Genomic DNA, 461,373 nt, shown 5'->3' with positions numbered 1-461,373 from the left:
AACTGAAAAAACCATCAGTATAGATACAACGGCATCGGGTGGTAATACATCGCTGATGACGCTTGTTGAAGATGATGAGTAACTAGTTTAGCACTAATTACTTATTCGTATAAAAAGGCACCTTCAGGTGCCTTTTTTACTATGTTAATTGTAATATTTTTGTTACTTTAACCAGTAGAATACTTATATGAAGTGAATTAAATTGAAAGTCATTCCAATTTCGCAGTTATTACCTGGCATGTTTGTACAAAGCGTAACAAAGCAAACCGGACGTATTAAAATAAAAAGCCAAGGCTGGGTTAAAACCCAGGCAGGCATCGATAAGTTAAAAAATGTCGGTATTTTAGAAATTGAAATAGATCCAGATAAAACCCTCATCGAATCAGTGCCTGAAAAAGAGCCTGCCAATACTCCTTCCCCTGTTACAAAGCGCGATCCTTGGCAAAAAACGCACAGTGCTGAACAAGAAATGGGCAAAGCTAAAAAGCTCTACGATGAAGCTAAATCTCTACAAATTAAAGCATTTAAAGATATAAAAGCAGGCCGAGATATAGACATAGCGCCTTTTAGAGATCTTGCTAGTGGTTTTATGGATTCGGTATTTAGAAATCAAGATGCACTTGCTTGTCTTACTCAAATGCGCCAAAAAGATGCCTACCTGTTAGAGCACTCTATTAATGTTTCTATTTTAATTAGTATTTTTGCCAAGCATTTGAATATAGATAAAGATATTATTGAACAGCTAACTACTGGCGCGCTACTGCATGATATTGGCAAAATAAAAATTCCCGATGCAGTACTCAATAAGCCGGGACGTTTTACTGATGAAGAATTTACAATAATGAAAAATCATGCGCGCTTTAGTAAAGAAATTTTACAAGCTGCAGGGCTCAAAGGTATAGCTGTTGATATTGCCGGTATGCACCATGAACGCTTAGATGGTAAAGGCTATCCGTTTGGTAAAAAAGGCGATGAAATAAGCCAGTATGTGCGTATGGCGTCAATTGTTGACGTGTATGATGCACTCACAGCTGAGCGCGTTTATAAAGCGGGTATGGAGCCGATAAAAGCCTTTAAAATATTAAAAGAAGGTTGCCCTGATAGTTTTGATAGTGAGTTATTAACTAAATTTATTCAGTGTATCGGTATTCACCCGGTAGGCACACTGGTTAAGCTCTCGAGTCAAAAAGTGGGACTGGTGACACAGAGCAACCCTGCCAGCCCACTAAAGCCCGTTGTTAAAACTTTCTATAGTGCAAAGCATGGGTGCTATACCCAAGTGCAAGACATAGATTTAGCACATAAAAAAAGCCAAGATACGCTTGAGTCGGCAGTTAAAACTAACGAATACAATATTGACTTACAACGCTTTTATAAAAATTCAATTTTACCCTAATTAGCCGCTATTGCGGCCAATCTTGTAGCGCCTTTAAGCTAAATTCGTAGCCGTCAAAATCAAGTACGCTTTGCTCTGGTGTTATTTCTCGCACTGTTAATGCACCTATACTATCGCCCTCAAAAAGCTCGCGACCATTGAGCTTGATCCAACGCTTATTGAGTGCAGAGGAATATATATGCGCCTGATATTTAAGTGGCGGTAACATGGCTTGCAATCCATCCGGCAACAGCTCTATTGGTTGCACTCGTGATGAGCTGCGCGTTGCTTGCGTTACTTCGTAGTTTTGTGTTTTTTCTGTATCTTGAATAGCTTGATCAAAAGCTGTTTCTAGTAATGTTGGGTTCTTTGCAAGCGCAGGTCTTTTAGTACTTTGTGCTGTAGAGCCTTGCGAATCGAGCGGTTTACCAAGCACTTTATACTTACTTAAATCAAGCGATGCCGATGAAGGCATATTTTTTTGAGGTTGCTGCCCAGCAGCTTGTGTTGCCTGGTTATTAGTTTGATTGAAGCTAGGTTGATTATAATGTGGTTGATTATAATGTGGTTGTGAATATCCCTGCTGATTAATTGCGCCTTGCCCATACGTACCCTGAGCATAATTATTTTGCGGGTTTAGGTTTTGCTGAAGTGTGGCTTGATTTTCCATTATTGGAATATATTGCCCTTGCGGCGTAAGTAACATTTGTACAATACCACTGGGGGTTTGTACATACACTAACTGACCTTGAATTGAAGTTGCTGTATTTACTGCGTCTGGCGGGGCCGTTTTTGACGCTGATGGTCGCGCCGCTAATACAGCTATATTTTGCTCTGCACTTTGTAATCTTGCTGTATTATCTATATCCGATTTTGTTGTTATTGTTGGTTTTTTATCGGCATTAGTATTTTTTAATATTGCTGTAGTGCTAACTTGCTCATTATTACTATTAAATGAGCTGTTTTGTAGCCATTTCCCACTAACAAAACCACCAGCAACACTAAAGCTAACCGCTAAGCTGCCACCAATCACAAACGCCAAGCGGCGGTATCGCACTAGAGCTTGTTGCTGTTTAGCCTGCTGTGCCTGTAAGTCATACTGCTCGGCGCTTATATCGGCTTGTTGCGATTGCTTTAACGCATCTAATAAATAAGACATTAATCACCTAACTATAAAATAAATGAAAGCCCTAAGCCGGCTGCAAATAAAGCAACAAAAGCAGAGCAATATAGCCAATATGGCACGGTTTTAGGTGGCGTATTATTAGCCGCAATGAAATCGGGTGGTAATGATTCCAGAGCAGATTTTTTTATAATCTCGCTATCTATTGTTAATTGCTGTTTTGCAAATGCCCCTACTAACGCGCGCTCACACACTAAGTTCATTAATCGTGGCACGCCACCGGTAAGTTGATGAACGCTTTGCATTGCGTCCAACGAAAAAATACCTTTATCACTGCCTGCAATATGTAAACGATGCTTAATGTATGCCACCGTTTGCCCTTGTGTTAAAGGCAGTAAGTGATAGCGAGCTGTTATACGCTGTGCAAGCTGCCTTAACTCATTTCGTTTTAATAATACTTGCAGCTCAGGTTGCCCCACCAGCACTATTTGTAATAGCTTTTTATGATCGGTTTCTATGTTAGTTAGTAGGCGCAGTTGTTCTAATACATCGGGGGCAAGTAACTGCGCTTCGTCAATAATCAGTATGGTATGCCCACCCGCTTTATTATTTGCTTCTAAGTGCTTTTTTATAACATCGGTAAGGCTTTTTAAACTCGCATTTTGTGCATCATAATTAATTTTAAGCTCATCACAAATACTCGCTAAGAGCTCAAGCTCTGATAAAGCCGGATTATGGATCATCGCTACTTGAGTATTCTCAGGCAGTTTTTCTAGCATACTGCGAGTTATGGTTGTTTTTCCGGTACCCACTTCGCCGGTTAATAATACAAAGCCGCCGTCTTCACCTAGTCCATATGTAAGGTGTACTAACGCTTCTTTATGTCGCTCACTTAAAAACAAATAATGGGGATTAGGCGAGATTGAAAAGGGTTTTTCATGCAAACCAAAATAGCTTAAATACACCTGAGTATTCCTTGGTAAATAAATCCCCCCCATAATGGCAAAAAAAGAGCCTTAGTGACAACACTCAGGCTCTTTTATTATTGAAATAACGTAAATTAATGTAAAAAGCACTGCTTTCAACTTAGCTGTGCATTTACTTATATTGGATTATTTTTCGTAACGCATTAAGCGCAAATAAACACTACTGGTTTTAGCGTGCAAACTATTTAATCCACTGTCAAACTGATAAACCCAAGCAGAATTAACCGTGTTTACACCTGAGGTATTGGTCCAATAGTTTTGTAGCTTTGTGCCCAAAAACACCGATTCGTTAATACTTGGCTCTGTACAACTGTGTTCTACAATACTTGCTAACTCTTTAATGTTAGGCACTTGCCAATCATCATAACTTGCTGTTGTATCGTTAACTGCGCCTCGTAATGCAGCTTGCCAGGTTAATGATGGTGTAGCGCCTTCGCATGTTGCTGTAGCATTGTTATACACTTGTCCGTAACTACAACGCTGCCACATTAAACCTGTTTTGCTATCTGACACTGTGCCATCGGTATTTATCGTAAATCGCTCTGTTGGTGTTGTTGTATCAGCTTCGCTATAGCATGCTTGCTGTGCGGCAATATTAAAACTCATAACTGCGATTACCAATAATAATGTAAGTTTCATAGTTCTTCCCTAACGGCTTCTTACTAAACGAATATAAGCAGTATTATCTTTTGGATAAGCAAGATCATTACCATCGCTCATATCTATAATATAAGCTTGCGATAAACTAGTACCATCAACGGCTGTTTGAGAGGTCCAATAACGTAAATGACCCTGCGCACTTTTATTTGGTAAATTAGGAAAAAACTTATTATCTATTAATACACTTTGTCCTTGTTTACCGTAATCGATTAAGCTTAGTAGTTCGGTATAAGTCGGCACTCGCCAGTTTGTACCACCGCAAAAGTCCTGTGCATTCACTTCATCTATATAGGTTTTTAAACCACAATCTGTATTGCTTGGGCATGATGAGTTAGCAAGGCCAAGTGCCGGATTTTTTGATGTTGCACTGCCTAGATCCCAAATATAATGATTTTGTCCATCGCGTAAAGTAGTGTTAGGTACCACACCTGATACAGGACTTTTAACCTCCCACACTAAACCGGTTAAGTTATCGCGAATACAGCTAAAGTTTTGTGCATCATCTGCCATTTCATCTGCAAATTCATTTAGCTTGGTGTAATCAAACGCTAAATTACCTTGCCCTACTTTGGCTAAACGATTCGCAAAGCTGTCTCGGCCAAGCTCTGCATCTTGATTTGGAAAGTCTTTACTTGTACAGTTTATACGTTGAGTATTGTTGTAACACTCCCCCATACCTGTATCGTTTATTATCCCGAGCGCTTTAGGTGCGACATCTACAAACACACTATCGTTTGCGCTGCGCCCTTTTGAATCAGTAACCATTACTTCAAAGTTTAAAGTAGCGTTCGTGTCTATGTCTGAGGCATAAAAAGTAGTAATACATTGATTACTATTAGCTAATGTTTCCGCTTTGCCGGTTAGTTGTTGCCAGTCACATTTATAAGTACTGGTTGCGGCAGCGCTGTTACTTGCATCTAAGGTTACTTTATCAAACTCGTTAACTTGCTGATCTGCCCCGGCATTGGCAATAACAACTTGCGCTGTTTTATTTAAAGTCATGTCATATTCAGAGGTTGACTCTCCCCCTTCATCATCGGTAACCGTTAATGACCACTTTAAATTTGTATTATTTTCAAGCAGCGGGTGGCTAAAGCTTAAAGTAGAATTAGTAAAACTATTTATATTGAGGGCTGGTCCTGATATTAATTGCCACAAGTAGCTATTAATTTGACCATTAGTATCTGGATCTATTGAGTCTGCAGCGCTTAGCGTTACTGTGTCGTTATAAACCGATGGCAATACTTGCGGTGCTGTTTGGGTAATAACAGCTTGGGGTAATTGATTGTTTGAAGTAATAAAAATACTAATATCGTCATTTACTAAACCACCATCAGCTGTTTGATAGCTTACTCTGAGTACCAATTCGCTGTCTGCTTTTACATCTGGTGCGGTAATGGTTTGCACTGCGCCATCGAGCGGAAAACCATCAACAATAGGGCCATTTACCCGCTGCCAAGTGAACGTACCCTCGGTAGGTGAGCCTTTTGCTGTAACAGTAAAGTCGGTTTTTTCAATAATTTGCAAATCGTTACCTGCAAATACTGAAGCTTGAATGTTATCACCATCATCAGAGCTCCCCCCACCTCCGCATGCAACCAATAATCCACACAATAACGGGATTAACGCAATTGCTCTCATACTAAGCATCCTTTTATATCAAAAAACAATTAATAATTATTTAAAGCAATAAAAGTGCCACTAGTACTATAAGTAACAATCTTGATGAATACGTACAAATAACTTAGTGCCTATTTTACTGTAATCAACCTTGTATTCCCGCCCATCTAGAGCTTGAATAAATAACAACTGTTTTTCTTCAGCAAATATATCGGCACTACTAATATGAACCACCTCTAAGTAACGCTCTTTAGCTTCTCGACGGTTTTTTGGCAGATCTTCTTTAAATGGCTCTAAGCCATGTTGAGTCACTTTAATTCGAGGATGGATCTCAGAATTAACAATGACTAAATCTAGTTTTCTGTCTTTATGTATTATGGTATTACGACCACTTTTTAAAAAAGCTCTTTCTTCGCTCATCATTATTCCTACTGCCGCAGTTGTATCTATGTAATTATTTATTTTGCGACTTTATAAACTGACAGGGATTACTTTTCCACTTATTTAAGTTAGCACTAAATCCCCAAATATCTCTATCTAATACACTTGTTGGTAATAGTAGATCATAGCCTGTTAATAACTGCAGATGTTTAGCCCTGTTGGCAAACATTGCTATTAACCCATTATAGCTAATTCCATTTTTAGATCTATATTGTGTATCCTCTGCTAACCATTCTGATGGGCAATCGCCATTTTTGCAATGCCTTTTAACTAGCTGCATAAACAAATAACGCTGCTCGATCAGTAATTTCCCAGCGATTCTAGGGGCTAAACTCGTTAAAAATTCATCCATGTCGTTTACCTTAATTCCCACAGCATTAAGCTCTAGGTGCTCAAGCCCTACTGCTATTTTGGGTATCCCGCTTGATTTAAAATTACTATGAGCTAAATACCAAACACCATATTTGTGCTGATAAGTTAACTGCTCAGTGGTTAACACTAAGCTATAAAATGGCTCTTGGGTTTTAAAAAAACCAATTGTTATTGCTGCAATACACAAACTAACTAAAAAAATTTCTAGAATGCTAATTTCACCAGGGCGTAATAAATTAAACAGCATAATGAATAACAAACCAATCGCACCAACAATTAATGCTTCTATGCCATGCTTAGCTCCCTGCGCACGATACTTAATTTGCATAGCGTTAAACTCATCCATATTGATAATAAACACTGTAAAAAATGAACATAATAATGCCCCACAATGCTATTTTTCTGAGCATTAAACATTTTTTGCACGACGTATTTAACTTCATAAAATACCTTTTAAAGCTCAAGCATGAGTTTATTTAATTAATTATTATAACTTTTACGCTTAATTCACAAATTAATGGGACATAATACCGCCTTTTCTCGGTGTTATTTCGTACAATAGTTATAATTTATTTTTTGGTATTAAAGCAATGTACTCAAGACAATCAGGTAGAGCTCTTTTTCCATTTATTATTACGCTACTCGTAATATTTAGCGTTTATTTATATTTACCCGCTAGCCAAGGTGAACAAGCAGATTTTTCACAAATGGCCACGCAAGTGTCTGCTCACACTGTTACCTCGCAAGAAAATGCAGTAATGATTGAAGCTATTGGTAGCGCTCGCGCTAACCAAGCTGTATATATTACCAGCGCACAAAGTGATTACGTGACTAATATTTTCTTTGAAGATGGCGACCTAGTTAGCAAAGGCCAAAAGCTAGTACAACTGCAAAGCCAACAAGAACAAATTGCTGTAAAAGAGCTAAATATTAATTTACGCGAAGAAAAACGCCAACTCGATAGACTTACCGAACTTTCACGTTCTCAGTCAACAGCAAAATCGTTACTTGAAGAGCAATTATCACGAGTTGATGCCACCCAAGCACAATTAGAAAGTGCTAAAACCAAGCTAGCTGAAATGACCATTACCGCGCCATTTTCTGGCATGTTGGGCAAGCGTGAAATATCGATTGGTGCCTATGTAAATAACAGTTCAATTATTACCACGCTCGATGACATAAGTATCATTAAAGTAGACTTTAAAGTACCTGAAAAATATTTAGCGCAATTAGCTACCGGTATGAAAGTGCTCACTCAAAATGATGCTTATCCAGATCAAACCTTTATCGGTAAAGTAACGCATATTAGTTCGCGTATTGACTCGGTAACCCGTAGCGTAGAAGTAACCGCCAGCTTTGCAAATAATTCAGGTTTGCTTCGCCCTGGTATGCTACTTAAAACAGCGTTAGAGCTAAGTAGTAACCAAGCATTAATGGTTCCAGAAAAAGCAATTATTCCGCTACAAGACAAACATTACGTATTTCAAATTTTGGACGGTGTTGCTAATCGTGTTGAAGTGCATATTGCGGGCAGAAATAACGGCTGGGTTGCTGTTGATGAAGGCTTAGCCGATGGTGAGCAAATTATAACTGAAGGGCTAATAAAAATTCGCTCTGGCAGTAAAGTTAGCGTGAAGGGATAACCCGTGAAAATTACCGATATTAGCGTTAAACGCCCTGTTTTTGCGATTGTAATAAACCTACTTTTACTCACCTTTGGGCTCGTTGCTTTTAGCATGCTGCCACTGCGTGAGTACCCTGATATTGAAACACCTATTGTTAATATTAGTACCGAATATACTGGTGCTTCTGCAGAGATTATAGAAACCAAAATAACCCAAGTCATCGAAAACCGTATCTCGGGTATTGAAGGCATTAAAAGTATTAACTCATCGAGCCGTAATGGCCGCTCAAATATTACGATTGAGTTTGATATTAAGCGCGATATAGATGCTGCATCTAACGATGTGCGTGAACGTGTTGCCCGCGCCGCAGATAGCCTACCTGAACAAGTTCGCCCGCCTGAGGTGTCTAAGTCTAACAGCGATGAAAGCCCTATTGTATGGTTTGTGCTAAACAGCGAAACCATGAACTCAATGCAATTATCTGATTACGCACAGCGTTTTATTGTTGATCGCCTAGCCGTAGTTGATGGTGTGTCTAACGTACGCATTGGTGGTGAACGAAAATACGCCATGAAAATTTGGCTAAACCGCCAAGCGATGGCTGCTCGCGGTATTACTGCGAGCGATATAGAACAAACACTACGCACCGAAAACGTAGAGTTACCCGCTGGCGAAATTGAATCGGTTGACCGTGACTTTACTGTACGTACAGCCCGCAGTTATAAAGATCAGCGCGACTTTCAAAACCTAGTAATAAAACGCGGTGATGACGGTTACCTAGTACGCTTAAGTGAAGTGGCTGATGTACAACTAGAAGCCGCCGATGACGAGAGTTTATTTCGGGGTAATGGCCGCAATATGATTGGTTTAGGCATTGTAAAGCAAGCTAAAGCCAACACCTTAACTGTGGTTGATAACGCCCGCGCCGAACTTGAAAAAATAAAACGTAACCTACCCGAAGGAACCACTATAGAGGATAGTTACGACTCATCTATTTTTATAAAAGAATCGATTAATGAGGTATACAGCACCCTTGCTATTTCTATGGGCTTAGTTGTATTAATTATTTTTATATTTTTAGGTAATATTCGTGCCACCTTAATCCCTGCAGTTACTGTGCCGGTGGCGTTAGTGGGTAGTTTTATGTTTTTACTCGCTATGGGTTATTCCATTAACTTACTTACTTTACTTGCACTGGTACTAGCAATCGGCTTAGTGGTTGATGATGCCATTGTTATGTTAGAAAACATTCATCGCCGCATAGAGCTTGGCGAGCCTCCTTTATTGGCCGCTTATAGAGGCGCGCGCGAAGTGGGCTTTGCAATTATTGCCACCACTTTAGTGCTTATTTCGGTATTTGTACCCTTAGTATTTATGGATGGCCGTATTGGTGCTTTATTTACTGAATTTGCTATGGCGGTAAGTGCCGCAGTGTTTTTCTCAAGTATTACAGCACTTACTCTTTCACCTGCGTTATGTTCTAAAGTATTAAAAGCCTCTGAAAAAGAAAGTAAATTTAGCCAGTCGATGAACCGCTTTTTTGCTAAGGTAGAGCTTAGTTATCGTAACTCACTTGCCTCTAACATGACCCGCAAATGGGGCTTAATGATCAGCTTATTATTAGCTGGCTTTGTAAGTTATTCATTATTTACTCAAATACCCTCTGAGCTAACACCTAAAGAAGACCGTGGTACCTTTTTTGTTATGATGAGTGGCCCTGAAGGCGCCAGTTATGAGAACAATGCCGCTAACATGAGTAAAATTGAAGATCGCTTAATGCCTTATTCTGAATCTGGCGAGCTAAGCCGCGTACTCGTGCGCGTACCAGGCTGGGGCGGCAGTGGCGGTGTAGCAATTGTAGGTATGGCCGATTGGGACAAACGCCAACGTTCTACCTGGGAAATAATGGACGAAATAAGCACTAAACTGCAGGAAGTTACCGACGTGCAAGCCTTTGCTATTATGCGCCGAGGCATTGGCGGCGGTGGTTCATCTCGCCCTATTGAATTTGTTTTGCAAGGTAATGATTATGCACAACTAGCCGATTGGCGCGACCGTATTATAGAGCGCGCTGAGAAAAATCCAGGACTGGTTAGAATCGATCATGATTACAAAGAAACATTCCCGCAGTTTTTAGTCAGCATAGATAAAAACAAAGCTGCCGATTTAGGCGTTTCAGTATCTGATGTAGGGCGTACACTCGAAACCATGCTTGGCCAACGCCGTGTAACCACCTTTATTGACCGCGGCGAAGAGTACGACGTTATTTTAAAAGGCACTAAAGAAGACTTTGCCAACCCGACTGATATATCAAACATTTATCTTAAATCACGCAGTGGCGAGCTAGTCCCGCTTGATAGTTTAATTAGCTTAAAAGAAGAAGCTACCGCATCGCGCTTAAACCGCTACAACCGTATGCGTGCAATTACTTTAAGTGCCAACCTCGCTGATGGTTACACGCTAGAACAAGCACTAAACTTTTTAAACAAGGTTGCCACAGAGGAAAACGACATTGATGGTGCCATTGACTATAAAGGTGAGTCGCAATTGTTTTATGAAGGTGCCTCAGCCATGACCTATGTGTTTGTGCTGGCATTAACCGTGACCTTTTTAGTACTGGCAGCTCAGTTTGAAAGTTTTATGCATCCATTTGTTATTATGTTAACTGTGCCACTTGGTTTAATGGGTGCCATGTTTGGGCTGTGGAGTATGGGGTTAACGCTTAATATATACAGCCAAATAGGTATTGTGATGCTCATAGGGTTAAGTGCTAAAAACGGCATATTAATTGTTGAGTTTACCAACCAACTACGCGACAAAGGCGTAGAGTTTAGCGAAGCTATTTTACAAGCCGCTACGCAGCGCCTACGCCCTATTATTATGACCTCATTAACCACTGTAATGAGTGCGGTACCTCTGGTTTTAGCCTCGGGCCCGGGTGCTGAAAGCCGTATGGTGATTGGTGTTGTAGTGTTTACCGGTGTTGTTGTATCAACCCTACTGACTCTGTTTGTAGTACCTGCTGCTTACTATGCACTTGCGCGCAATACACAGTCACCTGAGTTTTTGCAGCAAAAACTTGATAAACAAGCCGCTAAAAAGCCATTCGAAGAGATCTAACCTCCTAATAGCGTCGTAACCTTGTTGTTACGACGCTTTAGACTTATGCTCTGCATAATCTAAACTTACAGCTATTTTGGAGTATTTATGAGTTCAACAACGCAAGTCGCTACCCTTGGTGGCGGCTGTTTTTGGTGTATAGACGCCGCATTTAGACGAGTGAACGGCGTATTAAATGTAAGCTCGGGTTACACTGGTGGCAACACAGACACTCCTACCTATAAATCAGTATGCTCAGGCACTAGCGGCCATGCAGAAGTAGTGCAAATTGAATTTGACGACACTATTATTAGTTTTGAAGTATTACTAGCAATGTTTTTCACTTTGCACGATGCCACCCAGCTCAACCGCCAAGGTAACGATATAGGCACACAATACCGCAGTGTTGTGTATTATCACAACCAAACACAGCTAACACTTACTAACGCGGTGATCGCTCAATTACAAAACCAGGTAAGCGAGCCAATAGTGACTGAGGTTAGCCCTGCCACCACGTATTATCCAGCAGAGCATTACCATCAAGATTATTACAACGTAAATCCAAACCAAGGCTATTGCAGTATTTTAATTGCCCCTAAATTGCATAAATTCGAAACCGAATTTAAAGAGTTTTTAGCTGATTAAACCCATTTTGTTACGCACAAAAAAGCTCGCTAATTTAGCGAGCTTTTAAGTTTAAGCTACCTAGCGCATATTAAAACTGGTATGCAGCACCAATAAATAAGCGTCGGTCAGCGGTGTTATAGTAATAAAATTCATCATTTATATAATCACCATCTAAATCAATACCATAGGCATCAACTTCATCGTACTGCTTATCAAACAGGTTTTCGACCCGTAAAGAAAAGCTTAACTGCTCAGTTGCTTGATAGTTACCGACTAGGTTCCATAATGTATATGAAGATAAATCTGTTAATTTACCTTTCCTATCGCCACGATACTGCAAATCGATACCCGCATCAAAATCTCCCCACCCTTTATTTAAAGACCAGTTAAAGGTATTTTTTGATACATAAGCTAACTCTTGGCCCGTTTCTAAATCTTCTGCAGATAAGTAAGTGAAGTTAAATGCATGCTCAAAACCCATTAGTTGTTGCGAAAAGCTAAACTCAATGCCTTCATGGCGCGCTTCGTTTATATTTGTTGGCTGCCAAGGGCCTGCAGGTGTTGGTGCCCACGCTATTTTATTGTCAAAATCATTACGGAAAATAGACACTTCTAAAGCAATATCTTGATAACTTAACAACAAACCTAATTCTTTATTCTCAGACGTTTCTGGTTTTAGGTCTGGGTTACCTGAACCTGGAAAATAAATATCATTAAAGGTAGGCGATTTAAAGCCCGTGCTTTGACTTGCTCTAAACGTAGCAAACTTATTTAAATGATAACCTACCGCTGCTGTATACGTGGTTTTATCACCAAATTGTTGGTCATGATCTTGGCGAACTGCGATATTAGCTAAAACCGTATTATCATCGTAATACGCACCTAAAAAGCCAGCAAAAACCTCACGGCTATCTTTATCGTAATTACCTGCGTTGGTTTCTATTTTATCTTTGTACCAGTTCAAGCCACCATTAATATTAAGCTCATCTGAGACAATATACTGTCCAGTATAATCAATTTGATTTCGCTTAGTTTCGTACATACTAACCACACCTTCACTGGTGTTATCTTGGCTATCGCTAGAAAATGCGAATGCTATATGGTGTATTTGATTTTCGTAGCTTTTATTCCACCCTAATGATACTTGGTAGTTTTCAAAATCATTACTTTCATCACTGCTGTCTGCTGCACTGTACTGATTATCATCACGAGCATAACCTTCATTATACTGAGTTTGTACGGTTAGCTTGCCTAAATAGTCATCGTTATAAGCGATATTGAAGCCAATATTTTTGTTCTCATAAGCGTCTTCATCTGGTGCATGGTTTTGCAGTACATCAAAACCATCGGTTTTTTCAATTCCAGCGTTAAATGATGCACTTAAATCATTTATATTTGTTCCACCCGCCATTTGGTAGCTTTTATAAGCATTGCTGCCAAAAGTAGCATCTAAGCGAATATTATCAGCTTTACGAGTAATAATATTAATCACCCCAGCTAAGGCATCTGAGCCATAAACAGCAGCGCGAGAACCTTTAACAACTTCAATACGCTCAATAGTATTAAGGGCAATATTACTAATACCTTTATAGCCAAGAGTAGCCGAGCCGACTCTAACACCATCAATTAAAATAAGGGTATGGCGTGAACCTGAACCGCGTAGCGAAACACCTGAATTTTGGCCAAAGCCACCATTTGAGTTAATTTGAAAACCAGCTTGAGAAGCCAACAAACTAGGTAAGTCTCGCACATTACTTTTTTCAATATCAGCACGGTCAATTACGCTAACACTGGCCAGCACATTACTAATAGGTTGTTCGAATTTATTAGCTGTAACGGTTATTTTTTCAATTGGTTGCACTGTTGCAGATACTGAAAATGAAAGTGCAGCCGAAATTGCCACACCTAGAGCGGTTTTATTTAACATGATGTCCCCTACCTTTGCCCACCGCAAAGATGTTAATAAGTAAGATTACTTCAAGGCCGGTCTCCGGACTCAGTCAACACTATAATAGCTGCTAATACTTTACCGTTGCGGGGGCAGTGTTGGGGTTGTTATCGTCTTGAAAACGCACCAACTTCCCGATTATCTTGCTGTTAATTTCAATACTTTGAAACGTATACAAAGGTATTAAGCAAGCACCTTGAAAATAGGTCGCTATTGTGAGTATTTTGTTTATAAATGTCAATAGACGTCTATATAGCCAAAGTTTAATTTTTAACGATATAAACCCTCAACAATCACTGTAAAAGAGTTAGATTACATACCAAGCTACTAATAGCAAAAAAGCCAAACTTCATTGCTGTAGCTTGGCTTTTTTAACACAAATTTTTTAAAAATTAGTCTCCTAATCTCTATAATATCTGTAATCTGTTTTATTAATCGCGGAAGTTTTTAAACTGAAATGGCTGGCCTAAATCGGCGCTGCGTACTACTTGCATAGCTTCTTGAAGATCATCTCGCTTTTTACCCGTTACGCGTACTTCTTCACCTTGAATGGCGGCTTGTACTTTAACTTTTGAATCTTTAATGGCTTTAACTATTTTTTTAGCCATCTCTTTTTCAATACCTTGCTTTAAACCAACGTTACGAAAAACATTTTTACCCGCTCGGCTAATATCTTGCAATTCAAGGCTTGATACATCCATACCACGCTTAGAAATTTTACTCGCTAAAATATCAAATAATTGTATAACCTGAGAGTCAGCTTCGGCTTTAAGCTTAATTACTTTATCATTTAGCTCAATCGATGCATCAACTCCTCTAAAGTCAAAGCGAGTTTCTAGTTCACGGTTTGCATTATCAACTGCGTTTTTAGCTTCGTTCATTTCTACTTCAGATACAATATCAAATGAAGGCATTGATTTCTCCTAACTATTTTATCTTAATTTTATACTTAATTTATTAAAGCGATTATAACGCTAAAACTATAAATCTTTACACTTTTATGCATCTTGTTCAGGTGCGATACTAAATTAGTTTGATATACTACGGTTTCTTTTTTAAGCGATTTTAGGATTTGTTGTGACAAGGCGTATTTATCAAGCAATTTTTTTAATTAGTATTGTGGTGTTTACCTTTTTATTTGCGAAAGAAATAAAAGGGGTTGGCAACCTGTTTCCTCATGTTGATAAAGTAGCCCACTTTGGGATATTTTTCATCCTTGCCATAATAATGGATAAAGCGTTTAAACTCCCTTTATACGCACAAATACTTTTATTAGCCGGTTACGGTGCTGCAATAGAAATAATGCAAGACGCACTTCCATATAGGCAAGCATCAATCGCAGATTTTATTGCAGATTTTGCCGGCGCAGCAAGCTACTTTATAATCAAAGCAATTTTAACCCCACGTAAAAAGAACTCTCATGGCTAAAATTCTTATTATTGGCGACGGCGCAATAGGCTTATTATTAGCCCACTTTTTAAGTGCGCAGCATAGTGTAAGCGTGTTAACCCGAAAAAGTACGAGTAACACTCGCTTTTACAGTAGTGACAACAGTGCTTCACAAAAAATAAATGCCTCTTTTATTTCATTAAATGAGCTTAATAGTTTACCTAAATTTGATGTGTTTTTATTTACGGTAAAAGCCTTTCAAGTGCAAAGCGCATTTGCACAAGTAAAACAGTTTTTGCCTCAGCATTGCTCTGTTGTGCTTTCGCATAACGGTATGGGTAATGTAGAGCAGTTAAAATGTGAGCTCAATGAACACCAAGCGCTTTATTTTTTAACAACGAGTATGGCTGGGTTTAAATCAAACCAATATATAGTACAGCACACTGGTAATGGGCAAAGTATAATTGGCGGATGTAACAACTTAGGTGTTAAAAATAGCAAAATTATGGCGGATCAATTAACCGCGATCCCCCTTTTAAATGCGTCTATGAATATTGAGCAGCTACGTTTTAATAAGTTATTAGTTAACATAGCAATAAATCCGCTAAGTGCGTTACATAACATTAAAAATGGTCAGTTGCGCGAGCCTCAATATTGCTCAATTATAATTAACCTGCTAACCGAAGCATGTAATATTGCTAAGGCAAAAAACCTTGATGTAACGTTAATCAATGCACTGAGCAGTGCGTATGATGTGATGGCACGTACCGCAGAGAACTTCTCATCTATGCAACAAGATGTTGCTCACAATAGAGCAACCGAAATAATGGCAATTTGTGGGTACATTAGCGAGCAAGGCAAGCTTTATAATATAAAAACCCCTTTTAACGATGAACTTTTAGCTAAAATTGCAGCAAAAAAAAGCGCGGTATAAACCACGCTTTTTAAATAGATAACTTTTACGGGCGATATACCTTTACCGTAGTAAAGCCTTGTTCGTGTAGAATAAGCGCTTGTAACTGGCTCATTACACCTCTATCGCAATACAAGTAATAGTCTTGATCTTTTGGTAAATCACCAAACTTAGTTGCTAAGCGAAAAAACGGCAAATGCACCACTTCTATAGAATCAATTTCCAGTGGTGCTGCTTCTTCTTCCTCTGGAGAGCGAATATCAATTACCACTGCACCAGCTGGTAAATCGGCAACCGACTCAGCTTCTTTTAGTTCCTGCTTAGCTTCTACATCAATATCGCGCACATCCATTACTCGTGCGTTTTCTATTACGGTATTAAGAATATCAAAGTCGAACTTCTCTTCTTCTGCTTTTATTACTTCTATTTTAGCTTTAACAGTTGGCTTTTTAGAAATAACACCACAGTATTCCGGCATCGTTTCGGCCATTTCGGCCGTACCAATTTGACGTGCAATATTAATAATTTCTTGTTTATCGTGTTGAATTAACGGGCGTAAAATAAGGGTTTCGGTTACGCGGTCAATGACACTTAAATTTGCTAATGTTTGGCTAGAAACCTGACCAATACTTTCACCGGTTACCAAAGCTTGAATATTTAATTTCTCGGCCACTTTACTGCCTGCACGCATCATCATGCGTTTAAGCACCACACCCATTTGGCTGTTTTCAATATTCTCTAATATTTCTGCTACTACTGGTTCAAAATCAACGGTAATAAATTTAACTTTATGAGTTGAGCTGTATTTATTCCATAAGTAGTAGCTCGCTTGTTTAACACCAATTTCGTGCGCCGCACCGCCTAAATTGAAAAACAAAAAGTGCGTACGAGCGCCTTTGCGGATCATTTGATAACTGGCTACACCCGAATCAAAACCGCCAGACATAAGCGATAGTACATCTTCTTGTGTTGGCAGCGGGAAGCCTGCCATGCCAAGGTGAGTATGCGATACTATGTAAGCTTTCTCGTCTTTTATTTCAAGGCGTATCGTTACTTCTGGGTGGCTTAGCTTTACGCTTGCACCGGCAACATGCTGATTTAGTCCACCGCCCACATAACGCTCTAACTCCGTTGAAGTAAAGTCATGCTTACCAATACGTTTAGCGCGTACACAAAACGTTTTACCTTCAATGGTGTGACCAACTAATTCAATGGTTTTTTTATAAATATCGTCAAGCGTTTCAAAGCTCGTTTCGGTTACTTCTATAAACTGCACAATACCCGGAATTCGCGCTAGGCTATCAATAAAAGTGGCACGTGTTTGCTCACCTTCAAGTAGGGTAACTACTGAGATATTGTCCCAGTTGTTTCTAACTTGTACTTTTTCGTCAATACGGCGCAGTACAATCTTAATGTTATTTTCTAACACTTTGGTAAAGCGTTTACGAACCGAGCGGCTTTTGATGGCAATTTCAGGATGTAGTTTGACGATAAATTTAAGCATAGTTCACTCTTAGACTGCGGGAATTCGCGCTCCCAGGCATTGGGCGCGCGATTATAGCAAAAAAATTAACGCCTAGGAACTAAGAGCAGCCGGAATACTTGGGGCTGAGTGAGCAAGTTGCGTGTATTTTTCGCGTAACTGGTTCATTTTATCGCTACTTTTATCTGTGCTGTAGGCTCTAAATAAAGTTAATACTTTTAAAATACCATGATAAATATCTTGCTCGGCAAGTGCGCCACTGAGCCTGCGGGCTTTAATATAAGGGGTCCAAAAACTAACTGTTAATTTAAGCGTATGTGCAAGTTCGAGCGCATCTTGCTCATTAATCGCAATCATTTCACTATCACGTAAACCAAGTATTATTTTACGCACCTGCTCTAACAGCTCTAGTTGAAAATCAATATAAGCCTGCTTAAGCTGCGTATCTCGCGCCAAAATATCGCCTAAATTGTCGTAAAAAAAGTGGTAGCGCCACATCAGTTCAAATAGCGAATCTAGATATACCGTTAACTGACTAAATGCATCATCATTTTTGTTTATAGGTTTAAAGTGAGTGCTCAAGTGCTCACTATACAGCGCAAAAATATGGCGAATAATGTCTTCTTTATTTTTAAAATGGTAGTAAAGATTACCCGGGCTCATGTTTAAATGCGAGGCTATATGATTAGTTGATATCGCTCGCTCACCATGCTCATTAAACAATGAAATACTGGTGTGTATTATTTTATCCTTGGTATTCATATACTAACACTCTATTTTATTCAACAAGTTACAATTCGTACAATAAGTTGTCTAGTATAAACAAAAACAGCATAATTAAACACTCTGTGTAATAACTTAGTCGTGACAATTAAAGCCACTTACTAGGCTGATTTGTATAAAAAACACTGTTACACTAATGCTAAAAATAATACATAGCGATACTTTATGAAAATCACTGCAATTTATCCAGGTACTTTTGATCCGCTAACTAACGGACACACAGATCTAATTCAACGTGCCTCAAAAATGTTTGATACTGTTATCCTTGCTATTGCTCATAACCCCAGTAAACAGCCTTGCTTTAGCCTTGATGAGCGTGTAGCTCTAGCTAATACTCTTTTAACTCATATAGATAATGTAAAAGTGATAGGATTTTCAGGTTTACTTGCTGATTTGGCACGCGATCACAATGCTAATGTATTAATTAGAGGCATAAGAGCGGTTTCTGATTTTGATTATGAATTTCAGCTAGCGAATATGAATCGACGCCTAAACCCAGATTTAGAAAGTGTATTTTTAACCCCGTCAGAGCGAAATTCGTTTATTTCGTCAACCTTAGTAAAAGAAGTGGCACGCCATAATGGTGATGTAAGCGAATTTGTAGACCCTATTGTAATGGCTGCACTTAATAAAAAGCTAGGTTGCAGCTACAGTAAATAAACTAACGAGCGCATTACTTAAGTGCGCTAGCTCTATTCATATAGCGCGCTTTAACTTTGTTACATAACCATACTAGGCCTAAAAAATCTTTATTTATAATTAATACTAGCACCATCAATAAATCAACAACGTTTATCCCTATTGCGTACAAAGTCCACAACCACCAAACTTCGGTTTGTTCTAAAACATAAATATCGTAATACATAGCAAAAAACAAACAAGCATTGATACTTAGTCCTAAAATTAAATACATTAATGCTATTGGTTTAGGCTGTTTAATCAACACACCCCACACAATAATTACACCAATTGTCAGCACATCGTATGTTGCCCAATCTATAAGTGTTACTGTTTCATAATCGAGGAATGCACTTAAAAAATATGAAGTCATCATAATAAAAGCGAGATTTCACTAATGGTCAATTTGATTCTGCTGTAATACATTACGATTAAAAATAAAGCGTTTGAGCTTAATCAAACCCAAAAAGTCTTTATTTATAAAAAGCACTGCAATCATAAGTAAATCGATAACGTTAACGCCAATTGAATAAACACTCCAAAGCCACCATTCGTCAATGTTATTTAATACATACAAGTCGTAATAAATAGCGATTGTTAGGCAGGCATTAACAAATAATCCAAGAATAATATAATTACTGGCTGTAGAAGTTAATACATAAGAAGTGAATATAGCGGCTATCAATATTGTAATTGTTAGGAGATCGTAGAGAATCCAATCTAAGTAGATATTATTTAATATAAGCAGTAAATCACTAAAAATGTAGGAGCACATCATTATAGCGGCTATATAAATTAAAGACTTATCGGCCTTATTAATACCTGACACTAGCGAATATAAAAAGGCCATTAAAAAGCCCCATTGTATAAATGCGCTTACGTAATCAGCTAAAAGTAAGTCAAGTAGATACATTAATTATTGATTGTATTTTAATTTAGGTTTTTTAAAAAGAGATAGTACTTTGCTTTTTAGCTTATGTAAGCCGAGGAAATCTCGATCAACAATTAACGCGACAATCATAATGAAATCATTAATTGTTACACCAAAAGTATATGCATCCCAAAAGAACCAAGGCTTTGTATTATTATTGATAAAGACATCAACATGCATTAAAAGAGCTAACAGCATATTAATTGAAAGGCCTAAAGTTAAGTATAGAAAAGATGGAGTAGTTACTTTAATTACTTTGTAAGATAAACCAAGACATAAAATAGTTATTAAATCATGTACAGCCCAATCAAAGTAAGTTGTATTATAATAAGAAATCCAAGTAAAGAAATAATCTGTTGCAGAGTATGAAAGCATCAAAATAAATGAACTGAGCATCAAAGTACTTTTTCTTTTAACATCTAATGTAAATACGAAGATATTAAATAAGAAAGCCATTAAGAACCCCCACATAACAAGGGCTGACAACGAAAAAAAACCAAAAAACTCAGCTAAAAACATTTATTACCTTATTGCTCACTTAGGGCGAGGTAACAGTATAGTATTACCTCTCGCTAACTTATCACCACCAGCGGCTGCTAATGCCTCTTGAGAGAAGCTTACTGTATCAGATTGCAGGGTTTTAGGGCTAGCAGTTTGTTCCATTGCTGGCTTTAATTGTTGCGTTTTATTGTATGCTTGCATTTGTAGTTGGTTGTTAGCTGAAACTTGCATGTGATTATTCCTTATAGGTATTTTTGTATTGTTGGCGCAATCTTGTATTACACTTTTTAAAGAGGGTAATTAAATTGACCTTATATTTAGCAGCAACGTTTTTATCTAAGCTGTTACTGCATTTTACACTTATAACAAAAGCAACCACTGTGCCAACTTTTAATTAACACTTGAAATAATCATAAAACTTTATATTTATAACTTAAATTAGTGTTTTTCACCCATAAAAAAACGCACGAGGGTAACCCGTACGTTTTTTACATCTAGGGAGTTTAAGCCACGAATTTACACGGGATCTCCGCTTTATTACTTAGCTTTAAAATATATTCCATGGCGACTTCATCGCAGTTTTCTTTACGTAAACAAAGCTCACAATCTTTCATTACTTTTTCTGGCAAGCTTTCTTTGGTACAAAAGCTAAAACGCTGTTTTTCAAAAAAATCTGGGACTCGGGTTAGCACTATTACTCTATTTAACGCCAATTTTTTGGCTTTCGCTAATAAATGTTCAACTAACTGCCGCCCTTGTCCTGACACTGCGCTTTGTGGGTCTATACCCAAAGAACGTATTTCCGCCAAACCTGTGTCGTAAATGTACAGTGAGGCACACCCCGATACTTTGCCGTTAATTTCGGTTACAGCAAATTCGTTAATCGAATGCACCATATCACTTTTAGCCCGTGGTAGGTTTTCGCCTACCGTAGCCCAATGCTGAACTAGCTTAGCAATCGATTCAACATCGTCTAAATTGGCATCACGAACCGTTATTTGCTGTTTTTTTTTCGCAGCTTTAATAGCGCTGGTTACTTGCTCAATTGATGTTCCGCCAAGTGCTTGACGCGCTTTAATGCAGGCGTCAATTTCTAGTACCGGATAAACATCATCTGCAAATACGTCACTTACCGATTTATATTGCTCAAGCGATAAGTCTTCAAGCGTTTTACCTTCACTAATAGCCAATTGTACCAGTACACCCACAATATGGTGCCCTTCTCTAAAAGGTACGCCCTTAGCTACCAAGTAATCTGCAAGCTCAGTTGCATTTGCATGGCCACCTTTTGCCGCTGCAAGTGTGCGTTCGCCTTTTACTTTAATACCTTTAATACACGCTTGTGCCATATGAATACAGGCAAGCCACGTTGGCATAGCGTCAAATATGCCTTCTTTGTCTTCTTGCATATCTTTATTATAAGCAAGTGGCAGTGCTTTTAGGGTCATCATCATGGCACTAAATGCACCAAAAACACGTCCGGTTTTACCACGAATTAATTCCAGTGCATCAGGGTTCTTTTTTTGTGGCATCAACGATGAGCCCGATGTCACATTATCCGCAAGCTCTATAAATCCGGCTTCGCCTGAGTTATAAAAAATAAGATCTTCTGACATACGCGATAAGTGAATCATCGAAATAGACGCACAACTTAATAGCTCTACTACAAAATCACGATCAGATACGCCATCAAGGCTATTTTTAGTCGCTCCTGTAAAGCCTAAACCCTGTGCTAATGCTTGACGATCAATTGGATAAGCCGTACCCGCTAATGCGCCACTGCCCAGTGGGCAAAAGTTCATCCGCGCTTTAGCATCTTGCAGGCGGCTTTCATCACGCTCTAGCATTTCTACGTAAGCCATACACCAGTGACTAAACAATACCGGTTGTGCACGTTGTAAATGCGTATAACCTGGTAAAATAGTCCCAAGCTCACGCTCTGCTAATGCAACAAACTCACCCTTTAACTGGGCAATGGCTTTTAAAATATGATCAGCAGTATCGCGACACCACAATCTAAAATCGGTGGCTACTTGGTCATTACGGCTGCGCCCTGTATGTAATTTTTTAGCTAAATCACCTACTTTTTCGATTAACGCAGCTTCAACATGAGAATGAATATCTTCTGCGCCTGAAGTTGCTACCGCTTGTGGATCTGCTTTTACTTCTTCAAGCAATTGGTACAATGCTGCAACTAACTCTTGGTGCTCGTCACTTGATAACACATTAACTTGCTCAAGTGCACCAGCCCATGCAACAGAGCCTATTATATCTTGCTCTGCTAATTGATAATCGAAAGGAAGAGAGTCGTTAAATTGCTTAAACGCCTCGTCTGGACCCGTAGAAAAACGCCCGCCCCATAATGCCATGAAATCTCTCCAAACCCGATATTGCCCCTTTTAACAAGGGGCGTAAAAATTACTTTTTAGCTAATGCTTTTATTCTGCTTGAAAGCGAGAATAAACGAATAAAGCCCTCTGCGTGTGATTGGTCGTACACATCATCTTCACCAAAGGTAGCAAACGCTTCGCTGTATAAACTGTGTGGCGACTGCTTTTGCACTGCTGTAACTTGGCCTTTATATAGCTTAAGCACAACTTCACCTGTTGCATCTTTAGAAAGTGCTTCAGCACCAGCTAAAATAGAGTCTTTAAGTGGTGTAAACCAACGACCGTCATACACTAAATGTGCAAATTCGCCGCCGAGTACTTCTTTCCACTTACGGCTTGCTTTATCAAGCACCAGTTCGTCAATAGCTTGCAGTGCCGCCATCATTACGGCGCCACCTGGGGTTTCGTAACAACCGCGCGATTTCATACCCACTAAACGGTTTTCTACAATATCAACACGACCAACACCATGAGGCGATGCAATATCGTTTAATTTAACTAAACAATCATAAGGTTTAAGCTGCTCACCATTTACTGCAACAACTTCACCTTCAACTACATTTAGTGTTACTAGTTCAGCTTTATCTGGCGCTTGCTCTGGAGAGTTTGTCCAGGTCCACACTTTTTCACTTGGTTGACACCATGGATCTTCAAGTTCGCCGCCTTCGTGCGAAATATGCCATGCGTTTGCATCACGGCTATAAATTTTTGTAGCCGATGCCGAACATGGAATATCGCGCTCAGCTAAGTAATCTAGCAATGACTCACGGCTTGATAAATCCCACTCACGCCATGGTGCAATTACTTGTAAATCAGGGGCAAGCGCTGCAAAACACGATTCAAAACGTACTTGGTCGTTACCTTTACCAGTACAACCATGAGAAAGTGCATCTGCACCTACTTTACGCGCAATTTCTACCTGTGCTTTAGCAATAATTGGGCGCGCCATAGACGTACCTAATAAATAAGTACCTTCGTAAATTGAGCCTGTTTTAAGCGTAGGATAAATGTAATCACTTACCATTTCGTCTTTTAAGTCAACTACATAACACTCAGAAGCACCCGATGCGATAGCTTTAGCTTCTACGCCTTCAAGCTCCTCTGCACCTTGGCCAACATCGGCCACAAAGGCAATAACTTCACAGCCGTAATTCTCTTTTAACCATGGCACAATGGCCGACGTATCAAGTCCACCTGAATAGGCTAAAACGACTTTTTTAAATGAACTCATAGGTGTTCCTTAACAAAATTTGGATTTAATAATGTAACTAGCAGAGCGTTTTGCGCATGCATACGATTCTCGGCTTGTTGTATAATTTTTGACGCTGGACCGTCCATTACCTCAGAGGTAATTTCGAACTCACGGTGTGCCGGTTGGCAATGTAACACTGTTGTTGCACCGGTTTGCTCTAATAATGCTTTATTTAATTGATAAGGCATGTATTTTTCTTTTACTAACTCAAGTGGTGTGGTGTCGCCCATTGATACCCAAGTGTCGGCGTATACTGCGTTTGCACCAACAGCAGCTTCTACTCTGTCGCTCACCATTACTGATGCACCATTCATTGCTGCTATTTGTTCCGCTTTTTTCAGAACTTGTGAATCTGGAGAACATCCTTTAGGCGTAACGGCAACAAAGTCTGTACCTAATGTTGCAGCAAGCAACATTAATGAATGCGTTACGTTGTTGCCCTCACCTAAATAAGCTAACTTTAATTGACTCACATCGCCATGCACTTCCTGTAGTGTTAAAAAATCAGCAAGTGCTTGGCAAGGATGATATAAATCACACAAGCTATTAACTACTGGCACCGATGAATACTGCGCTAATGTGGTTAATGTACTGTGCTGATTTACGCGCGCTACAATACCATCTGCCCAGGTAGAAATATTAAGAGCAAAATCTTTTACTGACTCACGTGCACCCATCGCGCCATTTTGTTGATCTAAATACACGGCATGACCGCCTAAGCGATTTATACCAATATCAAACGATAAACGTGTACGTAAGCTTTGTTTTTCAAATAAAGTAACCACTGACTTACCAGCCAATACTTGGCTGTATTTTTTAGGGTTTGCTTTAATATCTTGCGCTAGCTTTAATAAGTTAAGTGCGCCTTGTTGGTCTAATTCTAAACCCGTTAAAAAATTCTCAAACATAATAAACCTATGGTGTAATTTTAGTTCCGACATGCTTGCCTTGCAGCAAAGCTGTTAAGTTTTCTGGCTTTTGCCAGCTGGAAATATACACACCGCGTCGTAAGTGTTGGGCAGCGTGAAGACTGGTCTTAACTTTGACCTCCATCCCGCCCACAATTACTCCTTCATTTATTAAAGTATCAATGTGTTTTGTATCTAGTTGATGTAAAGGCTGCTTATTTGCATCAAGCACTGCTTCAACATCGGTCATAAATATTAGTTCTGCGTTTAAGTTGTTGGCAATTGCAGCGGCGGCTTCGTCAGCATTAACGTTGTACCAAAGCCCTTGCAAGTCAAAACCAATTGAGCTGACAATTGGCATACGGCCAATTTTTAGTAAATCGTTAATAATCGAATCATCGTTACTGGTACATTTACCCACTAAACATAATGCTTTTAGTTTTTGCGTGGCAGTAACACCAGCTTCATACAAACTTAAACCAACTGGTTTATGGCCAGCATTAATTGCCGCACTCATTAATTGTTTATTAGCACAACCTGCAAGCGCACCCACTATGTACGGCATTTGCTCTTTAGGGCTAATACGTAAACCTTGATGCTTTGCACTGGCAAAACCAGCGTCTTTAAGCCAAGTGTCTACAAGCGCGCCTCCGCCATGCACAATGACAAACTGCGCGTTGTGCTGCTCATTAAGTACTGAAAATAATGCTTTTGCCGCGTTTTCGGTATTAAGTACAGCGCCACCAAGTTTAATTACCCAGGTTTTTTTACTCATTTAAAACGATCCTTTTAAGCCTGTGGTATGCGCCAATCCCATTGATAAATTAATACACTGCAAAGCTTGTCCTGCAGCGCCTTTTAATAAATTATCAATGGCAGCTATAACAATTAACTGTGTGCCTTGTTGCTGCCAGCCAATATCTACATATGGCTGTTTAGCTACGCCTTTAATTGAGGGGATTTTATCGCCCAGTAAACGAATTAACGGCTCATCGGCAAGTACTTGGTACGCTTGTGTTACTTGCTCAATGGTGACATTAGGCTTTAATTGCACATAAATAGTTTCTAAAATACCACGCGGGAAATTACCTAAATGGGGGGTAAATAAAACACTGTGACCAAGGTGTTGCTCTATTTCAGGGCCATGACGATGATTAAATAAACCATAAGGGGCAAGCGACACTTCGCAAAAATGGGTACCAATACTAGCTTTACGCCCTGCGCCGGTTACACCCGATACCGCATTAATTATAATTGTTTGCTCAGTTAATAAACCGGCCTGCTGCAAAGGCTTAAGTGCATTAAGCGCAGCCGTAGGATAACAACCCGCTACAGCTACTAATTTCGCCGCGGCAATAGCATCGCTATTCCACTCAGCTAAACCATAAGCAGCTTGATTTAATAACTCTGGATGTTGGTGCTCAAAGCCATAATAAGTAACGTAGTCGTCATTGCTCGCAAGGCGATAGCCGCCAGATAAATCAAATACCTTTTTACCCATGGCTAAAAAACGCGGCGCTAAATCTACGCTTACTTTATGATCGGTACATAAACACACGTAATCGGCGCTGTTTTTAATATCGCTAAAAGCAGATTCACTAAGAGGCAGTAAAGGCTGATTGAGTAGCCCTAAGTGTTCGGGGTATAAATCACTCAGCAATTTATTTTTATCTAAGCTACCTTGCGATACATAACAGCCAGTTAAAATTAGTTTAGGGTGCTTAGCAACTAAACTTGCTAGTTCTGCGCCGCTATAACCGCTTGCGCCAATAATCACTACATTCATTGTTTACTCGTTATTTAAAATTAGTTACTACTTATCCATGTTGTTCGCTTAAACTAGCTCTGGGGCTAATTAAGACTTTAATTAATTAATTAATGAATGTTGATTATCGTCGTATTATTTTCATGGCGCTACTTTTAAAATATTTATGCTTAAAAAGTGAATTGATATTCATCATAAATACTTTTATATTGTTATGCAATTAAATTGATTACTTATTTTGGATTTTTTATGTCTTTGCCTTCATTTATTTCTATGTACCAACAATTAATTGCAGCGCCTTCTATTAGTGCCATTGAAGATAGCCTGTGTATGAGTAATAAAAATGTTATTGAATTACTGGCACAATGGTGTGAAAGCTTAGGTTTTAGCTGTGAAATAATTGAATTAGAAGGCGGCAAAGGTCGCTATAATTTATTAGCTAAACGCGGTAAAGGCGATGGTGGATTAATGCTCGCTGGCCATACCGATACAGTGCCATTTGACGATAGCCGCTGGAATCATAATCCATTTAAATTGACCGAGCACAACAACAAACTATATGGCTTAGGTAGTATTGATATGAAAGGCTTTTTTGCTTTTGTACTGCAAGCTATTAGTGAACTTGATGAAAAACAGCAAACTCAGCCTATTTTGATCTTAGCCACCGCCGATGAAGAAACAACAATGGCCGGTGCTCAGCAAATTTGTAAACATCCAAATTTAAAACCGGATCGCTGTATAATTGGCGAACCCACTGATATGACTCCGGTATTTACACATAAAGGGCATATGAGTACCGCAATTAGAGTAGTCGGACGCTCAGGCCATAGCTCAGATCCCGAACGTGGTGTTAACGCCATCGAAGTAATGCACAAAGTGATTACAAAACTACTGATCTTAAAAGAACAGTTAAAGCATAAGTATTCAATAGAACACTTTGAAATACCCTATCCAACCTTAAATTTTGGTAATATTCATGGCGGCGACAACGCGAACAGAATTTGTGGTTGCTGCGAAATGCATATAGATATGCGCCCATTACCGGGCTTAAGCGTGCAAGAGCTGCAAATGTTAGTACTTGATGCAACTCACGAAATAAACCAGCAATACCCTAATGCCGTAAGCGTAATTGATTTACACGAACCAATTCCTGCATTTACTGGTAGCACCGATAGCGCTTTGGTTAAACTAGCCGAAAAAATAGCGGGGCAAAAAGCGGTGGCAGTAAACTACTGTACAGAAGCACCATTTATTCAACAGCTTGGTTGTGAAACCATAGTAATGGGCCCCGGCTCTATAAACCAAGCGCACCAACCTGATGAATTTTTAGCAATGGAAAAAATTAAGCCTTCACAGCAAATTATCACTAATATAATTAAAGCGAGTTGTTTTAGCTTTTCTTAATTGCGATTATAAAAATAAAAAAGACGCTAAATAGCGTCTTTTTTATTTAAGCTAATATTTTAATTACATATACTTGCTTAAATACTTTTTAAATACCGGATCTGTTTTAGCCAACTCTTTTTGTTCAGCTAAAATTTCTTTTAAAATAACGCCTGATGTAAGTGGGTTAGCAAGTACTACCCTAAATACCACGGTGGGCTGATTATCGTATTGAGTAGGCGTTAAACGCGTACGTGATACAAATGATCGCCCTGATTCACGTTGCCGTTTTTGCATACTTGCAGTAAAGCGATTAAGTGAGGCAAAAATATCAATCCGTGTTTGTGGATCAGCATCTGCAATTGCCTGCTTTATTTGCTTAGGCACATAACGATACGTTAATAAGCACAGCTCTGGCTCTGAGATCAGCTCAAAATCTTCATCTGCTTTAATTAAATTAGCAAAGTAATGGGCTTTTTTAATACTACGATCGATTAGCATTTCGTAGCCTTTACGGCCAATTACACGTAAGCAAGCATGTACTAACATTGCCATACCCGGGCGACTTCCCTCAAGTGTATGGCTACCTAAATCTTTTGAGCCTTTACGTAAAATATACTCTGCATGATGTTCAATTGCATCGGTAGCGGTTGGATCTTTAAACAACACCAGCCCAGCTCCCATAGGAACATACATTTGTTTGTGTGCATCAATGGTAATTGAGTCTGCGCGCTCAACACCTTTGAGTAAATGGCGATGGGTATTAGATAACAAAGTTGCCCCGCCCCATGCAGCGTCAACATGAAAGTGGCAATTAATGTCTTGTGCTAAATCTGCCATCGCTTCAAGGGGATCGATATTACCGGTTTCTGTGGTACCCGCTACTCCAATAATGGCCATTACTTTAATACCTTGCGCTTCAAGCTCTAAGGCTTTTTCGCGCATGGCATTAACATCAACTTTATTGTTTTCGCATGTTTTAATACCCACTAAGTTTTCACGACCAATTCCTAATAAATCAGCCGCTTTACCTAACGAATAATGGCCTCGCTCAGAAATTAAAATAGCTAAGCCTTTATAGCCGTAATGCAGCATACCGGCAATTAAGCCTTGTGCGCCTATTCCCCTAAAATCGCCATCAGGTTTTAATAAGCGATTTCGCGCAATCCATAACGCCGTAATATTGGCTACAGTACCGCCTGAGCAAAATGCACCTAATGATGTTTTTGCACTGTGCATCCATTTAGCATAAAACTCGTGTTGTTGGCCGTACGCTAAATGGTGCATCATTCCAAGCACTTGGCGCTCAAGTGGGGTAAAAGCTTTAGAGGTTTCTATTTTTACTAGGTTTTGATTTAGCCCTACCATTAGCTTTGACAGTGGTAGTAAAAAATGAGGTAAAGCTGAAGTCATATGGCCAATAAAGCTAGGCGCTGCGGTATGCACAGAGTGTGCAACCAGCTGCTCCATTATATCTTGCGCATAAGCAGATACAAACGTTGGATCCTCTGGGATCATCGCCGACTGAAAGTCTTTTTCAATTTCGTGTAATGGTTTTTCAATTGCCGCAATGTTTTCGTTTAAAAAACCTGCTAAATTACTCGATATTTCAAGCTCTATTTTGCTTAAAGTTGAGTCTGGCGCTTCAGGTACAGTAAATATACGCTTAAGGCTTTCTTTAGAGGCGACGGCAAAACGCTTTTGATCCATCTTAATACCTAGTGTGTGGCTAAAACGCCTGTTACTCTATTAAACACACTAAATTAAGGTGCTATTTTAGTAACAGGGTTTTTAATAATTGCGCTAACTTTACTGCAATATTAAGAAAATGTCTCGCTTAAAGCCATAAAAACGCTAAATGACATGACAAATAATACTAATTTTGGCTGTTTTTTATCTTTTTAATTCAAAATCAATTAAGTCATTGGGCATTTGTTTTTTTTGCGTATAATTAATTTAACAATAAAAAGGGAATTATATGCTACAAGAAAAACTAAGAATAAATGGATTAATAAGCGCTTTTATGCTGTTTTTAATCAGTTTAATTATCTGTGTTTATTATACTTATAGCACCATTCGCAGTGATGTAATTAACACTCTCGATAATCGTCTTATTAATGCAGCCACCAGCGTTAAATATATTTTGGGCGATGACTATCACAGTAAAATAAATAAAACCCAAACTATTAGCTTTGCAACTTACGAAAGTAAAAGTAAGCAGCTTTCTGAGCTTGCACAAGCACTCGATATTGCTTACGTGTATTCTATGGTGTTAATTAATGGCAAGGTTCATTTTAGCGCCTCTAGCTACACCCAAGAGGATCAAAATAGTGGCAAGGTAACCCAGTTTTTAGATTTATACCCAGAGGCAACTAAAGCTAATATTGGTGCCTTTTTATCTACTGAGCCTGTTTTTGAAATATCGAGTGATCAATGGGGCGACTTTAAAACTATTTTTATCCCGCATATTGATAAAAATGGCATTACATATTTAACTGCTGCCGATATAAGCCTTAAAACTATTAATAATAAGTTAGCGAAAAGCGCCTCAACATCGGCTGTTTTAGGCGGCTTTTTTTTAGTTATTATTATATTGTTGCTGATTATGTATAACTACGCGACTAAACGCGCTGCCATGAGAGACTCTGGTAGTGGTTTTGCTAATCATATTGCGCTTGAAAAATATTTTTTAAATACCCCTGTTCACCATATGCAAATGGCCATAATTTGGGTGAACGAAATTGAAAATATAAACCGCTTTTACGGTACTAAAGTGGGTGACAAAGTAATGAAAAAATTACTAATACACTTTAAAAAGCACAGCAATGTAAATTATCGTATTTATCGTGTAGCAACCAATAAACTGGTGTTACTAACCCCCAAAGAAACCCCATACGAAGAGCTAAGTAATTTAATCCAATCATATAATTTTAATACGCCATTTTTAACCAATCCCTTTATTTACATTACGTTATGTTCAGGTATTGCCCGAGGAAACAAGTCGTTACTGCTAAAAAATGCCCATATTGCGGCTTTACAGGCAAAACAAGGTAACCTTAGTGTTGTTAATTACTCTGAGGCTATAAATGACTCAAAGTCGCTGTATTTATATAATTTAGAAATAGCAAAAGAAGTACGTGAAGCGTTTGAGCAAAAGCGCGTTGTGCCCTATTTTCAGGCTGTTATTGATATAGAGTCTAAACAAACACTACACTACGAGTGCACGCCACGAATAGTGACTTCACAGGGCGAAATTTTAAAACCCGATGCATTTTCAAATACCGTAATACGCTTGCGTATGGATGGCTTATTAACCCGTACATTATTTTCACAGTGTCTTAGCCGCTTTCGTAAAACACAAATTAGCTGGAGTTTAAATATTACTATTGAAGATATATTAGACCCTAGCATAAATGAATACATTGCTTACGAGTTACAGCGCTATCCGTACCCTGCAAATATCACTTTAGTTTTATTTGAACCACAAGTTATCGCCAATTATTCAAGCGTAAGGGCATTTATAACTATGGTTAAAAGTAAGGGGATCAAGGTGATGATTAACAGTTTTGGCAATGACTTTGCAAATACACTCAATATTTTAAAATTGGAAATTGACGCAATAAAGTTAGATGGCATGCTAATAAAGCAAATAGTTAATGATGAGAACACGGCGCTATTTGTTAATTACACGGCCAATTTTGCAAAGCAGCAAAATATTCAACTAATTGCTTCTATGGTAGAAAACAAAGCTATTGCTACGGCACTCAAAAAAGTAAATGTGACGCTAATGCAGGGTAATTTCATTGCCCACCCAGCGCCACATGTTAATCCATTATTTGAGTAGTAAAGTTAATCAACCCTGAGTTAAATTAATAACTAAGCGGTGGCTTTGTTGGCCACTGGCCCAATATTTTCGCTCAAATGGGGTGATTGCTTCATCTGCCCCATAAGCAGAAACCTGACAAGCATTACCGGTTAGTTCAAGTGCTCTGGCAAACTCTTTAACGTAAATATCCCAGTTACTGCGAACCTCTAATTTACCGCCTAACTTTACAATAAACGGAAAAATAGCCGCGCCGTGCCAACGCCTACGAATATGTTTAGATTTAGGCCACGGGTTGGGGTAAAGCAAATAATGGTGACTAGGTTGCCAGTTTGCAGCCACGGCTAAACGCCAAAAGTCGTTTAAATCTGCTTGCACCAAAATATATTGCCCACTGTCGGTTTGTTTATACTCTACATCGTGCTTATCTAACCGGTGCGACGACTTATCAATACCAATTACCAGCGCATCGGGATGGCGCTTAGCTAAATTAGCGGTACTTTCTCCTACACCACAACACGAATCTAAAATAAGTGGGCCTTTAAACGCCTGTACTTTAGCATTCACCTCATCAAACGCTGTTTGTGTATGCGCTGCTATTGGCTTTTTAAACTCTGCGTTTAAATGCTTGCTAACTATGTCATCCAGCTTTTCGTGAATACCCGCTTGATTAGATACAATACTACGCGAATTTGCATCAGTCATTAGTGTCTTAGCCCCACACCTTTTTTAATTAATGTCAGCGCTAAGGTAAATAACGCGATAATAAATACTAAAATAACACCAAGTGCCAAGCTTAAATCAACATCCGACACGCCTAAAAACCCATACCTAAACGCATTAACCATATAAATAATAGGATTTACTTGTGATACGTTTTGCCAAAACTCTGGCAGTAATGTAATTGAATAAAACACCCCACCTAAATAAGTTAGCGGCGTTAAAATAAAGGTAGGAATAATACTAATATCGTCAAAGCTATTTGCATATATAGCATTTATTAAGCCACCGAGTGCAAATACTGCAGAGGTTAAAATAACGGTAGCCATAATGATAAAAATATTATGAATTTGAATATCAACAAATAATAACGATACGCAGGTAACAATAAAGCCCACCATTATTCCGCGCGTCATACCACCGCCCATATAGCCAAGCACAATAATATAGTTTGGCACTGGGGCTACAAGTAGCTCTTCAATACTTTTTTGAAATTTAGTCGAGTAAAAACTTGAGGCTACATTAGAATAAGAGTTAGTAATAACCGACATCATTATCAGCCCAGGTACTATAAACTCCATATAACTAAAGCCGCCCATATCACCAATACGTGAGCCTATTAAGTTACCAAAAATAACAAAATATAAACTCATGGTAATTGCTGGAGGTACTAAGGTTTGCACCCAAATACGTAAAAAACGAATACACTCTTTAATCCAAATACTTTTTAAGGCTACGCCATATTTAAACATTTACTTGCCTCGACCTTGTTCTAATAATCCAACAAATAACTCTTCTAATCTATTTGCTTTGTTACGCATACTCAATACGGTATTACCTTGCTCAGTTAGCGCACTAAATACAGCGTTTAAGCCTTGCGATTTAGCCACTTCAACTTCAATAGTATGCTCATCGTCCATAGTAAATTTATAACCCTCAAGCGTAACTGGCTTAGCCGGTGTTTTTAAATCTAAAATAAAGGTTTCTTTATCAAGCTTAGATAACAGTGCTTTAATTGTGGTGTTTTCAACAATCAAGCCATTGTCTATTATGGCTATGTTTTTACACAATAACTCTGCTTCTTCTAAGTAATGAGTGGTTAAAATAATGGTGACGCCCTGCTCATTAATTTGGCGTAAAAAATCCCACATTGAACGACGCAGCTCTATATCAACACCCGCTGTTGGCTCATCTAAAATCAGTAATTTAGGCTCATGCATAAGTGCGCGAGCAATCATTAAACGGCGTTTCATGCCACCTGAAAGCGTACGCGCTTGTTTATCTTTTTTATCTAGTAACCCCAATTGGGTTAAATATTTTTCGGCGCGTTTATGTGCTTCGCCGCGTGGTACACCATAATAACCCGCTTGAGTTACTAATATTTGGGTTAGGGTTTCAAATTGGCTAAAATTAAACTCTTGCGGCACTAAGCCTAAATGCGCTTTAGCAGCCTCTAGGTCGGTGTCTATGTCGCAACCAAACACCTCTACCTCACCTTTAGTTTTATTTACCAGTGATGAAATAACACCAATTGTGGTCGACTTACCCGCTCCATTAGGGCCAAGTAAGGCAAAAAAATCGCCCTCACGCACTTGTAAATCAATACCCTTTACAGCTTCAACCCCATTAGTATAAACCTTAGTAAGGCCTGCTATATTTAAAGCAATTTGTTGCTTACTCATGACTTGCCCTCACCATAACCCCAACGCTTTGTTAGGTTATGTTCAATGTTTAAATGATCTAAAATTCGCGCCACCATAAAATCAACTAAATCGGCAATACTTTGTGGCTGATGATAAAAACCCGGCGACGCGGGCATAATGGTGACCCCTAAGCGTGAAAGCTTAAGCATGTTTTCCAGATGAATTTGATTAAATGGTGTTTCGCGTGGCACTAAAATAAGATGGCCACGCTCTTTAATTACCACATCAGCGGCGCGCTCTAGTAAGTTGTCAGATGCACCTACAGCAATAGCCGAAACCGTGCCCGCGCTACAAGGGCACACTATCATTTTTTTAGGGGCAGCTGATCCTGAGGCTACCGGGCTAAACCAGTTGTCTTTACCATATACTTTTAGCTGTTCTGGCTTGGCGTTATATAGCGCACTTAATTGCTCACTGGCTTTGGTTTCATTACCTGAGAGCTTAATACCAGATTCAATATCAAATACCACTCGCGCTGCACTTGAAATAAGCACATACACCTGAAATTGCTGCTCTATTAATACCTCTAATAATCTCAAGCCATAAGGCGCACCCGACGCGCCACTAAATGCTAAGGTAATTGTGTCTTTAAATTGCAAATTATTCTCCGCTGTATTTATTAGCCAGTGCATCGACTAGTTGCTGATGCAGGCCATTAAAACTACCATTGCTCATTATTAAAATATGTTGATTAGCTGCTATATTATCAAGTACGGTATCAATAATTACCTGGGTACTGGTAAAACACTGCATACCGGCTGTAGCCGCTTGTTCGCTCAGCGACCAGCTTAGGTTTTCTGGCTCAAAAAGCAGTACCTCATCAGCATCACTCAACGAGGCAAGCAATGTATGTTGATGCACGCCCATTTTCATGGTGTTTGATCGCGGCTCTAAAATAGCAATTATTTTATCACTGCCTACTTTAGCGCGCAGCCCTGCTAATGTGGTTTGAATAGCCGTTGGATGATGTGCAAAATCGTCATACACTTTTATATTATTAATATCGGCTTTGAGCTCCATGCGTCGTTTAGGGCTAATAAACTCGCCAAGTGCCGCTATACTATGCTCAACGGCAATGCCCACATGGCGCGCAGCTGCGATTGCCATAATAGCATTTTTAACGTTGTGCTCACCCATTGCCTGCCAATTAACGGTGCCTTGTTTTTCATTATTTAAAAACACTTTAAACTCACTGCCATCGGCTTTTATTAGTTCATAATTCCAATCAATACCCAAGGTTTCACTTTCGCTCCATAGTCCTTGAGTTATTACATCACTAAGTGCTTGATCATCCTTTGGCCAAATAACTTTGCCACTTTGTGGTACTGTACGTATTAAATGATGAAATTGTTTTTTAATCGCGTTTAAATCTTCAAAAATATCGGCATGATCAAACTCAAGATTATTTAAAATAAGTGTTCGCGGTAAATAATGCACAAACTTACTGCGCTTATCAAAAAATGCAGTGTCGTATTCGTCTGCTTCAATAACAAAAAAGGGGGTTTCACCTACTTTGGCCGACACGCCAAAATTTTGTACTATGCCGCCAATTAAAAAGCCCGGTTTTAAACCCGCATACTCTAAAATCCATGCAAGCATACTCGCTGTGGTGGTTTTACCATGTGTACCAGCAACAGCAAGTACCCATGAATTTTGTAATAAGTTATGTTTTAGCCATTCAGGCCCAGATGTATAAGGCAGACCTTTATCAAGTACATATTCAACACATGGATTGCCTCGGCTCATAGCATTGCCAATAACCACCATGTCTGGCGCTGGCTCTAATTGGGTTACCTCGTAGCCTTGGGTTAACTCAATTCCGAGATCTTCAAGCTGCGTGCTCATAGGTGGATAAACGTTTTGATCAGACCCAGTTACTTTATGGCCAAGCGATTTAGCAATCGCAGCTATTCCACCCATAAAGGTGCCACAAATACCTAAAATATGAATATGCATCTACTTTCCTTTAATCGTGTGCTTACTTTGCACAACAGCAAAGTTTAATGGCGCTATAATGCCAAAATTCGTGCTTCGTTACTATGTACGTCTCAACAATTCATTCGTGCCAAAAATACGTTAATTAGTTTTAATCTTAAAACAGCTAAAGCCACTTTCCTTGCCTAACTTTTAATTAATTACAATCAATGCTATAAACCAGTAAATAATATAATTTAAAAAGGACTTATTATGAAAAAGCTATTCTTTATAGCCTGCATTCTACTTTGCCAACAAAGCTTTGCTTTAGAGTTTGCCAAGTACCCTATAAAACTCACCTCTGCCAAAGGGGAAAATGTTGTTATTATCCCTTCTACAGATAAAAAACAAGCTTTAGTAAAAGTAACGGGTATAAACCATGAAATTGATGACATTGTATTTTTAACCGATTTAAAGCCTCACGGGAGCAATAATGCTTATAAATACACTTACGATGGCACACAAAGAAGCTTAGTTAGTGTTAATGCTGGTTACCGCTGTTGCTCTTATACTCTTTATATTCCTGACACACGTGACGGAATTTACCTAACAATAAAAGAAGAATCAAACCCTGTAATTGTCGAAGATATAAAAGCCCAATACCAACAGCAACTAAGTAACAACACTCAAGCTAAACTAGCGACTTTTAACCGTGAAAAGCATTTAGAGTCTCAGCAAAAAAATATATTGGCTGCTAATAAGGAAATAGATAAACAATGTGGATTAAAAATAAATACCTATGTAGATTGGAAAAGTATTGATGATACAAGCCTAAAACAATACGCTGTGGGTTCTTTTTGTGCCCAAGTTGCTAAAGAAATAGCTTCCATGTGCAAAAAAGATCAAAGTTTTAAAAGTGATTTAGCACAATTTAATGCTATTGAATGTCAATTTACTAATGAATTAAAGCTACGTAAAAATAACAATACCCTTATATTTAAAACAGCACCAAAAGCTGCTAATCAACGCCAATTCATTGAAGCTTATTTATTAAATTTATAAACTGAGTTTAAGCCTAAAAAAGCACCTCAGAGTACTTTTTTAGGCTTAATTTAATTGTATTTACAGCGTTAAAAATACAATTAACCCGACCCCTAGCAATAATCGGTAGATAACAAATGGCAACATTCCCATGCGTTCTATTACTTTTAAAAACATATAAATACAGACATAAGCCGATAAAAATGACAACACAACACCTAATAATAAGGTGCTCCAGTCAACTAGATGATCCCCTAGTGCAAGCTCAACGGTATAGTAAAGTCCCATCATAGAAATGATAGGTATTGCCAGTAAAAACGAAAAGCGTGCAGCGCTTTGTTTATTCATGCCAAGCATTAAACCCGCGGTCATAGTAATACCTGAACGTGACGTACCTGGGATCATCGCAACGGCTTGTGCTAGGCCTATAATAAGCGCGGTTTTCCAATTTAGCTGATAAATTGTTTTAATTTGCTTACCTTTTGCATCCGCATACCAAAGCAATAAACCAAATATAATGGTGGTAACCGCGATCACCCATGCGCTACGCAAATAAAGCTCAATCATGTCTTTTAAAAGCAAACCTAAAATAGCGGCCGGAATTGTGCCTAAAATTATCCACCAGCCTAATTTACTGTCATCTGTGCTACCTTGTGCACCAAACGACTTAAACCACGCACTAAGTATGCTGCTTACTTCTTTACGAAAATAAATCACTACTGCAATTAAAGTACCTACATGTACTGCAACATCAAATGCTAACCCTTGATCTTCCCAGCCCAATATTTGCGATGGTAAAATTAAGTGCGCAGAGCTAGAAATAGGCAAAAATTCAGTAAACCCCTGAATAAGAGCTAAAACAATAATTTCAATAATACTCATGGGTTAGAAAACTCCACCTTCCATAGTTTTTGTTGGGGGTTGTTGTACTCGCGCCAAAGATCGGCAATGGTTTGCTGTGCAACAGGGTGATAAAAATGCGGGGCCACTTCAGCTAGGGGCTGTAATACAAAGGCGTTTTTTGTAATTTCGTCACGTGGTAATTGTGCGGGAGAGTCGCAAATTACATCATCATAAAATAGTAAATCTAAATCGAGAGTCCGCGGGCTAAACTTTTTATCGTTTGCAGTACGGCCATTATTGCGCTCAATTTGCTTTAGTAAGCTACATACATCTGCTAATGGCATATCGGTTGTAGCACCAACCACCGAGTTATAAAAGTTATTACCAGCAAATCCAACCGCTTCGCTTTCAAATACTGAGGAATGCACTAAGTCGTTAAAGTGCGGCTTGAGCGCTATAAGCGCACAGCGCATATAATGCGCCTTATTAATATTTGACCCTAAACTGATATAAATTTGCGCCATTTAAATGCTTGCCTTAGTACGCGTAATTTCAACACCCACAGTTTGCGCCTGAGCAACGGCTGCAGGTTTACTTACTCGAATAGTAACTTGTGGGGTATTAAACTCAGTCAAAAGTATATGTGCTAATTGCTCAACTAAGGTTTCGAGCAGCTCTACCGGTTTTGCCGTACTGTGCTCAATGATCCGCTCACTTACTTTTGCATAATCGAGTGCTAAATTAATATCATCGTTTGCAGCTGCAGGTTTAATATCACTTAACATTTCAACGTCAAAGTAAAGGCTTTGTTTACTTTCTTTTTCAAAGTCGTACACTCCAATAATAGTGTCGACGTGTAATTGCGATATAAATACCTTGTCCATTAATGCTCCTAATGACAGTAACAAGCCACTGAGTTAACTGCATAATGTATCAATTAAATTAATACTGTATATACTTTAATCAGTGTTTAAATACATATAAATTACTTCTACAATAACAAGGTAGCTATACTAGTTAGTAATTAAAGCAGTTTATAAATTTTGACGTCAATAATAGCCGAAAAAGTACAATTAAAAAATAAGGAAGCACGTGTTAGCCACTTTAATGTTTATTTTAGCCTATTTACTTGGGTCGATTTCGTCGGCCATACTCGTCTCGCGGTTATTTAAACTCCCCGATCCGCGTAGTAATGGCTCTAATAATCCAGGGGCAACTAATGTTTACCGGCTGGGGGGCGCACTACCCGCTTGTTTAGTACTGATATTTGATGTTTTAAAAGGCACTATTCCCGTTTGGGGGGGCTACTTTTTAGATCTTGAGCCGCTTGCGCTTGGTTTAGTCGCTGTGGCCGCCTGTTTGGGGCACATGTTCCCATTATTTTTTGGTTTTAAAGGGGGCAAAGCGGTAGCAACTGCTTTTGGTTCTTTATTACCTATAGGGTTATCTTTGGCGGGTTTATTAATTTGTACTTGGTTTATTATGGTAGCAATAACACGCTACTCTTCTCTTGCTGCCTTAATTGCGGTTTCGCTTGCACCTTTATACACTTGGTTAATAAAGCCACTTTATACGCTACCCGTTACCTTTATTACGGTACTAATTATTTTTAGGCATCGCTCTAATATCGCACGATTATTTAGTGGTAACGAGCCAAAAGTGGGCGCTAAAAAAGCACCCACTGATGAAAAAAGCGATATTTAACTGCTATTAAATAGCTTCTAGGCTGTCGATTGGCCAGCGCGGTTTAGTTTTCATATCAAGGGTAGCAAATTGCCCTGCTTTTAACCTTTGCATCCCTGCGTACGCAATCATAGCGCCATTGTCGGTACAAAATTCGGTACGCGGATAATACACTTGCCCTTTCATCCCTTGCATTACACGCTCCAACTGCAAACGTAACTGCGTATTAGCACTTACGCCGCCAGCAATTACTAGTCGTTTAATACCGGTTTGCTTAAGTGCACGTTTGCATTTTATTACCAAGGTATCGATAACCGCGGTTTGAAATGCATGTGCTATATCGGCTTTAGTTTGCTCGTCATCATTATTTTCACGAATAGTGATAGACGCTGCTGTTTTTAAACCGCTAAAACTAAAATCTAGGCCAGGCTTGTCTGTCATCGGACGTGGAAATATAAATCGCTTAGCCACCCCCTGCTCTGCCATTTTAGCTAAACGTGGGCCACCGGGGTAATCAAGTCCTAGTAATTTTGCTGTTTTATCAAATGCTTCGCCTGCTGCATCATCAACCGACTCACCCAGCACTTCATATTGGCCAATACCGGCTACTTTAACCATCATGGTGTGTCCGCCCGATACTAGCAAAGCAATAAACGGAAACTCAGGAACATTTTCCTCAAGCATGGGCGCCAATAAATGCCCTTCCATATGATGCACTGCTACAGCAGGAATATCCCAACCATAAGCAAGAGAGCGACCAATTGAGGTACCGACTAAAAGTGCGCCAACTAAACCAGGGCCTGCTGTATACGCAACGCCATCTAAATCTTCAGGTCCGCAACCCGCTTGTGCAAATGCAGCGTCGATAAGGGGCAGCGTTTTACGTACATGATCCCGTGATGCCAGCTCTGGCACTACACCGCCATAGTCTGCGTGTACTTTTACTTGGCTATATAATTGATGCGCCAATAAACCTTTTTCGTCATCGTATATAGCAATACCGGTTTCATCGCATGACGATTCAATGCCCAAAATTCGCACTGTTTTTCTCCTGCCACCTATTTAGGTGCTTTTTAAACTAAATTATTTACGTTTTATAATGTTAAACCAATATTGGTTTGCCCATCAGCAAGCACATGTTTTTTAAGTTCTTTAACATTATCAGAGGTCACACGGCCCATAGCTTCTACAAAATCAATTAGCTCACCTAATACATCCATTTCGTATTGCATTAGTGGGTGTTCGCGTATTGCTTTGTTATCGGCAACTTCACCTTCAACAGTCATTTGATACTCAATAAAGCGGGCAACCGTTGCTTGCGATATTTTACTTATATTTATGAGCTCTTGCTCATCTTGCGCCATTAAACCATGCATAAGACTTAATAATGCGGTCGCGGCATCAATTGCCGGATACGTACCAAACATATCAAAGTCAGCTAGCTCAGGCACATTGGGTTCTATTTTCTCGATTTGCTTTTCAAGATCAATCTTACTTTTTGGTAGCAGTATTTTCTCCCAGCAAACATTTAAAGCACTGCGTAAAACGGTTTCGTCACCAAACCCTGTTGCTTCACTAAATAGGCCATAGTTAGGTAGCATACGTTCAATTAAGGCACTGGCTAACACTGCTTTTTGTAAGTAGTTTAGCTCTCTAATACGCTGAAAGTTATTTGCTTTTGTCATTTTTTAACGTCTCGCATGACCAACAAAATTCAAATGTTGATCCATTATGCTCATTACAATTAGGACACACCCAATCTGGAGCTGATTGTTTTACTTGCTGGTAGTTTACCAATATTTGTCGCGCATGGCGCTCTTTTATCGCATAAACCTGCACACTGGCTTGAGCCTGATCAAACGGTATTTCTCCTAAAGCTCCTTGCAGCATTTCACCTTTAATTTGACACTCTATGCCATCATTTAAAATTAAGCCTTTAACTATATTCGCTTCTAAACTATTTTCAGCGCGATATATTGTTATCCATGTGAAAGGGTCAGCGGTTAAGTTATCACTATTAGTATTTTGCAATTTTCACCTCATTTATTTGTGTTTACAATGCCTTTCATTAATGTGTTAATTCATAAACTAGGCAGCTTGCAGGAATAAATATGACACTTACAACTCCAGGGTTACTTTTTCCGGCTATTTCATTGTTACTACTTGCCTATACAAACCGATTTTTAGTAATAGCGCAATTAATTAGAGAATTAAACGCCCGAGAAGGTGAATCAATTCGCCCGGTTGTTGTTGCGCAAATAACTAATTTAAGAAAACGTATAAAACTTATAAGAACCATGCAGGTATATGGGGTTGTATCTTTTTTACTATGCACACTTTCCATGTTTGCGTTATTTATAGAGCTTAATATTACTGGGATTATTTTATTTGGCGTTAGCCTTACTTGCTTAAGTTTATCGTTATTAACTTCGTTATTTGAAATTCATATTTCTTGCGATGCAATTGAAATAGAACTACAAAGCATTGAAAATAAACCATTGAACAACCGGGTTAGTCGTAACTTTGTTGAATAAAAGCTTATAGTTTCAAATAATAATTTTTGCACAGTGGTTTATTAACCCTTAAGGCAAAGCTACTTTATAGGTTACTTGCATAATAAAAGCTTAAAACACATAACAAACTATTAGTTATTAACCTAAAGGATAATACTATTTAACAATTTCACTCTTTAATTAATACTAAAAGAGGGATATGCTGATTGAAATTTATTATAAATTTACAATCGCATTTAAATATTACTTATTAATTTTAATAGATTAATAAGTAATATTACTATGTTCGCGTATATGCGACTTACTTATAAAAAGGGACTATAAAGTGAGATTTGAACAACTGGAACAATTCATAGCACTTGGCATGTTACGCCACTTCAGACAAGCCGCAGAACAAACTAAAATAAGCACGTCGGCGCTTACACGTAGCATTCAAACTCTTGAAGAAGAAATAGGCTACGAGTTAGTTAAACGCTCTACTCGCTCGGTACACCTTACCGATGCTGGTGAACTTTTTCTTGATTATGCTAAAAATACGCTTAGTGAGTTGGCATTAACTAAGCAGCGTATTTTTCAATCTATTAATGGCACTATTGAAAAAAAGCTAATTATTGGCTACACCAACAAAGCAAGTAGTGTTGTACCTATTTCGTGTGGGCAATTTTTAAATCAATATCCGCATATTAAAATTGAAATGCAACTTCAAGATAAACACGAACTTTCGCGTAAACTGCAACAGGGCGAAATAGATATTAGTGTTTATTCGCAAGCCATTAATAGCATTGGTAGTGATATTCACTTACCTGATCAGCTAATTTTATTTGTTTCTAAAAACCACCCTCTTGCGCATAAAGCCGACATTAGCAAACAAGAGTTAGATCACTACCCTATGTTTGGTTGTTTTTCACAATCTAAACCCGTACAACTTATGCTTAATGAAGCCATTGATGGATTAAACAAATCATCTAGCATTAAAGTTGGCAGCATAGAGCAAGTAATGGCAGGTCTTGAAAAGTCAGATCATTTTGCAATAGCAGGCATTGAGCACACCAATGCTATTGCTGAAAATAGTAATCTTATTCAGTTAAAAACCAATAAAGACCTAAGCCGTGAGCAACTTATAGTACAAACGAGTCAAAAAATTGAAGTGGGTGAGCATATAGAGCACCTGTTATCACTGATAAAAAAAATGGCTATGACGGTAAATTAATAAATAAAATAAGTGCCTTTAAACATATAAATGATGGATATTAAGTTGCTTTGCACTAGACTAGCTGCTCTTTATTTTAATAATTAGTATCAATGGGCAACTTTATTACCTCAGAAATATATTTAGATCATATTGAAGCTTATGGTTACGCTATTGTTGAAAACGCCATTGATGAAGGCTTAATGTCTGATTTAATGGCCGATTGTTACCGGATAAACCCGCACTTTAGCTTAGCTGGAATTGGCCGCTTAAATAATCAGCAAATTGATAGCACTATTCGCAAAGACAAAACATACTGGTTTGATGGCAGTTCGCAAGCCCAAAAAAATTATCAAACGGCAATGGAAGGCATTAGAACAACACTTAACCGGTGTTTTTTTATGGGGTTATTTGATTATGAATGCCACTACGCAAAATATACTTTAGGTGATTTTTATAAAAAGCATGTTGATGCTTTTAAAGGTCGTTCTAACCGTGTTTTTACCACCGTTTTATACTTAAACACGCCACAGCAAGGCGGCGAGTTAGTTATTTATAAACCTAAAAGTAAAGACATTGAAATTACTATTAGGCCAACAGCTGGCACCTTAGTATTATTTGAAAGCGAACGCTTTGTTCATGAAGTGCTACCTGCGGTTGATGAACGCTACTCGATTGCTGGTTGGTTCAGAAAAAACACGTCAATCAGTGGCATTATTGATCCACCCCGCTAACAATACTCTACCCTGTTATTAAAATGCGACAGGGTAGGAAAACAATAAGCCGATAAAAAAGGCTAATCCTACATAATGATTGTTTAAAAACGCCTTAAAACAATCGGTGCGTGCGCGTTGTTGAATTAGCACTTGTTGGTAAACTAACAATACAATAGCAACACTAAGACCAAGCCAATAACTCAGCCCAATATTATTAAGTGCTCCTATAGCGAGCATTAACGCTATAAAGGCTAAATTAAGTAACCCTATAATGTGACGATCGTATTTACCAAATAAAATAGCGGTAGATTTAACCCCTATTTTTAAGTCATCATCTCTGTCGACCATGGCATACATAGTGTCGTAGGCTACCGTCCAGCAAATATTAGCAATAAATAACAGCCAAGCCTGTATAGGAAGTGCATTAATTGACGCCATAAAAGCCATAGGAATAGCCCAACCAAATGCTGCGCCTAACACCACTTGCGGTAATTGTGTATAACGCTTCATAAACGGGTAACAAAACGCTAAAGCAAGTGCACCAAAAGAGAGTAATATTGTATTTACACTAAGCATTAACACCAGTAAAAATGCGACTGTTATTAATAATATAAACAAACTAATCGCTTCACCACTACTAACCTGTCCTGAAACTAATGGCCGCTGCATTGTACGTTTAACCGAACCATCTATTTTTCTGTCGGCAAAATCATTAATAACGCATCCGGCGCTGCGCATTATCACAACACCCAGCGTAAATACTATAAAGTTAGTTAAACTTGGCATTCCTGCATTTGCTAACCACAGCGCCCAATATGTTGGCCAAAGTAATAGTAAAGTACCTATTGGTTTATCTATACGCATGAGCGCAATATAATAAGGAATATGGCTTGGGGTTAAACGCGCTAATTTCATGAGTACAAATACGCTCCTGGTAAAAACACTTCACACACTAAAAATTTATAGTCTTTAAGCAAAAATAGACTGCGACGGCCAAGTAAACTTTGCGATGGTAACTTTAATTGTGCAACAAGCTGTTGTAATGAATGCTGGGTATTAAAGCGCGCAATTTCTATATCTGTGCGGGTTAATTGTGGATCTTGAAAAATCACATCGCCTAATGGTCGCTCCCCCATATTATGTAATTTATTATTTGCGGCGTTAACACTTGCTGGCAACCAGCTTTGCGCATATACAACCGGTTTATTGTCGCAAAGTAAAAGTACCTCACGGTTAAGCGCAGTAGTTTGCGTACAGCCTAATAATTGTTGTTGCTCTGCACTAAGCTCAAACTCTTGCTCACTAAGTACTTTTACACTAAAACACTGTGAGCGACTTTTTAATTTGGCTGTTAATGAATGCGGTTCAAATAACCACTCTTGCTCTGCACTCGATAAATCACTAAACAGTGAGGCACATTGCCAATCGGCAGATAATGAAACAGGGAAAGTAATCACAATTGCTCTACTTAATAAAAATCAGTTGAATAATAACATTGCCAAAGCATTTGAAAAAGTACGATTTACTGCCACTAATAGTTGCTCTGCGCTGTATATTAGGCACTATAAGGTATAGACTATTTACAACACGTTTATAAAAAACAGCATTTAACATGAAAAAAACAGTATTCGCCGGCCTTTTTGTACTTATCGCAAGTTTAGTAAGCTTAACCGCACGAGCAGACTCGACTGTGGGTTACTTTGGTTTTGAGCCAGACATTATTACCAACTACATTGGCACATCGAGTAGAAAAATGGGCTATGTGCGTGTTACTGTTGATTTAATGCTTAATAATGCATCAGACATTGCAACCGTAGAGCACCATACGCCATTGCTGCGCGACGCCTTAGTTGAAATTTTATCTAAAGAACCAGAAGGTAAAATAAAATCGCTCAGTGGCCGTGAAGAAATAAGAATAAAAAGTGCAGCAAAACTTAAAAGCTTATTAAAAGAAGAAACGGGACAAGAGATCATCCGTGAAGTCTTGTTCACCAAGTATTTATATCACTAATTGTGGCTTTTAGTTTTTAACATAGACGTGGTAACGGCATAAGCCATACCGCTAATTAACCCGCCTAAATGCGCCCAATTAGCCATTCCTATAAACAACACATCCGCAAATCCAAGCACCAACCAAATTAGCATAAAACCAATAATTGCAGTGCTTACTAATGCAGGTTGTTTAGGGTTTAAGGCGCTGTAAATCCAGCAAAAGCCAAGTAGCGCATACACCACACCACTTAATCCGCCAAAGTTAGGGCCAACCATTAAATATTGTGCCCAATTGCTGATTAAGGCACTTACCACAAATAGCCCGATTAAGCTTAGCTTGCCACATTGTTTTTCGATGTTATCGCCAAGCGACACCCACCAAACTAAGTTAAATACAATATGCATGGCGCTAAAGTGCACTATAGCAGGGGTAATCCACGTTAATGGCTCGGCAGGATTAAACTGCAACGTGGTATATATTGTTTCAAATCCACCCAATAAAAATGCAATATAAATAACAATACTTAAAATGCTAACCGTTTGATTAAGCCAGCTAAGCGCTTTAAATCGCGCCACTAAATTCAGCGATTGCCCTTGATACTTAAGCGGTGATTGCGTGCTTCCAACTTCCCAAGATGCTTGCTGGTAGCGGGCATGATTAGGATTTTGCGTAAACTCAGCCCAAAGCGGTTGCACTTGATGAAAGTGCTCAGGTAATACGCTAATAATTACTGTGCTACCATCTGTTGAGCGTAACTCGCCTTGCAAGTCTTGGCTTTTTAAATAGTCTATAAAGCCTTGTGCAGCACGCGGATTATTTAAACTGCCAAGCTCTATCATCGTTCAACTTTCTCGCTGTAGGCCGCTTCCCATGCTGTAAAACCGCCATCCATACTGTACACATCTTCAAAACCTTGCTCCACTAAGTAGCTTGCTGCGCCTTGCGAGCTCATACCGTGATAACAAACAATAATTATTGGCTGCTCAAACTCTTTTTCCATCATAAAGTGTGCAATGTTAGCGTTCGAAAGCGCTTCAGAACCTGGAATATGCCCCGCTTGATATGAATTTGGATCGCGGATGTCTGCAATTACTACGTCTTCTTTATCTAATAATTCAAGAGTTTGTGCTATTGATATATGTTTAAATGCCATTGAAATCTCTTTTAAAAATAATTAAATCAATAAAAAAGGCGACTCAAGCCGCCCTTTTAATACCATTTATAAAACCGTATTAAACTAAATTAATCCCAGTTTAGTATCACTTTGCCTGATTGTCCTGAAATCATCATATCAAAACCAGCTTGAAAGTCGTCTATTGAATATTGATGAGTGATAATTGGGTTTAAGTCTAAACCTGATTGAATAAGACTTGCCATTTTATACCAGGTTTCGAACATTTCACGGCCATAAATACCTTTGATCACTAAGCCTTTAAAAATAACTTGGTTCCAGTCTACCGCCATATCTGATGGTGGAATACCTAGCATGGCAACTTTACCGCCATGGTTCATATTATTTAGCATAGAATTAAAAGCACTTGGTACACCCGACATTTCAAGGCCAATATCGAAGCCTTCAGTCATACCTAGCTCTTTTATTACATCTTCAAGCTTTTCGTTGGCTACGTTAACAGCGCGTGTTGCACCCATTTTGCGTGCTAGCTCTAAGCGGTATTCGTTTACATCGCTAATAACTACGTGACGTGCACCTACGTGCTTTGCCACTGCTGCTGCCATAATACCAATGGGGCCTGCACCAGTAATTAATACATCTTCGCCGACTAAATCAAACGACAGCGCGGTATGTACGGCATTACCAAAAGGGTCAAAAATTGATGCTAATTCGTCTGAAATATTATCAGGAATTTTAAACGCATTAAACGCTGGTATAACTAAGTATTCAGCAAATGCACCTTCGCGATTTACGCCTACACCTGTGGTGTTACGACATAAATGTACGCGCCCTGCACGACAGTTACGACAATGGCCACACGTAATATGGCCTTCGCCAGATACTCGGTCGCCAACCTTAAAACCACGTACTTCTTGGCCCATATCGACCACTTCGCCAACATACTCATGGCCAACAACCATAGGTGTAGGAATAGTTTTTTGCGCCCACTCGTCCCACTTATAAATATGAACGTCGGTGCCACAAATTGCAGTTTTACGAATTTTAATTAGCAGGTCGTTATGGCCAACTTCTGGTTTTGGCGCATCTGTCATCCAAATACCCGGTTCTGCTTTTAATTTAGATAATGCTTTCATAATTCACACTCAACTAAAAAACCGCGGCTATAGCGCGGTTTACAATAAAATTAAATAACGCCCATTTCTTTACCAATACGGGTAAAGGCAGCAATGGCGGTATCAAGTTGTTCAATGCTATGTGCAGCTGAGATTTGGGTACGAATACGTGCCTGACCTTTAGGTACAACAGGGAATGAAAAACCGGTTACATAAATACCTTCAACTAATAACTTATCAGCCATTAATGATGCAACTTTAGCATCGCCTAGCATAACTGGAATAATGGCATGATCTTTACCACCACAGGTAAAACCAGCGGCTTCCATTTGCTCGCGGAAGTATTTAGCGTTTGACCAAAGCTTAGCGCGAAGCTCGCCACCACTTTCTAGCATTTCAAGCACTTTAATCGATGCAGTCACAATTGCCGGAGCTAATGAATTTGAAAATAAGTAAGGACGCGAACGTTGACGCAACCACTCAACAATTTCTTTTTTACCTGATGTATAACCACCTGATGCACCGCCCAATGCTTTACCTAAGGTACCGGTAATAATATCTACGCGATCAAGCACGTTACAATACTCTGGTGTGCCTTTACCATTTTCGCCAACAAAGCCCACAGCATGCGAGTCGTCAACCATTACTAATGCATCGTATTTATCAGCTAAATCACACACTGTGGCTAAATCACAAATAACGCCATCCATAGAGAACACGCCATCTGTAGCAATTAGCTTAGTTTTAGCACCTGCTTCGGTCGCGGCAATAAGCTGCTTTTCGAGGTCAGCCATATCGTTATTAGCATAACGAAAACGCTTAGCTTTACATAAACGTACGCCATCGATAATTGAAGCATGATTAAGTGAATCCGAAATAATCGCGTCTTCTGCGCCTAAAATAGTCTCAAACAGACCTGTATTAGCATCAAAGCACGATGAGTATAAAATAGTATCTTCAGTTTCTAAAAACTCACTGATTTTTTTCTCTAACGTTTTGTGAATATCTTGCGTACCACAAATAAAGCGTACTGAGGCCACACCAAAACCATGTGCGTCTAAGCCATCTTGCGCTGCTTTTATTAGCTCAGGGCTATTTGCTAAGCCTAGGTAATTATTAGCACAAAAGTTAATTACTTTGCCTGATGCAACTTCAATTTGAGCTTGCTGCTGCGATAAAATAATACGCTCGCTTTTATACAAACCTTCAGTTTTTACGTCTTCAATTTGCTGTTGTAGCTGGCTAAAAAAAGCAGATGCTCTCATCTTTAGTCTCCATTTGATTTAACAGGTTAAACAGCAAAACAAAGCTACTGTTTATTATGTGGGGTATTGTAAAAGTTTAACGAATAAAATGCACTGTTTGCAGTTCATCGCAAATTATAAATTTGGCAGCAATTCCTGCCAGTTTACAGTGCCTGAATTGGGGGGCGTATTTAAATTTATAAAAGTGCTGGTAAATCATTAATTGAATTGAAAATAAAATCTGCAGTTTGTTTGGCGCTGTCATCAAACTGCTGGCCAGAGTGCACCAATACGCGCGTGGCAATGCCAGCTTGTTCTGCAGCTTGCATATCACTTTTTTTATCGCCTACCATAATACTTTGCTGCGGATCGATATTATGCTCACTAATACCTTGTAGTAGCATACCAGGGGCTGGTTTTCTGCAAGCGCACTGTTTTAAATACTCAGGCAATGCATTTTTAGGATGATGAGGGCAAAAATAAACGTCGCTTATCAATATCTGATGTGCGCTAAACTGTGCTTTCATCCAGCTGGTCAGTGCTATAAAGTCAGCCTCGGTGTAATAACCACGGCCAATACCTGACTGATTAGTTACAATAATAATTTTATAACCGGCATCATAAAATGCCTTGCACGTGCTAAATACTCCTTCGATAAATTCAAACCGCTCACTTTGATACACATAGCCATGATCAACGTTTACTACGCCATCTCTATCTAAAAATAGCGCTTTATTTTTTTGTGATTGATTCATTATAACGACTCTTTTTGCACAACATGATCAAACATCGCTTTTACCGCATCAATGGTAATTTGGCTCATTAAATCGTCACCTTTAATACGTGTGCCCCAAGGCAGCTGCTGCGCTGTTTTACCCGTTTGTTTAAGCAAGTTTTGATGATATACCTCAACCACATAGTTTTGGTATAAATACGGCCCTGTACGCGCTGGGTTTGAATGGGCATATAGCCCAATAACAGGAGTGCCTACCGTTACTGCCATATGGGCAGGGCCAGTATCTGGGGCTAGTACTACACTGGCGCGTTTTAACACGCACAACAATTCTTTAAGCTTAGTTTTACCAACTAGGTTTAAAATGCTGTGTTGGCTGTGTTTAATAATATTATTGGCAAGGTTTATTTCCAGCTCGGTAGGGCCGCCGGTCAAGGCCACTTTAAATCCCTGCTGATGGGCATAATCAGCAAGCGCGGCATAACGTTCGGGAAGCCAATTACGCTGTGCTTTACTTGCTGCTGGAGAGATAACAAACAGCTTATTAGATAAGTATTCTGCAGTGAGTAATTCATCGGCTGTGTTTTGATCTTGCTGTGTATAAGGCATTTCCCAACTTGGCTGATAATCATTTACGCCAATGGCTTTAGCAAAGCCTTTAAACCCTTCTAACACGTGCGCATGTGGCTGCGCTGCAATGCGTTTATTTATAAATAGGCTATGCAGCTCTTTTGAGCGCGCCCAATCAAAGCCTATTTTAACTTTTGCAGGAATACAACGTGCAACAAATCCGGCCCTTAATGCCACCTGCATATTAAGCAGTACATCAAAGTTTTGCCCTTTAAAAGTTTGCTTTAAATTTTTCAGTGCTACGCGGCCTTGTTTTTTATCAAACACCACCAGCTCAACACCGGGTAAGTTAGCCAATAACATAGCTTCTACTTTGCCAATAACCCAAGTGATTTTTGCATTAGGATGCGCTTTTTGAATCGCTTGTACTGCACTCACAGCATGGCATACATCGCCAATAGCAGAGAGTCGTAAAATACAAATAGAGGAGTAGTTAGGCACTGAAGTCACGCGTTTCCTTGGGCATTAAATAGTAAAACCCGATCTTAAATTATAATCGCGCTATTGCAAGTACTTATCCTCGGCTTTAAAACGCGCTAACATAGGCGCATATTTAAGTAATACCCGTGAGCTATGTTCAAACAACACGTCCAAGGTAAGCATACTCTGCTGAGCCACCCTAGTTATGAAAATCAGGTTAATTTAAACTGGTTTAATGCCGACTACTGGCAGCAACAAAATAAAATAGTGGGTGCTAAAAAAGGCCGCGCAATGGCGTGGTTTTTTAAAAATAATGAACTAACCGCTGTGCTGAGGCATTATTGGCGCGGTGGCTTGGTCGGTAAATTACTCAGTGACCAATACTTGTATTTAGGCTTTGAGCAAACGCGAGTATATAAAGAGTTTGCTTTAATGGCGCAGTTAATTGAGCTTGGCTTAAATGTACCAACTCCCATTGCTGCAAAAGTGACTCGAAGCGGGTTAATTTACCGCGGTGATATTATTACCGAGGCGGTAACAGGTGCCAAAAGTGTACTGGATATACTCGTTGAGCGTGCTTTAACTGAATCTGAATTAACAAGTATAGCAACAACCATTGCGCTATTTCACCGTAAAGGCGTATACCACGCAGATTTAAACATTAATAATATTTTATTTAATAACACTGGCCAGATATATATTATTGACTTTGATCGCGGCGAAATTAAAACGCCCGCCTTACAATGGCAACAAAGTAATATGGAGCGCCTAAAGCGCTCATTTTTAAAAGAACAAGGCCGTAACCCTGTATTTAACTGGCAAGCCAGCGATTGGCAAGCCTTGTATGCTTGTTACACAAAGCTTAAACGTTAATTTACTTTAGCTGCTAGTTAGCTAAAGCTAAGTACTTGGCAGCCACTTGCTCTGCGTTTACTTGTTGTAAAATAGCTGCATTTGTAACGTTTGGCTTATCTGCCAGCACTTGTTCAATTACACGTGCTAACTGCTCACTTTGCTGTATTGGCACTAAATACTTACTTAGCGCACCTGTTAGTATTTCGCTGGGGCCAAAAGTACAGTTAGTGCTCACCACTGGTGTACCGACTGCAAGTGCTTCTATTAATACCGTTGGCAAGCCTTCAAAATCTGAGCTTAATACTAGCGCTTTGGCATGTTTTATCCAATTATACGGATTTTGCTCAAACCCTGGCACAATCAGTTGCTCTGCAATTCCATATTGCTGTGCAAGTTTTAATGCCTTTGTCGGTTTGTTACATAACAGTACTAGTTTGTACTTTTTATCTAACTTAGCAAACGCTGCGAATAAAATATCGTGACGTTTTTGCTTGGCTAATCGCCCAACATGAATAAGGTAAGGCACATTAGGAATGTTAGTGTTTAGCTCACTGGCTTGCTGGTTGATTTTCTTTAAATCGAATGGGTTATAAATTGTAGTGATCGCACTTGGAGTAATTAAGTTACCTTGGGTAATTTCATTTTCAACCCCTTTGGATACACAAATGAGTGATTTACCATTTAAATTTTGTTTACTTTTTTTAAGGTATAAATAAGAAAGAGGCCCTAATTTTTTTTGCCTTGCTAGCTCAGCATTTACTGAGTTATGCATAACAAAATGGACATTTTTTACATTACTACGCGCAAGCAGGTTATTACTACGATCTAAATTTGACAGTACTAAGTCAATGTACCCGACTTCACTTCTCTTTTTTTCAAACCACGACTCTAGTTTAGCGACACTTGCTTTGCGCTGCCAAAAGCGGTCAACCTTCGACGCTCTATCCGTAAATAAGCTCTCAACTTGTAAGTTACTTGGAATATCGTATTCAACGCTATTAGCGAGTGATAAAATAGTAACATTGTGTTTAAGTGCCACTATTTGCTCTGCTAAAGTAAGCATTACTTTTTCAGCACCACCGCCAACCAGTGAATCAATTACTATCACTATATTCATTATTTACTTCCAAATAATAATGCTTTTACACCTTCAGTAACTACATCAAAACTATTCTTGATTTCTAAATACTTATATTCTTGGGTTATTTTTGTATATAAGGGTTCATTAATTACTTGCTCTACTCTAGCTACAATAGCATCTACTTCTAGTTCCGACCTAACAACCACTTGAGTTTTCACACAGCTCTCTAAGCGTGCAAGTTGATCCTTTGAGATTGCACAAGCAACAACAGGAGTACGTACAGCTATAGCTTGTAATAAGGTATCTCCTGCACTGAGCACAGCCATTTTAGCTTCACTTAGTAACGCCAAAAAGTCCTCATTACCTTGACTTGACAAGCACAAAAGCTGATCCGTTTTTGGTAGTTTTTTATTGTAATTAGAACCAAAAACAACGACCCCTTTCAACCCCGTGCGTTGGCTTATTTTTAGAGCAGCTTGAAAATAAACATCAGCGCAGTTAGAACCTTCAATCACATGCCCACCGGAGCCAGCACTTACAATAAAATACCCTTGTGACTCTAATTTAAAATTATTTAACACCTGTTTTTTTTGTTCTATGGTGGCAAATACTATAAATGGACCAACATTAGCAGGAGATGCAAGGGGAAACAGTGCTAACTTTGCTTTTTCTAACCAGCTTAATGGCTCAATACAATAATTAGGTTGTACAACCCAATGGAAGTCAATAAGGCCTGCGCGATTTAACTTTAATCCTTTTGCACGTTTTTTGGCATGTTGAGAGATAAATACCACTTTAGCCCCAGCATTTTTTGCAGCCTTCATATGCGCAGCACGACCAGCACAATCAAAAATAACCACATCCGGCTTTATTTTCTCTATAACTTGCACTACTTTTTCACGTTCTTTGGTTGCAGAGTGATTTAACAAAGTCGTCTCAAATGGACATGCCTCAGCGTAAGATGAATGCTTATTTAATACAAAATGAACATCAACTTTATCTGCCAGTTCAGCTTTTAGAGTCTGGGCTAATAATAATGAGCGCATATACTCACCAATTCCTGCAGGTGATGATACTGGTATAAATAAAAGTCGTTTACTGCTCATTACATTCTCAATTCCTAATATGAACTTAATTATATCAACCCCACTCTTTTTAGGATAGAGGAAAGGTTACACATTTATTTATTAAATCTCCTATTCAATATTGATTAGTTACTGCAATACCATGCTTTCATTGCTAAACTTAAGGTAATTAAAATCACAAGGATCTGAACTTTGCGAAACAAAATTTTTATATTGTCTTCACTTTTTTGCGCAATGAGCGCGTCGGTTAACGCAGAGCCATGGGTAAAACCAGATGATTATGGGTTAAGAGCTGATATTCAACTTTTAGCCGATGCTGGCGTTATTTTAGCCCCGGTAACCACTTACCCTCTAATGTGGAAGAGCTTTATAAGTGAAGTAGATAACACTCCACTAGGCCAGTTATCACCAAATTTGCAAGATGCTTTATTACGTGTAAAGCATCGTTATAAGTCAGAAAACACGGGCTCTCACAGTGTACAGCTGTCTGCTTTTGCAAGTTCAGATACTATTGTTGCCACCAGTTTTGGCGCAACTAATACCCAAGAGTCAGAAGCATCTGCTGCTTACGCCTATTTAGGCGACAGCTTTGCCGCTAAAGTAGCGGTTAATTATCGCAATGATGGCAAAAAATGTTTTGTAGCGGGGAAAACTGCAGACGACATAGTGCTCGATGAGCAAGCACTTACTGACTGTAATGACACTTCCTTTGATGGCAGTTATATAACTTACCGTTTAGGTAACTGGATTTTTAGAGCCGGTGCCATAGAGCAGTTTTGGGGCCCGGGGGTTGATAATAGTTTAATTATGTCGGGCAACGCTAAACCATTGCCTGCAATGAGCGTGACTCGTGAGCAAAGCACTGCCTTTGAAACCCCTTGGCTAAGCTGGTTAGGCCAATGGGGATTTACCGCACAAATGGCTCAGTTAGAATCTACTCGTGTAATTCCTGATGCTTTACTGTGGAGTACTCGCGTTAATTTCAGACCATTACAGCAATTAGAAATTGCACTGAGCTGGTCAGCGCAATGGGCTGGTGATGGCCAACCTAGTTCAGCGAGTGACTTTATTGATATAGTGACAGGTGAAGCAGCTTGTATAGATGGCACTACTACTTGTGATGATGAATTAAAATCTAAGATTGGTAATCAACTTGCGGGTATAGATATTCGCTGGTCTGACACTTTATTTAGCCAACCGTACGCAATTTATGCAAGTACTATTGGTGAAGATGCCAGCTCAAAGTTTAAACCTGTCGACAGAGCCTATTTATTTGGTGTACAAACTACTCATCGTATTTATGATCAAAACGTATTAGTAAATGTAGAGTACATAGATACGGGCGTAACATGCTCTGCTGAATCAAGCAGTGAAAACTGCTATTACGAGCATTCAGATTACAAATCGGGTTACCGCTACCATGGCCGTACCATAGGTTCAACGTTTGATAATGATGCGCAATCACTAGTACTAACCGTGCTAGGCCAGCTTTCAAATGGAAATGATTGGCAAGTTAAATTACGCGATGTTGATTACAACAATGATAACCGCGATCGCTACCCTAATAACCCTGATTTAGGCAATACCATTACTAAAACAGCTTATAACAGTAAACAGCTTGAAATACGTTACAGGCAACTTGCTATGGGTGGGCGCTTAACGCTAGGCGCTTTTGCATCAAATAACGATGCAGCAGAAAACGACACATCTGCATTTGCTAAATATGAATATAACTTTTAAATTCGGGATTTTTGGCTATCCTAAACTAGGATATAATAAGTGCAAATAAAAAGGGATGAAAACACTGTTTTCATCCCTTTTTTAATTCATTAATAACCGTCTTAATTACTGCTTAATCTTACTAATCACTTTTGAAGTTGAGCAACCATCTAAAAACTCAAGCACCTCAACTTTTCCGCCGTGAAGCAGTACATGCTCAGCACCGGCTATTTGTTCAACCGTGTAGTCGCCACCTTTAACTAAAATATCTGGGCTAATTTGCTCAATTAATTTAGCCGGTGTGTCATTTTCATCCGCACTACCAAATGGAATAACCCAATCAACAGAGGAAAGTGCACTTAATACCATAGCTCTTTCATCTAGCGGATTAATTGGCCTATCGGCGCCTTTTAATCGTGATATAGACGCATCGTTATTTAGCCCCACCACTAATCTATCGCCACGCGCTTTTGCTTGTGCTAAATAGCGTACGTGCCCAGCATGCAAAATATCAAAGCAGCCATTGGTAAATACAATTGTTTCGCCATTTTGTTTTGCAAACTCTATATGCTGCAGCACATCATCAAACGGAGTTTGATAATGCTCACCAGTGGCATGTAAATATTGACCCAGCTTACGACTAAGTTCTTCTGGCGACACTGTGGCCGCACCTAATTTACTCACCGCAATGCCCGCTGCTAAGTTAGCAATTTCCACCGCATTTTTAGGTGTCATTCCCGCCCCTAGCATCACGGCTAGAGTTGCTATAACTGTATCGCCTGCGCCGGTTACATCACTGACTTCAAGCTCTTGCGCGGCAAAATCATATTTTTCAGTCGCACTAATTAACGACATTCCTTGCTCTGAACGCGTTAGCAACATTGCTTTTATGCCTGCGTCACTTATGAGCTTACGCGCACTTTTTGCCAAGCCCTCTTCTGAGTCTGTTTGCCCACCCGCTAATTTAAACTCATTTAAATTTGGTGTAATGTAGTCTGCACCTCTATATAAATGTAAATCAGACGACTTAGGATCAACGAGTACCGTTTTCCCTGCTTTTTTAGCTAGGCTTATCATGTTTTCAATCAGGCTCAATGAACCTTTATTGTAATCAGAAAATACTATAAAATCGTACTCATCAAGTACTAGCTCTAAACGGTTTAATAACAGCTGGCTGTGTTGCTCTGTAAACGTCTCTTCTAGATCTAACCGTACAACTTGCTGATGACGGCTAATCACTCGCATTTTAGAAATTGTCGGTAAGTCGCATACACTTACTAACTGTGAATTTATTTTTTCACCTTCTAAAATGCCTTCTAGTATCTGTCCACCTTCATCTTCGCCTATTAAGCCAAGTAGGCCTACTTTACCATCTAATCGGGCTATATTTTTAGCCACGTTTGCTGCGCCACCGGCTTTGTCTTCTAATTTACTTACTTTAACTACCGGCACCGGAGCTTCTGGGGAAATACGCCCTGAATCACCATACCAATAACGGTCAAGCATTACATCGCCAACCACCAAAATACGCGCAGCAGATAAGTTTTTTAATAGCGATAAATCCATTACTGCTGCTCCGCAACTACCATATCAATAGCTTCACATAACCAATGGCCAATAAACATGTGTGCTTCTTGAATTCGCGCTGTTTCATCGTTTTTAATAATAATAGGTAATTTGGCAATATTTTTAACTTCACCGCCATCACGCCCCGTTAATGCTACGGTAAAGGCCCCTATTTTATTCGCTGCTGCTAACGCTAGATTAATATTGGCGCTTGTACCTGATGTGGTTAACCCTATAACTAAATCTTCTGGTTTACATAAGGCTTGTACTTGGCGTTCAAACACAGTGTCAAAATGATAGTCGTTACTGTGCGCAGTTAAAATTGACGTATCGGTTGTAAGTGCCATAGATGCAAGTGGACCACGCTCTAATTTATAACGCACTACAAATTCTGCCGCTAAATGCTGTGCATCGGCCGCACTACCACCGTTACCAAGCCAAACAACCTTACCGCCTGCTTGTAATGCACTATGGCACACTTCTAACAATTGCATAGACTCTTGATGATAAGCCTCCATCGTTTCAAATAATGCTAAATGACGATTTAAACTCTCAAGGTAACTCGTTGCTACTGAATCGATAATTGACATGGTAAATTCCTCTAGGAATTGAAATGGCAGGAAAAATTAATTTCATTATTCCATAAATCTATACCCAAATCACCTCAATATACATATTACTGAAACAGGTATTTTGAGCTAACTTGAATAGCGTTATTATTATTTTATCGGGTAGCAGCTGAACACAAACCATATTTTATCTTTTCTGTGTTTAGAATTGATCATTTTCACGTTAAACTAAGACGACTTACCCTTATAAAAGCTTAGTATGGCACGCATTTTTTATTCACTCGCATTAATGATTATTAGCCCACTAATCGTATTTTATTTATATGTATTACGCGGTAAAAAAAACCCAGGTTATAGAGCGCACTTTAAACAGCGCTTTGGTTTTGTGGACAAGTCTTTATTTGCCAATAACAATAAGCCGCTGCTAGTGCATTGTGCATCTGTAGGTGAGGTACTCGCCGCTACCCCCCTGATCAAAGCAGTACAAAAAGCGCACCCTAAATTAAATATACTTATAACGTGCAACACCCCTACTGGTCGTGAGCAAATCATTACGCAGTTTAAAAACACGGTAGCCTGCTGCTACTTACCTATGGACTTTCCATTTGCAACCGCCCGATTTTTAAAACGAGTAAAGCCACAAGCCCTGTGTATTTTAGAAACTGAACTGTGGCCCAACCTTATGGCAAGTAGTCGCAATAGAAATATTCCGGTACTTGTTTTAAACGCTCGCTTGTCTGAAAAATCGCAACAGGGTTATCAAAAAGTAGCTAAGCTAACGCATATTATTATGCGCTCTATCACTGTATTAGCCAGTCATAATAAAACTGACGCCAAACGCTTTATAGAGCTTGGCCTTGAGCCACATAAAAGTAAAGTTACAGGTTCAATAAAATTTGATATTACACCTACCCAAGAGCAACTAACTAAGGTAACTGCACTCAAACAGCTTTATAATTTAGAGCAGCGCTTTATATGGGTTGCAGGCTCCACTCACCCTATCGAGCATGAGCAGGTAATTAGCGCTCATAAAAATCTATTAGAAAAACAACCCAATGCGTTACTCATAATAGCGCCGCGCCATCCTGAACAGTTCAATAAGGTTGCAGATTTACTAACGCAAAGTACACTGAGTTTTAGTCGTCGCAGCAATAATAATTATAATAACGAAAACGTCTTGTTAGCAGATACGCTTGGCGAGCTGCAATACTTATATGGCGCTGCTAATGTGAGTTTTATTGGCGGTAGTTTAATTCGTCGCGGTGGCCATAATCCTCTTGAATCAGCTGCATTTTCAGTGGGCGTTATCAGCGGGGCGCATACCTATAACTTTGATCATATTTACCCTGAGCTTATAAAGCTCAAAGGCGCTATTGTGGTTGATAATGCTGATGAGCTAACACAACAACTTATAGCATTAAATCAAAACAGCAAAGCATGCCAAACTTTAGGTAAAAAAGCAGCGCAATGCGTGGCCAATAACCAAGGTGCTATACAAAAAACACTTAACATTATTAATCAATATTTAGAGCCAAAACCGTGACCAACATAGCCATAAGCCAAACCCGCGAATGGGTTTCAAATGTTATTGTAAAATATAACTTTTGTCCCTTTGCCCGCAAAGAAGTAGAAAATAACTGTATTCATTATTTTGTAAGCCCTGCAAGCAGCATAGACGATGCAGTAATGGACATGCTTGAGCAATGTATTGAGCTTGACCGAGAGGCTGCACGCGAAACCACACTTATTATGTTTGATAACGGCTTTAGCGACTTTGAAGACTTTTTAGACTTGGTTGACTTAGCCAACGCGCTGTTAGTAGCCCAAGGTTTTGAAGGTAAGTATCAAATTGCTAATTTTCATCCCGATTATGTATTTGCCGATAGCGATGCAAGCGATGCGGCAAACTATACTAATCGCTCCCCTTTTCCTACTTTGCATTTAATTCGCGAAGCAAGTATGAGTGCAGCACTTGAGAGTTATAACGAACCCGAATCTATACCTGAGCATAATATAAATTTAGCAAGGCGCAAGGGTATCGATTTTTGGCAACAGTTACTCGAAGGGTGTAAAAAACCGAGCGCTTAAAGCGCTCGGTTATATATAACAGTAAATAGCATATAACAGTAAATAACTCGTTATTTTTTAACCCAATTACCATTTACTTCAACAAAATGACCTCTTTGGGTTTTTTCGATTGTTTTTGCCGCCGCTAACGCCTCTACTTGCGACAGTGACAAGTTATTTTTTTGCGCTAATTTTAAATACTGTGCTTTACGCTTAGCATTAATGGTATCAACGACCACTTTAGCCTCTGCATTTTGTACCACTAAGCCCAAATAGCCTGAGCTATCTTCGCCTACTAAGCCTTGGCTTTTAGCATCATCTAAACTAATAGCCCATGCCGAAAAAGACATACATACAGCACTAACTAATGTAATTATGCTTAATTTGTTGTTAACTTTCATATCCTAGCTCCTTAAAATAACTCACTGTCGTCACTAAATAAATTATCGAGTTCTTTATCTACTTTTACACGAATTTCGTGATCAACCTTCACATTTAAATTAATTGTAATAGGCTCTTTAGCTGCTACCTCTACTCGGTGCGTACACGCACCAAGGGCACTTATTGCTGCAAATACAATAAGTACTTTTATGCTTAACGACTGTTTCATCATTAGTTTCCTTTTTGTGAGTATTGTTGCTCAACTTTTTGTGTAATTTCATCACTTAAGCGCAATGCGCGTAATAAAGTAAATATATTTTCTTCATGATTATAATTAAAGTTAACTTGCTGCTCTGCTTGCTTATTATAACCTTGCAAATTTACGCCAAGCTTTAGCCAACCATCACTTTTAAGTGCCACACTGCTATTAAGCTTTTGTATATCAAGATTTTTAAGTAATCCCAATACAGGCTGTAACTCTTTTTGCTGCTGCATAACTGAATCAAATGCTGCGTTATTAGTAATCATTAACTTACCCGCTCCTTGATTACTTAAACTGCCATTTACTACCTCAATACCTGTGTTATTAAAGTGCACTGGCAAAGTGCCGGCAAAACGCCCTGAAAGCGTAATCCCCGACTGTTCATCAAGTGTAATAAGTTTACTGGCATCAATGTTTTTAAATTTAACATTAGCAACTTGCTGCAGGTCATTAAGTGAGTATTTATCAAGGCTAAACTCACCATCAAATAACGCTCCTGCAATGTCAAACATACGCGCATTATTGTTTTTAACCTGCCAGTTCCCTTTAATGTTTTTAATAACAACACCAGCCCTTAGTTCATTTAAGTTAAAGGTAGTGGGTTTTACATTAAGCTGCCCTGAATTATATTCGCCAACAAATTGGCTACTTAAATCGCTAGCAAGGTAATCGTTATAAAGCGCACTTACGTTGTTTAACTCCATTGCAAACGAGGCATGTTGTAAATTTACATCCCCGCTGATTCGGCCATTAAACGTTCCCTGTGTAAGCTGCGCTAATGGCTCAAATTGATGAATAAAGGTATTTAATAACACTATACTTTGTGTAGGTACTACTATTTCAAATGGATGTTCCACTGCCGATATATGATGGTTTACCGCTAATTCAATATCGTTTACAAATACGTGATGTGATGCTTTTAGAGCGCGACTTTGCAATCCTGTAGAAGCAACTTTTATATTATTGAGTTTTATAACAGGGCTATTAAATTTATTTATTACTGTATTAGCACTAAGGTCTGCAAATAATTCACCATGACTTAAATTTGCTTTAGCAGTTATGGTATTGCTTATATCTGTTAATTTAAATTCGTTATATTTTAACGTTTTAAATAGGGTTTTTAGTGTTATTTGTGCGTTTAAAGCATCATCTAGCTGTGCCGTTAAGCGACCTTCGTATTGCTCTACACTCAGTTGTGCAAAATCAACCTTTGCGGCTGTTAATCTACTTGTAGCATTACCACTTGGTTTTCCATCGACTATATTTATTAAATTAAATTGCCCTGAGGCGTTAACTTTATTAGCGCTAATTTTATTACTACTAGTACTGGCAATAAAATCGGGAAGTGAATTAAGCGCAACAGTATAATTACCTTTAAGTGTGTTATTTTTAAACTCTGCATTAAGCTCAATGTTTTTAATATCTGGCGTACTTATACTAACCGCTAACATGCTTTTAAAATCCGCCCAAAGGTTGGTAAAATTAAGCTCTGACTCCATTAGAGTTATTTCAAATTGATTATCTCCTTCGCTAATTATATTTAGCATTGGCAAAGTAAGGTGGTTATTAGTAATACTAATCACTTTAGGAAGTTTAATCTGCCAATTTAAAGGGGTTTGCTCAGCTATAAAATCAGCATAATCACTCGGCGGAATGAGTGAGCTACACGTAGGCGTTAAATTTAATTTATTGTTTAACAAACTCGAATCTAGCTCAACTAATTTACTATTTAAATTAAAACCAATAATTAACCTACCATTAGCCAATGCTTCAAGCCGGCACTGCTCCATAGCATATTCAAACTGTGCGTTTACATCGCCATTTAACTGCAGTTCAATACCATCAAAGCTAAATACTTGCTGAGTACTAAAGCTAATACCTGCAACGGCTGTATTTTCGGTATTTATAAGCTGCTTTAACAGAGAGTCATCAACAGAAAACTGCCCTGTTAGTTTATTATTAGCTAAAATTGCTTTAGCGTTTATATCGCCTGTTATATTAAATTGATTTAAAATCGGCTCTGCTAAATTTATTTTTAGTGGCTTGTTAAAGTCATTACTCTTTATTACCAGCTGTTTTATAGCAATTAATGGACGTTCTTCTGGCAGCGCGAGAGCAAGTTTTTTTGCCGCTTGACTACTTTGATTGCTTTTGGGAAGTGGGTTTATACTTAATACTGCATGCTCAACAATCACTTGCTTTGTATTTACAGTAATGTCGATTAGCTCTAATTGTTGATTTTGATAAGTTAAGCATACTTTGTCGGCATGAACATTTAATTGAGCTGTAACCGAAAAATCTAAGCAACTGAGTGTAATACCCGCTTTTTCTAATTGCGGTGTTACAGCCCACTGGACTAATGGCAAACGAAATATATAACCAAGCAAAATTATGCTTAGTAATAAACTGCTAATAATTAAACTCACACGCTTAAACATATTATCCTTAATATTAGTGCTAGGTTCTAGGTTCTAGGTTCTAGGTTCTAGGTTCTAGGTTCTAGGTTCTAGGTTCTAGGTTCTAGGTTCTAGGTTCTAGGTTCTAGGTTCTAGGTAATCATAAACAAAAAAGGCTGCACAAGGCAGCCTTTTTATTATACTCAACTTAAATGAACCTAAATTGAGCAGTTAGGTTATTAACCTACATTTTTACGCGCGTTGCGGAACATACGCATCCACGGGCTATCTTCTCGCCACTCATCTGGGTGCCAAGAGTTAGCAACAGCACGGAATACGCGCTCAGGATGCGGCATCATTACTGTTGCACGTCCATCGGTAGAGGTAATACCTGTAATCCCTTCTGGCGAGCCATTTGGGTTTGCTGGGTATTGCGTTGTAGGATTACCGTAGTTATCTACAAACTTAACCGCTACAGTACCCGAGTCTAATGCTGCTTTAACTGCGTTATCGTTTGCAAATTCAGCATGACCTTCACCGTGCGATACTGCAATTGGCATACGCGAACCAGCCATACCATTAAAGAATACCGATGGATTTTCTTGTATTTCTACTAAGCTAAAACGTGCTTCAAAACGCTCTGATTTATTCGTTACAAAACGTGGCCAATGCTCAGTACCTGGAATCAACTCTTTTAAAGTAGATAACATTTGGCAACCGTTACACACACCTAAACTAAAGGTATCTTCACGGTGGAAAAAGCTTTGGAACTGTTCACGCGCCATGTCGTTAAACAATATCGACTTAGCCCAACCTTCGCCTGCACCTAATACGTCACCGTAAGAGAAACCACCACATGCCACTAAGCCTTTAAACTGCTCAAGCGATAAACGCCCTTCTAGAATATCGCTCATGTGTACATCAATGGCAGCAAAACCAGCACGATTAAATGCGGCAGCCATTTCTAGATGAGAGTTTACTCCTTGCTCACGTAAAATAGCCATTGGTGGTTTAGCGCCCGTTGCAATATACGGTGCTGCTATATCTTCGTTTAAGTCAAAGTTTAACTTAACGTTTAAGCCAGGATCTTTAACATCAAATTTGGCATCAAACTCTTGCTTAGCGCACTCAGGGTTATCGCGACGCGCCTGCATTTGATACGTTGTTTCTGCCCACATAGTACGCAGCTCTGTACGCGTGTTACTCAGCACGGTATTTTTACCACGGTTAAATACAATCGCATCGTCGCTATTAAGCGTGCCTATAATATGGCTGATTGTCGCTAAGCCATGATCTTTAAGTACCGCATTAACTGCATCTAAATCACTATTAGCCACTTGAATAACAGCGCCAAGCTCTTCGTTGTAAAGCGCTTCAATGTCGTTGCCTGTTAAGCCATTAATATCAACAGTTACACCTGTGTGGCCAGCAAATGCCATTTCGGCAACTGTGGTAAATAAACCACCGTCTGAACGGTCATGATAAGCAAGTAACTTACTATCAGCTACCAATACTTGCATGGCGTTATAAAAGCCTTTTAATAACTCTGGGCTATCAACATCAGGCGTTATATCACCTAATTGCTTATAAACCTGCGCTAAGCTTGATGCGCCCATGCGGTTTTTACCCGCACCTAAGTCAACTAAAATAAGTGATGTTTCGCCTTTGTCGGTACGTAGCTGCGGTGTCACTGTTTTACGTACATCGTCAACACGGCCAAAGGCAGTGATAATTAACGATAGCGGTGATGTTACTGATTTCTCTTGTGAATCACCTTCATCTTTCCATGTCGTTTTCATCGACATAGAATCTTTACCTACTGGAATTGTTAAACCAAGCGCTGGACAAAGTTCTTCACCTATGGCTTTTACTGCTTCATATAAACCAGCATCTTCACCAGGGTGACCCGCTGCTGCCATCCAGTTAGCCGAAAGCTTAATATTTTCAAGGCTACCAATATTTGCACAGGCAATATTTGTTAACGACTCTGCCACAGCTAAACGCGCCGATGCAGCGTAATTTAATAGCGCTGCAGGAGTGCGCTCGCCCAACGACATAGCTTCACCATGGTAAGTATCGTATGTAGCAGCAGTTACAGCACAGTTAGCCACAGGCACTTGCCAAGGGCCAACCATTTGGTCGCGCGCTACTAAGCCTGTTACCGAGCGATCGCCAATTGTAATAAGGAAGGTTTTTTCTGCAATGGTTGGTAAGCGCAATAAACGCTGCGCCGCATCTGCTACATTAATATTTGTAACATCAAGTGCTTTACCTACAACCTGCTTTGAGGTTACATCGCGATGCATTTTAGGTGCTTTACCTAATAATACGTCTAGTGGTAAATCAACAGGGTTATTATCAAAGTGGCTATCGGTAACCGTTAGGTGTGGCTCAGCAGTCGCTTCGCCTATTACCGCGTACTGTGCTCGTTCGCGCTTACAAATAGCTTCAAAACGGTCAAAATCTTCAACACCTACGGCAAGTACATAACGCTCTTGCGATTCGTTACACCAAATTTCGTGTGGTGCCATACCTGGCTCATCATTTGGAATATCGCGTAGTTGAAACTTACCACCACGGCCACCGTCATTTACTAGTTCAGGAAATGCGTTTGATAAACCACCGGCGCCCACATCGTGAATAAACGCAATTGGGTTTTCATCACCTAGCTGCCAACATTTGTCGATAACTTCTTGGCAACGACGTTCCATTTCTGGGTTTTCGCGTTGTACTGAAGCAAAATCTAAATCTTCATTTGATTGCCCAGACGCCATGCTTGATGCTGCACCGCCGCCTAAACCTATGTTCATTGCTGGGCCTCCTAAAGCAATGAGCTTAGCACCAACAGGAATTTCACCTTTTTGTACATGGTCTGTGCGAATATTACCTAAACCACCGGCAAGCATAATTGGTTTGTGGTAACCACGTACCTCAAGGCCATTATGGCTTGTCACTTGCTCTTCATAGGTACGAAAGTAACCTAACAAGTTAGGACGGCCAAACTCATTATTAAATGCAGCGCCGCCAAGCGGCCCTTCAGTCATAATATCCAAAGCGGTAACAATACGCCCAGGCTTACCAAAATCACTTTCCCACGGTTGCTCGTAACCAGGAATACGTAAGTTAGAAACAGTAAAGCCAACTAAACCAGCTTTAGGCTTAGAACCACGGCCAGTAGCACCTTCATCACGTATTTCACCACCTGAGCCTGTAGCAGCACCTGAAAATGGCGCTATGGCGGTTGGGTGATTATGAGTTTCAACTTTCATTAGTATTTCGATGTCTTCTTGATGATACGCATATTCACCTTGCGCATTGGGGAAGAAGCGCCCCGCTTTTGAGCCTTTCATTACCGCAGCGTTGTCTTTATATGCCGACAATACATTTTCAGGGTTTTTCTCAAAAGTATTTTTAATCATCTTGAACAGCGACTTTGGCTGCTCTTCACCATCGATTGTCCAGTCAGCATTAAATATTTTATGACGACAATGCTCTGAGTTTGCTTGGGCAAACATAAACAATTCGATATCGTTAGGATTACGGCCTAACTTTATAAAGTTTTCTACTAGGTAATCTATTTCGTCATCTGCAAGGGCAAAACCTTGTTCAACGTTAGCAATTGCAAGCGCTTCTCGCCCACCACTTAAAATGTCTACAGATGACATTTGACGCGGTGCATCACTGCGAAATAGTTGCGCAGCATCTTCAAACTGGCTATGGGTTGCTTCGGTCATACGGTCATGTAATAACGCCGTTACTTGTAAAAGTTGCTCTGCGTTTAGCTCACCTTCAACATAATAAGCAATACCGCGTTCAACACGATGAACCTGCTTTAAGCCACAGTTATGGGCTATGTCGGTTGCTTTAGAAGCCCAAGGCGAAATAGTGCCAGGGCGAGGTGTTACTAATACAAGTTTACCTGCTGGGGTATGCTCAGCAATAGTTGGACCGTAGGTTAATAGTTTTTCAAGCTTGGTTTGCTCAGCGCTACTCAATGGCGATGTTAAGTCGGCAAAGTGCGCATATTCAGCATATACGTTGGTGACAGGAAGTTGCGATTGTTGGCAACGCGCTAAAATTTTATTAACTCTGAACTCTGAAAGTGCTGGTGCACCACGAAGGATCAACATAGATAATTTCATCCGGGGTTAGGGATTGAACGATATTTTAGGGCAACATTATAGTCTAAGTAGCACTTAGATTTAACTCATAATTTCGCTTTTCATAAAATTAACTTTTTTTCTTTATTTACAGCCACTCGAAACGAATAAAACTAAACGCTAAGTGACGTAATGGCTAAGTTTTGTTATAACGGGGATTAGGGCGTTAAAGAGGCAAACAATGTTGAAAGAAAAACTAATCATAATTATTACTTTAGTTATGCTGTTGTGTGCATGCGATATACAAGAGCAGTCGACTCAACTTGCCCAAATAAAAGCGCAAAACAAAATTAGAGTGGGTACATTAGCCAGTGCCAGTAACTATTATCAGGCAGTACAAGGTGAGCAAGGCTTTGAATACGAGCTTTCTCAGGCCTTTGCAGACTATTTAGGTGTAGAGCTTGAAATAGTCCCATTTTTTAATTTATCAGACATGTTTGCACGCCTGCAAAGCGGTGATCTTGATTTAATTGCCTCAGGCCTTACCTATAATAAAACACGTGCACAACAATATCGTTTTGGCCCAACCTACCGAACCATTAGTCAAAAACTAGTGTATAAACAAGGTATAGAGCGACCACGCGACTATGATGATTTAACTGGTAATCTCATGGTTATAGCTAAAAGTAGTCACTCACTTACTTTACAAAAAGTAAAAAAAAGCAACCCAGAGCTTAACTGGAGCGAAACCGAAGAGTTTGACGAAGAAGAGTTACTACAAGCCGTTATTGATGGCGAAATAGATTACACTTTAGCCGACACCCATACGTTATCGTTATTTCGTCGTTATCACCCTAATTTAAGTATTGGTTTTTCAATTACACATAACGACCCGATCGCGTGGATGCTGCGTAAATCAAATGACGATTCGCTTTATGCTTTATTAGTCCCTTTTTTTGGTGAAGCAAAACAAAATAATCAACTTTATGTACTTGAAGAAAAATACTTTGGTCACGTTCGTCAATTTAACTACGTAAATACACTTGCCTATATTGAAGCAATAAAAGAAACACTGCCTAAATACCAACCATGGTTTGAACAATATGCAGGAACACTTGATTGGCGTTTACTCGCAGCATTAAGCTATCAAGAGTCTATGTGGAACCCGAGAGCAAAATCACCAACTGGGGTGCGAGGAATTATGATGCTAACCCGTAATACTGCTAAGCAAGTTGGGGTTACTAATAGGTTAGAGCCAGAGCAAAATATTCGCGGTGGCGCAAAATACTTAAGTAAACTAATTAAACGTATCCCTGATCGTATTCCACAACCAGACAGAACCTGGCTCGCACTTGCTGCGTATAATGTAGGCTGGGGACATGTAAACGACGCACGAATTATTACTAAACAACAAGGCGCAAGCCCTGATAAGTGGGCCGATGTTAAAAAGCGCTTACCATTACTAATTAAAAAACGTTACTACCGAAAAACGCGTTATGGCTATTCTCGTGGTGATGTTGCGGTGAGCTATGTTGATAATATTCGCCGTTATTACGATGCCCTAGTTTGGCTTGATGAAAATAACGCAATAGAAGAAAAACCAGAAGCACCTGTAGTTGCCCCCTAAAATTGGGGATGAGGTTGAAGCAAAATAGTAAACTGACAAACGATAATAATAACAACTAATTCATTACTCTAATAAATACGCCCTAGGTAATTAAAAAACTGTTTACTTGTCATCAAATGTTCAATAATGTGTGTTAATTATATATTCACATTAATTAATGATAAACATCTGAGTAATTTGGATATAATTTGTGCATTTCTCATTATTGCATTAGGAGAAAACATGCTAAAACGTAAACGCACGCAAAGATTCAAACGAAAAACAATTAACTCAACAGCAACTCGACGCCGCGTTATGCTGCGTAATTTACATAAAAAAATAATTTGGCGCCGCCGCATGTTTGCAATGCAAAAAATGGCAGAGCTAGATGCTTTAATGGCAGCAAGTTAAAGTTCATTGCTATTACGAGCAGCCTTTTTGGCTGCCTTAATTTGCGCTCTTCTGCGCTTAAAAAAGTCAGATATAATAGTAGCGCACTGCCCCTCTAGTACACCACCTAATACCTCCACCTGATGATTTAGCTTAGGCTCTTGCAACAAATTCATAATCGAGCCAGCAGATCCTGTTTTAGCATCGGCAGCACCAAACACTAAACGCTTAATTCTACTGTGCACTAATAACCCCGCGCACATAGAGCATGGCTCTAAGGTCACATAAAGCGTGCAATCAATTAAACGATAATTATTAAGTGCTTTACCGCCTTTACGTACAGCCATCATTTCAGCATGAGCTGATGGGTCATTATCAGTAATAGAACGGTTATACCCTGCAGCAACAAGCTGATTGTCTTTAACAAGAATGGCACCAACAGGGATCTCATCTAGTTGTTCTGCTTGCTTTGCGTACGTTAACGCTTGTTGCATCCAATAGTGGTCATCAAATCGTTCGTTCATTGAAGCTACTTTAATTATTTTTTATGCATGGATTATATCAAGTTAGCTAATTAAAGTGCGTAATTACGGCATTTATTGCAAAAATAAAACAAATTAAAACGGTTTATCGTGGCTCCTAAGGGGGGATTCGCGCTATAATCTCACGCTTTTTTTATTTAGCTCACAATACGGGTAGCAAATGAAATTTCCTGGACGTCGCAGGCATAAACATTATTTTCCAGTGGAAGCCAAAGATCCACTAACTAATCAACTTAACGCCACAGAAAGATTACACAGTAGCTATATTACCGGAATCGATCAGATTGTTGTCGATATCGAAGCCAAGGTCGATCAAGCTTTCCTTGATGAATTTAAGCTGCAACGAGGCATGTCACAAGTTATAGATAGTGACGTCACTAACGCCTTATATGAGCGTTTAAAGCTACATGAAATGGTTGACTACGAGTATGCTGGCGGAACCGTTGGTAATACTATGCACAACTATTCAGTACTTGCCGATGACAGATCTGTGCTATTGGGCGTAATGAGTGAAAACATAAATATAGGCAGTTATGCTTATCGTTTTTTATGTAATACCTCAAGCCGCGTAGATTTAGATTATTTACAACCAGTAGATGGGCCAATTGGTCGCTGCTTTACACTAATTGATGAAACTGGTGAGCGAACCTTTGCTATCAGTGCAGGGTTAATGAACCACTTACGCCCTGAATCTATCGATAAAAGCCTTATTGAAAATTCTTCCGCGTTGGTGATCAGTGCTTATTTAATGCGCACTCAAGGCGCAGAAACCATGACAGAAGCCACCATACAAGCGGTTAAATACGCTAATGATGCTGGTGTACCTGTGGTACTTACACTTGGAACTAAATTCTTAATTGAACAAGATCCAACCTGGTGGGCTAACTTTGTTGAAAAGCATGTCGATATTCTTGCAATGAACGAAGAGGAAGGCTTGGCAATTACTGGTTTTGAAGATCCCCTTTTAGCAGCTGATAAAGCGCTTGATTGGGTCGACTTGGTAATTTGTACTGCTGGCGAAAAAGGCTTATTCATGGCAGGTTACGTTGACGAGCAATTAAAACGCGAAACTGAGTACACATTATTACCTGGTGCAATCCCAGATTTTAATCGTTATGAGTTTTCACGTGCTATGCGCAAAGCTGACTGCGATGATCCAATTAGAGCCTATAGCCACACAGCCCCATTTATGGGTGGCCCTGATTCAATCAAAAACACCAATGGTGCTGGTGATTGTGCATTAGCAGCTGTTTTACATGATTTATCTGCCAATGTTTATCATAAAATAAACGTCAGTAACTCAGCAAAACACCAGCAAAAAGCAATTACCTATTCGTCATTGTCACAAATAAGTAAATACGCTAATAGAGCAAGCTTTGAAGTATTAGTGCAGCACTCTCCTCGCTTATCTCGTGGTTTACCAGAGCGCGAAGATTGCCTCGAACTAGTCTACTGGGATAAATAATATTTTAAGGAGCTATAACTCCTTAAAATATTGAAATATCGAGTTTTTTAGATAGCAGCTCTAATGCTGCTATCCCCGCCACCGAGTTGCCAAAAGAGTTTAACCCTGGTGACCATACCGCAACCGTAAATTTATTAGGCAATACAGCTAAAACCGTACCAGACACCCCAGATTTCCCCGGCATACCTACCCTATAACCAAAATCACCTGCTGCATCATATAAACCACTGGTAAAGAGTAAAGAGTTAAGCTGCTTAGTTTGACGGCTCGGTAACACCCGTTTACCTGAGGTATTATCAATCCCATTATTAGCTAAAAAGTTATACGCTTTTGCCAGCTCAATACAATTTAGTTCAATTGCACAAAAGTTAAAGTAAGCCCAAAGCACGTCATCTACTTCGTTTTCAAAGTTACCAAATGACTTCATTAAATGCCCCATAGCCGCATTTCTATGCCTAAACTCATATTCTGAGTTTGCTACTTTTTTATCTATTGCTATACACCTATTCCCCGATAAAGCCCGAAATGTTTCAAGCATAGTATGCATCGGAGCCGATAAGCGACTATATAAAGCATCGCAGGTTACAATCGCACCTGCATTAATAAATGGGTTACGAGGTATGCCTTTTTCAAATTCCAACTGAGTAAGCGAATTAAATGCAGTTCCTGATGGCTCTTTCCCCACGCGATGCCACAGCTCATCACCATAACGTTGTAATGCTAGCGTTAATGTCATTACTTTTGATACAGATTGAATAGTGAATTGTTGCGTACAATCACCCGCGCAAAATGTTTCGCCTGAGGTGGTGTAAATAGCAATAGAAAACTGCTCGGGATCAACCTCTGCCAACGCCGGAATATAATCGGCCACTTTACCTTGTGATAATAAAGGAGCTACCTCTTGGGTTATGTCATTCAATACTTGTTGATAATCAGTAGTAGGCAATAGAAACCTCAATTACACGGTTATATAAAGCAGAATTTTAGCATGCAAGCATTAAGTACGCTTTCACTTTTTAAATAGCTTGTGCTTACTTTATAAATTCTAAAAAGCAAAAAACCCGTTACATTGCTGTAACGGGTTTCTTTAATTTAAATCCTGGCAATGTCCTACTTTCACATAGCAAATGCTACACTATCATCGGCGCTGTTTCGTTTCACTACTGAGTTCGGCATGGGGTCAGGTGGGCCCAAAACGCTATTGTTACCAAGAAAATTCGTTTCAATTTTCTTATTTTTATAATTTATTTAATTTAAAGTCTCTCGACTAAATTTGGAGCCTGGCAATGTCCTACTTTCACATAGCAAATGCTACACTATCATCGGCGCTGTTTCGTTTCACTACTGAGTTCGGCATGGGGTCAGGTGGGTCCAAAACGCTATGGTTACCAAGCAAATATGGTGCAAAGAATAAATGACAAGCACGTAGTGCTACCATTTTCTTTGCGCAAGGTGCCTCAATGTTAACGCTACGCGCTAAGAGTCACCTCTAAATTTGGAAAATATCTGATAATATTTTTTAAGTCTTTGCGTAAATATCTACTTTAGCAATATTAACTTCTTGCTTGAACTGTCACATAAAACGCGTTTGGCGTTGTATGGTTAAGCCTCACGGGTAATTAGTACAAGTTAGCTTAATGCCTCACAGCACTTCCACATCTTGCCTATCAACGTTGTAGTCTCCAACGGCCCTTCAGAGAGCTTATAGCTCTAGTGAGAAATCATCTCGAGGCCTGCTTCGCGCTTAGATGCTTTCAGCGCTTATCAGTTCCGAACGTAGCTACCGGGCAATGCCATTGGCATGACAACCCGAACACCAGCGGTTCGTTCACTCCGGTCCTCTCGTACTAGGAGCAACCCCTCTCAATTCTCAAACGCCCACGGCAGATAGGGACCGAACTGTCTCACGACGTTCTAAACCCAGCTCGCGTACCACTTTAAATGGCGAACAGCCATACCCTTGGGACCGACTTCAGCCCCAGGATGTGATGAGCCGACATCGAGGTGCCAAACACCGCCGTCGATATGAACTCTTGGGCGGTATCAGCCTGTTATCCCCGGAGTACCTTTTATCCGTTGAGCGATGGCCCTTCCATTCAGAACCACCGGATCACTATGACCTACTTTCGTACCTGCTCGACGTGTCTGTCTCGCAGTTAAGCTGGCTTCTACCATTACACTAACCGTACGATGTCCGACCGTACTTAGCCAACCTTCGTGCTCCTCCGTTACTCTTTAGGAGGAGACCGCCCCAGTCAAACTACCCACCAGGCACTGTCCGTAACCCCGATTCAGGGGCCAACGTTAGAACATCAAAACTACAAGGGTGGTATTTCAAGGTTGACTCCAACAAAACTAGCGTCTCATCTTCAAAGTCTCCCACCTATCCTACACATGTAGGTTCAATGTTCAGTGCCAAGCTGTAGTAAAGGTTCACGGGGTCTTTCCGTCTAGCCGCGGGTACACAGCATCTTCACTGCGATTTCAATTTCACTGAGTCTCGGGTGGAGACAGCGTGGCCATGGTTACACCATTCGTGCAGGTCGGAACTTACCCGACAAGGAATTTCGCTACCTTAGGACCGTTATAGTTACGGCCGCCGTTTACCGGGGCTTCGATCAAGAGCTTCTCCCTAAGGATAACCCCATCAATTAACCTTCCGGCACCGGGCAGGTGTCACACCGTATACGTCATCTTGCGATTTTGCACAGTGCTGTGTTTTTAATAAACAGTCCCAGCCACCTGGTCACTGCGGCTCCCGTCCGCTTAGAGAGCAAGTCTCATCACAGATAGGAGCGTACCTTCTCCCGAAGTTACGGTACGATTTTGCCTAGTTCCTTCACCCGAGTTCTCTCAAGCGCCTTAGTATTCTCTACCTGACCACCTGTGTCGGTTTGGGGTACGATTCCATATAATCTGAAGCTTAGAGGCTTTTCCTGGAAGTATGGCATCAGCAACTTCATCACCTTAGTGACTCGTCTCGTGTCTCAGGTTTAATGTTCGTCCGGATTTACCTAAACAAACGCCCTACTCACTTTCACATGGACTACCAACGCCATGCTTGCTTAGCCTGCTCCGTCCCCCCATCGCAATTATATCGAGTACAGAAATATTAATCTGTTTCCCATCGACTACGCCTTTCGGCCTCGCCTTAGGGGTCGACTTACCCTACCCTGATTAACATGGGATAGGAACCCTTGGTCTTCCGGCGTGGGAGTTTTTCACTCCCATTATCGTTACTCATGTCAGCATTCGCACTTCTGATACCTCCAGCAACCCTCCCGGGTCACCTTCAACGGCTTACAGAACGCTCCCCTACCACTCATCCTAAGATGAATCCGCAGCTTCGGTGCATAGTTTAGCCCCGTTACATCTTCCGCGCAGACCGACTCGACCAGTGAGCTATTACGCTTTCTTTAAAGGATGGCTGCTTCTAAGCCAACCTCCTGGCTGTCTGGGCCTTTCCACATCGTTTCCCACTTAACTATGACTTTGGGACCTTAGCTGGCGGTCTGGGTTGTTTCCCTCTTCACGACGGACGTTAGCACCCGCCGTGTGTCTCCCGGATATTACTTTACGGTATTCGGAGTTTGCAAAGGGTTGGTAAGTCGGGATGACCCCCTAGCCTTAACAGTGCTCTACCCCCGTAAGTATTCGTCCGAGGCTCTACCTAAATAGATTTCGGGGAGAACCAGCTATCTCCCGGTTTGATTAGCCTTTCACTCCTAACCACAAGTCATCCCCTAACTTTTCAACGTTAGTGGGTTCGGTCCTCCAGTTGATGTTACTCAACCTTCAACCTGCTCATGGCTAGATCACCGGGTTTCGGGTCTATACCTTGCAACTATTCGCCCAGTTAAGACTCGGTTTCCCTACGGCTACCCTAATCGGTTAACCTCGCTACAAAATATAAGTCGCTGACCCATTATACAAAAGGTACGCAGTCACCCAACAAGTGGGCTCCTACTGCTTGTACGTACACGGTTTCAGGTTCTATTTCACTCCCCTCACAGGGGTTCTTTTCGCCTTTCCCTCACGGTACTGGTTCACTATCGGTCAGTTGGGAGTATTTAGCCTTAGATGATGGTCCACCTATATTCAGTCAAAGTTTCACGTGCTCCGACCTACTCGATTTCACTTAAAATGTCTTTTCATGTACGGGACTATCACCCTGTATCGTGGCGCTTTCCAGCAGCCTTCCATTAACACATAATAAGCTTAAGGGCTGTTCCGATTTCGCTCGCCGCTACTTTCGGAATCTCGGTTGATTTCTTTTCCTACGGGTACTTAGATGTTTCAGTTCTCCGCGTTCGCCTCGTTAACCTATGTATTCAGTTAACGATACCTGCAAGCAGGTGGGTTTCCCCATTCGGAAATCCTAGTCTCAAGTGCTTTTTACTAGCTTGACTAGGCTTATCGCAAGTTAATACGTCCTTCATCGCCTCCAACTGCCAAGGCATCCACCGTGTACGCTTAGTCACTTAACCATACAACCCAAACGGGTCTTTGTTGTGTGACAGTTTAACTTCGCCAGAAGTCAATATTGAATACTAAAGTAGATACCAATCAATCAACTCAAAGAGTTAATTAAATGGCACTGAATGGTACTGCTACCATTCTTTTTTTACTTTTGAAAACTCTTGATAAATAACAATGTTATTCATCAGAATTTTATTATCAGCTTTTCCAAATTTTTAAAGAGCATATTAATTAGTTATCCCGAAGGACAAGCACTAATTAACAATCATCTGTGTGGACACTACGAACAAATAAGTTCTAAATCGTATAAGGAGGTGATCCAGCCCCAGGTTCCCCTAGGGCTACCTTGTTACGACTTCACCCCAGTCATGAATCACTCCGTGGTAAACGTCCTCCCGAGGGTTAGACTATCTACTTCTGGAGCAACCCACTCCCATGGTGTGACGGGCGGTGTGTACAAGGCCCGGGAACGTATTCACCGCGTCATTCTGATACGCGATTACTAGCGATTCCGACTTCATGGAGTCGAGTTGCAGACTCCAATCCGGACTACGACGCACTTTAAGTGATTCGCTTACTCTCGCGAGTTCGCAGCACTCTGTATGCGCCATTGTAGCACGTGTGTAGCCCTACACGTAAGGGCCATGATGACTTGACGTCGTCCCCACCTTCCTCCGGTTTATCACCGGCAGTCTCCTTAGAGTTCTCAGCATTACCTGCTAGCAACTAAGGATAGGGGTTGCGCTCGTTGCGGGACTTAACCCAACATCTCACAACACGAGCTGACGACAGCCATGCAGCACCTGTATCAGAGTTCCCGAAGGCACCAAACCATCTCTGGTAAGTTCTCTGTATGTCAAGTGTAGGTAAGGTTCTTCGCGTTGCATCGAATTAAACCACATGCTCCACCGCTTGTGCGGGCCCCCGTCAATTCATTTGAGTTTTAACCTTGCGGCCGTACTCCCCAGGCGGTCTACTTAATGCGTTAGCTTTGAAAAACAGAACCGAGGCTCCGAGCTTCTAGTAGACATCGTTTACGGCGTGGACTACCGGGGTATCTAATCCCGTTTGCTCCCCACGCTTTCGTACATGAGCGTCAGTGTTGACCCAGGTGGCTGCCTTCGCCATCGGTATTCCTTCAGATCTCTACGCATTTCACCGCTACACCTGAAATTCTACCACCCTCTATCACACTCTAGTTTGCCAGTTCGAAATGCAGTTCCCAGGTTGAGCCCGGGGCTTTCACATCTCGCTTAACAAACCGCCTGCGTACGCTTTACGCCCAGTAATTCCGATTAACGCTCGCACCCTCCGTATTACCGCGGCTGCTGGCACGGAGTTAGCCGGTGCTTCTTCTGTCAGTAACGTCACAGCTAGCAGGTATTAACTACTAACCTTTCCTCCTGACTGAAAGTGCTTTACAACCCGAAGGCCTTCTTCACACACGCGGCATGGCTGCATCAGGCTTGCGCCCATTGTGCAATATTCCCCACTGCTGCCTCCCGTAGGAGTCTGGGCCGTGTCTCAGTCCCAGTGTGGCTGATCATCCTCTCAAACCAGCTAGGGATCGTCGCCTTGGTGAGCCATTACCTCACCAACTAGCTAATCCCACTTGGGCCAATCTAAAGGCGAGAGCCGAAGCCCCCTTTGGTCCGTAGACATTATGCGGTATTAGCAGTCGTTTCCAACTGTTGTCCCCCACCTCAAGGCATGTTCCCAAGCATTACTCACCCGTCCGCCGCTCGTCAGCAAAGTAGCAAGCTACTTTCTGTTACCGCTCGACTTGCATGTGTTAGGCCTGCCGCCAGCGTTCAATCTGAGCCATGATCAAACTCTTCAATTAAAAAGTTTTATGTCTTTCGACAGCTCAATGAATTCTGAATTTTTTGTTTTTGTTGCCAAAAACGAATTGACTGTGCGTTATTATTTTCACTTTTAAAAAAAGTGAAATCAAAACAGCTCAAGGCTGAATCTTTTAATAACATATGGTCACTCAGTTTCAATTGAGGCTCTAATTTGTTTGCCTTACTTAGCGAACCAAGCTTGGCTGTTAGAACTCAATCTGTACGAGTGCCCACACAGATGATTGCTTTATATTGTTAAAGAACGTTTTGAGTCGCTTTAGCGTCTCAAGGGATGCGTATAATACATCCTTTATTTTTCGAGTCAACACTTTGTTTTAAACTTTCTTTTTGGAAGATTTAAAACCGAAGTTTTATTTAACTCTCTGAGTAGTTCGCGTCTCGCTATGCTTCGTCCGCTGCGCGTCGCCATATCCCTTCTCAGTGGGGTCGCATTATAGGGAGCCGCAGATTTTACGCAAGCGTTTTTATCGCCTTTTTTGCATTTAATTTTTACCCCAAAGATACACAAGCCAGGCTCACAGGTTACCCACAAAACCCTGTGGATAACTGCGTGTTTTATTCCTTAAACAAGCTTACTGTTATATTGCTATAAACTTAAAAATGTAAAAAGCACCTAGATAAGGTGCTTTTAAAAGTAATAGTTATTAAGTTTTAGTACAAAATACTATATAACTTGCGACGATACTTTGCTGCAAGTGCATCACCGTAGGGTAAAGAGGCAATAATAGCTAAAAAACTTGGTTTTGCTTCGTTAAAATTCAGATCTTTTTGCAGCACTGTAAATAGTACATCTAATGCTTCTTCTTTTCTGCCGGCTTCATTGAGTAAAATACTTAGCTCTTCTTTTAATTCTAAGTCATTTGGGTACTTTTCTACTTGTTGTTGCTTTTCTTTAATCTCTGGTGAATCTTTTGCTTCAAGCGCAGCTTCGCATTTTGCTTTTATATTATTAAAGTAAGCATCTTGCTCTTGTACATCTATTGTATTAATTAGTGCTTGCGCTTCATCTACTTTATGAATTTGAATACATATATCTGCAAGTACTAATTTAATACGCGCGTTGCTGTTGTCAATTTCATAAGCTTGCTTTGCATAATTAAACGCGGCATTTAAATCTGACTTTAATAATGCTTGCTTTGCTTGCTCTAATAGTAAGTCTTGTTGAGCGGGTAAATGTTTAGCTAATGCTTCACGAATTTTCGCTTCAGCTTGGGCACCCGATAATACATCAACGGGCGCTGAGTCTTTTAACAACACCAGTGTTGGTAGTGTTTGTAAACCAACTTGCTGTGCTAATTGCGAAGCCAGAGCTTGCTCGGCATCGCAATCTAAATTTGCTACTACTATATAGGCGGTATATTCAGCGGCTAATTTATCTAATATTGCTGCCTGGTTAATACATTCAGGACTTTGCGCTGAGTAGAAGTTTAGCAGTACCAACTTTTGTTGTGATGTTTCGCCGAGTACTTGCTGAAAATTTTGCGCGTTGATACTAACTATGTTGCTCATTGAATTGGTTGCCATATTCATTTATTTAGGTTTTTATATGGTGCTGAACATAATTATTACAAGTCATATATCTAAATCACTTGGATATACATTTATCTCAATAAGGGAAAATCATGAAGTTAACTTACTTAGGCACAGCGCTATTATTAGCTAGCCCTCTATTGGCGGCTAAATCATTAGACTTAAATTTACATAGCAGCATGCCAGCCATTGAAAGCTTTTACCTCGATCTGCATCAATCACCCGAGCTTTCGTATCACGAGCAACAAACCGCAAAAAAAATAGCAGCGCAGTTAAACAAGCTTGGTTTTGAAGTTACAAGCAATGTGGGTGGTTTTGGCGTTGTAGGCATTTACAAAAATGGTGATGGCCCCACAGTAATGATACGTACCGATACTGACGGCTTACCTATTACAGAACAAACAGGTAAGGCGTATGCTTCTAAAGTAACAGTAATAGACGAGCACGGTGCAAAAGTAGGTGTTATGCACGGCTGCGGTCACGATATACATATGAGCTCATTCATTGGTACTGCTGAACAACTAATTGCTCACAAAAATGCATGGCAAGGCACGCTAATGATGGTGGCACAACCCGCAGAAGAAGTAGGCGGTGGCGCTAAAGCCATGCTAAAAGAAGGCTTATTTAGTAAATATGCAAAACCTGATCACATAATTGCGCTACATGTAAGTGCAAGTGTGCCTGCCGGTAAAGTTGCGATGAAAAACGAATATACTATGGCCAGCGTCGATTCTGTTGATATAACTATAAAGGGTAAAGGCGGACATGGAGCTTATCCGCATACCACTATTGATCCGGTTATTATTGCTGCGCGCACTGTGCTTGCACTGCAAACTATTACGAGTCGTGAGCTTTCACCGCTTGAGCCATCAGTTATTACTGTTGGATCTATTCATGGTGGCTCAAAACATAATGTAATTTCTGATGAAGTAAAGTTACAACTTACATTACGCAGCTATAACCCTGATATTAGAAATGCACAAATTGCAGCAATTAAACGCATTACCGCCGGTATTGCACAAAGCGCAGGCCTTGAGGAAGCGCTCTACCCTAAGGTGCAAGTACATGAAGGTGAGTCAATTCCATCTACATATAACAATCCGGCACAAACCAACCTTGTGCGTCAAAGTATTGCCAGCGCTATTGGTGATGAAAATGTGCTTGAAACCCTCCCTGTAATGGCAGGTGAAGACTTTGGCTTATATGGCCGCACTGACGAAAATATTCCTATCACACTATTTTGGCTCGGTGGCGTTAACCAAGCAAAATATGCAAGTGCAATAAAAGCGGGCAAAACATTACCTTCACTGCATTCAAGTAAGTTTGCCCCAGACTATAAAGTCGCACTACCAACTGGCATTAAAGCCATGAGTAATGCAGCGGTAACTTTGTTTAATCAATAGTTTTATTAAAATAATAGCTCTGTAGTTAACCTGTAACAGAGCTTTTTTTATAACTTGACTTTTTATAAGGCGTTTTTTGGCCACGTTTAACAAAACGCTTTTTAGCTGAAGTTTTAGGCAGCTTTGCAAATACATTGCTATCGCAATTTGCAGCTTGTTGTACAAAACTATTTAAGTCGGCAAGTAAAGGCTGTAAAAATTGCTGATAGCTCATTACTTGCTGTGCAATATCACCTAAGCTCGACTCCCATTTAGCGGTTAAATCGGGGCGAACTAAACCTTGCGGCAGCACACTAATAAGTGCACTCCCGGTTTCGGTTGCTTTAATTAATTTGCCTTCACGTTTTAAAAAACGGCGTTTAAATAATAATTCAATGATCCCCGCTCGCGTTGCCTCTGTGCCTAAGCCATCGGTGTCTTTAAGTACTTTTTTTATCTGTGGATCTTGTACATAGCGGCTTATGCCTGTCATGGCTGCAAGTAAAGTCGCATCACTAAAGTGCGCTGGCGGTGAGGTATATTTTTCAACAACCTCCCCTTGCGAGCAAAAAAGTAACATGCCTTTTGTTAAAGGCGGTAGCGTGGCTTCATCTTTCAATTCAGACTTACCCATTAGCACCTTAAAACCCAAGCTTACATCTTGCTTTGCATTTGCTTTAAATAACCCGCCAGCAATAGTTATCTCTGCTTTAGTTTCGTTGTAAATATAGTCGGGATAAAACTGTATTAAATAATGACGACATATTAATTGATAAACCTTTGTCTCATCGCTACCTAAACTTGCCGACTTTAACTGTTTTGCCGTAGGGACAATGGCGTGATGCGCAGCCACTTTTGAATCGTTAAAACATTTACTACGTTTTTTACTATCAGCTGCTTTTACTAACTCAACACCTTGCCCGCCATTAGTGCTTATAGCTTTTAAAATAACAGACGCATCTTGGTGATGATCATTAGGTAAGTAGCGGTTGTCTGAACGTGGGTAGGTAATTAACTTATGACGCTCATAAAGAGTTTGGCATATATCCAGCACCTTTTGCGCTGGCATAGCAAATGCTTTTGCCGCGTCTATCTGCAAAGCAGATAAGTTATAAGGCAGTGGCGCAGTTTGTTTTTTTTGTTTTTGTTCAAGCGCCGTTAGCTCAGCATTTTGCTGTGTGATACGCGAGGCTACGTTTTCAGCCAATGCTTTATTTAATACTCGCCCTTCTTCGTCTTGATAAGGCTCACATGCCTTACTGGGTATCCATTTTGCACTAAATGATTGTTTTTCGGGGGTGACTAAGTGGGCTAATACTTCATAAAATGGCTTCGGTACGAAATTTGCTATGTCATTATCTCTATTAACCACCAAGCCAAGTATGGGTGTTTGTACTCGTCCCACAGAAAGTACGTTACCAAACCCAGCTTTTTGCCCTGCTAAAGTATAAGCGCGGGTTAAATTCATACCAAACAACCAATCAGCACGAGATCGCGCTAAGGCTGAAACGCTCAACGGAATAAACTCACGGTTAGAGCGCATAGTCGTTAATGCTTTTTTTACTGCAGCTAAGTTTAAATCACTAATTAATAAGCGTTGGATATGCTGCTTTTTAGTTTTACTTATTTTGGCTTCTTCAATAACTTGATCGACAAGTAATTGCCCTTCTCTATCGGGATCGCCTGCATGCACTAGTGCTGTAGCCTGTTTGATTAGCTTTTTTAACACAGTAAGTTGCTTGCGAGTTTTAGTTTTTGCTTTTAATTGCCACTGCTCAGGAATGATAGGTAGGTGCTCAAACTGCCACTTTTTAAAGCGCTCATCATAGTCATCGGGCTCGGCTTGCTCGAGCAAATGACCAATACACCAAGATACGCAATCACCATTTGCAACTTCAATGTAGCCATCGTGCTTTTTGTGCGGTTTTGGTAACGCGTCGGCAATAGCACGCCCTAATGACGGCTTTTCGGCAATATAGAGTTTCATAAGCAAGCTCTTCCACTGTTTATATACACAGTAGTTTAGCATATCAATTTACAGTGTGGGATGTTTTTATTAAATCGAACTATTTAAGAACTCTGGGGTATTTGGCTGAGGTGGTGACTTTTAGTTAATTTTGACTAAAAGTCACCTGAAATCAATTACACTTAGTTTGCTTAAGCCAAGTGTGTTTTTAATAAAATGACTGCTACCTTACATCGATAGGATCAGACTCTTTGGCCTTTCCTTGTAAAATAGATATTTCAACGCGACGATTACGACGGCGATCTTCATTGCTGTCATTTGGCACTAACGGCCGGGTTTCAGCACGCCCTACTACCATCATTCTATTTTTATCAAATCCAACTACTTTTTGCAGCTCACTGGCTACTGCAACTGCGCGCTTAGATGAAAGATCCCAGTTATTAATATATAATTCGTTTGAAACCTGAAAATCGTCGGTATGCCCCGACACGGTAATTTCTCCAGGCACATCTTTTAATAGCACGCCAATTTCTTGAATAATGGGTTTAAACTTAGGTTGTAAAAATGCACTACCCGAAGGGAAAGAGCCATTTTCACGAATACGAATAATTATTTGCTGCCCTAATGATTCAAGCTCTATGGCACCATCAATTATTTGTTTTTCTAACTGCTGAGCGATTTTTTTAACTAAGTCGTTTGTTTGCTGTTGATCGGCCGCTGAAACAGCCTGTGCCTGTCCTGAAGCTTCTTCTTTAGAAGTACTACGAGACTCGCCACCACGTTTATCGCCGCGCTGCTCTTGCCTTCCGCCTGCTGAGCTTTCATCTCCCGCCTGAAACTCCAACATTTGCTGGGTCATTTCTACCGTTTGTTGTTGAATTATTTCAATCGGCGTAGGCTCTGGCTTGCCCGGGGTAAACTCCATAGCAATAACTGAAGTGCCTTTGGGAATATCTTTAGCTTCTATTTTATTTTGTACACCAAATGCAAATTTCATCGAACCGGCAATTTGTTTAAATTTAAGTACATCCATTTCAGAAAACGCAAGCAAGAGCACAAAAAAGCACATTAATAGCGACATTAAATCTGCGAATGTCGCCATCCACGCAGGTAAACCTGGGGGTGGGCACTTGCACTCTTGATCAGACATAATTAATCCTCAGTGTTTACTTTACGTTTTGATTCTGCAAGATAGTTTTTCAAAATACCTTCTATTACTTTTGGATTTTGACCATCTTGAATACCTAAAACCGCATCTAAAATTAAACGTTGATTCATTGCCTCTTCGTCTTTACGCAGCTCCAATTTGGTTTGAATCGGAATAGCCACTACGTTTGCTAAAAATGCGCCGTATAAAGTGGTTAACAATGCCACCGCCATAGCCGGACCAATTGCTTTAGGATCATCCATATTAGATAACATCGCAACTAGGCCTATTAAGGTGCCTATCATTCCCATTGCCGGAGCTATATCACCCAAAGATTTAAATAAGGTAGCGCCTTTTTCATGCCGTATCGTGGTTAATGAAATATCTTTTTGCAGTGTGGCCCGCACTACGTCTGCGTCGTGTCCATCGACAAGCATGTCTATTCCTTTGCGCATAAATGAATTCGGTATTTCTGCCTCTTCAAGCGCTAAAAACCCGCCTTTACGTGCTGAATCAGCAAGCTCTACTGCTTTTTCAATTAGCTCTTCAGGCGTTTCAAGCTTAAACATAAACGCTTTGGTTACTACCTTACCTATGCCTAAAAATTGCGTCACTGTAAAATTAGATAAAACGATAAATAATGAGCCGCCAAATACAATTACAACAGAGGGCGTGTTGTAAAACATAGCCACTTCACCGCTACTACTCATAAACATGGACATGACAATTAAGCCAATTGCGCCAATAATCCCAATTATGGTTGCTAAATCCACATTCCCTCCAAAGGTTTTTGCTTTTATATGCAAACGTTTGTTATTTATTGCTTATCGGCAAGACACTGAATTGCTTAAGTCATTTTTATAGATAAACATAAAAAGTTAGATTAAGCACCATTTTAGATCAACTTGCGTTATCTATCTAATTATCAATTTTTTAAATTAAAAACACTAATTAACACCTATAAAGCTAACTTAATCCTATTATCTATTAAAAAACCATTTCATCCTTTGACCTAGTTTAGCATTCCCCCTAAAATTGACTTCTAAATTTATTATGTAAGTTGAAATAAAGATGGCGACTAAAAAACCTGAAAACTTAAGTTTCGAGCAAGCACTAGAAGAATTAACAACAATCGTTAGTGAAATGGAACAAGGTGATTTATCGCTTGAGCAGTCATTAAAACAGTTTGAGCGTGGCATTGCTTTGGCCGGCGCATCGTCTAGTAAGTTGCAACAAGCTGAGCAAAAGGTGGCTATTTTGATGGGCAAAGATGAGAAGTCTGTATTAACCGACTTTGATAATGATATGGAATAGCCGTGACTATTAAAGAACTTATTACACATGCTCAAACTGATGTAGCCAATACTCTTAACCTTTATTTTGACCAATCGCTTAATACTGACGAGACCATAAAAGCCGCCACCCATTATAGTTTAATGAATGGCGGCAAAAGATTGCGTCCTTTTTTGGTTTACGCAACGGGTAAAATGCTCGGCGCAGATAAGCAAGATTTAGACGTACTTGCTGCAGCTATAGAATGTATTCATAGCTACTCGTTAGTTCACGATGACTTACCAGCTATGGATGATGATGAATTACGTCGCGGACGCCCAACCTGTCATATAGTGTACGGTGAAGCACACGCAATTTTAGCCGGTGATGCACTGCAAGCTTTAGCATTTGAGTTAATAGCCAAGCATAATTTTAACTGTAGTGCTCAAGCTCAAGTTAAAATGATTGCTGAACTGGCACATGCCTCTGGGTTACAAGGTATGGTGGCAGGCCAAGGGCTTGATATTGCAGCTACTGATAAAGTAATAACCGTGGCTGAACTTGAGCGTATTCATAAGTTAAAAACCGGTGCGCTAATAAGCTGTGCAATTACACTGGGGGCTTTGTGCTCGAACAATGTTAGTCAAAACACGTTAGAAAATTTAGCCACTTTTGGCTATGCCATAGGGCTTGCATTTCAAGTACATGACGATATTTTAGACGTAGAAGGCGATACCGTTACTTTAGGTAAGCCTCAAGGGTCAGATATCGCTGCGAATAAAGCGACATATCCCGCTTTATTAGGTATGCTAGGCGCTAAAGAAAAAGCGCAAAACTTAATACAACAAGCCCATGCAGCGTTAGCAAATATAGACGCCGATACCAGTGCTTTAGCGTCACTAGCTAACTATTTAATTGAACGTGACCACTAAACACGGCTTAAATGTATTGCAACTTAGCACTAAAATTATTACTGAACATCAAATAACTCAAACAACGCGTTTGCACAGTTAGTTGATGTTAGCGAAGGACATATATAAAACCATGACACTTGATAGCAGCAAGTATCCATTACTTAATTTGGTTAACGAACCAGCCCACTTGCGAGACTTAGCACAAGATAAGCTTCCTGCATTTAGCCATGAGTTGCGTGACTACTTACTCAACTCGGTATCGCAAAGTAGCGGGCATTTAGCGTCTGGTTTAGGTACCGTAGAGCTCACTGTGGCACTACATTATGTGTATAACACCCCAGATGATCGCCTTGTATGGGATGTAGGCCACCAAGCTTACCCACACAAAATACTCACCGGGCGTCGCGATTTAATGCACACCATTCGTAAAAAAGATGGCTTGCACCCTTTCCCATTTCGCGAAGAAAGCCAATACGATACGTTTAGTGTGGGCCATTCTAGTACCTCTATTTCAGCTGCGTTGGGCATGTCTATTGCTGCGCAAAAAGAAGGTAAAGGACGCAAAACGGTTGCCGTTATAGGCGATGGTGCTATTACAGCAGGCATGGCTTTTGAAGCCATGAACCACTTAGGTGATGTAAAATCAGATATGTTGATCATTTTAAATGACAACGAAATGTCGATTTCTGAAAACGTTGGCGCGTTAACAAATCACTTTGCCCGTATTTTATCGGGTAGCTTTTATACTAACATTCGCGAAGGTAGTAAAAAACTACTCTCGGGTGTGCCACCAGTTAAGCAACTTGCCAGTAAAATGGAAGAGCATATTAAAGGGATGATGATCCCTGGTACCTTCTTTGAAGAATTAGGCCTAAATTATATTGGCCCAATTGATGGCCATGATGTAAACATGTTAGTAGATACGCTGCGTAATATGCGTAACTTAAAAGGCCCGCAATTACTGCATATAAAAACCCAAAAAGGCAAAGGGTATAAACCCGCTGAAGCCGACCCTATTGGCTATCACGGCGTACCTAAGTTTGATCCTAATACATCAAGCTTACCTAAATCAAAACCCGGTGCGGCTACATTTTCTAATGTATTTGGCGACTGGTTATGCGACATAGCAAAGCAAGACAGCAAGCTTATGGCGATAACACCGGCTATGCGCGAAGGCTCTGGCATGGTGCGTTTTTCAAAAGAGCATCCTGATCAGTATTTTGATGTTGCGATTGCCGAGCAGCACGCTGTAACCCTAGCCGCTGGTTTTGCTTGTGAAGGCTTAAAACCCGTTGTCGCAATTTACTCAAGCTTTTTACAACGTGCGTACGATCAGCTAATTCACGATGTAGCGCTGCAAAACTTACCTGTGTTATTCGCTATTGACCGTGCTGGTATTGTTGGCGCAGACGGCGAAACACATCAAGGTGCGTACGATTTAAGCTTTATGCGCTGCATTCCAAATATGGTCATTATGGCGCCAAGCGATACAAATGAGTGTCGCCACATGTTATATACTGGTTATCAAGCAAATTGCCCTGTTGCTGTGCGTTATCCGCGTGGTAGTGCTGGTACGGCAGAAATTGCAACTAATATGCAATTACTTGAAATTGGTAAAGCCGATGTTGTTAAGCAAGGTGCTAAAGTGGCTATATTGTCATTTGGTACATTACTTGAAAACGCGCAACTAGCAGCTGATGAACTCAATGCGACTTTAGTTAATATGCGCTTTATTAAACCGCTTGATACTGCGTTACTCAATGAGTTAATAAACAGCCACGATGTAATAGTAACGCTTGAAGACAATGCAATTTCTGGCGGTGCTGGCTCTGCGGTTAATGAGTATTTAGCAACGCAAAAAGCACAGGTTAGCATTCTTAACTTGGGTATCCCTGATGAATTTATTAAGCACGGTACACAAGACGAAATGCACGACGAAATGGGCTTAGGCGAGCAAGGAATATTAACTGCTATCAAAGCGTTTATTAATTAACCTCCTACTCATTTAAAGCATATTAAAAAAGGAGCCTAGGCTCCTTTTTTAATATCTAAATATTAGTTACTTATCGCATCCATACTTTAATATCAGCTAAACCATTGGCTTGTAGCAAGCCTATTTGCTGTTCAACATTAGGGTTTTGCTCAAACTCAAACGCATCTAACTGCTCATCAAAGGTAATATTAGCGACCCCATCGCCACCGCGTTTTTTAACTTGATGCAGTGCAATATCAGCTAAATTAATCGAGGTTTCCCAGCTAATAACTTGGCCACCTAATAATGGTAGCGGATAAAACGACCAACCAATTGAGGCCGAAATATGAGTGCTTTTACCATTTGGCAATTGAAATCCATGTTCGGCAATTCCTTGGCAAAGATCCGACACATAGCTGTCAATTAAGTTACATTTAAAGTCACGTAATAAAAGTAAAAATTCATCGCCGCTCCAACGTGCCACATAATCTGAGCCCTGAGTACGCGAATTAAGTAATACCGCCATTTGCTGCAAACAACTATCTCCGGCAATTGGCCCATACGCATCGTTAATACGGCTAAAATTATCTAAGTTTATAATTAATAATACTAGCGACTTGCCCTGCGCTTGCAGTGACTGTGAGTTACGCTGAAAATGTTCAATATCTTTAGGTAGTTGGTCGAACAAAAAGCGGCGGCTACGTAACCCTGTAAGCTCATCTGAATGGCTCACCAGCTTAAGCTGTGAGTTAACCTTATTAAGCTTATCGTTTGCTTGGCGAAGCTCTAAGGTACGATCAGTGATCAACCCTTCTAACACTTCTTGTTTACGGCGCTCTTGCGCTCTAAATACCCAAAACACTAAATAAAACAATAAAACGAAACCACTTGTGATCAGTAATCTAAAGTAAATTGTTTCATCAAAACGCTCAGGTACTACAAAAGCGTAATCAACAGATTGGGCTATGTTCCAATCCTCGCCTTGGCGTTTTGTTTCTAACTGAAACAAAAATGCACCGGCTGGAAGGTTGGTATAAATAGCTTCGCGGCGAGTATTAGCGTATCGCCAGTCAGTATCTAAACCATTTAATTTATATCTAAACTCAATACTATTTGGCGCGTAATAATCTATAGCTGTGTATTTTAAAGTAACATCGCGCTCGTCTATTTTTAATCGCGGTTTATTACCTAATGCAGCTGTGGTTAAACTACGTAATGGTGTAGTTAATGTTTCTATTTTAGGTTTTAAACCACGTAAACCAAACAGCTCAACGCTTTTAGGTATTTCAACTACACCTTGTAAACTGGGATACCAAATGGAGTTATCCATATCAACAACCGCGTCATGCCCTAAGCCATTACAACATTGGCTGGCTTTACCATCGAGTTGGCGATCGAACGAGGAAATAACCTCTTCAACTTTTAAGCTTTGGATCTGCGTTTTAAATTGATCTACCGGCATCCGATAAACACCTTTCATGGTGCTTACCCATATTCTTTTTAATTTTTCATCGTACTTTAAGCTAAAAATAGAACCATAGGGTAAGCCATTTGCCGCATCTAATTGCTGCCATTGTCCTTGTCCACTACGATAAAACAAACCATCGTTTAACGAGCCAACTAATATTCCAACTCCATCTATATGCAAAATACTGGTTACATAAGCACTTTCTAAGGTAGTTTGGTCGCCTATTTTTTCTATTCCTCGGTCAGTAAAGTAATACGCGCCTTTACTAGTACCGATAATGCCAAAGTTTGGTGCATCTAATACAAAAGTAATAAACTTACTGCCTAAAAATGCATTATAAGCAAAGGGCCTTAAACCACTATAATTGAGTCGATACAAACCTCGGCCAGTACCAATCCAAAATCCGCCTCGGGTAGCTGAGCTAATAGCAAATACCGGGTTGTCGTTTAATGCGCGCCCAGGAAAGCTGTAAAGTGTGTCGTCTTCATAAAAGAATAACCCCCGCCCAGTAGCAATATAAAGCCGATCGCCATCAAACTGTAAATCATGCACCGAGGCATGCCCATACTTGCTACTGTTTATTATATTAATAAAGTTTTTATTGGTATCAAAGTAACCAACACCGCTTCTGTTAGCTATCCACAGTTTGTCATCGGGTGATTTACTAATCGCCATTACCGTTTCAGTCATTTTAGAAATTGCCGAGTGACGCTCAATGCGACCTTCGTGTGCCAGCCATAAACCTTCACTAAAACTGGCTAGCCAAACATTATTTTGATCATCGCGAAACATGTCAGCAAACCAAATACTTTGATCTAACTGACTTGGCTCAACCCATTGCCAATCACCTGACTTGCCACGAAATAATAAACGCCCATAAGTAGATACCCATAAGCCACCATTGGTGTCGCTCATAAATTTATAAACTGCAGAGTTATTCACATTAGGCAGTGGGAAAGAACGTAGTTCGTCATCTAAATCTAAAAAATAAGCACCCAACTCAGAGGCTAAATATAAATTACCATTTAAAAAAGAGAGATCGTGCACTATGGTTTGCGCTAAGCTGTCGGGTAATGACACTTTGGCAGTAAGCTCTAAGCGTAATTTAGAAAAGTCGGCAGCGCTTTTTGTCAGGCGCAGTAAATGTCTGTCGTTTACTAACCAAATACCTTCAGGTGCGAGCGCCATTTTGCTCACAGAGCCAACTATTTGAGTAATAACAGTGGGATTAACTATGGGTGATGGCTCATTAGTTTGATCGCGTAAATCAACCAAACTACGATCAACATAATACAGGCCATTAGCGGCTATCCAAATACCGCCTTTAGAGTCCTCTAAAATATCTCTAACCGGGCCTTTAATATTAAACTCTTGTGCACTAAGTGTTGCAGGGTCAATAACCACTAACCCATTTTTGGTGCCGATCCACAAAAAGCCTTGGCCATCTATTAGTAATTTATTAATACCATTACTTGGTAAAAAAAGACTATTTTGCGTGTTGTAGTTGGTAAAAGTATTGCCGTCAAAACGACTTAAACCAAATTGAGTTCCCAGCCACATATAACCTTGCTGGTCTTGCACAACACTTTTGAGTGATTGCGAGGGGAGTCCATCTTTAATATTCCATTGTTTAACTACGTAATCAGTAATTGAGGCCCAACTTGGCATAGCACAGGTTAGTAGTACAAAAACTAGTAAAAATCGCATCATATTGCTGCCACCTAGCTAAACAATCAAATAATAAACTAAAAGGGTAGTAAACCTACTTTTATCAGCGCTTGCAAACAAATAAGTGAAAATATACCTGCAAGTACGTCATCAATCATAATTCCAAATCCACCATGGGCACGCTTGTCGAGCACACGGATAGGACCTGGTTTGACTATATCAAAAAAACGAAACAGTAAAAAACCAACCAATAATGTTTGCCAGCTCAGTGCGGCACCAATCATAGTGATGTAATAGCCTGCCACTTCATCCCATACAATCGCGGGGTGATCGTGTACCCCTAAATCATCAGCGGTTTTGCCACAAGCCCAAATACCAAAAACACTGATCACTACAGCAAATACTACTTGTAACCACAACGGATAGTGCATGGTTATAAAAATAAAAGGTAAAGCGGCCAAAGTACCAAATGTGCCTGGGGCTATAGGTGCAAGCCCAGTACCAAAACCTAAACCAAAAAACTGATGTGGACGCTTTAGGTTAAATAAACGCTTGTTGTTCAACTTAAATCCTTAGAAAAGTGCTCAAAACCTTGGTGCTTAAAAGTAAATTTTTCGCCTTTATGTAACAGGTCAATTTGCCCTTCGCCACTTTTTATTTGGCCAATACAAATTGCCTCTACGCCATATTGACGCAGTTTTACATCAAGCATACTTTTATTGCTATCAGGCACGGTATAAAGCAGTTCATAGTCGTCGCCGTAATTTAGTATAAACGGTAATTGTTGTTCAAAATCAAGGCTAGCTTTCATTGCATCCGAGGTGGGTATGCTTTCAATATTAACCGTTGCGCTAACCTGCGACATATTTAGTATATGGCCTAAATCGGCTAGTAAACCATCTGAAACATCAATAGCAGAAGACGCAAGCCCACGTAATACCTGCCCTGCAGCCACTCTAGGTGTAGGGAAGTTAAGGCGCTTTTTAATATGTTTTAGATGCTCAGGTTCAATCGTTAAGCCTTGCTTGCGAGACTCTATTGCAAGCCCCGCATCTCCTAACGGCCCAGTTACAAAAATCCAGTCACCTACTTTTGCGCCATTTCGGCATAATGCAGTGCCTTCGGGTACTGTACCTTTTGCACAAATAGTAATACTCAAAGGTCCTTGAGTCGTGTCGCCACCAATTATTTGTACATTAAAATATTCGGCAATTTCATGCATGCCGTCAGTCAATTCTTCAATCCATTGCTGATCAATACTCGGAAGTGTTAAAGCGATAGAAACCCATGTAGGCTCTGCCCCCATTGCCGCTAAATCACTTAAATTTACAGCCAATGCTCTGTGCCCGAGTGCGCGAGGTTCAATGTCATCAAAAAAATGCACACCAGCAACGAGTGTATCGGTTGTTATAGCAAGCTGACAATTTTGCGGCACAGTAACTAATGCGCAGTCATCTCCAATCCCTAAATTAACATCGCGGCGAGTAATACCACGGCCTTTAAAATAACGATTAATTAATTCAAATTCCTTCATACACAAAAAAGCCGACCTATGCCGGCTCTCCTTTTTAACGGTAATTTATACCAGCCAGTTTTGATAAAATAATTATCAAAAACCTGACTAAATATTACTTACGTAAATGCTTAACTGCTTTATCAAGTACACCGTTTACAAATTTATGGCTATCTTCAGCGCCAAACATTTTAGCTAATTCAATGCTTTCGTTGATAGCCACTTTGTATGGAACATCTTCACGAAATTTTAGCTCATAGCTGCTTAAACGTAATATTGCGCGTTCAACCATATCTAACTCATCGAATGGACGGGTTAAATGCGGTGATACAGCCTCGTCTAGTTGCTTATAATTTACCGCAACGCCACTGGCTAAATCTTTAAAATATTCAACATCAATTTTAGTCACGTCGTTTTCGATCAACATTTGTTGTTCGATATCGGCAATTGCATTGCCACTTAATTGCCAAGAATAAATGGCCTGAAGTGCTAATATACGTGCTTTACGTCTTGCTGCTGGTTTCACAAAAATTCCTTAAACTTAAATTTTATCTAACACATTAACCATTTCAAGCGCGCCTAAAGCAGCTTCGCCGCCTTTATTGCCCATTTTGGTGCCAGCACGCTCAATTGCTTGCTCAATGCTTTCTGTGGTTAATACGCCAAATGCAACCGGTATATCATACTCAAGTGATACTTGCGCAAGACCTTTGTTTGATTCGCCAGCAACTAGGTCAAAGTGTGGAGTACCACCTCTGATCACTACGCCTAATGCGATGATTGCATCATACTGTTTTTTTGCCGCAATACGTTTCGCTGCTAAAGGTAATTCAACCGCGCCAGGTACATAAACTACGGTAATATCGTCATCCGATACACCACCTGTGCGTTTTAATTCATCAATAGCGCCTGCTAATAAGCTACTACCAATAAAGTCATTAAAGCGAGAAATGACAATGGCAAATTTTTTGCCCGGAGCGTACTTACTACCTTCAATAATTTTCATTTGATAACCTTAAAAATAAGTTTGAGCGATTTCGATTGCGCAAAAATTGCAGCGCATCATACCATAAAAATAAAATAATAGCCTAGCGTCTAATTACTGCGGCTCTATGTAGTCAACAACTTCTAAATGAAACCCTGAAAGTGCATGATACTTTTTAGGGCGACTCATTAAGCGCATTTGTTTAATGCCTAAATCGGCTAAAATTTGTGAACCCACGCCTACAGTACGAGACGTACCTGTAAATTTATTCGGTGTTACATCTTCACCCGAATCTTCGGCTGCAAACGCCTTTACTGTTGCCTCAAGCTCTGCGGTACTTTCTTGTTTGCCTAAAATAACTAATACACCATTGTGCTTAGCTATATAAGCCATTGCGTCAGACACGCCCCAGCTACGCTCAGAGTTTCTATCTGAGAGTAAAATATCGTTAAAGGTGCTTTGTAAATGCACTCGCACTACGGTTGGCGCTTGTTGTTTTATTTCGCCTTTTACTAATGCGTAATGTAGCTGTCCGTCGATGGTGTCTTTGTAGGTTACTAAATCAAACTCACCGTGCTCGGTAGGTAACTTACACTTTGCCACTTGCTCTATCGTGGTTTCGTTTAAGTTACGGTATTCAATTAAATCAGCTATGGTGCCAATTTTAATATCGTGCTGTTTAGAAAACACTTCTAAGTCAGGACGGCGCGCCATAGTGCCATCTGCATTGAGTATTTCAACAATAACCGATGAAGGCTCAAGCCCTGCTAAACGGGCTAAGTCGCAGCCTGCTTCAGTGTGCCCTGCACGCGTTAAAACACCGCCAGGTTGTGCCATTATAGGAAAAATATGCCCAGGCTGTACTATATCGCTAGGCAGTGCGCCTTTAGCTATAGCGGCCTGTACTGTACGTGCTCTATCTGCTGCCGAAATACCTGTAGTAACGCCTTTTGAAGCTTCTATCGACATTGTAAAATTAGTTGAAAACGCAGCACCGTTATTTTTTACCATAAGCGGTAAATCAAGTTGCTCGCATCGCTGTTGCGTCATAGTTAAACAAATTAAACCACGGCCATGCGTGGCCATAAAGTTAATAGCTTCTGCGCTAATATGCTCGGCGGCAATAATTAAATCGCCTTCATTTTCCCGGTCTTCATCGTCCATTAAAATAACCATTTTACCGGCTTTAATGTCTGCGATAATTTCTTCTGCGCTGTGTAAGTTCATAATTCACTCTTATTAGTTGTTAGTTGCGTTACTTAATAAAGCCCGCTTTTGCGAGTAAGCTCATTGAAATATCAGCGCCCGTAGGCTGCTCTGCGCCTTTTATAAGCCGCTCTAAATAACGCGCAATTTGGTCGACTTCCAAATTAACTTGGGTGCCCACTTTAAAATTAGCTATCGTAGTTTGCTCGCTAGTATGGGGCACAATCGTTAATTTAAATTTATTACCTTCTACTGCGTTCACTGTTAGGCTAATACCATCAATACATACAGAACCTTTATACGGTATGTATTTCATTAGGTTTTCATCTGTGGTTAGCCAATATTCTGTAGCACGTGCATTTGGCGTAATGGCGGTAATTGTAGCAATGCCATCAACATGGCCAGACACTAAATGCCCACCTAAACGCGAAACCGGTTGCATGGCTTTTTCAAGATTAACTGTTTGCCCTAATGTGTAATGAGCAAAACCAGTTAAATCTATCGTTTCATTCGATAAGTCGGCACTAAAACCATCGGCATGTTTATCAACAACAGTTAAACACACACCATTAGTGGCAATACTATCTCCTAACTTAACATCACTCATATCAAGGTCAGGGCTTTGTACACGAATAGCTAAATCGCCTTGTTTTTTTTGTAATAAAGCAATTTTGCCTGTGGCTTCTATTATCCCAGTAAACATAGCATTACTCTTTTGTATCAAGTGGTTTTAATGAGCTTTTTACTGCGCTAATACGTAAATCATCACCTATACGCGTACACTCATTAAAAGTTAAATCAATCGTATTTTGCATACTGATCAACTCAGGAAAATTAACTAAACTCTTGCCATCACACCCAATTAATTTAGGCGCTAGATAAAAAATAAATTCATCTATTAAATCCAGCTCAACCATTTTACCCGCAAGGGTTGCTCCAGCCTCTAGCCACACAGTATTAAATTGCAGCTTTGCAAGCTTTTTTAAAACCGCGGTTAAATCAACTTTCGAATTACTAGCAGTTACTACTATATGCTTTACAAAATGCGGCCAATGTTGCGATTTATCAACCTTGGTAGTAAAAATTATTATTTCACTTTCAATAGCAAATAAAGCAAGATTTGGGGTTAAACGATTTTGCGAGTCAATAATAACACGCACAGGTTGGCGAAGCGGTAACTGTGTAGGTAATGCCTGCGGTAATTCATTTTTACGCACATTTAATTTAGCGTCATCTACTAATACTGTGTCGGCACCGGTTAAAATAGCGCAACTTTGTGCACGATATAACTGTACGTCTTGGCGTGCTGCTGCGCCTGTTATCCACTTACTTTGGCCATTATTAAGCGCCGTTTTACCATCAATACTGGCGGCCATTTTACACGTTACATAGGGCAGGCCATGCTCCATGCGTTTAAAAAAGCCTAAATTAAGCGCCCTAGCCTGTGCTTCAAGTAACCCATACGCAACCTCAATACCAGCGTCGCTGAGTATTTTCAGCCCCTTACCAGCCACTTGTGGATTGCTATCGACCATAGCGGCAATTACTTTTACCACACCGGCGGCTTTTAAACCTTCTGCGCACGGTGGTGTACGACCATAATGGCTACATGGCTCAAGCGTAACATAAGCAGTTGCGCCTTTTGCTTTACTGCCAGCCATAGCAAGTGCATTTACTTCTGCATGCCCTTGTCCGGCAAGCTGATGAAATCCCTCGCCTACTATTTCATTGTTTTTAACTAATACACAACCTACGTTTGGATTAGGCGTGGTAGTAAACCGGCCTTTTTTAGCCAGTTCTATAGCACGTGCCATATACATTTCGTCATCTTGGTTAAAAACACAGTCGCTTTGCATACTTACTCCCCTAAACGGGCAATTTCTTCGCCAAATTCGCGAATATCTTCAAACGAGCGATACACCGAGGCAAAGCGCACATAAGCTACTTTATCGAGCTTTTTAAGCGCTTCCATAATGCACTCTCCCACTAAATGGCTCGAAACCTCTCGCTCGCCGGTTGCGCGTAATTGCGACTTTATTATATTAACTACTTCTTCTACTTGTTCGGTACTTACGGGGCGTTTTTCCAGTGCGCGGTTTAAACCATTTAACAATTTATCTTCGTTAAAGGGTTCGCGGCTGCCATCTTGTTTTATTACCCGTGGCATAACCAGTTCTGCGCCCTCAAACGTAGTAAAACGCTCATGGCAGTCATTGCATTCACGACGACGACGCACTTGGTGACCACCGCCAACCAGGCGAGAGTCAATAACTTTGGTATCTTTTGCGGTACAAAATGGGCAATGCATAGCTAGGTACTTCCGTTTTAAAAAACAAAAAAGGCCGCTTTAAAGCGGCCTTTATCTTAGCAAAAAACTAAGCGATTGTGATCTAAATTACTGTTTTACTTTTATTAAGCGTAAACAGGTAGTTTTGCACAAATTGCTTTTACTTTTTCTCTTACTTGCGCCTGTACTGATTCATCATTGATGTTATCTAGTACGTCACAGATCCAGCCAGCAAGCTCTTTAGATTCTGCTTCTTTAAAACCACGACGAGTGATTGCAGGTGAACCAATACGTAGGCCAGATGTTACAAACGGTGAACGTGGATCGTTAGGCACTGAGTTTTTGTTAACTGTAATATGAGCGTTACCCAAAGCAGCATCAGCATCTTTACCGGTAATATCTTTATTGATTAAATCAAGTAAGAATAAGTGGTTTTCAGTTTTGTCAGATACAATTTTGTAGCCACGTTCCTGCATAACAGCAACCATAGCTTGTGCATTTTTAACAACTTGTGTTTGGTATACTTTAAATTCTGGTTGTAGGGCTTCTTTAAATGCCACAGCTTTAGCAGCAATAACATGACATAAAGGACCGCCTTGGCCACCAGGGAAAACAGCACTGTTAAGCTTTTTGTAAATAGCTTCGTCGCCACATGCCGAAATAATTAAACCACCACGAGGGCCTGCTAAGGTTTTATGTGTAGTTGTAGTAACAACATGTGCGTGAGGAACTGGGCTTGGGTAAATACCCGCCGCAATTAAACCAGCAACGTGCGCCATATCTACAAAAAAGTAAGCGCCAATTTTATCAGCAATTTCACGTAATTTAGCCCAATCAACAATACCTGAGTATGCTGAGAAGCCACCAATAATCATTTTTGGTTTGTGCTCAAGCGCTAGCGCTTCAACCTGTGCGTAATCAATTTCGCCTGTAGTTTCATCTAGGCCATACTGAATTGCATTATAAAGCTTACCTGAAAAGTTTACGTGTGAACCATGCGTTAAATGGCCGCCATGAGCTAAGCTCATACCTAGTACGGTATCACCGGCGTTTAACAATGCTAAAAAAACGGCCGCATTTGCTTGCGAACCAGCATGTGGTTGTACGTTTGCGTAGTCAGAACCAAATAGTTCGTTAGCACGGTCAATCGCTAATTGCTCAACAACGTCTACATGCTCACAACCGCCATAGTAACGTTTGCCCGGATAACCTTCTGCGTATTTATTAGTTAACTGTGAACCCTGTGCTTCTAGTACGCGTGGGCTACAGTAGTTTTCAGAAGCGATTAATTCAATGTGATCTTCTTGGCGCGCAGTTTCTTTTGCAATTGCGTCAAATAACTCTGGGTCAAAATCTGAAATATTCATGCTACGTTCTAACATTGGGGTCTCCTGGGGCAAGGTGTATGGTATTTTTTAGAGGCTTTATTGTACGCTTAAAACGACTATTTGCCTACGCTCTTAAGTTGAGGATATTTAAACAGGGATTGAATTTATTTCACAGGCTTTTTAAGATGATATTTTTTAATCATTACATAAAAAATTAAAATATATATTAATTACTATATTTGCATAGCTAATGAAAGTATTAACACCCACACTAAAATATACCTATAAAAAAAGCGACCAAGGCCGCTTTAATTAAATTTTATTTTTAACTTAATTTTTTAAGTATTTCAGTACGTAAGGCATCATAGTCAGCATTTATATCATTAGCTAAACATGGCTTAGCTAATGCATCTGCAAGTGGCTTTGGCATGTCTAGCTTAATGTTTAAAATACCTTCAACACTGTCTTTAAATTTAGCTGGATGAGCCGTGGCTAAAAAGATTCCAGCAGCACCAGAAGCGCGATTTTCAACAAGTCCTTGGTATGCAATAGCGGTATGCGGCTCAGCAACATAACCTGTTTGTTGAATATTTTTCATCACTGTTTGCGTATCTTGCTCGTTTACGCTAGTTGAATAAAAATTATCGTAGCTAAACCAATTGTTGTCGAGCATAGATTGCACTCGTGGCCAGTTATTTGGCTTGCTTACATCCATTGCATTTGAAAGTGATTCAAGTGTCGCGTTTGGCGTCCAGTTTTTATCCAGCATAAAGCGCGGTACTGTATCGTTTTGATTAGTAGTTGCACTAAGTTTGCCAACAGGCAAACCAATAACAGCACCTATCATTGCCGCGCACACATTACCAAAGTTACCACTTGGAACCGAAATATGCGCAGTAGCCCGTTTTGCTTTTGGTAATTGTGCAATTGCCTCAAAGTAATAACAAACTTGTGCCACTAAGCGACTAATATTAATAGAGTTAGCAGAGTTAAGCCCCAGTGTAGATTTAACTTCTTCATCTAAAAAGGCATTCTTAACTAACTCTTGGCAATCATCAAAGCTGCCTTCAACCGCATAACAATGAATGTTGCCACCCAATGTAGTAAAGAGCTTTTGCTGCGCCAGTGAAATTTTGCCTTTAGGGTATAAAATTACCACGTCGATATTAGGCTTATTATAAAACGCATGTGCAACCGCCGCGCCAGTATCGCCCGACGTTGCAGTTAAAATAGTCACTTTATCGCCTTGATTAAACTGCGCTAAACACTCTGCCATAAAGCGCGCACCAAAATCTTTAAACGCTAAGGTAGGCCCATGAAACAATTCTAAGCAATAAGTGTTCTCTGCCACTTCCACCAGCTTAACCGGAAAGTTAAATGCATTTTTAACCATATGTGCAACGGTATCTGCTGGTAATTCATCGCCAATTAAATGCGAGAGTATTTTACTGCTACGGGTTACAAAATCCATATCAAGTAGTGCATCAACATCCGTTAGTGGTGTTAACGACTCGGGAAAAAATACCCCTTGATTACGCCCTAAACCCGTTTTTACTGCCTCAACAAACGACACTTGTTGCGAACTATCTTTTAAATTATGTAATTGCATAACTACTATCCTATAAAACTGTTAATTGACGTGTGCCGTCGTTATCTAATTTACAAATATGGCAAAAACCTTGCTCGTTTATGTAGTTACTTTCAAGCCACTGCGCGCACTGCTGTGCAGCTTTTAATGTTTTACACACAGTAAATAATGTTGGCCCTGCACCAGAAATACTAACAATTTCGGCGCCTAGCGCTGGCAAACTCGCTTTTGCTTCACTAAAACCTGTTATAAGTGGCGCACGGTATGGCTCGGCTATATGGTCTTGCATAATACTTAATGCATCATCAAAGCGATGCATTAACAATAAACTACTAAAGGCAGATAAACGCTGCGCAAATTCTACACCTGCGTGCATGCTCAACTCTTTTGGTAAAACTGAGCGTGCTTTTGCTGTATTAAGTGAAAAACCAGGAAACGCAGCAACGTAATACCAGTTTTCATCAACTGGTAAAGCAATTGATTTATTAGGAATTAAATCGCCAGTTAGCTGCAGGCCACCTAAATAACATGGCGTGATGTTATCGTAATGACGACCACCACTAACAACTGCCTCAAAGTCGGCCATTAACTCAATAAGTTCAACTTGGCTAAGCTTGGTTCCGGCAAATTTATCTAGGGCAGCAAAGGTTGCTACCACCGAACACGCACTTGATCCTAACCCTGAACCTATGGGCAAGTTCTTTTTCAGCTCCAACTTTACACTTGGCATATTAGGCGCTACATGCGCTCTAAAATGCACTAAACATTGATACGCTAAGTTTTCACTGGCATCACTTGGTAGCTTATGCGCGTATTCGCCAGAGCAAATAAACTCATCGCTCGATGCGGCACTAACAACGGCTACATCGCCTAATAAACTGCCGTCAATAGGTGCAAGAGCTGCGCCTAATGCGTCAAAACCAACGGCAAAATTACCAATAGATGCGGGAGCATATACTTCAATCATTGTTTGCTCCTAGCGCGATAACGTTTTTAAAATATCAGCAAATACACCAGCGGCTGTTACTGCCGAGCCTGCGCCATAGCCTCGTATAACAAATGGGCGTGGCTGATAATACTGACTTAAAATTGCTAATGCGTTTTCGCCATCACGAATATCGTAAAGTGCATGCTTTGCATCAACGGCTTCTATACCTACCTTACAGTGACCTTGCTTAATTGTGCCTACGTAACGCAGTACTTTACCCTCTGCGGCAGCACTTGCTATTCGGTCGTTAAAACCTGCGTTTAGGCTAGGGAGCTTTTCCATAAACGTATTTACATCATCGCCTTGTGCAAAACCGTGCGGTAATACCGACTCTACTTCAATGTCGCTTAGCTCTAGTGGCATGCCAGATTCGCGGGCAATAATTAATAGTTTTCGTGCTACGTCTGTCCCCGATAAGTCATCACGCGGATCAGGTTCAGTAAAGCCACTTTCTTTGGCTTTAATTGTTGCCTCAGACAGTGACAAGCCATCTTGCAGTGCACCAAACATGTACGATAGCGAGCCTGATAAAATACCGCTAAATTCTAGTAACTCGTCCCCTGCACCAAATAACGATTTTAAGTTATCAAGTACCGGCAAACCGGCTCCTACATTGGTTTCGTATAAAAACTTACGGCCATTTTTTTGCGTTGCTGCAATTAAGTCTTGATAGTAAGCATACGAGCTTGTATTGGCCTTTTTATTTGCGGCTACGACATGGAAACCGGCATTTAAAAAGTCTACGTATTGCGCCGATAACGCATCTGACGAAGTACAATCAACTAATACTGGGTTTATTAAATGATTTTGCTGTACAAATTGTTCAACTAGTTTTAAATCAAAAGCCTGCTCTGATGCGCCAAGCTTTTGCTGCCAGTCATCAAAGGCAATACCTTCACTGTCTAAGTGTAGCTGGCGAGAGTTGGCAACCCCATAAAGCTTAAGTTTAATATTGCGTTTTTCAAGCCAAGCTTGTTGACGCTCTAATTGCTCAATAAGCTCTTGACCTACTAAACCACACCCTAATAAAAACACGTCAATTGATGGAATATGGGTAAAGAAATTCTCATGACAAACCTTTACAGCGCCATTACAACGTTCACCATCGATCACGGCCGAAATAGAACTTTCGGTAGAGTCTTGGGCTATAGCTACAATATTTACTTGTGCTTGAGCAAGTGATGCAAAAAACTTAGCCGCTAAACCTTTGTGCGCACGCATATTATCGCCCACCAAAGTAACAATAGCTAAGTTACGCTTTACTTGTATTGGTTCAATTAAACCTGCTTGAGACTCTAATTTAAATGCGGTTTGCAGCGCTTCAAGTGCCAGCGCTAAATCGACCTCATGAACACAAAAACTAATACTGAACTCACACGATGACTGGGTAATTAAAACAATCGACACATTATCAAGGGCAAGGGCATTAAATACTTTAGATGCCATCCCTACTTTACCTTTCATGCCCGGGCCCGACACGGTAAGCATTGCTAAATCTTGTAAACTTGATAGTGCTTTTACTGGCTCAGATGAAACGCTCTCGTTACTAATAAGTGAGCCTTGTGCATTGGGGTTACGCGTGTTTTTAATTTCGCACGGTACACCCGCTTTAGCGCAGGGTAAAATTGTTTTAGGGTGTAATACTTTTGCACCAAAGTAAGAAAGCTCCATCGCTTCTTTATAAGATAAAAAATCAACTTTAGTGGCGGTTTTTATATAACGCGGATCAGCACTGTAAACACCATCTACATCAGTCCAAATTTGGCAAACATCGGCTTCTAAACAAGCTGCCGCAATTGCCGCAGAATAATCTGAGCCATTTCGGCCCAAAGTGGTTAGTTCGCCTTGCTCATTACTGGCAGTAAAACCGGGCATAATATAAATAGTTGCTGGTTGTTCTTTTAATACGGCTTGAAAGCGCACTTTACTGGCAACTAAGTCTGCCTCTGCATCTATGTAACCACCGGTTGATACTATGCAATTGGTCGCTTCAAGGTACTGCGCGTTTAAATCACCGAGTAAGCATTGCATTAACGACACACTAACGCGCTCACCAAAGCTAATAATAAAAGCACGTACTTGCTCAGGGCAGCATTTAATAAGTGATACACCATCAAGTTTATTTTTAAGCTCGGTAAAATTTGGCCAGTTTTCAATTTCACCATAGCCTTGCTCTACTGCTTTTTTTAACTCGTCACATCGATTTACCAGTGCTTGCCACAAGTGACTAAAGTCTTCACCCTGCTCAGCCGCTGAGGCTAATGCAACTAATGAATCTGTCATGCCACCGGGGGCTGAAAGCACTAATAACATTTCATCTTTTAATTGTGCTTTTGCCAGCACGGCAACCATCTCTAAGCAAGCAAAGTCGGCAAGCGATGATCCGCCAAATTTTAAAACGCGCATTTTTTATGTTTCCTCATTCCATAAAACGAAAAAAGGCCTGGGTTCTAAGTGAACACAGGCCTTTAAATTTGTTGCACCGACCTATGCCACTATCCAGTTAGGATGATGGTTGTAATAATAATGGTCGCTGCAAGACTAAATGTTTTCATAGCTTAAGACTGCCTTAACACAGGCTATACTGTCAACCCTCATTAAGAAGATAAAACAGTCTTTTTTTTCATCTTAACTTCTAGTAAATGCCAAATTTATGCAAAATATTATTAAGTATTATTTTGCCAACTGGCTTTTCGATAAACCCTATAACACCTAATTGTGCTACGCGCTGCTGCATTTGCTGTTGAATATCTGCCGAAATGACTAATACAAAACACTCCATTTTTTCTGCTTTAATATGCTCCAACACCTGCACACCATCGAGTATCGGCATAGTTAAATCGAGGCAAACTAAATCAAAATGTTGTTCTTTCAATAACGCTAACGCATCTACTCCATTTATCGCTTGGCGTATATCGGCGGTTATACAGTCATTTAAGCAACGTATCACTTGTTTGCGGGCTACTGCTGAATCGTCACAAACTAAAATAGAAAAGTTCATCATGAAAACCAGTTACTAAGGCGATGCATTAAAGCCAGCATAAAAACAACCTCTCGTTCAGCCAAACTTAAAGCCGAAAAACTTCAAAAATATCGAGCTTCACTATAACTGAATTAATGTAAAATACACTAGGGCGTGTTAATTTTTCAAAATTGAAATTTATTCAACCAAGAGTTATTTATATTTGGCCTAGCCTGCGATTATCAAACCCAACATTAAACTATAGTGTAATGCAAAAAGCTAAACGCTAAATACATATGCGCTTAGTTTTAAACGGCCTGTATAAAAGTGTAGCAACTTATTGCGCAACAAGTGCGCAGCGACAGCAAGCAAGATTACACATACTCAATTATGACTGCGCTCCTTAAAACAACTTGCTATTTTTTAAATATGCCACAATAAAATCAGCCATTTCGAGATACTGATTTTATTGCTATGATTGTGCAAATTTTTCAAATGGATCTGTATTCCTATGTGGTTTAGTAACCTTATATGTTATCGCTTTAAACAAGATGTTTCGTATACACAAGAAGATTTTGACAAAGCATTAGAGCAAGACTTATTTCGTCCATGTACGGGCCAAGAGCTGGCTACATTTGGCTGGACAAAAGCGTTTGGGAAACACGGCGAAACTTTATCGCATTTTTCACAAAAAAGTATTTTAGTTTGCGCTAAGCGCGAAGAAAAAGTATTACCTGCATCGGTTATAAATGAGCTAGTTGCAGAAAAAGTCGATTTAATTGAAGCTGAAGAAAATCGCCCAGTTAAAAAGAAAGAAAAAGACGAATTAAAAGAAAACATTTTACATACACTGCTACCACAAGCATTTAAAAAGTCGAGCTTACAGTTTGCATTTATTGACCAAGAAAACGGCTGGGTTGTAGTTAATAGCGGCAGTTTTAACAAAGCCGAAGAGTTACTCGCACTTTTACGTAAATCATTAGGCACACTGCCTGTAGTACCTGCATTTGCCAATTACGACCTAGATGTATTTTTAACCGACTGGTTAACTAACTTCAGCACGCCTGAAGGCTTTGCAATTGGCTCAGATGCAGAGCTAGAAGAAGCAGACGATAGTGGCGCGCAAGTTAAGCTTAAAGGCCACGACCTATCGTGCGACGAAGTTAAATCGCACCTTGAAACCGGTAAACGTGTTACTAAGCTTGCACTTGATTGGCAAGAACGCGTTAAGTTTATGCTGCAAAACGACGGCTCTATTAAGCGTTTAAGCTACAGCGATACCTTAAAAGAAGAAAATGCTGATATTCCAAAAGAAGACATGGCAGTAAAACTCGATGCTGACTTTATTTTAGCTTCAGAAGAAATTAAACAGCTACTTGAAGAGCTAACTCAAGGCTTAGGCGATATAGACGACTTAGCTTAAGCGCTAACCCTTGCTAAGTTAAGCCAAAAAAAGCACGATTTAATCGTGCTTTTTTACACTCACTACTTAATTACTATTAGCAAAACATCTCTTTTATATCGTCAACCATAGCGTGATACTCATCGCTGGTGAAAAGCTGCATAGAAGGAATAATTCCTTTGTTAATATAAACCTGTAGCGCGGCCGACTTATCTGACACTTGTAGCGTGCCCTCTAAAATTGCACCAATCCTAATAAAATCAATATAGCTTACCTGCTCAGGGCGATGACTAACATCAGCCCAGTTTTGCGCCACATCAACAAATTCATCAGGAAACTCCCACGCTTTCATTATGGAGCCACCAATTTTACCACTGAGCTTTTGAATTGCATGGGCTAAAAAGCTAGGATTAGCAAATACCTCAGGATGGCGTTCGGCTTCGGTTAAAATGGGTAATACACCAATATTATAAATTAATGATGCCAAGGTAATCGAATCTCTATTTAAAGAGTTTTGCTTATTATTCTTTAAGTAAAATTCCATTAATGCAATTGAGTGACTCGCTACTATTAACGTTTTTTGCCACGCTTTGCTCATGTAACCTTTAATTAGCTCGTTGTTAGATACAAACAATTGCTCCATTGCCATAGCCGTAGCAATATTTTTAATTTGTCGTAAGCCTATGCGAGTAACTGCTTGATGTAAGTTAGATACCTTAACTGAGCGCCCCATAATTGCACTGTTAGCTACTTTAATCATCCGGGCTGTTAGTGCTGGATCATGTGCAATCACATCGGCCATTTGCATCAAATTCACGTCATTATTATCAGCAGCTTGGCGCACTTTAATTGCCACTTCAGGTAAAGTAGGCAGCACCAAAGTGTCGTTATTTATTCTATCGATCAAAATTGTTAACAATGCGTTTTCAGTAGACATAACATCCCTATGATTAGTTATTTATAAGCTAAAACAAGCCCTATATTGTTGTTATTATATGCTTGAGTATTACTTAACTTATAGTTAAAGCTAACAAAATTACATAAATTTATTTTTTACTTACTATTTAACATCAATTAATTACACCTCTAACGCCTAAAACTTGCTATTTACCACGGTGTTTTGCTTTAATGCAGTCACTATAAGGCAGTATTTTTAAGATAGTAAGCGCCTTAGCGAACTGCGTACAAATAATAAATCTTACTTTTAAATAGGCAAAATAATGAATTTAAATAAAATTAGCCAAGCAATTATGCTCTCCGGCATCGTTTTTCTTAGTGCTTGTTCAGAGCAAGCTCCTTCTTCTAGTAATAAAACGGCTGTTAAAACAGAGCAAGTAAAGCCAGTAGGTCCAACACTTATAAATACCGATAAACAACGTTTAGACATTTACACTGACTTTAGCTTACAAACTGATTTATCACATTTAAGTGATAACCAAAAAGCTATGGTGGCAAAGCTTATAGATGCTTCAATAATTATGGATGATTTATTTTGGCAGCAAGCGTTTGGTGAAAATAAAGAGTCATTTTTAGCTAAACTAGCTGATGACAAAGTGCGTAAATTTGCCGACATAAACTACGGTCCATGGGATCGTTTAAACGGCGATAAAGTGTTTTTATCAAGCTATAAAGAAAAAGCAACTGGTGCACAGTTTTACCCTGCAGATATAACTAAAGAAGAGTTAAATAAAGCTGATCTTGCAGATAAAAATGGGCTTTACTCTATTATTAAACGTGATGAGCAAGGTAACCTTTACAGCGTGCCATACTCTAAAGAGTACGCAACCGAGCTTTTAGAGGCTGCTAACTTGCTACGTGAAGCAAGTAAACTAGCAGACGATAAAGAGTTTGCTAACTACTTAAACCTTCGTGCAGACGCGCTACTAAACGATGACTTTCAAGCGTCTGATTTTGCGTGGATGGATATGAAAAATAACCCAGTAGATGTGGTTATTGGTCCAATTGAAACTTATGAAGACCAATTGTTTGGTTACCGTGCTGCTTATGAGTCTTATGTATTAATTAAAGATTTAGCATGGAGCGAACGCCTGGCTAAATTTGCTGCCTTTTTACCTGAGCTACAAAAAGGCTTACCGGTTGATGATAAATACAAACAGGAAGTTCCGGGATCAGACGCCGACCTAAATGCCTACGACGTTGTTTACTATGCAGGGCACTCAAATGCGGGCAGTAAAACCATTGCAATAAACTTACCAAACGACGAGCAAGTACAGCTTGAAAAAGGCACGCGCCGTTTACAACTTAAAAATGCCATGCGCGCTAAGTTTGACAAAATTTTAGTACCAATTGCAGAACAGCTTATTGTACCTGAACAACGTAAGCATATTACCTTTGATGCTTTTTTTGCTAATACTATGTTCCATGAAGTAGCTCATGGCTTAGGCATTAAAAATACCCTTACTGGTAAGGGAACTGTGCGCCAATCATTACAAGAACACGCCAGTGCGCTAGAGGAAGGTAAAGCCGATATTTTAGGTTTATACATGATTGAGCAACTACTTAAAAAAGGCGAAATTACTGAAGGTACACTAGAGGATTACTACACCACCTTTATGGCTGGTATATTCCGCTCAGTACGTTTTGGTGCATCTAGCGCTCATGGTAAAGCGAATATGATCCGCTTTAACTTTTTTGCTCAAGAAGGTGCTTTTTCTAAAAATGAAGCCGGTTTATACCGTGTAAATATGGAAAAAATGAGCCATGCTATGGCTAAATTATCGCGCTTAATTTTAACCATTCAAGGTGATGGCGACTATCAAAAAGTAGATCAGCTTATTGCTACGCACGGTAATATTAAAGCAGAGCTAGCAGGGGATTTAGAAAAGCTAAGCCAAGCTAATATTCCGGTTGATGTTACTTTTAAACAAGGCAAAGCAGTGTTGGGCCTTAAATAGTTTATAGCCTGTTTACTACCTAAAATAGCCTAGTAAATAAAAACTAAAAAAGCGTTACAGCTCAAAACTGTAACGCTTTTTTATTAAGTTAAAAGTGCTCGGTGTCGTTATTTAAGCTAAACGCTAATTATTGAGTAATAATTACTTAGCAGTAATAACGCTGCGCACTACAGGCTCTAAACTACTCATTCCCCAATGCTTTCCCTTTGCTAGGGCCGATTCAATATCAAGCCCCTCTGCATGAGCAGAAATAGCCATTAAAGCCCCTACTCTATTGCTACTAGCACAATGTAACAGCACAGGTTCGCCGTTTAGTTCTGCCATTATTTTAGCCAGCTTTTGTGCGTTTTCAACGCTAACATCTTGCGCGCCAGCAATTGGCAATGCGTGATACTGCATCCCTAACGAAGCCACCAACTGGGCTTCATCCCAGTCTTGCTCGTTTTCGCCACGTAAATTAATTACGTGCTTTACTCCAGCATTAGCGAGTTGTTTAAGCTGCTCGCTCGTTGGTTGTGCCGCAGACAACGTTTGATTTTCGTGAATAACTAAATTACGCACATCGCTAGTTTTAACTGCTGTAATATTAATAGACTGCTCTGTTGCAAACGCTGCGCCTGTAGTTAATAGCGCAGTGATAAATAATGCATTGGCAAACAACTTAATATGTCTCATTTTGGCTCTCTCTATAAGGTTTTAGAATTAAAAGTGGGCTTTTATTTTTGCTATTTTCTCGTCTTCATATGGCACTGCCGGGTGTTTACCCCATACTGGCGCAGGCCAAGCGGCATCGCTAGTAAAACGCGCAATATGATGAATATGTAATTGCGGCACCATATTACCAAGCGCCGCCACGTTTAATTTATCGGGATTAAATACCCGCATTAATAAATGACTCAATTTTGCCGACTCGCGCAAATAAGTAACTTGCTCATCCTCGCTTAAGTCAATTATCTCTTTTAAACCGGCTTTTTTTGGCACCAAAATAAACCAGGGGTACTGGCTATCGTTCAATAGTAATATTTTACACAGCGGCCAATCGGCAAGCTCTATACAATCGCGCTTAAGCTCTGGGGCTAGTTCAAATGTGGGGTGGGTCATCATAGTGTCCTACTTTGTCTTTAATAATTACCACTTTATAGCATTTAGTTGCAGTTGCACACGCTTGGCTTTACCATTCTAAGCAATATTTATTAAAGCGAAGGCAACCCTGTGCTAAAAAAAATAAAACACCTTTCACTGGCCATCCCTCTGCTAGCAAGTGCTGTTAGCGTACAAGCAAAACCACTCTCGCTAGAGCGTATTTTTGACGACCCGAGTTTATCGGGTAAATCTCCAGTGCAATTAAAGTTTTCGCCCGATGGCAATCGCGTTACTTATTTACAAGGCAAAAGTGACGACTATAACCGCTACGACTTATGGGAATATAACTTAAAAGATAACACCAACCGTATGCTGGTCGATTCGGCTAAGTTATTCTCGGGCCCAGAGAACCTCTCTGACGAAGAGAAAGCACGCCGCGAGCGCCAGCGTATTTTTGGCCAAGGTATTCTTGAATATAAGTGGTCTAAAGATGGTAAAGCGTTATTGTTCCCACTTAACGGCGATTTGTATTACTACGAACTAGCAGCAAATAAAAGTAAAAAACTCACCAATACCGAGGCATTTGAAACCGATGCTCGCTTTTCGCCAAAAGGTAATTTTGTATCTTTTATTCGCGAGCAAAACCTGTACGCTTTAGCGCTCGATTCTGGTAAAGAAATTCAACTAAGTAACGATGGCGGCGGCATCATTAAAAATGGCATGGCCGAATTTGTTGCACAAGAAGAAATGAGCCGTATGACCGGCTATTGGTGGGCCGACGACGAGTCTAAAATTGCCTTTACTCGCGTTGACGAAAGCCCAGTAAAAGAAGCGCTACGCAACGAAATTTACGCCGACGAAGTAAAACTATTCAATCAACGTTACCCATTTACTGGCACTAACAACGTTAAAATACAGCTTGGCGTAGTTACCTTAAACAATCAGCAAGTGGATTGGGTTGATTTAGGCAAAGATGAAGATATTTACCTTGCCCGAGCAAAATGGTTAAAAGATAGTAATACGCTCTCGTATCAATGGCAAAACCGCTCACAGCAAACGTTAGAGCTGCGCTTTTATAACAGCAAAACTAAAAGCCAAAAAGTAGCGCTCACCGAAAGTAGCGATACCTGGATAAACTTACACTTTGACCTTGAGTTTTTAAAAGACAAAAAGCATTTTGTGTGGGCGTCTGAGCGTGATGGTTTTAAACATTTATACCTTTATCGCACCAATGGCCAATTAGTACGTCAAATTACTAACGGCGAATGGGCGGTCGATAGCTTAAAAGGCATAGATGAGAAAAAAGGCCTCGTTTACTTTTCAGGCAGAAAAGACACCCCACTCGAAAGCCACTTATACAGTGCCTCGTTATTTAAAAAAGGCGATATTAAACGCATTACCGAGCAAGGCCAATATCACGACGTCGTACTTGCCAAAGACAACAAAACCTTTATTGATAATAGCTCGGCGGTTAATCAGCCAAACGCTGCAGCTCTGCGTAAAATAAATGGCGAGTTTATTACTTGGCTTGAAGAAAACAAGCTAGATAACACGCACCCGCTTACGCCTTACTTAAGTGATTTAGCGACGCCTGAATACGGCACACTTAAAGCCGAAGACGGCCAAGTAATGCATTATAGGTTATTTAAACCAAGCAATATAAGTGACGGTAAAAAACATCCTGTTATTGTGAACGTATACGGTGGCCCACATGCACAGCGAGTAACTAATAGCTGGCGTAGTAAAAACCTATATTTTCAATATATGGCGCAACAAGGCTATGTGATTTTTCAACTTGATAACCGCGGCTCATACAACCGTGGCAAAAAGTTTGAAGATGCTATTTATAAAAATTTAGGTGAAGTAGAAGTTGCTGATCAAATTAAAGGCGTGGAATTTTTACGTACGCTTGATTATGTAGACCCACAACGTATTGGTATTTACGGCCACAGTTATGGCGGTTACATGGCACTAATGACCATGTTTAAAGCTGGCGATTACTTTAACGCCGGTGTTTCTGGCGCGCCAGTAACCGACTGGGCACTTTACGACACTCATTATACTGAGCGTTATTTAGGCCACCCGGCCACTAATGCTAAAGGCTATGAAAACAGTGCGGTATTTCCGTATATTGACGGCTTAAAAGGTCCATTAATGATTTACCACGGCATGGCCGACGACAATGTGTTGTTTACTCACGCCACTAAACTATTTAAACAATTACAAGATACCAATAAACCGTTTGAAATGATGACCTACCCAGGTTCTAAACACAGCCTACGCGGTAAAACAGTGCAAACGCACCTACACCAAACCATTACTAACTTCTTTAATCGTCATTTTGATGTTAAATAATAACTAAAGATTACAAATATAGACTAAAGGCTGATTGTTTAATCAGCCTTTTTTTGTTCAATTGTAACTTAATAATAACCTATGTAAACAAACCACTTAAATACAAAAATTCTAAATGTAGCAACAACTAATTTCAGGCTGAACAGTGTTTAAGCTCTAAAGCTGCTTAATTATAAGAATGAATAGAGACAAAGCTTAGCTAATATTTTTTATCTACGCTTATAGACAGTAATACAGTATATACCTACTAAAGGAATAAATTTATGCTCAACCTTCGTCGTTTTACTATTTCACAACGCTTTGCTTTACTAGTAGGTATAGTTATTTTTGGGTTAATTATATTAAGTGTTTCAATCTTAACGAACCAGTATCAAGCATTAAAAAATGAGCAATATCTAAAAACTCAGAATGTTGTAGAAACCGCCTATAGCGTTATTGAACACTATTATAATCTTGAGCAAAGTAATGCCCTCACCCAACAACAAGCGCAGTCGCAAGCTTTAGCTACAATTAGTGCCCTTAGGTACGATAATACCAACTATTTTTGGATAAATGACTACCACCCAAAGATGATAATGCATCCATTTAAGCCAGACTTAAATGGTACAGATTTAACTAATAACAAAGACCCCGATGGCACAGCATTATTTGTAGAAATGGTAAAAGTGACTCAACAAGCAGGTTCAGGGTTTGTACCTTATAAATGGCCAAAGCCTGGTAAAGATAAACCAGTTGATAAAATAGCGTTTGTGAAAGGCTTTAACCAGTGGCAATGGATTATAGGCTCTGGCGTATACCTAGACACTATTGACAGCGCATTTGCTGAGCAACGTAATTTAATAATTATAAATGCAGTGGTAATGATTATTGCACTGATTTTATTAAGCTACTTTATTGGTAAAAGTATAATTACTCCAACACGCTTAGCTGCCGACATGATGAAAGATATCTCCCAAGGTGAAGGCGATTTAACCCGCAGTTTAAATGAAAACGGTAATGATGAAATTTCTGAACTAGCGCATTCGTTTAACTTATTTATATTGAAAATGCGTGAATCGTTAACGCATGTATCGCAAAGCGCGCACGATGTTAATCAACATGCGCATACCGTTGACGAAGCAAGTAAAACAAGCCAATCATTTATTGAATTACAAAACGACAGTAGCACTCAGGTAGCTGCAGCAATGGAGCAAATGACCCATCAAATTCATGATGTGAGTCGCAATGCTGAAGCCGCCGAGCAAGCTGCAAACGATGCAGCTAGTAATGCATCATCAGGTAAAAATGTCGTTGCCAATACAATAACAGCGATTGAAACACTCTCCAGTAATATAGAAACCGTGAGCCGAGTTACCGCCGATTTAGCCAGCGAAAGTAATAATATAGGATCGGTACTTGAAGTAATTAGAAGTATTTCAGAGCAAACTAATTTACTTGCCCTTAATGCTGCGATTGAGGCTGCCCGTGCAGGTGAACACGGCCGTGGGTTTGCCGTTGTCGCAGACGAGGTGCGTACTTTAGCAAGCCGTACTGGTAAAAGCACCGACGAAATTCAAGCTATGATCACTAAGCTGCAAAACGGTGCAAAAGCAGCGGTAGAAGCGGTGAAGTCGAGTCAAGCTCTTTCAGCATCAACGGTTGAGCAGGCATCATCAGCAAACACATCATTAAATGAAATTGAACGCTTAGTTAGTGTGATCACCGAAATGAACAGTCAAATAGCGCGTGCTACTGAGCAACAAACTTTAGCTGCAGATGAAGTGAACCTGCGTATTAACGACCTAGCTAATTCAACTAAAGAGTCACTCGATAATACCAAGCAATTAACCGGTGCCAGCGAGCAGTTAAAACAAAGTAGCTCACAACTCTCAAGTGTAGTAACTCGTTTTAAATTAGATTAAAAATTAAAAGCCCTGTATTTACAGGGCGTTGTTAATTACTACTTTATGGTAATTACAAACAGTAACTAGCAAATAAACTACTTACCGAGGCTGCCGTTGGCTTGCCATGCTGCCAATCGCCGCCCTCTACTGCGCTACCCGCTATGTCCATATGTACATAAGGTAGTGGCTGAGCTGAGTCGTTACCATGCTTGTCTAAGCCGCCAACAATTGCTAAAAACGCCATAGGGAACTGATGACCTCGTGCCGTTACAGCCGATGCTGCGTTATTACTAGAAAGTACATCGTCTGCTAAAGTACGCGGCTTGATAAAGTCATAATCTTCACGACGAGAACGCGATACTTCTGCGCCATCGGCCCATAAGTCGCCGTTATCAGCGAGCTTTCGTGAAATATTAGCACTACGTGCTGGTCCATTTTCAACGTAAGCACCATAAGGGCCCATAGCACGGGCTGCATGGCCAGTTAAAGTGGCCACAGTAAATAGCGTTGGGTTAATTTGGTTTTTAGCTAAATCTTTCATTTCACTTAATAGGTCGCCCATTGCTAAGCGCCCTTCTGCATCTGTATTACCTATGCGTACTCGCACACCTTCACGGCTAGTAATAATTTCATCTGGTACAAAACAATCAGAGCCAATTGAGTTACGCACTACCGCTAAGTAAGCAATTACTTTAACCCCCTTAGGTTGGTAGTCGGCTACAGCTTTCATAAAGCCAGCCACAGAAGCTGCACCGCCTTTATCGCGGCTCATGCCCGCCATATGGCCGCCCACTTTTAAATCAGCGCCGCCGGTATCGTATACCAAGCCTTTACCTACAAACATGAGTGTACGAGTTACCTCGCCCTCTGGTACATATTCTAATTTAACTACACGTGGGTGATGATGCTCAACCGCGTACGATGCGCGAGCTACTGTGCTAAGCATAGGGTAGTTTTTATCTATAACTGCAAGGTCATCAATAACATCAACTGCAACATTGCTGCCTTTAAATAAATCAACACAGTAATCTGCAAAACGTGGCGGCGCCATGCGCTCAGGCTCAGTACCACATAAATCACGCGCTGCGTATTGCCCAGCAGCAAGTGCGTTAACTGCTTTAATTGTTTGCTCTGTGGCATCAATCAAACCAATTTGCGTAATTGGCTCAATAGCCTCGCCATGGTATTCGCGCGCTTCTAATGGCTGCCACAATGCTTGGCAGGTTCCTAAGTAAGCAACTTCTAGCGCATGCTGATAACGGCTGTCGGCATTTATATTAGGTAAGTAAATAGCAGGGTTAACACTGCCCGAGGCTTTAGCTTCATTTATTGCTAATTTTGCAGCATCAAAATAACGGCGTACATCGTCGTAATCTCTATTTAATGGCCCAGTAGGCGCCAGTACTACACGTTTATTGTTAATAACTAATAAAGTTACTTGCTTACCGATACGTGAATCTACTTTTGCTTGCGCTGCAATAGCATCGCGTAATGGGTTATTAGTTAATTGAGAAAAGTCATCACTAATTATAATAAGTGCGTCATGCGCGTTGCATTCAAGGCTAGCGCTCACTGGCTGAGCCACTACTGCTTTAGGGTATGCCATAAATAAAGGTCCTGTTAAAAACATAAGCCTCTATTATCGTTGATTTGAATATTGAAGACCAGCAAGCTGCGATAAGCTCCCAGCTTAAGTTAACATGCGCTGGCAACTTGTCACTACAGGGTTTACATATCGAGTATGCTCAGCTGCAAATTGTGTTGCGGCTGATTCTTTATTCCTACCCCAATACCTAACAAACGCACTGGTTGCTGTAAGCCGCGTTGATACGCTTTAGCTAATAGTTCGCTAAAAATATCGCTATTTAATTGCTGATGCGCCTGATCGGCTGAGGTCACTACAAAATTAGCAAATTTCACTTTAACACTGAGTTTATTTACCTGATTTTGCAGCTGCTGCTTGTTTAGTCGAGTGGTTAGCTCCTCAAGCAGTGAAGGAAGTTGCTCTAGGCATTCTTGTAAACTATTTTTATTGTACTCATACGTATGCTCAACGCTTAGCGATTTACGCACGCGCTCTGTAGACACCCGGCCTATGTGTTCACCAGCACACTTTTGATATAACGACACGCCAAAATTACCTACATATTGCTGCATCCAATTTACGCCTTTTTCGCGTACATCTTGGCCTGTATACAAACCTTTTAAGTTAAGCTTTTCGAGCGTGACCTTACCTACACCCGGAATTTTACCCAGCGGTAACTGTGCTAAAAAGGCATCAACCTGATCGGGCAATACGACAAACTGACCATTGGGTTTATTTTCGTCACTGGCTATTTTGGCAATAAATTTAATTGGCGCAATACCAGCCGAGGCGGTAAGCCCTGTGGCATTATAAATATCAGCACGAATTTGCTGCGCAATAAACGTAGCGCTGCCTTTACACTGCTCACTTTGGGTTACATCTAAATAGGCTTCGTCAAGAGAGAGAGGTTCAATTAAATCTGTATAGCGACTAAACACGGCACGTATTTGCGTCGACACGTCTTTATAAACAGCCATACGCCCAGGCACTATAACTAAGTCGGGGCATAATTGTTTGGCATGATAGTTAGACATAGCCGAGCGCACGCCATACTCCCGAGCAATATAATTTGCAGTAGAGAGTACGCCACGGCGACTATTGCCACCAATTGCAAGTGGTACATTGGCAAGTTTAGGGTTGTCGCGCATTTCGACCGCCGCATCCGTGAAACTTCGGGTGAAAAGCGTAAGTTGTTTATAATTGGCAAGCCAATGCTTTGATAAAAAAAGATTTTACTGCTTAAATTAACTTACGAAAATCACTTACATTAATTTCTAATAAAATTAAAAATTTTTCTTAGGAGGTAGATAGATTATAGTTATTATTTATGCCAGCTATTTTTCAACAACCGACACAAATTTTGTGTTCATGTAATTTAATAACCACGGCGAATTTTAGCTTTTAAAGTACTATGGAAGTCGCTTGCAGACTTAACTCCTACAGACCCTACTGACTCAAACATATTACGATTATAAACTGATTCTCGCTGCTCATTTTTATATGCTGCAATAAATAAATCCAAGTGTTGCATACTATCCATTTTCGGCCACATCTCTAAATATTCAGGTAAAGAGCTATAACTAGAACGATAAGAAGCAATCCGTTTAGCAGATATTGTTGCCTCACCTATTTCAAAAGGTACCCACCAAGATGTAGCCGTTTCTTTCGATACAACAGCAATTAAGTGAGTACACATAGCTATATTTTTTGTAATGACTGTCGTTATACTTTCTGTCGATTGAGACTCTGCATCTAAAACATCTAAGTAAGTCTTAATACCATTAATTTTTAACCGTTCGTCAATCTGCAGGGCTAAATTTCGGTCTAAATGTTTATAACTAATAAATACACTCATTAGAAATGTCCTCTTTTTGCTAATTCACGGTAATAAGCTCCTAGAGCAGTCAAACGACATCCCTTAGAGTTTATCGCTGCAAAGTACATATGTTCAGCATCGACTGGTTCTATTAAACTATGCCTATTGCATTGCTGCAGTTGAGAAAAAACTTCTCCCAACTTAGGATCAAAGTCAGGGTGTTCTGGTTCATGAGATGGTGTCAAAGCGAATACTGACTCAGCTTCAGGAAACCATTCAGGTAACCTTCTCAGTGTTTCTAACGGTACAAGTGGTGCGTGCTCTTTTAAAGAAATAAATTCAGAAACATTGGTTTTAAAAACAGGTCGCTGTTCCCAAGGGCCAAGTGCATTATCAACAAAAGAATATAAGCTACCAGGGGTAACGTGCCCTAATACATTAACAGCTCCTCCGTGCAATGCTTGAAGTAACAGTCTAGTGAAAACTCCATGTCCGGCACACTCTTGCGCATACTCATCTTTTCTACATGCAGTTAAGATAGTAATACCATCACTAATTACACTTGAGCCACCTCTCAATTGCTTACTTTCTCCAGCTCCGCCAGCTTCACAGCAGTCAAGAATAATAATTTTATTTTTTATCTCGGTTGCATTACTAGCCCAAGTAAGTATGTCACTTACACGAATACCGTCGCTTGTATTTCTATAATCTTGGGGCAGAATCATTCCTTCATGAAGATTGGTATCGAAGCAGCCATGACCTGCAAAATATAGTAATGAAACATCGCAAGAACCAGAAAATAGCTCTTGAATTGATGCTTCTAAGGCATGCTTACTAAGATTATCTTCTGCAGTAGTAAAAGCTTTACTGTGAAAATTAGGAGTACCTGATGCATGTCTTGTTAAAATAGAAGCCATCTCTATTGCATCATTATTGCAGCCACTTAGTTTATTAATGAAGGTATAGTCGTTTACACCTATAAAAAGAGCTTTTCTCATTTTTTATCTCCCTTAAGCCAAGCGGCGAATTGCTGAAATAACGCTTTCAGTAGACCAGTTACATATTTCATCTGCTGCACCTTTAACTACTGAAGACGTATTAGTTGCCCCATATGGTTTTACAGCTAAAATTGGCTTTCCTAAACGTTTAGCTATGGCGATTTCTTTATTTATCCATTTACTATAAGTTGAGTACACGCCCATCATTATTATTACTACTGAACTGGCTTTAACTTTATTCTCAATAGCTACCTCAAGCTGCTTATCTGTTCTTGCTCCAATAATAGGGTTTGATTCAGGAACAGAGTAGTTCCTAAAGTTAAAAAGCGGTCTATTTCTAAGTAAGGTAGTTAAGCTGTTGTATTGATACCCATAATTCCATGAGTGGGAAATAAATAAGTGGTAAGTTTTCATTTGGAACCTCATTCTGGTTAATAATATATTTTTAACCAGACCCCGTGGATTTGGTTAATAAAACAAGGTTAACCCACAAACCTGGTTAAATAAAGTTTTTTAATCAGATTTATTTAATTAATTTATAAACAAATTCTTTACCGCCAGATTCAGCGATTTCTTCAACTCTTTTGGCATAGCCCAATTTGAAAATATTTTTGAGGCGAGTACTTGCGTTTTGCGTTGTAATATCGAAATGAGTAGATACTTGATTAGTTGTTACTTTTTGCTTAATTATTAAAAAATCAGTGAGCTCTTTAACAGAGTTGGCCATATCTGGCCCTATAAAAAATACTTTTGTATGATTCCATACAGTCATAGGTTGGTTTTTTGCAATAGCACCATAAGTCCAATTATCAATTAAATCCTCATCCTGAAGATCTGTGAGGTAGATAAACTTTTCTCCTCTGTAGTGCTTTGCTAAAGCCATAACACTTTCTCGCGGAAAAGAAGCGTCGGTAGCTTCAATACCTTTAAGTGAAATCCCAAATGTATCCAGCTCTTGTCGGGACTCAATCATTTTATATAGTTTAGAATATACATCTTTACCCTTAACATTCCCATTAGGGAGAGTATCGCCTGTTATATCTAATAATTTTATCAACATAATTCGTTCTGATTAATTATATTTATTTAACGAGATTGTAGCATATTAACGCAGATAAAAGTCAAAACATATATGGGTTCCAAATATTTTTATGAGATCTGCGCTATAACTGGATTCATTAAGCTTTCCATCTACATAATTTAGCGTAAGCTCAAATCCTTCTTGCCTTACACAAATTGTTGCATCAAACCTTGCAGCTTGTCTCGCACTAACTTTAAGTCCTAAACCTCGGCCTAAATAGTTAACATCATTGGCACCACTTACACCGCCAGACTGCAGAACCTCATATAATAAATGAATGTCTGAATTTTCATTGTTCGGAGGGTACTTATTATGTAATTGAGGGTATCGTTCGGCTAAAACAGGCCTCAGCGTACCAATGATACCTTTCCCGCTATCAGAAAAAACAGTCTGAACTTTCGTCCTATTTTTACTTTTATTATAGACTTGAAGCGCTGCCACTCCTGGAGTCGGGGTTTGTGAGTGCTCAATAATATTGTTGATAAATTCAGCAATAAAACCAAATGCTGCATTGGAATGTTGCTCACCCGCTAATTCGATAAACGAGTTTTTTAGCTTTACAGGTAAGTTCGTTTGCTGTGTTTCAGCTGGAATTAAAACGAACTCCATTATTTTATTATTACCACCATAATAAGAAGAACTATCTTTTCTCTGAGGAAGTACAGTTACAGACTCATGAAAAGTTTCAAATAATCCAATTCTACACAAATATGAAAATGACTTAGGGCACCCAGTAAAATCAAGAGTAACGTGCTTACCTATAGATGCTAACTGATTAACTAAAGATAATAGTCTAGAAATAGCACCTAATAATATTGAGCAGTTATAAAACTCAAATCTTACAGTTTCTATAGAGTCACACCAAACATCACTTCCTTCTTTAAGAAGTGCTTCAAAGTCACAAGTAGTTAGCCAACCACTCTTTTCAAATCGAAGTACGGCACCTATATTAGCTAAAAACCATTCATTTTGTCGTTCAATAAATGTACCGCTTTTGTCATGGTATAAAAAAGAATTTACGCTCTTTTTTTCAAGGCTTAGTTTTCTAGCTATTTCTTTACCTTTTAACCCTGGATTATTAGTGAGCAACTCAACTATTTTCGCTTTCATACAACCCCACTACTAGCGACTAAAAAATTTAATAACCTTTTCCCGAATGGAGCTTTCTTATTCATATAAATACTTCTGAAAACCAATAAACGTATCGCGTATCGCGGCTGGTGATCCAAACTCAATAGCGGCGTCGTTAATGGTGTTGTATTTAAGCTCTACTAGGCTACGCATTTTTTTAGGTGCGAGTTCTTGAACGCCATCTTCAATGTATTTACTTAATATAAAGTTTATAAACTCTTGTTGTTTATAATCGGTAAATGCGGAGTTTATTTTAGGTTTTGCTTGTTGGGCTCGCTCGGTGCGTGTTTGTGCCTCTGAGGCATATGCTACGTACGATAAAACATCGTATACATCGCTGTCTTGAGCATCAATTACGGCCTTCATGCTGTCGAGTTTTTCACTGTCGTAACCCGCTTCAGTTAAGTCTTCTAATAGCTTTTCGCGGGTGGTTGGGTCACTCCAAATTTCACGTAGTTGGTCTTCGTTTTCAAAAAAGTGCGGTAAATCGTCAAACATACGTTCAACAAATTCTTTAGCTGTAATGGGCTTGCCTTCTGCACTCCAGTACATTGCTGAAGATATATGCTTAATTTGTCGTGTACGGCCGTCTGAGAGCTTTATTTCGATCTTTTCACACACACATGGTCTTTCGCCACATTTTTCACAGCTTTCAGGCTCTGGCTTTTCACAAACACACGGCTTTTGTTCACACACCTTACACGGTTTCTTTTCACCGGCACCATCGCCACCAGTGTCTTCACATTGGCACGGGGTTGTACCGCACTCAGGGCACACTTCGCTGGGTATTGGCTCGCCATCCCAAGCAGGATCAGCAAAGTTATGATGGGCTTTTACAAAATCATAAATGGTAAAATAGTCTTTACCATCGTAAGTACGTGTGCCTCGCCCTATAATCTGCTTAAACTCAATCATATTGGTACAAGGGCGCATGAGCACAATATTACGTACGTTACGCGCATCAACGCCGGTAGAGAGTTTGCGTGATGTGGTTAAAATTGTCGGAATCGTTTTTTCGTTATCACAAAAGGTTTTTAAGTCGTTTTCACCCGCTACGCCATCGTTAGCGGTAACACGAACACAATAGTTAGTGTTAGTAGTCCAGCCCTTTTTAACTGCATACTGATTAATAAAATCGCGTACCATACCGGCATGAACTTGTGTTGCACAAAACACGATAGTTTTTTCTTTAGGATTAAAGCGATCCATCCAATAGTGTACACGGCGCTCTTCGCGCTTAGGTATGGTAATAATGCGATTAAAGTCGCCTTCTTTATACAGTTTACCTGGCTCAGGATCGCCTTTTACAACAACACCATCCCCCTCTATGTACTTGTACTCATCCATAGTGCCAACAATCGGTAACACTTTAAATGGCGTTAAAAATCCATCGTTAATACCTTCTTTAAGGGTATAACTGTAAACAGGCTCGCCAAAGTAACCATAAGTATCAGCGTTATCGGTACGCTTGGGTGTTGCGGTTAAGCCTAGCTGTACAGCAGGGGCAAAGTGTTTAAGAATATCGCGCCATGCACTTTCATCATTTGCGCCACCACGGTGACATTCATCAATAATAATTAAATCAAAAAAGTCAGCTGGGTATTGTTCGTAATACGGGTTCTCTGCCTTTTTGATTGGTGTATTTTCATCTTCTTCTGTTGTGGCTTCTTTTAATTCGGTTTTAGGCCCACACATTAGCGTATGAAAAATTGTAAAAAATACGCTGGCATTTTTCGGTACGCCGCCTCTTTTACGAATATCGTCAGGGGTGATACGCACAATGGCATCTTCACCAAACGGGCCGAAATCGTTAAATGCCTGATTAGCTAAAATATTACGGTCGGCCAAAAACAAAATACGCGGGCGCTTTTTAGCAAGACTTATATCTTTTTGTGCGGTTAAGCTCCATCGGGTTTGAAATAACTTCCATGCGGTTTGAAAGCCAATACAGGTTTTACCCGTACCGGTAGCCAGTGTAAGCAGTATGCGGCTTTTGCCTTGAGCAATGGCTTCAAGGGCATTATGAATGGCGTTTTCTTGATAATAACGCGGTGCCCAATCACCCTTTGCTTCAAAGGGAATAGTAGAGAATGCATCACGCCAAGCGGTGGTAAAAGAGGCTTCTGGTATATCGCCTTTTTGCTCAAAGGTTAAATCCCATAACGCTTGCGGAGACATATATTCATCTACCAGCGTCTCAATGCCGGTGAGCATATCAATCTGGTAGATATCATGGCCGTTGGTGGCATACGCAATACGACATTGCAGGCGTTGTGCGTAGTCTTTGGCTTGGCGTACTCCTTCGCTGTAGGTCAGGCTTTCTTTTTTGGCTTCGACTGCTGCAAGCTTGCGGCCTTTGTATACCAGCACATAATCACACGGCACTTTATTAGCACGTTTACCGCCAGCCATAATTTGGCCAGGGCAGATAAGTTCGCGGCGAATAAAGCTGTTATCAACTTCACCCCAACCCGCAGCCACAATCTTAGGGTCGATTAGATTTGCTCTAGTATCCGCTTCGTTCATACTCATGGTTTCACTAACCCCAATATTTTTGCTGCGCCACTATAGCGAATCAAATCCGCTCGACGCTCGTAAATAGAGAGTGCTTCGTTACGCGTCCTTGCTTGTGACATTAGGCCACCGCTCCTTTGTTTGTATCAACCTCAAGAGTTTTCGATAACTCACCAGAAAAAGCTTTTTGTAAGATGGATTTTTTTAGTTCGTCTAAGACTACTAGTTTTTTCTCATACTTACTGATTATTTGTTCTATTTCCTGAGCAACTAAAGATAACTTATCAACGAACACCCTTTGGGTATCTCTGCAATCAGGGTATGTTATCTCCATTGCTGCTAATTTAGAAGCATTGAAACCGCCTTGCGCACTACCAGTCATGCCTGCATTTACGACATCCCAATACCCTTTTGTTTGAAAAAAGAATTTTACGAATTCGGGTAACAGCGCATCTGATTTCACTCTCAGCCTAATTAAATAGGATGCAGCAACAGCTTCCGGTGGGTTACTTAATAAATAACTCTTACCTGTAGTTGCTCCTGTTCGAGCAAAAACTATATCGCCTGTTTCCAGTTTATGTTTGGCATAGTCGGCTTTAGAAATTGGGCAGTATGGCACCTTTCCCCAATTTACATCATTGTTCTGAATATCTGTTATTCTAAGGAAATGAGGTCCATTAGCTTCAAACGACGCTTTTTCAGTATAGCCATAATTAATGTCTGATAAATTTCCAAGCGTGGTTTCAACCCACCCTTCACTACGCTGACTAAACACTTGCTGTAAATAGCTTTCAAACAGTTCGCGGGCGTTTTTGAGGTTTTGCTCGGTCTTGGCGCGGGCTTGTTCTATATCGGCAAAGGCTTGGTCGAGGATGGTAACGATGCGTTTTTGCTCAGGGATGGGAGGGAATGGTAGGTAACGATTCTCCATAGAACCTTTGGTCACATGGATCATCGTTGAACCGGTGCCTTGCTCAGCCTTTATTTGCTCTGTATCCCAATCAAGCAAATGGAACAAATATCCCTTATCAACTAGCTCTTCATTTATTTTAATTTTCCAAATATGGTAATGATAAATTACTTTACCCCCATCCCATATTCTCGGTCCAAATGAAGCTGACCATGCATATAGTAGATCACCATTATCACAGTACTTATCTTCATTTAACTCTAAATCTGAGTAATACCATGCGCGATTGCTAAAGAAATTTCCCACCCGCAAGAGAGGGTATTTACCTTCACTAAGCATTTCAGGCTTTTTATATGCCCTCCCATTAGTCAAACGACATACATCGTTTAACTTTTTCATTTCAAAAGCCATCACAACAACTCCTGAATCTTACCCAGAATTGCTTCGCTCTCTTTATCAAGCGCAATGATTTCTTCAATAATGGCTTGCGGTTCACGCAGTGGGGCTTCTTCAGCTTGATTCGGGTTTTTAACCGATAAGTCCCAAGTTGCATCATCTAATTCGCTAGTCGCCAATGACCAAGACTTAGCACTTTCCTCAAAGCCCTTTTGTAGTTCGATAAACTCTTTTAAGTCATTGTCGTTTAGTGGGTTGGTTTTACCCAAACTACGGCCAGGATCAAGCTGATAGAACCACGTTTTTTGTGTCGGTTCGCCTTTGGTGAAAAACAACACGACGGTTTTTACCCCTGCACCTAAAAAGGTTTTGGCTGGGCAATCGAGTACGGTGTGTAAGTTGCAGTTTTCTAATAGCTCTTTACGCAAGGCAATGGCGGCGTTATCGGTATTCGATAAAAAGGTGTTTTTAATAACTATAGCGGCACGGCCACCAGGTTTGAGCATTTTGATAAAGTGCTGCAAAAACAAGAAGGCCGTTTCACCGGTTTTAATTGGGAAGTTTTGCTGCACTTCTTTACGCTCTTTGCCGCCAAATGGCGGGTTAGCCAATACAATGTCGTGCTGGTTGCTTGGGGTAATATCTTGTAGGTTCTCACTCAGCGTATTGGTGTGAATAACGTTAGGCGCTTCAATGCCATGCAGAATCATGTTCATAATGGCGATAACGTAGGCTAAAGACTTTTTCTCTTTGGCGTAAAAGGTGTTTTCTTGCAGAGTTTTTAAGTCGCTGGTTGAAAGCTGCTTACGGCTTGCACCACCTTGGCGAAGGTAGTCGTATGCTTCACATAAGAAACCTGCCGACCCAGCTGCACCGTCGTATATGGTTTCGCCAATTTGCGGCTGTAATACATCGATCATCGCGCGGATTAATGGCCGCGGTGTGTAGTATTCACCGCCGTTACGGCCAGCGTTGCCCATGTTTTTGATTTTTACTTCGTACAGGTGGGAAAGCTCGTGCTTTTCTTCTTGTGAACGGAAGCGAAGCTCATCCACTTTCTCTAGGGCGTCACGCAGTGAATAGCCGCTTTGAATTTTGTTTTTGATCTCACTAAAGATCTCACCGATTTTGTATTCAATGGTATCTGGGCGCTCTGCACGAAGCTTAAAAGCTTTAAGGTAAGGGAATAACTCGCCATCGACAAAGTCCATTAAATCACTGCCGGTTAGTGCGTTATCGTGATCAAACTCACCATTAGCAGTTTTAGGCGCAGCCCACGAACTCCAACGATACTTTTCATCAATAATGTATTGGTAGTCTTCTGCCATCAATTCGGCTTCCTGAGACTTTGTAAACTCTAAGTCATCAAGGTATTTTAAAAATAGCATCCACGACGATTGCTCGGTGTAATCTAGCTCACTAGAGCAGCCTGCATCTTTATGGAAAATGTCGTCGATATTTTTAAAAGTTTGTTCGAACATGTAAATTAAGTCCTTGTTAGCCAGTGAGCTTGAGATGATTTTTACTAAAAGCAACTCACTCGCTTATTTATATTCCTGAGGTAATAGTGATTAATATACCCTAATTAATTAAAAACTTAATAATATATTAGTACCAAGTAGCTTTTGGTTAGTCTAGGTCAATTTTATACTTTTGCCTTGCCGGTAGTATCTCTTCAAACTCGCAATTTAATGCGTTTACTAATTTATATAAGGTTTCGAGTTTAATATTAACATTACCTCTTTCCATTTTTCCGTAATTACCGCGCTCTATTCCTACATAGGCAGCAAAACCTTCTTGCGAATAGCCTGCTTCTTTGCGTTTTTCTCGTAGCTTTTCACCAAAATGTTTAACTAAATCACTCACCTGATTTTCCTCAAGGCAAAATGATTAGATTTTCATGTTGAGGGCTTAACTACCACGCCCTATAATACCCATTATTATAAGAAGTTTATTAGGATTTACTTTGAAATTTGACCCTCTTGTAGCTCAAATTATTGTTGCACCAAATTTTGATAACTTTACAACAAGTGATGTACGCTCGGCGTACTTAGCATTAAAAAGTGATTCTTCTTTAGTACCTACAGCAGTTAGGCGAAGTATATATGCCGAACTGATCAAGCTTGTTAAAAAAGGCTGGTTAAAAAAGGTGGTATCAAATAAAAAAGGATTTACGCGATTCAATAAAACAGAGAGCTTTAACGTTGAGGTAATTACTCAGCTAGCTAGTGCAATACCTATTGCAACTACAGAAAAGGCAGATGATAAACACGCGCTATTACTTAGTAAGTTAAATCATTACAAAGCCGAGCTATTATTGAATATGGGGGAATCTGAGGCATACAAAGAGCTTTATTTGGAGTCACCCGAATTAGTCGATGAGCTTCAGCCACAATACAACAAAGCGAGAGACAACAATACCAGAATACTTGGCAAGATTAGAGCGATTGAAGGCTTACTGAAGCAAAACGAAGCATTAGAGAAAATATGAAACTAAGACTATGGCAAGCCGAGTGTATTAATTTAGCGCTTACACAATACCAGAGCGGCGATAGCCACTTTTTAGCCTTGGCAACTCCTGGGGCGGGTAAAACCTTAATGGCCTCAGAATTAGCCGATCAACTATTAAAAAACAATATGGTCGATTTAATCATTTGTTTTTCACCGTCTTCAATTGTTTCTCAAGACTTTAAGGAAAGCTTACAGCTAAAAACGAATGAACGATTTGATGGACTTATTGGCGCTAAAGGTAGAGCTTTAACCTATCAAAGCTTACAGTATTTAGATGTGCACTTTTGGCAGCTATTTGAACGATATCGTGTTTTTGTAATATTTGATGAAATTCATCATTGTGCTGGCTCTAATATTGACAATGCGAATGCATGGGGTGAGCAGATAATACTTAACATTCAAAATAAAGCACAGTACACATTAGCCTTAACAGGCACTCCTTGGCGTTCTGACGCTGCTCCTATTGTTCTTTCATCATATCAACAGCCTAACAATAAAATAGCGTGCGACTACGTTTACGGGCTTTCTGAGGCTATTGGAGATAATGTTTGTCGGGTTCCACAAATAGTAGCTGTTGATAATAGCCGAATTACAGTTGTAGATGACGCTGAAACCAAAACATTTAACTGCTTTAAAGCGTTATTAACCGACTCTGGCGTTTCTTATCAAGAAGTTATTGAAAATGAAGCGGTAATAAAATACATCGTTTCTTCCGCTCAAAAAAAGCTTACTTCAATCAGATTAAAAAACCCTGATGCCGCGGGGTTGATTGTTGCATCGTCTGTTGAGCATGCCCATCAAATCTCTATGCTAATGCGAACTTACTTTGACGAGGACAGCGTTGTAGTGACCTACCGAGAAAGTGAACCTACAAGTATTATTCAGCAGTTTAGGCATGCACAAACTAAGTGGATTATTTCTGTTGGTATGATTAGCGAAGGTACAAACATCCCTCGCTTGCAGGTTTGCTGCCACCTTACAAACATAAAAACAGAAATGCATTTTAGGCAAATATTGGGCCGTATACTGAGGGTAACAAACTCTAAAAACCAAGAAGCTATTATGTACATGCCCGCCGAACCTAAGCTTTTAGAGTACGCGTATAGAGTTAATCAAGATGTTCCATTTGAAGCCGATGTAGTTAAGTTTGAAAAGATTGAAACTCCTGCTGGAAAAAACACCGCAGATACAGACTCAAGCGATATCACTTTTAATAAACAAAGTAAAAAATCTTCCAAAGCTCAGTTTGATTTTAATAACTTTGCTGACTTTTTTGATCAGCCAATTATGAGCAATAGGCCTGAAGCGACAGAGGAGCATTTTTTAACCGGTGCCTATGAGCGAATTATTAATATATCAGGCCGCTTTCAGCAAGAGGCTATTGCTTTAGGGTTAAGTGAATTGCGGTAAATACGCTAGAATTTAGGACCTCAAGTAGAATTTTGCTGGTAACATCGATTTCAGTTACACGAGGAAACATAATTTAATTTAAGTGGACTTCTCAGCTTTCACTAGACAGTTTTTAACTCAGAATAATACGTTTCTTGAAACTTAGCAGGCGAAACACCGTCTGTATTTGAAAGCCTGCTGTATTTAGTCCATCTTGAATGACTTATTATGTATTCCATTGATAACACCATCTGCTAGCTTGTTGAGGTAATCTTTAGCAATGCTTGCTATGAATAAATGTGCTTCTGACAACTTCATACTAGGAGTGTTGTTTTCTTTAAGAGCTTGTTTAAATCCATGTCTAGAATCCAAGCCTGACAATGTGAAGTTGTTAGCGGTATTTGTAAAAGACTTTCTTAACTTTTTATCTACCGAAATTGCAATACCTGTTTTGTCTGATAATTCTTCTAATGTTTCCAGAGTTTTATAATAGTTAATATAACTCGCTTCGACCGCGAAATATTTCAATATCAGATAAGCATCTTCTCGTTCAGTGGCCAAGTTCATCATGAAGAAACGAACATCTAATTTTTTCACTTTTTCAAACTCTTGATTGTATAGGGAGTCTGAAATGTTTGGCTTTCCTAATAAAGCTAAAATATTTTTTTTTGGAGTATTTCCAACTCTAACGCCATTATGCAATAGTTCGGCTAATTCGAGTTTCCTCGAATCTTTAGATAATATTGAAGAAACTCCATTGTATAAGCTGGCCAACTCATAGCCTATTTGCCACACAACTTCAGGCTCGTCTTCGTCGTCAAAATATACAGATGAAAGACGAAAGTCATCATTCATACAATCATTATAGTGATCAATCCCACCAGAAATATCAAAGTATAAATTCTTTCGCCCTTCAGCGTAACCTCTAAAATTTCGAGAGTCACCATTTAAATAGAATTCCCATTTTACCGCATTGGCCAAAAATAACTCCTGTTATATAACTGCTTTATCATAGGGTAGTTTCCCTATTCTTTCGTGAAGACGTCTTCATTTCATAAGCTTCTATTATTAGCAAATAGTGTAACTTATTGCCAGCTATAAGTATTATAACTTACTGTAGGTTATTTAAACATGCGAGAGAAGGAAAGCTTTCTCTTATTATTACTAATCTAATGACGACTCACCTGACCGTCCGGTTATCGCTCTTTGCCGAAGTTCGGCTCAGTGCCAACAGAAGACATAAAGCACCATAGTCACGTGTCATATTTTTATTGCTCAGGTTCCAGCTGAACTGCCTCTTCGTGGCCACAAGCATTACACTGCATAACTATAACTAATTCATTGTCTGTTCCATGAAACTTATAGTCTAGGCTTTTGCATTCACTACACTTAGGTTCTGAATCAAAACCTAGATGTTTTAAATACAAATTTTGGAAAATAGAAACTACAGAGCAGGTAAATAACAAACAAATCTTTGCATCTGGAATATTTCTATTTGGTGAATGTACTATTTCAGATGAATGATCCCATGCTGCTTCAGAAATGGCGCGACACCTTTTTCTTAATTTAGCATTACTGCTACCTTGGGCATAAATGGCAATTACGGCATTAGAAATACCTTTAAAGTCGCTAGCTTTTAGATCATTGTCTGTGAGAACAGTTGCATTATCATTTACCAAGACTCCTGCCAACTCAATTAGACTCTCTCTGCATGTAAGGCCGATACTTTGAATATCTTCGGGGCCATTAACATTATTTAGTTCTTGTGACGCAAGATTTAGACGACGACTAATTGATTTAATATGATCAATATCTAATGGAAGTTCATCAATAATATGCTTAAATCCTTGGTGATGCTTAGCTTGCAGCCTCTGGGTAATTCCCATATGAAATGAATAAGCTTCATCAGCCGAGAAATAATTTGCATCTTGTGAGTATAAATTCATTGGCGCACCTTCACCTTCTACCACCCACCAAGAACTATCAGCAAACTTAACATTCCAAACATTGATTTCTACACCAAGGTCATCAAAAGTCTGTTCAACCTGCATATATTTAATAGTTTCTAAATCGTTACCCTTTAGGTATTCCGTGATTTGTTTTTCAGTTTCGATTCTATAGTCTGGAGTCATTGAAAATGCCTAAAGTTGATGCTGGTTCGGAGAAAAAATATAACGCTGCACTCACAGATAAATAATGAGCGCAGCGAGTAATTTTTCCGCGTGCAGTGCTTTGTTATAACGCGCTTTTAACTGCACATCCTCTCCGATATTTCCTTCAATTTTTCTATATCTAGGCGATCACTCGCCCAGCCTTGAGCAAATGGTATTGTATTTGATTTCGGCAATTGCTCTTCTTTTAGATCCCGTACCCTTACCCTAGAAGGTAGAGCAGCGCCTTCACCAACAAATATTGCTTCTTGCTGAGATAAAATAGGTAGCGCTCCAACCATGCCAGAAAGTCCATCTGGCAGGAATCGAGCAACATGTTGCTGGTCTGCAGAATTTGTAAGCCTTAATACAACCCAAGTACCACACTGTGAAATTACTGTACTGTCGACATCGGCAGGCCGCTGACTTACCAGCATCAAGCCGATTCCATATTTTCTCCCCTCTCTTGCTATGCGTCTTATTGCTCCCTGAGCAGCTGCATACTGAGCCTCCCCATGATCTGGAACATATCTATGCGCTTCTTCACAGACTAACAATATAGGATCTTTCTCTTTCTCTTCTTGAGTCTGGAATACTTTAAATTGAAAAAGTAATCTTGCGATTAATGCAGTAAGAGGGCCAGCGACTTCATTTGGCAGGCCTGAAATATCGATTATTCTGATATCTTTACCTTCCTGCCTTGGCACACCTATAAACTGGTTCAAAACCTCATGTAATTTGATTTGATTGTCATCATCTCGCCAACATTTCATCATGAATGAGAGCCGAGTATCTCTGCGGAGAACCTTCAACTTGTCTAGCACAGAAGGAACTGACGACTTACCCAAATCGGTTGCTGTCATTTCATCATGAAGTTTTGTTTTTGGATTTATTCGACCACCTTGTATAAACCTGACATGACTTTCAAATTCTTCTATACAGAATGGTCGAGGTTTATCACGATCGAACTCAAGAATGTCCGAAGCATCTTTGCCTTCACAAAGGTTCGGGTCATCAAAGCTATCTAAATGATCTAGCTCATTTGTCCCGAACGTTCGCGGGCAAGGTTTGACAATTCCAGCGGCAACCATCCTTGCATGAGCGAGTGCTTTTTGAACGACATTGTTTTGACTAGTAGCGCTTCTTTCCGTTTTACCGATAACTAGGTTAGTGAACTCATCACTAGACATTAACCAATACGGTAACTTTATCTCTTCCTGGCCGTCGTCACCTACTGCGATGTCATATGCTCGGTACTGTACTGCTCTATCCTTAAAAGCTGAACCATACTCACCGTGAGGGTCAATAACCACTACCTGAGGAGACAGCTCTTTCTTATTATTTTTATGCAATAATACGCTATGAATTATCGCAGCAACGGTACCTGACTTACCAGATCCTGTAGAACCAAGAACCGCGCAATGCATACCAAACATTTTATTAATGTTAGCCCTACAGGCTGTAGATTCAGAAGCACTGTAAACCGCAAAGGGAACTAATGGATCCACTTCATCATCTCTTGCACCTTCAGCGGATCGGTAGACACAAGAAATTTCCTCATTGGTTAAAAGGAATACACCTTGCTGGGGTAAAGGGTAAGTTTTAATACCACGCTTGAAAGCCAAAGTTGATTTTGTATTATTCCAACTGCCTTCAGCTAGCAGCTGGACTTCCATTACACGCTGATCAGAATCAGCAGTTACAGGCATACCAGCTTCAATTAACTCTTCTGATCGCATTCTGAGCATTGTCACCAAGCCAAAAATTATTTTGCGGCCATAGTGAATTTTAACCATGCTACCTATTTGCCCGATAGGGTAAACGCGACCATTGAATGTCCTAGACAGCTCAGAAATTTTATCGGAGATCTCTACCTTAATATTAGTTCCAGATACTTCAACAACCTGTCCAATCTTTAACTCTTCTTCCGGTGTAAACATAACTAAACCTCGCATCCATTCTTTAGTACTGATGTTACACCTTTAAATGTCCACCAATAATCATCACCGTCTTTTCTTTTAAATGGTCCTTGGCTACCGACATATAAACCACGCAACGAAGCAATAATCACTCTTGAACCAAAACTAGAACTACGCCACTTTTCTAAACATGCTGGTATGTCATCCCTACACTCCAAAAATGCCAAAAGTACTGTTTTGTTTTCTTCTTTAGATAAAGCGAACTCAATTTCATTATTAATGTGGTCATCGCCAAAACTGTAACCACAAACCGATAACGTATTACTTTGAGGAGAATTTAGAGATTTTCTAAATAAATCAAACTGAGAAGAAAACGGATCTTGCTGAGTAGCAATGTATTTTGTTGCTTGAGGGTAAATTAGAACGCGACGATCTGCCTTGGGATAGCGGTCATTATCCCTAACGCGCCAGACATAGCCTTTATTACAAAGAAACCAATCTATCGACCCGTGCATCTTGATTAAGTTTGCGCGCTGTCCATTTGTTGGTGCTGGTTCGCCATATCTCTGAGTACGGTGAGCTACAGCTCCTCCAGCAAAACCGTCCCAATATGGCACTTTGTTTAGTGCTAATGCATCTTCCAAAAGAGTGTCATAGTTAGTTGTGAAAATATTGACTGTTTTTCTTCGCTCATGAACACCAGCAGACGCATGATTAAACAGTGTGTCGATAAACTCTAAATGGGACTCAATATCGACAATTGGCTCTGACAACGTACCTTCTTCATCTGCCGTTTCATCACTGCCTTCAACATAGCCGCAACGGATAACATTTGAGATAGACTCAAGAATTGTGTTATGTACTTCTTCTAGGGTAGCTAGTTCAACTTTCGTCCCTCGAATTACTGTTTTCTTTTCTTTGTTTCTTTCAGCTAATGCAGCATAGTCGCCTAGATGACTAAGAACATGCTCTATATGGCATTGCTCTGGCAACTCTTCAAATAGTGGAGTAATAATATCGTCATATAATTTCTTATGGCTAGCTTTTATATCCTTCTTAACTTTATTCGTTAAAGGGTACATAAGCGGTAGTTTAGCGTCGAAACTTATTCCGGCACCCAGCAGCCAACTTTGCTCACTACACTTTAAGTGTTCCTCTACTTGCAAGAACAACTCGTCATCAATCAAATCATCCATTTCCTTTCCTTCTTATAGAGTTGTACCGAAGCGGCAACCAGAGCGTTATATTCGTTTACTCTTAGGTATAGGATCAATATAAATTAATTGATTCGATGTTTCATCCCACGCAATTAAACTAGGAGGCATGACACATTGATTTTGGTTTAAAATGTTTTGAATTTTACCTGAGCTATTTGATACAAAATCAGTTATTTCAGATAAATAAAAATATGTAGCTTCATCAAATTGCTCTTGATTCCAATTTTCATTGTAAAGCAGCTTAACCTTTTCTCCATTTTTACCAACGCAATAAAGCGATAATACTAGAGAGTATTTAGTTGGTTGTGCTTTTTTCTCAGAACTAGCTGTGATGACAGTTTTATATTGCGGATTAGAACCAAAATATTTTTTATAAACTGTGGATAGACCTGATTTAATAATAGGATAAGCATCTTCAGCCGTTTTATCTCCTAACTTTTTAACAAAAGCTCCGCCAAAAATAATAGCAATTGAACTCATTGTTAATAATAGGATTGACGCTTGAATTCCTTTATCTGGTACTTCATGAAATTGAGCGTCATCTCCAAATAAAGCAAAATGATTTTTCATTTCAGCAATTGCTTGTTTATCTATACTTTCTTCAAAAGCTACATTTAAGGCTTCGATATTCATGATGATCCTTCACAGCATATAACAACTTTATCAGAGGACACTTTCCTTTTTTTAACGCGAAAACGTCTTTATTTTGTAAAGTTACATTAATAGCAAACAGTTTAAGCCATTGCCAGCTATAAATATTATGCTTTATGTTATTTATATAAATATGTAAAAAAGAGGAAAGTGTCCTCTTATTCTTATTATGTTAATCACAACTCACCTGAATGACGGCTCATCGCTCACAGCCGAACATCGCCAAAGTGCCATAAGCGGACGGTGGTAGCGCCTTTGGAGTGTAATTTTGAAGCCATGCCAAAGTGAGTGAGAAATGTAAGTCCCGTTTTACAAACCTATTAAGCATTTTTATACTGGTTTTGAAAAGTATCTATTGAGAAGTCTAAGAATACTTTTTTATGCTCTTTTAGGTATGAATCAATACTAGTGTTTGTTAGATCTAATATGTTCTCTAAACCCTTCTCTACCTTTGGGTTACTCCAATTCAGATTTGGGCTCCCAATCATGGCTGCAAAAGCTTGTAACCTGTCGTATTGCCAAAGAAGGTTGTTACATGAATTTATGCAGTCTACAAAGTTTGGGATACTATAGATTTGCCCTTTAACTAAAAGGGATTTAATCTTATTGTAACTTGCTTCGCTGTCTTTGAGAGAAGCAAATAATTTTTCAGAAGTTTCTTTACCTTCTTCCTCGATAAATCTAATCACCCATAACTTTTTATCCGAGTTCTGACCTACGGCTATATCATATTGGTAGCTATCAATACCTATTTGTGCAAAGTGTAAATACTGTATTGTTACGCTTAGAGATTGAAGATAAGAATGAACGCTATCTGTTAGTTGATCCAATAAATTAGAAATTTGAGAAGCCTTATGTTGTTTTTTCCAAACATTTAAAGCGGAGATTGCTATGCACAGTGTTGCAAAGCCAATAAGGCATTGAGAAATTCCAATCCAATTCCAGCTTAATATACTACATATGATTTCTTTCATTACTTTCCCTGCTTAACAGCTTTATAAAACTGTACTTCCCAGCTACCACTAGACTTTTCTAAGATGATAGCTTTGACTTGTTAGAGACTCTACTTCTCTAGTGAAAATACCCTACTCTTTCCTATATTTTGTTCTTTTCTACACCGAGTCGCAGATTTGAGCGTGATTAGCATTGATGCCAGAGGGTCTTTTGTTTCCTTAGCAAGATTCATAAGGCGTTCATCACAAGATTTATCCCTTCCAAGATACTTAACACATTGAAATTTAGCATGCGCAACGAGAATACCATTATAATCACCTTTATCATTCAACAAGGAATTAAACGCAATCATAGAAAGCCTTACTCTATCCTGTGATATTCTTTCCAAGTGTTCAGAACATTTGCCTTTACCAATAGGGAAAAAGTTGTCTTTGTACAGCGCAGCACCACTGTATGAATAGTCATTTCCTTCCATGCTCTCCCCGTTGGGGCCGTACCCAATAATACTCAGATATTCATGGGGCTGAGTATAATCGGGTTTTAACCACCTTGTATTATTGTCAATGCAGCTATACAGAATGACTAAAGGAACAAGAAAGTATAACCCTTTTATGAATATACCAGCCATATAATTACCTATACTTTCTAATTGTTCCAACATCATATTTTACTCTAAAAGTTTTATCAGAGGATGCTTTCCGTATTTTAGTGCGAAAACGTCCTTATTTTATGAATTTATACTAATAGCAAATGGTATAAGTCATTACCAGCTATATATATTATTCTTACTGAAGCTTATTTAAACATATGGAATAGGGGGAAGTTTCTCTTAGTTTCGCTTAGCCAATGCCAACTCCCCTGACCGTCGGACTCTCGCTCTAAGCCGACTAACAGCCAAGTGCTGTGAGTTCTACTGGACGAACTTGACTTGCCAAGTTAAGACTTATTATCACCAAGCGACTTTGTCATATCTTTCATCAAAAGCCACTTCAAATTTGGTTGTTTTTCTAAAGGTATTGAACATAAGGCAAGGTTTCCATTTTCTACCATGATAGTTCAAATTGCTGAGTCTTAACTTCGATGTCATTAAGACCAATATGAACTCCTAAAAGTCTAACCTTTTTACCATCACCACGTTTCACTGCTTCTGTTAGCAAATCTAAAAATATCCCTTCATCAAAGTTAGAGTAAGTAAAGTCTTTAGTCGTTTGGTGGAAATCATTGAATTTAACTTTCACTCCTAATTTACTTATTTTTCGCTCATGTAAATACTTTTCAGACCGTTTTTTTAATTCAGGTATTAGTTTATCGGCTAAGATACTACGAAGAGTATCTAAATCGTCAATATCTTCAGGAAATGTTCTCTCAACACCTACCGACTTTCTAACTCGTGTTGTTTCAACATTTCTATTATCTATACCTTGGCACCGTTGATAAAGCACCTGTCCGAATTTACCAAAGTTGTTATTAATAATTGCCTGATCAACGGCTTGAATGTCTCGACCATATTCCAACCCTAATGACTTTAGTTTTTCAAAAGTAACCTTACCTACACCTGAAATCTTATTTAAAGGTAACTCGGCAATGAAACTACAAACTTCTGAAGGTGTAATAACAAATTGACCATTTGGTTTATTATAATCTGAAGCAACTTTAGCAAGAAACTTCAGAGAAGAAACTCCAGCAGAAGCGGTTAGGCCCGTCTCTCTGTGGATTGTTTCTCTAATATCTTGGGCTATTAAAGTGGCTGAACCTTTAAATAATTTGCAATCTGTGACATCAAGATAAGCTTCATCTAATGAAAGAGGTTCAATAATACTGGTATAACGTGAAAATATTTCCCGGATATGAATACTCACTTCTTTATATACATCCATTCGAGATGGTACAAGCACCAAATTTGGACACTTTATCAGCGCCACACTAGTTGACATTGCTGAACGAACACCAAATCCTCTTGCTATATAATTACAAGTCGAAAGTACACCTCGACTTTTAGAGTTTCCCCCCACAGCAACAGGGAGATTTGCCAACTCAGGCCTATCTCTAATTTCAACAGATACAAAGAATGCATCCATGTCTATATGGATCAACTTCTGCATATTATTTAAAGTTTCTTTTAAGTAATCCCATTATATTTACTCTAGTATCTAGCCCATTTCACATTAAAAGTTTGTCAAGATTTTATAATGTGGGTATGATTTATCTCTATTTTTCACTCTATAATATTTGAATTCTTACACGACACTAAATTTGTCAGGGTTGACAAGGGTGTAATTCAGTTAAATGCCAAAGCAAACAGCGTAACTACAGCTCCTTCGGCTCGCTCGCTCACTAACGTCAAGAAATTAAATGTCAGATAAAAGGTCTATATGAATAAACTTTTTCATTACCACTATAACAACTGTTTATTTATACAGTCATTATTATAGAATCACCTGTAATTAGCAAGCTTGCACCCTATTAAAAACAGCGTTTATTATTTTTACGCTTTTTAAAAGAGTACAGCCAAAACACTGCTTCCAACGCAAAGCCCACAACTGTTAAAGCAATTACACCCGATGCATTACCCATCGCGTAGCAAATAAATGCAGCTATAAAAACTAAACAGACTAAAAGCCAATTAACGACACTTTTCATACATATCTCCCTAGCTGTGTTATATAACAATAAACCTTTTATTTAATTAAACCAAACATAAAATACCCTAGGTTAATTACCTTGAGGTAATAACCCCATATTGATAATCTAAACACTTTAAAATTAAAGGGCGTAAATGTATGCAAACGTTTAAAGATCAACATCCTATTCATACTGATATTACAGTGGCATGGGGAGATATGGATGCTCTGCAACACGTAAATAATGTCGTTTATTTACGCTATTTTGAAATAGCTCGCATCGATTTTTTAAATAAAATAAATCTTTTTGAAACCATTAGCAGCAAAGGTATTGGCCCTGTGATCAGCGAAAACACCATTCGCTATAAACGCCCTGTTACTTTTCCCGATACTCTCACTGTAGGTGTCACCATTAGCGATATTAAAACAGATCGCTTTATGATGAACTACAACGTGTTTAGCCACGCGCAAAATGCCATAACCACAACAGGCACTTCGCAAGTCGTAATGTTTGACTTTCAAACTGGTAAAAAGTCGCCAATCACTGAGCCGCTTTTATCTGCTATACAGCAATATACCCAAAACTAAGCCAGTAAATAAGGAGCTTATATGCAATACAACCCACTAGGTAGCAGTGGTGTAAACGTCTCAAGGGTCTGCTTAGGTAGTATGACGTGGGGGTTACAAAACACGCAAAGCGATGCAGATCAGCAAATAGCTTATGCGCTTGAGCAAGGTGTTAACTTTATTGATACCGCCGAAATGTACGCTGTGCCGCCATCTCCCGACACCTACGGCAAAACAGAGCAAATTATTGGCAACTGGTTAGCGCGCAATCAAGATAAACGCAGCGACATAGTACTTGCCACTAAAATTGCCGGAAACGGTTTAGAGTGGATACGTGAAGGTAGCAATATTACCCGCCAAACAGTCATTGCCGCGGTTGATGACTCGCTTAAACGTTTGCAAACCGATTACATTGATTTATACCAACTACACTGGCCCAACCGCGCCACGCCACATTTTGCCAAACAATGGCCAGGAATGCTTAAATTTACCGAGGTAGATACGCAGCAACAAACTGCCGATATGCTCGATATATTAGAAGGTTTAAACGACTGCGTAAAAGCCGGAAAAATAAAACACTGTGGCCTTTCAGACGATACACCTTGGGGTGTTAACCAGTTTTTAAACTTAGCTAAAGAGCATAACTTACCGCGCATGGTGTCGATTCAAAACGAATTTAGCCTAGTACACGCCAAAGATTGGCCTTACTTAATAGAACAATGTGTACACGAAGATATTGCTTATTTACCTTGGTCACCATTGGCTGCGGGTTCATTAACCGGTAAATATTTAAACGGCGCACGCCCTGAAGGAACGCGTTGGACCTTTATGCAACGTAACGGTATTTTCCGCGATACGCCAAACGCACAACAAGCAATAAAGCAATACGTAGAACTTGCTCACGCCCATAATTTAACCCCAGCAGAACTTGCCCTAGCTTGGTGTAATAAAGTGGATGGCGTAACTTCTACTATTATTGGTGCCACGTCTATGGCGCAATTAAAAGAAGATATAGGCGCGTTTAACCTTACTTTAAGCGATGAAATTCTCGGCGCTATTAATCGTATTTTTAGACAATACCCTATGCCTTATTAAGCTAATGCGCATTAATTAAAAAGACCAAGTTAAAAGTAAAAACCGCAAGCTAAGTGCACCTACTCCATAGGTGCACTTTTAACTTTGCATTATTACTCGGCCTGCCATTTATGCGCTAATATACGTTGCTCATTGGCGTACAGCGTGACACTAAATATACTGCCCCCCGTTACTTCACCAACCCCTGCAGGTGTGCCGGTCATTATCACGTCGCCATCTTCTAAGTACATAAAGTCACTAATTTCAGCTAAAATTTGCGCTGGTTTATGTAACATAAAATCGCTATTGCCTTGTTGTATTAGTTGATCGTTTATTTTGAGCTCAAAGCTAAAATGTTGCATGTCCTCGTTAAGCTCAACAAACGGCGTTAATAGCACAGAGCCGTCAAACGCTTTTGCTCGCTCCCACGGCAAGCCTTTGTTTTTTAACTTAGCCTGCACTTCGCGTTTGGTTAAATCAAGCCCCAAGCCAACGCCAACTAAACGACTATTTTTTACCACAAAGCAAAGCTCGGTTTCGTAATGTAAAGCATCCTTATTATGCTTAGCTAGCAACTTAGTACCAATTGCACTATTAGGCTTATTAAATAACACCATTTGCTCTGGCAGTTCATTATTTAACTCTGCAATGTGTGCGGTGTAATTACGCCCTACACACACCACTTTTGAGGGAGCTAATTGCTCTGTATCTAAGTTAACGGTATTCACAGATCTATTCCTTATTGAGTAATATCACCACAATTAGCTATTACTTTCAGTGACTACTAACAACATATTTATTCTTCTTAATTATAAATATGTTAATCAAACAGTAAGCTAGAATAAATAAGTGTTGCAACTATACTTATAATAACATGCTATATAAGAGGGCTATAATAACAAAAAAACAATTAATGTTGACCATTACTTAACTTTATTATAACATTTTGTAAGCGGTTACATTAATTAAGATTCGGTTCGGGAGTTTTTTTAATATCAATGTAAGCGCTTACATTGATAACATACATAAAAAACACCACATCTGGAGTTAAGCATGAACAATACACATTTTAAGAAAAAGCAGCTTGCTGTCAGCCTATCCTTAGCGATGGGGTTCACATTAGCTCCTTATGCCGCCGTTGCTGAAGAGCAGCCTGCAGCAGATAAAAAAAGCATGGAAGTTATTCAAGTTTCCGGTGTACGAGGCAGCTTGGTTAAATCGATGGATATCAAACGCCAATCATCCGGCGTAGTCGATGCAATTACTTCTGAAGATATTGGTAAATTTCCAGATACTAACCTTGCCGAATCACTACAACGTATTACTGGTGTGTCGATTGATCGCAGTAATGGTGAAGGCAGCAAAATCACGGTACGTGGTTTTGGCCCAGAATTTAACTTAGTCACCTTAAACAACCGCCAAATGCCTACGTCAGGCGGACGCTCATTTGACTTTGCAGATATTGCAACAGAAAGCGTAAGTGGCGTAGAGGTATATAAAACAGCACGCTCAGATATTGCTAGTGGCGGTATTGGTGCAACTGTGAATATTACCACCGCTAAACCGCTTTCTAACCCTGGTCTGCATGCATCGATTGGTGCTAAAGCTGTACACGATACCTCTAATGAAACCGGTGACGATATCACGCCAGAGCTCTCGGGTATTTACAGTAATACCTTTAATGACGACAAATTTGGTATTTTAATTTCGGGTTCTGTACAAGAGCGTAACAACCGCGAACAAGCCATGTCGGTTGATAACTGGATTCCGAATGTTGATATTTCAGCATCTCCTGGTTTATCACTCACCGATAACAACCAACGTGCTGACGGTGCCACTTGGTATCCGCAAAATGCCGGTTATGCATTTTCAGATAACACCCGTAAACGTACCAATGGTCAGCTAGTGCTGCAATATGCGCCATCAGAGAAGCTTACTGCAACGCTTGATTACACCTATTCAAAACTTGAGTTTGAAAAAGACGGTCGTAGTTTTGGTGTCTGGTTTAACAACGGTGGTAACGTAAATTCAGCGAACATCAATGAAAACGGTACTTATACGCAAGTAAGCGAGTTTGGTGGCGACTACTCTACCAACTTAAACCGCGGTGCAACAACCAACGAGAATAAATCGCTGGGTTTAAACCTTGATTGGCAAGTAACTGACAATTTAAATATTGAGTTTGATGCTCATAATTCATCAGCAGAAAGTGCAGGTGTAGGTCTTGGTCATGATGCATTTATGATCATCGGTAACACGTCATGTGATTGGTGTGAAAACCCAACCGTTAATATTGATGAAAAAATGGCTGACTTTAGCCAAGGCGAAATCCCGCTGATCGATATGACTTTAACTAATGGCCAAGCGGAATTACTACCAAGCGATATGGGGAGTTTATTTGCCGGTGTAAATAAAGATACAAACACCAACGACCTTGATCAATACCAACTAAAAAGTACTTGGTATAACGAAAACAGTGGTGCCCTATCAAGCATCAACTTTGGTGTATCACATACTAAAATTGAATTCAGAACGACTCAAGCCTACTCAGAGCAGTTAGCTGCGGGTTGGTGGTTAAACTCAGCCGATTGGTATGACGACAGCTTATTTACTCGTGTTGACAGCTCAGGTTTACTTGATGGTTTTTCAGGTGGTGGTAACGACAAACTCCTTAACTACTACTACGATGCTGACTTTAATGAAATTGTAGCCATTGCAGAAAGTATAGACTGTGATCACCCTGATGGTGGTATTGGTGCATGTAGTTGGCCAGCTGATGTAAACGGTAAAGTTCAATCAGGTCCAATTGATAATGATCACCGCGTAAGCGAAAAAACCCTATCATTCTACACGCAAGCAAATTTTGAAACTGAGTTTAACAACATGTACGTCACTATGGCGGTTGGCTTACGTTATGAAAAAACAGATGTAGAAGCTCAAAGCTTAGAAAAACCAGCTGCAGGTATGACATGGGTAAATGGTAACGAATGGTCATATAACTTTGGTGAGCAAACCTTCTCAAATGGCGAAGGCAGCACTAGCGAATTCTTACCGAACTTAGATATTAATGTTGAAGTTGCGCAAGATGTTATGGCGCGTTTCTCTTATAGCCGTACCTTGGCTCGCCCTCCTGTAGGCTCACTGCGTTCAACTACTTCATTTTTAGGTAACCCTAAGGTTGGCCAACGTAAAGTAGCTGTTGGTAACCCAAATCTAAAACCATTTGTATCTGATAACATTGATTTATCACTTGAATATTACTACGGCGAAGGCAGCTATATGTCGGCGGGTTATTACCGTAAGCAAGTGGAAAACTTCATTGTGAATGTCACAACGCAAGAAACCATGGGTGATATTACTGACCCATTCATTGGTGAGCGTGCTGAGCAAGCCCGTGAAGATTTAGCAGCCGAAGGGGTTACGCCTTCTGATCAAGCGATTCATGACAAAATTAATGAAAACCAAGGCACAGCTCAAGGCACGGGCATCACAGGTATTGGTACCGATCCACTCGCTATCTTTGATGTTGCCCGCGATACTAACGTTGAAACTGGTAACTTATGGGGCTGGGAACTTGCTGCACAACATATGTTTGCCGACTCAGGCTTTGGTGTTGCTGCCAATGCGACCTTTGTATTTGGTGATGTAGCAGCGGATCGTGATGCCACAGGTTATCAGTTTGCCTTACCAGGATTGAGTGATTCTGCAAATATTTCTGCTATTTATGACTTAGATGGATTATCGGCACGTGTTTCATATAACTGGCGCGATGAGTTTTTAACAGGCTTTGATCAGCATTCGTCACCGGTGTTTACTGAATCGTACGGGCAATGGGATATCAACGTAAATTACGCGGTTAACCCACAGCTAACGGTATTTATCGAAGCGTTAAATATTACCGACGAAACACAACGCACTTACGTACGATACTCTGAGCAGTTACTACGTGCCAACCAATATGGTGCTCGCTATAACTTAGGCTTCCGCTACTCATTTTAATTAATGAGTATTTAAAAAGCCGCTTTTAAGCGGCTTTTTTTCATTTTAAAGTTAACTGACCCTATCTGCTTATCCTCTTAGCGTTAATATTAGAGATATCAAAAATCTGACTGCTAAGCTAAGTTATGAATATAGCCAGTATATAAGAAGGTTTTATGCACCATAATAAAATTAAACATATTGTTATTGTTGGTGGCGGCAGCGCTGGTTGGCTAACGGCTGGCTTAATAGCAGCACAACCACACCTGACGCGTCAGGCAAAGGTCACCTTAATTGAATCACCTGACGTGCCAATATTAGGTGTCGGCGAAGGCTCGTGGCCCACCCTACGGCAAACCCTGAAAACCATTGGAGTAAGTGAAACAGAATTCATTCGCCAGTGTGATGCGTCATTTAAGCAAGGCTCGCGCTTCGATGGGTGGATAAACGATGCAGGTAATGAGCACTATTACCACCCGTTTAGCTTACCGGTTGGCTATCAGCAATTAAACATTGCGCCCTATTGGTTTGGCCAGCATCATGCCGTTAGCTTTAGTCATGCGGTATCGAGTCAAAGCTATTTATGCGATCACCACAAGGCCCCTAAAACCCATTTACACTGCGATTATCAAAGTGACGCCAATTATGGCTACCATTTTGATGCGGGTAAATTTGCTGAACTGCTTAAACGCCACTGTATAGATAAGTTAGGCGTTACCCATTTAGTGAGCCATGTTGATGAGGTGATTAACGATGCAGATGGCTATATTAGTGCTCTAGCTACCCGCGATTTAGGGTTATTGCAGGGCGATTTATTTATTGATTGCTCCGGCCATCATGCCCGTTTAATAAGCCAACATTATGCAATTGAATTAGAGCCACAAGAGCACATTTTATTTAATAACCGCGCTGTGGCGGCACAAGTACCATACAGCAATAGGCAACAAGACATTCTCTCATATACTAAAGCAACCGCCCAACAAACTGGCTGGATTTGGGATATTGGCTTGCAAAGTCGCCGTGGTGTTGGCATGGTTTACTCAAGTGAATTTGAAACCGCAGCGGGCGCAACTGACAAGCTATTAGCTTATTTAAGCAACACGCAAAAAGAGCTAGATACCAGCCAATTAAGCGTGCGTGAGCTGAGCTTTACGCCAGGCTATCGCAGCCAGTTTTGGTATAAAAACTGTGTTGCTATTGGTATGTCGGCTGGATTTATTGAACCACTTGAAGCATCGGCGTTAGTGATGGTGGAGCTGGAGCTGGGCCTAAACTACCTGCTGGCTAACTTTCCCACCCAGCGCAATGCCATGCCACATCTCAGTAAACGCTATGATCAGCAGTGCCATTACCGCTGGCAACGGGTGATTGAATTTTTAAAATTACACTATGTGTTATCTGAGCGCAGCAGTGATTATTGGCAAGCACATAGAGATACCAGCACAATACCGCAAACCCTGCTTGATAACCTTGCGCTATGGCAATATCAAAGCCCTTGGCTCAATGATTTTGATCGTGCCCAAGAAGTATTTTCAGCGGCGAGTTATCAGTTTATTTTATACGGTATGAAGCACTTACCGGCATTTCCTAAAATGAACATGCCCGCGAGTATCATTGAGCATTTTACCAATAATCAGCAAGCTGCAAAGCAAGGGTTAGCCAACTTACCCACTAACCGCCAGTTACTGGAACATATTCAAAAGTTTGGTTTACAGCCTATTTAACTTAACAGGTTTAAGTTAACAGGTTTAAGTTAACCAATTGAATTAACTTTATTTAAAATCAGGAGGCCACATGGCCAACCATGTTTTACTTGATAATATTAGTCATAAAGAATTAAAAGTGATCACCGAACGTGGCGCAAAATGGGGCGATAACATCAGCTGCACAGCTATTTACCCGAGTGAATTCACTAAAGTACAAGCTAATCAACCCATTGTATTTCGTAAGCACCCACAGTCAGGGCAGTTTGAAGCATTAGCCTTATTTGGCTTTGAAAATGGCGAAAACCTACTACTCGATACACAAGGCAATTTAGCACTGAATTATTTACCACTGAGTATGCAACGCCAACCTTTTTTAATCGGCCAGCAAACGCAGTACAACCAAGGCATACCTGAGCAATCATTAGTGGTGCATGTAGATTTAGACAGCCCACGTATTAATACAACAGAAGGGGAAGCTGTGTTTTTAGAACACGGCGGCAATAGCGACTACTTAAGCCATATTGCTCAAGTATTGAATACCCTACATATTGAAAACCAAGCCCTTCCGGATTTTTTTTCACAACTCCTTGAGCTTGATTTACTCGAAGCATTTGCAATTGAATACCAGCAAAAAAATGCTGATAAAGTCACTGTCGGCGGTTTTTATACTATCAATCAACAAAGCTTAAATACCCTTACCAGCGAGCAACTGCAAACCTTACAGCACAGTGGTTATTTGCAGGCTATTTATATGGCAATTGCATCGCTTGAACAGATCCCTACCTTACTTAATAAAAAATGGGCGCAGCAGTAATGCCAAGCGCAGCTCAACAAATAAAGCAGCAAGTCAGGCAATGCCATATTGATGACATCGACGATTTGCCGAGCTTTTTAGCCGAGCAAACAATCCCTATTGTGATCAAAGACGTATGCACGCACTGGCCTATGGTTGAGCAAGCCAAACAAAGCGATCAACAGGCGCTGAGTTATTTAAAAAGCCTTGCGAGCGACTCACCGGTGCGGGCATTTTCAGCCCCAGCCAAAGAGCGTGGCCGTTATTTTTACAATGCGCAAATGAGCGGCTTTAATTTTAGCCAATATGCCAGCAATTTAGTTGCATTACTTGGCCAATTAGAACAAGCGAAGACGATAGCCGAACCAGACTCTTATTATATGGGCTCAACGGCGTGTGATTATTGTGCGCCGCAGTTTATTGCCAACAACCCGTTACAGGTCACGCCTCATAAGTGCTTAAAGAGCTTGTGGGTGGGTAATCACAGCCAAATTGCCGCCCATTATGATAATGCCGACAACCTTGCCTGTGTGGCAGCCGGCAGCCGTGAATTCATATTATTCCCGCCAGAACAAGTAGATAACTTATATATTGGCCCGCTGGAATTTACCCCAGCTGGACAAGCCGTCAGCTTAGTGGATTTTGCGGAGCCTGACTTGGAGCGTTTCCCCCGCTTTGCACAGGCGCTACAAAACGCACTCAGCGCAAAGTTAGCACCGGGGGATGGCATCTTCATTCCTGCACTTTGGTGGCATCAGGTAAGCGCACAAGGGGAATTTAATGTACTGGTCAACTATTGGTGGCGCCAAGCGGCTGTTCATTTAGCCAATCCATTTGATGCGCTATTGCATAGCATGCTGGCAATTAAAGATTTACCCGCAAGCCATAAAGCTAACTGGCAGACCTTCTTTAATCATTATGTATTTAATGACAATTCAAGGCTTGGCGAACACACACCTGATGATGTAAAAGGCATTCTTGGAGAAGTGGATGAACTGACGGCACGAAAAATTCGCCAGTTATTACTACAAAAATTAAATCGTTAATACTAGAACTGAGATGAGTCTTAAGCCTGCGATTACAACGAGTTCGGCGATGTAACGCCAGGCTAAAGACCCAAATAACTTAAAGTCGTTTACCAATTATCTGCTTAGCAGAATCTTGATAAGTTGCGCAGCCTTTGCCCGTTTGTGGGTTAACACTACACTCAAATACTCGCACGTAATCCACCAGCATCTGCTTTGGAAAACCACTTTCATCCACGCCTTTTTCGTTCACGTTGGCAGGCCAATTACCGCCGACGGCAAAGTTTAACAGCATATGAAAACGCTTATCAAAAGGTGCAAAACCTGAGTTTTCCACTAACGTACCATCAGCTTGCTCACTAACTGAATACCACTGCTCACTTTTAAAGGTAGCAAAATGAATATCATCTACATACCAGCGCATTTCATCTTGCTGCCACTCAAGAGCATAAACATGAAAGGTATCGGCAGGGTTTTGATCGCCAGCAAAAGTATACGCTGTACCACTGTAAACATTGCTCGGTGCTGGACCGCCATAATGCAAAGTACCATGCACACGACTCTCTAAAGTGCCTACGGGCGCGGTTTTATCATCGGTTGGCACTTTAAGATTAACCGCTTCCATAATATCGATTTCGCCAGAAGAAGCCCAACGGCCATACTCCCAATCAGTAGGTAGCATCCAAATCGCCGGCCATGCACCTTGCCCCGCAGGCAACTTAGCACGAATTTCAAAGCGACCATATCGCCAATCCCCTAAGCCCTTGCTGCGTAACCGTGCAGAGGTAAACGGTTGGGTTTGGGTGAGTGAGCGCTCTGCATCGCTATTAACCTCATCACGATTAAATTTAGGACCCGTGTACTGCTCTTTAATGGCAACGAGATGTAACAACCCTTGCTCAACAAAACTGTTTTCTGCTCGGGCGGTATAACACTGCTTCTCGTCATTTCCGCCACCACGACAATTGACTTCATGCTGCCACTTTTGTGAGTCAATTTGTGAGCCATTAAATTCATCTTGCCAAACGAGTTGCCAGCCTTCCCCCAAACTGGCAGTGACAGGTTCTGTTTGTTCTACCTGTTGGCAGGCGCTAAGTGCGCCCGCCAACAAGATAATTGCAGGAGTTTTTATTGACATAAAATAGCTGACTCCTGTGCATGTTCAGTGCTTACTGCTAATTTAGCAATTGATAGCTGCCAATCACCTTGAGTGCTTAATTGCCATGGTGAGAACACTTGACCTAGGTTTACATTTTGCTCAGCAAAACACGCTAAATCAATATTCAGTGTTTGCCACTGTGAATCATTATTTAGTTGTTCGGTAATATCTAATTTACCTTGGCAATCATCACCACATTGCATACCTAACCACAATGGGCTGGTGCCTGCTTTGTCGACTTTGATCTGCATCTGTAGCTGCCCTTGTTTTTCAACAAACGAACGTAAGTCAGATGGGAACGGCGCCATTAATCGTACTGCAGCCAGCTCTTCACCGGTAAAAGTGATAGCACGCGCATCTTCTTGCACGTCTTTATCAAAGGTTTTAACGCTGATTGCACCAACAGACTCTCGGCTGCTTGCCATGGTTTTTTGTTGCTCACCACTTTGCAACTGTAGGCTCCACGGCGCTTTTACCGCACGTTCAAATAACACTAAGTCCTCAAGCTGCTGTGTTCCTTGGCTTTGCTCTGGAAGGTCATCACTTAAGGTGTTTTTATCTGTATAGGTTAAACCAAAACCATACGGCAACAACGGCGAGTAATCAGCGTCTCCTCGATTGGCATTGTCGATTGGGTTATTCGGCCACGAGAATGATAACTTACCTTTGAAGTCATGGTTTACAGAACCATCAGCATTGGCAAATAACACATCGCTCAAGGCATCCCCTTCACTACCTGGCAGCCAAGTAGCAACAAAGGCATCACTGGCATTTAATTCTGCATTTACCCACATCGGGCGACCACTAATAAATAGCGATACGACTGGAATACCTGCTTTTTTAAACTTACGCAACAAGGCTAAATCTGTTTTATTACCACGTTGATATTCAAGGTTGTCTAAGTCGCCGTTGCCTTCTGCATAAGGTTGCTCACCAAACACCACGATTGCAACATCTGGACGAGTATTGAACTCACCATTTAAGTCATACTGAACTTGCCCGCCTGCTTGCTTAACGGTGTGTTCAATACCATCCAAAATCGACGTACCACCTGGGAAATCGCTATTTTCGTTACCAGTCCCTTGCCATGTAATACTCCAGCCACCTGATTGCATACCAATATTATCAGCACCTAAACCTGCCACAAGCACATTTGCTTTAGGTGAAAGTGGTAATAGCTGTTGTTTATTTTTAAGTAAAACTAATGACTCACGTACCGCTTGCTTTGCCACAGCGCGGTGCTCTGCGCTACCGATTACTTCTGTTTTACCTGATAACGGACGCTGCGCTGGGCTTGGTTTATCAAATAAATCTGCGCGCATTTTCACGCGTAAAATACGAGTCACGGCATCGTCAATTCGGCTTTGCGCAATATCGCCACTTTTTACTTGAGCAATTAAATTTTCATAAAGCGGTTTCCAGGCATCGGTTGGCACCATGTACACATCCAAACCAGCATTCGCTGCTTGTGCACAGTTACCGTTTGTACAACCGTCAATTTGCCCGTGACCGTTCCAGTCACCTACAACAAAACCATCAAAACCCATTTTGCCTTTGAGCACATCGGTCAATAAGTATTTGCTGCCATGAATTTTTTCACCATGCCAACTATTAAATGACGCCATCACTGTTTGTGCGCCCGCACCTAAACCGCCAACATAGCCTTGTGCATGAATGTCGAATAGTTCTTGCTCTGATGCAATGTTATCACCTTGGTCATCACCGCCTTGCGTTCCACCATCGCCTAAAAAGTGCTTCACGGTACTAATTACACGCTCATCAGATAAGAAATCTTTATCAACCGCGCCTTGCAGACCTTTTACGATTGCCGCTGAATAATCACGAACAATTTCAGGATCTTCTGAATACCCTTCGTAAGTACGACCCCAACGATCGTCACGCACGACGGCTACAGTTGGTGCAAATACCCAATCAATGCCTGTTACCATTACTTCTTGCGCAGTGGCTGCGGCTATTTTTTCAATTAATGCAGGATTATTAGTAGCACCTAAACCTATGTTATGTGGGAACAAGGTTGCGCCAATCACGTTGTTATGGCCATGTACTGCATCGGTTCCCCACATTGTCGGAATATTAATGCCATCAAGGGAATCATCCACTGATGCTTGATACATTTTCTCAGCAAGCTCTATCCAATCAGCCGCGGTTGCGTGTTTATTGTTATTAGGAAACGCCCCGCCACCATTTAAATACGAACCAAAGCCATATTTGCGCATATCTTCGACTGTTATATCGCGAATTTCAGGTTGGATCATTTGCGCAATTTTTTGCTCCAAGGTCATGCTATTTAACAGTTTCGCAATTGCCGCTTCCATGTCGGCATCATCTTTAATGCCTGTGGTAATTTTTGGCCAAATTTCGTTATCGACTACTTTACTCGTTTGCATTTTTTCAGGCCCTGAGCAGCCGTTCATCGCTATGGCCGCCATCATTAGCGCAGTAAGAGTGAATGGTTTTTTTAATGTCATGTTTTTCACCTAAATATTAATGACGAGTTGAAGATACTTTTGAGCCAAACAGCGCAAAGTAAGTGATATATAAATAACAACCTATTGGTAACATCAGTGCTAACTGCACACCAATATTATCAGCGAGCACACCTTGTAGTAATGGAATAATCGCACCACCAACAATTGCTAAACAAAGAATACCTGAGCCTTGTGAAGTGTATTTACCAAGCCCTTGCAACGCTAAGCTGAAAATAGTTGGGAACATAATTGAGTTACACAAACCAACCAGTAAAAGCGCCCACATAGCGAATCCACCTTGTCCGGTCATTGCCATAATAATCAGCACAATGGCAAGCAAGCCATGGCAGGCAAGCACTTTACCGGCATCAAACTTTTGCATCACAACCGCACCAATAAATCGACCTATCATCGCACCGGCAAAGTAATAACTAATATAATGAGCGGCTTGTTGCTCCGTTAAGCTGCTAATATGATCAAGCGTTAAAAAACCAACCAAAAAGCTACCAATGGCAACTTCAGCCCCAACGTAGACAAAGATACCGAGTGCCCCAAAAAGTAAATGACGGTATTGCCATACACTGCCTAAATCAACAAACCCTTCAACCTGCTGACTTTGTGCTGCTGAGTCACTCTCTTTGCCTAGTTTAGGCAACTTTAAAAATGCAAAGATAACCGCAAGGACTAATAAACTGGCTGACAACATTAAATAAGGGAATTTAACTTGCTCAGCTGTTGCTTGGCTCACTTCAGTTAAAATTAACCAACCGCCAAAAATAGGCGCTATGGTAGTGCCTAATGAATTGAATGCTTGGGTCATCGTTAAGCGTGATGAAGCTGTTTTAGGCGAGCCAAGTACACTCACATACGGATTTGCTGATACTTGTAGAATAGTGATACCAGACGCTAATACAAACAACGCCAGTAAAAATAACTCATAAACATGTGCGACTGCTGCTGGATAGAAAAGCGCACAACCAATAGCGGCGACCACAAGCCCGACAACAATACCAAACTGATAACCTATCTTACTGACCAACTTCCCTGCAGGAATCGACATCACAAAATAAGCACCAAAAAAGCAAAACTGGATTAGCATAGCCTGCGTGTAATTAAGCGAAAACATGCCTTTTAAATACGGGATCAAAATATCATTTAAGCAGGTAATAAATCCCCACATAAAAAACAGTGTGGTCAACGACGTTAAAGCAAACGTTTGCTTGCTCATAGGTTGCTGGCTATGTTCGTTCTCTGCCAAAGTGTGTGTAACATGTGCCATATTAAATCTCTAATTGTTTTTAATTATCAGTTTATTACAACTACATAGGTGCTTTTTTATTAAAATTATAAAAGCAAATAATAGTTGCAACATTAAATGTAAGCGCTTACATTTATAACATATAAATCGAATTTAGCAATTTATTTACAAAAAACTTGTAAGCGCTTACATTGAACAGCTATGCTGTCTACAAAATAAATATAAAGCGATTGCTACTACTGAAAGTTAAAAGGTGCACCTTGAGCGAATTTAAAACTATATCACTGCCATCTAATTCACCAATGCTAACGCCGCAATTTGTATTTGGCGTAGCAACCGCTTCATTTCAAATTGAAGGATCACGTGATACCCGCCTACCGTGTATTTGGGATACCTTTTGCGCGCAACCAGACACAATTGCTGATAATAGCCATGGCGACATTGCTTGTGATCATGTCAATTTATGGCAACAAGATATTGAAATGATTGCAAACTTAGCCGTAGACGCATACCGGCTATCAATTTCATGGCCACGCGTACTGCATCAAGATGGCACAGTGAATAAACAAGGAATTGGTTTCTATCGTGATCTATTAATTGCATTAAAAGCACGTAATATTAAAACCTATGTCACCCTATATCACTGGGATCTTCCGCAACATTTAGAAGATCATGGTGGCTGGCAAAATCGTAACACCGCTTATGCTTTTGCAGCTTATGCTGATGTGGTAAGTAAAGAGCTTACTGGGCTGGTTGATTCCTATGCCACCTTAAATGAACCATTTTGCAGCGCTTACTTAGGGTACGAAATAGGTGTTCATGCCCCAGGTATAAAAAGTCAGCAAGCTGGCCGTCAAGCGGCCCATCATTTGCTGCTCGCCCATGGCCTTGCGATGCAAGTATTACGTAAAAATTGCCCTACAGTAGAAGCTGGCATTGTACTTAACTTTAGCCCCAGCTACCCGCTTACCGCTGCAGATAAAACAGCTGCAATGCTTGCAGATCAATATCATAATCAGTGGTATATCAAAGCCGTATTAGAAGGGCAATACCCTGACTTACTCAGCCAACTAAACGAAAATGCACAACCTGTGATTGCTGCAGGAGATATGGCAATAATTAGCCAAGAAATTGATTTTATTGGTGTTAATTACTATACCCGAATACACTATCGTAGCACTGAGGATAACTGGTTTGCCGAAGCGAGTATTGCTAATGTACCAGTCACTGATATGGGCTGGGAAGTATACCCACAAGGCTTAACAGAGTTACTAGTTTCATTAAATGAACAATATCAATTACCTAAAGTATATGTAACTGAAAATGGCGCGGCCATGGCTGATCATTTGTACGAAGGGCAAGTAACTGACTTAGAAAGAGTGAGTTATTATCATACGCACCTCAATGCTGTTCATGATGCAATACAACAAGGCGTTGATATCCAAGGGTACTTTGCATGGAGTTTAATGGACAACTTTGAGTGGGCATACGGCTATGAAAAACGCTTTGGACTCGTTTATATTGACTATTCAAATCAACAACGGATACTAAAAGAAAGCGCTAAACAATATCGCAACTTACTGCAACAACGTAAAAAATAATAATAATATTGAGTGCCAATTATGCTAACTAAAAAAGAAAAAATAGCCTATGGCTTAGGTGATACTGCCAGTAACATCATTTTTCAAACCGTAATGCTATTTTTGACTTTTTTCTATACTGATATTTTTGGCATCTCGCCTGCAATCGTCGGCACTTTGTTTTTAGTAGTGCGTGTCATTGATGCGATCACTGATCCGCTAATGGGCTCGTTGACCGACTCAACCCGCACTAAATACGGCAGTTACCGCCCCTATTTGTTATGGTTAGCACTACCATTTGGGGTGATCAGCATTATTACTTTCACCACTCCAGATCTTAGCGACACCGGTAAAGTGATCTACGCATTTGTAACGTATACGCTATTAATGCTGGTATACACCGCTATTAACATTCCTTATTCAGCGCTCGGTGGCGTGCTTAGTAAAGATCCTACAGAGCGGGTATCCATCCAATCGTATCGCTTTGTGTTTGGTATGCTGGGTGGATTGATTATTAGTAGTTGTACTATGCCCTTAGTAAACTGGCTTGGTAAAGGCGATAATGCACTAGGCTATCAGCTAACTATGGTGATCATGAGTTGCTTAGGTGTGGCGTTATTTTTGATCTGTTTTCGCTTTACCAAAGAGCGTGTCGTCGCTCAGCAATATAAGCAACTAAACCTCAAACAGCAAATGCATACGCTCTGGCAAAATGGTCCGTTTAAAGTTCTGTGTGCAGCCTCTTTGATGCTATTAACCAGCATGGTTTTACGTACCACCTTAGCAATTTACTATGTTAAGTATGTACTAGGTGAGGCTGATCTGGTCACCGCATTTGTTACCATAGGTATGATTGGCAACATTTTGGGCTGTGCCTGCGCGCAACCTTTGAGTAAGCGCGTTGACAAAAAAACCGCCTATATCTACTTACAATACTTATCCGCCATAATCAGTTGCGTTGCTTTTTGGCTCCCTGGTGAACAACTGATATGGGCTTTTGCTATTTACTTTTTGTGGTGCTTTGTTACACAAATGGCCACCCCATTATTATGGGCAAAGATGGCTGACACTATCGATTACGGACAGTGGCAAAATGGTCACCGTTTAACCGGCCTAGTGTATGCCAGCGTGGTATTTTTCATTAAACTTGGCCTTGCTTTAGGCGGCGCTATCGCGGGCTGGTTACTGGCTTATTATGGCTACCAAGCAAATACCGCGTTAAGCGAGCCAACCCGCGATGGTATTTTAATTTCATTTACCTTATTTCCAGCAATTGGCAGCATACTTGTCGCATTAATTATGAAAAGGTATATTCTTGATAATCAAACTGTTCAGCAAATATCGGCTGAGCTCGCAGTTAAAAGTCGTATTTAACAAGGAATTGCATGGCCACCATTTATGAGGTGTCAAAACTTGCAGGCGTATCGTTAGCAACCGTCTCAAGAGTGATGAATAATAATGCTAATGTCAGCGATGCAACGCGTGAAAAAGTAACTCGCGCAATGACTGAACTCGGCTATAGGCCAAACTCTATTGCTCAATCGTTAGCGTCAAATTGCTCAAATAGCGTAGGATTGCTTGTTTCTGAGTTGCACGGTCCTTTTTATGGCCCGATGATGAGTGGCATCGAGACCGCCTTTCGCAAGCAGGGTAAACACGTGATCATTGCAGCAGGTCACAGTAATGAAGAGCGAGAGCAACAGGCTATTGAGTTTTTAATTAGCCGTAATTGCGATGCTTTGATTTTGCATGTTGAAGCGATCAGTGATGACTACTTGATAGAGCTTAGTAAAGGGAAAACCCCTTTTGTGCTCATCAACCGCTATATTGCAGAATTATCATCACGTTGTATTATTTTAGACAATGTAAAAGGTGGCTATTTAGCCGCTAAATATGTTTTAGAGCAAGGCCATACCGATATTGCCTATATCAGTGGTCCACTGTGGAAAAAAGATGCCCAAGATCGCTTAACCGGCCATAAGCAAGCCCTTGCAGAGTATAACTTGAGCTTTAATGAACAATTACTGTATCAAGGTGACTTTATGGAAGATGGCGGTGCAGCTGGATTCCAATACTTGCATAATAATGGGCCACAATTTACTGCTCTGATCTGTGCCAATGATGAGATGGCCACCGGCGCGATGGCAACAGCAAGAGAATGTAAGCTTAAATTACCCGAACAATTATCGATTATGGGTTATGATAATGTGTTTTTTACCCGCCATGTTTACCCGCCACTGAGTACCATAAATTACCCCATAAATGAAATGGGTCGTATGGCTGCGGACTGGGTTTTGAGTAACGTTTATCAAAAAAACACACCGCCATTACAAACGTTATTTGAACCTGAATTAATCATTCGCCAATCAGTACTTACTCACCCTCAATAAGCTGGGTTAGTAATGCAAGATTAATTGGTTTTAATAAAACGTGTTCGATATTAAGCTGCTCTAGTTGTAGCGGCTCAGGCTGCATACCACTGACAATAACTCGAGATATCTCGGGGTAATGCTCCTTGGTATAAGCTGCTAACTCTAAACCACTGCCATCTGGTAAATGCATATCTAGCAAAACCTTATCAAAGTTGCTATCGACTTTTAAAATAGCAACGCAGTGCTCATAGCTGGTAGCTATACTGGTTTGCACACCTAAGCTTTCAAGTAACAATTGAGTTATTTGCGCTGCATCAGCGTCATCTTCAACGAGTAAAAAGCGCATTTTGCTCTGTACAGAATCTACAGGAGGCAGAACCTCTGGGGAGTTTTGGCTATTATCAGCTAAATAGGTTTGTAAGCACAAATACAGCAGAGTGGCATCGACAGGCTTACCTATCACATCATTAAAACCCAGCGCCGTCAGCTCACTATGGATCCCCTTCATTGTTGCGGCGGTAAGCGCAATAATGGCGCCTGTAAACCCAGCTTTTCTCAGCTCAATGGCGGTTTCTTTACCGCCCATCACTGGCATATGAATATCTAAATAAACAATATCGTATGGATTGCCTTGCTGCTGCGCATTAGCTACTTTATCAAGTGCTTGCTTGCCGTGCTCGGCGTAATCTACTTTCGCTCCTGCGGAGGCAATCATATGCCCGACGAGCACCCGTAAATCACGTAAATCATCAACCACTAACACTCGGCCGCTAACCTTACACGGGGCTGTTTTTTGCTGCATATTAGGGGTTAAATCAAGCTTTAATAAGCGCCTTTCTACCGCTTGAATATTGCCCGGATACAGGGAAATAGTAAACTCAGAGCCCTTGCCTATTGCAGATTCTAAGGAAATACCGCCTTGCATACGGCTCAATAACTCTGAACAAATCGCCAGTCCTAATCCAGCACCACCAACAGATCGCGATTCAACATCGGCTATTTGTTCAAACGGCTTAAATATCAGCGCTTGTTTTTCAGGAGCAATGCCCATCCCCGAATCTTTAATGCTAAAAAACAGCATTTCTGTGCCATCAATTACCTTTGTCCACGCGCGAACGATGATCTCACCTTGCTCGGTAAATTTAATCGCGTTATTGATTATATTAATTAAAATTTGTCGAAGCCGCGTCGCATCAATGTTCACTACTAACGGTAAAGGTTGTAACGACTCAAAGCGCAGTGATAGGCCTTTATCAAGTGCAGAAACTCGCATCAGGGTAAACACATCAGCCATCAGGCTATCAAGATTGACGTCACTGCGACTGAGCTCTAATTTATCGGCGGCTATTCTCGACAGGTCGAGCACGTCATTTAACAAACTTAATAAGTGTTTACCGTTGCGGTAAATAACACCAAGCTCGTTATTGGCATGTTCGTTAAAGTCACTCTGCATCAGCAATTCAGTATAACCGAGAATGGAAGATAAAGGCGTGCGTAACTCATGACTCAAATGGGCTAAAAAACGATCTTTAGAGCGGTTTTCTGCTTCCGCTTTTAAACGCTCGATCCGCTCTTCTTCTATATCTCTGCGGGCTAATGCATAACGAATTGAGCGCGCAAAACGGCTACTGCTCATTTCGTTTTTAACTAAATAATCAACCGCACCAGCATCTAGGGCAGCCGAATCAAGTTCATCATTTGGCTGCCCAGTAAGCATAATAATTGGCCCGGTGAAGCCATTTTCGACCGCTTGCTTTAATACCACAAGGCCATCAGATGCACCTAAACGGTAGTCAAGCAGGCAGATATCATGCAGATTTTGACTTAATAGTTGTACTGCCTGCTTAGGATCACTGCTCCATTCTATATCAAATGTATGGGAACTAAGCTGTTCAAGGTAATCACAAGTAAGAATGTAATCGTCTTCATCATCTTCAACAAGTAGCAGCTTAGTTGCCTTATCTAACATAGTGTCTCCAGTAGTTATTTTCTAATCGTTATAGGTGCTCGGTAATTCAACAAACTCAACCCAGTATTTACCGAGTGTTTTCATCAAATCAACTAAACCATCAAAGGTAACTGGTTTAGTGATGTACGAGGCTGCGCCCAAGTCGTAACCTTTAACCATGTCTTCCTCTTGCTTTGAGGTGGTTAAAATCACCACTGGAATGCCTTTTAAATTCGGGTTTGCTTTGATTGCTTGCAGTGCCTCTCGACCATCCATACGTGGCATGTTTAAGTCTAATAAAATTAAACTCGGTCGCGGCGATGAGTCACGGTCTTCAAACTTACCTTTACGTTCAAGGTATTCCAACAACTCCACACCATCTTCAACAAAATACAACTCGTTCAACACACGACTTTCGACGAGAGCATCTTGGGTTAACAAACGATCATCTTCGTCATCATCAGCCATTAAAATGGTGATTGGCTTTACTTTAGTGAACGGCATTTAAGCCTCTCCTTGCAATGTGAAAAGATCACTTTCCACAGGTAGTTTTATTATGAAGCTTGCACCCTCACCCATGTTACTTTGTGCTGTTATAGTACCGCCATGACGCTCTACTATACGCCGACAAACAGATAAACCTATGCCGGTGCCTTTATATTGCGAGCGACCATGTAAACGCTGAAATGGAACAAATATTTTATCTGCATAATCTGGCGAAAAACCAATACCGTTGTCTTTAACGGTAATTATTTGCCAACAAACTTCGGTATTATGCCCTTCACTAAACTCACTCGTTTTTATGTGTTCAATATTAATAACCGGTTGTTGTTCTGGATGCCTAAATTTAACTGCGTTTGAAATTAAGTTTAAAAATAACTGTTGCATCTGGCTTGGGTCGGCCTGAATTATTGGCATATCGCCCACATTAATCTGCGCATTAGACTCTTTAATAGCAATTTCTAAATCACTTAAAATATCATTTAATACACTATTTAAATCGGTATCAACAAAATTTTTGCCACGGGTGGTAATACGCGAAAATTCTAATAAGTCATTAATTAAATTAGACATACGCTGCGCTGCATTTTTCATGCGCGCTATATAATCCATGCCTTTTTCACCTAACTCGTCTTTAAACATAGTTTCGAGACGATCGCTAAATGCTTGAATTTTACGCAACGGCTCTTGCAAGTCATGGCTTGCTACAAAGGCAAACTCTTCTAGCTCGCGGTTACTGCGGCTCAACTCATCTGAATAAAGCGTTAGCTCTTGAGTTCGCTCTGTTACTTTGTTGGCTAAGGTTTCGTTTTGTTTTTCAAGCTCTGCACGATACTGCGCAGCATTTCTTAAATTTAACCGTGTAAGTACAAACATGCCTATAATTAGCAAGCCACTAGTGACTGCAGTAATGACAAAAGTAATTTTAGCTTCATTTTTTATTTTTGCTAACTTAGAAAAATGGCTAACTTTAAACAACATTTCTCGGTCTTGAATTTCGTTTACCGCTAAGCGAATTTGTTTATACAGCTCTCGTCCTTTATCTGTGTTAACTAAATACAGCGCACTGCGCTCTTTATTATTTTGCGCTAAGTTAACGGTCTTTTTTAATTCAATTTCCTTTTGATCCACTAACGACAATAACAGTGCAATGCGCTCTGCCTGGCCATTAATTTCTGAACTTAACGATTTTACATGCTCAGTTTGTGACTCAAGTTGCTCAAGTGCATCGTAATAAGGAACTAAATAATCACTTTTTTCTGTAAGTAAATAACCTCGCTGACCCGACTCTGCCTGCACAACTGACAAGTGTAACTTTTCGATAGCGGTAGTGAGCATACTGGTATTGTCTAAACTATTTTGCGTTTGGCTTAACCCTTGTATGGTATTTACTGCCAAAAATGCATTACCAATAATGATAGATAACACCACAACAATAAATGTTGCCCAAATGACATTAGCTTTACTTGGTTCTTTTTGCGTACTCATTTAGCATCCTAATTCAAAGAGATAAATTATTGCGAGTCTGTAATTGTTTGTAAGCTTTCGCTGCACTGTTGGCAGTTAGCAATAATTTTATTTAGCGCATCGAGTGCTTTCTCTTTTGGCATATCGTTTTCTAGCACCAGCTTTATCAACTCTGCATTCATCGAAATTCGATTAAGTGGCGCTCTAGCATCGTGTACTAACTCATTTAGAGGCTTTTTACTGTGATTGCTCATTGTTTTCCTCAAATTTTATTTATATTCGCCAATGCCACCATAAGCATTTAAGCGGTTATAAAGTGTTTTAGTACTAATACCCAGCATTTGTGCAGCCAGTGTTTTATTACCTTGTACTTTATCGAGCGTGGCATGAATAAGTTCTTTTTCTACTTCTTCAATGGTTTGTCCTGCCGACACTTGCTTGTCGTTAACTTGGCTATTCACTTTTGAAAATGGCGACTCTAAATTATCGGGTAAGGTAATATCACTGGTTTGTGGATCGCTCATAATAAACGCACGATGTATTGCATGGCGCAGTTCGCGCACGTTACCAGGCCAGTCATAGCTTTGTAGCTCTTTTAACTGTTCGTTATTCCAGTTAAATGCGGTGCCATTTTCATCATTTAATTGCTCTAAAAAGGCGTTTGCTAATAGTGGAATATCTTCTTTACGATCGCGCAGTGCCGGTATATCAATAGGAAACACTGCCAATCTAAAGTAAATATCTTCACGAATAATATTATTTTGCGCTAAATCGGTAAGTGAGCGGTTAGTCGCGGAAATAACTCGGCAATTTGTAGGTATTTCGCGGTTTCCGCCAACACGTGTTACTTTTTTTGTTTCTAGCACGCGCAGTAAGTTAGGTTGCATACCAATTGGCATTTCGGTTACTTCGTCTAAAAATAACGTGCCGTCATTTGCTTGTTCAAACACGCCTTCTTTACGTGCAATAGCACCGGTAAATGCGCCTTTTTCATGGCCAAACAGCTCACTACTAATTAACTCTTTTGAAAAACCACCACAGTTACTTGCCACCAGCGGCCCTTCACATTCGCTGGCATTATGAATTGCCTGAGCAACCACTTCTTTACCCGCCCCACTTTCGCCCATAAGCATTACGTTGGCGTGGGTTTTAGATACTCGCTCTATCATGGTGTACAGCTTATGCATTGCTGTAGACTCGCCTATTAGCGTACCAAAATGGCGGGTTATAGCTGATGATTTCGTTTTTTTAATGGTTTTTTTCGGGCCATTTAACACCCTTTCAAGATCTTCACGCTGCAATGGCTTTAATAAATGCGCAACATTAGGTTCGCACATGTCGGCTAAAATCCCCTTTACCGAAGGGTGCCCAGATATTAGAGTTATTTTAGGTGAATGGCCTATCATTTTTAAATGATCTAGTAGGTGTAAGCCGCTACCGTCGGGGAGCATAAAGTCGAGCAGTATGTGATCAAAACTATTGTTTTCTAGCCACTGATGGGCTTCTTTTAAACTGGTTGCTGTACTTATGTTATGGCCGAGGAATTCGACTATATGACAAACCACGTCACTAAACTCAACGTCATCGTCCACTAATAGTATATTTAACATGATTAATCCCTATGCTTTTTTATTATTCTACTTGGCCTTAGCACTAAAAGAAAGGCGCGCTATTTGTAGCTTAAATTACAGAGCTTATATTATTTAGTTACATTTTCATCAGTGAACAGTGTAAGCATACTTGATGTACTTAAACTTAAAAAACACTCACTTTATATACTATTTAATAAAAACCTAAAATAAATAACTGATATAATTTAACTTTATTACAGGAGAGCCAATGCGCCCATTAAAAACCCTCATTCACCCAAGTATTAATATTGAACAAGGCAGCCAATTTACACGTATTACCGCCCGCGCTATTGCCATGCATAAACAGCATATTTTATTAATGTATACAAAGAGATACGATGACTTTAGTTTACCTGGTGGCGGTGTTGATGAGCACGAAAGTATAGAGCAAGGGTTAATACGTGAGCTACAAGAGGAAACCGGCGCACAAAATATAGTAATAAAAAAAGAGTTCGGCCTATATGAAGAGTACCGCCCTTGGTACAAAGACGACTTTGACATTATTCATATAAAGTCTTATTGCTATGTATGTAATATTGACCAAAAGTTAGGCCAAGCGCAGCTTGAACACTACGAGCAACAAAATGGTATGGTTGCCAAGTGGGTAGATATAAATGAAGCAATTGAGCATAACGAGCGAACACTTGCCACCAGCGATAAGCAAGGGCTGTCGATTATTCGCGAAACCTATTTACTCAAAGAAATAGCTAAACAGTTATAGCCTGTAATTAGCTTTACTTACACCTGAGTAAAGCTCAACAAGGTATTTTTTTTGTGCTATAAAAACGATACAAGCCAACTAAATTACTGCTTAAAAATAAGCTTTCCATAACAATAGCGACCGGAGAGCCTGCAAAAACGTTATGGCTTATCCAAAATAAAGTACCTACAACCATACATAAACGCATATGTAAGTCGTGCTTTTGAAACGATGCAAACGTTTGAATTAATGTCGCAATAAGTGCCAGTGCGCTAAACCAATCTTGCCAAGTAAAATAAACAGCCACGCAACACAGCAGCATAAAAGCATACATTGCCCACGTTTTACGTGCATAAATGCAGTAAAAATACCTAAAGGCAGCAATTAACATTAAGCAACCTGCACTATTGTGCCCCAATATAAAAAAGTGCACTGCAGTCAGTAATACCGACATAAATAAGCAGGTTAAAATTAACGAACGTGACTTAAACTGAAACGAAGCAAGGTCAAGTAATGTTGCTATAGCAACTAACGACTGAGCAATTAAAAACATAGTGACTCCTTAAAGCAGCAAGTCTAACTAGCTTTAGCGTTATTACTCTTAACTTAAGTTAAGTCGTTTACGAATTCTTGATAAAGAAATTGCCGAAATACCAATATACATAGCCACTTGAGTTAAACTTAGCTGCGCCAACCAATGGGGCTTTTCGGCTAATAAATAACGGTAGCGTTGCTCGGGTGTATTAAGCAATAAAAATGCTTCTTTGGCTTCTTTAAATATAAGCTGCTGCGCAATAAGTTGTTGCTTAATTATTTGCCATTCGGGTTGATTAAATACATTCAATGGGACGCTAATAACGCTTACTCTATTAATTACTTTTAGTTGATAAAACGCTGCGGTATTCGTTAGCCAGTTTCCATAAAGTAGCGCAAACTCATCTTTAAAGTAAAACTCCTTACACCTTTGCCCGCCCTGTGCATCATCATGTATTGCACCTAACACCCCATCAAGAATTAAATAGCCATAACGCTGCTTTTGCCCTTGTTGTAACAATACGGTATCGCGCGCTATATGCTTAATTGGGTATTGCGCTGCAAGTTGCAGTTTTAAATTTGCAGCAAGTTCTTGATAGCTATCGCCTAGCGGCAAGATTGAAATTTCATTCATTTATATTAACCATTTTTTGATGAGGGTTTACTGGCTCTAACTAGCAAGCTAATAATAAAAAGCTAAGCCTAAAAACACGTAAATTACTTTAATTTTCTTGTAAATTTTGCAGCTACTTGCATTGTTTACAAAATATAACAGATAAATAAACTATAAAAATATTAAATTCATATTATAAAAAACATTAAATTTATTAATAACATAAACTTATAAATAAACTCGAATAGAACCTTAACTGGCATTACCTTTGCACTTCTCAGTACAGACAAACATAGAGGAGATTACAATGAGCAACACAGTTAATACGATCAATCCAACAACTGAGCAAATCATTAATACCTATACGCTGCTGTCGCAACAGCAAGCTGAGCAGGTAATCGAAAAATCTCATCAAACCTATTTACAGTGGCGCTTAGTGTCAGTGACCGAACGTGCAAAACACTTAAACAAATTAGCTTCATTATTCGAAGAGCAAAAAGGTGCCATAGCCAAGCTTATGACCGAAGAAATGGGTAAAGTATACGCCCAAGGTTTGCAAGAAGTTGAACTGTGCGCAGGCATTTGTCGTTATAGTGCCGAGCACGGCCCTAAAATTCTTGCTGATGAAGAACGTGACATGGACGGCGGTCGCGCAATTGTTAGCTATCAGCCTACGGGTGTACTACTTGGCATTCAGCCTTGGAACTTTCCGCTTTACCAGGTAATTCGTTACAGCGCCGCTAATATTATGGCCGGTAACACCACAGTGTTAAAGCATGCCAGTAATGTATTTGGTATGGCCGAAAAAATTGAAACCTTGTTTAAACAAGCCGGATTTCCTGAGCACTGCTTTAGTAACCTACTTATTGATGGCAAAACAGCCAGCGCACTCATAGCGCATAAAGCGATTAGCGGCGTTACCTTTACCGGTAGCGATAGCACAGGTAAAAAAGTGGCCGAGCAAGCGGGTAAATACGTTAAAAAAACCGTACTAGAGCTTGGTAGTAACGACGCATATTTAGTACTTGATGACGCCGATTTAGAGCTTGCCGTAAAAACCTGTGTAACAGGACGTATGATCAACAACGGCGAAACGTGTGTTTCGGCAAAACGTTTTGTAGTGGTTGAGTCTTTGTATGATGACTTTAAAGCGCAAGTAAAACAGCAGTTTGAAGCCATGAAAATGGGCGATCCAATGGCCGACGGCACTGATTTAGGCCCAATGGCACGTAAAAATTTACGCGACGGTATTCACGAGCAAGTAATGCAATCGGTTAAAGCAGGAGCAAACATAGTCACCGGTGGTGAAATACCAGAGCAAACCGGCTTTTACTACCCTCCTACGCTACTTGATAATTTAGCGCCAGGTATGCCAGCATACGACGACGAATTATTTGGCCCTGTTGCCTCGCTTATAAAAGCGAAAGACAACAACGATGCAATGAAAATTGCTAACTCGTCTCGCTATGGTTTAGGTGGCGGCATTTTCTCAAAAGACTTGAAAAAAGCCATTGAACTGGCTAAAAAGCACTTCGACACCGGCATGATCAACATAAACGGCTACGGTTTAGCGCAACCAAACTTACCATTTGGTGGAGTTAAAGAAAGTGGCTACGGTCGAGAGCACGGCGGCTTTGGCATGCGCGAATTTGTGAACGTTAAAAGCATCATGATCCACAGCTCATAAACTTACTATAAAGTACGAGTACTAAACACTCGTTACTAGAAAGTAAAATAAAACACCGCGCTAATGCAGCGCGGTGTTTTTGTATTCAATTTATCTAACATCAATTTTTGTTATTACGATTTTATATCGCACTTTTACTCATCATTTTTATCACGTGCTAAAACGCAGCGCCTAAGCTCTTAAATTAATTACTGAAAGCTTAACTCTTTTCAAACCTTGGCACTTTTCTTTTATCTGCTTTGCTCATAGCGAGTTGTTGAATCTCTTCTTGCTTGTGCTGCGCCGATTTAGTTTCTAGCGATTGTTGGTCGGCATTTTCAAAGGTTAGCTCGGTTAATAGCGCGAAGTGATCTGAACCATATTTAGCTAATCGTTTAATACGCTTTACTTTAAACCCTTCGCTGTGAAATAAATGATCCAGCGGCCAGCGCATAAAAAAGTAACTAGCATGAAACGTGTTGTAAAAGCCACGGCCTTTACGGGGGTCTAATAAGCCACTAATTTGCATAAACAAACGGGTACTGCGCGACCAAGCTACGTCGTTTAAGTCGCCGGCAACTATGGTTGGCCGTGTTGGGTTTTTAAGTGCTTTTGCTACCATAATTAGTTCTGAGTCGCGCGGCCGCGATGAGTCTTCTTCGGTGGGGCTTGGTGGCGCTGGGTGAATAAAGTGCGCTTGCATTTTAACCCCTTGTGCACTTGCAAATAAAATATGAATTGACGGTATGTCGTCTTCTATTAGCTGGCATATTTGCGCGTCAAATATTTTAAATTTACTGTATAGATGCATGCCGTAACGGTTGTCTTTAGGGCACTCTATGTAATATGGATAGTCTTTTTTAAGTACTGATAACTTATTTTGCCACCAGCTGTCACTTTCAAGGGTAATAAGTAGGTCGGGTTGATGCTGATTAACCAAGCTAATTAATTGCTCACTGTTATGGTTCGACATAAGTACATTTGCCGACATAATCCTTACACTGTGCGCGATGTGTTTTGAGGCACTTTGCACTTCTTTTTTTGCCAGCCAAGTATATGGGTATATCCACTTTCCCTGTAAAAACATAATTAATACAGCGCCTGCAACAATATACAAAAAGTCTGTGGCGTTATTAAATGCAAAGTACCCAGCAACACATGCTATAAAGCTTGCAATATAAAACACTTGTAAGCGAATAAAGTCGCAACCACGCACCAGATAATGCTGGCTATACGCCATAGGTAATAGCGTTATAAATAATAAAAAGCTTGTTATTATTGCCAGCGTAATAAACATTTAAATTCCTGTTGGTTGTTTATCGACTCAAAATAGACAGTATTTCGCGCGTGTCGTGCACCATATGAATAATAGTACGATCTACCTCTATGCGTACAGTACCTTTATCTCGGTATCTGTCTATTACTTTGGCACGCTTATAAATATCACGCTCTAAAATATCACCTCTGTGGTAACTTTTATGCCAACCCGGTGGCGTCCACCCCTGGCGAATAAGCTTTTTAGCTTCTTTTTTAGATAAGTGGTTATCGTGGCTGTCATATTTTTTATGGTGTTTTTTCCACTCATGCTTATTTGAATAGTGTTTTTTATTATGGTGCTTTTTATTGTAGTGCTTGTTTGAGCCATGCTCGTATTTACTATGTTTATTATGGTGCTTATCATAATAATCATCTTTGTCGTGCTTTGCTTGTGCGTTAAATGAGCTCAATATTAAAATAATTAATGCGCTATAAATGGTTTTATACATAGTTAATCTCTGCTTTAGTTAATAACGCAAGATTAACAAGTTAGCCTGAACATTATATGAAACTCTGTATAAAGTAATCTTAACGCTGCTTATATTGCGTTTTACAATGGCTGCGCATAATGGCGGGATCACGCAGCTTTAAATGTTTGGTTTTGCGCCCAGCGTGGCGTTTTCGCCATACTTTAAAGCTGCCGCTGGCAATGTGTTGGCGCATAAAAACCACCAACTGCGAATAATTTAAGCCATAAAGTTGCTCTATTGCTTCAAACGGGGTTCTATCCTCCCATGCCATTTCTATAATGCGCGATTGCTGCTGGGCGTTAAACATAGTTATTTTCTCTTTAAAAAATAACTAATACGAAGCACTAAAATTGCACGATCAATTTAACTTAAGCCATATAAAATAGAGATACATTTAATTTCGGTTATTTTTTATCATTATTTTAGAAGAAGAAAATTTAAGTGTATGATATTAAATATATCTATAACCAAGTATAGAGAAGTTAACTATGTTTACAAAGCTGCCACGCTGGGTTGAATATGGCGCATTTACACTGGCATTTATTGCCGGCATTGTGAACGCTGTGGGTTTATTAGGGTTTGAACATCAGGCTATTTCTCATTTGTCGGGCTCTGTTACTTTATTTGGTATAAAATTAATGAGTGATGGCAGTGCGGCATTATTACTGTTTAGTATCATAATTAGCTTTATGCTTGGCTCTGCGTTGTCGGGATTTTTACTCAACGGTGGCTCGTTAAAGTTAGGCCGACATTACGACACTTTATTGTTTATCGAAGGGTTATTACTGCTAGCCAGTGCCTACTTACTTTATAGCTCCTTTGTTTATGGCATAGTGCTGGCGTCTGCCGCTTGTGGCTTACAAAATGCGTTGGCAACCAATTACAGTGGCGCAGTAGTTCGTACTACACATTTAACCGGTATTTTTACCGACCTTGGTTTAATGATGGGCCGCGCATTAAAAGGCGATGCTGTAGATAGCCGAAAATTCATGGTGTTTTTACTGATCACCCTAGGGTTTTTATGCGGTGGTGTAATTGGGTTTATGCTATTTGAATTGTTTTCTGTAGCAACTTTAGTAGTGCCAGCTGTTATGTGCTTTATTTTATCAATTACTTATCGGCTTTATCGTTTACGCAACACCGTTTAACGCAAGTTATTTCAATACGTTTGCCTAACGCTTAGCATAGCGCCATTACCATATAATCAATGTGTAGGAATATATGAAACGCCATTATTTACCCTCTTTGCTGTTACTCTCTCAGCTGCCACTTATAGCCATTGCCAATGGCAAGCAAAATGATGCTCAGCCAATTGAGCGCATAACAACCACTGCGTCGCGTGTTGAGGCGCTTAGTACAAAGTTACCCGTAATAATTAGCGTGCTCAATGAGGCACAATTAAATGCCATTGCCCCCACGCATATTGAAGAAGCCATGCAAAGAGTCGCTGGCGCGAATATACAACGTGGTAATGGCCAAGAGTATTTACCCGCGCTGCGCTCGCCTGTTTTATCCGGTGCTGGTGCCTGTGGTGGTTTACTCACACTTGAGGATGGTATTGCACTAAGAGCAGCTGGGTTTTGTAATATAAACGAGTTGTTTGAAGCACATAGCGAAATGGCGCAGCGTATAGAGGTACTTAAAGGCCCAGGATCTGCCCTGTATGGCTCAAATGCGGTGCATGGGGTTATTAACGTGATCACCCCAGATACAACGCAAGATGGCGGCTTAATCGGCTTAGATTATGGCTCGTTTGGCTATAACCGATATAAATTACGTGCTGGCCATGATATGGGCAGCAGCGGGTTAGGTATTAACGCCAGCATTACCGACGACAGTGGCTACCGCGATGACGAAAGCGTAAAACAGCAAAAGGTAAACTTACGTCACCGTTATAATAATAGCGATTTAGCGTTTACCTCTGGGCTTACTTATACCCATTTAGATCAACAAACTGCAGGCTTTATTACCGGCTTTAAAAGCTATAAAGACGAGAGCATAGCCCAACAAAACTTTGATCCGGATGCGTTTAGAAAAGCACGTTCGTTACGAGTTTGGAGTAACGCCACTTGGCAACTAAATGACGATACGCTCTCAACAACGGTGTATTTTCGTAACCAAAGTATGGACTTTTTTAAGCATTTTTTACCTGGTACGCCACTAGAGTACAACAGTCAAACCGGTGTGGGGCTGCAGTCGCTTTATCAGCATCAGCTAGAGGATAATATTAAGCTTAACTTTGGCCTAGATGGCGAATACACCCACGCCGACTTTTTACAAAGTCAAAACAAGCCAACTCAAGGCTCGGCATTTTTAGTTGCTACAGTACCCCAAGGTAAGCATTACGATTACGACGTAAATGCCACCTTATATGCACCTTTTGTCAGTGTTGATCTGCAACTAAACGATTGGTTAGTGACTCTTGGCGCTCGTTATGAGCACATGCAATACGACTACACTAATAACATGTTAGCGGGGCGCACGAAAGAAGACGGTACAGAGTGCGGATTTGGTGGTTGCCGATATAGCCGCCCTGAAAGTACAAAAAATAATTTTAGTAACTTATCGCCAAAACTTGGGGTTAGCTATCAGTACACTGTTAATAACCTGCTTTATGCTAACTTTTCGCGTGGCTACCGAGCGCCACAAGCCGCCGAGTTATATCAGTTACAACGCCAGCAAAACACCACTAATTTAAGTGCCGAAATAGCTAATAATGCTGAGTTTGGCTTAAAAGGCGTTTATCAAAATAGTCGTTATAATTTATCGGTTTATGCTATGAGTAAGCACCATACTATTTACCGCGACAGCGACTTTTTTACCGTGAATAATGGCAGCTCGCGCCACCGCGGGATTGAGCTTGAACTTGAGCATGCTCTCACCTCAACTTGGTCAGTTAACTTTGCCGCCAGTTATGCCAAGCATAGTTATACTAATGAGCAAATACTCAATAATATCAATATTAAAGATAATGATGTTGATACCGCCCCGCGTAAAATTGCCAATTTAGATTTAACCTGGCAGGCGTTTAATAACGCCAATGTGGCACTGCAATGGCATCATGTTGGTCGTTACTATACCGATCCTGAAAACTTACACAGTTATGACGGGCATGACATTTTAAGTTTACGAGCACAGTGGCAAATAACAAATAACTTAGCGCTTGCAGCGCGTATTATTAACTTAACCGATACCGCTTATGCCGAGCGCGCCGATTACACAAGCTTTACCGGCGACCGCTACTTTCCAGGGAGGCCACGTAACGCCATGATCTCAGCAACTTATAGCTGGTAAACATCCAGATCGCTCATGTAACGCATGGGCGATTTTTTCATTACTTTTTTAAACATAGTAATAAACGCACTCACCGACTCATAACCTAATAGCTCCGATACCTGCTGCACACTTTGCTGATTAGATAACGCCTGCAGTGCAATTATAATATGCAATTGAGTGCGCCATTTACCAAAGGTCATACCGGTTTCTTTTTTTATTAACCGCGCTAAAGTACGTTCAGTTAAAGCAAATTGCTGTGCCCATTGTGGCAATGTTTTACGGCTATAAGGCTGGCTAATAAGTTGATTGCTCATGTTTTTAATAACACTGTTTTTTGATAGTACAAAGTCTAAAGGTTGAATTGGCATATCCACCAGCTGATCAAATAATACCTGTGCAAGCCGTGCGGTTTTACCCGTTAAGCTATAGTTTTGCTGATTACTTGCCAAACTAAGCATTAACTCTTTTATTAATGGGCTAATGGTTAATGTACAGGCTGTACTTGGCATACCTTGTAAGTTTGCATCAATAAATAAGTGGCATAAATGCGCATTATCAGATGCTCTATTACTGTGCTCTACATTTGCCGGGATCCAAATGGCGCTATGAGTAGGCACCATCCACATTTTTGTTGCCACTTCACAGGTAACATAACCGTGCAGGGCTAAAATTAACTGCCCTTTTGGATGGGTATGCAGCGGAATTTCACGGCTAAGCTGGGCATATTCTATTTTAGCAATAACCGGCTGCGGCATGATTTCAAAGTTTTTTATTTCATTCCAATCTTGGGGAAGCTGCATTTTGTCTGTTTTTAGTTATTTAATGTCTCTTTTACTAAATTATAGTGATGACTTAGCCTTTATACTAGTCTCTATTGCTTCTTGCTAAATAACCAACCTGCTAGGACGTTTACCTTGTTAACTCAACAATCTCAATCTCGCTTATCTTACGCATTATTAGTACTGGGAATTTTACTTATTGCCAGTAACTTACGTGCGCCAGTGACTGGTTTAGCCCCCGTGCTGGACCAAATAATTCTTAGTTTTAATTTAAGCGCATCACAAGCCGGTATGCTTACCACCTTACCGTTAATTGCATTTGCTTTAGCAAGCCCATTAGCCACTAGTTTAGCTAAAAGGCAAGGCTTAGAAGTGTCGCTTTTTATTGCCCTTATTTTAATTGGCTTAGGCTTAGCATCGCGCATGATAGATTCTGTGCCGGTACTTTATTTAGGCACCGCCGTCATTGGGGTCGGCATTGCGATAGGTAATGTGCTGTTACCGAGTTTAATTAAGCGCGACTTTGCACACAAAGTGGCTGTAATGACCTCGGCGTATGTGCTTGCTATGGGTATTTTTGGCGGTAGTTACTCAGCGTTAATTATTCCCCTTGCCGAATATAAACAAATAGGCTGGCAAATTGCTTTAGCCAGTTACGCGTTAATTACTTTAATAAGTTTATTTATTTGGTTACCGCAATTAAAGCTACGCACCAAACCGACTAAAGATCTGGTTGAAAACACCGGTGACGTTAAAGTGTGGCGCCAAGCCCTTGCGTGGCAAATTACCTTGCTACTTGGCTGTAACTCGTTATTTACTTATATAATTATTGGCTGGTTACCAAGCATTTTAATAGACAGTGGCCACAGCGCACAACAAGCGGGTGCGCTGCAAGGCTCATTTCAGGTAGCTTCGGCTTTACCCGGTATTATCTTAATTCCCTTATTAGCAAAACTAAAAGATCAGCGCGTACTCACCTTTGTTTTAGGAGTGTTGGCAAGCCTGTCGTCGATTGGACTGTTGTATATGCCAGACTATGCGTCTGTGTGGTCAATCACTATGGGGTTTTGCTCGGGTGCATGCTTTATATTGGGCTTGTCGTTTATTAGTTTACGTACTCACGACTCACATCAAGCTGCGGCACTTTCTGGTATGGCGCAGTGTATTGGTTATTTACTTGCCGCTACTGGACCTATTATTGCAGGTGCGCTGCATAGTTATTTTGGTAACTGGGCATCTACTTTATGGTTTTGCGCAGGTGCGAGCGCGCTATGTGCGGTGTTTGGTTATTTAGGCGGGCGTAATATTACTATGCGCAACAAAGCGTAAGCGTTAATTAAAAGTGGACGGTGTAATCATTTGCCCACTTTTATAACTAATTATAGTTTAGTACTTTTTATATATTTAGCTTAAACAGCGCCAATACATTCAACCTCTACAACTGAATTTAGTGCTAACGCTTTTACTGCAAACGCACTGCGCGCAGGATATGGCGGGGTAAAGTATTCAGCATATATTTTATTAAACATTTTAAAGTCATTTATGTCGGTTAGCATAACCGTACACTTTACTATGTTTTTCATACTGTAATTATGCTGCTCTAGGGTGCTTTTTATATTTTCGAGCGTTTGCTTAGTCTCTGCTGCAAAACCACCTTGTGCTAGTTTACCACTGCTTGTAAGCCCTATTTGACCCGACATATACAAGGTATTATCGACCCTTACAATTTGCGAAAAAGGTAAACTTGCTGAGGCCGCATTTAAGTGCTCAATATCACTGTTTTTTGCATTAGCAAAACCACTGCTCAATACACTGGTGAATAAGGTAATTAATGTTATTTTTTTCATTATAAACCTAATTTTTTTGGGGTGGTGGCAAATGCAGGCACTTGCACTAAATCGTTCAACCAACTAACGCTAGACTGACACCAAATTTGCGCTACTGGCGTAAACTCATCGCGTTGATCAACCGCCCCTATTCTAAGGCCATATACACGGTTTTCTGTCGCTTCGTTGGTAGCATAAAGTGAGGTGCCACAATTACCACAAAACCCTTGCGCACGTTTATTACCACTTTGCGCCGTTTTTATATATTCTTTAGGCTTACCTTGCGTAAAAGTAACGCGGTTAGGCTCACTCATTATTACCGCTCTAAATGGCCCACTCGACATGCGTTGGCAATCACTACAGTGGCACACTAATAGCGTGTTACTTTGTGTTTTCGCTTGGTATTTTATGTCGCCGCAGTAACAGCTTCCAGTTATGTTCATTTTATATATCCATTATTTTTAACGAGCTCCACCCTTAAGGGTGCTTCGGTATTACACGAGTTTTATATTAAAAGTGTACCTGCATAGCAATAAAAAACCACAGCCTAAAGCAACTATTTAGTGCCTCTAAATTTATGATAAATACTGTTTAAACCAACGAAATAAATTAAAAAAGCGTGATTTAGCAATATGCTTATCAGCACTGTTTTTATTAAGCGCATCACGGCGCGCTTGCGCTATATTTGCTTTAGCAGCAAAGCGCAAGCGTTGCTCATTACTAAGATCGTCTTCAAAGTTAAGCTGTAACTTTTTTACCTCACGGCTACGTTTCATTGAACTACACATAGTACTACCTCAAAAAGGCTATTGACCTAATTAGTAGACAGGCTATGTGCGTTTTTTATTTCATAGGATGTTCAATTCAACACGCCTGTAACACTTTAAGCTAACTTAATAAGCCTAAATTGCTTTTTACCACGCTGCATTACCCAAAAACGATCAAACAGCGGAAAATCTAACTGTGCGTGCTCATCTGTAATGGCCTCGCCATTAATTTTAATCGCATTCGCGTTTATTAACTCACGCGCAGTACGCTTTGAGCTGGCCAGTTCACTTTTAACCAGTAACTCAGCAATATTAATTTTCGCGTCGCTAATAGCGTGTACGGCGAGCCCATCTTGCTCTAATTGCTCAAGCTCTGCCAAGGTGAGTGTTTGTACTTGGCCGTTAAACAATAATTGCGTAATGCGCTGCGCGCTTGCTAAGCCTTGTTCACCATGTACAAAGCGGGTTAATTGCTCGGCTAAAATACCTTGCGCTTGAGGCTTTTGTTGGCTGGTAATGTCATTCGCTTCAATGGCTTCAATTTCTTTTACCGATAAAAAGGTGTAAAAACGCAAAAAGTTGTATACATCGGCATCGTCACAATTTAACCAAAATTGGTAAAATCGATACGGTGAGGTTTTTTTCGGATCAAGCCAAATTGCGCCGCCTTCCGTTTTACCAAACTTAGTACCGTCTGATTTAGTAATAAGTGGCAAAGTTAATCCATACACAGTTTGCTTATTTAAGCGGCGGGTTAAATCAATCCCACTTACTATATTCCCCCACTGATCGTTGCCGCCAATTTGCACACTACAACCCAGTTCGCTATTTAATTTAGCAAAGTCGTACGACTGCAATAAAGTGTAACTAAATTCAGTAAACGATAAACCTTGATCAGGGCGTTGCAAACGTTGCTTTACCGACTCGCGGTTGATCATATTATTAATTGAAAAGTGCTTACCTACATCGCGAAAAAAATCCAACACTTCAATACCGCTAAACCAGTCGGCATTATTTTTTAATTGAATTGGCTCGCTTAAATGCGGGTTCATTACACTCTCTACTTGTGAGCTTAAATCTGCTACCCAACCTTGTACGGTTTCTTTACTGTTTAAGCTGCGCTCGGTGGCTTTAAAGCTTGGATCGCCAATTAACCCGGTTGCGCCACCAATTAATGCCACCGCTTTATGGCCGGCATCATTAAAACGCTTTAGCATTAGCAAAGGTACTAAGTGGCCAATATGTAAACTGCCCGCGGTGGGATCAAAACCACAATACACAACTTGCGAGGTTGCTAATAACTGCTCAAGCTGCGCTAAATCACTAACCTGAGAAACCAGGCCGCGATGTGTAATATCTTCCAGTAATTGTGTTGTCATTGTATTTATCCCACACACATGTGTTAATTAGTTAGGGTAAAAATACTAATTAAAGCTGCTACACAACCATATATCCCTAAAGGGATAGAAAGTACTTTATATTAATCAATTTAAGTAGAAGCGCTGTTTAACGGTGCGAAAGTAGTATTAAGGCAAGGCAAATATTTATGCTAACTAATCTTACTCACTAGTGATTAAGTGGTTTAAAAACAGCTGAAAAAACTCACTCAACGAAGACACTTTTAATTGTGCGTAAATACGTTTACGGTGGTTTTTAACTGTACCTAAGGTGATATTTAATTGCTTAGCAATATCGTTAGAGTCGCAGCCTTGCACTAATAGCATAGCTATTTGTCGCTCGCGGGTGGTAAGTTGCTCGTTGGCAAAGGTAGCTAAGCCACGCTCAATTAATTGCCCTGTAGCTGTGGTAGTTAAAGGCCCAAGCAATAATAAGTTATTGCCCCAATGTTGGCGGCATAATGCTTTTATAAGGCTAAAATGAGCTATTAAGGTGCTTTTTTGTGCAGCGCTAAAGCGTTGTTTGCTTTCTAAAAAGCCTAAATAAATAACAATCCAGCGGCTCTCATCTGTGCGCACACTTATACTAAGTTCATCTACCCAACCGGTTTCGTTATAAAACTGTTGCTGGTATTGGGTATAAGCTGCTAAATCTTTATTTGCACTGATATCGACTAACCGATACACACCTTCATGGCCACTTTTTGACAGTTCAATATAAAAGGGATCGTTAATAAACGAATTGGTTAAATAGCGCTGAAACAATAACTCGCGTCGAGTATCTATCGAATCGTATAAATAAATGGGGTGTTTATGGGCTCTACAGCCTAAAATCACCGCGCAGTCAAATTGCACTAAATGAGCAATGTAATTAACTATTTTTTGTGCAAAACCAGTTGAATTGATTGCTTCAACACATTGCGCAATTAGCTCATTTTCAGTGGGTTTTGCAATCATTACTGCCACGGTGTTTTAGTTAAATTAAAAGTTTAATTGGCGTTAGCATTATAAAAATTTGCCTGTTTAATACTGGCAAAATCATTAAAACGCACACCATGTTCACGCATTACATTTAGCACTTTTTTACTTAGCATTTGGCGTAAATAAAATGGCTGATTTGGCACAAAGTGATGAATACTATGGGTTTTACCAAAGTTAAAACAAAACAAGTGAAACGGCATAAATACCCGACTGGTTAACACATGGGTTTGCTCCAGCATATTGGTTACACCGCCATAGTAATGCATGCACGAGGTAACAAAATTTAGCGAGCTCGAGCGCACAATATTAGGTACAATTAACACCACCATTAAAAACTCAAATAGCGACATAGTGCTTAATAACCAAGCCGGCGAGCTTTGTGCAAGCCCAGTAAATAAATTAACGCCATGAAATATAATTACGCTGTATAAAACAATAAAGTAAGCGGTGGTAATAGGAAAACCGGCATTAAATATCTTAAAAAAGTGAAAGCCTTTAATTTCTTTAGAAAAACGTTTGGCGTTAATTAATAAGCCTAATAAGCCATCCACAATAACCAACGCGCGTAACAAAGGATTTTTAATACCGTTACCCACTAAGCGCTCTTCTAGGTCTTGTTGTGTGCCTGAAGTTTTATGATGGTGTAAATGTAACTTACGACGATACCAAGGGCTGATAGTATTAGGGCGCATTAACCACACGGTTAGCATCATAAAATTATGCATAAATGGCTGATTACTAAAATACTGTTTATGAATTAAATCATGCTCTAACTCATGCGAAATAGATGCAGCCATAGCAGCTAAAATAATACATAACCACGCAGGAATAATGGCTAAATAATATAAAAAGCCAACCCCAACTAATGCCCCAAGAGATAACAGTAAAATAACCAATCCCAAGGTATTTTGATGTGTTAATAATGGATGCTTAGCGCGTAGCTTCGCCTCTTCAGCCTTAATAGCTTTAACAATGGCTTGAATATTTTCTTTTGCACTTAAATGAGTCATAAATTACAACCGATCAATTATGTTGGGGCGGATAATACCCGAACTGGTAAAAAAAACACCTTTGAGAGTACTTTCTTATGCTCTTTGATACTAGTTGCTAATGCTTTTACACGCTAATTACTGCAAAAAACAACACGGACGCCTCTTCTAATAGCGCCCGTAATTTATTTAATCCTAGCGTGAGCTAAGTTTATGTTAGTTTTTTTGCTGTGCAGCTAAATAGTCAATCGCCAGCTGGCTCATTGCTTTAGTGCCCACTTTAAGCGTTGACTCGTCAACATAAAAATACGGCGAATGGTTGGTTGGTGCTGTTTTTACATCTTGCCCTGTTGGCGTGCCGCCTAAAAACAAAAATAAACCCGGTACTTGCTGCGCATAAAAAGCAAAGTCTTCTGCGCCGGTTACTTTTGGCACATCAAACAGGTTATCTTTACCTACTATATTTTTAAGTGTTGGCAACATTTGCGCGGTAAGCTCTGGGTTATTCACCGTTACTGGGTAACCTTTAAAAATATTTACCTGTGCTTCGGCTCCCGACGCTTTAGCAATATGCGTAGCTGTAGTGGTTAATTTTTCAAAAATTTGTTGGCGGTTATCCATATCAAAATTACGAATAGTACCTACCATTTCTACACTATCGGGAATAATATTATTACGTACGCCACCAGCTATTTTACCAAACGAGATAATGGCAGGCTCTTTAGTTATATCTATTTGACGACTAACAATATGATTAACCCCTGAGACAATTTGTGCAGCAACTGAAATAGGATCGACCCCACCCCAAGGCGATGAACCATGCGTTTGCTTACCTTTTACCGTTATTTCGAAGCGATCGGCACTGGCCATAATTGGGCCACTACGATAACCAATTTGGCCGCTGTTTAATCCTGCCATAACATGAATGCCAAACGCCACATCGGGTTGATACTTTTTAAATATCCCCTCTTTTAACATTAACTCAGCTCCGCCCTCTTCGCCTTGTGGCGCGCCTTCTTCTGCTGGCTGAAACACAAACATAATATCGCCGTGTAATTCATTTTTTACAGCGGCTAATACTTCAGCTGCACCCATTAGCATAGCCACATGCGTGTCGTGCCCACAGGCATGCATAACCCCAACATCAACCCCATTATACTTGGTAGTTACCAGTGATTTAAAAGGCACATCGGCTTTTTCGGTTACTGGCAGTGCATCCATATCGGCACGCAGCATTACTGTTGGCCCCGGCTTACCGCCTTTTAAAATCCCCACTACACCTGTGTAAGCAATGTCAGTTTCAACCTGCATCCCTAAGGCTTTTAAATGGCGTGCTACAATCGCAGCGGTGCGTGTTTCGCGGTTACTTAACTCAGGGTGCTGATGAAAATCGCGACGCCATTCAATCACCTTATCTTCAACCTGATTTATCTGTTTATCGATATTAATATTGGCACTGGCATTAAATGCCCCTAGGCTTGCTAAGCCAATAGCTAATGAGATTAATGAGCGTTTCATCTGTGTTCCTTTTTATTATCTGCCTTTAGCAACACTGTGCAGTGCTGTTATAGAAAATTTTGACGTGGGTAAGTAGATAATGCGCAATGCACTGAGCAATGCAAATAATTACCCATCTATTTTGAGTTATTATGCAAAACATTTAATAAACTACATAGTAACTAAAACTCACTAGAGTAAAAACACCAATAAAAAATGACGCTGTTTAGCGTCATTTTTGTTTAACTTTATTTTATATATTTACAATATAACTAGGGCGTTTTAACTGCTTTTTCTGGCGAGCTAAATACACCTTTAACAACTTGCCAAGTAACCGCTAATGCGCCCACCATAAATACTACATCACCAATGGTGCGCACCCAGCGTAGCGTTACCAAAGTATCGCTTTGCATTAATGCTTCGCTACGTGCATACCAAAGCCCCTCTGATGCGCTGGCAACAAATTGAATAATACCAACCGGTAATAAACTAGTGAATAGCATTAACGCTAGCCCTATATTCATCCACCAAAAAGAGGTTTTCATTAAGCCTTCATCAAATTTTAAATGTGGGCGAATGTATCTTAATATGAGTAGTGTAAAGCCCAGCGCTAAAAAGCCGTAAACGCCAAACAAAGCTGCATGAGCATGTGTTGCTGTGGTATTAAGTCCTTGAATGTAATACAAAGCAATTGGTGGGTTGATCATAAAGCCCAGCACACCTGCACCTAACATATTCCAAAATGCAACGGCTACAAAATACATTATTGGCCATTTAACATTTTCCATCCAAGGCGCACGCGTTTTTAATTTATAATGCTCCCATGCTTCATGACCAAGCACTATAAGTGGTACTACTTCAAGCGCACTAAAAGTTGCACCTACAGCCATAACGGGTGTAGTTGTACCCGAAAAGTACAAGTGATGGAAAGTCCCCGGAACACCGCCTAACATAAACAACGAAGCCGACGCTAACGAAGCCACTGTAGCCATACGTTTAGACACTAAACCCATATTAAAAAATATAAAGGCCAGTGCTGTTGTGGCAAATACTTCAAAGAAACCTTCTACCCATAAATGCACAATCCACCAGCGCCAATATTCCATTACTGAAATATGCGTACGCTCGCCGTAGAAAAAACCCGCACCATAAAATAAGCCAATCGCAATTACCGACAGCATAAATAAAACCAGTAAGTTTTTATCACCCTCTTTATTTAAAGTGGGTGTAATACAACGCATCATTAATACTAACCACAGCAATATTCCAACAAATTTACCAATTTGCCATAGTCGTCCTAAATCAATGTATTCATAGCCCTGATGGCCTAACCAAAAGTTTAGTTCTGGCGGCATTATTTGCGCAATTGCTAAGTACTGACCAATAAACGAGCCAACTACTACCAATACTAACGCCCAAAACAATACATCAACACCCAGCTTTTGAAACTTAGGATCTTCGCCACCATTAATAATTGGGGCTAAAAATAAACCAGCCGCTAAAAAGCCTGTTGCAATCCAAAATAACGCCGACTGAATATGCCAAGTTCGCACTAAACTATAGGGGAACCATTCAGAGGTTTGCACGCCATAAAAGCCCTGCCCTTCAACGGTATAATGAGCGGTAAATGCCCCTACAAATATTTGAAAGGTAAACAAAGCTACAATTAAAAATAAGTATTTACCTAAAGATTTTTGCGAAGGCGTTAAGTTAAAAGATAAAATAGGATCTGTTTTTGGCACGATTGGCTCTTCGTCATCCTGCCTGCGTAAAAATGCCCACGCCCACACTAATGCTCCAATTCCTGCAACCAGTAACACAATACTGACCAGCGACCATACTATGTTTTCGGTAGTGGGTTTATTATCAATTAACGGCTCATGCGGCCAGTTATTGGTATAGGTTGCATTCCCATCTAAACGCTCAGTAGATGCCGCCCAAGCCGTCCAAAAGAAGAACTCGTTTAAACGTGCCCTGCGCTCAGCACTGGGCAAAGTAACTTCTTTCATTGCATAGTTAGCACGGGTTTGCTGCAGCTCAGCTGCACCACCAAACAACGCATTATAATAATCACTGGTTTGCGCTATTGCCTGCATACGTCGCGATGACAAGCTCACAGTGTTGGTTTTTGTATTATAAGTATTTGTTCTATAATCTTTTTTAAGATCATAGCGCAGCATATGCTGTTGTTGCTCATTGAGTTCATCGTATGCTGTGCCAAATTGATCTTCTGCAGCTAAATTTAACCAACTCACTAACTCGCGATGCAACCAGTCAGCTGTCCAATCTGGCGCTTGATAAGCCCCATGCCCCCAAACCGAACCTAATTGCATGCCACCAACAGATTGCCACGCAGTTTGCCCGTCAAGTATTTGCTCTTCTGTGGTTAACACTTTGCCACTTTCTGATACAAACGCGGCTGGTATTGGCGGTGCTTCACGGTAAATCTCTGTGCCGTAGTAACCTAATAATGAAAAGGTGACTGCGACGACCCCTAAAAGGGCCCACCATAACCTTTTATATTCTCTCATTGCTATCCCCCTGACGATTACGCATATCGCTACTCTCCATAGGTACTTTATTATGTTGAAATAAATGTTTATTTTTACAAAATTGCTTTTTTATTTCGTAAGTAACCAAACCACGACTAAAATTAGCATTATTACCAGTTATTATTGGCTCATAGTTAACATACACCTAAACATGCAAACAAAATACATGTTTAGATCAATAAAAGTAACGTTAATTAATAACCAGCCTGTAATTAATAAAAAAGTACTGTAGAGCTAATAAATTAAATATATAATTTAATTTATTAGCAAAAGGCCAACAGATGAATATTTCTCGTTTTACCGACTACTCATTACGCGTACTTATTTACCTCGCTATAAATAAAAATACTAACGAAATTAAAACAATAAAAGAGATAGCTGAATGCTATGGCGTATCTAAAAACCACTTAATGAAGGTGGTGCAACAATTAAGTGCACAAGGCTATATTAATAGTACCCGAGGAAAAAATGGTGGGATCAAACTAAATCACGCTGCAGAACAAATAAACATTGGTAAATTAGTTAGATCTTTTGAGGGGAAGTCTGCATTAGTAGAGTGCTTTGGTGAAAATAACTTTTGTATTATTACACCAGCATGCCAACTCAAAAAAGTACTTTCACACGCAATAGAAAGCTTTTTTAATTGCTTAGATCAGTACACCTTGGCCGATTTAATAAACGGCCCAAATAAAGCGGTATTAAGTAAAATACTGATCACACCTACAATGCATGACTAAATTAAACACAATTACATATCGACTATTTACGTCTTCTACTTGGCTCTCTTTGTCCTGTAATGCGTTTTTTATCGCGGTCTTTTCGTGATTTATTGGTGTTTTTGCGGTTATCTTTTGGCTTTTTGTTTGGATCTGGCTCGTAGCCTGCTAGCCACTGTGGCGTTAAGCGGATATCTAACAGTACTTCTATTTCTTCAAGTAACCATTGCTCGTCAATACTTACTAGCGACATTGCAAGCCCTTGCTCACCAGCGCGACCTGTACGGCCAATGCGATGTACGTAGTCTTCGGCTATGTATGGCAGTTCAAAGTTAATTACAAACCTAAGTGTCGGAATATCCAAACCACGTGCGGCTACATCGGTAGCAACTAATACACGGGTAATGCCTTCTTTAAAGTTTTGTAGTGCACGGTCGCGTGCGCCTTGTGATTTATCACCATGGATTGACTCGGTTTTTAAACCGTCTTTACACATTTCTTTAGCCAGTTGGTCGGCCATTTGTTTGGTGCGGGTAAAAATAAGCACTTGGCGCCAATTTTTCATGCCGATCATGTGCGATACCAGCTCGCGCTTGCGATCCTCGTCTACTGAGTAAATTACTTGCTCAACCTCAACTGCTGCTGAGTTGCGTTTATCAACTTCAACTAATTCTGGGTTTTTAAGTAGTTTTTTACTAAGCGCAAATACGCTGTCATCAAAAGTCGCCGAAAATAACAAAGTTTGGCGATCGCCTGGAATATGGCGCAATATACGTTTAATTTCGTCAATAAATCCCATATCAAGCATACGATCGGCTTCATCAAACACCAGTGAGTCAACACTTGAAAGCACCACACTGCCTTTAACAATATGATCGAGTAAGCGCCCCGGGGTGGCTACTATTACTTGCGCATCTTTTAGGGCTTTTATTTGTGGGCCTATGCTTGCGCCGCCATACGCTAATGCCCCTTTAATATTGGTGCCTTGGGCATATTTTTCAAAGCTGGCAAATACTTGCTGAGCAAGTTCGCGAGTTGGCGTTAAAATTACCACGCGAGCAACACCTGGCTCATCTTTTTTAGGGGTGTTTAAAAGTTTGTGTAGCAGTGGTAGTACAAACGCTGCGGTTTTACCTGTGCCAGTTTGTGCACTGCCCATTACATCACTGCCCGCTAAAATAGGCGGGATGGTTTTAATCTGAATTGCGGTAGGTTGAGTGTAATTATTTTGCTCAATCGCAGTTAATAACAACGGGTCGAGATTAAGTGATGAGAACGTAGTGGCAGACATAGGCTTAGCTTTAAAATGACAAAGAGCGCTATTGTACTCATATTCACTCATGCCGTAAATTAGAGTGCTTGAGAAAACTATTTAATCGTATTTATCTGCTTTTATTTGTGCCAATAAAAAAGGCGCTAAATAGCACCTTTTAAAATTAATCTCGTTTTTAAGCTGGTTTTAAATTTGCTTTGCGCTCGTTGTAAAAAGCAATCAAATCATCAACCGTAGCTTGGCAGTACTCGCGAATACCCGATACCACCATGTGCTTTTCACCAAAACCCACTTTTTTACCGTTTTCTAGCAAATTAAAGCGCAAAGTAATTTTGCCGCGTTTACCTGCGTATTCAAAACTAGGCTCTGCAAATTCAAGTGTCGGTGCACTAATTTCAACAGTATCAAGATTTATAATCATCGATTCGTAAATAATCATCGGGCGTGCAGGGTTAATCATTACCTCTTGCTTACCCATGAGCGGAATAATCACGTGCGGAAACGCTGCGCCTGAAAACTCAACATAATTTTTAATCAAGCTATTAGTAAGTGCTGGGCATTTGCTGGTTTTACCTTCGCGTTTTACCTTTAAAATTACTTTATCGCCGTTTGTTACATCAAATTCATCGGCCTCTGCAGGGAAGCTAAGTTTGGTATTTTCGTCAACCATACCCGCAAAAGTAAACTCCATGCGTTCACTAATACCGTAACGATCTAATACTAATGAAAAAAGTAAGTCTCCTGGAGCACAAAATTTCTTCGCATCTTTATCGTGAAGTGGGTTGTAATCATCAGCAATACACTTGGCGAAACGACAGCCTTGCTCACGAGAGATCGAAACATAATCAGCATGTTGCTGATAAAAAGGACTTAACATAGGGTGTTCACTACTTAAACGGCTTATAACCTGGCTATACTAACAGAAAAAATAAAATGAGAGGTCGAATCTGTTAGATTAGTTACTAAATAAAACAGAGTAATAAAAAAATAATGACTTTTTATTTATTAGCATTATCGATTATATGTGTTTTTCCGTACTGTAAAGTATCAATAATACGGCAACCACTTTGGCACTACTTAATGGCTTTAAGTGTTATATGTGCGTATTTTGAGGGTTATATAAATTTATATGGACTGCTCAGTACTGGGCTTTACGTTGCTTTATATCACTTTGTGCTTCATATAAAGCAAACAATAATACGCGCTATTTTAAGCACTGTTTTTATAGTTTCCTCATTGGCATTAGCGCTTCATTGGGTGCCTGGTTTTAACAACCTTCCTATTGCTATAAACGAGCATATTACCAGCGATGCAATTGCTTTTACCCTTTATGCTAATTTTGATAAAGCTATGGCTGGCCTCTTTCTTTGTGCTTACTTTTATTCAAATATAAAGCCTTTAAAAGCAGAGTCTAAAAAGACGACTTCATTAATTAACCCCCCTATTTTAATAATTATTACTACCATTTTAGCCGCACTTACTGCAGCTTTAATGCTTGGGCTGGTAAGCTTTAACCCTAAGGTTCCTGACTTCTGGTTAGCATTTATTGCTATAAACCTTTTATTTACCTGTGTTGCTGAGGAAGCTTTATTTAGAGGCTTATTACAAACCAAGCTTAGCCAAATTATTACGCCTACCCGCTTGGCAATATTTGCGCCTGTAATTACTGCAGGTATTTTTGCTTTGGCACATTTTGCTGGGCACGGCAAGATCATTATAAATTGAACTTATAGAGCAAGTAGTGATCAGATCAAGGCATAATAATTACTTGGTCGCATAAATATGAGCACTACTTTTCTGAAACATTTTAATTCAATTACAGATCCTCGCATTGAACGTTGTAAAAAGCATGAACTTATCGATATTCTTCTCCTTGCTATTAGCGCTGTACTCTCTGGTGCAGAAGGATGGGAAGATATTGAAGACTTTGGGCACCTAAAGCTTGATTGGTTAAAAAAATACGGTACGTTCAACGCAGGAATTCCAAAACATGACACGATTGCTCGCGTCATGTGTCGGTTAAAAGCAAATGAAATAGAAAGGGCATTTCAATCTTGGATATCATCACTGATTGAAACCACAGGTGCAGATATCATCGCTATCGATGGCAAAACCGCACGGCGTTCATTTACCACAAAAGACAGAAAAAGTGCCTTACACACGGTCAGTGCATGGAGTTGCCAACACCAGTTAGTGCTTGGGCAGACGGCTGTTGATAATAAAACAAATGAAATCACCGCAATACCAGAATTACTCACCCTGCTCGATATTGAAAACAGTATCATTACGTTAGATGCGATGGGATGCCAACAAGAAATAGCAAAACAAATCATCCAACAAAAAGCAGATTATATTCTTGCACTTAAAGGTAATCATTCAGGCATGCAAAAGGAACTAGAAGCGTGGTGGCACAAGTGCGAGCGTGAAAGGTTAACTAAGCATAATTGTGATGAACATACCGAAATAAGCTCAGGACATGGGCGTGTTGAAACACGTACATGCCAGCAGTTACTTATAGATAAAAGCTGGCTAGGCAAGGATTATCGTTGGCCTGGCTTAACGAGTATTATTAAGGTCAGGGCTGAAGTTCATGATAAGTCGGCAGGGTCGGATACCACTGAAACACGCTGGTATATAAGTTCATTAGACTTAAATGCAGCGCAAGCACTCAATGCGGTACGCAGTCACTGGCAGGTTGAAAGCATGCATTGGATGCTTGATATGAACTTCAGAGAAGATGAATCGAGAATACGCAAACTTCAAGGGCCATTAATGTTTAATGTAATGCGAAAGATAGCCATGGCGCTTTTTAAACAAGATGCATCTAAGTCAGCAAGTATGGCGAGGAAAAAGAAAATGGCAGGGCTAGACGATGATTACCGCTCAACCCTGTTAGAGTCTGGGATTAAAATGCGCTAGCCGTGTTTTGCTGGGGGAGTTAGCTATGTATTAGTTTCATTTATTGCAGGCTTAGGGTATGGCTATATTTTTTATAAAACGCAGCGTTTAGAGTGGGCTATTTTATGCCATTGGTTAGTAAATGTTTGTCATTTCTTTTTATTTACTTATCCTATGCTTAGTAAAACCGAGTGCATATAAAGCCACTTACAAACACTAACAATTTACTCAGTAGTAAACATTGCCCACATTCGATTTTGTTAGTAATTTACTACTTCAAACAATACATTAAAGGACTAATAAATATGCTACGTTTTATGGCAATAATAACCGTACTGGCTACTTTAAGTGGTTGCTCAAACATGACTTTTCATACAGATATAGACAACGACGTTTTATCTCAAGAAATTGGTACCTACGTTAATAAAAGAGATTTACAGCAGTTTTACAGCGACCAAGAAGCACACGAAAGTGGCGCTACACTTTTAGGCCGAATAGCAGGTGAAAGCTGTGATGGCGATGGTATGGGTAACAATAATGTAAGCTATAACCGTTCTAAATCAAATGCTATTGATTTACTTAAAGCTGATGCCATGCGCAGAGGCGCAAATGCTTTTACTATTAACTCTTGTAGCGAAACCTCTGTATCGTATTGCGACCTATCTGTTTTATGTACCGGACAGGCCTACGACTATTAATAAATCATATATTAAGTGCAAAGCTCAGTAGCACACGCTTTCCAGACTCGATTTTAGATACGCTGTGTTCGTACTTATCGGGCCTAAATAAATACACCCTATTAAACGTAAGCGCGCAATTAAACCCACATACCAATATTAATGCTACCTATGCATAATTTACTCAGCATATTAACCTGAGGTAATTATGAATAAACAGCAAAAAATAAAACACTGGCAAGGCATTTTTGAGCAGCAAAAATCGAGTGGTTTAGCCATCATTCAATTTTGTCGTGATAACAACATTAACGCATCGACTTTCTATGTTTGGCGTAAACGCCTTTCTGACGAAACGATAAGGGTTAAAAAGCAACAGGTGATCCCGTTTGTTATTCATGAGCAAGCCTTTACACACCCTTCAATCATTAAACTCACCACACCAAACGGCTATCAAATAGACTTCGAGTCGACATTAGCTAACCAAACGCTAGCCAAATTATTGAGCGTACTGTGACACCTTGCACCCACCAAGTTTACTTGGTCACGGGATTCACCGACATGCGAAAATCAATCAATGGGTTAAGTATTATTGTCAGCGATACCCTATCTCTCGATCCTTTAAGCCAAGCGTGGTTCGTTTTTTGTAATAAACAACGCGATAAATTAAAAATTTTGTTTTGGGATACCAATGGTTTTTGGCTTTATTATCGTCGCTTAGAGCAAGGACGATTTCAATGGCCAAATCATGCTCAAGCACACGTAGCCATGGGGATTGAACAACGGCAGTTACAATGGTTATTATCTGGCTTACCGGTAAATAATAAAACCCGCCACTCAACTTTATCAGGGTTATCAGTGATATAAATTAACCAGATCGTTTTTTTTACTTGAACGATCTTTCCCATGTGTCATGCTATTAAAATGCCAGACACTATTCTCATCACCGAACTACAAAATCAGCTTGCACTTATGCAGGCTAAGCTTGATGGCTTAGAAAAAGATAAAATTTCACTGCAAGAAGATAAGGTTGAAATGCAATCGCGGATTGACCACTTGCTTGCTGAGCTTAAGTTAAGTAAATCCCAAAAATACGGTAAAAAAAGTGAAAAAGCCCCACGGGGCACCTTCAATGAAGCGGAGCAGCATAAAACGACTGAGCCGCCTAAACACCATAAGAAAGGTAAACAAATACTGGCTGAGCACTTTGAACGAGAAGAGGTTGAGCACACCTTAACCGAGTTAACGTGTCAGTGTTGCGGTGAACAACTACATCAATGTGGTAGTGAAGACAGCGAGCAAGTGAAGATTATTCCGGCGAAAGTCAGTGTCATTAAGCACAAACAATTTAAATATGCTTGCAGACATTGCGAGCATGAACAATTGGCCAGTAAAATAATCACCGCGCCTAAACCCAAGCAGCCTATTCCTGGCAGCATTGCGAGTCCAGAAGCGTTATCGGCGGTTGTTACGGGCAAATACTGCGATGCCTTACCGCTTTATCGTTTCGTTGACATACTGGGCCGTGGCGGCCTTGAACTATCGCGCGGAACATTAGCTAATTGGTGTATTAAAGCGGGCCTGCTAATCAGCCCCTTAGTGGCAGCCATGCAACGTCACTTGCTTAGTGAGCACAGTTTATGTGCCGATGAAACCCGTACACAAGTGTTAGATGAAGGTGACAACCCTAGCAGCAATTCCTACATGTGGGTTTATCGCAGCAATGAGGTCAGCCGTGAGCCTGTCGTGATTTACGATTACCAAGCAGGTCGAAGTCGCGCTTGCGCAAAAGAATTTCTTGCCGGTTATCAAGGCTATTTACAGTGCGACGGTTACCGTGTTTATGACGGTATTGAAGGCATTACCCCTGTTGGTTGCTGGGCACACGCTAGACGCAAATATAACGATGCCTTAAAAGCAGAGTCGAAAAACAAAGGTCGAGCGCATAAAGCCATCAGCTTTATCAGCCAATTATATAAACTGGAAACCCACGCTAAAAACAAACAGTTATCTCCTCAAGCGCGGTATCAGTTACGACAAGAAAAAGCCTTACCCATATTAATGCACTTTAAAGCGTGGCTTGATGAAGCCGAAGGTAAAGTAACGGCGGGGAGTTATATTGGCAAAGCGATAAAATACACGCTTAATCAATGGCCGAAATTAATGCGGTATAGTGAAGATGGCGAACTAGGGATTGATAATAATATTACTGAGCGAGATATTCGGCCGTTTACCACTGGTAGAAAAAACTGGCTATTCTCAAAATCGGTTAATGGTGCTCAGGCCAGCGCGATACTTTATAGTATTGTGATGACGTGTCGTGCTAATGACATCAATCCGTATTACTACTTTGTGCATTTATTTAAAACGTTGCCGAATCGAGATGAGGGTGATGATGATTTTACCGACCTAATGCCGTGGAATGTGCAGCTAGACTTCGATTATAGCTAAGCGCACTGCTTAAATGCGCGCTTACTATTAAACCAGTTAATAATACATTTAGCGCATTTAAACACCCCACCGCTTTTAGGTTTTACTAATACAAAGTTGAGTTTGTAATAGCGCCCTTGCTGCACCGGATCAATGTGGTTCATTACGCTGTGATTAGTTGGGTAAGTAACAAGGTTTATCGAAAATGTATTACTGCTAAAAATGGCTTTGTTTTTAACGGTTGCAATCATACGGCCTCCTATGAGTTTATATGCCGCATTGTAGCATTTAGTAAATTATGAATGCTTAGACTAAACAATATCAAAATACGATGTCATATAACTAGGGCGTGTTGATCTTTGTGGTATGAAAAACAAACAGCATGAAGATAAGGTATAATTGAATTCGCCAGAAAACTTTACACCGAACCTACATGCCAAGATTAATGTTAACAGACGGGACATGGAATGTCTTATCAAAAGTAATGTACTTAAGTGGTCGAATTTATAATAAGCCCAACCATAGAAAAACGCTCGAAGGCATACTGTATAAGATGCGCACAGGTATTCCATGGCGAGATTTACCTTCTGATTTTGGCCGTTGGAGTGCTATCTACAGACGGTTTAATTTATGGTCCAAAAAAGGGATTTTGAATGAACTGTTTCGCGCATTATCTCGTGATGCGGACATGGATTGGGTCTTCATTGATGGCAGTATTGTCAGGGCTCATCAACAGAGTTGCGGTGCAAGAACTGCTGACAATGAATCAATTGGAAAGAGCCGAGGTGGAAATTCTACGAAAATTCATCTTGCAGTCGATAGCGGAGGGTTGCCTGTTTATTATGAATTATCCTGTGGAAATACGCATGATATCGTCCATGCAGAGTCACTCGTAGCTAATTGCCCAACAAGTAATATGGTTGTCGCAGATAAAGGCTACGACAGTGAAAAACTGAGAGCGTTTGTTCGTGATAATAACGCTACACCCGTTATTCCACGTAAGGGCAACAGTTTAGTAGGCAATGAAGATATTGACTGGTGCATGTACAAATATCGGCACTTGGTTGAGAATGCATTTGGCCGTATTAAGCAATATAGAGGGATAGCCACGCGGTATGAAAAGCTTGAACGAAATTATCATTCAATGCTCGCTTTAGCATTTACTATGATGTGGCTACCAATGTGGGCTGATTGATATATGTACTACAAAGATCAACAGACCCTAAACAACCTGAAACAAAAAAGCCGAACTTATTTACTAAGCTCGGCTTTTAAAAATGCATTATTTAGCAATTATGCACTTGGGTATTCGCGGTAGGCACGTTCGATATTTTTAGCCTGCTTTTTAGAAATACCTAAATGCGCCAATGCTACACGTAAACGAGCACGCGATAGGTCAGAGCCTAATATTTCCATAGCATCAAGCACAGAGGTAGATGACGTTTTACCCGTAATTGCCACAAAAATCGGCTCTAAAAAGTCTTTAATTTTAAGCTCGTGGAACGTTGCTACTTCTTTTGCAATGGCAAAAATAGCTGGTTTATCAAAGCTACGTAGGCCTTCTAGCTGCCATACAAAAAATTGTAGTGCTTGGCGTATTACGTCTTCATCGGCTTTACCCGCGGTTAATAGCGCAGGATCATAAGTAGGTATACCGCCTACAAAGTGCCCTGCTAAGTCAACTAAGTCCGACAATGTGTTAATACGTGCTTTGGCTTCTGGTAATACTTTAGCTAGCATTTCGCCATTAAACTTCCAATCAACAAAGCGCTGAATTAACTGCTCGTCAGTTAGGTTTTCGCGGATCCACATGCCGTTTAACCAGCTGAGTTTATCTACGTCGAATACTGGGCCACCTAGTGATACGCGCTTCATGTCGAAGTTTTCAATCATTTCGTTAAGAGTGAATTTTTCACGCTCATCTGGCATTGACCAACCCATGCGGCCTAAATAGTTAAGCACGGCTTCTGGCAGGTAACCCATTTCTTTATAGTAGTTAATAGAGGTTGGATTTTTACGCTTAGACAGTTTTGACTTATCTGGGTTACGCAGTAGCGGTAAATGCCCAAGTACTGGCGCTTCCCAACCAAAATCTTCGTAAAGTTTTAATAGTTTAGGCGCTGAGTTAATCCACTCTTCGCCACGGAAAATATGGCTAATTTGCATATGGTGGTCATCAACTACGTTCGCTAAAAAGTAAGTTGGGAAGCCATCAGCTTTTAATAGCACTTGCATATCGACGTTTTCCCACGGGATCTCAATTTCGTCGCGTAGGTAGTCGTTAAATTTAAAAGTGCCTTCGCTAGGGATTTTCATACGTATAACGTAAGGTTTACCCGCTGCTAGGTTTGCTTTAATTTCGTCGTCTGTGTGGTTTAAGCCACGGCCGTCGTATTTAGGGCGTAGACCTTCTGCCATTTGCTCTTCGCGCATTTTATCCAGCTCTTCGCTTGTTGCAAAACAGTAAAATGCTTTGCCGTCGTCAACGAGTTGGTGTGCATATTTTTTGTATAAATCGCTACGCTCAGACTGGCGGTACGGGCCAAACTCACCGCCCACATCTGGGCCATGATCCCACTCGAGTCCTAACCAACGCAAACTATCCATAATTGCTTGCTCTGACTCGGCAGTGCTACGTACTTGGTCGGTATCTTCAATGCGAAGTACAAATTCACCACCTTGCTGTTTAGCAAAACAGTAATTAAATAAGGCGATATAAGCGGTGCCAAGATGCGGGTCGCCAGTTGGCGACGGGGCAACACGGGTGCGAATTGTCATGGTAATGTCTCTTTTAATAAGTGAGATGGTAAAGTTATTTATGCTGCTACTTTGTTTATATAAGCAATAATATCGTTTGATTCGTATAGCCAAGTTACTTGGCCATTTTGCTCGATGCGCAGACAAGGCACTTTAACTTTTCCGCCTTGTTCTAGCAGTTCTTGACGATATTGCTCATTACTTTTTGCATCACGCGTTTCTATTTTAAGGCCTTCGCGCTTAATAGCACGGCGCACTTTTACACAAAACGGGCATGCTTTAAATTGATAAAGCTTAAATTGTGCGGTTTGCTGATCAAGCTGCTGTTGCACTTCTGGAGCACGTTTTTTACTACGTGGCGTAAATACAAAATTAAAGAATAAAATTATACTTCCTAATAACCAACGAACTAATTTCATTAACTGCACTCTATTTACAACAAATTTAAGGTGCCAGATTTTAACACAAAAATAGCAGCAAAAAAGCTCAAATATACTCAGCCAGTATATTTGAGTTTTGTAAGCTCAACCTCGGGTCAGGTTAATTATTTAGCTACTAAAATGGGAGCTTATTTATTCAGCTATACTGCTTTTTATTACAGTAAAATTAAGTCATCGCGATGCAGTACTTCTGCCCCGCCATCGTAATCAAGTAACTCACCTATTTGCTTAGAGTGCGCGCCTTTAATTTTATTAACTTCGCTGCTGCTAAAGCGGGTTAACCCACGAGCAATAAGTTGCTTGTCGCTATTTATTACACTTATTAGATCGCCGCGCTCAAATGTTCCCAGCGCATTAGTCACGCCTTTAGCAAGTAAGCTTGCACCTTTAGTTTGCAGCGCAGTTATTGCACCGGCATCTATAACAATTTGTCCGCTACTTTTAGGTCCAGCGAGTAACCACTTTTTACGCCCTTCTTTTGGCGCTGTGAGCTTTAAAAAACGTGTGCCGGGCAGTTGCTCGCTCATACATTTTAAAATGACATTTTTACCCGAGCCTTTTGCAATTATAACCTCAACCCCTGCACGCCTTGCAATGTCGGCTGCTTGCAGTTTGGTTGCCATACCGCCGGTGCCTAAGTTTGTGCCACTACCACCAGCAAGCTGGCGCAATTCGTCGTTAATGTGGGTCACTTCACCAATTAATGTGGCATCGGCATTAGTGCGCGGATCGCTGGTAAATAACCCTTCTTGATCGGTAAGCAATAACAGCTTATTGGCATTAGCTAAAATAGCCACCAACGCTGATAAATTATCGTTATCGCCTACTTTTATTTCACTAGTAGCAACCGCATCATTTTCGTTAATGATGGGCACTACGTCGTAGTTTAATAATGCATTTAGCGTATCGCGGGCATTTAAATAGCGCTCTCGGTCGTTAACATCGGCGCGGGTTAACAGCATTTGCCCTACGTTTACACCATACAAAGCAAACAAGCTTTGCCAAATATGAATGAGCTGGCCTTGACCAACTGCTGCTAGCATTTGCTTATCTATTACGCTGCGGCCACAGGGCTTTAGTAATTGCTCTCGTCCGGCCGCCACGGCTCCGCTCGAAACTAAAATAACGTGATGCCCTTGCTTTTTAAGCTCACAACATTGGCGCACTAGCTCAACCATATGCGCTTTATCTAGCTTATCGGTGCCGCCAGTCAGTACACTTGTACCTAGCTTTACAACGATTACCTGATCCCTTTGCATTTATTTTTACTACTGAATAATTAAAGATGAATTTATTTATACCAGCTGGGTATTTTTCAACAAGTAAAATATATTCATGCTAGGATCTGATTTTATTCAATTGTGTAAATTACCTGCTATGCCTGCCAGTTTATGTTTAATTATTGCCACCTTTTTATGGGGTAGTTCCTTTATTGCACTTAAGTATGCCATTGCTATTTATGACCCCGCTTTGGTGATATTTTTACGCATGCTAACCACATTATTTTTATCGCTGTGCTTATGGCGCTATGTAATACGCTTTGAATACAGAGTTGGCGACTGGAAGTATTTAATTGCTATGTCGCTGGCTGAGCCTTGCTTGTACTTTTTATTTGAAGGCCATGCAATGGAATATACCTCGGCATCGCAGGCGGGGGTAATTGTGTCGTGCTTGCCTATTATTATTGCCGTACTGGCTTTTTTTATGCTTAAAGAATACATCAGTAAATCTATTATTATTGGCTTTACTTTTTGTATTGGTGGCAGCATTTTACTCACTGTGCTTTCACCAAACTCCGAGCAAGCACCTAACCCATTATTAGGTAATTTTTTAGAACTTATGGCTATGGTATGCGCGGCGTTTTATACCGTTTGTATTAAACACTTAGCGAGTCGTTATTCTCCGTTAACGCTTATAGCGCTGCAAGGCATTAGTGGCAGTTTATTTTTTGCACCGTTTTTGCTTTTTATCGACCTACCAAGCGAAAATCAACACAATATAACCGCTTTATTAAGTATTTTATATTTAGGCTCGTTTGTTACTTTAGGCGGTTATGGTATGTATAACTACGCTATTAGTAAGGTATCGGTATTAACCGCAGCGGCTTATTCAAATTTAATTCCTATATTTACGCTGATTCTTTCGGCCATCATTTTAAATGAAGTGCTTAACTTGTGGCAGTGGCTGAGTATATTTGTGGTATTTGTTGGCGTAATGATCAGCCAACGTCATCAAGAATTAGTGGTTGATATCCCCAGCGCCGAGTCGGGCGAGGATATTTCCACCGATCTTACTACCTCCGATATCATATCGGCCGAAACCAATAGCCTAAATTCGGTTCCCGATGCTAACGCGTCAAAAGGGTAGCACGTTAGTAAATACAATTGTGCAGTGTGTAAAAATGTGTTTTCTGACTCATGAATTACCTCGCTGCCGGTTACTTTATAATGCTGCAAGGTGCCATTTTGTAATTGCAGGGTAAACTGCTCTCCCACTTTAACGTGCTGTAAAAAAGCAAAGTGAGTGTCGTTATGCCCTGCAATGAGTGCCCCAGCTTGTTTACTACCAAGCTCTGCTGCGGGTAAAAAGTGGCTGGGCGCAAAGGCTAAATTACGCCCGCTAGCACCTGCTAATACGGTGAGTTTTTCATTATGCGCCGGCCAATTTAATTGTGCGGTTACATAACTATCGGCGTAAAACCATGGCTTAACTTTTACTTCAGGCGTTTTAAGAGCCTGCTGCCAGGCCTGTTCAATTAGTAATTGCGCCAGCCATGCTTTGCCTTGCATGTAAGCGCCATGACCAAATAACCCCAAACCAAGTATTAATAGCCCCGCGCTTAGCCACTTTTTCATTTAAAACGCCTTACTAGCACAAACCCACTTAACAATAAAATTCCTAATATTATATGTACTTTGCTTTGCCCATCGGTTTGTGGCAAACGCATTGCCATACCCTGAGGAACTGCGTTAGTAGCATTAGCTGTTTGTTCTGCTATTGGATTAATTTGTGTTTGCTCTATTGCTATAAAAGCCGTAAATGGGCTGAGTAATTGATGAGTAAGCGCCAATTGTTGCACTTCGTCTTTAACTGCATTTTGTGAGTTATAGAGCAGCAACGACTTAATTTTTTGACGAGCCCACAGCTTAGCAATTCCTTTAGCATTTGAGCCTGCTTGTATGTTCAGGTTAATACTAATAGGCCCTTGTGCAGTTTGCCCGTTTAATATTACATTACTAGCATTATTGAGCTTTATAGCCACCATTATTGGCTCATTAAAATAGAGATCTGGCAGTGGCGAAGGCCAAAAGTCTAGGCTATTACCGTTTTCATCGCTTAGCGCTAAATTAGTAATTGCAGGATGTGCGAGCTTATCAAATAACTGCTGCATTTTAGGTTGTACCTCGCTAGTGCTGCCTATAAAAGTAAACGAGCCCTTGCCTACATCTGCCGCACGGCGCATAAAAAAGCTATTGGGGGCGCTGCCAATACCAACTGTAAATAAGCGGCTATCGCCTAATTTAGCTTGAATACTTTTAAACAGTGCATCTTCGTTGCTTACGCTACCATCGGTTAAAAATATTACTTGGCGTACAAAACCATCAAACTGCGAACCATCTAAAACGGCATCAAGTGCGCCTTGTATTTCTGTACCGCCGTCGGCTTGTAACCCATATATAAAGCGCTCTGCGCGGCGTAAATTAAAGCCACTTGCAACTAAAGGTTTATCGCTCATTAGGGTTACTACATTATCAAACCCTATAATGTTAAAACTGTCGTTACTGTCTAGCAGCGATAGCGCATAAAACAATGCGTTTTTAGCTTGCTCCATAGACTGCCCATGCATAGAGCCCGAAGTATCGACTACAAATACTGTTTCGCGGGCTAATCGCTGCGTTGTTATAAAGTTATCTGCAGGCGGCATTAGCATAGCGAGCCCGTAGCGCTCGCCATTTTCAAACTGCTCGGTAAAAAATGCAGCTTGGGCTTGCTCTTTTTGCAGTGGTTTAAACTCCAGCACAAAGTCGCGGTTTAGCGCATTTTGCTCATTTAACTGTATTGAGTATTGTCCAAATGCAGTGTTTTGAATATTTACATTATGAAATTTAGAATTTATATCTACCAGCTCTAAACCTACGTCTATATCTAAGTTTAAATTAAACTGACTACTTGGCTTATCGTCATTTTTTTGCGTGCTATAAACTGGGCTTAGCCAACCATGTGGTAGCGAGTTAGTTGGTTTTTGGCTTTCTTTATTTATGTCAATTTCACCTTGGGTTACATGATAACGCGGTGTGATTGTGCCCGGAAAGCGCACTGTAAAGGTGCCGCTGCTGTAATCAATTATTTCTTGATATTCCAGCTCAATAATAACCTGCTCCCCAGGGGCTATATTAGCTACGTTTGTAATAAACATATTTGCGCGTTGCTGGCGTACTAGTGCTGCTTGCTTGCCGGCCTGTTTGGCTTCTGCGTATTTTTTTTCGGCCGCCACTTTTTTATCAATTTGGCCCTTAATTACTCGCTCGCCAATACGCATAGTCATAGCATGTACTGCGCTTTCATCGGGCAGCGGAAACACATAACGCGCATTAACAGCAAACGGGTTTTGGTTTTGATAAGTTTGTTTAACTACAACATGATTTATAAGTCCGGTTAATGTCATATTTGCATCACTTTTTAATATTATTGCAGGGCCTACTTGTGCGCCACTGCTATCAAAAAGTTCTAACTTGGGAGAGTGTGCGTGGCTTTTAAAGCTCGTTAACATCACCAGTATACCCAGTGTAAAAAGGCTTACCCATTTAAGGGTAAGCACTTTGCTTGGTTTACTCAAAAAAAACATAAAATCACTCCATCGAAGGCTTTAATTTAATTACTTGCTGTTTGGCTATTTACAGGATTTATTAAACGAGTAGTAAGGGTTACCCGCCGATCAAACGTGTTGTCTTCTACTGTGTTAGTTTTAGCAAGTGTTTGCTGCTCACCAAATGCTTGCGTGCTTAAGCGCGTGTGACTTACGCCCTGTTTTATTAAATAGCTTTGCACCGCATTTACACGTGCTTTTGAAAGTAAAAGGTTGGCTTGTTCATCACCGCGTTGATCGGCAAACCCACTTAAATCGAGCGCTAACTGTGGCTGGTTTTTTAAAAGCGTAACGAGTTGGTCTAACTGCAATGCAAAATGTGGCGCAATAACACGTGAGCCGGTTTTAAACTGTACTGTCATGGCAAGTAAATTATTAATTTGCGATTGTGTTAACTGCTCATTTTGATTAGCAAGCACTTCGATTTGTTGCTCTAACTGGCTGTTATGGCTAAGCAGGTGTTGGTAGTCGTTGGTTTTTTCTGTCATTACAATTATTGCACGCTGTTGCTGGGCAATTTTGTTATCAGCAACTTTTGCATCGCCTATTAAACCACCAGCAAATGCTCCCACAAAAGCACCAATAGGGCCGCCTACTACACCACCTATAATAGCGCCCGCTCCTAAGCCTATTGCGGTTTCGGTGTGCGCTTCTTTTATAGCCGTTTTATTAGAGGTTGATGCTAATGCGGGACCGCAAAAAACGGCCGCTAGGGTTAGCGCTATTAATGTCTTCTTCATGATTGATCCTTAAACTTACTTTTTAATTTATGATGTTTTGTTTTGATGGGTGTATTAAAACAAGCTCAAGTGGCAACAAAGGGGAGCAAAAATGGCAAACCACTGAGCAATTGTGGCAAAAAAAAGGCAATTGCCTTTTTAAGCGTACTTAGCTTAAAAACTTCGTTATAGTGCGTTGGTAATAAAGAGGATAAACCCAGAAATGAAAAAAATAGCCATCATTGAAGATGAACCCGCCATTCGCGAAAACTACACTGAAATGCTCAGCGCACAAGGTTATCAGGTAACGGGGTATGCAAATCGTAGTAGCGCAGAAGCGGCGTTTAAAAATGCCCTGCCCGATTTAGCCATTGTTGATATTGGCTTAGGTAATGAAATAGATGGTGGTTTTTTGCTGTGCCAAACATTGCGATCACTGTCTAAAACGCTGCCTATTATTTTTTTAACCGCTCGTGATAGCGAAATAGACACTGTATGCGGCCTACGTATGGGCGCCGACGACTACCTCACAAAAGATATTAGTTTGGCTCATTTAGCGGCGCGTATTGGTGCGCTATTTCGTCGTATGGAAGCACTTAAGCAACCTGCCGACGAAAATGCACTTATAACTCGTGGGCCGCTAACGCTTGACACACAGCGCATGCAGGTGTTTTGGCAACAACTATTAGTTGATTTAACAGTAACCGAATTTTGGATGTTGCACTCCCTCGCACAGCGCCCCGGACATGTTAAAAGCCGTAATGAATTAATGAGTGATGCTAAAATTTATGTAGACGACAGCACCATAACTTCACACGTAAAACGTATTCGTAAAAAATTTATAGCACTCGATAGTAACTTTGACTGCATAGATACAGTGTATGGCATGGGCTACAGGTGGGAGCAAATTTAATGTTGCGATTTGGCCTACGTAGTAAGTTTATTTTACTTTCTTGCTTTTTATTTTTATTGCCCTGGTTGGGCTACGAATATGTGTGGGAAATGGAAAAGTTTTTACGCCAAGGCCAAGAAAAAACCTTAGTAGGCACTACCCGTGCCCTCGCCACTGCCCTGCATGAACGCCCTGCATTATTTGATCAGCAAACTAGTTTTTTAGATCAAGTTGTAAAGGGCCGCGATCTATACGCGTACAACCTTAAAAATCCTATTCAACTCGATGGTAAGCTCACAGATTGGGAGAGCTATCAGGCATTATTTTGGCAATACGACAAACGCTACTTACAAAAAACCGACAACAAGCATCAAGCCAGCGATCTGTCGTTTGAGCACATGGTAGGAAAGTTTGATAATTACCTTTATGCACTGTTTAAAGTAACTGATAACCAACTCGTTTATCGGCCAAAAAAACAGTTTAAGTATTACTAATAACGACCATTTAAAAATTGGCTTAAAAACACCTGATGGGCAGTTTAACCGCTATATTATTGCGCCACGGCAAGATGGCTGGGTAAACGCTTTTAATGCAGATAGCAAAGTACCCTTTACAAAAATTCAGGGCTATTTTAGCAGTACGGCGGCTGGCTACAATATTGAGCTACGCTTTCCTATTAGTATGCTTGGCAATAAGCTTGGCTTTGCCATTGTTGATGTAGATAACAAAGAGCCCTTGTTAGAACCTAAAATAATGTCGACCTCAAACTTAAATAACCCCAGCGATTTAGGTTCAGTACTTGTGCCCTCTCCCGAAATTAATCGTATTTTAAAAGGCATGGGCCACAGTGGCAGCCGTATTTGGGTGGTTGATAAGCATCATAGAGTATTAGCACAATCGGGCTCGATTCATCATGCCGATGGCGTATGGGCTGACGGCCTTGCCAATCAAGCTCCTGAAACTTGGTGGCAACAGTTTGAGCAAAACTACTTGCATCCCCTTTATTATAAAATTTTAACACGCCCCGAAAACGAATTTTTAGATACTCTGCACGACGTAGCAGCTATGCAAGGCAGTCATTTAGCCAAAGCACTAAAAGGCCAGCCTGCATCATCGTGGCGATTAACCCCCGACAGTAAAGCCGTTATTTTATCGGCTGCTTACCCTATTTGGATCCAAGATAAAGTAATTGGCGCGGTAATAGCCGAAGAAACTACCAATGGCGTACGTACGCTGCGTAATAAATCGCTCGAAAAATTATTTAACGTTATTTTAGCCGTGATGCTTATTGGCACAGTAACGTTATTCTTTTTTGCCTCTCGAATATCGAGCCGTATTAGGCGTTTGCGCGATACTGCAGAGCAAGCTATAGATGCACAAGGGCGAGTTACTGGCAGTATTAATTACAGCGATGCTAATGACGAAATTGGCGATCTATCACGCAGCTTTGCTAATATAGTCAGCCGCCTTGGTGGCTATACTAACTATTTAGAAAATATGTCGTCGCGGTTATCGCACGAGTTGCGTACACCTGTTGCGGTAGTGCGCTCATCGCTCGAAAACCTACAAATGCAACCACAAAGCGAGCTGAGTCAAAAGTACTTAGATCGTGCCAGTGAAGGCGTTGAACGCTTAGGTAAAATTATTACCACCATGAGCGAAGCCACTCGCTTAGAGCAAAGTATTCAAAGCAATGAGCCTGAGCCATTCGACTTACAAAAAGTAATAAATGGCTGCATGCAGGGCTACCAGCTTACTTACCCTAAGCAGCTGTTTACACTTGATATATGCCAAACTGCGCTTCCTATGCAAGGCGCACCAGAGTTTATAGCGCAACTGCTCGATAAGTTAATTAATAATGCAATTGAATTTAGCCACGCAGAAAAGCCAATTAGTGTTAGCTTAAAACAAAACGACAGTGCAGCAATTTTAACCGTAGGGAATTATGGTCCATTATTACCTGTCGGTTTAACTGAGCATATTTTTGATTCTATGGTGTCGGTGCGTAGCCAGCAAATGCAGCAACAGCCACATTTAGGATTAGGACTCTATATTGTAAGGTTGGTGTGCGACTACCATAATGCCAGTGTAACCGCTAAAAACAATCAACAGGGCGATGGCGTAGTGTTTACTGTAAGCCTGCCATTAGTTAAGTAAAAGTGGGTTGTAATTTACTTAACTAATACTCGCCACTGGGTTGGCTTTTTTTGGGTTACAATTTAGTAAGAGTTAAAATGTAACTGTTCACTTTTAATTCAGTGGCAAGACCCTAACCTAGCGCTAATCACCCTAAGCTAAGGTTTAATCATGCACCCACTATTAGAGCAAGAAGAGCTAGATTTTATATTTGAATTATATAGGCCAACAACAAGCACTAAACCTGTAAGCGAGCAGAGCCAAAACCGCAACTATAAAAAAGTAACGCAGCGCCAGTGCAATAAAGATAACAGCACATCAAGTTACTTAATTTAATTACTTTTAATGCCCTACTCACTGTGCCTGTTTTTCTCGTGTTAAAAACGCTTTTACACAGTTTATTTCCGCTTGTTTAACTTCCTCGCCTATTTCTGGGCCTTTTTTGCCGCTGTTAAGTGCAGCTTGTACCACTTGTTTTTTATCTAGCCTTAATAGTTCTGCATGAATAGCACGCAGCTTAGCTGCTTGCGGGTAAGGTTTATCTACGAGTGTTTCGCCGCGCCCTTGTGCATCGCATTGGCATGCTTGAGTAAAAGCAATAAAACGTTGTGGATGAACCAAGGCGTTTAAATTAGTCACAATTAACTTATGAACCGTTTCGGGCCTTAATTGCTCTAATGTATGACAAAGAGTGTGATTATCGCTAGTAAGTACGCCAATATCGCGAAAGCAATTAGGTATTTTTAAGCGTTCACAAAACTGTTCAACTACAGCAACCCCATCTCGTTCATGGCCACGTAAATTACCGCGTTTTTTAAAACTGATCGCTTTACCAAAGTCGTGAGTTAATGCAGCAAAACGCGTTGCTAAATCAAAATTCAAATCGGCTGCACGCCTAAGTACTAACATGGTATGCACAAACACATCACCCTCGGGGTGATGTTGTTTAGGTTGCGGCACATTAACCATTTTCTCAAGCTCTGGAAAAATCCCTAAGCCTTGCAACGCTTGAAAATAAAGTTCGGGATGCTTTTCACCCAGGGCTTTTTCGGTCTCTAACCATACTCGCTCTGGCACTAAATGATTAAGCTCGCCTTGCTGCTTAAGCTGTTGCATTAGCGCATAAGTGCTCGGATGTATACGCCACTCGCTGCCAAAACGGGCTAAAAAGCGAGCTATACGCAACACCCGCACTGGGTCTTCTACAAATGCATCTGTTGTATGGCGCAGTATTTTATCTTTAAGGTCTTGTTGGCCGTTAAATGGGTCAATTATATTGTCGTTAGCATCGAGCGCCATAGAGTTTATAGTTAAATCACGTCTGGCTAAGTCTTCCTCTAGAGTCACATCTGGGCTGGCATCAACCACAAAACCGGTATAGCCTTTACCACTTTTTCGCTCAGTGCGCCCAAGTGCATATTCTTCTTTGGTTTTTGGGTGTAAGTAAACCGGAAAGTCGCTACCTATTGGCACAAAGCCTAACGCTTCCATTGTCTGTGGCGTTTCGCCAATAACAACATAATCGTTGTCATTTGATGCTCTTTTTAGCAGTAAATCACGCACTGCACCACCAACTAGGTAAACCTGCTCCAATGCTTTATCCACGTAACCTCCAAAAACAAATACCAAAACTGCAATTAATGGTACTAATTATACCCAAAACCATATTAAAAGTCTGAGTAGTTTGACCTACCGCTAACTTGCTCATTACAATAGCGCTTTATTTTTAGCTAAAGTCATAACAACAATGAAAAAGCACTCTGCAAAAAAAGAACTCATGCTACTGCCTATATTACTGGTGGTTATTTTAATGTGTGTGGTGGGGCACTTTTTTATGCAAGCAGATTATCAAGACAGTAACATGATTGAATACATGTTAGCAGCGCTACCATTTGCAATGTTTGGCTTAGTAATTATTGCGTTTAAAATGGCAGCCAAAAGTGAAGAAAAAGAGCGTGATGAGTAATCTCTTATAGCTCGCCTTTGTTATTATTTATATCTTAGCTCTGCTGCAGTTACTTTTTCTAAATAACGACGAGACTCTGCTCTAGAATGCTTAGTTGTTAATATATGAAAAAACTCGCTTGAACTGAGTTGGTTTATTTTTGAAAACGCTATAGTTCTATTTTGATTAAATATTCTTAATACATTACCCGCACCACCATTATAAGAAGAAATCATCGCATAATGCTGATTTTGCTTAGTCTGTATCTTATTTAAATAACTATCTCTTAATACGCTTAGGTACGCAGTACCAATATCTATGTTGTTATGTGGATTAAATAATACCGTTTTACTTGGTTGCCCATTTACCTTTTTAATTTTTTGATAGACATCTTTACCCGCTCTATCGGGGATTATTTGCATTAATCCATATGCATTTGATGAACTTACAGCATAAGGATTAAAACTACTTTCAGTTTCAATAATACTATAAATAAGAGATGCAGATATTTGGTATTTTTTTGCGGCGGCTAATACATATTCACTATATTTTTGCTTTCGTAAGTGGGCATTTTGCTCTACTAATGGAAATGTTACTGAAGCAACTGTATGACCATAACGACGTGTTTTTTGTAAATCTGTTTTTACTAAATAACGAGCAAAACGATTAGCTCGCCATTGATATTTAATTGGTAACCCATCTTCATCCAAAACTTGTTGGTATAAAAAAGGTTCGCCACCTAAAATAGGGGCTTCACTTGTAAAAATATCAGTTTTATCTGGATCACTTGACGTTAATAGTGTCATCACAATTGCTTGTGTTAAAAGATCACTCGTGTTTTTTGTTGCTATTGTTTCAACTACTACCGTACTACGTTCAAAATCAATAATAGCCCTTGCCTGATAATCGTTACTATATTTTACATATTTTTTATTAGAAGGTTGCTGAGAGTTTTCTTTCCCCCACTTGCGATTTACTACAACTTTTAATGTGGCTAATAACTGTTTAACACTTCCAACTTGTTGATTTATAGATTGCTGCGTTTTAGTTGCTTGTCTTTGAATTGCGACCACATCGCTTGGATCTGTTTTAATTTGTTTAATCAGCTTATTAAGATCTTCTACTGGCGCTAAGCCACCTACTGACTTACAACCACCCAACATAAGAAATAGAAATAGAAATAGAAATACACCTTTATTCACAAAACATCCGTGGTGAACTAAAAAATATACGCACTATAATACATGATAACCAAACCAATCAGGTTTAATTTTTTGTGCTTGCCCACTTGGGGTCAGTTTTATACTAAGCTGGCTGTCGAGTAAATCTATTGTAAAACAATCGTCTACGTCGTGTAAATCATCTTTATGAATATGGCTAAGGCCAGCGAGTAAATCGTTTTTAGCGCGCTGTTTGGCCTCTTGACTACTGCTTGCTACATACAGTGCAAAGTCGTGTTGCTCAGCCATTAAATCGCTTCTGTAGGCGCCTAAGTTTACAAAGTAAAGCTGTTTAGTTTGCTCAACGGGCGTGTCGCTTACTGTAACTTTATAACCATCTATGTGGTTAATTGCCATATAGCTATCCATATGCACGCTGTTTTTGTCGCCCACCCATTGGCTTTTTAATTTAGTATAGGTTTGCTCAATGTTTTGCCCAACTACAAAACGAATGTCGTGCATTTCTATATGACAGCCCTGAATTCGCCCACCTAAATACACCATAAATAACTGCATGTTTAGTTCCTATAAATTGGTTATTTAAGCTAAATTATCAACATCTATATTGTGCTTTTTAATCAGTTTATAAAAATCTGAACGGTTACGTTTAGCTAGTTTTGCGCCTTCGGCGACATTTCCACCAGCCATTTTAAGGGTGTTTATTACGTAGTCGCGTTCAAATTCTTTTTTAGCGTCGTTTAGCGACAATGGCTCTACATTTTTTTCGTTGCTATTTAATGCACTTAGCACTAAATGCTCTGAAATAACTTCGCTTGGGGTAAGTGCTACAACTTGCTCTACCACGTTTTGAAGTTGGCGAATATTACCTGGCCAGTCGTAACGCACGAGTGCGTGCATGGCGTCGTTGGCAAAGTGTTTTTCGCTTTGCTTCATTCGCTTTGCAATACTGGCGCTAAAGTATTGTGCAAGTAGACTTATATCTTCGCGACGCTCGCACAAAGGAGGGAGTTTTAAATTAACCACGTTTAAGCGGTAGTATAAATCCTCCCTAAACTGCTGATTTATAATCGCTTCGGGGAGGTTTTTATGAGTTGCCGATACAATGCGAACATCTATGGCTATTTCTTCTTGAAAGCCGACTGGACGTATGGTTTTTTCTTGCAATACGCGCAGTAACTTAACCTGTAAATTAAGCGGCATATCACCTATTTCATCTAAAAATAAGGTGCCTCCCTCAGCTTGTTGAAACAGTCCTTGGTGATCTTTTATTGCCCCAGTAAACGAACCTTTTTTATGACCAAATAATTCTGACTCTAGCAGTTCACCCGGTACTGCGCCGCAGTTTATCGCTACAAATGGGCCTTTACTTACATGGCTATGCTGATGAATAGCTTGAGCTAATAACTCTTTACCCGTACCACTGGCTCCCGATATTAATACGTTAACTTGCGTTGGCCCTAGCAGTTTAACTTGCTCTAGCAAATGTAGCATAGCGCCGCTACGGGTAACTATATTGCTAGTGGGTATTATTTCATCGGCATTTACGCCATGTATTTCTATCGCTTTTGCTAAGCTGTCGAATAACTCGTCTTTATCTATTGGTTTGGTAATAAATGCAAAAATGCCTTGTTTGGTAGCCTCTACCGCATCAGGAATAGAGCCATGCGCTGTCATCATAATAACGGGCAATGCCGGATAGCGGCTTTGCAATTGGCGGTGCAGTGCCATGCCATCCATTTCGTCCATGCGCAGGTCGGTTACTACGGCATCGAACACTTGGCTTTTTAATATTTGTAACGCAATTAGGCCGCTCTCGCAGGTGGTAACCTCGTAGCCTTTTGATTCGATACGAATAGCGAGCAATTTTAATAAGCTGGCATCGTCATCCACTAATAATACTTTTGCACCTTGCGGTTTTATTGCTGGCATAACTACTGCTCCTTAGTTTCTTCGCGTAATAACAGTTGCTGCTCTATGGTTGCTAATGACGAGAGCGTTTGTTGCATTTTATTATTAAGTGCTTGCTGCTCTTTTTTAGCATTTATTTGTAGTGTTACTTGTTGTTTTTGTAGCCATAAATACTGTTTTATATCATCTGGCCAATAGTAAGCTTGGTCAAGTTTAAGTAATTTACTCATTACCGTATTAGGATCGCTACTAGTGTTTAAACACATAAATTGAAAAAAGTTTTTTAGTTCTTTTTCGCCAACAAAATCTTTGTTATCTGGGGTTAACTTAAAACCACCACATTTATTAGCATGCCAGGCTATTACTTGCTCCGCAGGGGGATACATAGGATCGCTTTTAGGCCGAGGCTTTGGGCTTGGCTGGCTGTTTTTATCGCTCGTTACTTTAGTTTGAGTTTGCGCCACTGGGCTATCAACCACTTGCTGTTGGGGGTTATTAGTTTTGCACCCCGATAAAATGATGGCACTGCCACACACACATAAAATAGCCATTAAACGCGAGGTCATGCTAGTTAACTCCTTGATTTGTTATTATGGGAAGCGTAATTAAAAATCGACAACCTTGGGGTTCATTTTGCTCTATTAATAATTGTCCGTTTAATTGCTCTACTGACTCTTTAACAATAGTTAAGCCTAAGCCACTGCCTTGTAGCGTAACATTTTTGCTATGCTTACCTTGATAAAATGCGCTAAAAACATGTGCTTTTTCGTGCTCTTTAATTCCGCATCCCTCGTCGCTTATCGCCATTTTTAGCTTACTGTGCTCAAAGGTTAACGCTACAGATACTGCCTGCCCGTGTTGTGAAAACTTTAAGCCATTAGAAATTAATTGCACTAAAATCATTTCAATTAACTCCCCAGGTAACGCAAGCGCCTTATTAGGTAAGTTGTTATGCCAAATAAGGGTTTGCTCTCGGGCTGTTAGGCGGTGCTCAAAATGACTATTAATTTTATTAATTAAATGATTAAACTCAACCTCACTTACGCTGTCTTTACTAGTACGAATCGCGTTATAACTAAGTAGGCTGTCAATCATAGTACGAAGGCGCACCATAGACTGGCTAATAAGCTCAAGTACAGCGCGTTGCTCTTTAGTTATAGGGCCAACTATTTCATCGCTGAGCAAGTCGGTGCCCTCGACCATTGAGGCTAGAGGTGTTTTAAGTTCGTGGGTAACGTGGCGTAAAAAGGTGTCTTTTTGCTGCTCAAGTATATGTAACTGAGCTTGCACCCATTGTAATTTATTACCTAATTCAACTAGCTCTGCTGAGCCTTGCACGGCTATTTTTTGTTGCCAGTCACCTTGCCCTAATTTACCAATAATTTTAGTCAAGCTTTTTAAGCGGCCACTTATACGCCACAAAAAACCGCCTCCTACTAAGAGTGTTAGCGGAATTAGCGCCACCAGCCAGTTAATAAATGAAGTTTGTAACTGCGCTATTTCTTTTTGATTATTAGTAATTTGGGTTTCGCTTTTATCGCGTAACCATAAGGTAAGTTCGGCGAGTAAATCGCTAATAGGTAAAAACAAGGCTACCTGCTGTTGTTTTTGTTCAACAAGTTGAGTGTGTGCTAGTTGCAGAGTATTCGTTAAACGCTGCCATTGTGCGGTGTGACTTTTACTGGGCGCTATACGTGTAAGATCTTCAATACTTTGTAGCGATGCTTGCCACTTATCAACTATGAGCGTATCGAGTGACTCACTTTTTAGCACCCAATTTTGCCGAGTAGCGCGCTCTAAACTATTGAGTTCTTGTTTTAAAATATTAAACGATTTAGTTACTTGGTAGTTATTACTAACAATTTGCTGAGTTACAGCTAACTGCTTATTAAGCGCATTTAAAAATACAATAACCACTAACGATAAGGGTAATAACGACAGCAGCATACTCATTACAAACTGGCTAATTAAATTAGGGCGCCAATTAAGTATTGCTTTGTATTTTTCAGCCATCATTGCTGGCATTGCATCCATCCTTTAGTAACTTTAAACAGCCTATTATTAAGCGTTTAAGTTATACACTAGCTGAATCAATTTACATATCTGTTATTCGTACTGTAAAGCCGCTTGTTGCCAAACAGCAACAACTCAACTCTTTGATTTGTATTGCTTCTTTATTTATAAGCCAAATTTCGTTGCAAAAAACACACAGATACCTGTAAAACTTGCTTAACCTATAACACCAAAAACCATAAGCAACTGAATTTAAAAGATAAAAATAATTGGCATCGTTTTTGTAATAGTTAATTTAAGTTTATCTTATAAGGAAATGACCATGAGTAATCGCTTTTTAATTATTATGCCAATCGTTGCGCTAGGCTTTTTGAGCGCTAACGCGCTGGCAATGGATGTACAAGCTACTTTTAATGAACTTGATAAAGACAGTAACGGTACTCTCAGCGAAGCTGAAGCTGGTGAGGACGCCGTACTTCATGAAAACTTTTCACAAATAGATACTGATCAAAATGGTCAGCTGTCGCTAGATGAGTTTAAACAGTTTATTAAGTAACTAACCTAGTAACCAAAGGAGTTTTTTATGAAACAGCTTATAGCCGCATTTTCGTTACTGTTCTTAGTTATTAGTGCTACTGCCCTGGCTTCATCGTTTAATGCTCGTTTTGCTTTTTTAGATAAAAATATGGATGGAAAAATATCTATTACCGAAGCCAAAAAAGATAAAGAAGTAATGAAACAGTTTTCTGATTTAGATGTAAATAACGATGAAATGATCTCTAAAAAAGAGTTTGAGGCGTTTAAGCCTTAAGTTTAAATTCAAGTTTAGCCTTGTAAAATTAACTAAAAGTATTTGCTATAACCCCTGAGGGAGTGTGTAAATGGATTTAATGTTGGGCGTTAAATTATGGCAAGTACTTTATTTTATTCCGAATGACATTAAAATGAGCTTTGCGAAGGAGCACCATGAAGATACGCGCTTGTTTAGTTAGTTGCTTATTATTACTAAGCTTTAATTCATTAGCACTTGATGTAAAGCAACGTTTTGATCACCTTGATACAGATCAAAGCGGCTATTTAATTCACCATGAGCTTGAGACTCAACCGCACTTACTAAACAACTTTAGCAAATGGGATAAAAACCAAGATAATAAAATTTCATTGGTTGAATTTAAAAATTATCTTACGAATAACCTCTACTGAGTAATTTATGAAAAATATAAGCTATATAGCGCTCGTTGCGCTTAGTATTTGTAGCACACCAAGCTTTGCCAGCAGCAATAACATTGCCAAGCAATTTGAAAAATTTGATCGTAACCAAAACGGCTTATTAAGCCGAGCAGAAACAGCCAGTGACCCTGCCCTATGGTCTCGTTTTGCAAGTTACGATAAAGACAAAGACGGCCACCTTTCTTTAAGCGAATTTACACTTTATGCAAGTCAGTAATTAATTTACCAATAAATTAACTGGCTTACTCTGCACAAATAACAATCCAACCACCTCAAGTGGTTGGTATTATAAAAGTGAGTTTGTTATGTTAAAGCCATTAACAATAAAAATAAGCTCACTATGCCACTCAAAAAAATAATCAAACCTTTGCTACTCGCTTGCCTTTGCGCAGGCTCAAGCCTTGCGGTTGCGCAAACTAAAGTTATTTACAACGCCAACGGCTACACACCTTTGTACAAAGGTGAAGTTCAGCAATTCTCTACTTTAGTTATAAAAAACGGTAAAGTAGTTAAACTTGGCGGCGATACGCTAAAAAATAACTTTCCTGATGCCAAGCTTATTGACGCCCATGGCAATACCCTTTTACCGGGTTTAATTGACGCACACGGCCACATTATTGGTTTAGGCAATAACCTGTCTCAATTAGATTTACGCGGTGCGCTTTCTATTGATGAAGTTACTAATAAACTCAAAGTATTTGCAAATAACAAACAAGGTTGGATTATTGGCCGTGGCTGGAATCAAGAACTGTGGCAAAAAAAGCAGTTTCCTACCGCTGCCGATTTAGACAAAGTAGTGAGCGATCGCCCTATTATACTGTCGAGAATTGATGGCCACGCTATTTGGGTAAATAGTAAAGCCCTAGAGCTTGCGGGTATTACTGCAAACACCCAATCGCCAGAAGGCGGCGAAATTATCAAAGACGAATTTGGCAATCCTACTGGTATATTTGTAGATAAAGCAGAATCGTTAATTAAACAATTTATGCCAAAACCATCAAAACAAACCATTAGTGACTCTTTAGATGCTGCCGGTAATCACTTATTAAGTTTAGGGATTACCTCAACCCATGATGCGGGTATAGATAAAACCACTTGGGAATTATATAAAGAACGCGGTGAGCTAGGTAATTTACCGCTGCGTATTGTGGCTATGCTCAGCGGCGCGAGTCCTGATTTAAAAACCATGTTAAAAGCAGGTCGATACCAAGATGCCAACGACTTTATGTCTATTCGCAGCGTTAAGGTTTATGCTGATGGCGCATTAGGTTCGCGTGGCGCCGCGCTAATTGAGGATTATGCCGACAGAAAAAACCACCATGGCCTAATGCTCGAAACCCAGCAAAAACTAGAAGAGTTATTTACGCTTAGTTTTAAAAGCGGTTTTAGCGCTAACACCCATGCAATTGGCGACAAAGCTAACCACGTTGTACTAGATGCGTATAAAAATGTGTTTAAAGCAACCGGCGGAATTTTACTGCGCAACCGTATGGAGCATGCACAAATAGTAACGCTTGATGATATTAAGCGCTTTAAAACATTAAAAATTATCCCTTCAATGCAACCAGTGCATGCCACCTCTGATATGCACATGGCAGAGCAACGCTTAAGCGAAAAGCAATTAGCGGGTGCTTATGCATGGCAAACCTTTTTAAAACAGGGATCAGTGATTGCAGCAGGGTCTGACTACCCAATAGAACTGGCAAATCCTTTTGATGGCTTGTATGCAACAATTACTCGTATGGATCACAACCAACAGCCAACCCAGGGCTGGCGCGCTAGCGAAGTATTAAGCCGTGAAGACGCACTACGTGCTTTTACCCTAGGCGGTGCTTATGCAGCGCATCAAGAGTTTAAAGTGGGTAGTTTAGAGCAAGGAAAGTGGGCCGACTTTATTTTAATAGATAAAGATTATTTTAAAGCACCGGTCGATGAGCTATATAAAATAAACGTATTACAAACATGGATTGCAGGCAAACTTCGTTACGAAAAAGAGGCTGTAACTGCACAATAAGCTGAATACAAACTGAAAATAACAAATTAATGAGAAAATTTAATTAAAGTAATCAAAATGTGTGTCGATAAAGTGGGGTAATTTAAAAATCCCCTTATGTTTCAGGAAGAAAACATGTTATCAAAAAAAATATCTCTTACTTTATCGGCACTTTTTACCCTTTCACTTTCAGCTTGTTCTAGTCACCCTGTTTACAATGGTCACGCTCCTCATAATGACTATTCTCATAACACAAGGCATGTTCAAAATGACTCGCCTCGCGTGAGTAACTGGCAGTTTCCAGAAAAAAACTACCGCCCAATAAATAGCAGTAAGTTACTTAGTAATTACACCGAACAATTAGCCATGAAGCTAATTGAAAATATGAATTACATAAATAGTAATACCCCTATTGCCATTACTTCTTTTGTAAATTTAGATGACAACCTACAAACAACTAATATTTTTGGTAACCATTTAGCTGAGAGCTTTATTACTGAATTACAAGAATTTGGATTATCTGTTGTAGATTACAAACACACAGGTACTGTACATGTAACCCCAAATGGCGACTTTTCATTTAGTCGTAATGGTCGAGAAATAAAAGGCTATCCGCATATTGAATACACTTTAACCGGCACGCTTACTTATACTAATCGCGGTGTTATTGTAAACGCACGTATTATTGGCGCTAAATCAAAAGTAGTGGTGTCTTCGGCTAAAGGTTTTGTGCCTAGTTTTGTGGTTGAGTCGTTATATCCCACTCGCCGCGTTGACGGCATAGCGCTTGACGCAATCTTATAAAAACCAAAAAAGGATTAGTTTAGGCTAATCCTTTTTAGTCTCTGGCTGTTTATTACGGTATAATTTAATAATATGATACGCGTTTACAAACGCAAGTAAGCCATTAGTAAACGCAACGGGTACTGCACCAATAGCTAAGCCATAAATAGTAAAGGCGATACAGCCAAATAAATTATACCAACGCAGCTTTACCACGTCGGTCATTGTTAACGATGCAACCAGTAAAGCAGATGCTATATAACCTAAATATTCCCAACTCAATTGTTCTCTCCTAGGCTTTAGGTTAGCATTGCACTTTAGTACATTGAATCTGTACAACAACGTAACAGCTAAATAAAAGTTAACCTATAAATGGCTTAAAACTCTGTTGGTTATCAGTAGCTATACTGCTTAAATAATTAACCCAACAGTGCCAGCCCATTATATTAGTAGCACCTGACATGTTAATTAAGTTAACATAATTTCTTAGAGCTTTGATGCTATAGCCATTAAGGTGCAATAAATAGGACAATTGTCCGAAGAGTATGATTGATGTTTCAATACCATTTTTCCAGTTATCTTGTTGATCAGCTACTTACCTTTGCCGGCAGTAGTTATCAGCAATCAAAAAAAGAAATATTAATACAACAAGACCAACCTTTAACTAAGTTGGTACTTGTGCGCAGCGGAACTGTGTCGTTTAGTTACGATGTAGGTAACGGACGACGCCTGCTGCTTGGTCAACTCGATTGCAATAACACCCTCATTGGTGAAATAGAAGCGCTCAATAATAACCCCTGCATTTATACAGTAACTTGCTTTAGCGATGTAACTTATAATTTAATTGAGTTGAAGCATTGGCGTGCGTTATTACTTGAAAAACCTGAGCTGAGTTTATACACAGCACAAACTATAGCGGCTAAATTTCAAGAAAATCAAAAAATAAACCTAGATAAATTATTACTGCCACTGAGCTATAACATAGCTAAAGACTGCCTACTAAGAGCCGAAAACAACAACCCTACACTGCTGCGTGCATACCCTACGGTAAATGCCGAAGCAGAACGTTTTGCAACCACTGAGCGCGCTTACAGGCGCGTTGTAACAGAACTCGTAGAAAAAAGCTTAGTACAAAGAAGTACCCAAGGTTTATTAGCAGTAGATATACCGCGCCTAAGCCAATATGTAGATAGCTTTGCGCAATTGTAATTTATTACATCAGGTTACATAGGTTGAAACGTTAAGTTTTACCCATAAAAAAAGGCCTTAATGGCCTTTTTTTATTTATGCAGGTTGATTATTTTTCTAGCAAAATGTCATGTATTTTTGCTAGGTCTGATTTGCCAGCAATAATTTCATCCGGTGTTAAACCCGATAACTCATGCGGAAACACTAGCCATTCTTCAGACTCATGAATATAGTAATCTGGCTTCATGTCTACTTTAGAGTTTTTAGGCTTGTAGTAAGGGCATGCAATGCGAATATCGCGCGGTAAGTTTAAACGCATTAGCTCTGAAAGCTTTTCTTTTAATGCAAAAATACTGCGGCCAGAGTCAAACACATCATCAACAATGAGTAATGAGTCACCTGCATTAGCATTTTCTACAATGTAGTGTAAACCATGTACTTTTATTTCTTTAGATTGCTTACCAATGCCATAATAAGACGATGTACGTACCGCAATGTGGTCGGTTTCAATGCCTTTGTAATCGTAAAATTCCTGCACTGCAATACCTATGGGTGCACCACCTCGCCAAATACCAATAATGAAATCTGGACGAAAGCCATCATTATACACTTGCGCTGCTACGCGAAATGAATCTTCAAGTAATTGTTGAGCCGTGATATAGCACTTATCTGACATAGTTAGGATCCCAGTGGTGAGTACAACATTTGAGCGCAGCTTAGATTAAAGCTGTAAATGAAACGTTCAAACATCTAAGGCGAGGGATTTTACCGTAATTTAAATCAAAATGCTTGTTTGCAGCACAAAAAAATAGGCACCAAACGGTGCCCATTATAATTTCTTAATAAACTAACTCTGCAAATATTACGCTTTTTCTAACAAGGTGCGAGCAACAGTACGCATACCTTGTGTGGTAGCGCCTGCAGCCCACTGGTTAGTACTGCTCATATTAAATGCAGCTGCTAGGTCAATATGCACCCAGCCTTTGCCATCATTTGCTACAAAGCGCGATAAGAAACCAGCCGCATTTGATGCACCACCATAACCACCGCCTTTTTGCGCACGGCTGTTAGCTGTATCGGCATAAGCCGATGGGCAGTTTTGCTGATGCCACTTTTCAAGTGGTAATGGCCACGCTGCTTCCATTTCTTGAGAAGCAAAGTCTTCAACTTCACGTACTAGCTCTTTATCAAGTGCAAACAAAGCATTGTACTCTTGGCCAACAGCAACTAGCGCAGCGCCAGTTAGTGTTGCAGCATCAATAATTAATGGCGCACCAGTCTCTCCTGCAGCCATTAAGCCGTCAGCTAATACTAAACGCCCTTCAGCATCAGTATTTACAATTTCAACTGTAGTACCATTTTTATACGTTAAAATGTCACCTAATTTATAAGCATGGCCAGAAATTAAGTTTTCTGCACAGCATAAAAACAGCTTAATACGTTTTTCAATACCGCGATTAATAGCCAGCGCTAAACCAGCCGTTACTGTAGCAGCACCGCCCATATCGCACTTCATGCCTAGCATACCTTCGCTTGACTTAATTGAGTAACCGCCTGAGTCAAAGGTTATACCTTTACCTACAAGCGCAGCGCTTACTGGCGCATTTGCGTCGCCTGTTGGGTTGTAGTCAAGTTCAAGTAATACTGGCGGGCGAACACTACCACGGCCAACAGCATGAATACCGATCCACTGTTGCTCTAATAATGCATCGCCTTTAATAATTTGATAGCTCACATGCTCAGGCGCTAACGATTGAATAAATTCAGCGGCTTTTTCAGCAAGGCTTTCTGGATAAATGTCATCGGCAGTGCCGTTAACCATTTCGCGAGCCCAAATAGCTGAGGTTTTTAAGTTACCTAGCTCTTTAATATCTGACTGTGCGTTGTCAACAAAGGTAACGCCATTTAACGATTTAGGGGTTACAAACCCTTGATAAAACGCCCACTGGCTTTCGGTACACCAAGTATCGCCAGTTAGTTCAACAGCTTTTACGCCTTGAGTAGCAATAGTACGTGCTGCTTTTTGAACATTTTTTAATGTTTCTTGCTCAGATAAATGAACGGTTGCCCCGTGTTCATTAAAAGATAACGACGCGTTTTCGCCCCAATGGCTTGGTGCTGACTGCTCGCTTAGTTGAACAACAAATTTTTCACTCATGTTAGAATATCCTTGCACTTAAATGTGCCACCGAGTTTACTATAGAGCGCTTGAGTTCCCAACAGCTTGAGATAAATAACATAAATTACGCTACGGAAGTTATTATGAAGTACCAACCTGCCCTGCAATCAGCCACCTTATTAAAACGCTATAAACGTTTTTTAGCTGATTTACAGCTCAGTGATGGCTCAGAGTTTACCGCCCATTGTGCCAATACAGGTAAAATGACTGGCTGCGCTGAACCCGGTTTTAATGCTTTTTACTCCACCAGTACTAATAGCAAACGCAAATATCCGCAATCGTTAGAGCTCACCCAAAATAGCTTATCGCAACTTATTTGCGTTAATACCGCAGTAGCAAATAAAGTGGTTGCTGAAGCTATAAATGCCAATATTATTAGTGAGCTTAACAATTATGAACAATTACAAAGCGAAGTTAAATATGGCAACGAAAACAGCCGTATCGACTTTTTACTAACCAGCGATGAGCGTCCTAATTGCTACGTTGAAGTTAAATCGGTAACGCTCTTAAGCCAAGATAACCCCCGCAGTGGCCAAGGCTACTTTCCTGATGCACCAACTCTGCGCGGGCAAAAACATATTCGCGAATTAATAGAGATGGTGGAGCAAGGTCATCGTGCAGTATTACTTTTTGCTGTACTGCACCAGGGAATAAATCTGGTAAGCGCTGCTGCTCATATAGACAATAAATATGCACAGTTACTAAATGAGGCAATTAACCAAGGCGTTGAGGTATTAGCATATAAAGCAGATATTTCTACCAACGAAATTATCTTAAAAGAAAAGCTCCCTTTTATATAATCATCATTTAATACAAAGTGTTGTAATTAGGTTTTGGTAAATACAAATATAAAGCAGCGGTAATGGGCTAAATATATAAAGTAAACTTTAAGTAACAGCTTGTTTTTTAACTTTTAGCCCACATATATAGGCAAGTTTAGAAACCGATAATGCGATTAAAAAAAGTACAAATATTACTTATCATACTTTTAAATCAATAAACGTGGTTACAGCTAATTAGATTAATTAAAAATAAATTTGCCTAGGGTATAAGATTCTGTTATTTATACCGCCGGCTAATGCTGAGGCATTAAATTAAGGATTTAGGAGAGAGTTATGCCAAACCAAAATAGATTAGGATTATTGGCTCAAGCCGGTTTAGAACCATACCAAGAAAAGCCTGGTGAAGAGTATATGAATGAAGCACAACGTCTTCATTTTAAAACAATTTTAGAAACTTGGCGTAACGATTTACGCAACGAAGTTGATCGTACTAAATCGTATATGCAAGATGAAGCTGCTAACTTTCCTGATCCAGTTGACCGTGCTGCGCAAGAAGAAGAGTTCTCTTTAGAACTTCGTACTCGTGACCGCGAACGCAAACTGATCAAAAAAATTGAAAAAACAATCAACTTAATTAAAGAAGATGATTTTGGTTTTTGTGAGTCTTGTGGAATCGAAATTGGTATTCGCCGCTTAGAAGCGCGCCCGACTGCTGATTTATGCGTAGACTGTAAAACACTTGCAGAAATTAAAGAAAAGCAATCTGGACGTGGCTAATTAACTTATATTAGTTATGTTTACTACAGCCGTTATTACGCCAACGCGTAAATACTGCGGTCGCTTTGCACCGTCTCCTTCTGGGCCATTACATTTTGGCTCATTAGTAGCGGCTGTAGGTAGCTATCTTGATGCTAAAGCTAACCAAGGAAAATGGTTAGTTCGCATCGAAGATATAGACACCACTCGCGTTGTAAAAGGCGCCGACACCGACATTCTAAATACCTTACAAGCCTATTCTCTGCACTGGGATGAAAACGTCGTTTATCAAACACAACGTTTAGATTTATACCAAGATGTTGTTAACTCTTTACACAATAAAAACCTTGTTTATGCCTGTAGTTGCTCGCGCAAACAAATTAAAGCTATTGGCGGAATTTACCAAGGTCATTGTAAAAACCTGCACCAAGATATAACCCACAATGCCCTGCGCCTTAGCCAAAGCTTTGCCACCAACCAATTTAACGATTTAATTCAAGGCGACATAAACGTTAATAACGCCTTTGCTGCTGAAGATTACATAATAAAGCGCAGCGATGGTTTATTTGCCTACCAGCTTGTCGTGGTAATTGACGATATAGACCAAGGGATCACGCGCATTGTTAGAGGAGCCGACCTAATTGAGCCTACCGTTCGTCAGATCAGTTTGTTTAAACAACTTAATAGCCCAGTACCCCAATTTGCTCATTTACCCTTAGCGGTTGCAAAGCCCGGATTTAAGCTCTCAAAACAAAATTATGCGCCAGCAATTTGTAAGCAAAACCCTAAACCGGTACTTATCGATGTGTTCGCGTTTTTAGGCCTAGCAGTACATAATCAGCTTATGGACTTAAATATTGAGCAACTACTTGCATGGGGGGTAAATAACTTTAGCTTAAACCAAGTGCCAAACCTTGCTGAAATTCAAATTTAGCAGCCCACAACTCCCCGCGCGCAATAATTTAGACCTTTAAGTAAATAAAAATCGCTAAAAATGGCTTAATTTCAGTGCAGCAACTTAATTTTTAAACCTTGCTGGTATATGATAGCCGCCTAAATATATGCTATTTACATTAATCAGCCAGTAATAGGTTATAACACCTACATTTGCTGTAATTTTGATTGCAATGGCAAGTCAATCAACACCCTCTAGGAGACAGACTATTATTTCCAAGCTTTTTCAATTTTGTCGACAAATAATCGGCCCAAATGCCAGTGCCGAAAACACGGCAATAAGCAGCGAACCGCTAGTGATCTCACGAGGTGAACATGGTATTTCTCGTAAACAATTTAGCCCAAATGCAATCAAAGTTTTATACCGTTTAAAAGACGGTGGTTTTGACGCCTACCTAGTTGGTGGTTGTATTCGCGATGTATTGTTAGGTCAACAACCAAAAGATTTTGACGTGGTAACAAATGCCACGCCAGAACAAGTTAAAAAGTTATTTAGAAACTGTCGCTTAATTGGCCGCCGCTTTCGTTTAGCTCACATTGTATTTGGTCGTGAAATAATAGAAGTAGCCACCATGCGCGGGCACCACGAAGCACCAGAGGACAAAAACCAAATAAGCCAATCGAGTGAGCAAGGGCAATTGCTACGCGACAACGTATTTGGCAGCATTGAGGAAGACGCAGAACGCCGTGACTTTTCAATCAATGCACTTTATTACTCAATTAACGATTTTTGTATTTACGATTACGCCAATGGTTTAGCCGCAATAAAAGCCAAACAAATTGAGCTGATTGGCGATCCAGAAACGCGTTACCGTGAAGATCCGGTGCGCATGCTACGTGCGGTACGCTTTGCCACTAAGCTAGATATGAAAATTGCATCAAACAGCGAAAAGCCGATGACTGCTTTAGCAAGTTTGCTAGATAACATACCACCAGCGCGTTTGTTTGAAGAAATACTCAAACTGTTTTTAAACGGCAAAGCACAAGCTAACTACTTAATGCTGCGCAAATACGGCCTATTTAACTCACTGTTTCCAGAGCTAAACCGTATTTTAGATAATAATCCTGGCGGGCTTGAAGCCACTTTTATTGAAAACATGTTTAAAAATACAGACGATCGTATTAACGCAGATAAAAAAGTAACCCCTGCGTATGTATTTGCTGCGCTACTTTGGTTTCCGCTATTAGAGCGCACTAAAACAGTACAAAATGAAGAGCAGCTCTCTGAATACGATGCATTTTCGCAAGCAATTAATAGTGTACTTAGCGATAACGCCCAGCACATAGCTGTTCCTAAACGCTTTACTTTAGGCGCACGCGACATTTGGCATATACAGCATCGTTTAGATAAACGTGCCGGCCAACGTGCATACAGATTAACGCAGCAACCTCGCTTTAAAGCCGCATACGACTTTTTATTAATGCGTGTGGAGGCAGGCGAAACACAACATAGCGAGCTAGCTCAGTGGTGGACACAATATTTGAGCCTAGATATTAATGGCCAAAAAGAAATGGTAAGAACCTTGGGTCAGCCTGCGGGGCCAAAACCACGCAGACGCGCTCGCCGTCGTACACCTAAAAAGCCAACAGAGTAACTTCTATGCACTGTGTTTATTTAGGTTTGGGTGCCAATTTAAACTCACCAAAAAAGCAGCTTGATAACGCTATTGCCGCGCTTAAAAAGCTGCCAGATTGTGAATTTATAAGTGTTTCGCATTACTATGCGAGTAAGCCCATGGGCCCACAAGACCAACCTGACTATATTAACGCCGTTGCCTGCATAAACACTACGCTTAGCCCTGAAAAGCTGCTTGATTTAACCCAAGCAATTGAGCTTGAGCATGGCCGTGTTAGAAAAGCCGAGCGTTGGGGGCCACGTACTTTAGATATAGATATGTTATTGTTTGACGCACAAACAATTAATACCGAGCGCCTTATAGTGCCTCATTATGGTTTAACTGAACGTGAGTTTGTTGTGTATCCACTGCTAGAACTTGCGCCAAAACTTATTTTACCCAGCGGCATTGCACTACACACTATTGCAAATACATTACCGCTTAACAATTTACAACAATTACCACAGTAATTAACTAAGGCTTATGCCGGTGAGAAAATTATGTCTAAAATAACAGTTTCAACTTTAAATAAAATGAAAGCAGAAAAATATAAAATTACTGCTTTAACAGCTTATGATGCCAGTTTTGCTAAGTTATTTCATGATAACGGCGTTGAAGTTATTTTAGTTGGCGACTCTTTGGGTATGGTATTACAAGGCGGCGACGATACACTTGGCGTAACTAATCAAGATATTGCCTATCACACTCGTTGCGTACGTGCGGGTAGCCGTGAGCTGTTTGTAATTGCTGATATGCCGTTTATGACTTATTCGAGCCCCAATGACACCTGTAAAAATGCCGCTGAGCTAATGCGTGCTGGTGCTAACATGGTTAAGTTAGAAGGGGGTGAATGGCTTTTTGAGAGCATTGAAGCCCTAACTCAACAAGGTATTCCTGTGTGTGGTCATTTAGGCCTAACGCCGCAGTCGGTACATGTGTTTGGTGGTTTTAAAGTACAAGGGCGTGCAGAAGAGCAAGCACTAAAAATAATTGCCGATGCAAAAGCCCTTGAAGTGGCTGGCGCACAATTATTAGTACTGGAATGTATTCCAAGCGCACTGGCAAAACGCGTTACCGACGCATTAACTATTCCTACTATTGGCATTGGCGCGGGTAATACTACCGATGGTCAAATATTAGTAATGCACGACTTAGTAGGTATTTCTGCTGGGTTTATTCCTAAATTTTCGAAAAACTTTTTACTCGAAACAGGCAATATGCCTGAAGCTGTTAAAAAGTATTGTACCGATGTAAAAAGCGGTGCCTTTCCAAGTGCCGAACACGAGTTTAAATAATGCAGTCAATTACTGAAATTAAATCATTACGTAGCCAAATTAAAGCATGGCGCCAAGCCGGATTAAGCATTGCCCTAGTACCCACTATGGGCAACTTGCACTTAGGCCACTTTTCGTTAGTCGAAAAAGCAAAAATGATGGCCGATAAAGTCGTAGTAAGCATTTTTGTTAACCCTATGCAATTTGGCGCTAATGAAGACTTAGACAATTACCCTCGTACCCTTGATGAGGACAAGCGTGGCTTAGCCGACCTTGAAACTGATATTGTATTTACGCCAAGTGTAGAGACTATTTATCCTAATGGTTTAGCTGCACAAAGCTTTGTAGATGTACCTGATATTTCATTAGGTTATTGTGGTGGTTCACGCCCAGGGCACTTTAGAGGTGTGGCAACAGTTGTTACTAAACTCTTTAATTTAGTGCAGCCAGATTACGCTTGTTTTGGCGAAAAAGACTTTCAGCAGCTACAAGTAATTAAAACTATGGCTCGCGACTTATCGATTCCGGTTGAAGTTATTGGTGTATCAACTATGCGTGAAGTCTCTGGGCTTGCTATGAGTTCGCGTAATGGTTACTTATCGAATGAGCAAAAAGACAGTGCCACCGCACTTTTTAAAGTGCTTAATAACTGCGCTGAGCAACTTAAAAGTGGTAATACAGACTTTGCTACGCTGGAAGAAACAGCCAAACAAAGTTTACAGCAAGCTGGATTAAAACCAGACTATTTTTCGATAGCTCAACGAGATACGTTAAAAGCTGCTACACTCGATGATAACAAATTTGTTATTTTAGCCGCGGCCTATTTAGGCAGTGTTAGATTAATCGATAACCTTCAGGTTGAAGTTTAATATAACCGCGACTTTCATTTAAGGATAAGCATGCATACTTTAATAAAAATGAGCGCAGTAGCCCTTACATTTATGCTATTAGCAGGTTGTCAGAATAACGCTGGAAATCCAGAGTTAAATCAATGTGCACAACAAAACTATCAATGCGAAAGTAGTTGTGAGCAACAATCAACTGGCGAAGGTTTAAAGCAGCAAGTATGCTCAGCTAAGTGTGTTGAGAGCTATAATCAGTGTAAAGCACAAGCCGAAAACTTAGGTAACATATAAGTATTAGGCTTGTACCTGAACAGTAAATATAAAAAAACCGCTCAATGAGCGGTTTTTTATTGCGTATAATTTAGTGACTTAATTTAAGCCTAACTTTTTAAGCTCAACTTCAGCCAATTTGGCTGAAAGCGGTACATAACCGTCTTTTTCTACAATTTTTTGCCCATCTTTCGACAATACCATTTTTAAAAATTCAGCTTCAATTGGTGCTAATGGTTTATTCGGGTGCTTGTTCACGTAAAGGTATAAAAAGCGCGACAGCGGATACTTACCTTGTGCTACATTTTCAAGCGTTGCATCAACAAAGTGGCTGCCTTTTTTGGCCAGTGGAACTGTGCGTACACCAGAGGTTTTATAGCCAATTCCTGAGTAGCCAATCGCGTTCAATGAAGATGAAATAGACTGCACTACAGATGCTGAACCCGGTTGCTCATTTACGTTATTACGAAAGTCGCCTTTACACAGTGCTTTCTTTTTAAAGTAACCATAAGTGCCTGATACCGAGTTACGCCCATACAATTGAATATCTTTAGCAGCCCATTCTCCAGTTAAACCTACGTCACTCCAGCGGTTAACTTGCTGCGTTGCACCGCACTTACGAGTAGATGAAAAAATAGCATCTATTTCATCAATACGTAGCCCTTCTATAGGGTTGTCTTTGTGTACAAATACCGCAAGTGCATCGATGGCAACCCGTACTTCTGTGGGTTTATAACCATAGCGTTTTTCGAATGCTTCAACTTCTTTTGATTTCATTTTACGGCTCATTGGCCCTAAATTTGCTGTGCCTTCGGTTAATGCCGGTGGCGCAGTTGATGAGCCAGCTGCTTGTATTTGAATATTTATATTTGGATAAATACGTTTATATTCTTCAGCCCAAAATGTCATCATGTTCGCTAATGTGTCTGAACCTACCGATGAAAAGTTCCCTGAAACACCACTAATTTTTTGATACTCAGGTAGTGCGTTATCCAAAGCGACTGCTTGTGCAGATACAAACGTTGTAACAGCCACACCCATTGCGGCAACTAAGTTTTTAAATTTCATGTGGGGTTCTCCAATTTGTTCGTCCCATTTTTTAACTGTGTTCACTGTAAATTGTGTAGATGACAGTGATATTACCCTTAAATGACACTTTTATGACTTGCCACTTGTTTGTACTGTGCTGCTCATAGGTACTATTTTATTACTTGAAAAATCAAAAGAAAAACACGAACCTTGACCCAAAACACTACTAATATTTAACTGGCTATTGTGGCGAGTTAATACGTGCTTGGTAATTGCGAGCCCAAGGCCTGAACCACCTGTAGTGCGACTGCGCGCTTTATCTACCCGGTAAAAACGCTCCGTTAAACGATTTATATGCTCAGGCGCAATACCATCACCATTATCGGTTACGCTAAAGCAAGCTCGATCGTTTTGACGCTGCCAACATATTGTTATTTTCCCGCCTGGTTTAGTGTAATGAATGGCGTTAAAAACTAAATTAGAGAATGCACTGCGCAGTTCATCTGCTGATCCGCTAATATCTAAGGAAGTATCAATATTAAAAATAAGCTGATGCTTTTTTTGCTGATTAATTGAGTTCGCTTCTGTTTGAATATAGTTAAGTAGTAAGGGTACATTAACCGCTTTATCCTTATTTTGCTTACGCGCACCTTCTATACGTGATAGTGATAGCAGCTGAGTAACTAAACTGTCCATGCGTTTGCATTGCTCAAGCATAGTATTTTGGGCTTTATTCCACATTGCGGGCGGTGGCATCATGTCGCTATCCATCATCTCAAGATAGCCTGTAACCACCGTGAGCGGGGTTCGCAGTTCATGCGATACATTGGCAACAAAGTCTTTGCGCATTTGTTCTAGTTGCTTTAAGCGGGTTACATCGCGTACTACTACCATTAACTGTGTGCTGGCATAGGGCATAACTCTAAACTCAAGTATTTGCTCTATGTTATGACCACTTTCAAGCTCCAGTGGCTCAGTAAATTGGCCGCGGTGCATATACTTAGCAAATTTAGGCTCACGAATTAAGTTATCAAGCCGCTGTCCTTGATCTGTAGGCCACTGCAATCCTAATACTTTTAATGCCAGTTGATTGCACCAATAAATGCTTAAATCATTTTGCAGCACTATCACCGCATCAGGAATGGCTTCGGCACCATCACGAAAGCGATGAATTAATGCCGATAGTTCATTACGCTTTTTACGATTACGATGTTGCAGCTGGTAAATACCTTCGAATACCTGCTCCCATGCGCCCTCTCCTTCGGGCGGGTTAAAGCTTTGTTGATTAAGTAACCAATCACTTAAACGATAAAGTTGGTAATAGTGCCAAATAAGCAGCGAAAATGAGCCTAAAAATAACAATAAAAAAGGGGCACCTACTAACAGCCCTATTAGCAGTAAAGGTATAAAATAGATAAACAGCCGTTTAACTAAGGTGCGTTTATTAATAACTCTATACATACACTGTTACCTTAAAGTCACTATCCATTGGTACTTAGTTAAGCTGCAAGCACATTATAATTTACTTGAAAAGCGATAACCTGCTCCGCGTACCGTTTGCACTAAGCGGTCATGCCCTAAGGGTGAAATAGCTTTACGTAAGCGGCGAATATGTACATCAACCGTACGGTCTTCAACATATACGTTAGTACCCCAAACTTGATCAAGTAATTGCTCGCGGCTATATACGCGCTCGGTGTGGGTCATAAAAAAGTGTAGTAATCTAAATTCGGTGGGCCCCATATCAAGCTCACTGCCACCAGAAGTAACACGATGCGAAATAGGATCTAGGCGCAGGCCATGTACGTCAATTGCTTCTTCTAATGAGGTGGGCGACACACGACGTATAACCGCTTTAATGCGGGCCATGAGTTCTTTGGGCGAAAATGGCTTAGTAACATAGTCATCGGCACCTACTTCTAGGCCGCGTACTTTGTCTTCTTCTTCGCCACGAGCGGTGAGCATAATAATGGGAATAGCGCGTGTGTATTCATTTTGTTTAAACTTTTTAGCAATTTGAATTCCGCTACCCCCTGGTAACATCCAATCGAGTAATACCATATCTGGGTATGGCTCTACCATTGCCGCAATAGCAGAGTCGTAATCTTCTGCTTCAATTGCCTGAAATCCATTTTGTTCTAAAACAAAAACCAACATTTCTCTGATCGGTGCTTCATCATCAACGACTAATACTTTACGTGACATTCCATTTATCTCTTAGCTATCGAATTTGTTTTCATTATTATGACTAAGTATGACACTTTTATGAAAACCTAGCGCGTAAGTTAATATAACAGTAAAAAAACACAAAATAGTGACAAAATAAATATTTACACGCAATTATAGCGATAAAGCAAAGCGTATAGCAGGATCATTATTTTACTAACATTGTGTGTTAAAGCAGCCAACTTTGCTCAGTTAAATAGCATACGCTAACCTAGTAATACAATTATGATCTGCATTGTGATGATCTTAAATTAAAAGATCAGAGTTTTATTAAGTAGATCCTTCCAGGGATCACTATTATACCCAGTGAAATAGCTAAGCTGATGATTGTTTGTACTATTCTTTTATTTAATAATGAATTTAAGCGCCAACTAGGGCTAAAATACCGGTTTACTTAGTAAAGTAATGATCTCAAACTGATCACGTTAGTAATTCAGTGATCCTAATTACCTGCTGTTAGTAAGATATTGATCCCTAAACGGCATAAAAAAAGCCAGTGACAATGCAACTGGCTTTAGTAAAAAGTCTAAAATGATCAATTATTTAATGCGTGGGTCTAACTCGCCGCTTAAATACTTAAGGTGCATTTCATCTAATGAAATTGGTTTAATTTTGCTAGCTTGGCCTGCTGTACCAAACGACTCATAACGCGAAATACAAATATCGGTCATGGCTTGAGTTGCTGCCGCTAAAAATTTACGCGGATCGAAGTTTGCCGGATTAAGCGCCAAATGGCGACGCACCGCACCGGTAGATGCTAAACGTAAGTCTGTATCAATATTAACTTTACGTACGCCAAACTTAATCCCTTCAATAATTTGCTCTACTGGCACACCGTAAGTTTCTGGAATTTCGCCACCGTACTGATTAATTATTTCTAACCATTCTTGTGGAACCGATGATGAGCCATGCATTACTAAGTGAGTATTTGGAATACGTGCATGAATTGCTTTAATACGATCAATCGCTAAAATATCATCCGTTGGTGGACGAGTAAATTTATACGCACCGTGCGATGTACCACAAGCAATTGCCAGCGCATCAACATGGGTTTTATTTACAAAGTCAGCCGCTTCTTCTGGATTAGTTAGCATTTGCTCAGAGGTTAATTTACCCTCTGCGCCAATACCATCTTCTTCGCCTGCTTCACCTGTTTCAAGCGAACCTAAAACACCCAGTTCGCCTTCAACAGAAACACCACACGCATGTGCCATTTCTACAGTTTTACGGGTTACTTCTACGTTGTATTCGTAGCTTGAAGGTGTTTTACCATCGCTCAATAATGAGCCGTCCATCATTACTGATGAAAACCCAAGTTGAATTGAACGCTGACATACACCCGGTGATGTACCGTGATCTTGATGCATAACCACTGGAATATGTGGCCACTCTTCAACCGCTGCTAAAATCATATGACGAATAAATGGGGCACCAGCATAAGCACGTGCGCCTGCAGAACCTTGCACAATTACAGGGCTATTGGTTTTGTCAGCCGCTTCCATTATTGCGCGCATTTGCTCTTGGTTGTTAACGTTAAAAGCAGGTACGCCATAACCATGCTCAGCGGCATGATCCAGAAGTTGTCGCATACTGATTAAAGCCATTGGGTTTTCTCCAATTTTTTGATAGCAGTTCTCTGCCATCTAGTTTGAACGGATGTGTTAGTTTGGCGCAATCACTGCGCCACGAATTAGTACTGATAAACAGTAACTAACGCGTAAAATTAATTATTAAATTAGGGTGAGAGGTATTTAATAATTAATTATTGCGGATGAAGTAACCTCCATCCGCTTACGCCTAAATAAAATAAATTACTTAGCGCGCGATTCTAGCATTTCAACTGCTGGTAGCTTTTTGCCTTCTAAAAACTCTAAAAACGCACCACCACCAGTAGAAATATACGATATTTTATCGCTAATGCCGTACTTATCAATTGCCGCTAAGGTGTCGCCACCGCCTGCAATCGAAAACGCATTTGAATTAGCAATAGCTTGGGCAATAGCACGAGTACCGTTACCAAATTGGTCAAACTCAAACACGCCAACAGGGCCATTCCATACTACAGTACCTGCATTAGCAATTATTTTTGCCAGCTTGTTTGCTGTATCTGGGCCAATATCAAAAATCATATCGTCGCTGGTAACTTCACTTACATCTTTAAGTGTTGCTACTGCTGAGTCTGAAAACTCATTCCCCACAACAACGTCAGTCGGTACTGGAATTTCACCATTGTTAGCAACAGCCGCTGCGCATAAGCGATTCGCTTCATCCATTAAATCAGCCTCGTAAAGCGATTTACCAACAGGATAACCCGCCGCCGCAATAAAGGTATTAGCAATACCGCCACCGGTTACTAGCTGATCAACAATTTTTGATAGTGAATCAAGCACAGTTAATTTAGTCGACACTTTAGAACCACCCACTATGGCCACTAATGGGCGAGCTGGGTTATCAAGTGCTTTGCTAAGTGCTTCAAGCTCTGCCGATAACAATGGCCCTGCACACGCAACATCTGCAAATAAACCTACGCCATGGGTAGAGGCTTGTGCGCGGTGCGCCGTACCAAATGCATCCATTACGTAAACATCACATAATGCAGCAAGTTGTTTAGATAGCGCTTCGTCGTTATTTTTTTCGCCTTTATTAAAGCGTACGTTCTCAAATACCACTACTTCGTTATCAGCAATCTCAACACCGTTTAGGTAATCTTTTTCTAAACGTACTGTTTGCTCTAGGGCATCGTTTAAGTAATTAACGACAGGAGCAAGAGAAAACTCTTCGTCATATTCCCCTTCCGTAGGACGGCCAAGGTGTGACATAACCATTACTTTTGCGCCTTTTTCAAGGGCTAACTTAATTGTTGGTAGCGCCGCACGAATACGCGCATCTGACGTCACTTTACCTGCTTTAACGGGTACATTTAAATCTTCACGAATTAATACACGCTTGCCGTTTAAATCTAAATCTGCCATTTTTATGACCGACATGAACATCTCCTTAGTTAACGATACTAAACCCAATAAAAGGCGGTTATTTTATATTAGTTATTTTTTCTAACGCGACCATTGCACGCGCAGTGTCGAGCATTCGATTAGCAAAACCCCACTCGTTATCGCACCAAACTAGTAACTTTATCAGTCGTTTATGACTAACTCGTGTTTGGGTACCATCTATAATACAAGAATGTGGATCATGATTAAAATCAATCGATACTAGTGGCTCTGCGGTGTAACTTAAAATGCCTTCAAGGCGATCTTTAGCTTGTGCTTTAAGCGCGCTATTTACTGCATTTAAATCTACATCGGTATTAACCGTTACACTTAAATCCATAGCCGTTACGTTAATAGTAGGCACGCGTACAGCAATGGCTTCAAAGCGGCCTTTAAATTTAGGTAAAATACGGTCTATACCGCGGGCTAGTTTTGTATCAACTGGAATAATAGATTGGCTGGCTGCGCGTGTACGGCGTAAATCGTGGTGGTAGGCATCAATTACCGGCTGATCGTTCATCGAGGCATGTATTGTGGTAATAGCACCCGATTCAATACCAAATGCATCATCTAACACTTTAATAACCGGCACTACACAGTTAGTAGTACACGAACCATTAGAGACGATAGTGTGCTCTGGTTTTAGCTCATCGTCGTTAATACCATAAACAATAGTGGCATCAACATCGTTATCAGCTGGATGCGAAAACAACACTTTTTTAGCGCCTGCGGTTAAATGTAGCTGTGCATGTTCGCGCGAGTGATAAACCCCAGTACATTCAAGTACTACGTCTACACCTAAGGTTTTCCAAGGTAATTCCGCCGGATTTGGCTCACAGAAAAGAGCAATAGCATCGCCTGCTACGCTAATGGTGTCCTCACCAAGCTTTACAGGAAAAGAGAAACGACCATGAGAGGTGTCGTATTTTAATAAGTGAGCAATAGCTTCAGGGTCAGCAAGTTCGTTAATCGCAACAATTTTTATGTCGTTGCTCAAACCTGATTCGTATAACGCGCGGACAATATTTCGACCAATACGACCAAAACCATTAATTGCAAGTTTGATTGCCATGAAATATAAAATCCACTCTTTTTGCGTGCAGATAAAGGCAATGTGCCTTTTAGATGGCGGTATTGTAATCGACCTTGAGCTTTATTATAAGAGGGAGCGATTAGAAACTTTAAATAAATGATAAGTTAAAAATTAAATATTAACTTATAAGCTGCTAGAGGCTCGGCTATATAAGGTAATAACCTTAGCTATAGCCGAAGCAGTTAAATTTTATGTAGTGTTACTCTAATTAATAGCTACACCCTAGCAGCTAAAACTTAATTATTACCATAGCCATTTATTAAAGTTATTTATCACCTAAATACTCTGCCATTATTTGTTCAATTTTTTGATCTTCTGCAAGCCTTAATAAAACTAAGTTAACGTCGTTAACTAGTTTACTGTCGGCTCTAAATGCGAAGCCGTAACCTTGCTTATAATACTCCGCACTTGGAATATGAATATTCTCTGCTTTATGTTTATTTTTATAAAACAACAATTGTGGACGGTCAAAAACAACGCCATCAACACTTTTATCTTTTAGTCTTTCCATGGCTTGGCTTAGGTTATTTACCAATACTTTTTGGCCTTGATGTTCTTCAATAAAGCCTATAGCTGGCGAGCCTGCTGATGCTGCAATTTTTTTACCTGGAAATTGTTCAACTTGTGTAATAGTAGAACTGCTAAAGCTTGATACGGTAAGAGTACTGGCAATACCTGCAATCATTGATGTAGCAAAAATTAATGAAATAATCATCCAACAACCAGCTACAACTCGGCCTTTTAAGCTCACCGGTGCCATGTCGCCATAACCTGTTGTACTCATAGTCACTATGGCTAGCCACATACCGTTAGCTATCCCTCTTTTTGGATCTGCAGGAAACTGCTCTGGAGAATGTTTGCGCTCAGCAAGCCAAAAGAGCAGCCCAACAATGGCTAGTAAAGATAAAAATATGGCAACAGCAATTAGTAATTGCATGCTAAAAAAGGGTTTTATTTTACCCCAAATACTGGCATTTTCATCGCGCGAGGCAATAGTAAGACTCGATTGGTAATAAGGCTGAGAAAACAGAAACTTTTCCACTCGCTCCGAGGTAATACTAATCGGCCCAGCAAGTAAATCAACTTCGCCTTGCTGCAAAGCGGTAAGTGCCTCATCAACCGTAGTAAAATATTTATATTGGTATTCCCAATTTTTTTTATCGGCTATATTTTCCCAAATTGTAAGTGAAATCCCCTCTCGTGAATTATTTTGGGGATTGTGTATAACAAAGGGAGCATCCCCCGCTACACCAACGGTCAAACCTGTCTCTGGCAAAGCACTTTGAGCATGCACCGATAAGATTAAAATTGCCATAAGGCTTAAAGCGCCTACACGTAATGAATTTAATATTTTTGTTAGCATAAAAACTCAATTGTTTGGGGTGATGTGAATAGCTTATAAGCTCACAAACATACTAATAGAATATGTATAAGGTTACGAAAGTGTAAAATAGTTTCAAGCTAAGGTCAAAAATAGCTTGATTTAGCGCTTAATTTTCAGATGGTAGCCTTAGCTTTCAGGTGAACTACCCATCGACGCCACTCCGTGTCGATCAATGGGCTTCTACAGCCTTGACTTAGAGACTAGGCTGCTTCTTTTTTCTCAGTTCCAACAGCAAACTTCGATAGCTCGAAGACTTTCGTTTTAATGGCTGATTTCTGCTGAGATGTGGGGGTAACCCTTGCGACGATCCCAGCCGCAATCAAATCTAATTCACCTGTTTTTGCTATGCTTTTAGCCGCTGACAAGTCTCGGTTTTGGTAAGTTTCACAAGCCGTACATGTGAAATATCTGTCGTTCAATGTCAAAACATGATGTTGGCCGCATTCAGAACAAACCCCAGTGGATTTTTCAAACCTGCCAATCTCGTGATAGAGTTTACCTTCAAGCTCAGTTTTGTATTTTGAAAGCTGAGTAATTAAGCCCATCACATTGTCGGCAACCATGCTGCCATTGAACTTTTGCATCCCTTTTACGTTTAAATCTTCGAACACTAAAATGTCATTTTCATTGGTTATCTGGCGTGAAATTTTGTGTGCAAAGTCGAGCCTTTGCCGTGAGATTTTGCCGTGTAATTTGTTGATGCGTTGTTTGGTTTTTTGCCAGCGATTTGAACCTTTAGTTCGGCGTGCAAGCTGGCGTTGCAATTGATTTAACTTTGTTTTTGACTGCTTTAAAAACGTGGGGTTATCGACCACAAAACCATCTGAGCCAACAACAGTTTGCTTTGAGTTAATGTCAAAACCTGTGATTGTTTTTAAAACTTGTTTAGCTGTTTTGCACTCAACTTCCTGAGTGATGCTGCATCCCCATTTTCCGTGGTGATACTGGATAGTTACAGTCTTGATTTTACTTGCTAGTTTGCGATGCAAGATAATGGGTATCTTGCCTACCTTTGGGATACTGATAGCGCCATTTTCAATGCGGATACAGTGCGAGTTATTGACCGCTCGAAAACTATCGTTGTGACGTTTTTTCTTTTTATATGAGATCTTGTGCTTTGGAAAGCGTTGCAAGCGACCTTTAGTAAAAACATTCTTGAGCGCTAATTCCAGGTCGCGGGCAACTTGTTGAGCTGCCGCAGAATCGAATGCTTTGATCCAGTTAAACTCTTCGAACGTCTTGATATCTTTAAGTAGTGAGGCCATGTCTTTGTAAAACAAAAACGTTTTATCGTGCTCGTATCGACGTATGTTCTCAGACAACAATAAGTTCCAAATGCCACGCGCTGTCGCGCCAAACTCAACGAGTTTAGCTTCTTGCTCTGGCGTAGGATTTAGCCTGTAGTTGTATCTAAGCGTCTTTTTCATATACTGTATAGACTACTGTATGGAAATGAGTTGTCAAGATGGAATATGAAACTAAATCTCACTGTAAATATTTAATAGCGCTACATTTAATACTTGTGGTTAAATATAGAAAACAATTGTTAAAAGGTGATGTAGGTGATTTTGTAAAACAAAAAATCACTGAAATTGCAGAGCGCTCAGAATTTAATATCGAAGAGATCGAGGTGGACAAAGATCATATACACATATTGCTAACGATCTCTCCCAATATCAGTGTTGCGAGTTACGTTAGGAGAATTAAACAATCTACAACGCAAAGTCTATGGTCGAGATTTAAATGGTTTAAAAAGCAATTCTGGGTTAAAAAAACATTTTGGTCTGACGGATATTTTGTTTGCTCTGTTGGAAATGCGGCTGCTGATACAATTCGAAAATACATTCAAGAGCAGGGCTAACTATTCCGATTCATCCCATCGACGCCGCTTCGCGTCGATCAATGGGTTTTCTCGGAAAATTTCGATAAAAATAAAGCCAAGTACGGTGTTTAAAATGCATAAACACTATTTATTAAAGAGGTTAAGAGTGCATAAAGTAGTGATTTAAATCGTAGCAAATAAAGCTAGCAACTAAACAAGCTCCCTCACTTTTAATCCTCTGCCGCTACTTATTTGATGGCACTGCGCCAAAAATAATTCTGCTGTGGCTTGTGCGTCGGTAAGTGCGTGATGGCAATGATAACTAGGCAGTTCGTAGCGATTACGACATTCGTTAAGCGTTAAATCATCTTGCTTTATTTCGACGCCTTGATGTTGCAGGCGCTTTTTTTCTATTTGTAAGGTACAGAGTATTAGTTTTGGCCGCGTAGTAATATTGGCATTTTTAAGCGCTGGTTTTAAAAACCCCCAGTCGAGCATGGCATTATGAAACACTAAAATGCAGTCAGTAAAATGCTCGCTAAGATGCTCTAAAATACTATGTAAACTTTGCCCTGCAGCTACATTATCATTATTAATGCCGTGATAAACTGGGCTTTGCGCCAAGTTTTTAACCTCTTTATTAATTAAATGCTGCGACTGACTCATTTTTATACATTGGTTTTCTATAACCACCCAAGCTAGCGACACTATTTCGTGCTGCTTGGCGTCAAGCCCAGTTAGTTCTAAGTCAATCACTAGGTAGCGCTGCTTTAAAGCAGCGTGTGCCAGTAGCTGTCGCCTTTTAAAATAACGAGTAATTAAGCGCTTAACCATAATGTTTATTACTCGCTTTGTGCGCCACTTTTTTATAAACAGCCATGCTATAAGCTACCACGGGCAAATTTAAACACAGCGGCTTGCTGCGCTTGTTTTACCAGATAAAATGCTTCTTTGAGTTGGTGGCGCTCTAAAGAGTTTAATTGGTCAGGGTTAATACAATTACTGGGCAGCCCTTCTTGATTTATTTGCGTGCTTAATCGCAGCTGGGTTAAAAAACGCCAGCAATCTTTTAGATTATAAATATCTTCTTTGCTGAGTAAAGTGTGTTTTAACAATGTGTCTAAACGCTCTTGGGTATTGGCGCGGCGAATCCCCGCTCTTAATGCATATAAACGCACTATGTCGTTAATTATTACTACGCCACGTTTTTTTAAGTCGATATATTTATAGTTTTTTTCTGTTTTTTCGGTTTTAAAATTATTAAACAAGCCTATAGGCACGCTGTTTGAGTCAATGTCGTTGGCCATGGCGGCGTAAAATAATTCGTTGCGTGACATGTGCGTAAGTTGCTCATAAAACTTACTATAAAGTGTGTGTGAGCCTTCGATAAAGCGTAAATCAAAAAATATTTTACAGTTGAGCATGGCTTGAGGGGTTGGGCTGCTTATCCATTTAAAAAAGCGCTCGCGCCAGTCACTAATACTCATTCGGCACAACTCGCTACTGGCCATTATATTGCCAGGGCAGCGTCTAATGCCGCACTCGACTAAGTTTTCGCAAACATATTCACCCATACCTTTAAAATAGACTAACTCATCGTCATTTAAACCATCGGGTAATAATAAGCCATTGTCTTGATCTGAATGTAGGGTTTGTTCTTCACGGGCTTGCGAGCCAAAACAAATAAAACTAAAACTACTTGGTGCTACTCCATGTTCTTGTTGATACAAGTAAATTAGCCGCGAGGTGAGTGCATCGGTTAGGCCACTGAGTAATTTGCCAATTATCGATATGTCGTCAATATTATACGAGAAGCCGCGTAGCAACTCTGGGATCTCTTTGGCGTAGCGTTTTAAATCGGCAATAGCACGCGCTTTATAAATACGACCTATAAGTTGTACCGGGTCGCTTTTTTGCTGGCGTAATAAATCGGTACTGGTGATCATTCCCAAAGGTTTGTGGTTTTCGTCAAGTACCGGAATATGATGAATATTATGTTTAAGCATTAAGTGTAGCGCTGAAAACACCCGGTTATTTTCAAAAATAAACTTGGGTTTTGCTGTCATTATGCTGCTTACGCTTTGCTGAGGATCAACTTCATCTGCCAGTACCCGATTACGCAAGTCGCGGTCGGTTACTACCCCAACCAAATGCGCATCTTGGGTGATCATAATAGATGACACGCCATACTCTTGCATTTGTTTTGCCGCGTGGCGAATACTCGAATCTGGCGTTAAAGTAATGGCTTTTCGGGTCATTAACTCTGATATTTTCCTCTCCGACCAGCTTTCAGTTTTACTTTTATAATGTGATGAGAGTAAGCGGTTTGCATGAGCGCGAACAAAATATTGTTCAAACGGTTTATATTCACGGCGCAAATAATCAAACGGCTCCTGAGGCAGCATATACACTATGCCCTCTTTTTGTACTTCCAACCTGTTTTGCATCGCCTCACCGGTTAATAACGACGGAAAACCAAAATAATCACCTTGTGCTAAACGCGTAACTATATCGCCTTTACTATCCACTAAATCGTATAAGCCTGAGCGAATTAAAAATAACTTAGGATGCTCACTTTGCAGCCATTGTGCTTGGTTTTCGCGGTTGAGGTAAGCAATATCAAGGTGCTTTACAAAATAGCTGCAAGCACTCGCCTCAAGCATGCTAAACGGGGCCTGCATTGTTACAAATTGGGTTATATCTTGCTGCTCTGCACTCATAGTTACGCTCGTTAAGTGATTTATATAAGGTTTAATGTAATCATTTATTAAACAAATAAAAAGCCCGACTTAAGTCGGGCTTTTGGTACTTTTATTGCCTGTTAAGCAAATAGATTTAGTGATCGTGAGCTTCACTAGATCCTTTAGGATTACGAATACCTTCAACCAACTGCTGAATTTCCAGTGGTGTCGGTTTAGTAAATTTAAGTACTATTGCAGCAACTGCAAAGTTAATTATCATACCTACTAAGCCAATACCTTCAGGCGAAATACCTAAAAACCAATGCTCGGCACTATTAAGCTCTGGGCTAACAAATTTAAAGTAAATAATATAACCAGCAGTAAAACCAATACCCGTTACCATGCCAGCAATTGCGCCTTCTCTGTTCATTGCTTTAGAGAATATACCCATAATAATAGCTGGGAAGAAACTCGCTGCCGCTAAACCGAAGGCAAATGCAACCACCGATGCCACAAACCCTGGTGGATTAATCCCAAAGTAGGCTGATATAACAATAGCGACCATGGCAGCTAACCTCGCTGCGAGTAACTCTTGCTTATCGCTAATATTGGGCTTAAGGGTTCGCTTGAGTAAATCGTGCGATACGGAGGTAGAAATAACTAACAGTAAACCTGCGGTTGTTGATAATGCTGCTGCAATACCACCGGCAGCAACTAGGGCAATAACCCATGCTGGTAAGTTAGCAATTTCGGGATTAGCAAGTACCATAATGTCGCGGTCAACATCTACTTCATTAGCACTGTTTGGATCGTCAATGCTGCCTGAAGTGTAAAACATTTTGCCATCACCATTTTTATCATTAAAGGTAATTAAGCCGGTACGTTCCCAGTTTTTGATCCACGTTGGTGCTTGTGCATACTCAGTACCGCTACCATCTTTACCGTTAATTGTATCAACCATGTTTACGCGAGCAAATGCAGCAACTGCTGGTGCTGTAGTATAAACAATAGCAATAAACACTAAGGTCCATGCCGCTGATATACGCGTATCTTTAACGCGAGGTACAGTGAAAAAGCGAACAATTACATGTGGTAAACCTGCAGTACCCACCATTAATGCACCGGTAATAGCAAATACATCAATCATGCTCTTAGAACCTTCGGTATACTGAGAAAAGCCTAATTGCGAACTTATGCCATCTAGCTTATCAAGTACATAAGCACCTTCTCCGCCAATTAATGTGGCACCAAAACCAGTTTGTGGCAAAAAGTGACCTGTCATCATCATAGAGATAAAAATAGCCGGTACTAAGTAAGCAAATACCAGCACACAATACTGTGCAACTTGCGTATATGTAATGCCTTTCATACCACCTAAAACAGCATAAAAGAATACAATAACCATACCTATGTATACACCGGTTTCAATTTCTACTTCTAAAAAGCGAGAAAAAACCACGCCTACGCCACGCATTTGCCCTGCAATGTAGGTAAAACAAATGAATATGGCACAAAAAATAGCAACTAAACGCGCTGTACGTGAGTAGTAACGGTCGCCAATAAAGTCTGGCACAGTAAACTTGCCGAATTTACGTAAGTAAGGCGCTAAACACATGGCAAGTAATACATAACCACCTGTCCACCCCATTAAGTAAACGCCGCCGTCGTAACCCGCAAACGAAATAATACCCGCCATTGAAATAAACGATGCCGCGCTCATCCAATCGGCAGCGGTTGCCATACCATTAGCTAAGGGAGGTACGCCGCCACCCGCTACATAAAACTCTTTAGTTGAACCCGCTCGGGCCCAAATTGCAATGCCGATATAAAGCGCGAAGCTTAAACCAACAATTAAAAACGTGAGTGTTTGAACATCCATTGCTTAGCTCCTATTCGTCTACGCCATATTTTTTATCTAACGTATTCATTTTGACTACGTACACAAAAATCAAAGCCACAAAGGTATAAATTGAACCTTGCTGGGAGAACCAGAAGCCAAGTTTAAACCCAAAGAAACGTACTTCATTAAGTACATCAACCAGTAATATGCCAAAACCAAATGACACGACAAACCACACTGCTAATAATTTAAATAACAGTGAAATATTTTCCGCCCAATAAGCTTTTGCTTGTTCTTCATCTTTAAAAGCCATTTTTATTTTCCCCTTTAAGCATCACTAAAAAGTAATGAGTGGTTTATTTTTCATCTACCAATTTAGCAACGCAATACAAATATTGAATTGCGACCATAGTCGTAACAGCCTGTTAACTTTCTGGCGAAAAACCAGTATTTAGCTGATATTAAAATCAAAAAGTATTATTTTTCAGCTGTTTAAAACTTTACTTAGATACCGCTCGTTAACATTTTGATAGAATTTAGATTGCATGCGACATTAGTCTTATACTGTATTGCTATAATTTAATGTTTATAAATAGCAATTAAAAACAACAGCTTAAACTTATAAATAAATATCGCACCCACACTTAATTCAAGCTCTGGTATTGTGTATAGTCCATGCTAGTTGAGTGCATATTCAAAAAGGTTTAATAAATACATGACTGCCGTACTAATCTTTGTTGCTTTGAGCTATATAGGAGTGCTGTTTTGGCTCGCAAGTTGGGGCGATAAAACCACGCCTTTGGCTAAGCGTATTAGTCATCATCCTTTTGTGTATGCATTTTCACTGGGTATTTATTGTACATCTTGGACCTACTACGGCTCGGTAGGAACTGCAGCCACGAGTAGTTGGAGTTTTTTGCCCATACTACTAGGCCCCGCATTATTATTTTTTTTCGGCCAAGGTTTTTTACGTAAATTAGTTTTAGTGAGTAAAAAGCAAAATATTACTACCATTGCCGACTTTATTTCTGCCCGTTATGGCAAGCGCCAAACCACCGCTATTATGGTGACTTTAATCGCGCTACTAGCGACTATTCCGTATATTGCGCTGCAATTAAAAGCGCTCAGTTCGAGCTTTTTACTGCTGCAAACAAGTAATAAAATATCTGGAGATATAGTCGCCCTGTCGGCAACTTTAATTATGGCGTTATTTGCGATATTTTTTGGCACTCGAAAAGTTGATGTCACTGAATATCGCTCAGGGCTAATGCTTGCTGTAGCATTTGAATCACTTATAAAACTAATTGCACTCATGGCGGTGGCTGGGCTGGCTGTGTATTCTTTATTTAACTTACCTGAGTCTTATGCTAATCAAGTAGACGAGCCTTTGTGGACACACTGGGCCGACTTTGACTTTTTTAGTTTTAACTTTATTGGCCAGTCATTAATGGCTGCGGCGGCTATTATTTGTCTACCGCGTCAGTTTCATGTCACCGTGGTCGACAATCAAGACAAGCGTCATTTATTTACCGCGCGCTGGGCGTTTCCATTGTACTTATTGCTTACCGCAGCAATGATTTTTCCAATAGCAACCGCCGCTATTCACCCAGAAATAGGCCGTAGCTTTTCGCCCGATAGCTTTGTGTTAGCCCTACCTATGCTGCACTATAATGCCTTTTTAACCACCTTCGTTTTTATTGGTGGCTTGTCGGCGGCCACCGCTATGATAGTGGTAGCAACACTCACTTTAAGTACTATGATTTCAAACGATGTAGTGCTGCCCCTAATACTACGTCGCAAATTTAAACGTAACTTAATAACCACCAGCTATAGATCGAGAATACTATTAGTACGACGCTTTGCTATTGCCGGTATTTTAACCTTGGCTTATTTTTATCAGCATTGGTTTGGTCACGGAAGTGCATTAGCGAGCATGGGCTTGGTGGCATTTTCGTTAGTAACCCAATTATTACCCGCTATTGTAGGTGGTTTATATTGGCGAAAAGGCCATGCTTATGGCGTTTATGCGGGCTTACTTGCAGGCTTTATATGCTGGGTGCTGTTTTTAATGCTGCCTATTTTAGATGCTGGCAACACGCTAAATAACGAGCTACAACAAACCCTTATGACCCGCGGCACGCTGATTGCGTTATTTGCTAACATAGGTTGTTATATTAGCTTTTCGTTAGGGGCTGAGGAGCGATTAATTGATAAAATTCAGGCTGCTGCATTTGTTAACCCAAAAGATCAGACTATTTTATCAAAGCGTTTAAATAAAGATGTAAAAGCCACAGTATACGACTTTAAAATACTGCTACAGACCTTTTTAGGCATTCAGCGCAGCCAGCAAGTATTAGCCAATTATGCCCTAGCCCATCATTTAAGTGACAACGACGCGCACCCCAAACCTGAATTTATTGCCTATTGCGAACGTGCGTTAACCGGTGTGCTTGGTGCATCGTCAGCTCAGGCATTAGTGCACACTGTATCGTCTGGTAAGCGCATGGCATTTGAAGAAGTGGTTAACTTTTTTGATGAAACTACCCAAGCACTGCAATTTAACCAAAACTTATTATTTACCTCACTTGAAAACTTAAGCCATGGTCTTTCTGTGGTCGACAAAGATTTAAAACTTGTTGCTTGGAATAAACGCTATAGCGAAATGTTTAATTACCCTGAAGGCTTTTTAGAAGTGAGCCAACCGGTAGAAGACATAATACGTTATAACGCAGAGCGTGGTGAATGTGGTCCAGGCGAAATAGAACGCCATGTAGATAAGCGGGTTCGTCATTTAAAAAATGGCACCTCGCATCATTTTATTCGCCACCGCCGCAACGGCCAAGTGTACGAAATGATAGGTAACCCTTTGCCTGATGGCGGCTTTGTTACCAGCTTTTCAGACATAACAACACATATTAATACTCAAAATGCGCTGGAAGAAATTAATATCGATTTAGAAAACCGCATCGAGGCGCGTACTCAAGAAGTACAAACCATTAATAAAGACCTTCAAGCGCAAATAGATAGCCGAGTCCAAACTGAGCAGGCGCTAACTTTAGCCAAACGTGAGGCCGAAAAAGCCAACGACAGTAAAACCCGCTTTTTAGCACTGGCGAGCCACGATATTTTACAGCCATTAAATGCCGCGCGCTTATACCTTGCCGCCATTGACGAAAAGCAGCTCAATAGCACTAATCAAAATAATCTGGATAAGCTAGGAGACAGCCTAGACTCTACCGTGCATTTAATGTCGGCTCTGCTCGAAATAGCCAAGTTAGAACAAGGCGCAATGGCGCCTACACCACGCCACTTTTGTATTGACGATATTTTGCAACCGCTTAAAAGCGAGTCGAGTATTTTACTCAGTGTAAAAGGGTTATCGTTCAAAGTGCTTTCTAACCAACAAATAGTGCACAGCGATATTACTTATTTACGACGCATTATCCAAAACCTGCTCTCTAATGCAATTAAGTACACACAAAGCGGTAAAGTTTTAATTGCCTGTAGAAACCGTAAACATAGCCTGCGCATAGAAGTATGGGATACAGGACAAGGGATCAGTGAAGCAGAGCAAGCTAAAATTTTTAATGACTTCTACCGGGTTGAGGCTGGCGACAATAAAGGCATAGGCTTAGGTCTAGGAGTAGTAAAAAGAATGGCTGACTTACTCAGCTTACCGCTTGATGTATGCTCAGTGCCTAATAAAGGCAGCCGCTTTAGTATTGAAGTACCTTATGGTGATGCAAAATTTGTACAGCATAAAAATATTGCTAATAGTGTAATGGAAAACCGCGCCGCCATTAATATTGTTGCCGTTGACGACGATCCTGCCAATCTAGCTGCCATGGCAAGCTTACTCAACAAATGGCAAGCCAATTACACCTTATTTGATAACGTTGAACAGGTGCTTGCGCACGCTAATGAGCACAGCGCACCCGATGTGATTTTAATGGATTACCAGTTAGGTAATGATTGCGACGGCATAACACTTATAAAAACCCTGAGAGATATTTGGCAACACCAAGTCCCTGCTATCTTAATAACAGCGGTGCGCGATGAAGAGCTTAAACTAGAAACTAAAGCGGCTAATATTCATTATCTAAGTAAGCCTATTAAACCGGGCAAACTAAAAGCGCTGCTAAATCACAGTACTTAAAAATTATACCCAGCCTGTTAGTAATAGCGGGCTGGGTTTTCCTTTACTTTATTTTATAAAGGCTTAAGCAAGGTTAGCGCGGCTTCTCAGCTTTTGAAACAACCAGCTAAGCCCGACTAAAGATAACCCTAATCCAATAAACGATATCGCTTTTAGTAAACCTGTTAAGTTTGCCATATCGATTAAAAATACTTTTAAAATAACCGCGGCCAATAAGCCTAAACCTACTTTTTGTATTAGTAGCTGATTTTTAAGATGGCCCACAATAACCGTACTTGCTCCCAGTACTAGCCAAATAATAGAATAGCTGTAAAGCTCAGCGTTACCTACCCCCTTAGATAAGTAAATATACGCCCCTTGCCAATATTGACGAATTAAACTGTTAATTGCCAAGAAGGTAAATATTCCCGCAATTGCGAGAACTATTGCAATTACCTTAGTATTTATAGCTTTGCTATTTATAGTTTTAAGTAACCTTGCTAACCACAAAGTTAACCCTGCAGGTACTAACCATAATAACAATAACCAGTTAAATATTGGCGTTGTACCAATATCTATTGCACTCAATAACGGATTGTCGTCAACTAAGGTTTTTAGTGCAAACACACCAGCTAAGCCCGCCAATGCAAAGCCACCAATGCGATACAGTTTTGCTAAACTCCCTGCTATTCGCGCGCGATATAAATACACACAACCTAACCCAAGCCAGTTACAAACCAGTAATACTTGCTCGTAAAAACTCAATGAATCAAATTGTGGATAATGCCCTACTAGCTGATAACTGGTTTCGGTGGTAATAAATAATGCCAAGCAATGCAGCGCTGCACCTTCTAGCCATAACTGCATTTTTGATGTGTTAAAACATCTTGCTGCAACATAAAATAGCACCATACACAGCGGGTACACCACTATACTCCAGTGCAAACCAAAAATAGTAAGAGCCTCGTAACTTGGTGTCCAAGGTGAGAAAGTTAGTCGCAATAATAATGCTGCCACCAGTGCTTTAATAGGCCAATGTGGCATAGGTATGCTGTGGCGTTTGATCAGCAAGCTAATCAATAACACTTGAATAGCCAGCGCTATGGTTAAGCCACTGTCGTTTAATAGCATAGTAATCGCGAGCGTAATATTAGCATTTGCTGCTATCCAGTAGGTAAAACGCTGATACAAACTAGCACTGTGCTGCGCACTTTTTATTAAAACAGCACTACCAACAAGTAATATAACTGCCCAAAGCGGATACGCTGTACTTAACGCTGAATTAGGAATAAGTGCGTATAACGTGGCTATCATTAAAAATAAACTAAATGCGCCGGTAATATGAAATGCCAAGCGCTTAGGAAACTTACGACCAAAATAAAGGCCATAAGCAGTCAAAGTAAAACCTAGTATTAAACCTAGTCCATATTCTTGTTTAAATATAAACAAGGCATCATCAAAATCAAAAGTTTGCTGGGTACTGACTAAAACGATAAAGGCTATTACTAAACACACAGCTTGCCATAAATCCCAGCGGCTATTTTTTAATACTAAAAACAGCATTAGCACTAAAGTTATTAAGCTAAATATCTGAAACTGCGCGTCGAACCTATGCAATAGCATCATCAAAATAAACGGTGCGGTAAACACTAACATTAACGGGTGATCGGGCAGTACATTAATTAAACGCTTTAAGCTGTGCGGTCGAAACTCAATTAGCGCAAACCTTACCCCTAACCGAGGGATAGCTATAAGACTAATAATACTGGCGACTGCATAAACACCCAGTAACCAAATGGTGCTGCTTTCGAGCAAAACAAAACCCGCTAAGTACCAAAAAACATGCCCAGCCCAGAGTAAATACCACAGCCAAATACGCTGTACTTGGTGCGCCACTATGGCGGCAAATAAACTAACAAAGCCAACATACATAAATAAAGAAAATAAATTAACGCTATTACTACTAACCCAAATAGGCACGCTGTAGGCACCAATAATGCCCAAAACAGCAAGTAAAGGGCCAAACTTAATTGCCATAACGCTTGCACTTAAAGCTATAATCGCCAATAGCACAAATGCAACAGTGGAGCTAAGCATGGCGTAGTTACTGTAAGCAAGTAAGGCTAACGCAAAGCAGGTAATAAAGCCGCCACTAGCAAGGGCTGCCGGAATATAGTTATTAAACCCTTCAAATATAATACGTTTATAATGTAAATACCCAGCAGCTGCTATTAAACCAAGGCCAAATAATGCACCTAAACTCAACCGCATAACGGGCGAAAGTAACCCAGCTTCTAAGCTGTATTTTGCTAAAAAAATACCGCCAAACGCAAGCGCTATCGCGCCTATCCAGGTCATCCAGTTTTCTTCAAGTCCTGCACGTAATTTATTAAATAATGTATTTAAAACGCTAGGTTTTTTAGGGAAGGTATTTGTTTTAGCTGTTTTAGTAACTGCAGCTTCATTGCCGCTTATAGCCGCAGTTTTTACCTGCGTTGAAACAGTTGCTGGTGTGCTTACTTGGGGTTGTGGTTGCGCTTGTGGTGGCGCTTGCTTACTAGCAAGCGGTGTTAATTGCTCTTGTTGCTGGAGTAAACTATTAACTTTAGCTGTTAACTGCACAACTTGCTGCCTTAAACTTTTAAGCTGTGTAAGTGCAATAAACCCGCAAATAGCGCCTGCTATTATCGCTAATATAAATAGCCCTACTAACCCAATCAACTCATCCATGGCATGCTCTTATTATTTTATTTAATATAAATTAGCGGTATTAAATTACCGTCGTTAACCACCATATACCGATTACAAAAACAGTTAAAGTAATCATGGCTTTAGTTTTATGTTTACTAATAAGTTGCTCGGCTTTATTACCGGCGTAATACACAACTACCGCTAAAGCAAAATATCGTATAGCACGCGAAATTGCGCTGGCTAATAAAAATAACCCGAGGGAATATTTAGTCGCCCCCGCTGCCAGCATGGCTATTTGAAATGGAATAGGCACTATGCCTAGCGTTATTACAAACCAGAAGCCTTGATTGTGCATTTGTTGTTTAACATTTTCAAACTGCTCGGGGCTTGAGAAACTATTAATAACCCAATCGCCAACTGCATCAAATAAGTAATAACCCAGCGCATAACCAAATAACGCCCCCACAATACATCCCAAAGTGGCCATTAAAGCAATAAGCCATAATTTTTCACGACGCGCTTGCATTAAGGGTACTAAAACAGCTTCAAGCGGAATAGGTACTATGGTCGACTCTAAAAACGACGCCACGGTAATGCCACTGAGCATATGTTTAGATTCAATAAAATTACGTGTTTTTTGTTTAAGCTTTTTTTGAATCGCCATAATAACTCCCTTTCATTGTGAATAAAACGCGATTTCAGATGCTTTATCATTACATACTTAAGTTAATCTAGACTGAAAATATAAACCGTTAGTTATAAAACACTTTAATTATTAACAAATTGGTAATAGCTACGGCGATCTTTTATTATTGAGTTATATCATTGAATTTACTTATCACAGTAGTTATTAATTTATGCAAAGTGCGCGTTTTATTCCCTTTAGAAAGCAAGATATTGTTGATATGTGTAGCGAAGAGCTTAAAAGCAGTACACAAAAAACATCGTTTAAACAATTTTGTGATTTACTAGCTAGCCTCATTCATTACGATTACCATACGGTACTTGAGTCACTTAAAAACAACTACGCCCCTTTTGATCCCAACAGTGACACACGATCTTTAGCCCCCGTATCGGCGGATCAAAAAGCGCAGTGCCAACATGAGTTTGCTAAAGACTTTGCCAAGGTACTTAACGCCGCTAATTTTGAAGTAATCACCAATGAAGACTTACAAGACGCATTAAACGAAGAATCACTATTTAAGGTGCGCCTTGAAGTTGAATTTGACGACTTTGAAGAAGTGGTATTTTATCGCCGTGGCGAGTCGCAGCTCACTGAAACGATTACCAGCTTTTGGGGCTTGCGTAAAAAGCCGCTGCATTTTACTAATTACGATCGTGTTGCGGTGTTTATTCGCTTTAAAGATAGCGCTTATTTTGAAGCTAAAAACAAAACACCACTGGGATTTGAGCCAAGTTCAACCATAGTAAAGCTATTTCAAAATGTGCCTAAGGCCGATCTCGAAATGCTATTTCCTAATAGCGAAGTACGCATGCGCCCTATTGATAAGGTCATTATTGGATCGTCTGCTTTAGTTGGCGGTGCAGTGGTACTTATTACTAAATTGGGCGCATCAATCGTATTATTGCTTGCTCTGTTTGCTTTTTGGGGTGGTTTTAGAAGTGAAGCTGTAGAAATGACCCAACAACACTTTATTACCTTTGCTATCGGTATGGGCGTGTTTGGCAGCTTTATTTTTAAAGAATGGAGTAAGTTTAAAAACCGCAAAATAAAATTTATGAAAGCCCTAAGTGATAACCTCTACTTTAAAAACCTCGATAACAACGCGGGCGTATTTCACACGCTTATTGATGCCGCCGAAGAAGAAGACATAAAAGAAGCCTTGCTGGCGTATACCTTTTTACTAAAATCTGAAAGCGGATTAAGCGCACAAATGCTTGATCAGAAAATAGAGAATTGGTTTAAAAGCAAATACCAGTGCGTTCTTGATTTTGAAATTAGCGACGCGCTTGAAAAGCTGGTACGTATGCGTTTGGTAACGTGTAGTAACGAAATAGAGGGTAATGAAGTGTATAGCGCGCTGAGTTTAGAACACGCAAAAACCATTTTAGATAAGCGCTGGGATAATCTTTTTCAATATAATTAATGTAGTATTTTTACTAAATAATACTCAAAAAAAGCAGCTGAAACTTCAGCTGCTTTTACGTTATATATTAAGCAGCAACTAGCTAAGCTGCTTGATACTTATTAAACTTTGCATGCACTAACTTATAAAGCGCAGGCAAAATTAACAGCGTAAGTAAAGTTGATGAAATAATACCGCCAACCACTACCGTTGCTAAAGGTTTTTGCACTTCAGAACCCGTCCCCGAATTAAGCGCCATAGGTATAAAGCCTAAGCTCGCCACCAGTGCCGTCATTAATACCGGGCGTAAACGTTGTAATGCGCCATCATTTATTGCATCTATTAAGTTAAGTCCGTCATCTCGTAACTGCTTAATAAACGACAGCATAACCACGCCGTTTAATACCGCTACACCACTTAAGGCTATAAAGCCAACACCTGCTGAGATTGAAAGCGGCATATCGCGCAGCAATAACGCAAGTACACCACCCGTTAATGCCAGTGGCACACCACTAAATATAATTAACGAATCTCGAAGCGATCCAAAGGCGCTATAAAGTAAGCCAAATATAAGCAGTAAAGTGACCGGCACAACTAATGATAACCGCTTACTTGCCGATTGTAGCTGCTCAAACGTGCCGCCATATTCAAGCCAATAGCCACTTGGTAAGTTAAGTGATTCATTCATGCTCGCTTGCGCATCACTTACAAAGCTTGCTAAATCGCGCCCCTCTACATTGGCAGTTACCACGACGTTGCGCTTACCACTTTCGCGGTTTATTTGATTAGGCCCTTTTTCAATGCTGATTGTCGCTACTTCGCCAAGCGGTACAAATGCAAGTTCTGGGTTGCTATCTTTAGGTAAAGCAACTGGCAAACGGGCAAGTGCTGATACATCGCTCGACCAACGCTTATCAAGGCGCACTAATAACGAAAAGCGTTTATCGCCCTCAAAAATTAGCCCGGTTTGCACACCACCAACAGCGGCGGCAAGTGTTTGTTGAATGTCGTTTACACTTAAGCCTAATAACGCCATGTGGTCGCGCATTGGTGTTACCGAAAGCGTTGGCAACCCTTCCATTTGCTCCAAACGTACATCGGTAGCGCCTGCAAGATTACGCATTAAGCCTGTGGCTTTTTCGCCAAACTCTTTAAGTACGCTTAAGTCGTCACCGTAAATACGCAGTGCTACATCGGCGCGCACACCAGCAATTAACTCGTTAAAGCGCATTTCTATTGGTTGTGTGAATTCGTAATTATTACCGGGCACATCGTTAACACGTGTACGAATTTGCTGAACCAACTCTTCTTTATTGAGTGCTGGATTTGGCCATTGTTTTTGAGGTTTTAACATTAAAAAAGTATCGGCTACGTTTGGCGGCATAGGATCGCTTGCCACGTCAGCAGTACCAATTTTTGAAAAAACGTTAGCGACTTCGGGTTGCTTTAAAATGGCTTGTTCAAGCTCTTTTTGCATTTGTACCGATTGCTCAATACCGGTGCCAGTAATGCGCAGCGCATGCATAGCAATATCGCCCTCATCAAGCTGCGGTAAAAATTCTGCCCCCATGTTTTTAACTTTAAAACCAAGCACTAATACTAATGCAGTGGCAATACCCACCATAAGCCACGGTAATTTAAGCGATATACCAAGTAATGGTTTATATACTTTTTTAACGCCGCGCATGACTGCGTTTTCGGTTTCATTAACCTTACCGCGAACAAATACCGCAATAGCAGCAGGTACAAAGGTAACGCCAAATATAAGCGCGCCTATTAATGCAGCAACTACAGTAAACGCCATTGGTTGAAACATTTTGCCTTCAACGCCGCTTAGTGCAAATAAAGGTAAGTAAACCAGCATAATAATAACAATACCAAATACAGCCGGTGTAAATACTTCTTTGGTGGCGGCGGTCACTACATTTAGACGCTCATTTAAGGTAAGTAGCCTGCCATGTTTATGCTGAGCTACACCCAATTGGCGCAGGCAGTTTTCAACTACAATTACAGCGCCATCAACAATTAAACCAAAGTCGATTGCGCCTAGGCTCATTAGATTACCCGATACGCGATTACCCACCATACCTGTAACGGCAAACAACATACTCAACGGAATAACCATTGCCGTAATAAGCGCGCCCGTTACATTGCCCAGCAGTAATAGCAAAACTACTATCACTAAAACGGCACCTTCAAATAAGTTGGTTTGCACGGTTGCTATGGTTTTATCAACAAGCGTAGTACGGTCGTAAACCGCTTCAACAATAACGCCAGCGGGTAAGCTTTTTTGCACATCAACTAACTTATCAGCCATAGCTTTTGCCACCACGCGGCTGTTTTCGCCAATGAGCATCATGGCGGTGCCTAGCACGGTTTCTTCGCCGTTATAAGTCGCCGCACCGGTTCTAAGCTCTTTACCTAAAAGCACGTTAGCCACATCTTTAATGCGTACAGGTGCGTCGTCGCGCTTAGCAACAACGGTATTGGCTATGTCTTCTAGCGTTTTAAGCTGCCCTGGCGAGCGTACTAAATATTGCCCATCAAAGCGCTCAATATAGCCTGCGCCTCGGTTACTGTTATTAACCTCAAGTGCACTAATCACATCGCTAATAGTAAGCTTATAGGCAATGAGTTTTTCGGGCACTGGCGCTACTTGGTATTGACGCTCAAAACCACCTTGGCTGTTTATTTCGGTTACGCCTTTTACTTTTAAAAGCTGCGGACGAATAACCCAATCTTGCAAAGTACGTAAGTCTTCGGCGTTGTAGGCAGTGCCATCTTCTTTTAACGCATTAGGCGCGGCGTGCACACTATAAGTAAATATTTCGCCTAAACCACTGGCAATAGGACCCAAGTTTGGCTCTACGTTATTAGGTAAGTCGGAGCGAATACTTTGAATGCGCTCACCAATTTGCTGACGCGCCCAATAAATATCGGTGCCTTCATTAAAAATAACCGTTACTTGCGAAAGCCCATAACGCGAAAGCGAACGGGTGTAGTCAAGCTTAGGTATGCCCGCCATGGCGGTTTCTACCAAATAGGTAATGCGTTGCTCTACCTCTAATGGCGTAAAACCCTGCGCTTTGGTATTAATTTGCACTTGTACGTTAGTTATATCGGGTACTGCGTCTACTGCTAAATTTTGAATGTTGTATACACCAAATCCAGCAAATAAAAATGTAAGCGCAAGCACCAGCATGCGGCGTTTAACCGCAAAAGAAACTATCCAATTAATCATGGTGCCTCCTAGTGAGCGTGGCTTGCGCCGCTTTTTAAAATATCCGCTTTAATTACATAACTATTGCCTGTTACGTATTCGCTACCTGCGTTTAAACCTGCAAGTACTTCTACCCACTCGCTATTTTTTGCACCTAAGGTAACGGGGCGCACTTCAAATACATTATTGTTACGAACAAACACACTGGGTTGACCGTTAAATTCTTGAATAGCTTGTGGCTTAACACGTACGCTGGCATTTATTTTAGCCACACTTACATCGCTATTTATATGCATGCCTGGGCGCCAATGCCCGTCTGGATTATTAAGCTCTATACGTGCACGGGCTATGTGCCCGCCAGTCATCATTGGGGCTATAAAAAACACTTTGCCTTGCGTATTTAAATGATGATGTAAGTCGTACACTTTAGCGCTTTGCCCTATGGCTAGCTTTTCAATGTTTTCGGGAAAAGCCGACAGCTCAACCCATACTTTATCAAGGTTAACTACTTGCATAAGTGCGCTGGTGCTTGCAAGCTCACCACGCTTTAAATATTGCTCAGTTACAACGCCACTAATAGGGCTTTTAATGGTGTAGTTTTGCAGTGTTTCGCGGTTAGTTATACTTACAAGCGCCTCGCCTTTTTTAACGCTTTGGCCAATGCTTACAAAAATATCGCTGATCAATCCTGTATACGGCGCCATTACTTCTACTGTGCCGTGCTGGGTTGGCGCAATAACACCAAAAAGCGTGTCGGTAATATCTACCTCACCACTTTGCGCTATCTCAGTTTTAATACCTGCGCGCTCAATAGCTCGCTCTGTTAACGTGGTACGGCCTTCGTGTTGCTCGTACTCATAGCTAATACTCTCACCGTTATAATTAGCAGTAACGGCAAGTACAAATGAATGCGGTTCGTTAATTGATTGCGTGCTTACAAGGTAGTCGCCCTCTGTTATGAACTGTATATTTTGCGGCGCTTCAACTAATCGTTTTAAACTCATTGTTATGTTTAAATCACTTATATTAATTGGCTTGCTTTGCTTGTAAGCGTATATACGCAGCTCAACATCACCGGCAAATTCTTGCAGTTTAAGCTCAAGGGTTAATTTAGGATCAACTAATAAAAAACCACCGTGTGGACCTTGCTTTTGCTCGTGTTGTTCTGTTTCTTTATGACCTGACTCGCCATGCTCAGCAGAGGCAAATACATCTGTGCTTAACACGCTGCCAGCAAGTGAAAGTGATACTAATAATGCAATTATATTTTTATTCATGATTGGTAAGTCTCAATTAAAGATTGGCCAGTTAAACGCTCAAGAGTAAGTAGCACTTGGTACAGCTCTGCGTGGGTTGCAATGAGTGCGCGTTTAGAGTCAAAGTGTGCTTGCTGGGCATCGAGCAACTGCAACACCGAAATTTGCCCGCGTTGATAGCTGTTTAAGCTTTGCTCAATCAATGTTTGTGTCTGAGGAATTATTTGCTTATTTAATAACGTGGCTTGATTTGCTATCCCTTGATAATAAGCATACAGAGTACGTACTTGCTGGCGTAACTGAACTCGCAACTGCCCTTGCTGCTGGTTTAAAAGCGCAAGTTCACTTGCTGCTGCAGCAATATTACCGCTATTAGCATTACTGATTTGCAGTGGCATAGAAAACGAAAACAACAATGAGCTAGAGTCATTTTTTTGGTTGTAACGCACACCACCACCTACATTAATATCGCTTTGCCCATTGGCTTTTTGCAGCGCTAAGTTAGCCGTTTGCTGTATATATTGCTGCTGAAGTAAGGCAAATTCAGGTGCTAAATTTACCGCATCTAAAAGCGCTTGCTGTGACTTAAGCGGCGTGATGACGTTAATATTTCCCGCTAAAAAAGCACTACTTTGCTCATCAATCCAAAGCTCATTAAGTAATAAACGCGCGCGCTCAAACTCACTTGTTAGCTTTACTTGCTCAAGCTCTACTTGGCTAAGTGCATAACGCATACGACTTACATCGGCTTGCGATACAGCCCCGGCATTTGCTCTTTGCTCAATTGTTTTGAGCGCCTGTGTTACAACGCTTTTTCGCTCAACATTTAATGCTAATAAGGTTTGAAATTTAAGTGCGCTATAGTAACGCTCTGCGGTGGTAGCTAATAACGCTAAACGAGTATTTTGATACTGTATAGCCTGCGCTTTAATATTTGCAGTAGCAAAACCTACTCTACTTTGGCGTTTATCGCCCAGCTCAATAAGTTGGCTAAGCCCGAGCGTTATTTCAGCGCCTTTTACGCCACGCGCATCATTGGTGCCTAACACGTTTTCAACCGCAACACTAAGCACAGGGTTTGGCGAAAGTGTGGCTTGTGATTTAAGCGCGCTCAATATTTTTTGATGATAGGGGTAGCGTTTTAATATCGGATTTTGTTGCTCGGTATTACTCAGCGCTTGCTTAAGCGTGAGTATATTTTCACTGGCACTAACATTAGCCAGCGCATTAAATACCGGCAGCACGCAAAGTAGTGCCACCAGCATAATTGGTTTTTTATTCATATAGCTTGTCCGTTTTTTAACAAACAGGGTTAACTTACAAAATAATTTAAAATTAAAAAGCGCAATGTAAATTTGTAAGCAACCTAAATATGCATATAACACAGCCTATATAGCGTCTAAACGCAGGCAGTAAAATGCACCATATTTTATTAAGGTAAATTAAAACTAGCTAAGTGAAATAGGAGGGCGCGACATAGGTGGATAAATTAATCCACAATAGCGTACAGGTAACGCGGGGTTACTCTGCTCAGGGCTGATTGAGTGATTTACTGTACTGTAATAGCCACTATGGCAATGTTGGTGGGCATGAATTTCGGCAGAGGCTTGAGCCTCATTTTGGCTACCATCGGCAGTTATATTACTTTTTAACTGCGCGCTGGTTATGTGTTCCACGTCTTCTTGTAAATGATACGCAGCACCATCACAGCTAATAAAGCTGTGTACAAGTACTAAAAGTATCACTATTAAAAAACGCTTTGAATGCATTGTCTGCCTACAAACTCTAAAAAGAAGTCCCTTCTAAATACTTGAATATAAAAGGAGTCAGCAGCATAATAAACCTTCTAGTTACTGGAAGGTCAATATGCAAATCAAGCAACTTGCTCACTTAGTTAATATTAATGCAAAAACAATTCGCTATTACGAACAAATAAACCTTATTCCTGCTCCAAAAAGAGAGAGCAACGGCTATAGAACCTACACCCAAGCAGATACAGAGCGTCTTATTTTTATTCGACGCTGTCGCGATTTACAAATTCCAATAGACGATATTAAAACTCTACTTGTTGCGCAATCATACGGCGATAAATCGTGTGTTGAGGTTGACGATATTATCGAAAACCAATTAATTAAAGTACGAGCGGCACAAAAAGAACTTAAAAAGCTCGAGGTATCGTTAGCCAGCTTATTAACTAACTGCACCGCAAATACTATAAACGACTGCCAAATAATAAAAGAATTAAATAGTTAATATATATAAAAAAACCGCTAACCTGTAAGGCTAGCGGTTTTTATTAATAACACTTTAAATTAAGCGACTGCTTGTTCTAAAATTTCACGACTTTCTTTTAGCGTGATTGCTTGGTTTTCACCAAGGGCAAGCATGCCATGCGCTTCAAGTTTGCCAATAATATTGTCAATCGCTGCTGCTTTATCTTCACCATGTTCAGTAAGCTGCGTAGCTACATCAAGGCTATGGTAAAACGCTTCAATTGCTTGAATTGTTAGCTCTGCTAAATCGTCTGATTGTGCAAGGCCAAATACGTTTTTACCCATTTGCTCAAGTTTTGCTTTTTTAACTGCAAATTGATTGCGTAGTAAAGAAGGCTGAACTATTGCAAGCGAACGTGCATGGTCAACACCGTATGCCGCTGTAAGTTCGTGACCAATCATGTGGGTTGCCCAATCTTGCGATACGCCAGAACCAATCAAACCGTTTAATGCTTGATTCGCTGACCACATAAGATTTGCACGCCATGCGTCATCTTGGTTTTCAAAGTTATCGCCAAGTACTTTAAGTGCTTTAAGCAATGCTTCAGCGTAACCATCTTGTACTAATGCACCTTCAGGGAACGTTAAGTACTGCTCACAGGTATGCACCCATGCGTCTACTAAACCATTTACAAGTTGACGCTGTGGTAATGTTTTCATTACATCAGGGTCCATAATCGCAAATTTAGGTTGTACTGCTGGTGACATAAACGGGAGTTTTTGTTTTGTAGCAGCTTTGCTTACTACTGAGCCTTGGTTAGACTCTGAGCCAGTAGCTGGTAATGTAAGTACTGCACCAATTGGTAATGCGCTAGTTACTTTATGCTTACCTGTAGGAATATCCCAACCTTCGCCATCGTATACTGCTGAAGCTGCAATGTATTTAACGCCGTCAATTACTGAGCCGCCGCCAACACCTAGTACAAAGTCGATGTCTTGTTCTTTGCAGATTTTTACTGCTTGATCTAGTACTTCAATTGTTGGGTTAGCGCCAACGCCCGAAAACTCTACCCAACCAAAACCTTCAAGTGCTGCTGCAACTTGGTCGTATACGCCGTTCTTTTTAATTGATCCGCCGCCGTACACAACTAGTACTTTTTGATCTTTTGCGATCAAATCAGTTAGTGAGGCTATTTGTTGTTGGCCAAATTGAATTAGTGTTGGATTTACGTAGCTAAATTTCATTATTTTATCCTAGGGTGACGATTAAATATGGTTCAACTTACTTAGTTACTAACTAAGTAAATTTTCAATGAGTGCATATTACTGGCAAAACAAACATAAAAAAAGCCCAATAACGCGCAAAAGCTTGCCTAAAAATATCAACATTGTTATTTTACGTAAAAGTCAGCCATGTAAAGATGCTTTTATGTCCACCATTGCCAATATGTTGCAGCAGTACGCAGAACAAAATCAGTTACTCAGTTTTGAAGGCACGATGGAAACCATTATTACTGGGGTTTATTTTCATCGCGCCAGTAAAAGCTCGCCGCGACAGCCGCTTATTTATAACTCTGGGATTATTGTGGTCGGGCAAGGGCATAAAGTAATTCATTTTACAGATCATAAAATACAATATGGTGCGGGGGATTATTTAGTATTGGGCGTTCCTGTACCGCTAGAGTGCGAAGCCTTTACTGATGGCGACTTACCAGTGCTTGGGATTGCTGTTGATATTAACCCTGCGTTATTGCACAAACTCGTTAACCAAATGACTGAGCATAAACAATTTGCTCTGCCACCAACATGCGGGCAAATGAGTGGCGTGCAATCGGCTAAACTCGATAACGCGATGGAGCTGGTAACTAAGCGTTTATTAACCGTGTTAAATAACCCACTTGAAGCACAAGTATTTGGCGAAGATATAGTAAAAGAATTAGTATACCGTGTACTTTGCGGCCCCCAAGGACATACCTTGTTTGGCCTTGCTATGCACGACGGCCACTATGCACGTATAGCGCGCACACTGTCTATTATGCATAGTAATTATGCCAACCCCATCACAGTAGAAGGGTTAGCAGAGGACGTAAATATGAGCATTTCGTCGTTTCATCGCGCCTTTAAACAAGTGACTTTTGAGTCGCCGTTACAATATTTAAAAAAGCTGCGTTTAGCCAAAGCAAAAGCACTTATAACCGCCAGTGGCAGCAAAGCCAACGAAGCCGCATTAAAAGTAGGCTATACCAGCCCATCGCAATTTAGCCGAGAATTTAAACGCCACTTTAATAAAACACCAAAAGAAATGTTACTCTAAGCAAACCGCTAAAGCTGCGTTTTAGCGGTATTAAAAGCAACCGGATTAACGTATTTACGGTTTATAAAATGGCTAAAAATAAGCGTAAACAACACCGAGCTAATAGTCGCTACTGTATAAACTTGCCAAATTAAAATATCGTATTTTAATAGCAATGCAATGGCGGCAAAAAATATACACCCACCTAATGAGCCAATAATACCGCCGTTTAGTATTTTAAACGCTGAGTCTTTTTTATCACTTATATACGCTATGCTGCCCATTACCGCTAAAATAACCGGAAAAGTAGAAAGCAACCCACTCCATGCCGAGCCAATATACTCAGAAATAAAGGTAACCAACATAATAAAACTAGTTACTAACACTATTTTTATTGGCAGCTCCCATTTTGAATTTAAAGGCTTTGCATCTATCGCTACTTTTAATTTTGTAGTAGCAAAAGTTAAAGCCAATAAAGTACTAATAGAGAACAAGCACGCTACAAAAATATTAACCGGTAAAAATAATGTCAGTATGCTAAATAAACACCACACACTCAGCGCTATTAACAACGACTTTGCTAAGCCACACTTATACGAAACCGCCATATACACAAAGCAAAATAAACCAATACCACTCATGCCATATAAAGCGCCCACCGCTGAGTTAGCTGCAAACAGTTTTCCTTGCTCTATAGCAATAAAACATGAAATAGGCCCAGAGGTGATTGGCAGGCCAGGAATAATACCGCTTATAAAACTACCAAACTTTTTTTGCGCGTAAGAAATAAAGAGCAGTAATAGCGGGGCAACCATTAATTTAACTAACATGACTAATAATAAAAGATGAGTAATGGCGCAAATTCTACTCACTTAGTTAATACAGTCAATCAATATTGAGTTGAATTTAAATCATCTCATCAGGGCGTATTTATCTTTTTATGACTAATTTATAGCTACTTTTTAATAACTTAAAATTATTTACTCAATTGAGAATGAATTGGCATTACAATTAAGCAGCTAAAAATCAAAGGTTGTAATAATTGGTAATATAATAATTGCACTTTGGTATGTTAAGTTGATTTTAAATACGTTACAGTCATGTGCAACAATGTAAATATTTAACTTTATACTGAGGTACTAATGAATAAAAATAACATTACACATCTTATTAAGCCCGGCGCTTTAATTGCCCTCACTACCTCTTTGGTTATTGGTTGTGTTAGCCAGCAACCAAAAAGCACTGAGCAACAAGCTAACCCATTAGTACCCGCCTCTAAATTTGATTTATCTCATTGGAAAATTAATGTACCGGTTGATTTAGATAACGACGGTAAAATTGATGAAATAGATGTTAAAAAAATTCAGACTTACTCACATCCTGATTTTTTCTATCTGGATGATAAAGGTTACATGGTATTCACCTCGCCAAACAAAGCACTCACCAGTGCCAATTCTACCAATACACGCAGTGAATTTAGGCAAATGCTCCGTGGAGCAAATACCAAAATAAAAACCAAAAGTCCTAAAAACAATTTTGCTCTTGCTGTACACCCACTATCGGATCGATTTGGCTCTATTGGTGGCAAAATGGAAGCAACGCTAAAAGTAGATCATGTTGCATTACGTGCTACTGATCCAAGTAAAAATGCGGCCTACTCTGTTGTTGTGGGGCAAATTCACGCAGGTAAAGATCAGGCGCTTATTGACACTAAGCTTGGTTATGGCTGGGGCAACGAGCCACTAAAAATATATTATAAAAAGTGGCCTGGACATAAAACGGGATCGGTTTTTTGGAACTACGAGCGTAACCTACCAAAAACAGATCCTAACCGTACTGATATAGCTTATCCTGTTTGGGGTAACACATGGGAAAACCCTAACGAGCCAGGCAATGCTGGTATCGCATTAGGTGAAGAGTTTAGTTACACAGTAAATGTGTATAAAAATGTGATGCACCTAACATTTAGCACAGCAGGCAAAAACGATGTTAGCTACTCTATTAACTTAGGTAATAACGTAGATGCGTATAGCAACGTAGACGAAAAAGATCACCCGCATGGGTATGCGGCTGATTGGCACTACTTTAAAGCAGGCGCGTATAACCAATGTAGTACCAAAAATGCTAAAGGCATTTGGTATCCGGGCTGTTTAGGTACGGGCGACTGGGCTACAGATAAACAAAACGGTGACTATGCACAAGTGAGCTTTAGTAAACTTGTATTAAGCCCCGCTAGCCCACAATAAAGGTAACTAAATTATTACTGCCCCGCTTGTTTGCCTTATTTAATAAAGTAAACAAGCGAGCGCGTACAATCAACTTTTCTTAAATAAAACCTCGGGGTTAACCATGGTTTTCATTTCGAGTACGTTACCGTTAGGATCTTCTATAAAAAATGTTTCTTGTTCAAACTCATCACCTATAAAACGACGATATGGCTTATCTAAATACTCCAAGCCCGCGCTTTCAATACGTTGCTTTAACGCATTAAATTCGTTTTCAGATAAATGAATGCCAAAATGTGGTACGGCAACTGCGCCCATATCAACATCATGACGAACTGTAGGTAGGCGCTCAACACTTTGGTGCAGTGTTAACTCGTTACCCCAAAAATCAATATCTATCCAGCGTCCTTGCTCGCTATTTCCGGTTTTACAGCCAAGCACATCACAATAAAAAGTTTTAGCTATATTTAAATCACCAGCCGGAATAGCCAGATGTAAACAGTTAGACATAAATTACCCTTGATAATAGCTTTTAATAAATTAAACAGTCAGCATTATACATGCTTTGTAATTTATAGAACATTAACGAGTATATTTTAGCATTTACAGCCCTTACAACTATTAGGCTAATAAAATGATTAAATTCTGACACCTACTATTTTTGGCAATTAGCTATTATTAGTTATGCTATAAAATTCTAGCTTTGAGCTATCAAACATAAAAGTGTTACTTTATTATACGCACGCTATAAGGTACTAATTTGCGCGCTATGATTAAATTTTTATTATTAAAGTCCATCACATTTTTTGCCGGCTGTATGTCGTGCTTTGTAATGCATACAACATTTGCATTACCACTTGTTATATCTGCAGCATTAACCGGGCTAGTTGGCTCGTTTATTCCTTTTCCTAAGCTTTATCAAAACCACCCTTATGCGGCCATATATGCAGGTAGCTTTGCCGGTATGTGCTCAACTAGCTTAATTACTAGCTACTGGGAAGTGGCGATAATCTCAATTATTGGGGCAACGCTGTACACCCTTACCTTAAATGCATTTGCTGGTTTTGGTGGCCGATTAGGCAGCGTAGCCTTTGCAAGTGTTGCTTTGTATTCTTTAGCTAAAGGCTTAGTGTAATGAGTATTGAATATTCTATATTAGCTTTGATAGGCGCTTTTTTAACATTTTATTTAGCCAAGCATAGTCGTTTTGATGGTATTAGAGCTTCTGCGGCCTTATCTATAGTTACTTACTTAATTTTTTACTGGCTTAACCTTGATCCTGAGTTATACAGCGTTGTGTTTTTTGGTGGTACTTTTATTGGTATGAGCGCCCCACACCGCTTTGGCATATATACGCTTGCCAGCTCCGCTGTTATATTTTCGTTATTATTTGAGTACTTAGTACCCATACTCGACGGCTACGGCGGTGCTTTAGGTGTGAGTGCATTTTTGTCGGTATGTATTTGTCACTTATTCATTATATTAGGTGCACCACGCAGTAAAAACATTTCCTTTCGACGTGTTAAATAAGCAGTTAATTGGAACTTGTAGGGTAACCAAATATCACTTTTAGCTTTGCCGTTACCCCTTTTGCTTTAAATGCACTTTTTACTAAATAAGCCCATTGATGAAAAGTTATGGTCAGTGGGTTGTTACTATTTAACTGCCCAACAATACCGTACTTACACGGTTTATCGGCTTTTTCCTCGGCGTAAGTGCCAAATAACTTATCCCAAATAATGAGTACACCGGCAAAATTTTTATCTAAGTAGCCGGGGTTAATAGCATGATGTACTCGATGATGCGATGGGGTGTTAAATACCTTTTCAAACCAGCCTAGTGTACTTACCGTTTGGGTATGCACAAAAAACTGATAGGCCAAATTAAGCGCCACTACGGTAAATACACTCAGCGGATCAAAGCCGATTAATATCATTGGCAACCAAAATAACCACATACCCGCAAGCGGATACATTAAGCTTTGCCTAAATGCGGTTGAAAAGTTCATTTTAGTTGAACTGTGATGCACCACATGGGCAGCCCATAACCAATGAATATGGTGCGACGCTTTATGAAACCAATAATACAAAAAGTCTTGTAGTAAAAATGCGCCAAATATCGTCAGCACCGACAGTTCAATATCAAATAACCTATATTGATGCAGCCAATAAAAAAATGGCATTAGCACAATTAAAGCAATTGCATCGGCGCCTTGGTGCATAAGCGCCAGTGCTGTATTCGCCAAGCTGTCTTTTATGTCGTAATAACGCCGATATTTAATAAATTCATAACTTACAAAAATAATAAATACAGGACTAAGGGCAAGTAAAATTATTTCTATGCTCATGATATGTTGCCCTTAAAGTTGGCTTTTAGTTTATTAAGCGCTTGTGCTATATCTTTTTTAATAAAAAATTTAATCACTAGGGCGTGTTGATCTTTGTGGTATGAAAAACAAACAGCATGAAGATAAGGTATAATTGAATTCGCCAGAAAACTTTACACCGAACCTACATGCCAAGATTAATGTTAACAGACGGGACATGGAATGTCTTATCAAAAGTAATGTACTTAAGTGGTCGAATTTATAATAAGCCCAACCATAGAAAAACGCTCGAAGGCATACTGTATAAGATGCGCACAGGTATTCCATGGCGAGATTTACCTTCTGATTTTGGCCGTTGGAGTGCTATCTACAGACGGTTTAATTTATGGTCCAAAAAAGGGATTTTGAATGAACTGTTTCGCGCATTATCTCGTGATGCGGACATGGATTGGGTCTTCATTGATGGCAGTATTGTCAGGGCTCATCAACATAGTTGCGGTGCAAGAACTGCTGACAATGAATCAATTGGAAAGAGCCGAGGTGGAAATTCTACGAAAATTCATCTTGCAGTCGATAGCGGAGGGTTGCCTGTTTATTATGAATTATCCTGTGGAAATACGCATGATATCGTCCATGCAGAGTCACTCGTAGCTAATTGCCCAACAAGTAATATGGTTGTCGCAGATAAAGGCTACGACAGTGAAAAACTGAGAGCGTTTGTTCGTGATAATAACGCTACACCCGTTATTCCACGTAAGGGCAACAGTTTAGTAGGCAATGAAGATATTGACTGGTGCATGTACAAATATCGGCACTTGGTTGAGAATGCATTTGGCCGTATTAAGCAATATAGAGGGATAGCCACGCGGTATGAAAAGCTTGAACGAAATTATCATTCAATGCTCGCTTTAGCATTTACTATGATGTGGCTACCAATGTGGGCTGATTGATATATGTACTACAAAGATCAACAGACCCTAGGCTTGGCAGCCACCAAGGTGTTTTACAGCGTATGTTATAGGTAACTTCGGTGCTTGTTGGGGCATTGTCACTAACGCAAAAATAAATATCGCCACGATGCTCTGCAACTGGTTTATTACCTATTATTTGATAACTAATATGATTGCTATCGGCGCTAATTATACGCTCTTCAAAGCGAACTCCTGCCATTATAACTTGCCTAATAGCACCTTTACCGCCAATAATTTCGCCTTCATTTTGCTTTTTTAACAGGACAAATTTAGCATTAAAAAAACGTTCTAATTGCGCATGATCAAGCAAAGCGTCTCTGACTTGTAGAGGCGTTGCTGCAATCTTTTGTTTTAAGGTTATTTGTATCATTTTTATATAATAAGTATTTTCATAATGCCCTACCATATAAAATTTTTTCGTGGCAAACTTGCTGTTACACGACCATTTTTTAGCTTTAGGCGACAAATGAGCACACTTGCCGATCATTATTTTTCAAGCTGTATTGATTACCTTGAAACACTTGGACTTAATAGCCAAGCTGTTTTGTCGGCTATTAGCTTTAATGAATACAGTAATAAGCAGGCTCAGCAACTCGCGCCACGCATTAGCTTAAACAGTTACAATGCACTGCTAAACTATGCTCAGCAAACCCTAAACGAGCCTTTGTTTGGCTTTAAGCTTGGTCAGCAAATTCGTACTGCCGACTTTGGCATATTGGGTTACTTAATTGAATCGAGTAATAACTTAGCCAGCGCTATTACCGCACTGCTTAACTACGACAGTTTAGTTGCAGATATTGGTAAGGCAGAGTTTGAGCTGCAAGGTGAGTTGGCAATTATTCGTTGGCTACCTAATGCTAACTGCAGCCCACAGGTTATTTTACGTAATATGACCGCTTGGGTAAGTGTTATTCGGCAACTATTAAACCCACAGCTATCGCCCAGTACTATTTATTTTACCCAAGCTTTTACCAGCAATGAAAAAACAACACTCGCAAGCTCGTTTAACTGCCCTGTTAAAACTAACGCGCAGTATAACCAAGTGGTATTTCCGAGCAGTTATTTAGCACTGCCATTTAAAACCGACAATACGCAAATTAACTTAGTGCTTAAACAGGTTTCTGAGCAGCAACTTTCGCGCTTTAAAAGCCAGCAGTTACTAACCGAAAAAATTAGCCAGTTATTTATAGCTAAAAATGACTTAATCGACTGCAGTTTAATACGCACAGCAGGCGCGCTAAACATGACCCCGCGCACCTTGCAACGCCATTTAAAGCGCGAACAAATATCGTTTGCCGACTTACTTGAGCAAGAGCGTAAAAGGCGCGTAATACTGTGCATTGGCAAAGAGCCATTGAGTAACATAGCAATTAAACTTGGCTTTAACGACCAAAGTTCATTTAATCGTGCTTTTAAACGCTGGTATAACTGCACTCCACTGCAATATCTAAAAACACTACCTAAAAACATTGGCTAAAAATCAAACGTTACTTAACTCTTTAATTCAACATAGGTAATAAAAAGCCGCGGTTAAATTTAACCACGGCTTTTTATTCGCTTACTCGTGCGCTTAATAATACGCTTACTTTCCTATCGCTTCTTTAGCAAACAAATGCTTTATTGGGCCTAAGTTATCAACCATTGAAAGCCCAACTCCACGAATTAGTTTTTTAATTGGGTTAGCACCGGCAAATAACTCTTTTAAAGAGTACATCATGGCAATGTGTTTTTGCGCATCGAGTTTACGGGTGCGCTCGTAATCACGTAAAGTACGCGTGCTGGCAAATTCTTTATTATCACTTGTTAGTAACTCAATTAAATAAGCGGCATCTTTTAACCCTAGGTTCATCCCCAAGCCTGCAAGCGGGTGAATCGTATGTGCAGCATCGCCAATTAATACGACTTTACCTGCAACCCATTGCTGGGCATAACGCATTTTAAGTGGAAATGCAGCGCGTACACTTTGCACTTCACACAAACCACATTGGCCATCTATTGCCGCCATAATGGCTTTGTTAAACTGGTTGTCGTCCATTGCTAATAGCTCTTCACAATGCGTTGGGTTTGTAGACCACACAATTGAATGGGTGTTGGCATCGCTCAACGGTAAAAATGCTAATGGCCCGCTTGGTAAAAACACTTGGCGTGCGGTATTGGCGTGTGGCTCTTGGGTTTTAACTGTAGCCACCAATGCATGGTGGTCGTAGTCTTTAAAGCTCAGCGCCATATTAAACTGCTTTCGAATTGCCGAATTTGCACCATCGGCGGCCACCAGCAGCTTTGCAATGATTGGCTCACCACTTTTTAAAGTAACAAATACATCCGATTCGCTTTGGTGTATTTGCTGATAACAAGTGTCGAACATCAGCGTAGCATTTGGCTGCTGCTCCAGCTCCTTTACAAGCGCGTAGCAAATAATATCGTTTTCAACTATATGACCTAAATGATCAAGCTCTAGTTGCTCACTATTAAAAGCTATTTTGCCAAAGCTGTCGGCATCGCGCACATCCATATGGGTATAGGCACTAGCACGCAAAGCAACTATGTGTGGCCATACGTTTAATTGTTCAAGCAAGGTTTGACTCGCAATACTCAACGCACTTACGCGCATGCCGTATTTGTCGGTTGGCGGTGTTTGCTTTGGCGCAGCGTCAAGTACGACTACGCTTATACCCGCTTTTGCCAACCCAAGCGCTAAGGTAAGCCCTACACTGCCACCACCTACAATACATACCTGTACTTGTTTCATAAACCTTGACCTTGTTTAACTTGCCCCATTAACTGCTTAGCTAATGGCGCTTTTAAAGGGGGGAATAAATCCATCGAAAACAACCCAGTACTACGGCCAAGTGCCAGTATGCGTGATGAATTTGAAAAAAGCCTTACTAAACCATCTGTTAGGGTCATCACGTTATTTATATCAGCGCTGCGCTGCTGTGCATACTCGCGAGTAAATGCATAACTGCCTAAGTCATTTGGGCTCTGGGCAATTAAGTTACTAAGTACTTGTACATCTCGCAGGCCTAGATTAAACCCTTGCCCTGCAATGGGATGAATTGCATGCGCAGCATTACCTATTACTACCGTGCGGTGCGCAATAAGCGATTCTACTTGCCCATACACTAAGGGGTAATTAGCACGCATACCCACTTTAGTAAATTGACCACCGCGATAACCAAAGGCACTTTGTAGTGCGCTTATAAAGTCGTCTTCACTTTGTGCCATGTGCTGCTCAACGTGCTGTTGCTGCATACACCACACCAGTGAATAACGGTTGTTGCTCATAGGTAATAGCGCCATGGGGCCATGTTGCGTAAATCGCTCAAAAGCATGGTTATTATGCCCACCAGCTACTTCTATATTGGCAATAATAGCCCCTTGCTCATAAGCTTGAGTGTTAAACTTAAGTCCAAATAAGCTGCGAGTTGGCGACTGTGCACCGTCGGCAATAACTAACAGCTTGGCGGCTATTTGCTCGCCACTTTGCAAAGTAACTATATTATTATGTAATTGCTGCTCAATGGCACTTACGCTATCAGGGCAATATAAACTGATATTTATTTGAGCGTTTAATAATTGATGTAACGAGCGGCCAAACGGGTTTACTTCAACCACATAACCAAGGGCATCTTTAGCAAACTCTTCACAGTTAATATCTGCTTTACCAAAATGGTGACGATCAGACACACTTACTTTTTTAATTGCTGTAGCGTACGGTGAATTTAACGCAAATAAATTTAAGCCTTGCAAGTACTCTACCGACTGCTGAGCAAGTGCTATGCTTCTATCATCAAAGCTCGGGTGATAGTCATTACTTACTTCATTCGCCTCAACAACAGCAATACTAAGCGCGGGATTTATTTTAGCCACACTTAACGCACAGCTAGCACCGGCTAAACCGCCACCAATAACAACAACATCAAACTGCTTAGGCACTTTTTTCTCCTAGTCTTATGCGCTTTTATTGCTTTGCATAAGTGCTTCTATATCGCTTATGGTTTTTGGCGCACTTAGGGTGAGGTTTTCATAACCACTTGGGGTTACTAATAAGTTATCTTCAATGCGAATACCAATACCTCGGTATTTTTGCGGTGCATTTGAATCTTCGCTGATATAAAGCCCTGGCTCTATGGTCAGTACCATACCCGGCTCAAATGCACGCTCAGCGTTATTTAATTTGTAGTCGCCAACATCATGTACATCTAAACCAAGCCAATGTCCAAGCCCGTGCATGTAATATTCTTTACACGCACCTTTTGCCATTAGCTCGTCAAAGTCGCCGGTTAAAATACCCAAATCTAGTAGACCTTGGGTCATTACTTCCATTGCTAAAGCATTAGCATGCGACATATAACCGCCGGGTTTAATTTCTGCAAACGCCACTTCTTGCGCTTTAAGAACAATATTATATAACGCGGCTTGCTCGGGGCTAAATTTACCATTCACTGGAAATGTACGTGTAATATCAGCAGCGTAGCCTTGTAGCTCGCAACCTGAATCTATTAACACTAGATCGCCACTTTTAAGGGCGTCGCTGTTTTGGGTGTAATGTAAAATATTAGCATTGTCGCCACTACCAACAATAGTGCCATACGCTGGGTGCCGCGCACCATGCATTGCATAATGATGATGTAGCTCTGCTTCTAATTGATACTCGGTTGCACCGCTATGGGCAAAACACATTGCTCTAACATGGCCTTGCGCGCTAATTTCGCAGCCTGCGCGCATAATGTTTATTTCACTTGGTGATTTAAATAAACGCATTTCGTGAATTAACAAACGAATATCTTTAATGGTACTTGGCGCTGTGTCACCTTTTTTAGGGGCGCTGCGCAGAGTATTAAGCAAAGAGAAAACACGCCCATCAAAAGCCGAATATGCACCTTGCGCATAATATAAAACCGCTTTGCCATTGAGCAAATTAAATAACTGTTCACTCAACTCACTTAATTCATGGGTTGCATCAAACAAATATTCGTTTTTTGCTTTTTCAAAGCCTATTCTACGGCCATGCCATACTTCGGCTAGTTTATCTTTATTAAGGCAAAATAATGTACTGGGGGTGTCGCTATTTGGAGCAAGTACAAGTACGGCATCGGGCTCATTAAAACCAGTTAAGTAAAAAAAGTCACTGTCTTGTCTAAATGCATAGTGAGTGTCGCGGCTGCGCGTAACTTCGCTCGCCGCAGGTATAATTGCCACACTGTTACTATCCATTTTTGCAAGCAGACGCTCACGACGTGCTTTAAACTCTGACTTTTGTATTTCAACCATGTGCAACAAACCCGTTTAACTTAAACTATTAATGAAGTGTTTTTTTAGTGCTAGCAGTGCTTTGATCTTTACCTAACTCTGCAAAGCAAAGTAATGCCGACACACGCACATACTCAATCACTTCATGTAGTGCTTGGCTGTCTTCTTCTGTTTCTTCAAAGGTAGTATCAAGGCGAGTAATTTCGCTAAAATCGGTAATAACTTCTTTTACATCGGCTGATAATTTACCGTAATCTTTTTGCTTTAAACCAAAGCCAAGCATAAAACCTGCAACCCAAGAAACCAAACCATTAGCCTGATCTATAAGTGTTTCATCGTCGCTGGGTAAAAACAAATCAAACGCAAACTCTTCATCATTAAAACTAGCAACGACCTGCTTATAAATGCTGCCAAAAAACTGTTTTAAATTATTACTAAACGAATCACCATCGTTAAACACATCGCTTAACAGCCCTAGGTATTCTTTGTCGTCAATCGTTAACCCACAAGCTAATAAACCACTAATTACACCGTGCGCTTCGGCCGGTGATACAAATATTTCGTTTTTTTCTAATAATAATTGGGCTTCTTCGTAATCTGGTAAATCGCTCATTGTTATATCTTCATTTTGCTAGTTAAGGCAATGCTACCACTCGATAAAAAGCAACTCCAATAAATTCTATAATCAAACCGCTTAAGGGGCACTATTAAACACTTTAATAGTGGCAGCTCTTTATTGCTGCGGTATGCTTTATTAAGCCCAATATATAAAAAACATATTTATGGTTAAAAAGCACACTCATAAGTAAATAACTAGTAACAAGAGCATAATAACCACGCAAACAAAATAATATTTTGCTTTTGGGGTTTAAGCTTTCGATTATGTCTTATATACTGGATTTGTTCCCTGGGGTGCTGGAGCTTGGTTAAGTCCCTGAGCCGATAAATTTTATACCAGGGTTTCTGTTCGTATACTATTGTGCAAGCTCGGCATGTACCGAGAAGCCTACGGTAAACCGCAGATTCCCGCCCTGAAACCTCAAGGTTTCAGGACTGACACCAACACCACACTTTGGGGAACACCTTCTTTTAGACTCTAAGTCTTGGGCTCCCAATAATAAAAACGCATCACCGCCCCATCCCCTTTTTTATTCTTTTTATCTTTCAAATTATTCATTTTTGTATGCAATAGACAAAATACGCGATCAGACCGTTCAATCCCGCGCTCACGAGCAAAGTAAAAAATATTACAGAGTTAAAAACTAGGGGGCGCATCAAAGCGCAAATATAAGGTAAGGTTTCTGCGGGCTTTTATTGATTTTTATTTTATCGGTCGTTCACTTGCTAACTGGACTTCCCAGCTAGCACCGCCATTTGTATTTATCTGCAATCCCAGCTTTTTGAAAGCTCACGCCCGATTATTTGCTGAATTAATGAAAGATCAAAAATGTGGTTATTGCGTATGTTACTTATGAATGTATGCCTAAAGCTGTGATAGCTGCAAAGTTCATCTAACTCATTCACACTATGGATATTAAGCTGTACAACCAAACGGCAAAATCAGCTGAGTATGCTCTCTGTTGATGCTATTTCATATAGAATACGTTCTTGTGCTTGATCTACATACTCTAAAAAGCCAAACTCAATCAAACGTTTATGGATAGGGATTTTGCGTTTTGCGTTGTTCGTTTTAAGGTGTTGTGATTCGCGTTATTTCTAAAGGTGAGCTCATCATTTATTTATTAAAAAGATCACTTCCTCTGTAAGAGCTTTGTGCTCGGTGGTTAATAACGATTTTAATTTAACAATGCGCGGCATAAAGCCCCGCCTACTGATCAATTAAAATGCTGTGGTTAACCGTAGATACAAGGCGGGAGTTTACCTCGCGCACTGTATAGGTTAAAGCGCCTTACGCGGTGGCAAGCCACTCGCCTACAACATACCCCAAACACCTAGCTTGATTGCTCTCTGCCTAAAACCTGAAGCCTTTTTTCTATCCTGTGGTGTATAAGGATTTTAATTTAACAATGCGCGGCTTAAAGCCCCGCCTACTGATCAATTAAAATACTGTGTTAACCGTAGATACAAGGCCGGAGTTTAACTCGCGCACTGTTTAGATTTTAAAGCGCTTAGCGTGGTGGCAAGCCACTCGCCTTCAGCATACCCCAAACACCGAGCTTAATTGCTCTCTTACTAAGTACTAACAGCTAAAATCCGATCGCTGACAACTGAAAGTGAGTACTTATTTTAGACACAAAAAAGCCCGCAGTTTGTACTGCGGGCTTTTTATTGAATGAGTGAGTTAGCCGTATAAGCCGGGTTCTGTCCTTTCCGAAGAAAGTGATAATCATTCGTCTAGGCCATAAATCGCTCTATGGCTCAAGCAACCTACCCGGTTCCAACGTGGGCCACGCGTTCATTATTTAAAATGATAGAACCCTATTTGGTCTTGCTCCGAGTGGAGTTTACCTTGCAACCGACTATTACTAGCGGCCCGGTGCGCTCTTACCGCACCCTTTCACCCTTACCAATCCGAAGATTGGCGGTCTTCTCTCTGCTGCACTTGTCGTGGGCTCGCGCCCCCCAGCCGTTAACTGGCACTCTGCCCTATGGAGCCCGGACTTTCCTCCCCCTGATCATTTTCGTCACAGGCAGCGATTATCTTGGCTAACTCGGCGCGGATTATACCTGAGGATAATGCCAAGCGCAGTAAAGATTTACCCTTTTTCGTCAATTATTGTTTTATACAGCGCATTTTTTTTCATACCAAAGTAATCGGCTACAATACCGCAGGCTTTTTTCATTGGCATTTCGCTTTCAAGCAGCGCTAGCATTTTACGTGCTTCAGGCGGTACGTCGTCTATTAACTTAGGTTTACCCGGCAACATGAGTACTATTTCGCCGCGCTGCTTGGTAGGATCGTTAGTTAAAAATGCTTTTAACTCACTCACACTGCCATTAAAAAATGTTTCAAAGGTTTTAGTCAGCTCTTTAGCAAACACCACTTGCTGATCATCGCCAAGTGCCTCAGCTAAGTCATCAAGGCTTGCCATAATACGGTGGGTACTTTCATACATTATGCTAGTAATGCCAGAATTTACTGCATCAATAAAAAATTCTTGGCGTGCTTTACTTTTTGCTGGTGTAAAACCAACAAATTGAAAGCGATCAGTTGGTAAGCCAGAACAGCATACAGCGGTTATTGCAGCGCATGCTCCAGGAATGGGTGTAACATGTGCGCCTTGCTCGCGGCATAAATTAACCACCGCATAGCCAGGATCGCTGATCAAAGGTGTGCCTGCGTCTGATACTAAGGCTATATTTAAGCCTTGATTGAGCTGATCGATAATTTGTTGTGCTTTTTGCTTTTCGTTATGATCGTGTAAAGCAAAGGTTTTAGCCTTGATACCAAAGTGGCTAAGTAGCTTGCCAGTATGGCGTGTGTCTTCAGCAGCGATTAAGTCAACTTGCGATAATGTCGCGATTGCACGCTGACTTAAGTCGTCATAATTGCCAATTGGGGTGGCTACAATGTAAAGAGTGCCAATTTTCTGTGAATTCTCCTCATTTAACATTGAGGTCTCCTGCGTCAGTCAGTAATATAAGCAAATCGCGTTAACGTATTGGGAAATCATTGTGCGACTTAAACTAGTTAGTCTATTAATTATATTGTCAGGGTTATCGGCGTGTAGCACAACCGAAAAACCAACTAAAAACAGTGATAACTTCAGTAACAGTGCCAATGCACTAAAAAACCAAGCTAATAGTGCGTTATCTATCTATCAATTGGCGCAAAACCGCCAAGGTGCCGATAAAATACAGCTACTTTATAGTGCCCGCGATGCTGCAGTGAATGAGCAAAGTTGGTCGTTATTAGAAAAGGTATGCGGTGAGTTAGAATTAACCCCAAGTGTTGATCAGATTCAAAATCGTCTTTATATTGCGTTTGCGCAAAAGCAGCAAAATAAAAACGCTCAAGCGTTAGTTATTTTGCAGTCTTTAGATGGTCAACTTAAACAGCCTGAACATTTTACCTGGCATCAATTTTTAACCGCCAGTGTGTATGCATCGCAAGACTTTGCGAAACGCGCAGCCCCTTACTTTTTTGCGGCGTCTGAGTCTGCTACTAAAAATAATATTGATATTCCACAGCTAAACCAAAACTTATGGGATAACTTAAAAAAGCTTTCCTCTTATACACTTGAACGCTTTAACAGAGGGTCGGTTATTCAACAAGGTTGGGTTAACCTTGCTTTGTACCATCAAGTTTATGCTGGCAGTGCCGTTGAACTTGACCAAGCTATTAATAATTGGTTGAGACGCTACCCCGGGCACCCTGCTAAAGTAGTTTTACCTAAACAAGATGAGTTAGTGAATGACTTAACGCCTGTAATAATAGAGCGTTTAGTTGTACTACTGCCGCAATCTGGTGCTAATGAACGCTTAGGTGATGCACTTAAAGCCGGCGTGCTCGCAGCACTTGATCAGCAAAGCATTAATGAAACCATTTTTATTGATGAAAACAGTGATGTTGATGAAATTACGGCTAAAATAGCGCAAATAAAACCCGACTTTGTTGTTGGTCCACTGTTAAAAGCGAATATAGATAAACTTGCTAATGCGCAAGTGCTTATAGACATACCTACTATGCATTTAAATACCTTTGATGGTGAGCGGCTTTCGTTACAGCACTACTTTTTTGCCCTTAACCCCGAGCATGAAGTACAACAAGCATTAGAGCACTTTTTAGCTCAGGGCTACCAAAAGCCTATGTTACTTGCGCCTAATAATGCAAACGGGCAGCGTTTGGTTGATTACTTTAACCTGCAGTGGCAACGCTATAGCGAAACCAAACCACAAATTGGCTTTTATAACAGTAATCAAGACATGCCTGATACGATTACCAGCTTACTTGAAGTTGATAAAAGTAAAGAGCGGATCAAAACCGTTAAAACTTTATTTAAGCAAGAAGTCGAAAACGAAACACGCTCGCGCAGCGATATAGACGCTATTTATATTTTAGGCGATGCAATAGAAACCCGTTTAATAAAGCCGTATTTAGACGTTAATGTAAGTACATTTGCTGATAGGATCCCGCTTTATGCTAGTTCTAAAAGCCATAGTAGCCAAATTGATCGTACCGATAAAGGCGACTTAGATGGCTTATACTTTACCGAACTTCCTTGGATGTTAAAGTCGCAAATTAAACAGCATAATCTTCGCCAGCAATACGAAACATTGTGGCCAGAGCACGCCGATATAAGTCAGCGTTTATTTGCTATGGCCTACGATGCAGTAACTATATTACATGACATTAAACAACTAAGTCTTTCTCCTGGGAATCAGTTTAACGGTTTAAGTGGTAAGCTCTCGGTTAATACCAGCGGGCATATTGAACGCACATTAGACTGGGCACAATATACCAATCGTCGGATTAAGGCAGTGCAACTAAAAACACAACGCCCTGTACCGTTATTTATGCAATCAGCCAGTGACATATACATTACCGAATAACTAAGGGGGCGACATGTCTTGGTTTAAACAGCTGTGGCAAAACAGTCGTGAAAAAGGCCAGTATTATGAGCTCCAGGCACAAAAGTATTTAGTTTCTCAAGGGTTAACAGCAATTGAGCGTAACTATTACTGCCCCTTTGGCGAACTTGATGTAATTATGAAAGACGGTAACACTTTGGTTTTTGTGGAAGTTAAGTTTCGTAAAAATCACGCTCGCGGCGGCGCTAATTACGCATTAAGTATACAAAAACAAGCACGCTTAAAACGCAGTATTTATCATTACTTAGCCGCTAAAAACCTAACAAATCAGCCGTTAAGAATCGATTATGTAGCAATCACTGGAGAGCCGTCTATGCATATTAACTGGCTCAAAAACGTATTTTAAAAACAAAGAACTAGGTATAAATTGTTGGTATTCTATGCAAGACACTATTAAAGAAATTTTTACAGAAAGCATTCAGGTACAAATAGCAGCGGGTGAGGTATTACCCAGTGCATTAGAGTCAGCCGCTTTTACCATTGCTCAAAGCCTGATCAACGGCAATAAGCTTATTTGTTGCGGTACAGCTAACTGCCATATGCTTGCTCAACACATGGCAGGTGTTTTAGTTAATCATTATGAAACCGAGCGCCCTTGCCTGCCAGCTATTGCGTTATCGCAAGAGAGTATTAACTTAGGGCAAAGTACTCAGGTTGACGATTACGACACGTTTGCTCGTCAAGTACGTGCCTTTGCTCAACAAGGTGACTTACTGCTGGCACTGGCTATTAATGGTAATGAAAAACAAATTATTTCAGCGGTAGAGGCGGCACTAACTAAGGATATGAAGGTCATAGTTATGGTTGGTGATGACGGCGGTGAGCTAGTTGGTTTACTTGGCCCTAATGATGTTGAGATTAGAACGCCTTCTAAACGCCCAAGCCGTATTATTGAGTCGCATTTAGTTAACTTACATTGTTTAAGTGAACTGGTTGATTTAACGCTTTTCCCGCAGGATGAAAATTATGTTTAAACGCTCCCTTATTATTTTAGGCACGGTTGTATTACTGCAAGGGTGTGCAGCCGCAGTGGTTGCTGGTACTGCTAGTGCAATAACAGCTGCAAACGATCGTCGCACAATTGGCTCTCAGATCGATGACAGCAATATTGAAATAAAAGCTAGCATTGCAATTAGTGAAGTAGATCGCTTGCATAAATTTGCTCATATTAGCGCTGTAAGCGTTAATGGCATTGTTTTATTAGTTGGCCAAGTTGCCAATGAAGAAATGAAAAACGAAGCTAATAGAGCCATTGAGAGTGTTGCTGGCATTCGAAAAATACATAACCAAATTCGTATTGGTTCAAATATTGGGGTGACTACCCAAACTCATGACTCTTGGTTAACCTCAAAAGTAAAAGCACAGCTATTAACCGCTAAAAATATTAGTAGTAATAATATTAAAGTAGTGACTGAAAATGCCGAAGTATTTTTGATGGGTTTAGTTTCTGACGCAGAAGCAGAGCAAGCAGTAAATATTGCGCGTAATGTATCGGGTGTTGAGCGCGTAATTAAAGTATTTGAATATTTGTAAAGATAGCTGGTTCGAGGAATATAAAAGCCTTGTAGTTAACACTGCAAGGTTTTTTATACCGGTGGGAAAACCCGCCGTTACAACAATCAACCTTAACCCACGTCTCGCAGCCCACTCCCGCAAACTTTAAGGCATAAAGCCTTAAGCGAAACTTTGTGCTTGGCTTAATCTCTACCTAAAACCTTTTACTTTTATACAGACATAAAAAAACCGCTTATTAGCGGTTTTTCTTTTATCATTAACAGATTATAAAATGTATTATTTTATAACACGTAAATGCGAACCTTTTTTCTTTTCAGGCTTTTCTGGTGGTGTTTCGTCAACATAATTTGCTGATGAATCAACACTTTCAAAATCTGGAGCAAAGTCGTCTTCGTCCTCTAAAAACTCATCTGCTGTAAAGACCGTACCCTCGCCATTTTCACGCGCGTATATTGCAAGTACAGCCCTTAAAGGCACATACACTTGCATTGGCTGACCACCAAACCGCGCGCTAAAGCTAAGTTGCTCATTATCTAACGAAAACTGGGTTACCGCTGAAGGACTAATGTTTAATACAATTTGTCCGTCTTGCACAAACTGTGTTGGCACTTGTACTGCAGGGTAATCAGCGTCAACCACTAAATGTGGCGTGCATTCGTTATCAACAATCCAATCAAAAAAAGCGCGTAATAAGTAAGGACGATTAGGCGTCATTATAAACGGATCTCACGCTCAGTTTCAGTTAAAGAAGCTTGGAATGATTCACGCTCAAATAAGCGGATCATATACTCTTTAAGCTCTTTAGAACCTGCACCGTTAAGCTCAATACCAAATTCAGGTAAACGCCATAATAGTGGAGCAAGGTAACAATCTACTAAGCTAAACTCTTCACTCATAAAGTAAGGTGCTTCGCTAAAGATTGCTGCAACCGCAAGCAATGCTTCTGTTAACTCTTTACGAGCTTGAGCAGCATCTGGTGCGTTGTTAGTGATTTTGTCAGCTAGGCTGTACCAATCAGTATCAATACGGTGCATCATTAAACGGCTACGGCCACGCATTACCGGGTAAACAGGCATTAGTGGAGGATGAGGGAAACGTTCATCAAGGTATTCCATGATGATATTTGCCTGATATAAACCAAGCTCACGGTCAATCAGTGTTGGCACTGTACCGTAAGGGTTAATTTCGTGAAGTGCCTCTGGCAGGTTATCTTTTTCAGCCAAATGAATATCTACACTTACACCTTTTTCAGCAAGTACAATGCGTACTTGGTGGCTATACATACAGTTAGCACCAGAAAAAAGGGTCATTACAGGGCGCTTATTGGCAGCTACGGCCATGCCTACCTCCATTAAATAACTAAAACAGCAATAGGGGCTTAAGCCCCTATTGCAAAATTACCTTTAAACATGTTCAAACTTAATGAACATCTCTCCAGTATTCTTTCTTAAGCATAAATGCCAAGATAAATAGGATGAATAAAAATCCAATTACCTTAATACCTATTGCTTCTGACTCAAGACGTGAAGGTTCACCCACGTACTCAAGGAAGTTGGTTAAATCGCGAGCAGCTTGGTCGTATTCATCTACACTTAATTCACCTGAGCCATCAGTTTCAGTAGCAATAATTCTGGTCACAGTATGACCATTCACTTCTACTTCTTCTGTAATAGCTGTTGGTAAGCCTTGTAGTTCTTGCAGAACATGCGGCATACCTACAGATGGAAACAATGTATTGTTTACGCCAAATGGACGTGACTCATCTTTGTAGAACGATTTTAAATACGTATATATCCAATCAGAACCACGAACACGTGCAACGTTAGTTAAATCTGGTGGCGCAGCACCAAACCACTTTTCAGCATCTTCTTTGGCCATCGCATTGGTAATATGGCTACCTACTTTTGAACCGTCAAAAATTAACTGTTCTGCGCCAATTTCCGTTGGAATACCGATATCACGAAAAGTACGTTCATAACGCTGGTATTGCATTTGATGACAAGCAACACAATAGTTCATGAACAATTTAGCACCGCGTTGCAACGAAGGCTGATCTGTTAGGTCATTACCAGCATCTAATAATGCCACTGAAGGACCTGCAGCCATTGCCGGCAACACATTAATTGATAAAGCAAATAAACCAATAAGTAGCTTTTTCATCATTTCAGTAACCTCTCAGGCAATGGCTTAGTTTTTTCATTCTTACTGTATACAAATAACAGTACGAAGAACATAAAGTAAGTCACAGTACATATCTGCGAAACAATTGTTTTCATGTCAGTTTGTGGTGTTGCACCAACCCAACCTAAAAGAACAAAAGTAACAACAAAGCCTGCAATGTTCCATTTGTGGAAACCACAACGGTAACGAACTGAGCGAACTGAACCACGATCTATCCAAGGTAATAACGCAAGCACTACAATAGATGCACCCATTGCTGCAACACCCATTAACTTATCAGGGATCGCACGTAAGATTGCATAAAATGGCGTAAAGTACCAAACTGGAAAAATATGCTCTGGTGTTTTCAGCGGGTTAGCCGCTTCAAAGTTTGGCGCTTCTAAAAAGAAACCACCCATGGCTGGCATAAAGAACACCACCCAACAGAACAATATTAAGAAACCAACCACACCCACAATATCTTTTACTGTGTAATAAGGGTGGAACGGGATCGCATCAAGAATATCTTTTTTATCAGTATAATATTCATGGAACTTAAACTTAGGTTTATCTTCTTCAGCTACCGTACCTTTTTTACGCTTGTTATCTACGCCTTCAGGGTTATTTGACCCTACTTCATGTAGTGCAACTATGTGTAAAAATACTAAAATCACGATAACTAATGGTAAAGCAATAACATGCAATGCAAAGAAGCGGTTAAGCGTTGCACCCGATATTACGTAATCACCACGGATCCAAAGTGTTAAATCATCACCTATAACCGGAATTGCTCCAAATAGTGAAATGATTACCTGTGCACCCCAAAATGACATTTGCCCCCATGGTAATAAGTACCCCATGAATGCTTCGGCCATTAGCGCTAAGAAAATAAACATACCAAATACCCACAGTAATTCCCGTGGTTTTTGATAAGAACCGTAGATCATGCCACGGAACATATGTAAATATACAACGATGAAAAACGCTGATGCACCGGTTGAGTGTAAATAACGTAATAACCAGCCATAATCAACATCACGCATGATGTATTCAACTGATGCAAACGCCCCCTCAGCAGAAGGTACATAGTTCATAGTTAACCAAATTCCTGTAAGAATTTGGTTAACTAGTACTAACATAGCTAGTGAGCCAAAGAAGTACCAAAAGTTAAAGTTTTTAGGTGCTGGGTACTGTGCAATATGCATGTTCCAGACACGTGTCAATGGTATACGGTCGTCTAGCCAACCAATAATCTTACCAAACATTAGGCCACTCCTTGTTCTTCGCCCACTAATATAGTGGTTTCATCAAGAAAAGTGTATGGTGGTATTTCTAGGTTTAATGGTGCAGGTACCGATTGGAATACACGGCCAGCCATATCAAACTTAGAACCATGACATGGACAGTAAAAACCGTCGTCAGTCCCTTCCACTTTTTCACCAAAGCCACCTTGTAAAAAGCTAGGTGAACATCCTAAATGAGTACAAATACCTACAGCCAAAAATATTTCTGGACGCAATGAACGGTAATCATTTGTTGATGATTCTAATTGTTGTGGCTCTTGCGAATGCGGGTCACGAAGTTGATCTTCATGTCCTTTCATTTGCTCAAGCATTTTTGGGGTCCGTGATACAACCCATACAGGTTTACCACGCCACTCGACACGTATTAATTGTCCTGGCTCAAGTTTGCTTATGTCTACTTCTACAGGCGCACCCGCAGATTTAGCTCGCTCACTTGGATTCCAAGACGCAATAAAAGGAACAGCAGCCCCAGCCGCACCAACACCACCAACAACAGAGGTAGCTATGGTTAAAAAGCGACGTCGGCCATTGTCTACAGGCGCATTGCTCATCCACTTATCTCCACTATGATTCTCAACACTTGCTATATTGAGAACATCAGTTACAGCAGGTTAATTTTTTTGAATTATAAAATAGAAACGATCATATTTAAATCCTTGTTTAAAACAAGGTTACTCACAGCCCCATGCTCGAATAATCCTGACTTGCTCAAAAAATAGATTAAGTTAGCTCGAGTATGAAGCCGAATGACTATCATATCGCTTCTGTAAAAATAATATACTGACTCAGGTCAACCTCACCAAAACAAGCAGTAACAACTGCATTTGCTAGGGCTAAACCTGCTCACATTATTTGCCAGCCAATTGTAGCAAAAAAATTCACCAATTAACTGATGGATTTAAACTAATTACGATAATTATTTAACTTTTTTAGTATTCACTGAGTGTTTTTTTACTTTTGCTCATTAAACACGCTGGGCTTATCAATTACCTATCGTCAAAGTTACCATTTATTATGTCGCGAAAAACAAAAAACCCAGCATAAGCTGGGTTTTTGAATTCTTGATAACGTAAATATTAACGTTTTGAGAACTGTGGACGCTTACGCGCTTTCTTAAGACCCACTTTCTTACGTTCAACTTTACGTGCATCACGAGTTACGAAACCTGCTTTACGAAGTTGTGGACGTAGTGACTCGTCAAACTCCATAAGTGCACGAGTAATACCGTGACGGATTGCACCAGCTTGACCAGTTGTACCACCACCAGAAACGGTGATGTGAAGATCAAACTTTTCAGTCATATCAACAAGCTCTAGAGCTTGATGAACAACCATACGTGCTGTTTCGCGACCAAAGTACTCTTCTAAAGAGCGCTTGTTGATTACGATGTTACCAGTACCTGGGCGTAAGAACACGCGAGCACTAGAACTTTTACGACGACCTGTACCGTAGTATTGATTTGCCATGATGGTGCTCCTTAAATGTCTAGAACCTGAGGCTGTTGTGCAGCATGGTTATGCTCAGTACCTGTGTAAACTTTAAGTTTACGGTACATAGCGCGGCCTAAAGGACCACGTGGCAACATGCCTTTAACAGCTTTTTCGATGATCATTTCAGGCTTTGCAGCTTGAAGTTTATCAAAAGTAGTAGACTTAAGACCACCTGGAAAACCAGAGTGTGAATAGTACACTTTGTTTTTGAATTTGTTACCAGTTACAGTAACTTTTTCAGCGTTGATAACGATGATATAATCACCAGTATCTACGTGCGGTGTATATTCAACTTTATGCTTACCGCGTAGGCGGAGAGCGATTTCAGTAGCGATGCGACCTAAAGTTTTACCTTCAGCGTCAACTACGTACCAGTCACGTTTTACTGTTTCTGGTTTAGCAACAAACGTTTTCATTTATAAAAATCCAATGTTTTTCAATTAAAACCACAAGTAGTTAATATTAACTACTGCTCTAAGTTTGCTATAACCCCTTCGAGTTTTAGACTTTTGCGCCGCTCACAAGTGGCTAGACTATATGAAGGCATAGAACGCAACGTGGCAGGAGCGGGAGTATATCAGCACTTTTATTGCATTACTACCGGCGGGTTGTTTTTTCCACAAATTTTTTAACTGCTAGGCACTTTATATTAAAAAGACCTTCGCTGTGTATTGGGCTCTAGCATTGAGCCCCTTCCTCAAAAGAATAAATTAGCCCTAAGGCGCTAACTTTTATGCTAAATGCTCTTTCGCTAAATACTCTAGCGACTGCATTTCTTGTAAGCGACTTATGCAGCGTTTAAACTCAAAGCTTAAATTACCTTGAGTATAGAGCTCTGTAATGGGTTTTTCTGCCGAAATTATTAAAGTCACGTGGCGTTCGTAAAATTCATCTACTAATGCAATAAAGCGTCTTGCTGCGTCGTCATTCACTTGCCCAAATTGTTTTACGTTAGACAAAATAACTGTGTTATATAAACGGCTAATTTCCATGTAATCTACTTGGCTACGCGCGGTTTCACATAATTCGCTAAACTCAAACATTACAACACAATCAGATACTTTACGGGTTTTAATCATGCGCCCTTCAATTTCAATGGCGGTATTAGATTTACCCTGTTCGTGTGATAACTTATCAAAGTATTCAAATAGGTTTTTATCGGCTTGCTCATCGAGTGGGCTGTGAAATATCTCTGCCTGCTCTAAAGTTCTTAGCCTGTAATCTATGCCCGAATCGACATTTACTATTTCTGTATTTGCATTAACAAGCGCAATCGCGGGCAAAAAGCGCGCGCGCTGTAAGCCATTTCGATACAACTCATCGGGAATAATATTCGACGTAGCAACTAACACTATGCCACGAGCAAACAGTGCTTCCATTAAGCCACCGAGTAACATAGCATCGGTAATGTCTTGAACGTAAAATTCATCAAAACAAATTATATCGGTTTCGGCTTTAAAAATATCAGCTACTATTTCTAGTGGATTTTCTTTTTTATTTAGTTTTTTAAGCTCGTCATGTACTCGGTGCATAAAGCGGTGAAAATGCACGCGCATTTTACGCTGCCCCGGTAGTGCTTCATAAAAGGTATCAACTAAATACGTTTTACCACGCCCTACTCCGCCCCAAAAATACAAACCTTTTATAGGTGCAGGCTCTGTTTTATTAAATAGCTTTGCAAAAAAACCGGTAGGTTGCGGTTTTGCTTGAGTTAAATCATCATATAAGCGCTGTAAATGACGTACAGCATTTTCTTGTGCTGCGTCGTATACAAAGTCATCACGCTTGAGGTCTTGCTGGTATGTTTGCCAAGGAGTCATATCTATTTACTGTTAAAACGCAGTTTAATTTACAAAGCATATTAACACGCATCATTAGTCAGGGTATATTAGACTTAGTTTGATTTAAGATATTCGTTAGTTATTTTCCCAAAGAGGTGATATTTATGGGTACATTTACATGGGTCGGTTTAGTTATTATTGTTGCTATAGCCGCATTTTTCATCGGTGCATTTGTCACTAAAAAACAGTTCAAGCATGATGAATTAGAAGAGCAGGTTGAACAAGCAAAAAATACGCTAGAGCAATATCGACAAGATGTAGCTGATCACTTAGCAAATACTGGTAAGTTAGTAACTAAAATGAAAGACAATTACGATCAGTTACTTAGCCATGTTGAAGAAACTAATCAGTTGTTACTAGAGGACAGAAATAAAGCACCTGCTGAACCTTTTTTCTCTAAAGAGATGACTGAGCAGTTACAAGCTTCACTTAAAGAGCGCCGCTCAGATCGCTCTAACGCCGATGCACAGCCGGCTGATTACGTATCGGGTGAGTCTGGTTTGTTTGCTGGCGAAGCAAAATCTTCAACAGCATCTTGATGAACTTTTTTTCAACCCCATAGTCTTTAGATATAACAGCTTTGTTGTTTTAAAGGGCTTGTTTTTCTTTCGAGGTTGAATTTGCAGCAGTATGTTTGATTTTTAGGCAAGGCAGAGCCTGTGCCATGTGCTTATTTCACATAAACAGGCGATAACGCAGCATAAATAACAAACATGCGCTGCCCTTGGGTTCGTCCTAGGGGGAATTTACTCATTGTTGCTCGGTTTTTACTTAGCCCACTAGGTTACAAATCTCGCGCCGCGATTAAATCCCCTCTAGATAGAACAAATTACAATCCTGAAAGGTCAACAGGCCCTAAATAAACCGAAAAGGGCTGCTTTTAAAGTAGCCCTTTTTGTTTTCGCTTATCCTAAGTGGAGTAAACCCTGACTATGAAAATGAAATTATCACTTATCAGCGCAGCTATTTTGTCTACTAGCCTATTATTGAGCCCGGTTACGTCTTACGCAAAAATGCCGATTGCAGTAAATGGCCAACAATTACCAACACTTGCGCCTATGTTAGAGCAAATAACTCCTGGTGTTGTCAGTATCCAGGTTTCGGGCTCAAAAGAAATACGTCGCCGCGCCGATCCGCTGGAGTTCTTTTTTGGTAACCCACAACCTCGCAGTCAAAAACGTCAATTTAGCGGGTTAGGCTCAGGGGTTATTATTGATGCTAAGAAAGGTTATGTGGTCACTAACAACCATGTGATCCAAGACGCCGAAAAAATGATAGTCACCCTTGAAGACGGCCGAGAGTTTGAGGCAACCAAAATTGGCACTGATAAAGAGTCTGATATCGCCTTATTACAAATAGATGCAGATGATTTAACCGCAGTAAAGCTAGCTAACTCTGATAATTTACGGGTGGGCGACTTTGCTGTTGCCATTGGTAACCCATTTGGTTTAAGCCATACGGTTACATCTGGCATAGTAAGCGCACTTGGTCGCAGTGGCTTAAATATTGAAGGTTACGAAGATTTCATTCAAACCGATGCCGCTATTAACCAAGGTAACTCTGGTGGTGCATTAGTTAATTTAAATGGCGAGCTAATTGGAATTAACACCGCAATTTTAGGCGCATCTGGCGGTAACGTAGGTATTGGCTTTGCTATTCCTTCTAATATGATGAAAAACTTAGTTGATCAAATTATTGAACACGGTGAAGTTCGCCGAGGCTCGCTAGGAATATCAGGTCGCCCTCTCGATGCTGGGCTTGCCAAAGCACAGCAGCTTGACGTAAAACAGGGCGCGTATGTTATGCAAGTAATGGATAACACTGCAGCCAGCAAAGCGGGCATACAAGCAGGCGATGTTATTATTAGCATTAATGGTAGTGATATTAGCGGCTTTCATGAATTACGCAGTAAAATAGCAACCTTAGGCGAAGGCCGAGACGTTAAATTAGGTATTTACCGCGATGGTAAGATAAAAACCGTTAAAGTAACCCTAGATGGCGCATCTGGTATTACCGCAACAGGCGAAGAATTACACCCTGCATTTCAAGGTGCCACATTAGAAAACGTTAAGAAAAATAACGCTAAGGGTATTGAAGTTAGTACGGTAGATCCGCGCTCTCCTGCAGCGCGTGTTGGTCTTGAAGAAGGTGATATTATTGTGCAAGTAAATCGCCAGCGCGTAGAAAGCATAAATGATATGAACCAGATCATTGAAAACATCAAAGGCAACATTGTATTAGGGGTAAAACGCGGTCGTGAGTCTATATTTGTACTCATTCAATAATTTATAACCGTTAAAATGCAATAAAAGTAACAGCGGCACTTGCCGCTGTTATTTTTTTTGGCCATCATAAAGAGATTGCTCACTAACAATAAGAATCTTGTGCTAAAAATCTTAAAATTTATACTCCCTCCTCTATTTGCAGGCCTAGGTATTGCTTTTTTAGTGGTTTTTTTTAGTCCTAATATGCGCACTGCATTGCTGCCTAATGTGCCACTGCCCAGTGCTATGAGTAGCAACCATTTAAGCTTTTCAGATGCGGTTAAGCGTGCGGCTCCTTCGGTAGTCACCGTTTTTTCAGAAAGTATTTCTAAAGAACCACGCTATAAACGACAAAACACCGTACAAGAACTAGGTTCGGGCGTGATCATGTCGCAAGATGGCTATATTCTTACCAATTATCATGTGATTAATAATGCCGACCAAATACTGGTTATATTAACCGATGGCCGACGCTTTTTTGATGTACAGCTTATTGGTTTTGATACTATTACTGACCTTGCGCTCTTAAAAATTAATGCCGATCACTTACCTGTTATTCCTGTTAACGATGACTACTCATCAAGTGTTGGCGACATTGTACTGGCCATTGGTAACCCTTTAAATTTAGGGCAAACCATTACCCAAGGCATTATTAGCGCCACCGGCAAACAAAAAATCACCGACAGTCCTTATAATAATTTATTGCAAATGGACGCAGCCATTAATGTAGGCAATTCGGGCGGTGCATTAGTTAATTCCAATGGTGATTTAGTCGGTATTACTTCTGCACAATTTAAAACTCGCGAAAACTTAAACATACAGGGAATATTTTTTGCGGTTCCTTACTCTTTAGTAAAAGAGGTTATGGCAAAACTAATTCGCCATGGCCGAGTGGTTCGTGGCTACTTAGGCTTTGAGGGGACAGCTGTAGATAGCACAGGCAAAGAAGTAAACGACAGTCTAACGCCCGTGGCAGGTATGCGTATTACTAACTTAGACCCACTAGGCCCTGCTTGGCAGGCCGGTATTGAAGAGCAAGATATTGTAATTGAAATAGCAGGACTTTCGGTAGCAAACCCACAAAAAGTGTTAGAAAAAATAGGCAATACCGAACCCGGTAAAGAAATAGAATTTGAGCTGTACCGCAATGGTAAAATAGAAAAAATAATGGTGACGGTTGCAGAGCTTGAAACTAAGCTTTAATAAAAAGGCCGGATAGCAAATTAGCTTATCCGGCCTTTAAAAATACCTTAACTAACTAAATAGTTATTTAACTACTTCTACGTTTAATATTAGCACCTAACCCGCTGAGCTTATCTTCAATGCGCTCATAACCTCTATCAACATGATAAATACGATCAACTATCGTTTCACCTTGCGCCACTATACCGGTTAAAATTAAACTGGCTGATGCACGTAGGTCGGTTGCCATAACTTGGGCACCGCTAAGAGTTTTTGTATCACCACAAATAGCTGTGTTGCCTTCTAAGCGAATATTTGCGCCCATGCGTTGTAGCTCAGGTACGTGCATAAAGCGGTTTTCAAAAATAGTTTCGGTAATGGTGGCACTACCAATAGCCACTACATTTAATGCGGTAAACTGCGCCTGCATATCGGTAGGAAAACCAGGATGCGGAGCTGTTTTAATATTAACGGCTTTTAATTCTCTGCCGCGCATATCTAAATAAATGCTGTTGTCATGTACTTCTAACAATGCATTGGTTGCACGTAGCTTTTCAATTACCGGCTCAAGTGAATGAAAATCGGTCATCTTACACAGCACTTCGCCACCGGCCATAGCAGCAGCAACTAAAAAAGTACCTGTTTCAATACGATCTGGTAAAATACGGTGCTCACAACCCGCTAAACGCTCAACGCCTTCAATTTCAATACGGTTTGTACCCGCCCCCGTAATTTTAGCGCCCATAGCAATTAAGCAATTAGCCAAGTCTGTTATTTCTGGCTCACAAGCTGCATTTTCAAGCACAGTTTTGCCATCGGCTAAGGTCGCGGCCATCAATAGGTTTTCAGTAGCGCCAACGCTAACCATCTCCATAAAGATTTCAGCGCCTTTTAAGCGACCATTTACTTTGGCATTAATATAGCCGTTTTCTACGTTGATTTGTGCGCCCATGCGCTCTAAACCTTGAATATGAATATCCACAGGTCGAGCCCCAATAGCGCAGCCACCAGGGAGTGACACTTGTGCTTCACCAAAACGCGCCACTAAAGGCCCGAGTGTCAGTACCGATGCACGCATTTGCTTAACTAGGTCATACGGAGCAAGTGTTTTATCCACTGTTGCGCCGTCAATCACAAGCGTGTCGCCTTGCCAATTAACACTCGCACCTAAGGTTTTTAATAACGCTTCGGTGGTAACTATGTCACGCAAGCGCGGTACATTAGTAAACGTACTTTTACCATCGGCTAATAATGCGGCAAATAAAATAGGAAGTGCCGCATTTTTAGCGCCAGAGATAGTAACTTCACCCGCAAGCGAAGTGCCACCTTGAATTACAAATTGATCCATGTAGGGGCCTTTTTATTGCGGTAAAATAAATTTTTGTTCGCGTTTCCACTCTACAGGAGTAAAAGCGCGAATTGATACTGCGTGAATGGTGCCATCTGAAATAGTATTCATTAATGGTCCATAAACTAGCTGTTGCTTTTTCACTCGGCTTAAACCGTCAAAGCATTCGCCAACAGCTATTACTTCATAATGGCTACCATTGGCTTTAACATGTACTTCTGCTAATTGAAGTTCATCGCGTAATAATATTTCGACTTGGCTAGTTTCCATAACTCTCACTCAAATAGGGTTGTAACTTGACCCAATTGCATTAAATTTTGCAATTGTTCAGGTGGGTTTTGCAACTCAAGGCGAATGCCTTGTTGCTTGTACTGCGCAAAAGTGTGAATTAACCAAGCTAAGCCTGCTGTGTCAACCCTAGATACGTCACTAAGGTCAAAGTAGCAGATTTTATGCTTGGTTATTGCCTGACTGCCCAGGCCTTTTTCATCGCCAATTGAACTTCGAGTAAGCTCACCACTGACTCGAAAATGTTGCTCATCAACTTGGCTTATCACCAACTTAGTCATTGGTGTCGCTGCCTCTAAACTGTACTGGCAGTTGGCTCTTTTGCTCTAAAAGGTTACTTACGTGGTCAATACCTTGTTGGCGTAACATGCCTTGTAGCTCACTTTGCTTTGCATCTAGTAAGCTAATACCTTCTGCAATCATATCGTAAGCACGCCATTCACCACTTCTGTCTTCACGTACTTTAAAGTCAATTTTAATATCGGGTTTACCCGCTTCAATGATCTTGGTTTTTACTACCACCACATCTTTACCTTTAAAAGGTTGTGGTGCGCCAAACTCGACTTGTTGGTTGGTGTATTGGGTAAAAACACCTGCATACGTTGCTACTAGGTACTCTCTAAATACTACAATAAAGCGCTGAATATCTTTAATTGCGCGCGCCTTTTCAGCCTCATCGGTTATTGCACGCACTTTTGATACTTCGCTGCCTAACACTCGCAGTGCCGCATATTTGTAGTCAATGTAGGGCATTAATTCTTCTTCAACAATGACACGAAAATGCTCATTATTTTTAATAATTAATGGCTGATCTTTTGTGATCCGCTCAAAGGTATTATCTGCCACTTGACGTACCATTTTGTTAGGATCTGTTAGTTTAACATCGGCAGCTTTAACTACCTGTGCAAACGTTAGGGTACTAAGCGCTGCAATAACTAAAAACTTTTTCAACATAATAATTACTCACTACCTTGGTTGAATAAAAACTGCCCAATTAACTCTTCTAGCACTAAGGCAGACTTAGTATCGGTAATAGACCCACCGTCACCTAGCGCTTTACTTTCTACGCCAAATAAATCATCAATTGCTTGATCTTGTTCGTTATGTACCACAGTTAAACCTAAACAACGCTGCTCTGCAGATTCTGGTGCAATAACAGGATTAATCCCTAAGTACTGCTCACCTAAAATGCCTGACGTTAAAATAGAGATTGAGCTAGTGTCTGAAAAACGACATAAATACTGTGCATCAATGGTCATATTAACAACTGGTAAAAATTCTTGCGGATGAACATAAATAGATTCTACCCGGCCAATAACCACACCGCCCACTTTAATGGGTGCACGGGGCTTTAATGAGCCTATGTTTTCAAATTTAGCATTAAGTGTGTATGTGTCACCTGAGCCACTAATACCAGTGTTGGCCACTTTAAGCGCAAGCATAGCAAATGCTAAAATGCCTAGTGCGACAAAAAAACCAACTAAAATCTCTAATTTCCGTGAATTCATTATCTATACCCTACTAGTTGGTAAACATTACCGCTGTCAAAAGAAAGTCAAACCCTAACACTGCTAAAGATGAGTGCACCACGGTTTCTGTGGTTGCTTTACTGATCCCCTCAGAAGTTGGTACACAATCATATCCTTTATAAAGGGCGATCCAGGTCACTACAATAGCAAATACAACGCTTTTAATTATGCCATTGAGTATGTCTTGCTGAAACGAAACTTGTGATTGCATAATTGACCAAAAGCTTCCGGTATCAACGCCTAGCCAATCAACGCCGACTAAATGGGCACCAATAATAGCCACTGCCGAAAATATTAATGCTAACAACGGCATACTTATTAAACCAGCCCAAAAACGCGGTGCAATTATACGTTTCAATGGATCAATGGCCATCATTTCGAGTGATGACAATTGCTCGGTTGCTTTCATTAAACCAATTTCAGCGGTGAGCGCACTGCCCGCCCGCCCAGCAAATAGCAATGCAGTAACCACAGGGCCTAGTTCTCTGAGCAAACTCAGCGCAACTAAAGGGCCTAAGCTATCCTCTGCACCATAACCAACCAACACTGTATAGCCTTGCAGCGCTAATACCATGCCAATAAACAACCCCGACACCACAATAATGAGCAACGATTGTGAGCCCACCATATAGAGCTGGCGAATGAGTAAGGGGGTGCCTTTTTTAAAGTTAGGTATGTGCACAAGTGCACCAAATAACATGTTCGCTGAGCGCCCTAGCGCTGCAAAACGACCTAGTGTTTTATGCCCTATTTTTTGCAGAAAATTCAACATCATTTATTCTCTCCAAGCAACTCATCTGCATATGTTTGTGCCGGAAAATGAAATGGCACAGGACCATCCGATAAGCCTTTTAAAAACTGCTGTACCAAAGGAGATTCATGTTGACGCATTTGTTCTGGCGATCCACTGCCAATAACACCTTGATCGGCAATTATTATAACGTGATCGGCAATGCTCATGACTTCGTTCACATCATGGGTCACGATTAAAGACGATAAACCAAGCACTTCATTGAGTGACTTTATAAGCTTTACCAGTACTCCCATAGAAATAGGGTCTTGGCCTGCAAATGGCTCATCATACATAATTAATTCAGGGTCAAGTGCTATAGAGCGTGCTAAAGCTGCACGGCGAGCCATACCACCTGACAACTCCGACGGCATTAAATCTTTAGCGCCTCGTAAACCCACAGCTTGTAACTTCATTAATACCACTAAACGAATAAGGTCTTCACTTAGCTTAGTGTGCTCTCGAATCGGAAAAGCTATATTATCGAATACCGACATGTCAGTAAATAATGCACCACTTTGAAACAGCATACTCATTTTGGTACGTGCTTCATATAGTACTTTACGTGACATTTTTGGAATGCTATTGCCTTCAAATAAAATATCACCCGAGTCAGGCTTTAGCTGACCGCCAATTAAACGTAGCATGGTAGTTTTACCAATGCCGCTTGGCCCCATAATGGCAGTGATTTTACCTTTAGGAACACTAAAACTCATATTTTTATATATGATTCTATCGCCCCTTGAAAAGCAAACATCCTTGACTTCTACTATTGATTGCGACAAGTCGCTCTCCATAACAATATTCACTCGTATTCCTATTTTAAGGCTTTTTCGACCAAGATGGAAAAAACAATTCGTAAGATTTTGTAATGTAATTGCCAAAACAGTTATAAGGCTCGCTCAAATCACCTTAACCTTGGCTTAAACCTTTGCATAGCATACCCTAAATATTTATAAAATAAGTGATTAACCGCCATCTTCGCCACTGTTTTATTTATACTTTCAGATTGGCTTTTGTTACTATTCGCGCAATATATATTTTCAATAACTGGTTCAATACAATGGTTACCTCATTTATTATTTTAATTTTTGGTCTTGCTGGTTTAGTTTGGAGCGCAGACAAGTTTGTTTATGGCGCCGCGGCACTGGCGAAAAACTTTGGTGTGCCTACTTTAATTGTAGGGTTAACCGTTGTTGCAATGGGTTCATCTGCACCTGAAATGATGGTTTCGGCTTCAGCCGCTTTAGCAGGCAAAACCGATACAGCCATAGGCAATGTCGTTGGCTCAAACATAACCAATATTTTATTAGTACTGGGTATTACCGCTTTATTGCGCCCGCTGTCTGTTTCATCAAGTACCCTAAAACGTGAAATACCTCTGGTATTAATTATTTCGTTAGCTACTTGGTATATTTTTTCAGATAACTATTTTTCATATCCAGAATCAATTGCTTTACTTATTGGTTTTATTGTATTTATTTTTGGACTTATTATTATTTCCCTAAGAGCTAAAAATAATAATGATCCATTTGTAAACGAAGCCTGCGATGAAGTACCCGACAACGTTCCCACTAAAAAGGCTGTTTTTTGGCTAATTGTAGGCTTGATATTACTTCCTGTTAGTTCTCATTTTTTAGTTGGCTCAGCTGTCGATATTGCAAAATTCTTTGGCTTAAGTGACTTGGTAATTGGCTTAACTATTATTGCTATTGGCACCAGTTTACCAGAACTGGCAGCGTCTGTTGCAGGTGTGCTTAAAAATGAAGATGACCTAGCACTGGGTAATATTGTGGGCTCAAATATTTTTAATATTTTAGCCGTGTTACCACTTGCCGGTATTATCAATCCATCGATAATCGACCCTTCTATTGCTAATCGTGATGTACTGATTATGATTGCAGCAACCTTGGCACTTATTGTTATGTCATTGAACTTTAGAGGCGCACAGCGTATCAATAGAGTAGAAGGTGGTTTACTGCTAAGCGCATTTTTGATTTACCAAGGTTACATCTTTAGTCAAATAGGGTAAGAGTTGTCTATGACCAAGCTAAGTTTTATCGAGCAAGGGCTACGTGTTCTTGATATCGAGCGCCAAGCACTTTTTGATATAAAACAATATGTAGATGATAATTTTCATCAGGCATGTCAGCTTATGTATGACTGCAGTGGCCGTATTATAATTATTGGCATGGGTAAGTCGGGGCATATTGGCCATAAAATTGCGGCAACTTTAGCAAGCACTGGTAGCCCTGCTTTTTTTGTGCACCCAGGCGAAGCCAGCCACGGCGATTTGGGCATGATCACTAAAAACGATGTCGTTATGCTTATTTCTAACTCAGGCGAAACCAGTGAAGTACTTAATATTATTCCAGTGTTAAAACGCCTTGGTGCAAAAATTATTTCCATGACAGGAAATACACAATCAACCATGGCCACACTTGCTAACGTGCATGTATGCATTAAAGTAGAAAAAGAAGCCTGCTCATTAGGCTTAGCACCAACAGCCAGTACCACGGCAACACTCGCTATGGGCGATGCAATGGCGGTAGCACTGTTAGAAGCACGCGGATTTACTGCCGATGACTTTGCACTATCGCATCCCGGTGGCAGTTTAGGGAAGCGATTACTGCTCACCTTAAAAGATGTTATGCACAGCGGTGTAAATACGCCTATTATAACTACTTCGCAAACTATTAAAGATGCGCTGATTGAAATGACAGCTAAAGGCTTAGGTATGACCGCCATAGTTGACGATAATCAGCAACTCGCTGGGTTATTTACCGATGGTGATTTACGCCGTATTTTAGAGCAACGCGTTGATATTCATACCACGTCAATAGATGCAGTAATGACTAAATCGTGTACCACGGCAACCCAAGATATGCTTGCTGCGCAAGCGCTTAATATTATGGAACATAAACGTATTAATGGCTTAATTATTATTAATGAGCATAATCAGCCTATTGGTGCACTCAATATGCAAGACCTACTTAAAGCGGGAGTATTATAAATGCAATTTGGAGAGCTCTATCAAGCGCTAAGTGATGACGCTAAAGCGCGCGCAAAAAAAGTAAAGCTACTTATATGCGATATTGATGGCGTATTTTCTGATGGCCGAATTTACCTAGGCAACCAAGGTGAAGAGCTAAAAGCATTTAATACAAAAGATGGCTTTGGTATTAAAGCACTTATTAACAGCGGCTTTGAAGTAGCGGTTATTACCGGCAGGCACTCGCAAATAGTACAACAACGCATGACCAGCTTAACCGTACAGCATATTTATCAAGGTCAAGAAAACAAGCTTATTGCCTACCAAGAGCTTAAAAACAAGCTTAATTTAAGCGATGAGCAAATTGCTTATATTGGTGATGACGGCCCAGATATGCCTGTTATGGAGTTAGTTGGCTTTGCAGTCGCAGTAAACGATGCGCACCCACTAATTAAACGCTTAGCACATTACACTACGCAAATGCCGGGTGGTTTTGGTGCAGTAAGAGAGCTGACCGACTTACTTATGCTTGAAAACAATAAACCATTAACCAGCCAAGGCACTAGTTCATGAATATAGCGCGCATAGTCTTAAGCGTTTTATTCATCAGCTGTATGGTTTGGCTTTGGTACCCTTATTTTACTCAGATAAATGCGGTTGTTAAAGCCGACGCAGAAGTGATAGCTAAACCCGATTACACCGCCATTGAGCTAAAACAAACAGCTTTTGACGAAAACGGTGAAATTAGCCATAAAGTAACTGCGGTTAAAACGGAGCTTTACGAGCAGCTAGGATTTACCTTATTCGAAAAACCTACTTTTATATTGTACGACGATAGACAAAAAACGTGGCGTATAAATGCTGATGAAGCAACACTTTACGATGAAAGACAATTAATTTTAGAGGGTAATGTAACTGCCCAAAACTTAATTGATGGTGCAATGATAGACAAAATCACCGCCGACAATATTCAAGTAGATATAAAGCTACTCACTATGCACAGCGAACAACCCGTTATTATAACTGGACCGAATTTAAAGATCACCGGTAAAGGCCTTGAAGCCAATTTAACAACCGAGGTGATAAAACTAATTAACCATACGCGAACACTATATTATGACCAATAACCTTGCAAAAATACTTATTATTCCATCGCTTATACTTGTATTTAATAGTAATGCGGCAGAGCAAAGTACTTCCCCATTAGCTAATCAAATTTCTATTAGTGCTGACCGCCAAGAAGGCCAACTAAAAGAAAACGTTGGTATTTTTGAGAAAAACGTCGAGATAATTCACGGTAATCGTCGTATCACCGCCGATCGTTTAGAAGTACATAAGCGCGACGAACTTGGCGATAATAAACAACTATTAATTGCCACGGGCAGTCCTGCATATTTTGAAGAAAAGCAAGCAGATGGTACTGTCATGAGCGCCAGCGCTAACGAAGTACGTTACGATGTAGCGAAACGTTTTTTAACCCTAGTAGGAGATGCAAACATTTCTCAAGCTGGGCAAAAAATTACGGCTAAAAGCATCACCTACGATATAGAGCAACAGCTTATAAGTGCTGAAAAAGATGAAAACTCAACTGATCGGGTACACACTATTTTAGTGCCTATAGACGCAAAAAAAGAACAAAAACTCAATAAAGGTCAGCCATGAGTACATTAAAAGCAGAGCTATTAGCAAAAAGCTATAAAGGCCGTGAAGTTGTTAAAAATGTAGGACTTGAAGTAAAAGCTGGCAGCATTGTTGGTTTACTTGGCCCAAATGGCGCAGGTAAAACCACTACCTTTTACATGATTGTAGGCTTAGTACCTAGCGACAAAGGTAAAATATTAATTGATGATAACGATATTACCTTACTTCCTATGCACAGCCGTGCTCGTTTAGGTATTGGTTATTTACCACAAGAATCTTCTATTTTTAGAAAGCTCACTGTGTATCAAAATTTAATGGCTATTTTAGAAACGCGTAAGCAACTAAATAAACAAGCCAGGGAAGAAACCCTAAATAGTTTATTGGACGAATTTAGCCTGCAACATATTCGCGACAGCTTAGGTATGGCGCTATCTGGTGGTGAACGTCGCCGCGTAGAAATAGCACGTGCTTTAGCTGCAGATCCTAAATTTATATTGCTTGATGAGCCCTTTGCTGGCGTGGATCCTATTTCAGTACTCGATATTAAAAAAATTATAGAACACCTTAAAAATCGTGGTATTGGCGTGCTAATTACCGACCACAATGTAAGGGAAACCCTTGATGTTTGTGAAAAAGCCTACATTGTTTCTCATGGGGAGCTAATTGCATCTGGTACTCCTGAATTTGTATTAAACGATAAAACAGTACGTGATGTTTATTTAGGCGAGCAGTTCAAACTGTAATATTTATGTTATTACTATAAGCATCTGCTAAGATTAATCATATCAATTTATAAGGATTGTTAGAGATAAATGAGGCAATCATTACAGCTGCGCATGGGCCAGCAACTTACAATGACTCCGCAACTGCAACAGGCTATTCGCTTATTGCAGCTTAGTACCTTGGATCTCCAGCAAGAAATACAAGAAGCACTTGATAGCAACCCATTACTTGAAGTTGATGAACAAGATTACACGGAAGAATCAGCAGGTAAAAACGAGCAAAAAGCAGATGACATTACTGTTAGCGCCTCTGCTGACGACACCCCAAGCGAGTATGAGCAAGATAGCGGTGAAGCACTAAACAAAGACACCATAAGCGACGATATGGCCATGGATGTATCATGGGATGAATATATGAGCGCAGCGCCTGCCTCTTCATCAGGGCCAATGCCTGAAGATGAATCTATTTATCAAGGTGCATCAGCCGAAACCCTGCATGAGTACTTAATGTGGCAATTACAGCTCACTCCTTTTAGTCCTATAGACGAAGCTATTGCCATAGCTATTGTTGAAGCCGTAGATGACTCTGGTATTTTAACTATCAGTTGCGAAGACCTTTTAGCAAGCTTTAATCAAGAAAGTGATGACGAACACGAAGTAGAACTAGATGAAATAGAAGCAGTGCTAAAGCGCATTCAATTATTTGATCCTGTTGGTATTGCAGCTCGCAGCTTGCAAGAATGCTTATGCATTCAATTAAATCAATTTGATAAAGACACCCCTTATATTAACGAAACAAAAATGGTGTTAACTGATCATATCGATTTACTCGCTGCTCGCGACTATCGTACGTTAATGAAAAAAACTAAGCTCAAAGAAGAAGAGCTTAAAGAAATAATGACACTTATTCATACGCTTAACCCTAAGCCTGCGGATACTATTGTCAGAGAAGAGTCTGAATACGTTATACCTGACGTGTCTGTTAAAAAAATAAAAGGCCGCTGGGTGGTAGAGCTAAACCCAGATAGCATGCCAAAAATACGTGTTAACAGCCAATATGCGGCTATGTCTCGTACAGTAAAATCCAGCGGTGACAGCCAATTTATTCGCTCGCACTTACAAGAAGCTAAATGGTTTATTAAAAGCCTCGAAAGTAGAAACGAAACACTCCTGAAAGTAACTAATTGTATTGTTAAGCAGCAACAAGCGTTTTTTGAACATGGCCCAGAAGCCATGAAACCTATGGTATTAAACGATGTTGCCGAAATAGTTGAAATGCACGAGTCGACTATTTCACGGGTCACTACGCAAAAATATATGCACACTCCACGTGGCATTTTTGAGCTTAAGTACTTTTTTTCAAGCCATGTAAGCACCGAAAATGGTGGCGAATGTTCATCAACTGCCATACGTGCCCTGATTAAAAAGTTGATAGCTGCAGAAAACTTAGCCAAACCATTGAGTGATAGCAAGATTGCAGATATATTGGCTGAGCAAGGAATTAAAGTAGCTAGACGGACAATTGCAAAATATCGCGAATCTCTGGCTATTCCCCCGTCGAATCAACGTAAAAGCTTGATTTAAGACGTACAACAAAGAGGAAAATGCTGATGCAACTAAACTTAACTGGTCGTCATGTAGACATTACAGACTCATTAAGAGACTATGTAAATAATAAATTTGCAAAGCTGCAAAGACACTCAGATCACATAACTAATGTGCATGTTATTCTCGATGTAGAAAAATTAAGTCAAAAAGCTGAAGCAACAATTTTTGTAAGTGGCGCTGAGCTATTTGCATCGACCGAACACCAAGATATGTACGCTGCCATTGACTCGTTGATTGACAAACTCGATCGTCAAGTAATTAAACACAAAGAGAAGTTTGCTCGACACTAACACTATGAAATTAAGCTCACTTATATGCCTGGACTGCAGCAAAGCTGTGGTCCTTTTTAATAGTAAAAAAAGAATTTTAGAATTCATCAGTGAACTCGCGCATAAAAAAATGCCGTATTTACCTCAGCAAGATATTCTCACTGCTTTATTGGCAAGAGAAAAGTTAGGTAGTACCGGTATTGGCCGAGGAATAGCAATTCCACATGGCCGTATGAGCGGGGCACAAGAGCCTCTTGCCTTAATTTTAATAAGCGAAACCGCTATTAATTTTGATGCAATTGATAATCGTCCAGTTGATATTTTTGTTGCGCTTATAGTGCCCGATGGCGATAACCAGCAGCACTTGAAAACACTAGCCACAATAGCTGATAAACTAAACGATAAAGAGTTTTGTAAGCAATTGCGTGCGGCAAAGTCTGATGAAGCGTTATACCAAGTTATTTTGGATCAATCCTAGTTACTAATAAAGGGGTGGTAAATGGAATTAATTATTATAAGTGGCCGATCAGGTTCTGGTAAGTCAGTTGCTTTACGTGTTGTAGAAGATTTAGGTTACTATTGTGTAGATAATATTCCGGTAAATTTGCTGCCTTCATTAGTGCGCAGTGTCTCTGATAACTACGATAAAATAGCCGTTAGTATAGACGTGCGTAACCTGCCTAAAGATCAGCAGCAGTTTAACGATATTCTTGAGTACTTGCCCGACTTTGCTAAACCAACGTTATTTTATTTAGATAGCGACGATCAAACGTTAATCCGCCGTTATTCAGAAACACGTCGTTTGCACCCGCTTTCGATTGATTCGCTACCGCTAGATTTAGCAATAAAAAAGGAAAAAGAATTACTCGATGTACTCGTAACGCGGGCTGATCATGTCATTGATACAACCGATTTAAGTGTGCATCAACTTGCTGAATCTATGCGTGAAACCATACTCGGTAAAAAAGACAAACAGCTTATCATTACCTTTGAGTCGTTTGGCTTTAAGCATGGTATTCCCAAAGGTGCTGATTATGTTTTTGATGCGCGTTTTTTACCAAACCCACACTGGGAACCGGAGCTCAAGCCTTTAACTGGATTAGATCAACCAGTAAAAGATTATTTAGCTAGTCATAGTATTGTGCAAAAATTCACTTGGCAAATTCAAACCTTTGTACAAACGTGGTTACCACACCTAGAGCGTAATAATCGCAGTTATTTAACCATTGCTATTGGTTGTACTGGTGGTCAGCACCGCTCAGTTTATTTAGCGCAAACAATTGGTGAAAGCTTTGCTATGTCTCACCCTAATGTAAAAATTCGCCATCGCGAGCAAGAAAAATAATTCAATTTAAATAATCATCTGTTCAGCTTAAGTAGAGTATCTTATGCGCTTAGAAAATACGTTTTTAATAAAAAACAAACTTGGTCTGCATGCTAGAGCCGCTACCGTATTAGCACAATTAGCGGTACAATTTGACGCATCTATTACCTTATTTCAAGATGAAAAAGAAGCCGCTGGCGATAGTGTACTGGCTTTAATGTTACTAGAAAGCAGCCAAGGTAAAGAAGTAAAAGTAGTGTGCGAAGGACCCGATGCAGAGCATGCTTTACATGCCGTTGGCCAATTAATAGCGCAGCGCTTTAACGAACAAGAATAGTAGGCACTTTATTTAAACCAAGTAAACGAGCTAAAATATAGGGTTAGTGAAACCTTAAGCTAGTTTGGCTAAAAAAAGTAAGATAAACTGAACGAAGTTAATGACTAACTTCTTCCCTAACGTTATAAAAATAAATTAAGGACGCCAATGCCCGAAACTTTCGAACAAGACTACCCACTACAACAATTACAACAATTACAACAAGTGACCAAGTCACTCAATAGTGGTCAGTTTGTTCAAGTTAGGCGTATGCTGGCAAAAACAGCTCCTTGTGATACCGCACTTTTACTAGAATCATCACCACATAAAGTTCGTCGCCTGCTCTGGCAATTAGTTGATCCAGATGTACAAGGTGATGTCCTTGAAGAACTCTCTGAAGATGTACGTTTAGGCATTATTGCCCAAATGGAACCTAAGCACATTGCTGCTGCCACTGAAGACATGGGCCACGATGACTTAGGTGAAGTACTGCGAAGCCTGCCTGACACGGTTTATAAAGACGTGGTTAGCGCCATGGACATTCAAGATAGAGAACGTGCTACGCAAGCACTCTCCTATCAGGAACGCTCTGCTGGCGCGCTGATGAACACAGATACAGTAACCATTCGCCCTGATGTAACCCTAGATGTGGTACTGCGTTACATTCGTCTGCGCGGCGAACTCCCTGAGGGTACCGACGACCTTTACGTTGTCGATAAGCATAACTGTTTTTTAGGCGCTTTATCGTTAAGTACCTTACTAACCAATTCGCCCGAAAAAATTGTTCACGACCTAATGGATGAAGACTGTGAGTCTATTCCTATTTCGATGGATGAAAGCGAAGTGGCGCAGTTATTTGAACGTCATAACTGGATATCAGCCCCAGTAGTTGACGACAACGCCCAGCTACTTGGCCGTGTTACTATCGATGACATTGTTGATGTAATTCGTGAAGACGCAGAGCATCACTTATTAGGTTTAGCGGGTCTTGATGATGAAGAAGATACCTTTGCACCGGTTTTAAAAAGCTCAAAAAAACGCTCTGTTTGGCTAGGTGTTAACTTATTAACGGCTCTGGCAGCCGCTTTTGTTGCCAGCTTTTTTGAAGGCACTTTAGCAATACTGCCTATTTTAGCCGTGCTTAACGGCATTGTCCCCTCAATGGGTGGGGTGGCCGGTAGCCAGTCATTAACCTTGGTTATTCGTGGTATAGCAGTGGGTCATATTAACCAAACTAACCAACGTTTTGTAATGATAAAAGAGCTCGCCATTGGTGCATTAAACGGTATTTTATGGGCTGTTTTAATTGCCAGTGTTATAGCCCTATGGCAATGGGACTTAATGCTTGGCGCGGTACTGGCGTTTGCAATGTTTATGAACTTAGTTGTTGCGGGTGTGGCGGGTGCGTGTATTCCTATAATACTTAAACGTATGAAAATAGACCCTGCACTTGCTGGCAGTGTAATACTCACTACAGTAACCGATATAGTAGGTATATTTGCCTTTTTAGGCACCGCAACTTGGTTGCTGGTTTAATAAATAAACCAGCGCACATTACTGTGTAAATGCGCGCTGGTTAAAAGTAACTTTTACGCAATATAATTTAACCAGCGTTCAGGTTATCTAGTCTTCTTTATTGATTGTAGAGCCATCAGCTCCTTCTTGCTTTGACGATTGTGTATTTACTTTATTACTTATTATTGCATCGAGGTTTTCGCCATCTTTAACCCCAAAATCTAAACTACGTATTGGGAATGGAATACGAATATCAGCCTCATTTAGTGCTTGCTGTACTGCCACAACACCTTTGTGGCGTACTGTCATAAAGTCTGGCTCACCAGGGTATTTAATCCAAAACCACAATAATAAATTAATACTACTGTCGCCAAAACTCTCGGCGTATACGGCCGTTTCATCTTGGCGTATTACAAACTCAAATGTAAGCGTCTAGCGAACCACACCTAGCATCGATGTTCTGATTATCTAAAAATACCTGCTCAATGATAAATTCGGAGCAGGTGATGAAAACTTACAGAACAAGCGCACAGTGGCAGCAGCTTTTGCTGCAACGCAGTACGTTTAGTGGTACTAATATTGAATTCTGCCAACACCATAATGTCGCTATTACGACTTATTATAAACAACGTGCTTTACTGGCAAAAGACCAGCCTAATTCCACCTTGCCAGTGCACACGCAGTGCCTTACATCATCACGTTTTGTCCAGGTAAAACAAACTACTGAAGTCTGCGCGCAAACTCGTCAAAATACGCTGCAGTTTGATACGCTAACCGGCCAACTCACGTTTCCTATCGATTTAGCGACGGCCGATATCGTTGCCATTATTAAAGGGCTAACGGTATGAGGATGTTCGTTGATGTACCCACCGTCTATTTATGTGTCGATGCCGTTGATTTTCGAAAATCAATTAATGGTCTGGCGGCGTTGGTGGAAGCAGAGCTTGAACTACCCGTGCTCAGTGGTGCGCTATTTGTGTTTTGTAATAAAGGCCGTGACAAACTCAAACTGCTTTACTGGGATAACACCGGTTTTGCACTGTGGTATAAGCGATTAGATAAGCATAAGTTCAAATGGCCCAAACTCATGTCACCCACCATGACCTTAAGCGAGCAGCAATTACACTGGTTATTATCGGGTTATGATGTGATTGGCCACAGCAAAATTGATATTGCAGGTAAGCAAGTGCTTTAATATTTGCGATCGATTGATGATCATCAAAGTTAGCTCAGTTAGCACTGGAAAGCCTTTTGTTATGCCTTAAAATAGGCCTCATGAAAAATGAACTCGCCCTTAAACAGCGTATTGCTGAACTTGAAAAACTGTTAGCGCAGAAGGATGCACAAATCGCAGCCTTGGAAGAGCGCTGGCGTTTAGCCCAACAAAAACAATTCGGCAAAAGTGCTGAAGGCTTTGTAGGGCAAGGCGAGTTATTCAATGAAGTGGAAGAGATTATTGAAGCCGCTGAGGCTGAGCAACAATCCATTAGTTATACCCGTAAAAAGCCGGTGCGTAAGCCACTGCCAAAAGACTTACCCCGTGAGCAGGTTATTCACGATATTGAAGATAAATTGTGTCATTGCTGTGGCGGTGAGCTACATAAAATGGGTGAAGACAAGTCAGAAAAGCTTGAGTTTATCCCCGCTCAAATCAAAGTAATTGAGCACATTCGTCCTAAGTACGCTTGCCGTCACTGTGATAAATCCTCGACTCATACACCGATAAAGCAAGCCTCAATGCCTGCCATGCCTATCAACAAAGGCATGGCAACGAGCAGTTTGCTCAGTCAGCTTATCACCAGTAAATACCAATATGGGTTACCGCTTTATCGCCAGGAAGCGATGTTCAAACAATACGGTATTGAGCTCAGTCGCCAAACCATGAGTAGTTGGATAGACAAATCCGCCACACTCTTCGTGCCACTCGTTGAGCGGCTTAAAGCCGAACTGCTAAAGCAGCCCACGTTGTTTGCCGATGAAACGCCATTAAAAGTGGTGAAATCAGATAAAGTGAACAGCTACATGTGGGTGTATTGCTCAGGTAGGGATTCACCAGACCCGAATAATCCTATCCCTAATATCGTACTTTACGACTTCCACAATAGTCGCGCGGCCGCCTGCGTGGTCAATTATCTTGATGGATATCAAGGGTACTTGCACGTGGATGGCTATCAAGCCTATGCCAGAACAGAGGCAACCTTAATCGGCTGCTGGGCGCATGCTCGTCGTAAATTTATCGACGCGAAAAAGCTACAAGGTAAAAACAAAACCGGCAAAGTGGATGTGGTATTGAGCCTTATCCAAAAACTGTACGGCGTTGAGTCACGCATCAAAGATAAAAGTGTGGATGACAAATATACGGCAAGACAAGAGGTTAGCCTGCCTATTCTTAGCAAGCTAAAAATATGGCTTGAGCAGGATCAGCCAAATTTAGTGGGGAACAGCAAACTGATAGAGGCAGCTAATTACCTGGCAAATCAATGGCACAAGCTCATACGCTATGTTGATGATGGCCGACTTAGCATCGATAATAATAGAGCAGAACGCGCGGTAAAACCGTTTGTGATAGGCCGAAAGAATTGGTTATTTAGCCAAACGGCTAACGGTGCCCATGCTAGTGCCACCCTTTACAGCATTGTGGAAACCGCCAAGATAAATGGTCTAATCCCATTTAATTACATCTGTGCTTGCCTTGATGAACTGTGCCAGCCTGAGCCCGATATCGACAGCTTGTTACCCTGGAATTTTAAAACATAGGTGTAGTTCGCTAGACGCTCACACTCAAATTGATTAATTTTATCCACAATAACGTTTGCGGCTTTTTCTATGTCTTCTGTTAATGAAATTCTTACCGGCACTTCTATGCGTCTAACGCCTAGCGTGCTGTAGTTTCGCAATACATTTCTAAATAGTATTTTATTAGGCACTAGTATTTGCTGCCCATAAAAGCTCTCTATTAGTGTATTACGCAGGTTTATTGAATGCACAGAGCCAAACACATCATCAGTTTTTATTACATCACCTGGTTTAAATGGCTTACGAATACCCATAGCAATACCTGCTATTAAGTTTTCGGTCATATCTTGAAATGCAAAACCAATCGCTAAACCAACAATACCGGCACCAGCTAGTAATGACGTTACAGTGCCTTTTAAGCCCATAAAATCCAGTGCTATAAACACTCCTACACTTAATATCAGCACTTTAAATATAGAAGCCATTAAATCAGCTATCTGTTTTGAATCGAGGGAGCGGCGTAATAAATTTTTCATTAAGTTACCGGCAAAGCGAGCCAGCATAGAAAATAGAATGACAATAATAACTGCCACAATAAAATTAGGAATATGGCTTATAACAACATCAAACCACCCTCCGAGTTTTTCTTCGATAAGTTTTTCGGCGTCGCTAATTGAGGGAATACTAAACATGTAACTTGCACCTATTGATTTATAATGTGATTAGAATCAATCTTGAATTCGCATATCAATTGCAAGTATAGCGCCAGTATTAAAAAAGCCATGCGGTGCATGGCTTTTATAGATTAGGTAAAGGTTTAAGTTTTAGCTTTGTTCATCGCGTAAAAATACTGGCTCAAGCTCTTTCACACTTGCTTCGGCGCTAAAGTAATAACCCGCTACTGTAAACTCTTTAAGCTGGCTTAGCTGAGTTACTTTATTTTCGATGAGGTAACGCGCCATCATGCCTCGTGCTTTTTTAGCGTAAAAACTAATTACTTTATATTGACCATTTTTACAGTCTTTAAAGTGTGGAGTAATTATTTGTGCATTAAGGGCTTTTTTATCAACCGCTTTAAAGTACTCGTTTGAAGCAAGGTTAACTAAGTATTGGGCGTCCTCGGCTTTTAATACCTCGTTAAGTTTATTGGCAATTACACTGCCCCAAAACTCATACAGGTTTTTACCACGACTGTTTTCAAGCTTGGTGCCCATTTCAAGGCGATACGCTTGCATTAAATCAAGCGGCTTTAAAAGCCCATATAAGCCCGATAATATGCGTAGGTGGCTTTGTGCGTAATCAAGCTGATTAGCCGTTAGCGTGCTAGCATCTAAACCACCATATACATCGCCATTAAAGGCCAGTACCGCTTGTTTAGCATTTTCTGTGGTAAATGGCTGTGCCCACTCACTAAAGCGAGCAGCGTTAAGCCCTGAGAGCTTATCGCTAATTTTCATCAGGCTGCCAATTTGCGCAGGGGTTAGTTCACGGCATACTTGCATCAGTGCTTCGCTGTGCTCAAGTAATTCCGGTTGAGTGAACTTATCGGTTGCAGGTGGCGTGGTGTAATCAAGATTTTTTGCAGGTGAAATAACAGTGATCATAGTTAGCTATTGACTTGTAATTTATTTAATGTCAATTTCAACATTAAATGAAACGAAAAGCACGTTTTGTTTAATATTAAACAGACTGATCCTACCTTAATAATTCATACATAACCGTTTTTATATTGATAAGGACATAAGACCTATCAAGCATTACTTCGCTGTTGCAGTATGGTGTAATATTAAAGTAGTTTAGATTTTCTTTTAACTTGCTTGGAATGAGGAAAGCAAATGACTAACGCGCTACAAAGGCTAAAACAACATTCATCAATCGTGGCCGACACGGGTGATATTGAAGCAATTAAAAAGCATCAACCAGAAGACGCAACGACCAATCCGTCATTGCTATTAAAAGCGAGCGAGATTGAAGCCTATAAGCCTTATTTAAATAAAGCATGGAGCTACGCCAAAGAAACCGAGCAAGATCCAGCGAAGCAACTAGCGCTAGCATGCGACTACTTTGCGGTATTATTAGGTAAAGAAATTAGCGCTATTGTACCTGGTTATATTTCTACTGAGGTAGATGCACGTCTTTCGTTTGATACCCAAGCAACTATTGATAAAGCGCACACGCTACTTAGTCTTTACGAAAAAGAAGGCGTAAGCAAAGATAAAATCTTAATTAAAGTAGCCTCTACTTGGGAAGGCATTAAAGCCGCTGAACAACTAGAAAAAGAAGGTACTAAATGTAACCTTACTTTATTGTTTAGTGATGCCCAAGCACGTGCTTGCGCCGATGCTAACGTATTTTTAATCTCGCCATTTGTAGGTCGCATTTTAGATTGGCACGTTGCTAACGGTATGGAAAAGCCGACCGACCCACTGCAAGATCCAGGAGTGCAGTCTGTACGCAGCATTTTTGAATTTTATAAACGCCACAACTACAAAACGGTAGTTATGGGTGCAAGTTTTCGTAATACCGGCGAAATTCTTGCCCTTACTGGTTGCGATAAGCTAACTATTAGCCCTAACCTTTTAGAAGAGTTGGGTAACCTTGAAGATGCACCAGAATATTTACTAGCAAAAGATGTTGCGCAGCAGCCAAAACCGGCACCGCTTAGCGAAGCTCAATTTCGTTGGTTGCATAACCAAGATGCTATGGCGACTGAAAAATTAGCTGAAGGTATTCGCTCTTTTGCTGATGCTCAAGAGCAATTAGAAGCACGCTTTAAAGCCATGTAATTGGCTTAAACGCTTGTATAAAAAACGTCGCAGTTGCGGCGTTTTTTTATGCCTGCAATTTATATGTAAAAAACTTATAAACCCACCATAAAGCAAACCTTCATCAATAAATCACAATTTAGTAACACAATTGTCACTTTTATATTCTATTTTAGCTAGGCCTATGGTATAGGTATTCGCGAAGTTAATACCTATACCATTAAATTAGTGAGCAGTTATAGCTTAGTTTTTAATAAGACTGGTATCAAATGCAGTCTAAAGGAGATATTCATGGATAGCCTGAGCAATATAATAGAAGGTCCTGAAACAAAAAAGGAAGCTTCTCAAAAAAATAAAAAAAGAAGATGGCGCGAAATCGAAGCAATACAAGAAAAGTATCGTTTACGCAAAGAACTACAGGAGTTGGACTACTTTACAGACAGCATAGCCGTTAATGAACTCGACTTTTAAACGACTAACTAAAAAGGCCTGCATTGCATTATTTGCGGGCCTTTGGTTTTAAAAGTTAAAATTATACTTGCCAATTAATCGGCGTTTTACCTTGAGATTGTAATAACGCATTAGTGGCTGAAAAATGCCTACAGCCAAAAAAACCTCGATGAGCAGACAGTGGTGACGGGTGCGGCCCCGCTAAAATATGTTGGCGTGCGCTATCAATTCCCTTACCTTTTTTTTGTGCATGAGCCCCCCACAAAATAAATATTACGCCTTCACAATGGGTGTTTATATGCGCAATAACCTTATCGGTAAATTGCTCCCACCCTAAGTGTTTATGCGAATGGGCTTGGCCTTGCTCTACCGTAAGTACTGTATTGAGTAAAAATACTCCTTGCTCTGCCCAGCTTTGTAAGTAGCCATGGGTAGGAATAACAAAATCGTTTATATCGCTAGCCAGCTCTTTATAAATATTTTTAAGCGAAGGTGGCAGTTTTTTAACCTCAGGTAATACCGAAAAACACAAACCATGTGCTTGGCCTTCACCGTGGTAAGGATCTTGCCCTAAAATAACAACGCGTATATCGCTAAGCGGTGTTGCAGTAAATGCGCTAAACACTTGATCTTTTGGAGGATAAACAGCAACGTCTTCGCTGCGGCGCTTAGCAACGTAGTCGAGTGTTTGCTGCATATACGCTTGCTGTAATTCTTGCTTTAAAAATGCAGTCCAATCGCTCATTGTATGCTCTTTATTTGTTGGCGTGATACGTCTATTTTATCACACATGTCGGCCAGCCCATCTAGCATTCGCGCTGAAAAGCGATGTAGTAAGTCGGCATTTACAGATAAAAATTGCTTATTTTTTACTGCGGGTATTTCTGGCCATTGCTGCCAATTAATAGTGGGTTGCGGTGTTGCTGATTTTTCATCCGGAATAATTATAATTTGCGGCTTAGCCACTATCACATTTTCTATGCTTATTTGTGGATAGTCGGTGCGGCTATTTGCAAATACATTGGTTACTTGGCAAGTAGCCATTAACTCACTTATTCCGGTATTTTTCGACACTGTCATCATCGGCTCAGACCAGAGTTGATAAAAGCCGGTGAGTTTACTTTTACCCTGTTGCTTGGCTGTAATGGCTGCAAGTTTAGTATTAAATGCTTTTACCACTTGCTCGCTTTGTTTAATGTTACCGGTAAGTTTGCCTAGCATAAGCAACTCATCGGCAATGCCTGTAACTGTAGTTGGATCAGTTAAATAAAGCTTAATACCTAAGCGCTCTATTTGTGCTAAATCATCGCTTTGATTACCACTTTTCCACGCAATCACTATATCTGGCTTAAGGACTAAAAGCTTTTCGATTGAAATACCATAGTAACCGCCAATACGAGTAATACTTTTTGCCGCTGCTGGGTAGTCGGCGTAATCAACTGTGCCAACAATATTATCTCCCGCGCCTATTGCATACAGGTTTTCTACTATGTGCGGAGCTAGTGCCACAATACGCAGCGCTTTAGCCGGCTGTACTTTATCAATTTGTATCTTATTAGCCTGCGCATGCTGCGATACACAGAGTAACAATAGACCAATAACAAGCTGTTTAAACATTAGTAATCAAAACCTTGCAGAGCCTTAACACCTGCATCAAATGCATGTTTTACATTACGCACTTCGCTTACTGTATCAGCCAGTTCTATTAATTTACGATGGGCTGCACGGCCGGTAATAATAACCGACTGCATTGGCGGTCTGTTGCTAATCGCCTCTAGCACTTCATCTACATCAATATACCCATAGGTTACCATGTAGGTTAGCTCATCGAGCAGCACTACATCTAGGCTTGCGTCACTAAGCAGTCGCTTTGACTCTTGCCAAGCAGCTTGCGCGGCTGCGGTATCGCTCTCTTTGTCTTGGGTATTCCATGTAAAGCCTGTGCCCATTACAACAAACTCTACACCCGCACTCTGTAACAAGTTACGCTCTCCACATTCCCAAGTGCCTTTTATGTACTGGCACACAGCGGCTTTTTTTCCATGACCAACACAACGTGCTACCACACCAAAGCCCGAGGTCGATTTACCTTTGCCATTACCGGTTATAACCTGAAAAATACCTTTTTCTTGTTGCGCTGCAGCTATTCGTGCATCAACTTGATCTTTTAATTTTTGTTGGCGTTGCTGATGTTTATCTTTACTTTGTTCGCTCATGATTATGCCCTTCATAAATTTTAATAATGTGTGCAATATTTAAATGCGTTTCACACATGGCAGCTAAACGCTCTAGTTGCTGCTCACGGTGCTGGTTAATATTAACCGGATTAATAACTGTATCGGCTTTGAGCCACTTTAATATTTGCAATGTGGCACTCGCTTGATCAAATAAGCCATGTAAATAAGTACCCGCTATGGCGTTATCATCACTAATAAACCCATCGGCTGTAAAGCCATTTGGGTGTTCATTAAAGCTTAAAAATGGTTTATTAAGTGCTTCACCTTGGCTAATGCCTGCATGAATTTCGTAGCCACTACAAAGTGTTTGCTGGTTATTTAATTGCATAGTCGCGGTTACATTACTCAATATTTTTTGTGCTGTAAGTGTGCTGGTAAAATCACTTAACGCTAGCCCCGGCATATGCTGTAATGATGACTCAACACCTAGGGGATCATTAATACTATTGCCAAGCATTTGCATACCACCACAAATACCAAGCACTTTACCACCATAACGTAAATGGCGTTTTATTTGTGTATCCCAGCCTTCATTTTTTAAAAAGGCTAAATCACTCAATACGTTTTTACTCCCCGGTAAAATGATCAAATCAACATCGGGGATCGCTTGTGTATGCGCTACATAATTAATATTTATATTGGGATGTAAGCGCAGTGCATCAAAGTCAGTATGGTTACTAATGTGCGGCACAAGCAGCACGGCAATATTAACGCTGACATTAGTTAGCGTATTATCTATAGCAATTGCATCTTCAGCGTCTAATGCTAGGTCGTGTAAATACGGCAATACGCCTAACACCGGTTTACCTGTGTATTTTTCCAGCCAATCAAGCCCACTTTGTAACAAGCTTATATCGCCTCTAAAACGATTTATTATAAAGCCTTTTACCCGCGCTTGCTCCGACTCACTCAATAATGCCAAAGTACCCACTAAATGAGCAAACACACCGCCTTTATCTATATCGGCAATTATAATTACGGGGCAGTCAACGGCTTCGGCGTAGCCCATATTAGCAATGTCGTTGGCTCTGAGGTTTATTTCGGCTGGGCTGCCCGCCCCTTCCACCAGCAATAAATCAAAACGTTTTGCTAAACGGTTATGCGACGTGAGTACTGCATCCATAGCTACTTTTTTATAATCGTGATACGCCCCAGCTTCCATATTACTTATGGCTTTACCATGAATAATAACCTGCGCGCCAGTATCGCTATTTGGCTTAAGTAATATGGGATTAAAGTCAGTTTCAGGGGCTACCTTTGCCGCTATAGCTTGCAGTGCTTGAGCACGACCTATTTCACCACCATCATCTGTAACTGCACTATTTAATGCCATATTTTGTGGCTTAAATGGCGCTACATTTAGCCCTCTATTAGCAAATACTCTACACAGCGCCGCAACCAGTGTACTTTTACCCGCATCGGATGTGGTGCCTTGCACCATTAACGTTTTCATTTTATAGCCCTACACCTGGCGCTTACGAAAATACAATAAGCTTAAAAAGAACACGCTACCAATAGCTGCAGTAATAACCCCAACCGGTAACTCTTGATTAGTTAATAACGTGCGCGCTAGCACATCAACCCAAACCATAAAAGTACCGCCCACCAAACTCGTTACCAGTAAGCCAGATAAGCTACCTTGGGAGATAAAAAAGCGCACTATATGCGGCACCATTAATCCTACAAAGCCAATTCCGCCACACATAGCCACTAACACTGCCGTTATCAGCGAACTTAAAACTAGCATCAATATTCTAAAGCGATGTACCCGCACACCCAGTGTTATAGCACTTTCATCGCCGAGCAGCATGGCATTTAGTTGGCGCCTAAAACTAAGCATTGTAAATGTACACAATATAATAACCACAAAAGGTAACCACAGCGTTGCCCACTGCGCTCGTGCAAAACTGCCGAGCGTCCAAAATAAAATAGCCGCAACTGCCTGAGGATCGCTCCAGTAAAGTAATAAACTGGTAAATGCGCTAAATAAAAATGACAAGGCCACACCTGCCAGCAGCATAGATTCTACTTGCCCACTTTGCTGCCGCCCTGCAATCAATATAAGTAAACTCATAGCCACTAAACTGCCAGCCAATGCCGCTGCCGATAATGCAAAGCCCGCACTAATGCCCACAAACGCCATGAGTATAACTACCCCCAAAGACGCCCCAGACGATATCCCAAATAAATAAGGATCTGCTAACGGATTACGCGTCACGGTTTGCAAAATAAGCCCGGCAATGGCTAAACCACTGCCAGCTAAAAATGCCAGTAATGTGCGTGGCATTCTTAATTCAACAATAATTCGAGTGTTAAAGGAGCCCTCTGTTGAGGTGAAAATACTTTTAAATACATCAGTTAATGATGTGTCGGCAGCGCCATAACTCAGCGCCGTAAATAACGTAAATAATGCAGCTAGTACTGTGACTAAAAGTGCTATTGAATGATTGTTAAGCATGCGCATATTATTCATACCCATAAAAGTAAGTAATATGTGGAATAACACCACCTAGTTTAGACATTTGCGGGTGGTGGCTTACTTGTGCACATACACCAAATACATCATTGAGCATGTCCTCGCTGAGCACATCGATGGGAGAGCCTGTATTAACAATTTCGCCGTGATTTATAACCACCAGCTCATCGCACATAGCAGCGGCTAAATTTAAATCATGAAACGATGCAAACACAGTAACGCCAAGCGATTTAGCCAACTCCATTACCTGAATTTGATACTTCACATCTAAGTGGCTGGTTGGCTCATCCATAATTAATAGTTGCGGTTGCTGCACCATAGCCCGAGCAATTAATGCACGTTGTTTTTCTCCTCCCGAAAGCGACTCAAAACGTTGGCTTGCATGATCCTGCAAGCCAACTCGCGCTATAGCTTGGTTTATTTTTTGTGTGTCGGCTGTTGTGGTGGTGCTAAATAATGCTTTATGCGGGGTTAACCCAAGTGCAACCACATCTAATAAAGTTAAATTAAATTGTGATGGGGTTTCTTGTAAAACAACCGCAACCTGCTTTGCGTATTCATGGCTTTTTAACTGCCAAATATCGGTATTATTAAATTTAATTTGCCCTGCAGTGGGCTGATTAAAGCGATACAAACACCGCAGTAAACTAGATTTACCTGCGCCATTGGGGCCAATTAAGCCAACGAACTTACCTTGCTTTATTTGCAAATTAACATTGTTGAGGATAGTTTTACTGCCAATATTCCACGACACGCGATTAACGCTTAACAATGGTGTATTTAATGGCGTTTGAGTTTGCAATAGTTAGCCCTAGGCAGGAATGCGCTCACTAACAATGCAACTAACTATGGCTAGTACATAATTTGAAGATGAGTAAACCCGCTCGTTAAAATTGTTTATTTGTATCTGACTTAAAGCGTTATGCTAATTACAGTTGCGGGAACAGTTGAGGAGTTGCACCTCATTCCAAATGAATACTCTATTATGGGCGGCTAAGTAAATAATTTAAAGCAAAAAAAACCGCACTTAACAAAGTACGGCTTAAAAAGGCAGTGCTAAGCGCTGCTTAAAATTTATATTCTATACCTACACCTAAGTAGTCTTGGTCAACGTTGTTGTCCATATCGAAATTAGAATAAAAACCAAATAATTTAGTGTTTTTATTTAACTGATGATCAACACCTGCCGAAATAGCCGTTTTGTCATCACTGTCTTTAAAATCCATTGCCTGGTACTGCAATTTAAAGGTATTGCTAGCCATAGTGTAAGCCGCACTTAATAAATAACCGTCGGCCTCACTACTGCCATCAACTTTTTCTTGCGTTTGATACATAGCGCCTAATTTAAAATCGGCTACTTTACCTTGTACTGATGCGCGCACTACATCGTAGCCGTTCACTTCGCTATCGGCAGCAATAGCGGCATATATTGCGCTCTTTTTAAGGGCTGCGTCACCATAAGTTACTGCCATTGAATAGCCATTTTCAGCACCTGCTGCATCGCTATCCTCTGCAACAAACGTAGCCAAAAGCTTAAAACCTTGGTAAGAATTAGAGGCATAAGAAACACTACTGCCCATTCTATTTTCACCTTTAAAGGCATTTTTAATGTCGCCTTCAAGGTCGCTAAATAAATCAACTTTACCTTGTGACTGCTTAAGCGCGGTATCGTTACGGCCAATAACAACTTGGCCAAACGCGCCTTTTAAACCTATATACTGATTACGAGCAGAAATATTGTCGTCATTATCACCTTTTGAGTCGGCGTCAGAAACATCAACTTGAAATTCAAACTTATAAACAGCTTCTAAGCCATCAGATATTTTTTCAAACCCTTTTAAGCCCAAACGTGATGAGTTACTTTTAATTTCCGTAAAAGACCCCTCACCATCATCCGACGACTGTAGTGTTACGTTCGCTTTACCGTAAAAATCCACTTCAGCAAGCGCATTAAAAGACAAACCACCTAATAAAGCTATACATAAGCTCGACTTTACAAATTTCATGTTATTTCCTCGATAATCACAACAGACTCGTTTTTAATGCAACAGGAGTTTGGCACTGTTAAATGACAAAAATATTACAGCCGTCATATTTTTACACTTTTAAATTCATAAAAACACATAATAGTTGCAATCAAACGTACATATACAGCAAAACCATTGGCCTTACTCAACGGGTAACTTAGGAGTCATTTGGGTTAATAAATTTACTAATGTTTCTATTAACTCTTTTTGCTCATTGTCTCTGTGATAGGCAACAAATATATCGCGCGAGGTGGTTTCTACGTCTTTCACATGAAATAACTCGCCTTTTTCTAAATGCGCTGCAACAAGTACTTGAGGAATGAATGCACTCCCTCCGCATTGCAATATTAAATCAAGTGCTATACGCCCTGTACTTGTTCTAAAGTAAGGTGGGGTTTTGCCAGTAAACTGGCGAGCATGCCACAGTGAGAATGTCGTGCCCCAGTCAACATATACGTACTGGTTATCAAAAAAGTTATCGTAACTGGCAGTATCAAACGCGCTTACCGGTATAATGGGTAGTTCGCAAATTCGCTCAACCACCAGCTCATCAACTTTTGGTGGATCAAATAAAATAGCTAAATCTAAGGTGCGCTCTAATAACAGGCGGGTACTTTCTTGTTGTGCTTTTACCTCAGCCACCAAAGACACACCGGGCATTGCCGATACAATATTAGTAATACCAAACTGTAAAAATGCATCCCAAATGTTTGGTGTACCCGCTAGGCAAATTTGTTTATGCATATTATCGGCAAGTGCCACATCTACTTTTGCTCTTTGCATGCCAGTAATGATCATTTGTGCATGGGGTAATAAACGCTCACCTGGCGCTGTTAGTTGAATATTATTGCGCTGGCGAATAAACAAATTAACACCAAGCCCTTGCTCTAATTGACGAATTCTAAAGCTTACTGCAGACTGCGTGATATAAAGGTTTTCAGCCGCTTTGCCAAAGTGACGAGTGCGTACTACCTCAACAAATGTTTTTAATAAATCGATATCCAATTTTTTATCCTCACGATAAAAATAACTTGTTTAAAATATTTGCAAACTTGCCGCATACTCCAGCAATTACCAAGGTATGAGGGTACAACAATGAGCAATGATATTTCACTACTTCGCCAAGCATTTGTTAGTCAACGTCAGTTTTTTGATGATCAAAACTTCCCACGCGGATTTGGTCGCAGCGGAAACTTTACCTTATTAGAAGCCAGTATATTAGAGCAACACGGTGTTGTTTTAAAAGGCTTACATAATAAAGCCCTAGAGCCACAAAATGAACATCAGCAACAATTTGTCGCTGTTATTAGTGGTGCTTTAGAGCCAACCAATGCAATTGAGCGCGCTTGGGTTAAATACTTAAAGTTAACAACAAGCAAAGCAAAGTTCCATACATTATTTGGCCGCTCAAAAATAGCGACCCCAGCACCAATAAGCCAAGACTATTACGCCGAGTCAGACAGTATGTAATTGCTTAAACTATTTAATTTTTACGTTTTAAACTTAAATAGTTAAACATACACCAAGCCTAGCGCGAGTACAAAATACATCGCGCTACGGGCTTACTTAAGTTAACTAACTTTTAAACCACGCCTGAGGCAACAATAGCGGCTTTTTTACGTTTCCGAGATTGCCTAAAAGAGTCCCAACTAAAAATAGCCAATGCACTCCAAATACAAACAAATGTAACTACACGCTCGGCATCAAACACTTCACCGTAAAGCATTACAGCTAATATGAACATTAAACTTGGCCCTATGTACTGAAAAAAGCCTAAAGTGGTGTATTGCAAGCGCTTAGCTGCGCCGGTAAAGCACAGTAGTGGTAAGGTGGTAATGATCCCGGCACTTATGAGTAAAACATTGGTATGCCAGTCATTAGCAGGCAAGCTTGACGTTGCTGTAGGCACCATTAAATACCAATAAATAAGCGCTACTGGCAAGAGTATAAATGCCTCTATTGAAATACCAGACAACGCTTCAACGGGTAGCTTTTTACGCAGTAAACCATATATTGCAAATGATATAGCTAGCGAAAAAGCAACCACAGGAAATGAGCCAAAACTTATTAACTGCAGCAGTACACCGATAAATGCTAAAGCAACAGCAACCATTTGAAATTTACGTAAACGTTCGCCTAAAAATAACACTCCCAGTAATACATTTAGTAACGGATTTATGTAATAACCTAAACTGGCATCAAGCATATGATTATTATTAACCGCCCATATAAACAAGCCCCAGTTAAACCCCAGTATCGACGAGGTTAAAACCAGTATTAACAATAGTTTAGGCTGTACTATAATGCGTTTAATTCTATCCCACTGGCCTAAAATACTCACAATAATAATTAAAAACATCACCGACCACACAACACGATGCGTTAAAATTTCAAATGCAGTAACATGCTGGAGTTGCTTAAAGTATATAGGTGCTAAACCCCATATAGTAAAAGCGATGCAAGCCAAAATGGCGCCCTTGCGCTTCTCGGTATCAATCGGCATAAATAAACACTTAGTTATTCAAAAGGTCGCCAGTTTACTCCGCAAACTTTTATTAGCCAACTAAATACGTGCCCGTACCAAATGCTATTTGTACTGCTTGCTCATTATGCAATTCCATCCTACAAACACATACTTTATTGCCCGAGCGAATTAAAGTGGCGCTGGCTATAAATTTCTCGCCTTTGCCTGGGCGTAGGTAATCGGTGCGCATATCTATAGTGCCCAAGGTGGCTAGTTTTTGCTGCACAGATAAAATATCAACATCGTTTAGCTTATCTATTACACTTGCTGCAGCTAACATACCACCTACGTTATCGAGCACTGCCGAAATAACGCCGCCATGGAGTATTTTTTGTGCCGGATTACCTATGAGTATATCCTGCCAAGGAAACGATATTTTTGCTTGTTCTGGGCTAAGTGATTCTACCGATATTTTTAAAAACTGATTAAACGGCATATTATTTACAAACAGCGAGCCTACATGCTCTATTAACATTTCTTTATTCATTATTATTCTCTATGTTATATCTGGTAAGAGGAGTAAAGCATAACTAGGATAAAGCTAGCAACACAGTTAAATTTATTAGCCGCTTAAAGTCAGCTAATATCCCCCCCTGAGCGAGTAAATTCACACGTTATAAATTTATTCAAAAAACATTCAACACTCGCTAAAGACATCCTGTACAAAAAACACTAAAATACCCCGCAATGAATACATTAACACCACCCTCTAGCTCACTTGTGCGCACCCCTGAAGCTGTACTCAAACAAGTGTTTGGTTATAGTGAATTTCGCGACGGCCAAAAAACGGTTATTGATGCAGCCATTAACGGCCAAGATTCGTTGGTATTGCTGCCAACCGGTGGCGGTAAATCTGTGTGCTATCAAATACCCGCTTTAGTGCTTGAAGGGGTAACTATTGTTATTTCTCCGCTAATATCGCTAATGCAAGATCAGGTAACTCAACTACAAGCGCTGGGCGTTAAAGCCGCATATATAAATAATAGCTTAGCCCGCGAAGAGCAGCAGCAGGTATACCAACAACTCCATCAGGGATTAATTAAACTACTGTATGTTGCCCCTGAAAAAGTGCTGCAGCGCGAGTTTTTAGAGCGCTTATCGCATTTAAAAATCAGCTTATTTGCTATTGACGAAGCGCATTGTGTATCGCATTGGGGGCACGATTTTAGACCCCATTACTTTCGTTTAAGCGAATTAAAACAACGCTTTGCTCATGTACCTATGATGGCCCTTACTGCAACTGCCGATAAAGCCACTCGTTTTGATATTGTTGAGCAATTAAAGTTACAACAACCCTATATTCATACCGGCAGCTTTGATCGCCCTAATATTCGCTACACCATAGAAGAAAAATTTAAACCTATGGTGCAACTGCTGCGCTATTTAAAAGAACAAAAAAGCCAAAGCGGCATAATTTATTGCACCAGCCGTAAGCGCGTAGACGACATAGCCGAAAAGTTAGCCGACGCGGGACTTAACGCCGCCGCCTATCATGCAGGTATGAGTAACGAGCAGCGCCAATTTGTGCAAACTGGCTTTGCCCGCGACGATATACAAATAGTGGTTGCTACAGTGGCCTTTGGTATGGGTATAAATAAACCCAATGTGCGCTTTGTATTGCATTACGATATTCCCAAAAGCATAGAGTCGTACTATCAAGAAACTGGCCGCGCTGGGCGAGATGGACTTGCCGCTGAGGCTATAATGTATTTTGATCCGGCTGATATAGGCCGCGTAAGACGCTTTTTTGAAGATATTGACGACGAGCAACGTCGCCGCGTCGAAGAGCAGCGCTTTAATGCCATGGCCAGTTTTGCCGAAGCACAAACCTGCCGTCGACAAATCCTGCTTAACTATTTTAGTGAGTATCAACGTGAGCCATGCGGTAACTGCGATATTTGCTTAAATCCGCCCAAAAGCTTTGATGGCACTTTAGTAGCGCAGCAGGCACTATCGTGTGTATACAGAGCAGAGCAACGCTTTGGCCTTGGATATATTGTTGAGTTACTACGCGGTGCAAACACCAGTCGTATTCGCGATAATAACCATCATCAACTCAGCACCTACGGCATTGGCAAAGACAAAAGCAGTGAATTTTGGCTAAGTATTTTACGCCAACTCATTCATCAAGGCTTATTAAGCCAAGATATAACCCAAGGTGCATCACTGCGTTTAACCGAAGCCGCGCGCGCTATTTTAAAAAGCGAATATGCGTTGCAACTCGCAGAGCCTCGCCTGCAAGCTAAGCATGTTTATCAAGATAAATTAGCTCAGTTTAATTACGACAAAAAGCTATTTGCTCGCTTAAGGGCGCTGCGAAAAGAGTTAGCCGATGCCGACGATGTACCGCCGTACGTGGTATTTAACGACAAAACGCTTGCAGAAATGGCGCAGCTAATGCCGACCAACGACAGCGAATTTTTAAAGGTGTCGGGTGTTGGCTTTACTAAATTAAATAAGTATGGCGGTGAGTTTTTAACTGCAATTCGCAACTACCTTGCTACTAACTAAGAGCATTATGACCATAATAGAATATCACCACACGCATCAATGCATTATTATTACGCCGGTAGAGCCGCCCCACGACGAAGACTTTGAACTGTGGAGTCGTTTGTTTTTACACCACGATGAAATAACCATTAATGAGTACTCTGCTGGTGCCGATCGCCATCAACTGCGCTTCACTTATCAGCAGCAAACATTTAATTTAAACTTTGAACACTACAGCCAAAGTATTTGGATTAACGGCGAAGGCCATGACGCTGAACATTTATTAGCCGCACTTACTTTTTACCTAAGTTAATAGCAATTAAATAACTTCAAGCTCTCTACTTTTAACTTACATTTTAGTAACAATGATGTAAGCTGATATTACGGTAGTAATTTGCTACGTAGCAGTAAAGGGTTTGAATGATTACTAAAAAATGGATTTCATCTTGTTGTTTTAGCCTCTGTATTCCAAGCTTTTTTATGTTCAGTTTAGCTGCGCAAGAAACCCCTCATGCGCAAAATGATTGCGCAAGCGAGCAACCAACGCCATCAAGTAGTAATAATTTACGCCGTCAACTAGATCAACCAACGCCACTGTTAAAGCAAAGTAGTAATGCAAAAATTGCCAATATTACTTTGCAGCAACTTAACGTATTTAATACTGAACTCGAAGCCGAAAATAACGCCCTATTTCGCTTTGCTAACCGCGCGCATATTCAAACTGAGCCAGAGGTTATTAAAAGTATTTTATTGTTTGAGAGCGGTGATAATTTTGATCCTAAAAAGCTCGCCGAATCAGAACGCTTACTGCGTAAACAAAACTATTTATACGATGCTCAAGTCATTGCCACCGAAAACTGCGAAGGGAACGTTAATGTTACCGTCGTTACGCGTGACTTATGGACACTACTACCAGAAATAAGCTTTAGCCGCAGTGGCGGGGAAAACAAATCAAGCATTGGTTTTCGCGAATCTAACTTATTTGGCTGGGGTAAGCGTTTGTCGTTGTCGCGCACTACAGATAGCGATCGTAATGGTTATTTATTTGTATACGACGATCCTAATATTTTATCAACCCGCTATCGTGGGCGTTTAGAGTACGCCGATAATAACGATGGTAAACGCCATCTGCTAGAACTTACCTATCCGTTTTTTGCTATAGACACCCCTTTTAGCTACGGTATTTTAAGCTATTCAGAGCAACGCGAAGAAGCGCTATATCAGCGCGGTGAAAAGTTTAGCGAGTTTGATCAAACGACCGACTACAACAGTTTTTTTGTTGGTCACTCCAAAGCATTAAGCCGTAACTGGACCCAGCGCCTCAGCCTGGGCTACGTTGATGAGCAACATACTTTTGCTGCAATAGACTCTACCTTTGCTCCCTTAGCCGTCGATCGCAGCTTAAGCTATCCTTATGTAAGCGGACACTGGTTTGAAGATAACTTTATAAAAGTACGCAATTTCGACAGTATTTATCGTACTGAGGACTTAAACTTAGGTTGGAACATAAAAGCCTTACTGGGCTACTCCGATGAATCTGTTAGTAACGATGATAGTCGCGCGGTTTACTCTTTTAACTTTAATAAAGCTCACTTTAGTGGCGATAATACCTTATGGCGCTTTAGTGCAGACATTGATGGTTACTGGAATAAAGAGCAGGACAAATTTGAAAACCTGATCTCCACCAGCCAAATACAATATTATTTAAATACCAGCATTGATCAGTCTTGGTATGTAAAAGCTCGGGTGCAGTACGCTAAAAACCTCACTAACGATAAACAACTTACACTCGGCGGCGAAACCGGCCTACGTGGCTACCCTATGGATTATCAGCATGGAGATCGCAGCTTTTTAGTGAGTTTAGAAAAGCGTTACTATTGGGAATATGATTTGCTGCAATTATTTAAAGTAGGCGGCGCGGCTTTTCTTGATGTTGGCCGAGCATGGTCTAACACCCCAAACAATGTTGAAGATAGCCGCGTTCTTAAAAATGTAGGTATAGGCCTGCGCTTAGCACCAAGCCGTGCAAATGCCGGCACCATGATCCATATAGATATAGCTGCACCGCTAGATAGTGCCGATGGCGTAGATTCGGTACAGTGGCTGGTAAATGTTAAAAATTCTTTTTAAATGGCTATTTCGTCGCACCCTAAAGCGTTAAACTGGGCATATATAATTATTGTGAGACTATAACTTTGGAATTGTTAGCTCTGCTTGGCACCCAATATAAACTGGTCGTTACCCTTATTGCGTTATTACTTTTTCCGATACTGTTAAAAGGTACTAAAAAGCTTCTCGAAAAAGCTATTAAAGGAAAAATAGACCTACACCGAAAATATCGTGCTGAGCTATTACTTAAAATTATCCTCGCATTTGTGATGTTATGTTTAGTGCTGGTATTTTGGGGTATTGAGCTACGTGGACTCCTAGTACTAGGTTCGTCGCTATTTGCTATGCTAGGTGTTGCACTGTTTGCCGCTTGGTCATTACTTAGTAATCTCACCGCTTTTTTACTGATGTTTATTCAAAATGACTGCCGCGTTGGCTATTGGGTACGTATTGTTGATGGCGCAAATAGTATTGAAGGGCGCATTATAGAAATGGGCTTAATGAATGTAGTGCTTGAGCACATTGACGGGCATAGAGTTATATACCCTAATAACTTATTTGTAACTCGTCCGGTACTGGTTTTAAACAAAGAACCTAAGCCAACAAAAGCACCGGTAATTAGGCGTATTATTGGCCCCAAAAAGCCAAATAAATAGTAATAAAAAAGCCGTTTTGTTATCCCAACTGGGTTAACTAAAACGGCTTTACAATTTATTCTATCTATATTTAGTAGCTTACTATTATAACTAGTTATTTAACTCAGCTGTTTTAAGCTCATCATCTAAATCATTTATTTCATCAATAAAAGTGCCAAGCTGTTGTTCAACCAAGCTATTTGCATGAGCAAAATACGCAATATGAAACACCGCATCACCCTCATTTACTAATGGCATAGTTTGCTGGCCAATAATAATTCCACTGCGTGGTGCTGGTAGCTCAAGTTCAGAGTCGCCAAGTGGGCTGCTAATATAAGCAAGTACTTGCCCCTTAGTAACACGCTCTCCAAGCGATACCTGCGCACGCACAATGCCATCTACATTAGCACGCACCCAACTTGTAGAGCTGGCTATAATAGGCTCAGGAAGCTTTCTAGGACGCTTACCACGGATCATTTTTAAATGACGCATAACATAGTCAACGCCTTGTACACCTGCAGCAATCGCAAATGGGTCAAAACGCAGTGCTTCACCGGCTTCATAAGTAATAACCGGGATCCCTAAGTTAGCGGCTTCGCTGCGCAGTGAGCCATTACGTAACGAGGCATCTATCACTGCGGGTGTACCAAATGCTTTAGCCATTTGTGCGGTGGCTTCATCGGCTAAATTAGCGCGTATTTGCGGTAAGTTAGTGCGGTGAATAGCTCCCGTATGTAAATCAATAATATGGGTACAATGTACTGCCACTTGATTAAAAAACATATACGCCATACGACCAGCCAGCGAGCCACGCTCTGAACCCGGAAAACTGCGGTTCATATCGCGTCTATCAGGTAAGTAGCGCGACTTATGTATAAAGCCAAACACATTTACAATCGGCACCGCAATCAGCGTGCCGCGCAACTGGTTAGGATCTATTTTAGCAAGTAATTGCCGCACCACTTCTACGCCATTGAGCTCATCGCCATGAATAGCCGCACACACCATAAGTACCGGCCCTTCCATAACACCATTAACCACTTCAATTGGAATATTAAGTGGAGAGTGGGTATAAAGTTTTGCCGCTTCTAAGGCCAGCGTTTTACGCTCGCCTACGCCAACACTTTCACCTAATAAGGTAAAAGAACGGTTAATTTTAACCTTTGCCACGAGTTGCTGTTCCTTTACTTGATGCTGTTTTTTCAATGAAATCAATCACCATGCCTGCAATATCTTTACCTGTTGCTATTTCAATGCCCTCAAGGCCTGGTGATGAGTTAACTTCCATCACTAAAGGACCACGTGATGAGCGAAGTAAATCAACACCGGCTACATTTAAGCCCATCGCTTTAGCAGCTGCAACGGCTGTTTTACGTTCTTCTGGCGTAATACGCACTAATGTAGCGCTACCACCACGGTGAAGGTTTGAGCGGAACTCACCTTCTTGTGCTTGGCGTTTCATTGCTGCAATCACTTTGTCACCTAAAACAAAACAACGGATGTCAGCACCACCGGCTTCTTTAATGTATTCTTGCACCATAATGTTAGCTTTTAAGCCCATAAATGCTTCAATAACACTCTCAGCCGCTTTACGCGTTTCAGCCAATACCACACCAATACCTTGCGTGCCTTCTAGTAGTTTAATTACTACCGGCGCACCGCCTACCATTTCGAGCAAGTCTTTTACATCATCTGGTTTACTAGCAAAACCAGTCACTGGCATACCTACACCTTTACGAGATAAAAGCTGTAATGAGCGCAACTTATCGCGAGAGCGAGAAATAGCAACCGACTCGTTTACTGGATACACGCCCATCATTTCAAATTGACGCAGCACCGAACAGCCGTAAAACGTAACTGATGCGCCAATACGCGGAATAACTGCATCAAAGCCTTTTAAGTTTTCACCACGATAGTGAATTTCTGGTAGCTCAGAGTTTATATTCATATAACAACGCAGTGCATCTACTACTTTAACTTCGTGACCACGAGCTTCAGCCGCCTCAATTAAACGACGCGTTGAATACAATTTTTTGTTGCGAGATAAAATACCAATTTTCATAATTTAAACCTTAATAAGTACGTATTATTTTAGAAGCTTAGTCCTCTAAAAGTTAATACATCCTTATAATAAATGAGATAAAGCCGGGTCAACGACTATACGATTTTCCATGGCTGTACGCCCGAGTAACATTCTAAACTTCATTGTTGCGCGGCTAGTTAAGGTAATTTCTATAGGCCAGCTATATTTACCCGCATGCAATGTTGTTTCTATAAAGTAACGTAACTCTTTTTGCCCGCCAGAGCTGGTTACATGCTTCTTCTTTTTAACTTTTGCATTGCAAACAACTTGTGTTTCTTCATCTTCTTGCAATGGCTGGGTAATAAATTTAACCCACTTTTCGCCATCAACTTCATACTCTTCTATATTAAGTGCATGAATACATGAGGTGCGGGCACCGGTATCAATTTTTGCTTTTACTTTCTCGATGCCTAGCTCTGGTAAACTCAACCACTCACGCCAACCAACGGTAATCTTTGCTGTCATAAATGTGCCCTTAATAAAAAAGTGTCTTATACGCTACCGGAAAAAAAACACCAACAAAATAAATTTATCAAGTCGACAAATTGATTTGATTGATCTTTATAGCCGACTAGTTTAACAATATAAGCGTAACAAACTAGTCAACTTTAAGGGCCAAAAACCCCCTTGTTCGAAGCGCAAAATAAATTTAACTTCTTAAAAAAGAAAGATAAGTTTAATTTACTAAAGTAAATACACTATAGTAAACGGTATTAAAAACACACCATCTATGAGAAATTATTATGATTAATGGCTTACTTCACGCCCTTGTACTTGATGAGCAAGGCGGTGCGCGCACTATAGAAAACAGCGCCGAACTACATAATTGGCAACCAGAGCAAGGCAAGCTTTGGGTGCACATGGATTATAGCCAAGCTGACGTTGTCACTTGGCTAAAAGGCTGTGAATTTTTAACCGACTACGAATTAGAGTCGCTAACTGCAGACGAAACTCGCCCACGTATCACCCCTGCTACAAACGGCCATATGTTATTTTTACGCGGTATTAATTTAAATCCGGCACAAAGCCCTGAAGACATGGTTTCAATTCGCCTTTTTATTAACGATGATATTGTTATTACTACCCGAAAGCGTCGCTTACTATCTATTCAAGATATTTTAGCTTCATTTAGTAACAATACCGGTCCGCGCAGTATTTCTGAACTCGTCTGCACTATCACCCAAAAACTCACTTCCCGTATGGAAAGTGTTATTGATGCTTTAGATGAAACCCTAGATGAATTTGAAGAAGAAATAGATGAGCCAAGCAAAAAGTTTGATAATCAAGGTTTGTCGCAATTACGTCGGCAAACTATTGCTTTAAAACGCTATTTAAAGCCACAAAAAGAAGCGCTTATTAGCATGGTTAATCATCACTATTCATGGCTCTTCGATGAGGATAAAGCTAAGCTTAATGAAACCACTAATTTACTAACTCGTTACCTTGAAGAATTAGACAGCTCAATAGAGCGGGCGCAAATTATTCAACAAACAGTCACTAACCAAGTATCTGAGCAACTAAATCAGCGTATGTATGTTATGTCGGTGGTGGCTGCATTATTTTTGCCACTGGGCTTTTTAACCGGCTTATTAGGCGTAAACGTAGGCGGCATACCTGGCACAGAAAGCCCTTATGCGTTCACCTTATTCGTAGTATTTTTAGTTGTGCTTACCGGCAGTATTGGCGTGTACTTTAAAAATAAAAAATGGTTGTAACAGTATAAATTAAAATTTTAGGAATGAGATACTAGTGCGGGAGTTGATAAATCGTGTCGCTTTTGACCCGCAGAGCCGCGGTACTTTTAATTTCAAGCCAGATGGCTTTTAAACAAAAAAGGCGAACATTTTACAATGTTCGCCTTTCTATAGCTGCTACGCTTACTCTTGAAAGTAAGTGCCCCAACCGTCGTACTCAACTTCGCATTCAACAGCAAGTGCTGCCAGCTTATCAACGTCTTCCATTATTACGTCAACATCAAGCTCTGACTCTACAACTATGTCAAAACTCCAAATTTTTGCACCGTCTTCAAGCTCAAGCTCTGCTGGCTCTTCCACATCGTAGCCTAATTTAAAAGCGGCTAATGCGGCCTGCTCTAACTTAGGGAAGTCTTCACATACAAAGTGATGTTCTACTTCGTAAAGTATTTCAGGGTCTGAACCATCTTCGAGTAATGAAGATACGATGTCTTCACTTATTTCACGCCAGTTTTCCATTAATTTTCTCTCACTTGAGCATCTAATTCAGTTATTTTAGCAGCCATAATACTGTGCACACTTTTAGCGTGCTCGCGCGCGCTGATGTTTTTATCAAGCGATATGGGGGCTAACATTTCAATATAAATTGTACCATTATCCCAACGATTTAGTTTAATGGTTTTATGCGTTGTGCTCATACATACGGGCACTATGGGTACTTGCGCACTTAAAGCGGTATGAAATGCGCCTGTTTTTAAAGGTAATAAACCGCGTCCGTAACTGCGTGTACCTTCTGCAAACATCCATACTGATAAGCCATTTTTCTTTATTTTTTCAGCGGCTTTAGAAATAGTTCCCGCAGCTTTTGAGCGGTTTGTACGATCAATTAAAATATTCCCCGAAAGCCAATACAACTGACCAAAAAATGGCACCCACTTTAAGCTTTTTTTACCTACGCTCACGCAGTTTTTAGGCACCATTGCAGGAATAGTAAATAAGTCATAACTATTTTGATGATTTGCCACATAAACCGCAGGACCAAGATTTACGCTATCCGGATGATGTTTTAGTACAACTTTAACGCCCAGCATTTTTGCTACTGAGCCAAACCAGCTCGCTATAATATGCACATTATTAGGATGAAATGGCCTCACTATTGATAACAGTAACCCAAAAATACAACTTAATAATATAAACAACAGCATAATAAAAATACGTATAACAGCAAGCAACAGAGCGTCTCCAAATATAATCGCGTTAAGCCAGCGGCTATTATAACGTTATTTTATGATCTACACGAGAAAATAGCGCACAAGTGTACGCTCAATTTTACAACAAACTAAATTTATAACAAAAAAATGGCCTGCATAAGCAAGCCGTTTAATATGAGCGAATGTGAATTAATCGCTACTCATCAATAGCATTTTCAATTGGCTCGTCGTTTTGCGGGCTAAACTCTACAACAGCTTCATCTACTCTTTGTAGGCCTCGTGGTAGTTTATTACCCCTACGCCCTCGCTCGCCATAATAATGCTCTAAATCACTTGGTTTAAGCGTTAGTTTTCGCTTACCTGCATGCAGCGTTACACTACTGCCCTCAGGCACTACTGCTAATACTTTTACAAACTCTTCGCGGGCTTGTACTTTAGCCCCCGGAATAGAAATTATTTTATTACCTTTACCTTTACCTAATTTTGGTAAGTCGCGCAGCGGAAATAACAACATCCGCCCTTCGTTGGAAATGGCCATACAATAATCACTAGCGACCTCGTTAACCCTAATTGGCGACAGTAATAAACCGCCTTTAGGTACGCTCACCAATGCTTTGCCGTTTTTGTTTTTACTCACTAAGTCTTTAAAGTCAGTAATAAAGCCATAACCTGCGTCTGATGCCATAAGTAAAACTTGGTTATCTTCGCCCATTACTACATGCTCAAAGTTAGCGCCTGCACTAAGGTTAAAACGCCCTGTCATGGGCTCACCTTGGCTACGTGCTGAGGGCAGGCTATGCGCATCGGTTGCAAACGCTCGTCCTGCTGAATCTAAAAACACGGCGGGCTGGTTACTCTTACCCCGAGCTGAGGCTCTATATGCATCACCGGCTCGATAACTTAACCCTTGCACATCTAAATCATGTCCTTTGCCAACGCGTGCCCAGCCCTTGTCTGAAAGCACCACAGTGACCGACTCTGATGGGATTAAATCTTTTTCATTTAACGCTTTTGCTTCTAAGCGCTCAACAACTGGCGAGCGACGGTCGTCGCCATATATTTCAGCCGCCTCTTGAATTTCTTTTTTAAGCAACGTTGACATACGACGATCTGAGCCTAGCGTTTGCTGCAATTTATCACGCTCTTTAGCGAGTTCATCTTGCTCACCACGTATTTTAAATTCTTCTAACTTGGCTAAATGACGAAGTTTTAGCTCTAAAATAGCTTCTGCTTGTATGTCTGTTAAATCAAAGCGCTCCATTAATACTGGCTTTGGTTTATCTTCGCTGCGAATAATTTCAATCACTTCGTCAATATTTAAAAAGGCTGCTAATAAGCCTTCTAAAATATGTAAACGCGCTAACACTTTATCTAAACGATATTGTAGGCGTCGACGTACTGTTTCGCGTCTAAACACTAACCACTCGGTTAAAATAGTCAGTAAATTTTTAACTTGCGGACGCCCATCTAGGCCAAGCATATTTAAGTTTACACGATAGCTTTTTTCTAGATCTGTGGTGGCAAATAAGTGCGCCATTAATGGCTCAGCTTTAATACGGTTTGAACGCGGAATAATGACGATTCGAGTCGGGTTTTCGTGATCTGACTCATCGCGTAAATCGGCTACCATTGGCAGTTTTTTAGCGTTCATTTGCGCTGCAATTTGCTCCAGTACTTTACCACCAGAGCACTGATGTGGCAGTGCGGTAATAACTATATCACCCTGTTCTTGCGTATAAACTGCACGCATTTTGATTGAACCACGCCCAGTTTTATATATTTTGTGAATATCGGCTTTTGGGGTAATTATTTCTGCGTCTGTAGGGTAATCTGGCGCATGTACCAAGGTGAGTAATTCTTCAAGCTCAGTTTTTGGTTTATCAAGTAATAAGCAACAGGCACTGGCTACTTCACGCACATTATGAGGCGGAATATCGGTTGCCATACCAACTGCAATACCCGTTATACCATTGAGTAATATATGCGGTAAACGCGATGGCAGTACCACAGGCTCATCCATGGTGCCGTCAAAGTTTGGCGTCCAATCTACCGTCCCTTGGCCTAGCTCTTTGAGGAGTATTTCAGAGAACTTAGATAAACGTGCTTCGGTATAACGCATTGCCGCAAACGATTTAGGATCGTCGGCCGCGCCCCAGTTTCCTTGCCCGTCAACCAATGGATAACGATAAGAAAACGGCTGCGCCATTAATACCATGGCTTCATAACAGGCACTATCACCATGGGGATGGTATTTACCTAGTACGTCACCTACGGTACGGGCTGATTTTTTATACTTGGCATTAGCCGATAACCCCAGCTCGCTCATGGCATAAATAATACGTCGCTGTACTGGTTTTAAGCCATCGCCCACATGGGGTAATGCCCTATCCATAATTACGTACATAGAATAGTTTAAGTAGGCGTCTTCGGTAAAACGCCCCATTGTTTGTTGCTCAATTCCTTGCATTAGCAAGGTATCTGTATCACTCATTAAAGCTTACCTAGTTTTTCTTATAGCTTACACGGTAGATCACATTGGCGTAATCATCGCTTACCAATAGACTGCCGTCACCTAATTCTGCAAATGCAACAGGGCGTCCATATGTTGTTTCGTCTTGCATAAAGCCTGTAATAAATGGCGTATATTTAGTTACACGGCCTTGCTCAATGCTCGCTAATGCCACTTTATAACCTGACTTTTTAGAACGGTTCCACGAGCCATGTTCAGCAACAAATAACTGCTGCTTATAGCTTGCTGGAAATTGCTTACCGTTATAAAAATGAATACCCAAAGGCGCTACATGCGCCGGTAAGGCTAGTGCAGGTGAAGTATAGTCGGCAATTTTTTTACCTTTTCCAAATTCAGGGTCAATAATCGCGCCTGCGTGAACATACGGAAAACCAAAATGCTCGCCCTCTTTAGTGACTCTATTTAACTCATCTGGCGGAATGTCATCCCCCATCATGTCGCGACCATTGTCGCTAAACCATAACGCTTGTGTGCTAGGGTGAAAGTCAAATCCTACTGAGTTACGTACGCCTTGCGCCAGTGTAGTAATTTGCTTGGTTTCTACGTTTAACGCAAAAATACGGCCAAAACGCTCGTCTTCAGCGCAAATATTACAAGGTACACCAACCGGAATTATTAGCTCGCCAGTTGGGGCAAAGCGTAAAAATTTCCAACCATGATGGCGCTCTGATGGCAGCGCATCGTAAAGCACCTCAAACTGTGGGTTTTTTAGTTGCGTATCAATATTTTTAAAACGAATGATGCGGTGTACTTCACCAACATATAAATCGCCATCTTTAATTGCTAAACCTGAAGGCATATTTAAGCCCTCTGCAACCAGCATTTTTTTATCTGCTACGCCATCGCTGTTATGATCAATAAGTGCATATACATTGCCTGCTTTGCGCGAGCCAACATATACTATGCCTTTTTTTGATACTACAACTTGCCGTGCATTTTCAACATCACTGGCAAATAAGCTAAGCTCAAACCCCGGGGCTACCGTGAGTTTATCTAATATATTTTTAGCCATTACGGTATTGCTAGTTAAACCTAGTAATAGCACTATTTTTAGTACCGTATTCATATATTCTCCTTGTTTATTTAAACGCAGACGCTAATTAAACTTGTGCCTTGTTACCGTGATCCTCTAGCCATTGACGCCTATCTGCAGAGCGCTTTTTAGCCAGTAACATATCCATCATTTCCATGGTTAATTCTTCTTCATCCAAGGTGAGTTGCACTAAACGCCGGGTATTTGGATCCATAGTAGTTTCACGCAGTTGCAACGGGTTCATTTCACCCAAGCCTTTAAATCGCTGTACGTTTACTTTACCGCGTTTTTTCTCAGCTTCAATGCGCGCTAAAATACCGGTTTTTTCGTCTTCATCTAGTGCGTAATAAACATCTTTACCAATATCGATTCTAAAAAGTGGTGGCATAGCAACATACACATGCCCTGCTTTTACTAGTGGCTTAAAGTGGCGCACAAATAAGGCGCACAATAGGGTAGCTATGTGTAACCCATCCGAGTCAGCATCGGCTAATATACATATTTTATTATAGCGCAGCGCTGTTAAATCGTCTGAATCTGGGTCTATACCTAATGCCACGGAAATATCGTGCACCTCTTGCGATGCTAATATTTGCCCCGAATCAACTTCCCAGGTATTTAATATTTTACCACGCAGCGGCATTATTGCTTGAAACTCACGATCTCGCGCTTGCTTAGCCGAGCCACCTGCCGAGTCACCTTCTACTAAAAATAGCTCGGTGCGATCGTTATCTGCGGCACTACAATCGGTTAATTTTCCCGGAAGTGCAGGCCCTGCGGTTACGCGTTTACGGATCACTTTTTTAGCAGCACGTAAACGTCGCTGCGCATTAGAAATACACAATTCAGAGAGTTGCTCTGCAATATCGGTATGCTCGTTTAGCCATAAACTAAAGGAGTCTTTTACTACGCCCGATACAAATGCCGCACATGAGCGCGACGATAACTTTTCTTTAGTTTGACCGGCAAACTGCGGATCTTGCATTTTAACTGAAAGCACATAGCTACAACGCTCCCAAATATCATCTGGGGTGAGTTTTACACCTCGTGGTAATAAATTTCTAAACTCACAAAACTCACGCATTGCCTCAAGTAAACCTTGGCGTAAACCGTTTACATGAGTACCGCCTTGTGCGGTAGGTATTAAGTTTACGTAACTTTCAGCTATTGACTCGCCCCCTTCAGGTAGCCAAATCAATGCCCAGTCAGCACCTTCAATTGAGCTTGAAAACTCACCTACAAAGGGCACATCTGGTAATGTTTCGTAGCCTTTAATGGCTTCAATTAAGTAATCTTTTAAACCCGTTTCGTAAAACCATTCTTGGGTTTCTTTAGTTTGCTTATTAACAAACTTAATGCGTAAGCCTGGGCATAACACGGCTTTAGCTTTTAATAAGTGATTTAGTTTAGTGATTGAATAGTTAGGCGAATCAAAGTAGCTAACGTCTGGCCAAAAACGTACTGTGGTACCGGTATTGCGCTTACCCACCACGCCAATTACGCTTAAGTCTTCAACTTTTTCGCCATTTTCAAATGCCATTCTGTATTGCTGGGCATCTCGTCTAACGGTCACTTCTACGCGGGTTGATAGCGCATTTACAACCGAAATACCAACGCCGTGTAAACCACCCGAAAACTGATAGTTTTTGTTAGAAAACTTACCACCAGCATGCAGTTTGGTAAATATTAGCTCAACCCCGGGAATACCTTCCTCAGGGTGAATATCAATAGGCATACCACGGCCATCGTCACTCACTTCGAGCGAGTTATCTTCGTGTAAGATCACATCTATTCGAGTGGCATGGCCGGCCATTGCTTCATCGACACTATTATCGATAACTTCTTGGCCTAAATGATTTGGCCGCGAGGTATCTGTATACATACCGGGGCGGCGTTTTACCGGATCTAACCCATTGAGTACTTCAATAGCTTCGGCGTTATAATTTTGCTGACTCATAATTTTTATCTTTATATGCGCTAACTAGTTTTATTTAATTTAAGAAAATCGACAATGCTTGCAATAGTGCGCTCAAAGCCAATAAAGCTGTGATCACCACCAAATTCTATTAATTGCTTACAGTGTGAATAATAATTTACTGCGTGTTGAAAATTTAACACTTCATCACCCGTTTGTTGCAACAAGTACAACAACTCAGGGTGCTTTAACTCGCTCAATGTTAATACTTTTAAAGCATCTATATGACGGTTATTTAGTTCATAATTATAATCTTGATACGGATTATAATTTGCCCCAAGTAAAGGCTGTAATAAATTGCCCGGTGCTACCGCTGGGTTAATAACCACCGCAGGAATATGATAACGCTGCGATAAATAGGTGGCAAAAAAACCGCCTAATGAACTACCTAATAACGCGGTATTAGGTGTGATTAACTGCTCTAACTCGATAATAGCTTGCAGAGGTTCGTGGTTTAAACGTGGCACATAATAGTCAACATCATAGTGTGCCATAAGCTCACCAAAGCGCACAGCTTTATATGATTTTTCAGAACTATTAAAACCGTGAATATAAATTACGCGCTTAACCATATCACGTCCGTATTTATATGCACTTGCCCTTGCGATGAGTTTATATAAAGCATTCTATAAGCTGGGCCATTATTTTGCTGTTGCCACGCTTTACTGTGCTTAGTAAATTGCACTGAGCTTGCCGGCGTAGCGTAAATATCAAGCTCTCTAAAACATTGCGTATAATCATTATGCACATGACCATGAATAAGCGCAGCAACATTGCCATTATTAACCAAAGTATTTAATAGTTGTGGGCCATTTTCAAGCATATGTTTATCTAAATAACCGTTTATTGGCAACGGATTATGATGGCAAAATACCAGTTGCTTACTAACTGGCTGCGCTAAACAATCGGATATTTCATTTAAATGCTCACTTGTCACCCAACCGGCTGGAGTGAGCCCTTTGGAGTTAATAAGTAATAGCTCAATATCAGTGCTTGCGTTATTAGTTAGGCTATTAGTTAGGTTATTAGCCACTAAGCGTTTTGCCGCTTTTATTTGTCCACCACTGATTTGCTCAAGCAAGGCAATTTCGTCATGATTACCTGGTAGCCAAAATACTGGGCAAGTAAGTGTACTGTTGCTTATAAGCTCACTAAATAATAAGTAAGATTCCACACTATGATCTTGTGTTAAATCACCGCCAAATACCACTGCATCTAGTTGTTGTAACGCCATATGTTCAAGCGCTTGTTGAAAATATGTGGCTGTATTTACCCCAAAGTACTCAGCATTTCTATCGGCAAATAAATGGCAATCTGTAACATGAGCAATACGTAAAGATGGCTTATTAAAAGTATAAGTATCATCAAACCAAGCCATTATTTACATCCCAATTTAGCGTGGCTTGGCCATGCTCAACACACGCAACAAGCCAATCATATAAAAAGGCGTTAAGCTGATATTTTTCATCTTTTTGATGCATTTTAGGATTAGGATAACCGTAAGAAGGTTTTATGCGCTGATGATAGTCGTGATGAATAATTTCGGCCACTTTCGCATCATTATAAAGCCTAACGGTTAAGTATAATGGGGTAATGCCTTTTACCATTCCTGATAGCTGTTTAATTGACACATCCATAGTGTATTTAGCCATGTCATCTATTTTTACAGCAAACTCACTGTTACCCAACTTTACCTCGCGAATACTTTGTTTAGTTTGCTCGCTTGGTAATAACTTTAAAAGCCGCACGTAATTATGCTCGCAAAGTGTTAAATACTTTGGAAGGTTTTGAATATATCTTTGGGTTGCTAAAAGTGCTGTCAAAGTACCGCCATTACAATTTATAAATTACTATTTATGTATAAAATTTATGCCCACTTGTTGATCATACCATCACGATTGAGCGCTAACCATTGCAAACAAATAACCGTTGCAGCATTGTCTATTTCCCCACTATTAAGCCGTGCCAGTGCATCATCTAGCGTTAATATATGGGTTTTAATATCCTCCCCTTCCGTTTCTAAACCGTAAACTCCGCTGTTTACTTGGCTTAAATCGGCGCGGGCTAAATATAAATGTAACCGCTCAGTAGTGCCGCCGGGGCTTGAAAGATACGAAAGCATAAACTCGAGCTCGGTTAAATTAAGTCCGGCTTCTTCATAGGCTTCTTTTTTTACTACCGCTGCATAATCCTCACTGCCATCGGTCATACCTGCAATACATTCTAACAGCCATGGCGAATGTTTGCTTTTTATTGCACCAATGCGTATTTGCTCTATTAATAACACTGTATCGGTTACAGGGTCGTAAGGCAGCACGGCAATAGCATCGCCGCGTTCTAAAATTTCACGGCTAATGAGTTGCGACTCGCCACCGGCAAATAATGCATGTTCAAATTGATATAAGTTAATTTTAAAAAAACCATCGTAAAGGTTAGTAATAGGTTTTAATCTCACATCTTGGTGAGTAAATTCGATCAACTTTTTATTGGTCATATAACTACCTCTTACTTATTTTAATAAACTAAAGTGGATTAATATATTCTGTTACACTTACAAACATTGTTTTACTCATTTTTTTTTTAGTTATGAGCCAAAACAGGTTAACATGCCCAATAGTATAAAATTTGTCTAAGGACCGAACCACACATGAAAAAGAACATCCTTGCGGCGCTGGTTAGTTTATCATGCGCAATTGGCGCTACAGCTGCTCACGCTGAAGATTTACTGCAAGTTTTTGAAATTGCGACAGCAAACGATCCTACCGTGTTAAAGGCAAAAGCCCAAGCGGATGCACAATCTTATCAAAGTGATCGTGCGATGAGCGCATTATTACCTCAAATAGGTTTAAGCTTAGGCTACGAAAAAAGTGACTCTACCTCTTTTCAAAGTGTTGGCGATTTATCAAATCAAGTTAAAGTAGAAAGCGATACTGACCAATTCACTCGTGGTGTTAGCTTAAGCCAAACACTGTTTGATTTAGGCGCATGGAATAACCTAGGTATTGCTGATAAACAAGCTCTACAAGCCAGTGCACAGTACGATTTTGCCAAGCAAGATTTAATAGTACGTGTTGCCGATGGTTACTTTAATGTATTAAGTGCTATCGATAGCCTTGAATTTGTTAAAGCTGAAAAGCGCGCTATTGAACGCCAATTAGAGCAAACAAAGCAACGCTACGCGGTAGGCCTAACTGCTATTACCGACGTACACGAAGCTCAAGCTCAGTTTGATAACTCAGTAGCACAAGAAATTGTTGCCGGTAATGCCGTAGAAACAGCACGTGAACTACTGCGCGAAATAACAGGTAAGTACCACGCAAAACTTGACGTTTTAAATACCGAAACATTTTCAACTGTAAAGCCAAATAAACCCTCTAGCGACTTAGTTAAAGTGGCTGAAGAAAAAAACTTAAATTTACAAGTAGCAAAAGTCACAGTTGATATAGCTAAAGATCAAATTGAGCTAGCGAAAGCAGGCCACTACCCAAAATTAACACTTGATGCGCGTTACGGTGATTCTTTAACCAATCGCGACATAAACGGTGCAAGTTTTGATAACCAACCTCGTGCCGATTCGACCACTATAGGTATTAACTTTAGTGTGCCTCTTTACTCAGGTGGTGCCACGGTTGCTGCAACTAATCAAGCACGTGCATTTTACGTCGCTGCAAGCCAAGATTACGAAACTAACTATCGCGCAGTTACACGCACAGTTATTACTTCTTATAATCAGGTGGTTTCAGATATAGCGACCTTTAGAGCGCTAGAGCAAGCGGTTATATCTGCCGAAAGTGCACTTAAAGCAACTGAAGCAGGTTTTGAAGTAGGTACTCGTACTATTGTTGATGTACTTGTTAGCACACAAAACTTGTACAATGCAAAACGTAACCTTGCCAATGTTCGCTATCGCTACGTGGTATCTACGCTGCGCTTAAAGCAAGCAACAGGAACACTGACAAATGCTGACTTAATGGCGATTAATAAAGGTTTAAACGCAATTTAACACAGCTTAGTCTAGTAACTAAAAAGCCAGCATTTTGCTGGCTTTTTGTGTTTTATAGCGCTTAGCGTTAAACTAGCGTTTTTATTATTAGAGAATTTTTTTGTGGTTACCTCATCTCCTTTTAAAATATCTTTTTTGGGTCCTCGTTACTGGTTAACTTGGGTGGGTGTTTTCTTTTTATATTTAATTTCGTGGCTACCACAAAAGCTACAACTAGCAATGGGCAAGCAGCTTGGCCGATTAGTGCATAAATATATGAAGCGACGCCGCCATATTGCTGAGGTAAATATAAGACACTGCTTCCCAGATATGAGCGAAGCAGACCAACAAGCATTAGTATTAAAAAACATGGAAAATACCGGAATGGCCATGGTCGAAACCGGTATGGCATGGTGGTGGCCAAAGTGGCGAGTACAAAAAGCTTACGGTTCAATTAAAGGGCTTGAGCACTTTGAGCGCATTCAAGCGTCGGGCAAAGGCGTGTTAATGCTAGTTCCGCATATTTTGCATCTTGAAATGGCGAGCCGTGTAATGGGATTAAAATACCAAGGCTTAGGTTTTTATCGCCCGCACAACAATCCGCTTATGGAATACTTTACTACCAATGGTCGCTTGCGCTCTAACGAATATTTAATTGGCCGAAAAGACGTAAAAGGTTTATTAAAAGCGCTTAAAAACAAAAAAATATGTTACTACTTACCTGATCAAGATTATGGTCGTAAGCATTGTGAATTTGTGCCATTTTTTGCCGTACCAGACACAGCAACAACCACAGGAACGCTAATGTTTGCAGCCAGTAAACACTGTGAAACAGTTAGTTTAGTTAGCCGTCGCGACGAACACGGTAAATACCACTTAGAAGTATTACCTGAACTTGAAAACTTCCCCAGTGGCGACAACAGAGCCGATGTCACTCGTGTTAACCAACGTATAGAGCAAGCAATTAATGCCGCTCCTGAGCAATATATGTGGCTACACCGCCGTTTTAAAACACGCCCCGATGAAAATAGCGCTTCTTTTTATTAAAAGTAGTGGTATAACAAAAATAATAATGAGTAATAATTATGTGGTTTTGGATTAGATATTTATTGATCGCAGTGATATTAATAATTGGAGTTACCTACTTTTTATTAGGTAATGATGCTGTATTTGATATAAAAAAATCAAAAAATACGGCAGCAGAGGGATTATCCCGATTTTACTCATTAATTCGAGATCAAAATAAAGAAAATAAAGACCGTGACCTATTTGTATTACAACTAGATACACCTGAATATACACTTGATAGAGTATTAGCCGAGCGAACACGAACTGTTGAGCCTATGTCAAAGTATTGGACTGGAGAAGTTATATCTAGGCGCTTTAAAAGTGGCTCTACTCTCAAAAGCGAATTATCACAACATGCCGATAATGAAGGCATTTCCTTATACTGGTATCTAGATAAAGATTATGTTGTAAAGGGACACTTTAGAATAGAAGGCGATTTTAATGCAGCACTATACCGTGTCGGTCGTGGGATTAACGATAGCTTTGAGTATGAGGTATATACTTACTTATGCTATAAACAGCGCGCCGCTGTTATAACAGTGCTTCCTTCTGAATTTGTACGATCAAACTGCTTAAAACTGAATAAATAAATTATATTTTAACTAGGGGCTGTTGATCTTTGTAGTACATATATCAATCAGCCCACATTGGTAGCCACATCATAGTAAATGCTAAAGCGAGCATTGAATGATAATTTCGTTCAAGCTTTTCATACCGCGTGGCTATCCCTCTATATTGCTTAATACGGCCAAATGCATTCTCAACCAAGTGCCGATATTTGTACATGCACCAGTCAATATCTTCATTGCCTACTAAACTGTTGCCCTTACGTGGAATAACGGGTGTAGCGTTATTATCACGAACAAACGCTCTCAGTTTTTCACTGTCGTAGCCTTTATCTGCGACAACCATATTACTTGTTGGGCAATTAGCTACGAGTGACTCTGCATGGACGATATCATGCGTATTTCCACAGGATAATTCATAATAAACAGGCAACCCTCCGCTATCGACTGCAAGATGAATTTTCGTAGAATTTCCACCTCGGCTCTTTCCAATTGATTCATTGTCAGCAGTTCTTGCACCGCAACTATGTTGATGAGCCCTGACAATACTGCCATCAATGAAGACCCAATCCATGTCCGCATCACGAGATAATGCGCGAAACAGTTCATTCAAAATCCCTTTTTTGGACCATAAATTAAACCGTCTGTAGATAGCACTCCAACGGCCAAAATCAGAAGGTAAATCTCGCCATGGAATACCTGTGCGCATCTTATACAGTATGCCTTCGAGCGTTTTTCTATGGTTGGGCTTATTATAAATTCGACCACTTAAGTACATTACTTTTGATAAGACATTCCATGTCCCGTCTGTTAACATTAATCTTGGCATGTAGGTTCGGTGTAAAGTTTTCTGGCGAATTCAATTATACCTTATCTTCATGCTGTTTGTTTTTCATACCACAAAGATCAACACGCCCTAGGGTCTGTTTATAAATTGTGGATATTGACTTGTGTAAGCTGAGCCAATATCCAGGTAGTGATACTAAGTTAATTCAAACACAGTTTGCCAGATTGTAGTTACATTTTTAATGTCATCACTAAATTGTGCACGCTCTGTGCAGCGCCCTTGCTGATCTAAACTCAACACGTGATAGCGCGAACGGTAATTAATATACGCCTGAATTAATTGCTGCTTTTGCGCCTTGGTAATGCAGCCAAGCTTTGCAGCATCAGTTAAAATTCTGACGTTATCGGAATACACACATAGCTCTTCAAATTGTTGTGCATAATTTAGCACTAAGTACTGAGTAATAAATTCAATATCTGTCATTGCGCCAACATCTTGCTTTAAATCAAATTGCTGCTCATTTCCTGTTGCTAAATGTTCACGCATTTTTTCACGCATTTTTATTACATCGTCTTTGAGCACTTTTTTATCGCGCGGCTGACACAGTATATTTTTACGAATTTGCGCAAAACGCTCAACAAATTCAGCTTGCCCTAAAATCAGCCTAGCTCGCACTAGCGCTTGATGCTCCCACGTCCATGCCTGTGTTTGTTGGTAATGATTAAAGCTCTCTAGGTTAATTGCCAGCAACCCCGATGCGCCTTCAGGGCGTAGTCGTGTATCAAGCTCATATAAAATCCCCGAAGCGGTTCGGGTATTAAATAAATGCATTAAACGTTGCGCCAATTTTAAATAAAATTGCCTTGAATCTATTGGCTTTACACCATTAGTTTGGCTGCTGCCATCGTGGTTATGTACAAAGACTAAATCTAAATCAGAGTCATAACCCACTTCAAAGCCACCGGTTTTACCATAGGCAATAACCGCAAAACCTTTGCTTTCGTCGTTAGTACTAGGTGGCATACCAAAGCGTTTTACACAATTGTGCCATGCAATATTAACGGCCTGATCGACAATAGCCTCCGCCAGTGCCGTTAAATGATCGCTCACCTTCATTACATCCATAACATCGGTGGCATCGGCAGCGGCAATTCGTAACTGATGCGTTTGTTTAAACTGCCGTAACGCCTCCATTTGCATTTCTAAGTCGTCGGGCTCAATACGTAAAAAATATTGCCTAATTTCGTCTTTATAGGCGCTTAAAGGTGTTGGCTTATAAAGTACTGCGGGGTCTATTAGCTCATCAAGCAAAATAGGGTAAAGCGAAATATGCTCACCTATCCATTTACTATAACAACACAATAATACTAACTGCTTTAAGGCACCTGGGTTTTCGTATAACAGCTCTAAATAGGCGGTACGCGAAATTATTTTATTAAGTATTTGGCAAATAACATTAAATGTTTCGGCAGTGGCATTAAAGTCGTTCATTTGTTTGAGTAAAACCGGCATTAATTTATCAAGAATATTACGCCCTCGATTACCCACTTTTGCTTTAGATATACGTTGTTTAAAGTCGTGTAGTGGTGTTTGCCAATCTTCCCTGGGATCATTTAAAAAACTCACATCACCATGATCCCAAGTACTAATAAATGCGCCTTCGCAAGTATCTAGCGGCTCGGTTTCCTCCCCTATTACATGATTAAACTCATTATGAATTTGCCCCATTACATGCTCTAAATAGCTTAACGTAGCGCTAAAGTCGGGCTGATTGAGTAAATAGTTTAAACGTTGCTGATTTAGCTCCTCATCCGGGAGGGTTTGCGTTTGTTGGTCATCAAATATTTGTAGGTACTGCTCTACTTTACGCAGGTATAAGTAGTTTTTTTGCAGATCTTTTGCTTCAAGCTCATCGATTACTTGGCTTAAGCTAAGCTCTTTAAGGGCGTGTAATAATGATTGAGTTTGCAAATTAGCCTCTCGCCCACCACGTACCATTTGTAGTGCTTGTACAATAAATTCAACTTCTCGTATTCCGCCTGCGCCTAGTTTTATATTGTTGGTTAGGCGCTTACGACGTACTTCTTGAGCAATCATCAACTTCATTTTTCGCAGCGACTCAATCACCGAAAAGTCAATATAGCGTCTATATACAAACGGCTTTAATAGCTGGTTAAACTCGCTAAAATAAATGTTAGGCGTGCCAATTAAGCGCCCTTTTAACATGGCATAACGTTCCCAATCACGGCCTTGCTCTTGGTAATAATCTTCAATTGCATTAAAGCTCATAACTAACGGGCCACTTTCACCAAAAGGTCGCAGTCGCATATCTACTCTAAATACTTGGCCGTCAACGGTCACTTGATTAAGTGCGGTTATTAACTTTTGCGCCACTTTGGTATAAAACACTTGGGCTTCGAGCGAGCGACGCCCGCCTTGGGTTTTAATATTGCGAGGATAGGCAAAAATAAGATCTATATCTGATGAGTAATTTAGCTCTTGTCCGCCAAGCTTACCCATTCCCAATACCATTAAAGGCAATGGCTGACCGTGTTCATTTAAAGGCTCACCATTGGTTTTTGCCACCTGTGTATAAGCCCACTGATTTGCACTTTCTATTAGGTTATCTGCTAATTGGCTTACATACTTGATACTGTCGGCAATTGGGTTGTCGCAACATAAATCTAAAAAAGCCACTTTAAGCCAGTACTTTTCTCGGTATTGCCGCAGTAATTTATGGCAATCGCGCTCATCAATATTATTTAGGTCTAAGTCAATAAAAGGAGCTGCAATCACCCTATTTTTAATTTCGGTGTTACATAATAACCAGTTTTTTAGCTCAGGTTGCGATGTTAAACAGCGCCATGCAAAGTCACTCAAGGCTAATAACCGTACCAGCGCTAATTCTTGCTTTTGTTGTGGATAAAGCTGTTCGAAGCGTGTTTCGCCAAGTTTTTGTAATTGAATGGGAAGTTGCTTTACGTTACTCATCAATACTCTCTTTTATATCATCAATAACCGTACTAGAATGATTAAAAACCTATTAAGGTAAATACTACTTAGGAAAACCATGTCATATTTGTCATTATCTAACACTAGTTTACTTGCGATTGCTATTAGTTTTATTGTTATTTGCGTGATCATAATGAGCTTAAGAATAACCACTCAACTAAAAGCAAAACAAGCGCTTAAAGATGAGTTAGCGCAGCATGATAACTTTGCAATGGGGATTAGTTTTGCCTCAGAAATATCGGTGGTGATTGCCTCAGTAGCATTTTTATTTGATGAAATAAGCATAAGCACAGCGCAATCGAACCCATTAAAAGTGATCTTTTTAATCGTTTTATTATTTTTATTTATTAAAATAGGTCACTTAATTCATCGCAAATGGATTTTGCATCGCTTTAATGAAGAAGCCGCTATTTTAAAACAAAATGTCTGCGCCGCACTGGCCGACTCAGGTATGTTAATTGCTAACTGTATTATTACTTTAGGGCTTTACACTTGGACTCACACTCAAGGTTTTAGCAGTTTACTCATTGCCTTTGTAAGTTTTTTTGTACTACAAGGTATGTTTGCTTTTGATAGTAAAATACGTGAATACCACTTTGCCAAAGCTAACCAAGGCGCATCACTACAAAGTAACTTTGGCCTTGAAAATACCTCTATTGGTATTCGTTACGCGGGTAAATCAATTGGTTTATCGCTGGCCGCGTATGCTGGTTTGTCCAGCGCAGCGTTTCAAAATGGTAAGATGGTCGAAAATTTATTTACACTCGTGATGCATTGCGGTGTAATGTGGGTGCTACTTTACAGTTTAACTTATGTAATAAAAAAGATTTCGTTACCAAATATCGATACTTCGCTGGAAATTGATCATCAAGATAATATTGGTATTGCTTGTATCGAATTTGCGGTTTTTTGTGCTGTAGGTTATTTGCTTATTAGTATGTTTTCAATTTAACACCAAGCTGATTAAATATAATATTTAATCAGCTTGTGAACACTTCGCTTAAGTGTAATGGGGCCTTATGCTATTTGATGTAACCAATTATCTGTTAGTTGATATAGATAATGAGTTTAGCAGAGCATTTGCTGAGTACTCTTTTAATCATGCTCAGAGCCAATCACCCAGCGGGTTAATAGCAGCTGGTAGCCACACCCGGCTGTTAGTAAAAATGATGTTTGATGAACTTATAAAAGATTACTGCTATTGCGACTTTGAAAATGAAATTAGTGTATCAGAGCTCGCTACCTACTTGCATGATCATCATAAAATTAAAGGCGTATTATTTAACCGTGTTGATTACTTACTTGGCGATGATAAACAGCGCTTTATTTATAACTCACTACACAAAAGTCGCTTTTTAGTTAGCCAAGACGAAAATGGCTTTTCGTTTAGCCCAGTAACAGACCCTGGGCATTCAAATCACTTATCGTGCCATACCGATATAGCACAAGCGTCACTAAACCTAATAGAGACTGATGAGCAATTTAATAAAAATAAATAATTGCACCTAGCTCACAGCTTACTTACCATAGCGGCATATAACTTTTATGCACTAACCAATAAGTGACACCACATGCGAGTTCCTCATATTTATCAGGCATCGAGTATTGCCTTAAACACTCCCGTTACATTAGATGACGACGCTGCAGGGCATATTGGCCGAGTATTGCGAATGAAAGTAGGCGATCACGTGTCTATTTTTAATGGTGAAGGCGGTGAATACCTTAGTGAAATTATTGAGGTGACTAAAAAAAATGTCGTGGTTATGCCACAACAGCTAAATACTCATGATGTAGAATCTCCCTTAAAAATTCACTTGGGCCAATGCGTATCACGTGGCGATAAAATGGATTTTACCATTCAAAAATCGGTGGAACTTGGGATTACCGAAATCACCCCTATTTTTAGTCAGCGTTGCGGCGTTAAATTAATGGGCGATCGACTTGATAAAAAACACCAACAATGGCAAAAAATAGCCATAGCTGCCGCCGAGCAATCTGGGCGTAACTTTGTACCTGTTGTTCATCCGCCGATAGATCTAAAGCAATGGCTTGCACAGCAAAGTGCAGCAATTAAGCTCACTTTGCATCCACGTGCCGAGCACAGTATCAAAACAATTACCGTCCCAAAAGATGGCGTACGCTTTTTAGTTGGCCCTGAAGGCGGCTTTACTGATGAGGAAATGGCGCAAACAAAGCAACAAAACTTTGTAGATATTCGCTTAGGCCCGCGCGTATTACGCACCGAAACAGCAGCATTAACTGTTTTAAGTGCATTACAGCTGCAGTTTGGCGACTTAGCTAATTGAAATAACTAAAAGTACCCACATATATATATTAATATTCATATTAAGGCACAGCGCATGGCAATTAAGTTAGGCATTATTTCAGATCCTATTAGCGGATTTAATATTAAAAAAGACACTGGTTTTGCAATGATGATGCAAGCGCAAGCACGTGGCTATGAAATTTACTATATGGAAATGGATGATCTTTCACTACGCCAAGGTCAGGCATATGCTACAGCTGCAAAAGCACAGGTTTTTGACGATCCAAACAATTGGTACCAGCTTGAGCAAAAAACCACTATTGCACTTGGCGATTTAGACGTTATTTTAATGCGTAAAGATCCCCCTTTTGATACCGAATACATATACGCAACTTATATTTTAGAGCGTGCCGAACAAGCAGGTACACTCATAGTTAACAAGCCACAAAGCCTGCGCGACGCAAACGAAAAGCTGTTTACAGCTTGGTTTAGCGAATACACGCCCGACACTTTAGTAACGCGCAGCCAAAAGCAAATTCGTGAGTTTTTAGCGCAGCATAAAGACATTATTTTAAAACCGCTTGATGGCATGGGTGGCGCGTCGATTTTTAGAGTTAAAGCAGACGATGCTAACATTGGTGTAATTTGTGAAACATTAACCGAGCACGGCAGTCGCTTTGCCATGGTACAAAATTATGTTCCAGAGATCACTCAAGGCGATAAGCGCGTATTGGTTGTTGATGGCGAAGTAATTCCATATTGCTTGGCGCGTATTCCACAAAACGGAGAAACACGCGGTAACTTAGCCGTAGGTGGACGCGGCGAAGCACGTCCTTTAAGTGAATCCGATTTAAAAATTGCACACGCTGTGGCACCAACACTTAAAGAAAAAGGCCTAATTTTTGTCGGCTTAGATATTATTGGCGACAAATTAACCGAAATTAACGTAACCGCACCAACCTGTGTTAAAGAAATTGAAGCGGCGTACGATATTTCAATTACGGGTATTTTATTTGACGCAATTGAAAAACGACTCGCTAAATAAGTTAGCGTTATTAAAAGCGCTTTCATATTGTAAGGTTTAAGGTATTCATTATTTTTAAATCGTATGAAAGTGCTTATTTTGTTTTAAAAACATGGGTATGTGCCATACTAAAAATTCATTAACTAAAAAGGGTGAAATCTATGCAGTCATTAGAAAATCATTTTTTAATCGCAATGCCGTCGATGCAAGACCCTTTTTTTAAACGTGCTGTTACCTATATTTGTGAGCACAATGAAGACGGGGCTATGGGCTTGGTAATCAACCAACCTATTAATATTACCGTAGGTGAGTTACTCGATAAAATAGAAATTGATAACGACAAAACTCAGCAAGCAGCGCAAGTTAGCGTATATGCTGGCGGGCCGGTTAAAACCGACCGTGGTTTTGTACTGCACTCTCCAAAGCATGGTTACTCTGCGAGCCAAACGCTCAGCAGTGATATCATGATCACCACCTCTAAAGATGTACTCGCTTCGTTAACCACAGCACAAGCACCTGAACAATTTATTATTACTTTGGGCTACTCTGGCTGGGAGCAAGGTCAATTAGAACAAGAGCTATTGGATAATAGCTGGCTGATAATTAAAGCTGATCCGAAAATTATTTTTGACACCCCCGTTGAAAAACGCTGGGAAAAAGCAGTTTCTATGCTCGGCTTTGATATAAGCCAACTCAGCCCTGAAGCTGGTCATGCTTAACAAGATAAACTTATGACAAAAAAAAACTTCAAGCCGCAAGGCCAGCGTACTGTAATGGGCTTTGACTTTGGCACCAAAAGTATTGGTATTGCTATAGGTCAAGAGCTCACTGGCAGCGCATCGAGCCTTAAAGCTGTAAAAGCACAAGATGGCATTCCTAGTTGGGATGACATAGCAGTACAAGTAAACGAATGGCAGCCCGATTTAATGGTGGTGGGTTTACCGCTAAATATGGATGGCACCGCCCAAGAGGTAACTTTTAAAGCTAAAAAGTTTGCTAATCGATTACACAATCACTATGCCATACCGGTAGAAACACAAGATGAGCGCTTAACCACCGCCGATGCTAAAGCGCGCTTGTTTGAGCAAGGCGGTTATAAAAACTTAGGCAAAGGCAAAGTAGATAACATGTCTGCGGTGATTATTTTAGAGAGCTTTTTTGAAACAAGTTACGGTGAGTGAAAATATTAGGTGTTAGGCTTTGAATATCAGAGCTTTTAAGCTGATACCCAAAGCCTTCTCTTTAACTTAACTAATATTGCCTTTATCATCAAGGCCATCAATAGTGACCCCTTGTAAAAAGCCCGCCCCTTGCTGCTCATTGTTGCGCAGCTTTATCATTAAGCGCAAATCGTTCGCCGAATCGGCATGGTGCAATGCATCTGCATAATTGATTCGTTGCTGTTTATACAGCTCAAATAAGGCCTGATCAAAGGTCTGCATACCCATTTCTTTCGATTTAGCCATGGTTTCTTTAATACCGCCTATATCACCATTTTTAATTAGCTCTGCAACCATAGGTGAATTAAGTAATATTTCAATAGCAGCAACTCGACCTTGCCCGTCAGATGTGGGGATCAGCTGCTGGGCAATAATAGCGCGTAAATTTAATGCTAGATCGTACTTAAGCTTATCGTGCTTTTCTTTTGGCACTAAATGCATGATCCGATCTATCGCTTGGTTAGCGTTGTTTGCATGCAAGGTAGCCACACATAAGTGCCCTGTTTCTGCAAAGCTTAATGCATACTCCATGGTTTCTTGTGAGCGTATTTCGCCTATTAATATTACGTCGGGTGCTTGGCGTAACGAGCTTTTAAGCGCTGACTCAAAACTTTCGGTATCTAGCCCTACTTCGCGTTGAGTAATAATACTTTTACGGTGTTCGTGTACAAACTCAATCGGGTCTTCAATGGTTAATATATGTCCGCGCTGATTACGGTTTCTATAGCCAATAAGTGCAGCAAGTGAGGTTGACTTACCCGTACCGGTTCCCCCCACAAATAGCACTAAACCACGTTTCGACATAATCACATCGGTAAGTGTAGACGGCAGCCCAAGTTCGCCAATTTCAGGTATTTTAGTAACAATACGACGAATAACCATGCCCGCTTTATCGCGCTGCCAAAATGCCGAAACACGAAAACGTCCTTCGTCAGTGGCAATCGCAAAGTTGCATTCTTTCGTTGTATGAAACTCGGCTTTTTGTTTTTCACTCATTGCCGACTCAACCAACTCAAGTGATTGCTCATCGCTGAGCGGCTCATCATCAAGCGGGGTTAATTCACCATTAATTTTAGCGCTGATAGGCAGTTGGCTTGAAACAAATAAATCAGAGCCTTTTTTATCTATCATTATTTGTAAAAAGTTATTTAAAGATAAAGCCATTAGTATTCCTTAACCACCGAACTGAGTTTTGTCTTGCGCTTTAGCTTGCGCTGCAATATTGGTAACAATGCCATGATTAACTAAGTTTGTTAAACATTGATCCATCGTTTGCATTCCATGCGAAGCGCCAGTTTGAATAGACGAGTACATTTGCGCCACTTTATCTTCACGAATTAAGTTACGAATAGCAGGTACTGCAAGCATAATTTCGTGAGCAGCTACTCGCCCACCGCCAATTTTTTTAAGCAGGGTTTGCGAAATTACCGCACGTAATGATTCCGAGAGCATAGAGCGGATCATGGCTTTTTCTTCACCTGGGAATACATCTATAATACGGTCAATGGTTTTAGGTGCAGAGGTCGTGTGCAAAGTGCCAAATACTAAGTGACCAGTTTCGGCTGCTGTCATTGCCAGGCGAATGGTTTCCAGATCACGTAATTCACCAACTAATATTACATCTGGATCTTCACGAAGTGCACTGCGTAGCGCATTTTTAAAGCTATGTGTGTCGCGATGTACTTCTCGCTGATTAATCAGACTTAATTTGTTATCGTGGACAAACTCTATTGGATCTTCAATAGTGAGAATATGGTGATGTTTTGTTTGATTTATATAATCAACCATAGCCGCTAATGTTGTCGACTTACCTGACCCTGTAGGCCCAGTTACTAATACTAAGCCGCGGGGAGTATCGGCAATGGTTTTAAAAATATCGGGGGCGCCTAAATCATCTAATGTGAGCACTTCACTGGGAATAGTACGAAATACGGCAGCAGGTCCACGGTGAGTATTAAAGGCATTAACACGAAAACGTGCTAAATTAGGCACTTCAAATGAAAAATCCACTTCGAGATTTTGTTCGTAGTCCTTGCGCTGGTTATCGTTCATAATATCGTAAACTAGGTTGTTTACATCTTTGTCTCCTAGTGCTGGTATATTAATACGCCGCACATCGCCATCTACGCGTATCATAGGTGAAACCCCTGATGATAAATGTAAATCGGATGCTTTGTGTTGCACACTAAACGCCAATAATTCGGTAATATCCATTTATGACTCCACAACTAACTGATAAATATATGGTTACAATAGCAGAACGACTTACATCCGCCTACGCTAGAATTGCAGTAGCGGCAAAAAACGCCCAACGAAATAGTAACGAAATAACCTTACTTGCAGTATCAAAAACCAAACCAAGTGCCGATATTATTGCAGCCTACAAGCATGGCCAACGCCAATTTGGTGAGTCTTATGTTCAAGAGGCTGTAGATAAAATAGCGCAACTACATACATATAGCGATATCATTTGGCATTTCATTGGCCCTATTCAATCAAATAAAAGCGCATTAGTGGCCGCCAATTTTGCTTGGGTACAAAGTGTTGATCGGATTAAAATAGCGAAACGCTTAAACAGCCAACGACCAGCCGATAAAGCCGCGCTTAATGTGCTTATTCAAGTAAATATTAGTAATGAAGAGGCTAAGTCGGGTTGCCAGCTTAATGAAGTAGCCGAACTGGCCAGTTTTATTAACCAATGTGAACAATTAACTTTACGCGGACTAATGGCTATTCCGGCTAAAAGCGATGATATTACAACGCAAACTCAATATTTTAAGCAATTACAAACTTGCTTTGATAAACTACAGACCCAATATCCTCAAGTAGATACTTTGTCGATGGGGATGAGCAATGATGTTGAAGCTGCAATTAGTGCAGGCTCAACCATGGTGAGGATCGGCACAGACATTTTTGGCACACGAACTTAAAAGGTGATAACAGATATATGTCAGATAAAACAATCGCATTTATAGGCACAGGTAATATGAGCTACGCCATTATTGGTGGCATGGTAAAAAATGGGTTTAATGCAAACAATATTATTGCCACAAACCGTAACCAAGAAAAGCTGGCCAAAGTAGCAGCCGATTTCAAGGTAAAAACCACCAGTGACAATAACGAAGCCCTGCGCGATGCTGACGTAATTGTACTTTCTGTTAAACCACAAATGATGGGCGATTTATGTAAATCGTTTCAAGAGTCGGGTGTCGACTTTAGCGATAAACTGTTTATTTCAGTAGCAGCTGGTTTAACCGTAAAACGTTTGCGCGAAATGCTTGGCCAAGACGTGAAAATGATACGTTGTATGCCTAATACACCTTCGCTACTTGGCCGTGGTGTATCCGGTTTATATGGCGCTGGCGAAACGCCAAGCGAGCACGAATTTGTACAACAAGTTTTTGAATGCACTGGCATTGTAGTGTGGGTTGAGCAAGAATCGCAAATTAACGATATTATTGCAGTTACAGGCTCATCGCCTGCTTATTTTTTCTTATTTATGGAAGCCATAGAAGAGAAAGCCAAAGCACTGGGCTTTAACGATGCAGATGCACGTCGCTTAGTACAACAAACAGCACTTGGCGCTGCCGAAATGGCACTCAGCCAACCCGATATAACCATTTCGCAGTTACGCTCAAACGTAACATCTAAAGGTGGTACTACGCATGCAGCCGTTGAGCATTTAAAAGATAAAGGCTTAACCCAAACCGTTGCCGATGCTATGGATGCGTGTATTACGCGTGCACAGCAAATGGAACAAGAACTTTAAGAAGGTTAAATTATGAATGCCATGCAATTTTTAATCAGTACCCTGTTTGACTTATTTTTAATGGTGGTATTACTGCGTTTCTGGCTACAGTGGGCAAAAGCCGACTTTTACAACCCAATGAGCCAATTTGTGGTTAAAGCCACCTCGTTCGCGGTAAAGCCACTGCGTAAAATTATTCCTGGGTTTGGAGGCCTTGATTTAGCCTCGCTATTGCTGGCATTTTTTGTTGCCGCAGCCAAAATAAGCGTGCTTATGTGGCTTATTTATAAGTCATGGGCTATACAACCTGTACTTATTCAAGCATTAATCACCGTACTAAAAGAAGGTTTAAATTTAGTTTTTTGGGTACTTATTATTCGCGCTATTTTAAGCTGGGTTAGCCAAGGCTATAACCCAATAGAAGCGGTATTCCACCAGCTAACTGAACCTATGTTAAAACCTATTCGTAAAATTCTACCGCCGCTAGGTGGCTTAGATTTATCGGTTTTAGTGCTTATTATTGGTATACAGTTTTTACAAATGCTGCTTATGGATTTATTAGTTTAAGCACTTATTTTAGCTAAAGAGGTCACTAGACCTCTTTTTTATGTTTTAGGAGTTAATTATGCAACGGTTAATTAGATTGTTTTTTATTACCTGTTTAGCTTTTACCTTTAATGCTCACAGTGAGCAAGTTTCCGGCGCACAGTACAAAGAGCTAGGTCAGTGGCAAGTACATTACATTGCTTTTCCTTCAACCTTTGTGCAACCTAAAATAGCCCAAGCTTATGGTCTTGAGCGTAGCGGCTACAAAGGGATTGTTAATATATCTATATTAGCTAACGATGCCGATAACACAGCGCAAAAGGCCGTATTAAAAGGCACAGCTAAAAATTTACTTGGCAATAAACAAACGCTTAACTTTAAAGAAGTAATTGAAGGCGATGCAATTTATTACCTTGCTCAAGTTAACTACACTAACGAAGAAGTTTTACGTTTTGAGATTGAAATACAGCAAGACTCACAATTTCAAAAATTACAGTTTCAGCAAAAATTTTACGTAGATTAAATAACTTATGATAAAAACTTTAGTACTTGCCACAGGCAACCCTGGCAAAGTAAATGAACTTGCAAACATGCTCAGCCCGCTCAATATTAATGTTGTGCCGCAAAGCGACTTTAACGTAGGTGAAGTGGCCGAAACCGGTACCACTTTTGTAGAAAATGCCATTATTAAAGCCCGCCATGCAGCCAAAATTACCGGTATGCCTGCTATTGCTGATGACTCTGGATTAGAAGTTGATGGTTTAAATGGTGCGCCAGGTGTGTACTCTGCGCGCTTTGCCGGAGCAGGTGCAACTGATCAAGATAACATAGATAAGCTACTACTTGAGCTGGATAATAACCCAATTAGAACAGCACGCTTTTGGTGTGTACTGGTATTAATGCGTCACGCTAATGACCCAACTCCGCTTATTTGTAGTGCCAGTTGGGAAGGTGAAATAACCCTAACCCAAAATGGCGAAGGCGGCTTTGGCTACGACCCGGTATTTTTTGTACCTACGCTTAATTGCACCAGTGCCGAGCTGACAAAAGAGCAAAAAAATGCCATTAGCCATCGCGGTCAAGCATTACAAAATTTACTACAGCAACTTAAGCTAAAAGGCGGCCTGTGAACCTACCACCACTAAGCTTATATGTGCACGTTCCTTGGTGCGTGCAAAAATGCCCATATTGCGACTTTAATAGCCACGGACAAAAAGGTGAAATTCCTGAAGCTGAATATGTGCAGCATTTAATTGATGATTTAAAAGCCGACCTGCATTTAGTCCAAGGGCGTAAAATTCATAGTATTTTTATTGGTGGTGGCACACCTAGCTTATTAACTGGCGCAGCTTACACACGCCTACTTAGTGAAGTTAAAAGCCTTATTGGGCTTGAAGATAACTGCGAAATAACTCTTGAAGCAAACCCTGGCACTGTTGAAACTGGCCGCTTTAAAGATTATGTAAAAGCAGGTATTAACCGCATTTCTATAGGTGTGCAAAGCATGCAAAACGACAAGCTTAAAGCGCTTGGCCGTATTCATGGCAGCGACGAGGCAAACTACGCCGCAGAGCAAGCTAAAGAAGCGGGGTTAAATAGCTTTAATCTTGATTTAATGCATGGCTTACCTGGGCAAACTCTCGATGATGCACTGGGTGATTTAAAGCAAATCATTGCCCTTAACCCGCCGCATATTTCTTGGTATCAGCTTACTATTGAGCCCAATACACAATTTGCTTCTAAGCCGCCTACCCTGCCACAAGACGAAACCCTATGGGACATTCAAGAGCAAGGCCAAGAGTTACTTGCCCAAGCAGGTTACCTGCAATACGAAATATCAGGCTATGCAAAGCTTGGCTATCAATGCCAACACAACTTAAATTATTGGCGTTTTGGCGATTATATCGGTATTGGTTGTGGCGCGCATGGTAAGGTAACTGATGCAAATACAGGCATAATAACCCGCACCGAAAAAGTTAAGCACCCGCGTGGTTACATGGATCTGATCAAACCTTACTTGTTTAAAAGCTGGCAGGTTGAACAAGACGATTTAGCATTTGAGTTTTTTATGAATCGCTTTCGTCTAGTAGAGCCTTGCCCTATTAACGACTTTAATGCGCTTACACAGCAGCCATTACAAAGCCAACAACACGCGCTACAACAGGCAATTAAAACGGGCTTATTAATACAAACCGATAGCCATTGGCAAGTAACACTGAAAGGTCAGCGCTTTTTAAATGATCTGCTAGAGTTATTTGTTTAACTCTAGGTTCTAGGTTCTAGGCTCTAGGTTCTAGGTTCTAGGTTCTAGGTTCTAGGTTCTAGGTTCTAGGTTCTAGGTTCTAGGTTCTAGGTTCTAGGTTCTAGGTTCTACAAAATTATAATAATAAATTTCTAACATCAAGAGGATAAATAATGCGTAAATTTACTTTTATTGCAGCTGCAGTAAGCGTTGCACTACTTGCTGGTTGCCAGCAAGCTACACAACAAGTAACAGCAGCACCTGCGGTACAGGCACAACCAGTACAAAGCGAAATAAACAAAGCAAATACATTTTTTGAAGATACCTTTACTCGTGACGTAATGAGCAGCCCTGTGTATCAAACTTACATGGGTATTAAGCAAGATTACGACAAGTGGGACGATGGTAGCGAAGCTAAAAAATTAAAAGATTTTGCACAAACCAAAGCTGATTTAGTAACGCTTAATAGCATTAATCGTGCTCAGCTTGATGATGCAACTAAAGTAAGTTACGACTTAAAAAAGCAAGATCTTGAAAACTCAATTGCTGACTTCAAATGGCGTTACCACAGTTACCCGGTAAACCAAATGTACGGCACTCACTCTATGATCGCGGCATTTTTAATTAACCAGCATCAAGTAAGTGATGTAAAAGACGCTAAAGCGTATATATCTCGCTTAAACGGTGTGCCAGTAGTATTTGATCAGTTAATTACTGATTTAGAAGTACGTGCTGAAAAAGGCATTATTGCACCTAAGTTTGTATTCCCGCATGTTATCGACTCAAGTAAAAATATTATAAAAGGCGCTCCATTTGAGCAAGGCGACGACTCTACATTGCTTAGCGACTTTAAACGCAAAGTTAATAAACTAGAAATCAGTCAAAGCGAAAAAGACAGCCTAACAGCTGATGCAGTAGATGCTTTAAAGTCGGCGGTTAAACCTGCTTACTCTAAACTGATTAATTATATAGCCCAACTTGAAAAGCGCGCAGATAACCGCGACGGTGCATGGAAATTTCCTGATGGCGAAGCGTTTTATAACAATGCGTTAAAGCGCACCACCACCACAGACCTAACAGCAAAAGAAATACACGCTATTGGCCTTGCTGAAGTAGCTCGTATTCATGACGAAATGCGCGCCATTAAAGATAAAGTAGGTTTTAAAGGCGATTTAGCCGCTTTCATGCAGTTTATGAAAACCGACAAGCAGTTTTATTTACCTAATACTGATGCCGCTAAAGAGCAATATATTAGCCAAGCAACCGACCTAATTAATAATATGAAGTCGCGTCTTGATGAGTTATTTATTGTAAAACCAAAAGCCGATATGATAGTAAAACGCGTTGAGGCATTTCGTGAAAAAGCAGCTGGCAAAGCGTTTTATCAACAACCGGCACCAGATGGCTCTCGCCCAGGTGTTTACTACGCTAACCTTTACGACATGGAAGCTATGCCTACTTACCAAATGGAAGCACTAGCCTATCATGAAGGCATTCCGGGACATCATATGCAAATTGCTATTTCGCAAGAGCTAGAAGGCGTGCCTAAGTTTCGTAAATTTGGTGGCTACACTGCTTATATTGAAGGTTGGGGCTTATACTCTGAGCTAGTACCAAAAGAAATGGGCTTATACGAAGACCCATATTCTGACTTTGGTCGTCTTTCGATGGAATTATGGCGCGCAGCACGTTTAGTGGTTGATACAGGTATTCACGCTATGCAGTGGAACCGCCAACAAGGTATTGATTACTACGTAAATAACACGCCTAATGCGACCTCTGACGGGGTTAAAATGGTTGAGCGTCACATTGTAATGCCATCGCAAGCAACTGCTTATAAAGTGGGTATGCTGAAGATTTTAGAACTGCGTGAAAATGCAAAGCAGCAACTAGGTGATAAGTTTGATATTCGCCAGTTCCACGACGTAGTGCTTAAAAATGGCCCAGTACCACTTAACGTACTAGAAAACTTTGTTAATCAGTGGATAGCAAGTAAACAAGCTTAACTTGCAATAACTCAGTAACAATATAGAAGGTCGCTTATGCGGCCTTTTTTTGTTTTATAAGCCAATTGTTTAAGCTAGAGTAGGTAACAATAAACTAAGGGGATAAGCCATGGAATTATGCATACAATTACTTAACGCACGCCTTGCTAAGTATCAACTCGACGAGCTTGATAACGACTTTAAGCAGTTAACGCCTGCTCAGCAAGCAAACCAATTAATGCACTTGTATCAAAGCGCGCAGCGAATGAGTGTTAAATATAACTTTATGCAAAATGTGGCAATCCGTATTTTAACCAGCAATCCTTTACCAACATCGTTTATTAGCCAACTAAGCACCCTAGATGCATTAAGCTTTTTTACGCCTGCACTTAAAGTTAACAAGGGTTTTTTGGCGCAAAATGAGGCGGGTAATACTGTGTTGCATACAGTGTTTAAACAACCTGATGCAAACAACTTACCGTTTAACTATGTACGTTCGTTAATGTTATTTGAATCTAACGATGACTTACTAAAAGCGCTGGCACTGCCTAACCAGCAAGGGTTAACGCCAGTTGCCTGTTATATTGCTTATGCAAATAAACCGACTACGCCAATAAAACATGAGTTTTCGGCGCTACTCGCATTAATGGAAATGGAGCAAAAGCAAAATGCACAAGCAAAACAGCAACTATTAAATGTATTGCAAGGCAATACGGTAAACGAAACCACGCTGTTACTGAGCGCCGCCTATTTACAGCGCTCAATATCTCAAGTAATTAATTTACTTAGTCAGAAAGGTAATATTCAACACTCGTAACCACGCGAATATTTTTAATTTGCGGCGTATTAGAGTCACGATCACTAATGCTAAATTGCCCTTGGCGAGCCGTTTTTATTTTACCTAATTTTGAATTTGAGTCTTTGGCAAATTTAGTCGCAACTTCACGGGCTTTTTCGGTGGCCTCTTGTACCATTGCTGGTTTAATGTCGTTTAAACCAGTGAACATATACTCCACACGGGTTTCGTAGTTATCTTGCACTATGGCAATATTTTGCTTAGCCAGCTGACTTACCTTGCTCAGGGCATTTTTTACTTTGTCGGGCGCATTTGAATAAACAATAATATTAGAGCGCACTATATATCTAAATTGTTGATTTTCGCTGCCGTATTCGCGAGCTTGTTTATCTATAATTGATTGGCTGCCAGTGCTAATTTCTTCATCATCAAAGCCGTGTAACTTTAAAAATGCAATTACTGCATCGTTTTTGCCCTCAACTCTACTCACTAACGCTTCTAAGTTATTGTCGGCATCACTAAATTGCAGTGGCCAGATCACAGTATCGGCCAGCACTTCTTGCTCAGCCAATCCTTTTACTTGTACGGTACGTTCCATACCTTTGATATCAAGCGCAGCACCTTTTAAAATAAATCCTAAGCTAATTAGGCCTATACTTAAACAAATAGCCGCAATAACAATATTAAAGTTAGATACTTTATTCATTAAAACTCCCTTGTTAAGCGCCTAAAACAACCCTAAACGCTCGAAAATATAATATAAACAGAGTACATTGTGAAATAATAGATAGCAAAGATTAATCAGCATAGGAAAAGCCATGAGTCTCAAGCGGATCAGTCAGTTTTTTAACCCAAGCTCGGTAGCCGTTATTGGTGCATCTAACACGCCAACCCGCGCTGGTTATGTAGTTATGCGCAACTTATTGCAAAGTGGTTTTAAAGGGCCAATTATGCCAGTAACGCCAAACCACACTGCGGTGCATGGTGTACTGGCATACCCTAGTATTGATGCTTTGCCAAAAGTACCTGATCTCGCGGTTATTTGTACTAATAAAAACACTTTAGATCTTATTATTGAGCAACTTGGGAAACTGGGCTGTCATAATGCCATCATCATTGCTGACGGCTTAAGTAACGCACAAAAACAAACTTTAAAAGAGTGCGCACGTAGCCATCAAGTTACGCTGTTGGGCCCAAATTCTTTAGGGTTATTAATTCCTCATATTGGCCTAAATGCCAGCTTTTCACATACCGTAGCGAGCCCTGGCAAACTCGCTTTCGTTTCACAATCGGCGGCAGTGTGCTCAACCATTTTAGATTGGGCAAAAAATAAAGAAATTGGCTTTTCTTACTTTGTGTCAATGGGCGATTGTCTGGATATTAAATTTACTGAATTGCTCGACTTTTTAGGTCGCGATGCTAAAACTACGGCTATTTTGCTCTACATAGATAACATTGAGGACAGTCGCAGCTTTATTTCAGCCGCTCGAGCGGCTGCTTTTAGCAAACCCGTAATTGTAATTAAAACGGGCAGGACCCATGCGGGCGCTATTGCCGCTGAAGCTCAGTCGGGAATAGCGCATAGCTCGGATGCGGTATACGATGCTCTATTTCAGCGCGCGGGTATGTTAAGAGTAAACGATTTACGCGAGCTATTTGCTGCAACGCAAACATTAGCCATGCACCCAAAATTATTAAAAGTAGAGCAGCTCACTATTTTAACTAATGGTGGCGGCCCTGGCGTAATGGCAGTAGATGAGCTAATACAAAGTTCAGGTAAATTAACGCAATTGAGTGAAGAGACATGTGATGCACTCAATAAAGTAATTCCTCGCTCAGAGAAGGCCTCAAACCCGGTGGATATTTTTGGTGACTCAGCCCCGAGCCGCTATAAACAGGCGTTAGAAATTCTACTTAAAGCTCCTGAAGTAAAAAACTTACTGATTATTCACACTCCATCTGCGCTAGCACCTAGCGAAGACTATGCAAATATTATTGTTAAAACCTTACAAGCACTCCCAAAAATGGCGCGCCCGTATGTTATTACTAACTTTACCGGTGAAGATGCCGCCTATGCTGCTAGGCGTGTTTGCGCTAATAACGCGATCCCAACTTATCGTACTCCCGAGGGCGCTGTTGGGGCCTTTATGCACTTAGTTAGTTATCGACGCAATCAAAAGCATTTAACCCAAACACCTGAGTCGAATACCGTAGATACAAAAATTAATAAGTCGGCAGCTAAAGCCTTAGTAAATGAATTTTTAGAAGAAGGACAAAGTTATTTACCGACCCATCAAGCGAGCCAAATTTTAAGTCATTACGGTATTGAGTGTATTCAAACCGAAGTGGCTTACACGCCAACAGAAGCAAAAGAGCAAGCCATTGAGTTAGGGTTTCCGGTGGCGCTAAAATTAATTAGCCCAAGCATTCCTTCAAAATCTGAAGTGGGTGGCGTAGTGCTTAACTTAAATGACGCCCAAGAAGTAGAGCAAACTGCCTTTTCGATGTTATTAAGAATAAAGAACACTTATCCCGATGCCATTATTGATGGTTTTTCGCTACAAAAAATGGCGCCGCGTGCCGGAGCCAACGAGCTGCGAATAGCAATAAAAACCGAGCCTAATTTTGGTCCCGTTATTTTACTAGGAGAAGCAGGCACCGGCCTTGAATACGCACAAGCAGCAGTAGCTTTGCCCCCGCTAAATATGAACCTAGCAAAATACTTAATTGCCGCGGCGCACGATAAAGGCGTACTAAAGGATCGTATTCTACCTGAAAAAGTAGATAAATATCGGCTCTGCGCACTGCTTACTCGCATCTCGCAGTTAGTAATTGATCAGCCCGACATTAGTTCCTTAGAGCTCAACCCTATATTAGCCAGTAATGGGCAATTTTTAGTGCTGGACGCCACTATGACCATTAACCGCTATCGAGTGCAAACGCATCGTAAACGTTTATCTATTCGCCCCTACCCGATTGAATTGGTAGAGGCCGTAACGTTAAAAAATAATACCCAAGCGACGCTGCGCCCAATTAAACCAGAAGATGAGCAAGCACATCAGCAGTTCGATCAGTCTTTAACTAAAGAGGATCGCTATAAACGATTTTTTGGGGAGTTAAGGCAGTTTAATCACGACCAACTCGCTAAAATGACGCAAATAGATTACGACCGTGAAATGGCCTTTATTGTATCTCAAACATATCAAGGGCAGCCTCGTACTCTTGGCGTATCGCGCGTTATTATGGATCCTGATAATTTACAGGCCGAATTTGCCGTTGTAGTGCGCTCAGACTGCCAAGGCCTTGGCCTAGGTCGTATATTAATGACAGCCGCAATTGAGCACTGTAAGCGCCAAGGAGTTAAATCTATTGAAGGGATTACTTTACCAGAGAATACCGGCATGATTGAGCTTGCGCGTAAATTGGGCTTTAAAATAAGCCGCGACTTTGAAGAAGGCAGTATAAATATGGTACTTAAACTATAAATGAACTATATACGAAAACTTAGACAAAAAATTGCGCACACTTTTGAAGCCTCTGGAGAGTATCAGCGCGCGGGGCACATACTTGATGTAATGCTGGTTTGTCTCATAATGGTCAACGTAGTTGCCATTGTCCTTGAGTCAGTATCGAGTATTGCTAAGCAGTACCATGAAGAATTTTTCTTATTAGAAATTGTCTCCATAACTATATTTTCTATTGAATACATAATACGGCTTTGGACCTGTGTAGACAGAGTTAAATATGCAGCTATTGAGGGCTCAAATACCAAACGACGCTTGCACTATATTTTTTCGCCTTTAGCATTAATTGATTTAATTGCTATATTACCTAGCTTATTGATGTTTTTCTTTATGCTAGATTTGCGCTTTTTACGAGTTTTAAGGTTACTGCGAGTATTTAAGTTAACCCGTTATTCGCGTGCTATGCAGTTGCTGTTACAAGCATTTATTGATGAAGGCAGTACACTTTTAGCGGCATTTTTTATTATGGCCGTGGTGCTTATTTTAGCCTCTTGTGGTATTTACTTGCTTGAACACGATATACAGCCCGATAAATTTGGCTCTATCCCTGCGGCAATGTGGTGGGCTATGGCAACGCTAACTACCGTAGGTTACGGCGACGTAGTGCCCATAACACCTATTGGTAAACTATTTGGTGGGGTAATAACCCTAGTGAGTATGGGAATGGTTGCAGTGCCTACTGGTTTACTTGCATCGAGCTTTTCAGAGCAAGTACGCAAACGCCGTCAAGTATTCGAAAATGCAGTACATGAACAGATCACTAACGGCACTCTCAGCGAGGAGCACCTAGTCACCTTGAAGATCTGCGTTACAAACTAGGGCTGAGTAAACTAGAGGCCAATAAAGCCATAAAAGTTCAGCTTAACGAGCGCAGCGAACACATGTTTTGTAGAAACTGTGGCAAGCGCCCATAAATAGGTTAAAAGTAGTTGTCAGCTTTTAGCTGGCAACTGCACACTAAGGGCTTTCCTTTAATCTTGCTTAAACACGTCGCTCCAATCGCGAGTAATTAAAGGAATAACAGCATTTGTGGGCACAGGTTTACTAAATAAATAACCTTGAAAATAGTCGCAACCAAGTGCTTTTAAAAATACTAATTGATGGGTACTTTCAATGCCTTCTGCCACACATTCTTTATTTAAGCTGTGGGCTAAAGTAAGCGTAGATTGGATAATTGCCTCATCATTAGAATCAACCCCTATATCTTGTACAAAACTACGGTCAATTTTTAATACATCAATAGGAAAGCGCTTCAAATAAGTTAACGATGCGTAACCTGTACCAAAGTCATCCATATAAAGCCTACAACCTAGTTGTTTTAACATATCCATACTCGATAAGGCCTGCTTTGAATCGCGCATTAATATTGATTCTGTTATTTCAAATACAATCGCCTTAGAAGGGATAGCTGCTTTAATTAATGCCTTTTTAATTTCAGGCACCAAGTGTTCAAATTCAAAATCGAGTGCCGATAAGTTAATCGACAAATATAACTCGGGAGCAATTTTGCGCCAAGCCACTAACTCTTCTAAAGCACGGCCCAATGTTTGCAGCATTATTTTTGTAATTAAACCAATACTCTCTGCCGCTAACGAAAACTCTTGAGTGTTCACTAATTGATTTTTTGGCCAGCGTAGCAATACTTCAAAGCCTTCGGTTTTTTGGCTATTAGCACTTATAATAGGTTGATAATAATTACAAAATTCATGCTCTTGATACGCTTTAGTTAACTGCGATTCTAGGTGCAGTGCTTTTTGCACCCGTTGATTCATCTCTTGCTTATAAAACTTATAGCTCCCTTCTAAATTATCTTTAGCGTGGTATAAAGCAATATTGGCAGCTTTTAATAGATCTTTATATTGCTGCGCATCACCTGGATATGTGGCAACACCAATGCTTAAATTAATATTAATTATTTGACCATTAAGGGCAATATTTTTATTAACACAGCCCATTAATTTAGTGCAAACGAGCAATACCTCTTCTATTTGCTGTATATCTTCCACCAACACAACAAATTCATCACCACCAAATCGAGCTACGCTATCGCTGGGGCGTAAGGTACTTTTTAATCGCTCTGCCACTGTTTTAATCAATTCATCGGCAACTTCTCGCCCTAACGAATCATTAAAGTGTTTAAAGCGTTTAATATTAATATGCAGCAAAGCAACCTTGCTGTTATGACGCTGTGCTTGCTCAATTGCATGTATTACACGATCATTAAATAATGCTCTATTTGGCAGGCTAGTTAGCTGATCGTAGTTGGCGAGTATATGTAGCTCATTTTCTGCTAATTTTTGTGCATTTATATCGGTTAAAATAACAACGTAACTGGTTAATCTGTGTTCGTTATCGGCAACTGCACTTATTTTAACAAGCACGTGGCGTTGCTCGTTATTAACCAATGTTACTGTGTCTTCGCAAGAAAAGTGCTCCCCTACATTGAGCTTTTGCATAATGCGCAAGTAATCAAAGCGGCTGCTGCGCGAAATTCCTAAATTAAGTACTCGGCTAGATCGCGGCTCAGCTGGGAAGTTAAACGCAGTTTGCAAGGATTTATTAGAGGCGCGTATATTAAAGTTTTTATCGAGTATAAATACCCAATCACGAGTTTGCTCAAAGGCTGCTGCGAATAAGCGAGCATGCTCTTCAAACACCATTTCACGGGTCATATTGGTGTAAGTTCCGGCCACTTTTTGCGGTAATTTATTATGCCACTCTACTACTTTGCCAAAATCTTTGTACCAGCGCCAATGCCCTTTTGCATGCCTAAGCCTGTAGGTACAATTAAAAGATCCTTTATCTGTAGATAAAAACTCTAACCACTCCAATCTAAATAAAGGTCTGTCTTGTGGGTGTATTTTTACTAAATAGTCATCTAAATTTACGCATTCAACGCTGTAGCCTAATTCATTTATTAACCGCGGTTGATAAATACTAAGGCTGCTTGACTGCCAGTCCCAAACCCCGGATTCACTGCCCTCTAGTGCCAGTTTTAAACGCGCTTCGCTTTCTTTACTTTCTTTGTGAGCTGCCAATAAAATACGCTGTATTTTATTGCGGCGCATTACCCAAGCAACCACTAAAGCAATTAACAATAATGCATATAGCACCACAAAATAAGGGGCACGCCATAGTGGGTATTTCACTTTTATTTTTAAACTAGCGGGCGACGTATATTCGCCGGTTAATGGGTCTTTAGCCCACACTTTTAATTGGTAGTTACCCGGATTTAATTTTGGAAATAACACTCTGTTGTTACGGGTATAACTTTTTTGCCCGTTATCGAGCTGATACTCATAAATAATCCGCTCTTGAAAACTAAACGACATTGCCGAAAAAGCTATTTCTAAACCTATATCGTCATGATTTAATGTTATTTCTTCAAGTGGTTGCTGTAAATTAAGCGACAAGTTTCGCGACATTAAATTGATCCGAGTAATATTAACGTGATCAATTAACGCTTTGGTGTTTTGATTGTTCATTGGGTGAAAATAGGTAAAGCCTTTTAGGCTACCATAAGCAATACGCCCATCTTTTAAATGTGCCATAGCGCCGCTGTTAAATTCTGCAGAGAGCAGCCCTTCTGACGTAGTAAATTGCTGAAAATGCAGTGTAGTCGGGTTTAAACGCCAAATGCCTTTATGACTACTCATCCAAATCATGCCATCGTCATCAAGCACCATATCGTACAATAAGGTACCCAATTTGTTTTTGTCTAAATCAATAGTATGAACAAGTTCATACGTTAAGGCATCAATGCCAATCAGGCCAAAGTTGGATAACGAGAGCCATAAAATATTATTACGATCAACTTCATACGACAGCACATTTATGGCAACATTTTTATGTTGTTTAGGAACCTTATATATTATTTTTAGAGTTAAACTGTGAGGATTAACTTGATATAAAATCCCACCACTAAAAAATAAAGGTTTATCTGGTTGTGTCGATAATGGTGGTAAAAACCCATGCGCTAAAAAAGGGTCAAACTGAGTAAACTCGCCCTCTAACTGGGTTAGTTGCTGGGTATTAATATTATACATAAGCATGCCATGATCTGAGTGCACATAGTACAAGTTACCATCGGGCATTAAAGTAACACCATGAACCCAGCCGGCGATCAGCTTTTGGTTGCTCGGATTTTGTGTTTTCGGCTCAGTTAATTGCAGGCTAACAGGGTCAAAAATAAATAAACCTCTGTTGGAGTGCAGCCATAATTTATTTTTATAAGGCATTATTTTATAAATAGTAAATTCAGTAGTTAGCAAATCAACTTTAAAATCTTGTAAATACGTTTTGCCTATATTTGTTTTTAAATCAACTTCAGTTAAACCATTATGCGTAGCTAGCCATAGCTTGTTTTTATACTCAGTAATACCCCAAATAGAATGATGCGATAAGCCGTCACCGCCAAGCATGCTGCCCTCAACATTGGTAAACTGATAGTTATTATTGGCTAAATAAAACGCCCCATCTGTTTTAGTGGCCACCCATGTTCCACCAGAATTATCTTTAACCATATCAATAATACTGGTATCGGCTAGGGTATATTTACTTTGGTTAATGCGGGTGTTTTTTATTATTTCCCCCGTTTTTAAATTAAACTTGAACAACCCTTTATCAGTGGCTAAATCAATTTTTTCATGGTCATTTGTAATTTGCCAAATATTTAAATTATCAAGCAATACACTATTGTTAAATGCCACATCGGGGCGCTCAAACATGCTCGATAAATTGCTAATATCAACTTGGTACAACCCTTTAACAGCGCCCACTAATAGCTGATTATTGTTAGCAATAGCAAATGACTTCACATTATTTTGGTAAATATGCTCAGCCTCTGCGCGTAAATGCTCTAATGGCCGCACTTTTTCACTGGCAATATCAAACACATAAGCACCATGACTAGTACCAATAAATATATAGCCATTATAATAAAATAGCTTTCTAACTAGGGTACTTTTGTATTTACTCGGAAGCTCAAAAATAGTGGTTATTTCACCACTTTCAATATCAAGCTTTGCAAAGTCACGGCCTCGGCCAATCCAGAGGGTTTTATCATCTATTGCTAACATGCTAAAAACAGATTGATTAATTATCTGCTCTTCGCTTAGCGGCTTTTCTAAAAACTGTTTATAAGAATCGGTAGCTGGATCATAGCGAAATAGCCCTGCCAGCAGTGAGGCAATCCAAATATGCCCTTGGGTGTCTTGATATATGCGGTCAATAATAGCTTCTTCAAGCTCACCATTAGGCCCGTTAATTGGCATTACTTGGTAGCCATCATAACGGTTAAGGCCACCTTCTGTTGCCAGCCATAAGTAACCGTTATTATCAATAAGCATAGTATTAACATAGCTTTGAGATAGCCCCTCACTAGGAGATAAACGCTTCACTTGTGCGTTTATTTGGCTGCTCATTATTAGCATAAGTGCGAGCAAGCAACTTATTGTTCTGTTAATAGCTTTACCCATTCTTGATCCCACTTATTATGTTGCTTTTGATAGGTATTTGACAGCGACGATATACGATATTGGCACACACCAAAAGCACTACTAAGGAATGATTATATGTTAACATTGAGTTAAAACCAATAGTGCGGTATAAATCAGGTCTACTTTTAGAGATGAATGTATAAATCCTATAAACTAAAGAGGTTTTAAATCAACTCGAGCTGCTCAAGTAAGCACAACATTAGCCTAACATTAGTGCTAAATACCTTTCAAATTGTTGCTTTAAAGAAGCTTGCTCTGCAATAGGGCGGCTATGGAGGGTGTTATATATTTGCTCACGTGTTTTTTTCCCGCGCTTAATTTGATACGCCCAAAAAGAAGCCTCATAATCTAACTGAATTTGATACTTTTGTTCACGAGGTAAATTACATAAATTAAAACTCACAGTAACTCCTATTACTTACTAAAGATGTTTTATTATACTTATAAATAGTTATGAATGCTGCTTTAATAAAGCATCTAGGCCAACAAGCTTAGTCAGCTAAATGCTATATTATGTTTGGGGATTTAATAGCTTATTGGCTCAGATAATTACGAATTTAATCAACAAAGGGCACGCCCCCTAACTAAAAGTCAAAACCTTGCTGATTAATTAATTCGCTAGCGGCAGTAACGTCTAGTTTTTTTTGTATAAAACGCTTGTAGCGCTGCTGGCACAAATTTAATACTTTTTTCTTTTGTGCGTTGGTTAACGAGTTCCATAAAAAACGCTCATCGCGGCTACGATAACAACCTTTACAATATCCCCTATTATTAACCAAACAAATACTCTTGCAAGGGCTTGGAATATCAAATATTTCAATTTGTTGCATTGCCCCTCCCCACACTTATAAAGATACAGGTTAAGTATAGCGTTATTTACTCAAAGAGCAGCTTTGTGAGTAATTAGCTCTGGACGTTTAGTAAATCTCTTAACCAGATAAAATGTAGGTATCAGCCGGGGCATAAACCACAGCCCAACATGCGCTGAAGCTGTAATACAAATTTACTTCGCTTTAGCTAAAGTGCCGTAACAAAAAGCAGCTTTAGCTTTTAATGCTCACAACTTTTAATATTTACTTCTGCTTTACGATGATATGGCTTTGCATACATAGCTAATACCAAAGGTTTAAGCTCTTCGGGCACTTTATCCATACGTTTTGCAAACTTTGCAGCGTCGGCTTTATTAATGACCGCTTCTGTACAGCCGCCTGCTATAAAGTTACCTGGGTGCAAATAAAATGAATCTATTATTTGTTTATCTATTGTTTTAGCCAGCTCATCTGCGCTGTCGCAATGTGACTCTATCGGCTGTCCAAAAGCTAAATGAATATGTCCTTTAGATGAGCTAAAACCTTCAACAATACTGGCTATGTCTTCACCTACAGATTTTACATATTGACCATGGTGTTGTTTATGATAAAGCTCTTTTGCTTTAGCAATTGCGCAGGGTTCGTATTGATACGATATTGATACCGGCACTATTTTTAGCTCTTTAATATAATCGCCAAATTCTTTTTTTTGCTTACGCCCATTTAGTTGTAGCATTTTTAGTAGTGCCGGATCGGTTTGATCTACACCGTCTTTTGCTCGCCCTTCTTTTTGCGCTATCCAAATAGAGTTTCCTGCTGTTAGTGAGTCATAAATATAGGAAGATAACTGCGTTAATGCTTTAAGCATTTCTTTAGGCGCTTTTGCAGATCGCTTTACTATAAAGCTTTTATTTAATCGCATAAGCTCAGTGATATAGGGTCTTTGCAATAAATTATCTCCTATTGCAATGCGCACTGTTTTCATTTTATGTTGAAACAATCCCCAATTTACTAAAGCCGGATCGAGCACAATGTCACGATGATTCGATATAAATAAATAGGCCTGATTAGGGTCTAGTTTATCCAACCCAGAAAAAGTGACTTCTGACGTAGTGCGTTTTACTAACTTATTTAAATACTTTGCAACTTCATTTTGTACATCTTCAACGCTATTAATTTGGCCCCATTTTTTACGTAGTTGCTGTCTAATTAATGGTCGTGCAACAAATGGAATTGCCGATAAAATGCGTGGTAAATTGTACTTTGCAATTACATCAATAAATGCATTATCGTCAATTAAACGCTTCAGCGAAGTGGCAACTTCATCATCATTGTAAGGTCTTATGTCAGCGTACTTATCTTCTAATTCAATCATTTAGCGCATCTACAAAGTTAAAAACGGCACGCCAAAGCGCACCGTCGTGTCTAATTTTGATTATAACTCAATCAAAAATACGAAACTAGCAATACTAAAGTTCGATTTACCTAGTTCAAATAGAGTTATAGTTTAGTCGGCAAGTTTATAAGTTTGCACACTTGATGCAACTTACATTGCCCTGTTGTTATTTATAGTGAATATTAGTTAAAGCAAATAGCTTTACTAAAGCTGCATGGCGACGGCAGTACAACAAAATAGCCGTAAAGGGTAGCATGTAACAACTAACCTAGTGGGCAGACCACATTTAAGTTGGCCTACGTTTTTACGACTTTAAAATTAACAAAGTGTATGCTTTATAGTACTTTAGTGTATTAATCTTGCATACGTATGCTGCGCTGTATTTGCTTTCATTAGTACTGCAAATATTTACAACCTCAAATCAAGCAATGCAAGCATTGCAAATAACTCTCTTAAATGGGGTTTAATTTTAGGAAAAAATATGAAAATTACTATTCTCGATAATGCGACTCTTGCTAAAACATCACTTGATTGTATTGCTCAATTAGGTGAGCTTACCGTTCATGAATTAACAAGTGCGGAGCAAGTTGTTGCTCATAGTAAAAATGCTGACGTTTTAATTACCAACAAAGCAGTTGTAAACCGTGAAACTATGAGCCAATTAAAATCACTAAAGCTAATTTGTGTTAGTGCCACTGGTACTAATAATGTAGATTTAGTAGCAGCTAAAGAGCTTGGTATTGCAGTAACTAACGTTGCCGGCTATTCAACCCCCTCTGTAGTACAACATACCTTTTCTTTAATCACTAATTTATTAGGTAATACACATCGCTACCAAGCAGACTGCCAGCAAGGTGCATGGCAAAAAAGTGAAATGTTTTGCCGCCTAGATTATAGCTTTAACGATTTACAAGACAAAACATTCGCTATTATTGGTGGTGGAACCCTTGGTAGCGCGGTTGCAACGGTTGCTAGCGCTTTTGGCGCAAATGTAATTACTGCCGAGCGCAAAGGGGCACAGTGCCGTGAAGGTCGTATCCCTTTTGAACAAGCAATTAAAACCGCCGATATAATTAGTGTGCACTGCCCATTAACCGATGAAACTCGCGATCTAATTACACTCAATGAGCTTAAAATTATGAAACCAAGTAGCATTATCATTAATACTGCACGTGGCGGCATTATTAACGAAGCAGACTTAGCAACCGCTCTTGAGCAAAACTTAATTGCAGGTGCCGGGGTTGATGTGCTGACTAAAGAGCCCGCTGAACTAACTAACCCACTGGCTAATTATAAAGGCAATAACTTACTGCTTACGCCACATATTGCTTGGGCAAGCACAGAGTCAATTGTACGTTTGGTAAATGAGGTAAGTTTAAATATTATGGCGTTTACGCAGCAGCAATCACGTAATCGCTTAGTGTAATACCCTGCTGTAATGCCCAGCTGTGTAGCTCTAAAAAGCGCTACACTTTTTAAAACGTGTTCATCCGAAAATTAACTATTAAACGCCAATAACGTTGGCGTTTACTTTAGTTTAATTAGCGGGCAACAACTTGATTACGACCACCCTCTTTCGCTGCATATAAACCTAAATCAGCTTCTTCTAAAAGTGCCTGCTCAGTTTCAATACTTGCGTTTTCAGTACTAGCTACACCAATACTAATAGTTACATGCTCAGCATTAAGCGATGCTTTATGCGCTATATTTAATGCATTAACAGCATTACGTAGCTTATTTGCAAAGCCTGTCGCTTCAGCTTTATCTACACCGGGTAAAACGGCTGCAAACTCTTCTCCGCCATAGCGTGCAATAAAGTCACTGCCACGCTCACATTGTGCCGCAAGTGCTTGAGCCACCGCTTTTAAGCAGTCATCGCCAGCTCGGTGCCCATAAGTATCGTTGTAACGCTTAAAGTGATCTATATCCATAAGTAGCACTGAAAGTGGTGTGTTGTTGCGCTTACTTTTACGCCATTCACGAGATAGGTTTTCGTCTAGGTTGCGTCTATTGGGTATTTCGGTTAGGCCATCAATCGAAGCTAACATTTCAAGCAAATCATTTTTTTGCTTAATAAGCAGTTGATTACGTACTCTTACGCGCACAATTGATGAACAAAATGGCTTAGTTATATAATCCATTGCACCTAGTTCTAAACCTTTAGACTCGTCATCATGGCTGCTATTTGCCGATATAAAAATAACCGGGATCATTTGCGTTGCTGAATCTTCTTTTAATTTAACCAGTACTTCGTAGCCATTCATTCCTGGCATAACAATATCGAGTATAATTAAATCAACTTGTGTTGTTTTTATAAAAGTAAGCGCTTCGTCACCACTTTTAACTAAAAACACCTCATGCTCATCGCTAAGTGTTTTTTCGAGTACAATTCGATTAAGAGCATCATCATCAACAATTAATACTTTAGCTTTTTTTGACATCCATTGCCCCTAAAACGTTTATAAAAACAACCACCTGTTCTAACTGCATAATAAGCTCTTTCGTTGTTATTTCAACAGCTTTATCGGTTGTTTTAAGATCTTTTTCAGTTTGCTGTGCACATTGCGACAGTCGACTAAAGCCTAAATTACCCGCTACGCCTTTAATACTATGCGCTATACGAATTAAGTCATCTTTATTATTACTTATTTTGAGCTGCGCTAATTGAGTTTTGCACACACTAGCAAATTTACCGATCATAGTGTTAAGCAGTGTTTCGTTTAAACTAAACTGAGTTAAAGCAAATGAGTACTCAAAAAAGCTCGGCTTATAAGGTGCTAAATCGGTTATTGCACCTATAAGCACTTCTGCAACCACAGGTTTAGTTAAATGCTTATTCATGCCACACGCTAAAGAGCGTTCAATATCTGCAGGCTCACAATGAGCGGTTAGTGCAAAAATAGGTAATTGCTCTGCACTATACTGCTGCCTAATTAAAGTTGTTGCTTGGCAACCATCTAAATGAGGCATTTGCACATCCATTAAAATTAAGTCTGGCATTAAATTCGGTAATAATGCCATACCATCAATGGCACTAGTGGCTGTAACCACATTAATTTTTGCTTGGCGTAACACGCTGCTAATTATTTCTAAGTTTAATTGATTATCGTCAATAGCTAACACTAACAGACCCGACACACTTGGGTTTAATTTCGTTGTATTCGTTATTTTTAAAGCTGACTCTAAATTTAAATTAAACAATCGCTGTGCAAGCGCTGACGTTTTAATATGCTGTACAGTTAAACCCATGCTGATCGGCAAATTTAACCTTGGTTGATTACTTACAACAATAAGCGTAATTGCTTTTGCAAATAAAATATCTTTAATTACAGCTACCGCTAATAAAGCAGGTAAATCTGCGGCACCTATAATTAATTGCTTGGCTTTTAAATGCTCCCGAGGAGATTTTAATAATTGCTCTAAATTAGTATAAGTTAGCGTAGGAAATGCATTTATAACCTGAGTTAATTCGTGACTATGCGCTGATAAAATAACTAATGTATTATCAGGTAGCTGCTTACAAGCAGGTACAACATCTAATAAAACACTAAAGTAAAACTCACACCCTTCGCCTTTTTCACTATTTAGCGCTATTTCGCCACCCATTAACAGCACTGCCGACTTTACAATAGCCAGCCCTAAGCCCACGCCATGATGAGTTCGCGTAGATGACTCATCCCCTTGGGTAAAGGCATCAAATAAGCGCCTTTGATCGGCTTTATCTATGCCAACTCCGGTATCTATTACCTTAAAGCAAATATGTTGTTGCTCTGAGGTATCGCTTGGTAATAAATCCATTTTAAGGGTAATACTACCGGTTTTAGTAAATTTAACGGCATTAGTTAATAAGTTACCTAATACTTGCTGTAAGCGAATGCTGTCGCATATAAGGTTGGGGGAAATTAAGGGATCAATATCAATAATTAATTCAATCCCTTTGTTTTCACATAAAGGTGCCGTTAAACTTTCACAAATATCAACCAACTCAACAATGCTAAATGGCGCGAGTTTTAACTGCGCTGCCACACTTTCTACCCGTGCAAAATCCAGCATTCTGTTAAGCATTAACAACAAGCTGTGCGCTGCGTGCTTAGCTTGCGCGGTTTGTTCTAATTGTTTTGGCGTAAGTCCTTGCTCAATAAGCATATCAAGTAAACCAAATACCGCATTTAGCGGTGTGCGGATCTCATGACTTAAATTAGCAATAAATCGACTTTTTGCTAATGTGGCGCGCTCTGCATCATGTTTTGCTTTGGTTAATATACTTATATCTTGAATATGAATAACATAATACAGCGGCTCGGCATTTTCATTCCACACTAACGACACGCTCAGCTGTAACCAATCTGCCAGTTCACCGTGCGCTAAAGTTAAATGGTATACCCGTTTTTTATTATTTAGTAATTGCGCTAACGTGGCTTTAATTTCTTGCCATTGGGGGTTACTAAACACCCGATTTAAAGGCGCTCCCGCCAATAAATTTTGTTCAGAAGATAGCTCTCTAGCCGCTTTATTCGCTTGTAAAATAGTATGATCAAGCGAAAGTAACACCACTCCATTAGCCGCAAACTCTATCGCACTTCTAAATTTAGTTTCTGATTCTTTTAATGCATGCAGGGTTTGCTGTTGCTCGGTTATGTCGCGGCCAATCCCCATAACGCCTAACAGTTGTTGCTGTTCATTATAAAATGGCGCTATGGTTAATAAGTAAGAGCGTTCTGCGCTATCAATACGTTGTTGAATTTGCGTGCGATTGTGTAGTACTTGTTGCTCTAGCTTACTAATTTTTTTACTATCGCTGCTCTCATTTTCTATTAATTTACCAACTAGCTCAGCTTGCTTTTTACCAATAAATGTTTCAAAAGCTTTATTACAACCTAAAAATAAGCCATCAATACTTTTAAAATAAATAAAGTCAGGAACGTTATTAAGTACAGTATTAAGTAAAGCTAAATGACGCTCTTTGGCTTCGTAGCTGCTGGTTAGTTTTTCAGACTGTAGCTGCAATTTTTTATCTAAATCTTTATTAACGTTCTGTAGGGATTCGACCAGCTGAGTATTTTTAGCAAATATAGCTTTTACCTTTAAAAACCATGGCTGCCAATTTAAAGGAATTTTATAGTTTAACTGCTCGCCAGTTACAGTGTTGTTATGCTCTAGATAACGCATTAAAAAGGTCATCGGCTTGATAAAAATACGCTGGCTCAACCAAAAAAACACGCTAAACATAATGCTTAAAAACACGGTTAAAAATATAAATTCTACCGCTGTTTCGTAAATAATCGGCGCAGATAACTGCTCTATTGGCTCATGGTAGGCAGCATGTATAGGGTAGTTACCAATTGGCTGCATTAAAAACTGATTACCTTTAACTTCCTTAGTATTATTGTGCTCTATTAATACTGCCGGCCAATATTGATTTAACTTAACAGCTTTGTTTATCAACTTTTGTGAGCTGGCAATAACCTCATGATACTGATTCATAAATATATATTCGCCTTGCTGCGGCGATACTTTTTTTAGCCAATTAGAAATAGCTTGTAAGTCATAAATAAGAACTATGTAATCTTGGGAGTTAATATCTTGTTGTCGGCCAATGGCAAAGTAGGCTTTATTAGCAACTTTAATAATTTGGCTAGAGCTGAGTTGCTCGGTTAAAAGTGGTGGTTTAAATTTGCCTTTTAAAATATCAGTTAAAAAGGCACTTTGGCTACGATCTCGCCTGGCAACGTAAGCAAAACCTTGCTCATCAACATAAGCAACTGCACTTAATGACTGTATTAGCGCTAACGTGGTGTTAAATGAAGGGGCTAACATGACGACTTTTTGCCAGCGTAATAAGGCACTTTGCGATTGAGAAAATTCGCCAGCACCTACTATTTCGCCATTTAAATTACTTAAATAACGATAGTAATAGTCATCATACTGATTAACGTGCAATGGCATTGTGCTATCTGCTGAATGCGGCTTAGGTTGGTGATACAAATTAAACATAGCGGTAAATAAATTATTTACCCCAGCCATAGTATGTTCAATTTGCGCCGATACATTAGCAAAATCGCCATGGCGCTTTTCTATCGCACGTTCAACCTTAATATTGTAAAGGTGCAAACATAATAATAAAGCCACAAACAAAGGCACGGCCAAAGCCACAACTAAAGAGCGGTAATAATCTTTTAAGGGTAAAAACTTCAACTGTTTGCCTGTTTTATGGCTCAATAATCAGCTAATAGACTAGCGAGCCATAATGTTAAGCGCAAGTTATAAGTTTTCTTCAGCGAATGAAGCTAGGCGACTACGTACCACACCATTGAGGTTTATTGTTGCGCTACCTTCAAAGTTTTTAAAGCGCTCCACAATATAAGTTAAGCCCGAAGTAACCGGTGTTAAGTAGTTACTGTCTATTTGTGCCAAGTTACCGGTACAAATTAGCTTAGTACCTTCGCCGCAACGGGTAATAATGGTTTTTAATTGTGCCGCCGTTAAGTTTTGGCTTTCATCTAAAATAACTACTGCATTTTGAATACTGCGACCACGCATAAAGTTTACTGACTTAAACTGAATATTGGCTTTTTCCATAATATAATTACGGCTTGAAATTGGATTTTCGTCGCCCTTATGTAATACCTCTAGGGTGTCGGTAATGGCCGCTAGCCATGGCGCCATTTTTTCTTCCTCAGTGCCGGGTAAAAAGCCAATTGACTCGGCTATTTCTGGCGTATTACGCGTTACTATTACTTTGTCGTAAATGCCTTTTTCGATCACCATTTCTAGTGCACTAGCAAGCGCCAATAAAGTTTTACCACACCCTGCAGGGCCGGTTAAAATAACCAGTTCTATGCTGGTATCTAATAAAGCATCGAGTGCCATACCTTGGTAAATATTTTTTGGTTTAATACCCCATGCACCTTGGTTCATTAATCGCTCATAACCTATATCTTTTAAGGTTATATGCTCCTCATCGTACGATTTAACTCGCGCTGCAAACTGATCCCCCTCATCAATTAAATACTCATTATAAAATACATCAGGGATTAAGTTTTTAGCCACATGATGCAAGGTCTCACGGCCATATTGCTCAGTATTACATTGGCCAACATGCTGCCAAAAGTCTCCGGCTATTTTTTTGTAGCCGCTGGTTAGTAAGCTAATGTCGTCTATAAGCTGATCGGTGCGGTAATCCTCAACATAATTAAGCCCTGCACCTTTGGCTTTTAAGCGCATGTTTATATCTTTAGTGACTAATATTACTTTGCTATTTGTGTGCTGCTTTTGTAAATGCACTGCACAGTTAATAATGCGATGATCGTTTTCATTGCCTGGCAGGCCAGAAATAGAGTCGGCAAATAAATGATCGTTTACAATAATTAAAGTGCCGTTTGATGCTGTTTTCGCTTTTTTATTGCTAGGAAGGGCTACGCCTTGGAGCATTTGCTCTGGTGTGGCATTTTTTAATATTTCATCTAAACCACGAATAGCCACGCGAGCATCACGGCTTACATCGTGTTTTCTATCTTTTATATGATCAAGCTCCTCTAACACTGTCATCGGAATAACTACATGGTGCTCTTGAAACGATAAATACGCGAGGGGTTCGTGAAGCAATACATTGGTATCTAGCACATACATTTTACTTTTAAGGTTCGAAGCATTTTCCATAGCACTTTCCTTACTTTTTATGATGAGTATGCTATACCAAACTAACTAAGTGCTTTTGAGTAGTGATGGCTCGTTAGTTACTTAGGTATAATTTTAGTTTAGTCTATTTGTCATAAAAGTCCGTTTTATTACAAACTCGATTTTGTTTTAATTAAACCTTAAAACTAAAGTAATTGACTGACTAAAATAGTGCATTTTAAAAGTTAATTAAGTAGGTTTTGCTAAGGAAATATTTTTAATGCTGCTAACGCTCAAAGTAATAGCTGCAGAGCTATTTATTATCTTACTGTGTACTTATTTACCCAAAAAAGATCCAGATGTTAGCCGTTTTGTTAGGAATAATTCACACTTACCGAATTAATTAAAAGTGAGGCTAATAGCGCCTTGCAGTGGTGTTGTCTAACAGGTAACATAGCCGCCTTTTTCTTCATAGACGAGACATATATGAATTTTTCCTTAGGTCAGCGTTGGATCAGTGATACAGAGTCAGATTTAGGATTAGGCACAGTTGTTGCCATTGAGGGCCGTCAGGTCAGCATATTATTTCCTGCTAGTGGCGAAAGCCGCGTTTATTCTTGGGCAGAAGCACCCGTAACCCGTGTGTCATTTAATCCTGGCGATGTGATCAAAAGCGTTGAAGAGTGGGAATTAGAAGTTGAGTCTATTGAAGTGCAAGGCGAGCTACTTTGTTATCACGGTACTCGTGTTGATAATGGTGAAGCAGCCAAACTAAAAGAAACCTTTCTAGATCATTTTATTAAGTTTAACAAACCTCAAGATCGTTTATTTGCCGGCCAAGTAGATCGTTTTGATCGTTACACGCTACGCTACCAAACATGGTTACATAAATTTGAACGTGAACAGTCGCCTATAAAAGGCTTAATTGGTCAGCGTGCTAATCTTATTCCGCATCAGCTTTATATAGCCCAAGAAGTAGGTAAACGTTTTGCACCACGCGTACTTTTATCAGATGAAGTAGGCCTTGGTAAAACAATTGAAGCGGGAATGATTTTACATCAGCAAATTATTAGTGGCCGTGCCAGCCGTGTGCTTATTGTAGTACCCGAAAATCTGCAGCACCAATGGTTAGTAGAAATGCTGCGCCGCTTTAATTTACGTTTCTCTATTTTTGATGAAGATCGTTGCGACGAAGCGTTTCCCGACTCGCCAAATGTATTTGATACCGAACAACTGGTACTTACCAGCCTAGAGTTTTTAACCAAGAAAAAACGTTGGTTCGAACAAGCAACTTTAGCTGACTGGGATTTACTAGTAATAGATGAAGCGCATCATTTAAGTATTAATAATGGCAAGCCAAGCTCAGAGTATCAACGTATGGCCGAGCTTAGCCAAGATATTCCGGGCCTTATTTTACTTACCGCCACGCCAGATCAACTTGGTCATAGCAGCCACTTTGCTCGCCTACAGCTACTCGATCCAGACAGGTTTTACGACTACGACGTATTTAAAGAAGAAGAAGCAAATTACAAAGACGTTGCCGAAGCTGCTAATCAATTACTCCAAGAGCAAGGCCTAGACGAGAGCGCTAAAGCGACTTTAATTGAGCTATTAAAAGAAACCGACATTACCGATATTCTGGCAAAAGCACAGCAAGGTGATTTACCCGCGCGTAAAGAAATACTTAACATGTTACTGGATCGCCACGGCACCGGCCGCATCTTATTTAGAAATAGCCGCAGCGGCATTGACGGCTACCCTAGCCGTATATTACACGCTTACCCTATGCCATTGCCAAAGCAATATAAAACAGCAATGACAGTACTGGGCAATATGAGCGGCATTCAAAACCCCGAACTTAGTGCACAGCGCGCACTATTCCCAGAAAAAATATTTCAAGAGTTTGAAGGCGAAAGCGCCAGCTGGGGAGCATTTGATCCTCGCGTAGGTTGGCTAATCGACACTCTTAAAACCCTTAAGCGTGAAAAAGTACTGCTAATATGTGCTAAAGCCGAAACAGCTATCAGCCTTGAGCAAATACTACGTGAACGCGAAGCAATTAAAGCCTCAGTGTTTCACGAAGGTATGTCGATTATTGAGCGTGACCGCGCCGCTGCATTTTTTGCAGACGAGTACGACAACGCGCAAATACTGCTGTGTTCTGAAATTGGCTCTGAAGGGCGTAACTTTCAGTTTTCACATCATTTAGTGTTATTTGATTTACCACTAAACCCAGATTTACTAGAGCAACGTATTGGCCGACTAGACCGCATTGGACAAACTCAAGATGTGAACATTCACGTGCCATATTTTGAAAACACCGCCCAAGAAGTATTACTACGTTGGTACAACGAAGGCCTAGACGCATTCGAATCTACCTCGTCGACGGGACAAATGTTGTATAAAGAATTCCGTGATGACCTACTTGATTACATTGCAGCGCATAACTGCGACGAAGACGAGTTAGATCCATTACTTGAGCAAGTAGCACAAAAAAATGCGGTACTGCGCAAGCAAATGGAAAGCGGACGCGACCGTTTACTTGAGCTGCATTCATCGGGCCAAGGCGCAGCCGACTCTTTGGTAGCTGATATTGAAAAACTAGACAATCAGTTTGAACTGCCTAGTTACATGATTAACGTATTTGACACCTTTGGCGTAAGCCAAGAAGATAAAGGCGAAAATACCATTATCTTAAAGCCAACCGAGCATATGTTAAACGCCTCGTTTCCGGCATTAAGAGAAGATGGCATGACAGTTACATTTGACCGCGATACCGCGCTTTCGCAAGAAGACGTGCACTTTATTAGTTGGGATCATCCTATGGTGCAAGGCACCCTAGATATGATTTGTGACGACGATTTTGGTAGCGCATCGGTTGCTTTACTTAAAAACAAAAAACTACCACCAGGCACCTTTTTTGTTGAGCTTATTTTTGTAGCCGAAGCTATGGCACCAAAAGTATTACAAGTAGGACGCTTTTTACCACCTACGCCAATTCGTATTTTACTCGATAAAGCAGGTAATAACTTAGGTGAAAACGTCGCGTTTGACGGCTTTAATCAGCAGCTTTCTGCCGTTGGTCGCCAAACAGCCAGTAAACTAGCTGGCGCATTGCAAAGTGCTATTCACCCAATGATCAGCACCGCAAAAGACATGGCACAAGAAAAGCTTGAAGTTATTCGTGCTGCGTCACTGGCTAAAATGCAAACATCACTAAGTGAAGAGCAGCAACGATTAGTTGCTCTTAAGCAAATTAACCCTAATATTCGCCAAGAAGAAATTACCTTCTACGATAAGCAACGCACAGATTTGACTACCTACATTGAAAAAACCCAGTTAAAACTAGATGCGATACGCTTGATTGTGGTTTCGCACTAACGCTTTGGCGATAAGCTGACAGCCGTTAGTAAAAAATTGCTAATGTGCGAATGAAGAAAGCGCGGTATTTTGAAGTGACCCCATAAAGTTGGATTCATTTCTAAGCAGCTAATAAAGCCTGATTTCGGTAGTGTGTCGAACTCAGGCTTTTTATTTTCAACTTAATGCATGCGTTGTTGTAATAAAAAATTTATTACTGAGCTCACCTTAAAACTTGATAAAAACCCTATAAAACGATTAGTTAAGTGCTATTCAACTCTTTCTAAAATCACTTGTAAATCACAACCACTCTTCTATATCTTGCCCACCCAAAACAGCCATTATTTCAACATCAGTTTCATAAACTCTGTAATAAATACTATCTGAGCCACAAACGGCACGTCGATAACCTTTACGAATATGAGCAACTGATTGGTAGGGATAAGGATTTGCAGCTAGCTTTTCAAACAGAGTAAAAAAAGCATAAAAATAAGTATCTGCTTGCTGCTGTGAATACTCCTTACAGCCATACTGATAAATACGACGTAAGTCTTCTTTAGCATCATTTGAGAGTTTAAACTTTCGCATTACTTAACATTTAGTTTAAATTCAGTCAGGATTTCATCAGCAGATTGATTAGTAAAGCCACTTTTTTCAGATTTAAGCAGTTTACTATTGATAGCTTCAGCCCTTCTTGCACGTCGAATTAAGTCATTCACTAATTCGCTTTTATTCGCGTAATCACCTACATTTTCAATGTGATTACGCAGCCATAAATCATTTTTCTCAGTGAGCGAAATGCTTTGCCTTGCCATAATATATACCTCAAAAAATCATACTGGTGTAATTTTACACCAGCATGAAAAACATGCAATTAAACTTTAATCTTTTTCCTTGAGCCTTAGTGCCCGCTCCACTAAAATGGCGCCCTTGTAAATCACTGAGGTCGGCCGTGTTAATTAACTACAATCCCCCAACAGATCCGTATTTAACTATTCTGTATCAGGATGAGGACTTACTCATCGTTAATAAGCCTAGCGAGTTGTTAACCGTGCCAGGTAAAGACCCTAAACATGCCGATTGCTTAATAAGCCGTGTTAACCGAGTTTTTCCTACTGCTAAAATAGTGCACCGTTTAGATATGGCAACGTCGGGCATACTTTGCTTGGCAATGAATAAAGCCGCACACCGCCATGTAAGTATGCAGTTTCAGGAGCGCGAAACCGCCAAGCGCTATATTGCCCGGATATATGGGCAACTTGAGGCGCAAACCGGCTCGGTTGATTTACCGCTTATTTGCGATTGGCCTAATCGCCCCAAGCAAATGGTTGATCACGAAAACGGTAAGCCGTCGCTTACGCATTTTAAAATACTTGAACGTGAACCACATGCAACCCGTGTAGAACTAACTCCTATTACAGGGCGCTCGCACCAGTTGCGTGTACATATGCTAAGCCTAGGCCATCCTATTTTAGGTGATAGGCTTTACGCGCACAAAGAGGCACTCGCTGCGGCGCCGCGCTTGCAATTACACGCACAAATGCTCAGCTTAAAACATCCCACTACTGAGCAAATACTTACATTTGAAGCTGACCCTAATTTTTAGCGCTAACACTTAATATTAAAGTTTAGCCTGTTACGCTAAACTTTTTTGCTGCTGCGCCGATATCTAAATAATGTTTTTTATTTGAGTTGATTATGGTATTGGCGCAGTATTTAAAGGTAATTAAACTAAACGTACTGCTAAGCTGTGCGCTACTTTTGACTGTGCAAGTAACTGCAGCAGAGCATATTGCCCCCCCCTCGTATGCAAGTATTGAAAATAATGATATTCAACACTTACTTCCCAATGATGAAATAAAGCCTATATTAGCTGGCGATACTGAATTTTTAACCTTATACTGCGAGTATATGAGTGCTGATTTTAGAGGCACTGTACTGCTTATACCTGATTGGCAATCAAGCGCGACCAATAATGCCGGAATGAGCTTTTTACGCAAAGAACTGAATAATTTAGGCTACACTACCTACGCAATGACAGTACCTGATATTAACTGGCAGGCCAGTGAAATAGCCACTGCTGCAACTAACGAAAACACTGCAACTGAAAGCACCTCAGCTGAAAATATTCTTGCCCAAAGCTCTGACAATGCAAATACAGCTAATCAAAGCACTGATAATGAAAGTGCTGCTGTTGAAAGTGCTACTATTGAGGATACTGGTGTAAACAAAAGTGCTGAGCCACACCATGTTAATGCCATTGAAAAAGTGAGTGACGCGGTACTCGATAACTATAAAGTAAATTTAATCGCCCGCTATGAAGCACTGTATAATACAGCAATGGCAGAGCCGAATAATATTGTAGTAATTGCCCAGGGGATCAGTGCTGGCGTGCTACTTGAACATTATGCGCAATTTCCCGACTCAAGACTTAATGCATTTATAAGTTTAAGCAGTTATTTACCTAACAGTAAACGTAATCAAGACTTAAGCCAAACTTCGTCTTTAATTGCCCCACCATTACTGGATATTTACTACGCTAACGATAACAACGAGATTTTAATGAACCTTAAAAATCGTCAGCGCTGGGTTAACCGCAACGCAAAATTTGATTATCGCCAACGCCAGTTATTTGGTTTGCGCAATCAGCCCGATCAACATGCACGCCTAAGTAAAGAAATAGACGGCTTTTTACGCCGACTTTTTTAAATACTCGTAAGCAGCTTGAATATCTTGGCTTTTTTTGACCGCTAATTCCATCATATGTTTTGGTAAACCTTGCGATACCAATTTATCAGGGTGATGCTGCGCCATCAGTTTTCGATACGCGAGCTTTATTTCTCGCGCTGTTGCCGAGTCATTAAGCCCTAATAATGCCAACGCTTGTGCGCGGTTTATATTATTATTAGGTGGTACATGATGGCCTGAACCTTCACGGTAACTGCTACTTTGCCCTTGTTGCTGTTGTTTATAGCGCTGTTGCTGCTGCCTAAAGCTAAACTCTGCTTGGTAACGCTTTAATACAAAAGCAAAGTGCGCTCTAGATACGCCTAACTGTTTACTCACTTCTTGTAAAAGTAGTTTTTCTTGCTCAGCGAATACACCATCTGAAAATGCCATTTGAATTTGAATTTCTAAAAATAGCTGTAATAAATCATAACGCTTAGCAAAACGTTCTTTAAAGTCTTGTACTGTTTCTTTTAATGAAAAATCATTTTCTTTACCCGACTGAAATGCATGTTGTGCTTCGCGGCGCTCTTCGCCTTGTAGGCCCATTTCGTCCATAAATAACGTTGCCGCTTTAATATGTACTTCGCTAATGCGCCCATTTGATTTAGCAATATGCCCCATAACTGCAAAACAGCTAGAAAAAAACAGCGCTTGACGCTCGTTTACGTCGTCACCTTTAAATAAGTTTGAAAAGCCACCGGCTTTATCAAAATCTTTTTTTAAGCTTTTATCAAACATATGGCCAAGATATAGGCCAAAAATAGCACCAAATATTTTGCCAAACATAAAACCGAAAATAAACCCGAGTATTTTTCCCCACATCTAAATTATTACCTCTATTAAATTTGTCGTTGATTAAGTGCTGATAATCGCTCAGGAGTACCTACATCATCCCATTGGCCTATGTAGAGTTCGGTAGAGACTAAATGTTCAGTTAATTTTTTAGCTAAAATAGGCCCAAGCGGACGAACACCTTGCTCAAAATCGTTAAAAAAATCGGCTTGATATCGGCCAATTCCAGAAAATGTATATTTTTGACTATCACTCGACAAATGACTGAGTGCAAAATCACCGTTAGGATTATGCGGTGGGTTTTCTATCAGCACTATGTGCGCCTCACCCGCTTGTAAATGCAGTTGAGTTAACGCGCTTACGTCGTAATCGGTATATATGTCGCCATTTATAACAATAAAGGTATCGCCTAATAGGGGCAGCGCAGCAATAATGCCACCGGCCGTTTCAAGGCCACCTGCCACTTCTTGGCTATAACGTATATTTACGCCCCACTTGCTGCCATTGGCAAAATAATCTTTAATTTTATCACCTTGCCACGCAAGGTTTATTACTATTTCGGTAATACCCGCCGCTTTAAGATTAACAATATGATGCTCAATTAATGGCTTACCCGCTACTGCCAACATAGGTTTAGGCATATTTTGCGTTAGTGGCATCATACGTTGTCCGCGCCCGGCCGCTAAAATCATCGCCTTCATGTGCGCTCCTTAGCCAAGCGCTCAACCACTTTAGGAGCAATGGTATTTTGTATAAATAAGCCAAGGGCCTGTAGCTCTGAATAATTAGCAGCTACCTCTACAATGTATGCAAGTGTAGGAAGTATATTAGCCAAATAACCTTTTTTACCATCACGTAAATACAAACGACAAAAAATACCTGCCGCTTTTAAATGGCGCTGTAAACCGGTTAAATCAAACCAATATTTAAATTCATTAAAGGTAACATTAGCAATTAAACCTTGGCGATTAAATTCATCGTATCCGTATTTAACTAAATGAGTTAATTCGCTCTCTGGCAGTTTAAAATAGCAATCGCGTAACAAAGATACCAAGTCGTAACACAACGGCCCGCGTACAGCATCTTGATAATCTATGATCGCCCATTGCTGGTTGCAGCGCATAATATTACGACTATGGTAATCGCGGTGCATGGTAACGCTAGGCTGAGCAAGCATGGTATTACTAAGCAGATCACAGCTTGTTTGCCACAGCATTTGTTGCTCTGCTGTTAGTTCACAATCAATGAAGTCATGCATTAACCACTGGCTGAATATGCCAAGCTCAACAGCTATAAACTTTTTATCATAAGCTTGCATAGCAGCGGCTGCAGGTGTTTTTGCCCACTGTACGCTCAGCTTAATTAATTGCTGGTAATACTCGGTGCGGTGCTCATCATCAAGCATGTCTGCTAGGTGCGTGCTGCCTAAGTCACTTAAAATAAAAAAGCCTTGCTGCTCGTCACTGGCAATAATAGCGGGCAATAAAAATCCTTGCTGCGTAAATACGCTATTAAGCGAGATATACGGCGCATTATTTACTTTAAGCGGATCGGAATCCATCACTATAAAGCTGTTATTAGCACAATTTAAGCGATAATAACGACGAAAGCTCGCATCGGCAGTAATTGCCGCTAACGCGCATTGTTGCTCACTAAAGTGAGTATTTATAAAGAGTTGTAAGCGTTCAAAACGTGTCATATTATAAGCTATCTATTTTTCACTAATTACTTTGCCATTGTTTTCCTTTATTATGTCTACTTGAAATTAATCACAGCGTATAAAGGTCGATAAATGAGCAAAACCTGGGGCATATTGATGCTAAGCGTACTGAGCGCACCATCGCTTGCCGAAACTGAACTGACACACAAGTTTTGTGGCACTTCAATGCAAACCAGAGCTTGGCAACCGCTTCCTGGCTTAAAGCTAGGTATGGTTGATATTCGCGCTAACGACGTAGAGCTTTTAGGCACACAAAGCGCTGAATTTACTGGTAATGTTGATATTAACACCGTTAATATGAATTTGTCCGCACAAACTGCACTAATCGATAAACAACGCGGTTTACTCAATGCTACTGGGCCAATTACTTATCGCGACAAAATAAGCGAAGTTAACAGCACTGGCCTCAACGCCGATTTAAATAATTCAGCAATCAGCTTACTTGGTGCACAATATAGCCTAACACAACAGCTAGGCAAAGGTGGCGCTGAAAAACTCACCGTTGATGAGTCTGGCTTAATGCTAATGAATGCAAGCTTTACTGCTTGCCCTGGCGAAGTACCTGTGTGGGCCATTGAAGCCGACGAAATTAACCTTTCTCGCGAAGAAGGCTGGGGCGAAACCTATAATGCGGTTTTACGCATCCTAGATACGCCGGTTTTATATTTACCTTATTTTACCTTTCCGCTTGATGAGCGCCGTAAATCTGGGTTACTTACGCCTAGTTTTTCAAGCTCAGATCGCTATGGTTTAGAAACTATTACGCCTTACTACTGGAATATCGCTCCCAATTTAGATGCCACCATTACCCCGCGTTATATGTCGCGTAAAGGTTTACAACTGCAAACTGAATTTAGATATTTAACCCAAGAGCATGAAGGCTTAGTGGGTATTGAATATTTAAATAAAGATGATTCAGACCCCGTTCTTGGCGATCGTTATATGTTTCATTGGCAACAAAAAAGCTATTTAGGTGAAAACTGGCGCGCTAATGTTGATATAACAAACGTGAGTGACGACAACTACTTAACTGATTTAGACTCTAATTATGCCAGTAAAACCGATACTCAATTGTACAGAACAGGCTCGCTTACTCATATGGGCGACACTTGGCGTACCGATATTACAGTACAAAACTTTGAAGTACTGGGCGATCACTTAGAGTCTTATACCGCTTTGCCACAAATTAGTTTTACCCAAACCGCACCTTGGCAATACGACAACTTTGATTTTAGTGTATCGGGAGAAGTGAGCCACTTTACTAATAGCTCAGCTATTATTGATCAAGCTACTCGAATACATATTGAGCCAAAAGCTCGCTTTGATTATAAAGAACATGCATGGTCGTTTTTATCAGAAGTAAGCATATTACAAACAAACTACAAACAGCATGGTGATTTAGAAGGTACTCAATACAGCGAAAGCGTATCGCGTACACTGCCAAAAGTACGTTTGTATACACAACTTAATTTTGAGCGCGAAACCTCCTACTTTATTGATGACGGTATTCAAACTTTAGAGCCACAGCTACAATATTTATATACCCCTAATGAAGATCAATCTGATATTGGCTTATTTGATACTGCCAAACTACAAGATGATTTTTTTGGTTTATTTAGAGACACACGCTTTTCAGGTGTTGATAGAATAGCTGCTGCCAACCAATTTACCTTAGGTGCAACGACTCGGTTATTTGACAAAAAACACCAAGAAGTATTTAATTTTAGCGCCGGGCAAATATTTTATTTAAGCGATTCAGCCAAACCTACAGAGCAAGGATTAAACTCAGACACCAACTACAATGCCTTGTTTGCAGCACAAACCATGGTACATTGGCATCATCGCTGGTATTTATCAGCGGGTATTCAGTATGATACTGACGGTAAACAAATTATTCAGTCTAACGTAACGCTCGACTATAAAGGCGACGATAATGAGCTAGTTCAATTGAACCATCGGTATTCAGATGATGTCTCAGGTAATGCAATTGAACAAACAGGCTTATTTACAAGCATTCCAGTGAGCGACGAATGGCAGTTTATTGCAAGCTATCACCGCGACCTTGAAAATAACCGCAGTATCGAAGTGTTAAGCGGACTACAGTATGAATCGTGCTGTTGGGCATTTCAAATTACTGGCCATCGCCAAATTGTTACCGACTTAAATCAGTCTATAGGGCAACAACAGGCGACTTTTGATTCAAGCATTCGTTTGAATTTTGTTTTAAAAGGGTTAGGTAGTAAAAGCCGTTATGATGCTAAAAAATTATTACAACAAGGTATTTTTGGTTATCGTAGACCGTATTTTCTTAATGACTAGGACACTTTTTTAAAGTTAAAGTAGTATTAATTAACGCTAAAAATTGAGTATTCCCTAGGATCACAACAGTACTATTAGCAAGAGTAGTAAAAAGAATATGAATTTAAAAAAATTATTAACATCAGCAGTTTTAAGTATTAGCTTATGCCAAAGCGCATTTGCAGCTCCGGTTGAAATCGACAAAGTTATTGGCATAGTCAACCAAGGGGTTATTTTAAAAAGTGAAGTGGACACCATAGTTAACCGTGTTAAAAAGCAAGCTGAAGAGCAGAGTCAGGAGCTTCCTAAAGACGAAACATTACGTGTTCAAGCCGTAGAGCGATTAGTTAACCAAACACTCATGATACAAATGGCTGAGCGTATGGGGTTAGAGATTTCAGACAGCCAACTAGATCAAACACTTGCAAGTATGGCTAAAGAGCAAGGCGGTAGCATTGCAGATTTACGTCGTACTATTGAGGGCTCGGGAGAAAGCTTTCAAGCATACCGTGAAGAAATTCGTAAAGAGATCACTACGCAACAAGTTATGCGCGCCAATGTTGATCGCCGTGTTTATGTAAGCGAGCAAGAAGTAGATAACTTACTAAAAATTATGGATAGCCAAGGTCAAAACGCAGAAGAGTATGACATTGGCCATATTTTAATTGATATTCCTAGTGATGCTAGCGCCGATGAAATTGCGTCAGCTAAAACGCGCGCAGACAAAGTAATTGAATTACTTAATGACGAGCAAGAATTTAAACGCATTGCTATTTCATCATCAAGCGGCTCTCAAGCACTTGAAGGTGGACAACTAGGTTGGATGGGCATTAACGAAATGCCGTCGTTATTTGCTGAAGCCGTAAAAGGTAAAATGCAAGGCGCTATTATTGGTCCGCTACGCTCTGGTGCTGGTTTTCATATTATAAAAGTTCAAGATGTTCGTGGTCGTCAAGTTGTAGAAACAACTGAAACTCGCTCACGTCATATTTTAATCAAGCCATCTATTATTTTAAGTGAAGAAAAAGCACGTAGTATGCTTGCCGGTTTTGTAAAAGACTTACGCGCTGATAAAGCCGACTTTGCAAAACTTGCTAAAGAATACTCAGAAGATCCAGGCTCAGCCCTTAAAGGTGGTGAGTACGATTGGGCCGATCCAACTAGCTATGTTCCTGCCTTTAGAGATACTTTATTATCACTTAAGCAAAATGAAATTAGCGAACCATTTAGAAGCCAATTCGGTTGGCATATTGTGCAGTTACTCGATACCCGTGTAGCTGATAAAACCGAGCAAGCTAAACGCAACCGCGCCCATGGCATGCTATTTAATCGTAAATTTAAAGAAGAAAGCTTTAACTGGCAGCAAGAAATGCGCGAACAAGCCCATGTTGAAATTTTCCCAATAGACGAATAACTATGACATTACGTATCGCAATTACCCCAGGTGAGCCTGCGGGCATTGGTCCAGATTTACTGTTAAAACTTGCCCAACAAACTTGGGACGCACAGCTTGTAGCCATTGCCGACGCGAATATGCTTAAGCAACGTGCTAAACATTTAGGCTTAAGTATAAAGCTAATAGAGTTTGATCAGCACGCTGCAGCAACGCCTGCACCAGCAGGAAGCCTTTACCTACATCAAGTAGATGTAGCTGAGCCTGTAGAGCTAGGTGTGCTTAACGATGCTAATGGCCAATACGTATTAGACACTTTGCGTATTGCCAGTGAAAAAAACATGGATGGCACTTTTGCAGCAGTTGTTACCGGCCCAGTACATAAAGGCATTATTAATAAAGCCGGTATTTCGTTTAGTGGCCACACCGAGTATTTTGCACAACAGTCGAATACCGCAGATGTAGTAATGATGCTTGCTACGCAAGGCCTAAGAGTAGCGCTGGTAACAACGCATATTCCGCTTGCCTATGTATCGCGTGCTATTACAGAGGATCGGCTAATCAAAGTAGCGAGTATTTTAAACCACGACTTACAAACTAAGTTTGGTATAGAAAAGCCGCGTATTTTAGTCTGTGGTTTAAATCCTCATGCTGGTGAAGATGGCCATTTAGGCCGTGAAGAAATAGATACCATTATTCCAACACTTGAAATACTTAACAACCAAGGTATGAACCTGATTGGTCCACTCCCTGCCGACACTTTATTTCAAGATAAATATCTAAATGAAGCCGATGCCGTATTAGCTATGTATCACGATCAAGGGCTACCTGTGCTAAAATACAAGGGATTTGGTAACTCGGTAAATATTACCTTAGGTTTACCATTTATCCGCACCTCAGTAGATCATGGTACTGCTTTGGACTTAGCAGGCAAAGGCACTGCTGATGTTGGCAGTTTTGAATTAGCGATCCGCGAAGCAATTAAGCTCGCCCAAGAAAAAGCACAAAATCAATGACCGATAAAGTACATTTAGGACACCGCGCCCGTAAACGTTTTGGACAAAACTTTTTATTTGATGACATGATCATCGGTAAAATAGTGAGCGCTATCGATCCTAAACCAGAAGATAACCTAGTAGAGATTGGTCCAGGCCTTGGCGCAATTACTGAACCGGTAGCCGAATTAAGCGGCCATTTAACGGTTGTAGAATTAGATAAAGATTTGGCACAGCGTTTAATTGAGCACCCATTTTTGGGGCCTAAATTAACCGTAAACCAAGGCGATGCAATGACCTTTGATTTTGCAAGCTTGGTGAGAGATGACAAAAAACTAAAAGTGTTTGGTAACTTACCGTATAACATTTCTACTCCGTTACTATTTCATCTTTTTGAATTTGCAGACAATATTGAGCACATGCACTTTATGTTGCAAAAAGAAGTAGTAAAACGCATGGTTGCAGGCCCGGGGAGCAAAACCTTTGGTCGTTTAAGCGTAATGACCCAGTACTACTGTAATGCAATGCCGGTTATAGAAGTACCGCCTGAGTGCTTTAAACCAGCGCCTAAAGTTGATTCAGCGGTTATTCGCTTAATCCCTAAAAAGCCTGAACAACGCACTGCAAAAAGCGTGAAAATTTTAAACAACGTTTGCCTAGAAGCCTTTAACCAGCGTCGTAAAACACTACGCAATAGTTTAAGCAACTTACTAACTGCAGATGAGCTAACCAGCATTGGCATAGATGTTACTTTGCGTGCTGAGCGCTTATCGTTACAACAATTTATTGATATAGCAAATTGGATTTATGACAACAAGCAGTAATATTGGATCGCCTGTAAAGGTATCTGTTGAAACATTTTATGTAGAAGAGCAGTCGCAACCTGAACTCGAAAAGTTTGTATTTGCTTATTCTGTAACCATTAAAAACCACAGTTTGTGTAGCGCTAAATTACTGAGCCGTTATTGGTTAATTACCGATGCAAATGGCAAAGAAATTGAAGTGCAAGGCGAAGGTGTGGTCGGTGAAAACCCGGTTATAGCACCCGGCGAAAGTTATAAATATACCAGTGGGGCAATACTAGATACCCCTGTAGGTACTATGCAAGGGCATTATACGTTACGTAACGAGTTTGGCACTGAGTTTAAAGCGCCTATTAACGTGTTTCGTTTAGCCTGCCCTAACATACTGCACTAGTACACTATAAGCATGGCTGACTACGCAATAGGTGATTTGCAAGGCTGCTTTAACGAGTTTAACGCGTTACTCCAACGCGTTAACTTTAATCCAAGTAAAGATCATCTCTACTTGGTGGGCGATATAGTCGCTCGAGGCCCTGACTCACTAGCCTGTTTAGAGTACTTATACAAATACCAAAATAGCATTACAGTTACGCTAGGCAATCATGACTTACACCTGATTGCCTGCTATCTACTTAATAAACCACCCAACCCTAATGATAAATTAGCAGCTGTATTCAATAGCACTAAACTCCCCCACTATATTGCATTTTTACAAACTCAGCCTTTGGCACTTTACCTTAAGCAGTACAATAGCTTTATATCCCATGCTGGGCTCAACCCTGACTGGTCGATAGCACAAGCCTTACAACATGCTCAGTTTGCTCAGCATTGTTACAGCTCGCCTAAAGCGCATGACTTTTTTGCAAACATGTACCAACCTCACCCCATTAATAACCCTAATGAACTTAATGACTATGAAAAGTTTAGATACATAGTTAACTACTTTACCCGTATGCGATTTTTAACTGCCAATAATCAACTCGACTTAAGTGCAAAAGGGGAAGTAACAAGCGGCAATAACTTAACCCCTTGGTTTATGCATCCAGCAATAACAACAGCTAAGCAAACGCTTATTTTTGGCCATTGGGCAGCATTAAATGGTAAAACACCTCATAATCATTTATTAGCCTTAGACACCGGATGTGTTTGGGGGGGCGCTATGACCCTAGTAGAATTAAAAAACAAACAAAAAACCATAGAAAAATCACAACTTTCGTCTAAATAAACTGAAATAAAGTAATACATCTGTTAAGTTTAATGATGCAGGTTGAAATTTTACAATTACAACCTGTTCACATTAAGTTGGCATTATATTTAGTAGCAAAAATAGCACCCCTATAATTAAAGCTACGCATGACCATTGCTTAATTAAAAACAATCAACACAGATTAAACAATTAAAATTAACTTTAATTACTTAACTTATTGCAATACAAGCCGATAAGTTTTAACTGACGTACTTTAGAATGGAAATCCGTATGAATTTAACAGTGAGCCAGCGTATTTGGGGTGGATTTATTTTCATCACTCTTCTGCTTTTAATAATTGGCGGTAACTCTTTAATAAAAATAGCAAATATTGATCGCTCCACCCAAAAGGTAAATCAGTTGTCGCTGCCCGCTTTAAATAAAAGCGCTGAATTACAAGCCGAGTTTATTTTAATGAGCAAAGCTGCTCAAGCTAGTTTTTATACCTCTTCTGCAGAGCAACTAGAACCTATAAAAAATCAAGTACTCGAACAAAAGCAATTATTCAACACACTACATAGTGAGTTACAGACGGTGGTTGAAAGTGACCCGCTATTAAATAAAAGCAGCCAACAAGTTGAAGCAACCTATTTAAGCTTTTTAAACACAGTAGAGAGCTTACTTGCCGATAAAGCGAGACAGCTAACTCTGCAAAAAACATTAAAAACTCAACTAGAGAATATAGAGCTTGCTGCAGAAGATGCAAACTCTATTGTACTCGACATTATTGATATAAACGGCTTAGAGCAAAGCCATTCTCGTGCCTATCAAGCTGCTAATAACCTTGAAAATAACTTTATGTCTGTAGTAAGCAACAGCACCGACATGCTAACAGTTAAAACACTAGACACTCTAGAGATTGTAAAGAACGAGCAAGTATACTATTTCGAAGAAGTGACCCGCACCATGGCATTAATTAAACCTGCCATAGAGCAAAGTCATGGTGGTTTATACAATAGTCTAAAAGAGTACGTAGACACACTAGAGAGCGATATTATAGGTAACAATAGCCTCGCTGCGAATAAAAAGCGCCTAATCGATGCAATTAGCCTTATTGAACGTCAGTTAGCAGAGTCTGAACAAGCAACTAAAACAGCGCTAAATCAAATTGACGTACTTGTAAAACAAGCCAGCGATGTTGCTTTTACATTGCAAAAAGGGGTGCGCAGCGACGTAGACTCTGCAAACTTGTGGACTTGGATAGGCATGATAATAGCCACCATAATTGCAATTATCGTAGCAGTCGTTACGGTTAATCGTATTACTAAACCACTGGCTGAAGTTAACCGCATTTTAGATATTGTAGCAAGTGGCGATATGACGCAGCGCCTAAATGACAGTGCTAAAGATGAGTTTGGTGAGCTATCTAAAAGCTGCAATACCTTAATTGATAGCCTTCGCAGTTTAATTAAAGGCATTATTTCACGCTCAACTCAGCTTGCAGCAGCATCAGAGCAAACCTCAACAATTACTGGCGAATCAAGTAAAGCAATTCGTAATCAGCAAGCACAAGTTGAACAGGCGGCTACAGCAACAACCGAGATGAGCAGTACATCACAAACGGTAAGTAATAGCGCTCAGCAGGCGTTACATGAGATTAAAAATGCCGATAAAGAAGCCGAGCGCGTTAAAGATATTTCAAATCAAAATAAAGCCACTATTGAGCAACTAGCTTACGAAGTTGATGAAGCATCGCACGTTATTAATAAGCTACACAAAGACAGCGCATCGATTGGTAGTATATTAGATGTGATTCGCGGTATTGCTGATCAAACAAACTTATTAGCATTAAATGCTGCGATTGAAGCAGCGCGTGCCGGTGAGTATGGCCGAGGCTTTGCTGTAGTAGCAGATGAAGTACGCTCTCTGGCAAGTAAAACACAAGAATCAACCCAAGAGATTCAATCTATGATTGAGTCACTACAAAGCGGTGCAGAAGCCGCTGTATCGGCCATGGAAAAAGGTAAACAACAAGCCGTGTCGTGTGTTAAGCAAAGCGATATAGCAAGCAGCGCTCTCGATTCAATTACTTTAGCTGTATCGCAAGCGCATAACGTGAGTGAAGAAATATCAACGGCAGCGCAAGAGCAACAACAAGTATCACAAGAAATAAGTGAGCGTTTAGAATCTATTGTTGCTATAGCCGAACAAACCGCTGAGGGCGCAATACAAACGACTATTTCAAGTTCAGAAGTAGCAAAACTAGCAGAAGAGCTTAGGTTATCAGTAGAGAACTTTAAGGTTTAATTACTGCTATAAACATGTATAAAAAAGGGGAAGTAATTTATTACTTCCCCTTTTTTATTAGATTTTGCTTATTGCTTGATTACTCACGCTAATTTCTACTTGTTTGTTAAGTAAATTAATAAACAAAATACTGCGCATATCGCCATCAGGCTCTTTATAAATAGCGTCAATATTTTTAAATGAGTCATTATTGACACTCACCAAGTCACCACTTTTAGGGACTTGCGATTCATGTGAGTGCGAACGCTCTGCTTTAAGCTGATTAATTAACTCAACGGGCACACGCTGATATGCAGCACCATAAGTTACAAAGCCACTTACTCCACGAGTATTTTTTACTGCAAAAAAATTACCATTCTCAGCTTCTAAACACACAAATACATAACCAGGAAATAAAGCAGACTGCTTAACAGTGCGGCGTCCTTTAACTAACTTTTCAGTAGTTAACTTTGGAAAAAATGACGCTATTCCTTGGTTTTTTAAATTAACCTGCGCACGCTCTTCTTGGCGAGGTTTACATACAACTAAATACCAACTTTCCATGGCAATTCCTACAGCCTGAGTTGAAGACAAGACAACCATAAACTAAATGAGCGCAGCATTATACTCCTATGCAAGCCTTTATGTAAAATAGCCCCACAGTAAATAAGTACTCACTTAGGAAAATTAATTTAATACGCTGATAATCAAACGAGTAGGTTTTAATTGAGGGGTAAGCACTGATATATTACAGCGATTAGAAGCGGGCTCAAAGCTAAAGCCAAGGACAATATTAAAGCGTTAAGCTAATATTTTGCGTAAATTAAAAACAAAAAACCCAGCATAAGCTGGGTTTTTACATTCTAATAGAAAACTAAAATTACTTAATTTTAGCTTCTTTAAAAAGAACATGTTTACGAATCTTTGGATCAAACTTTTTGATTTCCATCTTCTCAGGCATGTTACGTTTGTTCTTGTCGGTAGTGTAGAAAAAACCAGTACCGGCAGTTGAAACTAAACGGATTTTATCGCGCATGATTCAGATCCTTAAACTTTTACGCCGCGAGCACGGATTTCTGTAAGAACCGTGTCGATGCCTTTTTTATCGATAATACGCATACCTTTAGTAGTAGTGCGTAATGTTACAAAACGTTTTTCACTTTCAACCCAAAAACGGTGTGTTTGTAGGTTAGGTAGGAAACGACGTTTAGTCGCGTTTCTCGCGTGTGAACGGTGATTACCAACCGCAGGACGCTTACCTGTAACTTGACATACTTTAGCCATGTCTATATATCTCCAATAACTTAGCTCGAGCTTAATTTTCCCTAAGGCCATGTAGTTGTGCCCTAGAGATAAATCGAAGGGCGCTCTTTATACAGCTTTTACAGGCGAAGATCAAATAACTGATCTCATCCAATCAGCTCATGTGCAAATTTGATAGCGGCTAATTATAAAGATCGAAAGCCCATAGGGAAAGTAAAAACTGCATTTAAATTAAACTAATTTGCCAAAACACACTAAACTGCTCGTTTTTAGTACTTTTCTGTAAAAGTAAAGCTAAATAAGACCTCGTTCAGCAAAAGAAACACAGGTTTCTCCTCCAACAATAATATGATCCAGCACATTTATATCTACCAATTGCAGCGCTTGTTGCAATTTATTAGTAATAAGTTTGTCGGCCTGACTCGGTTCGGCAATCCCGCTTGGGTGATTATGCGCAAAAATAACCGCTGCTGCATTATTTTTAAGTGCCGCTTTTACCACTTCTCGTGGATATACACTGGCAGAATTAATGGTGCCATAAAAAAGTATTTCATCTTTAATTAAGCGATTTTGACTATCAAGATACAGCACCATAAATACCTCCTGCTGCAAACCACGCATTTGCAAGGTTAAATAATCATATACAGCGTTTGGCGAGTTAAATATAGCATCGCGCTGGCAACGCTCCTGCATATAACGCTGGCTGAGCTCAAGCACCGCTTGCAACTGCACATACTTAGCTGTACCTAACCCTTTTTGCGCACAAAACTCTTCCATACTGGCATTAAATAAATTGTGTAGCGTTTTGTTTTCATTAAGTAAATGTTGGGCAAGCTCAATCACATTCATACCCGGCAAACCGGTGCGTAAAAATATGGCAAGCAATTCAGCATCACTGAGCGCTTTTGCGCCTTTTTCGATTAGCTTTTCGCGGGGACGCTGCGAATTAGGAAGTGAGGTTAGTTGCATTATTCATCCTTGATAAATCGGCTTATATATTAACTGTAATGCAAATTTGAAAATTAGCCTGTTATTTTCATCTTAAAAGCTTAGCTGAACGGGTCAAGATTTGTTATTTTAGCCCTAATATTAAATAAGGCTGATGGACAACCATGATTAATTTAACTAATAAAAAAATAGTGCTGGGAATTAGCGGCGGTATAGCGGCCTATAAATGCGCAGAACTGGTTAGACGCTTAAAAGAGCATGGTTGTAGTGTTAAAGTAGTTATGACTGAATCAGCAAAACATTTTATAACCCCCTTAACTATGCAAGCTGTGAGCGGTGAAATGGTTGCAGACTCCTTACTCGACCCTTCAGCAGAAGCTGCTATGGGCCATATTGAGTTTGCCAAGTGGGCCGATTTAATTTTAGTTGCCCCAGCCACCAGCAACATTATTGCTAAAATGGCGGCGGGCATTGCTGATGACTTACTCACTACCTTATTACTTGCAACTCCGGCTAAAGTCGCTATCGCACCGGCTATGAATCAGCAAATGTATGCTCACCCTGCTACACAAGCTAATTTAGCCACACTTAAAGCACGTAACGTGCTTATTTGGGGCCCAGGAAAGGGTGAGCAAGCTTGTGGCGATGTAGGCGCTGGGCGCATGCTAGAGCCTCATGAGCTAGTTGCTTTATGTATTGCAAAAGAGCAACCTCAGTTACTTGCAGGTAAAACCATTACCATAACTGCAGGCCCGACCCGAGAAGCCATTGACCCGGTACGTTTTATATCTAATCACAGCTCAGGAAAAATGGGCTACGCACTTGCTGAGGCCGCTTTATTACTTGGCGCTAAAGTTAATTTAATTTCAGGCCCGGTGACTATAAAAGCCCCTGCTGGCGTAAATTTGATCAACATAGAAAGCGCCGAGCAGCTATTAAACGAATCACTCAACTACGCACCGCGCTCAGATGCGTTTATTGGCTGCGCAGCTGTTGCCGACTACCGCGCAGCAACCGTTGCAGCACAAAAAATGAAAAAGCAAGGCGACGAGCTTACTCTTACTTTAGTTAAAAACCCGGATGTAATTGCACACGTAGCTAATTTACAGCAAAACCGCCCTTACACTGTTGGTTTTGCCGCAGAAACACAAAATGTAGCAAACTACGCAAAAGGCAAACTAAAAAATAAAAACCTGGATATGATTTGCGCTAACGATGTATCACAAAGTGATCTTGGGTTTAACGCTGACAATAATGCGCTAACCCTGTACTGGCATAATGAACAGCTTGAATTACCAACAAATAGCAAAACAGCAATTGCGCTAACAGTGATCCAACAGCTCGCTCAGAGAATATAAAAGAGCTGGAAACAAACTGAATAAAACATTAACATGCTAAACACGCGTTTACTTTTAAGAGTTTAAATTTGTTTAACTCTAGATATAAACGCGCCTTAAACATTTGAATCAAAATGACTAGCTCCTGCTAAAAGATAACTAATAAAAAAGGAATGTTCATGCCTGCGACAAAAAGAAGTAATCGCAAAGAGCAAATACTGCAAGCACTTGCACAAATGTTAGAAACCAGTCCCGGCCAGCGTATTACCACAGCAAAGCTAGCCGCTGAGGTTGGTGTATCGGAAGCAGCGTTGTATCGTCATTTTCCTAGTAAAGCACGTATGTTTGAGGGCTTAATAGAATTTATTGAAGACACGCTTTTATCTCGTATAAATCTTATTTTAGAAAACGAAAAAGAAAGCCAAGCCCGCGTTTATAATATTTTACATTTACTGCTAACGTTTGCTGAAAAGAACCCTGGTATTACCCGTATTTTAACCGGCGACGCATTGCAAGGTGAGCAAGAGCGGTTACGTGAACGAGTGCAAAGTTTCTTTGAAAAACTTGAGACCCAATTTAAACAAGTGCTGCGCGAGAGAAAGCTGCGTGAAGGTAAAAACTTTCAAAGTGACGAGCTAACCCTAGCCAACTTTTTACTTGCCTATGTTGAAGGTAAAATGAATCAGTTTGTACGCAGTAATTTTAGTACTAAGCCAAGCGCACAATTTGAAAAACAATGGCCGGAGCTACAAAAAATCTGGTTATAAACTCCAAATTCAACACACGTAACCTTGTGAGCCACGCTTGCAAGGTTTTTAAATTTTCACCTTCAGCCTTTCAACTCTGCTTTGCTACCACTTGTCGTATATACTCGAATTATAGACAAAACTCGTTACAATAAAATAACGCTAAAAAACGAGAACCTATAATGAAAACAAAGCTCACCCTTTTAAGCTCTGCGCTTATTGTCAGCGTAGCTAGCACCACAGTTTACGCTAAAGAGTCGCTACAATTTAACGATGTGTTTGATTTTAAATCAGCCAAAGCAACACAACTTTCTGAAGATGGTCGTATTTTATCGCTCAGTGCAACCCCGTATCGTGGTGATGCCACTGGCCAAGTTTACTCGCTAAGCGGTAATAGCTTAATTGCAGAAGTACCGCGTGGTACTAAGCCTGTTATTAATAAAGCTGCTAACTGGGTCGCATTTACCCAAGTACCCACGCTACTAGAACAAGAAACCACGAAGAAAAAAGATGCTCTAAAAAACAACCTGGTACTAGTAAATACCCAAACAGGCGAGCAACAAAGTTTTAGTAATGTGAAAGACTATAAGTTATCAAACGATGGAACTTGGCTTGCCTATCGCTTAGATCAAAAAGCAGCTAAAGGCGATGATGAAAAAGCCGAGGATGAAAGTACCAGCACTCATGCTAGTAAAAACGATAGCGCCATCACACCAGACAAAGAAGATAAAACCTATCCGCTGGTTATTGTAAATTTAAGCAATAAACGCAGCCACACAATTGCAGATGTATTTAACTACAGTATTAGCGCAACTAACCAGCAACTATTAGTTAGCCAGAGTTACAGCGATGGTAACAACAATCAAATAGCACTGTTTAATTTAAACGACTTTGTAAGCAGCGTACTCATAGATGAACCTGGTGTTGTGGCCAATAAAATAGCCTGGCACTCGACTGAGGCAAGCGTAGCATTTACGTTAGGTAACTATGTTAACGACGACATGCGCCGTCGTAACTACAGCTTACAACTTTGGCAAAATGAGCAGCTAACAACGATTAACTCCCCCAACAAAGATTGGGGAATAGGTAAAACCGCCGCGTTAATATGGTCTGAAAATGGCGAGCGTTTATATTTTGAAAATCGCCCTAAACTAGCCGCTAAAGTAAAAGCTAAAGAGTATAGCGACGAAGCCTCACTATACGACTTTGACACTATACGAGAGCATAAAGGCTTAAAAGTATGGCATAACAACGACGCGCAAATAAAACCGCGTGAACAGCAGCAGTGGAACGAAAAAAACAAAAACCGCCATTACAGCGCGGTGTACCACATAAATTCGCAAAAAGTTATCCAGCTAAGTACTGTGAGCATGCCAGAGGTTGCGCTTAATCCGCAGCGCGATACATCACTGCTTGGTTATACTGATACCCCATACCTTGAGAAAATAATGTATGGCGGCTTTTTTGCTGACTACTTTGCTGTAAATATTAATACAGGTAAACACACTCCCATTGTTAGTAACTACCCGTTTAAACCAAGTTTGGCACCTAATGGCGAGTTTGCCGCCTACTTTAGCGATAACCATATACAACTAAAAGATTTAAAAAATAATAAAGTCACTACGCTTACACGTGCAATTCAAGCTACTTTTGCTGATGACAAGCACGACTACCCTTCAGCCCAACCAGGTTATGGTTTTGCCGGTTGGAATCAAGATAGCAGCCAACTACTTGCTTACAGTAAGTACGATATTTGGGCGTTTGATGTAAATAGCCAGCAGGCAAAACGTTTAACTAATGGTAAACAAACCAATACTCAATATCGCGTTATTAAACTTGATAAAAGCCAAGTTGGCTTTAAAAAAGACGAAACATTGCTTATATCGGCTATTAACTTACAAACTAAGCAAAGTGAAATAGCTAAGCTTGATTTAACCACCAACACAGTAACTAAAGTGCTCAGTGGTAATAAACGTTTTGATTTAGTTAAAAAAGCAAAAAATGCCGATAAATACCTATTTACTGAGCAAGCGTACCATCAGTTTCCAGACTTTTATCAAACTGACTTTAGTTTCAGTGCTCCGCAACAAGTGACTACACTTAACCCACAAATAAGTAACTTTGCCTGGGGCGAAAAGCCAGAACTCATAAGCTACAAAGGCTTTGATGGCGAAGACTTACAAGGCGTACTAATTAAACCTGCGGGTTACAAAAAAGGCGAAAAAGTACCAGTAATGGTGTATTTTTACCGTTATATGAGCCAGCGCATGTACGACTTTCCTAAAATGGAATTAAACCACCGCCCTAACTTCCCTATGTTTACCTCAAACGGTTACGCGGTATTTTTACCCGACATTCGTTTTGAAATAGGCCACCCAGGTAAATCATCAACGCAAACCATGATCAACGCCACGCAAAAGCTCATTGATTTAGGCATTGCTGATAAAAATAAAATTGGTTTACAAGGTCATTCGTGGGCAGGCTACCAAAGTGCCTTTATGATCACTCAAACCGATATGTTTAAAGCGGTTGTATCGGGTGCTCCCGTGTCTAACATGACCAGCGCCTATAGTGGCATTCGTTTAAAATCGGGCTTAGCGCGTCAGTTTCAGTACGAAACAGGACAAAGCCGCATTGGTAAAAACCTTTTTGAAGCGCCAGAATTATACATAGAAAACTCACCGGTATTTTTTGCCGATAAAGTAAACACTCCTATTTTAATTATGTTTGGCGATAAAGACGACGCTGTACCTTGGCACGAAGGGGTACAGTATTACTTAGCCCTGCGCCGTGCGGGTAAAGATGCCACTTTTTTACAGTATGAAGGCGAACCTCATCACTTGAAAAAGTTTCCTAATCAAGTCGATTTTTCGATTCGTATGATGCAGTACTTTGATCATTACTTAAAAGGCAAACCCGCCGCAAAGTGGATGAAAGAAGGCGAAGCATTTATACAAGAGTAAAAATAAATGATAAAAACCCCGATAGATTTAAGTCTATCGGGGGTTTTAAATGGTTAACTCTGTATAAAAGTAAATATGTTTTTATTGCCCTTAAAAAATACTAAACATACTTAAATCCCATTAAAAGGCCCACCATTAAAATTTAATAGCACTGACATTTAACGACAGTTCGCGTATTCTATTAATTGAATTAAAAAACTTAAAAAACATTATTAATATGAGCTACTTTACCCCACCATTTACTATTACATCAAAAATTATCCATTGTATTGCTGACATAAGCGAGACTATAGGTAAAATATCAACTTTATATACTGAATATGAATTACAGCAATATAAAGAGCTCAATAAAATAAAGTATATTAAAGACTCTTTGGCGATTAACAGCACCGATTTAACTGAATCTCAAATCAGTAATATCATGCAAAAAAATACAACCACGCCCCCCTTAAAAGAAGCACAACAAACAAATAATATTATTGATATTTATAACCAGCTTAAGCATAAAAATATTAAGCACTGTTCTGACTTATTAACAACTCACAAAACACTAATGAACACCTTATCTAATGAAGCCGGTAGTTACCGTACTCATAGTATTAAGATGACTCCTCAAGCATCACGCATTCCACAAATGATGGCAGATCTATTCGAGTGGTTAAATACTACTGAACAACATCCTTTAATTACTAGCTGTGTTTTTCACTATGAACTACAATTTATTCATCCCTTTACTAACGGCAATTGTCATATTGGGTGTATCTGGCAAATGCTAATGCTGAATCAGTGGAATAGCATATTTAGTACACTTTCTATAGAGGGTATCGTGGTTCAAAGCATGGATAAATACAACGAAACAATCTGTAATAGTACAGCATCTGGCGACTCTTCAGTATTCATAGAATACATGCTTGAAAATATACTAGCAGCTACGAAAAGTTTAAAAAGCTCTTTATTATCAATCAATAAAAAAGAATCGCCACAAGAAACCCCTCAAGTTGATTCTAATCAAAATACAAGCTCACAGACCCCTCAAGTAAATGCACTAATCAAAGTATTGCAGCAAGCTGACAATGCACTAAATAGAAAAGATTTACAAAATAAGCTCAACTTAAAAGATCGAAAACATTTTAGAGCATGCTACCTAAAACCGGCTATTGACGATGGTTTAATCGAAATGACAATCCCTGATAAACCTAACAGTAAAATGCAAAAATATAGACTCACTATAGCTAATTAACTTAGGTGTTTTAAAAACAATAGGGGTAAGTATTATTGCTTCTTTGATACTGCATAACTAAACTTATTTGTATCTGATAAATTTTTTAATATTAACTACCCACTTTATAATAAATAGACAATACTGAATTAATTAATAATTATTAAGTCGTTAGTTGATGCTACATTTTTGGTATAAAGAATTTCCGCAATACCCTAGAGATCATAAGGATTACTGGCGAACACGCTTAATTGCACATTCTTTATTAATCTGCTGCTGCTACTTTTTAATTTTAACCTTACTAAATGTTTTTTATTTTTCGAGTTACGATATTGCACTTATTGATGCCTTAGGACTTATAGCGTCATTAAGTATTTGTATATGGTTTAATAAAACAGCTCAGGTTAGTAAAGCTGCTTGGGTTGTTGCATTAATGATAGTTGGCTTAATAATGCTCTTTATAGTATCGGCAAAGGGTCATGCTCATTCATTATTTTGGGCAACACTTATTCCGCCTTTTACTTTTTTTAGTTGGGCGTAATTGGGGAAGTATATTAAGTAGCATTGCTTTTGGTATTTGTGCCTATCTAGTTTACTTACAGCAACAACTATCAATTACCATAGGTTTATCTGCATTATTTAATTTTATTGAAGTGTCTATTGCGCATGTTTTATTATTTAGGTTTTATGAAAAAACGCGTTTTTCGGCTTACTCTCATCTTTCGAAGCGCAATGCCGAAATAAAACAGCTAGCCGAAACCGATAAGCTCACCGGGTTATATAACAGGCAAAAATTTGATTTTGAATTGTCGCAATTATTGAGTGAAAATAATAATGAGCGAAAATCAAATATAGTGATGATTTGCGACATAGACCACTTTAAAAAAGTAAACGATACTTATGGCCATTTAGCGGGTGATAACGTGCTTAGTGAGTTTGCCAATATTTTACAAAACAAGCTTACAAATAGTGCATTAATTGCACGCTGGGGCGGAGAAGAGTTTACTATTATTCTTCGAGATAGCAGCCTAGATAACGCAATTAACGAAGCTGAAGAGCTCAGAGCGTTTATTGCCACTCATTTAATCGACAATAGAGCGTTAACTATCAGTATTGGTATAGCTAAAGCGCATGTTGACGACACTGCTTTGCATCTTTTAGAGCGTGCCGATAAAGCGCTTTATAAAGCAAAATTACAAGGGCGAGATCAGGTCTGTGTTGCTAGCGACAACTTAACCAAAACTCGCTATGAAAACACATTAAGTAAATCCGCTGCTATTTAAAAGTTAGCTCTAAAGTATCAGCGGTTAAACCCAATAAACTAAATTAACCTTGTAACTGCTAACTTATTGTTCCTAAAATATTAAGCATACTGCCCAGCAGCAAAACCACAGCTCCACGCATACTGAAAATTATAGCCCCCTAGCCAGCCGGTTACATCGGTTACTTCGCCAATAAAATATAAGCCTTGTGCTTTTTTTGCTTCAAAGGTTTTTGAGCTAAGTTCATCGGTATCTACACCACCTAACGTTACTTCCGCTGTTCTGTAACCTTCTGTGCCATTTGGTTTAATTTGCCATGCATGTATATAGTTAACTAACTCGTCAATTTGGCTATGTGTTAGCTGGTTAATATTACAATCAGGAATTGCTTTCCCCTCATGAAGAACTTCAATAAAACGTTTAGGTAAAATAGTGGCTAAGCTATTTTTTAACGACTTTTGGGATTGCGTTTCACGCCAATCGGCTAGCTGTTGTCTTAAATCTGTTTCGGGTAATAAATTAATAGTTACCGCCTGTCCGGCGCGCCAAAATGAGCTTATTTGTAATATAGCAGGGCCCGATAACCCTCTATGGGTAAATAAAATGTTTTCTTTAAATGCAGTGCCATCTTCACTAGTAACATCGCATAAAATACTTATACCTGAAAGCGCTTCAAAACGTTCTTTATCGTGCTGATGCAAAGTAAATGGTACAAGTGCCGCCATGGTCGGTAATACTTTTAAGCCAAACTGCTCAGCAATTTTATAGCCAATGGGTGTTGCGCCAAGCTTAGGCATAGTTAAACCACCTGAAGCAATCACTAACGACTCACAATAAAATGTTTCATGCTCGGTTACTACGCTATAACCAGTTTCAGTTTTTGAAACGCTGATTACTTCGTTACGCAACTTTATAGATACCCCCGCCCACTCACACTCAGTAAGTAAAATATCAACAATGTCTTGAGCATTATTATCACAAAAAAGCTGACCTAGTGTTTTGTGGTGATAGGCTAAACCATGACGATCTACCAGTTCAATAAAGTCATGTTGGGTATAACGACTTAAACATGATTTAACAAAATGAGGGTTGCCACACAAATAATTACTAGGGCTGGCATTTTCGTTGGTGAAGTTACAGCGCCCACCGCCACTAATGAGTATTTTTCGACCTGGCTTTTTGCCCATATCAAGTACTGTAACACTACGGCCACGATATCCTACTTGCGCTGCACACATTAAGCCTGCTGCTCCCGCACCTATTACTATCACATCTACTTGGGTCATTTATTTATCTCATTAATTTTTTTTGATTATAACAAAATTTATGCACCGGCTGGACATCGAATTGATTATTTTCAATTGCACAACAAATAAAAATAAAAGTATTAATACTCAAATTTAAAACTAGTTACTTATACTTATATTTATAAATATAAAAAGTATAAAGTAACTACAAACCCGCTAATAACAAGGTTATAACCAAATGAAAGAAGCTAATAAGTAATTAATCTTTCAATTAATTTAACAGATCATTTACCTTTGTACCCACTTCGTGGATTTGTGCTACGAAATAATAAATAAAAACTAAGGATAATCATGACAACAGGTAAATCATTTAAAAAGTGTGCAATAGCCTTTACTATCAGCTCACTATTTGCTGCAACATCGAGTATTGCAACTCCTGCACAAGCAATTGCACCATCAATGGCAGAAACAACAGCTAAATTACAAAATCAAACTGGTTTTGAAACACAATTCATTATTAAATATAAAAATAACACTAATGATTTAGCTAGCTTTGCAGCTACAGACACAGATGTAAGCCAATCGAATATGCAAAATAAAGCGCAGAGCTTTGTTAAAAATTACACCTCTAAAAAAGGCAAAGTAAAAGCGAAGTATATTCGTGCCATGGCACTTAATAATCACCATGTAATGCGTGCAAGTAAAAAGCTAAATGCACAAGAAGCACAGCAATTTATGCAAGAAATGCTTGAATCTGGCAATGTTGAATACATTGAAGTCGATCAAATGCTGCAACCATTTGCAACGCCTAATGATCCACGATTTGACGACCAATGGCATTATTATGAACAAGCTGGCGGCTTAAACTTACCTACCGCGTGGGATACAGCCACTGGTAGCGGTGTTGTTGTTGCTGTACTCGATACAGGCTATCGCCCTCATGTTGATTTAAACGCTAATATTTTACCCGGTTACGATATGATCTCGAATTTATCGGTGGCTAATGATGGCAATGGTCGCGATAGCGATGCCCGCGATCCGGGCGATGCGGTTGCTGCCAATGAATGTGGTACTAACGGTGCACAAAACTCTAGCTGGCACGGCACACATGTAGCGGGTACTGTTGCTGCAGTTACTAATAATGGTGAGGGTGTTGCTGGGGTTGCTTACGGCGCCAAAGTAGTGCCTGTACGTGTACTAGGTAAGTGCGGCGGTTTAACCTCTGATATTGCTGATGGTATTATTTGGGCTTCTGGTGGCAATGTATCTGGGCTACCGGCAAATGCCAATCCTGCAGATGTAATAAATATGAGCTTAGGGGGCAGTGGCTCATGTAGCTCTACAACACAAAGTGCTATTAACACCGCACGTAATAACGGCACAGTAGTGGTAATTGCTGCCGGTAACGATAACGATAACTCAGCAAACTATAACCCAGGCAACTGTAATGGCGTGGTAAATGTAGCCTCGGTTGGCCGTAATGGCGGTCGTGCTTATTACTCTAATTACGGTAGTAATATTGATGTTGCCGCACCGGGTGGTGCGCAAAGTTTTGCTAACGATTCTGAAGGTGTTTTATCCACTTATAACGCCGGTTCGTCAACCCCTTCTAGTGATAGCTACGGTTTTTCGCAGGGTACATCAATGGCAGCCCCCCATGTTGCTGGCGTAGCGGCACTGATAAAACAAGCAAAGCCGAATGCTACTCCCGATGAAATCGAAAATATTTTAAAAACAACCACCCGCTCGTTCCCAGCCACATGTACTAGCTGTGGTACCGGTATTGTTGATGCAGCAGCTGCCGTAGCTGCTGCAAGTGGTGGCACTGCACCACCACCAAGTGGTAATGAACTTCTTGATGGCGAAACTCAAACCGGTTTAAGCGGCGCAACTAACTCAGAAACATTTTATACAATGACAGTGCCCAGTGGCGCAACTAATGTCACTTTCACTATGAGTGGAGGCACTGGTGATGCCGATTTATACGTGCGCTCTGGCAGTAAGCCAACAACCTCTACATACGATTGCCGCCCTTACAAAAGTGGTAACAACGAAGAGTGTTCAATCGATAACCCTACATCAGGTACGTATCATGTGATGCTACGAGGTTATTCTGCCTATTCTGGGATCAGCTTAACTGGTAATATTACAGCAGCTTCGGGCGGGGGCTCAGGCACACCTCAAGCTGGTGGTGGCACTGTAAGCGATGTGAGTGCTAATGCAGGTCAATGGAAGCATTACACACTAGACGTGCCAGCAGGTATGGCTACATTTACAGTAACAACAAGCGGTGGCACAGGCGATGCTGATTTGTTTGTTAAGTTTGGCAGTCAGCCCACGACATCGAGTTACGATTGTCGTCCATATAAAAATGGTAATGCCGAAACCTGTACTTTCTCAAGCCCACAAGCGGGTACGTGGCACTTAAGTGTTAACGCGTATAAAACCTTCTCGGGCTTAACACTTAGCGGGCAATATCAGCCTTAATAAGCAATAATTGCAAAAAGCCGATGTTGCATCAACATCGGCTTTTGTATTTTCAAATCGCTAATTTATTCTATAGCTTTTCTAAAACAGCAGCAGCACGACTAACCACAAATTCTTTTTCTTGCTCTACAAATAAACCGGTTACTACACTATTTTCCACGATCATTGCGTAACGCTTTGAACGCACACCGCCAAACCCTGCCGTATTCATATCAAGGCCTAATGCTTTGGTAAAGCTCGCATCGCCGTCTGCCAGCATGGCTATTTCTTGTGCATTTTGTGATGCTCCCCATGCTTTCATAACAAACGCATCGTTTACCGATACACAATAAATTGCATCAACGCCCTTTGCTTTTATTTTATCTGCCAGAGTAATAAACTCAGGTAAGTGTGCATTTGAACAGGTAGGTGTAAACGCACCAGGGACTGCAAACAATACAACTTTTTTATCTGCAAATAATTCACTGTTAGTCAGTGTTTGCATACCATCGTCGGTTAACTGGCTTAGCGTAACCGAGGGAATAGTTTGACCTTGTACAATCATTATAAATCCTTCATTTTATAAAATAAAACCAGCATACAGCTTAGCACATAGAATTTAGAGCATGATATAAGATGAGCGCTAAAGCTAATTTATTACAACCCCAGGCCCCCTTTAATCGAATGAATTTGTTGTTGTAGCTGATGTCGTATATCATCCACCAACGAGCTCGACTCACTTACTTGCCCCTTCATTTCAGCCATTGACTGACTAAAGTTATCTAATAAATTGCTTTGCTGCTTAGCAAGCTTCATCGCCTCAAACGCTACTTTATTAGCATTTTTTGCATTACTTGCCACCGCTTCCGAATTTAACTTAAGTTCTTGGGCATTTTGCGTTTGCGATTGAGCACCTTGGGTTAATGCTGTTATTTGCGTAGCAACTAGCCGTGAGTTTTCACTCAGTATGGTGAGCTGCCCATTTATCTCGCTCAGCGAGCCTTGCGTTTGCAGTGCCAATTGCCTAACTTCATCTGCCACTACTGCAAAGCCGCGACCATGCTCACCTGCTCTAGCTGATTCTATTGCTGCATTTAGCGCAAGTAAGTTGGTTTGATCTGCAATATTACGTATTACTTCTATAATTTTACTTACGCCTTCAACACCATTAAGCAGTTCTTGTAAGCTTTGTATACTGCGTTCAACCCGTGCCTGTGTATCGGCACTCGCACTTAACATACTTTGCGCAAATCCTAAGCTTTGTTCCATGGCACTAAAGGTACTTTGTGCGTTATCAGCTACTTGTGTATTAATATCATTAACTTGCTCTCCAATCTGCTGAATATCGGTTAGTAAATACTGATTCTGTTCCACTTGCCCATAACTCGTAGTGGTTTGTTGCTCAATCGTCTGTAAGTGTGTACTCATTTGCTGCATAAAAGCATTCACTACTTTTAGCATTTGCGCTCGCTCTTGTGCTTCTATGCGCTGGCGTTCAATTAACTGATTAAAGTATTGGGCTATTTCCCCTACCTCTGTTTTTGGATTGCTACTGACAATATTTTTAAACTCATTCGTTTCAATTAAAAATGCAAACCCGTCGCGCAATCGTCGAAGAGGATTAAGTACCAGATTACGCTGAACAATATAAACACCGCCAGCAAGTATCACGAGTCCACTAATAGCAACACAAAACACCCAAAATACTTGCTGCTTTAAATTATCTTGTTGTGTTTTTAGTGCTTGCTCTGCATTTATCACTGTTTTAGATAAATTACTAAGCTGCGTGCGCAATTCATCGGCCCCCGTCTGTCGTTGTTGTGCCTGAGTTAATGTACTGGTTAAATCCCGAGGATAGCGATTTGGCCAACTACTTAATTCTGATTTAATATCAGTAGCTAAATCTTCACTTTGCTCGTCAATAAATAAACTATACTCATCTACTTTATCCATCACACCTAAGTTTGGTAGCTGCTCTATTTTTGCTGCTAATACATTTAAATTTTTCACGCTTTGTTGCAAGCTCTGCTCTACACTCTGCTGATAATCTAGCACCAGTTGATAACTAAATAATGATAAGTTAATCACTTCACTATAATACTCATTGGCCAATTTATAATAACTAAGCGTGTTGTGACTATTATCCGAAGCTGAGCGCGCATAATTAATTAACGAGGATGCCGAACCAGCCATTTGCCTTAGCGCATTATCAAGTAAAGCCGTTTCGTTACCAGAGAGCTTACCCAAGGCTCTATATTTACCGTTTATATCATTATTTAGAGTAATTAACTGCTCAGTAAGTTGTGATTTAAAAGCTGCTGGTAATAGCGTTAACTGTTTTTGCTCTACTTGCGAGATTAAACTTGAGGCTTGTGTTAAGTATTGGCTATCGCCTTGTGCTAAGTAATTACTTAGATAGCTCGCTAGATCAACCATAATCGTATTTTTAAGCTGTCTATATGCACCGTCTTGCTGCTCTAGTTTAAGTAAAGTTTGACTGGCCCAAAGTAGAGTCATAGCTAATAAAACACTTGCGAGAGTTAACAAAACAGCCAGTAAGCGGGTAAATGTAGAGGCGCGCATAAATAAATCCCTAAAATCATATGCGCGTAGAATATTGACTATTTATGACAGTTTAATGGCAAATACTAACAATCGTATTAAATTCATGAGCTGTCAAAGCAACAACAAGAATGTTAACCCAAATAAAAACAATGAGTTATTTTGTGTGGCTATTCCTAGGTTACTTTAACTTCAGCACCTATAGAGTCGGCTATAAGTTCATTTCAACACAATAAGTAAGTTAATAAGTAAAAAGGGTTATGTTTTTAATAAGGTTGGCGTTTGTGTTAAAAGGGGGGGATTACAACACTAAAATAGTGCTGTGTTATATAAAATTATTTATAAAAATACAGGCGTAAAAAAACCACGTATAAAACGTGGTTTAATCGTATTTATTGTAAAATTAAAGACCTGCGCGCTCTTTAATTATCGCAATTAAGGGCGATCCTGAATGACCGTTCGATTCAGCCCATGATACATCAGCGCCATCTTCTAGTGAGCTTTTAGATAGGTTTTTAACTATATATTCGCCACTATCTAGTGCGTTACTTGCCACTGCATGTCGTAATAAATTATTACCATTACAAAATACTGCGTCATATATATTGCGAACTTTCACTCGTGAGCTTTTAAGCTTACTACGCAAACGATTTTTATCATCCGCAGCAATATACTCACAAATGGAAATCGCTAACTGATCATCTGCTTGTGCAGGGGCAGTATATGCAAACGAACCGGCTGCAATCGCAGTAATAACAACTAGCTTTGATAACTTAATCATGGAAAACCCTTTTTTACAATGCTTTATTCCTATTGGATTAGTTAATATTGTACCAATATGCTCAGTACTTCGCAATAATGTTAAGCTTTTTTATATAAAGTTACAAATTTATGACTATATTGATTTTTTTCATCCGCAGCCATTTGTACTTCATCTTTAACCTGCCAGTTTGCCGCTTTCTCGTAATCAGGAAACTGAGTGTCACCTTCAACATCTAAGTCTATAAAGGTTAAATAAAGTCTTTGTGCACTTTCTAAAAATTGTTGATAAATATTTCCACCACCAATGATCATCACCTCTTCCACATCAGCAACTAAATTTAACGCGGCCTCTGGCGTTGTAACAACTTCTATTCCAGTTGCTTGATACTGGCTATTACGGGTAATAATAATATTACGACGCCCAGGTAAAGGCCGTCCAATAGACTCAAATGTTTTGCGCCCCATAATCACAGGTTTACCTGTGGTTACTTTTTTAAAATGCTGTAAGTCTCCAGGTAAATGCCAAGGCATTGTATTATTAAGGCCAATTACACGGTTATTTGCCATTGCAGCAATCATTGAAATTATCACACTAATTATCCAGTATTTATTATTAAACAAAGAAAAAGGAGCATAAGCTCCTTTTATATGTAATTAATTATAATTAACGCTCGTACACAACTTCTACGTCGTAATCATCTTCATTCCACTCATCCCAATCATCATCATCGTCGCTCTTTTTAGCGGCTTTTTGATGATAGGTGTCCCACTTAAACTCAACCTCTTCGTCTGTAGTTTCAACGAATTTCTCTTTTGGCATGCTTTCAAGCAATGTCATTACGTCATGAATTAGTGGTTGAGTATTTGATTTATTAATAGCAGAAATACTGTAAATATTTTCAGTTTCGCCTAGCTCTTGTGCAATTTTTTCACATAAAGCTTTTGCTTCGTCAGCTGGTAATAAATCTATTTTATTAAATACCAACCAGCGCGGTTTTTCTGCTAATTTAGGGCTGTACTGATGTAACTCATTAACAATCGCAAATGCATTATCAACTGGATTTGAGCCATCAACTGGCATTACATCAATAATATGCAGTAATATTCTACAGCGCTCTAGGTGTTTCAAAAATTGAATACCTAAACCAGCACCATCCGATGCGCCTTCAATTAAGCCTGGTATATCAGCGATAACAAATGATTTATTCGCTTCAGGACGTACCACACCTAAATTTGGAATAAGCGTCGTAAATGGGTAATCTGCTACTTTTGGTTTTGCTGCCGATACACTACGGATAAAGGTAGACTTACCTGCATTTGGCAAACCTAATAAGCCTACATCTGCTAGTAACAATAACTCTAGTTTAAGGTTGCGTACTTCACCTTCTGTCCCTAAGGTTTTTTGACGCGGAGCACGGTTTGTACTTGATTTAAAACGCGCATTTCCTAAGCCATGGAAACCGCCTTTTGCCACCAAAATCTTTTGGCCATGTTGGGTTAAATCCCCTAATCCCTCTTGCGTATCAACGTCCATAATACGTGTACCTACAGGCACCATAATAATTAAATCGTCAGACTTTTTACCCGTACAGTTACGGCTGCGGCCATTAGTACCGCGATCTGCTCTATGGAAGCGTTCAAATTGGTAATCAATTAAGGTATTTAAGTTTTCATCCGCTTGTAGATAAACACTACCACCGTCACCACCGTCACCACCGTCAGGCCCACCTTCTGGGATATATTTTTCACGACGGAAAGACACGATACCGGCGCCACCGTCTCCAGCTTCTACGCGAATTTCTACTTCATCTACAAACTTCATGATTACTCACTTTAGGGATTGGCTTGTTAATAACACTATTATATACCCAAGCCAACTTAATACCAATTGGCATAAATATTTGAACCATTTTACGAATTAGATCGCTCTATAACTTCGTTAAAGAGCCCGCTACTTAAACCCATAGGTATAATTGCAGGCTTGGGTATATATTGTAAAATAATGAAAACAAAAAACCCCGCAAAGGCGGGGTTTTTTAACTATCTTACTGATTACTCAGTTACGATAGTTACGTATTTACGGTTTAAAGGACCTTTTTGTTCAAACTGAACTTTACCATCTGCTTTTGCGAAGATAGTGTGGTCTTTACCGATACCTACGTTTGTACCAGGGTGGAAACGAGTTCCACGCTGACGAACAATGATGCTACCCGCTAGAACTGATTCGCCACCAAAACGCTTAACACCTAGGCGTTTGCTTTCTGAATCGCGACCGTTACGAGTACTACCAGCTGCTTTTTTATGTGCCATTTCTAAGTACCTCTAATTAAGCGCTAATGCCAGTGATTTTAACTTCTGTGAACCATTGACGATGGCCCATTTGCTTACGAGAATGCTTACGGCGTCTAAATTTAACAACCTTAATCTTCTCACCGCGACCATGTGAAACAACCTCAGCTGTTATCTTACCACCGTTTACGAACGGTACACCAATCTCGATTTTCTCACCATCAGCAACTAAAAGTACTGAATCAAATTCTACTGCTGCACCAGTTTCAACGTCTAATTTTTCAAGACGAATCGTTTGACCTTCAGTCACACGATGCTGTTTACCACCACTTTGGAAAACCGCGTACATAATTAACTCCGTCTGTGCGCCCTCAAATCGACGCAACTAAAATATTCTTCGATAGGGCGCGAAGTTTACGCTACGGCGTAATAACTAGCAAGCCTATTTTGTAATTAAAATGAATAAAAAGTAGCTGCATTGAGAGCAATTCAATATTTCCCCTATTTTATATTAAATAGCCCTTTTGCCAAGCGCTTTTTCACGATTAGTGAAAATAATTTGCCTTAGCTAAACACACACTACAACGGATAATAAATAAACATAAATTACAGCACACTTTGTACACTAATCAATCAGCTATCTCTCGTATTTAAGTGCTAATTAGCGATGTTAACCGTGTTTTTTCAGGGAATCGTCACAAAATATCGAGCTAGTGCTTTTTTTGTTGTACAATCTGCGCCGTTCACACATAAAAATTGGCTCGGAGATCAATGGATATAAAAGCTATCCAGGCGTTAATCGAAAACGATATGAATGACGTCAATCAACTTATACATGCGCAAATGCGCTCAGATGTGGCGTTAGTTAACCAACTTGGCTTGTATATTGTAAACAGTGGCGGCAAGCGCGTGCGCCCAATGTTGGCAATACTAGCGGCCAGAGCATTGGGTTATCAGGGTAAAGATCATATTACACTTGCAACTATTGTTGAGTTTATTCATACCGCAACACTATTACATGATGATGTTGTTGATGAATCTAACTTACGCCGAGGCACGCCTACAGCAAATGCTGAGTTTGGTAATGCTGCCAGCGTATTAGTGGGCGACTTTATTTACACTCGTTCATTTCAGCTCATGGTTGGCCTTGGTAAAATGCAGGTAATGCAAGTGCTTGCAGATGCAACTAACATTATTGCTGAAGGTGAAGTATTACAGTTAATGAACTGTAATGACCCCGACACCACTGAAGCCAGCTATATGCAGGTTATTTACTCTAAAACCGCTAAGCTATTTGAAGCCGCTACAGGCCTTGCGGCCATTATTACTGAGCAAAACCAAGCCACGCTTGATGCGCTTAACCTATACGGCATGCATTTAGGTACTGCGTTTCAGCTCGTTGATGACGTACTTGATTACAACGCAGATGCAGATCAATTAGGTAAAAATATTGGTGATGATTTAGCCGAAGGGAAACCAACTCTGCCGCTTATTTATGCAATGCAACATGGTAATGAGCAGCAAACACAGCTGATCCGTGACGCTATAGAGCACAGTAATGGCATGGATCATCTTGAAGAAATTTTAGCGGCACTTAAACAAACCAATGCGCTTGAATTTACGATGCAAAAGGCCGAACTTGAAGCCGACAAAGCCATTGCTTGCTTAGACTTTTTAGCTGAGTCTGAATATAAACAAGCACTTGTGAGCCTTGCCCGTATTGCAGTTGATCGCGATCACTAACTTTACTGCCTTTATGTGTAGCTAACCTGGGTGCAGGTTAGCTAAATTCCGAGCAATAAAAAAGCCTGCAAACGCAGGCTTTTTTGTCACTTGATTTTGGCTATTACGCCATGAAATCAACACCTTCTTTGATGTCTTTTTTCAGTGTTTCAAGCATGTCATTTTTTGCTTTTGTTTCAAATGCGCTTAGTTCGCCGTAAGAAAGAATTTCTTCTACGCCGTTTTTACCTAAACGTACTGGGTGTGCAAAGTACTCCGCATCGCCATTTTCAACAGCAACGTACGCGTAATCTACAACGTCTTCACCTTGTAGGCCTTTAACTAAAGACATACAAAAACGAGCTGCAGCTGCACCCATTGATAAAGTAGCTGAACCGCCACCCGCTTTAGCATTTACAACTTCAGTACCCGCATTTTGGATACGTGGAGTAAGTGCTGCAACTTCTTCATCTGTAAAGCTCACGCCTTCAACTTGAGAAAGTAGAGGTAAAATAGTAGTACCTGAGTGGCCACCGATTACAGGAACTTTAACAGTTGCTACGTCTACGCCTTTAAGTTCAGCAACAAATGCTTCTGAACGAATAACGTCAAGCGTAGTAATACCAAATACGCGTTTAGCGTCGTAAGTACCTGCTTTTTTAAATACTTCAGCAACAATTGGTACAGTGCCGTTTACTGGGTTAGTAATAATACCTACTAACGCTTTAGGACAACTTGCAACTATGCCTTCTGCTAACGTTTTGATGATGCCAGCATTTACATTAAATAAATCTGCACGATCCATACCTGGCTTACGTGGCATGCCAGCAGGAATAAGTACGATATCAGCATCTTTAAGCGCTTCATTTAACGCATCAGCGCCAAAGCCAGCTACTTTAACCGCTGTAGGGATATGAGATAGATCAACCGCAACACCTGGAACTACTGGTGCAACATCATATAGTGATAATTCAGAACCAGCTGGTAAGCCTGTTTTTAATAATAAAGACAACGCTTGACCGATACCGCCTGCAGCACCTAATACAGCAACTTTCATTGGAATTCTCCGTGATTTGAGGTAGGAAATATTTATGGCTCTAAGATAAAGAAATTAGCGACTAAAAACAAATTTATCCTGCCTATTTTCGTAATATTTTAGACCATAGTTGTAAAAACATTTGGCCTGAATACAGTAAACTGGCAAGTTAAATAAACAACTGCTGTATAATTATTCGTTTTTGTGTAGAATTTGCGGCATGGATAATAAAAAGCAAATAAAAACTATGCAACCACAAGACAAACAGGAAGCGTTAGTAAAAGCATTTAAAGCGCTTTTAAAAGAAGAAAACTTTGGTTCTCAAGGCGATATAGTAGATTCGTTAAAAGAGCAAGGTTTTGACAATATAAGCCAAAGTAAAGTGTCGCGCATGCTTAGTAAGTTTGGCGCGGTACGAACGCGCAATGCCAAACAAGAAATGGTGTATTGCTTGCCAGCAGAAATGGGCGTACCCACAGCAAAAAGCCCGTTGCGCCAGCTTGTTATTGATATAATGCATAACGAAATGATGATTATTATCCGTACCAGCCCAGGCGCGGCTCAGCTTATTGCGCGTTTACTTGACTCATTAGGTAAAGCCGATGGCGTGTTAGGTACTATAGCTGGCGACGACACTATTTTTATTGCCCCAGCTAAAATATCTGAAATAGACTTAACCCTAGAGCGGGTACGTATTTTATTTGATACGGTTTAGTATTTAAAACACGCGTTATAACTGTTTTAAAAACCCAACTGACGGTGCAAAAAACGCAGACCCCATATCGGCTTGAGTAAAATCAAGCCAATGATCATAGCACTCCCCCTCACCTAAACGACTTTTTAATACCTGTTCAAATGCGGTTCCACTGGCCGAGCAAGTAATTGACAGCATTCCTTGCTCGTAAACATCGCCATAAGGCATGCCTTGATTAAGTAATATTGGCTGGCCTTGCTCATCTTTTAATTCACTGCGTTGTGCATGGCTGGTTTCAAGCGCTGGGGCTATAAGAGTGTTGTCTAAGCGAGTGCGACCTATTATTTGCTCTTGCTCATCTAGCGATAGATGCTGCCATACGCTTAGATCGTGCTTATAACGTTGCACATGAATATAACTGCCTTGATCCTCAAAGCTACCTGGTTTATTTATTAACGCCGTTGCCCGCTTTTGTCGGCCATGCGGCATTTTGCCACCATAAATAAAACCATTGAAATCGCGACCATCTAAAAATCTAAAATTACGAATTTGTTCCACCAGCTCTACGTCTGGTGCAAATAACTTTAAAATTTGCAGTGCAAATAAATGATTAACGTCTTCGCGGTCTGAACGTATTTGCACAAACAAATCACACGGCTGCACGCTCATTGCGTGTTCATTATGATTTATATTAGGAAAGCTTTGTAGTTCACTGGGGATATACTCTGGCAAAATATGCGGCCAATACTGTGCACCAATAGCCACCATACAAGAAAGCATAGATTCAGAAAACTGATCGCTAAACTCTTCCTCAATAGCGCTTACTTGCTTGAGCTTTGTACGTAATGACTCATCTTGGCCATCAAACACATTAAAAAATAAATGCAAACCGTGTAAGTTTGCTTCAGCACAAATCCCTGATTGCGCTTGTGCCATTGTTATTCCTTAGCTTATAAATAGATAAACACAGCGAATAACAAATTAATTTATGATTCGAAAAAATTCACCGTGTGGGGTTTTATTTTTATTATAACCTGCTCATTTTGAACAAATGACTGGCCATATTGCGCTGCAACTTCTATTTCTTGTTGTGCAATAACTACAGTGTAAACATAAGCCGAACCAATAAAACGACTGCTTAATATGGTGGCGCGTTCACTATGGCTATCTTTTTTATTGTCGCTCATTAGCTCTATTTGATGAGGACGCACATATATTTTTCCTATATTAGCCTGATGCTGGTGCGCAATAACCGACTCAACTAGGCCAAAAGCGGTTTTATATTCAGTTGCTGTTAACACTTCTGCGCTTAAGTATATGCCCTGACCGAGAAACTCTGCAACCTCCTTTGAGCTTGGTTTAGCAAAAAGCTGTTCTGGGGTGCCCTGTTGAGCTATTTTACCCTGGTGCATAATAGCCAGCGTGTCTGCAAATGCAAAAGCCTCTTCCTTTGAGTGGGTAACAAATACTGCCGACACTTGTTGAGTTTTAATTATGCGGCGAATATCGGCAATTAATTCAAAGCGTACTTGAGTGTCTATATTCGAAAACGGCTCATCAAGTAATAGTAAACTTGGTTTGTAAGCAAGTGCACGCGCAATCGCCACGCGCTGTTGTTGCCCACCCGATAACTGATGCGGATACCTGTCGGCGCAGCCAACTAAATGCACCAGCTTAAGCATTTCATCAACGCGCTGTTGCTTTTGCTCTTTACTCATTTTACTTAAGCCAAAAGCAATATTATGTGCCACGGTTAAATGCGGGAATAACGCATAATCTTGAAACATCATGCCAATATTACGATGCTCTGGCGAGATAAATGTATTGGCGTTACTCACCAGCTTACCATCGATAAACACGCTTCCTTGTTGCGTTTCTATTAGCCCTGCAATTGCTTTTAAGGTGGTGGTTTTACCACAACCACTGGCACCTAACAAACACACTATTTCGTTTTTACCTATGGTTAAATTTAGCTCGTGAATAACCTTAGTACCGTTATATTGATAGCTCACGCCTTGTAAAATCAAACTACTCATTTAACTACGTTGCTCCATAGAACGGTTAATAAAATACAGAGGGATAAATCCAACCAGCACAATAAATAATGCCGATATAGAAGCCAGCTCTAATTGCTCATCACTCACATACTGAAACACATGCGTAGCTAAGCTTTCAAAATTAAACGGCCTAAGTAACAAAGCCGTAGGTAGCTCTTTCATGCATTCAATAAACACCAGCAAAGCCGCAGTAAGCAACCCGCGTCTAAGTAGGGGTAAATGCACCAAACGTAACGTATGGCCTTGGCTTTTGCCCATAGATTGGCTAGCCATGTCGAGAGAGGGGCTAATGCGTAAAAAGCTCGACTCAATCGCGCCATGTGCTACTGCGTAAAAACGCACTACATAAGCAAAAATAATGGTAAATACACTGCCAGTGAGTAACAAGCCTATATTTAAGTCGTATGGCTCAAGCACACGGTTTACCGTATTTTCTAACAGCGTAAGCGGTAATAGCACCGCAATAGCCAGTACTGTTCCTGGTAAAGCGTAGCCGGTGCTAGCTAATCGCCCCGGAATAAGTGGATAATTTTGCTTGGCTATACGTTGATAAAACACCACTAATACACTAAGTAACAGCGTTACTACGCTTACTACTATAGCTACCTTTAAACTTTGCCACGCATAGCTAAAAAACTCACTACTCCATGCTTGATCAAAATAAACAATGGCGTACTTTATTAACACAGCAATAGGTATAACAAAGGCAACAATTAAAATCACACTGCAAAATAGCATTGCCAGCCAAGCCGACTTGCCTTTTAATATATAAAGCGCTTCACTATTTATACCCGACTGACGCTCAAACACCGCTTGATTACGGCGACTAAAGCGCTCCGCCATTAAGGCTAAAAACAATAGTAATAACATCACGCCCGATATTTTAGCTGCAGCGGTTAACGAGTAATAACCAAACCAAGTATCGTATACGGCAGTGGTTAAGGTGCTTACAGCAAAGTAGCTTACTGTGGCAAAGTCAGCCATGGTTTCCATACTAATTAGCGCTAGCGCAGCTACAATTGCGCCGCGCGATAACACTAAGCTCACCCTAAAAAAGCTCTGCCACGACGACAGCCCCATTAACTGGCTAGCCTGTACTAACTTAAAAGACTGCTCACGCAAGGCTGTTTTAAAAATTAAATATAAATAGGGATAAAGCACCAGTGCAAGCATTACAATAGCGCCGGGCAAAGTGCGTATATCAAAAAACCAGTAATCATCCGGCGATTGCCACCCAAACCAGTCTCTGAGAGTATTTTGTACTGGGCCTGCGTAATCAAGCAAGTCGGTATAAACATAGGCAATAATATAGGTAGGCATAGCCAGTGGCAGCATTAACGCCCATTCAAACTGTTTTTTACCCGGGAACTGGCAATAAGCGGTTAGCCAGCCAAGTGGTAAGGCAATAGCACAGCTTAGTACACACACACCTAAAATAAGTAATACGGTATTAGAAATGTAATCCCACAGCACTGTATCCCAAAGATGCGAAAACACCTCTGAGTTACCTTGTAGAGATTCAAATAGCAGAAAAAACAATGGGGTCGACAGTAATAATCCTGTCGACCATGCAAAAAGCTGCCATTTAGACAGCTGAAATTTATAAGTCATTTAAAGATCGAATTTCACCTCATCAATTAGCCTTAACGCTAACGGACGATATTTACTAATTTCATCAAGTGGTAAGCTATCTTCTTTAAAGCTTCCCCAAGATGCAACTAAACTTGATAATTCTACGCCTGGCTTAACCGGATATTCCATATTAATTGAAGCGTACATGTTTTGCGCTTTATTGTCGGTCATATACTCTAGGAGTTTCAAGGCATTTTCAGGGTTTTTAGCGTATTTTGTAATAACTGCACCCGACACATTTATATGCGAGCCGCGATTGATTTGGTTCGGAAAGTTAATATTTACCGCTTGTGCCCATTCTTTTTGGGTTTCATCTTGCAGCATTTTACCTAAATAGTAACTATTGCCAAATGCAAGATCGCACAAACCTTCTTTCACTGCTTTTACTTGCGCTCTATCGTTACCTTGTGGTTTACGCGCTAAATTTGCTTTAACCCCCTCAAGCCATACTTTGGTATCTGCTTCACCATGGTGTGCAATCATGGATGCAACTAAACCCAAATTATACGGATGTTTACCAGAGCGAGTACATATTTGCCCTTTATATTTTGGATCGGCCAAATCTTCATAAGTCAGCTCAGGTAGCGCGCCCACACGCTCTTTTGACGAGTAAACATTACGTACTCGCTTAGTAAGTGCCACCCACTGGCCGTCGCCATCACGAAATGCCGCAGGCACATTGTTATTAATTGCTTCGCTACTAATCGTTTGCGTTAAATCTAAATCTTCAAGTTGGATTAAGGCGCTAAAATTAGACGTTAATACTAAATCGGCTTTGCTGTGTTTACCTTCGCGCTTAACGCGCTCTATTAAGCCTTTATTAGCAAACACTACATTTGTTTTAATACCAGTTTGTTTGGTAAAGTCATCTAAAATTGGTTTTATTAAAAAAGGCTGTCGAAAAGAATAAATATTAACGGACTCAGTTGCAAAAACGGGTGCCGACACAGCCAAACCAACTACAATTGCGAATACTTTTTTCATATTTTCCACCTGAATAATAACTATTATCAATAATTCTACCGTGCCTTACCCAAAAGTGCACACTTTATATAATCTGATCCTGTTAAAATCGCTAAAATAGAAAACCAACGTAAGACATATCCCACAAACGTGACAGCCAATGATGAAAACACAACATAAAAAACCATAACAAACAAAGTAACCAGTTGTTTTATAATAAGTAAATAATTTTAACTATTGCGACTATAGCAATTAATTAGCAACCTATACTTCTTTAAAATATCGTACCGCCTATAATTAACTTAACAACCAAGCAGTGATGCTTACGAGTAAATGGAAACGGACAACTTACTCGACCAACCAATGATTTAGGTTACTAATACAAAACGGATTTTAGGACAGGCTCTAGGAGAGCAGCACAATGGAATGTCTTAAAGGATAGCATCTGGATGATGCGTAAAGGATAGCAACAAAGGATTTACGTTGTTTTACAGGATGTTGAGGAAATAAAGGATACAGGGCAGGAGCGCCTACATTACATAGAACTAAAAAGTAATATTGTAATAACAAGGATTTGTAAGAATTTGGAGTTGATTAAGTTCAATTGCAGGATGCAGAAAATTAGAAGATTCCGCAAGCGCGCCTAGAGATAGAGCGCGCTTTTCTTTGTGGTCAAAACAAAATATAGACTACTCTGGCCTGCCTTTATTGCGCTTACCTAATAAGTACGCATCGCGAAACTTTATAAAATGCTGTTCTAATTTTGTGGCTGCATCTTTCTCTCCCGCTAACGCTAACACCATAATGGCCACTTCTGCAGTGCCAAGTTGATGCGCATGGGGAGCAACACGTAGGCGGTAGTCTGAGAGTTTATCGGCAGTGATCGACAATACCGGAAGATTATCTAAATACGGGCTTTTGCGAATCATTTTTTTAGCTTCGCGCCAGGTGCCGTCTAAAAATATAAATAACGGTTTTTTACCAACTGTTATATTTACTTCAGTTACCGCTCTGCCCGGCTCAACATCTTCAGCAGGAAATACCACCATAGGTTGATATTGCGGATCGTTTATTAATGCTAATAATTTAGCATCAGGATCAGTTCTGTCCCATCTAAATGCATAGTTTTCAGGTACTATTTCGGCAATTAAACGCCCAGTATTTGAAGGTTTAAAGCTTTCATTATGATACATAAGTAAACACACAGCGACGTCGCAATCGGCTTGTATAACCCCTTCACAAATACAGTAAAGCTCTGCAAGTAGGCATTGCTGGCAACGTGTCATTTTAGCGCCCCGAGCGTTAAACTCACGGCGCGATTCGCTTATTTGTTGGGCACGTAATGCTAAAACGGCATTTTTCACTGGGGTTTACCTTAAATAAATTAGGCGCGCATTGTAGCTATATTTGATGAAAATAGATATGTAAGGGCTTTAGGTATTAACAACATGATACAACCCGTAGGCGGGAGTTTACCTCGCACAATGTTTTTGAACCTTAAACAAGCGCGGCATAAAGCCCCGCCTACAACAAACACCCACCCTATAGGCGGAAGATCACCTCACGCAATATTTTTTTAATTTTAACAAACGCGGCATAAAGCCCCACCTACAACAAACACCCAACCCCGTAGGCGGGAGTTTACCTCGCGCAATGTTTTTTAAACCTTAAACCAGCGCGGCATAAAGCCCCGCCTACAAAAAATACCCAACCCCGTAGGCGGGAGTTTACCTCGCGCAATGTTTTTTTAATTTTAACAAGCGCGGCATAAAGCCCTGCCTACAACAAACACCCAACCCCGTAGGCGGGAGTTTACCTCGCGCAATGTTTTTGAACCTTAAACCTTAAACAAGCGCGGCATAAAGCTTTACCTTAGGCAAATTTAAAAATCACTGCTACTTTTAAATTATGACTTTTCTAATGATTATTTTAAATGAAAAATTCACAGCTACTTCGTAAAGGGCGTGTATCTTTAGCTAATCACCATTACAACGTAACTCTAGTTACCTATGGCAGACAATGCTTATTTACTGATCTTTATTTAAATAGATTATTAATAAATGAAATGAGAGTTCTGGAGGAACAAGGCGCATCTAAAACGATTGCCTTTGTGTTTATGCCTGATCATATACATTGGTTATTTCAATTAAAAATGAGCTCTTCTCTTAGCTGCTTGATTCGAACATTTAAAGGTCGCTGTGCAAAACAAGCTAGAGAGCAGTTTTTAATACAAAAGCTGTGGCAACCTGATTTCTATGACCATTTAATTAGAGATGAAAGCGACTTAACTAATTGTGCTCGTTATATAGTAGCAAATCCCCTTAGAGCATCTTTAGTTAAGAGTGTTGCTTTTTATCCTCATTGGGATTGTATTTATATTACTTGAACTCGCGCAATGTTTTTTAATTTTAACCAGCGCGGCATAAAGCCCCGCCTACAACAAACACCCACCTGTAGGCGGGAGTTTACCTCGCGCAATGTTTTTTTAATTTTAACAAGCGCGGCATAAAGCCCCGCCTACAACCCACCTGTAGGCGGGAGTTTACCTCGCGCAATGTTTTTTTAATTTTAACAAGCGCGGCATAAAGCCCCGCCTACGGACGGCCTAAACACTGAGCTTGGTTTGATCTCTGCCTAATACCTAATACCTAATACCTGATACCTAAAACCTGCTTTTCGCCCATAAAAAAACCCAAGCTGGGCTTGGGTTTTTAAACAATTAACTAAAAGAAATTACTTTTTCTTTTTAACTGCTTTTTTATTTGGTAAGTCAGTGATTGAACCTTCGTAAATTTCAGCTGCTAGGCCGATTGATTCGTTCAATGTTGGGTGAGCATGAATGGTAAGTGCTAAGTCTTCGCCATCTGCGCCCATTTCTACTGCTAGGCCAATTTCGCCCAGCATTTCGCCTGCGTTAATACCAACCATAGCGCCACCGATTACACGGCCACTTTCTTTATCAAAAATAAGCTTAGTAGAACCTTCAGTACGCGCAGATGCAATTGCACGACCTGATGCAGCCCACGGGAATACCGCAGTTTCAATGCTAAGGCCTTGCTCTTTTGCTTCTTTTTCAGTTACACCAACCCACGCCATTTCTGGATCTGTGTAGGCAATTGAAGGAATACATTTAGGATCAAAGTAATGTTTTTGGCCAGAAATAACTTCAGCTGCAACGTGTGCTTCGTGAACCGCTTTATGCGCAAGCATAGGTTGGCCAACAATGTCGCCCACTGCAAAAATGTGCTCAACGTTAGTTTTAAGCTGCTTATCAACATTAATAAAGCCGCGGTCATCAACGTTAACGCCTGCTTTATCTGCATCAAGTAACTTACCGTTTGGTGTACGGCCAACTGCTACAAGTACTTTGTCGTAACGTACTGGTTCTGCTGGTGCGTTTTTACCTTCAAACGTTACATATAGGCCATCGTCTTTTGCGTCAATGCCCGTTACTTTAGTAGAAAGCATTACATTAAATTTGTCGCTTACGTACTTTTGGTAAATTTTAACAATGTCTTTATCAGCAGCTGGTACTAGTTGATCAGCAAATTCAACTACGTCGATTGCTGAACCTAGTGCACGGTATACTGTGCCCATTTCTAGGCCAATAATACCACCACCAAGTACAAGTAGCTTTTCAGGGATATCTTTAAGCTCTAGTGCGCCAGTTGAGTCAATTACGCGATCATCTTCTGGGATGAAAGGTAAGCTAACTGGTTTAGAACCTGCAGCAATAATTGCGTTGTCGAACGTAATTGTTGTGGTACCGTCGGTGCCTTCAACAGCAATGGTGTTGCTGCCAGTAAATTTACCGTAACCGTATACAACTTTAACTTTACGCATTTTCGACATGCTAGTTAAGCCACCAGTAAGTTGGCCAATAACAGAGTCTTTCCATGAACGGATTTTGTCTAAGTCAATTTGTGGTGCGCCAAAAGTAACGCCATGATCGGCCATTGCCGCTGCGTCATCAATTACTTTAGCTACGTGTAAAAGCGCTTTTGAAGGGATACAACCCACATTTAGACATACACCGCCTAGTGTATCGCGAGACTCAACTAGTGTAACTTCTAAGCCCAAGTCAGCAGCACGGAAAGCCGCAGAGTAACCACCAGGACCACCGCCTAGTACAACAACTTGAGTTTTTAATTCATTGCTCATGCTATTACCTTAATTATTTGAACGGGACACAGCCCCAAGGTTTAACTGCCATGCTTCTGCGAGGCAGAAATTCTGTGCAAAGATTGTATCATTGCAAATGGTAAAAATCCCAGCAAAAAACAACTGGCTGGGATTTCATTTCATACATTTTTAGCGATTACATCACTAATTGACGAATATCGCTCATGTAGCTTGCCAGCGTAACAGTAAAGCGTGCTGCTAGCGCACCGTCAATCACTCTATGGTCGTACGACATTGACAATGGCACCATAAGTTTTGGTTCAAACTCTTTACCATTCCATTTTGGCTTCATTTCAGATTTAGATACACCTAAAATAGCCACTTCTGGCGCGTTAACAATCGGCGTAAATGCCGTACCGCCAATACCGCCTAAGCTTGAAATAGTAAAACAGCCTCCTTGCATATCTGCCGAGGTAAGCTTACCGTCGCGTGCTTTAGCTGATACTTCCATTAGCTCGCGCGATAGTTCAATAATGCCTTTTTTATCAACATCTTTAAACACAGGTACTACTAAACCATTTGGCGTATCAACCGCTACACCAATATTAATGTACTTTTTAAGAATTAAGCTTTCGCCGTCGTTAGACAGTGACGAGTTAATAGTTGGAAATTCGGCCAATGCTTTTGCTGCGGCTTTCATTACAAATACTAGTGGCGTAATTTTAACACCTAGCTTTTTCTTCTCGTTAAGGGCATTTTGCTCTTTACGGAATTCTTCAAGGCTGGTTATATCGGCTTCGTCGAACTGAGTAACATGTGGGATTTGCACCCAGTTACGGTGTAAGTTTTTACCCGATAGCTTTTGAATACGCGATAGTTTTTTCTCTTCAATTTCGCCAAACTTAGCAAAATCAACTTTAGGCCATGGAATAAGCCCAAGCTCACTGCCGCCTGCGTTGCCTTTACCTGCCGACAATTGACCAGATTCAACTTGCTTAACTAGGTTTTTAACATAGTTTTGCACGTCGTCTTTTACTACGCGGTTTTTACGACCAGAGCCTTTTACATTAGCTAGGTTTATACCAAACTCACGTGCTAAGCGGCGTACCACAGGCGATGCATGTGCATACGCGCTGTTATTCGCAAAGCTTTCGTTGCTAGCTGCTGGAGCAGATTGCGTCGCTGTTTCGGCTTTTGGTGCTGGTTTTTCGCTTTTAGCAGCAGGTGCTGACTTTTCGGCTTCAGGTTTAGCTGCTGCAGCAGGTGCGCCACCAGCAACTTCAAAAACAAAAATTAACGAGCCGGTCGATACTTTATCGCCCGTAGCTACTTTAATTTCTTTAACTGTGCCTGCAAACGGTGCCGGAAGCTCCATTGCTGCTTTGTCGCCTTCAACATTTAGTAACGATTGATCTTCAGTAACGCTGTCGCCAACGGCTACTAAAATTTCGGTCACTTCAACTTCGTCGCCACCAATATCAGGCACGTTAACTTCTTTTGTGCTTGATGCTGAGCTTTGCTCGGCCGCTGGCGCTGCTTTAGTTTCGGCTGGTGTTGACTCAGCAGCAGGTGCTGCAGACTCACTACCCGCTACTTCAAATACAAATACCAATGAACCGGTTTTTACTGTATCGCCAGTCGCTACTTTAATTTCTTTAACTGTGCCAGCAAATGGCGCAGGTACTTCCATTGATGCTTTGTCGCCTTCAACGCTTAAAATAGACTGATCTTCAGTAACGCTGTCGCCAACGGCTACTAAAATTTCTGTTACTTCAACTTCGTCATCGCCAATATCTGGCAAGGTTACGTCTTTTGCTGCAGAGCCAGAAGCAGCTGGTGCTGGTTTAGCGTCAGTTGCAGGCGCTTTTTGCTCTGCTGCAGTGTCGCTTTTAGCTTCACTTGCACTTTCGCCTTCACTCTCGCCTTCAAAGATAAACACTAAAGAGCCAGTAGCTACGTTGTCGCCAATGCTTACTTTAATCTCTTTTACCGTGCCAGCTGTGTCGGCCGGCACTTCCATTGATGCTTTGTCGCCTTCAACGGTTAGTAATGCTTGATCAACTTCAACAACGTCGCCAACGGCTACTAAGATTTCGGTTACTTCTACTTCATCACCACCGATATCGGGTACTTTAATTTCAATACTCATTGCAAACCTCTTATGCGTACAGTGGGTTAAGTTTGTTGGTGTCGATATTGAACTTTTTAAGTGCTTCAATAACTACCGACTTTTCAACTTCACCACGTTTAGCAAGTTCAGATAACGTAGCAACTACAACGTAGTCTGCGTTAACTTCAAAGTGACGACGAAGGTTTTCGCGGCTATCAGAGCGGCCGTAACCATCGGTGCCTAACACTTTATAGTTATTGCTAGGAATAAACGAACGCGCTTGCTCTGCGTAGTTTTTCATGTAATCGGTTGCTGCAACCGTTACTGAATCGTTTAATACGCTAGTGATATACGCTGTTTTTTGCTCGCCTTCAGGGTTAAGCATGTTAAAACGCTCAACATCTTGGCCATCGCGCGTTAGCTCGTTAAAAGACGTTACTGAGAATACGTCAGACGCAACACCGTAGTCTTCGCTCAATATTTTAGCTGCTTTACGTACTTCAGTCATAATAGTACCCGAGCTTAATAGCTGTACGTTGGCTTTTTTGCCTGCGTAGCTCTCTAGCTTGTAAATACCTTTACGAATACCTTCTTCAGCGCCTTCTGGCATAGCTGGCTGATGGTAGTTTTCGTTCATTAACGTTAAGTAGTAGTAAATGTTTTCTTGATCGTCACCATACATACGACGAATACCATCTTGAATGATAACCGCTACTTCGTATGCGTACGTTGGATCGTAAGAAATACAGTTAGGTACTGTGCTGGCAAGAATATGGCTGTGGCCATCTTCGTGTTGTAAGCCTTCGCCGTTAAGCGTAGTACGCCCTGCTGTTGCACCTAATAAGAAACCACGTGCTTGCTGATCGCCTGCCATCCATGCCATGTCGCCAACGCGTTGGAAACCAAACATAGAGTAGTAAATGTAAAATGGGATCATTGGTAAATCGTTGGTGCTGTACGATGTTGCTGCAGCAACCCATGACGACATTGCACCTAACTCGTTAATACCTTCTTGCAGTACTTGACCCGATGTAGCTTCTTTATAGTAAGAAACAATATCGCGATCTTGAGGTGTGTAGTTTTGGCCATGTGGGTTATAAATACCAATTTGGCGGAACAAACCTTCCATACCAAAGGTACGTGCTTCGTCGGCAATAATAGGTACTATGTTTTTACCAATGCCTTTGTCTTTTAGTAAAATATTAAGAGCACGAACAAAACCCATAGTGGTAGAAATATCACGTTTTTGTTCTTCAAGTAGCGGGTTAAACGCTTCTACTTCTGGCACTGTTAGCTTTTCGCTAAAGCGTGCAATACGCTTAGGTGTATAACCTTTAAGCTCTTCACGACGAGCGTGTAAGTAAGTGTGCTCAGGAGTGCCTTCTTCAAGCGTTAAATAAGGCAGTTCGGTTAGTTGCTCTTCAGATATTAAATCGTCAAGGCCTAGGCGTGAGCGTAGGTGTGCAACATGCGACATGTCCATTTTTTTAACTTGGTGCGCAATATTTTTACCTTCAGCCGCTTCACCCATGCCGTAACCTTTAACGGTTTTAGCAAGAATAACAGTAGGACGACCTTTGGTTTCTTCTGCTTTTTTAAATGCAGCAAATAATTTAGATGGCTCATGACCACCACGCTTAAGCGCAAAAATTTCGTCATCTGTCATATCAGCAACAAGTGCAGCTGTTTCAGGGTAACGACCAAAGAAATGTTCACGTACATACGCGCCATTTTTTGCTTTATACGTTTGGTAATCGCCGTCAACCGTTTCGTTCATTAGTTGTAATAACTTACCGGTTTTATCTTTAGCCAGTAATATATCCCAACCGCTGCCCCACACTAGCTTAATTACGTTCCAGCCAGCGCCTTTAAATAGGCCCTCTAGCTCTTGAATAATTTTACCGTTACCCATAACTGGGCCATCTAGGCGCTGTAAGTTACAGTTAACTAAGTAACATAGGTTGTCTAGCTTTTCGCGTGCAGCAAATGAAATAGCGCCACGTGATTCTGGCTCATCCATTTCACCATCACCTAAAAACGCATATACACGTTGGTTTTTAGTGTCTTTTAAGCCACGGCCGTCTAGGTATTTTAAAAAGCGTGCTTGGTAAATAGACGAAATAGGACCAAGGCCCATAGAAACCGTAGGAAACTGCCAAAATTCAGGCATTAATTTAGGATGCGGGTACGACGGTAAACCTTCGCCCCCTACTTCTTGACGGAAGTTATCTAGCTGCGATGCCGATAAACGCCCTTCAACAAATGCGCGTGCATAAATACCCGGAGAAATATGACCCTGGTAATAAACTAAGTCGCCGCCGTCTACATCGTTTGGTGCTTTAAAAAAGTGGTTAAAACACACTTCATAAAATGCCGCAGACGATTGGTAAGACGCCATATGGCCGCCTAAATCGAGATCTTTTTTCGATGCACGCAATACAATCATTATCGCGTTCCAACGAATTATTGAACGAATACGGCGTTCAATATTTACATCTCCCGGGTAAGCAGGTTCTTGCTCTACCGGAATTGTATTGACGTAGTTAGTGGTAATACCCGTTGGCATATCTACGCCATCTAAACGGGCTTGCTCTAACACTTGCTCAAGTAAAAACTGAGCTCGTTCAACACCTTCTTCGCGCACAACCGATTCAAGAGCTTGTAACCACTCTTGTGTTTCTAGCGCGTCTACGTCAATTTTATTGACTTCAGACATATGGAGGTTTCCTTATGTTTAAAATACGAATGTTGTGTATTTAACACATCCCACTTACTAATTTTGAGTAAGGATGTATTTGCTTAATTTTGTTTGGTGCGTCTTAAACTGCGTTCAATTCGCGAATGTTCTTTACCCGCTTCAAGTAATGCCTCTTCTATATAGGCTAAATGCGCATTACTAGCTAAGCGTGCTTCTTCGGGCTTACCTTCAATAACAGCATCCATTAGCAAACCACGGTGGTGGCCTAATTGGTTACTGATATCTGATTTTGTTAATAACGCTGTTAAATTTTGCAATACATTTTGCTCAAGCAATGCCTGCATGCCTCTCACTAAATGCAGTAAAACAATGTTATGTGACGCCTCTGCAATACAAAAATGAAAAGCATTTATTGCTTTCGCTTTTTGTTGTAAGTCGTCTTGTACCAAAGCAATTTGATCAAAGCTTTGTTTTACTTTAATAAAATCGTTATTGGTGCCACGCAGTGCAGCGTAATACGCGGCAATCCCTTCTAATGCATGACGAAATTCAAGTAAATCAAACTGCGATTCTGGATGTTTACTGATCAAATCAAACAGCGGATCAGTAAGCCCTTCTTCTAGCTGATTTTTTACATACGTACCGCCGCCTTGGCGCCTAGTTACTAAACCTTTAGCTTCAAGCTTTTGAATCGCTTCGCGCAGTGATGGCCGCGATACTTCAAATTGCTTAGCTAACTCACGCTCCGGTGGCAGTTTTTCGCCTGGTGCCAACGAACCCTCAAGAATCATGTTCTCAAGTTGTTGTAAAATCACATCCGATAATTTTGCAGCTTTAATCTTTAAAGACATCAGTCAACGTCCGCGTTGTATAAATACCAAAAGCCCTTAAAACCAGGCTTTGAACAGAACAATTTAACCAAAAGGTAAATTGGTCATACCAAATTTTGACATACGGTAACAAAAAGCCTAATTGCTGTCAATTTACAGTAGCTTTAAGGACACTTAGCCAGCGTAACGCATTCAGCGCAAAGTTTAAAGAATACACAAAATAGTATAAATAAAGAAAGCTAAATGAGACGAAAATAAATTGGTCAGACCAGGGAGGGTAAAAGTGATAACGTAGAGTTTAGGTGTTTTAGCAGTCAAAAATAAGTAAACACCCCGTAGTCCGCAGTGTGATTTTAATTAAAGCCCGTTTATTCACAAAGAGGTTAAGAGAGCGCTGCGCTTTAGAGCAGTGAAAAGTAATAGCTTAAAATGTTAATTTTTTAATATTTTCTCATTTACTCTCATTGCCTTCTCTTTGTGAAATAGTATCTTTTTTGAAAAGTGAGGTGTAAAACCGCACTTACACAATCCAAGCACCGTGCTTGGTTTTATCTTTTGTCTGGGATTTGTAAGTGCCAAGCTTGCTGGCGCGATATTTTTAACAAAAACTATAATTACTTAAAACATTCGCACTACGTGCGCGCGGTGGCAAGCCACTCGCCTACGGGTTAATTTAAACAAGCGCGGCTTAAGCTATGCTGCCCTTGCATTTAAACTAATTAAAACTAAGCTGTTACAAACAACATGGCTAAATATTTAAAAACCGCTTTAATCAAAAAGCCCCTCTTTTAAACTCACAAGGACGATAAATGAAAATACTGCATCACGGAGCTGTTAATGGCGTTACGGGCTCATGCCACGAACTATTAATAAATAGCAATTCATCGGTACTCATTGATTGTGGATTATTTCAGGGGGAAGATTCAAAAGCCGATTTATCAATAGAGTTTAGTATTAGCAATGTCACGGCGTTAATTGTTACTCATTGCCATATTGATCATGTGGGGCGTATACCGTATTTATTGGCTGCGGGATTTAAAGGGCCTATTTACACCACTAAAGCGTCGGCAAGTTTATTGCCACTGGTGATAGAGGATGCATTAAAAGTAGGGGTAACACGCGATCCTAAAATAATTGCAGCCTGTTTAAGCTTATTAGCTAGGCGCATTGTCGCGGTCGATTTTAAAACCTGGTTTAACTTACCCATAAATATTAATAGCTCTAAAAATGCACCAGCAGCCAAAGCGCGGTTTCAGCGAGCTGGGCATATTTTAGGATCAGCCTATGTGGAAATTGACATTACTAACACTAAAACTACGAGCAACGGCAACGGCAACAATAATAAAAACACCCATCGCGTAGTGTTTTCTGGCGATTTAGGCGCACCGCATACGCCGCTATTACCCACACCTAAGGCGCCCTATAAAGCCGACACCTTAGTGATTGAATCGACCTACGGCGATAAAAACCATCAAGGACGTAAAGAGCGTACCCAAACATTAAAAAAAGTAATAGAAGGTGCGGTTGCCGATAACGGCGTGGTACTCGTGCCCGCGTTTAGTATAGGCCGAACCCAAGAGCTACTTTACGAGTTAGAGCAGTTAATTCACAGCGCAGCTAAAAACTCACCATGGCACAGCATACATGTAATACTCGACTCCCCCATGGCGGCAAACTTTACCGAACAATATAAAAGTTTTAAACATTTATGGGACGCTGAAGCAAAGCGCAAAGTAGCCAAAGGCCGCCACCCGCTCGACTTTAAAAACCTAACCACAATCGACACTCATAAAGAGCACATGGCAATTATTAATTACCTAGCCACCCGCCAAACCCCCGCCATTATTTTAGCTGCCAGTGGCATGTGCACCGGTGGGCGCATTGTTAATTACCTAGAGCGCTTTTTAAGTGACAAAACCACCGACATACTATTTGTAGGCTACCAAGGGCGTGGCACGTTAGGGCGCGATATACAAACCTATGGCCCTCGTAACGGTTATGTATTTATAAATAACACCCGTATTACCATAAACGCCAAAGTACACACCATAAGCGGCTACAGCGCCCACGCAGATCAAAATGGGTTAATAAAATTTGTAACCGGCATGCGTAAAAAGCCCAGCCATATAAAAATAGTACACGGCGACGATGATGCAAAAAATGCACTAGCCAAAAAATATAAAGAAGTTTTAAGTGACGAAACGTTCGTAGAAATAGCCGAAGGGTAAATATTAATAAAAGGATCTCGCTCCGTGGGCGGGAGCTTACCTCGCGCAATGTTTTTTAATTTTAACCAGCGCGGCGTAAAGCCCCGCCCACAACAAACACCCACCCTATAGGCGGAAGATCACCTCGCGCAATGTTTTTTAAACCTTAAACCTTAAACCAGCGCGGCATAAAGCCCCGCCTACAACAAACACCCAAACCCGTGGGCGGGAGTTTACCTCGCGCAGTTTTTTAAACCTCAAACCTTAAACCAGCGCGGCATAAAGCCCCGCCTACAACACCCAACCCGTAGGTTGGAGTTTACCTCGCGCGATATTTTTTAAACCTCAAACCAGCGCGGCGTAAAGCCCCGCCTACAACACCCAACCCGTAGGTTGGAGTTTACCTCGCGCGATATTTTTTAAACCTCAAACCTTAAACTTGCGCGGCGTAAAGCCCCGCCTACAATAAACACTCACCCGTGGGCGGGAGTTTACCTCGCGCAGTTTTGTAACTTTAATCGTTACCAAACAAATCTCGTGTATAAACCTTATCTGTAATATCGCTAAGTTCATCAACCATACGGTTTGATAACACTACATCCGACAGTTGTTTAAACTCATTTAAATCTTTAATTACACGAGAATGATAAAAGGTGTCTTCCTCTAATACTGGTTCAAATACAACAACCTCAATACCTTTGGCTTTAATACGTTTCATAATCCCTTGAATTGCTGAAGCCCTAAAGTTATCTGAACCGGTTTTCATTACCAACCTATACACACCAACAACTTTTGGGTTTCGCTTAATAATAGAGTCTGCAATAAAGTCTTTACGCGTTCTATTTGCATCAACTATTGCACCAATTATATTATTAGGCACATCTTTATAGTTAGCTAATAACTGCTTAGTATCTTTAGGTAAACAATAACCGCCATAACCAAAAGACGGGTTGTTATAATGAGTACCAATACGAGGGTCTAGCCCAACACCTTGTATTATTTGCTTGCTACTTAAACCATGCGCTTCTGCGTAACTATCTAGCTCATTAAAGTAAGCCACACGCATTGCTAAATATGTATTTGAAAAGAGCTTAATTGCTTCAGCTTCAGTTGAGTCAGTAAATAACACTTCAATGTTTTGCTTAACCGCTCCTTGCTTAAGTAAGTTAGCAAACACTTCAGCACGTTCACTTTGCTCACCAACCACAATGCGCGAGGGGTATAAATTATCGTAAAGTGCCTTACCTTCACGTAAAAACTCAGGCGAAAAAATAATATTTTCGTTATTAAGCTTTTCTTTTAAAGCTTGTGTAAAGCCAACAGGCACTGTTGATTTTATTATCATTACGGCATGTGGATTTAGGGCGTTAACATCCTTAATAACCGCTTCAACACTTTGAGTATTAAAGTAATTTGTTTCTGGATCGTAATCTGTCGGTGTAGCAATAACTACAAAATCAGCACCTTCGTATGCAACTTGCTTGTCCGTTGTTGCTATAAAGCATAACTCATCACGCGTTAAAAACGCGCTAATTTCAGTATCTACAATAGGCGACTGCTTATTATTTAAAAGCGCTATTTTTTGCTCGTCTATGTCTAAAGCAACAACCTCATTGTGCTGTGATAAAAGCATGGCGTTTGAAAGCCCCACATACCCAGTGCCTACTATAGCTATTTTCATTTGATAATTGTCCTATACGTATAATGTTCTAAAGCTTTATATATTTTTAATACATTTATTAAATCAACGCTTTAGTAATAATCTATGGTTAAAATAAACAAGAATGATTGAAATCACTATTTACGAAAAACAGCTCGCCACGCATAAAAACAAAAACACTTTGTAGCAGAAAAAATATTTAACATTTCAATATCCCGGTATATATTCCATTGACGTATTATTTTTTTAAATTTATTTCTAGATATTGAATCTGGTAAAATCCGATATTGGGTTAAAACTTTAGGTAATAAGTATGCCTTACTTCCGGTTTTTAACAGCTTTAACCACAAGGCATAATCTTGTCCTGTTCTAATTAACGGCATGGTAATATCGCTAAATGCATTTCGGCGAAGAATAACCGTTGAACACCCCATTGTCGCTTTTTTACAAAGCTGTTCAGCATAAGAAAAAGCTCTTTTATCAGTGGTATCAACCTCTTTCTTAAGCTTATTACCTTCACCATCTACAAGCTCATAAGCTGTAAATGAAAAATTAATTTCATCGTTACTTTGCATAAATGATATTTGCTCATGTAGCTTATTTGGCAGCCAAAGATCATCACTATCTATAAAAGCAATATACTCACCCGTTGCATGACCCAAAGAAACATTTCGGCTCACAGCTGCCCCGCTATTAACGGTATTTTTAAAAACAATCACTCTGCTATCATTTTTTGCAATATTTTCTAAAATATCCAAAGAAGAGTCTACAGAGCAGTCATCTGTAACTAACCACTCCCAACAAGGATAGTTTTGTGCTTTAATTGCATCGTAAACGGTCTTAATATATAAAGATGAATTGTACGAAGCGGTAATTATTGAAACCTTTGGAACATCTACACTCATTTGTATTTCCGTAAAATCATTTCAGCTTAAAAAAGCCTTTAAATGAAAACATTAAAGCTGAAAAAAAACTTGCTAGCTTAACTTCCTTTTTTAATAGTCTTTTAAAATAAAAAGCGACTAGCAAAGGAATGCCATAAAAACCAAAAACCCTACGAAATATAGCCCCTTTAGTGATGTTAGCTAACTCACTTGAAAAGTCGCCTCCAGAGGTAATATCGCGATGAATTGATGTAACTATTGGCACAAAGCGACCACGACCACCTTTATCTAAAATATCTGCTAAAAAGATATTCTCTTCACCCGACTTAAAGAATGCCCCCAAACCAAAACGAGTGTCAAAGGCTACTCCTTTATTAATAACTTTATTTCTATTAACAATTATCTCAATAGAGCTAACTTTCATAATACTAACGCTACTATGAAAAAACTCTGATTTTGCATAGTTTTTTCGTTCTTGGCGCTCATTTATTGCATATTTTGTTGTTATAAAGTCATCATTACTGCTTTCTAATTCATTAAAAGCTTCAATAACTCCGTTGGGAACAACCTCAATATCATCATCTGCTAACCAAACTAAATCTGCACTTGTCGAAAGGAGTCCCAACATACGGCTCCTAGCTAACCCCCTATCAAACGAGTAAATAACATTGAAAGCTGAGCAGTATTCGTTTTCAACCACCCTATCCTCAACTTCAAACATTTGACAAACTATTGTTGAGCGAATTCCCGTCGTTGAATAACAACTTGTAGCTAAACAAATCGTTTTTTCAAGCTGACTGTAAACTGTAGATATAATTAATTCTTTTTTCATACTCTCAATTTAATACCTATGTAAAACCAGCGTAGGCCAAAATCTATCCTTAACACTTACTCATATAGCTAAAAATAAAACTTACCTAATATATTATAAGGGGTGTATTGTTCTGTGTTTGTCATTGTAAAAACAAAAAACATTACAATTAACGATAAAACCAATAAATATATAGGCTTACCTATACCTTTAAACATCCGCATTAAATAAGTAAGCAGTACAATATTTGATATATTAAATATAATCACAAACCTATCGCTTAAATCTTCAAACTGTAAAAGTAAAATACTAAATATAAGACCAATAAAGCTTAGATTAAAAAACACATGGTAATATTCAAAACGCTTGGCTAATCTTTCATATAAATATAACAAAATAAAAAACATTAACGGTTTTTCAATGAATGAAAACGAGAATGGTTTTGCTTCTCCAGATGCTACATATGATTTAAAAGCGAAAAAAATCACATTAGAGCTAGGCAACATATCTGCAATAATTTTAATTATATTTATACTTTGCAAGAATACGGCTGTACCTAATATTAATAAAAAAACTCTTGCACTAAATCGCTTATGTACAAAAAAATACAAAGGTAGCACTATAATTAAACTCACATGAAATGTAATAGCGAGAGCATTTAGTAAATAGTAATAAATTGCATTTCTGGATTGTATATACTGGATAGAATATAAAAATATAGCGACGGCAATACCTTGCCTTAAAAAAATCATATTAAACTGAAAATACCCATACCTCATATACAACAACAAAGAAAGGATAGTCATCGGGGTATAAATAGAAGCGCTTTTATAAGTAATACCTATAGTTAATAAGGCAGTAAAAACAAGGAAGAAATTAAAATCATCAAAAATCGCATGAACAATAAAGTTATAAAGTAAATAACCTTTTTCTAAGCGGCTGTTTTGCGCAAAATAATAAAACAAGTTAGACATATGCTCTGGAGCATCATTAAAAACTTGAAGGTATACTTCCCAATCAGGTTTAGCTCCTACCTCATGTCTTAATCCAGCAAATAGCGCAAGCGTAATAACAACTAAGTAGCCAATAAAGCTATAATCACGCTTAGATACAGATAAGTACGAACACAGAGCAACTACAGCCGTGAGAATAAGGTAAATCATTTAAAAAAATTCATTACTTATCAAGCTCTAACTCTAAAATCAATTTTTCATACAAAGAGTTTTTATCAAATACGGTGTTTTTATCTAATCCATCTCTACGTAATTGCTCGTTCCATAAGTGCAATGCTTTAGCACCACTAAGATCCACACCTTGTTCACAAGGGAAAAATATTTGCTTCCATTGTGTAGACGACACCGGGTAATAGCGCTGCACCGGAGCTGCGAATTCTAATAGCTCATCTTTTTTCACAAAGCCAGTGAGTGCTTTAGGGCCAGTAATACCCCAAGGCAAATAAGAAAAATCCGACCGCCCCCACGTTCTGCCAATAAGCTTTCTGATTAAAAATTTAAACGTATCCCAGCGAGTAAATACAAACGGGTTATTACAATAATTACTTAAATTACTAAACAGTGCATTACCGGCTTTTTTTGTGCCAATAACAGCATTGTTAATATAGCTTTCATTCTCAAAGCCATAATCGAGTTCGTTCTCAATATAAAAGGGTGATAAACAAATTACATCCATATCTACCCAATATGTATTGCTGCATTTAAATAGCATTTCATAACGAAAGTGATTAGCAAACCCAGCGTAACTTCCTTTGCCTTTACCAGTTACAGAGCCATAAGTGAATACTTTTTCTTTAGGTAAAATTAAATTAGCATCTAGCACCTCAACACCTTGCGGTATATTTAGCACTTCGTCATAAGTATATAAATACACCTTATGCCCTGCGCGTAAAAAAGAGGTCAAACACACTCTTTCTAATCTAGATAAAGCCCCACCTATCCATAATGATCTTATTTCTGCCAACATCTAACTTTTACCTATTTTCATAAATTAATTCCTTGGCGTACAAATTCGTTGCTCATTGTGCAGCGCAGCAAATTTGAGTAATCGCGCTATTATCCCGCATTAAAGAACTCGGTTCAATAAACTTAACCGCTATAAAGTATACGCTTTATTAAATGTATGCTCGATTGCAAACCTAAACAGTTTTACGCAAAATATAATTTTTAATTTGTGCAAATTCATTTCTAAAAAACAATAAAGTACTTAACAATATTACAACCCAAAAAAGTATAAATTGAGCGCTAAACTCTTGAGCATACAAACTGTTTGCAACAGCACCAAGCACTAACACCGTTGAGTAAACATACATTGTTCTACGAGGAATTGGCTGCCACACATAAATAGCAAACTCCGTCCTCATTATAAAAAACACCCAAAAAGCAACGCACGTACTTACAGCAGCCCCGGCAGCGCCATAAATAGGAATTAACCAGCCATTACCAAGTAAGTTAATTATAAATGCAATGCACGCAGCTAACATAGCAAAGCCCGAGCGACGAGTAACCCCAATTCCCACTACCGTTGTTTCCGAAAGTGTATATAACAATGGATACCCTAAACACGATATTAAAATCCACTGCACTGAGTCATAAGAACTTGGAAGAATAAAAGTAATCAGCCAAGAGAACAGCCCTGATAAGCTAAATAAAATAATAACCGCAAGTAAAACAAACCGATTAACTTTAATAATTTTATCAAAGTGTTCACCTTGAGCAGCCCACTTATAAACGGTTGGAGCCCATACGGTAGAAAAAACACTTTGAAAAATAGTCGCTGAAGCAGCAAAGCTAACGGCTACCGAATACAAACCTAGTTGTTCAAAGTCAGATAACTCTTTTAATAAAATTTTATCGGTAGCGGTGAGCCCCCAAAAAGCCAGCCCACCAAAAATAAGTGGCGCGCCAAAGCTTAGTAGCTTTTTCAAATAAGCATAATCAACTTTTTCTGAAATAGCGCTAAGCCACTCTTTACGCGTATTAAAAGTGTATATAATACAAACAAATAAAATAGCAGCTACATTCGCTAACAATAAATTTGTAATCGTATTATTTACCGACAAAACGACATAACTGCCAATAATTAAAATAAGCAATAATTTGGGCAACACTTGACTCATCGAAAAAGCAATTCCCTTTTCGTTCATACGTAAAATAAGCGATAAAAAACGAGAAATAAAACTTGCTAATATAACCAAAGCAACCAGTAAACTTAAAAACTGACTGTCTATATCAAAAAGCCAAATAGATATCACATTATTCGCACTAAGTAGCGCACTTAAGGTAAGTAGCAGCAACAATAATCCAGGTAAAATAACTGTTTTAAATAAGCCTGGTTTATTCTTAGTCTCATGAAATTCGCGCACATAAGCTTGATCAAGCCCTAAACTAAAAAGCAAAGTACTAAAGCTTATAACCACGTTAAGCATAGCTAAACGACCAATATCTTGCTGCGAAAAAAGCCATGTAATTATAGGCAGAGTAATAAAGCTAAGTAGTGCGCCTGCTAGCGGGCCTAAAGCAAACGCCGCAATTTTTTTAGGGGTCATAACTGCCTACCTTTTAATATTTCATTTTCATTTATAACTTAAGTAGGTCTTATTACAGCGGGCACTCAATAAGCATTTTTGTTTTATTTAAAATAGAATCTCTGCCCCAAATTTCATATAAATATATTTTATTTTTTTCAATTTGCTCTTGTGTCAATTCAGTTAAAAAATCTGGCGAGACTATATCCTCTAAACAAAATACAAAAAAGCCTTTTTCTTTCAAAAAGGTATAAAGCAGGTTTCGTTTATCTAAAAAAACTTTAGCACCCAAATTCAAAAGTGCAATAATATTCCCCACCCCTTGCTGACGCTTATGAGGCATAATAACAAATGAACACGATGAGATAAGTTGCATATATTCATCAAAAGGCATAAAACCATCCAGCGCTAAAACCTCACCACTAAAATGCTGATGCGCGTATTTTTTTACTAACTCACCATACTTTTTATTTCCATAACTTAACGGAATAATTAATTTAGAGCCTATATTTTTAGCTTTGCATAGCAAATCTATACCATCAAGATGATTACACGTAAGGGTTGCACTATTACCAAGTAAAATATTTTTACCACTTAATACATTCGCATTTTCCTTAGCCCAATTATCCTCCATGGTTCCGTAATTCCAATCCATAAGCTTAGGGGTGTTTTTTCCAGGCCATTTAATAGCTTGGTACTCACTCGTTAATACAGGGCAAAATATATCAACTCTTTCCATTATTTTTATTTTTTGTTTTTTTTGTCTGTATTTAAAAAAAATTAAAAGCTTAATAGCGTTTTTAAGCTTTACTATAAAGCCCTCGCCTTGCATTAACTGCTTATTACTCATTAACTGCAGGCTTTTTTGGCTAAACAATTCAAATTCATTTTTAAAAATAAAGTCGTAGTAGTCGTAACCAAACCCCAGCCAAATTACTCTAATATTTTTAGGTATATTTACTGTGTACGCAAAAATAGAATGCAATACAACCGCATCAACACCCAACCAAAAGGTATCTTTTTTAGAATCACTTGCTAATTTTTTTTTACTTATTATTTTTTTATTTTTAAAATTAACGTGCTTAATATGAGCATGGTTTTGTACTACAAGTAACGTATTACTAGCTGGATATACCATTTCAAAGGCACTTATCCCCATATCTATAAACTTTTCATCTGCCGATAAATGCAATATATTTTTCATACTTCCTAGCTATAAAATACAATTTAATTTATTTTTAGTGCCATAAAACGCAAAGCACCCTGCTGCCTAAATACCTACTTATTATCAATAAGAAGTTTTTTTGCTAGCTGCAATATGTTTTTTTTTCTGTCTTTAATTTTTTTTGCAGGAACACCTGCAATAATTTCAAAGCTAGAAAAGCTTTTAGATACCAATGACAAACTTCCCACAGCAACACCCTCAGCTAAGGTTACACCCGGCAAAATAACACTGCCCGACCCCACAATTACATGCTCAAATAAAAACACAGGGGCTTTAACTACGCTTGTTAGCTCTTGTGGCACCATAGGGTTAGTCATAAACTCGCCACTGTAGTCATCACTAGAGCTATATATAGACACCCTAGATGAAACATTACAAAAGTCACTTAACGTTATTTTACCTGCACCTATTAATAAACTAAAAACAGCTATGTGAATATAATTACCAATTTCAATACCTGCATCACCGGCCGACAGCACCACAAAGTCATCTATTCTAACATTACTGCCTATAGAAATATTTGCAGCGCCATATATACTAGCCTTATCTGATATACGAACATTTTCCCCTACTGACTTAAAGCCAATATTTTTTAACTGTTGTGCAGATAAAATAGCCATCAAACTATCTCTTTATGGTGTTTTTAACTAAGTGAGTGACAACTAAAACATCATCTAACGTCATGTATGCGTGCAGTGGTAAACAAATTACCCCGCCCGAAATCTTACGGCTAATTTCACAGCCAAAACTTTTTTGGCCACTGTATGCCAAATCAAGCGAAGGCGTAAAGTATCGTCTGCTCTGAATGTTATTTTCAATTAAAGCATCTATCACTTTTTGCTGTAGGTGTTCATCTTCAATATAAATAGGCATATAAGCACCATTTATACTTGCTTTAAAAAGCCAAACAGGAAGCTCTACTACAGCCTTTAACTCATCACAATATAAATTAAACAATGCAGCACGGTGGGCTATTACTTTTTCTATGTCGTCAAGCAGCGTTAAACCTACAGCACATTGGTATTCATTTAACTTAGCATTTATTCCTGGCTCACCTAATGTACCATCGGCTTGTATACCAAAATTAATAAGTTGTTTTGCTTTTTCAAAATCGGTTTTATGCTTAAAAACAATAGCGCCACCTTCAACTGTATGAAATACCTTTGTCGCATGAAAACTTAACGTGCTTGCATCACCAAAGTTCAACACAGATTGCTCGCCTACATTCACACCAAAAGCGTGAGCTGCATCGTAAACTACTTTTTTATTATGTTTATTTGCAACCTGAAAAATAGCATCAACATCACACGGATTACCGTAAACATGCGTAGCCACAATACCATCGTAGCTACTGTCTTGCTCAAGCGCGGTATTTAATGCATCAGGGCATAAATTATAACTTTGAGGGTCTATATCACTAAATGCAATATCAATTCCTTGCCACAGCAACGAGCTACTCGTAGCCACAAAGCTAAAAGGAGTCGTAATAGCTGAATTTATTTTCAACACTTTACAAGCAATCTGAATAGCAAGCGTACCATTGGACACTAACAATAAATTTTCCACACCTAAATATGCCTCTAAGCGCTTGGTTAACTGTTGATGCAATGGGCCAAAGTTTGTATACCAGCCACTTTCGTTTACCTGCTGCAAATAACTGCTTAACTTATTTAAATCAGGTGAAAGTGGTTTATTTAATGCAATAGCCATAATTAGTCTTTTATTACTTCCATAAGGTACTTACCATAACCATTTTTTAAAAATGGTTTCGCCAGCTCTGTTACTTGCGCTTTTGTTAACCAGCCATTATTAAAAGCAATTTCTTCTAGGCACGCCACTTTATAACCTTGGCGTTTTTCTATGGTTTCTACAAACTGGGCGGCTTCAAGTAAGCTTTCATGCGTTCCAGTATCTAACCACGCAAAACCACGGCCTAGCATTTCCACATTCAGTTGATTTTTCTCAAGGTAGAGTTCATTAAGGCAGGTTATTTCAAGTTCCCCTCTATGCGAGGGTTTAACTTGTTTAGCCAGTTCAACTACACAGTTATCGTAAAAATATAGCCCCGTTACCGCATAGTGCGACTTAGGCTTTTCCGGCTTTTCTTCAATTGAAATCACTTTGCGATTTTCATCAAATTCAACAACACCAAAGCGTTCTGGATCTTTAACCTGATAACCAAATATTGTAGCGCCTTGGCCATTTTTTGCATTTTCAACCGCGTGTTTAAGTTTAGGTGAAAACCCTTGCCCATAAAAAATATTATCGCCAAGCACTAAACATACATCATCATCGCCTATAAATTCCTCACCTAATATAAAAGCTTGCGCTAAACCATCGGGGCTAGGTTGCGATATATAACTAAGTAATATGCCAAATTGAGAGCCGTCACCTAACAAACGCTTAAAACTATCACCATCTTCAGGAGTCGTAATTACAAGCACTTCACGAATGCCTGCCAGCATTAAAACCGACAGCGGGTAATAAATCATAGGTTTATCGTAAATAGGAAGTAGCTGCTTAGAAACCCCCATAGTAATGGGGTATAAGCGCGTACCAGACCCACCGGCTAAAATAATTCCCTTGGTACTGCGTAATGATGAATTTTTAGTGCTTAATTTTGAATTATTCATAGATTATTGGCTTTTAATTTTTAATGCGATTAATTAATGTTGAATTTTAAATGTTGAATTTTTAATTCAAAATTAAACATTTCAACACCCTTGTGTTGTTTTTACTATACTTGTTACAAGTTTAGCTAATTCATTGCTTTCCTCTAACAAGCTTTGCACATATAACTCTTTGCTATCTAAATAATCAGTTTTAATTAACAAGTTAATCCAATACTGGGTTTCTCGCGCCTCTTTACTCGCAATACTCATTTTAGCAATAAAATCGGCTTTACTTTGCGCTGCCTGCGCTTCGTTTACATTAGCGCCTATAGATGTCCCGCTGCGCAGTAACTGCTTAGATAACACATACTCCTTGTGCTCTTTCACTAAATATTTATAAAGCTTAACAATACGCACAGAAAATAAAAAACTTTTATCTAACACCACATTTTGCTTAGCCATAAAAAATCCCTTTTCCTTTTCCTTTTAATTAAAAATTCAAAATTCACAATTAAAAATTCAAAACTCCCGCTCTACCCCTAAACGCTCTCGCTGATAGTTACCACTCTGTACATTTTCACACCACGCCTGATTATCTAAATACCACTGAACGGTCTTACGCAGCCCGGTTTCAAAGGTTTCAATGGGATTCCAGTTGAGCTCTCTACTCATTTTTGATGCATCGATAGCATAGCGCCTATCGTGTCCAGGACGATCATCTACATACGTAATAAGAGAAGAGTAAGTTGTTAGGGGCGCTCCATCTTTACACTTCACACCTCTCGCTTCACTCGGTACTAACTCATCGAGTATTTCACAAATAGTGGTGACCACTTCAAGATTGGTTTTTTCGTTATGACCGCCAATATTATAAGTTTCGCTAACTTTACCTTGGGTTAATACTGCATACAAAGCACGCGCGTGGTCTTCAACATATAGCCAGTCGCGAATTTGGTCCCCTTTACCGTAAATAGGTAAAGGCTTACCTTCAAGTGCATTAAGTATTACTAGCGGAATTAACTTTTCTGGGAAATGAAATGGCCCATAATTATTAGAACAGTTAGTAATAACTACAGGTAAACCATACGTTCTATGCCATGCTCTCACTAAATGATCAGAGCTTGCTTTACTTGCAGAATAAGGGCTACTAGGTGCGTAAGCGGTTTGCTCAGTAAATAAAGGTAAATTTTTAATGTTTGATGTTGAATTTTGAATGTTTAATTCATCATTCACCATTGAGCATTCAACATTGTCACTTGGGTGAGGCAAATCACCATACACCTCATCAGTAGAAATATGATGAAACCTAAACCTGGCTTTGGCTGTATCATTTAGTGTGTGCCAATACTCGCGAGCCGCTTCAAGTAAGTTATACGTACCTACTATATTGGTGGTAATAAAATCGCCTGGGCCGTCTATAGAGCGGTCTACGTGAGATTCGGCGGCTAAATGCATAACGGCATCTGGTTTATATTGCTTAAAAACACGGTCAAGCTCTAAACGATTACAAATATCAACACGCTCAAAACTATAACGCTCGTTACTGTCAATACGCGTTAAAGACTCTAAGTTGCCTGCATAAGTAAGCTTATCAATATTAATAACGTAATCATTGGTGTTTTCTATAATAAAACGGCATACGGCCGAGCCAATAAACCCAGCACCACCAGTAACGAGTATTTTCATTTTTAACCTTTAAACTTTTAAATAAAATATAGGGCATACTTATAAAGTATAAAACTGCACTTGTACGTTAGCCTGCACGTTAAGCTGCTTACAATAGCTTTAGTCGGCTTTTTTTATAAAGTTGCGTACCAATACCAGCATTACACTTAAAATGCCTCCAAGCAAAGTACCCAACACGGCAATTAATGCACGTTTAGGTTTAAACTTTTCTTCAGCAACCAATGCCGGATCAATCGTTTTAAAAGCATATTCGCTACGTACATTAGCAAACATAATTGTTTTAGTTTGCTCTTCTATTAAGCTATATAGTACAACACGAATATCGGCTATTTTAGTTTGCTCTATTTGTTGAGTTAAAAATTCAGTGCTTTTATTTGCTTCAATAACATCAAGCTCTTTCATTGTTTGGTTTATATCGGCTATTAACCAATCAACCCACTGCTGTGCTACATATGGCGATACATGTTCAACAGAAAGCGTAACCATGCCACTTTCTTTATCAACATTGGTTGTTACTATTTCTTTAAATTTTTTATACGCCTCTTGCATCGAAGGTTCTGGTTTAAAAGGCGGCTCTACTTCACGTACCCATTTATTTTCGCTTGTTAAATAAATTTCGTCATCGTAAATTATTGTATTGGTTTCACGCTGCCATGTTTTTGCCGCCATTAAATCAGGTAAAACAGCATGCTTTTGCATAAAGTCACTGGCAAACTTGCGTGAGTTAAGTACTTCAAGCGCAAGCTGATTTTTATCAACACTGCCCCCCGCCCCCAAATTAACACCGGCTAAACTTGCCAAACCACCAAACTGGCCAGCTAAAGCACCTAACCCTCCAGCCTTTTCTTGCTCTGCGGGGGCTAATAATGCCTCCGACTTATAAATATCAGCCTGATTAAGAGCATACACAACCGCAACCACAGCAAATAGTGTGGTTATTGCCGTAATTATGCGCTTGTTATGCCACATAACTAAAAACAACTCGTGTAGGTCAATTTCATCATTCACACTTTGGTTTACTGTTGAGTGCTGAGGGTTATTTTTTAAATTACTGTCCATATAAATCCTACAAAATAAACGCGCATATAAAGCAAATATAAAATACAATTTTACTGCTTTTAGTTGTAAAGCGCTTTGGTAGCGGGATATTTAGCCTAGCAACCCCACAAAGCAAAAGATGCAGCAGTGTAGCAAACAACGGCGGGGTTGTGAATTTTGAATTTTGAATTTTGAATTTTGAATTTTGAATTTTGAATTTTGAATTTTGAAACATTAATTAAAAATTTAGCATTTAAAATTAAACATTAGATAGGTGAATTGTGAATTAAAAATTTAGCATTAAACATTAAACTGTTAGGCATTAATTGTCAGCATAAAAAAAGCGAGCCTAAGCTCGCTTTTAAACTAATTATTTAAATTATTAGTTATTAATTACTGGAACTGTAAGACGATCACCATCTGCTTTATGGTAGTAAAGAGCGTTAACGCTACAGTTTGGTGCGTTTACAGTAATGCGAACACGTGCATCACCATCAACAGCATTCGTAGAAGCTAGCTTTCTAACTGCTTGAGAAATATCAGTTACAGTGTTAGCAGCGGCTTCACCAACAACACCAGTGAACTTTTCACCTTTAAACCAGATTTCAGCTGTAACTTCACCAACAACAGTACCAGAGTTAGTTACTGCAACACCTTGTGCATATTGCTTACCAAATGGTAGGAACTTAACATCACCAGATGAACCATCTAGAGACCAAGCACCAGCAGGTGCAGCGTCAAGTCCTTTAACTGTGAACTCACCTTCAGCAGCCTTAACTTTAGCTGTTACCGTGAAGCTTTGTGGTGCAGTAAGTTCAGAACCGCCCTTAGCGTTACCAATAACATTAACATCTAATGCAAGGCCTTCTGTAGCAGCAGTTGTAGCTTCTTTGATTGTTAACTCTGTGTAACCTTCATTGATTGAAAGTGTTCCACTTGCCGGTTTAGTTAATGCAAATGCTTTCTTAAGCTCATCACTACTTAATTTACCATCTTCATTACCACCATTTACTTTTAAATCGTAGTCAGCTGCAAAGCTTAAGTCACTACCAGAAAGTACGTAAGTAATTTCAGTAGTAGAAGCAGTGTCATCGATAGCAAGTTCAAGTGGTGTTGTAGCGCTAGGAGTAACTACAACACTTAGGCTATCTTTAAGGTTGTCCGTACCAGTAAATTCTTGACGACCTTTACCTGTAGAAACTTCACCACTTAACTTAGTTACCTCACCTGCAACATACTGTTGCTCAAAAGCTGCTACTGCAACTTCATCGCCTTTATCATAAGTGCCGATAGTAGGGTTTGAAGATATAACGTAAGAACTAATTTTCACTTCATCTTCATCTGCTGCACTTGTTGCAGTATATTTAACACCGGTAAGCTCAATAGTGCCAGTATCAGGAATATCGGTACCTAAACGCAAACGAATAGTTGTAGGAGTTTGATAATCTAAGAAAGATACGTCAGCAGTAGCTACAGTTATAGCAGCATCAGTATCAAAAGTACCATTAGATAGAGTTAATACTACAACGTCGTTAGCAACGTAGCCTACGCCAGCTGTGATAGTTACATCTGAGGCAATTTTTTTGTCGGCAGCTGAAGCTAATGCATAACCTTCAACTGAATATTTTACAGCTGCAGTAGGTAGAGTAATAGAACCAGCTGTAGCAACTGTAGATACACTAGCTAGTGCGATCGCGATTAATGATTTTTTTAACATTTTTTTCTCCGAGTTTCATGAAACAGGAACGGTCATTGTTCCCTTTTATTGTTTATTGGCTGATCATGCACCATAGGCCGTCACCTAAGTGACTACTAATCGAACCAAGAGTTAGTCTAAACATTGTTAGTTTATTGTCAAGCAATTAACCTGTTTAAAACCAATGCGGTAATGCTACCGCTTTTGGTATTTGCTTACAATACTTTTAATGCGCAAATATTCAGTTTTGGTTAATATTTTACGGCGGTTTTTATTTTTTAATTTTATTACAGCACCTTAGCTAAAAATAAAAACCAATACTTTTTATGAAATTAAAACTTTAGGATTACTTTATTAAGTAAGCACGCAATTTAAAACCACCAACTAAGCAGCAGCCAAGTAACAACTAAACGCGCTTAAGTCGCACAAACACTTATAAATATTTACAAACACACAGCTAAACACAACCATTTATTAACACGGGTGTTTATCTTTTGTTAGCAGCATCGGTATCGTCAACTAGCTTTAGCTCGCTTAAGCCTTGCTTAAATTGGCTGTATACACTTTCCCATTCAGCGGTAGAGTCTACAATGCGCGGGGTCATTAATACCACTAGCTCGGTTTTATTGGTGTTGTTATCGGTACCATCAAACAGGCGGCCTATTAAAGGTAAGCTTGAAAAAAACGGCACGCGGCGGTCACTCAAGGTGCTGTTTTCGCTAATAAGCCCACCCAGCATAATGGTTTGCCCATTACCGGCTATGACTTCGGTTTTAAGTGAGCGCTCAAAAATAATCGGGTTACCCTCTGCGCCACTACTGCTTGCTTGGTTACTTATAGATTGGGTAATTTGCATTAGCACCACGCCTTGGGCGTTTACCGTAGGGGTTACTTGCAGGTCTATGCCGGTTTCTAGGTACTCTACCGAGGTGCGCGAGCCATTAACGGGGTCGGTTATTATATCGCCCACTATAGGTATACGATTACCCACGGTAATACTGGCCTCAACACCATCGCGTACCGCCAGGCTTGGGCGCGAAAGCACATTAACATAGGTGTTTTTTTGCAATAAATTAAACTCTAAGCTGCCATTGGTGCCGCTTAGTACATAACTTAAGCCTGTGTCGTTGTTCTCTAGGTTAAAGCCGCCTTGGGCACTGGCCCCTTTATTGGTTAAGGCAAATTCAACCCCTTGTTTAAATTCATCGGTTAGGGTGACTTCGGCTATCATCATCTCCAGCACTATTTGCTTGGGCATTATGTCTAGGCGTTTTACCATTGGCAGTAAGTTACGATAGGCATCGCCCGTGGTATAAAATATGAGTGAGTTAGAGCGCGAATCAACCACCATTTTCATGCCATCGGCATTTACCGAAATACTTGGCTGATTATTTTTAGTATTAGTAGCACCACTTTTAACCTGCTGGTTTTGGCTTGCTGCTGAGGTATTACTGCTTAAGCTTTGCTGTGCTCCTCCGCCTAAAAGCATTTGTAGGCTTTCGCCTAAATCCGATGCTCTGGCAAACTCTGGGTTAAATACAAAGTACTGCTGCTGGTTACCATCGGCCGGCTGGTCTAGCTGTTTAGCCCAGTAAGCAACTCGTTTTATAAAACGTTTATCGTTAGTAAAAAACACTAAGGTGTTGGTGCGCTCAATCGGCACTATAGATACAGCTTGTTCGCTTGAGGCATTTATACTTACCGATATGCCCTCTTGTTTCATTAAATCTTGCAGTTGTTTGCTTAGCTCGTCAACTGGTATAAAACTCGACTTATACAACCCAATTGAGCGGTTTCTAAATGCCGGCTGATCTACTAACTGCATAAACTCTAGCGCTTTTATTATATCGCCGCGCTTGCCTTTAAACATTATGGCTTGTTGATCAAACAACGGAGTAGCGTTTACGTTAGTTAACTGCCTAATAGTGTTAGCCAAAGGGGTTTGCATACCCGACTTAAACGGTGCAAGTTGCACTATTTCGTTTGAAGTATTAGGTACATCGTCTGCGCTTGCACCATAACCGTACACTAAATTAGACGACACGCCGTCTTCTGTTTTATGAATATAATAAATACCGTCTTGGTAGCGAATAAGTATATTGCGCTCTTGTAGCATTTGCTCGCTTAGGGTAAATAGTTTACGTTTACTTAGCTGGTCTTGCAGGTTTAGGGTTATTTGATCTTTTGAGCTATTTAGTTGCTCGCCTAAAATGTAATTTACGTTAAGTAGCTCGCCAAATACGTAATGCAGGTAGTCTTTTACCAGTAGGCTGTCGGCGGTTAGCTTTACGGTTTGGGTACTGCTAAATTTACTGGCTAAATCTGTTTGCTCTGTTTGGCTACTTTGGTTGCTGGCAAGTGGTGTAAGGTAGGTAATACCTTGCGCTGGGGCTGCCTTGGCATTAGTTGCTGGGGTTTGTTCAACATTACTACTTGCTACGCTTACTTGCGCGTCTTTTTTTAAATACGATGGCGCAGCATTTAACCCGCCATTAGTGCTTTTACAACCCGCAAGTACGCCACTTGCAAGTAATCCAAAAATAAGTACTTTACTGTGTTTCATAGAGTTTCCGTGCAATTGTGTAGTAGTGCATTTAACCACGTTGGTACATTACCAAAGTAATATGCTGCTGGGCTTTACTAAGCGCAACCTGGGTGTTTGACACTATAGTAAGTGTGTAACCTTGTACGCTTTGCTCGCTTAAGTATTTAACCAAGGTTGTTTGCTGCGTATTTATATTTTTTTGCTCTATAAGCACATAAGGCTCAGCGGCAAATATTACTGCTTTTAACTTTAATTCTAAATCGCCGGCAAATAAGCTAAGTAGCTCGCCTTGTTGCGCGGCTTGCGCGGCGGCGCTTAACCCTTGTTCGGGTTCGGGCGCTGTTGTAGGCTCAATGTACTTACTGTATAACTGCGTTAGTTGCTGCTGCGCTGCGCTTGAAAGCAAAGGCAATGGCTGTGCATTATTAGCATTGTTATTAAAGTTGTTGGTTGTTTGCTGCTCATTGGGTATAAAGCGGCTGGTAAAGTCGCTTATTAGTAGCAATACCACTACAGCAATAGTTGCAAGCATTAGCTTGTTCATTGCGCCTCCTGCGGGGTGCTTTTTTGTGGCAGCATATAAAATGCTAATTCTATGGTGCCATCAACTCGCCCTAACTGCTCGCTGTTTTGCCCTTTAATATTTATATTAAGGGTTTTAAGCTCTGCTTGCGGTGGCGTGCTTTCGAGTAAGGTAATAAAGTTTTTAAAGTTAAGCAAAGTGCCTTTTATATTTAACCGCAGCTGATGGCGCATTAACTGCTCGTTGGCCACTAAAATACTGGGCAACCAACTAGTGTTATTTATTTGCAGTTGATTACTGGCTAAGCTTTGCTCTATTTGCTGCTGCATGGCTAGTTTAAATTCGGCGTCGTTTTTATAGTCAATAAATAAGCTGTTAATAGCATTAAGCTGCGCGGTTATACGCTGCTGACTTTGGCTTATTTGGCCTTGGTTGGTTATTACACTTTGCGATTTACTGGCACGTTTTTGCAAGTTAGTTATATTACTTAACTGCTCGTTTTGCCAATCGAATAGCGGTAGCAACAAAAGCTTTAATAGCAGCAGGGTTGCTAACAGGCCAAGCGCCAGCTTGTGTTTAGCTTGTGTTAAATTAAACATAGTTACTGGGCCTCGCTAGTTAAGTTAGCTGGGCTGGGCATGGTTTTGTCTTGTGTGGTATTTAGGGTAAAGCTTATTACAAAGCTCTCGCCACGGCGCTCTTTGCGCGAGGGGTAGTCAAATTTGGCATTATGTACCCGTGGGTTATTTAAAATAATTTGCAGCGCGTCGGTGGCTTTATCGGCGGTGCCGCGTAGCACGTAGCGGTTATCTTCTAGGCGTATATTGCTTAGCTCTGCGCTATTAAACAACTCATACAAGGTAAAAAATAATGGGCTGGCTATTTGTTGGTTTTGCGTAAAGCTTTGCAAGCTTTGTAGTTTAGCCGCCGATTGCTGGTATTGCTCTAGGGTGGTTAGTGCTTGGTTAACGGCTGTTTTATTTTGTGCTAACGCACTTTGTAAGTTGTGTGTTTTATAAATTAAGTAACCACTGGTTAGCGCTGCATAAGCTATGCAAATTACCGACAATATTAGCGCTGTTTTTTTAAGTTGCGTTTTACTAACTAAGCCTTGTGGCAAAGTAAAAAATGCACTTAGCTGCTGTTTAGGTTGCAATTGCAAGCCCTTTATAAGCGTTTGCGCATAATGAGCAGGCTCTGTAATATTTATTACTTGGTTGCATGGCACACCAAACATGGCGGCAAAACGCTCTGGGCTATTAATTAATGGCGTGGTTAATGCCGAGCACACACTTTGTTGGTGCTGGGTAATAAACATGGCAGTGTAAGCTGTACTATTAACAACTTGCTCTGGCGCTAATGTGTGGCCAACTAATAAGCTTTCGGGCAGCTTAAACCACGCTTGCGGTAGCGTGTTAGTAAATTGCCAATGGGTTACTTTACTTTGCTCTTGCCCAAGGGCATTTATTACATAAGCACTGCTGGTATTTGGCGCATTATTAGCTGTTTGACTATTAATTTTTATTAATTTTATTAGCTCTTTTTTATTGCCTATTGGGTAGCTTTGGCTTTGCTCGGTATAATGCTTACGAGCAATAATTTGTATTAATTTAGTGCCTTTAGTAGCGTTACTACTAGCGGGTGCTAAAGTAAACTGCTGTTGGCTATTTAATACCAAGCTGTAGGGCTTATCGCTGTAATAAACCACATTGTTGCACAGCCACTTTTTTATCCATAATGTTAGTTTACGTTTAATCATTAAATGCTCTACTGCGCCTTTACTGCAACTATATTAACCACCGGTTTGCCCGTTGGCTGTAAATGATAATAAATTACTTTTTTTACAATTGCCTCGCCCACTTGTGCTTGCAAGGTTACTTTGTATAGGTTTGACGGATATAAAATAATATCTTCGCTTTCTTCAAACCCTGTTACTTGTGCAAATTCTCGTACCGTTAACTGTTTTGTATTGCGCAGCATAATAACATGCTTAGCCACATCACTAGTTAATAATGCATTAAGTAATGAGTTGGGGGCTGTCATGGGGTTAAACCCCCCTTTTTTATATTGCGTTGTATTTGCTTGCAACGCCTGCAACTGCGGCTGTTTTAAGCCTAAATGCTTAAGTTCGCTAACATCGTGTATTGCAGCATGGCGCGCGGTTACTGTGCTGGGTATATAGTCTGATTGCGCATCTAGGCTTTGCCAGTCTATTATTTGCCTTGCAGTTAGCTGCGCATCATAATCATTTAAGCCACTGTAGGTCAATAGTTGTATTAGCCACTGCATATTAGGGTAATGCAAATTAAGTAAGCCGCGTAAATCTTGTAATGCTAGGGTTACTTGCTCATTGTAGTTAAATGGGGCACCGTGAAAGTTCCAGCTATTTACTAATGGGTTGCTAGTAGAGCTGCTAAACTCTGCCTCTCTTTGCTCGGTAAGTAAGGCGTAAAGTACATTGGCCTCGGCGCTGTGCAGCTCAACATAGGCTTGTGCTTTGTCGACCATTTGCGTTGCCCCATGCACTTGCTGGCGAGCCGATTGGGTAAAATACAAAGCCAGTATTGATAACACCGCCACTATTAATAACACTTGCACTAATGCTATACCCGCTATGCCGCGCTGCATTAAAGGTCACCTGTTTGTATATAATTACCAAACCAGGTGTTTGACTCTTGATCTAATTGGTTATAAAACACAAGTGACTGCTGATTTTTAATTAAAGTGACTTTTATTTTTTGCGGAGTAAGCTGCTGATCGATCCCTGAGTAGCTTGCTTGCCATTGCGGCTCTATTTCTGGTACTTGGCTTGCCATTTCATCTAGGCTTTGCCAGCCAAAGTAGCTTATGTTCACTTCGTCTAGATTAGTTAATAATGTTTTTTGTTGGGTAAATTCTATGTTTTGTTCGGTATTAATAAGCAGTAATTCGCTACCCGATATAGCTTGATACACTAAATCGTACTTGCCTTGCGGGTTTTGCACCGCGGTTAGCCTAAATATTTCGGGGTTTTGTGTATCTAGTAAACCAACTTTGCTAATAGCTAACAAGCTGTTATTGCCGCCTACAAAAAACATTTCGGGGCGGCCTTTGTTGTTTTTTATTAGGTAGGGCTCTATACCATTTAGGGTGTTTTGTAATAAATAAACGGCTTTAGTTTGTGCGGCGTTTTGCTCAAAACTGCCTAGCTCTTTGTTCCAACGCGATGCTAATTGCATATATACATAGTTACCGGTAAACATAAGTAACGACAGCAAGGTAACCGATATAAGCAGCTCTATTAAAGTAAAACCTTGCTGTTTACGCATCGTGCCAGCTCACTTCGTTAAAGGTGTAGGTTTTTATAATGCCACGGCTGTTTATGGTTAAATTAACTTGCCACAATTTAAACTGCGTTTTTACTGCGGCATCTTCACCAAATTCAAGCACCATTAAAGCATCGGTTACTGTTTTAGTTTGCTGCACATTTGCTTGCCATGTATAAGTGCTTTGCCATGCACTGCCTTGGCCATTTAATTGGTTTTGCTGGGCGTTTGTACTTTGCACTTGTTGTTTAACTTGGCTTAATAATGCCGGTACATTTGCTACTATATTAATGTGGTTACTGGCTTTTTCGCTGGCTATAAATGCGCCACGGTAAATTAGCGACACTGCCCCCATAGCGGTAAATAAAATAATAGTAGCCACTAATAACTCTATTAATGTGAAACCGGCTGTTGCTTTATTTTTCATTTGCTGGCTCTAATAAAATAGACAAGGGTTCACCTCTAAAGTGGCCGCTAATTTTTTGTGGGGTAACAAAACCATTGGCATTAAAATTAACCCACTGCTGAGTAAACGTTAGCGACTCTAGTGTTTTAGTTTTTATTAGTTGTTTATTAGGCTCGCGGTACAAGTTTAAAGTATTGCCGTTTAGCTCTAATGTAAATTGTTGCTGCTCAACAAACGCCTGAAAACCTATGTTTTTTATCCATTTTGTGGTGCTTAACAGCTCGGTTTTAGCTTGTGTTTTATCTACTGCGTTTATAGATATAGGCGCAACCACTGCAAGTAATAAGCTAACAATGCTTAGCACCATTATTAGCTCAATTAAGGTAAACCCGTTATTAAGCTGGGTATTACTTAAACGCATTAAAAACCTACGTCGTTTAACGATATCATGCTCATTAGCATTACTACCACAATTCCACCGACAAAACCGCCCATAAATAAAATCATCAATGGTTCTATTAACGAGGTCATGTTATCGGTCCAGGTTTCAAAATCTTGTCGCGAACGATTGGCTATTTCGTCAAATACAATGTCGAGATTGCCCGACTCTTCACCCACTTCTAATAACGAAATATAAAAAGGCGGATATAACGATGTTTGCTGTAAAGTGGGGGTAAGTTGGCTGCCACGCTTTACTTTTTTACGTGCTATGTTCATTTCGTGATTTAACACGTGGTTTTTAATATTACCTGCCGACAGCTCAAGCGCTCTATCTATAGGTACACCCGCTTTAAGCATTAAACTTAAGCCACTGTTAAAGCGTATACGCTCTACGGTTATAGTGGCGTTAGCAATAACAGGTAGCTTTAGTGCGGTTTTATGCCACCACTTTACATATGCTGGCTTTTTAGACGCCCATATTACACCCGGAACAATAGCCATTACACCTAAGGCTAATAACCCTTGGTATTGGTTCATCCATGCGCTAATAGCGAGCATTAATTCGGTGTACCACGGCATGGTATCTAACTGGCCAAACATGTCGGCCATTTTAGGAATTATAAAGTTAAATATAAAAAATATACTTAATATACATACAAATAAAATAACGCACGGATAGGTGAGCGAGCCTATTATTTTACGTTGTAGTTCGCGTTTAAATTTTAGATCTTTGGCAAGCCCGGCAAATATCTCACTTAAGTTACCTGAGGCTTCACCCAGTTCAATTAAGTTACAGTATAGGTTGTCGAACACATCGGGGTGCGCTCGGCATGCTTGCGATAAATTGCTGCCTTTTTTTATTGTGTTGCTTATATCGCCCAACATTTTTGCCAGCGCAGGTTTTGCTTTTGTGCGCCTTATAATGTCGAGGCCGCGGTCGATTCTTACACCTGTTGCAAGCAATAAACTGAGTTCGGCGGTTAAAAATTCGAGATCGGCTAACGATATTTTACTACCGAGTGAAAGCCCAAACGAAAGTTGTTTTTTTTCGGCTGTTACTTCAAAGGGCAATAACTTTTGTGCTTTTAACTTAGTTATTGCATCTTGCTGATCTATAGCATCTATTTGCCCATGCGACTTAGCGCCTGAGCTGTCGTATGCTTTGTAATTAAACAGTGCCATTAGCCAGCAACCCTAATCACTTCTGCTATGGTGGTTTGCCCTAATATTGCTTTATAAAAGCCATCTTCTAGTAGCGTACGCCTGTTTAGGCTTTGGTTATGCTGCTTTGCTTTAGGTATAAAGTCGGCATTTTTTGGCATGGCTTTTATTTCGCTATCGCAGCGTAAATACTCGGTTACTGCCATGCGGCCTTTATAACCTGTTTGGCTACAGTGCTCACAGCCTTTGCCACGTTTTAACTCTATTTGGGGTAGGTTAAAGCGCTGTGCAAAGTTATTTAGATCGTATTTTTCTATTAGCTGCTGGGCGTTTGGCTCGGGCTCTGCGCAATGGGCGCATATTTTACGTGCCAAACGCTGCGCGACTATGGATACCAGAGCGGCATTTAATAAAAATTCTTCAACGCCTAAGTCGAGTAAGCGCGTATACGCACTTGCAGCATCGTTGGTATGCACTGTACTAAAAACTAAGTGCCCCGTAAGCGCCGACTGCAAGGCTATTTGAGCTGTTTCTTTGTCGCGTATTTCACCTAGCATTATTATGTCGGGGTCTTGTCGTACTACTGATCGTAAACCTGCAGAAAAGTCAAAACCTATATCGCTATTAACTTGTACTTGGTTAATACCCGCAAGTTGATATTCGACTGGGTCCTCTAGGGTAATAATTTTTACATCGTCGTTATTTAACGCATTTAAAAATGTATACAAGGTAGTGGTTTTGCCCGACCCTGTAGGCCCGGTTAGTAATACCACTCCTGACGTGGTTTTTATGTCTTCTAAAATCAATTGATTTATGTCTGGCGATAAACCTAATACTGACATGTCGTAACGCACGTTTTCTTTGCGTAAAAAACGCATTACTACCGATTCGCCGTCGTTTAATGGCAATGCCGATACGCGAATATCGATTTCTTGATTGGCAATTTTCATTTCTATTTTGCCATCTTGTGGGCGACGTTTTTCGGCTATGTCCATTCCCGATAATATTTTTAATCGGGTTATTATAGGCAGCTGTTTACGTGCCGATATGGTTTCGGCTTCGTGCAGTACGCCGTCAACCCGAAAACGTGCTCGGTAACGCCCTTGGTAAGGCTCTAGGTGCATGTCGGAAGCACCTTGACGCAGTGCTCGGCTAATAAGCGAGTTAAGTAAGTTTACCGTTGGTGCTTCGGTGGCAAGCTCTTTTAGGCGCTCTTCTTCGTCGAGCGGGTTGTCGTCAAATACATCTGCTGTTGGCTCTTCGTATTTGGCAATTAACAGCTGTATGTCGACTTCGTTTGCTATAAATAATGAATACGCTTGATTATTTTTTATTAGCCATTCGTTCATTACCTGATTGAGTGGGTCTTTACATGCAAACTCAATACGCTTGGTATTACTGCTAATAGGTAACCAACTCTGGGCTATAAAAATGTCGAGTGTGGGTTTATCTATTGTTAGCGGGCTAAAGTTTGCGTATTGCTCATTAGTAAACAGAGGAATGCTTAAGTATTCACTTAATAATAGGCTTACCTGATCCTCAGGCAAGCTCCCCATATTAACTAGTATTTGTTCGATTCGGCCACTGTATTTTGCTTGATAGCTTATAGCACGCTCAAGGTCGTGCGGATCGATACTAAATTTATTTAGCAGTAAGTTATGTAGTTGCATTATTGGTGAACGATATCTGCATTGTTGTCTGTACCGCCTTCTTTGCCATCACTACCATATGATTTTAAAGTATACGGATTACCATCTGTACCTGGGGTTGTATATACATACGGGTTACCCCAAGGGTCTACAGGTACACTTTTTGGTAAATAAGGGCCATCCCAACGAGGTTCATCACTTTGGCGTAGTTGCGATAAATCTGTAGGGTATTTACCTAAATCGAGGCGATATGTGTCTATTGCAGTTTCAAATGATGACATTTGTGCTGCTGCTATTTTACGCTCAGATGAACTTAATTTAGAAAAAAACTTAGGTGCTACTAATGACATAAGTAAACCTAAAATAACAATAACGACTAGTAATTCCATCATTGTAAAACCATTATTTTTTTTCATAACTCTCTCTTAATATATAAAACTATTTATGTTTTTTTCTTCTTAAAAACCGTGCGACTTTCCAGCAATGCTGTAATGCTAATACATAAAATACAAATACAATAATAAATAAAGCAAGCATAAACCATTCAGGTACTTGTAGTACTTCACCTAGTATACCTATGGTGCTCATAACGATTGCAAATAGCAATATTGCACTCAATGATCTGCGAGGACTAAAACCAACACGCATAAAAATATGGTGAAGGTGGTCTCTATCTGCTTTAAAAGGAGACAAGCCTTTGCGTGCCCTACGAAAAATAATCGCCATCATGTCCATAAGTGGCACAGCTATTATCCAAAGTGCGGTTACGGGCCTAAATGCTGGCTCGCTGGCTTGTGTACTTACCATTAAAAACCATATTACACTTAAACCAATAAACATGGAGCCTGCGTCGCCCATGAATATTTTTTTATTTTTATGGCCTTTTATGCCTAAATTAAATGCTAAGTAAGGAGCCACTGTTGCTACTATAATTAAAGGTAAATACATAAACGCGTAGTTACCACTTAACACCATTAAAATAAAAACTGACAATAAGGTTAATATACTTAACGACCCCGCTAGGCCATCTATACCATCGATCATATTAAAGGCGTTAATACAGGCAATAACACTGACAATTGTAAAAATAATACCAAACCAATTTAAGTCTACATCGCCAAGATAAAAAAGATTGCCTAGATTGTGAATATATACGTCACTGCCCCAAATCATTACCAGTGCAACTATAACCTGTATACATAATCTTATTTTTACGCCTAACTGACGATAGTCATCCACAACGCCTAAAATAACAATAGCTCCGGCACAAAATAGGTAGCTCATTACTTGAGACGTTAACGGATAAAACGCTATGACTGATATAAATACTGCGACAAATATTGATAATCCACCTATTAAAGGTATTGCACCGTCGTGTTGCTTTCGCTTACAAGGTGTATCAACTAAGCCAAATTTTACTGCTAATGGCGTAAACGCAAAAATAACGGCATAAGAAAACCCAAATGCAAATAGCAGTATAATAAGTTCAAATATCATAGCGCAGACCTAATGTCTTTAAAAATAAGTTTCATGTTTACAGTGAACTAATAGCCGCTAGCGCAACACCCATTTGGTACACAATCTGCGTAGCAGTGCTCCATAATGTTAGGTTGTCTACATGTTCTGTGTTAAGCGGTATTACAATAGTGTCACCCGGTGCTAACTGCTCTTTTTTACTTGCTGAAAACCAAGAACCTTGATTTGGTATTTCAACTAAACCACTGGCTTTTATAATATATATTCGATCTTCGTCGGCACGCTGCTTATAACCACCACTGCGAGCTATATATTCATCAAATGACAGCTCTGGGTTATAAATATGCGAAGTAGCAAAGTTAACTTCTCCAACTACACTGATACTATTACTTTTTGTAGGTACATAAAGTATGTCGTTATTTTGTAGCGGTAAATGTTGCGTGCCTTGCTCTATTGCCGGTAAGTTTATAACTAATCTACCTACCGCTTTAACTTTTGCAAGGTCGTTAATTAAACTATTCATATCTGCATAGCTTAGTGATGAGTCGGTAATTGAGCTATTAAAACTTTTTGACGCTATATCTCTTCGTAAATCTTCAGATAGTTTATTAAGCTGCTGTTGCTCCTGAAAACGAATTGATTCTCGTGTAAAAACAGCACCTTCTGGGTAAGAAAACTCAGTAAAGCCACCTGCTCTTTCTAGTACACTCGATAAGCTTTCGCCTTTACGTATACTGTATACACCAGGAAAACGCACTTCGCCTACTATTTCTATTTGCAGATCCTTTTGCCAATTTGGAATTGGATAAATACTGATAGAGTCTTTACTCTGTATTTTAAATTCATCTGCTGAATCACTTGATAGCGCTTTATTTAGATCGACTACAACATGGTTCAATGCCGCCCCTTCGGTACGACTATAACGCGTTATTTCGGCCTTTTCTAAGTACGTTGACTCTTTTAGTCCACCGGCTGCCGCAATAGCTTCTTTTACTGTGGCGTTTTCTGGTAGCGGGTATACACCGCTAAAACGCACTTCGCCTCGTATACCAAACATTTTTACTTGATTTACATAGTTAGCTTGTTGGTTTAGCTTTGCAATTATTGGCTTTAATAATTTTTCTCGACTAAATAAAGAGTAATCACTTTCTTTTAGCTCTTTTTTTTGATTATTTAGGTAGTCGGTTATATTGGTTATTTTTTTACTTTCTTCTTCGGCTAATTGCTCTGCAAGTTCTTTTTCTAGTGCGCCACCTAAGTCGATAAACTCGTAAAATAGTTTTTCTTCATATTTATCCCACAGTTTAATACGATCTTGTAGCTCTATTTGCTCTTTTGTAAGTGCTAACGACTTTAGTGCTTCTTCTTCTTCTTCTTTTGTTTGAAAACGGCTAAATATAACAACTTTATCGCGTGGTTGAAGTTCTATATCACTATTCGCCTTTTTATTAAACGCGTTAATTGGAGAAAATTGATATACTTCAATATTGGCTTTTTCGTTTATTTCTCGTACGACAAGTCCGTAGTCGTAATCGGCTATTGGCAGTAAGTCACTTTTTAATGAGCCGAAAAGCTGACTAACTTTATCGCCTGGAGCCCATGAGTAATTACCCGGGTAACTTACTGCCCCTAACAAGGTTATTGCATCATCTAGTTGCTCACTTGATTTTGGGATATTAATTTTATCACCATTTTTAGGGCTATATTTTGCGGCTTTAGTAAGATCTAGCTGTAAAATGGTTTTTGAGCTATTACCTGTAAAACGCTCTATCAGTGTTTTTTGTGGATAAGCTGCGGCCTTAAAGCCACCTGCCATAGTAATCAATTCTTCAATTGACTCTGAGCCTTTTAATTCAAATATAGCTGGACGACGTACCTCTCCATCAATAGTAACTTGTTTACCTACCGCTGGAATAAAAACTACGTCACCGGGCTTAAGTATCACGTCGTCTGAGCTGTCGCCTTTAATTAACAGGTCGTATAAATCGAGTGTTTGAACTACTTTTCCTGAACGTTTAAGCTGTATTTTACGCAATGAGGCTATTTCAGATAATCCACCACTAACAAATAATGCATGGCTTATAGAGGAAAGAGAAGGAATTGTGTAAGCACCTGGTTTATAAGCTTCACCTAGTATCATTACTCTAATTGAGCGAGTTTCACCCATAGAAACAAATGCTTTTACGCCAATCATTTCTTGCTCAACTTTATGTTTAATTAACTCAACAACTTCACTATATTGCATACCGGCAACATTAACTGGCTGTAGCTTATCGATTGCTAATCTACCTTCGCGATCAACTGTTACTTCGCCATTGTAAGACTCTTTCCCATATAGGTTGATAGAAAATGTGTCGCCAGACCCTACTATGTAAGTATTTGGTACTAATGCACTTTCTGAAGGGGCAAACGTTGTTGGTTCACCTGAAAATAACTCGTAACCAAATGGTTTTAATTCTATTTCTTTTGGTTTGAATTTTTCTTCATCTGTTAGCTCTTCTTTTTCATCACTTTCTAGGTCTCTAGGCAGTATAGAAGAGGGTAGAATTTCATTATTTTTTTCAGATTTATTACCACTGCTACCTAAAAGTCCTAAAGATTCTAAATCTATACCATACTTTTCAGCTAAGGCTTTTTGTTGAGCTTCTGGCAACTTTTTAAATTGCTCCATTTGCTGCGCTGTTGGTGTTACATTTTTACTGCCAGTTTGAGCAATTGATGCCGTAGCTACAGCAATAAAAAGTAATGCTGTAATAAATTTAATAAACTTCACAAAGTTCCCTTCCAGTAAAATAAAGATAGCCGCGGCATACTACATCATTTTTTAGTTAAAAAAAATGGGTAAGCATGCTTACCCATAATATAATATGAATGCTATTAAAAACTGTAAACAAGTGTTAATGAAGTCTCTGTATCTGTGCTTTCTTTGTCATCGGCAACATCTGAGTTGTTGATGATGTTATAAGCAACCTTCATTTGTAATGAACCATTAATTTTAGCAAGTAGTGCGGTTTCTGAGCGTGTTTTGGTGTTAGTGTCGCCGTATTCTACGGTTACTAATTGCGTAAAACGTGCGCTATCAGAAATTTTCCAGTTGTAATCAAGCTTACCTAAAGCAATAATTTCGCCTTCGTACTCACCCGCTAGTGATTTACCGTTTTCGTCAACTTCACTGCTTACATCAGGGTATTTAAAGTACTTATAACCCGGGCCTATTTCAGCATTTAACCACATAGTGTCTTCGTTGATTAAACGCAAGCCGTAACCTGCAGATACTACCGACTCACTTCTATAAGCTCCAAAATAGTCTGAAACGTGTGAACCATAAATGAATAGGTGTGAGTGTTTTTCATTTAATTTGTAATTGCCTTGAGCAGAAATAGCATACTTTTCGTTGGTACGTTGTTTGTTTTTAGTACCATCGTCGTTTTCTACTTCGTCTTCTTTGTAAATACCGTCGAGTTTGTACTCATTATTCCAACGCTCTAGATGATGCAATACCTTAATGCCACCTTTAAGCGTGGTGGTTTCGGTGTTACCGCTGGTAATAATAGCGCCTAGCTCACTGGTAACTTCCCAGGTTTTTTGCTCAGCGTCGTCTGCAAATGCGTTAGTTGCTGCTGTTGCTGCAACTAAAATTGATAAAAGCTTTAGTTTCATTTAAAAATAACCTTTGTATAGCGTAAGTGAATTAATCTTGTTTGCGTAAATGTACATCCATTTGAGGTGCTGGAATATTGATCCCTTGCTCATCAAATATAACTTTAATTTCTTCGAGTAAACTCCAGTACGTAGGCCAATAATCGGCTGACTCAACCCATGGGCGAACTATAAAGTTTACGCTTGATTCAGCCAGTTCAGATACTGATACGTTATAAGCTGGATCTTTTAAAATACGTGGCTCGTTATCAAGTATTGATTTAAGCACTTTTTTAGCTTTGCGTAAGTCGGCGTCGTAATCTACACGAATTACTAAATCTATACGGCGTGTTGACTCGCGTGAGTAGTTAACGATTGCATCAGACATGATTTTTGAATTTGGCATTATGATAACTTTGTTATCTGGGGTGCGCAGCTCCGTTGAAAATATTTCTATTTTTTTAATGGTGCCGGCTTTATTACCTGCCTCTACGTAGTCGCCCGATTTAAAAGGGCGCAGTAAAATAATTAGCACGCCCGATGCAAAGTTAGAAAGCGAGCCTTGTAGTGCTAAACCTACGGCTAAACCCGCAGCACCTAAAATAGCGATAAATGAGGTTGTTTCGATACCTATTTGCGACAGCGCCATTAAAATAGTCGCCATAAATACTATGGCAAATACAATACTAGAAACAAATGAGCCTACTGCTTTGTCTACTTTCTTTTTGTCGAATGCTTTTTCGGTTAAGTTTGCACAAAACTTTGCAATGCGGCCACCCAATAAAAAGATCACCAGCGCTATTACCGCTTGCATACCATAATGTAAAATTAGGCCTGAGTTTTCGTTAAGCCAATTGAGTACCGATTCCATTTTTTATCCCTAAAGGTAGTTCATCTGATTTTATCGGTAAATTATATATTATTTACATTTTAGATTCATTAGATAATGGGTTTGCATAAATAAGTTTTAACCCAGTTACTTATTAAGTAAATAGTTAAGCTGGCTGCTTTTCGTGCAAAATACACACTAAACACACTGTTTTACTCTTTTTTAAGTTTTTTTCACTTTTTTGCTTCACAACTTTTAATACTTTATGTATTATGCGCCTCACACCAACCAAGGTGTGTTGTGGCGGTTGTAGCTCAGTTGGTAGAGCCCCGGATTGTGATTCCGGTTGTCGCGGGTTCAAGCCCCGTCAATCGCCCCAATTTTTATTCCTTTCTAAGTTTAAAAACCTCTTACGTTTCAGTAAATTAAATCAATAAATATTAAATAAAAATAAAAGCCACTGATCTTATCGCTATAAATTTAAATACCGAGCTTAGCGTTATCTTTATTTGTAGGCGGGAGTTTACCTCACGCAATGTTTTTTAATGTTAACCAGCGCGGCATAAAGCCCCGCCTACAATAAACACCCAACCCCGTGGGCGGGAGTTTACCTCACGCAATGTTTTTTAATATTAACCAGCGCGGCATAAAGCCCCGCCTACAATAAACACCCAACCCCGTGGGCGGGAGTTTACCTCACGCAATGTTTTTTAATATTAACCAGCGCGGCATAAAGCCCCGCCTACAATAAACACCCAACCCCGTGGGCGGGAGTTTACCTCACGCAATGTTTTTTAATATTAACCAGCGCGGCATAAAGCCCCGCCTACAATAAACACCCAACCCCGTGGGCGGGAGTTTACCTCACGCAATGTTTTTTAATATTAACCAGCGCGGCATAAAGCCCCGCCTACAATAAACACCCAACCCCGTGGGCGGGAGTTTACCTCACGCAATGTTTTTTAATATTAACCAGCGCGGCATAAAGCCCCGCCTACAATAAACACCCAACCCCGTGGGCGGGAGTTTACCTCACGCAATGTTTTTTAATATTAACCAGCGCGGCATAAAGCCCCGCCTACAATAAACACCCAACCCCGTGGGCGGGAGTTTACCTCACGCAATGTTTTTTAATATTAACCAGCGCGGCATAAAGCCCCGCCTACAATAAACACCCAACCCCGTGGGCGGGAGTTTACCTCACGCAATGTTTTTTAATATTAACCAGCGCGGCATAAAGCCCCGCCTACAATAAACACCCAAACCCGTGGGCGGGAGTTTACCTCGCGCAATGTTCTTTAATGTTAACCAGCGCGGCATAAAGCCCCGCCTACTGGTTAAACACCGCGTTTGGTTTAATTCTTCCTAACCCCTTACCCACTTGCTATTACTGAAAGTGGATCGAGGTGAATTAATATATCAACTTCTGATTCAAATTCTTTAGTGATCATTGCCTCTACTTCGTCGGCTACGTTGTGCGCGCGAATTAAGCTTAGGTGATCGTCAAGCTCTAAATGCAGTTGAATAAACTTAATTTTTCCACCTTGACGGGTACGAACGCCGTGTACACCACGTACTTCTATATGACTTTTCGATACATCTAAAATGCGTTGTTTTTCTTCATCTGGCAGTTCTTTGTCCATTAAATGATCTGCGCTATCTCGGGCTATATCCCAGCTGTTATAAAGTAGGTAACCGGCAACGCCAACTGCGAAAATAGGGTCGGCGTACAACACACCATAATACGAGAGTAAAATAGCCAGTAACACTGCAGCATTTAAAATCAAGTCACCTTTGTAATGCACTGAGTCGGCTTTTATTGCGATAGATTCGGTATGTTTAACTACTTTATTTTGTACAAATACAATCACTAACGTACAGGCAATAGCAAAAATACTTACCCATACACCTAACAATGAATGAGTGAGTTCTAAAGGATTAAACAAGCGCTCTATGCTATGAAAAGCTAATAAACAGCCAGAACCGGCAATAAATGCGGCTTGCCCCAGCCCAGCAAGCGCTTCGGCTTTACCGTGCCCAAAGCGGTGGTCGTCATCGGCGGGGCGCAGTGCATAACCTAATACTAAAAAACTCATAGCTGTGGCGGTAATATCCATGAGTGAATCGGTTAATGAGCCCAGCATTGACGCTGAACCCGATGCAAGCCATGCCCAGGTTTTAGCTGCAATCATTAAGCTCACCATGACCATAGTGACTAAACTAGAGGTTTTTACCCAAAATTCGTAACTGCGATTATGCACGTATTTATCCGTTAATATGTGTATTGAATAAAGTGAGTATATCAGTTTTTTACACGCTTTCGTGTATACTGCAAATCGTTAAATTACTGACTATTTTATAAGGCTCGTTATGCTGGATATTGTTTTATACCAACCTGAAATCCCACCGAATACGGGTAATATTATTCGCTTATGTGCAAATACGGGCTATTCGCTACATTTAATTGAGCCACTTGGCTTTGCGTGGGATGACAAACGAATAAAACGTGCTGGCCTTGATTACCATGAATTTAGCCATGTACAGCGCCATGCTTCGTTTGATGCTTACTTAGAGGCATGTAAACCTAAAAAAATATACGCTTGCACCACTAAAGGTAGCCAATTTCATCATCAGGCACAATACGAAGCCGGCGACTGTTTAGTATTTGGCCCTGAAACACGTGGCCTGCCAGATGAAATGATCCAAGCATTGCCTTTTGAGCAGCGCGTACGCATTCCAATGCAAACCAATAGCCGCAGTATGAATTTATCGAACGCAGTTGCAGTATTTGTGTATGAATCGTGGCGTCAGTTAGGGTTTCCAGGCGCGAAGTAAAGAGTTTTAGGCGTAAGGTTTTAGGCTTTAGGTAAGTAACAAACACAGCCAAAAGCCTAACCTGGAGGAGGGAGTTTACCTCGCGCAATGTTCTTTAATGTTAACCAGCGCGGCATAAAGCCCCGTCTACAACAAACATCCTTATTTGTAGGCGGGAGTTTACCTCGCGCAATGTTTTTTAAACCTTAAACCAGCGCGGCATAAAGCCCCGCCTACAACAAACACCTAACCCGTGGGCGGGAGTTTACCTCGCGCAATGTTTTTTAATGTTAACCAGCGCGGCGTAAAGCCCCGCCTACAATAAACACCTAACCCGTGGGCGGGAGTTTACCTCGCGCAATGTTCTTTAATGTTAACCAGCGCGGCATAAAGCCCCGTCTACAACAAACATCCTTATTTGTAGGCGGGAGTTTACCTCGCGCAATGTTTTTTAAACCTTAAACCAGCGCGGCATAAAGCCCCGCCTACAACAAACACCTAACCCGTGGGCGGGAGTTTACCTCGCGCAATGTTTTTTAATGTTAACCAGCGCGGCGTAAAGCCCCGCCTACAATAAACACCTAACCCGTGGGCGGGAGTTTACCTCGCGCAATGTTCTTTAATGTTAACCAGCGCGGCATAAAGCCCCGTCTACAACAAACATCCTTATTTGTAGGCGGGAGTTTACCTCGCGCAATGTTTTTTAAACCTTAAACCAGCGCGGCATAAAGCCCCGCCTACAACAAACACCTAACCCGTGGGCGGGAGTTTACCTCGCGCAATGTTTTTTAATGTTAACCAGCGCGGCGTAAAGCCCCGCCTACAATAAACACCTAACCCGTGGGCGGGAGTTTACCTCGCGCAATGTTCTTTAATGTTAACCAGCGCGGCATAAAGCCCCGCCTAC

Annotated in this window: 419 protein-coding genes, 1 tRNA gene, 4 rRNA genes, 2 other RNA genes, 8 pseudogenes and 2 riboswitches (1 of these 436 only partly in view); of the genes and pseudogenes, 160 read left to right on the top strand and 274 right to left on the bottom strand. The window is 40.1% G+C overall.

Translation table 11 applies throughout. The annotated features are described in order from the left end of the window. Window positions 1-82, top strand: partial view of a bifunctional proline dehydrogenase/L-glutamate gamma-semialdehyde dehydrogenase PutA gene (gene putA / locus CIK86_RS02160; protein ID WP_086993923.1) — the final stretch only. 3,722 nt of this gene lie to the left of the window's left edge; only the last 82 of its 3,804 coding nucleotides appear in the window; its start codon lies off the left edge, out of view; the stop codon is at window positions 80-82. Window positions 83-202: 120 nt separating this feature from the next. Continuing rightward, window positions 203-1,396 carry an HD-GYP domain-containing protein gene (locus CIK86_RS02155; protein ID WP_086993925.1) on the top strand — a complete coding sequence of 398 codons (1,194 nt, stop codon included), beginning with the start codon at window positions 203-205 and terminating at the stop codon, window positions 1,394-1,396. A 7-nt stretch (window positions 1,397-1,403) separates the two neighbouring features. On the opposite strand, the gene CIK86_RS02150 is transcribed toward CIK86_RS02155, so the two are convergent. The 6 genes from CIK86_RS02150 to CIK86_RS02125 form a co-directional block, all read right to left on the bottom strand. After that, window positions 1,404-2,534: a general secretion pathway protein GspB gene (locus CIK86_RS02150; RefSeq protein WP_086993927.1), complete on the bottom strand. Its 1,131-nt coding sequence runs from the start codon at window positions 2,532-2,534 to the stop codon at window positions 1,404-1,406. Between the two features lie 11 nt (window positions 2,535-2,545). Continuing rightward, window positions 2,546-3,463, bottom strand: a complete 918-nt coding sequence (locus tag CIK86_RS02145; RefSeq protein WP_086993930.1) for an AAA family ATPase — start codon at window positions 3,461-3,463, stop codon at window positions 2,546-2,548. Between the two features lie 147 nt (window positions 3,464-3,610). Further along, window positions 3,611-4,123: a DUF1566 domain-containing protein gene (locus CIK86_RS02140; protein ID WP_086993933.1), complete on the bottom strand. Its 513-nt coding sequence runs from the start codon at window positions 4,121-4,123 to the stop codon at window positions 3,611-3,613. A gap of 9 nt (window positions 4,124-4,132) precedes the next feature. Continuing rightward, entirely contained in the window at window positions 4,133-5,785 is a 1,653-nt protein-coding gene (locus CIK86_RS02135; RefSeq protein ID WP_086993936.1) for a DUF1566 domain-containing protein, read from the bottom strand. A 66-nt stretch (window positions 5,786-5,851) separates the two neighbouring features. After that, on the bottom strand, window positions 5,852-6,184 hold the full coding sequence (locus CIK86_RS02130; RefSeq protein ID WP_086993939.1) for a hypothetical protein: 333 nt from the start codon (window positions 6,182-6,184) through the stop codon (window positions 5,852-5,854). A gap of 34 nt (window positions 6,185-6,218) precedes the next feature. After that, complete coding sequence (locus tag CIK86_RS02125) at window positions 6,219-6,923, bottom strand: DUF2982 domain-containing protein (protein WP_086993942.1); 705 nt, start codon at window positions 6,921-6,923, stop codon at window positions 6,219-6,221. A gap of 244 nt (window positions 6,924-7,167) precedes the next feature. Here CIK86_RS02125 and CIK86_RS02120 point away from each other — a divergent pair, with 244 nt between their 5' ends. The 3 genes from CIK86_RS02120 (at window position 7,168) to msrA (ending at window position 11,946) form a co-directional block, all read left to right on the top strand. Then, window positions 7,168-8,220, top strand: a complete 1,053-nt coding sequence (locus CIK86_RS02120; protein ID WP_011328929.1) for an efflux RND transporter periplasmic adaptor subunit — start codon at window positions 7,168-7,170, stop codon at window positions 8,218-8,220. A 3-nt stretch (window positions 8,221-8,223) separates the two neighbouring features. Beyond that, entirely contained in the window at window positions 8,224-11,322 is a 3,099-nt protein-coding gene (locus CIK86_RS02115; protein WP_086993945.1) for an efflux RND transporter permease subunit, read from the top strand. A gap of 87 nt (window positions 11,323-11,409) precedes the next feature. Next, window positions 11,410-11,946 carry a peptide-methionine (S)-S-oxide reductase MsrA gene (gene msrA, locus CIK86_RS02110; protein WP_086993948.1) on the top strand — a complete coding sequence of 179 codons (537 nt, stop codon included), beginning with the start codon at window positions 11,410-11,412 and terminating at the stop codon, window positions 11,944-11,946. A 70-nt stretch (window positions 11,947-12,016) separates the two neighbouring features. On the opposite strand, the gene CIK86_RS02105 is transcribed toward msrA, so the two are convergent. Further along, a complete protein-coding gene (locus CIK86_RS02105; protein WP_086993951.1) occupies window positions 12,017-13,855 on the bottom strand; it encodes a TonB-dependent receptor in 1,839 nt (612 codons plus the stop codon). A gap of 36 nt (window positions 13,856-13,891) precedes the next feature. Continuing rightward, a riboswitch (cobalamin riboswitch) is annotated at window positions 13,892-14,057 on the bottom strand. Between the two features lie 250 nt (window positions 14,058-14,307). Next, complete coding sequence (locus CIK86_RS02100; protein WP_011328934.1) at window positions 14,308-14,790, bottom strand: YajQ family cyclic di-GMP-binding protein; 483 nt, start codon at window positions 14,788-14,790, stop codon at window positions 14,308-14,310. A 163-nt stretch (window positions 14,791-14,953) separates the two neighbouring features. On the opposite strand from CIK86_RS02100, the gene CIK86_RS02095 reads away from it, so the two are divergent. Then, window positions 14,954-15,304, top strand: coding sequence for a VanZ family protein (locus CIK86_RS02095; RefSeq protein ID WP_086993954.1), 351 nt, complete (start codon window positions 14,954-14,956; stop codon window positions 15,302-15,304). Continuing rightward, window positions 15,297-16,199, top strand: coding sequence for a 2-dehydropantoate 2-reductase (locus CIK86_RS02090; protein ID WP_086993957.1), 903 nt, complete (start codon window positions 15,297-15,299; stop codon window positions 16,197-16,199). The genes CIK86_RS02095 and CIK86_RS02090 overlap by 8 nt, the downstream gene beginning before the upstream one ends. Before the next feature lie 25 nt (window positions 16,200-16,224). Here the strand turns inward: CIK86_RS02090 and thiI are convergent, their stop codons facing one another. Further along, window positions 16,225-17,682, bottom strand: a complete 1,458-nt coding sequence (gene thiI / locus CIK86_RS02085) for a tRNA uracil 4-sulfurtransferase ThiI (protein ID WP_011328937.1) — start codon at window positions 17,680-17,682, stop codon at window positions 16,225-16,227. Between the two features lie 72 nt (window positions 17,683-17,754). After that, window positions 17,755-18,423 carry a TetR/AcrR family transcriptional regulator gene (locus CIK86_RS02080; protein ID WP_058373949.1) on the bottom strand — a complete coding sequence of 223 codons (669 nt, stop codon included), beginning with the start codon at window positions 18,421-18,423 and terminating at the stop codon, window positions 17,755-17,757. A 186-nt stretch (window positions 18,424-18,609) separates the two neighbouring features. On the opposite strand from CIK86_RS02080, the gene coaD reads away from it, so the two are divergent. Next, entirely contained in the window at window positions 18,610-19,104 is a 495-nt protein-coding gene (coaD, locus tag CIK86_RS02075) for a pantetheine-phosphate adenylyltransferase (RefSeq protein ID WP_086993960.1), read from the top strand. Window positions 19,105-19,117: 13 nt separating this feature from the next. On the opposite strand, the gene CIK86_RS02070 is transcribed toward coaD, so the two are convergent. From CIK86_RS02070 to argC, 9 genes are all read right to left on the bottom strand, one after another. Beyond that, window positions 19,118-19,498, bottom strand: coding sequence for a hypothetical protein (locus tag CIK86_RS02070; RefSeq protein ID WP_176359657.1), 381 nt, complete (start codon window positions 19,496-19,498; stop codon window positions 19,118-19,120). An 18-nt stretch (window positions 19,499-19,516) separates the two neighbouring features. Further along, window positions 19,517-19,972: a hypothetical protein gene (locus CIK86_RS02065; RefSeq protein WP_086994062.1), complete on the bottom strand. Its 456-nt coding sequence runs from the start codon at window positions 19,970-19,972 to the stop codon at window positions 19,517-19,519. Between the two features lie 66 nt (window positions 19,973-20,038). Continuing rightward, complete coding sequence (locus CIK86_RS02060) at window positions 20,039-20,572, bottom strand: hypothetical protein (protein WP_086993963.1); 534 nt, start codon at window positions 20,570-20,572, stop codon at window positions 20,039-20,041. 15 nt (window positions 20,573-20,587) lie between these two features. Next, window positions 20,588-20,785 carry a hypothetical protein gene (locus CIK86_RS02055; RefSeq protein ID WP_086993966.1) on the bottom strand — a complete coding sequence of 66 codons (198 nt, stop codon included), beginning with the start codon at window positions 20,783-20,785 and terminating at the stop codon, window positions 20,588-20,590. 272 nt (window positions 20,786-21,057) lie between these two features. Then, a complete protein-coding gene (gene argH / locus CIK86_RS02050; protein WP_011328944.1) occupies window positions 21,058-22,923 on the bottom strand; it encodes an argininosuccinate lyase in 1,866 nt (621 codons plus the stop codon). A gap of 49 nt (window positions 22,924-22,972) precedes the next feature. After that, window positions 22,973-24,175, bottom strand: a complete 1,203-nt coding sequence (locus tag CIK86_RS02045) for an argininosuccinate synthase (RefSeq protein WP_086993969.1) — start codon at window positions 24,173-24,175, stop codon at window positions 22,973-22,975. Next, window positions 24,172-25,104: an ornithine carbamoyltransferase gene (locus CIK86_RS02040; protein ID WP_011328946.1), complete on the bottom strand. Its 933-nt coding sequence runs from the start codon at window positions 25,102-25,104 to the stop codon at window positions 24,172-24,174. Before CIK86_RS02040 ends, CIK86_RS02045 begins: the two co-directional genes overlap by 4 nt. Before the next feature lie 7 nt (window positions 25,105-25,111). Next, entirely contained in the window at window positions 25,112-25,879 is a 768-nt protein-coding gene (argB, locus tag CIK86_RS02035) for an acetylglutamate kinase (RefSeq protein WP_011328947.1), read from the bottom strand. Then, window positions 25,880-26,890, bottom strand: coding sequence for an N-acetyl-gamma-glutamyl-phosphate reductase (gene argC / locus CIK86_RS02030; RefSeq protein ID WP_086993972.1), 1,011 nt, complete (start codon window positions 26,888-26,890; stop codon window positions 25,880-25,882). 228 nt (window positions 26,891-27,118) lie between these two features. Between argC and argE the strand changes: the two genes are divergently transcribed. Then, window positions 27,119-28,273, top strand: a complete 1,155-nt coding sequence (gene argE, locus CIK86_RS02025) for an acetylornithine deacetylase (protein WP_086993975.1) — start codon at window positions 27,119-27,121, stop codon at window positions 28,271-28,273. A gap of 63 nt (window positions 28,274-28,336) precedes the next feature. On the opposite strand, the gene panP is transcribed toward argE, so the two are convergent. Beyond that, window positions 28,337-29,962: a pyridoxal-dependent aspartate 1-decarboxylase PanP gene (gene panP / locus CIK86_RS02020; RefSeq protein ID WP_086993978.1), complete on the bottom strand. Its 1,626-nt coding sequence runs from the start codon at window positions 29,960-29,962 to the stop codon at window positions 28,337-28,339. 268 nt (window positions 29,963-30,230) lie between these two features. Between panP and CIK86_RS02015 the strand changes: the two genes are divergently transcribed. Beyond that, on the top strand, window positions 30,231-32,096 hold the full coding sequence (locus CIK86_RS02015) for a GGDEF domain-containing protein (RefSeq protein WP_086993981.1): 1,866 nt from the start codon (window positions 30,231-30,233) through the stop codon (window positions 32,094-32,096). A gap of 9 nt (window positions 32,097-32,105) precedes the next feature. On the opposite strand, the gene CIK86_RS02010 is transcribed toward CIK86_RS02015, so the two are convergent. Genes CIK86_RS02010 through mpl form a run of 5 tightly spaced genes read right to left on the bottom strand, consistent with a single transcriptional unit; the run spans window position 32,106 to window position 36,454 of the window. After that, window positions 32,106-32,780, bottom strand: coding sequence for an SAM-dependent methyltransferase (locus CIK86_RS02010; protein ID WP_086993984.1), 675 nt, complete (start codon window positions 32,778-32,780; stop codon window positions 32,106-32,108). Next, window positions 32,780-33,547 carry an ABC transporter permease gene (locus CIK86_RS02005; RefSeq protein ID WP_011328953.1) on the bottom strand — a complete coding sequence of 256 codons (768 nt, stop codon included), beginning with the start codon at window positions 33,545-33,547 and terminating at the stop codon, window positions 32,780-32,782. Before CIK86_RS02005 ends, CIK86_RS02010 begins: the two co-directional genes overlap by 1 nt. After that, window positions 33,548-34,477: an ABC transporter ATP-binding protein gene (locus CIK86_RS02000; protein ID WP_086993986.1), complete on the bottom strand. Its 930-nt coding sequence runs from the start codon at window positions 34,475-34,477 to the stop codon at window positions 33,548-33,550. After that, a complete protein-coding gene (locus tag CIK86_RS01995) occupies window positions 34,474-35,097 on the bottom strand; it encodes a flavin prenyltransferase UbiX (protein WP_041454762.1) in 624 nt (207 codons plus the stop codon). Before CIK86_RS01995 ends, CIK86_RS02000 begins: the two co-directional genes overlap by 4 nt. A gap of 1 nt (window position 35,098) precedes the next feature. After that, on the bottom strand, window positions 35,099-36,454 hold the full coding sequence (gene mpl, locus CIK86_RS01990; protein ID WP_086993990.1) for a UDP-N-acetylmuramate:L-alanyl-gamma-D-glutamyl-meso-diaminopimelate ligase: 1,356 nt from the start codon (window positions 36,452-36,454) through the stop codon (window positions 35,099-35,101). 231 nt (window positions 36,455-36,685) lie between these two features. Here mpl and CIK86_RS01985 point away from each other — a divergent pair, with 231 nt between their 5' ends. Further along, on the top strand, window positions 36,686-37,474 hold the full coding sequence (locus CIK86_RS01985) for a hypothetical protein (RefSeq protein ID WP_086993993.1): 789 nt from the start codon (window positions 36,686-36,688) through the stop codon (window positions 37,472-37,474). A gap of 60 nt (window positions 37,475-37,534) precedes the next feature. On the opposite strand, the gene CIK86_RS01980 is transcribed toward CIK86_RS01985, so the two are convergent. From CIK86_RS01980 to folB, 3 genes are read right to left on the bottom strand one after another with little or no spacing between them, the layout of a single operon-like run. Further along, window positions 37,535-38,335: an undecaprenyl-diphosphate phosphatase gene (locus CIK86_RS01980; protein WP_011328957.1), complete on the bottom strand. Its 801-nt coding sequence runs from the start codon at window positions 38,333-38,335 to the stop codon at window positions 37,535-37,537. Continuing rightward, entirely contained in the window at window positions 38,332-38,820 is a 489-nt protein-coding gene (gene folK, locus CIK86_RS01975; protein ID WP_041454526.1) for a 2-amino-4-hydroxy-6-hydroxymethyldihydropteridine diphosphokinase, read from the bottom strand. Before folK (CIK86_RS01975) ends, CIK86_RS01980 begins: the two co-directional genes overlap by 4 nt. Further along, on the bottom strand, window positions 38,821-39,180 hold the full coding sequence (gene folB / locus CIK86_RS01970) for a dihydroneopterin aldolase (RefSeq protein WP_086993996.1): 360 nt from the start codon (window positions 39,178-39,180) through the stop codon (window positions 38,821-38,823). Window positions 39,181-39,388: 208 nt separating this feature from the next. On the opposite strand from folB, the gene plsY reads away from it, so the two are divergent. Continuing rightward, window positions 39,389-40,000: a glycerol-3-phosphate 1-O-acyltransferase PlsY gene (gene plsY / locus CIK86_RS01965; RefSeq protein ID WP_086993998.1), complete on the top strand. Its 612-nt coding sequence runs from the start codon at window positions 39,389-39,391 to the stop codon at window positions 39,998-40,000. Between the two features lie 6 nt (window positions 40,001-40,006). Here the strand turns inward: plsY and tsaD are convergent, their stop codons facing one another. From tsaD to CIK86_RS01950, 3 genes are read right to left on the bottom strand one after another with little or no spacing between them, the layout of a single operon-like run. After that, window positions 40,007-41,020 (bottom strand): tRNA (adenosine(37)-N6)-threonylcarbamoyltransferase complex transferase subunit TsaD, encoded by a 1,014-nt coding sequence (tsaD, locus tag CIK86_RS01960; protein WP_011328961.1) that lies wholly within the window; start codon window positions 41,018-41,020, stop codon window positions 40,007-40,009. 53 nt (window positions 41,021-41,073) lie between these two features. Then, the gene (locus tag CIK86_RS01955) at window positions 41,074-41,664 is read right to left on the bottom strand and encodes a YjaG family protein (protein WP_011328962.1); all 591 of its coding nucleotides are present in this window, start codon (window positions 41,662-41,664) and stop codon (window positions 41,074-41,076) included. Then, on the bottom strand, window positions 41,648-42,010 hold the full coding sequence (locus tag CIK86_RS01950) for a DUF2007 domain-containing protein (RefSeq protein WP_086994001.1): 363 nt from the start codon (window positions 42,008-42,010) through the stop codon (window positions 41,648-41,650). The genes CIK86_RS01955 and CIK86_RS01950 overlap by 17 nt, the downstream gene beginning before the upstream one ends. A gap of 80 nt (window positions 42,011-42,090) precedes the next feature. Here CIK86_RS01950 and CIK86_RS01945 point away from each other — a divergent pair, with 80 nt between their 5' ends. The 3 genes from CIK86_RS01945 to CIK86_RS01935 all read left to right on the top strand — a co-directional run bounded on the left by CIK86_RS01945 (window position 42,091) and on the right by CIK86_RS01935 (window position 44,415). Further along, on the top strand, window positions 42,091-42,513 hold the full coding sequence (locus CIK86_RS01945; protein ID WP_086994006.1) for a DUF2721 domain-containing protein: 423 nt from the start codon (window positions 42,091-42,093) through the stop codon (window positions 42,511-42,513). A gap of 304 nt (window positions 42,514-42,817) precedes the next feature. Beyond that, the gene (locus CIK86_RS01940; RefSeq protein ID WP_086994009.1) at window positions 42,818-43,702 is read left to right on the top strand and encodes a LysR family transcriptional regulator; all 885 of its coding nucleotides are present in this window, start codon (window positions 42,818-42,820) and stop codon (window positions 43,700-43,702) included. 92 nt (window positions 43,703-43,794) lie between these two features. Further along, window positions 43,795-44,415 carry a 2OG-Fe(II) oxygenase gene (locus tag CIK86_RS01935; RefSeq protein WP_041454529.1) on the top strand — a complete coding sequence of 207 codons (621 nt, stop codon included), beginning with the start codon at window positions 43,795-43,797 and terminating at the stop codon, window positions 44,413-44,415. A gap of 18 nt (window positions 44,416-44,433) precedes the next feature. Here CIK86_RS01935 and ubiA read toward each other — a convergent pair whose 3' ends face one another. Together ubiA and CIK86_RS01925 are read right to left on the bottom strand one after the other, a co-directional pair. Next, the gene (gene ubiA / locus CIK86_RS01930) at window positions 44,434-45,312 is read right to left on the bottom strand and encodes a 4-hydroxybenzoate octaprenyltransferase (protein WP_086994012.1); all 879 of its coding nucleotides are present in this window, start codon (window positions 45,310-45,312) and stop codon (window positions 44,434-44,436) included. Then, on the bottom strand, window positions 45,309-45,854 hold the full coding sequence (locus tag CIK86_RS01925) for a chorismate lyase (protein WP_086994015.1): 546 nt from the start codon (window positions 45,852-45,854) through the stop codon (window positions 45,309-45,311). Before CIK86_RS01925 ends, ubiA begins: the two co-directional genes overlap by 4 nt. Window positions 45,855-46,009: 155 nt before the next feature. Here CIK86_RS01925 and CIK86_RS01920 point away from each other — a divergent pair, with 155 nt between their 5' ends. Beyond that, entirely contained in the window at window positions 46,010-46,408 is a 399-nt protein-coding gene (locus CIK86_RS01920; protein ID WP_086994018.1) for a flagellar basal body-associated protein FliL, read from the top strand. Here the strand turns inward: CIK86_RS01920 and glpG are convergent. From glpG to CIK86_RS01890, 6 genes are all read right to left on the bottom strand, one after another. Continuing rightward, window positions 46,405-47,229 carry a rhomboid family intramembrane serine protease GlpG gene (gene glpG / locus CIK86_RS01915; RefSeq protein WP_086994021.1) on the bottom strand — a complete coding sequence of 275 codons (825 nt, stop codon included), beginning with the start codon at window positions 47,227-47,229 and terminating at the stop codon, window positions 46,405-46,407. The genes CIK86_RS01920 and glpG overlap by 4 nt on opposite strands. Further along, the gene (glpE, locus tag CIK86_RS01910) at window positions 47,226-47,543 is read right to left on the bottom strand and encodes a thiosulfate sulfurtransferase GlpE (protein WP_086994025.1); all 318 of its coding nucleotides are present in this window, start codon (window positions 47,541-47,543) and stop codon (window positions 47,226-47,228) included. The genes glpG and glpE overlap by 4 nt, the downstream gene beginning before the upstream one ends. Window positions 47,544-47,632: 89 nt before the next feature. Beyond that, a complete protein-coding gene (gene tdh / locus CIK86_RS01905; protein WP_011328972.1) occupies window positions 47,633-48,658 on the bottom strand; it encodes an L-threonine 3-dehydrogenase in 1,026 nt (341 codons plus the stop codon). 50 nt (window positions 48,659-48,708) lie between these two features. Continuing rightward, a complete protein-coding gene (locus tag CIK86_RS01900; RefSeq protein ID WP_011328973.1) occupies window positions 48,709-49,902 on the bottom strand; it encodes a glycine C-acetyltransferase in 1,194 nt (397 codons plus the stop codon). Between the two features lie 176 nt (window positions 49,903-50,078). Then, on the bottom strand, window positions 50,079-50,636 hold the full coding sequence (gene gmhB / locus CIK86_RS01895; protein WP_011328974.1) for a D-glycero-beta-D-manno-heptose 1,7-bisphosphate 7-phosphatase: 558 nt from the start codon (window positions 50,634-50,636) through the stop codon (window positions 50,079-50,081). Continuing rightward, window positions 50,636-51,694: a glycosyltransferase family 9 protein gene (locus CIK86_RS01890; RefSeq protein ID WP_011328975.1), complete on the bottom strand. Its 1,059-nt coding sequence runs from the start codon at window positions 51,692-51,694 to the stop codon at window positions 50,636-50,638. The genes gmhB and CIK86_RS01890 overlap by 1 nt, the downstream gene beginning before the upstream one ends. 123 nt (window positions 51,695-51,817) lie before the next feature. Between CIK86_RS01890 and CIK86_RS01885 the strand changes: the two genes are divergently transcribed. Beyond that, on the top strand, window positions 51,818-52,537 hold the full coding sequence (locus CIK86_RS01885; protein ID WP_086994028.1) for a 3-deoxy-D-manno-octulosonic acid kinase: 720 nt from the start codon (window positions 51,818-51,820) through the stop codon (window positions 52,535-52,537). A gap of 13 nt (window positions 52,538-52,550) precedes the next feature. Here the strand turns inward: CIK86_RS01885 and CIK86_RS01880 are convergent, their stop codons facing one another. Together CIK86_RS01880 and CIK86_RS01875 are read right to left on the bottom strand one after the other, a co-directional pair. Further along, entirely contained in the window at window positions 52,551-53,636 is a 1,086-nt protein-coding gene (locus CIK86_RS01880) for a glycosyltransferase (protein ID WP_086994031.1), read from the bottom strand. Next, window positions 53,636-54,706, bottom strand: a complete 1,071-nt coding sequence (locus tag CIK86_RS01875; protein ID WP_086994035.1) for a glycosyltransferase — start codon at window positions 54,704-54,706, stop codon at window positions 53,636-53,638. Before CIK86_RS01875 ends, CIK86_RS01880 begins: the two co-directional genes overlap by 1 nt. A 213-nt stretch (window positions 54,707-54,919) precedes the next feature. Between CIK86_RS01875 and CIK86_RS01870 the strand changes: the two genes are divergently transcribed. Further along, window positions 54,920-56,425: a capsule assembly Wzi family protein gene (locus tag CIK86_RS01870; protein ID WP_086994064.1), complete on the top strand. Its 1,506-nt coding sequence runs from the start codon at window positions 54,920-54,922 to the stop codon at window positions 56,423-56,425. A gap of 105 nt (window positions 56,426-56,530) precedes the next feature. Here the strand turns inward: CIK86_RS01870 and hldE are convergent, their stop codons facing one another. Both hldE and CIK86_RS01860 read right to left on the bottom strand, forming a co-directional pair. Then, the gene (hldE, locus tag CIK86_RS01865; RefSeq protein WP_086994038.1) at window positions 56,531-57,970 is read right to left on the bottom strand and encodes a bifunctional D-glycero-beta-D-manno-heptose-7-phosphate kinase/D-glycero-beta-D-manno-heptose 1-phosphate adenylyltransferase HldE; all 1,440 of its coding nucleotides are present in this window, start codon (window positions 57,968-57,970) and stop codon (window positions 56,531-56,533) included. After that, window positions 57,970-58,560 (bottom strand): SIS domain-containing protein, encoded by a 591-nt coding sequence (locus tag CIK86_RS01860; RefSeq protein WP_011328981.1) that lies wholly within the window; start codon window positions 58,558-58,560, stop codon window positions 57,970-57,972. Before CIK86_RS01860 ends, hldE begins: the two co-directional genes overlap by 1 nt. 238 nt (window positions 58,561-58,798) lie before the next feature. Here CIK86_RS01860 and waaA point away from each other — a divergent pair, with 238 nt between their 5' ends. Both waaA and CIK86_RS01850 read left to right on the top strand, forming a co-directional pair. Continuing rightward, window positions 58,799-60,082 carry a lipid IV(A) 3-deoxy-D-manno-octulosonic acid transferase gene (gene waaA / locus CIK86_RS01855; RefSeq protein ID WP_086994041.1) on the top strand — a complete coding sequence of 428 codons (1,284 nt, stop codon included), beginning with the start codon at window positions 58,799-58,801 and terminating at the stop codon, window positions 60,080-60,082. Beyond that, complete coding sequence (locus tag CIK86_RS01850) at window positions 60,079-60,627, top strand: DUF1415 domain-containing protein (protein WP_058373986.1); 549 nt, start codon at window positions 60,079-60,081, stop codon at window positions 60,625-60,627. The genes waaA and CIK86_RS01850 overlap by 4 nt, the downstream gene beginning before the upstream one ends. Before the next feature lie 50 nt (window positions 60,628-60,677). Here the strand turns inward: CIK86_RS01850 and CIK86_RS01845 are convergent, their stop codons facing one another. The 4 genes from CIK86_RS01845 to purL form a co-directional block, all read right to left on the bottom strand. Next, window positions 60,678-61,007, bottom strand: coding sequence for a YdbL family protein (locus CIK86_RS01845; RefSeq protein WP_011328984.1), 330 nt, complete (start codon window positions 61,005-61,007; stop codon window positions 60,678-60,680). Window positions 61,008-61,018: 11 nt separating this feature from the next. Then, complete coding sequence (locus CIK86_RS01840; protein ID WP_011328985.1) at window positions 61,019-61,216, bottom strand: YnbE family lipoprotein; 198 nt, start codon at window positions 61,214-61,216, stop codon at window positions 61,019-61,021. Window positions 61,217-61,218: 2 nt separating this feature from the next. After that, complete coding sequence (locus CIK86_RS01835; RefSeq protein ID WP_086994045.1) at window positions 61,219-63,687, bottom strand: YdbH domain-containing protein; 2,469 nt, start codon at window positions 63,685-63,687, stop codon at window positions 61,219-61,221. A gap of 197 nt (window positions 63,688-63,884) precedes the next feature. Further along, window positions 63,885-67,775 carry a phosphoribosylformylglycinamidine synthase gene (gene purL / locus CIK86_RS01830; RefSeq protein ID WP_086998982.1) on the bottom strand — a complete coding sequence of 1,297 codons (3,891 nt, stop codon included), beginning with the start codon at window positions 67,773-67,775 and terminating at the stop codon, window positions 63,885-63,887. Window positions 67,776-67,986: 211 nt separating this feature from the next. Here purL and mltF point away from each other — a divergent pair, with 211 nt between their 5' ends. Further along, window positions 67,987-69,372 carry a membrane-bound lytic murein transglycosylase MltF gene (gene mltF, locus CIK86_RS01825; RefSeq protein WP_086998979.1) on the top strand — a complete coding sequence of 462 codons (1,386 nt, stop codon included), beginning with the start codon at window positions 67,987-67,989 and terminating at the stop codon, window positions 69,370-69,372. A gap of 222 nt (window positions 69,373-69,594) precedes the next feature. Continuing rightward, window positions 69,595-69,762 carry a hypothetical protein gene (locus CIK86_RS19200; RefSeq protein ID WP_167376939.1) on the top strand — a complete coding sequence of 56 codons (168 nt, stop codon included), beginning with the start codon at window positions 69,595-69,597 and terminating at the stop codon, window positions 69,760-69,762. Here the strand turns inward: CIK86_RS19200 and tadA are convergent. Continuing rightward, the gene (gene tadA / locus CIK86_RS01820; protein WP_086998976.1) at window positions 69,759-70,265 is read right to left on the bottom strand and encodes a tRNA adenosine(34) deaminase TadA; all 507 of its coding nucleotides are present in this window, start codon (window positions 70,263-70,265) and stop codon (window positions 69,759-69,761) included. The two genes, CIK86_RS19200 and tadA, sit on opposite strands and share 4 nt — an antisense overlap. A 178-nt stretch (window positions 70,266-70,443) precedes the next feature. Between tadA and CIK86_RS01815 the strand changes: the two genes are divergently transcribed. After that, window positions 70,444-71,748, top strand: a complete 1,305-nt coding sequence (locus CIK86_RS01815; protein ID WP_011328991.1) for an inosine/guanosine kinase — start codon at window positions 70,444-70,446, stop codon at window positions 71,746-71,748. A gap of 22 nt (window positions 71,749-71,770) precedes the next feature. Here the strand turns inward: CIK86_RS01815 and glsB are convergent, their stop codons facing one another. The 6 genes from glsB to CIK86_RS01780 all read right to left on the bottom strand — a co-directional run bounded on the left by glsB (window position 71,771) and on the right by CIK86_RS01780 (window position 79,601). Next, window positions 71,771-72,694 (bottom strand): glutaminase B, encoded by a 924-nt coding sequence (glsB, locus tag CIK86_RS01810; RefSeq protein ID WP_011328992.1) that lies wholly within the window; start codon window positions 72,692-72,694, stop codon window positions 71,771-71,773. Between the two features lie 151 nt (window positions 72,695-72,845). After that, window positions 72,846-72,960: ribosomal RNA gene (rrf, locus tag CIK86_RS01805) — 5S ribosomal RNA — on the bottom strand. A 66-nt stretch (window positions 72,961-73,026) separates the two neighbouring features. Beyond that, window positions 73,027-73,141: ribosomal RNA gene (gene rrf, locus CIK86_RS01800) — 5S ribosomal RNA — on the bottom strand. 205 nt (window positions 73,142-73,346) lie between these two features. After that, window positions 73,347-76,235, bottom strand: a 23S ribosomal RNA gene (locus tag CIK86_RS01795). A gap of 299 nt (window positions 76,236-76,534) precedes the next feature. After that, a 16S ribosomal RNA gene (locus tag CIK86_RS01790) occupies window positions 76,535-78,070 on the bottom strand. The 16S, 23S and 5S rRNA genes sit together here, the layout of an rRNA operon. A gap of 673 nt (window positions 78,071-78,743) precedes the next feature. Further along, entirely contained in the window at window positions 78,744-79,601 is an 858-nt protein-coding gene (locus CIK86_RS01780) for a tetratricopeptide repeat protein (protein ID WP_086993237.1), read from the bottom strand. A 113-nt stretch (window positions 79,602-79,714) separates the two neighbouring features. On the opposite strand from CIK86_RS01780, the gene CIK86_RS01775 reads away from it, so the two are divergent. After that, the gene (locus CIK86_RS01775; protein ID WP_086993167.1) at window positions 79,715-81,025 is read left to right on the top strand and encodes an amidohydrolase; all 1,311 of its coding nucleotides are present in this window, start codon (window positions 79,715-79,717) and stop codon (window positions 81,023-81,025) included. A gap of 25 nt (window positions 81,026-81,050) precedes the next feature. Here the strand turns inward: CIK86_RS01775 and CIK86_RS01770 are convergent, their stop codons facing one another. The 3 genes from CIK86_RS01770 to pomA all read right to left on the bottom strand — a co-directional run bounded on the left by CIK86_RS01770 (window position 81,051) and on the right by pomA (window position 84,890). Then, window positions 81,051-82,991 carry a DNA topoisomerase III gene (locus tag CIK86_RS01770; RefSeq protein ID WP_086993168.1) on the bottom strand — a complete coding sequence of 647 codons (1,941 nt, stop codon included), beginning with the start codon at window positions 82,989-82,991 and terminating at the stop codon, window positions 81,051-81,053. A gap of 202 nt (window positions 82,992-83,193) precedes the next feature. Continuing rightward, complete coding sequence (locus CIK86_RS01765) at window positions 83,194-84,120, bottom strand: flagellar motor protein MotB (RefSeq protein ID WP_086993169.1); 927 nt, start codon at window positions 84,118-84,120, stop codon at window positions 83,194-83,196. Between the two features lie 2 nt (window positions 84,121-84,122). Further along, window positions 84,123-84,890, bottom strand: a complete 768-nt coding sequence (gene pomA, locus CIK86_RS01760; RefSeq protein ID WP_086993170.1) for a flagellar motor protein PomA — start codon at window positions 84,888-84,890, stop codon at window positions 84,123-84,125. Between the two features lie 298 nt (window positions 84,891-85,188). Between pomA and CIK86_RS01755 the strand changes: the two genes are divergently transcribed. The 3 genes from CIK86_RS01755 (at window position 85,189) to dxs (ending at window position 88,296) form a co-directional block, all read left to right on the top strand. Continuing rightward, complete coding sequence (locus tag CIK86_RS01755) at window positions 85,189-85,431, top strand: exodeoxyribonuclease VII small subunit (RefSeq protein WP_011329014.1); 243 nt, start codon at window positions 85,189-85,191, stop codon at window positions 85,429-85,431. 2 nt (window positions 85,432-85,433) lie between these two features. Then, complete coding sequence (ispA, locus tag CIK86_RS01750; protein WP_011329015.1) at window positions 85,434-86,321, top strand: (2E,6E)-farnesyl diphosphate synthase; 888 nt, start codon at window positions 85,434-85,436, stop codon at window positions 86,319-86,321. 112 nt (window positions 86,322-86,433) lie between these two features. Continuing rightward, a complete protein-coding gene (dxs, locus tag CIK86_RS01745) occupies window positions 86,434-88,296 on the top strand; it encodes a 1-deoxy-D-xylulose-5-phosphate synthase (protein ID WP_086993171.1) in 1,863 nt (620 codons plus the stop codon). A 70-nt stretch (window positions 88,297-88,366) separates the two neighbouring features. On the opposite strand, the gene CIK86_RS01740 is transcribed toward dxs, so the two are convergent. From CIK86_RS01740 to CIK86_RS01675, 14 genes are all read right to left on the bottom strand, one after another. Then, the gene (locus tag CIK86_RS01740) at window positions 88,367-91,453 is read right to left on the bottom strand and encodes a ligand-binding sensor domain-containing diguanylate cyclase (RefSeq protein ID WP_011329017.1); all 3,087 of its coding nucleotides are present in this window, start codon (window positions 91,451-91,453) and stop codon (window positions 88,367-88,369) included. A gap of 35 nt (window positions 91,454-91,488) precedes the next feature. Next, complete coding sequence (locus CIK86_RS01735; RefSeq protein ID WP_086993172.1) at window positions 91,489-91,974, bottom strand: phosphatidylglycerophosphatase A; 486 nt, start codon at window positions 91,972-91,974, stop codon at window positions 91,489-91,491. Then, window positions 91,971-92,945, bottom strand: coding sequence for a thiamine-phosphate kinase (thiL, locus tag CIK86_RS01730; protein WP_086993173.1), 975 nt, complete (start codon window positions 92,943-92,945; stop codon window positions 91,971-91,973). The genes CIK86_RS01735 and thiL overlap by 4 nt, the downstream gene beginning before the upstream one ends. Before the next feature lie 94 nt (window positions 92,946-93,039). Further along, window positions 93,040-93,450 carry a transcription antitermination factor NusB gene (nusB, locus tag CIK86_RS01725; RefSeq protein WP_011329020.1) on the bottom strand — a complete coding sequence of 137 codons (411 nt, stop codon included), beginning with the start codon at window positions 93,448-93,450 and terminating at the stop codon, window positions 93,040-93,042. A 15-nt stretch (window positions 93,451-93,465) separates the two neighbouring features. Continuing rightward, a complete protein-coding gene (gene ribE / locus CIK86_RS01720; RefSeq protein WP_011329021.1) occupies window positions 93,466-93,930 on the bottom strand; it encodes a 6,7-dimethyl-8-ribityllumazine synthase in 465 nt (154 codons plus the stop codon). Between the two features lie 93 nt (window positions 93,931-94,023). Next, entirely contained in the window at window positions 94,024-95,136 is a 1,113-nt protein-coding gene (gene ribBA / locus CIK86_RS01715; RefSeq protein ID WP_086993174.1) for a bifunctional 3,4-dihydroxy-2-butanone-4-phosphate synthase/GTP cyclohydrolase II, read from the bottom strand. A 28-nt stretch (window positions 95,137-95,164) separates the two neighbouring features. Beyond that, window positions 95,165-95,818: a riboflavin synthase gene (locus CIK86_RS01710; protein WP_086993175.1), complete on the bottom strand. Its 654-nt coding sequence runs from the start codon at window positions 95,816-95,818 to the stop codon at window positions 95,165-95,167. Window positions 95,819-95,822: 4 nt separating this feature from the next. Continuing rightward, window positions 95,823-96,971, bottom strand: a complete 1,149-nt coding sequence (gene ribD / locus CIK86_RS01705; RefSeq protein ID WP_086993176.1) for a bifunctional diaminohydroxyphosphoribosylaminopyrimidine deaminase/5-amino-6-(5-phosphoribosylamino)uracil reductase RibD — start codon at window positions 96,969-96,971, stop codon at window positions 95,823-95,825. A 2-nt stretch (window positions 96,972-96,973) separates the two neighbouring features. Then, window positions 96,974-97,423 carry a transcriptional regulator NrdR gene (nrdR, locus tag CIK86_RS01700; RefSeq protein WP_011329025.1) on the bottom strand — a complete coding sequence of 150 codons (450 nt, stop codon included), beginning with the start codon at window positions 97,421-97,423 and terminating at the stop codon, window positions 96,974-96,976. A gap of 104 nt (window positions 97,424-97,527) precedes the next feature. Further along, entirely contained in the window at window positions 97,528-98,784 is a 1,257-nt protein-coding gene (glyA, locus tag CIK86_RS01695; RefSeq protein ID WP_011329026.1) for a serine hydroxymethyltransferase, read from the bottom strand. A 271-nt stretch (window positions 98,785-99,055) separates the two neighbouring features. Continuing rightward, entirely contained in the window at window positions 99,056-100,339 is a 1,284-nt protein-coding gene (gene thrC / locus CIK86_RS01690; RefSeq protein WP_086993177.1) for a threonine synthase, read from the bottom strand. Between the two features lie 10 nt (window positions 100,340-100,349). Beyond that, a complete protein-coding gene (thrB, locus tag CIK86_RS01685; protein ID WP_011329028.1) occupies window positions 100,350-101,285 on the bottom strand; it encodes a homoserine kinase in 936 nt (311 codons plus the stop codon). Window positions 101,286-101,294: 9 nt separating this feature from the next. Then, a complete protein-coding gene (gene thrA / locus CIK86_RS01680; RefSeq protein ID WP_011329029.1) occupies window positions 101,295-103,712 on the bottom strand; it encodes a bifunctional aspartate kinase/homoserine dehydrogenase I in 2,418 nt (805 codons plus the stop codon). A gap of 229 nt (window positions 103,713-103,941) precedes the next feature. After that, entirely contained in the window at window positions 103,942-104,310 is a 369-nt protein-coding gene (locus CIK86_RS01675; protein ID WP_086993178.1) for a response regulator, read from the bottom strand. Between the two features lie 469 nt (window positions 104,311-104,779). Here CIK86_RS01675 and rdgC point away from each other — a divergent pair, with 469 nt between their 5' ends. Next, entirely contained in the window at window positions 104,780-105,691 is a 912-nt protein-coding gene (gene rdgC, locus CIK86_RS01670; RefSeq protein ID WP_011329031.1) for a recombination-associated protein RdgC, read from the top strand. A 76-nt stretch (window positions 105,692-105,767) separates the two neighbouring features. Here rdgC and CIK86_RS01665 read toward each other — a convergent pair whose 3' ends face one another. Further along, a complete protein-coding gene (locus CIK86_RS01665) occupies window positions 105,768-106,607 on the bottom strand; it encodes an HDOD domain-containing protein (protein WP_086993179.1) in 840 nt (279 codons plus the stop codon). Window positions 106,608-106,890: 283 nt separating this feature from the next. Here CIK86_RS01665 and CIK86_RS01660 point away from each other — a divergent pair, with 283 nt between their 5' ends. Next, window positions 106,891-108,585 (top strand): Zn-dependent hydrolase, encoded by a 1,695-nt coding sequence (locus CIK86_RS01660; RefSeq protein ID WP_086993180.1) that lies wholly within the window; start codon window positions 106,891-106,893, stop codon window positions 108,583-108,585. A gap of 141 nt (window positions 108,586-108,726) precedes the next feature. Here CIK86_RS01660 and CIK86_RS01655 read toward each other — a convergent pair whose 3' ends face one another. Together CIK86_RS01655 and CIK86_RS01650 are read right to left on the bottom strand one after the other, a co-directional pair. Beyond that, on the bottom strand, window positions 108,727-109,260 hold the full coding sequence (locus tag CIK86_RS01655; protein WP_086993181.1) for a sulfur transferase domain-containing protein: 534 nt from the start codon (window positions 109,258-109,260) through the stop codon (window positions 108,727-108,729). 27 nt (window positions 109,261-109,287) lie between these two features. Beyond that, complete coding sequence (locus CIK86_RS01650) at window positions 109,288-109,686, bottom strand: HIT domain-containing protein (protein WP_086993182.1); 399 nt, start codon at window positions 109,684-109,686, stop codon at window positions 109,288-109,290. 111 nt (window positions 109,687-109,797) lie between these two features. Between CIK86_RS01650 and CIK86_RS01645 the strand changes: the two genes are divergently transcribed. Both CIK86_RS01645 and CIK86_RS01640 read left to right on the top strand, forming a co-directional pair. Next, window positions 109,798-112,023, top strand: coding sequence for a S9 family peptidase (locus tag CIK86_RS01645; protein WP_086993183.1), 2,226 nt, complete (start codon window positions 109,798-109,800; stop codon window positions 112,021-112,023). Window positions 112,024-112,286: 263 nt separating this feature from the next. Then, window positions 112,287-113,924, top strand: a complete 1,638-nt coding sequence (locus CIK86_RS01640) for a methyl-accepting chemotaxis protein (protein WP_086993184.1) — start codon at window positions 112,287-112,289, stop codon at window positions 113,922-113,924. Window positions 113,925-113,976: 52 nt separating this feature from the next. On the opposite strand, the gene CIK86_RS01635 is transcribed toward CIK86_RS01640, so the two are convergent. The 11 genes from CIK86_RS01635 to CIK86_RS01585 all read right to left on the bottom strand — a co-directional run bounded on the left by CIK86_RS01635 (window position 113,977) and on the right by CIK86_RS01585 (window position 126,203). Next, window positions 113,977-115,512, bottom strand: a complete 1,536-nt coding sequence (locus CIK86_RS01635) for a leucyl aminopeptidase family protein (RefSeq protein WP_086993185.1) — start codon at window positions 115,510-115,512, stop codon at window positions 113,977-113,979. A 122-nt stretch (window positions 115,513-115,634) separates the two neighbouring features. Then, entirely contained in the window at window positions 115,635-116,639 is a 1,005-nt protein-coding gene (dinB, locus tag CIK86_RS01630; protein ID WP_086993186.1) for a DNA polymerase IV, read from the bottom strand. Between the two features lie 227 nt (window positions 116,640-116,866). Beyond that, window positions 116,867-117,346 carry a toll/interleukin-1 receptor domain-containing protein gene (locus CIK86_RS01625; RefSeq protein ID WP_086993187.1) on the bottom strand — a complete coding sequence of 160 codons (480 nt, stop codon included), beginning with the start codon at window positions 117,344-117,346 and terminating at the stop codon, window positions 116,867-116,869. Next, entirely contained in the window at window positions 117,346-118,305 is a 960-nt protein-coding gene (locus CIK86_RS01620; protein ID WP_086993188.1) for a caspase family protein, read from the bottom strand. The genes CIK86_RS01625 and CIK86_RS01620 overlap by 1 nt, the downstream gene beginning before the upstream one ends. 12 nt (window positions 118,306-118,317) lie before the next feature. Beyond that, window positions 118,318-118,719: a TIR domain-containing protein gene (locus tag CIK86_RS01615; protein WP_086993189.1), complete on the bottom strand. Its 402-nt coding sequence runs from the start codon at window positions 118,717-118,719 to the stop codon at window positions 118,318-118,320. Window positions 118,720-118,828: 109 nt separating this feature from the next. Then, entirely contained in the window at window positions 118,829-119,365 is a 537-nt protein-coding gene (locus CIK86_RS01610; RefSeq protein ID WP_086993190.1) for a DNA-binding protein, read from the bottom strand. Window positions 119,366-119,410: 45 nt separating this feature from the next. Then, window positions 119,411-120,496 (bottom strand): ATP-binding protein, encoded by a 1,086-nt coding sequence (locus CIK86_RS01605; protein ID WP_086993191.1) that lies wholly within the window; start codon window positions 120,494-120,496, stop codon window positions 119,411-119,413. Between the two features lie 57 nt (window positions 120,497-120,553). Next, entirely contained in the window at window positions 120,554-123,049 is a 2,496-nt protein-coding gene (locus CIK86_RS01600) for a DEAD/DEAH box helicase family protein (RefSeq protein WP_086993192.1), read from the bottom strand. Between the two features lie 103 nt (window positions 123,050-123,152). After that, window positions 123,153-124,352, bottom strand: coding sequence for a restriction endonuclease subunit S (locus tag CIK86_RS19195; protein WP_086993193.1), 1,200 nt, complete (start codon window positions 124,350-124,352; stop codon window positions 123,153-123,155). Continuing rightward, complete coding sequence (locus CIK86_RS01590; protein ID WP_086993194.1) at window positions 124,352-125,818, bottom strand: N-6 DNA methylase; 1,467 nt, start codon at window positions 125,816-125,818, stop codon at window positions 124,352-124,354. Before CIK86_RS01590 ends, CIK86_RS19195 begins: the two co-directional genes overlap by 1 nt. 148 nt (window positions 125,819-125,966) lie before the next feature. Further along, window positions 125,967-126,203 (bottom strand): helix-turn-helix transcriptional regulator, encoded by a 237-nt coding sequence (locus tag CIK86_RS01585; RefSeq protein ID WP_004588153.1) that lies wholly within the window; start codon window positions 126,201-126,203, stop codon window positions 125,967-125,969. A gap of 100 nt (window positions 126,204-126,303) precedes the next feature. Between CIK86_RS01585 and CIK86_RS01580 the strand changes: the two genes are divergently transcribed. Beyond that, window positions 126,304-126,828 (top strand): hypothetical protein, encoded by a 525-nt coding sequence (locus CIK86_RS01580; protein ID WP_086993195.1) that lies wholly within the window; start codon window positions 126,304-126,306, stop codon window positions 126,826-126,828. Further along, window positions 126,825-128,258, top strand: a complete 1,434-nt coding sequence (locus CIK86_RS01575; RefSeq protein WP_086993196.1) for a DEAD/DEAH box helicase family protein — start codon at window positions 126,825-126,827, stop codon at window positions 128,256-128,258. The genes CIK86_RS01580 and CIK86_RS01575 overlap by 4 nt, the downstream gene beginning before the upstream one ends. Before the next feature lie 183 nt (window positions 128,259-128,441). Here the strand turns inward: CIK86_RS01575 and CIK86_RS01570 are convergent, their stop codons facing one another. The 9 genes from CIK86_RS01570 to CIK86_RS19190 all read right to left on the bottom strand — a co-directional run bounded on the left by CIK86_RS01570 (window position 128,442) and on the right by CIK86_RS19190 (window position 137,768). Further along, complete coding sequence (locus CIK86_RS01570) at window positions 128,442-129,218, bottom strand: hypothetical protein (RefSeq protein ID WP_086993197.1); 777 nt, start codon at window positions 129,216-129,218, stop codon at window positions 128,442-128,444. Between the two features lie 287 nt (window positions 129,219-129,505). Continuing rightward, a complete protein-coding gene (locus CIK86_RS01565; RefSeq protein WP_086993198.1) occupies window positions 129,506-130,369 on the bottom strand; it encodes a hypothetical protein in 864 nt (287 codons plus the stop codon). Between the two features lie 116 nt (window positions 130,370-130,485). Further along, window positions 130,486-132,327, bottom strand: coding sequence for an ATP-binding protein (locus CIK86_RS01560; protein WP_086993199.1), 1,842 nt, complete (start codon window positions 132,325-132,327; stop codon window positions 130,486-130,488). Window positions 132,328-132,329: 2 nt separating this feature from the next. Further along, window positions 132,330-133,502, bottom strand: coding sequence for an SIR2 family protein (locus CIK86_RS01555; RefSeq protein WP_086993200.1), 1,173 nt, complete (start codon window positions 133,500-133,502; stop codon window positions 132,330-132,332). A 45-nt stretch (window positions 133,503-133,547) separates the two neighbouring features. Continuing rightward, window positions 133,548-134,156 carry a hypothetical protein gene (locus CIK86_RS01550; protein WP_086993201.1) on the bottom strand — a complete coding sequence of 203 codons (609 nt, stop codon included), beginning with the start codon at window positions 134,154-134,156 and terminating at the stop codon, window positions 133,548-133,550. 338 nt (window positions 134,157-134,494) lie between these two features. Continuing rightward, on the bottom strand, window positions 134,495-135,148 hold the full coding sequence (locus CIK86_RS01545; RefSeq protein ID WP_086993202.1) for a hypothetical protein: 654 nt from the start codon (window positions 135,146-135,148) through the stop codon (window positions 134,495-134,497). A gap of 89 nt (window positions 135,149-135,237) precedes the next feature. Beyond that, window positions 135,238-135,792 carry a hypothetical protein gene (locus tag CIK86_RS01540; protein WP_086993203.1) on the bottom strand — a complete coding sequence of 185 codons (555 nt, stop codon included), beginning with the start codon at window positions 135,790-135,792 and terminating at the stop codon, window positions 135,238-135,240. A 379-nt stretch (window positions 135,793-136,171) separates the two neighbouring features. Further along, window positions 136,172-137,230: a DNA polymerase IV gene (dinB, locus tag CIK86_RS01535; protein WP_086993204.1), complete on the bottom strand. Its 1,059-nt coding sequence runs from the start codon at window positions 137,228-137,230 to the stop codon at window positions 136,172-136,174. Between the two features lie 361 nt (window positions 137,231-137,591). Further along, window positions 137,592-137,768, bottom strand: a complete 177-nt coding sequence (locus CIK86_RS19190) for a hypothetical protein (RefSeq protein WP_176359650.1) — start codon at window positions 137,766-137,768, stop codon at window positions 137,592-137,594. A 140-nt stretch (window positions 137,769-137,908) separates the two neighbouring features. Between CIK86_RS19190 and CIK86_RS01530 the strand changes: the two genes are divergently transcribed. Both CIK86_RS01530 and CIK86_RS01525 read left to right on the top strand, forming a co-directional pair. Beyond that, window positions 137,909-138,337 carry a thioesterase family protein gene (locus CIK86_RS01530; protein ID WP_086993205.1) on the top strand — a complete coding sequence of 143 codons (429 nt, stop codon included), beginning with the start codon at window positions 137,909-137,911 and terminating at the stop codon, window positions 138,335-138,337. Between the two features lie 21 nt (window positions 138,338-138,358). Continuing rightward, a complete protein-coding gene (locus CIK86_RS01525; RefSeq protein WP_086993206.1) occupies window positions 138,359-139,411 on the top strand; it encodes an aldo/keto reductase in 1,053 nt (350 codons plus the stop codon). Window positions 139,412-139,503: 92 nt separating this feature from the next. On the opposite strand, the gene CIK86_RS01520 is transcribed toward CIK86_RS01525, so the two are convergent. Further along, window positions 139,504-140,118 carry a fumarylacetoacetate hydrolase family protein gene (locus CIK86_RS01520; RefSeq protein ID WP_086993207.1) on the bottom strand — a complete coding sequence of 205 codons (615 nt, stop codon included), beginning with the start codon at window positions 140,116-140,118 and terminating at the stop codon, window positions 139,504-139,506. A 325-nt stretch (window positions 140,119-140,443) separates the two neighbouring features. Here CIK86_RS01520 and CIK86_RS01515 point away from each other — a divergent pair, with 325 nt between their 5' ends. The 4 genes from CIK86_RS01515 to CIK86_RS01500 all read left to right on the top strand — a co-directional run bounded on the left by CIK86_RS01515 (window position 140,444) and on the right by CIK86_RS01500 (window position 146,913). Then, entirely contained in the window at window positions 140,444-143,389 is a 2,946-nt protein-coding gene (locus CIK86_RS01515; RefSeq protein ID WP_086993208.1) for a TonB-dependent receptor, read from the top strand. 155 nt (window positions 143,390-143,544) lie between these two features. Continuing rightward, on the top strand, window positions 143,545-145,092 hold the full coding sequence (locus CIK86_RS01510) for a tryptophan halogenase family protein (RefSeq protein WP_086993209.1): 1,548 nt from the start codon (window positions 143,545-143,547) through the stop codon (window positions 145,090-145,092). 70 nt (window positions 145,093-145,162) lie between these two features. Further along, entirely contained in the window at window positions 145,163-145,888 is a 726-nt protein-coding gene (locus tag CIK86_RS01505) for a SapC family protein (protein WP_086993210.1), read from the top strand. Next, window positions 145,888-146,913: a cupin-like domain-containing protein gene (locus CIK86_RS01500; RefSeq protein WP_176359651.1), complete on the top strand. Its 1,026-nt coding sequence runs from the start codon at window positions 145,888-145,890 to the stop codon at window positions 146,911-146,913. The genes CIK86_RS01505 and CIK86_RS01500 overlap by 1 nt, the downstream gene beginning before the upstream one ends. A gap of 79 nt (window positions 146,914-146,992) precedes the next feature. On the opposite strand, the gene CIK86_RS01495 is transcribed toward CIK86_RS01500, so the two are convergent. From CIK86_RS01495 to CIK86_RS01485, 3 genes are read right to left on the bottom strand one after another with little or no spacing between them, the layout of a single operon-like run. Next, a complete protein-coding gene (locus CIK86_RS01495; RefSeq protein ID WP_086993212.1) occupies window positions 146,993-148,030 on the bottom strand; it encodes a glycoside hydrolase family 16 protein in 1,038 nt (345 codons plus the stop codon). Further along, on the bottom strand, window positions 148,021-150,540 hold the full coding sequence (locus tag CIK86_RS01490) for an exo 1,3/1,4-beta-D-glucan glucohydrolase (RefSeq protein WP_086993213.1): 2,520 nt from the start codon (window positions 150,538-150,540) through the stop codon (window positions 148,021-148,023). The genes CIK86_RS01495 and CIK86_RS01490 overlap by 10 nt, the downstream gene beginning before the upstream one ends. Window positions 150,541-150,556: 16 nt before the next feature. Next, complete coding sequence (locus CIK86_RS01485; protein WP_064667253.1) at window positions 150,557-151,819, bottom strand: sugar MFS transporter; 1,263 nt, start codon at window positions 151,817-151,819, stop codon at window positions 150,557-150,559. A 281-nt stretch (window positions 151,820-152,100) separates the two neighbouring features. On the opposite strand from CIK86_RS01485, the gene CIK86_RS01480 reads away from it, so the two are divergent. Genes CIK86_RS01480 through CIK86_RS01470 form a run of 3 tightly spaced genes read left to right on the top strand, consistent with a single transcriptional unit; the run spans window position 152,101 to window position 155,768 of the window. Further along, window positions 152,101-153,399, top strand: coding sequence for a GH1 family beta-glucosidase (locus CIK86_RS01480; RefSeq protein WP_064667307.1), 1,299 nt, complete (start codon window positions 152,101-152,103; stop codon window positions 153,397-153,399). A 21-nt stretch (window positions 153,400-153,420) separates the two neighbouring features. Next, entirely contained in the window at window positions 153,421-154,752 is a 1,332-nt protein-coding gene (locus tag CIK86_RS01475; protein WP_064667252.1) for a glycoside-pentoside-hexuronide (GPH):cation symporter, read from the top strand. Between the two features lie 11 nt (window positions 154,753-154,763). Continuing rightward, window positions 154,764-155,768: a LacI family DNA-binding transcriptional regulator gene (locus tag CIK86_RS01470; protein ID WP_064667251.1), complete on the top strand. Its 1,005-nt coding sequence runs from the start codon at window positions 154,764-154,766 to the stop codon at window positions 155,766-155,768. Here the strand turns inward: CIK86_RS01470 and CIK86_RS01465 are convergent. The 5 genes from CIK86_RS01465 to CIK86_RS01445 are packed head-to-tail and all read right to left on the bottom strand — an operon-like array spanning window position 155,752 to window position 161,276. Next, window positions 155,752-157,719 carry a hybrid sensor histidine kinase/response regulator gene (locus tag CIK86_RS01465; RefSeq protein ID WP_086993214.1) on the bottom strand — a complete coding sequence of 656 codons (1,968 nt, stop codon included), beginning with the start codon at window positions 157,717-157,719 and terminating at the stop codon, window positions 155,752-155,754. The two genes, CIK86_RS01470 and CIK86_RS01465, sit on opposite strands and share 17 nt — an antisense overlap. Window positions 157,720-157,740: 21 nt before the next feature. Continuing rightward, window positions 157,741-158,202, bottom strand: coding sequence for a response regulator (locus CIK86_RS01460; RefSeq protein WP_064667249.1), 462 nt, complete (start codon window positions 158,200-158,202; stop codon window positions 157,741-157,743). Next, window positions 158,203-159,687 (bottom strand): sensor histidine kinase, encoded by a 1,485-nt coding sequence (locus CIK86_RS01455; protein ID WP_086993215.1) that lies wholly within the window; start codon window positions 159,685-159,687, stop codon window positions 158,203-158,205. A gap of 26 nt (window positions 159,688-159,713) precedes the next feature. Continuing rightward, the gene (locus CIK86_RS01450; RefSeq protein ID WP_011329047.1) at window positions 159,714-159,920 is read right to left on the bottom strand and encodes a hypothetical protein; all 207 of its coding nucleotides are present in this window, start codon (window positions 159,918-159,920) and stop codon (window positions 159,714-159,716) included. Between the two features lie 15 nt (window positions 159,921-159,935). After that, a complete protein-coding gene (locus CIK86_RS01445) occupies window positions 159,936-161,276 on the bottom strand; it encodes a sigma-54 dependent transcriptional regulator (protein ID WP_086993216.1) in 1,341 nt (446 codons plus the stop codon). A 229-nt stretch (window positions 161,277-161,505) separates the two neighbouring features. Here CIK86_RS01445 and CIK86_RS01440 point away from each other — a divergent pair, with 229 nt between their 5' ends. Next, window positions 161,506-162,018, top strand: a complete 513-nt coding sequence (locus tag CIK86_RS01440) for an NUDIX domain-containing protein (RefSeq protein ID WP_086993217.1) — start codon at window positions 161,506-161,508, stop codon at window positions 162,016-162,018. Window positions 162,019-162,052: 34 nt separating this feature from the next. Here the strand turns inward: CIK86_RS01440 and CIK86_RS01435 are convergent, their stop codons facing one another. Both CIK86_RS01435 and CIK86_RS01430 read right to left on the bottom strand, forming a co-directional pair. Further along, window positions 162,053-162,550: a YgjV family protein gene (locus CIK86_RS01435; protein WP_086993218.1), complete on the bottom strand. Its 498-nt coding sequence runs from the start codon at window positions 162,548-162,550 to the stop codon at window positions 162,053-162,055. Between the two features lie 48 nt (window positions 162,551-162,598). Then, window positions 162,599-163,165 carry a Crp/Fnr family transcriptional regulator gene (locus tag CIK86_RS01430; RefSeq protein ID WP_086993219.1) on the bottom strand — a complete coding sequence of 189 codons (567 nt, stop codon included), beginning with the start codon at window positions 163,163-163,165 and terminating at the stop codon, window positions 162,599-162,601. A 286-nt stretch (window positions 163,166-163,451) separates the two neighbouring features. Here CIK86_RS01430 and CIK86_RS01425 point away from each other — a divergent pair, with 286 nt between their 5' ends. Beyond that, window positions 163,452-164,831, top strand: a complete 1,380-nt coding sequence (locus CIK86_RS01425; RefSeq protein ID WP_086993220.1) for an NAD-dependent succinate-semialdehyde dehydrogenase — start codon at window positions 163,452-163,454, stop codon at window positions 164,829-164,831. A gap of 199 nt (window positions 164,832-165,030) precedes the next feature. Here CIK86_RS01425 and CIK86_RS01420 read toward each other — a convergent pair whose 3' ends face one another. From CIK86_RS01420 to CIK86_RS01410, 3 genes are all read right to left on the bottom strand, one after another. Further along, window positions 165,031-166,107 (bottom strand): endonuclease/exonuclease/phosphatase family protein, encoded by a 1,077-nt coding sequence (locus tag CIK86_RS01420; protein ID WP_086993221.1) that lies wholly within the window; start codon window positions 166,105-166,107, stop codon window positions 165,031-165,033. Between the two features lie 19 nt (window positions 166,108-166,126). Then, a complete protein-coding gene (locus CIK86_RS01415) occupies window positions 166,127-166,576 on the bottom strand; it encodes a hypothetical protein (protein ID WP_086993222.1) in 450 nt (149 codons plus the stop codon). Between the two features lie 79 nt (window positions 166,577-166,655). Then, window positions 166,656-166,904, bottom strand: a complete 249-nt coding sequence (locus CIK86_RS01410) for a TIGR03643 family protein (RefSeq protein ID WP_086993223.1) — start codon at window positions 166,902-166,904, stop codon at window positions 166,656-166,658. Window positions 166,905-167,085: 181 nt separating this feature from the next. Between CIK86_RS01410 and CIK86_RS01405 the strand changes: the two genes are divergently transcribed. Both CIK86_RS01405 and CIK86_RS01400 read left to right on the top strand, forming a co-directional pair. After that, the gene (locus CIK86_RS01405) at window positions 167,086-167,745 is read left to right on the top strand and encodes a YoaK family protein (protein ID WP_086993224.1); all 660 of its coding nucleotides are present in this window, start codon (window positions 167,086-167,088) and stop codon (window positions 167,743-167,745) included. A 73-nt stretch (window positions 167,746-167,818) separates the two neighbouring features. Next, on the top strand, window positions 167,819-169,891 hold the full coding sequence (locus CIK86_RS01400; protein WP_086993225.1) for a TonB-dependent receptor: 2,073 nt from the start codon (window positions 167,819-167,821) through the stop codon (window positions 169,889-169,891). Here the strand turns inward: CIK86_RS01400 and CIK86_RS01395 are convergent. Then, window positions 169,879-170,673, bottom strand: coding sequence for a helix-turn-helix transcriptional regulator (locus tag CIK86_RS01395; RefSeq protein ID WP_011329058.1), 795 nt, complete (start codon window positions 170,671-170,673; stop codon window positions 169,879-169,881). The two genes, CIK86_RS01400 and CIK86_RS01395, sit on opposite strands and share 13 nt — an antisense overlap. Window positions 170,674-170,787: 114 nt before the next feature. On the opposite strand from CIK86_RS01395, the gene CIK86_RS01390 reads away from it, so the two are divergent. Beyond that, window positions 170,788-171,981, top strand: coding sequence for an MFS transporter (locus CIK86_RS01390; RefSeq protein WP_086993226.1), 1,194 nt, complete (start codon window positions 170,788-170,790; stop codon window positions 171,979-171,981). An 80-nt stretch (window positions 171,982-172,061) separates the two neighbouring features. Here the strand turns inward: CIK86_RS01390 and CIK86_RS01385 are convergent, their stop codons facing one another. The 8 genes from CIK86_RS01385 to CIK86_RS01350 all read right to left on the bottom strand — a co-directional run bounded on the left by CIK86_RS01385 (window position 172,062) and on the right by CIK86_RS01350 (window position 180,640). Continuing rightward, a complete protein-coding gene (locus CIK86_RS01385; protein ID WP_086993227.1) occupies window positions 172,062-172,499 on the bottom strand; it encodes a Rid family detoxifying hydrolase in 438 nt (145 codons plus the stop codon). Continuing rightward, window positions 172,499-172,921 (bottom strand): GFA family protein, encoded by a 423-nt coding sequence (locus tag CIK86_RS01380; RefSeq protein ID WP_086993228.1) that lies wholly within the window; start codon window positions 172,919-172,921, stop codon window positions 172,499-172,501. The genes CIK86_RS01385 and CIK86_RS01380 overlap by 1 nt, the downstream gene beginning before the upstream one ends. Window positions 172,922-173,053: 132 nt before the next feature. Next, on the bottom strand, window positions 173,054-173,266 hold the full coding sequence (locus CIK86_RS01375) for a hypothetical protein (protein ID WP_086993229.1): 213 nt from the start codon (window positions 173,264-173,266) through the stop codon (window positions 173,054-173,056). Between the two features lie 95 nt (window positions 173,267-173,361). Then, a complete protein-coding gene (gene tyrS / locus CIK86_RS01370; RefSeq protein ID WP_011329063.1) occupies window positions 173,362-174,624 on the bottom strand; it encodes a tyrosine--tRNA ligase in 1,263 nt (420 codons plus the stop codon). 180 nt (window positions 174,625-174,804) lie between these two features. Further along, window positions 174,805-175,599, bottom strand: coding sequence for a LuxR C-terminal-related transcriptional regulator (locus CIK86_RS01365; RefSeq protein WP_011329064.1), 795 nt, complete (start codon window positions 175,597-175,599; stop codon window positions 174,805-174,807). 32 nt (window positions 175,600-175,631) lie between these two features. After that, entirely contained in the window at window positions 175,632-176,633 is a 1,002-nt protein-coding gene (locus tag CIK86_RS01360; protein WP_011329065.1) for a fatty acid desaturase, read from the bottom strand. A 195-nt stretch (window positions 176,634-176,828) separates the two neighbouring features. Beyond that, on the bottom strand, window positions 176,829-178,130 hold the full coding sequence (locus CIK86_RS01355; RefSeq protein WP_086993230.1) for a M20 family metallopeptidase: 1,302 nt from the start codon (window positions 178,128-178,130) through the stop codon (window positions 176,829-176,831). 251 nt (window positions 178,131-178,381) lie between these two features. Beyond that, window positions 178,382-180,640 (bottom strand): nitric-oxide reductase large subunit, encoded by a 2,259-nt coding sequence (locus CIK86_RS01350; protein WP_086993231.1) that lies wholly within the window; start codon window positions 180,638-180,640, stop codon window positions 178,382-178,384. Between the two features lie 302 nt (window positions 180,641-180,942). Here CIK86_RS01350 and CIK86_RS01340 point away from each other — a divergent pair, with 302 nt between their 5' ends. Continuing rightward, on the top strand, window positions 180,943-181,398 hold the full coding sequence (locus tag CIK86_RS01340; RefSeq protein ID WP_086993233.1) for an Rrf2 family transcriptional regulator: 456 nt from the start codon (window positions 180,943-180,945) through the stop codon (window positions 181,396-181,398). Window positions 181,399-181,420: 22 nt separating this feature from the next. Here the strand turns inward: CIK86_RS01340 and CIK86_RS01335 are convergent, their stop codons facing one another. Both CIK86_RS01335 and CIK86_RS01330 read right to left on the bottom strand, forming a co-directional pair. Continuing rightward, window positions 181,421-182,668: a DEAD/DEAH box helicase gene (locus tag CIK86_RS01335; RefSeq protein WP_086993234.1), complete on the bottom strand. Its 1,248-nt coding sequence runs from the start codon at window positions 182,666-182,668 to the stop codon at window positions 181,421-181,423. Window positions 182,669-182,825: 157 nt separating this feature from the next. Continuing rightward, entirely contained in the window at window positions 182,826-183,527 is a 702-nt protein-coding gene (locus CIK86_RS01330; protein WP_011327338.1) for a DUF3581 domain-containing protein, read from the bottom strand. Window positions 183,528-183,730: 203 nt separating this feature from the next. Between CIK86_RS01330 and CIK86_RS01325 the strand changes: the two genes are divergently transcribed. From CIK86_RS01325 to CIK86_RS01310, 4 genes and pseudogenes are all read left to right on the top strand, one after another. Beyond that, window positions 183,731-184,375: a CPBP family intramembrane glutamic endopeptidase gene (locus tag CIK86_RS01325; RefSeq protein ID WP_254910698.1), complete on the top strand. Its 645-nt coding sequence runs from the start codon at window positions 183,731-183,733 to the stop codon at window positions 184,373-184,375. Between the two features lie 57 nt (window positions 184,376-184,432). Further along, window positions 184,433-185,569, top strand: coding sequence for an ISAs1 family transposase (locus tag CIK86_RS01320; RefSeq protein WP_008466968.1), 1,137 nt, complete (start codon window positions 184,433-184,435; stop codon window positions 185,567-185,569). 27 nt (window positions 185,570-185,596) lie between these two features. After that, window positions 185,597-185,749, top strand: a pseudogene (locus CIK86_RS01315) (CPBP family intramembrane glutamic endopeptidase); the annotation flags it as partial. A gap of 104 nt (window positions 185,750-185,853) precedes the next feature. Next, window positions 185,854-186,246, top strand: coding sequence for a hypothetical protein (locus CIK86_RS01310; RefSeq protein ID WP_058372668.1), 393 nt, complete (start codon window positions 185,854-185,856; stop codon window positions 186,244-186,246). A gap of 4 nt (window positions 186,247-186,250) precedes the next feature. Here CIK86_RS01310 and CIK86_RS19325 read toward each other — a convergent pair. Next, a pseudogene (locus tag CIK86_RS19325) lies at window positions 186,251-186,352 on the bottom strand (2OG-Fe(II) oxygenase); the annotation flags it as partial. 81 nt (window positions 186,353-186,433) lie between these two features. On the opposite strand from CIK86_RS19325, the gene CIK86_RS01305 reads away from it, so the two are divergent. From CIK86_RS01305 to CIK86_RS01295, 3 genes are read left to right on the top strand one after another with little or no spacing between them, the layout of a single operon-like run. After that, window positions 186,434-186,739 carry a hypothetical protein gene (locus CIK86_RS01305; RefSeq protein WP_013465796.1) on the top strand — a complete coding sequence of 102 codons (306 nt, stop codon included), beginning with the start codon at window positions 186,434-186,436 and terminating at the stop codon, window positions 186,737-186,739. After that, the gene (gene tnpB, locus CIK86_RS01300) at window positions 186,736-187,089 is read left to right on the top strand and encodes an IS66 family insertion sequence element accessory protein TnpB (protein WP_254910727.1); all 354 of its coding nucleotides are present in this window, start codon (window positions 186,736-186,738) and stop codon (window positions 187,087-187,089) included. Before CIK86_RS01305 ends, tnpB (CIK86_RS01300) begins: the two co-directional genes overlap by 4 nt. Window positions 187,090-187,128: 39 nt before the next feature. Next, a complete protein-coding gene (locus CIK86_RS01295) occupies window positions 187,129-188,673 on the top strand; it encodes an IS66 family transposase (protein WP_086960352.1) in 1,545 nt (514 codons plus the stop codon). A gap of 26 nt (window positions 188,674-188,699) precedes the next feature. Here the strand turns inward: CIK86_RS01295 and CIK86_RS01290 are convergent. After that, a pseudogene (locus CIK86_RS01290) lies at window positions 188,700-188,903 on the bottom strand (2OG-Fe(II) oxygenase); the annotation flags it as partial. Between the two features lie 182 nt (window positions 188,904-189,085). On the opposite strand from CIK86_RS01290, the gene CIK86_RS01285 reads away from it, so the two are divergent. Then, window positions 189,086-189,847: an IS5 family transposase gene (locus CIK86_RS01285; protein ID WP_096317075.1), complete on the top strand. Its 762-nt coding sequence runs from the start codon at window positions 189,086-189,088 to the stop codon at window positions 189,845-189,847. A 98-nt stretch (window positions 189,848-189,945) separates the two neighbouring features. Here the strand turns inward: CIK86_RS01285 and gltX are convergent, their stop codons facing one another. The 3 genes from gltX to proB all read right to left on the bottom strand — a co-directional run bounded on the left by gltX (window position 189,946) and on the right by proB (window position 193,108). Next, window positions 189,946-191,430 (bottom strand): glutamate--tRNA ligase, encoded by a 1,485-nt coding sequence (gene gltX, locus CIK86_RS01280; protein ID WP_011327333.1) that lies wholly within the window; start codon window positions 191,428-191,430, stop codon window positions 189,946-189,948. A 38-nt stretch (window positions 191,431-191,468) separates the two neighbouring features. Beyond that, window positions 191,469-191,828, bottom strand: a complete 360-nt coding sequence (locus tag CIK86_RS01275; RefSeq protein WP_011327332.1) for a glutaredoxin domain-containing protein — start codon at window positions 191,826-191,828, stop codon at window positions 191,469-191,471. Between the two features lie 176 nt (window positions 191,829-192,004). Then, window positions 192,005-193,108, bottom strand: coding sequence for a glutamate 5-kinase (gene proB / locus CIK86_RS01270; protein WP_086998093.1), 1,104 nt, complete (start codon window positions 193,106-193,108; stop codon window positions 192,005-192,007). A 118-nt stretch (window positions 193,109-193,226) separates the two neighbouring features. Between proB and CIK86_RS01265 the strand changes: the two genes are divergently transcribed. After that, complete coding sequence (locus CIK86_RS01265; protein ID WP_140391198.1) at window positions 193,227-194,216, top strand: DMT family transporter; 990 nt, start codon at window positions 193,227-193,229, stop codon at window positions 194,214-194,216. On the opposite strand, the pseudogene CIK86_RS19320 reads toward CIK86_RS01265, so the two are convergent. From CIK86_RS19320 to pdsO, 3 genes and pseudogenes are all read right to left on the bottom strand, one after another. Beyond that, a pseudogene (locus CIK86_RS19320) lies at window positions 194,216-194,638 on the bottom strand (class GN sortase); the annotation flags it as partial. The gene CIK86_RS01265 and the pseudogene CIK86_RS19320 sit on opposite strands and share 1 nt — an antisense overlap. Window positions 194,639-194,700: 62 nt before the next feature. Continuing rightward, window positions 194,701-196,695 carry a marine proteobacterial sortase target protein gene (locus CIK86_RS01255; RefSeq protein ID WP_086998085.1) on the bottom strand — a complete coding sequence of 665 codons (1,995 nt, stop codon included), beginning with the start codon at window positions 196,693-196,695 and terminating at the stop codon, window positions 194,701-194,703. Between the two features lie 26 nt (window positions 196,696-196,721). Beyond that, a complete protein-coding gene (pdsO, locus tag CIK86_RS01250; protein WP_086998082.1) occupies window positions 196,722-197,456 on the bottom strand; it encodes a sortase-associated OmpA-like protein PdsO in 735 nt (244 codons plus the stop codon). Between the two features lie 202 nt (window positions 197,457-197,658). Here pdsO and pdsR point away from each other — a divergent pair, with 202 nt between their 5' ends. The 3 genes and pseudogenes from pdsR to CIK86_RS19185 all read left to right on the top strand — a co-directional run bounded on the left by pdsR (window position 197,659) and on the right by CIK86_RS19185 (window position 200,799). Next, window positions 197,659-198,348: a proteobacterial dedicated sortase system response regulator gene (gene pdsR / locus CIK86_RS01245; protein ID WP_011327326.1), complete on the top strand. Its 690-nt coding sequence runs from the start codon at window positions 197,659-197,661 to the stop codon at window positions 198,346-198,348. Further along, window positions 198,348-200,484: pseudogene (gene pdsS, locus CIK86_RS01240) on the top strand (proteobacterial dedicated sortase system histidine kinase). Before pdsR ends, pdsS begins: the two are co-directional and overlap by 1 nt. Window positions 200,485-200,634: 150 nt before the next feature. Next, window positions 200,635-200,799 carry a hypothetical protein gene (locus tag CIK86_RS19185; RefSeq protein ID WP_011327324.1) on the top strand — a complete coding sequence of 55 codons (165 nt, stop codon included), beginning with the start codon at window positions 200,635-200,637 and terminating at the stop codon, window positions 200,797-200,799. An 18-nt stretch (window positions 200,800-200,817) separates the two neighbouring features. On the opposite strand, the gene CIK86_RS01235 is transcribed toward CIK86_RS19185, so the two are convergent. After that, window positions 200,818-202,068, bottom strand: a complete 1,251-nt coding sequence (locus tag CIK86_RS01235; protein ID WP_086998079.1) for a multifunctional CCA addition/repair protein — start codon at window positions 202,066-202,068, stop codon at window positions 200,818-200,820. A gap of 142 nt (window positions 202,069-202,210) precedes the next feature. Between CIK86_RS01235 and CIK86_RS01230 the strand changes: the two genes are divergently transcribed. Further along, complete coding sequence (locus CIK86_RS01230; RefSeq protein ID WP_086998076.1) at window positions 202,211-202,429, top strand: hypothetical protein; 219 nt, start codon at window positions 202,211-202,213, stop codon at window positions 202,427-202,429. A 23-nt stretch (window positions 202,430-202,452) separates the two neighbouring features. On the opposite strand, the gene CIK86_RS01225 is transcribed toward CIK86_RS01230, so the two are convergent. From CIK86_RS01225 to CIK86_RS01205, 5 genes are read right to left on the bottom strand one after another with little or no spacing between them, the layout of a single operon-like run. Next, on the bottom strand, window positions 202,453-203,610 hold the full coding sequence (locus CIK86_RS01225) for a murein transglycosylase domain-containing protein (RefSeq protein WP_254910759.1): 1,158 nt from the start codon (window positions 203,608-203,610) through the stop codon (window positions 202,453-202,455). Between the two features lie 33 nt (window positions 203,611-203,643). Then, window positions 203,644-204,144: a DUF1543 domain-containing protein gene (locus CIK86_RS01220; RefSeq protein ID WP_086998070.1), complete on the bottom strand. Its 501-nt coding sequence runs from the start codon at window positions 204,142-204,144 to the stop codon at window positions 203,644-203,646. Window positions 204,145-204,168: 24 nt separating this feature from the next. Then, the gene (locus tag CIK86_RS01215) at window positions 204,169-205,518 is read right to left on the bottom strand and encodes a sigma 54-interacting transcriptional regulator (protein ID WP_011327320.1); all 1,350 of its coding nucleotides are present in this window, start codon (window positions 205,516-205,518) and stop codon (window positions 204,169-204,171) included. Between the two features lie 2 nt (window positions 205,519-205,520). Next, complete coding sequence (locus CIK86_RS01210) at window positions 205,521-206,063, bottom strand: hypothetical protein (RefSeq protein ID WP_011327319.1); 543 nt, start codon at window positions 206,061-206,063, stop codon at window positions 205,521-205,523. Between the two features lies 1 nt (window position 206,064). Beyond that, window positions 206,065-207,522 carry a HAMP domain-containing sensor histidine kinase gene (locus CIK86_RS01205; protein ID WP_086998067.1) on the bottom strand — a complete coding sequence of 486 codons (1,458 nt, stop codon included), beginning with the start codon at window positions 207,520-207,522 and terminating at the stop codon, window positions 206,065-206,067. A gap of 310 nt (window positions 207,523-207,832) precedes the next feature. Between CIK86_RS01205 and CIK86_RS01195 the strand changes: the two genes are divergently transcribed. From CIK86_RS01195 to CIK86_RS01170, 6 genes are all read left to right on the top strand, one after another. After that, window positions 207,833-208,066 (top strand): EF-hand domain-containing protein, encoded by a 234-nt coding sequence (locus tag CIK86_RS01195; RefSeq protein WP_011327316.1) that lies wholly within the window; start codon window positions 207,833-207,835, stop codon window positions 208,064-208,066. Between the two features lie 27 nt (window positions 208,067-208,093). Then, on the top strand, window positions 208,094-208,321 hold the full coding sequence (locus CIK86_RS01190; RefSeq protein WP_058372653.1) for a hypothetical protein: 228 nt from the start codon (window positions 208,094-208,096) through the stop codon (window positions 208,319-208,321). Between the two features lie 155 nt (window positions 208,322-208,476). Next, on the top strand, window positions 208,477-208,713 hold the full coding sequence (locus CIK86_RS01185) for a calcium dependent protein (RefSeq protein ID WP_086998061.1): 237 nt from the start codon (window positions 208,477-208,479) through the stop codon (window positions 208,711-208,713). Between the two features lie 7 nt (window positions 208,714-208,720). Beyond that, window positions 208,721-208,957 carry an EF-hand domain-containing protein gene (locus CIK86_RS01180; protein WP_011327313.1) on the top strand — a complete coding sequence of 79 codons (237 nt, stop codon included), beginning with the start codon at window positions 208,721-208,723 and terminating at the stop codon, window positions 208,955-208,957. A 123-nt stretch (window positions 208,958-209,080) separates the two neighbouring features. Then, entirely contained in the window at window positions 209,081-210,754 is a 1,674-nt protein-coding gene (locus CIK86_RS01175) for an amidohydrolase (RefSeq protein ID WP_086998057.1), read from the top strand. A 114-nt stretch (window positions 210,755-210,868) separates the two neighbouring features. After that, window positions 210,869-211,537 carry a FlgO family outer membrane protein gene (locus CIK86_RS01170; RefSeq protein WP_086998054.1) on the top strand — a complete coding sequence of 223 codons (669 nt, stop codon included), beginning with the start codon at window positions 210,869-210,871 and terminating at the stop codon, window positions 211,535-211,537. Between the two features lie 24 nt (window positions 211,538-211,561). Here CIK86_RS01170 and CIK86_RS01165 read toward each other — a convergent pair whose 3' ends face one another. Beyond that, a complete protein-coding gene (locus tag CIK86_RS01165) occupies window positions 211,562-211,798 on the bottom strand; it encodes a YgjV family protein (protein ID WP_058372650.1) in 237 nt (78 codons plus the stop codon). Between the two features lie 270 nt (window positions 211,799-212,068). Between CIK86_RS01165 and CIK86_RS01160 the strand changes: the two genes are divergently transcribed. After that, on the top strand, window positions 212,069-212,725 hold the full coding sequence (locus tag CIK86_RS01160) for a cyclic nucleotide-binding domain-containing protein (RefSeq protein ID WP_086998051.1): 657 nt from the start codon (window positions 212,069-212,071) through the stop codon (window positions 212,723-212,725). Between the two features lie 88 nt (window positions 212,726-212,813). Here CIK86_RS01160 and CIK86_RS01155 read toward each other — a convergent pair whose 3' ends face one another. Together CIK86_RS01155 and pepB are read right to left on the bottom strand one after the other, a co-directional pair. Then, window positions 212,814-213,380: a phosphoribosyltransferase family protein gene (locus CIK86_RS01155; protein ID WP_011327308.1), complete on the bottom strand. Its 567-nt coding sequence runs from the start codon at window positions 213,378-213,380 to the stop codon at window positions 212,814-212,816. A 186-nt stretch (window positions 213,381-213,566) separates the two neighbouring features. Beyond that, entirely contained in the window at window positions 213,567-214,862 is a 1,296-nt protein-coding gene (gene pepB / locus CIK86_RS01150) for an aminopeptidase PepB (RefSeq protein ID WP_086998047.1), read from the bottom strand. Between the two features lie 104 nt (window positions 214,863-214,966). On the opposite strand from pepB, the gene sfsA reads away from it, so the two are divergent. The 8 genes from sfsA (at window position 214,967) to CIK86_RS01110 (ending at window position 221,401) form a co-directional block, all read left to right on the top strand. Further along, window positions 214,967-215,683: a DNA/RNA nuclease SfsA gene (sfsA, locus tag CIK86_RS01145; protein WP_086998044.1), complete on the top strand. Its 717-nt coding sequence runs from the start codon at window positions 214,967-214,969 to the stop codon at window positions 215,681-215,683. Window positions 215,684-215,998: 315 nt separating this feature from the next. Beyond that, window positions 215,999-216,442, top strand: a complete 444-nt coding sequence (gene dksA, locus CIK86_RS01140; protein WP_086998040.1) for an RNA polymerase-binding protein DksA — start codon at window positions 215,999-216,001, stop codon at window positions 216,440-216,442. 16 nt (window positions 216,443-216,458) lie between these two features. Next, window positions 216,459-217,355 (top strand): tRNA glutamyl-Q(34) synthetase GluQRS, encoded by an 897-nt coding sequence (gluQRS, locus tag CIK86_RS01135; RefSeq protein WP_086998037.1) that lies wholly within the window; start codon window positions 216,459-216,461, stop codon window positions 217,353-217,355. Window positions 217,356-217,548: 193 nt separating this feature from the next. After that, the gene (gene pcnB, locus CIK86_RS01130) at window positions 217,549-218,970 is read left to right on the top strand and encodes a polynucleotide adenylyltransferase PcnB (protein WP_176359698.1); all 1,422 of its coding nucleotides are present in this window, start codon (window positions 217,549-217,551) and stop codon (window positions 218,968-218,970) included. Between the two features lie 5 nt (window positions 218,971-218,975). Continuing rightward, on the top strand, window positions 218,976-219,461 hold the full coding sequence (folK, locus tag CIK86_RS01125; protein ID WP_011327302.1) for a 2-amino-4-hydroxy-6-hydroxymethyldihydropteridine diphosphokinase: 486 nt from the start codon (window positions 218,976-218,978) through the stop codon (window positions 219,459-219,461). A 30-nt stretch (window positions 219,462-219,491) separates the two neighbouring features. After that, entirely contained in the window at window positions 219,492-220,286 is a 795-nt protein-coding gene (gene panB, locus CIK86_RS01120) for a 3-methyl-2-oxobutanoate hydroxymethyltransferase (RefSeq protein ID WP_086998032.1), read from the top strand. Then, window positions 220,286-221,134 (top strand): pantoate--beta-alanine ligase, encoded by an 849-nt coding sequence (gene panC, locus CIK86_RS01115; RefSeq protein ID WP_011327300.1) that lies wholly within the window; start codon window positions 220,286-220,288, stop codon window positions 221,132-221,134. The genes panB and panC overlap by 1 nt, the downstream gene beginning before the upstream one ends. Window positions 221,135-221,164: 30 nt before the next feature. Then, on the top strand, window positions 221,165-221,401 hold the full coding sequence (locus tag CIK86_RS01110) for a hypothetical protein (protein WP_011327299.1): 237 nt from the start codon (window positions 221,165-221,167) through the stop codon (window positions 221,399-221,401). 78 nt (window positions 221,402-221,479) lie between these two features. Here the strand turns inward: CIK86_RS01110 and CIK86_RS01105 are convergent, their stop codons facing one another. From CIK86_RS01105 to CIK86_RS01070, 8 genes are all read right to left on the bottom strand, one after another. Continuing rightward, window positions 221,480-222,448 (bottom strand): phosphate ABC transporter substrate-binding protein PstS family protein, encoded by a 969-nt coding sequence (locus CIK86_RS01105; protein ID WP_086998029.1) that lies wholly within the window; start codon window positions 222,446-222,448, stop codon window positions 221,480-221,482. Window positions 222,449-222,538: 90 nt separating this feature from the next. Continuing rightward, window positions 222,539-223,870, bottom strand: a complete 1,332-nt coding sequence (gene phoR, locus CIK86_RS01100; RefSeq protein ID WP_086998026.1) for a phosphate regulon sensor histidine kinase PhoR — start codon at window positions 223,868-223,870, stop codon at window positions 222,539-222,541. 54 nt (window positions 223,871-223,924) lie between these two features. Further along, window positions 223,925-224,614 (bottom strand): phosphate regulon transcriptional regulator PhoB, encoded by a 690-nt coding sequence (gene phoB / locus CIK86_RS01095; protein WP_011327296.1) that lies wholly within the window; start codon window positions 224,612-224,614, stop codon window positions 223,925-223,927. Window positions 224,615-225,174: 560 nt separating this feature from the next. After that, complete coding sequence (gene fba / locus CIK86_RS01090; RefSeq protein ID WP_086998098.1) at window positions 225,175-226,239, bottom strand: class II fructose-bisphosphate aldolase; 1,065 nt, start codon at window positions 226,237-226,239, stop codon at window positions 225,175-225,177. 207 nt (window positions 226,240-226,446) lie between these two features. Next, window positions 226,447-227,622, bottom strand: a complete 1,176-nt coding sequence (locus CIK86_RS01085; RefSeq protein WP_086998023.1) for a phosphoglycerate kinase — start codon at window positions 227,620-227,622, stop codon at window positions 226,447-226,449. Between the two features lie 43 nt (window positions 227,623-227,665). Further along, entirely contained in the window at window positions 227,666-228,697 is a 1,032-nt protein-coding gene (epd, locus tag CIK86_RS01080; RefSeq protein WP_086998020.1) for an erythrose-4-phosphate dehydrogenase, read from the bottom strand. Between the two features lie 286 nt (window positions 228,698-228,983). Continuing rightward, a complete protein-coding gene (locus CIK86_RS01075; RefSeq protein WP_086998096.1) occupies window positions 228,984-230,033 on the bottom strand; it encodes a transporter substrate-binding domain-containing protein in 1,050 nt (349 codons plus the stop codon). A 269-nt stretch (window positions 230,034-230,302) separates the two neighbouring features. After that, window positions 230,303-231,529 (bottom strand): RNA-guided endonuclease TnpB family protein, encoded by a 1,227-nt coding sequence (locus tag CIK86_RS01070; protein ID WP_096317073.1) that lies wholly within the window; start codon window positions 231,527-231,529, stop codon window positions 230,303-230,305. A 38-nt stretch (window positions 231,530-231,567) separates the two neighbouring features. On the opposite strand from CIK86_RS01070, the gene tnpA reads away from it, so the two are divergent. Then, window positions 231,568-231,963 (top strand): IS200/IS605 family transposase, encoded by a 396-nt coding sequence (gene tnpA, locus CIK86_RS01065; protein WP_011327281.1) that lies wholly within the window; start codon window positions 231,568-231,570, stop codon window positions 231,961-231,963. A gap of 171 nt (window positions 231,964-232,134) precedes the next feature. On the opposite strand, the gene CIK86_RS01060 is transcribed toward tnpA, so the two are convergent. The 4 genes from CIK86_RS01060 to CIK86_RS01045 all read right to left on the bottom strand — a co-directional run bounded on the left by CIK86_RS01060 (window position 232,135) and on the right by CIK86_RS01045 (window position 236,758). Further along, the gene (locus CIK86_RS01060) at window positions 232,135-232,758 is read right to left on the bottom strand and encodes a 3'-5' exonuclease (protein WP_086997359.1); all 624 of its coding nucleotides are present in this window, start codon (window positions 232,756-232,758) and stop codon (window positions 232,135-232,137) included. Between the two features lie 47 nt (window positions 232,759-232,805). Beyond that, window positions 232,806-234,644, bottom strand: a complete 1,839-nt coding sequence (locus CIK86_RS01055) for a DUF294 nucleotidyltransferase-like domain-containing protein (protein WP_086997356.1) — start codon at window positions 234,642-234,644, stop codon at window positions 232,806-232,808. Between the two features lie 115 nt (window positions 234,645-234,759). Next, window positions 234,760-236,484: a sodium:solute symporter family protein gene (locus tag CIK86_RS01050; protein ID WP_011327287.1), complete on the bottom strand. Its 1,725-nt coding sequence runs from the start codon at window positions 236,482-236,484 to the stop codon at window positions 234,760-234,762. Window positions 236,485-236,494: 10 nt separating this feature from the next. Continuing rightward, the gene (locus CIK86_RS01045) at window positions 236,495-236,758 is read right to left on the bottom strand and encodes a DUF4212 domain-containing protein (RefSeq protein WP_011327286.1); all 264 of its coding nucleotides are present in this window, start codon (window positions 236,756-236,758) and stop codon (window positions 236,495-236,497) included. A 402-nt stretch (window positions 236,759-237,160) separates the two neighbouring features. Between CIK86_RS01045 and CIK86_RS01040 the strand changes: the two genes are divergently transcribed. After that, window positions 237,161-240,601: a PAS-domain containing protein gene (locus CIK86_RS01040; protein ID WP_086997353.1), complete on the top strand. Its 3,441-nt coding sequence runs from the start codon at window positions 237,161-237,163 to the stop codon at window positions 240,599-240,601. A 63-nt stretch (window positions 240,602-240,664) separates the two neighbouring features. Here CIK86_RS01040 and CIK86_RS01035 read toward each other — a convergent pair whose 3' ends face one another. Both CIK86_RS01035 and CIK86_RS01030 read right to left on the bottom strand, forming a co-directional pair. Further along, window positions 240,665-243,310, bottom strand: a complete 2,646-nt coding sequence (locus tag CIK86_RS01035; protein ID WP_086997350.1) for a DUF2339 domain-containing protein — start codon at window positions 243,308-243,310, stop codon at window positions 240,665-240,667. A gap of 40 nt (window positions 243,311-243,350) precedes the next feature. Then, window positions 243,351-243,935, bottom strand: coding sequence for a VTT domain-containing protein (locus tag CIK86_RS01030; RefSeq protein ID WP_011327283.1), 585 nt, complete (start codon window positions 243,933-243,935; stop codon window positions 243,351-243,353). Between the two features lie 193 nt (window positions 243,936-244,128). Here CIK86_RS01030 and CIK86_RS01025 point away from each other — a divergent pair, with 193 nt between their 5' ends. Then, entirely contained in the window at window positions 244,129-245,379 is a 1,251-nt protein-coding gene (locus tag CIK86_RS01025; RefSeq protein ID WP_086997347.1) for a TMEM143 family protein, read from the top strand. 82 nt (window positions 245,380-245,461) lie between these two features. Here the strand turns inward: CIK86_RS01025 and CIK86_RS01020 are convergent, their stop codons facing one another. The 4 genes from CIK86_RS01020 to CIK86_RS01005 form a co-directional block, all read right to left on the bottom strand. Beyond that, window positions 245,462-248,599, bottom strand: a complete 3,138-nt coding sequence (locus CIK86_RS01020) for a CusA/CzcA family heavy metal efflux RND transporter (protein WP_086997344.1) — start codon at window positions 248,597-248,599, stop codon at window positions 245,462-245,464. An 8-nt stretch (window positions 248,600-248,607) separates the two neighbouring features. Continuing rightward, complete coding sequence (locus CIK86_RS01015; protein WP_086997340.1) at window positions 248,608-249,855, bottom strand: efflux RND transporter periplasmic adaptor subunit; 1,248 nt, start codon at window positions 249,853-249,855, stop codon at window positions 248,608-248,610. After that, on the bottom strand, window positions 249,852-251,117 hold the full coding sequence (locus CIK86_RS01010; protein WP_041454652.1) for a TolC family protein: 1,266 nt from the start codon (window positions 251,115-251,117) through the stop codon (window positions 249,852-249,854). Before CIK86_RS01010 ends, CIK86_RS01015 begins: the two co-directional genes overlap by 4 nt. Before the next feature lie 165 nt (window positions 251,118-251,282). Further along, complete coding sequence (locus CIK86_RS01005; RefSeq protein WP_086997337.1) at window positions 251,283-251,603, bottom strand: hypothetical protein; 321 nt, start codon at window positions 251,601-251,603, stop codon at window positions 251,283-251,285. A gap of 97 nt (window positions 251,604-251,700) precedes the next feature. Between CIK86_RS01005 and CIK86_RS01000 the strand changes: the two genes are divergently transcribed. Further along, window positions 251,701-252,087, top strand: a complete 387-nt coding sequence (locus CIK86_RS01000; RefSeq protein WP_011327275.1) for a Cd(II)/Pb(II)-responsive transcriptional regulator — start codon at window positions 251,701-251,703, stop codon at window positions 252,085-252,087. Between the two features lie 59 nt (window positions 252,088-252,146). On the opposite strand, the gene CIK86_RS00995 is transcribed toward CIK86_RS01000, so the two are convergent. After that, window positions 252,147-253,292, bottom strand: coding sequence for an iron-containing alcohol dehydrogenase (locus CIK86_RS00995; RefSeq protein ID WP_086997334.1), 1,146 nt, complete (start codon window positions 253,290-253,292; stop codon window positions 252,147-252,149). A gap of 184 nt (window positions 253,293-253,476) precedes the next feature. On the opposite strand from CIK86_RS00995, the gene CIK86_RS00990 reads away from it, so the two are divergent. Continuing rightward, entirely contained in the window at window positions 253,477-254,361 is an 885-nt protein-coding gene (locus CIK86_RS00990) for an AraC family transcriptional regulator (RefSeq protein WP_041454651.1), read from the top strand. Window positions 254,362-254,369: 8 nt separating this feature from the next. On the opposite strand, the gene CIK86_RS00985 is transcribed toward CIK86_RS00990, so the two are convergent. Next, entirely contained in the window at window positions 254,370-255,170 is an 801-nt protein-coding gene (locus tag CIK86_RS00985) for a hypothetical protein (protein ID WP_176359693.1), read from the bottom strand. Between the two features lie 312 nt (window positions 255,171-255,482). On the opposite strand from CIK86_RS00985, the gene CIK86_RS00980 reads away from it, so the two are divergent. Then, on the top strand, window positions 255,483-256,586 hold the full coding sequence (locus tag CIK86_RS00980; RefSeq protein ID WP_096317072.1) for a polysaccharide lyase family 7 protein: 1,104 nt from the start codon (window positions 255,483-255,485) through the stop codon (window positions 256,584-256,586). Between the two features lie 69 nt (window positions 256,587-256,655). On the opposite strand, the gene CIK86_RS00975 is transcribed toward CIK86_RS00980, so the two are convergent. Continuing rightward, window positions 256,656-257,075: a VOC family protein gene (locus tag CIK86_RS00975; protein ID WP_011327270.1), complete on the bottom strand. Its 420-nt coding sequence runs from the start codon at window positions 257,073-257,075 to the stop codon at window positions 256,656-256,658. A gap of 259 nt (window positions 257,076-257,334) precedes the next feature. On the opposite strand from CIK86_RS00975, the gene CIK86_RS00970 reads away from it, so the two are divergent. Both CIK86_RS00970 and CIK86_RS00965 read left to right on the top strand, forming a co-directional pair. Beyond that, window positions 257,335-257,700: a hypothetical protein gene (locus tag CIK86_RS00970; protein ID WP_176359692.1), complete on the top strand. Its 366-nt coding sequence runs from the start codon at window positions 257,335-257,337 to the stop codon at window positions 257,698-257,700. Beyond that, on the top strand, window positions 257,700-258,095 hold the full coding sequence (locus CIK86_RS00965; protein ID WP_011327268.1) for a hypothetical protein: 396 nt from the start codon (window positions 257,700-257,702) through the stop codon (window positions 258,093-258,095). The genes CIK86_RS00970 and CIK86_RS00965 overlap by 1 nt, the downstream gene beginning before the upstream one ends. 4 nt (window positions 258,096-258,099) lie before the next feature. Here the strand turns inward: CIK86_RS00965 and CIK86_RS00960 are convergent, their stop codons facing one another. Then, window positions 258,100-258,912 carry a sterol desaturase family protein gene (locus tag CIK86_RS00960; protein WP_086997331.1) on the bottom strand — a complete coding sequence of 271 codons (813 nt, stop codon included), beginning with the start codon at window positions 258,910-258,912 and terminating at the stop codon, window positions 258,100-258,102. A 167-nt stretch (window positions 258,913-259,079) separates the two neighbouring features. Here CIK86_RS00960 and CIK86_RS00955 point away from each other — a divergent pair, with 167 nt between their 5' ends. Then, window positions 259,080-259,841, top strand: a complete 762-nt coding sequence (locus tag CIK86_RS00955; protein ID WP_089367531.1) for an IS5 family transposase — start codon at window positions 259,080-259,082, stop codon at window positions 259,839-259,841. Here CIK86_RS00955 and CIK86_RS00950 read toward each other — a convergent pair. Beyond that, entirely contained in the window at window positions 259,810-260,232 is a 423-nt protein-coding gene (locus CIK86_RS00950) for an SRPBCC family protein (protein WP_176359669.1), read from the bottom strand. The two genes, CIK86_RS00955 and CIK86_RS00950, sit on opposite strands and share 32 nt — an antisense overlap. A 96-nt stretch (window positions 260,233-260,328) precedes the next feature. Here CIK86_RS00950 and CIK86_RS00945 point away from each other — a divergent pair, with 96 nt between their 5' ends. Beyond that, window positions 260,329-261,339, top strand: a complete 1,011-nt coding sequence (locus tag CIK86_RS00945; RefSeq protein WP_086995428.1) for an AraC family transcriptional regulator — start codon at window positions 260,329-260,331, stop codon at window positions 261,337-261,339. A 105-nt stretch (window positions 261,340-261,444) separates the two neighbouring features. On the opposite strand, the gene CIK86_RS00940 is transcribed toward CIK86_RS00945, so the two are convergent. From CIK86_RS00940 to CIK86_RS00925, 4 genes are read right to left on the bottom strand one after another with little or no spacing between them, the layout of a single operon-like run. Beyond that, window positions 261,445-262,611: an FAD-dependent oxidoreductase gene (locus CIK86_RS00940; protein WP_086995425.1), complete on the bottom strand. Its 1,167-nt coding sequence runs from the start codon at window positions 262,609-262,611 to the stop codon at window positions 261,445-261,447. Continuing rightward, complete coding sequence (gene ubiH, locus CIK86_RS00935; RefSeq protein WP_086995421.1) at window positions 262,608-263,798, bottom strand: 2-octaprenyl-6-methoxyphenyl hydroxylase; 1,191 nt, start codon at window positions 263,796-263,798, stop codon at window positions 262,608-262,610. Before ubiH ends, CIK86_RS00940 begins: the two co-directional genes overlap by 4 nt. A 15-nt stretch (window positions 263,799-263,813) precedes the next feature. Beyond that, window positions 263,814-265,136 carry a Xaa-Pro aminopeptidase gene (pepP, locus tag CIK86_RS00930; protein WP_086995418.1) on the bottom strand — a complete coding sequence of 441 codons (1,323 nt, stop codon included), beginning with the start codon at window positions 265,134-265,136 and terminating at the stop codon, window positions 263,814-263,816. A gap of 28 nt (window positions 265,137-265,164) precedes the next feature. Next, window positions 265,165-265,728 carry a UPF0149 family protein gene (locus CIK86_RS00925; protein ID WP_011327261.1) on the bottom strand — a complete coding sequence of 188 codons (564 nt, stop codon included), beginning with the start codon at window positions 265,726-265,728 and terminating at the stop codon, window positions 265,165-265,167. A 288-nt stretch (window positions 265,729-266,016) separates the two neighbouring features. Between CIK86_RS00925 and ssrS the strand changes: the two genes are divergently transcribed. Further along, window positions 266,017-266,198, top strand: a non-coding RNA gene (gene ssrS / locus CIK86_RS00920) — 6S RNA. A gap of 1,212 nt (window positions 266,199-267,410) precedes the next feature. Here ssrS and rnpB read toward each other — a convergent pair. Both rnpB and rsmI read right to left on the bottom strand, forming a co-directional pair. After that, an RNA gene (gene rnpB / locus CIK86_RS00915) (RNase P RNA component class A) lies at window positions 267,411-267,789 on the bottom strand. Between the two features lie 43 nt (window positions 267,790-267,832). Then, the gene (gene rsmI, locus CIK86_RS00910) at window positions 267,833-268,690 is read right to left on the bottom strand and encodes a 16S rRNA (cytidine(1402)-2'-O)-methyltransferase (protein ID WP_086995415.1); all 858 of its coding nucleotides are present in this window, start codon (window positions 268,688-268,690) and stop codon (window positions 267,833-267,835) included. Between the two features lie 61 nt (window positions 268,691-268,751). Between rsmI and CIK86_RS00905 the strand changes: the two genes are divergently transcribed. From CIK86_RS00905 to dolP, 4 genes are read left to right on the top strand one after another with little or no spacing between them, the layout of a single operon-like run. Continuing rightward, window positions 268,752-270,629, top strand: coding sequence for a penicillin-binding protein activator (locus CIK86_RS00905; protein WP_086995412.1), 1,878 nt, complete (start codon window positions 268,752-268,754; stop codon window positions 270,627-270,629). Between the two features lie 13 nt (window positions 270,630-270,642). Then, window positions 270,643-271,014 carry a YraN family protein gene (locus CIK86_RS00900; protein WP_011329171.1) on the top strand — a complete coding sequence of 124 codons (372 nt, stop codon included), beginning with the start codon at window positions 270,643-270,645 and terminating at the stop codon, window positions 271,012-271,014. A gap of 34 nt (window positions 271,015-271,048) precedes the next feature. Beyond that, a complete protein-coding gene (locus CIK86_RS00895; RefSeq protein ID WP_011329172.1) occupies window positions 271,049-271,642 on the top strand; it encodes an SIS domain-containing protein in 594 nt (197 codons plus the stop codon). Beyond that, window positions 271,635-272,201, top strand: coding sequence for a division/outer membrane stress-associated lipid-binding lipoprotein (gene dolP, locus CIK86_RS00890; RefSeq protein WP_011329173.1), 567 nt, complete (start codon window positions 271,635-271,637; stop codon window positions 272,199-272,201). The genes CIK86_RS00895 and dolP overlap by 8 nt, the downstream gene beginning before the upstream one ends. Window positions 272,202-272,459: 258 nt before the next feature. Here the strand turns inward: dolP and CIK86_RS00885 are convergent, their stop codons facing one another. The 8 genes from CIK86_RS00885 to zapE form a co-directional block, all read right to left on the bottom strand. Beyond that, window positions 272,460-272,897: a ClpXP protease specificity-enhancing factor gene (locus tag CIK86_RS00885; RefSeq protein WP_011329174.1), complete on the bottom strand. Its 438-nt coding sequence runs from the start codon at window positions 272,895-272,897 to the stop codon at window positions 272,460-272,462. Beyond that, a complete protein-coding gene (sspA, locus tag CIK86_RS00880; protein WP_011329175.1) occupies window positions 272,897-273,523 on the bottom strand; it encodes a stringent starvation protein SspA in 627 nt (208 codons plus the stop codon). Before sspA ends, CIK86_RS00885 begins: the two co-directional genes overlap by 1 nt. Before the next feature lie 79 nt (window positions 273,524-273,602). Beyond that, entirely contained in the window at window positions 273,603-274,346 is a 744-nt protein-coding gene (locus CIK86_RS00875; RefSeq protein ID WP_011329176.1) for a cytochrome c1, read from the bottom strand. Then, window positions 274,343-275,608 (bottom strand): cytochrome b N-terminal domain-containing protein, encoded by a 1,266-nt coding sequence (locus CIK86_RS00870; RefSeq protein ID WP_011329177.1) that lies wholly within the window; start codon window positions 275,606-275,608, stop codon window positions 274,343-274,345. The genes CIK86_RS00875 and CIK86_RS00870 overlap by 4 nt, the downstream gene beginning before the upstream one ends. After that, window positions 275,608-276,198: a ubiquinol-cytochrome c reductase iron-sulfur subunit gene (petA, locus tag CIK86_RS00865; RefSeq protein WP_011329178.1), complete on the bottom strand. Its 591-nt coding sequence runs from the start codon at window positions 276,196-276,198 to the stop codon at window positions 275,608-275,610. The genes CIK86_RS00870 and petA overlap by 1 nt, the downstream gene beginning before the upstream one ends. Before the next feature lie 525 nt (window positions 276,199-276,723). After that, window positions 276,724-277,116, bottom strand: coding sequence for a 30S ribosomal protein S9 (gene rpsI / locus CIK86_RS00860; protein WP_086995409.1), 393 nt, complete (start codon window positions 277,114-277,116; stop codon window positions 276,724-276,726). Window positions 277,117-277,124: 8 nt separating this feature from the next. Beyond that, window positions 277,125-277,553: a 50S ribosomal protein L13 gene (rplM, locus tag CIK86_RS00855; protein WP_011329180.1), complete on the bottom strand. Its 429-nt coding sequence runs from the start codon at window positions 277,551-277,553 to the stop codon at window positions 277,125-277,127. Window positions 277,554-277,868: 315 nt separating this feature from the next. Beyond that, window positions 277,869-278,957: a cell division protein ZapE gene (gene zapE / locus CIK86_RS00850; RefSeq protein ID WP_011329182.1), complete on the bottom strand. Its 1,089-nt coding sequence runs from the start codon at window positions 278,955-278,957 to the stop codon at window positions 277,869-277,871. Between the two features lie 125 nt (window positions 278,958-279,082). On the opposite strand from zapE, the gene CIK86_RS00845 reads away from it, so the two are divergent. From CIK86_RS00845 to CIK86_RS00835, 3 genes are all read left to right on the top strand, one after another. Continuing rightward, window positions 279,083-279,517: a YhcB family protein gene (locus tag CIK86_RS00845; protein WP_011329183.1), complete on the top strand. Its 435-nt coding sequence runs from the start codon at window positions 279,083-279,085 to the stop codon at window positions 279,515-279,517. A 393-nt stretch (window positions 279,518-279,910) separates the two neighbouring features. Beyond that, entirely contained in the window at window positions 279,911-281,263 is a 1,353-nt protein-coding gene (locus CIK86_RS00840; RefSeq protein WP_086995406.1) for a Do family serine endopeptidase, read from the top strand. A 99-nt stretch (window positions 281,264-281,362) separates the two neighbouring features. After that, complete coding sequence (locus tag CIK86_RS00835; protein ID WP_011329185.1) at window positions 281,363-282,445, top strand: trypsin-like peptidase domain-containing protein; 1,083 nt, start codon at window positions 281,363-281,365, stop codon at window positions 282,443-282,445. Between the two features lie 67 nt (window positions 282,446-282,512). Here CIK86_RS00835 and murA read toward each other — a convergent pair whose 3' ends face one another. Genes murA through CIK86_RS00800 form a run of 7 tightly spaced genes read right to left on the bottom strand, consistent with a single transcriptional unit; the run spans window position 282,513 to window position 287,176 of the window. Further along, the gene (murA, locus tag CIK86_RS00830) at window positions 282,513-283,772 is read right to left on the bottom strand and encodes a UDP-N-acetylglucosamine 1-carboxyvinyltransferase (RefSeq protein ID WP_086995403.1); all 1,260 of its coding nucleotides are present in this window, start codon (window positions 283,770-283,772) and stop codon (window positions 282,513-282,515) included. A gap of 12 nt (window positions 283,773-283,784) precedes the next feature. Beyond that, window positions 283,785-284,042: a BolA family protein gene (locus CIK86_RS00825; protein WP_011329187.1), complete on the bottom strand. Its 258-nt coding sequence runs from the start codon at window positions 284,040-284,042 to the stop codon at window positions 283,785-283,787. A gap of 5 nt (window positions 284,043-284,047) precedes the next feature. Next, complete coding sequence (locus CIK86_RS00820) at window positions 284,048-284,341, bottom strand: STAS domain-containing protein (RefSeq protein ID WP_011329188.1); 294 nt, start codon at window positions 284,339-284,341, stop codon at window positions 284,048-284,050. After that, window positions 284,334-285,014 (bottom strand): ABC transporter substrate-binding protein, encoded by a 681-nt coding sequence (locus CIK86_RS00815; protein WP_086995400.1) that lies wholly within the window; start codon window positions 285,012-285,014, stop codon window positions 284,334-284,336. The genes CIK86_RS00820 and CIK86_RS00815 overlap by 8 nt, the downstream gene beginning before the upstream one ends. Window positions 285,015-285,019: 5 nt before the next feature. Next, entirely contained in the window at window positions 285,020-285,568 is a 549-nt protein-coding gene (gene mlaD, locus CIK86_RS00810) for an outer membrane lipid asymmetry maintenance protein MlaD (protein ID WP_011329190.1), read from the bottom strand. A 13-nt stretch (window positions 285,569-285,581) separates the two neighbouring features. Then, entirely contained in the window at window positions 285,582-286,361 is a 780-nt protein-coding gene (gene mlaE / locus CIK86_RS00805) for a lipid asymmetry maintenance ABC transporter permease subunit MlaE (protein WP_041454775.1), read from the bottom strand. After that, a complete protein-coding gene (locus CIK86_RS00800; RefSeq protein ID WP_086995431.1) occupies window positions 286,361-287,176 on the bottom strand; it encodes an ATP-binding cassette domain-containing protein in 816 nt (271 codons plus the stop codon). Before CIK86_RS00800 ends, mlaE begins: the two co-directional genes overlap by 1 nt. 266 nt (window positions 287,177-287,442) lie before the next feature. Between CIK86_RS00800 and CIK86_RS00795 the strand changes: the two genes are divergently transcribed. The 12 genes from CIK86_RS00795 to mgtE all read left to right on the top strand — a co-directional run bounded on the left by CIK86_RS00795 (window position 287,443) and on the right by mgtE (window position 296,787). Next, window positions 287,443-288,411 carry a calcium/sodium antiporter gene (locus CIK86_RS00795; protein ID WP_086995397.1) on the top strand — a complete coding sequence of 323 codons (969 nt, stop codon included), beginning with the start codon at window positions 287,443-287,445 and terminating at the stop codon, window positions 288,409-288,411. Between the two features lie 9 nt (window positions 288,412-288,420). Next, window positions 288,421-289,392 carry a KpsF/GutQ family sugar-phosphate isomerase gene (locus CIK86_RS00790; protein ID WP_011329194.1) on the top strand — a complete coding sequence of 324 codons (972 nt, stop codon included), beginning with the start codon at window positions 288,421-288,423 and terminating at the stop codon, window positions 289,390-289,392. Continuing rightward, window positions 289,393-289,944, top strand: a complete 552-nt coding sequence (gene kdsC, locus CIK86_RS00785; protein ID WP_086995394.1) for a 3-deoxy-manno-octulosonate-8-phosphatase KdsC — start codon at window positions 289,393-289,395, stop codon at window positions 289,942-289,944. After that, complete coding sequence (lptC, locus tag CIK86_RS00780) at window positions 289,941-290,498, top strand: LPS export ABC transporter periplasmic protein LptC (protein WP_086995391.1); 558 nt, start codon at window positions 289,941-289,943, stop codon at window positions 290,496-290,498. The genes kdsC and lptC overlap by 4 nt, the downstream gene beginning before the upstream one ends. Beyond that, a complete protein-coding gene (gene lptA / locus CIK86_RS00775; RefSeq protein WP_058374149.1) occupies window positions 290,488-291,033 on the top strand; it encodes a lipopolysaccharide transport periplasmic protein LptA in 546 nt (181 codons plus the stop codon). The genes lptC and lptA overlap by 11 nt, the downstream gene beginning before the upstream one ends. Further along, on the top strand, window positions 291,030-291,755 hold the full coding sequence (gene lptB / locus CIK86_RS00770; protein WP_011329198.1) for an LPS export ABC transporter ATP-binding protein: 726 nt from the start codon (window positions 291,030-291,032) through the stop codon (window positions 291,753-291,755). The genes lptA and lptB overlap by 4 nt, the downstream gene beginning before the upstream one ends. Before the next feature lie 69 nt (window positions 291,756-291,824). Then, on the top strand, window positions 291,825-293,318 hold the full coding sequence (locus CIK86_RS00765; protein ID WP_086995388.1) for an RNA polymerase factor sigma-54: 1,494 nt from the start codon (window positions 291,825-291,827) through the stop codon (window positions 293,316-293,318). A 26-nt stretch (window positions 293,319-293,344) separates the two neighbouring features. After that, on the top strand, window positions 293,345-293,632 hold the full coding sequence (hpf, locus tag CIK86_RS00760; protein ID WP_011329200.1) for a ribosome hibernation promoting factor: 288 nt from the start codon (window positions 293,345-293,347) through the stop codon (window positions 293,630-293,632). Between the two features lie 4 nt (window positions 293,633-293,636). Beyond that, window positions 293,637-294,089: a PTS IIA-like nitrogen regulatory protein PtsN gene (ptsN, locus tag CIK86_RS00755; protein WP_086995384.1), complete on the top strand. Its 453-nt coding sequence runs from the start codon at window positions 293,637-293,639 to the stop codon at window positions 294,087-294,089. Window positions 294,090-294,110: 21 nt separating this feature from the next. Further along, window positions 294,111-294,956 (top strand): RNase adapter RapZ, encoded by an 846-nt coding sequence (gene rapZ / locus CIK86_RS00750; protein WP_011329202.1) that lies wholly within the window; start codon window positions 294,111-294,113, stop codon window positions 294,954-294,956. A 43-nt stretch (window positions 294,957-294,999) separates the two neighbouring features. Further along, entirely contained in the window at window positions 295,000-295,272 is a 273-nt protein-coding gene (locus tag CIK86_RS00745) for an HPr family phosphocarrier protein (RefSeq protein WP_011329203.1), read from the top strand. Between the two features lie 147 nt (window positions 295,273-295,419). Continuing rightward, the gene (gene mgtE / locus CIK86_RS00740; protein WP_086995381.1) at window positions 295,420-296,787 is read left to right on the top strand and encodes a magnesium transporter; all 1,368 of its coding nucleotides are present in this window, start codon (window positions 295,420-295,422) and stop codon (window positions 296,785-296,787) included. Window positions 296,788-296,874: 87 nt separating this feature from the next. Here the strand turns inward: mgtE and CIK86_RS00735 are convergent. Beyond that, window positions 296,875-297,189, bottom strand: a pseudogene (locus tag CIK86_RS00735) (mechanosensitive ion channel family protein); the annotation flags it as partial. 83 nt (window positions 297,190-297,272) lie between these two features. Here CIK86_RS00735 and CIK86_RS00730 point away from each other — a divergent pair. From CIK86_RS00730 to CIK86_RS00720, 3 genes are all read left to right on the top strand, one after another. Beyond that, window positions 297,273-297,614: a hypothetical protein gene (locus tag CIK86_RS00730; RefSeq protein WP_024591408.1), complete on the top strand. Its 342-nt coding sequence runs from the start codon at window positions 297,273-297,275 to the stop codon at window positions 297,612-297,614. Beyond that, on the top strand, window positions 297,611-297,961 hold the full coding sequence (gene tnpB, locus CIK86_RS00725) for an IS66 family insertion sequence element accessory protein TnpB (RefSeq protein WP_096317071.1): 351 nt from the start codon (window positions 297,611-297,613) through the stop codon (window positions 297,959-297,961). The genes CIK86_RS00730 and tnpB (CIK86_RS00725) overlap by 4 nt, the downstream gene beginning before the upstream one ends. An 80-nt stretch (window positions 297,962-298,041) precedes the next feature. Continuing rightward, window positions 298,042-299,523 (top strand): IS66 family transposase, encoded by a 1,482-nt coding sequence (locus CIK86_RS00720; RefSeq protein WP_096317070.1) that lies wholly within the window; start codon window positions 298,042-298,044, stop codon window positions 299,521-299,523. Between the two features lie 23 nt (window positions 299,524-299,546). Here CIK86_RS00720 and CIK86_RS00715 read toward each other — a convergent pair. After that, window positions 299,547-300,194, bottom strand: a pseudogene (locus CIK86_RS00715) (mechanosensitive ion channel domain-containing protein); the annotation flags it as partial. 132 nt (window positions 300,195-300,326) lie between these two features. Beyond that, complete coding sequence (yaaA, locus tag CIK86_RS00710) at window positions 300,327-301,106, bottom strand: peroxide stress protein YaaA (protein ID WP_011329206.1); 780 nt, start codon at window positions 301,104-301,106, stop codon at window positions 300,327-300,329. Window positions 301,107-301,337: 231 nt separating this feature from the next. Between yaaA and tal the strand changes: the two genes are divergently transcribed. Then, window positions 301,338-302,288 carry a transaldolase gene (gene tal, locus CIK86_RS00705; protein ID WP_086995240.1) on the top strand — a complete coding sequence of 317 codons (951 nt, stop codon included), beginning with the start codon at window positions 301,338-301,340 and terminating at the stop codon, window positions 302,286-302,288. 270 nt (window positions 302,289-302,558) lie between these two features. Then, window positions 302,559-302,738 (top strand): DUF3545 family protein, encoded by a 180-nt coding sequence (locus tag CIK86_RS00700; protein ID WP_011329208.1) that lies wholly within the window; start codon window positions 302,559-302,561, stop codon window positions 302,736-302,738. Window positions 302,739-302,799: 61 nt separating this feature from the next. Here CIK86_RS00700 and ung read toward each other — a convergent pair whose 3' ends face one another. The 8 genes from ung to CIK86_RS00660 form a co-directional block, all read right to left on the bottom strand. Next, window positions 302,800-303,462, bottom strand: coding sequence for a uracil-DNA glycosylase (gene ung, locus CIK86_RS00695; protein ID WP_086995237.1), 663 nt, complete (start codon window positions 303,460-303,462; stop codon window positions 302,800-302,802). Further along, entirely contained in the window at window positions 303,459-304,334 is an 876-nt protein-coding gene (locus tag CIK86_RS00690; RefSeq protein ID WP_086995234.1) for a cobalamin-binding protein, read from the bottom strand. The genes ung and CIK86_RS00690 overlap by 4 nt, the downstream gene beginning before the upstream one ends. Then, window positions 304,334-304,933, bottom strand: a complete 600-nt coding sequence (gene cobO / locus CIK86_RS00685) for a cob(I)yrinic acid a,c-diamide adenosyltransferase (protein ID WP_086995231.1) — start codon at window positions 304,931-304,933, stop codon at window positions 304,334-304,336. Before cobO ends, CIK86_RS00690 begins: the two co-directional genes overlap by 1 nt. Next, window positions 304,917-306,407, bottom strand: a complete 1,491-nt coding sequence (locus CIK86_RS00680; RefSeq protein WP_086995228.1) for a cobyric acid synthase — start codon at window positions 306,405-306,407, stop codon at window positions 304,917-304,919. Before CIK86_RS00680 ends, cobO begins: the two co-directional genes overlap by 17 nt. Window positions 306,408-306,416: 9 nt before the next feature. After that, window positions 306,417-307,418: an iron ABC transporter permease gene (locus CIK86_RS00675; protein WP_086995249.1), complete on the bottom strand. Its 1,002-nt coding sequence runs from the start codon at window positions 307,416-307,418 to the stop codon at window positions 306,417-306,419. Window position 307,419: 1 nt separating this feature from the next. Continuing rightward, window positions 307,420-308,232 (bottom strand): ABC transporter ATP-binding protein, encoded by an 813-nt coding sequence (locus CIK86_RS00670; protein ID WP_086995225.1) that lies wholly within the window; start codon window positions 308,230-308,232, stop codon window positions 307,420-307,422. A gap of 78 nt (window positions 308,233-308,310) precedes the next feature. Next, a riboswitch (cobalamin riboswitch) is annotated at window positions 308,311-308,452 on the bottom strand. A 45-nt stretch (window positions 308,453-308,497) separates the two neighbouring features. Then, window positions 308,498-309,436, bottom strand: coding sequence for a porin (locus CIK86_RS00665; protein WP_086995220.1), 939 nt, complete (start codon window positions 309,434-309,436; stop codon window positions 308,498-308,500). A 162-nt stretch (window positions 309,437-309,598) separates the two neighbouring features. Beyond that, a complete protein-coding gene (locus tag CIK86_RS00660) occupies window positions 309,599-310,462 on the bottom strand; it encodes a LysR family transcriptional regulator (protein WP_011329216.1) in 864 nt (287 codons plus the stop codon). 90 nt (window positions 310,463-310,552) lie between these two features. On the opposite strand from CIK86_RS00660, the gene CIK86_RS00655 reads away from it, so the two are divergent. Next, the gene (locus CIK86_RS00655; RefSeq protein WP_011329217.1) at window positions 310,553-310,927 is read left to right on the top strand and encodes a DUF413 domain-containing protein; all 375 of its coding nucleotides are present in this window, start codon (window positions 310,553-310,555) and stop codon (window positions 310,925-310,927) included. 112 nt (window positions 310,928-311,039) lie between these two features. On the opposite strand, the gene rarD is transcribed toward CIK86_RS00655, so the two are convergent. Continuing rightward, window positions 311,040-311,960 carry an EamA family transporter RarD gene (gene rarD, locus CIK86_RS00650; RefSeq protein WP_086995218.1) on the bottom strand — a complete coding sequence of 307 codons (921 nt, stop codon included), beginning with the start codon at window positions 311,958-311,960 and terminating at the stop codon, window positions 311,040-311,042. 52 nt (window positions 311,961-312,012) lie between these two features. Then, entirely contained in the window at window positions 312,013-312,468 is a 456-nt protein-coding gene (locus CIK86_RS00645; protein ID WP_172459223.1) for a thioesterase family protein, read from the bottom strand. A 200-nt stretch (window positions 312,469-312,668) separates the two neighbouring features. Between CIK86_RS00645 and recQ the strand changes: the two genes are divergently transcribed. The 4 genes from recQ to CIK86_RS00625 all read left to right on the top strand — a co-directional run bounded on the left by recQ (window position 312,669) and on the right by CIK86_RS00625 (window position 317,236). Further along, window positions 312,669-314,492 carry a DNA helicase RecQ gene (gene recQ, locus CIK86_RS00640; protein WP_011329220.1) on the top strand — a complete coding sequence of 608 codons (1,824 nt, stop codon included), beginning with the start codon at window positions 312,669-312,671 and terminating at the stop codon, window positions 314,490-314,492. A 7-nt stretch (window positions 314,493-314,499) separates the two neighbouring features. Next, entirely contained in the window at window positions 314,500-314,784 is a 285-nt protein-coding gene (locus tag CIK86_RS00635) for a DUF3630 family protein (protein ID WP_011329221.1), read from the top strand. A gap of 107 nt (window positions 314,785-314,891) precedes the next feature. Then, entirely contained in the window at window positions 314,892-316,601 is a 1,710-nt protein-coding gene (locus CIK86_RS00630; RefSeq protein WP_086995215.1) for a ShlB/FhaC/HecB family hemolysin secretion/activation protein, read from the top strand. Between the two features lie 65 nt (window positions 316,602-316,666). Continuing rightward, window positions 316,667-317,236 (top strand): mechanosensitive ion channel domain-containing protein, encoded by a 570-nt coding sequence (locus CIK86_RS00625; protein ID WP_011329223.1) that lies wholly within the window; start codon window positions 316,667-316,669, stop codon window positions 317,234-317,236. Window positions 317,237-317,326: 90 nt separating this feature from the next. Here CIK86_RS00625 and CIK86_RS00620 read toward each other — a convergent pair whose 3' ends face one another. From CIK86_RS00620 to CIK86_RS00610, 3 genes are all read right to left on the bottom strand, one after another. Next, a complete protein-coding gene (locus tag CIK86_RS00620) occupies window positions 317,327-318,385 on the bottom strand; it encodes a succinylglutamate desuccinylase/aspartoacylase family protein (RefSeq protein ID WP_011329224.1) in 1,059 nt (352 codons plus the stop codon). Further along, entirely contained in the window at window positions 318,372-319,277 is a 906-nt protein-coding gene (gene rimK / locus CIK86_RS00615) for a 30S ribosomal protein S6--L-glutamate ligase (protein WP_011329225.1), read from the bottom strand. Before rimK ends, CIK86_RS00620 begins: the two co-directional genes overlap by 14 nt. Window positions 319,278-319,340: 63 nt before the next feature. After that, window positions 319,341-319,763: an ATP-dependent zinc protease gene (locus CIK86_RS00610; protein ID WP_086995212.1), complete on the bottom strand. Its 423-nt coding sequence runs from the start codon at window positions 319,761-319,763 to the stop codon at window positions 319,341-319,343. A 278-nt stretch (window positions 319,764-320,041) separates the two neighbouring features. On the opposite strand from CIK86_RS00610, the gene CIK86_RS00605 reads away from it, so the two are divergent. Then, complete coding sequence (locus CIK86_RS00605) at window positions 320,042-321,013, top strand: zinc transporter ZntB (RefSeq protein ID WP_011329227.1); 972 nt, start codon at window positions 320,042-320,044, stop codon at window positions 321,011-321,013. Window positions 321,014-321,175: 162 nt separating this feature from the next. Here the strand turns inward: CIK86_RS00605 and rraB are convergent, their stop codons facing one another. The 9 genes from rraB to CIK86_RS00560 all read right to left on the bottom strand — a co-directional run bounded on the left by rraB (window position 321,176) and on the right by CIK86_RS00560 (window position 330,235). Beyond that, window positions 321,176-321,511: a ribonuclease E inhibitor RraB gene (rraB, locus tag CIK86_RS00600; RefSeq protein WP_011329231.1), complete on the bottom strand. Its 336-nt coding sequence runs from the start codon at window positions 321,509-321,511 to the stop codon at window positions 321,176-321,178. Further along, on the bottom strand, window positions 321,511-322,224 hold the full coding sequence (locus tag CIK86_RS00595; RefSeq protein WP_086995208.1) for a 1-acylglycerol-3-phosphate O-acyltransferase: 714 nt from the start codon (window positions 322,222-322,224) through the stop codon (window positions 321,511-321,513). Before CIK86_RS00595 ends, rraB begins: the two co-directional genes overlap by 1 nt. A gap of 175 nt (window positions 322,225-322,399) precedes the next feature. Beyond that, entirely contained in the window at window positions 322,400-324,694 is a 2,295-nt protein-coding gene (gene parC / locus CIK86_RS00590; RefSeq protein ID WP_011329233.1) for a DNA topoisomerase IV subunit A, read from the bottom strand. Window positions 324,695-324,704: 10 nt separating this feature from the next. Further along, a complete protein-coding gene (locus CIK86_RS00585) occupies window positions 324,705-325,799 on the bottom strand; it encodes a PQQ-dependent sugar dehydrogenase (protein WP_086995204.1) in 1,095 nt (364 codons plus the stop codon). 34 nt (window positions 325,800-325,833) lie between these two features. Beyond that, entirely contained in the window at window positions 325,834-327,723 is a 1,890-nt protein-coding gene (gene parE, locus CIK86_RS00580) for a DNA topoisomerase IV subunit B (RefSeq protein ID WP_011329235.1), read from the bottom strand. Window positions 327,724-327,743: 20 nt separating this feature from the next. Continuing rightward, a complete protein-coding gene (locus CIK86_RS00575) occupies window positions 327,744-328,313 on the bottom strand; it encodes a YqiA/YcfP family alpha/beta fold hydrolase (protein ID WP_011329236.1) in 570 nt (189 codons plus the stop codon). After that, window positions 328,298-329,119: a metallophosphoesterase gene (locus CIK86_RS00570; protein WP_086995201.1), complete on the bottom strand. Its 822-nt coding sequence runs from the start codon at window positions 329,117-329,119 to the stop codon at window positions 328,298-328,300. The genes CIK86_RS00575 and CIK86_RS00570 overlap by 16 nt, the downstream gene beginning before the upstream one ends. Next, window positions 329,106-329,564, bottom strand: a complete 459-nt coding sequence (locus CIK86_RS00565; protein WP_058374175.1) for a DUF1249 domain-containing protein — start codon at window positions 329,562-329,564, stop codon at window positions 329,106-329,108. The genes CIK86_RS00570 and CIK86_RS00565 overlap by 14 nt, the downstream gene beginning before the upstream one ends. Before the next feature lie 44 nt (window positions 329,565-329,608). Continuing rightward, entirely contained in the window at window positions 329,609-330,235 is a 627-nt protein-coding gene (locus CIK86_RS00560) for an NUDIX domain-containing protein (protein ID WP_011329239.1), read from the bottom strand. Window positions 330,236-330,388: 153 nt separating this feature from the next. Here CIK86_RS00560 and tolC point away from each other — a divergent pair, with 153 nt between their 5' ends. From tolC to CIK86_RS00545, 3 genes are all read left to right on the top strand, one after another. Next, entirely contained in the window at window positions 330,389-331,744 is a 1,356-nt protein-coding gene (gene tolC, locus CIK86_RS00555; protein ID WP_011329240.1) for an outer membrane channel protein TolC, read from the top strand. Window positions 331,745-331,846: 102 nt separating this feature from the next. Next, on the top strand, window positions 331,847-332,770 hold the full coding sequence (lpxL, locus tag CIK86_RS00550; RefSeq protein ID WP_086995246.1) for an LpxL/LpxP family Kdo(2)-lipid IV(A) lauroyl/palmitoleoyl acyltransferase: 924 nt from the start codon (window positions 331,847-331,849) through the stop codon (window positions 332,768-332,770). Window positions 332,771-332,808: 38 nt separating this feature from the next. Then, entirely contained in the window at window positions 332,809-333,381 is a 573-nt protein-coding gene (locus CIK86_RS00545; RefSeq protein ID WP_086995198.1) for a toxin co-regulated pilus biosynthesis Q family protein, read from the top strand. Window positions 333,382-333,424: 43 nt separating this feature from the next. On the opposite strand, the gene CIK86_RS00540 is transcribed toward CIK86_RS00545, so the two are convergent. Together CIK86_RS00540 and glnE are read right to left on the bottom strand one after the other, a co-directional pair. Beyond that, window positions 333,425-334,186: an IS5 family transposase gene (locus CIK86_RS00540; protein ID WP_089367531.1), complete on the bottom strand. Its 762-nt coding sequence runs from the start codon at window positions 334,184-334,186 to the stop codon at window positions 333,425-333,427. 153 nt (window positions 334,187-334,339) lie between these two features. After that, window positions 334,340-337,135, bottom strand: coding sequence for a bifunctional [glutamate--ammonia ligase]-adenylyl-L-tyrosine phosphorylase/[glutamate--ammonia-ligase] adenylyltransferase (glnE, locus tag CIK86_RS00535; RefSeq protein ID WP_086993647.1), 2,796 nt, complete (start codon window positions 337,133-337,135; stop codon window positions 334,340-334,342). 79 nt (window positions 337,136-337,214) lie between these two features. On the opposite strand from glnE, the gene CIK86_RS00530 reads away from it, so the two are divergent. The 6 genes from CIK86_RS00530 (at window position 337,215) to ruvX (ending at window position 341,627) form a co-directional block, all read left to right on the top strand. Continuing rightward, window positions 337,215-338,108 carry a hypothetical protein gene (locus CIK86_RS00530; RefSeq protein ID WP_086993650.1) on the top strand — a complete coding sequence of 298 codons (894 nt, stop codon included), beginning with the start codon at window positions 337,215-337,217 and terminating at the stop codon, window positions 338,106-338,108. Window positions 338,109-338,175: 67 nt separating this feature from the next. Next, a complete protein-coding gene (locus CIK86_RS00525; RefSeq protein ID WP_086993652.1) occupies window positions 338,176-338,655 on the top strand; it encodes a hypothetical protein in 480 nt (159 codons plus the stop codon). Between the two features lie 72 nt (window positions 338,656-338,727). Then, on the top strand, window positions 338,728-339,462 hold the full coding sequence (rsmE, locus tag CIK86_RS00520; protein WP_086993655.1) for a 16S rRNA (uracil(1498)-N(3))-methyltransferase: 735 nt from the start codon (window positions 338,728-338,730) through the stop codon (window positions 339,460-339,462). Between the two features lie 54 nt (window positions 339,463-339,516). Continuing rightward, window positions 339,517-340,467 (top strand): glutathione synthase, encoded by a 951-nt coding sequence (gene gshB / locus CIK86_RS00515; RefSeq protein WP_086993658.1) that lies wholly within the window; start codon window positions 339,517-339,519, stop codon window positions 340,465-340,467. 140 nt (window positions 340,468-340,607) lie between these two features. Beyond that, a complete protein-coding gene (locus CIK86_RS00510; RefSeq protein ID WP_058374183.1) occupies window positions 340,608-341,165 on the top strand; it encodes a YqgE/AlgH family protein in 558 nt (185 codons plus the stop codon). A 12-nt stretch (window positions 341,166-341,177) separates the two neighbouring features. After that, window positions 341,178-341,627, top strand: a complete 450-nt coding sequence (gene ruvX, locus CIK86_RS00505; protein WP_086993661.1) for a Holliday junction resolvase RuvX — start codon at window positions 341,178-341,180, stop codon at window positions 341,625-341,627. Window positions 341,628-341,693: 66 nt separating this feature from the next. Here the strand turns inward: ruvX and CIK86_RS00500 are convergent, their stop codons facing one another. Beyond that, entirely contained in the window at window positions 341,694-342,830 is a 1,137-nt protein-coding gene (locus CIK86_RS00500) for a PilT/PilU family type 4a pilus ATPase (RefSeq protein WP_011329250.1), read from the bottom strand. A 9-nt stretch (window positions 342,831-342,839) separates the two neighbouring features. Then, the gene (locus tag CIK86_RS00495; protein ID WP_086993664.1) at window positions 342,840-343,880 is read right to left on the bottom strand and encodes a type IV pilus twitching motility protein PilT; all 1,041 of its coding nucleotides are present in this window, start codon (window positions 343,878-343,880) and stop codon (window positions 342,840-342,842) included. A gap of 2 nt (window positions 343,881-343,882) precedes the next feature. Between CIK86_RS00495 and CIK86_RS00490 the strand changes: the two genes are divergently transcribed. The 8 genes from CIK86_RS00490 (at window position 343,883) to CIK86_RS00455 (ending at window position 351,004) form a co-directional block, all read left to right on the top strand. Next, window positions 343,883-344,596 carry a YggS family pyridoxal phosphate-dependent enzyme gene (locus tag CIK86_RS00490; protein ID WP_086993667.1) on the top strand — a complete coding sequence of 238 codons (714 nt, stop codon included), beginning with the start codon at window positions 343,883-343,885 and terminating at the stop codon, window positions 344,594-344,596. 17 nt (window positions 344,597-344,613) lie between these two features. Then, window positions 344,614-345,435: a pyrroline-5-carboxylate reductase gene (proC, locus tag CIK86_RS00485; protein WP_011329253.1), complete on the top strand. Its 822-nt coding sequence runs from the start codon at window positions 344,614-344,616 to the stop codon at window positions 345,433-345,435. Window positions 345,436-345,447: 12 nt separating this feature from the next. Further along, window positions 345,448-345,981 (top strand): YggT family protein, encoded by a 534-nt coding sequence (locus tag CIK86_RS00480; RefSeq protein WP_058374186.1) that lies wholly within the window; start codon window positions 345,448-345,450, stop codon window positions 345,979-345,981. 58 nt (window positions 345,982-346,039) lie between these two features. Then, a complete protein-coding gene (locus tag CIK86_RS00475; RefSeq protein WP_086993669.1) occupies window positions 346,040-346,483 on the top strand; it encodes a DUF4426 domain-containing protein in 444 nt (147 codons plus the stop codon). A 7-nt stretch (window positions 346,484-346,490) separates the two neighbouring features. Further along, complete coding sequence (locus tag CIK86_RS00470) at window positions 346,491-347,090, top strand: XTP/dITP diphosphatase (RefSeq protein WP_086993672.1); 600 nt, start codon at window positions 346,491-346,493, stop codon at window positions 347,088-347,090. Next, entirely contained in the window at window positions 347,087-348,223 is a 1,137-nt protein-coding gene (gene hemW / locus CIK86_RS00465; protein WP_086993675.1) for a radical SAM family heme chaperone HemW, read from the top strand. Before CIK86_RS00470 ends, hemW begins: the two co-directional genes overlap by 4 nt. A gap of 152 nt (window positions 348,224-348,375) precedes the next feature. Then, window positions 348,376-350,208 carry a DUF885 domain-containing protein gene (locus CIK86_RS00460; protein WP_086997741.1) on the top strand — a complete coding sequence of 611 codons (1,833 nt, stop codon included), beginning with the start codon at window positions 348,376-348,378 and terminating at the stop codon, window positions 350,206-350,208. 109 nt (window positions 350,209-350,317) lie between these two features. Next, window positions 350,318-351,004: a hypothetical protein gene (locus CIK86_RS00455; protein WP_086997738.1), complete on the top strand. Its 687-nt coding sequence runs from the start codon at window positions 350,318-350,320 to the stop codon at window positions 351,002-351,004. Here the strand turns inward: CIK86_RS00455 and CIK86_RS00450 are convergent. Beyond that, complete coding sequence (locus CIK86_RS00450) at window positions 350,973-351,689, bottom strand: SIMPL domain-containing protein (RefSeq protein ID WP_011329260.1); 717 nt, start codon at window positions 351,687-351,689, stop codon at window positions 350,973-350,975. The two genes, CIK86_RS00455 and CIK86_RS00450, sit on opposite strands and share 32 nt — an antisense overlap. A 112-nt stretch (window positions 351,690-351,801) precedes the next feature. On the opposite strand from CIK86_RS00450, the gene CIK86_RS00445 reads away from it, so the two are divergent. Next, window positions 351,802-354,468, top strand: coding sequence for a bifunctional acetate--CoA ligase family protein/GNAT family N-acetyltransferase (locus CIK86_RS00445; RefSeq protein ID WP_011329261.1), 2,667 nt, complete (start codon window positions 351,802-351,804; stop codon window positions 354,466-354,468). Beyond that, window positions 354,469-355,421 (top strand): annotated as a pseudogene (locus tag CIK86_RS00440) (ion transporter). Window positions 355,422-355,478: 57 nt separating this feature from the next. Here CIK86_RS00440 and CIK86_RS00435 read toward each other — a convergent pair. From CIK86_RS00435 to CIK86_RS00420, 4 genes are all read right to left on the bottom strand, one after another. After that, the gene (locus CIK86_RS00435; RefSeq protein ID WP_086997734.1) at window positions 355,479-359,984 is read right to left on the bottom strand and encodes an EAL domain-containing protein; all 4,506 of its coding nucleotides are present in this window, start codon (window positions 359,982-359,984) and stop codon (window positions 355,479-355,481) included. Between the two features lie 220 nt (window positions 359,985-360,204). Continuing rightward, window positions 360,205-360,408 carry a DUF3283 family protein gene (locus tag CIK86_RS00430; RefSeq protein ID WP_011329264.1) on the bottom strand — a complete coding sequence of 68 codons (204 nt, stop codon included), beginning with the start codon at window positions 360,406-360,408 and terminating at the stop codon, window positions 360,205-360,207. Window positions 360,409-360,589: 181 nt separating this feature from the next. Next, complete coding sequence (locus tag CIK86_RS00425; protein ID WP_011329265.1) at window positions 360,590-360,835, bottom strand: DUF1289 domain-containing protein; 246 nt, start codon at window positions 360,833-360,835, stop codon at window positions 360,590-360,592. Between the two features lie 220 nt (window positions 360,836-361,055). After that, window positions 361,056-362,189 (bottom strand): 1-acyl-sn-glycerol-3-phosphate acyltransferase, encoded by a 1,134-nt coding sequence (locus tag CIK86_RS00420; protein ID WP_011329266.1) that lies wholly within the window; start codon window positions 362,187-362,189, stop codon window positions 361,056-361,058. 502 nt (window positions 362,190-362,691) lie between these two features. On the opposite strand from CIK86_RS00420, the gene CIK86_RS00415 reads away from it, so the two are divergent. Beyond that, a complete protein-coding gene (locus CIK86_RS00415; RefSeq protein WP_086997731.1) occupies window positions 362,692-363,636 on the top strand; it encodes a D-2-hydroxyacid dehydrogenase in 945 nt (314 codons plus the stop codon). A gap of 115 nt (window positions 363,637-363,751) precedes the next feature. On the opposite strand, the gene CIK86_RS00410 is transcribed toward CIK86_RS00415, so the two are convergent. From CIK86_RS00410 to CIK86_RS00400, 3 genes are all read right to left on the bottom strand, one after another. Then, a complete protein-coding gene (locus tag CIK86_RS00410) occupies window positions 363,752-364,651 on the bottom strand; it encodes a diguanylate cyclase (protein WP_011329268.1) in 900 nt (299 codons plus the stop codon). Then, the gene (locus CIK86_RS00405) at window positions 364,635-368,405 is read right to left on the bottom strand and encodes a PAS domain-containing hybrid sensor histidine kinase/response regulator (RefSeq protein WP_086997744.1); all 3,771 of its coding nucleotides are present in this window, start codon (window positions 368,403-368,405) and stop codon (window positions 364,635-364,637) included. Before CIK86_RS00405 ends, CIK86_RS00410 begins: the two co-directional genes overlap by 17 nt. Before the next feature lie 66 nt (window positions 368,406-368,471). Beyond that, on the bottom strand, window positions 368,472-369,869 hold the full coding sequence (locus CIK86_RS00400) for a PhoH family protein (RefSeq protein ID WP_086997728.1): 1,398 nt from the start codon (window positions 369,867-369,869) through the stop codon (window positions 368,472-368,474). 444 nt (window positions 369,870-370,313) lie between these two features. Here CIK86_RS00400 and rapA point away from each other — a divergent pair, with 444 nt between their 5' ends. Beyond that, window positions 370,314-373,208, top strand: a complete 2,895-nt coding sequence (rapA, locus tag CIK86_RS00395) for an RNA polymerase-associated protein RapA (protein ID WP_086997726.1) — start codon at window positions 370,314-370,316, stop codon at window positions 373,206-373,208. Between the two features lie 279 nt (window positions 373,209-373,487). Here rapA and CIK86_RS00390 read toward each other — a convergent pair whose 3' ends face one another. Beyond that, on the bottom strand, window positions 373,488-373,775 hold the full coding sequence (locus tag CIK86_RS00390) for a type II toxin-antitoxin system RelE/ParE family toxin (protein WP_011329273.1): 288 nt from the start codon (window positions 373,773-373,775) through the stop codon (window positions 373,488-373,490). Continuing rightward, window positions 373,775-374,002, bottom strand: a complete 228-nt coding sequence (locus CIK86_RS00385) for a hypothetical protein (RefSeq protein ID WP_011329274.1) — start codon at window positions 374,000-374,002, stop codon at window positions 373,775-373,777. Before CIK86_RS00385 ends, CIK86_RS00390 begins: the two co-directional genes overlap by 1 nt. Window positions 374,003-374,139: 137 nt before the next feature. On the opposite strand from CIK86_RS00385, the gene rluA reads away from it, so the two are divergent. Both rluA and CIK86_RS00375 read left to right on the top strand, forming a co-directional pair. Further along, on the top strand, window positions 374,140-374,793 hold the full coding sequence (rluA, locus tag CIK86_RS00380) for a bifunctional tRNA pseudouridine(32) synthase/23S rRNA pseudouridine(746) synthase RluA (protein ID WP_086997723.1): 654 nt from the start codon (window positions 374,140-374,142) through the stop codon (window positions 374,791-374,793). Window positions 374,794-374,885: 92 nt separating this feature from the next. Continuing rightward, on the top strand, window positions 374,886-375,896 hold the full coding sequence (locus CIK86_RS00375; protein WP_086997721.1) for a DUF3530 family protein: 1,011 nt from the start codon (window positions 374,886-374,888) through the stop codon (window positions 375,894-375,896). Here the strand turns inward: CIK86_RS00375 and djlA are convergent. Genes djlA through CIK86_RS00360 form a run of 3 tightly spaced genes read right to left on the bottom strand, consistent with a single transcriptional unit; the run spans window position 375,879 to window position 378,408 of the window. Continuing rightward, complete coding sequence (djlA, locus tag CIK86_RS00370; protein ID WP_086997719.1) at window positions 375,879-376,739, bottom strand: co-chaperone DjlA; 861 nt, start codon at window positions 376,737-376,739, stop codon at window positions 375,879-375,881. The two genes, CIK86_RS00375 and djlA, sit on opposite strands and share 18 nt — an antisense overlap. Window positions 376,740-376,756: 17 nt before the next feature. Then, entirely contained in the window at window positions 376,757-377,410 is a 654-nt protein-coding gene (murU, locus tag CIK86_RS00365; protein ID WP_058374205.1) for an N-acetylmuramate alpha-1-phosphate uridylyltransferase MurU, read from the bottom strand. Beyond that, window positions 377,407-378,408, bottom strand: a complete 1,002-nt coding sequence (locus CIK86_RS00360) for a phosphotransferase (RefSeq protein WP_011329279.1) — start codon at window positions 378,406-378,408, stop codon at window positions 377,407-377,409. The genes murU and CIK86_RS00360 overlap by 4 nt, the downstream gene beginning before the upstream one ends. 93 nt (window positions 378,409-378,501) lie before the next feature. On the opposite strand from CIK86_RS00360, the gene lptD reads away from it, so the two are divergent. The 7 genes from lptD to CIK86_RS00325 all read left to right on the top strand — a co-directional run bounded on the left by lptD (window position 378,502) and on the right by CIK86_RS00325 (window position 387,411). Further along, window positions 378,502-380,748 (top strand): LPS assembly protein LptD, encoded by a 2,247-nt coding sequence (gene lptD / locus CIK86_RS00355; RefSeq protein ID WP_086997716.1) that lies wholly within the window; start codon window positions 378,502-378,504, stop codon window positions 380,746-380,748. Window positions 380,749-380,845: 97 nt separating this feature from the next. After that, window positions 380,846-382,141: a peptidylprolyl isomerase SurA gene (gene surA / locus CIK86_RS00350; protein ID WP_086997712.1), complete on the top strand. Its 1,296-nt coding sequence runs from the start codon at window positions 380,846-380,848 to the stop codon at window positions 382,139-382,141. Between the two features lie 2 nt (window positions 382,142-382,143). Next, entirely contained in the window at window positions 382,144-383,136 is a 993-nt protein-coding gene (gene pdxA / locus CIK86_RS00345; protein ID WP_011329282.1) for a 4-hydroxythreonine-4-phosphate dehydrogenase PdxA, read from the top strand. Next, entirely contained in the window at window positions 383,133-383,939 is an 807-nt protein-coding gene (gene rsmA, locus CIK86_RS00340; RefSeq protein WP_011329283.1) for a 16S rRNA (adenine(1518)-N(6)/adenine(1519)-N(6))-dimethyltransferase RsmA, read from the top strand. The genes pdxA and rsmA overlap by 4 nt, the downstream gene beginning before the upstream one ends. Beyond that, complete coding sequence (apaG, locus tag CIK86_RS00335; RefSeq protein ID WP_011329284.1) at window positions 383,923-384,312, top strand: Co2+/Mg2+ efflux protein ApaG; 390 nt, start codon at window positions 383,923-383,925, stop codon at window positions 384,310-384,312. The genes rsmA and apaG overlap by 17 nt, the downstream gene beginning before the upstream one ends. A gap of 12 nt (window positions 384,313-384,324) precedes the next feature. Further along, window positions 384,325-385,143, top strand: coding sequence for a symmetrical bis(5'-nucleosyl)-tetraphosphatase (locus CIK86_RS00330; protein WP_086997709.1), 819 nt, complete (start codon window positions 384,325-384,327; stop codon window positions 385,141-385,143). 252 nt (window positions 385,144-385,395) lie between these two features. After that, window positions 385,396-387,411 (top strand): methyl-accepting chemotaxis protein, encoded by a 2,016-nt coding sequence (locus tag CIK86_RS00325; protein ID WP_086997706.1) that lies wholly within the window; start codon window positions 385,396-385,398, stop codon window positions 387,409-387,411. A gap of 57 nt (window positions 387,412-387,468) precedes the next feature. Here CIK86_RS00325 and rfaH read toward each other — a convergent pair whose 3' ends face one another. The 4 genes from rfaH to radC form a co-directional block, all read right to left on the bottom strand. Next, complete coding sequence (gene rfaH, locus CIK86_RS00320; RefSeq protein WP_086997703.1) at window positions 387,469-387,954, bottom strand: transcription/translation regulatory transformer protein RfaH; 486 nt, start codon at window positions 387,952-387,954, stop codon at window positions 387,469-387,471. A gap of 316 nt (window positions 387,955-388,270) precedes the next feature. Then, window positions 388,271-388,426: a 50S ribosomal protein L33 gene (gene rpmG, locus CIK86_RS00315; RefSeq protein WP_004335545.1), complete on the bottom strand. Its 156-nt coding sequence runs from the start codon at window positions 388,424-388,426 to the stop codon at window positions 388,271-388,273. Window positions 388,427-388,437: 11 nt separating this feature from the next. After that, window positions 388,438-388,674: a 50S ribosomal protein L28 gene (gene rpmB / locus CIK86_RS00310; protein WP_041454777.1), complete on the bottom strand. Its 237-nt coding sequence runs from the start codon at window positions 388,672-388,674 to the stop codon at window positions 388,438-388,440. A gap of 273 nt (window positions 388,675-388,947) precedes the next feature. Further along, complete coding sequence (gene radC, locus CIK86_RS00305) at window positions 388,948-389,622, bottom strand: DNA repair protein RadC (protein WP_011329290.1); 675 nt, start codon at window positions 389,620-389,622, stop codon at window positions 388,948-388,950. Window positions 389,623-389,765: 143 nt separating this feature from the next. On the opposite strand from radC, the gene coaBC reads away from it, so the two are divergent. From coaBC to CIK86_RS00280, 6 genes are all read left to right on the top strand, one after another. Then, window positions 389,766-390,959, top strand: coding sequence for a bifunctional phosphopantothenoylcysteine decarboxylase/phosphopantothenate--cysteine ligase CoaBC (coaBC, locus tag CIK86_RS00300; RefSeq protein ID WP_086997701.1), 1,194 nt, complete (start codon window positions 389,766-389,768; stop codon window positions 390,957-390,959). Window positions 390,960-391,117: 158 nt separating this feature from the next. Further along, window positions 391,118-391,705, top strand: a complete 588-nt coding sequence (gene slmA / locus CIK86_RS00295; RefSeq protein WP_011329292.1) for a nucleoid occlusion factor SlmA — start codon at window positions 391,118-391,120, stop codon at window positions 391,703-391,705. 161 nt (window positions 391,706-391,866) lie between these two features. After that, complete coding sequence (locus CIK86_RS00290; protein WP_086997697.1) at window positions 391,867-394,647, top strand: prolyl oligopeptidase family serine peptidase; 2,781 nt, start codon at window positions 391,867-391,869, stop codon at window positions 394,645-394,647. 217 nt (window positions 394,648-394,864) lie between these two features. Beyond that, window positions 394,865-395,887: a Fic family protein gene (locus tag CIK86_RS00285; RefSeq protein ID WP_086997694.1), complete on the top strand. Its 1,023-nt coding sequence runs from the start codon at window positions 394,865-394,867 to the stop codon at window positions 395,885-395,887. Window positions 395,888-396,044: 157 nt separating this feature from the next. Further along, on the top strand, window positions 396,045-396,407 hold the full coding sequence (locus tag CIK86_RS19485) for a hypothetical protein (RefSeq protein WP_343251996.1): 363 nt from the start codon (window positions 396,045-396,047) through the stop codon (window positions 396,405-396,407). Next, the gene (locus CIK86_RS00280; RefSeq protein WP_343251995.1) at window positions 396,346-397,149 is read left to right on the top strand and encodes a GGDEF domain-containing protein; all 804 of its coding nucleotides are present in this window, start codon (window positions 396,346-396,348) and stop codon (window positions 397,147-397,149) included. The genes CIK86_RS19485 and CIK86_RS00280 overlap by 62 nt, the downstream gene beginning before the upstream one ends. 80 nt (window positions 397,150-397,229) lie before the next feature. Here the strand turns inward: CIK86_RS00280 and CIK86_RS00275 are convergent, their stop codons facing one another. After that, complete coding sequence (locus CIK86_RS00275) at window positions 397,230-398,414, bottom strand: NAD(P)/FAD-dependent oxidoreductase (RefSeq protein ID WP_086997691.1); 1,185 nt, start codon at window positions 398,412-398,414, stop codon at window positions 397,230-397,232. A 312-nt stretch (window positions 398,415-398,726) separates the two neighbouring features. Between CIK86_RS00275 and CIK86_RS00270 the strand changes: the two genes are divergently transcribed. Beyond that, complete coding sequence (locus CIK86_RS00270; protein ID WP_086997688.1) at window positions 398,727-400,862, top strand: S8 family peptidase; 2,136 nt, start codon at window positions 398,727-398,729, stop codon at window positions 400,860-400,862. A 70-nt stretch (window positions 400,863-400,932) separates the two neighbouring features. Here the strand turns inward: CIK86_RS00270 and CIK86_RS00265 are convergent, their stop codons facing one another. The 7 genes from CIK86_RS00265 to rplU all read right to left on the bottom strand — a co-directional run bounded on the left by CIK86_RS00265 (window position 400,933) and on the right by rplU (window position 406,803). Beyond that, window positions 400,933-401,406 (bottom strand): peroxiredoxin, encoded by a 474-nt coding sequence (locus CIK86_RS00265; protein ID WP_086997685.1) that lies wholly within the window; start codon window positions 401,404-401,406, stop codon window positions 400,933-400,935. 92 nt (window positions 401,407-401,498) lie between these two features. Beyond that, complete coding sequence (locus tag CIK86_RS00260) at window positions 401,499-403,424, bottom strand: methyl-accepting chemotaxis protein (protein WP_086997682.1); 1,926 nt, start codon at window positions 403,422-403,424, stop codon at window positions 401,499-401,501. A gap of 382 nt (window positions 403,425-403,806) precedes the next feature. Next, window positions 403,807-404,184 (bottom strand): DUF3718 domain-containing protein, encoded by a 378-nt coding sequence (locus CIK86_RS00255; protein ID WP_086997679.1) that lies wholly within the window; start codon window positions 404,182-404,184, stop codon window positions 403,807-403,809. 80 nt (window positions 404,185-404,264) lie between these two features. Then, on the bottom strand, window positions 404,265-404,756 hold the full coding sequence (gene folA / locus CIK86_RS00250; RefSeq protein WP_176359696.1) for a type 3 dihydrofolate reductase: 492 nt from the start codon (window positions 404,754-404,756) through the stop codon (window positions 404,265-404,267). A gap of 73 nt (window positions 404,757-404,829) precedes the next feature. Continuing rightward, window positions 404,830-405,987 (bottom strand): Obg family GTPase CgtA, encoded by a 1,158-nt coding sequence (gene cgtA, locus CIK86_RS00245; RefSeq protein WP_011329301.1) that lies wholly within the window; start codon window positions 405,985-405,987, stop codon window positions 404,830-404,832. A 230-nt stretch (window positions 405,988-406,217) separates the two neighbouring features. Next, window positions 406,218-406,475: a 50S ribosomal protein L27 gene (rpmA, locus tag CIK86_RS00240; protein ID WP_002957747.1), complete on the bottom strand. Its 258-nt coding sequence runs from the start codon at window positions 406,473-406,475 to the stop codon at window positions 406,218-406,220. 16 nt (window positions 406,476-406,491) lie between these two features. After that, window positions 406,492-406,803, bottom strand: a complete 312-nt coding sequence (rplU, locus tag CIK86_RS00235) for a 50S ribosomal protein L21 (protein WP_006794538.1) — start codon at window positions 406,801-406,803, stop codon at window positions 406,492-406,494. A 422-nt stretch (window positions 406,804-407,225) separates the two neighbouring features. On the opposite strand from rplU, the gene ispB reads away from it, so the two are divergent. Further along, window positions 407,226-408,197 carry an octaprenyl diphosphate synthase gene (ispB, locus tag CIK86_RS00230; RefSeq protein ID WP_011329302.1) on the top strand — a complete coding sequence of 324 codons (972 nt, stop codon included), beginning with the start codon at window positions 407,226-407,228 and terminating at the stop codon, window positions 408,195-408,197. A gap of 103 nt (window positions 408,198-408,300) precedes the next feature. Here ispB and mdh read toward each other — a convergent pair whose 3' ends face one another. Next, window positions 408,301-409,233 carry a malate dehydrogenase gene (gene mdh, locus CIK86_RS00225; protein WP_011329303.1) on the bottom strand — a complete coding sequence of 311 codons (933 nt, stop codon included), beginning with the start codon at window positions 409,231-409,233 and terminating at the stop codon, window positions 408,301-408,303. 226 nt (window positions 409,234-409,459) lie between these two features. Between mdh and argR the strand changes: the two genes are divergently transcribed. Further along, window positions 409,460-409,927 (top strand): transcriptional regulator ArgR, encoded by a 468-nt coding sequence (gene argR, locus CIK86_RS00220; RefSeq protein WP_041454781.1) that lies wholly within the window; start codon window positions 409,460-409,462, stop codon window positions 409,925-409,927. 15 nt (window positions 409,928-409,942) lie between these two features. Here the strand turns inward: argR and CIK86_RS00215 are convergent, their stop codons facing one another. From CIK86_RS00215 to CIK86_RS00195, 5 genes are all read right to left on the bottom strand, one after another. Then, window positions 409,943-410,842 carry a Dyp-type peroxidase gene (locus CIK86_RS00215; protein ID WP_011329305.1) on the bottom strand — a complete coding sequence of 300 codons (900 nt, stop codon included), beginning with the start codon at window positions 410,840-410,842 and terminating at the stop codon, window positions 409,943-409,945. Window positions 410,843-410,892: 50 nt separating this feature from the next. Further along, window positions 410,893-411,942, bottom strand: coding sequence for an ABC transporter ATP-binding protein (locus CIK86_RS00210; protein WP_086997672.1), 1,050 nt, complete (start codon window positions 411,940-411,942; stop codon window positions 410,893-410,895). After that, window positions 411,943-413,574 (bottom strand): iron ABC transporter permease, encoded by a 1,632-nt coding sequence (locus tag CIK86_RS00205; protein WP_086997669.1) that lies wholly within the window; start codon window positions 413,572-413,574, stop codon window positions 411,943-411,945. Continuing rightward, window positions 413,575-414,579, bottom strand: a complete 1,005-nt coding sequence (locus CIK86_RS00200) for a Fe(3+) ABC transporter substrate-binding protein (protein ID WP_011329308.1) — start codon at window positions 414,577-414,579, stop codon at window positions 413,575-413,577. It lies immediately after the preceding gene. 668 nt (window positions 414,580-415,247) lie between these two features. Beyond that, window positions 415,248-415,922 (bottom strand): tRNA-uridine aminocarboxypropyltransferase, encoded by a 675-nt coding sequence (locus CIK86_RS00195; protein ID WP_086997666.1) that lies wholly within the window; start codon window positions 415,920-415,922, stop codon window positions 415,248-415,250. A gap of 569 nt (window positions 415,923-416,491) precedes the next feature. Between CIK86_RS00195 and CIK86_RS00190 the strand changes: the two genes are divergently transcribed. After that, window positions 416,492-416,944, top strand: coding sequence for a transposase (locus CIK86_RS00190; RefSeq protein WP_086997663.1), 453 nt, complete (start codon window positions 416,492-416,494; stop codon window positions 416,942-416,944). A gap of 347 nt (window positions 416,945-417,291) precedes the next feature. On the opposite strand, the gene lpdA is transcribed toward CIK86_RS00190, so the two are convergent. From lpdA to pdhR, 4 genes are all read right to left on the bottom strand, one after another. Then, window positions 417,292-418,719 carry a dihydrolipoyl dehydrogenase gene (gene lpdA / locus CIK86_RS00185; protein WP_011327104.1) on the bottom strand — a complete coding sequence of 476 codons (1,428 nt, stop codon included), beginning with the start codon at window positions 418,717-418,719 and terminating at the stop codon, window positions 417,292-417,294. A 157-nt stretch (window positions 418,720-418,876) separates the two neighbouring features. Continuing rightward, the gene (gene aceF / locus CIK86_RS00180; protein ID WP_086997660.1) at window positions 418,877-420,829 is read right to left on the bottom strand and encodes a pyruvate dehydrogenase complex dihydrolipoyllysine-residue acetyltransferase; all 1,953 of its coding nucleotides are present in this window, start codon (window positions 420,827-420,829) and stop codon (window positions 418,877-418,879) included. A 10-nt stretch (window positions 420,830-420,839) separates the two neighbouring features. After that, entirely contained in the window at window positions 420,840-423,506 is a 2,667-nt protein-coding gene (gene aceE / locus CIK86_RS00175) for a pyruvate dehydrogenase (acetyl-transferring), homodimeric type (RefSeq protein ID WP_086997657.1), read from the bottom strand. Between the two features lie 83 nt (window positions 423,507-423,589). Beyond that, window positions 423,590-424,339: a pyruvate dehydrogenase complex transcriptional repressor PdhR gene (pdhR, locus tag CIK86_RS00170; RefSeq protein ID WP_086997654.1), complete on the bottom strand. Its 750-nt coding sequence runs from the start codon at window positions 424,337-424,339 to the stop codon at window positions 423,590-423,592. 788 nt (window positions 424,340-425,127) lie between these two features. Between pdhR and CIK86_RS00165 the strand changes: the two genes are divergently transcribed. Further along, window positions 425,128-426,546 (top strand): MBL fold metallo-hydrolase, encoded by a 1,419-nt coding sequence (locus tag CIK86_RS00165; RefSeq protein WP_086997651.1) that lies wholly within the window; start codon window positions 425,128-425,130, stop codon window positions 426,544-426,546. Between the two features lie 493 nt (window positions 426,547-427,039). On the opposite strand, the gene CIK86_RS00160 is transcribed toward CIK86_RS00165, so the two are convergent. The 29 genes from CIK86_RS00160 to CIK86_RS00020 form a co-directional block, all read right to left on the bottom strand. Further along, window positions 427,040-428,206, bottom strand: a complete 1,167-nt coding sequence (locus tag CIK86_RS00160; protein WP_086997648.1) for a nucleotide sugar dehydrogenase — start codon at window positions 428,204-428,206, stop codon at window positions 427,040-427,042. A gap of 116 nt (window positions 428,207-428,322) precedes the next feature. After that, window positions 428,323-429,090: a glycosyltransferase gene (locus tag CIK86_RS00155; protein ID WP_086997644.1), complete on the bottom strand. Its 768-nt coding sequence runs from the start codon at window positions 429,088-429,090 to the stop codon at window positions 428,323-428,325. Window positions 429,091-429,106: 16 nt separating this feature from the next. Continuing rightward, the gene (locus CIK86_RS00150; protein WP_086997641.1) at window positions 429,107-429,901 is read right to left on the bottom strand and encodes a hypothetical protein; all 795 of its coding nucleotides are present in this window, start codon (window positions 429,899-429,901) and stop codon (window positions 429,107-429,109) included. A gap of 68 nt (window positions 429,902-429,969) precedes the next feature. Beyond that, window positions 429,970-431,043: an EpsG family protein gene (locus tag CIK86_RS00145; RefSeq protein WP_086997638.1), complete on the bottom strand. Its 1,074-nt coding sequence runs from the start codon at window positions 431,041-431,043 to the stop codon at window positions 429,970-429,972. A gap of 13 nt (window positions 431,044-431,056) precedes the next feature. Further along, window positions 431,057-431,797: a hypothetical protein gene (locus tag CIK86_RS00140; RefSeq protein WP_179300457.1), complete on the bottom strand. Its 741-nt coding sequence runs from the start codon at window positions 431,795-431,797 to the stop codon at window positions 431,057-431,059. Window positions 431,798-432,032: 235 nt separating this feature from the next. Continuing rightward, window positions 432,033-433,442 (bottom strand): oligosaccharide flippase family protein, encoded by a 1,410-nt coding sequence (locus tag CIK86_RS00135; RefSeq protein WP_086997632.1) that lies wholly within the window; start codon window positions 433,440-433,442, stop codon window positions 432,033-432,035. Between the two features lie 52 nt (window positions 433,443-433,494). Then, complete coding sequence (locus tag CIK86_RS00130; RefSeq protein WP_086997629.1) at window positions 433,495-434,625, bottom strand: TDP-N-acetylfucosamine:lipid II N-acetylfucosaminyltransferase; 1,131 nt, start codon at window positions 434,623-434,625, stop codon at window positions 433,495-433,497. A 74-nt stretch (window positions 434,626-434,699) separates the two neighbouring features. After that, window positions 434,700-435,266 (bottom strand): galactoside O-acetyltransferase, encoded by a 567-nt coding sequence (locus tag CIK86_RS00125; RefSeq protein ID WP_086997626.1) that lies wholly within the window; start codon window positions 435,264-435,266, stop codon window positions 434,700-434,702. Window positions 435,267-435,270: 4 nt separating this feature from the next. Continuing rightward, window positions 435,271-436,356: a DegT/DnrJ/EryC1/StrS family aminotransferase gene (locus tag CIK86_RS00120; protein ID WP_086997623.1), complete on the bottom strand. Its 1,086-nt coding sequence runs from the start codon at window positions 436,354-436,356 to the stop codon at window positions 435,271-435,273. 2 nt (window positions 436,357-436,358) lie between these two features. Further along, window positions 436,359-437,279 (bottom strand): glucose-1-phosphate thymidylyltransferase RfbA, encoded by a 921-nt coding sequence (rfbA, locus tag CIK86_RS00115; RefSeq protein WP_086997620.1) that lies wholly within the window; start codon window positions 437,277-437,279, stop codon window positions 436,359-436,361. A gap of 81 nt (window positions 437,280-437,360) precedes the next feature. Then, window positions 437,361-437,720 (bottom strand): four helix bundle protein, encoded by a 360-nt coding sequence (locus tag CIK86_RS00110; RefSeq protein ID WP_086997617.1) that lies wholly within the window; start codon window positions 437,718-437,720, stop codon window positions 437,361-437,363. A 57-nt stretch (window positions 437,721-437,777) separates the two neighbouring features. Further along, on the bottom strand, window positions 437,778-438,944 hold the full coding sequence (locus tag CIK86_RS00105; RefSeq protein WP_086997614.1) for a dTDP-glucose 4,6-dehydratase: 1,167 nt from the start codon (window positions 438,942-438,944) through the stop codon (window positions 437,778-437,780). Between the two features lie 99 nt (window positions 438,945-439,043). Then, a complete protein-coding gene (locus CIK86_RS00100) occupies window positions 439,044-440,003 on the bottom strand; it encodes a Wzz/FepE/Etk N-terminal domain-containing protein (protein ID WP_086997611.1) in 960 nt (319 codons plus the stop codon). 361 nt (window positions 440,004-440,364) lie between these two features. After that, a complete protein-coding gene (locus CIK86_RS00095) occupies window positions 440,365-441,699 on the bottom strand; it encodes a hypothetical protein (protein ID WP_086997608.1) in 1,335 nt (444 codons plus the stop codon). Between the two features lie 466 nt (window positions 441,700-442,165). Beyond that, the gene (locus CIK86_RS00090) at window positions 442,166-444,241 is read right to left on the bottom strand and encodes a secretin N-terminal domain-containing protein (protein ID WP_086997604.1); all 2,076 of its coding nucleotides are present in this window, start codon (window positions 444,239-444,241) and stop codon (window positions 442,166-442,168) included. Between the two features lie 31 nt (window positions 444,242-444,272). Beyond that, window positions 444,273-444,767, bottom strand: coding sequence for a hypothetical protein (locus CIK86_RS00085; RefSeq protein WP_086997600.1), 495 nt, complete (start codon window positions 444,765-444,767; stop codon window positions 444,273-444,275). After that, window positions 444,764-445,345 carry a hypothetical protein gene (locus CIK86_RS00080; protein WP_086997597.1) on the bottom strand — a complete coding sequence of 194 codons (582 nt, stop codon included), beginning with the start codon at window positions 445,343-445,345 and terminating at the stop codon, window positions 444,764-444,766. Before CIK86_RS00080 ends, CIK86_RS00085 begins: the two co-directional genes overlap by 4 nt. Before the next feature lie 2 nt (window positions 445,346-445,347). Then, window positions 445,348-446,505 carry a hypothetical protein gene (locus CIK86_RS00075; RefSeq protein WP_086997594.1) on the bottom strand — a complete coding sequence of 386 codons (1,158 nt, stop codon included), beginning with the start codon at window positions 446,503-446,505 and terminating at the stop codon, window positions 445,348-445,350. Between the two features lie 8 nt (window positions 446,506-446,513). Continuing rightward, the gene (locus CIK86_RS00070; protein ID WP_086997591.1) at window positions 446,514-447,374 is read right to left on the bottom strand and encodes a type II secretion system protein GspK; all 861 of its coding nucleotides are present in this window, start codon (window positions 447,372-447,374) and stop codon (window positions 446,514-446,516) included. Next, window positions 447,374-448,054, bottom strand: a complete 681-nt coding sequence (locus CIK86_RS00065) for a prepilin-type N-terminal cleavage/methylation domain-containing protein (protein WP_086997588.1) — start codon at window positions 448,052-448,054, stop codon at window positions 447,374-447,376. The genes CIK86_RS00070 and CIK86_RS00065 overlap by 1 nt, the downstream gene beginning before the upstream one ends. Next, window positions 448,047-448,478 (bottom strand): prepilin-type N-terminal cleavage/methylation domain-containing protein, encoded by a 432-nt coding sequence (locus CIK86_RS00060; protein WP_086997585.1) that lies wholly within the window; start codon window positions 448,476-448,478, stop codon window positions 448,047-448,049. The genes CIK86_RS00065 and CIK86_RS00060 overlap by 8 nt, the downstream gene beginning before the upstream one ends. Further along, on the bottom strand, window positions 448,468-448,878 hold the full coding sequence (locus tag CIK86_RS00055) for a type II secretion system protein (RefSeq protein ID WP_086997582.1): 411 nt from the start codon (window positions 448,876-448,878) through the stop codon (window positions 448,468-448,470). Before CIK86_RS00055 ends, CIK86_RS00060 begins: the two co-directional genes overlap by 11 nt. Continuing rightward, complete coding sequence (locus CIK86_RS00050; RefSeq protein ID WP_086997579.1) at window positions 448,878-450,080, bottom strand: type II secretion system F family protein; 1,203 nt, start codon at window positions 450,078-450,080, stop codon at window positions 448,878-448,880. The genes CIK86_RS00055 and CIK86_RS00050 overlap by 1 nt, the downstream gene beginning before the upstream one ends. After that, a complete protein-coding gene (locus tag CIK86_RS00045) occupies window positions 450,080-451,729 on the bottom strand; it encodes an ATPase, T2SS/T4P/T4SS family (protein WP_086997575.1) in 1,650 nt (549 codons plus the stop codon). Before CIK86_RS00045 ends, CIK86_RS00050 begins: the two co-directional genes overlap by 1 nt. Then, window positions 451,729-452,124, bottom strand: a complete 396-nt coding sequence (gspG, locus tag CIK86_RS00040) for a type II secretion system major pseudopilin GspG (protein WP_086997571.1) — start codon at window positions 452,122-452,124, stop codon at window positions 451,729-451,731. The genes CIK86_RS00045 and gspG overlap by 1 nt, the downstream gene beginning before the upstream one ends. Window positions 452,125-452,146: 22 nt before the next feature. Further along, window positions 452,147-453,205, bottom strand: coding sequence for a UDP-N-acetylglucosamine--undecaprenyl-phosphate N-acetylglucosaminephosphotransferase (gene wecA / locus CIK86_RS00035; RefSeq protein WP_086997566.1), 1,059 nt, complete (start codon window positions 453,203-453,205; stop codon window positions 452,147-452,149). A gap of 37 nt (window positions 453,206-453,242) precedes the next feature. Continuing rightward, the gene (locus tag CIK86_RS00030) at window positions 453,243-455,957 is read right to left on the bottom strand and encodes an SLBB domain-containing protein (RefSeq protein ID WP_086997563.1); all 2,715 of its coding nucleotides are present in this window, start codon (window positions 455,955-455,957) and stop codon (window positions 453,243-453,245) included. Between the two features lie 104 nt (window positions 455,958-456,061). Then, window positions 456,062-456,844, bottom strand: a complete 783-nt coding sequence (locus CIK86_RS00025) for a DUF481 domain-containing protein (RefSeq protein ID WP_086997560.1) — start codon at window positions 456,842-456,844, stop codon at window positions 456,062-456,064. A 31-nt stretch (window positions 456,845-456,875) separates the two neighbouring features. After that, a complete protein-coding gene (locus CIK86_RS00020; RefSeq protein ID WP_086997556.1) occupies window positions 456,876-457,694 on the bottom strand; it encodes a mechanosensitive ion channel domain-containing protein in 819 nt (272 codons plus the stop codon). A 261-nt stretch (window positions 457,695-457,955) separates the two neighbouring features. On the opposite strand from CIK86_RS00020, the gene CIK86_RS00015 reads away from it, so the two are divergent. After that, a tRNA-His gene (locus CIK86_RS00015) sits at window positions 457,956-458,031 on the top strand. Window positions 458,032-459,025: 994 nt separating this feature from the next. Here the strand turns inward: CIK86_RS00015 and CIK86_RS00010 are convergent. After that, window positions 459,026-459,913, bottom strand: a complete 888-nt coding sequence (locus CIK86_RS00010; protein WP_254910742.1) for a cation diffusion facilitator family transporter — start codon at window positions 459,911-459,913, stop codon at window positions 459,026-459,028. Window positions 459,914-460,022: 109 nt separating this feature from the next. Between CIK86_RS00010 and trmL the strand changes: the two genes are divergently transcribed. Beyond that, on the top strand, window positions 460,023-460,487 hold the full coding sequence (gene trmL, locus CIK86_RS00005) for a tRNA (uridine(34)/cytosine(34)/5-carboxymethylaminomethyluridine(34)-2'-O)-methyltransferase TrmL (protein ID WP_086996664.1): 465 nt from the start codon (window positions 460,023-460,025) through the stop codon (window positions 460,485-460,487). The last annotated feature ends 886 nt before the right edge of the window (window positions 460,488-461,373 follow it).

The organism is Pseudoalteromonas sp. JB197 (genome assembly GCF_002332205.1).
In the GTDB taxonomy this organism is placed as follows: Bacteria; Pseudomonadota; Gammaproteobacteria; order Enterobacterales; family Alteromonadaceae; genus Pseudoalteromonas; species Pseudoalteromonas nigrifaciens.
Note: the sequence above shows the minus strand (reverse complement) of the source record. Positions and strands in the feature narration are given on the sequence as shown.

What these genes read in the sequence shown, in the direction of transcription:
- CIK86_RS00290 (WP_086997697.1), top strand. Translation starts at nt 391,867, where the DNA reads ATGAAAACAAAGCTCACCCTTTTAAGCTCTGCGCTTATTGTCAGCGTA.
- tadA (WP_086998976.1), bottom strand. Translation starts at nt 70,265, where the DNA reads ATGAACGAACGATTTGATGACCACTATTGGATGCAACAAGCGTTAACG.
- CIK86_RS01030 (WP_011327283.1), bottom strand. Translation starts at nt 243,935, where the DNA reads ATGGCGATTCAAAAAAAGCTTAAACAAAAAACACGTAATTTTATTGAA.
- CIK86_RS01545 (WP_086993202.1), bottom strand. Translation starts at nt 135,148, where the DNA reads ATGAAAGAAATCATATGTAGTATATTAAGCTGGAATTGGATTGGAATT.
- sfsA (WP_086998044.1), top strand. Translation starts at nt 214,967, where the DNA reads ATGAAGTACCAACCTGCCCTGCAATCAGCCACCTTATTAAAACGCTAT.
- CIK86_RS00900 (WP_011329171.1), top strand. Translation starts at nt 270,643, where the DNA reads ATGTCTTGGTTTAAACAGCTGTGGCAAAACAGTCGTGAAAAAGGCCAG.
- CIK86_RS00970 (WP_176359692.1), top strand. Translation starts at nt 257,335, where the DNA reads ATGATTAAATTTTTATTATTAAAGTCCATCACATTTTTTGCCGGCTGT.
- CIK86_RS01210 (WP_011327319.1), bottom strand. Translation starts at nt 206,063, where the DNA reads ATGACCTCGCGTTTAATGGCTATTTTATGTGTGTGTGGCAGTGCCATC.
- CIK86_RS00655 (WP_011329217.1), top strand. Translation starts at nt 310,553, where the DNA reads ATGAGCAATGATATTTCACTACTTCGCCAAGCATTTGTTAGTCAACGT.
- purL (WP_086998982.1), bottom strand. Translation starts at nt 67,775, where the DNA reads ATGTTGATCCTTCGTGGTGCACCAGCACTTTCAGAGTTCAGAGTTAAT.
- CIK86_RS01495 (WP_086993212.1), bottom strand. Translation starts at nt 148,030, where the DNA reads ATGTCAATAAAAACTCCTGCAATTATCTTGTTGGCGGGCGCACTTAGC.
- CIK86_RS00985 (WP_176359693.1), bottom strand. Translation starts at nt 255,170, where the DNA reads ATGTTAGTTAAATTAATGGTTGCCCCGCTATTACTGCTCTTTATTTCT.
- sspA (WP_011329175.1), bottom strand. Translation starts at nt 273,523, where the DNA reads ATGGCCGTAGCTGCCAATAAGCGCCCTGTAATGACCCTTTTTTCTGGT.
- ubiA (WP_086994012.1), bottom strand. Translation starts at nt 45,312, where the DNA reads ATGAAATTAGCGCGTTTAACCCCAAGCCATATTCCTTATTATATTGCG.
- CIK86_RS00435 (WP_086997734.1), bottom strand. Translation starts at nt 359,984, where the DNA reads ATGGGTAAAGCTATTAACAGAACAATAAGTTGCTTGCTCGCACTTATG.
- dinB (WP_086993186.1), bottom strand. Translation starts at nt 116,639, where the DNA reads ATGCGCGACAACCCTAAACTTGCCAATGTACCACTTGCAATTGGTGGC.
- CIK86_RS02040 (WP_011328946.1), bottom strand. Translation starts at nt 25,104, where the DNA reads ATGTTTGAGAATTTTTTAACGGGTTTAGAATTAGACCAACAAGGCGCA.
- mdh (WP_011329303.1), bottom strand. Translation starts at nt 409,233, where the DNA reads ATGAAAGTTGCTGTATTAGGTGCTGCAGGCGGTATCGGTCAAGCGTTG.
- hldE (WP_086994038.1), bottom strand. Translation starts at nt 57,970, where the DNA reads ATGGATTTATCGCTATTAAAAAACTTATCTGCTGCGCGTATTTTGGTG.
- ribBA (WP_086993174.1), bottom strand. Translation starts at nt 95,136, where the DNA reads ATGAACTTACACAGCGCAGAAGAAATTATCGCAGACATTAAAGCCGGT.
- CIK86_RS02015 (WP_086993981.1), top strand. Translation starts at nt 30,231, where the DNA reads ATGCTACAAGAAAAACTAAGAATAAATGGATTAATAAGCGCTTTTATG.
- kdsC (WP_086995394.1), top strand. Translation starts at nt 289,393, where the DNA reads ATGCAATTTGGAGAGCTCTATCAAGCGCTAAGTGATGACGCTAAAGCG.
- CIK86_RS19200 (WP_167376939.1), top strand. Translation starts at nt 69,595, where the DNA reads ATGCTAAAACGTAAACGCACGCAAAGATTCAAACGAAAAACAATTAAC.
- folB (WP_086993996.1), bottom strand. Translation starts at nt 39,180, where the DNA reads ATGGACAAGGTATTTATATCGCAATTACACGTCGACACTATTATTGGA.
- CIK86_RS01650 (WP_086993182.1), bottom strand. Translation starts at nt 109,686, where the DNA reads ATGACCCACCCCACATTTGAACTAGCCCCAGAGCTTAAGCGCGATTGT.
- CIK86_RS02120 (WP_011328929.1), top strand. Translation starts at nt 7,168, where the DNA reads ATGTACTCAAGACAATCAGGTAGAGCTCTTTTTCCATTTATTATTACG.
- CIK86_RS01770 (WP_086993168.1), bottom strand. Translation starts at nt 82,991, where the DNA reads ATGAAACTCTATATTGCCGAAAAGCCGTCATTAGGGCGTGCTATTGCC.
- CIK86_RS00495 (WP_086993664.1), bottom strand. Translation starts at nt 343,880, where the DNA reads ATGGATATTACCGAATTATTGGCGTTTAGTGTGCAACACAAAGCATCC.
- CIK86_RS01425 (WP_086993220.1), top strand. Translation starts at nt 163,452, where the DNA reads ATGAGCAACACAGTTAATACGATCAATCCAACAACTGAGCAAATCATT.
- CIK86_RS01005 (WP_086997337.1), bottom strand. Translation starts at nt 251,603, where the DNA reads ATGCATTCAAAGCGTTTTTTAATAGTGATACTTTTAGTACTTGTACAC.
- dolP (WP_011329173.1), top strand. Translation starts at nt 271,635, where the DNA reads ATGTTTAAACGCTCCCTTATTATTTTAGGCACGGTTGTATTACTGCAA.
- CIK86_RS01675 (WP_086993178.1), bottom strand. Translation starts at nt 104,310, where the DNA reads ATGATGAACTTTTCTATTTTAGTTTGTGACGATTCAGCAGTAGCCCGC.
- dksA (WP_086998040.1), top strand. Translation starts at nt 215,999, where the DNA reads ATGCCAAACCAAAATAGATTAGGATTATTGGCTCAAGCCGGTTTAGAA.
- CIK86_RS00820 (WP_011329188.1), bottom strand. Translation starts at nt 284,341, where the DNA reads ATGACTAAGTTGGTGATAAGCCAAGTTGATGAGCAACATTTTCGAGTC.
- CIK86_RS00510 (WP_058374183.1), top strand. Translation starts at nt 340,608, where the DNA reads ATGCAGTCATTAGAAAATCATTTTTTAATCGCAATGCCGTCGATGCAA.
- CIK86_RS01665 (WP_086993179.1), bottom strand. Translation starts at nt 106,607, where the DNA reads ATGTCTACTGAAAACGCATTGTTAACAATTTTGATCGATAGAATAAAT.
- CIK86_RS00690 (WP_086995234.1), bottom strand. Translation starts at nt 304,334, where the DNA reads ATGTTTAAACAGCTTGTTATTGGTCTATTGTTACTCTGTGTATCGCAG.
- CIK86_RS02045 (WP_086993969.1), bottom strand. Translation starts at nt 24,175, where the DNA reads ATGAGTTCATTTAAAAAAGTCGTTTTAGCCTATTCAGGTGGACTTGAT.
- CIK86_RS00450 (WP_011329260.1), bottom strand. Translation starts at nt 351,689, where the DNA reads ATGAATAAAGTATCTAACTTTAATATTGTTATTGCGGCTATTTGTTTA.
- gshB (WP_086993658.1), top strand. Translation starts at nt 339,517, where the DNA reads ATGGCAATTAAGTTAGGCATTATTTCAGATCCTATTAGCGGATTTAAT.
- zapE (WP_011329182.1), bottom strand. Translation starts at nt 278,957, where the DNA reads ATGACTCCTTGGCAAACATACCAGCAAGACCTCAAGCGTGATGACTTT.
- CIK86_RS00165 (WP_086997651.1), top strand. Translation starts at nt 425,128, where the DNA reads ATGAAAATACTGCATCACGGAGCTGTTAATGGCGTTACGGGCTCATGC.
- CIK86_RS02100 (WP_011328934.1), bottom strand. Translation starts at nt 14,790, where the DNA reads ATGCCTTCATTTGATATTGTATCTGAAGTAGAAATGAACGAAGCTAAA.
- lptA (WP_058374149.1), top strand. Translation starts at nt 290,488, where the DNA reads ATGACCAATAACCTTGCAAAAATACTTATTATTCCATCGCTTATACTT.
- CIK86_RS01110 (WP_011327299.1), top strand. Translation starts at nt 221,165, where the DNA reads ATGCATACTTTAATAAAAATGAGCGCAGTAGCCCTTACATTTATGCTA.
- CIK86_RS01295 (WP_086960352.1), top strand. Translation starts at nt 187,129, where the DNA reads ATGTGTCATGCTATTAAAATGCCAGACACTATTCTCATCACCGAACTA.
- CIK86_RS01840 (WP_011328985.1), bottom strand. Translation starts at nt 61,216, where the DNA reads ATGAAACAGTCGTTAAGCATAAAAGTACTTATTGTATTTGCAGCAATA.
- djlA (WP_086997719.1), bottom strand. Translation starts at nt 376,739, where the DNA reads ATGTGGGGAAAAATACTCGGGTTTATTTTCGGTTTTATGTTTGGCAAA.
- CIK86_RS00560 (WP_011329239.1), bottom strand. Translation starts at nt 330,235, where the DNA reads ATGACCAATAAAAAGTTGATCGAATTTACTCACCAAGATGTGAGATTA.
- CIK86_RS01435 (WP_086993218.1), bottom strand. Translation starts at nt 162,550, where the DNA reads ATGTTTTTAATTGCTCAGTCGTTAGTTGCTATAGCAACATTACTTGAC.
- CIK86_RS01880 (WP_086994031.1), bottom strand. Translation starts at nt 53,636, where the DNA reads ATGAATATAGTGATAGTAATTGATTCACTGGTTGGCGGTGGTGCTGAA.
- CIK86_RS00480 (WP_058374186.1), top strand. Translation starts at nt 345,448, where the DNA reads ATGAATGCCATGCAATTTTTAATCAGTACCCTGTTTGACTTATTTTTA.
- CIK86_RS00570 (WP_086995201.1), bottom strand. Translation starts at nt 329,119, where the DNA reads ATGGCTTGGTTTGATGATACTTATACTTTTAATAAGCCATCTTTACGT.
- CIK86_RS01105 (WP_086998029.1), bottom strand. Translation starts at nt 222,448, where the DNA reads ATGAAATTTAAAAACTTAGTTGCCGCAATGGGTGTGGCTGTTACAACG.
- CIK86_RS00200 (WP_011329308.1), bottom strand. Translation starts at nt 414,579, where the DNA reads ATGAAAAAAGTATTCGCAATTGTAGTTGGTTTGGCTGTGTCGGCACCC.
- CIK86_RS01380 (WP_086993228.1), bottom strand. Translation starts at nt 172,921, where the DNA reads ATGAACATAACTGGAAGCTGTTACTGCGGCGACATAAAATACCAAGCG.
- CIK86_RS00330 (WP_086997709.1), top strand. Translation starts at nt 384,325, where the DNA reads ATGGCTGACTACGCAATAGGTGATTTGCAAGGCTGCTTTAACGAGTTT.
- ispB (WP_011329302.1), top strand. Translation starts at nt 407,226, where the DNA reads ATGGATATAAAAGCTATCCAGGCGTTAATCGAAAACGATATGAATGAC.
- CIK86_RS00795 (WP_086995397.1), top strand. Translation starts at nt 287,443, where the DNA reads ATGGTTACCTCATTTATTATTTTAATTTTTGGTCTTGCTGGTTTAGTT.
- CIK86_RS00475 (WP_086993669.1), top strand. Translation starts at nt 346,040, where the DNA reads ATGCAACGGTTAATTAGATTGTTTTTTATTACCTGTTTAGCTTTTACC.
- CIK86_RS00020 (WP_086997556.1), bottom strand. Translation starts at nt 457,694, where the DNA reads ATGGAATCGGTACTCAATTGGCTTAACGAAAACTCAGGCCTAATTTTA.
- CIK86_RS01230 (WP_086998076.1), top strand. Translation starts at nt 202,211, where the DNA reads ATGAAAAAGCACTCTGCAAAAAAAGAACTCATGCTACTGCCTATATTA.
- CIK86_RS01255 (WP_086998085.1), bottom strand. Translation starts at nt 196,695, where the DNA reads ATGTTTTTTTTGAGTAAACCAAGCAAAGTGCTTACCCTTAAATGGGTA.
- CIK86_RS00130 (WP_086997629.1), bottom strand. Translation starts at nt 434,625, where the DNA reads ATGAAAAATATATTGCATTTATCGGCAGATGAAAAGTTTATAGATATG.
- CIK86_RS00635 (WP_011329221.1), top strand. Translation starts at nt 314,500, where the DNA reads ATGACCATAATAGAATATCACCACACGCATCAATGCATTATTATTACG.
- CIK86_RS01070 (WP_096317073.1), bottom strand. Translation starts at nt 231,529, where the DNA reads ATGAAAAAGACGCTTAGATACAACTACAGGCTAAATCCTACGCCAGAG.
- thrB (WP_011329028.1), bottom strand. Translation starts at nt 101,285, where the DNA reads ATGATTGAAGTATATGCTCCCGCATCTATTGGTAATTTTGCCGTTGGT.
- CIK86_RS00075 (WP_086997594.1), bottom strand. Translation starts at nt 446,505, where the DNA reads ATGATTAAACGTAAACTAACATTATGGATAAAAAAGTGGCTGTGCAAC.
- CIK86_RS00255 (WP_086997679.1), bottom strand. Translation starts at nt 404,184, where the DNA reads ATGATTAAGTTATCAAAGCTAGTTGTTATTACTGCGATTGCAGCCGGT.
- CIK86_RS01640 (WP_086993184.1), top strand. Translation starts at nt 112,287, where the DNA reads ATGCTCAACCTTCGTCGTTTTACTATTTCACAACGCTTTGCTTTACTA.
- CIK86_RS01050 (WP_011327287.1), bottom strand. Translation starts at nt 236,484, where the DNA reads ATGGATGTTCAAACACTCACGTTTTTAATTGTTGGTTTAAGCTTCGCG.
- parE (WP_011329235.1), bottom strand. Translation starts at nt 327,723, where the DNA reads ATGAGTCAGCAAAATTATAACGCCGAAGCTATTGAAGTACTCAATGGG.
- CIK86_RS01710 (WP_086993175.1), bottom strand. Translation starts at nt 95,818, where the DNA reads ATGTTTACTGGGATAATAGAAGCCACAGGCAAAATTGCTTTATTACAA.
- pdsO (WP_086998082.1), bottom strand. Translation starts at nt 197,456, where the DNA reads ATGAAGAAGACATTAATAGCGCTAACCCTAGCGGCCGTTTTTTGCGGT.
- epd (WP_086998020.1), bottom strand. Translation starts at nt 228,697, where the DNA reads ATGGCAATCAAACTTGCAATTAATGGTTTTGGTCGTATTGGTCGAAAT.
- murA (WP_086995403.1), bottom strand. Translation starts at nt 283,772, where the DNA reads ATGGATCAATTTGTAATTCAAGGTGGCACTTCGCTTGCGGGTGAAGTT.
- CIK86_RS00150 (WP_086997641.1), bottom strand. Translation starts at nt 429,901, where the DNA reads ATGAAAAAAGAATTAATTATATCTACAGTTTACAGTCAGCTTGAAAAA.
- trmL (WP_086996664.1), top strand. Translation starts at nt 460,023, where the DNA reads ATGCTGGATATTGTTTTATACCAACCTGAAATCCCACCGAATACGGGT.
- thiI (WP_011328937.1), bottom strand. Translation starts at nt 17,682, where the DNA reads ATGCTTAAATTTATCGTCAAACTACATCCTGAAATTGCCATCAAAAGC.
- CIK86_RS01175 (WP_086998057.1), top strand. Translation starts at nt 209,081, where the DNA reads ATGCCACTCAAAAAAATAATCAAACCTTTGCTACTCGCTTGCCTTTGC.
- CIK86_RS01465 (WP_086993214.1), bottom strand. Translation starts at nt 157,719, where the DNA reads ATGTTAGATAAGGCAACTAAGCTGCTACTTGTTGAAGATGATGAAGAC.
- CIK86_RS19185 (WP_011327324.1), top strand. Translation starts at nt 200,635, where the DNA reads ATGCACCCACTATTAGAGCAAGAAGAGCTAGATTTTATATTTGAATTA.
- CIK86_RS01340 (WP_086993233.1), top strand. Translation starts at nt 180,943, where the DNA reads ATGAATATTTCTCGTTTTACCGACTACTCATTACGCGTACTTATTTAC.
- CIK86_RS01155 (WP_011327308.1), bottom strand. Translation starts at nt 213,380, where the DNA reads ATGTCAGATAAGTGCTATATCACGGCTCAACAATTACTTGAAGATTCA.
- lptB (WP_011329198.1), top strand. Translation starts at nt 291,030, where the DNA reads ATGAGTACATTAAAAGCAGAGCTATTAGCAAAAAGCTATAAAGGCCGT.
- CIK86_RS01055 (WP_086997356.1), bottom strand. Translation starts at nt 234,644, where the DNA reads ATGAGTGCAGAGCAGCAAGATATAACCCAATTTGTAACAATGCAGGCC.
- CIK86_RS01885 (WP_086994028.1), top strand. Translation starts at nt 51,818, where the DNA reads ATGTTCAAACAACACGTCCAAGGTAAGCATACTCTGCTGAGCCACCCT.
- rfaH (WP_086997703.1), bottom strand. Translation starts at nt 387,954, where the DNA reads ATGGAAAGTTGGTATTTAGTTGTATGTAAACCTCGCCAAGAAGAGCGT.
- hpf (WP_011329200.1), top strand. Translation starts at nt 293,345, where the DNA reads ATGCAACTAAACTTAACTGGTCGTCATGTAGACATTACAGACTCATTA.
- CIK86_RS01445 (WP_086993216.1), bottom strand. Translation starts at nt 161,276, where the DNA reads ATGTTAAATATACTATTAGTGGACGATGACGTTGAGTTTAGTGACGTG.
- rfbA (WP_086997620.1), bottom strand. Translation starts at nt 437,279, where the DNA reads ATGAATAATTCAAAATTAAGCACTAAAAATTCATCATTACGCAGTACC.
- CIK86_RS01525 (WP_086993206.1), top strand. Translation starts at nt 138,359, where the DNA reads ATGCAATACAACCCACTAGGTAGCAGTGGTGTAAACGTCTCAAGGGTC.
- CIK86_RS01365 (WP_011329064.1), bottom strand. Translation starts at nt 175,599, where the DNA reads ATGATTGCAAAACCCACTGAAAATGAGCTAATTGCGCAATGTGTTGAA.
- thiL (WP_086993173.1), bottom strand. Translation starts at nt 92,945, where the DNA reads ATGAAGGAATTTGAATTAATTAATCGTTATTTTAAAGGCCGTGGTATT.
- mpl (WP_086993990.1), bottom strand. Translation starts at nt 36,454, where the DNA reads ATGCATATTCATATTTTAGGTATTTGTGGCACCTTTATGGGTGGAATA.
- CIK86_RS01560 (WP_086993199.1), bottom strand. Translation starts at nt 132,327, where the DNA reads ATGTTTACACCGGAAGAAGAGTTAAAGATTGGACAGGTTGTTGAAGTA.
- CIK86_RS00155 (WP_086997644.1), bottom strand. Translation starts at nt 429,090, where the DNA reads ATGAGTGTAGATGTTCCAAAGGTTTCAATAATTACCGCTTCGTACAAT.
- dinB (WP_086993204.1), bottom strand. Translation starts at nt 137,230, where the DNA reads ATGCAGAAGTTGATCCATATAGACATGGATGCATTCTTTGTATCTGTT.
- CIK86_RS01590 (WP_086993194.1), bottom strand. Translation starts at nt 125,818, where the DNA reads ATGTTCGAACAAACTTTTAAAAATATCGACGACATTTTCCATAAAGAT.
- CIK86_RS02065 (WP_086994062.1), bottom strand. Translation starts at nt 19,972, where the DNA reads ATGGCCTTTTTATATTCGCTAGTGTCAGGTATTAATAAGGCCGATAAG.
- CIK86_RS02080 (WP_058373949.1), bottom strand. Translation starts at nt 18,423, where the DNA reads ATGAATACCAAGGATAAAATAATACACACCAGTATTTCATTGTTTAAT.
- CIK86_RS01180 (WP_011327313.1), top strand. Translation starts at nt 208,721, where the DNA reads ATGAAAAATATAAGCTATATAGCGCTCGTTGCGCTTAGTATTTGTAGC.
- CIK86_RS00455 (WP_086997738.1), top strand. Translation starts at nt 350,318, where the DNA reads ATGGAATTATGCATACAATTACTTAACGCACGCCTTGCTAAGTATCAA.
- ruvX (WP_086993661.1), top strand. Translation starts at nt 341,178, where the DNA reads ATGACAAAAAAAAACTTCAAGCCGCAAGGCCAGCGTACTGTAATGGGC.
- CIK86_RS01305 (WP_013465796.1), top strand. Translation starts at nt 186,434, where the DNA reads ATGAATAAACAGCAAAAAATAAAACACTGGCAAGGCATTTTTGAGCAG.
- CIK86_RS00825 (WP_011329187.1), bottom strand. Translation starts at nt 284,042, where the DNA reads ATGGAAACTAGCCAAGTCGAAATATTATTACGCGATGAACTTCAATTA.
- CIK86_RS00145 (WP_086997638.1), bottom strand. Translation starts at nt 431,043, where the DNA reads ATGATTTACCTTATTCTCACGGCTGTAGTTGCTCTGTGTTCGTACTTA.
- CIK86_RS01470 (WP_064667251.1), top strand. Translation starts at nt 154,764, where the DNA reads ATGGCCACCATTTATGAGGTGTCAAAACTTGCAGGCGTATCGTTAGCA.
- CIK86_RS01765 (WP_086993169.1), bottom strand. Translation starts at nt 84,120, where the DNA reads ATGTCTGATCAAGAGTGCAAGTGCCCACCCCCAGGTTTACCTGCGTGG.
- ribE (WP_011329021.1), bottom strand. Translation starts at nt 93,930, where the DNA reads ATGAAAATTATTGAAGGTAGTAAGTACGCTCCGGGCAAAAAATTTGCC.
- CIK86_RS00055 (WP_086997582.1), bottom strand. Translation starts at nt 448,878, where the DNA reads ATGCGTTTAAGTAATACCCAGCTTAATAACGGGTTTACCTTAATTGAG.
- CIK86_RS01160 (WP_086998051.1), top strand. Translation starts at nt 212,069, where the DNA reads ATGTTTCAATACCATTTTTCCAGTTATCTTGTTGATCAGCTACTTACC.
- CIK86_RS00280 (WP_343251995.1), top strand. Translation starts at nt 396,346, where the DNA reads ATGCTCATTCATTATTTTGGGCAACACTTATTCCGCCTTTTACTTTTT.
- argB (WP_011328947.1), bottom strand. Translation starts at nt 25,879, where the DNA reads ATGAGTAAAAAAACCTGGGTAATTAAACTTGGTGGCGCTGTACTTAAT.
- CIK86_RS00950 (WP_176359669.1), bottom strand. Translation starts at nt 260,232, where the DNA reads ATGATACAAATAACCTTAAAACAAAAGATTGCAGCAACGCCTCTACAA.
- CIK86_RS00385 (WP_011329274.1), bottom strand. Translation starts at nt 374,002, where the DNA reads ATGGCAAGGCAAAGCATTTCGCTCACTGAGAAAAATGATTTATGGCTG.
- rpmG (WP_004335545.1), bottom strand. Translation starts at nt 388,426, where the DNA reads ATGCGCGATAAAATCCGTTTAGTTTCAACTGCCGGTACTGGTTTTTTC.
- CIK86_RS01420 (WP_086993221.1), bottom strand. Translation starts at nt 166,107, where the DNA reads ATGTTTATTACGCTGGCAATAATAACAAGCTTTTTATTATTTATAACG.
- CIK86_RS00500 (WP_011329250.1), bottom strand. Translation starts at nt 342,830, where the DNA reads ATGGCTTTATCTTTAAATAACTTTTTACAAATAATGATAGATAAAAAA.
- CIK86_RS00730 (WP_024591408.1), top strand. Translation starts at nt 297,273, where the DNA reads ATGAAAACTTACAGAACAAGCGCACAGTGGCAGCAGCTTTTGCTGCAA.
- CIK86_RS00645 (WP_172459223.1), bottom strand. Translation starts at nt 312,468, where the DNA reads ATGAATAAAGAAATGTTAATAGAGCATGTAGGCTCGCTGTTTGTAAAT.
- CIK86_RS00215 (WP_011329305.1), bottom strand. Translation starts at nt 410,842, where the DNA reads ATGGCACAAGCGCAATCAGGGATTTGTGCTGAAGCAAACTTACACGGT.
- CIK86_RS01205 (WP_086998067.1), bottom strand. Translation starts at nt 207,522, where the DNA reads ATGCCAGCAATGATGGCTGAAAAATACAAAGCAATACTTAATTGGCGC.
- CIK86_RS01755 (WP_011329014.1), top strand. Translation starts at nt 85,189, where the DNA reads ATGGCGACTAAAAAACCTGAAAACTTAAGTTTCGAGCAAGCACTAGAA.
- phoB (WP_011327296.1), bottom strand. Translation starts at nt 224,614, where the DNA reads ATGTCACGTAAAGTATTAGTCGTTGATGATGAAGCACCGATCAGAGAA.
- lptD (WP_086997716.1), top strand. Translation starts at nt 378,502, where the DNA reads ATGAGCAAAACCTGGGGCATATTGATGCTAAGCGTACTGAGCGCACCA.
- CIK86_RS01610 (WP_086993190.1), bottom strand. Translation starts at nt 119,365, where the DNA reads ATGTTGATAAAATTATTAGATATAACAGGCGATACTCTCCCTAATGGG.
- CIK86_RS00925 (WP_011327261.1), bottom strand. Translation starts at nt 265,728, where the DNA reads ATGAGCGATTTACCAGATTACGAAGAAGCCCAATTATTATTAGAAAAA.
- wecA (WP_086997566.1), bottom strand. Translation starts at nt 453,205, where the DNA reads ATGATATTTGAACTTATTATACTGCTATTTGCATTTGGGTTTTCTTAT.
- rarD (WP_086995218.1), bottom strand. Translation starts at nt 311,960, where the DNA reads ATGCCGATTGATACCGAGAAGCGCAAGGGCGCCATTTTGGCTTGCATC.
- surA (WP_086997712.1), top strand. Translation starts at nt 380,846, where the DNA reads ATGAATTTAAAAAAATTATTAACATCAGCAGTTTTAAGTATTAGCTTA.
- CIK86_RS00720 (WP_096317070.1), top strand. Translation starts at nt 298,042, where the DNA reads ATGAAAAATGAACTCGCCCTTAAACAGCGTATTGCTGAACTTGAAAAA.
- mltF (WP_086998979.1), top strand. Translation starts at nt 67,987, where the DNA reads ATGTTGAAAGAAAAACTAATCATAATTATTACTTTAGTTATGCTGTTG.
- CIK86_RS01540 (WP_086993203.1), bottom strand. Translation starts at nt 135,792, where the DNA reads ATGATGTTGGAACAATTAGAAAGTATAGGTAATTATATGGCTGGTATA.
- CIK86_RS01565 (WP_086993198.1), bottom strand. Translation starts at nt 130,369, where the DNA reads ATGACTCCAGACTATAGAATCGAAACTGAAAAACAAATCACGGAATAC.
- CIK86_RS01510 (WP_086993209.1), top strand. Translation starts at nt 143,545, where the DNA reads ATGCACCATAATAAAATTAAACATATTGTTATTGTTGGTGGCGGCAGC.
- CIK86_RS01480 (WP_064667307.1), top strand. Translation starts at nt 152,101, where the DNA reads ATGCTAACGCCGCAATTTGTATTTGGCGTAGCAACCGCTTCATTTCAA.
- CIK86_RS00410 (WP_011329268.1), bottom strand. Translation starts at nt 364,651, where the DNA reads ATGTCAAAAAAAGCTAAAGTATTAATTGTTGATGATGATGCTCTTAAT.
- tdh (WP_011328972.1), bottom strand. Translation starts at nt 48,658, where the DNA reads ATGAAAGCATTATCTAAATTAAAAGCAGAACCGGGTATTTGGATGACA.
- lpdA (WP_011327104.1), bottom strand. Translation starts at nt 418,719, where the DNA reads ATGAGCAATGAATTAAAAACTCAAGTTGTTGTACTAGGCGGTGGTCCT.
- CIK86_RS02135 (WP_086993936.1), bottom strand. Translation starts at nt 5,785, where the DNA reads ATGAGAGCAATTGCGTTAATCCCGTTATTGTGTGGATTATTGGTTGCA.
- CIK86_RS00085 (WP_086997600.1), bottom strand. Translation starts at nt 444,767, where the DNA reads ATGAACAAGCTAATGCTTGCAACTATTGCTGTAGTGGTATTGCTACTA.
- msrA (WP_086993948.1), top strand. Translation starts at nt 11,410, where the DNA reads ATGAGTTCAACAACGCAAGTCGCTACCCTTGGTGGCGGCTGTTTTTGG.
- CIK86_RS01620 (WP_086993188.1), bottom strand. Translation starts at nt 118,305, where the DNA reads ATGAGAAAAGCTCTTTTTATAGGTGTAAACGACTATACCTTCATTAAT.
- CIK86_RS00895 (WP_011329172.1), top strand. Translation starts at nt 271,049, where the DNA reads ATGCAAGACACTATTAAAGAAATTTTTACAGAAAGCATTCAGGTACAA.
- rplM (WP_011329180.1), bottom strand. Translation starts at nt 277,553, where the DNA reads ATGAAAACGTTTGTTGCTAAACCAGAAACAGTAAAACGTGACTGGTAC.
- CIK86_RS00845 (WP_011329183.1), top strand. Translation starts at nt 279,083, where the DNA reads ATGGGTACATTTACATGGGTCGGTTTAGTTATTATTGTTGCTATAGCC.
- CIK86_RS01775 (WP_086993167.1), top strand. Translation starts at nt 79,715, where the DNA reads ATGAAGTTAACTTACTTAGGCACAGCGCTATTATTAGCTAGCCCTCTA.
- CIK86_RS00990 (WP_041454651.1), top strand. Translation starts at nt 253,477, where the DNA reads ATGTCCACCATTGCCAATATGTTGCAGCAGTACGCAGAACAAAATCAG.
- CIK86_RS00070 (WP_086997591.1), bottom strand. Translation starts at nt 447,374, where the DNA reads ATGCAGCGCGGCATAGCGGGTATAGCATTAGTGCAAGTGTTATTAATA.
- CIK86_RS00470 (WP_086993672.1), top strand. Translation starts at nt 346,491, where the DNA reads ATGATAAAAACTTTAGTACTTGCCACAGGCAACCCTGGCAAAGTAAAT.
- CIK86_RS02000 (WP_086993986.1), bottom strand. Translation starts at nt 34,477, where the DNA reads ATGAGTAAGCAACAAATTGCTTTAAATATAGCAGGCCTTACTAAGGTT.
- CIK86_RS01505 (WP_086993210.1), top strand. Translation starts at nt 145,163, where the DNA reads ATGGCCAACCATGTTTTACTTGATAATATTAGTCATAAAGAATTAAAA.
- pdxA (WP_011329282.1), top strand. Translation starts at nt 382,144, where the DNA reads ATGACATTACGTATCGCAATTACCCCAGGTGAGCCTGCGGGCATTGGT.
- CIK86_RS01190 (WP_058372653.1), top strand. Translation starts at nt 208,094, where the DNA reads ATGAAACAGCTTATAGCCGCATTTTCGTTACTGTTCTTAGTTATTAGT.
- CIK86_RS01285 (WP_096317075.1), top strand. Translation starts at nt 189,086, where the DNA reads ATGCCAAGATTAATGTTAACAGACGGGACATGGAATGTCTTATCAAAA.
- phoR (WP_086998026.1), bottom strand. Translation starts at nt 223,870, where the DNA reads ATGTATAGAGTTATTAATAAACGCACCTTAGTTAAACGGCTGTTTATC.
- CIK86_RS00875 (WP_011329176.1), bottom strand. Translation starts at nt 274,346, where the DNA reads ATGATGAAAAAGCTACTTATTGGTTTATTTGCTTTATCAATTAATGTG.
- CIK86_RS00545 (WP_086995198.1), top strand. Translation starts at nt 332,809, where the DNA reads ATGTGGTTTTGGATTAGATATTTATTGATCGCAGTGATATTAATAATT.
- CIK86_RS00540 (WP_089367531.1), bottom strand. Translation starts at nt 334,186, where the DNA reads ATGCCAAGATTAATGTTAACAGACGGGACATGGAATGTCTTATCAAAA.
- CIK86_RS01015 (WP_086997340.1), bottom strand. Translation starts at nt 249,855, where the DNA reads ATGAATAAAAATATAATTGCATTATTAGTATCACTTTCACTTGCTGGC.
- CIK86_RS00585 (WP_086995204.1), bottom strand. Translation starts at nt 325,799, where the DNA reads ATGAATACGGTACTAAAAATAGTGCTATTACTAGGTTTAACTAGCAAT.
- CIK86_RS00765 (WP_086995388.1), top strand. Translation starts at nt 291,825, where the DNA reads ATGAGGCAATCATTACAGCTGCGCATGGGCCAGCAACTTACAATGACT.
- CIK86_RS01395 (WP_011329058.1), bottom strand. Translation starts at nt 170,673, where the DNA reads ATGCAGCTTCCCCAAGATTGGAATGAAATAAAAAACTTTGAAATCATG.
- CIK86_RS01460 (WP_064667249.1), bottom strand. Translation starts at nt 158,202, where the DNA reads ATGCCGTTCACTAAAGTAAAGCCAATCACCATTTTAATGGCTGATGAT.
- CIK86_RS01195 (WP_011327316.1), top strand. Translation starts at nt 207,833, where the DNA reads ATGAGTAATCGCTTTTTAATTATTATGCCAATCGTTGCGCTAGGCTTT.
- tnpA (WP_011327281.1), top strand. Translation starts at nt 231,568, where the DNA reads ATGGAATATGAAACTAAATCTCACTGTAAATATTTAATAGCGCTACAT.
- CIK86_RS00745 (WP_011329203.1), top strand. Translation starts at nt 295,000, where the DNA reads ATGCGCTTAGAAAATACGTTTTTAATAAAAAACAAACTTGGTCTGCAT.
- CIK86_RS01010 (WP_041454652.1), bottom strand. Translation starts at nt 251,117, where the DNA reads ATGAATAAAAAACCAATTATGCTGGTGGCACTACTTTGCGTGCTGCCG.
- CIK86_RS00190 (WP_086997663.1), top strand. Translation starts at nt 416,492, where the DNA reads ATGAAAAATTCACAGCTACTTCGTAAAGGGCGTGTATCTTTAGCTAAT.
- CIK86_RS19190 (WP_176359650.1), bottom strand. Translation starts at nt 137,768, where the DNA reads ATGAAAAGTGTCGTTAATTGGCTTTTAGTCTGTTTAGTTTTTATAGCT.
- CIK86_RS01655 (WP_086993181.1), bottom strand. Translation starts at nt 109,260, where the DNA reads ATGAGACATATTAAGTTGTTTGCCAATGCATTATTTATCACTGCGCTA.
- CIK86_RS00870 (WP_011329177.1), bottom strand. Translation starts at nt 275,608, where the DNA reads ATGTTTGGTAAGATTATTGGTTGGCTAGACGACCGTATACCATTGACA.
- gluQRS (WP_086998037.1), top strand. Translation starts at nt 216,459, where the DNA reads ATGTTTACTACAGCCGTTATTACGCCAACGCGTAAATACTGCGGTCGC.
- CIK86_RS00125 (WP_086997626.1), bottom strand. Translation starts at nt 435,266, where the DNA reads ATGGCTATTTTATCTGCACAACAGTTAAAAAATATTGGCTTTAAGTCA.
- CIK86_RS00945 (WP_086995428.1), top strand. Translation starts at nt 260,329, where the DNA reads ATGAGCACACTTGCCGATCATTATTTTTCAAGCTGTATTGATTACCTT.
- CIK86_RS00630 (WP_086995215.1), top strand. Translation starts at nt 314,892, where the DNA reads ATGATTACTAAAAAATGGATTTCATCTTGTTGTTTTAGCCTCTGTATT.
- CIK86_RS01330 (WP_011327338.1), bottom strand. Translation starts at nt 183,527, where the DNA reads ATGTTAAGTCCTTTTTATCAGCAACATGCTGATTATGTTTCGATCTCT.
- CIK86_RS00610 (WP_086995212.1), bottom strand. Translation starts at nt 319,763, where the DNA reads ATGACAGCAAAGATTACCGTTGGTTGGCGTGAGTGGTTGAGTTTACCA.
- CIK86_RS00265 (WP_086997685.1), bottom strand. Translation starts at nt 401,406, where the DNA reads ATGATTGTACAAGGTCAAACTATTCCCTCGGTTACGCTAAGCCAGTTA.
- CIK86_RS01375 (WP_086993229.1), bottom strand. Translation starts at nt 173,266, where the DNA reads ATGTGTAGTTCAATGAAACGTAGCCGTGAGGTAAAAAAGTTACAGCTT.
- dxs (WP_086993171.1), top strand. Translation starts at nt 86,434, where the DNA reads ATGACACTTGATAGCAGCAAGTATCCATTACTTAATTTGGTTAACGAA.
- CIK86_RS01660 (WP_086993180.1), top strand. Translation starts at nt 106,891, where the DNA reads ATGAATTTAAATAAAATTAGCCAAGCAATTATGCTCTCCGGCATCGTT.
- CIK86_RS01490 (WP_086993213.1), bottom strand. Translation starts at nt 150,540, where the DNA reads ATGACATTAAAAAAACCATTCACTCTTACTGCGCTAATGATGGCGGCC.
- CIK86_RS01615 (WP_086993189.1), bottom strand. Translation starts at nt 118,719, where the DNA reads ATGAAAACTTACCACTTATTTATTTCCCACTCATGGAATTATGGGTAT.
- CIK86_RS01625 (WP_086993187.1), bottom strand. Translation starts at nt 117,346, where the DNA reads ATGAGTGTATTTATTAGTTATAAACATTTAGACCGAAATTTAGCCCTG.
- CIK86_RS01355 (WP_086993230.1), bottom strand. Translation starts at nt 178,130, where the DNA reads ATGAAACGCTCATTAATCTCATTAGCTATTGGCTTAGCAAGCCTAGGG.
- rsmE (WP_086993655.1), top strand. Translation starts at nt 338,728, where the DNA reads ATGCGAGTTCCTCATATTTATCAGGCATCGAGTATTGCCTTAAACACT.
- CIK86_RS01485 (WP_064667253.1), bottom strand. Translation starts at nt 151,819, where the DNA reads ATGGCACATGTTACACACACTTTGGCAGAGAACGAACATAGCCAGCAA.
- CIK86_RS00080 (WP_086997597.1), bottom strand. Translation starts at nt 445,345, where the DNA reads ATGTTTAATTTAACACAAGCTAAACACAAGCTGGCGCTTGGCCTGTTA.
- pepP (WP_086995418.1), bottom strand. Translation starts at nt 265,136, where the DNA reads ATGGTTGAAATACAAAAGTCAGAGTTTAAAGCACGTCGTGAGCGTCTG.
- CIK86_RS00050 (WP_086997579.1), bottom strand. Translation starts at nt 450,080, where the DNA reads ATGGCACTGTTTAATTACAAAGCATACGACAGCTCAGGCGCTAAGTCG.
- pcnB (WP_176359698.1), top strand. Translation starts at nt 217,549, where the DNA reads ATGGCAAGTCAATCAACACCCTCTAGGAGACAGACTATTATTTCCAAG.
- CIK86_RS00135 (WP_086997632.1), bottom strand. Translation starts at nt 433,442, where the DNA reads ATGACCCCTAAAAAAATTGCGGCGTTTGCTTTAGGCCCGCTAGCAGGC.
- CIK86_RS01405 (WP_086993224.1), top strand. Translation starts at nt 167,086, where the DNA reads ATGTTTACAAAGCTGCCACGCTGGGTTGAATATGGCGCATTTACACTG.
- tyrS (WP_011329063.1), bottom strand. Translation starts at nt 174,624, where the DNA reads ATGACAACACAATTACTGGAAGATATTACACATCGCGGCCTGGTTTCT.
- CIK86_RS01430 (WP_086993219.1), bottom strand. Translation starts at nt 163,165, where the DNA reads ATGAATGAAATTTCAATCTTGCCGCTAGGCGATAGCTATCAAGAACTT.
- rplU (WP_006794538.1), bottom strand. Translation starts at nt 406,803, where the DNA reads ATGTACGCGGTTTTCCAAAGTGGTGGTAAACAGCATCGTGTGACTGAA.
- CIK86_RS01815 (WP_011328991.1), top strand. Translation starts at nt 70,444, where the DNA reads ATGAAATTTCCTGGACGTCGCAGGCATAAACATTATTTTCCAGTGGAA.
- ptsN (WP_086995384.1), top strand. Translation starts at nt 293,637, where the DNA reads ATGAAATTAAGCTCACTTATATGCCTGGACTGCAGCAAAGCTGTGGTC.
- CIK86_RS00415 (WP_086997731.1), top strand. Translation starts at nt 362,692, where the DNA reads ATGAAAATTACTATTCTCGATAATGCGACTCTTGCTAAAACATCACTT.
- panC (WP_011327300.1), top strand. Translation starts at nt 220,286, where the DNA reads ATGCAGTCAATTACTGAAATTAAATCATTACGTAGCCAAATTAAAGCA.
- CIK86_RS01020 (WP_086997344.1), bottom strand. Translation starts at nt 248,599, where the DNA reads ATGATTAATTGGATAGTTTCTTTTGCGGTTAAACGCCGCATGCTGGTG.
- rraB (WP_011329231.1), bottom strand. Translation starts at nt 321,511, where the DNA reads ATGGAAAACTGGCGTGAAATAAGTGAAGACATCGTATCTTCATTACTC.
- CIK86_RS01310 (WP_058372668.1), top strand. Translation starts at nt 185,854, where the DNA reads ATGCTACGTTTTATGGCAATAATAACCGTACTGGCTACTTTAAGTGGT.
- argC (WP_086993972.1), bottom strand. Translation starts at nt 26,890, where the DNA reads ATGAATGTAGTGATTATTGGCGCAAGCGGTTATAGCGGCGCAGAACTA.
- tnpB (WP_096317071.1), top strand. Translation starts at nt 297,611, where the DNA reads ATGAGGATGTTCGTTGATGTACCCACCGTCTATTTATGTGTCGATGCC.
- CIK86_RS00120 (WP_086997623.1), bottom strand. Translation starts at nt 436,356, where the DNA reads ATGGCTATTGCATTAAATAAACCACTTTCACCTGATTTAAATAAGTTA.
- argR (WP_041454781.1), top strand. Translation starts at nt 409,460, where the DNA reads ATGCAACCACAAGACAAACAGGAAGCGTTAGTAAAAGCATTTAAAGCG.
- CIK86_RS00680 (WP_086995228.1), bottom strand. Translation starts at nt 306,407, where the DNA reads ATGAAAACGTTAATGGTGCAAGGCACCACATCCGATGCGGGTAAAAGT.
- CIK86_RS02130 (WP_086993939.1), bottom strand. Translation starts at nt 6,184, where the DNA reads ATGAGCGAAGAAAGAGCTTTTTTAAAAAGTGGTCGTAATACCATAATA.
- gspG (WP_086997571.1), bottom strand. Translation starts at nt 452,124, where the DNA reads ATGAAAAAAAATAATGGTTTTACAATGATGGAATTACTAGTCGTTATT.
- CIK86_RS01835 (WP_086994045.1), bottom strand. Translation starts at nt 63,687, where the DNA reads ATGTTTAAGCGTGTGAGTTTAATTATTAGCAGTTTATTACTAAGCATA.
- CIK86_RS01000 (WP_011327275.1), top strand. Translation starts at nt 251,701, where the DNA reads ATGCAAATCAAGCAACTTGCTCACTTAGTTAATATTAATGCAAAAACA.
- CIK86_RS00800 (WP_086995431.1), bottom strand. Translation starts at nt 287,176, where the DNA reads ATGGAGAGCGACTTGTCGCAATCAATAGTAGAAGTCAAGGATGTTTGC.
- CIK86_RS02070 (WP_176359657.1), bottom strand. Translation starts at nt 19,498, where the DNA reads ATGATGACTTCATATTTTTTAAGTGCATTCCTCGATTATGAAACAGTA.
- CIK86_RS01060 (WP_086997359.1), bottom strand. Translation starts at nt 232,758, where the DNA reads ATGGTTAAGCGCTTAATTACTCGTTATTTTAAAAGGCGACAGCTACTG.
- CIK86_RS00285 (WP_086997694.1), top strand. Translation starts at nt 394,865, where the DNA reads ATGAGCTACTTTACCCCACCATTTACTATTACATCAAAAATTATCCAT.
- CIK86_RS01605 (WP_086993191.1), bottom strand. Translation starts at nt 120,496, where the DNA reads ATGAAAGCGAAAATAGTTGAGTTGCTCACTAATAATCCAGGGTTAAAA.
- CIK86_RS01450 (WP_011329047.1), bottom strand. Translation starts at nt 159,920, where the DNA reads ATGAGCAATCACAGTAAAAAGCCTCTAAATGAGTTAGTACACGATGCT.
- CIK86_RS00460 (WP_086997741.1), top strand. Translation starts at nt 348,376, where the DNA reads ATGCGTAAATTTACTTTTATTGCAGCTGCAGTAAGCGTTGCACTACTT.
- CIK86_RS01550 (WP_086993201.1), bottom strand. Translation starts at nt 134,156, where the DNA reads ATGAATATCGAAGCCTTAAATGTAGCTTTTGAAGAAAGTATAGATAAA.
- CIK86_RS01515 (WP_086993208.1), top strand. Translation starts at nt 140,444, where the DNA reads ATGAACAATACACATTTTAAGAAAAAGCAGCTTGCTGTCAGCCTATCC.
- CIK86_RS00205 (WP_086997669.1), bottom strand. Translation starts at nt 413,574, where the DNA reads ATGACTTATAAATTTCAGCTGTCTAAATGGCAGCTTTTTGCATGGTCG.
- slmA (WP_011329292.1), top strand. Translation starts at nt 391,118, where the DNA reads ATGCCTGCGACAAAAAGAAGTAATCGCAAAGAGCAAATACTGCAAGCA.
- CIK86_RS00060 (WP_086997585.1), bottom strand. Translation starts at nt 448,478, where the DNA reads ATGAAAAATAAAGCAACAGCCGGTTTCACATTAATAGAGTTATTAGTG.
- CIK86_RS01040 (WP_086997353.1), top strand. Translation starts at nt 237,161, where the DNA reads ATGACTGCCGTACTAATCTTTGTTGCTTTGAGCTATATAGGAGTGCTG.
- CIK86_RS00325 (WP_086997706.1), top strand. Translation starts at nt 385,396, where the DNA reads ATGAATTTAACAGTGAGCCAGCGTATTTGGGGTGGATTTATTTTCATC.
- CIK86_RS01320 (WP_008466968.1), top strand. Translation starts at nt 184,433, where the DNA reads ATGAGCACTACTTTTCTGAAACATTTTAATTCAATTACAGATCCTCGC.
- aceF (WP_086997660.1), bottom strand. Translation starts at nt 420,829, where the DNA reads ATGAGTATTGAAATTAAAGTACCCGATATCGGTGGTGATGAAGTAGAA.
- waaA (WP_086994041.1), top strand. Translation starts at nt 58,799, where the DNA reads ATGGCACGCATTTTTTATTCACTCGCATTAATGATTATTAGCCCACTA.
- CIK86_RS00840 (WP_086995406.1), top strand. Translation starts at nt 279,911, where the DNA reads ATGAAAATGAAATTATCACTTATCAGCGCAGCTATTTTGTCTACTAGC.
- CIK86_RS02005 (WP_011328953.1), bottom strand. Translation starts at nt 33,547, where the DNA reads ATGTTTAAATATGGCGTAGCCTTAAAAAGTATTTGGATTAAAGAGTGT.
- CIK86_RS01360 (WP_011329065.1), bottom strand. Translation starts at nt 176,633, where the DNA reads ATGACTCATTTAAGTGCAAAAGAAAATATTCAAGCCATTGTTAAAGCT.
- CIK86_RS01555 (WP_086993200.1), bottom strand. Translation starts at nt 133,502, where the DNA reads ATGGATGATTTGATTGATGACGAGTTGTTCTTGCAAGTAGAGGAACAC.
- CIK86_RS02055 (WP_086993966.1), bottom strand. Translation starts at nt 20,785, where the DNA reads ATGCAAGTTTCAGCTAACAACCAACTACAAATGCAAGCATACAATAAA.
- CIK86_RS02105 (WP_086993951.1), bottom strand. Translation starts at nt 13,855, where the DNA reads ATGTTAAATAAAACCGCTCTAGGTGTGGCAATTTCGGCTGCACTTTCA.
- CIK86_RS00525 (WP_086993652.1), top strand. Translation starts at nt 338,176, where the DNA reads ATGCTATTTGATGTAACCAATTATCTGTTAGTTGATATAGATAATGAG.
- recQ (WP_011329220.1), top strand. Translation starts at nt 312,669, where the DNA reads ATGAATACATTAACACCACCCTCTAGCTCACTTGTGCGCACCCCTGAA.
- CIK86_RS00025 (WP_086997560.1), bottom strand. Translation starts at nt 456,844, where the DNA reads ATGAAACTAAAGCTTTTATCAATTTTAGTTGCAGCAACAGCAGCAACT.
- radC (WP_011329290.1), bottom strand. Translation starts at nt 389,622, where the DNA reads ATGCAACTAACCTCACTTCCTAATTCGCAGCGTCCCCGCGAAAAGCTA.
- CIK86_RS19485 (WP_343251996.1), top strand. Translation starts at nt 396,045, where the DNA reads ATGCTACATTTTTGGTATAAAGAATTTCCGCAATACCCTAGAGATCAT.
- CIK86_RS01945 (WP_086994006.1), top strand. Translation starts at nt 42,091, where the DNA reads ATGACACTTACAACTCCAGGGTTACTTTTTCCGGCTATTTCATTGTTA.
- CIK86_RS00425 (WP_011329265.1), bottom strand. Translation starts at nt 360,835, where the DNA reads ATGCAACAAATTGAAATATTTGATATTCCAAGCCCTTGCAAGAGTATT.
- apaG (WP_011329284.1), top strand. Translation starts at nt 383,923, where the DNA reads ATGACAACAAGCAGTAATATTGGATCGCCTGTAAAGGTATCTGTTGAA.
- rsmI (WP_086995415.1), bottom strand. Translation starts at nt 268,690, where the DNA reads ATGTTAAATGAGGAGAATTCACAGAAAATTGGCACTCTTTACATTGTA.
- CIK86_RS01170 (WP_086998054.1), top strand. Translation starts at nt 210,869, where the DNA reads ATGTTATCAAAAAAAATATCTCTTACTTTATCGGCACTTTTTACCCTT.
- murU (WP_058374205.1), bottom strand. Translation starts at nt 377,410, where the DNA reads ATGAAGGCGATGATTTTAGCGGCCGGGCGCGGACAACGTATGATGCCA.
- coaD (WP_086993960.1), top strand. Translation starts at nt 18,610, where the DNA reads ATGAAAATCACTGCAATTTATCCAGGTACTTTTGATCCGCTAACTAAC.
- CIK86_RS01035 (WP_086997350.1), bottom strand. Translation starts at nt 243,310, where the DNA reads ATGGATGAGTTGATTGGGTTAGTAGGGCTATTTATATTAGCGATAATA.
- CIK86_RS01600 (WP_086993192.1), bottom strand. Translation starts at nt 123,049, where the DNA reads ATGAGTATGAACGAAGCGGATACTAGAGCAAATCTAATCGACCCTAAG.
- CIK86_RS00090 (WP_086997604.1), bottom strand. Translation starts at nt 444,241, where the DNA reads ATGAAACACAGTAAAGTACTTATTTTTGGATTACTTGCAAGTGGCGTA.
- CIK86_RS01215 (WP_011327320.1), bottom strand. Translation starts at nt 205,518, where the DNA reads ATGCCAGCAATAAAACCGCAAGGTGCAAAAGTATTATTAGTGGATGAC.
- CIK86_RS00420 (WP_011329266.1), bottom strand. Translation starts at nt 362,189, where the DNA reads ATGATTGAATTAGAAGATAAGTACGCTGACATAAGACCTTACAATGAT.
- CIK86_RS01875 (WP_086994035.1), bottom strand. Translation starts at nt 54,706, where the DNA reads ATGAGCAGTAAACGACTTTTATTTATACCAGTATCATCACCTGCAGGA.
- gmhB (WP_011328974.1), bottom strand. Translation starts at nt 50,636, where the DNA reads ATGAATCAATCACAAAAAAATAAAGCGCTATTTTTAGATAGAGATGGC.
- CIK86_RS00100 (WP_086997611.1), bottom strand. Translation starts at nt 440,003, where the DNA reads ATGGACAGTAATTTAAAAAATAACCCTCAGCACTCAACAGTAAACCAA.
- tal (WP_086995240.1), top strand. Translation starts at nt 301,338, where the DNA reads ATGACTAACGCGCTACAAAGGCTAAAACAACATTCATCAATCGTGGCC.
- aceE (WP_086997657.1), bottom strand. Translation starts at nt 423,506, where the DNA reads ATGTCTGAAGTCAATAAAATTGACGTAGACGCGCTAGAAACACAAGAG.
- CIK86_RS00210 (WP_086997672.1), bottom strand. Translation starts at nt 411,942, where the DNA reads ATGAGTAGTTTGATTTTACAAGGCGTGAGCTATCAATATAACGGTACT.
- folK (WP_041454526.1), bottom strand. Translation starts at nt 38,820, where the DNA reads ATGGCGCAAATTTATATCAGTTTAGGGTCAAATATTAATAAGGCGCAT.
- pdhR (WP_086997654.1), bottom strand. Translation starts at nt 424,339, where the DNA reads ATGTCTTTAAAGATTAAAGCTGCAAAATTATCGGATGTGATTTTACAA.
- rdgC (WP_011329031.1), top strand. Translation starts at nt 104,780, where the DNA reads ATGTGGTTTAGTAACCTTATATGTTATCGCTTTAAACAAGATGTTTCG.
- CIK86_RS01410 (WP_086993223.1), bottom strand. Translation starts at nt 166,904, where the DNA reads ATGTTTAACGCCCAGCAGCAATCGCGCATTATAGAAATGGCATGGGAG.
- CIK86_RS01025 (WP_086997347.1), top strand. Translation starts at nt 244,129, where the DNA reads ATGCAAAGTGCGCGTTTTATTCCCTTTAGAAAGCAAGATATTGTTGAT.
- glnE (WP_086993647.1), bottom strand. Translation starts at nt 337,135, where the DNA reads ATGAGTAACGTAAAGCAACTTCCCATTCAATTACAAAAACTTGGCGAA.
- ung (WP_086995237.1), bottom strand. Translation starts at nt 303,462, where the DNA reads ATGAGCGATTGGACTGCATTTTTAAAGCAAGAATTACAGCAAGCGTAT.
- CIK86_RS02060 (WP_086993963.1), bottom strand. Translation starts at nt 20,572, where the DNA reads ATGTTTTTAGCTGAGTTTTTTGGTTTTTTTTCGTTGTCAGCCCTTGTT.
- argH (WP_011328944.1), bottom strand. Translation starts at nt 22,923, where the DNA reads ATGGCATTATGGGGCGGGCGTTTTTCTACGGGTCCAGACGAGGCGTTT.
- pdsR (WP_011327326.1), top strand. Translation starts at nt 197,659, where the DNA reads ATGAAAAAAATAGCCATCATTGAAGATGAACCCGCCATTCGCGAAAAC.
- CIK86_RS01220 (WP_086998070.1), bottom strand. Translation starts at nt 204,144, where the DNA reads ATGCAGTTATTTATGGTGTATTTAGGTGGGCGAATTCAGGGCTGTCAT.
- CIK86_RS00885 (WP_011329174.1), bottom strand. Translation starts at nt 272,897, where the DNA reads ATGACGCCTAATCGTCCTTACTTATTACGCGCTTTTTTTGATTGGATT.
- CIK86_RS19195 (WP_086993193.1), bottom strand. Translation starts at nt 124,352, where the DNA reads ATGGCTTTTGAAATGAAAAAGTTAAACGATGTATGTCGTTTGACTAAT.
- parC (WP_011329233.1), bottom strand. Translation starts at nt 324,694, where the DNA reads ATGAGTGATACAGATACCTTGCTAATGCAAGGAATTGAGCAACAAACA.
- glyA (WP_011329026.1), bottom strand. Translation starts at nt 98,784, where the DNA reads ATGTTAGAACGTAGCATGAATATTTCAGATTTTGACCCAGAGTTATTT.
- panP (WP_086993978.1), bottom strand. Translation starts at nt 29,962, where the DNA reads ATGGATCAAAAGCGTTTTGCCGTCGCCTCTAAAGAAAGCCTTAAGCGT.
- CIK86_RS00095 (WP_086997608.1), bottom strand. Translation starts at nt 441,699, where the DNA reads ATGTTAAAAAAATCATTAATCGCGATCGCACTAGCTAGTGTATCTACA.
- CIK86_RS01265 (WP_140391198.1), top strand. Translation starts at nt 193,227, where the DNA reads ATGCCTGCCAGTTTATGTTTAATTATTGCCACCTTTTTATGGGGTAGT.
- CIK86_RS00975 (WP_011327270.1), bottom strand. Translation starts at nt 257,075, where the DNA reads ATGTCTAACTGTTTACATCTGGCTATTCCGGCTGGTGATTTAAATATA.
- CIK86_RS01780 (WP_086993237.1), bottom strand. Translation starts at nt 79,601, where the DNA reads ATGAGCAACATAGTTAGTATCAACGCGCAAAATTTTCAGCAAGTACTC.
- fba (WP_086998098.1), bottom strand. Translation starts at nt 226,239, where the DNA reads ATGGCTTTAATCAGTATGCGACAACTTCTGGATCATGCCGCTGAGCAT.
- proB (WP_086998093.1), bottom strand. Translation starts at nt 193,108, where the DNA reads ATGCAAAGGGATCAGGTAATCGTTGTAAAGCTAGGTACAAGTGTACTG.
- CIK86_RS02090 (WP_086993957.1), top strand. Translation starts at nt 15,297, where the DNA reads ATGGCTAAAATTCTTATTATTGGCGACGGCGCAATAGGCTTATTATTA.
- CIK86_RS01385 (WP_086993227.1), bottom strand. Translation starts at nt 172,499, where the DNA reads ATGAAAAAAATAACATTAATTACCTTATTCACCAGTGTATTGAGCAGT.
- CIK86_RS00110 (WP_086997617.1), bottom strand. Translation starts at nt 437,720, where the DNA reads ATGGCTAAGCAAAATGTGGTGTTAGATAAAAGTTTTTTATTTTCTGTG.
- CIK86_RS00815 (WP_086995400.1), bottom strand. Translation starts at nt 285,014, where the DNA reads ATGTTGAAAAAGTTTTTAGTTATTGCAGCGCTTAGTACCCTAACGTTT.
- CIK86_RS01275 (WP_011327332.1), bottom strand. Translation starts at nt 191,828, where the DNA reads ATGAAATTAGTTCGTTGGTTATTAGGAAGTATAATTTTATTCTTTAAT.
- CIK86_RS00270 (WP_086997688.1), top strand. Translation starts at nt 398,727, where the DNA reads ATGACAACAGGTAAATCATTTAAAAAGTGTGCAATAGCCTTTACTATC.
- rpmB (WP_041454777.1), bottom strand. Translation starts at nt 388,674, where the DNA reads ATGGCTAAAGTATGTCAAGTTACAGGTAAGCGTCCTGCGGTTGGTAAT.
- rapZ (WP_011329202.1), top strand. Translation starts at nt 294,111, where the DNA reads ATGGAATTAATTATTATAAGTGGCCGATCAGGTTCTGGTAAGTCAGTT.
- CIK86_RS00790 (WP_011329194.1), top strand. Translation starts at nt 288,421, where the DNA reads ATGACCAAGCTAAGTTTTATCGAGCAAGGGCTACGTGTTCTTGATATC.
- proC (WP_011329253.1), top strand. Translation starts at nt 344,614, where the DNA reads ATGTCAGATAAAACAATCGCATTTATAGGCACAGGTAATATGAGCTAC.
- CIK86_RS00360 (WP_011329279.1), bottom strand. Translation starts at nt 378,408, where the DNA reads ATGACACGTTTTGAACGCTTACAACTCTTTATAAATACTCACTTTAGT.
- CIK86_RS01455 (WP_086993215.1), bottom strand. Translation starts at nt 159,687, where the DNA reads ATGAGTACGCAAAAAGAACCAAGTAAAGCTAATGTCATTTGGGCAACA.
- CIK86_RS01980 (WP_011328957.1), bottom strand. Translation starts at nt 38,335, where the DNA reads ATGAGTATTATTGAAATTATTGTTTTAGCTCTTATTCAGGGGTTTACT.
- CIK86_RS01985 (WP_086993993.1), top strand. Translation starts at nt 36,686, where the DNA reads ATGAAAAAGCTATTCTTTATAGCCTGCATTCTACTTTGCCAACAAAGC.
- CIK86_RS01335 (WP_086993234.1), bottom strand. Translation starts at nt 182,668, where the DNA reads ATGTCTGCCACTACGTTCTCATCACTTAATCTCGACCCGTTGTTATTA.
- CIK86_RS01575 (WP_086993196.1), top strand. Translation starts at nt 126,825, where the DNA reads ATGAAACTAAGACTATGGCAAGCCGAGTGTATTAATTTAGCGCTTACA.
- CIK86_RS00665 (WP_086995220.1), bottom strand. Translation starts at nt 309,436, where the DNA reads ATGAAATTTGTAAAGTCGAGCTTATGTATAGCTTTATTAGGTGGTTTG.
- mlaD (WP_011329190.1), bottom strand. Translation starts at nt 285,568, where the DNA reads ATGAATTCACGGAAATTAGAGATTTTAGTTGGTTTTTTTGTCGCACTA.
- CIK86_RS02150 (WP_086993927.1), bottom strand. Translation starts at nt 2,534, where the DNA reads ATGTCTTATTTATTAGATGCGTTAAAGCAATCGCAACAAGCCGATATA.
- glpG (WP_086994021.1), bottom strand. Translation starts at nt 47,229, where the DNA reads ATGATAGAGCTTGGCAGTTTAAATAATCCGCGTGCTGCACAAGGCTTT.
- CIK86_RS00400 (WP_086997728.1), bottom strand. Translation starts at nt 369,869, where the DNA reads ATGGAAAATGCTTCGAACCTTAAAAGTAAAATGTATGTGCTAGATACC.
- CIK86_RS00700 (WP_011329208.1), top strand. Translation starts at nt 302,559, where the DNA reads ATGGATAGCCTGAGCAATATAATAGAAGGTCCTGAAACAAAAAAGGAA.
- nrdR (WP_011329025.1), bottom strand. Translation starts at nt 97,423, where the DNA reads ATGCATTGCCCATTTTGTACCGCAAAAGATACCAAAGTTATTGACTCT.
- lptC (WP_086995391.1), top strand. Translation starts at nt 289,941, where the DNA reads ATGAATATAGCGCGCATAGTCTTAAGCGTTTTATTCATCAGCTGTATG.
- CIK86_RS01870 (WP_086994064.1), top strand. Translation starts at nt 54,920, where the DNA reads ATGAGCGCGTCGGTTAACGCAGAGCCATGGGTAAAACCAGATGATTAT.
- CIK86_RS00980 (WP_096317072.1), top strand. Translation starts at nt 255,483, where the DNA reads ATGAATAAAAATAACATTACACATCTTATTAAGCCCGGCGCTTTAATT.
- petA (WP_011329178.1), bottom strand. Translation starts at nt 276,198, where the DNA reads ATGAGCAATGCGCCTGTAGACAATGGCCGACGTCGCTTTTTAACCATA.
- CIK86_RS01740 (WP_011329017.1), bottom strand. Translation starts at nt 91,453, where the DNA reads ATGATGCGATTTTTACTAGTTTTTGTACTACTAACCTGTGCTATGCCA.
- CIK86_RS00995 (WP_086997334.1), bottom strand. Translation starts at nt 253,292, where the DNA reads ATGAAATTTAGCTACGTAAATCCAACACTAATTCAATTTGGCCAACAA.
- CIK86_RS01900 (WP_011328973.1), bottom strand. Translation starts at nt 49,902, where the DNA reads ATGAGAGCATCTGCTTTTTTTAGCCAGCTACAACAGCAAATTGAAGAC.
- glpE (WP_086994025.1), bottom strand. Translation starts at nt 47,543, where the DNA reads ATGGCATTTAAACATATATCAATAGCACAAACTCTTGAATTATTAGAT.
- CIK86_RS01045 (WP_011327286.1), bottom strand. Translation starts at nt 236,758, where the DNA reads ATGGCTTTTAAAGATGAAGAACAAGCAAAAGCTTATTGGGCGGAAAAT.
- yaaA (WP_011329206.1), bottom strand. Translation starts at nt 301,106, where the DNA reads ATGATCACTGTTATTTCACCTGCAAAAAATCTTGATTACACCACGCCA.
- thrA (WP_011329029.1), bottom strand. Translation starts at nt 103,712, where the DNA reads ATGCGCGTTTTAAAATTTGGCGGATCATCGCTTGCCGACTTTGCTTGC.
- CIK86_RS01440 (WP_086993217.1), top strand. Translation starts at nt 161,506, where the DNA reads ATGCGCCCATTAAAAACCCTCATTCACCCAAGTATTAATATTGAACAA.
- gltX (WP_011327333.1), bottom strand. Translation starts at nt 191,430, where the DNA reads ATGACAATTCGCACCCGTGTTGCCCCGTCGCCAACTGGCGACCCGCAT.
- CIK86_RS00260 (WP_086997682.1), bottom strand. Translation starts at nt 403,424, where the DNA reads ATGCGCGCCTCTACATTTACCCGCTTACTGGCTGTTTTGTTAACTCTC.
- ribD (WP_086993176.1), bottom strand. Translation starts at nt 96,971, where the DNA reads ATGCAAAGCGACTGTGTTTTTAACCAAGATGACGAAATGTATATGGCA.
- pepB (WP_086998047.1), bottom strand. Translation starts at nt 214,862, where the DNA reads ATGAGTGAAAAATTTGTTGTTCAACTAAGCGAGCAGTCAGCACCAAGC.
- CIK86_RS01185 (WP_086998061.1), top strand. Translation starts at nt 208,477, where the DNA reads ATGAAGATACGCGCTTGTTTAGTTAGTTGCTTATTATTACTAAGCTTT.
- CIK86_RS00390 (WP_011329273.1), bottom strand. Translation starts at nt 373,775, where the DNA reads ATGCGAAAGTTTAAACTCTCAAATGATGCTAAAGAAGACTTACGTCGT.
- CIK86_RS00065 (WP_086997588.1), bottom strand. Translation starts at nt 448,054, where the DNA reads ATGCGTAAACAGCAAGGTTTTACTTTAATAGAGCTGCTTATATCGGTT.
- CIK86_RS01475 (WP_064667252.1), top strand. Translation starts at nt 153,421, where the DNA reads ATGCTAACTAAAAAAGAAAAAATAGCCTATGGCTTAGGTGATACTGCC.
- CIK86_RS00530 (WP_086993650.1), top strand. Translation starts at nt 337,215, where the DNA reads ATGTCATATTTGTCATTATCTAACACTAGTTTACTTGCGATTGCTATT.
- CIK86_RS01085 (WP_086998023.1), bottom strand. Translation starts at nt 227,622, where the DNA reads ATGTCGGTCATAAAAATGGCAGATTTAGATTTAAACGGCAAGCGTGTA.
- folK (WP_011327302.1), top strand. Translation starts at nt 218,976, where the DNA reads ATGCACTGTGTTTATTTAGGTTTGGGTGCCAATTTAAACTCACCAAAA.
- CIK86_RS00105 (WP_086997614.1), bottom strand. Translation starts at nt 438,944, where the DNA reads ATGAAAATACTCGTTACTGGTGGTGCTGGGTTTATTGGCTCGGCCGTA.
- CIK86_RS01400 (WP_086993225.1), top strand. Translation starts at nt 167,819, where the DNA reads ATGAAACGCCATTATTTACCCTCTTTGCTGTTACTCTCTCAGCTGCCA.
- CIK86_RS00965 (WP_011327268.1), top strand. Translation starts at nt 257,700, where the DNA reads ATGAGTATTGAATATTCTATATTAGCTTTGATAGGCGCTTTTTTAACA.
- panB (WP_086998032.1), top strand. Translation starts at nt 219,492, where the DNA reads ATGTCTAAAATAACAGTTTCAACTTTAAATAAAATGAAAGCAGAAAAA.
- CIK86_RS00375 (WP_086997721.1), top strand. Translation starts at nt 374,886, where the DNA reads ATGGTATTGGCGCAGTATTTAAAGGTAATTAAACTAAACGTACTGCTA.
- CIK86_RS01325 (WP_254910698.1), top strand. Translation starts at nt 183,731, where the DNA reads ATGGCTTTAAGTGTTATATGTGCGTATTTTGAGGGTTATATAAATTTA.
- mgtE (WP_086995381.1), top strand. Translation starts at nt 295,420, where the DNA reads ATGCCCGAAACTTTCGAACAAGACTACCCACTACAACAATTACAACAA.
- coaBC (WP_086997701.1), top strand. Translation starts at nt 389,766, where the DNA reads ATGATTAATTTAACTAATAAAAAAATAGTGCTGGGAATTAGCGGCGGT.
- CIK86_RS00605 (WP_011329227.1), top strand. Translation starts at nt 320,042, where the DNA reads ATGATTAATGGCTTACTTCACGCCCTTGTACTTGATGAGCAAGGCGGT.
- CIK86_RS01920 (WP_086994018.1), top strand. Translation starts at nt 46,010, where the DNA reads ATGAAAAAAACAGTATTCGCCGGCCTTTTTGTACTTATCGCAAGTTTA.
- CIK86_RS02010 (WP_086993984.1), bottom strand. Translation starts at nt 32,780, where the DNA reads ATGACTGATGCAAATTCGCGTAGTATTGTATCTAATCAAGCGGGTATT.
- cobO (WP_086995231.1), bottom strand. Translation starts at nt 304,933, where the DNA reads ATGAGCGAACAAAGTAAAGATAAACATCAGCAACGCCAACAAAAATTA.
- CIK86_RS00955 (WP_089367531.1), top strand. Translation starts at nt 259,080, where the DNA reads ATGCCAAGATTAATGTTAACAGACGGGACATGGAATGTCTTATCAAAA.
- CIK86_RS00160 (WP_086997648.1), bottom strand. Translation starts at nt 428,206, where the DNA reads ATGAAAATAGCTATAGTAGGCACTGGGTATGTGGGGCTTTCAAACGCC.
- CIK86_RS01635 (WP_086993185.1), bottom strand. Translation starts at nt 115,512, where the DNA reads ATGGCATACCCTAAAGCAGTAGTGGCTCAGCCAGTGAGCGCTAGCCTT.
- rsmA (WP_011329283.1), top strand. Translation starts at nt 383,133, where the DNA reads ATGACCGATAAAGTACATTTAGGACACCGCGCCCGTAAACGTTTTGGA.
- rpmA (WP_002957747.1), bottom strand. Translation starts at nt 406,475, where the DNA reads ATGGCACATAAAAAAGCAGCTGGTAGTACTCGTAACGGTCGCGATTCA.
- rapA (WP_086997726.1), top strand. Translation starts at nt 370,314, where the DNA reads ATGAATTTTTCCTTAGGTCAGCGTTGGATCAGTGATACAGAGTCAGAT.
- CIK86_RS01935 (WP_041454529.1), top strand. Translation starts at nt 43,795, where the DNA reads ATGGGCAACTTTATTACCTCAGAAATATATTTAGATCATATTGAAGCT.
- CIK86_RS02125 (WP_086993942.1), bottom strand. Translation starts at nt 6,923, where the DNA reads ATGGATGAGTTTAACGCTATGCAAATTAAGTATCGTGCGCAGGGAGCT.
- CIK86_RS01530 (WP_086993205.1), top strand. Translation starts at nt 137,909, where the DNA reads ATGCAAACGTTTAAAGATCAACATCCTATTCATACTGATATTACAGTG.
- CIK86_RS01860 (WP_011328981.1), bottom strand. Translation starts at nt 58,560, where the DNA reads ATGTCAATTATCGATTCAGTAGCAACGAGTTACCTTGAGAGTTTAAAT.
- CIK86_RS00675 (WP_086995249.1), bottom strand. Translation starts at nt 307,418, where the DNA reads ATGCGCATGCTTAACAATCATTCAATAGCACTTTTAGTCACAGTACTA.
- CIK86_RS01500 (WP_176359651.1), top strand. Translation starts at nt 145,888, where the DNA reads ATGCCAAGCGCAGCTCAACAAATAAAGCAGCAAGTCAGGCAATGCCAT.
- CIK86_RS00045 (WP_086997575.1), bottom strand. Translation starts at nt 451,729, where the DNA reads ATGCAACTACATAACTTACTGCTAAATAAATTTAGTATCGATCCGCAC.
- CIK86_RS01075 (WP_086998096.1), bottom strand. Translation starts at nt 230,033, where the DNA reads ATGGCAATTTTAATCTTATCGGTGCATGCTCAAAGTGCTTTGCCAGAG.
- CIK86_RS00575 (WP_011329236.1), bottom strand. Translation starts at nt 328,313, where the DNA reads ATGGTTAAGCGCGTAATTTATATTCACGGTTTTAATAGTTCTGAAAAA.
- CIK86_RS01955 (WP_011328962.1), bottom strand. Translation starts at nt 41,664, where the DNA reads ATGACAAAAGCAAATAACTTTCAGCGTATTAGAGAGCTAAACTACTTA.
- rimK (WP_011329225.1), bottom strand. Translation starts at nt 319,277, where the DNA reads ATGAAAATTGGTATTTTATCTCGCAACAAAAAATTGTATTCAACGCGT.
- CIK86_RS00960 (WP_086997331.1), bottom strand. Translation starts at nt 258,912, where the DNA reads ATGAGCATAGAAATAATTTTACTTGCCCTTAGTCCTGTATTTATTATT.
- argE (WP_086993975.1), top strand. Translation starts at nt 27,119, where the DNA reads ATGTCTTTGCCTTCATTTATTTCTATGTACCAACAATTAATTGCAGCG.
- CIK86_RS02140 (WP_086993933.1), bottom strand. Translation starts at nt 4,123, where the DNA reads ATGAAACTTACATTATTATTGGTAATCGCAGTTATGAGTTTTAATATT.
- CIK86_RS00940 (WP_086995425.1), bottom strand. Translation starts at nt 262,611, where the DNA reads ATGAAACAAGTACAGGTATGTATTGTAGGTGGTGGCAGTGTAGGGCTT.
- CIK86_RS00490 (WP_086993667.1), top strand. Translation starts at nt 343,883, where the DNA reads ATGACTCCACAACTAACTGATAAATATATGGTTACAATAGCAGAACGA.
- CIK86_RS01415 (WP_086993222.1), bottom strand. Translation starts at nt 166,576, where the DNA reads ATGTATAAAACCATTTATAGCGCATTAATTATTTTAATATTGAGCTCA.
- thrC (WP_086993177.1), bottom strand. Translation starts at nt 100,339, where the DNA reads ATGCAATTACATAATTTAAAAGATAGTTCGCAACAAGTGTCGTTTGTT.
- CIK86_RS00445 (WP_011329261.1), top strand. Translation starts at nt 351,802, where the DNA reads ATGAGTCTCAAGCGGATCAGTCAGTTTTTTAACCCAAGCTCGGTAGCC.
- CIK86_RS01845 (WP_011328984.1), bottom strand. Translation starts at nt 61,007, where the DNA reads ATGAAAGTTAACAACAAATTAAGCATAATTACATTAGTTAGTGCTGTA.
- CIK86_RS00275 (WP_086997691.1), bottom strand. Translation starts at nt 398,414, where the DNA reads ATGACCCAAGTAGATGTGATAGTAATAGGTGCGGGAGCAGCAGGCTTA.
- cgtA (WP_011329301.1), bottom strand. Translation starts at nt 405,987, where the DNA reads ATGAAGTTTGTAGATGAAGTAGAAATTCGCGTAGAAGCTGGAGACGGT.
- mlaE (WP_041454775.1), bottom strand. Translation starts at nt 286,361, where the DNA reads ATGTTGAATTTTCTGCAAAAAATAGGGCATAAAACACTAGGTCGTTTT.
- CIK86_RS01350 (WP_086993231.1), bottom strand. Translation starts at nt 180,640, where the DNA reads ATGAGAGAATATAAAAGGTTATGGTGGGCCCTTTTAGGGGTCGTCGCA.
- tolC (WP_011329240.1), top strand. Translation starts at nt 330,389, where the DNA reads ATGAAAAAGAACATCCTTGCGGCGCTGGTTAGTTTATCATGCGCAATT.